General features: G+C 63.7%; 411 protein-coding genes, 4 tRNA genes and 5 pseudogenes (1 of these 420 only partly in view). 222 read left to right on the plus strand and 198 right to left on the minus strand.

Annotation, left to right across the window (positions count from 1 at the left end; translation table 11 throughout):
* A protein-coding gene (locus AZSP09_RS15535) for an AAA family ATPase (protein WP_152090550.1) crosses the window boundary here: on the minus strand, positions 1-272 show its 5' end (the start). It extends 1,180 nt beyond the left edge of the window; the window shows 272 of its 1,452 coding nt (coding positions 1-272); the start codon lies at positions 270-272; its stop codon lies off the left edge, out of view.
* Positions 262-1,725, minus strand: a complete 1,464-nt coding sequence (locus AZSP09_RS15540; protein WP_152090551.1) for a sigma-54-dependent transcriptional regulator — start codon at positions 1,723-1,725, stop codon at positions 262-264. Before AZSP09_RS15540 ends, AZSP09_RS15535 begins: the two co-directional genes overlap by 11 nt.
* A 157-nt stretch (positions 1,726-1,882) precedes the next feature.
* Here AZSP09_RS15540 and AZSP09_RS15545 point away from each other — a divergent pair, with 157 nt between their 5' ends.
* The 11 genes from AZSP09_RS15545 (at position 1,883) to AZSP09_RS15595 (ending at position 9,360) form a co-directional block, all read left to right on the plus strand.
* Positions 1,883-2,704 carry an ABC transporter ATP-binding protein gene (locus tag AZSP09_RS15545; protein WP_152090552.1) on the plus strand — a complete coding sequence of 274 codons (822 nt, stop codon included), beginning with the start codon at positions 1,883-1,885 and terminating at the stop codon, positions 2,702-2,704.
* Positions 2,697-3,479 carry a lipid asymmetry maintenance ABC transporter permease subunit MlaE gene (gene mlaE / locus AZSP09_RS15550; protein WP_014236495.1) on the plus strand — a complete coding sequence of 261 codons (783 nt, stop codon included), beginning with the start codon at positions 2,697-2,699 and terminating at the stop codon, positions 3,477-3,479. Before AZSP09_RS15545 ends, mlaE begins: the two co-directional genes overlap by 8 nt.
* Positions 3,479-3,949, plus strand: coding sequence for an outer membrane lipid asymmetry maintenance protein MlaD (mlaD, locus tag AZSP09_RS15555; protein ID WP_014236496.1), 471 nt, complete (start codon positions 3,479-3,481; stop codon positions 3,947-3,949). The genes mlaE and mlaD overlap by 1 nt, the downstream gene beginning before the upstream one ends.
* Positions 3,950-4,062: 113 nt before the next feature.
* Entirely contained in the window at positions 4,063-4,752 is a 690-nt protein-coding gene (locus AZSP09_RS15560) for an MlaA family lipoprotein (protein WP_083833936.1), read from the plus strand.
* Positions 4,753-4,849: 97 nt separating this feature from the next.
* The gene (locus AZSP09_RS15565) at positions 4,850-5,479 is read left to right on the plus strand and encodes an MlaC/ttg2D family ABC transporter substrate-binding protein (RefSeq protein ID WP_014236498.1); all 630 of its coding nucleotides are present in this window, start codon (positions 4,850-4,852) and stop codon (positions 5,477-5,479) included.
* Entirely contained in the window at positions 5,479-5,766 is a 288-nt protein-coding gene (locus AZSP09_RS15570; RefSeq protein ID WP_014236499.1) for an STAS domain-containing protein, read from the plus strand. Before AZSP09_RS15565 ends, AZSP09_RS15570 begins: the two co-directional genes overlap by 1 nt.
* Positions 5,767-5,785: 19 nt before the next feature.
* On the plus strand, positions 5,786-6,709 hold the full coding sequence (locus tag AZSP09_RS15575) for an ABC transporter ATP-binding protein (protein WP_152090553.1): 924 nt from the start codon (positions 5,786-5,788) through the stop codon (positions 6,707-6,709).
* A complete protein-coding gene (locus AZSP09_RS15580) occupies positions 6,706-7,461 on the plus strand; it encodes an ABC transporter permease (RefSeq protein WP_152090554.1) in 756 nt (251 codons plus the stop codon). The genes AZSP09_RS15575 and AZSP09_RS15580 overlap by 4 nt, the downstream gene beginning before the upstream one ends.
* A 3-nt stretch (positions 7,462-7,464) precedes the next feature.
* A complete protein-coding gene (locus tag AZSP09_RS15585) occupies positions 7,465-7,710 on the plus strand; it encodes a BolA family protein (protein WP_152090555.1) in 246 nt (81 codons plus the stop codon).
* Positions 7,703-8,956, plus strand: coding sequence for a UDP-N-acetylglucosamine 1-carboxyvinyltransferase (gene murA, locus AZSP09_RS15590; RefSeq protein WP_014236503.1), 1,254 nt, complete (start codon positions 7,703-7,705; stop codon positions 8,954-8,956). Before AZSP09_RS15585 ends, murA begins: the two co-directional genes overlap by 8 nt.
* 134 nt (positions 8,957-9,090) lie before the next feature.
* Entirely contained in the window at positions 9,091-9,360 is a 270-nt protein-coding gene (locus tag AZSP09_RS15595; protein WP_014236504.1) for a nitrogen fixation protein NifZ, read from the plus strand.
* A 24-nt stretch (positions 9,361-9,384) separates the two neighbouring features.
* Here AZSP09_RS15595 and AZSP09_RS15600 read toward each other — a convergent pair whose 3' ends face one another.
* Positions 9,385-10,272, minus strand: coding sequence for a cation diffusion facilitator family transporter (locus AZSP09_RS15600; RefSeq protein WP_130460145.1), 888 nt, complete (start codon positions 10,270-10,272; stop codon positions 9,385-9,387).
* 122 nt (positions 10,273-10,394) lie between these two features.
* On the opposite strand from AZSP09_RS15600, the gene hisG reads away from it, so the two are divergent.
* From hisG to AZSP09_RS15620, 4 genes are read left to right on the plus strand one after another with little or no spacing between them, the layout of a single operon-like run.
* Complete coding sequence (gene hisG, locus AZSP09_RS15605) at positions 10,395-11,045, plus strand: ATP phosphoribosyltransferase (RefSeq protein WP_152090556.1); 651 nt, start codon at positions 10,395-10,397, stop codon at positions 11,043-11,045.
* Complete coding sequence (hisD, locus tag AZSP09_RS15610; protein WP_152090557.1) at positions 11,042-12,349, plus strand: histidinol dehydrogenase; 1,308 nt, start codon at positions 11,042-11,044, stop codon at positions 12,347-12,349. Before hisG ends, hisD begins: the two co-directional genes overlap by 4 nt.
* On the plus strand, positions 12,342-12,941 hold the full coding sequence (locus tag AZSP09_RS15615; protein ID WP_014236508.1) for a chromate transporter: 600 nt from the start codon (positions 12,342-12,344) through the stop codon (positions 12,939-12,941). The genes hisD and AZSP09_RS15615 overlap by 8 nt, the downstream gene beginning before the upstream one ends.
* Positions 12,938-13,459, plus strand: a complete 522-nt coding sequence (locus AZSP09_RS15620; protein WP_152090558.1) for a chromate transporter — start codon at positions 12,938-12,940, stop codon at positions 13,457-13,459. The genes AZSP09_RS15615 and AZSP09_RS15620 overlap by 4 nt, the downstream gene beginning before the upstream one ends.
* A gap of 152 nt (positions 13,460-13,611) precedes the next feature.
* Here the strand turns inward: AZSP09_RS15620 and hisC are convergent, their stop codons facing one another.
* Complete coding sequence (gene hisC, locus AZSP09_RS15625; RefSeq protein ID WP_152090910.1) at positions 13,612-14,700, minus strand: histidinol-phosphate transaminase; 1,089 nt, start codon at positions 14,698-14,700, stop codon at positions 13,612-13,614.
* A 125-nt stretch (positions 14,701-14,825) separates the two neighbouring features.
* Here hisC and hisB point away from each other — a divergent pair, with 125 nt between their 5' ends.
* From hisB to tatC, 10 genes are all read left to right on the plus strand, one after another.
* The gene (hisB, locus tag AZSP09_RS15630; RefSeq protein ID WP_014236511.1) at positions 14,826-15,413 is read left to right on the plus strand and encodes an imidazoleglycerol-phosphate dehydratase HisB; all 588 of its coding nucleotides are present in this window, start codon (positions 14,826-14,828) and stop codon (positions 15,411-15,413) included.
* Positions 15,413-16,051 (plus strand): imidazole glycerol phosphate synthase subunit HisH, encoded by a 639-nt coding sequence (gene hisH / locus AZSP09_RS15635; RefSeq protein WP_014236512.1) that lies wholly within the window; start codon positions 15,413-15,415, stop codon positions 16,049-16,051. The genes hisB and hisH overlap by 1 nt, the downstream gene beginning before the upstream one ends.
* A gap of 48 nt (positions 16,052-16,099) precedes the next feature.
* Positions 16,100-16,840 carry a 1-(5-phosphoribosyl)-5-[(5-phosphoribosylamino)methylideneamino]imidazole-4-carboxamide isomerase gene (gene hisA, locus AZSP09_RS15640; protein WP_152090559.1) on the plus strand — a complete coding sequence of 247 codons (741 nt, stop codon included), beginning with the start codon at positions 16,100-16,102 and terminating at the stop codon, positions 16,838-16,840.
* Positions 16,840-17,601, plus strand: a complete 762-nt coding sequence (gene hisF, locus AZSP09_RS15645) for an imidazole glycerol phosphate synthase subunit HisF (RefSeq protein WP_130460139.1) — start codon at positions 16,840-16,842, stop codon at positions 17,599-17,601. Before hisA ends, hisF begins: the two co-directional genes overlap by 1 nt.
* A gap of 7 nt (positions 17,602-17,608) precedes the next feature.
* Positions 17,609-18,016 carry a phosphoribosyl-AMP cyclohydrolase gene (gene hisI, locus AZSP09_RS15650; protein ID WP_014236515.1) on the plus strand — a complete coding sequence of 136 codons (408 nt, stop codon included), beginning with the start codon at positions 17,609-17,611 and terminating at the stop codon, positions 18,014-18,016.
* A complete protein-coding gene (locus AZSP09_RS15655; protein ID WP_014236516.1) occupies positions 18,013-18,336 on the plus strand; it encodes a phosphoribosyl-ATP diphosphatase in 324 nt (107 codons plus the stop codon). The genes hisI and AZSP09_RS15655 overlap by 4 nt, the downstream gene beginning before the upstream one ends.
* Positions 18,337-18,375: 39 nt before the next feature.
* Positions 18,376-18,735 (plus strand): histidine triad nucleotide-binding protein, encoded by a 360-nt coding sequence (locus AZSP09_RS15660; protein WP_152090560.1) that lies wholly within the window; start codon positions 18,376-18,378, stop codon positions 18,733-18,735.
* A gap of 1 nt (position 18,736) precedes the next feature.
* Positions 18,737-18,964 carry a Sec-independent protein translocase subunit TatA gene (gene tatA, locus AZSP09_RS15665; RefSeq protein ID WP_152090561.1) on the plus strand — a complete coding sequence of 76 codons (228 nt, stop codon included), beginning with the start codon at positions 18,737-18,739 and terminating at the stop codon, positions 18,962-18,964.
* Between the two features lie 78 nt (positions 18,965-19,042).
* The gene (tatB, locus tag AZSP09_RS15670; RefSeq protein WP_152090562.1) at positions 19,043-19,426 is read left to right on the plus strand and encodes a Sec-independent protein translocase protein TatB; all 384 of its coding nucleotides are present in this window, start codon (positions 19,043-19,045) and stop codon (positions 19,424-19,426) included.
* Between the two features lie 8 nt (positions 19,427-19,434).
* On the plus strand, positions 19,435-20,310 hold the full coding sequence (tatC, locus tag AZSP09_RS15675) for a twin-arginine translocase subunit TatC (protein WP_152090563.1): 876 nt from the start codon (positions 19,435-19,437) through the stop codon (positions 20,308-20,310).
* Positions 20,311-20,379: 69 nt separating this feature from the next.
* On the opposite strand, the gene AZSP09_RS15680 is transcribed toward tatC, so the two are convergent.
* Both AZSP09_RS15680 and AZSP09_RS15685 read right to left on the minus strand, forming a co-directional pair.
* On the minus strand, positions 20,380-21,204 hold the full coding sequence (locus tag AZSP09_RS15680) for a class II glutamine amidotransferase (protein ID WP_152090564.1): 825 nt from the start codon (positions 21,202-21,204) through the stop codon (positions 20,380-20,382).
* Positions 21,205-21,227: 23 nt separating this feature from the next.
* Complete coding sequence (locus AZSP09_RS15685; RefSeq protein WP_152090565.1) at positions 21,228-22,382, minus strand: Do family serine endopeptidase; 1,155 nt, start codon at positions 22,380-22,382, stop codon at positions 21,228-21,230.
* Positions 22,383-22,402: 20 nt separating this feature from the next.
* On the opposite strand from AZSP09_RS15685, the gene AZSP09_RS15690 reads away from it, so the two are divergent.
* From AZSP09_RS15690 to AZSP09_RS15700, 3 genes are all read left to right on the plus strand, one after another.
* A complete protein-coding gene (locus AZSP09_RS15690; RefSeq protein ID WP_152090566.1) occupies positions 22,403-23,149 on the plus strand; it encodes a Nif3-like dinuclear metal center hexameric protein in 747 nt (248 codons plus the stop codon).
* 19 nt (positions 23,150-23,168) lie between these two features.
* Positions 23,169-23,885 carry a fumarylacetoacetate hydrolase family protein gene (locus AZSP09_RS15695; RefSeq protein ID WP_152090567.1) on the plus strand — a complete coding sequence of 239 codons (717 nt, stop codon included), beginning with the start codon at positions 23,169-23,171 and terminating at the stop codon, positions 23,883-23,885.
* A gap of 154 nt (positions 23,886-24,039) precedes the next feature.
* Positions 24,040-27,516, plus strand: a complete 3,477-nt coding sequence (locus AZSP09_RS15700; RefSeq protein ID WP_172974779.1) for a bifunctional diguanylate cyclase/phosphodiesterase — start codon at positions 24,040-24,042, stop codon at positions 27,514-27,516.
* 6 nt (positions 27,517-27,522) lie between these two features.
* On the opposite strand, the gene AZSP09_RS15705 is transcribed toward AZSP09_RS15700, so the two are convergent.
* The 12 genes from AZSP09_RS15705 to paaK (AZSP09_RS15760) all read right to left on the minus strand — a co-directional run bounded on the left by AZSP09_RS15705 (position 27,523) and on the right by paaK (AZSP09_RS15760) (position 39,491).
* Entirely contained in the window at positions 27,523-28,509 is a 987-nt protein-coding gene (locus AZSP09_RS15705) for a GGDEF domain-containing protein (RefSeq protein ID WP_152090569.1), read from the minus strand.
* Positions 28,509-29,126 (minus strand): chemotaxis protein CheC, encoded by a 618-nt coding sequence (locus AZSP09_RS15710; RefSeq protein WP_014236527.1) that lies wholly within the window; start codon positions 29,124-29,126, stop codon positions 28,509-28,511. The genes AZSP09_RS15705 and AZSP09_RS15710 overlap by 1 nt, the downstream gene beginning before the upstream one ends.
* Positions 29,127-29,169: 43 nt before the next feature.
* Positions 29,170-30,297 carry a protein-glutamate methylesterase/protein-glutamine glutaminase gene (locus AZSP09_RS15715; protein WP_014236528.1) on the minus strand — a complete coding sequence of 376 codons (1,128 nt, stop codon included), beginning with the start codon at positions 30,295-30,297 and terminating at the stop codon, positions 29,170-29,172.
* An 8-nt stretch (positions 30,298-30,305) separates the two neighbouring features.
* Complete coding sequence (locus tag AZSP09_RS15720) at positions 30,306-30,803, minus strand: chemotaxis protein CheD (protein WP_014236529.1); 498 nt, start codon at positions 30,801-30,803, stop codon at positions 30,306-30,308.
* Positions 30,803-31,615 carry a CheR family methyltransferase gene (locus AZSP09_RS15725; RefSeq protein WP_014236530.1) on the minus strand — a complete coding sequence of 271 codons (813 nt, stop codon included), beginning with the start codon at positions 31,613-31,615 and terminating at the stop codon, positions 30,803-30,805. The genes AZSP09_RS15720 and AZSP09_RS15725 overlap by 1 nt, the downstream gene beginning before the upstream one ends.
* The gene (locus AZSP09_RS15730; RefSeq protein WP_152090570.1) at positions 31,615-32,172 is read right to left on the minus strand and encodes a chemotaxis protein CheW; all 558 of its coding nucleotides are present in this window, start codon (positions 32,170-32,172) and stop codon (positions 31,615-31,617) included. Before AZSP09_RS15730 ends, AZSP09_RS15725 begins: the two co-directional genes overlap by 1 nt.
* A gap of 12 nt (positions 32,173-32,184) precedes the next feature.
* Positions 32,185-33,807, minus strand: a complete 1,623-nt coding sequence (locus tag AZSP09_RS15735; protein WP_014236532.1) for a methyl-accepting chemotaxis protein — start codon at positions 33,805-33,807, stop codon at positions 32,185-32,187.
* Positions 33,808-33,825: 18 nt separating this feature from the next.
* Positions 33,826-36,060, minus strand: coding sequence for a chemotaxis protein CheA (locus AZSP09_RS15740; RefSeq protein WP_130460129.1), 2,235 nt, complete (start codon positions 36,058-36,060; stop codon positions 33,826-33,828).
* 9 nt (positions 36,061-36,069) lie between these two features.
* The gene (locus tag AZSP09_RS15745) at positions 36,070-36,378 is read right to left on the minus strand and encodes an STAS domain-containing protein (RefSeq protein WP_014236534.1); all 309 of its coding nucleotides are present in this window, start codon (positions 36,376-36,378) and stop codon (positions 36,070-36,072) included.
* A 9-nt stretch (positions 36,379-36,387) separates the two neighbouring features.
* Complete coding sequence (locus AZSP09_RS15750; protein WP_014236535.1) at positions 36,388-37,659, minus strand: methyl-accepting chemotaxis protein; 1,272 nt, start codon at positions 37,657-37,659, stop codon at positions 36,388-36,390.
* Between the two features lie 4 nt (positions 37,660-37,663).
* Positions 37,664-38,029 carry a response regulator gene (locus tag AZSP09_RS15755; RefSeq protein ID WP_014236536.1) on the minus strand — a complete coding sequence of 122 codons (366 nt, stop codon included), beginning with the start codon at positions 38,027-38,029 and terminating at the stop codon, positions 37,664-37,666.
* 157 nt (positions 38,030-38,186) lie between these two features.
* Positions 38,187-39,491 carry a phenylacetate--CoA ligase PaaK gene (gene paaK / locus AZSP09_RS15760; RefSeq protein ID WP_152090571.1) on the minus strand — a complete coding sequence of 435 codons (1,305 nt, stop codon included), beginning with the start codon at positions 39,489-39,491 and terminating at the stop codon, positions 38,187-38,189.
* A gap of 153 nt (positions 39,492-39,644) precedes the next feature.
* Here paaK (AZSP09_RS15760) and AZSP09_RS15765 point away from each other — a divergent pair, with 153 nt between their 5' ends.
* Positions 39,645-41,009 carry an MATE family efflux transporter gene (locus AZSP09_RS15765; protein ID WP_152090572.1) on the plus strand — a complete coding sequence of 455 codons (1,365 nt, stop codon included), beginning with the start codon at positions 39,645-39,647 and terminating at the stop codon, positions 41,007-41,009.
* A 98-nt stretch (positions 41,010-41,107) separates the two neighbouring features.
* On the opposite strand, the gene paaK (AZSP09_RS15770) is transcribed toward AZSP09_RS15765, so the two are convergent.
* Positions 41,108-42,424, minus strand: a complete 1,317-nt coding sequence (gene paaK, locus AZSP09_RS15770; RefSeq protein ID WP_152090573.1) for a phenylacetate--CoA ligase PaaK — start codon at positions 42,422-42,424, stop codon at positions 41,108-41,110.
* A 233-nt stretch (positions 42,425-42,657) separates the two neighbouring features.
* Here paaK (AZSP09_RS15770) and AZSP09_RS15775 point away from each other — a divergent pair, with 233 nt between their 5' ends.
* The 14 genes from AZSP09_RS15775 (at position 42,658) to AZSP09_RS20655 (ending at position 60,227) form a co-directional block, all read left to right on the plus strand.
* A complete protein-coding gene (locus tag AZSP09_RS15775) occupies positions 42,658-43,209 on the plus strand; it encodes a DUF2889 domain-containing protein (RefSeq protein ID WP_014236540.1) in 552 nt (183 codons plus the stop codon).
* A gap of 51 nt (positions 43,210-43,260) precedes the next feature.
* Complete coding sequence (gene sucC, locus AZSP09_RS15780; RefSeq protein WP_014236541.1) at positions 43,261-44,421, plus strand: ADP-forming succinate--CoA ligase subunit beta; 1,161 nt, start codon at positions 43,261-43,263, stop codon at positions 44,419-44,421.
* Between the two features lie 11 nt (positions 44,422-44,432).
* Positions 44,433-45,329, plus strand: a complete 897-nt coding sequence (gene sucD, locus AZSP09_RS15785) for a succinate--CoA ligase subunit alpha (protein ID WP_014236542.1) — start codon at positions 44,433-44,435, stop codon at positions 45,327-45,329.
* Between the two features lie 210 nt (positions 45,330-45,539).
* Positions 45,540-46,241 carry a TerC family protein gene (locus AZSP09_RS15790; protein ID WP_152090574.1) on the plus strand — a complete coding sequence of 234 codons (702 nt, stop codon included), beginning with the start codon at positions 45,540-45,542 and terminating at the stop codon, positions 46,239-46,241.
* Positions 46,242-46,243: 2 nt separating this feature from the next.
* Positions 46,244-47,215: an ornithine cyclodeaminase family protein gene (locus AZSP09_RS15795; RefSeq protein WP_152090575.1), complete on the plus strand. Its 972-nt coding sequence runs from the start codon at positions 46,244-46,246 to the stop codon at positions 47,213-47,215.
* Between the two features lie 233 nt (positions 47,216-47,448).
* On the plus strand, positions 47,449-49,965 hold the full coding sequence (locus AZSP09_RS15800) for a CHASE2 domain-containing serine/threonine-protein kinase (RefSeq protein WP_152090576.1): 2,517 nt from the start codon (positions 47,449-47,451) through the stop codon (positions 49,963-49,965).
* 16 nt (positions 49,966-49,981) lie between these two features.
* Positions 49,982-50,809 carry a Stp1/IreP family PP2C-type Ser/Thr phosphatase gene (locus AZSP09_RS15805; RefSeq protein ID WP_014236546.1) on the plus strand — a complete coding sequence of 276 codons (828 nt, stop codon included), beginning with the start codon at positions 49,982-49,984 and terminating at the stop codon, positions 50,807-50,809.
* Between the two features lie 22 nt (positions 50,810-50,831).
* Positions 50,832-51,560 carry an FHA domain-containing protein gene (locus tag AZSP09_RS15810; protein ID WP_152090577.1) on the plus strand — a complete coding sequence of 243 codons (729 nt, stop codon included), beginning with the start codon at positions 50,832-50,834 and terminating at the stop codon, positions 51,558-51,560.
* A gap of 43 nt (positions 51,561-51,603) precedes the next feature.
* Positions 51,604-53,817, plus strand: a complete 2,214-nt coding sequence (locus AZSP09_RS15815) for a CHASE2 domain-containing protein (protein WP_152090578.1) — start codon at positions 51,604-51,606, stop codon at positions 53,815-53,817.
* 13 nt (positions 53,818-53,830) lie between these two features.
* Positions 53,831-54,604 (plus strand): MBL fold metallo-hydrolase, encoded by a 774-nt coding sequence (locus AZSP09_RS15820; protein ID WP_152090579.1) that lies wholly within the window; start codon positions 53,831-53,833, stop codon positions 54,602-54,604.
* Positions 54,605-54,611: 7 nt separating this feature from the next.
* Positions 54,612-55,694 carry a cyclic nucleotide-binding domain-containing protein gene (locus AZSP09_RS15825; RefSeq protein ID WP_152090580.1) on the plus strand — a complete coding sequence of 361 codons (1,083 nt, stop codon included), beginning with the start codon at positions 54,612-54,614 and terminating at the stop codon, positions 55,692-55,694.
* Positions 55,694-58,060, plus strand: coding sequence for a GspE/PulE family protein (locus AZSP09_RS15830; RefSeq protein WP_172974780.1), 2,367 nt, complete (start codon positions 55,694-55,696; stop codon positions 58,058-58,060). The genes AZSP09_RS15825 and AZSP09_RS15830 overlap by 1 nt, the downstream gene beginning before the upstream one ends.
* Before the next feature lie 10 nt (positions 58,061-58,070).
* Positions 58,071-59,660 (plus strand): HD family phosphohydrolase, encoded by a 1,590-nt coding sequence (locus AZSP09_RS15835; protein ID WP_152090581.1) that lies wholly within the window; start codon positions 58,071-58,073, stop codon positions 59,658-59,660.
* Positions 59,661-59,831: 171 nt separating this feature from the next.
* Positions 59,832-60,227 carry a pilin gene (locus AZSP09_RS20655; RefSeq protein WP_014236553.1) on the plus strand — a complete coding sequence of 132 codons (396 nt, stop codon included), beginning with the start codon at positions 59,832-59,834 and terminating at the stop codon, positions 60,225-60,227.
* A gap of 101 nt (positions 60,228-60,328) precedes the next feature.
* Here AZSP09_RS20655 and sixA read toward each other — a convergent pair whose 3' ends face one another.
* From sixA to AZSP09_RS15855, 3 genes are all read right to left on the minus strand, one after another.
* Complete coding sequence (sixA, locus tag AZSP09_RS15845) at positions 60,329-60,793, minus strand: phosphohistidine phosphatase SixA (RefSeq protein ID WP_043797885.1); 465 nt, start codon at positions 60,791-60,793, stop codon at positions 60,329-60,331.
* A gap of 28 nt (positions 60,794-60,821) precedes the next feature.
* Positions 60,822-62,345, minus strand: coding sequence for a CYTH and CHAD domain-containing protein (locus AZSP09_RS15850; RefSeq protein ID WP_152090582.1), 1,524 nt, complete (start codon positions 62,343-62,345; stop codon positions 60,822-60,824).
* 140 nt (positions 62,346-62,485) lie between these two features.
* The gene (locus AZSP09_RS15855) at positions 62,486-63,178 is read right to left on the minus strand and encodes a Crp/Fnr family transcriptional regulator (RefSeq protein ID WP_014236556.1); all 693 of its coding nucleotides are present in this window, start codon (positions 63,176-63,178) and stop codon (positions 62,486-62,488) included.
* Between the two features lie 217 nt (positions 63,179-63,395).
* Here AZSP09_RS15855 and AZSP09_RS15860 point away from each other — a divergent pair, with 217 nt between their 5' ends.
* The gene (locus AZSP09_RS15860) at positions 63,396-64,565 is read left to right on the plus strand and encodes an efflux RND transporter periplasmic adaptor subunit (RefSeq protein WP_152090583.1); all 1,170 of its coding nucleotides are present in this window, start codon (positions 63,396-63,398) and stop codon (positions 64,563-64,565) included.
* A complete protein-coding gene (locus AZSP09_RS15865) occupies positions 64,562-65,338 on the plus strand; it encodes an ABC transporter ATP-binding protein (RefSeq protein WP_232058809.1) in 777 nt (258 codons plus the stop codon). The genes AZSP09_RS15860 and AZSP09_RS15865 overlap by 4 nt, the downstream gene beginning before the upstream one ends.
* 107 nt (positions 65,339-65,445) lie before the next feature.
* Here AZSP09_RS15865 and AZSP09_RS15870 read toward each other — a convergent pair whose 3' ends face one another.
* Positions 65,446-67,386 carry a sigma-54-dependent Fis family transcriptional regulator gene (locus AZSP09_RS15870; protein ID WP_152090584.1) on the minus strand — a complete coding sequence of 647 codons (1,941 nt, stop codon included), beginning with the start codon at positions 67,384-67,386 and terminating at the stop codon, positions 65,446-65,448.
* Positions 67,387-67,686: 300 nt separating this feature from the next.
* On the opposite strand from AZSP09_RS15870, the gene adh reads away from it, so the two are divergent.
* Positions 67,687-69,207: an aldehyde dehydrogenase gene (gene adh / locus AZSP09_RS15875; RefSeq protein WP_152090585.1), complete on the plus strand. Its 1,521-nt coding sequence runs from the start codon at positions 67,687-67,689 to the stop codon at positions 69,205-69,207.
* Between the two features lie 102 nt (positions 69,208-69,309).
* Complete coding sequence (locus AZSP09_RS15880; RefSeq protein WP_152090586.1) at positions 69,310-70,821, plus strand: protein adenylyltransferase SelO; 1,512 nt, start codon at positions 69,310-69,312, stop codon at positions 70,819-70,821.
* A 139-nt stretch (positions 70,822-70,960) separates the two neighbouring features.
* On the opposite strand, the gene AZSP09_RS15885 is transcribed toward AZSP09_RS15880, so the two are convergent.
* From AZSP09_RS15885 to AZSP09_RS15895, 3 genes are all read right to left on the minus strand, one after another.
* On the minus strand, positions 70,961-71,548 hold the full coding sequence (locus AZSP09_RS15885) for a hypothetical protein (protein ID WP_152090587.1): 588 nt from the start codon (positions 71,546-71,548) through the stop codon (positions 70,961-70,963).
* A gap of 115 nt (positions 71,549-71,663) precedes the next feature.
* On the minus strand, positions 71,664-72,419 hold the full coding sequence (locus AZSP09_RS15890) for a hypothetical protein (protein WP_152090588.1): 756 nt from the start codon (positions 72,417-72,419) through the stop codon (positions 71,664-71,666).
* A 120-nt stretch (positions 72,420-72,539) separates the two neighbouring features.
* Positions 72,540-72,890 (minus strand): hypothetical protein, encoded by a 351-nt coding sequence (locus AZSP09_RS15895; RefSeq protein ID WP_152090589.1) that lies wholly within the window; start codon positions 72,888-72,890, stop codon positions 72,540-72,542.
* A gap of 293 nt (positions 72,891-73,183) precedes the next feature.
* Between AZSP09_RS15895 and AZSP09_RS15900 the strand changes: the two genes are divergently transcribed.
* The 3 genes from AZSP09_RS15900 to AZSP09_RS15910 are packed head-to-tail and all read left to right on the plus strand — an operon-like array spanning position 73,184 to position 76,953.
* A complete protein-coding gene (locus tag AZSP09_RS15900) occupies positions 73,184-74,344 on the plus strand; it encodes an ABC transporter permease (RefSeq protein ID WP_152090590.1) in 1,161 nt (386 codons plus the stop codon).
* A gap of 2 nt (positions 74,345-74,346) precedes the next feature.
* Positions 74,347-75,525, plus strand: a complete 1,179-nt coding sequence (locus AZSP09_RS15905; RefSeq protein WP_152090591.1) for an ABC transporter permease — start codon at positions 74,347-74,349, stop codon at positions 75,523-75,525.
* 48 nt (positions 75,526-75,573) lie between these two features.
* Positions 75,574-76,953 carry an NYN domain-containing protein gene (locus tag AZSP09_RS15910; RefSeq protein WP_152090592.1) on the plus strand — a complete coding sequence of 460 codons (1,380 nt, stop codon included), beginning with the start codon at positions 75,574-75,576 and terminating at the stop codon, positions 76,951-76,953.
* A 211-nt stretch (positions 76,954-77,164) separates the two neighbouring features.
* Here AZSP09_RS15910 and panD read toward each other — a convergent pair whose 3' ends face one another.
* The 6 genes and pseudogenes from panD to AZSP09_RS15940 all read right to left on the minus strand — a co-directional run.
* Complete coding sequence (gene panD / locus AZSP09_RS15915) at positions 77,165-77,533, minus strand: aspartate 1-decarboxylase (RefSeq protein WP_268907599.1); 369 nt, start codon at positions 77,531-77,533, stop codon at positions 77,165-77,167.
* Between the two features lie 90 nt (positions 77,534-77,623).
* Positions 77,624-78,448: a pantoate--beta-alanine ligase gene (panC, locus tag AZSP09_RS15920; RefSeq protein WP_152090593.1), complete on the minus strand. Its 825-nt coding sequence runs from the start codon at positions 78,446-78,448 to the stop codon at positions 77,624-77,626.
* A gap of 56 nt (positions 78,449-78,504) precedes the next feature.
* A complete protein-coding gene (gene panB, locus AZSP09_RS15925; RefSeq protein WP_130460105.1) occupies positions 78,505-79,317 on the minus strand; it encodes a 3-methyl-2-oxobutanoate hydroxymethyltransferase in 813 nt (270 codons plus the stop codon).
* 4 nt (positions 79,318-79,321) lie between these two features.
* Positions 79,322-79,996, minus strand: coding sequence for a deoxynucleoside kinase (locus AZSP09_RS15930; RefSeq protein ID WP_014236568.1), 675 nt, complete (start codon positions 79,994-79,996; stop codon positions 79,322-79,324).
* Between the two features lie 118 nt (positions 79,997-80,114).
* Positions 80,115-81,245, minus strand: coding sequence for a methyl-accepting chemotaxis protein (locus tag AZSP09_RS20660; protein WP_152090594.1), 1,131 nt, complete (start codon positions 81,243-81,245; stop codon positions 80,115-80,117).
* A gap of 99 nt (positions 81,246-81,344) precedes the next feature.
* Positions 81,345-81,542: pseudogene (locus AZSP09_RS15940) on the minus strand (DMT family protein); the annotation flags it as partial.
* Between the two features lie 162 nt (positions 81,543-81,704).
* Between AZSP09_RS15940 and AZSP09_RS15945 the strand changes: the two are divergent.
* The 10 genes and pseudogenes from AZSP09_RS15945 to AZSP09_RS15990 all read left to right on the plus strand — a co-directional run bounded on the left by AZSP09_RS15945 (position 81,705) and on the right by AZSP09_RS15990 (position 96,191).
* Positions 81,705-82,046, plus strand: a complete 342-nt coding sequence (locus AZSP09_RS15945) for a hypothetical protein (RefSeq protein WP_197739021.1) — start codon at positions 81,705-81,707, stop codon at positions 82,044-82,046.
* A complete protein-coding gene (locus AZSP09_RS15950; RefSeq protein ID WP_152090596.1) occupies positions 82,043-83,521 on the plus strand; it encodes a site-specific integrase in 1,479 nt (492 codons plus the stop codon). Before AZSP09_RS15945 ends, AZSP09_RS15950 begins: the two co-directional genes overlap by 4 nt.
* Complete coding sequence (locus AZSP09_RS15955) at positions 83,514-85,457, plus strand: hypothetical protein (protein WP_152090597.1); 1,944 nt, start codon at positions 83,514-83,516, stop codon at positions 85,455-85,457. Before AZSP09_RS15950 ends, AZSP09_RS15955 begins: the two co-directional genes overlap by 8 nt.
* A complete protein-coding gene (locus AZSP09_RS15960) occupies positions 85,454-87,487 on the plus strand; it encodes a hypothetical protein (protein WP_152090598.1) in 2,034 nt (677 codons plus the stop codon). The genes AZSP09_RS15955 and AZSP09_RS15960 overlap by 4 nt, the downstream gene beginning before the upstream one ends.
* A complete protein-coding gene (locus AZSP09_RS15965; protein WP_152090599.1) occupies positions 87,480-87,881 on the plus strand; it encodes a hypothetical protein in 402 nt (133 codons plus the stop codon). The genes AZSP09_RS15960 and AZSP09_RS15965 overlap by 8 nt, the downstream gene beginning before the upstream one ends.
* A gap of 116 nt (positions 87,882-87,997) precedes the next feature.
* Complete coding sequence (locus AZSP09_RS15970) at positions 87,998-88,825, plus strand: hypothetical protein (RefSeq protein ID WP_152090600.1); 828 nt, start codon at positions 87,998-88,000, stop codon at positions 88,823-88,825.
* Positions 88,818-89,030, plus strand: a pseudogene (locus AZSP09_RS15975) (IS30 family transposase); the annotation flags it as partial. The gene AZSP09_RS15970 and the pseudogene AZSP09_RS15975, both read left to right, overlap by 8 nt.
* A 274-nt stretch (positions 89,031-89,304) precedes the next feature.
* Entirely contained in the window at positions 89,305-92,895 is a 3,591-nt protein-coding gene (locus AZSP09_RS15980; protein WP_152090601.1) for an AAA domain-containing protein, read from the plus strand.
* Positions 92,892-94,667 (plus strand): phospholipase D-like domain-containing protein, encoded by a 1,776-nt coding sequence (locus tag AZSP09_RS15985; RefSeq protein WP_152090602.1) that lies wholly within the window; start codon positions 92,892-92,894, stop codon positions 94,665-94,667. The genes AZSP09_RS15980 and AZSP09_RS15985 overlap by 4 nt, the downstream gene beginning before the upstream one ends.
* Before the next feature lie 15 nt (positions 94,668-94,682).
* A complete protein-coding gene (locus tag AZSP09_RS15990) occupies positions 94,683-96,191 on the plus strand; it encodes an SMODS-associated NUDIX domain-containing protein (protein ID WP_152090603.1) in 1,509 nt (502 codons plus the stop codon).
* Between the two features lie 757 nt (positions 96,192-96,948).
* On the opposite strand, the gene AZSP09_RS15995 is transcribed toward AZSP09_RS15990, so the two are convergent.
* The 7 genes and pseudogenes from AZSP09_RS15995 to AZSP09_RS16025 form a co-directional block, all read right to left on the minus strand.
* Positions 96,949-97,278: a hypothetical protein gene (locus AZSP09_RS15995; RefSeq protein WP_152090604.1), complete on the minus strand. Its 330-nt coding sequence runs from the start codon at positions 97,276-97,278 to the stop codon at positions 96,949-96,951.
* Positions 97,279-97,756: 478 nt separating this feature from the next.
* Positions 97,757-97,921 (minus strand): annotated as a pseudogene (locus AZSP09_RS16000) (DMT family protein); the annotation flags it as partial.
* Positions 97,918-98,391 (minus strand): 2-amino-4-hydroxy-6-hydroxymethyldihydropteridine diphosphokinase, encoded by a 474-nt coding sequence (gene folK / locus AZSP09_RS16005; RefSeq protein ID WP_152090606.1) that lies wholly within the window; start codon positions 98,389-98,391, stop codon positions 97,918-97,920. The pseudogene AZSP09_RS16000 and the gene folK, both read right to left, overlap by 4 nt.
* 15 nt (positions 98,392-98,406) lie before the next feature.
* Positions 98,407-99,792, minus strand: coding sequence for a polynucleotide adenylyltransferase PcnB (pcnB, locus tag AZSP09_RS16010; protein WP_152090607.1), 1,386 nt, complete (start codon positions 99,790-99,792; stop codon positions 98,407-98,409).
* Between the two features lie 70 nt (positions 99,793-99,862).
* Positions 99,863-100,525: an HAD family hydrolase gene (locus AZSP09_RS16015; RefSeq protein ID WP_152090608.1), complete on the minus strand. Its 663-nt coding sequence runs from the start codon at positions 100,523-100,525 to the stop codon at positions 99,863-99,865.
* A gap of 19 nt (positions 100,526-100,544) precedes the next feature.
* On the minus strand, positions 100,545-101,216 hold the full coding sequence (gene hda, locus AZSP09_RS16020; RefSeq protein WP_043798932.1) for a DnaA regulatory inactivator Hda: 672 nt from the start codon (positions 101,214-101,216) through the stop codon (positions 100,545-100,547).
* A gap of 16 nt (positions 101,217-101,232) precedes the next feature.
* On the minus strand, positions 101,233-102,312 hold the full coding sequence (locus tag AZSP09_RS16025; RefSeq protein ID WP_152090609.1) for an AI-2E family transporter: 1,080 nt from the start codon (positions 102,310-102,312) through the stop codon (positions 101,233-101,235).
* Between the two features lie 75 nt (positions 102,313-102,387).
* On the opposite strand from AZSP09_RS16025, the gene purM reads away from it, so the two are divergent.
* Positions 102,388-103,437, plus strand: coding sequence for a phosphoribosylformylglycinamidine cyclo-ligase (gene purM / locus AZSP09_RS16030; protein ID WP_014236607.1), 1,050 nt, complete (start codon positions 102,388-102,390; stop codon positions 103,435-103,437).
* A gap of 86 nt (positions 103,438-103,523) precedes the next feature.
* Complete coding sequence (locus tag AZSP09_RS16035) at positions 103,524-103,841, plus strand: c-type cytochrome (protein WP_014236608.1); 318 nt, start codon at positions 103,524-103,526, stop codon at positions 103,839-103,841.
* 72 nt (positions 103,842-103,913) lie between these two features.
* Here AZSP09_RS16035 and AZSP09_RS16040 read toward each other — a convergent pair whose 3' ends face one another.
* From AZSP09_RS16040 to AZSP09_RS16050, 3 genes are all read right to left on the minus strand, one after another.
* On the minus strand, positions 103,914-104,387 hold the full coding sequence (locus tag AZSP09_RS16040) for a TssQ family T6SS-associated lipoprotein (protein WP_152090610.1): 474 nt from the start codon (positions 104,385-104,387) through the stop codon (positions 103,914-103,916).
* Positions 104,384-105,718 carry a serine/threonine-protein kinase gene (locus AZSP09_RS16045; RefSeq protein WP_152090611.1) on the minus strand — a complete coding sequence of 445 codons (1,335 nt, stop codon included), beginning with the start codon at positions 105,716-105,718 and terminating at the stop codon, positions 104,384-104,386. Before AZSP09_RS16045 ends, AZSP09_RS16040 begins: the two co-directional genes overlap by 4 nt.
* A gap of 137 nt (positions 105,719-105,855) precedes the next feature.
* Entirely contained in the window at positions 105,856-107,301 is a 1,446-nt protein-coding gene (locus tag AZSP09_RS16050; protein ID WP_232058810.1) for a DHA2 family efflux MFS transporter permease subunit, read from the minus strand.
* Between the two features lie 64 nt (positions 107,302-107,365).
* On the opposite strand from AZSP09_RS16050, the gene AZSP09_RS16055 reads away from it, so the two are divergent.
* Positions 107,366-107,869: a MarR family winged helix-turn-helix transcriptional regulator gene (locus tag AZSP09_RS16055; RefSeq protein WP_152090612.1), complete on the plus strand. Its 504-nt coding sequence runs from the start codon at positions 107,366-107,368 to the stop codon at positions 107,867-107,869.
* Positions 107,870-107,956: 87 nt separating this feature from the next.
* The gene (locus AZSP09_RS16060; RefSeq protein WP_130460096.1) at positions 107,957-108,964 is read left to right on the plus strand and encodes a sulfate ABC transporter substrate-binding protein; all 1,008 of its coding nucleotides are present in this window, start codon (positions 107,957-107,959) and stop codon (positions 108,962-108,964) included.
* 73 nt (positions 108,965-109,037) lie between these two features.
* Here AZSP09_RS16060 and AZSP09_RS16065 read toward each other — a convergent pair whose 3' ends face one another.
* The 6 genes from AZSP09_RS16065 to AZSP09_RS16090 all read right to left on the minus strand — a co-directional run bounded on the left by AZSP09_RS16065 (position 109,038) and on the right by AZSP09_RS16090 (position 114,914).
* On the minus strand, positions 109,038-109,235 hold the full coding sequence (locus AZSP09_RS16065) for a hypothetical protein (protein ID WP_014236614.1): 198 nt from the start codon (positions 109,233-109,235) through the stop codon (positions 109,038-109,040).
* A gap of 638 nt (positions 109,236-109,873) precedes the next feature.
* On the minus strand, positions 109,874-110,083 hold the full coding sequence (locus AZSP09_RS16070; RefSeq protein WP_014236615.1) for a hypothetical protein: 210 nt from the start codon (positions 110,081-110,083) through the stop codon (positions 109,874-109,876).
* A 165-nt stretch (positions 110,084-110,248) separates the two neighbouring features.
* Positions 110,249-111,688 carry an ATP-binding protein gene (locus AZSP09_RS16075; protein WP_014236616.1) on the minus strand — a complete coding sequence of 480 codons (1,440 nt, stop codon included), beginning with the start codon at positions 111,686-111,688 and terminating at the stop codon, positions 110,249-110,251.
* On the minus strand, positions 111,675-112,385 hold the full coding sequence (locus AZSP09_RS16080; RefSeq protein ID WP_014236617.1) for a winged helix-turn-helix domain-containing protein: 711 nt from the start codon (positions 112,383-112,385) through the stop codon (positions 111,675-111,677). The genes AZSP09_RS16075 and AZSP09_RS16080 overlap by 14 nt, the downstream gene beginning before the upstream one ends.
* 31 nt (positions 112,386-112,416) lie before the next feature.
* Positions 112,417-112,704, minus strand: a complete 288-nt coding sequence (locus tag AZSP09_RS16085; RefSeq protein WP_152090613.1) for a hypothetical protein — start codon at positions 112,702-112,704, stop codon at positions 112,417-112,419.
* Entirely contained in the window at positions 112,701-114,914 is a 2,214-nt protein-coding gene (locus AZSP09_RS16090) for a putative bifunctional diguanylate cyclase/phosphodiesterase (RefSeq protein WP_152090614.1), read from the minus strand. Before AZSP09_RS16090 ends, AZSP09_RS16085 begins: the two co-directional genes overlap by 4 nt.
* A gap of 146 nt (positions 114,915-115,060) precedes the next feature.
* Between AZSP09_RS16090 and AZSP09_RS16095 the strand changes: the two genes are divergently transcribed.
* Positions 115,061-116,275 carry a DesA family fatty acid desaturase gene (locus AZSP09_RS16095; RefSeq protein WP_152090615.1) on the plus strand — a complete coding sequence of 405 codons (1,215 nt, stop codon included), beginning with the start codon at positions 115,061-115,063 and terminating at the stop codon, positions 116,273-116,275.
* Positions 116,276-116,351: 76 nt separating this feature from the next.
* Entirely contained in the window at positions 116,352-116,843 is a 492-nt protein-coding gene (locus AZSP09_RS16100) for a disulfide bond formation protein B (protein WP_152090616.1), read from the plus strand.
* A 253-nt stretch (positions 116,844-117,096) separates the two neighbouring features.
* On the opposite strand, the gene rpmG is transcribed toward AZSP09_RS16100, so the two are convergent.
* From rpmG to radC, 4 genes are all read right to left on the minus strand, one after another.
* On the minus strand, positions 117,097-117,252 hold the full coding sequence (gene rpmG, locus AZSP09_RS16105) for a 50S ribosomal protein L33 (RefSeq protein ID WP_014236622.1): 156 nt from the start codon (positions 117,250-117,252) through the stop codon (positions 117,097-117,099).
* A gap of 30 nt (positions 117,253-117,282) precedes the next feature.
* Positions 117,283-117,516, minus strand: a complete 234-nt coding sequence (gene rpmB, locus AZSP09_RS16110) for a 50S ribosomal protein L28 (protein WP_014236623.1) — start codon at positions 117,514-117,516, stop codon at positions 117,283-117,285.
* Positions 117,517-117,632: 116 nt separating this feature from the next.
* Positions 117,633-118,007, minus strand: a complete 375-nt coding sequence (locus AZSP09_RS16115) for a PilZ domain-containing protein (protein ID WP_083833939.1) — start codon at positions 118,005-118,007, stop codon at positions 117,633-117,635.
* A gap of 72 nt (positions 118,008-118,079) precedes the next feature.
* Positions 118,080-118,757 carry a RadC family protein gene (gene radC / locus AZSP09_RS16120; protein WP_152090617.1) on the minus strand — a complete coding sequence of 226 codons (678 nt, stop codon included), beginning with the start codon at positions 118,755-118,757 and terminating at the stop codon, positions 118,080-118,082.
* Positions 118,758-118,804: 47 nt separating this feature from the next.
* On the opposite strand from radC, the gene coaBC reads away from it, so the two are divergent.
* A complete protein-coding gene (gene coaBC, locus AZSP09_RS16125; protein WP_152090618.1) occupies positions 118,805-119,989 on the plus strand; it encodes a bifunctional phosphopantothenoylcysteine decarboxylase/phosphopantothenate--cysteine ligase CoaBC in 1,185 nt (394 codons plus the stop codon).
* 18 nt (positions 119,990-120,007) lie between these two features.
* Entirely contained in the window at positions 120,008-120,457 is a 450-nt protein-coding gene (gene dut / locus AZSP09_RS16130) for a dUTP diphosphatase (protein ID WP_130460089.1), read from the plus strand.
* 177 nt (positions 120,458-120,634) lie between these two features.
* Here the strand turns inward: dut and AZSP09_RS16135 are convergent, their stop codons facing one another.
* From AZSP09_RS16135 to AZSP09_RS16185, 11 genes are all read right to left on the minus strand, one after another.
* On the minus strand, positions 120,635-121,930 hold the full coding sequence (locus AZSP09_RS16135; protein WP_152090619.1) for an FCSD flavin-binding domain-containing protein: 1,296 nt from the start codon (positions 121,928-121,930) through the stop codon (positions 120,635-120,637).
* On the minus strand, positions 121,930-122,265 hold the full coding sequence (locus tag AZSP09_RS16140; RefSeq protein ID WP_014236629.1) for a c-type cytochrome: 336 nt from the start codon (positions 122,263-122,265) through the stop codon (positions 121,930-121,932). The genes AZSP09_RS16135 and AZSP09_RS16140 overlap by 1 nt, the downstream gene beginning before the upstream one ends.
* 102 nt (positions 122,266-122,367) lie before the next feature.
* Entirely contained in the window at positions 122,368-123,663 is a 1,296-nt protein-coding gene (locus AZSP09_RS16145) for a mechanosensitive ion channel family protein (protein ID WP_152090620.1), read from the minus strand.
* A gap of 9 nt (positions 123,664-123,672) precedes the next feature.
* The gene (locus tag AZSP09_RS16150) at positions 123,673-125,001 is read right to left on the minus strand and encodes an RsmB/NOP family class I SAM-dependent RNA methyltransferase (protein ID WP_152090621.1); all 1,329 of its coding nucleotides are present in this window, start codon (positions 124,999-125,001) and stop codon (positions 123,673-123,675) included.
* 73 nt (positions 125,002-125,074) lie between these two features.
* Positions 125,075-125,986: a DUF3108 domain-containing protein gene (locus AZSP09_RS16155; protein ID WP_152090622.1), complete on the minus strand. Its 912-nt coding sequence runs from the start codon at positions 125,984-125,986 to the stop codon at positions 125,075-125,077.
* A gap of 75 nt (positions 125,987-126,061) precedes the next feature.
* Positions 126,062-126,718, minus strand: coding sequence for a phosphoribosylglycinamide formyltransferase (purN, locus tag AZSP09_RS16160; protein WP_014236633.1), 657 nt, complete (start codon positions 126,716-126,718; stop codon positions 126,062-126,064).
* Positions 126,719-126,754: 36 nt separating this feature from the next.
* The gene (locus AZSP09_RS16165; RefSeq protein ID WP_014236634.1) at positions 126,755-127,507 is read right to left on the minus strand and encodes a hypothetical protein; all 753 of its coding nucleotides are present in this window, start codon (positions 127,505-127,507) and stop codon (positions 126,755-126,757) included.
* Between the two features lie 35 nt (positions 127,508-127,542).
* Positions 127,543-128,205 carry a DedA family protein gene (locus AZSP09_RS16170; protein WP_014236635.1) on the minus strand — a complete coding sequence of 221 codons (663 nt, stop codon included), beginning with the start codon at positions 128,203-128,205 and terminating at the stop codon, positions 127,543-127,545.
* A gap of 67 nt (positions 128,206-128,272) precedes the next feature.
* Positions 128,273-128,719, minus strand: coding sequence for a response regulator (locus AZSP09_RS16175; RefSeq protein ID WP_014236636.1), 447 nt, complete (start codon positions 128,717-128,719; stop codon positions 128,273-128,275).
* A gap of 25 nt (positions 128,720-128,744) precedes the next feature.
* Positions 128,745-131,744, minus strand: coding sequence for a PAS domain S-box protein (locus AZSP09_RS16180; RefSeq protein ID WP_152090623.1), 3,000 nt, complete (start codon positions 131,742-131,744; stop codon positions 128,745-128,747).
* 7 nt (positions 131,745-131,751) lie between these two features.
* Positions 131,752-133,470, minus strand: coding sequence for a putative bifunctional diguanylate cyclase/phosphodiesterase (locus AZSP09_RS16185; RefSeq protein WP_152090624.1), 1,719 nt, complete (start codon positions 133,468-133,470; stop codon positions 131,752-131,754).
* Between the two features lie 156 nt (positions 133,471-133,626).
* On the opposite strand from AZSP09_RS16185, the gene mutL reads away from it, so the two are divergent.
* The 4 genes from mutL (at position 133,627) to AZSP09_RS16205 (ending at position 138,119) form a co-directional block, all read left to right on the plus strand.
* Positions 133,627-135,480, plus strand: a complete 1,854-nt coding sequence (gene mutL, locus AZSP09_RS16190) for a DNA mismatch repair endonuclease MutL (protein WP_152090625.1) — start codon at positions 133,627-133,629, stop codon at positions 135,478-135,480.
* A gap of 86 nt (positions 135,481-135,566) precedes the next feature.
* The gene (locus tag AZSP09_RS16195; protein WP_152090626.1) at positions 135,567-136,751 is read left to right on the plus strand and encodes an ATP-binding protein; all 1,185 of its coding nucleotides are present in this window, start codon (positions 135,567-135,569) and stop codon (positions 136,749-136,751) included.
* Positions 136,751-137,743, plus strand: coding sequence for a tRNA (adenosine(37)-N6)-dimethylallyltransferase MiaA (gene miaA / locus AZSP09_RS16200; protein WP_152090915.1), 993 nt, complete (start codon positions 136,751-136,753; stop codon positions 137,741-137,743). Before AZSP09_RS16195 ends, miaA begins: the two co-directional genes overlap by 1 nt.
* Position 137,744: 1 nt before the next feature.
* Positions 137,745-138,119 carry a TfoX/Sxy family protein gene (locus AZSP09_RS16205; RefSeq protein ID WP_152090627.1) on the plus strand — a complete coding sequence of 125 codons (375 nt, stop codon included), beginning with the start codon at positions 137,745-137,747 and terminating at the stop codon, positions 138,117-138,119.
* Between the two features lie 61 nt (positions 138,120-138,180).
* Here AZSP09_RS16205 and AZSP09_RS16210 read toward each other — a convergent pair whose 3' ends face one another.
* The 5 genes from AZSP09_RS16210 to AZSP09_RS16230 all read right to left on the minus strand — a co-directional run bounded on the left by AZSP09_RS16210 (position 138,181) and on the right by AZSP09_RS16230 (position 147,944).
* Positions 138,181-141,003, minus strand: a complete 2,823-nt coding sequence (locus AZSP09_RS16210; protein WP_172974781.1) for a PAS domain S-box protein — start codon at positions 141,001-141,003, stop codon at positions 138,181-138,183.
* Between the two features lie 180 nt (positions 141,004-141,183).
* Positions 141,184-144,255 carry an efflux RND transporter permease subunit gene (locus AZSP09_RS16215; protein WP_152090629.1) on the minus strand — a complete coding sequence of 1,024 codons (3,072 nt, stop codon included), beginning with the start codon at positions 144,253-144,255 and terminating at the stop codon, positions 141,184-141,186.
* A gap of 6 nt (positions 144,256-144,261) precedes the next feature.
* A complete protein-coding gene (locus tag AZSP09_RS16220) occupies positions 144,262-145,458 on the minus strand; it encodes an efflux RND transporter periplasmic adaptor subunit (protein ID WP_152090630.1) in 1,197 nt (398 codons plus the stop codon).
* Positions 145,459-145,657: 199 nt separating this feature from the next.
* On the minus strand, positions 145,658-146,842 hold the full coding sequence (locus AZSP09_RS16225) for a phosphoglycerate kinase (RefSeq protein WP_014236645.1): 1,185 nt from the start codon (positions 146,840-146,842) through the stop codon (positions 145,658-145,660).
* Positions 146,843-146,897: 55 nt separating this feature from the next.
* Complete coding sequence (locus AZSP09_RS16230) at positions 146,898-147,944, minus strand: type I glyceraldehyde-3-phosphate dehydrogenase (RefSeq protein WP_152090631.1); 1,047 nt, start codon at positions 147,942-147,944, stop codon at positions 146,898-146,900.
* Positions 147,945-148,186: 242 nt separating this feature from the next.
* On the opposite strand from AZSP09_RS16230, the gene AZSP09_RS16235 reads away from it, so the two are divergent.
* The gene (locus AZSP09_RS16235; RefSeq protein ID WP_152090632.1) at positions 148,187-148,741 is read left to right on the plus strand and encodes a hypothetical protein; all 555 of its coding nucleotides are present in this window, start codon (positions 148,187-148,189) and stop codon (positions 148,739-148,741) included.
* A 104-nt stretch (positions 148,742-148,845) separates the two neighbouring features.
* Here AZSP09_RS16235 and gap read toward each other — a convergent pair whose 3' ends face one another.
* From gap to AZSP09_RS16260, 5 genes are all read right to left on the minus strand, one after another.
* On the minus strand, positions 148,846-149,874 hold the full coding sequence (gene gap / locus AZSP09_RS16240; RefSeq protein WP_014236648.1) for a type I glyceraldehyde-3-phosphate dehydrogenase: 1,029 nt from the start codon (positions 149,872-149,874) through the stop codon (positions 148,846-148,848).
* 61 nt (positions 149,875-149,935) lie between these two features.
* A complete protein-coding gene (tkt, locus tag AZSP09_RS16245) occupies positions 149,936-151,921 on the minus strand; it encodes a transketolase (RefSeq protein ID WP_152090633.1) in 1,986 nt (661 codons plus the stop codon).
* Between the two features lie 185 nt (positions 151,922-152,106).
* The gene (locus AZSP09_RS16250) at positions 152,107-152,982 is read right to left on the minus strand and encodes a phosphoribulokinase (protein WP_152090634.1); all 876 of its coding nucleotides are present in this window, start codon (positions 152,980-152,982) and stop codon (positions 152,107-152,109) included.
* 20 nt (positions 152,983-153,002) lie between these two features.
* Positions 153,003-154,001, minus strand: coding sequence for a class 1 fructose-bisphosphatase (locus tag AZSP09_RS16255; RefSeq protein ID WP_152090635.1), 999 nt, complete (start codon positions 153,999-154,001; stop codon positions 153,003-153,005).
* 69 nt (positions 154,002-154,070) lie between these two features.
* Positions 154,071-157,916 (minus strand): EAL domain-containing protein, encoded by a 3,846-nt coding sequence (locus AZSP09_RS16260; RefSeq protein WP_152090636.1) that lies wholly within the window; start codon positions 157,914-157,916, stop codon positions 154,071-154,073.
* Positions 157,917-158,097: 181 nt separating this feature from the next.
* On the opposite strand from AZSP09_RS16260, the gene AZSP09_RS16265 reads away from it, so the two are divergent.
* Complete coding sequence (locus tag AZSP09_RS16265; RefSeq protein ID WP_014236653.1) at positions 158,098-160,641, plus strand: putative bifunctional diguanylate cyclase/phosphodiesterase; 2,544 nt, start codon at positions 158,098-158,100, stop codon at positions 160,639-160,641.
* A 20-nt stretch (positions 160,642-160,661) separates the two neighbouring features.
* Here the strand turns inward: AZSP09_RS16265 and AZSP09_RS16270 are convergent, their stop codons facing one another.
* The gene (locus AZSP09_RS16270) at positions 160,662-161,474 is read right to left on the minus strand and encodes an inositol monophosphatase family protein (RefSeq protein ID WP_152090637.1); all 813 of its coding nucleotides are present in this window, start codon (positions 161,472-161,474) and stop codon (positions 160,662-160,664) included.
* Between the two features lie 14 nt (positions 161,475-161,488).
* Positions 161,489-162,049: a thioredoxin family protein gene (locus tag AZSP09_RS16275; RefSeq protein ID WP_152090638.1), complete on the minus strand. Its 561-nt coding sequence runs from the start codon at positions 162,047-162,049 to the stop codon at positions 161,489-161,491.
* A gap of 121 nt (positions 162,050-162,170) precedes the next feature.
* Here AZSP09_RS16275 and AZSP09_RS16280 point away from each other — a divergent pair, with 121 nt between their 5' ends.
* From AZSP09_RS16280 to AZSP09_RS16295, 4 genes are all read left to right on the plus strand, one after another.
* Positions 162,171-162,920, plus strand: a complete 750-nt coding sequence (locus AZSP09_RS16280) for a 16S rRNA (uracil(1498)-N(3))-methyltransferase (protein ID WP_152090639.1) — start codon at positions 162,171-162,173, stop codon at positions 162,918-162,920.
* A 3-nt stretch (positions 162,921-162,923) separates the two neighbouring features.
* Positions 162,924-164,432, plus strand: coding sequence for a polyphosphate:AMP phosphotransferase (gene pap / locus AZSP09_RS16285; RefSeq protein WP_014236657.1), 1,509 nt, complete (start codon positions 162,924-162,926; stop codon positions 164,430-164,432).
* 57 nt (positions 164,433-164,489) lie between these two features.
* Entirely contained in the window at positions 164,490-165,836 is a 1,347-nt protein-coding gene (argA, locus tag AZSP09_RS16290) for an amino-acid N-acetyltransferase (RefSeq protein ID WP_014236658.1), read from the plus strand.
* 99 nt (positions 165,837-165,935) lie between these two features.
* The gene (locus AZSP09_RS16295) at positions 165,936-166,208 is read left to right on the plus strand and encodes an oxidative damage protection protein (protein ID WP_152090640.1); all 273 of its coding nucleotides are present in this window, start codon (positions 165,936-165,938) and stop codon (positions 166,206-166,208) included.
* An 87-nt stretch (positions 166,209-166,295) separates the two neighbouring features.
* Here AZSP09_RS16295 and phoU read toward each other — a convergent pair whose 3' ends face one another.
* The 7 genes from phoU to AZSP09_RS16330 form a co-directional block, all read right to left on the minus strand.
* The gene (phoU, locus tag AZSP09_RS16300) at positions 166,296-167,006 is read right to left on the minus strand and encodes a phosphate signaling complex protein PhoU (protein WP_014236661.1); all 711 of its coding nucleotides are present in this window, start codon (positions 167,004-167,006) and stop codon (positions 166,296-166,298) included.
* 82 nt (positions 167,007-167,088) lie between these two features.
* A complete protein-coding gene (rpiA, locus tag AZSP09_RS16305; RefSeq protein WP_152090641.1) occupies positions 167,089-167,760 on the minus strand; it encodes a ribose-5-phosphate isomerase RpiA in 672 nt (223 codons plus the stop codon).
* A gap of 62 nt (positions 167,761-167,822) precedes the next feature.
* Positions 167,823-169,511 carry a hypothetical protein gene (locus AZSP09_RS16310; RefSeq protein ID WP_014236663.1) on the minus strand — a complete coding sequence of 563 codons (1,689 nt, stop codon included), beginning with the start codon at positions 169,509-169,511 and terminating at the stop codon, positions 167,823-167,825.
* Between the two features lie 161 nt (positions 169,512-169,672).
* The gene (gene lpdA / locus AZSP09_RS16315) at positions 169,673-171,418 is read right to left on the minus strand and encodes a dihydrolipoyl dehydrogenase (protein WP_152090642.1); all 1,746 of its coding nucleotides are present in this window, start codon (positions 171,416-171,418) and stop codon (positions 169,673-169,675) included.
* A 12-nt stretch (positions 171,419-171,430) separates the two neighbouring features.
* Positions 171,431-173,098, minus strand: coding sequence for a dihydrolipoyllysine-residue acetyltransferase (gene aceF / locus AZSP09_RS16320; protein WP_152090643.1), 1,668 nt, complete (start codon positions 173,096-173,098; stop codon positions 171,431-171,433).
* Between the two features lie 20 nt (positions 173,099-173,118).
* On the minus strand, positions 173,119-175,791 hold the full coding sequence (gene aceE, locus AZSP09_RS16325; protein ID WP_152090644.1) for a pyruvate dehydrogenase (acetyl-transferring), homodimeric type: 2,673 nt from the start codon (positions 175,789-175,791) through the stop codon (positions 173,119-173,121).
* Between the two features lie 214 nt (positions 175,792-176,005).
* Positions 176,006-177,214, minus strand: coding sequence for an ABC transporter substrate-binding protein (locus AZSP09_RS16330; protein WP_014236667.1), 1,209 nt, complete (start codon positions 177,212-177,214; stop codon positions 176,006-176,008).
* 186 nt (positions 177,215-177,400) lie between these two features.
* Here AZSP09_RS16330 and AZSP09_RS16335 point away from each other — a divergent pair, with 186 nt between their 5' ends.
* The 5 genes from AZSP09_RS16335 to AZSP09_RS16355 all read left to right on the plus strand — a co-directional run bounded on the left by AZSP09_RS16335 (position 177,401) and on the right by AZSP09_RS16355 (position 183,822).
* A complete protein-coding gene (locus tag AZSP09_RS16335) occupies positions 177,401-180,106 on the plus strand; it encodes a PAS domain-containing sensor histidine kinase (RefSeq protein WP_152090645.1) in 2,706 nt (901 codons plus the stop codon).
* A gap of 4 nt (positions 180,107-180,110) precedes the next feature.
* On the plus strand, positions 180,111-180,761 hold the full coding sequence (locus AZSP09_RS16340) for a response regulator transcription factor (protein WP_014236669.1): 651 nt from the start codon (positions 180,111-180,113) through the stop codon (positions 180,759-180,761).
* Positions 180,762-180,947: 186 nt separating this feature from the next.
* The gene (locus tag AZSP09_RS16345; protein WP_014236670.1) at positions 180,948-181,676 is read left to right on the plus strand and encodes a (Fe-S)-binding protein; all 729 of its coding nucleotides are present in this window, start codon (positions 180,948-180,950) and stop codon (positions 181,674-181,676) included.
* A 65-nt stretch (positions 181,677-181,741) separates the two neighbouring features.
* Complete coding sequence (locus AZSP09_RS16350) at positions 181,742-183,154, plus strand: LutB/LldF family L-lactate oxidation iron-sulfur protein (RefSeq protein WP_152090646.1); 1,413 nt, start codon at positions 181,742-181,744, stop codon at positions 183,152-183,154.
* A 14-nt stretch (positions 183,155-183,168) separates the two neighbouring features.
* Positions 183,169-183,822 (plus strand): LutC/YkgG family protein, encoded by a 654-nt coding sequence (locus AZSP09_RS16355; RefSeq protein ID WP_014236672.1) that lies wholly within the window; start codon positions 183,169-183,171, stop codon positions 183,820-183,822.
* 121 nt (positions 183,823-183,943) lie between these two features.
* Here AZSP09_RS16355 and pdxA read toward each other — a convergent pair whose 3' ends face one another.
* The 3 genes from pdxA to lptD all read right to left on the minus strand — a co-directional run bounded on the left by pdxA (position 183,944) and on the right by lptD (position 189,640).
* Entirely contained in the window at positions 183,944-184,966 is a 1,023-nt protein-coding gene (pdxA, locus tag AZSP09_RS16360) for a 4-hydroxythreonine-4-phosphate dehydrogenase PdxA (RefSeq protein ID WP_152090647.1), read from the minus strand.
* Positions 184,967-185,030: 64 nt separating this feature from the next.
* Positions 185,031-186,344 (minus strand): peptidylprolyl isomerase, encoded by a 1,314-nt coding sequence (locus AZSP09_RS16365; protein ID WP_152090648.1) that lies wholly within the window; start codon positions 186,342-186,344, stop codon positions 185,031-185,033.
* Positions 186,344-189,640 (minus strand): LPS-assembly protein LptD, encoded by a 3,297-nt coding sequence (gene lptD / locus AZSP09_RS16370; protein WP_232058812.1) that lies wholly within the window; start codon positions 189,638-189,640, stop codon positions 186,344-186,346. Before lptD ends, AZSP09_RS16365 begins: the two co-directional genes overlap by 1 nt.
* 112 nt (positions 189,641-189,752) lie before the next feature.
* Between lptD and AZSP09_RS16375 the strand changes: the two genes are divergently transcribed.
* Positions 189,753-190,754 (plus strand): aminoglycoside phosphotransferase family protein, encoded by a 1,002-nt coding sequence (locus tag AZSP09_RS16375; RefSeq protein ID WP_152090649.1) that lies wholly within the window; start codon positions 189,753-189,755, stop codon positions 190,752-190,754.
* On the plus strand, positions 190,754-191,437 hold the full coding sequence (gene murU, locus AZSP09_RS16380) for an N-acetylmuramate alpha-1-phosphate uridylyltransferase MurU (RefSeq protein ID WP_152090650.1): 684 nt from the start codon (positions 190,754-190,756) through the stop codon (positions 191,435-191,437). The genes AZSP09_RS16375 and murU overlap by 1 nt, the downstream gene beginning before the upstream one ends.
* 13 nt (positions 191,438-191,450) lie before the next feature.
* Here the strand turns inward: murU and AZSP09_RS16385 are convergent, their stop codons facing one another.
* Entirely contained in the window at positions 191,451-191,723 is a 273-nt protein-coding gene (locus AZSP09_RS16385) for a hypothetical protein (protein ID WP_152090651.1), read from the minus strand.
* Between the two features lie 111 nt (positions 191,724-191,834).
* On the opposite strand from AZSP09_RS16385, the gene AZSP09_RS16390 reads away from it, so the two are divergent.
* The 7 genes from AZSP09_RS16390 to hemF all read left to right on the plus strand — a co-directional run bounded on the left by AZSP09_RS16390 (position 191,835) and on the right by hemF (position 199,956).
* The gene (locus tag AZSP09_RS16390) at positions 191,835-193,136 is read left to right on the plus strand and encodes an aminopeptidase P N-terminal domain-containing protein (RefSeq protein ID WP_152090652.1); all 1,302 of its coding nucleotides are present in this window, start codon (positions 191,835-191,837) and stop codon (positions 193,134-193,136) included.
* The gene (locus AZSP09_RS16395) at positions 193,133-194,287 is read left to right on the plus strand and encodes an FAD-dependent monooxygenase (RefSeq protein ID WP_152090653.1); all 1,155 of its coding nucleotides are present in this window, start codon (positions 193,133-193,135) and stop codon (positions 194,285-194,287) included. Before AZSP09_RS16390 ends, AZSP09_RS16395 begins: the two co-directional genes overlap by 4 nt.
* A 333-nt stretch (positions 194,288-194,620) precedes the next feature.
* On the plus strand, positions 194,621-195,652 hold the full coding sequence (dusB, locus tag AZSP09_RS16400) for a tRNA dihydrouridine synthase DusB (RefSeq protein WP_152090654.1): 1,032 nt from the start codon (positions 194,621-194,623) through the stop codon (positions 195,650-195,652).
* An 84-nt stretch (positions 195,653-195,736) separates the two neighbouring features.
* Entirely contained in the window at positions 195,737-195,976 is a 240-nt protein-coding gene (locus AZSP09_RS16405; RefSeq protein ID WP_014236682.1) for a helix-turn-helix domain-containing protein, read from the plus strand.
* Between the two features lie 59 nt (positions 195,977-196,035).
* Positions 196,036-197,601, plus strand: a complete 1,566-nt coding sequence (gene purH, locus AZSP09_RS16410) for a bifunctional phosphoribosylaminoimidazolecarboxamide formyltransferase/IMP cyclohydrolase (protein WP_014236683.1) — start codon at positions 196,036-196,038, stop codon at positions 197,599-197,601.
* Between the two features lie 85 nt (positions 197,602-197,686).
* The gene (gene purD, locus AZSP09_RS16415; RefSeq protein WP_014236684.1) at positions 197,687-198,970 is read left to right on the plus strand and encodes a phosphoribosylamine--glycine ligase; all 1,284 of its coding nucleotides are present in this window, start codon (positions 197,687-197,689) and stop codon (positions 198,968-198,970) included.
* Between the two features lie 77 nt (positions 198,971-199,047).
* Positions 199,048-199,956: an oxygen-dependent coproporphyrinogen oxidase gene (hemF, locus tag AZSP09_RS16420; protein WP_152090655.1), complete on the plus strand. Its 909-nt coding sequence runs from the start codon at positions 199,048-199,050 to the stop codon at positions 199,954-199,956.
* Positions 199,957-200,129: 173 nt separating this feature from the next.
* Here the strand turns inward: hemF and AZSP09_RS16425 are convergent, their stop codons facing one another.
* The 5 genes from AZSP09_RS16425 to hemC form a co-directional block, all read right to left on the minus strand.
* The gene (locus AZSP09_RS16425; protein WP_014236686.1) at positions 200,130-200,369 is read right to left on the minus strand and encodes a hypothetical protein; all 240 of its coding nucleotides are present in this window, start codon (positions 200,367-200,369) and stop codon (positions 200,130-200,132) included.
* Between the two features lie 110 nt (positions 200,370-200,479).
* Positions 200,480-201,682, minus strand: a complete 1,203-nt coding sequence (locus AZSP09_RS16430) for a heme biosynthesis HemY N-terminal domain-containing protein (protein ID WP_014236687.1) — start codon at positions 201,680-201,682, stop codon at positions 200,480-200,482.
* The gene (locus tag AZSP09_RS16435; RefSeq protein ID WP_152090656.1) at positions 201,679-202,764 is read right to left on the minus strand and encodes a uroporphyrinogen-III C-methyltransferase; all 1,086 of its coding nucleotides are present in this window, start codon (positions 202,762-202,764) and stop codon (positions 201,679-201,681) included. Before AZSP09_RS16435 ends, AZSP09_RS16430 begins: the two co-directional genes overlap by 4 nt.
* Before the next feature lie 27 nt (positions 202,765-202,791).
* Positions 202,792-203,559, minus strand: coding sequence for a uroporphyrinogen-III synthase (locus AZSP09_RS16440; protein WP_014236689.1), 768 nt, complete (start codon positions 203,557-203,559; stop codon positions 202,792-202,794).
* Positions 203,560-203,702: 143 nt separating this feature from the next.
* Positions 203,703-204,662, minus strand: coding sequence for a hydroxymethylbilane synthase (gene hemC, locus AZSP09_RS16445; RefSeq protein ID WP_152090657.1), 960 nt, complete (start codon positions 204,660-204,662; stop codon positions 203,703-203,705).
* Between the two features lie 198 nt (positions 204,663-204,860).
* On the opposite strand from hemC, the gene ppc reads away from it, so the two are divergent.
* From ppc to AZSP09_RS16510, 13 genes are all read left to right on the plus strand, one after another.
* A complete protein-coding gene (gene ppc / locus AZSP09_RS16450; protein ID WP_152090658.1) occupies positions 204,861-207,668 on the plus strand; it encodes a phosphoenolpyruvate carboxylase in 2,808 nt (935 codons plus the stop codon).
* Between the two features lie 275 nt (positions 207,669-207,943).
* Positions 207,944-208,576 (plus strand): acetate uptake transporter, encoded by a 633-nt coding sequence (locus AZSP09_RS16455; RefSeq protein ID WP_014236692.1) that lies wholly within the window; start codon positions 207,944-207,946, stop codon positions 208,574-208,576.
* Positions 208,577-208,763: 187 nt separating this feature from the next.
* Positions 208,764-210,353: a class I adenylate-forming enzyme family protein gene (locus AZSP09_RS16460; RefSeq protein ID WP_152090659.1), complete on the plus strand. Its 1,590-nt coding sequence runs from the start codon at positions 208,764-208,766 to the stop codon at positions 210,351-210,353.
* 255 nt (positions 210,354-210,608) lie between these two features.
* Positions 210,609-212,102, plus strand: coding sequence for a DegQ family serine endoprotease (locus tag AZSP09_RS16465; protein ID WP_172974782.1), 1,494 nt, complete (start codon positions 210,609-210,611; stop codon positions 212,100-212,102).
* A gap of 102 nt (positions 212,103-212,204) precedes the next feature.
* Positions 212,205-213,182 (plus strand): VTT domain-containing protein, encoded by a 978-nt coding sequence (locus AZSP09_RS16470; RefSeq protein ID WP_152090660.1) that lies wholly within the window; start codon positions 212,205-212,207, stop codon positions 213,180-213,182.
* A 63-nt stretch (positions 213,183-213,245) separates the two neighbouring features.
* Positions 213,246-213,554: a hypothetical protein gene (locus AZSP09_RS16475; RefSeq protein ID WP_014236696.1), complete on the plus strand. Its 309-nt coding sequence runs from the start codon at positions 213,246-213,248 to the stop codon at positions 213,552-213,554.
* A gap of 49 nt (positions 213,555-213,603) precedes the next feature.
* Entirely contained in the window at positions 213,604-214,221 is a 618-nt protein-coding gene (locus AZSP09_RS16480) for a methyltransferase domain-containing protein (RefSeq protein ID WP_152090661.1), read from the plus strand.
* A gap of 130 nt (positions 214,222-214,351) precedes the next feature.
* A complete protein-coding gene (locus AZSP09_RS16485; RefSeq protein WP_152090662.1) occupies positions 214,352-214,582 on the plus strand; it encodes a DUF3079 domain-containing protein in 231 nt (76 codons plus the stop codon).
* 975 nt (positions 214,583-215,557) lie between these two features.
* Positions 215,558-215,917, plus strand: coding sequence for a nuclear transport factor 2 family protein (locus AZSP09_RS16490; protein ID WP_152090663.1), 360 nt, complete (start codon positions 215,558-215,560; stop codon positions 215,915-215,917).
* 211 nt (positions 215,918-216,128) lie between these two features.
* Positions 216,129-216,422, plus strand: a complete 294-nt coding sequence (locus AZSP09_RS16495; RefSeq protein ID WP_152090664.1) for a hypothetical protein — start codon at positions 216,129-216,131, stop codon at positions 216,420-216,422.
* Between the two features lie 76 nt (positions 216,423-216,498).
* Positions 216,499-217,500: a hypothetical protein gene (locus AZSP09_RS16500; RefSeq protein ID WP_197739023.1), complete on the plus strand. Its 1,002-nt coding sequence runs from the start codon at positions 216,499-216,501 to the stop codon at positions 217,498-217,500.
* 81 nt (positions 217,501-217,581) lie between these two features.
* The gene (locus AZSP09_RS16505) at positions 217,582-217,917 is read left to right on the plus strand and encodes a hypothetical protein (protein WP_152090665.1); all 336 of its coding nucleotides are present in this window, start codon (positions 217,582-217,584) and stop codon (positions 217,915-217,917) included.
* A 246-nt stretch (positions 217,918-218,163) separates the two neighbouring features.
* Entirely contained in the window at positions 218,164-218,472 is a 309-nt protein-coding gene (locus AZSP09_RS16510; protein ID WP_152090666.1) for a hypothetical protein, read from the plus strand.
* Positions 218,473-218,887: 415 nt separating this feature from the next.
* Here the strand turns inward: AZSP09_RS16510 and AZSP09_RS16515 are convergent, their stop codons facing one another.
* From AZSP09_RS16515 to AZSP09_RS16525, 4 genes are all read right to left on the minus strand, one after another.
* Positions 218,888-219,574, minus strand: coding sequence for a c-type cytochrome (locus AZSP09_RS16515; RefSeq protein ID WP_014236700.1), 687 nt, complete (start codon positions 219,572-219,574; stop codon positions 218,888-218,890).
* A gap of 112 nt (positions 219,575-219,686) precedes the next feature.
* Complete coding sequence (locus AZSP09_RS20010; protein WP_014236701.1) at positions 219,687-219,851, minus strand: hypothetical protein; 165 nt, start codon at positions 219,849-219,851, stop codon at positions 219,687-219,689.
* 41 nt (positions 219,852-219,892) lie between these two features.
* Positions 219,893-220,075: a hypothetical protein gene (locus AZSP09_RS16520; protein ID WP_130460040.1), complete on the minus strand. Its 183-nt coding sequence runs from the start codon at positions 220,073-220,075 to the stop codon at positions 219,893-219,895.
* A 59-nt stretch (positions 220,076-220,134) separates the two neighbouring features.
* On the minus strand, positions 220,135-220,725 hold the full coding sequence (locus AZSP09_RS16525) for a malonic semialdehyde reductase (protein WP_014236703.1): 591 nt from the start codon (positions 220,723-220,725) through the stop codon (positions 220,135-220,137).
* Between the two features lie 201 nt (positions 220,726-220,926).
* Here AZSP09_RS16525 and AZSP09_RS16530 point away from each other — a divergent pair, with 201 nt between their 5' ends.
* The 4 genes from AZSP09_RS16530 to AZSP09_RS16545 all read left to right on the plus strand — a co-directional run bounded on the left by AZSP09_RS16530 (position 220,927) and on the right by AZSP09_RS16545 (position 225,589).
* Positions 220,927-221,595 (plus strand): response regulator transcription factor, encoded by a 669-nt coding sequence (locus AZSP09_RS16530; protein ID WP_014236704.1) that lies wholly within the window; start codon positions 220,927-220,929, stop codon positions 221,593-221,595.
* Entirely contained in the window at positions 221,582-222,907 is a 1,326-nt protein-coding gene (locus AZSP09_RS20665) for a sensor histidine kinase (RefSeq protein WP_269473818.1), read from the plus strand. The genes AZSP09_RS16530 and AZSP09_RS20665 overlap by 14 nt, the downstream gene beginning before the upstream one ends.
* Before the next feature lie 157 nt (positions 222,908-223,064).
* Complete coding sequence (locus tag AZSP09_RS16540; RefSeq protein WP_152090667.1) at positions 223,065-224,819, plus strand: phosphoethanolamine transferase; 1,755 nt, start codon at positions 223,065-223,067, stop codon at positions 224,817-224,819.
* A gap of 2 nt (positions 224,820-224,821) precedes the next feature.
* Positions 224,822-225,589: a phosphatase PAP2 family protein gene (locus AZSP09_RS16545; protein ID WP_014236707.1), complete on the plus strand. Its 768-nt coding sequence runs from the start codon at positions 224,822-224,824 to the stop codon at positions 225,587-225,589.
* Positions 225,590-225,735: 146 nt separating this feature from the next.
* On the opposite strand, the gene AZSP09_RS16550 is transcribed toward AZSP09_RS16545, so the two are convergent.
* Positions 225,736-226,053, minus strand: a complete 318-nt coding sequence (locus AZSP09_RS16550) for a diacylglycerol kinase (protein WP_050804357.1) — start codon at positions 226,051-226,053, stop codon at positions 225,736-225,738.
* A 64-nt stretch (positions 226,054-226,117) separates the two neighbouring features.
* The gene (uvrA, locus tag AZSP09_RS16555) at positions 226,118-228,937 is read right to left on the minus strand and encodes an excinuclease ABC subunit UvrA (protein ID WP_014236709.1); all 2,820 of its coding nucleotides are present in this window, start codon (positions 228,935-228,937) and stop codon (positions 226,118-226,120) included.
* Between the two features lie 220 nt (positions 228,938-229,157).
* Between uvrA and AZSP09_RS16560 the strand changes: the two genes are divergently transcribed.
* The 11 genes from AZSP09_RS16560 to AZSP09_RS16610 all read left to right on the plus strand — a co-directional run bounded on the left by AZSP09_RS16560 (position 229,158) and on the right by AZSP09_RS16610 (position 238,595).
* Positions 229,158-229,233: transfer RNA gene (locus AZSP09_RS16560), tRNA-Thr, on the plus strand.
* Between the two features lie 152 nt (positions 229,234-229,385).
* Positions 229,386-230,153 carry a 3-hydroxyacyl-CoA dehydrogenase gene (locus AZSP09_RS16565; protein WP_014236710.1) on the plus strand — a complete coding sequence of 256 codons (768 nt, stop codon included), beginning with the start codon at positions 229,386-229,388 and terminating at the stop codon, positions 230,151-230,153.
* 70 nt (positions 230,154-230,223) lie between these two features.
* A complete protein-coding gene (locus AZSP09_RS16570) occupies positions 230,224-232,665 on the plus strand; it encodes a heavy metal translocating P-type ATPase (protein WP_152090668.1) in 2,442 nt (813 codons plus the stop codon).
* A 13-nt stretch (positions 232,666-232,678) separates the two neighbouring features.
* The gene (gene ccoS, locus AZSP09_RS16575; RefSeq protein ID WP_014236712.1) at positions 232,679-232,882 is read left to right on the plus strand and encodes a cbb3-type cytochrome oxidase assembly protein CcoS; all 204 of its coding nucleotides are present in this window, start codon (positions 232,679-232,681) and stop codon (positions 232,880-232,882) included.
* 311 nt (positions 232,883-233,193) lie between these two features.
* The gene (ccoN, locus tag AZSP09_RS16580) at positions 233,194-234,621 is read left to right on the plus strand and encodes a cytochrome-c oxidase, cbb3-type subunit I (RefSeq protein WP_014236713.1); all 1,428 of its coding nucleotides are present in this window, start codon (positions 233,194-233,196) and stop codon (positions 234,619-234,621) included.
* A gap of 18 nt (positions 234,622-234,639) precedes the next feature.
* Positions 234,640-235,260: a cytochrome-c oxidase, cbb3-type subunit II gene (gene ccoO, locus AZSP09_RS16585; protein WP_014236714.1), complete on the plus strand. Its 621-nt coding sequence runs from the start codon at positions 234,640-234,642 to the stop codon at positions 235,258-235,260.
* Positions 235,261-235,263: 3 nt separating this feature from the next.
* A complete protein-coding gene (locus tag AZSP09_RS16590; RefSeq protein WP_014236715.1) occupies positions 235,264-235,452 on the plus strand; it encodes a CcoQ/FixQ family Cbb3-type cytochrome c oxidase assembly chaperone in 189 nt (62 codons plus the stop codon).
* A complete protein-coding gene (gene ccoP / locus AZSP09_RS16595) occupies positions 235,449-236,348 on the plus strand; it encodes a cytochrome-c oxidase, cbb3-type subunit III (protein ID WP_014236716.1) in 900 nt (299 codons plus the stop codon). The genes AZSP09_RS16590 and ccoP overlap by 4 nt, the downstream gene beginning before the upstream one ends.
* A 139-nt stretch (positions 236,349-236,487) precedes the next feature.
* Positions 236,488-237,900, plus strand: coding sequence for a cytochrome c oxidase accessory protein CcoG (gene ccoG / locus AZSP09_RS16600; protein ID WP_014236717.1), 1,413 nt, complete (start codon positions 236,488-236,490; stop codon positions 237,898-237,900).
* Between the two features lie 18 nt (positions 237,901-237,918).
* On the plus strand, positions 237,919-238,443 hold the full coding sequence (locus AZSP09_RS16605) for a FixH family protein (protein WP_130460034.1): 525 nt from the start codon (positions 237,919-237,921) through the stop codon (positions 238,441-238,443).
* A 17-nt stretch (positions 238,444-238,460) separates the two neighbouring features.
* Positions 238,461-238,595, plus strand: a complete 135-nt coding sequence (locus AZSP09_RS16610) for a DUF3149 domain-containing protein (RefSeq protein ID WP_014236719.1) — start codon at positions 238,461-238,463, stop codon at positions 238,593-238,595.
* Between the two features lie 69 nt (positions 238,596-238,664).
* On the opposite strand, the gene AZSP09_RS16615 is transcribed toward AZSP09_RS16610, so the two are convergent.
* Complete coding sequence (locus AZSP09_RS16615; RefSeq protein WP_152090669.1) at positions 238,665-239,108, minus strand: universal stress protein; 444 nt, start codon at positions 239,106-239,108, stop codon at positions 238,665-238,667.
* Between the two features lie 117 nt (positions 239,109-239,225).
* Between AZSP09_RS16615 and AZSP09_RS16620 the strand changes: the two genes are divergently transcribed.
* The 11 genes from AZSP09_RS16620 (at position 239,226) to AZSP09_RS16670 (ending at position 249,537) form a co-directional block, all read left to right on the plus strand.
* On the plus strand, positions 239,226-240,650 hold the full coding sequence (locus tag AZSP09_RS16620; protein ID WP_232058813.1) for an MBL fold metallo-hydrolase RNA specificity domain-containing protein: 1,425 nt from the start codon (positions 239,226-239,228) through the stop codon (positions 240,648-240,650).
* Between the two features lie 45 nt (positions 240,651-240,695).
* The gene (locus AZSP09_RS16625) at positions 240,696-242,453 is read left to right on the plus strand and encodes a PHA/PHB synthase family protein (RefSeq protein WP_014236722.1); all 1,758 of its coding nucleotides are present in this window, start codon (positions 240,696-240,698) and stop codon (positions 242,451-242,453) included.
* 120 nt (positions 242,454-242,573) lie between these two features.
* On the plus strand, positions 242,574-243,737 hold the full coding sequence (locus tag AZSP09_RS16630; RefSeq protein ID WP_014236723.1) for an NAD(P)H-dependent flavin oxidoreductase: 1,164 nt from the start codon (positions 242,574-242,576) through the stop codon (positions 243,735-243,737).
* Positions 243,734-244,399 (plus strand): chemotaxis protein, encoded by a 666-nt coding sequence (locus AZSP09_RS16635; protein WP_130460032.1) that lies wholly within the window; start codon positions 243,734-243,736, stop codon positions 244,397-244,399. Before AZSP09_RS16630 ends, AZSP09_RS16635 begins: the two co-directional genes overlap by 4 nt.
* On the plus strand, positions 244,399-245,139 hold the full coding sequence (locus tag AZSP09_RS16640; protein WP_014236725.1) for an MBL fold metallo-hydrolase: 741 nt from the start codon (positions 244,399-244,401) through the stop codon (positions 245,137-245,139). Before AZSP09_RS16635 ends, AZSP09_RS16640 begins: the two co-directional genes overlap by 1 nt.
* A gap of 124 nt (positions 245,140-245,263) precedes the next feature.
* Positions 245,264-245,716: a hemerythrin domain-containing protein gene (locus AZSP09_RS16645; RefSeq protein ID WP_152090670.1), complete on the plus strand. Its 453-nt coding sequence runs from the start codon at positions 245,264-245,266 to the stop codon at positions 245,714-245,716.
* Positions 245,713-245,952 (plus strand): DUF2249 domain-containing protein, encoded by a 240-nt coding sequence (locus AZSP09_RS16650; protein ID WP_152090671.1) that lies wholly within the window; start codon positions 245,713-245,715, stop codon positions 245,950-245,952. The genes AZSP09_RS16645 and AZSP09_RS16650 overlap by 4 nt, the downstream gene beginning before the upstream one ends.
* Positions 245,953-246,010: 58 nt before the next feature.
* Positions 246,011-247,309, plus strand: coding sequence for a hypothetical protein (locus AZSP09_RS16655; RefSeq protein ID WP_152090672.1), 1,299 nt, complete (start codon positions 246,011-246,013; stop codon positions 247,307-247,309).
* A gap of 15 nt (positions 247,310-247,324) precedes the next feature.
* Complete coding sequence (locus tag AZSP09_RS16660) at positions 247,325-248,542, plus strand: NnrS family protein (RefSeq protein WP_152090673.1); 1,218 nt, start codon at positions 247,325-247,327, stop codon at positions 248,540-248,542.
* A gap of 19 nt (positions 248,543-248,561) precedes the next feature.
* Positions 248,562-248,948 carry a SirB2 family protein gene (locus AZSP09_RS16665; protein WP_152090674.1) on the plus strand — a complete coding sequence of 129 codons (387 nt, stop codon included), beginning with the start codon at positions 248,562-248,564 and terminating at the stop codon, positions 248,946-248,948.
* A 10-nt stretch (positions 248,949-248,958) separates the two neighbouring features.
* Entirely contained in the window at positions 248,959-249,537 is a 579-nt protein-coding gene (locus AZSP09_RS16670; protein WP_152090675.1) for a hemerythrin domain-containing protein, read from the plus strand.
* Positions 249,538-249,632: 95 nt separating this feature from the next.
* Here AZSP09_RS16670 and fnr read toward each other — a convergent pair whose 3' ends face one another.
* A complete protein-coding gene (gene fnr / locus AZSP09_RS16675) occupies positions 249,633-250,379 on the minus strand; it encodes a fumarate/nitrate reduction transcriptional regulator Fnr (RefSeq protein ID WP_014236732.1) in 747 nt (248 codons plus the stop codon).
* A gap of 151 nt (positions 250,380-250,530) precedes the next feature.
* Between fnr and hemN the strand changes: the two genes are divergently transcribed.
* The 5 genes from hemN to AZSP09_RS16700 all read left to right on the plus strand — a co-directional run bounded on the left by hemN (position 250,531) and on the right by AZSP09_RS16700 (position 256,181).
* The gene (gene hemN, locus AZSP09_RS16680) at positions 250,531-251,928 is read left to right on the plus strand and encodes an oxygen-independent coproporphyrinogen III oxidase (RefSeq protein ID WP_014236733.1); all 1,398 of its coding nucleotides are present in this window, start codon (positions 250,531-250,533) and stop codon (positions 251,926-251,928) included.
* A 129-nt stretch (positions 251,929-252,057) separates the two neighbouring features.
* A complete protein-coding gene (locus AZSP09_RS16685) occupies positions 252,058-252,744 on the plus strand; it encodes a sulfite exporter TauE/SafE family protein (RefSeq protein ID WP_172974783.1) in 687 nt (228 codons plus the stop codon).
* A gap of 19 nt (positions 252,745-252,763) precedes the next feature.
* Positions 252,764-253,192 carry a universal stress protein gene (locus tag AZSP09_RS16690; RefSeq protein ID WP_014236735.1) on the plus strand — a complete coding sequence of 143 codons (429 nt, stop codon included), beginning with the start codon at positions 252,764-252,766 and terminating at the stop codon, positions 253,190-253,192.
* 183 nt (positions 253,193-253,375) lie between these two features.
* Positions 253,376-255,820 carry a heavy metal translocating P-type ATPase gene (locus AZSP09_RS16695; RefSeq protein ID WP_152090676.1) on the plus strand — a complete coding sequence of 815 codons (2,445 nt, stop codon included), beginning with the start codon at positions 253,376-253,378 and terminating at the stop codon, positions 255,818-255,820.
* A gap of 154 nt (positions 255,821-255,974) precedes the next feature.
* A complete protein-coding gene (locus AZSP09_RS16700; RefSeq protein ID WP_014236737.1) occupies positions 255,975-256,181 on the plus strand; it encodes a heavy-metal-associated domain-containing protein in 207 nt (68 codons plus the stop codon).
* Positions 256,182-256,263: 82 nt separating this feature from the next.
* Here the strand turns inward: AZSP09_RS16700 and AZSP09_RS16705 are convergent, their stop codons facing one another.
* The 10 genes from AZSP09_RS16705 to AZSP09_RS16750 form a co-directional block, all read right to left on the minus strand.
* Positions 256,264-256,752, minus strand: a complete 489-nt coding sequence (locus AZSP09_RS16705) for a TlpA family protein disulfide reductase (protein ID WP_172974784.1) — start codon at positions 256,750-256,752, stop codon at positions 256,264-256,266.
* On the minus strand, positions 256,749-258,869 hold the full coding sequence (locus AZSP09_RS16710; RefSeq protein WP_152090678.1) for a TonB-dependent receptor plug domain-containing protein: 2,121 nt from the start codon (positions 258,867-258,869) through the stop codon (positions 256,749-256,751). The genes AZSP09_RS16705 and AZSP09_RS16710 overlap by 4 nt, the downstream gene beginning before the upstream one ends.
* Positions 258,870-258,974: 105 nt before the next feature.
* A complete protein-coding gene (locus AZSP09_RS16715) occupies positions 258,975-259,340 on the minus strand; it encodes a hypothetical protein (protein ID WP_152090679.1) in 366 nt (121 codons plus the stop codon).
* Entirely contained in the window at positions 259,337-259,585 is a 249-nt protein-coding gene (locus tag AZSP09_RS16720; protein WP_152090680.1) for a ferrous iron transport protein A, read from the minus strand. The genes AZSP09_RS16715 and AZSP09_RS16720 overlap by 4 nt, the downstream gene beginning before the upstream one ends.
* Positions 259,582-261,582, minus strand: coding sequence for a ferrous iron transport protein B (gene feoB, locus AZSP09_RS16725; protein ID WP_014236739.1), 2,001 nt, complete (start codon positions 261,580-261,582; stop codon positions 259,582-259,584). The genes AZSP09_RS16720 and feoB overlap by 4 nt, the downstream gene beginning before the upstream one ends.
* 348 nt (positions 261,583-261,930) lie before the next feature.
* On the minus strand, positions 261,931-263,358 hold the full coding sequence (locus tag AZSP09_RS16730) for a 4Fe-4S binding protein (protein ID WP_152090681.1): 1,428 nt from the start codon (positions 263,356-263,358) through the stop codon (positions 261,931-261,933).
* The gene (locus AZSP09_RS16735; RefSeq protein WP_152090682.1) at positions 263,334-264,191 is read right to left on the minus strand and encodes an FTR1 family iron permease; all 858 of its coding nucleotides are present in this window, start codon (positions 264,189-264,191) and stop codon (positions 263,334-263,336) included. The genes AZSP09_RS16730 and AZSP09_RS16735 overlap by 25 nt, the downstream gene beginning before the upstream one ends.
* 10 nt (positions 264,192-264,201) lie before the next feature.
* On the minus strand, positions 264,202-264,549 hold the full coding sequence (locus AZSP09_RS16740) for a cupredoxin domain-containing protein (RefSeq protein WP_014236742.1): 348 nt from the start codon (positions 264,547-264,549) through the stop codon (positions 264,202-264,204).
* A 9-nt stretch (positions 264,550-264,558) separates the two neighbouring features.
* Positions 264,559-266,109, minus strand: a complete 1,551-nt coding sequence (locus tag AZSP09_RS16745) for a carbohydrate porin (protein WP_152090683.1) — start codon at positions 266,107-266,109, stop codon at positions 264,559-264,561.
* A 3-nt stretch (positions 266,110-266,112) separates the two neighbouring features.
* On the minus strand, positions 266,113-266,664 hold the full coding sequence (locus AZSP09_RS16750; protein ID WP_130460020.1) for an iron transporter: 552 nt from the start codon (positions 266,662-266,664) through the stop codon (positions 266,113-266,115).
* Positions 266,665-267,014: 350 nt separating this feature from the next.
* Between AZSP09_RS16750 and AZSP09_RS16755 the strand changes: the two genes are divergently transcribed.
* The 9 genes from AZSP09_RS16755 to AZSP09_RS16795 all read left to right on the plus strand — a co-directional run bounded on the left by AZSP09_RS16755 (position 267,015) and on the right by AZSP09_RS16795 (position 279,784).
* A complete protein-coding gene (locus AZSP09_RS16755) occupies positions 267,015-268,334 on the plus strand; it encodes a DUF2325 domain-containing protein (RefSeq protein WP_152090684.1) in 1,320 nt (439 codons plus the stop codon).
* Between the two features lie 160 nt (positions 268,335-268,494).
* Complete coding sequence (locus AZSP09_RS16760) at positions 268,495-270,573, plus strand: TonB-dependent receptor (RefSeq protein WP_152090685.1); 2,079 nt, start codon at positions 268,495-268,497, stop codon at positions 270,571-270,573.
* The gene (locus AZSP09_RS16765; protein WP_130460017.1) at positions 270,573-271,049 is read left to right on the plus strand and encodes a hypothetical protein; all 477 of its coding nucleotides are present in this window, start codon (positions 270,573-270,575) and stop codon (positions 271,047-271,049) included. Before AZSP09_RS16760 ends, AZSP09_RS16765 begins: the two co-directional genes overlap by 1 nt.
* A 273-nt stretch (positions 271,050-271,322) precedes the next feature.
* Positions 271,323-271,877, plus strand: coding sequence for a sigma-70 family RNA polymerase sigma factor (locus AZSP09_RS16770; RefSeq protein WP_152090686.1), 555 nt, complete (start codon positions 271,323-271,325; stop codon positions 271,875-271,877).
* A 28-nt stretch (positions 271,878-271,905) separates the two neighbouring features.
* Entirely contained in the window at positions 271,906-272,925 is a 1,020-nt protein-coding gene (locus tag AZSP09_RS16775) for a FecR domain-containing protein (protein WP_152090687.1), read from the plus strand.
* Between the two features lie 408 nt (positions 272,926-273,333).
* Positions 273,334-276,720 (plus strand): TonB-dependent receptor, encoded by a 3,387-nt coding sequence (locus AZSP09_RS16780; RefSeq protein ID WP_172974785.1) that lies wholly within the window; start codon positions 273,334-273,336, stop codon positions 276,718-276,720.
* Positions 276,721-276,785: 65 nt separating this feature from the next.
* Positions 276,786-277,676 (plus strand): Slam-dependent surface lipoprotein, encoded by an 891-nt coding sequence (locus AZSP09_RS16785; RefSeq protein WP_152090689.1) that lies wholly within the window; start codon positions 276,786-276,788, stop codon positions 277,674-277,676.
* 101 nt (positions 277,677-277,777) lie between these two features.
* Positions 277,778-279,253, plus strand: coding sequence for a surface lipoprotein assembly modifier (locus AZSP09_RS16790; RefSeq protein ID WP_152090690.1), 1,476 nt, complete (start codon positions 277,778-277,780; stop codon positions 279,251-279,253).
* A gap of 159 nt (positions 279,254-279,412) precedes the next feature.
* A complete protein-coding gene (locus tag AZSP09_RS16795) occupies positions 279,413-279,784 on the plus strand; it encodes a hypothetical protein (RefSeq protein ID WP_152090691.1) in 372 nt (123 codons plus the stop codon).
* Between the two features lie 119 nt (positions 279,785-279,903).
* On the opposite strand, the gene AZSP09_RS16800 is transcribed toward AZSP09_RS16795, so the two are convergent.
* The 23 genes from AZSP09_RS16800 to AZSP09_RS16910 form a co-directional block, all read right to left on the minus strand.
* A complete protein-coding gene (locus tag AZSP09_RS16800; protein WP_152090692.1) occupies positions 279,904-281,256 on the minus strand; it encodes a sulfite reductase subunit alpha in 1,353 nt (450 codons plus the stop codon).
* Positions 281,257-281,418: 162 nt separating this feature from the next.
* On the minus strand, positions 281,419-282,222 hold the full coding sequence (locus tag AZSP09_RS16805; protein WP_152090693.1) for a DUF4198 domain-containing protein: 804 nt from the start codon (positions 282,220-282,222) through the stop codon (positions 281,419-281,421).
* A gap of 111 nt (positions 282,223-282,333) precedes the next feature.
* Entirely contained in the window at positions 282,334-282,858 is a 525-nt protein-coding gene (locus tag AZSP09_RS16810) for a DUF2271 domain-containing protein (protein ID WP_152090694.1), read from the minus strand.
* A 33-nt stretch (positions 282,859-282,891) separates the two neighbouring features.
* Positions 282,892-283,527 carry a PepSY-associated TM helix domain-containing protein gene (locus AZSP09_RS16815; protein WP_172974786.1) on the minus strand — a complete coding sequence of 212 codons (636 nt, stop codon included), beginning with the start codon at positions 283,525-283,527 and terminating at the stop codon, positions 282,892-282,894.
* 8 nt (positions 283,528-283,535) lie between these two features.
* Positions 283,536-284,216 (minus strand): Fe2+-dependent dioxygenase, encoded by a 681-nt coding sequence (locus tag AZSP09_RS16820; RefSeq protein ID WP_014236752.1) that lies wholly within the window; start codon positions 284,214-284,216, stop codon positions 283,536-283,538.
* An 83-nt stretch (positions 284,217-284,299) separates the two neighbouring features.
* Complete coding sequence (locus AZSP09_RS16825) at positions 284,300-286,594, minus strand: TonB-dependent receptor (protein WP_152090696.1); 2,295 nt, start codon at positions 286,592-286,594, stop codon at positions 284,300-284,302.
* Positions 286,595-286,843: 249 nt separating this feature from the next.
* Positions 286,844-287,968, minus strand: coding sequence for an alpha-hydroxy acid oxidase (locus AZSP09_RS16830; protein WP_152090697.1), 1,125 nt, complete (start codon positions 287,966-287,968; stop codon positions 286,844-286,846).
* Between the two features lie 102 nt (positions 287,969-288,070).
* The gene (locus tag AZSP09_RS16835; protein WP_152090698.1) at positions 288,071-289,489 is read right to left on the minus strand and encodes a trypsin-like peptidase domain-containing protein; all 1,419 of its coding nucleotides are present in this window, start codon (positions 289,487-289,489) and stop codon (positions 288,071-288,073) included.
* A gap of 28 nt (positions 289,490-289,517) precedes the next feature.
* Positions 289,518-290,612 carry a cytochrome-c peroxidase gene (locus tag AZSP09_RS16840; RefSeq protein WP_152090699.1) on the minus strand — a complete coding sequence of 365 codons (1,095 nt, stop codon included), beginning with the start codon at positions 290,610-290,612 and terminating at the stop codon, positions 289,518-289,520.
* Between the two features lie 30 nt (positions 290,613-290,642).
* Entirely contained in the window at positions 290,643-293,489 is a 2,847-nt protein-coding gene (locus tag AZSP09_RS16845; protein WP_152090700.1) for a TonB-dependent receptor, read from the minus strand.
* Positions 293,490-293,567: 78 nt separating this feature from the next.
* Complete coding sequence (locus AZSP09_RS16850; RefSeq protein WP_172974787.1) at positions 293,568-294,500, minus strand: FecR family protein; 933 nt, start codon at positions 294,498-294,500, stop codon at positions 293,568-293,570.
* Positions 294,500-295,006, minus strand: coding sequence for an RNA polymerase sigma factor (locus AZSP09_RS16855; RefSeq protein WP_152090702.1), 507 nt, complete (start codon positions 295,004-295,006; stop codon positions 294,500-294,502). Before AZSP09_RS16855 ends, AZSP09_RS16850 begins: the two co-directional genes overlap by 1 nt.
* Position 295,007: 1 nt before the next feature.
* Positions 295,008-295,736, minus strand: a complete 729-nt coding sequence (locus tag AZSP09_RS16860) for an EAL domain-containing protein (protein WP_152090703.1) — start codon at positions 295,734-295,736, stop codon at positions 295,008-295,010.
* A gap of 4 nt (positions 295,737-295,740) precedes the next feature.
* Positions 295,741-296,067 carry a DUF2149 domain-containing protein gene (locus AZSP09_RS16865; RefSeq protein ID WP_014236761.1) on the minus strand — a complete coding sequence of 109 codons (327 nt, stop codon included), beginning with the start codon at positions 296,065-296,067 and terminating at the stop codon, positions 295,741-295,743.
* Between the two features lie 79 nt (positions 296,068-296,146).
* On the minus strand, positions 296,147-296,638 hold the full coding sequence (locus AZSP09_RS16870) for a MotA/TolQ/ExbB proton channel family protein (protein WP_014236762.1): 492 nt from the start codon (positions 296,636-296,638) through the stop codon (positions 296,147-296,149).
* 49 nt (positions 296,639-296,687) lie between these two features.
* Entirely contained in the window at positions 296,688-297,305 is a 618-nt protein-coding gene (gene rpsD, locus AZSP09_RS16875) for a 30S ribosomal protein S4 (protein ID WP_152090704.1), read from the minus strand.
* Positions 297,306-297,329: 24 nt separating this feature from the next.
* Positions 297,330-297,602, minus strand: a complete 273-nt coding sequence (locus tag AZSP09_RS16880; protein ID WP_014236764.1) for a hypothetical protein — start codon at positions 297,600-297,602, stop codon at positions 297,330-297,332.
* Between the two features lies 1 nt (position 297,603).
* Entirely contained in the window at positions 297,604-301,695 is a 4,092-nt protein-coding gene (gene cobN, locus AZSP09_RS16885) for a cobaltochelatase subunit CobN (protein ID WP_152090705.1), read from the minus strand.
* A 1-nt stretch (position 301,696) separates the two neighbouring features.
* Complete coding sequence (locus AZSP09_RS16890) at positions 301,697-303,673, minus strand: TonB-dependent receptor plug domain-containing protein (protein WP_152090706.1); 1,977 nt, start codon at positions 303,671-303,673, stop codon at positions 301,697-301,699.
* A gap of 250 nt (positions 303,674-303,923) precedes the next feature.
* On the minus strand, positions 303,924-304,112 hold the full coding sequence (hemP, locus tag AZSP09_RS16895; protein WP_014236767.1) for a hemin uptake protein HemP: 189 nt from the start codon (positions 304,110-304,112) through the stop codon (positions 303,924-303,926).
* Positions 304,096-304,527 carry an ExbD/TolR family protein gene (locus tag AZSP09_RS16900; protein WP_152090707.1) on the minus strand — a complete coding sequence of 144 codons (432 nt, stop codon included), beginning with the start codon at positions 304,525-304,527 and terminating at the stop codon, positions 304,096-304,098. Before AZSP09_RS16900 ends, hemP begins: the two co-directional genes overlap by 17 nt.
* A complete protein-coding gene (locus AZSP09_RS16905) occupies positions 304,528-305,271 on the minus strand; it encodes a MotA/TolQ/ExbB proton channel family protein (RefSeq protein ID WP_014236769.1) in 744 nt (247 codons plus the stop codon).
* Positions 305,272-305,277: 6 nt separating this feature from the next.
* Positions 305,278-305,937: an energy transducer TonB gene (locus tag AZSP09_RS16910; RefSeq protein WP_152090708.1), complete on the minus strand. Its 660-nt coding sequence runs from the start codon at positions 305,935-305,937 to the stop codon at positions 305,278-305,280.
* Positions 305,938-306,133: 196 nt separating this feature from the next.
* Between AZSP09_RS16910 and ppa the strand changes: the two genes are divergently transcribed.
* The 3 genes from ppa to glnK all read left to right on the plus strand — a co-directional run bounded on the left by ppa (position 306,134) and on the right by glnK (position 308,839).
* On the plus strand, positions 306,134-306,682 hold the full coding sequence (ppa, locus tag AZSP09_RS16915) for an inorganic diphosphatase (protein WP_014236771.1): 549 nt from the start codon (positions 306,134-306,136) through the stop codon (positions 306,680-306,682).
* Between the two features lie 118 nt (positions 306,683-306,800).
* Positions 306,801-308,426 carry an NAD+ synthase gene (locus AZSP09_RS16920; protein WP_152090709.1) on the plus strand — a complete coding sequence of 542 codons (1,626 nt, stop codon included), beginning with the start codon at positions 306,801-306,803 and terminating at the stop codon, positions 308,424-308,426.
* A 74-nt stretch (positions 308,427-308,500) separates the two neighbouring features.
* A complete protein-coding gene (glnK, locus tag AZSP09_RS16925; protein ID WP_014236773.1) occupies positions 308,501-308,839 on the plus strand; it encodes a P-II family nitrogen regulator in 339 nt (112 codons plus the stop codon).
* Positions 308,840-309,042: 203 nt separating this feature from the next.
* Here the strand turns inward: glnK and AZSP09_RS20670 are convergent, their stop codons facing one another.
* Complete coding sequence (locus AZSP09_RS20670; RefSeq protein ID WP_269473819.1) at positions 309,043-310,089, minus strand: Smr/MutS family protein; 1,047 nt, start codon at positions 310,087-310,089, stop codon at positions 309,043-309,045.
* Between the two features lie 18 nt (positions 310,090-310,107).
* Positions 310,108-311,067, minus strand: a complete 960-nt coding sequence (gene trxB / locus AZSP09_RS16935) for a thioredoxin-disulfide reductase (RefSeq protein ID WP_014236775.1) — start codon at positions 311,065-311,067, stop codon at positions 310,108-310,110.
* A 155-nt stretch (positions 311,068-311,222) separates the two neighbouring features.
* On the opposite strand from trxB, the gene AZSP09_RS16940 reads away from it, so the two are divergent.
* The 3 genes from AZSP09_RS16940 to lolA are packed head-to-tail and all read left to right on the plus strand — an operon-like array spanning position 311,223 to position 314,879.
* On the plus strand, positions 311,223-311,882 hold the full coding sequence (locus AZSP09_RS16940; RefSeq protein WP_014236776.1) for a Crp/Fnr family transcriptional regulator: 660 nt from the start codon (positions 311,223-311,225) through the stop codon (positions 311,880-311,882).
* Between the two features lie 49 nt (positions 311,883-311,931).
* Positions 311,932-314,247: a DNA translocase FtsK gene (locus AZSP09_RS16945; RefSeq protein ID WP_152090710.1), complete on the plus strand. Its 2,316-nt coding sequence runs from the start codon at positions 311,932-311,934 to the stop codon at positions 314,245-314,247.
* The gene (lolA, locus tag AZSP09_RS16950) at positions 314,247-314,879 is read left to right on the plus strand and encodes an outer membrane lipoprotein chaperone LolA (protein ID WP_152090922.1); all 633 of its coding nucleotides are present in this window, start codon (positions 314,247-314,249) and stop codon (positions 314,877-314,879) included. Before AZSP09_RS16945 ends, lolA begins: the two co-directional genes overlap by 1 nt.
* 81 nt (positions 314,880-314,960) lie before the next feature.
* On the opposite strand, the gene AZSP09_RS16955 is transcribed toward lolA, so the two are convergent.
* Both AZSP09_RS16955 and AZSP09_RS16960 read right to left on the minus strand, forming a co-directional pair.
* Positions 314,961-315,341 carry a hypothetical protein gene (locus AZSP09_RS16955; protein WP_152090711.1) on the minus strand — a complete coding sequence of 127 codons (381 nt, stop codon included), beginning with the start codon at positions 315,339-315,341 and terminating at the stop codon, positions 314,961-314,963.
* Positions 315,342-315,444: 103 nt separating this feature from the next.
* On the minus strand, positions 315,445-316,104 hold the full coding sequence (locus tag AZSP09_RS16960; protein ID WP_152090712.1) for a DUF4145 domain-containing protein: 660 nt from the start codon (positions 316,102-316,104) through the stop codon (positions 315,445-315,447).
* Positions 316,105-316,473: 369 nt separating this feature from the next.
* Between AZSP09_RS16960 and AZSP09_RS16965 the strand changes: the two genes are divergently transcribed.
* From AZSP09_RS16965 to serS, 4 genes are read left to right on the plus strand one after another with little or no spacing between them, the layout of a single operon-like run.
* Positions 316,474-317,799: a replication-associated recombination protein A gene (locus tag AZSP09_RS16965; protein ID WP_172974788.1), complete on the plus strand. Its 1,326-nt coding sequence runs from the start codon at positions 316,474-316,476 to the stop codon at positions 317,797-317,799.
* Between the two features lie 30 nt (positions 317,800-317,829).
* Entirely contained in the window at positions 317,830-317,979 is a 150-nt protein-coding gene (locus tag AZSP09_RS20675; protein WP_197739024.1) for a GxxExxY protein, read from the plus strand.
* A complete protein-coding gene (locus AZSP09_RS20680; RefSeq protein WP_197739025.1) occupies positions 317,960-318,151 on the plus strand; it encodes a GxxExxY protein in 192 nt (63 codons plus the stop codon). The genes AZSP09_RS20675 and AZSP09_RS20680 overlap by 20 nt, the downstream gene beginning before the upstream one ends.
* A 36-nt stretch (positions 318,152-318,187) precedes the next feature.
* Positions 318,188-319,471, plus strand: a complete 1,284-nt coding sequence (serS, locus tag AZSP09_RS16975; protein WP_152090713.1) for a serine--tRNA ligase — start codon at positions 318,188-318,190, stop codon at positions 319,469-319,471.
* 173 nt (positions 319,472-319,644) lie between these two features.
* On the opposite strand, the gene mltF is transcribed toward serS, so the two are convergent.
* The gene (gene mltF / locus AZSP09_RS16980) at positions 319,645-321,081 is read right to left on the minus strand and encodes a membrane-bound lytic murein transglycosylase MltF (protein WP_152090714.1); all 1,437 of its coding nucleotides are present in this window, start codon (positions 321,079-321,081) and stop codon (positions 319,645-319,647) included.
* A gap of 120 nt (positions 321,082-321,201) precedes the next feature.
* On the opposite strand from mltF, the gene AZSP09_RS16985 reads away from it, so the two are divergent.
* Positions 321,202-321,294, plus strand: a tRNA-Ser gene (locus AZSP09_RS16985).
* Positions 321,295-321,422: 128 nt separating this feature from the next.
* Positions 321,423-322,475, plus strand: coding sequence for a tyrosine-type recombinase/integrase (locus AZSP09_RS16990; RefSeq protein WP_152090715.1), 1,053 nt, complete (start codon positions 321,423-321,425; stop codon positions 322,473-322,475).
* On the opposite strand, the gene AZSP09_RS16995 is transcribed toward AZSP09_RS16990, so the two are convergent.
* Positions 322,472-322,894, minus strand: coding sequence for a hypothetical protein (locus AZSP09_RS16995; protein WP_152090716.1), 423 nt, complete (start codon positions 322,892-322,894; stop codon positions 322,472-322,474). The two genes, AZSP09_RS16990 and AZSP09_RS16995, sit on opposite strands and share 4 nt — an antisense overlap.
* A gap of 382 nt (positions 322,895-323,276) precedes the next feature.
* On the opposite strand from AZSP09_RS16995, the gene trfA reads away from it, so the two are divergent.
* The 7 genes from trfA to AZSP09_RS17035 all read left to right on the plus strand — a co-directional run bounded on the left by trfA (position 323,277) and on the right by AZSP09_RS17035 (position 331,012).
* Positions 323,277-324,242 carry a plasmid replication initiator TrfA gene (gene trfA / locus AZSP09_RS17005; RefSeq protein WP_197739026.1) on the plus strand — a complete coding sequence of 322 codons (966 nt, stop codon included), beginning with the start codon at positions 323,277-323,279 and terminating at the stop codon, positions 324,240-324,242.
* A 271-nt stretch (positions 324,243-324,513) separates the two neighbouring features.
* The gene (locus tag AZSP09_RS17010; RefSeq protein ID WP_152090718.1) at positions 324,514-325,353 is read left to right on the plus strand and encodes a HEPN domain-containing protein; all 840 of its coding nucleotides are present in this window, start codon (positions 324,514-324,516) and stop codon (positions 325,351-325,353) included.
* Between the two features lie 46 nt (positions 325,354-325,399).
* The gene (locus AZSP09_RS17015) at positions 325,400-325,711 is read left to right on the plus strand and encodes a HigA family addiction module antitoxin (RefSeq protein WP_152090719.1); all 312 of its coding nucleotides are present in this window, start codon (positions 325,400-325,402) and stop codon (positions 325,709-325,711) included.
* Positions 325,712-327,589: 1,878 nt separating this feature from the next.
* Positions 327,590-328,453 carry a type IV secretion system protein gene (locus AZSP09_RS17020; RefSeq protein ID WP_152090720.1) on the plus strand — a complete coding sequence of 288 codons (864 nt, stop codon included), beginning with the start codon at positions 327,590-327,592 and terminating at the stop codon, positions 328,451-328,453.
* Positions 328,454-328,462: 9 nt separating this feature from the next.
* Positions 328,463-328,741, plus strand: coding sequence for a hypothetical protein (locus AZSP09_RS17025; protein WP_152090721.1), 279 nt, complete (start codon positions 328,463-328,465; stop codon positions 328,739-328,741).
* Positions 328,741-329,778 carry a type IV secretion system protein gene (locus AZSP09_RS17030; protein WP_152090722.1) on the plus strand — a complete coding sequence of 346 codons (1,038 nt, stop codon included), beginning with the start codon at positions 328,741-328,743 and terminating at the stop codon, positions 329,776-329,778. The genes AZSP09_RS17025 and AZSP09_RS17030 overlap by 1 nt, the downstream gene beginning before the upstream one ends.
* A gap of 877 nt (positions 329,779-330,655) precedes the next feature.
* Positions 330,656-331,012: a DMT family transporter gene (locus AZSP09_RS17035; protein ID WP_269473820.1), complete on the plus strand. Its 357-nt coding sequence runs from the start codon at positions 330,656-330,658 to the stop codon at positions 331,010-331,012.
* 12 nt (positions 331,013-331,024) lie between these two features.
* On the opposite strand, the gene AZSP09_RS17040 is transcribed toward AZSP09_RS17035, so the two are convergent.
* Together AZSP09_RS17040 and AZSP09_RS17045 are read right to left on the minus strand one after the other, a co-directional pair.
* Complete coding sequence (locus AZSP09_RS17040; RefSeq protein ID WP_014236784.1) at positions 331,025-331,735, minus strand: DUF599 domain-containing protein; 711 nt, start codon at positions 331,733-331,735, stop codon at positions 331,025-331,027.
* A gap of 82 nt (positions 331,736-331,817) precedes the next feature.
* Entirely contained in the window at positions 331,818-332,450 is a 633-nt protein-coding gene (locus tag AZSP09_RS17045; RefSeq protein ID WP_172974789.1) for an HNH endonuclease, read from the minus strand.
* A 213-nt stretch (positions 332,451-332,663) separates the two neighbouring features.
* On the opposite strand from AZSP09_RS17045, the gene AZSP09_RS17050 reads away from it, so the two are divergent.
* On the plus strand, positions 332,664-333,389 hold the full coding sequence (locus tag AZSP09_RS17050) for an energy transducer TonB (protein WP_172974790.1): 726 nt from the start codon (positions 332,664-332,666) through the stop codon (positions 333,387-333,389).
* Positions 333,390-333,403: 14 nt separating this feature from the next.
* On the opposite strand, the gene AZSP09_RS17055 is transcribed toward AZSP09_RS17050, so the two are convergent.
* Positions 333,404-333,952 (minus strand): NUDIX hydrolase, encoded by a 549-nt coding sequence (locus AZSP09_RS17055; protein WP_152090724.1) that lies wholly within the window; start codon positions 333,950-333,952, stop codon positions 333,404-333,406.
* 275 nt (positions 333,953-334,227) lie between these two features.
* Here AZSP09_RS17055 and motA point away from each other — a divergent pair, with 275 nt between their 5' ends.
* The 25 genes from motA to motD all read left to right on the plus strand — a co-directional run bounded on the left by motA (position 334,228) and on the right by motD (position 363,411).
* Entirely contained in the window at positions 334,228-335,085 is an 858-nt protein-coding gene (gene motA, locus AZSP09_RS17060) for a flagellar motor stator protein MotA (RefSeq protein ID WP_014236788.1), read from the plus strand.
* Positions 335,086-335,115: 30 nt separating this feature from the next.
* Positions 335,116-336,063 (plus strand): flagellar motor protein MotB, encoded by a 948-nt coding sequence (gene motB, locus AZSP09_RS17065; protein ID WP_014236789.1) that lies wholly within the window; start codon positions 335,116-335,118, stop codon positions 336,061-336,063.
* 113 nt (positions 336,064-336,176) lie between these two features.
* Positions 336,177-337,337 carry a methyl-accepting chemotaxis protein gene (locus tag AZSP09_RS17070; RefSeq protein ID WP_232058815.1) on the plus strand — a complete coding sequence of 387 codons (1,161 nt, stop codon included), beginning with the start codon at positions 336,177-336,179 and terminating at the stop codon, positions 337,335-337,337.
* Positions 337,338-337,352: 15 nt separating this feature from the next.
* Positions 337,353-337,718 (plus strand): response regulator, encoded by a 366-nt coding sequence (locus AZSP09_RS17075; protein WP_014236791.1) that lies wholly within the window; start codon positions 337,353-337,355, stop codon positions 337,716-337,718.
* Between the two features lie 49 nt (positions 337,719-337,767).
* The gene (locus tag AZSP09_RS17080) at positions 337,768-340,227 is read left to right on the plus strand and encodes a chemotaxis protein CheW (RefSeq protein WP_152090726.1); all 2,460 of its coding nucleotides are present in this window, start codon (positions 337,768-337,770) and stop codon (positions 340,225-340,227) included.
* A 16-nt stretch (positions 340,228-340,243) separates the two neighbouring features.
* Positions 340,244-340,747, plus strand: coding sequence for a chemotaxis protein CheW (locus AZSP09_RS17085; RefSeq protein ID WP_130459976.1), 504 nt, complete (start codon positions 340,244-340,246; stop codon positions 340,745-340,747).
* 70 nt (positions 340,748-340,817) lie between these two features.
* Positions 340,818-343,685: a methyl-accepting chemotaxis protein gene (locus AZSP09_RS20685; RefSeq protein ID WP_014236794.1), complete on the plus strand. Its 2,868-nt coding sequence runs from the start codon at positions 340,818-340,820 to the stop codon at positions 343,683-343,685.
* A 72-nt stretch (positions 343,686-343,757) separates the two neighbouring features.
* Positions 343,758-344,636 (plus strand): CheR family methyltransferase, encoded by an 879-nt coding sequence (locus tag AZSP09_RS17095; RefSeq protein WP_014236795.1) that lies wholly within the window; start codon positions 343,758-343,760, stop codon positions 344,634-344,636.
* A complete protein-coding gene (cheD, locus tag AZSP09_RS17100) occupies positions 344,611-345,258 on the plus strand; it encodes a chemoreceptor glutamine deamidase CheD (protein WP_130459974.1) in 648 nt (215 codons plus the stop codon). Before AZSP09_RS17095 ends, cheD begins: the two co-directional genes overlap by 26 nt.
* Positions 345,259-345,264: 6 nt before the next feature.
* Positions 345,265-346,290: a protein-glutamate methylesterase/protein-glutamine glutaminase gene (locus AZSP09_RS17105; RefSeq protein WP_152090727.1), complete on the plus strand. Its 1,026-nt coding sequence runs from the start codon at positions 345,265-345,267 to the stop codon at positions 346,288-346,290.
* 68 nt (positions 346,291-346,358) lie between these two features.
* Positions 346,359-346,664: an STAS domain-containing protein gene (locus AZSP09_RS17110; RefSeq protein WP_014236798.1), complete on the plus strand. Its 306-nt coding sequence runs from the start codon at positions 346,359-346,361 to the stop codon at positions 346,662-346,664.
* A gap of 14 nt (positions 346,665-346,678) precedes the next feature.
* On the plus strand, positions 346,679-348,433 hold the full coding sequence (locus AZSP09_RS17115) for an ATP-binding SpoIIE family protein phosphatase (RefSeq protein ID WP_165397535.1): 1,755 nt from the start codon (positions 346,679-346,681) through the stop codon (positions 348,431-348,433).
* A 47-nt stretch (positions 348,434-348,480) separates the two neighbouring features.
* Positions 348,481-350,175 carry a methyl-accepting chemotaxis protein gene (locus AZSP09_RS17120; RefSeq protein WP_232058816.1) on the plus strand — a complete coding sequence of 565 codons (1,695 nt, stop codon included), beginning with the start codon at positions 348,481-348,483 and terminating at the stop codon, positions 350,173-350,175.
* Between the two features lie 179 nt (positions 350,176-350,354).
* On the plus strand, positions 350,355-351,323 hold the full coding sequence (locus AZSP09_RS17125; protein WP_014236801.1) for a chemotaxis protein: 969 nt from the start codon (positions 350,355-350,357) through the stop codon (positions 351,321-351,323).
* Positions 351,324-351,344: 21 nt separating this feature from the next.
* A complete protein-coding gene (locus AZSP09_RS17130) occupies positions 351,345-352,283 on the plus strand; it encodes a chemotaxis protein (RefSeq protein ID WP_014236802.1) in 939 nt (312 codons plus the stop codon).
* Positions 352,284-352,301: 18 nt separating this feature from the next.
* Entirely contained in the window at positions 352,302-352,694 is a 393-nt protein-coding gene (gene cheY / locus AZSP09_RS17135; protein WP_014236803.1) for a chemotaxis response regulator CheY, read from the plus strand.
* Positions 352,695-352,697: 3 nt separating this feature from the next.
* The gene (gene cheZ / locus AZSP09_RS17140; RefSeq protein WP_152090728.1) at positions 352,698-353,570 is read left to right on the plus strand and encodes a protein phosphatase CheZ; all 873 of its coding nucleotides are present in this window, start codon (positions 352,698-352,700) and stop codon (positions 353,568-353,570) included.
* 12 nt (positions 353,571-353,582) lie between these two features.
* Positions 353,583-355,472 carry a chemotaxis protein CheA gene (locus tag AZSP09_RS17145; RefSeq protein WP_014236805.1) on the plus strand — a complete coding sequence of 630 codons (1,890 nt, stop codon included), beginning with the start codon at positions 353,583-353,585 and terminating at the stop codon, positions 355,470-355,472.
* A 178-nt stretch (positions 355,473-355,650) separates the two neighbouring features.
* On the plus strand, positions 355,651-356,790 hold the full coding sequence (flhB, locus tag AZSP09_RS17150; protein ID WP_014236806.1) for a flagellar biosynthesis protein FlhB: 1,140 nt from the start codon (positions 355,651-355,653) through the stop codon (positions 356,788-356,790).
* Positions 356,783-358,864: a flagellar biosynthesis protein FlhA gene (gene flhA, locus AZSP09_RS17155; protein WP_152090729.1), complete on the plus strand. Its 2,082-nt coding sequence runs from the start codon at positions 356,783-356,785 to the stop codon at positions 358,862-358,864. Before flhB ends, flhA begins: the two co-directional genes overlap by 8 nt.
* A complete protein-coding gene (gene flhF / locus AZSP09_RS17160; protein WP_152090730.1) occupies positions 358,861-360,240 on the plus strand; it encodes a flagellar biosynthesis protein FlhF in 1,380 nt (459 codons plus the stop codon). Before flhA ends, flhF begins: the two co-directional genes overlap by 4 nt.
* Entirely contained in the window at positions 360,233-361,123 is an 891-nt protein-coding gene (locus tag AZSP09_RS17165) for a MinD/ParA family ATP-binding protein (protein ID WP_232058817.1), read from the plus strand. The genes flhF and AZSP09_RS17165 overlap by 8 nt, the downstream gene beginning before the upstream one ends.
* Positions 361,124-361,135: 12 nt before the next feature.
* The gene (locus tag AZSP09_RS17170; RefSeq protein ID WP_014236810.1) at positions 361,136-361,876 is read left to right on the plus strand and encodes an RNA polymerase sigma factor FliA; all 741 of its coding nucleotides are present in this window, start codon (positions 361,136-361,138) and stop codon (positions 361,874-361,876) included.
* Complete coding sequence (locus AZSP09_RS17175) at positions 361,869-362,609, plus strand: flagellar motor protein (RefSeq protein ID WP_014236811.1); 741 nt, start codon at positions 361,869-361,871, stop codon at positions 362,607-362,609. Before AZSP09_RS17170 ends, AZSP09_RS17175 begins: the two co-directional genes overlap by 8 nt.
* Positions 362,610-362,613: 4 nt before the next feature.
* Positions 362,614-363,411, plus strand: a complete 798-nt coding sequence (gene motD / locus AZSP09_RS17180; RefSeq protein ID WP_152090732.1) for a flagellar motor protein MotD — start codon at positions 362,614-362,616, stop codon at positions 363,409-363,411.
* Positions 363,412-363,469: 58 nt separating this feature from the next.
* On the opposite strand, the gene AZSP09_RS17185 is transcribed toward motD, so the two are convergent.
* Genes AZSP09_RS17185 through flgA form a run of 3 tightly spaced genes read right to left on the minus strand, consistent with a single transcriptional unit; the run spans position 363,470 to position 365,143 of the window.
* Positions 363,470-363,949 (minus strand): flagella synthesis protein FlgN, encoded by a 480-nt coding sequence (locus AZSP09_RS17185; RefSeq protein ID WP_152090733.1) that lies wholly within the window; start codon positions 363,947-363,949, stop codon positions 363,470-363,472.
* A 25-nt stretch (positions 363,950-363,974) separates the two neighbouring features.
* Complete coding sequence (flgM, locus tag AZSP09_RS17190) at positions 363,975-364,388, minus strand: flagellar biosynthesis anti-sigma factor FlgM (protein WP_332066711.1); 414 nt, start codon at positions 364,386-364,388, stop codon at positions 363,975-363,977.
* A gap of 35 nt (positions 364,389-364,423) precedes the next feature.
* A complete protein-coding gene (gene flgA, locus AZSP09_RS17195) occupies positions 364,424-365,143 on the minus strand; it encodes a flagellar basal body P-ring formation chaperone FlgA (protein WP_152090734.1) in 720 nt (239 codons plus the stop codon).
* Between the two features lie 178 nt (positions 365,144-365,321).
* Here flgA and flgB point away from each other — a divergent pair, with 178 nt between their 5' ends.
* Genes flgB through AZSP09_RS17255 form a run of 12 tightly spaced genes read left to right on the plus strand, consistent with a single transcriptional unit; the run spans position 365,322 to position 376,419 of the window.
* Complete coding sequence (flgB, locus tag AZSP09_RS17200; RefSeq protein WP_152090735.1) at positions 365,322-365,735, plus strand: flagellar basal body rod protein FlgB; 414 nt, start codon at positions 365,322-365,324, stop codon at positions 365,733-365,735.
* A 13-nt stretch (positions 365,736-365,748) separates the two neighbouring features.
* Entirely contained in the window at positions 365,749-366,153 is a 405-nt protein-coding gene (gene flgC / locus AZSP09_RS17205) for a flagellar basal body rod protein FlgC (RefSeq protein ID WP_152090736.1), read from the plus strand.
* A 23-nt stretch (positions 366,154-366,176) separates the two neighbouring features.
* Positions 366,177-366,857, plus strand: coding sequence for a flagellar hook assembly protein FlgD (locus AZSP09_RS17210; RefSeq protein WP_152090737.1), 681 nt, complete (start codon positions 366,177-366,179; stop codon positions 366,855-366,857).
* Between the two features lie 14 nt (positions 366,858-366,871).
* The gene (flgE, locus tag AZSP09_RS17215; protein ID WP_152090738.1) at positions 366,872-368,230 is read left to right on the plus strand and encodes a flagellar hook protein FlgE; all 1,359 of its coding nucleotides are present in this window, start codon (positions 366,872-366,874) and stop codon (positions 368,228-368,230) included.
* Between the two features lie 43 nt (positions 368,231-368,273).
* Positions 368,274-369,017 carry a flagellar basal-body rod protein FlgF gene (flgF, locus tag AZSP09_RS17220; RefSeq protein WP_152090739.1) on the plus strand — a complete coding sequence of 248 codons (744 nt, stop codon included), beginning with the start codon at positions 368,274-368,276 and terminating at the stop codon, positions 369,015-369,017.
* A 25-nt stretch (positions 369,018-369,042) separates the two neighbouring features.
* On the plus strand, positions 369,043-369,825 hold the full coding sequence (gene flgG / locus AZSP09_RS17225; RefSeq protein ID WP_152090740.1) for a flagellar basal-body rod protein FlgG: 783 nt from the start codon (positions 369,043-369,045) through the stop codon (positions 369,823-369,825).
* A gap of 20 nt (positions 369,826-369,845) precedes the next feature.
* Entirely contained in the window at positions 369,846-370,514 is a 669-nt protein-coding gene (locus AZSP09_RS17230; protein WP_152090741.1) for a flagellar basal body L-ring protein FlgH, read from the plus strand.
* A gap of 22 nt (positions 370,515-370,536) precedes the next feature.
* The gene (locus tag AZSP09_RS17235; RefSeq protein ID WP_172974791.1) at positions 370,537-371,670 is read left to right on the plus strand and encodes a flagellar basal body P-ring protein FlgI; all 1,134 of its coding nucleotides are present in this window, start codon (positions 370,537-370,539) and stop codon (positions 371,668-371,670) included.
* A gap of 37 nt (positions 371,671-371,707) precedes the next feature.
* Positions 371,708-372,721 carry a flagellar assembly peptidoglycan hydrolase FlgJ gene (flgJ, locus tag AZSP09_RS17240; RefSeq protein WP_152090742.1) on the plus strand — a complete coding sequence of 338 codons (1,014 nt, stop codon included), beginning with the start codon at positions 371,708-371,710 and terminating at the stop codon, positions 372,719-372,721.
* A gap of 57 nt (positions 372,722-372,778) precedes the next feature.
* Positions 372,779-374,950 (plus strand): flagellar hook-associated protein FlgK, encoded by a 2,172-nt coding sequence (gene flgK, locus AZSP09_RS17245; protein ID WP_152090743.1) that lies wholly within the window; start codon positions 372,779-372,781, stop codon positions 374,948-374,950.
* Between the two features lie 36 nt (positions 374,951-374,986).
* Positions 374,987-375,955, plus strand: coding sequence for a flagellar hook-associated protein FlgL (gene flgL, locus AZSP09_RS17250; protein ID WP_152090744.1), 969 nt, complete (start codon positions 374,987-374,989; stop codon positions 375,953-375,955).
* Entirely contained in the window at positions 375,955-376,419 is a 465-nt protein-coding gene (locus AZSP09_RS17255) for a hypothetical protein (RefSeq protein ID WP_152090745.1), read from the plus strand. Before flgL ends, AZSP09_RS17255 begins: the two co-directional genes overlap by 1 nt.
* A gap of 15 nt (positions 376,420-376,434) precedes the next feature.
* Here AZSP09_RS17255 and fliR read toward each other — a convergent pair whose 3' ends face one another.
* The 13 genes from fliR to fliF form a co-directional block, all read right to left on the minus strand.
* Positions 376,435-377,220 carry a flagellar biosynthetic protein FliR gene (gene fliR / locus AZSP09_RS17260; protein ID WP_152090746.1) on the minus strand — a complete coding sequence of 262 codons (786 nt, stop codon included), beginning with the start codon at positions 377,218-377,220 and terminating at the stop codon, positions 376,435-376,437.
* Positions 377,217-377,486 (minus strand): flagellar biosynthesis protein FliQ, encoded by a 270-nt coding sequence (fliQ, locus tag AZSP09_RS17265; RefSeq protein WP_152090747.1) that lies wholly within the window; start codon positions 377,484-377,486, stop codon positions 377,217-377,219. The genes fliR and fliQ overlap by 4 nt, the downstream gene beginning before the upstream one ends.
* On the minus strand, positions 377,483-378,235 hold the full coding sequence (gene fliP, locus AZSP09_RS17270; protein WP_152090748.1) for a flagellar type III secretion system pore protein FliP: 753 nt from the start codon (positions 378,233-378,235) through the stop codon (positions 377,483-377,485). Before fliP ends, fliQ begins: the two co-directional genes overlap by 4 nt.
* On the minus strand, positions 378,232-378,678 hold the full coding sequence (gene fliO / locus AZSP09_RS17275) for a flagellar biosynthetic protein FliO (RefSeq protein ID WP_232058819.1): 447 nt from the start codon (positions 378,676-378,678) through the stop codon (positions 378,232-378,234). Before fliO ends, fliP begins: the two co-directional genes overlap by 4 nt.
* Before the next feature lie 154 nt (positions 378,679-378,832).
* Positions 378,833-379,270 (minus strand): flagellar motor switch protein FliN, encoded by a 438-nt coding sequence (fliN, locus tag AZSP09_RS17280; RefSeq protein ID WP_014236832.1) that lies wholly within the window; start codon positions 379,268-379,270, stop codon positions 378,833-378,835.
* Positions 379,263-380,267 (minus strand): flagellar motor switch protein FliM, encoded by a 1,005-nt coding sequence (gene fliM, locus AZSP09_RS17285; protein ID WP_014236833.1) that lies wholly within the window; start codon positions 380,265-380,267, stop codon positions 379,263-379,265. Before fliM ends, fliN begins: the two co-directional genes overlap by 8 nt.
* Positions 380,268-380,280: 13 nt before the next feature.
* The gene (gene fliL, locus AZSP09_RS17290; protein WP_014236834.1) at positions 380,281-380,811 is read right to left on the minus strand and encodes a flagellar basal body-associated protein FliL; all 531 of its coding nucleotides are present in this window, start codon (positions 380,809-380,811) and stop codon (positions 380,281-380,283) included.
* Positions 380,812-380,875: 64 nt separating this feature from the next.
* The gene (locus AZSP09_RS17295; protein WP_152090749.1) at positions 380,876-381,997 is read right to left on the minus strand and encodes a flagellar hook-length control protein FliK; all 1,122 of its coding nucleotides are present in this window, start codon (positions 381,995-381,997) and stop codon (positions 380,876-380,878) included.
* 60 nt (positions 381,998-382,057) lie between these two features.
* Positions 382,058-382,510, minus strand: coding sequence for a flagellar export protein FliJ (gene fliJ / locus AZSP09_RS17300; protein ID WP_014236836.1), 453 nt, complete (start codon positions 382,508-382,510; stop codon positions 382,058-382,060).
* 49 nt (positions 382,511-382,559) lie between these two features.
* A complete protein-coding gene (gene fliI, locus AZSP09_RS17305) occupies positions 382,560-383,975 on the minus strand; it encodes a flagellar protein export ATPase FliI (protein ID WP_014236837.1) in 1,416 nt (471 codons plus the stop codon).
* 15 nt (positions 383,976-383,990) lie between these two features.
* On the minus strand, positions 383,991-384,674 hold the full coding sequence (locus tag AZSP09_RS17310; RefSeq protein WP_152090750.1) for a flagellar assembly protein FliH: 684 nt from the start codon (positions 384,672-384,674) through the stop codon (positions 383,991-383,993).
* A 24-nt stretch (positions 384,675-384,698) separates the two neighbouring features.
* Positions 384,699-385,700 carry a flagellar motor switch protein FliG gene (gene fliG, locus AZSP09_RS17315; RefSeq protein ID WP_014236839.1) on the minus strand — a complete coding sequence of 334 codons (1,002 nt, stop codon included), beginning with the start codon at positions 385,698-385,700 and terminating at the stop codon, positions 384,699-384,701.
* Positions 385,690-387,441, minus strand: a complete 1,752-nt coding sequence (gene fliF / locus AZSP09_RS17320) for a flagellar basal-body MS-ring/collar protein FliF (protein WP_152090751.1) — start codon at positions 387,439-387,441, stop codon at positions 385,690-385,692. The genes fliG and fliF overlap by 11 nt, the downstream gene beginning before the upstream one ends.
* Positions 387,442-387,578: 137 nt before the next feature.
* On the opposite strand from fliF, the gene AZSP09_RS17325 reads away from it, so the two are divergent.
* Genes AZSP09_RS17325 through fliE form a run of 3 tightly spaced genes read left to right on the plus strand, consistent with a single transcriptional unit; the run spans position 387,579 to position 390,593 of the window.
* The gene (locus tag AZSP09_RS17325; protein WP_014236841.1) at positions 387,579-388,784 is read left to right on the plus strand and encodes a sensor histidine kinase; all 1,206 of its coding nucleotides are present in this window, start codon (positions 387,579-387,581) and stop codon (positions 388,782-388,784) included.
* 7 nt (positions 388,785-388,791) lie between these two features.
* Positions 388,792-390,216, plus strand: a complete 1,425-nt coding sequence (locus tag AZSP09_RS17330; protein WP_152090752.1) for a sigma-54-dependent transcriptional regulator — start codon at positions 388,792-388,794, stop codon at positions 390,214-390,216.
* A gap of 53 nt (positions 390,217-390,269) precedes the next feature.
* Positions 390,270-390,593, plus strand: a complete 324-nt coding sequence (gene fliE, locus AZSP09_RS17335) for a flagellar hook-basal body complex protein FliE (RefSeq protein WP_152090753.1) — start codon at positions 390,270-390,272, stop codon at positions 390,591-390,593.
* 69 nt (positions 390,594-390,662) lie between these two features.
* Here the strand turns inward: fliE and AZSP09_RS17340 are convergent, their stop codons facing one another.
* From AZSP09_RS17340 to AZSP09_RS17475, 28 genes are all read right to left on the minus strand, one after another.
* Positions 390,663-391,475: a flagellar brake protein gene (locus AZSP09_RS17340; RefSeq protein ID WP_152090754.1), complete on the minus strand. Its 813-nt coding sequence runs from the start codon at positions 391,473-391,475 to the stop codon at positions 390,663-390,665.
* Positions 391,476-391,541: 66 nt separating this feature from the next.
* Positions 391,542-391,862: an EscU/YscU/HrcU family type III secretion system export apparatus switch protein gene (locus AZSP09_RS17345; protein WP_014236861.1), complete on the minus strand. Its 321-nt coding sequence runs from the start codon at positions 391,860-391,862 to the stop codon at positions 391,542-391,544.
* Positions 391,840-393,015: a flagellar hook-length control protein FliK gene (gene fliK / locus AZSP09_RS17350; protein WP_152090755.1), complete on the minus strand. Its 1,176-nt coding sequence runs from the start codon at positions 393,013-393,015 to the stop codon at positions 391,840-391,842. The genes AZSP09_RS17345 and fliK overlap by 23 nt, the downstream gene beginning before the upstream one ends.
* Positions 393,016-393,083: 68 nt before the next feature.
* Entirely contained in the window at positions 393,084-393,419 is a 336-nt protein-coding gene (locus AZSP09_RS17355; RefSeq protein WP_152090756.1) for a flagellar protein FliT, read from the minus strand.
* Between the two features lie 2 nt (positions 393,420-393,421).
* Entirely contained in the window at positions 393,422-393,865 is a 444-nt protein-coding gene (fliS, locus tag AZSP09_RS17360; RefSeq protein WP_152090757.1) for a flagellar export chaperone FliS, read from the minus strand.
* 32 nt (positions 393,866-393,897) lie between these two features.
* Positions 393,898-395,259 carry a flagellar filament capping protein FliD gene (fliD, locus tag AZSP09_RS17365; RefSeq protein WP_152090758.1) on the minus strand — a complete coding sequence of 454 codons (1,362 nt, stop codon included), beginning with the start codon at positions 395,257-395,259 and terminating at the stop codon, positions 393,898-393,900.
* 35 nt (positions 395,260-395,294) lie between these two features.
* A complete protein-coding gene (locus AZSP09_RS17370) occupies positions 395,295-395,687 on the minus strand; it encodes a flagellar protein FlaG (RefSeq protein ID WP_152090759.1) in 393 nt (130 codons plus the stop codon).
* A gap of 93 nt (positions 395,688-395,780) precedes the next feature.
* Complete coding sequence (locus tag AZSP09_RS17375) at positions 395,781-396,635, minus strand: flagellin N-terminal helical domain-containing protein (protein ID WP_152090760.1); 855 nt, start codon at positions 396,633-396,635, stop codon at positions 395,781-395,783.
* Between the two features lie 238 nt (positions 396,636-396,873).
* Complete coding sequence (locus AZSP09_RS17380) at positions 396,874-397,731, minus strand: flagellin N-terminal helical domain-containing protein (protein WP_152090761.1); 858 nt, start codon at positions 397,729-397,731, stop codon at positions 396,874-396,876.
* Positions 397,732-397,897: 166 nt separating this feature from the next.
* Complete coding sequence (locus AZSP09_RS17385) at positions 397,898-399,577, minus strand: tetratricopeptide repeat protein (protein WP_152090762.1); 1,680 nt, start codon at positions 399,575-399,577, stop codon at positions 397,898-397,900.
* Positions 399,577-401,277: a tetratricopeptide repeat protein gene (locus AZSP09_RS17390; RefSeq protein ID WP_152090763.1), complete on the minus strand. Its 1,701-nt coding sequence runs from the start codon at positions 401,275-401,277 to the stop codon at positions 399,577-399,579. Before AZSP09_RS17390 ends, AZSP09_RS17385 begins: the two co-directional genes overlap by 1 nt.
* Before the next feature lie 50 nt (positions 401,278-401,327).
* A complete protein-coding gene (locus AZSP09_RS17395) occupies positions 401,328-405,860 on the minus strand; it encodes a glycosyltransferase (protein ID WP_172974792.1) in 4,533 nt (1,510 codons plus the stop codon).
* A 106-nt stretch (positions 405,861-405,966) separates the two neighbouring features.
* Complete coding sequence (locus tag AZSP09_RS17400; protein WP_152090765.1) at positions 405,967-407,082, minus strand: DegT/DnrJ/EryC1/StrS family aminotransferase; 1,116 nt, start codon at positions 407,080-407,082, stop codon at positions 405,967-405,969.
* Positions 407,079-407,489: a sugar 3,4-ketoisomerase gene (locus AZSP09_RS17405; RefSeq protein WP_152090766.1), complete on the minus strand. Its 411-nt coding sequence runs from the start codon at positions 407,487-407,489 to the stop codon at positions 407,079-407,081. The genes AZSP09_RS17400 and AZSP09_RS17405 overlap by 4 nt, the downstream gene beginning before the upstream one ends.
* Positions 407,486-408,451 carry a GNAT family N-acetyltransferase gene (locus AZSP09_RS17410; RefSeq protein WP_152090767.1) on the minus strand — a complete coding sequence of 322 codons (966 nt, stop codon included), beginning with the start codon at positions 408,449-408,451 and terminating at the stop codon, positions 407,486-407,488. Before AZSP09_RS17410 ends, AZSP09_RS17405 begins: the two co-directional genes overlap by 4 nt.
* Positions 408,448-409,374 carry a hypothetical protein gene (locus AZSP09_RS17415; RefSeq protein ID WP_152090768.1) on the minus strand — a complete coding sequence of 309 codons (927 nt, stop codon included), beginning with the start codon at positions 409,372-409,374 and terminating at the stop codon, positions 408,448-408,450. The genes AZSP09_RS17410 and AZSP09_RS17415 overlap by 4 nt, the downstream gene beginning before the upstream one ends.
* Before the next feature lie 13 nt (positions 409,375-409,387).
* Positions 409,388-410,059 carry an acetyltransferase gene (locus AZSP09_RS17420; RefSeq protein WP_152090769.1) on the minus strand — a complete coding sequence of 224 codons (672 nt, stop codon included), beginning with the start codon at positions 410,057-410,059 and terminating at the stop codon, positions 409,388-409,390.
* A 12-nt stretch (positions 410,060-410,071) separates the two neighbouring features.
* Complete coding sequence (locus AZSP09_RS17425; protein ID WP_197739027.1) at positions 410,072-410,815, minus strand: class I SAM-dependent methyltransferase; 744 nt, start codon at positions 410,813-410,815, stop codon at positions 410,072-410,074.
* Positions 410,812-411,948: a glycosyltransferase family protein gene (locus AZSP09_RS17430; protein ID WP_152090770.1), complete on the minus strand. Its 1,137-nt coding sequence runs from the start codon at positions 411,946-411,948 to the stop codon at positions 410,812-410,814. Before AZSP09_RS17430 ends, AZSP09_RS17425 begins: the two co-directional genes overlap by 4 nt.
* Positions 411,949-411,967: 19 nt before the next feature.
* Positions 411,968-413,641 (minus strand): glycosyltransferase family 2 protein, encoded by a 1,674-nt coding sequence (locus AZSP09_RS17435; protein ID WP_152090771.1) that lies wholly within the window; start codon positions 413,639-413,641, stop codon positions 411,968-411,970.
* Positions 413,642-413,644: 3 nt separating this feature from the next.
* Entirely contained in the window at positions 413,645-414,424 is a 780-nt protein-coding gene (locus AZSP09_RS17440; RefSeq protein WP_172974793.1) for a hypothetical protein, read from the minus strand.
* A 4-nt stretch (positions 414,425-414,428) separates the two neighbouring features.
* Positions 414,429-415,553, minus strand: a complete 1,125-nt coding sequence (locus tag AZSP09_RS17445; protein ID WP_172974794.1) for a radical SAM protein — start codon at positions 415,551-415,553, stop codon at positions 414,429-414,431.
* Between the two features lie 9 nt (positions 415,554-415,562).
* The gene (locus AZSP09_RS17450; RefSeq protein WP_152090773.1) at positions 415,563-416,666 is read right to left on the minus strand and encodes a radical SAM protein; all 1,104 of its coding nucleotides are present in this window, start codon (positions 416,664-416,666) and stop codon (positions 415,563-415,565) included.
* A gap of 67 nt (positions 416,667-416,733) precedes the next feature.
* Positions 416,734-417,810 (minus strand): alpha-ketoacid dehydrogenase subunit beta, encoded by a 1,077-nt coding sequence (locus AZSP09_RS17455; protein WP_152090774.1) that lies wholly within the window; start codon positions 417,808-417,810, stop codon positions 416,734-416,736.
* Positions 417,803-418,768 (minus strand): thiamine pyrophosphate-dependent dehydrogenase E1 component subunit alpha, encoded by a 966-nt coding sequence (locus tag AZSP09_RS17460; protein ID WP_197739028.1) that lies wholly within the window; start codon positions 418,766-418,768, stop codon positions 417,803-417,805. Before AZSP09_RS17460 ends, AZSP09_RS17455 begins: the two co-directional genes overlap by 8 nt.
* Positions 418,765-419,751: a glycosyltransferase family 9 protein gene (locus AZSP09_RS17465; RefSeq protein WP_152090775.1), complete on the minus strand. Its 987-nt coding sequence runs from the start codon at positions 419,749-419,751 to the stop codon at positions 418,765-418,767. The genes AZSP09_RS17460 and AZSP09_RS17465 overlap by 4 nt, the downstream gene beginning before the upstream one ends.
* On the minus strand, positions 419,748-420,731 hold the full coding sequence (locus tag AZSP09_RS17470; protein ID WP_232058821.1) for a hypothetical protein: 984 nt from the start codon (positions 420,729-420,731) through the stop codon (positions 419,748-419,750). Before AZSP09_RS17470 ends, AZSP09_RS17465 begins: the two co-directional genes overlap by 4 nt.
* Positions 420,732-421,113: 382 nt before the next feature.
* Entirely contained in the window at positions 421,114-422,892 is a 1,779-nt protein-coding gene (locus tag AZSP09_RS17475; protein WP_152090777.1) for a GGDEF domain-containing protein, read from the minus strand.
* An 86-nt stretch (positions 422,893-422,978) separates the two neighbouring features.
* Here AZSP09_RS17475 and AZSP09_RS17480 point away from each other — a divergent pair.
* Positions 422,979-423,054, plus strand: a tRNA-Thr gene (locus tag AZSP09_RS17480).
* Between the two features lie 165 nt (positions 423,055-423,219).
* The gene (locus tag AZSP09_RS17485) at positions 423,220-424,428 is read left to right on the plus strand and encodes a tyrosine-type recombinase/integrase (protein WP_014236874.1); all 1,209 of its coding nucleotides are present in this window, start codon (positions 423,220-423,222) and stop codon (positions 424,426-424,428) included.
* A 56-nt stretch (positions 424,429-424,484) separates the two neighbouring features.
* Here the strand turns inward: AZSP09_RS17485 and AZSP09_RS17490 are convergent, their stop codons facing one another.
* The 3 genes from AZSP09_RS17490 to AZSP09_RS20770 all read right to left on the minus strand — a co-directional run bounded on the left by AZSP09_RS17490 (position 424,485) and on the right by AZSP09_RS20770 (position 427,309).
* Positions 424,485-425,498 (minus strand): inovirus-type Gp2 protein, encoded by a 1,014-nt coding sequence (locus tag AZSP09_RS17490; protein WP_157870605.1) that lies wholly within the window; start codon positions 425,496-425,498, stop codon positions 424,485-424,487.
* 160 nt (positions 425,499-425,658) lie between these two features.
* A complete protein-coding gene (locus AZSP09_RS17495; protein ID WP_014236876.1) occupies positions 425,659-426,747 on the minus strand; it encodes a hypothetical protein in 1,089 nt (362 codons plus the stop codon).
* Between the two features lie 262 nt (positions 426,748-427,009).
* Positions 427,010-427,309: a helix-turn-helix transcriptional regulator gene (locus AZSP09_RS20770; protein WP_420794894.1), complete on the minus strand. Its 300-nt coding sequence runs from the start codon at positions 427,307-427,309 to the stop codon at positions 427,010-427,012.
* A 1,124-nt stretch (positions 427,310-428,433) separates the two neighbouring features.
* Here AZSP09_RS20770 and AZSP09_RS17510 point away from each other — a divergent pair.
* From AZSP09_RS17510 to AZSP09_RS17520, 3 genes are all read left to right on the plus strand, one after another.
* A complete protein-coding gene (locus AZSP09_RS17510) occupies positions 428,434-429,402 on the plus strand; it encodes a DUF932 domain-containing protein (RefSeq protein WP_014236879.1) in 969 nt (322 codons plus the stop codon).
* Positions 429,403-429,479: 77 nt separating this feature from the next.
* Positions 429,480-430,484, plus strand: a complete 1,005-nt coding sequence (locus AZSP09_RS17515; RefSeq protein ID WP_152090778.1) for a YqaJ viral recombinase family nuclease — start codon at positions 429,480-429,482, stop codon at positions 430,482-430,484.
* Between the two features lie 87 nt (positions 430,485-430,571).
* The gene (locus AZSP09_RS17520; RefSeq protein WP_152090779.1) at positions 430,572-431,474 is read left to right on the plus strand and encodes a recombination directionality factor; all 903 of its coding nucleotides are present in this window, start codon (positions 430,572-430,574) and stop codon (positions 431,472-431,474) included.
* Here the strand turns inward: AZSP09_RS17520 and AZSP09_RS20725 are convergent.
* A complete protein-coding gene (locus AZSP09_RS20725) occupies positions 431,471-431,701 on the minus strand; it encodes a hypothetical protein (protein ID WP_232058822.1) in 231 nt (76 codons plus the stop codon). The two genes, AZSP09_RS17520 and AZSP09_RS20725, sit on opposite strands and share 4 nt — an antisense overlap.
* Before the next feature lie 313 nt (positions 431,702-432,014).
* Here AZSP09_RS20725 and AZSP09_RS20015 point away from each other — a divergent pair, with 313 nt between their 5' ends.
* The 3 genes from AZSP09_RS20015 to AZSP09_RS17535 all read left to right on the plus strand — a co-directional run bounded on the left by AZSP09_RS20015 (position 432,015) and on the right by AZSP09_RS17535 (position 433,223).
* Positions 432,015-432,164: a hypothetical protein gene (locus AZSP09_RS20015; protein ID WP_172974795.1), complete on the plus strand. Its 150-nt coding sequence runs from the start codon at positions 432,015-432,017 to the stop codon at positions 432,162-432,164.
* A 24-nt stretch (positions 432,165-432,188) separates the two neighbouring features.
* Positions 432,189-432,527 carry a hypothetical protein gene (locus AZSP09_RS17530; protein WP_152090781.1) on the plus strand — a complete coding sequence of 113 codons (339 nt, stop codon included), beginning with the start codon at positions 432,189-432,191 and terminating at the stop codon, positions 432,525-432,527.
* Positions 432,528-432,638: 111 nt separating this feature from the next.
* Positions 432,639-433,223, plus strand: a complete 585-nt coding sequence (locus tag AZSP09_RS17535) for a hypothetical protein (RefSeq protein WP_152090782.1) — start codon at positions 432,639-432,641, stop codon at positions 433,221-433,223.
* 160 nt (positions 433,224-433,383) lie between these two features.
* Here AZSP09_RS17535 and AZSP09_RS17540 read toward each other — a convergent pair whose 3' ends face one another.
* Positions 433,384-434,031 (minus strand): SOS response-associated peptidase, encoded by a 648-nt coding sequence (locus AZSP09_RS17540; protein WP_152090783.1) that lies wholly within the window; start codon positions 434,029-434,031, stop codon positions 433,384-433,386.
* A 446-nt stretch (positions 434,032-434,477) separates the two neighbouring features.
* Between AZSP09_RS17540 and AZSP09_RS17545 the strand changes: the two genes are divergently transcribed.
* Positions 434,478-435,167 (plus strand): hypothetical protein, encoded by a 690-nt coding sequence (locus AZSP09_RS17545; RefSeq protein ID WP_172974796.1) that lies wholly within the window; start codon positions 434,478-434,480, stop codon positions 435,165-435,167.
* Positions 435,168-435,609: 442 nt separating this feature from the next.
* Here AZSP09_RS17545 and AZSP09_RS17550 read toward each other — a convergent pair whose 3' ends face one another.
* The 5 genes from AZSP09_RS17550 to AZSP09_RS17570 form a co-directional block, all read right to left on the minus strand.
* A complete protein-coding gene (locus AZSP09_RS17550; protein ID WP_442858678.1) occupies positions 435,610-437,331 on the minus strand; it encodes an ABC1 kinase family protein in 1,722 nt (573 codons plus the stop codon).
* Between the two features lie 288 nt (positions 437,332-437,619).
* On the minus strand, positions 437,620-438,066 hold the full coding sequence (locus tag AZSP09_RS17555) for a DUF883 domain-containing protein (RefSeq protein ID WP_152090786.1): 447 nt from the start codon (positions 438,064-438,066) through the stop codon (positions 437,620-437,622).
* A 127-nt stretch (positions 438,067-438,193) separates the two neighbouring features.
* The gene (locus tag AZSP09_RS17560) at positions 438,194-438,781 is read right to left on the minus strand and encodes a hypothetical protein (protein ID WP_152090787.1); all 588 of its coding nucleotides are present in this window, start codon (positions 438,779-438,781) and stop codon (positions 438,194-438,196) included.
* A gap of 65 nt (positions 438,782-438,846) precedes the next feature.
* Positions 438,847-439,455: a TetR/AcrR family transcriptional regulator gene (locus AZSP09_RS17565; RefSeq protein ID WP_152090788.1), complete on the minus strand. Its 609-nt coding sequence runs from the start codon at positions 439,453-439,455 to the stop codon at positions 438,847-438,849.
* Positions 439,456-439,735: 280 nt separating this feature from the next.
* A complete protein-coding gene (locus AZSP09_RS17570) occupies positions 439,736-440,326 on the minus strand; it encodes a TetR/AcrR family transcriptional regulator (RefSeq protein WP_152090789.1) in 591 nt (196 codons plus the stop codon).
* 269 nt (positions 440,327-440,595) lie between these two features.
* Here AZSP09_RS17570 and AZSP09_RS17575 point away from each other — a divergent pair, with 269 nt between their 5' ends.
* Genes AZSP09_RS17575 through AZSP09_RS17590 form a run of 4 tightly spaced genes read left to right on the plus strand, consistent with a single transcriptional unit; the run spans position 440,596 to position 447,232 of the window.
* On the plus strand, positions 440,596-441,747 hold the full coding sequence (locus tag AZSP09_RS17575; RefSeq protein WP_152090790.1) for an efflux RND transporter periplasmic adaptor subunit: 1,152 nt from the start codon (positions 440,596-440,598) through the stop codon (positions 441,745-441,747).
* 10 nt (positions 441,748-441,757) lie between these two features.
* Entirely contained in the window at positions 441,758-444,892 is a 3,135-nt protein-coding gene (locus tag AZSP09_RS17580) for an efflux RND transporter permease subunit (protein WP_152090791.1), read from the plus strand.
* Positions 444,889-446,382, plus strand: coding sequence for an efflux transporter outer membrane subunit (locus tag AZSP09_RS17585; RefSeq protein ID WP_152090792.1), 1,494 nt, complete (start codon positions 444,889-444,891; stop codon positions 446,380-446,382). Before AZSP09_RS17580 ends, AZSP09_RS17585 begins: the two co-directional genes overlap by 4 nt.
* A gap of 7 nt (positions 446,383-446,389) precedes the next feature.
* Positions 446,390-447,232, plus strand: coding sequence for a universal stress protein (locus tag AZSP09_RS17590; RefSeq protein ID WP_152090793.1), 843 nt, complete (start codon positions 446,390-446,392; stop codon positions 447,230-447,232).
* A 39-nt stretch (positions 447,233-447,271) separates the two neighbouring features.
* Here the strand turns inward: AZSP09_RS17590 and AZSP09_RS17595 are convergent.
* Positions 447,272-447,406 (minus strand): annotated as a pseudogene (locus AZSP09_RS17595) (HU family DNA-binding protein); the annotation flags it as partial.
* Positions 447,407-447,438: 32 nt separating this feature from the next.
* Positions 447,439-448,543 (minus strand): annotated as a pseudogene (locus tag AZSP09_RS17600) (IS3 family transposase).
* A 203-nt stretch (positions 448,544-448,746) separates the two neighbouring features.
* Here AZSP09_RS17600 and AZSP09_RS20170 point away from each other — a divergent pair.
* Together AZSP09_RS20170 and AZSP09_RS20175 are read left to right on the plus strand one after the other, a co-directional pair.
* Complete coding sequence (locus tag AZSP09_RS20170) at positions 448,747-450,351, plus strand: DEAD/DEAH box helicase family protein (RefSeq protein ID WP_197739029.1); 1,605 nt, start codon at positions 448,747-448,749, stop codon at positions 450,349-450,351.
* A gap of 93 nt (positions 450,352-450,444) precedes the next feature.
* Positions 450,445-451,431, plus strand: coding sequence for a TnsA endonuclease N-terminal domain-containing protein (locus AZSP09_RS20175; protein ID WP_197739030.1), 987 nt, complete (start codon positions 450,445-450,447; stop codon positions 451,429-451,431).
* 423 nt (positions 451,432-451,854) lie between these two features.
* Here the strand turns inward: AZSP09_RS20175 and AZSP09_RS17610 are convergent, their stop codons facing one another.
* Complete coding sequence (locus tag AZSP09_RS17610; protein WP_152090795.1) at positions 451,855-452,658, minus strand: IclR family transcriptional regulator; 804 nt, start codon at positions 452,656-452,658, stop codon at positions 451,855-451,857.
* Between the two features lie 151 nt (positions 452,659-452,809).
* On the opposite strand from AZSP09_RS17610, the gene AZSP09_RS17615 reads away from it, so the two are divergent.
* Both AZSP09_RS17615 and AZSP09_RS17620 read left to right on the plus strand, forming a co-directional pair.
* On the plus strand, positions 452,810-453,427 hold the full coding sequence (locus AZSP09_RS17615) for a ParA family protein (protein WP_152090796.1): 618 nt from the start codon (positions 452,810-452,812) through the stop codon (positions 453,425-453,427).
* A 121-nt stretch (positions 453,428-453,548) separates the two neighbouring features.
* A tRNA-Met gene (locus AZSP09_RS17620) sits at positions 453,549-453,625 on the plus strand.
* Positions 453,626-453,697 lie beyond the last annotated feature (72 nt).

Raw genomic sequence — 453,697 nt, forward strand, 5'->3', positions numbered from 1 at the left:
GCCAGGGCATGGAGAATCTCGTCCCGGGAATAGGAAGGGTTGGCCAGGTAGACCGTTTCCACCGTGGCCGGCAGCTTTTCCAGCAGCATGCGGCACAGCATGGTCTTGCCGCTGCCCACCTCGCCCGTCACCTTGACGATGCCCTCGTCGTTGCTGATGGCGTAGATCAGGGCTTCCAGGGTGGCGCCCCGGTTGCCCCCGGCAAAGAAGAAGTCGGTGTGCGGGGTGATGCGGAACGGAGCCTCCCGCAGGCCGTAGTGTTCAAGGTACATGGCGGTCCTCGTTTCCTTGGTCCTGGCTGGGCAGGCGCTCCAGGCTGTCCCGGCGGGCGTGCAGGGTGGTGCGGTTGATGCCGAGCAGGCGGGCTGCCTGGCTCAGGTTGCCCTGGGTGATCTGCAGGGCGGCCTCCACATAGGCTTTTTCCCAGCGGGCCAGGTGCTGGTCCAGGTCGAAACTGGCCGGGGCCTGCTGCAGGTGCTCCCGGGCGGCCCGGATGTCGGGTGTCACGGGCTGGTCGTGGCGGGGACCAGTATCGGGCTGGGGCAGGTCCAGTTCGCCGGCCAGCTGTTCAGTCGTCACCGTTTGGCCCGGATATTTGGCGGTGAGGCGGATGACGATGTTGCGCAGCTCCCGCACGTTGCCGGGGAAGGCATAGCCATCCCACAGGGCCCGGGCCGGCTCGTCCAGCCGGAAGGGCGGGAGGTGGCTCTGCTGGGCATAGCGCTGGCGGAAGTGCTCCAGGAGTTCCTGCCGGTCCCGGCCCATTTCCCGCAGGGGCGGGACCAGGATGCTGAATACGGAGAGGCGGTGGTAGAGGTCGGCCCGGAAGCGTCCCTCGCGCACCTCCCTTTTCAGGTCCCGGTTGGTGGCGGCGACGATGCGGGCGTTGCTGCGGCGGCTCTGGGTTTCGCCGACCCGCTGGAACTCGCCGTTTTCCAGGACCCGCAGCAGCTTGGGCTGCAGCTCCAGGGGCAATTCGCCGATTTCGTCGAGAAATAGGGTGCCGTCCGCCGCGTCCTCGAAATAGCCGCTGCGGGCGCCGGCGGCCCCGGTGAAGGCCCCCTTGGCGTGGCCGAACAGGGTGGGCTCCAGCAGGGTGGGCGAGATGGCGGCACAGTTGAGGGCCAGGTAGGGCTTGTCGCGGCGGCCGGTGGCCAGGTGCAGCTGATGGGCGACGATTTCCTTGCCGCTGCCCGATTCGCCTTCGATCAGCACCGGAAACGGGGAGTCGGCGTAGTGGTGGATCTGGGCCCGCAGCTTCTCCATGGGTTCGCTGTGGCCCAGGAGGGGCGAATCGGCCGGGGCCGCCTCGCGGAAAGTGAGGCTGTTCAGCAGGGCCTGACGCAGGAGGGCGGGGTCGGCCGGTTTGGCGATGAAGTCCACCGCTCCCAGGGTGCGGGCGTGGCGGCCGTGGGCTTCCCCGTCCTGGCCGGAAAGCACCAGGATGCGCATGGCCGGCGACAGGGCCAGCAGTTCGCCGATGAGGGCAAAGCCTTCATCCGGCTGGTGGGGCAGGGGAGGCAGTCCCAAATCCACCAGGGCTAGATCGGGTGGCTGGCGCAGTTGGCGCAGCAGGCTGGCGCAGTGGCTGCGGGAGGGGCTGGTGAGGACTTCGAACGAGGACGCCAGGGAATAGGCCAGCGTGTCGCTGATCAGGGGGTCGTCGTCCACGATCAGCAGCAGGGGGCGTGACGATGCCGCGGGGAAGGCGCTTTTATCGGGCATTTTCGTTCGCTCGAAATTGGTGGCAGCAAGGGGGCTTGCAGCGCTTTATGTGGCCAAAATACGCCACTTCCCCGGGAGTTTCGCTGGAATTTTTCACGGAGCCCCAGGGCCTATCTGCTAAAATCGCCCCCTTTGGTTTTTTCAGCAAGGATTTTCCGTGCCGACCGAGAGTCTGGTCGAAATACGCGGCCTCAACTTCGCCTACGATACCGATTCCGGCCCCCGCAAGGTGCTGGAAGGCATCGACATGAGCTTCCACAAGGGCAAGGTGGTGGCCATCATGGGCGGCAGTGGCTGCGGCAAAACCACCCTGTTGCGCCTGATCGGCGGCCAGCTGCGTCCCAGTGCGGGCGAGGTCAAGGTGGCCGGCCATGCGGTGCACCGCATGAATACCCGGGAACTCTATGCCCTGCGCCGCCGCATGGGCATGCTGTTCCAGTTCGGCGCCCTGTTCACCGACATGTCCGTGTTCGACAACGTGGCCTTCCAGATTCGGGAACATACCGATCTGCCGGAAGAGCTGATCCGCGACATGGTGTTGCTGAAACTGCAGGCCGTCGGCCTGCGCGGCGCCGCCGGGCTGATGCCGAACGAGCTTTCCGGCGGCATGGCCCGCCGGGTGGCCCTGGCCCGGGCGGTGGCCCTGGACCCCATGCTGATCATGTACGACGAGCCCTTCACCGGCCTCGATCCCATTTCCCTGGGTGTCATCGGCCAGCTGATCCGCAAGCTCAACGATGCCCTGGGAGCGACCTCCATCATGGTCACCCACGATATCCAGGAGTCCCTGCAGATCGTCGACTACATCTACTTCATGTCTGCCGGACGGGTTGTGGCCCAGGGCACGCCGGACGAGATCCGGGCCTCCCGGGACCCCTTCGTGCATCAGTTTGTCCATGCCGAGGCCGACGGCCCGGTGCCTTTCCATTACCCGGCGGTGTCCGTGGCCGATTCCCTGCTGGGAGGTGTGCGTGGCTGATTTGTTGCGTCGGCTGGGCGCCAGCCTGGTGGATCGTATCTGGCAGCTGGGTTTTGCCAGCCGCTTCTTCTGGGCCGTCCTGCGTTATTCCGGCCAGTGCCTGACCCGGCCCAACCTGACGGTCCGGGAAGTCTATTTCAGTGGCGTGCTGTCCCTGCTCATCATCACCGTTTCCGGCCTCTTCGTCGGCATGGTGCTGGGGCTGCAGGGCTATGAAACCCTGCAGCGCTTCGGTTCCTCCGAAGCCCTGGGCATCCTGGTGGCCCTGTCCCTGGTGCGGGAACTGGGCCCCGTGGTGGCGGCCCTGCTGTTCGCCTCCCGGGCCGGTTCCTCCATCACGGCGGAAATCGGCCTGATGAAGGCCACCGAGCAGTTGAAGGCGATGGACATGATGGCCGTCAATCCCCTGGCCCGGGTGGTGGCGCCCCGTTTCTGGGGTGGCGTCATTTCCATGCCCTTCCTGGCGGCCCTGTTCTCGGCCATGGGGGTGTTCGGCGGCTGGCTGGTCGGCGTGGTGCTGATCGGCGTCGATGATGGCGCCTTCTGGTCCCAGATGCAGGCTTCCGTCGATTTCCGCGAGGACATCCTCAACGGCGTCATCAAGAGCGTGGTGTTCGGTGCCGCCGTGTCGTGGATTTCCGTATTTGAAGGCTATGACTCGGCGCCGACCGCCGAGGGGGTTTCTCGCGCGATCACGCGCACTGTGGTGACGTCGGCCCTGGTTATCCTGGCGCTGGATGTTGTTCTCACCTCGTTTATGTTCCGGGGGGCTTGATGAATCGTAAGGTGCTCGACCTGTGGGTCGGTGTTTTTGTCGCTATTGGTTTCCTGTCACTGTTGTTTTTGGCACTAAAAGTGGGGAATCTGTCCGGTTCCAACTTTGCCGAGACCTACGTCCTGCAGGCCAAGTTTGATAATATCGGGGGCCTGAAGGTCCGCGGTCCGGTGAAAAGTGCCGGTGTGGTGGTGGGTCGGGTGTCGGAAATCCATTTCGATCCCCAGACCTACGAAGCCGTGGTGACCATGACGGTGGATACCCGTTTCAAGTTTCCGAAGGATACTTTCGCTTCGATCCTGACTTCCGGCCTGCTTGGTGAGCAGTACATCGGGCTGGATGTAGGCGGGGACGAGAAAATGCTCTCCCCCGGCGACTCCATCTCCAAGACCCAGTCGGCGGTGGTACTGGAGAAACTGATCAGCCAGTTCCTGTTCAACAAGGCATCCGAAGGACAGGACAAGAAGTAAGCCGGTTTTGCCATGGCTTCATTCCTCTGGCATGCTTGGCGCGACGCACAAATAACTAACTATCGATATTTCGAGGGACAAAAGTGGATAAAAAGGTAGCCAAGCGTTTCGGTATGTTCGCGTTAGCCACGGCTTTGCTGGCCGGACTCTCCGGCTGTGCCAGCACCGCCAACAACCCCAAGGATCCCCTGGAAGGTTTCAATCGGGCCATGTTCTCCTTCAATGACGGCCTGGACAAGGCCATCATCAAGCCGGTGGCCCAGGGCTACGACTACGTCCTGCCCCAGCCGGTGCAGACCGGGGTCGGCAACTTCTTCGGCAACATCGCCGACGTCTTCATCGCCGTGAACAACCTGCTGCAGGGCAAGCCCGCCGACGCCGCCTCCGATGCCGGCCGCTTCCTGCTGAATACCACCATCGGCGTCCTGGGCGTGTTCGATGTGGCCACGCCCGCCGGTCTGGAAAAGCACGACGAGGACTTCGGCCAGACCTTCGGCCGTTGGGGTGTGGGCGAAGGCGCCTACGTGGTGTGGCCGTTCATCGGCTCCCGCACCGTGCGTGATACCGCCGGTTACGTGGTGGATGTGGCTGTTGATCCGGTGTGGAACGTGGATCACGTGCCGACCCGCAACAGCCTGGCCGTGCTGCGCCTGGTGGATACCCGCGCTTCCCTGCTGCCTGCGGAGAAGGTCATCGACGATGCCGCCCTGGACAAGTACACCTATATGCGCGATGCCTACCTGCAGCGCCGCAAGAGCCTGGTTTACGACGGCAACCCGCCCCGGGAAAAGCTTGAGGACTGAGTCTTCCCCCTCCTGATCATACCCCGCCGCCAGGCGGGGTATGTCTTTGTGCTCCCCCCTAAGTTAAAATCCGCTTCCCAATTAGAGAGATTGCGCCATGAAAGCCATTCGTGTCCTTTTCACCATTCTCAGCTTCGGTCTCCTGTCTGCTCCCGTCTTCGCCGACGACATGGCCCCCGATGTGCTGGTCAAGAAAGTGACCGATGAGGTGCTGGCCGTGGTCCGCGCCGACAAGGACCTGCAGAACGGCAACACCAAGAAGGCCATCGACCTGGTGGAAACCAAGGTGCTGCCTCACTTCAACTTTACTCGCATGACCGCCCTGGCCCTGGGCCGCGAGTGGTCCAAGACCAGCGCCGAGCAGAAGACCCGGCTGACCAACGAATTCCGCATCCTGCTGGTGCGTACCTATTCCAACGCCCTGACCGCCTACAAGGATCAGACCGTCGAGTACAAGCCCTTCAAGATGCAGGCCGGCGAAACCGACGTGACCGTGCGTACCCTGGTGCACCAGACCAACGGCAAGCATATCGGCCTGGACTACGCCCTGGACAAGCAGGCCGACGGCTGGAAGGTCTATGACGTGGTGGTGGCCGGCGTTTCCCTGGTGACCAACTACCGCGAATCCTTCACCCAGGAAATCCGCGCCAATGGCGTCGATGGCCTGATCAGCACCCTGGCTGCCAAGAACAAGGGCCTGGAAGCCGCTGCCGCCGGTAAGAAGTGATGATCTCCATTGAAGGTTCCACCCTGAGGGTGACTGCCCCCATGGTGATTGCCAATGCACGGGAACTCCTGGCCCAGGGCCAGGATGCCCTGGCCGCCACGCCCGGGCTAACCCGGGTTGATCTGTCCGCCGTGACCGAGGCCGATTCCTCGGCCCTGACCCTGCTCTTCGCCTGGCTGCGCCGTGCTCAGACCCAGGGCCGTCAGCTGGATATCGTTGCGCCTCCCGCCGGCCTGTTGAGCCTGGCGGAGCTGTACGGTATTTCCGACCTCCTGCCCCTGGCCTGAGCCTGTCGCCCGGAATCCCATGGGCACTGCTGTCCACTTCGATCGTGTCGCCAAGCGCTTCGGCTCCCTGCAGGCCCTGGCCGGAGTCTCCCTGGAAATCGCCGAGGGCGAGTTCTTCGGCCTTCTGGGGCCCAACGGCGCCGGCAAGACCACGCTGATTTCCTGCCTTGCCGGCCTGGCCCGGCCTGATGCCGGCAGCGTCCGGGTGCTCGGCCGCGACGTGGTGGCCGACTATCGGGAGGCCCGGCGCCTGCTGGGCGTGGTGCCCCAGGAGCTGGTCTTCGACCCCTTCTTTTCCGTGCGCGAAACCCTGCGCATCCAGTCCGGCTATTTCGGCATCCGCAACAACGATGCCTGGATCGACGAGATTCTGGAAAACCTGGACCTCACCGCCAAGGCCGATACCAACATGCGCCGTCTCTCCGGTGGCATGAAGCGGCGCGTGCTGGTGGCCCAGGCCCTGGTGCACAGGCCGCCGGTGATCGTCCTTGACGAACCCACGGCCGGCGTCGATGTGGAACTGCGCCAGGGGCTGTGGGAATTCATCCGCCGCCTCAACGGCGAAGGCCACACCATCATCCTCACCACCCATTACTTGGAAGAGGCGGAAACCCTGTGCGGCCGCATCGGCATGCTCAAGCAGGGGCAGCTGGTGGCTCTGGATGAGACGGCCAGCCTGTTGCGCCAGTTTTCCGGCCACACCCTGACCCTGCGCCTGGGCCAGGGTGATCTGCCCGCGGTCCTGGCGCCGCGCCTGCTGTCCCGGGAGGGGGCCGTCTGCCGTCTGCGGCTGGCGGGCTTTGCCGAATTGGAACAGGTGCTGGCCGACCTGCGCCAGGCAGGTTGCGGCGTCGCCGACCTGAAGCTGGACGAGCCGGACCTGGAGGAGGTCTTCGTTCGCCTGATGCGCGGCGAAGTCAGCCGGGAGGCAGTGCAGCCATGATGCTGGGCTTTCGTACCCTGTTCTACAAGGAAGTGCTGCGTTTCTGGAAGGTCGGCTTCCAGACCGTAGCGGCACCGGTGCTGACGGCCCTGTTGTACCTGCTCATCTTCGCCCACGTGCTGGATGAAAACACCCGTATCCACGGCGTCACCTACACCGCTTTCCTGGTGCCCGGGCTGGTGATGATGTCGGTGCTGCAGAACGCCTTCGCCAATTCCTCCTCTTCCCTGATCCAGTCCAAGGTTACCGGCAGCGTGGTGTTCGTGCTGCTGCCGCCCATCGCCTACGGCGAGTTTTTCCTTGCCTACGTCCTGGCGGCCCTGGCCCGGGGCGTGCTGGTGGGGCTGGGAGTGCTACTGATGACGCTGGCCTTCGCCCCCCTGCAACTGGCCCATCCCCTGTGGGCCCTGGCCTTTGCCGTGCTTGGCGGCGCCATGTTGGGGGCCCTGGGCATGATCGCCGGCATCTGGGCCGACAAGTTCGACCAGCTGGCGGCCTTCCAGAACTTCCTGATCATGCCGCTGACCATGCTCTCCGGCGTCTTCTACTCCATTCACAGCCTGCCGCCCTTCTGGCAGCAGGTGTCCCATTTCAACCCCGTGTTCTATATGATCGACGGTTTCCGCTACGGCTTTTTCGGTGTTTCCGACGCCGCTCCGCTACAAAGCCTGCTGGTGGTGTCCGTCTGCTTTGCCGCGCTCACCGCGCTGACCCTGGCCCTGCTCAAGCGGGGCTACAAATTGAGAGCCTGACCCATGGTAAGACCCGAAGATATCCAAACCTACATCCAGGAGGGATTGCCCTGCGACCATATCCGGATCGACGGGGATGGCCATCACTTTGAAGCGGTGATCGTCAGCGCCGAGTTCGCCGGCAAGAGCCGGGTGCAGCGCCAGCAACGGGTTTACCTGACCATCAAGGACCGTCTGGACAGCGGCGAAATCCACGCCCTCTCCTTCAAGACCTTCACCCCGGAAGAATGGGAGGCCCAGCGTGGATAAGCTCCTCATCCAGGGCGGCACGCCCCTGCGCGGCGAAGTGGCCATTTCCGGCGCCAAGAATGCGGCCCTGCCCATCCTCTGCGCCTCCCTGCTGTCGGCCGAGCCCCTGCGCCTGTCCAGCCTGCCCCACCTCAACGACGTCTCCACCATGCTCGGCCTGCTCGGCCAGATGGGCCTGGAAGTGACCCTGGACGGCGCCGACGGCGTGGTCCTGGACGCCAAGGGCCTCAACAACCCGGTGGCTCCCTACGACCTGGTCAAGACCATGCGCGCCTCCGTGCTGGTGCTGGGCCCCCTGGTGGCCCGCTGCGGCGAAGCCAAGGTGTCCCTGCCCGGCGGCTGTGCCATCGGTGCCCGGCCGGTGGACCAGCACATCAAGGGCCTGCAGGCCATGGGGGCCGAGGTCAAGGTGGAGCACGGCTACATCCATGCCAAGGCCAGCCGCCTCAAGGGCGCCCGCATCTGCACCGACATGGTCACCGTCACCGGCACCGAGAACCTGATGATGGCCGCCGTGCTGGCCGAGGGCGAAACCGTCATCGAGAACGCCGCCCGGGAACCGGAAGTGGTGGATCTGGCCAACTGCCTCATCTCCATGGGCGCCCGCATCTCCGGCGCCGGCAGCGACGTCATCCGCATCCAGGGCGTGGACAAGCTCCACGGTGCCACCCACCGCATCATGCCGGACCGCATCGAGACCGGCACCTACCTCTGTGCCGCCGCCGCCACCGGCGGCGAGGTGCGCCTGACCCGCACCTCCTCCGCCTATCTGGATGCGGTCATCGACAAGCTCATGGATGCCGGCTGCGACATCCAGACCGAGCGCGACGCCATCAGCCTCAAGGCCCCGGCCCGCCTCAAGGCCGTCAGCATCCGCACCGCCCCCTATCCCGCCTTCCCCACGGACATGCAGGCCCAGTTCATGGCCCTCAACACCGTGGCCGACGGCGCCGCTACCATCCGCGAGACCATTTTCGAGAACCGCTTCATGCATGCGGTGGAACTGGCCCGCCTGGGCGCCGCCATCGACATCAACGGCAACACCGCGGTGGTCAAGGGCGTGCCCCAGCTGGAAGGGGCCACGGTGATGGCCACCGACCTGCGGGCCTCAGCCTCCCTGGTCATCGCCGCCCTGGTGGCCAAGGGCGAGACCCTGATCGAGCGCATCTACCACCTGGACCGGGGCTACGAGCGCATCGAGGAGAAGCTTTCCAAGCTGGGAGCCAGCGTGCGCCGGGTGCGCTGAACCGCCGTTCCCCGACAAAAAAGCCCCGTTGTCGTGCATGCGACAACGGGGCTTTTTTTAACTGCATGAAAAACAAGGGATTTCGTTCAGGCATCAAGATTGCTGGATGGGGCTGTCCTCAATGGAGAAAGCCCATGCCCAACTACCTCAACATCGGCGACGTGATTTTCGCCCGGGAAACCATCCAGAACGACGGCGGCGTGCCCGAGCAGCCGGAAGATGCGGTCTTCGCCCGGCCGGGAAGCCGCGGCGTGGTGGTGCAGATCGGCGCCGCCGCGGCCGACATGCGCCAGGAAATCATCCTGGTGCGCTTCGAAGGCACGGACGGGGTGCTCGGTCCGCCCGTCGGCTGCCTGCCCGAGGAACTGACCCAGGACGAGGCCGAAGCTGCGGCCCTGGCCTGAGCCGGCGGAGGGCGGGGCGCGGCCCTAGCCCTTGTCGTCCGGTTCGAAGAAGACCCAGCGCACGTCCGGGAAGGATGCCTTGAGGGCGTCCTGCACCGCATTGATCTGGTCGATGAGGCCGCTGGCACTCTGCTGTTCGGCCATGCGGGCCTTCACCGCGACGAAGAGGTAGCTGCCCATCTGGAAGGAGATCAGGTTGTAGAGGGTTTCCACCTCCGGGCGCTGACGCAGCCACTGCTCCATGGCCGCATGGGCGGCGGGCTCGGCGCTCTGGCCGATGAGCAGGGCCTTCACCTCCAGGCCGACGCCGATGGCCACCACCACCAGCAGGGCGCCGACGGCGATGCTGCCCCAGGCGTCGAAAGCCGGATTGCCGGTGGCGAGGGAAAGCAGGATGGCGCCCAGGGCCAGGGTCAGACCGGCCAGGGCGGCGATGTCCTCGCCCATGACCACGATCAGCTCCGACTCCCGGCTGTCACGGAAGTAGCGCCAAAGCGGCATGTCGCCCGCCTTCTCGCGGATTTCGTGGATGCAGCCGCGCAGGGACCAGGCTTCCAGCAGCACGCCGACGCCCAGGACGATGATGGCGACCCAGGGATTTGCCAGGGGCTCCGGGTGGGACAGCTTGTGCACGCCCTCGTAGATGGAAAAGGCGCCGCCCAGGGAGAAGAGCATGATGGCCACCATGAAGGACCAGAAGTAGGTGGCTTTGCCGAAGCCCAAAGGGTGGTCCGGCGTCGGCTGCCGCCTGGCCTGCCTGATGCCCAGCAGCAACAGCAGCTGGTTGGCGCAGTCGGCGGCGGAGTGCACGGCTTCGGCCAGCATGGCGGAGGAGCCGGTGTAGGCGGCTGCCACGGCCTTGGAGGCGGCGATGCCGGCGTTGGCGGAAAGGGCGTAGATGATGGCGCTCATGGGCAGTCCGGAGGCGGGGGAAGGTCATGCTTTTACCATAAGCCCGGCTGCGGCCCAAGAAGCATGGTCCAAGGCGGGGCGGCGATACGGTAAAATGCCTTCTTTTGCCCCGGGAAAACGCCGTGAACGGCATTACCATCGCCCTCTCCAAGGGCCGCATCTTCGAAGAAACCCTGCCCCTGCTGGCGGCGGCCGGCATCGTGCCCGCCGAAAATCCCGAAACCTCCCGCAAGCTGATCATCGCCACCAACCGCCCTGACGTGCGGGTGGTGATTGTCCGCGCCACCGATGCGCCGACCTATGTCCAGCATGGCGCCGCCGACCTCGGCGTGGTCGGCAAGGACGTGCTGATCGAGCACGGCGGTGCCGGCCTGTACCAGCCCCTGGACCTGAAGATCGCCAAGTGCCGCATGAGCGTGGCCGTGCCCGCCGGCTTCGACTACGAGCATGCCGTGCGCCAGGGCGCCCGTTTGAAGATCGCCACCAAGTACACCAAGATCGCCCGGGAGCATTTTGCCGCCAAGGGCGTGCACGTGGACCTCATCAAGCTCTACGGCTCCATGGAACTGGCGCCCCTGGCCGGCCTGTCGGACGCCATCGTGGACCTGGTGTCCACCGGCGGCACCCTGAAGGCCAACAACCTGGTGGAGGTGGAACACATCATGGACATCTCCTCCCGTCTCATCGTCAACCAGGCTTCCCTGAAACTTAAGCGGGAAACCCTCGGTCCCATCCTGGACGCCTTTACCCAGGCCGTGGAGAAGAATGCATGAGCAGCGTGAACATCAAGCGCCTGAACAGCGCCGACGCCGATTTCCAGCAGCGCCTCGATGAACTGCTGGCCTTCGAGGGCGCCCAGGACGAGAACATCGAAAAGACCGTGGTCGGCATCCTGGCCGACGTCAAGGCCCGGGGCGACGCCGCGGTGGTGGAGTACACCAACCGCTTCGACCGTCTCTCCGTTGCCGGCATGGCCGCCCTGGAGCTGCCCAAGGCCGAGCTGCAGGCCGCCCTGGACGGCCTTCCCGCCGAGCGCCGGGCCGCCCTGGAAGCGGCTGCCCAGCGCATCCGCACCTACCACGAGCGCCAGCTGGGTGCCGGCTTCACCTACACCGAAGCCGACGGCACCATGCTCGGCCAGATGGTGACGCCCCTGGACCGGGTCGGTCTCTACGTGCCCGGCGGCAAGGCCGCCTATCCCTCCTCGGTGCTGATGAACGCCCTCCCGGCCAAGGTGGCGGGGGTCAAGGAACTGATCATGGTGGTGCCCACTCCCGGCGGCGAACACAACGCCCTGGTGCTGGCGGCCGCCTGTCTGGCCGGTGTGGATCGCGTCTTCACCATCGGCGGCGCCCAGGCCGTGGCCGCCCTGGCCTACGGCACCGAAAGCGTGCCCCAGGTGGACAAGATCGTCGGCCCGGGCAATGCCTACGTGGCCTGCGCCAAGCGCCGGGTGTTCGGCATCGTTGGCATCGACATGGTGGCCGGCCCCTCCGAGATCCTGGTGCTGGCCGACGGCTCCACGGACCCGGACTGGGTGGCCATGGACCTCTTCTCCCAGGCCGAACACGACGAGCTGGCCCAGTCCATCCTGATCTGCCCCAACGCCGCCTACATCGAGAAGGTGCAGGCCAGCATCGACAAGCTGCTGCCCACCATGCCGCGCCGCGACGTGATCCGCACCTCCCTGGAAAACCGGGGCGCCCTGATCCTGGTGCAGGATCTGGAAGAGGCCGTGGCCATGGCCAACCGGGTGGCCCCGGAGCACCTGGAGCTGTCCCTGGCCGAGCCCGATGCCTGGGTGGAGAAGATTCACCACGCCGGCGCCATCTTCATCGGCCCCTACACCTCCGAGTCCCTGGGCGACTACTGCGCCGGCCCCAACCACGTGCTGCCCACCTCCGGCAGCGCCCGCTTCTCCTCGCCCCTGGGGGTCTATGACTTCCAGAAGCGCACCAGCCTGATCCGGGTGTCGAAGGCCGGGGCCCAGACCCTGGGCCGCATCGCCGCCACCCTGGCGGACGGGGAGGGCCTGCCGGCCCACGCCCAGTCGGCCCGCTACCGTCTCGATGCCTGAGGCCGGCGCACAGGAACAGCCCGGGGGCGGGGGAGGCAACTCTCCCGCCCCTGTCACGTGCAGGCAGCTGTTTCTCGGCTTTTCCTCCGTCGGCATTTCCGGCTTCGGCGGCGTCCTGCCCTTTGCCCGGCGCATGCTGGTGGAGGAGCGGCGCTGGCTGACGGCGGAGGAATTCAATTCCCTGCTGGGCCTGTGCCAGTTCCTGCCCGGGCCCAATGTGGCCAACCTCTCCATCGCCGTGGGTTCCCGCTACCAGGGCATCCGCGGTGCCATTGCCGCGGTGAGCGGCCTCTTCGGCGGCCCCCTGCTGATCGTGCTGCTGCTGGGCCTGCTCTATGACCGCTACGGCCAGCTGCCCCAGGTCCAGGGCCTGTTGCGGGGCGTGGCGGCGGTGGGCTGCGGCCTGCTCTTCGGCACCGCCCTGCGCATGGGCCTGGCCTTGCAGGTGAAGCGCCTGTTCCTGCCCTTCACCCTGGCGGTGTTCGTCGCCGTGGCCCTGCTGCGCTGGCCCATGCCCATCGTCATGGTGGCCTTGCTGGCGCTTGCCGCCGGCGTCGCCTACGCCCACCTGAAACGCAAGGGGGCGCCGTGAGCCTGCTGGCCGACCTCTTCTTCCAGTTCGCCCTGCTCTTCTGCGTCGCCTTCGGCGGCGCCTCGGCCCTGCTGCCGGAAATGCACCGGGTGGTGGTGCTGGAAAAGCACTGGCTGGACGATGCCACCTTCACCCATCTCTACGCCATCGCCCAGGCCGCCCCCGGCCCCAATGGCCTGGTGGTGAGCCTGATCGGCTGGGAGGTGGCGGGCGTGCCCGGTGCCCTGGCCGCCTCCCTGGGCATGGTGCTGCCCACGGGCATCATGATCTACCTGCTGATGCAGCACTGGCACCGCTTCGCCGGCGCCCGCTGGCAGCAGTCGGTGCAGCTGGGGGTGGCTCCCCTGGCGGTGGGCCTGGTTTTCGCCGCCGCCTTCCTCATCGGCCAGGCGGCCGGCCTCGGCTGGGGCGGGGTGCTGCTGGCCGGTTTGACGGCCGCCGCCCTGCTCAAGACTAAGTGGCACCCCCTGTGGCTGATCGCCCTGGGCGGTGTGGTGGGCTTGCTGGGCTGGGTGTGAGGCGGTCTCGGGGCGGTGGCTGGAGAGGCAATATCTGCGCGCCTTCCGGCCGTGCCGTGGCGGAGAGTGGCGTCCCTGCTGCCTCGTAGGGCAGGGGGAAAACAAAAGGCCCGTCCAGCTGGACGGGCCTTTGTCTTGGGGGCGCCGGCGATTTAGCCGAGGATTTCCTTGAGGGCTGCCACCAGGGCGCCGCACTGCTCGTCGGTGCCGATGGTGATGCGCAGGAACTGGTCGATGCGCGGCGCCTTGAAGTGGCGCACGATGATGCTGCGCTGGCGCAGGGCCTGGGCCAGCTCGGCGCCGTCCCGGCCCGGGTGGCGGGCGAAGACGAAGTTGGCGGCGGAGGGCAGGACCTGGAAGCCGAGCAGGGTGAGGTCGCTCACCAGCTGTTCCCGGCTGGCGATCACCGCATTGCGGGTGCGGTCGAACCAGGCCCGGTCCTCCAGGGCGGCCACGGCGCCGGCGATGGCGATGCGGTCCAGGGGGTAGGAGTTGAAGCTGTTCTTGACCCGTTCCAGGGCCTCGATCAGGTCCGGGTGGCCCACCGCGTAGCCCACCCGCAGGCCCGCCAGGGAGCGGGACTTGGACAGGGTGTGCACCACCAGCAGGTTGGGGAAACGGTTCACCAGGGCAATCGCCGTCGGGATTGTGTCCTGGCCGCCGAAGTCCACGTAGGCCTCATCCACCACCACCACCGATTCCGTATTGGCCGTCAGCAGGACCTCGATCTCTTCCAGGGGCAGCAGGCGGCCGGTGGGAGCGTTGGGATTGGGGAAGATGATGCCGCCGTTGGCGCGGCGGTAGGCGGAAAGGTCGATGCCGTAATCCCCGTCCAGGGCCACGGTTTCGGCGCTAATGCCGTAGAGGCCGGCATAGACCGGGTAGAAGCTGTAGCTGATGTCCGGGTAGAGCAGGGGGGCATCATGTTGCAGCAGGGCCATGAAAACGTGGGCCAGCACCTCGTCGGAGCCGTTGCCGACGAAGACCTGCCTGGCGCCGATGCCGAATTCGCCGTAGAAGGCGGCCACCGCCTCCTTCAGCCGGTCGGCGCTGGGGTCCGGGTAGAGGCGCAGGCTGGCGCCGTCATGGCCGATCTCCGCCTGCATGGCGGCCACGGCCTGGGGGGAGGGCGGGTAGGGGTTTTCGTTGGTGTTCAGCTTCACCAGATTGGGCAGCTTGGGCTGCTCCCCGGGAACGTAGGGGGTGAGGCGATTTACCAGGGGGCTCCAGAATTTGCTCATGGCCGGACGGATCAGGGAAAAGTGGATGGGGCGGGCGGCGCGAAAGGGCACGCCGCCACGGCTGGTGCAGGGCTGAAATGGTATCATGGCCGCTGTTTCCGACTTACCCATTCAACGGTGCTCCCATGCGGCAAGCCGAAGTTTCCCGAAATACCCTCGAAACCCAGATCACGGTCCGTCTCAATCTGGACGGCACCGGCTGTGCCAAGCTCAATTCCGGCATTCCCTTCCTCGACCACATGCTGGACCAGATCGCCCGCCACGGCCTGATCGATCTGGAGGTGGAGGCCAAGGGTGACCTGCACATCGACGGTCACCACACGGTGGAAGACATCGGCATCGCCATCGGCCAGGCCCTCACCCAGGCCCTGGGCGACAAGAAGGGCCTGACCCGCTACGGCCACGCCTATGTGCCCCTGGACGAAGCCCTGTCCCGCGTCGTGGTGGACCTTTCCGGCCGCCCCGGCCTGGAGTTCCATGTGGACTTCAAGCGGGCCATGCTCGGCACCCTGGATACGGAACTGGTGCACGAATTCTTCCAGGGCCTGGTGAACCATGCCTTCATCACCCTGCACGTGGACAACCTGCGCGGTGAGAACGCCCACCACCAGTGCGAGACCGTGTTCAAGGCCTTCGCCCGTGCCCTGCGCATGGCGGTGAGCCCGGACCCGCGCACTGCCGGCGTCATTCCCTCCACCAAGGGGGCGCTGTAATGGGCAAGATCGCCGTCATCGACTACGGCATGGGCAACCTGCGCTCCGTCTGGCAGGCCCTGGAGCACGTGGCCGAAGGCAGGGAAGTGGTGGTCACCGCCGATCCGGCGGTGGTCGCCGCCGCCGAGCGGGTGGTCTTTCCCGGCCAGGGCGCCATGCCCGACTGCATGGCCGAACTGGACGCCCGGGGCCTGCGCCCCGCCGTGCTGCAGGCCGCCAAGGACAAGCCCTTCCTCGGCATCTGCATCGGCCTGCAGATGCTCTTCGAGCACAGTGAAGAGGGCGACGTGCCCGGCCTGGGCGTTTTCGCCGGCCAGGTGCGCCGTTTCCCCGCCGACAAGATGGTGGCCGCCGACGGCAGCCGCCTCAAGGTGCCCCACATGGGCTGGAACCAGGTGCGCCACACCCGGCCCCATGCCCTGTGGGAAGGCATCGAGGACGGCGCCCGCTTCTACTTCGTGCACAGCTACTACGTGACCCCGGAAGACCCGGCCGTGGTGGCGGGCACGGCCGACTACGGCATCCCCTTTACCTGTGCGGTGGCCCGGGATAATATTTTTGCGATCCAGTCCCACCCGGAAAAGAGCGCCCGCGACGGCCTCGCCCTGCTGCGCAACTTCATCCGCTGGCAGCCCTGACGGCCGCCGGCATCCCCTCCGACTTACTCTCTCTACGTATTCGCGATCATGCTGATCATTCCCGCGATTGACCTGAAGGACGGCCAGTGCGTCCGTCTCAAGCAAGGCCTGATGGAAGAGGCGACCGTCTTTTCCGAGTCCCCCGCCGAGCAGGCCCGCCACTGGCTGGACCAGGGCGCCCGCCGCCTGCACCTGGTGGACCTCAACGGCGCCTTTGCCGGCCAGCCGAAGAACCAGGGGGCCATCAAGGCCATCCTCAAGGAAGTGGGCGACGAGATCCCGGTGCAACTGGGCGGCGGCATTCGCGACCTGGACACCATCGAGCGCTGCCTCGATGCGGGCCTCACCTACGTCATCATCGGCACCGCCGCGGTGAAGAATCCTGGTTTCCTGCATGACGCCTGCGTCGCCTTCCCCGGCCACATCATCGTCGGCCTGGACGCCAAGGACAGCAAGGTGGCGGTGGACGGCTGGTCCAAGCTGACCGGCCACGACGTCATCGACCTGGCCAAGAAGTACGAGGACTACGGCGTCGAATCCATCATCTACACCGACATCGGCCGCGACGGCATGCTCTCCGGCATCAATATCGAAGCCACGGTGAAGCTGGCCCAGGCCCTGAAGATCCCCGTCATCGCCTCCGGCGGTCTTTCCAATCTGGACGACATCCGCAAGCTGTGCGAAGTGGAAGGCGAAGGCGTGGTCGGCACCATCGCCGGCCGGGCCATCTACGACGGCTCCCTGGATTTCAAGGCTGCCCAGGACGCTGCAGACAAGGCCAGCAAGTAATGGCGCTGGCCAAACGCATCATCCCCTGCCTGGACGTGACCGCGGGTCGCGTCGTCAAGGGCACCAATTTCGTCGAACTGCGGGATGCCGGTGACCCGGTGGAAATCGCCCGCCGCTACGACGAGCAGGGCGCCGACGAGGTCACCTTCCTCGACATCACCGCCAGCTCCGATCAGCGCGACATCATCCTGCACATCATCGAGGCCTGCGCCTCCCAGGTGTTCATTCCCCTGACGGTGGGCGGTGGCGTGCGCAAGGTGGAGGACGTGCGCCGCCTGCTCAACGCCGGTGCCGACAAGGTCTCCATGAACACCGCCGCCGTGCAGAATCCGGACCTGGTGTCCGACGCCTCGGCCAAGGTGGGCTCCCAGTGCATCGTCGTCGCCATCGACGCCAAGCAGACGGCGCCGGGCCAGTGGTGCGTGTTCACCCACGGCGGCCGCAACAATACCGGCATCGACGTGGTGACCTGGGCTAAGGATGTGGCGGCCCGGGGCGCCGGCGAGATACTGCTCACCTCCATGGACCGGGATGGCACCAAGAACGGCTTCGACCTGGCCCTGACCCGGGCGGTTTCCGATGCGGTGGCCATTCCCGTGATCGCCTCCGGCGGCGTCGGCAACCTGCAGCACCTGGCCGATGGCGTCACCCAGGGCGGTGCCGATGCGGTGCTGGCCGCCTCCATCTTCCACTTCGGCGAATACACGGTGCGCCAGGCCAAGGAATACATGCGCGACCGGGGCATCGAGGTGCGCCTCTAGGCAAACCATGAGCCACGATCTCGATCCCTCCCTGTCCTGGCTGGACGCCCTCAAGTTCGGCGCCGACGGCACCATTCCGGTGATCGCCCAGGACGCCGCCAGCGGCCGCGTCATCATGTTCGCCTACGCCAACCGGGAAACCCTGGCAGAAACCGCCCGCACCGGCCGCGCCACCTACTGGAGCCGTTCCCGCAACAAGGTCTGGCGCAAGGGCGAGGAATCGGGCCACTTCCAGCACGTCAAGGAAATGCGCGCCGACTGCGACGGCGATGTGGTCCTGCTCAGCGTCGAGCAGGAAGGCGGCATCGCCTGCCACACCGGCCGCGAAAGCTGTTTCTTCTACCGGCGGGAAGGCGATCGCTGGATTCCGGCCGACCCGGTTCTCAAAGACCCGAAGGAAATTTACGCAAAATGAGCACTCACGACATCCTGCATCGCCTCTCCGACACCCTGGCTTCCCGCCGCAACGCGGACCCGGAGACTTCCTACACCGCCCAGCTCTTTTCCAAGGGCCCGGACTCCATCCTGAAGAAGATCGGCGAGGAATGCGCTGAGCTGATCATGGCCGGCAAGGAAGGCAAGCGCCTCAACATCGTCTGGGAATCCACCGACGTCATCTACCACATCCTGGTGCTGCTGGCCTTCTACGGCCTGTCCATCGAGGACGTGTCCCAGGAAATGCGCCGTCGTGAGGGTATTTCCGGGATTGACGAAAAGGCTTCACGCACGAAATGATGCGGCTCCCCGCGATTTTTCAAGCCATCCGGACCTGATATGGACAACTGCATTTTCTGCAAGATCGTGCGCGGCGAGATTCCCTCGCGCAAGGTGTACGAGGACGAGCACGTGTTCGCCTTCCACGACATCAATCCCTTGCGGCCGGTCCATGTGCTGGTGATTCCCAAGCGCCACATCGAATCCCTGGCCCACGCCAGCGAGGACGATGCGCCGGTGCTGGGGCGCCTGCTGGCGGTGGCCAACAAAATTGCGGTCGATCAAGGCAGCCCCGAGGGCTTCCGCGTCATCATCAACACCGGCCGCATCGGCCAGCAGGAAGTACCGCACCTGCACGCCCACATTGTCGGGGGCGACGCTCCCGTGGGGCCGATGCTGAAACGAATTCAAGGAGACTGATATGGGTAGCTTTAGCATTTGGCACTGGCTCATCGTTCTGGTGATCGTCATGCTGGTTTTCGGCACCAAGAAACTGCGCAACATCGGCCAGGACCTGGGCGGTGCGGTGAAGGGCTTCAAGGACGGCATCAAGGAAGGTACCGCCGAAGGCGCTGCCGCCACCCCACCCCAGCAGGTCGCCGGCGGCCAGACCATCGAGGGCGAGGTCAAGGAAAAGACCAAGTCCTGAACCGTCCTACCGGCCGGGGACTGGCGGAGATCGTCTGTCTCCCCGGCCCCGGTTTCCTTTTTCCTGGTTGCCTGACCTATGTTTGATATCGGTTTTTCCGAGCTAATCGTCATCGCCGTGGTGGCGCTGATCGTCATCGGCCCCGAGCGCCTGCCCAAGGTGGCGCGCACGGCCGGCCATCTGCTTGGGCGTCTGCAGCGTTACGTGAATGACGTGAAGTCCGACATCAACCGGGAAATGCAGCTGGAAGAACTGAAGAAGCTGCAGACCCAGGTGCAGGATTCGGCCCGCAGTTTCGAGAATTCCATCCAGCAGGGGCTCTCCAGCACGGAGCAGTCCCTCAACAACGCCATCCAGCCGCCGGCCGAAACGGTGGCGGCAGCGGAAGTGCCGCCGCCCGCCGCCGTTGCGCCTGCCGCGGAAGCAGCCGCAGCCGCCCCGGCTGAGGCGCCGAAAGCCTGATTGCCCCCATGAGTCTCGACAGCCAAGAGAGCGGCGCCGCCGAAGAATCCTTCCTCTCCCACCTGGTGGAGTTGCGGGACCGCCTGATCCGGGCCCTGCTGGCCGTGCTGGTGGTCTTCGTCTGCCTCTTCCCCTGGTCCCGGGAGCTCTACACCCTGCTGGCCAACCCCCTGCTGGCCTCCCTGCCGGCCGGCGGGCAGATGATCGCCACCGACGTGGTCGGCGTCTTCCTGGTGCCGATGAAGATCACCCTGATGGTGGCCTTCCTCATCGCCCTGCCCTATGTGCTGTTCCAGGCCTGGGGCTTTGTCGCCCCCGGCCTCTATTCCCACGAGAAGCGGCTGGTGCTGCCCCTGGTGGTGGCTTCCGTGTTGCTCTTCTTCAGCGGCATGGCTTTCGCCTATTTCCTGGTGTTCCCCACGGTGTTCGGCTTCATGGCCAAGGTGGCGCCGGAAGGGGTGGCCTGGATGACGGACATCGACAAGTACCTGTCCTTCGTCCTGTCCACCTTCGTCGCCTTCGGCGTCACCTTCGAGGTGCCGGTGATCGTCATCGTCCTGGTGCGCATCGGCCTGGTGGATATCGCCAAGCTGAAGGAATGGCGGCCCTACGTCATCGTCGGCGCCTTCATCATCGGCGCCGTGTTCACCCCGCCCGACGTGCTTTCCCAGATCATGCTGGCGGTGCCCCTGTGGCTGCTCTACGAACTGGGCATCATCCTGGCCAGCTTCATCGGCCGCCGGCCCCAGCCCGAGGTGGCGGCGCCGGCGCCCAGCGATCCGGCCCCCGCGGCCGCTCCTGCCGCCGACTGGCAGCCCATGAGCGCCGGCGAAATGGACCAGGCCCTGGGCCACAGCCAGGCGCCGGAACGGAAGCAGGACTGAACCGGCAGGCGGTGCCGGCAGCAATGAAAAAGGGTCCTGCGGGGCCCTTTGCTTTTGCGCTCCGCCCGGTCAGCCGCCGCCGCAGTGGTAGCGGCATTTCTCCGCCGGGCCGGCCACGGTGGGGGCCGAGGCCCGCACTTCCCCCTCCTCGAACCACCACAGGCTGCCCGGGGGCAGGGGCGTCCATACCTCGTCGTCGGTCAGGGGCTGGGTGGCGATCACCGCCACCCGGTCGTTGGGCGTGGTCACCTCGCTGAAGTCCACGGTCACGTCCTGGTCCGTCAGGTGGGCCTTGGCGAAGGGGGCCCGGCGCACGATGTAGGTAAGCTGGGTGGAGCAGTGGGCAAACAGCCAGTCGCCGCTGGAGAGCAGGAAATTGCATTCACCGCGGCTGCCCAGGTCCACGCTCAGTTCGGTGAGGGCGGCGAAGAGTTCGGCGGTGGGTGGCGCCTGGTCGCCGATGCGCTGGCGTAGGGCGGTCAGCAGCCAGCAGAAGGCCCGTTCGCTGTCCGTGTTGCCCACGGGCATGACGCTGCCGTCCAGGGGCGGGGCGAAGTCCAGCAGGTTGCCGTTGTGGGCGAAGATCCAGTAACGGCCCCACAGTTCGCGCATGAAGGGATGGGTGTTCTCCAGGGCCACCACGCCCTGGGTGGCCTTGCGGATGTGGGCGATGACGTTGCGCGAGCGGATCGGATACTGGCGCACCAGGGCCGCCACCGGGGAGTGGGCCGAGGGTTCCGGGTCGAGGAAGACCCGGGTGCCCTTGCCCTCGAAGAAGGCGATGCCCCAGCCGTCCGCATGGACGTCGGTGAGGCCTCCCCGGGCCTGGAATCCGGTGAAGGAAAAGCAGATGTCCGTGGGGACATTGCAGTTCATGCCGAGCAACTGGCACATGGGACGTCTCCGGGAGGCGGGGCTTACTGGTCGGGGTCGCGCCGCATGGGCGGGCGCTTGCCGATCCTGACCTGGGGTTCCAGCAGGCTCTGGTTGCGGCGCAGCTTGAAGGGCACGCTGGCGCCGGGCTTGAGTTCGGCGATGAGGTCCAGCATCACCTGTGGATCCTTCACCTCCTTGCCACCCACCGCCAGCAGGATGTCGCCGGGCTTGATGCCGGCGCCGTCGGCTGGGCTGCCGCGCAGGACGCCGGCGATGAGGGCGCCGCTGGCATCGGGCAGGCCGAAGGACTCGGCCAGCTCGGCGGTGATTTCCTGGGCCTCGACGCCGATCCAGCCCCGGGTCACGGTGCCGGTCTGGATGATCTGCTCCATGATGCTCTTGGCGGTGGAGACGGGGATGGCAAAGCCGATGCCGAGGGAGCCGCCGGAGCGGGAGTAGATGGCGGTGTTGATGCCGATCAGGTTGCCCTGGGCGTCCACCAGGGCGCCGCCGGAGTTGCCCGGGTTGATGGCGGCGTCGGTCTGGATGAAATTCTCGAAGGTGTTGATGCCCAGGTGGGAGCGGCCCAGGGCGGAGACGATGCCCATGGTCACGGTCTGGCCGACGCCGAAGGGGTTGCCGATGGCCAGCACCACGTCGCCGACCCGGATGCCGTCCATCTGGCCGAAGACGATGGCCGGCAGCTTGTCCGCATTGACCTTGAGCACCGCCAGGTCGGTCTCGGGGTCGCTGCCGATGACCTTGGCCTTGAGCTTGCGCCCGTCGTTGACCGCCACCTCGATGTCGTCGGCGGCCTCCACCACGTGGTAGTTGGTGAGGATATAGCCTTCGGGGCTGACGATGACGCCGGAGCCCAGGCCGGAGGAGCGCTGGGGCTCGTTGTCGAAACGGTCGCCGAAGAAGTGGCGGAACACCGGGTCGTCGAAGAGGGGGTGGCGGCTGCTCTTCACTTCCTTGCTGGTGAAGATATAGACCACCGAGGGCAGGGAGCGGCGCACCGCCTCGCGGAAACCGCCGAGGCTGGCACCGCCGTCGCCAGCGGCCGGCGCGGCCTCCTGCAGGGCCACCACGCTGGCCCGATGGCCCAGCCATTCGGGTTTGAGGGTGCTGATGACGAACAGCACGGCGAGACTCACCGTTACCGTTTGTGCAAAAATCAACCAGGTCTTACGCATGAAGGAAAAAGGTCGCACCCATGAAACGTGAAGAATTGACGCGCTATCTCGATGAACTGCTGGAAGCGGGCCGGTTTCGGGATTATTGCCCAAACGGTTTGCAAGTGGAAGGCAAGGCCGAGATCGGCCGTCTGGTGGCCGGCGTCACCGCCAGCCAGGCCCTGCTCGATGCGGCCGTGGCCCAGGGCGCCGATGCCGTGCTGGTGCACCACGGCTGGTTCTGGAAGAACGAGGACGGGCGCCTCACCGGCTTTCGCAAGCGGCGCATGGCCACCCTCATGCAGCACGACCTCAACCTCATCGCCTACCACCTGCCCCTGGACGCCCATCCGGAACTGGGCAACAACGCCCAGCTGGCCCGGCTCTGCGGCTGGCAGCCGGAAGGCCGCTTCGGCGAGCAGGACATCGCCTGGTACGGCCGCCTGCCCGAGCCGCTCAGCGCCGGGGAACTGGCGGCCCGAACCGGCACCCTGCTGGGGCGCCCGGTGCAGCTGGTGGGCCCGCAAGACAAGCTGGTGAACCGCCTCGGCTGGTGCTCCGGGGGCGCCCAGGGCTATTTCGAGCAGGCCGTGGCCCTGGGGCTGGATGCCTACATTTCCGGCGAGATTTCCGAGCAGAACACCCATCTGGCCCGGGAATGCGGCGTCCCCTACCTGGCCTGCGGCCACCACGCCACCGAGCGGGGCGGCGCCCGGGCCCTGGCGGCCCACCTGGCCGAGCGTTTCGGCCTGCACTGCCAGTTCATCGATATCGACAACCCGGTCTGACCGGAGAAAGCCTGCCGCCATGGATTACCTGTTCACTCCGCCGCCCGTCGTTGCCCTGGCCATTGCCGGCAGCCAGGCCCGCTTTCCGGTGCGCCGGGTCTATTGCGTCGGCCGCAACTACGCCGACCATGCCCGGGAAATGGGCGCCGATACCCGGGAGCCGCCGTTCTTCTTCAGCAAGCCGGCCGACGCCCTGGTGCCGGTGGCGGACGGCACCGCCGCCACGGTGGCCTATCCGCCCGCCACCAACAACCTGCAGCACGAGGTGGAACTGGTGGTGGCCCTCGGCCCCCGCATCGCCGAGCTGGGCCAGTGGGGGCTCAACGTGCCGGTGGAGGCAGCCCTGGAGGGCGTCTTCGGCTATGCCGTGGGCTTCGACCTGACCCGCCGCGACCAGCAGCAGAAGGCCAAGGAAAAGGCCCACCCGTGGGACATGGGCAAGGGCTTCGACCAGTCCGGTCCCATCGGTGCCATTGTCCCGGCCGCCCAGGCCGGACACCCCGCCAGTGGCGCCATCTGGCTGGAGGTCAATGGCGAGCGGCGCCAATCGGGCGATCTGGCCCAGATGAGCTGGAACGTGGCGGAGGTGGTGGCCAATCTTTCCACCTTCCTGCGCCTGGCCCCCGGCGACCTGATCTTCACCGGCACCCCGGCGGGCGTCTCCACCGTGGTGCGGGGCGATACCCTGGTGGGGGGCGTGGAGGGCGTCGGCCGGCTGGCCGTGACCCTGGCCTGAGGCAGGCCTCCGGCAAGGGCTTCCCTCCAGCCTGGGCGCCGGGCTGGAAGCCGCGTCCCTAAAGGGGTTTGGCGCCCCCTACGCCGATGGTAATATGGCTTCCGTAATGGGTATCCCTACCCGTAACCCTCTACGGAAGCCGGCGACAGAAACGATGAGCCTGAAAACCAAAATGGCCCTGGCCATCACGGCACTGGTGGTGCTCCTGGTGGCGCTGGGCAGTGCGGTGCAATTGCATTTGGCCCAGGCCCAGTTGAAGCAGACCGTCGCCGACCAGCAGTTTTCCCTGGTGTCCCGGGTGGCCGAGGAAATCGACCAGCGCATCCAGCTCAACCAGGCTTCCCTGGCCCGCACCGCCGCCGCCATCACCCCGATCATGTTGGGCCAGCCGGACAAGCTGCAGGCCTTCCTCAACGACAAGTATTCCCTGCTGTTGCTCTTCGACGACCTCATCGTGGTCGGCCGGGACGGCCGCGTCATCGCCGATTCTCCGGTCATGCCCGAGCGCCGGGGCACCGACGTCTCCGCCTTCCCCCACGTCCGGGAGGCCCTGGAGGAGGGGCGGGCGGTGGTTTCCCGGCCCTTCTTGGGCCGCGTCACCCGCCTGCCCACCCTGGCCATGACGGCGCCGGTGCTGGACGGGGAAGGGCGGGTCATCGCCTCCCTCTCCGGCACCCTGCAGATCCTCAAGCCCCAGTTCCTCGGCGGCCTGGCCGGGCGCAAGGTGGGACGCAGCGGCCACTTCGTCCTGGTCACCCGGGACCGCACCACCCTGGTCAGCCGCTTTCCCGAGCGGGTGCTGCAGCCCAACGCGGCGCCGGGGCAGAACCCGGTTTTCGACCGGGCCATCGCCGGTTTCGAGGGCAGCGACGAGGGCGCCACCAGCTACGGCCAGCGGGTGCTGATGAGCTTCAAGTCCGTGCCGTCCACGGACTGGGTGCTGGGCGCCCTGCTGCCGGTGGAGGAGGCCTACGCCCCCATCGAGACGGGCCGCTGGGGCACGGTCTATTACCTGCTGCTGACGGCCCTGGCGGTGGCGGTCCTGGCCTGGCTGGCCATGCGCCGGGTGCTGGCACCCCTTTCCCGCCTGCGCCAGCACGTGGTGGAGGTGCGCCAGGACCATGCGCGCAAGCTGGCCGACCCGGTCCTGGGCCAGGACGAAATCGGCGGCCTGGCGCGGGAGTTCTACCTGCTGCTGGACGAACTGGGCCAGGCCCGGGACGACCTGGGCAGCCGCATCGCCGAGATGGAATCCATCTTCGACGCCAGTCCGGTGGTCATCGGGGTGGTGCGGGACCGCTGCCTGATCCAGGCCAACCGGGCCTTCGAGCGGCTTTTCGGCGTCTCCCTGGAGACGGCCCTGGGACAGACCGTGGTGGGCTACTACCCGACGCCGGAGGAATTTGCCGAATTCGGCCAGCAGCTCTATCCGGCCGTGGCCGACGGCCGCGTCGCCCACTTCCTGCGCCGCTTCCGGCGGGCCGACGGCACTCTCTTCTGGGCCAACTTCTACGCCCGCCAGATCGACGCCCAGCAGCCCCAGCGGGGCATCATCATCGTCATCGAGGATGTGGACCAGGCCCGGCACCAGGAAGAGGTGCTGCGGGAAAGCGAAGAGCGTTACCGCCAGATGTTCGAGAACAACACCTCGATCAAATTGCTGATCGATGCCGGCGACGGCGCCATCGTCGATGCCAACCCGGCGGCGGCCGACTTCTACGGCTATCCCCTGGACACCCTGCGCCGCATGAACATCGCCCAGCTCAACCAGCTCTCGGTGGAGGAGGTGCGGGCGGAAATGGCCCTGGCGGACCAGCAGCAGCGCCGCTATTTCAACTTCCGCCATCGCCTGGCCAGCGGCGAGGTGCGGGAGGTGGAGGTGCACAGCGGCCCGGTGCTGCTGCGGGGGCGTCGCCTGCTTTATTCCATCATCCACGACATCACCGCCCGCCGCCGGGCCGAGGAGCTGCTGCGCCTCTCCGCCAAGGTCTTCGAGGGGGCCAGCGAGGGCATCGTCATCTGCGACCGCAACAACCGCATCATGTCGGTGAACCGGGCCTTTGTCGAAATCACCGGCTACGCCGAGGCCGAGGTCCAGGGGCGGGACCCGCGGGTGCTCAATTCGGGCCGCCACGACGCCGCCTTCTTCGCCAACCTGTGGCACCACCTGAAGACGGCGGGCACCTGGCAGGGCGAGATCTGGAACCGGCGCAAGGGCGGCGAGGTGTATCCGGAGTGGCTTTCCATCACCACCGTGCGCGACGAGGCGGGGGAGGTGAGCAACTACGTGGCCGTGTTTGCCGATGTTTCGGAACGCAAGCGCAACGAGGAACACATCCGCTTCCTCGCCGAGCACGACTACCTCACCGGCCTGCCCAACCGCTCCCTGCTGCACGACCGCCTGCAGCAAGCCATTGCCCTGGCCGAGCGCAATAGTGAGTCCCTGGCCCTGATGTTCATCGACTTGGACCGCTTCAAGAACATCAACGATTCCCTCGGCCACCAGGTCGGTGACCAGCTGCTGCAGGAGGTGGGGCGGCGCATCCAGGCCTGCGTGCGCAGCGCCGACACGGTCAGCCGGCCCGGCGGCGACGAATTCATCATCCTCCTGCCGTCCATCGAGACGCCCCAGGATGCGGCCCGGGTGGCGGAAAAGCTGCTGGAGTCCCTCAACCGCCCCTACCAGCTGGGCGGGCACGAACTGGTGATCACCGCCAGCATTGGCATCGCCGTCTTCCCCGAGGACGGCCGGGATTTCCAGACCCTGGTGAAGAATGCCGACGCCGCCATGTACTACAGCAAGGAGGCGGGCCGTGACAGTTTCCACTTCTTCACCCCGGACATGAACGCCCGGGTCTTCGAGCGCTTGTCCCTGGAGAACAGCCTGCGCCGCGCCCTGGAGCGGCAGGAATTCCTGCTCTACTACCAGCCCCAGGTGGACATGCCGAGCGGCCGGGTGATCGGTTTCGAGGCCCTGATCCGCTGGCAGCATCCCCAGATGGGCCTGGTTTCCCCGGCCCGCTTCATTCCCGTGGCCGAGGATTCGGGCCTCATCGTGCCCATCGGCGAATGGGTGCTGGGGGAGGCCTGCCGGCAGAACCGGGCCTGGCAGGAGCAGGGTATGCCGGCGGTGCCGGTGGCGGTGAACATTTCCGCCCTGCAGTTCCGCCAGCCCCAGTTCGAGGCCTCGGTGGAGCGGGCCCTGGCGGAAAGCGGCCTGGAACCGGCCTGGCTGGAGCTGGAGCTGACGGAGAGCATGATGCTGCACCAGGGCCAGGGCGCCACGGACCTGCTGGACCGGCTCAAGGCCCGGGGGGTGCGCCTCTCCATCGACGATTTCGGCACCGGCTATTCCTCCCTGGCCTATCTGAAGCGCCTGCCCCTGGACAAGCTGAAGATCGACCAGGCTTTCGTGCGGGATATCGCCAGCGACGCCGGGGGGGCGGCGATCACGGCCACCATCATCCAGATGGCCCACAACCTGGGGCTGTCGGTGATCGCCGAAGGGGTGGAGACGGAAGCCCAGCTGGAGTTTCTGCAGGCCCACGATTGCGCTTCGGCCCAGGGCTTCTACTTTGCCCGGCCCATGCCGGCGGCGGACATCCGGGCCTTCTGGGACGACCGGCGCTAGCCGGCCCTACATCAGCTTTTCGGGCTGGACCGTGAGGTCCAGGGCGTCGGCGCTGACCACCCGGTTACGGCCCTGGCGCTTGGCCTGGTAGAGGGCGATGTCCGCGCCGCGCAGCAGGTCCTGGGCCCGGTCATTGCGCTGGGGCGTGTGGGTGGCGACGCCGACGCTGATGCTGAGATGGCTGGCGGCGTGGGAGTTGGCGTGGGGAATGCCCAGCCGGCTGATTTCCTGCTGCAGGCTGCTGGCCAGCTTGCAGGCGGCGCCGTGGCTGGCGCCCGGCAGCACCACCGCAAACTCCTCGCCGCCGTAGCGGGCGACGAAATCACTGCCCCGCTGCAGGCAGCGGCGCAGGGTGTTGGCGACCACGGTGAGGCAGGTGTCGCCGGCCTGGTGGCCGTAGCAGTCGTTGTATTCCTTGAAGTAATCGATATCCAGCATGAGCACCGAAATGTCGCTGCCGTGGCGCTGGGCCCGCTGGAATTCCTCCTGGAAGCGGGCATCGAAGCTGCGCCGGTTGGCAACGCCGGTGAGGCCGTCGATGTTGGAGAGGGCCTGCAGCTGCTGGGCCTGTTCCCGCAACTGCTGTTCCCGCCTTACCGCCGCGGTGACGTCCTGGATCTGGATCAGGCAGTGGATATGGCCGGATTCCCGGGCCAGGGGGGCGATGGTGATGGCCTGCTCGATGGGGTGGGCGTCGTTGTGCAGATGATCCTGCAGGGGAAAGGGCCGCCGGTTCAGGGTCTGGGACAGGATGGCCGGCAACTGCTGCTGCAGGGCGGTCTGCACGGCGTGGGCGAGGCGGCTGTTGGCCAGGTGGGGGAACACCTCTTCCAGGCGGCGCCCCTGGATTTCCTGGGCGCTGACGCCGGAACGCTCCGCCAGCCAGCGGTTCCACAATTGCACCTTGCCCTCGGCGTCGATCAGGATCAGGCCTTCATTGACCGTGTGGGCCAGCTCCAGCAGGAGCGGTGCCGCCAGATGCGGATGTCCCATCAGCGTCCCCCCATGGCCTGGGCGATGTAGCTGTCCACCTCGGCCACCAGGTTGGCGATGGAATCGACGCTGAGGAGGAAGGCCACATAGCCCTGTATCTCGTGCTGTTCCAGGGTCAGGTCGATGTGCAGCAGGAGCACCGCTTCGTCGTTGCCCTGGATCTGGCCGCCCAGAACCTCGTCCGGGCTGCCCAGGTGATAGGTGGGCAGGGTGCTGTTGAGGGGGCGGCGGAAGAGGTTGGCCAGGGTGCCGACGCAGGCGTTGAGCAGGATGTTGCCGATCTCGCTCATGGCCTCCTGTTCCAGCTCGGTCAGCTCCTTCAGGGAGAGGCTGTCGCCCACCATGCGGCGGACGATTTCCAGGCCCTTTTCCTCGGGGAAGATGAGGAAGCCCTGGGCGTCGAAGGCGCCGGAGAATCGCTGGGCCACGGCGCAGATCTTGTCGCTGTGGCGGAAGCTGAACTGCTGCATGGCCTCGTGCCGCGGGATCAGCTGCAGGGTCAGCACCGACAGCTTGACCTCCTCATTGACCATGCTGGCCAGGCTGGCTGCGGCCTGGCCGACGCCGATATTGAAGGCTTCCACCAGGGCGTCGCGCTGCAGCTCGTTCAGTTCCATGTCTCGGTTTTCGCTAGGGCAGGGAAGGAACCATTATAAATGGTCAGCCGCGGCCAGCCGCGACAATGGCTTCCGGGATGCGGTTGAGGGGCAGCACGGTGCGCGCCGCTCCCAGCTTGATGGCTTCCTTGGGCATGCCGAAGACGACACAGGTGGATTCGTCCTCCGCCACCGTGTCGGCCCCTGCATCCACCATTTCCTTGAGGCCCCGGGCGCCGTCGTCGCCCATGCCGGTCATGATGATGCCCAGGGCGTTGCGCCCGGCGAACTTGGCGCAGGAGCGGAACAGCACGTCTACCGAGGGGCGGTGGCGGTTCACCAGGGGGCCGTCCACCACTTCCACGGTGTACTGGGCGCCGCTGCGGGTCAGCATCATGTGCTTGCCGCCGGGGGCGATGAGGGCCCGGCCCGGGATCACCCGGTCACCGTGCTTGGCTTCCCGCACCTCGATCTGGCACAGGCCGTTGAGGCGCTCGGCGAACATGGCGGTGAATTTCTCCGGCATGTGCTGGACGATGACGATGCCCGGGCAGACGGCCGGCAGCTTGGTCAGTACGGCTTCCAGGGCCTGGGTGCCGCCGGTGGAAGTGCCGATGGCGATGATCTTGTCGGTGGTCTTGACCATGGAGGCTCCGCTGCCCAGGCCGCCGGCGGAGATGACCGCGTCGGCGGACAGCTTGGGGGCGATGTTGAGGCCCTTGGCCACGTTGGCGATGCGCTCGGCGTGGGAGGAGGTGCCGCTGGCCGTGGAGGTGATGATCTTGCGCACATTGGCGCGGGAGGCTGCCTTGACGGCGCCGAGCAGGTCGGACGATGCGTCTTCGAGGAACTGCTTGAGGCCCATCTTGGGCTTGGTGATGATGCCCACCGCCCCCGCCGCCAGGGCGTTCATGGAGGCTTCGGCCCCCTTCTCCGCCAGGGAGGAGCAGATCACCACCGGCGTCGGACGCTCGGCCATGATCTTCTTGAGGAAGGTGAGGCCGTCCATGCGCGGCATCTCGATGTCCAGGACGATCACGTCCGGCCATTCCCGCTTCATGTGCTCCATGGCGAAGAGGGGGTCGGAGGCGGCGCCCAGCACCTTGATGCTCGGGTCGGTTTCCAGCGTTTGCTTGACGACCTGCCGCACCACGGCGGAATCGTCCACGATCATGACTTTGATGAGGCTCATAGGCTTCCCTAGTTCTTATTGGTCCCGGCTTCGCGAAATACCAGCCAGGCGTCTCCACTCCAGATGTCGAAGACCAGCTTGCGATGGCCGGCGCCTCCGAGGTGTTCGGCAACGACGGCGATTTTTCGTTCCGCCAGAAGCCGGTGCGCAACCTCTATATTACGCTGACCTATTTGTATGCCGGCATGGTTTTCCCGGCCGGGGAACATATTGCCTCCCCCGAATATCTTGGCCCGGTAGTCCTGGGGGCGGGTGCCGGCCCGGCCGATGGCCCGGTCGAACAGGCCCATGGCCTCCGTGGCGTAGCGGCCGTCCAGCTCCTGGCCGGCCGCGGGCTGGCCCCGTTCCGGCAGGATGAAGTGGCACATGCCGCCGAGCTTCCTTTCCGGATGCCACAGGGCAATGGAAACGCAGGAACCGAGCAGGGTCCGGATGCGGGTGTGGCCGCCGGCGAAGTGGAAATCCCCCGGATTGAGGAACACCTCCTGGACGGAGTCGGCAGGCATCAGGGTTTTTCGTAGATGGTGGGCCGCAGACACTTCAGCCGGTCGGTGATGCCGTTGAGGCTTTCCGAGTGACCGACGATGAAGGTGCCGCCCGGCTTGAGGCGGGTGATGAGGTTCTCCACCACCTTGCGCTTGGTTTCCATGTCGAAATAGATCATGACGTTACGCAGGAAAATAACGTCGAAGGGCCCCAGGTCCGGCGCCGGCTTGGTCAGGTTGACCTGGAGGAAGCGCACCCGCTCCCGCAGCTCCTTGGCCACCAGCAGGGTTCCCTCCTGGGAGCGGACGCCCTTCAGACAGTACTTCTTCAGGTACTGGGGCGGGATGCCCTCGGTCCGTTCCAGCGGGTAATGGCCTGCCTGGGCCTTGGCCAGGACCACGGTGGAGATGTCCGAGCCGACCACCTGCCAGGGCCGGTTGCCCAGGTGCTCGGCCAGGACCATGGCCAGGGTGTAGGGCTCTTCACCGCTGGAGCAGGCAGCGCTCCAGATGTTGAAGGGCACGCCGGGCTTGGCCTTGTGCGGCAGGATTTCCTGGGCCAGGTAGTCGAAGTGCTTGGGTTCGCGGAAGAAGTAGGTCTCGTTGGTGGTCAGCAGATCCACCATGGTCTGCAACTCCCGGCTTTCCTGGGGCGAAGTGACCAGCTGGTAATACTGGGCAAAGGTGCTGAGGCCGTAATGCTTGAGCCGGCGGGAAAGGCGCCCCACCAGGAGCACCTTTTTCGCGTCGGAAAGCTGAATGCCGGCGATCTGGTAGATCAGGTCCCGGAAGCGGCCGAACTCCTGATCGGAGATGCCCGAAGGGCCGTCCATCAGGCTGCGCTGGGTTCGGCCGCGGGAGCGCTGCCGCCCAGGTCCGCCAGGAAGGTCATTTCCTCCAGGGACAGGACCCGGTCCACATTGAGGATGATGACGAACTTGCCGGCCACCTTGCCCATGCCGAGGATGAAGTCGGCCCGGATCTTGGCACCGAAGGCGGGCGGTGGTTCGATATCGGTGGCCGGGATTTCCAGCACCTCGTTCACGCAGTCCACCACCACGCCGATGTCCTGGCGGGTTTCGCTGCCTTCGGACATCTGCACCATCTCCACGATGACGATGCAGGTGCGGCGGCCGATGGCCGCTGGGGTGCCGCCGAAGCGGGCCACCAGGTCGATCACCGGTACCACGGCGCCGCGCAGGTTGATCACCCCGCGGATGAAGCCCGGCATCATGGGAATCTCGGTGAGGCTGCCGTACTCGATGATTTCCTTGATGTTGAGGATGCCCAGGGCGAAGATTTCCCCGCCCAGGGTGAAGGTCAGGTACTGGCGGGACTCATCGCCGGTCTTGGCCGGAGTCGATCCGGCCTGGGGAACGAGGTTGCCCATGGCTATGCCTCCTCAGAAGCGCTCGAAATCGTGTTCGTCAGGGGCGGCCGTGGCCACGGGGCGGACCGGCTGGCTCTTCACCGCGCTGCGGGCGGTCTGGGCCGGACGGGCGCTGTAGGCCACTGCGCTGCGGCCTTCCTCGACCCGGAAGAACTGCATCAGGCCCTGCAGCTGTTCGGCCTGGCCGCCCATTTCCTCGGCGGTCGCTGCCAGCTCTTCGGAGGCGGAGGCGTTCTGCTGGGTGGCCTGGTTCAGCTGGTTCATGGCCTGGTTGATCTGGGCGATGCCGCCGGATTGCTCGGCGGAGGCGGAGGCGATTTCCTGCACCAGGTCGGAGGTCTTGCGGATGGTGGGCACCATGTTGTCCAGCAGGCCGCCGGCCTTTTCCGCCAGCTTGACGGAGGAGTCGGCCAGTTCGCCGATCTCCTGGGCCGCCACCTGGGAGCGTTCGGCCAGCTTGCGCACTTCTGCGGCCACCACGGCGAAGCCCTTGCCGTGCTCGCCGGCCCGGGCGGCCTCGATGGCAGCGTTGAGGGCCAGCAGGTTGGTCTGGTAGGCGATGTCGTCGATGATGCCGATCTTGCCGGCGATCTGCTTCATGGCCACCACCGTGTCCTTCACCGCCGTGCCGCCTTCGTTGGCTTCATTGGCGGCCTTGGCGGCCATGTTGTCGGTGACCTTGGCGTTCTCGGTGTTCTGGTTGATGGAGGCGGTGGATTCTTCCAGGGTGGAGGTGATTTCTTCCACGGAAGCGGCCTGCTCGCTGGAGGACTGGGAGAGGGACTGGGCCGTGGCGGACACCTGCTCGGAAGCAGAGGAGAGGTTGTCGGCAGCGCCCCGCACTTCGCCGATGATCTGGGCCAGCTTGGCCACCATGGCCTGCATGGCGGCGAGCAGCTGGCCGGTTTCATCCTTGCTGGAGGCGTCGATGCGCACGGTCAGGTCGCCTTCGGAGAGCTTATTGGCGACGCCCACGGCCTGGTTTAGCGGGGTGGTGATGCTGCGGGTGATGAAGACGCCGAGGACGATGGCCAGCAGGCCGGCAATGATGCCCACGGTGATGATCTGGTTGCGGGTGGCCACCACCAGTTCGTCGGCGGACTTGCCGGTAGCCTCCATGGACTTGGTTTCCAGCTCGATCAGCTTTTCCAGGGTCTTGATGTAGTCGTTGAAGGACTTGCGCATGTCACCCAGCAGGAGGGCGGTGCCTTCTTCCCGGGCGCCGTCATTGGCCAGCTTGATGACCTTGACCAGGTGGTCCCGATAGGGGCCGCGGGCGGCGTTGATTTCTGCCAGGACGGCCTTTTCCTCGTCATTCATGGGCATCTTGGAGATGGCGTCGAGCTCTTCGCTCATGCGCTTGCTCATGTCGGGCAGGCGGTCGGCTTCGCGCTTGATGTCATCGGCCTTGGTCAGCAACAGCATGTTGCGCACCACGCGGGCGTTGGCATTGAGGATGTCGATGATCACGTTGGCCTTGACCACCTTGGGGAAGCGGTCCTTGACGATGACGTTGAGCTCGTCGTTGATGGCGTTGGCCTTGGTGACGGAGAGCACGGCCACCCCGGTGAGGAGCAGGACGAGGATGGCAAAGGCAATACCGAGACGGGTGCCGATACGCAAGTTGGCGATCATCTGATTCTCCTGAAATTATTAAACTTGGCTGATGCGGGGTGTATTGACGGACGACGGGGCGGCCAGGCTGCGCTCTTCCCTGCCGATGGCGATCTGGGCCAGGGCCTGGACGTCCAGGATCAGGGCCACGTCGCCGCTGCCCAGGATGGTGGAGCCGCCGATGCCGCGCAGGTGGCGGAACAGCTGGCCGAGGGGCTTGATGACGGTCTGGAATTCGCCCAGCAGGGTATCGACCACGATCCCCGCCTTCTGGCCGGCTGCCTTGACCACCACCACGTTCTCGCGCTTGGGCGGCTCGCCGGGAATTTCGAAGAGGTCCCGCAGGCGGATGAAGGGCAGCACCTCGCCCCGCAGGTTGAGATAGTTGCGCTCGCCGCTGCTGGTGGCGTGGGCCTGGAGCTCCAGGCATTCCACCACCATGTCCAGGGGGATGACGTAGGAGGCCCGGTCGGCCCCCACCAGGAAGCCGTCGATGATGGCCAGGGTCAGGGGCAGGCGGATGGAGAAGCGGGTGCCATGGCCTTCCTCGGAATGCACCTCGACCCGGCCCCGCAGGCCCTGGATGTTGCGCTTGACCACGTCCATGCCGACGCCGCGGCCGGAGAGGTTGGAGACCTTGTCCACCGTGGAGAAGCCGGGTTCGAAGATGAGGTTGGCGATTTCCTGGTCGGAAAGATGGACGCCGGCCTGGACCAGGCCCTTTTCCACCGCCTTCTTGAGAATCTTGTCCCGGTTGAGGCCGCCGCCGTCGTCGGCTACGTCGATGACGATGCTGCCCGAATCGTGGTAGGCGTTGAGGGAGAGCCGGCCCCGGGGCGACTTGCCCTTGGCCTGGCGTACCTCGGCGGACTCGATGCCGTGGTCCATGGCGTTGCGCACCAGGTGCATCAGGGGGTCGCCGATTTTCTCGACCACCGACTTGTCCAGTTCGGTCTCGCCGCCGGCAATGGTCAGCTCGATGTCCTTGCCCAGTTCCTTGGAAACGTCCCGCACCACCCGCTGGAAGCGGTTGAAGGTTTCGCCGATCTGCACCATGCGCAGCTGCAGGGCGGAATCGCGAATCTGTTCCACCAGCCGGTTGAGCAGGGAGGTGGCTTCGTTGAGGTCGGACAGGCCGGCGCGGCTGGCCAGCAGGTTGGTGCTGGCCCCTGCAATCACCAGTTCGCCCACCAGGTCGATGAGGCGATCCAGCTTGTCGGCCTGGATGCGGATCAGGCGCGCTTCGGCGGCCTTCTTCTCCGATACCTGTTTCTGCTTGATGACGGCGGCTTCCACCAGCTCGGGCTGCACCACCTTCTGTTCGATGAGGATTTCACCCAGGGGCGGGGGCGGCGAGGCTTCCTCGCCGCCTTCCTCCGGCGGTACCGCATGCTGCTGCTTGAGGCCGTCGTCCAGCTCGGCCTGGGTCAGGGCGCCGATCTTCACCAGGATCTCGCCCAGGCGCATGGTGTTTTCCGGCAGGGCCTGCAGCAGGGCGATGTAGTCCGCCAGCTTGCTGTTGGGCGGCAGGATGTGCAGGGTGCATTCGTCGCGCACGAAGTCGAAGACGGCCTCGATGGCGGCCTTGTCCGCGTCGCTCTTGAATTTGATCTCGAAGCCCAGGTAGCAGGCTTCCGGGTCCATCTCCTCGGCGCTGGGCATGGCATCGGGAATGGTCTCGATGTGCACGATCTGGCCCAGGGTGGAGAGGTAGCGCAGGAAGGAAATGGGGTCCATGCCGTTGCGCAGGACGCCGGCGCCGAAGCGCAGGGAGATGTGCCAGAAATCCGTTTCCACCAGGCCGCCGCCGGAAGCCTGGACGTCGTCCACCTTCTCCACCGGGGGGCGGTTGGGCTGCACGCTGGCCGCCGGGGCCTCTTCCTTGGCGTCGAGCCAGTCGCGCTGCAGGCGGGAGAGCAGGGAATCGCCCTCGGCCCGCAGGTCCTCGTCGGGTTCGGCGGCGCCGGCCTCCAGCACGGAGAGCAGGTTGCCGATGTGGTCGCAGCAGCCCAGGAGCACGGCCACCAGGTCGCTGCTGACCTTGATGTCGCCGTTGCGCAGCTTGTCCAGGGCGTTTTCCGCCACGTGGGTGAAGGCGACGATGAAGTTGCACTCGATGACGCCGGCGCCGCCCTTGATGGTGTGGGCCGGGCGGAACACGGCGTTGATCAGGTCGCTGTCTTCCGGATTGGCCTCCAGCTGCAGCAGGGCCTCCTCCATGGCGGCCAGCTGTTCCCGGCTCTCGGTGACGAATACGGTGGTCAGTTCGTCCATGATTCCTCCTCAGCCCTGTTCCCGGGCCGGGATGACCAGGGGGTCGCCGAAGAAGGCGGCCATGTTGAAGAAGTCCAGCAATTCCCGCACGGCGGGGCTGTGGGCGACGATGCGGGCGGTCTTGTTCTGCAGCGCGGCTTCCCGCTTGGTCAGCAGGAGCAGCTGGAAGCCTGCGGTATCGACCTCGCCGACGTGGGACAGGTCGATTTCCAGGTCGCGGCACTGGCCCAGGGCTTCCATGAAGGCGGCCTTCTGGGTCAGGGCGTTGTAGATGGTCAGGTCATCCAGGATGGTGACGCGATGGGTGCCGGTGCTCACGAGTCCCCCTTAGAAGAGCTCCACCTGGGGCAGGTCCGGCTCGCCGCCGGGGGCGGACTGGTGCAGGGCCTGCTTGTGGGTGGTGCGTTGCTGTTTCATCACATAGCGGCTGTACAGCTGGTCCAGGTGCTCGGACAAAGGCTGGTACTGGAAATTGGGGTTTTCCGCCTGGCGCAGGCGTTCGGACAGGGTGGCGGCGTGCTGCTGCAGTCGGGACAGGGCTTCGATGGTGGTTTCGATCTGCTGCCGGGTGACGTCCTGGAACTGCACGCTGGCCACCGCATCCATGAACATGGCCGCCAGTTCCTGGCTGCTGCTCTGGACGGTGGCGATCACCGTGCTCTGGTGCTGCATGACCTGCTCGTAGCTATGGCCCAGGGTGGTGAGCTGGGTGGCGAACTGCTGCAGGGCGGCCCGCTCCCGGTCCAGGTTGGAGTGGGAGAGCTTGTCCTGGAATTGCTGTTCGATGGTGCTGGCGACGCCGACGATGCCCTGGTTGATCTGGGTCACCGCCGCCTCGGTTTCGCTGGAGAGCTTGCGCACCTCGTCGGCCACCACGGCAAAGCCGCGGCCCGCCTCGCCGGCCCGGGCCGCCTCGATGGCGGCGTTGAGGGCCAGCAGGTTGGTCTGGCTGGCGATGCCCTTGATCAGCTTGGTCAGGGATTCCAGGGAGCGGGCCTCGGCCACCACCTGGGCCACCCGTTGCTGGTCGGTCTGGGCTTCCTGGATGCGGTTTTCGATGTAGAGGCCCATCTCGACGATGAGCTTCTGGTTGTCGGCGATGCGGCTTTCCGACTCGTTGACCATCTGGCTCGACTCGGTGGAACTGGTGCTGACGAACTCGTTGAGGTGGGTCACCACCCCGTCCACCGCCTGCAGTCGCTCCGTGATCTGGTAGGCTGCCTCTTCGGTGGCCTGGATGACGCTGTGCAGCTGGCCCTGCAGCACCTCGTTGAAGGCCGGCACGGCCGCCAGTTCTTCCGCCACCTCTTCGGCCACGGCCTGGTAGTTGGTGTTGGTGCTGGCGAAGACCTCCTGGTTGCGCGCCAGGCCGAACATCATGTCCCGGTAGAAGGCGATGGAAACCAGGCGTTGGGCCAGGTAGGCGACGACGACGATGATCACCGTGCCGATGGCGTCGCCCAGGGGCTGGGCAACGTCGAAGGAATTCAGGAAGTCGCTATGGAACCAGTCGTGCAGGAAGTAGACCATGAGGCCTGCTCCGATGGCGACGATGGCGAATACCAGGGAGGCCCGCCGTAGCAACAGTCCGAAGTCCATGGGCTTAGCGCAGTACCAGTTTGATGGTGTTGAGGAGCTGGTCGGCGGTGGCCGGCTTGACGATCCAGCCGGAGGCCCCTGCCGCCTTGGCTTCAGCCCGCTTTTCCTGCTGCGACTCGGTGGTCAGGAACAGGATGGGCATGAACTTGTAATTGGGCAGCTTGCGCACTTCGCGGATGAACTGGATGCCGTTCATGCCGGGCATGTTGAGGTCGGTGATGAGCAGGTCCACCTTCACCCCGGCCTGGAACTTCTTCATTCCCTCTTCCGCATTTCCAGCCTTTTCAACAGCATAGCCTGCCTTGGCGAGGATGTTGGAGATGGATAGCAGAATGGTTGCCGAATCGTCGACAAGGAAAATGGTTTTCATGGAGCAGCTTCCCTCAAGGCGTTTTTAGCTTCGAATAATGGGGGATAGGGGCGGCAGCGGTCAATTATTTCTGATTTATATCAGAGACAAGGCCCATCTGCCGCCCAGGGCTTGCGGATGCGCCCTGGCGGGCGATCCGGGGGGCGCCGGGCGGGGCTCAGCGGGGGCGTTTGTCGATGACCCGCTTGGCCTTGCCGACGGAACGTTCGATGCCGCCGACCTCGACGATGCGCACCTGGGTGGAAATGCCGATGTAGGACTTGATGTGGTGCTGCAGCTCGTGGGCCACGTATTCCTTCTCGGCGGCGGTGGCGATGCCGAACTCCGGCTTCATTTCCACGTTCACGGTGATGCTGTCCAGATGGCCGTCCCGCGCCACTTCCAGCAGGTAGTGGCCGGACAGCTTGGCCTGTTTGAGGATCAATTCCTCGATCTGGCTGGGGAACACATTAACGCCACGAATAATCAGCATGTCATCGGAGCGGCCGGTGATCTTGCCGATGCGGCGGAAACTGCGGGAGGTGGGCGCCAGCAGGCGGGTCAGGTCCCGGGTGCGGTAGCGCACCACCGGCAGGGCCTCCTTGGAGAGGGAGGTGAATACCAGCTCGCCCTGGCTGCCCTCGGGCAGGACTTCGCCGGTGTTGGGGTCGATGATTTCCGGGTAGAAGTGGTCTTCCCAGATCACCGGGCCGTCCTTGGACTCGATGCACTCGTTGGCGACGCCGGGGCCCATGACTTCGGAAAGACCGTAGATGTCCACCGCGTCGACACCCAGCAGGTTTTCGATCTCCTGGCGCATGCCGTCGGTCCACGGCTCGGCGCCGTGGATGCCGATGCGCAGGGAGGTGCCCCGGGGATCCATGCCCTGGCGCTTGAACTCGTCGGCGATGTTGAGCATGTAGGAGGGCGTGCACATGATGATGCGCGGCGCGAAGTCGGCGATCAGCTGCACCTGCTTTTCCGTCTGCCCGCCGGACATGGGGATGACCGTGCAACCCAGGGCCTCGGCCCCGTAGTGGGCGCCCAGGCCGCCGGTGAACAGGCCGTAGCCGTAGGCGACGTGGATGATGTCGCCGCGGCGGCCGCCGGCGGCGTAGATGGAGCGGGCCATGAGGTGGGCCCAGGTGTCGATGTCCTTCTGGGTGTAGCCGACCACGGTGGGCTTGCCGGTGGTGCCGCTGGAGGCGTGCACCCGCACCACCTCTTCCCGGGGCGTGGCGAACATCTTGAAGGGGTAGTTGTCCCGCAGGTCCTGCTTGGTGGTGAAGGGGAACTTGCGCAGGTCGTCCAGGCTGTGGAAGTCGTCCGGATGCACGCCCTGGGCGTCGAACTTGGCCCGGTAGTGGGGCACGTTGTCGTAGGCGTGCTTCAGGGTCCAGCGCAGACGTTCCACCTGCAGTGCGGTGATCTCGTCGCGGCTGGCATTTTCGATGGCGTCGAGGCCGATCTTTGCTGCCGTCATTTTTATATAGTCCTTGTCATGGCCCCCTCCTCCCTAACGGCTGGGGCAAGTCACGCATTTTCCGGGATTTTTCCCCCCCGCTCAATGCATTTGCCACGAAGGAGGTGGGGCGCCCCGTCGGCGGCCCGCCTTCCCTTATATACTGCGGGAGCCATGACCGCTTCCGTTCCTGCTTTCGCCGCTCCCCGCCTGGGGGAGGAAATCCGCCACATTGCCCGGCACGCCTGGCCGATCCTGGTGGCCCAGCTGGCCTCCATGGGCCTGATGCTGATCGACACGGCCCTGCTCGGCCACTACGGCGCCGCCGACCTGGCGGCGGTGGCCATCGGCGGCGGCATCTACATTGCCGTCATCATGGCCTGCGCCGGCGTGCTGCAGGCGGTGGCGCCGGTGGTGGCCCACCTGCACGGCGCCGGGCGCCACGGGGAAATCGCCGCCGCCCTGCAGCAGGCTTTCTGGGTGGCCCTGGTGCTGGCTGTGCCGGCCTGCCTGCTGATGCGCTTCCCCGATCCGCTGCTGGCCATGGCCACCATGGAGCCGGCGGTGGAGGCCAAGACCCGGGCCTACCTCGACCTGCTGGCCTGGGGCCTGCCCCTGGTGCTGCTGTACCGCACCCTGTTCGCCTTCGCCAATGCCCTCGGCCATTCCCGGCCCTTCATGCTGATCAGCCTGGCGACCACCGCCCTGCACCTACCCCTCTCCTGGTGCCTGATCCAGGGGCGCTGGGGTGGCCCGCCCCTGGGGGTGGAGGGCACCGGCTGGTCCACCCTGATCATCGTCGGGGTCGGTTTTTTCTGCGGTTTCGCTTATCTGCGGCGCTCGGCCGCCCTGGCGCCCCTGGCCCTGCTGGGGCGCTGGCACCGGCCCCAGTGGGCGCGCTTGCGGGAGCTGCTGCGCCTGGGCCTGCCCATGGGCTTTTCCAACCTGGTGGAAATCAGCGCCTTCACCCTGATCGCCCTCTTCATCGCCCGGGAAGGAGCAACCGTGGTGGCGGGGCACCGCATCGTCGCCAACCTGGCGGCCCTGCTCTACATGCTGCCCCTGGCGGTGGCCATCGCCACCCTGGCCCGGGTCGGGCGGGCGGCCGGGGCCCGGGATTCGGCCGGCATGGAGCGGGCGGTCGGTGCCGGCATGGTCCTGGCCACCGGTCTGTCGCTGCTGTTTGGGGGCTTGCTGTGGTGGGGTGCCGGGCCCCTGGTGGGAGCCGCCACGGGGGATGGCCGGGTGGCCGCGGTAGCCGTCGGCCTGGTGGGTTATCTGGCGGCCTACCAGCTGTTCGACGCGATCCAGACGGTGGCGGGTTTTTCCCTGCGGGGCTGCAAGATCACCTTCCTGCCCATGCTGATCCATACCCTCTGCTTCTGGGGTGTCGGCCTGGGGGGCGGCTGGTGGCTGGCCTACGGCAGCCCGGCCATGGGCGTGGCCGGCTACTGGGCCGCATCCGCCGCCAGCCTGGTGCTGGCGGCGGTGCTGCTGGGCGGCCTGCTGTGGCGGGTGCTGGCGGCAACCCGGGAATAGGGCGCTTCGCCGCTCCTGCCTGAAAAGGCGCGTCCCGTCTCGTTGTCAGGCAAGGCACGGCTGGCAGCGGCGTCCTGCCTGCCTTCCAGGTGATGCCGCTATTGCGGCCGCTTGTCCACCACCCGCCGGGCCTTGCCGCCGACGGCCCGTTCGATGCTGCCCACCGCCTCCACCCGCACCCGGGTGGAAATGCCGATGTAGGACTTGATGTGATGCTGCAGCTCCCGCGCCGCCTGCTCGGAGACGTGGGTGCCCGCATTGGCGAACTCGGGTTTCAGTTCCACCCGGATGTCCAGCTTGTCCAAATGGCCTTCACGCCACACCTCCAGCTGGTAATGGGGCGACAGCTCGGCCTGCTTGAGCACGAATTCCTCGATCTGGCTGGGGAAGACGTTGACGCCGCGGATGATCAGCATGTCGTCGGAACGGCCGGTGATCTTGCCGATGCGGCGGAAGCTGCGGGCCGTGGGCGGCAGCAGGGTGGTCAGGTCCCGGGTGCGGTAGCGCACCACCGGCATGCCCTCCTTGGTCAGGGAGGTGAACACCAGTTCGCCGTGGGCGCCGTCGGGCAGGACTTCGCCGGTGTTGGGGTCGATGATCTCCGGGTAGAAGTGGTCTTCCCAGATGGTGGGGCCGTCCCGGGATTCGATGCATTCGCTGGCGACGCCGGGGCCCATCACTTCCGACAGGCCGTAGAGGTCCATGGCGGCGATGCCGAAGCGGCGCTCGATCTCCGCCCGCATGCTTTCGCCCCAGGGCTCGGCGCCGAAGAGTCCGATGCGCAGGCTGGAGCCGGCCAGGTCGAAGCCCTGGTGCTCGCATTCGTCGGCCAGGTTGAGGGCGTAGGAGGGCGTCACCACCAGCACCGTGGGCTTGAAGTCGGCGATGAGCTGCACCTGGCGCTCGGTCTGGCCGCCGGAAACGGGCACCGCCGTGGCGCCCAGGCGCTCGACGCCGTAATGGACGCCGAGGCCGCCGGTGAACAGGCCGTAGCCGTGGGCTACATGGACGATGTCCTCCGGTCCGGCGCCGGCGGCGCGCAGGGCCCGGGCCATGATGTCGGCCCAGCGGTCGATGTCGCCGGCGGTGTAGCCGACCACGGTGGGCTTGCCGGTGGTGCCGCTGGAGGCGTGCACCCGCACGATGTCCCGCATGGGCACGGCGAAAAGGCCGTAGGGGTAGTTGTCCCGCAGGTCCTGTTTGCCGGTGAAGGGGAACCTGGCCAGGTCCGCCAGGGTCTTCAGGTCGTCCGGATGGACCCCATGGGTGTCGAACTTGGCCCGGGTATGGGGCACCTTCTCGTAGGCGTGGCGCAGGGTCTGTTGCAGGCGCTTGAGCTGCAGGGCGGCGATTTCGTCCCGGCTGGCGCGGGCGATGCGTTCCCCTTCCAGGGCGGCGGCGGACTCCCGGTGCATGGTTTTCTCCCCGACTTTTTGTCGTTGTAATAATGCTGTCCGGGATTCTGGGGGCGGCGGGGCGGGGGGCGCTTAATCTGGATCAAATGGAGGCGCTGCGGGCCCGGGATTTGTATCCATAATTATGAATGCAAAACAGCGGGGCGCCTTTTTTCTTGTGTTAATATTGGCGGACTAACAATAAGATAGCGCTCCGCTGCTGTAATCCGTTGCATAAAGAATCCGGCCTCCCCATGCCACTTTCCCCTGCCCCTGTTGCCCGCCAGCGCCTGCACGTCCGCAGCATCCAGTTGTATGGCTTCAAGCGCGAGGATGGTCTGTGGGACGTGGAGGCGCGTCTGACCGACGTCAAGGATCATGATTACCCCCTTTCCTCCGGGCTGCGGCCAGCAGGAGAACCGGTGCACGATATGTGGGTACGGGTCACCATCGATCGGGAATTCAACATTCTCGCGGCGGAGACCCGGACGGACGGCATGCCCTATGTGGGACAATGCGACCGTATCAACGCGGATTACAACAGGCTGGTAGGCTTGAATCTGTTTCACGGCTTCCGCAGGGCGGTCAAGGAGCGTTTTGGCGATGTCAAAGGCTGCTCCCATCTGACCGAGCTGGTCATGGTGCTGCCGACGGCGGCGATCCAGACCTTTGCCAGTGAAATGAAAGACAACGAGGACCATGGTCACAAGCCTTATCAGCTTGACCGCTGCCATGCCCTCGAATCCACTTCGGAAGCGGTCCAGCGCTATTACCCGCGCTGGTACCGTGACCAGAAAATGGGGTAGGGGAGACACTCCTGCCTTTTGCTCGCAACTTCAACCAAGCAAGGAAAGCGCATGAAAATTCATGAATATCAGGGTAAGGAGATCCTGAGAAAGTTCGGCGTGACGACGCCGCGCGGCAAGCCTGCCTTCTCCGTCGACGAAGCTGTCAAGGTCGCCGAGGAACTGGGCGGCAAGGTGTGGGTCGTGAAGGCCCAGATTCACGCTGGTGGCCGCGGCAAGGGCGGTGGCGTGAAGGTTGCCAAGTCCCTGGATGAAGTGCGCCAATACGCCACCCAGATTCTGGGCATGCAACTGGTGACCCACCAGACCGGCCCGGAAGGCCAGAAGGTCCGCCGCCTGCTGATTGAAGAAGGCGCCGACATCAAGAAGGAATACTACCTGGCTGTCCTGACCGACCGCGCTACCCAGAAGGTCGCCGTCATGGCCTCCTCCGAAGGCGGCATGGACATCGAGGAAGTGGCCCATGCCACCCCCGAGAAGATCCTCAAGGAATTCGTTGATCCCCTGGTCGGCATCACCGACCAGCAGACCCTGAACCTGGCCCAGGGCATCGGCGTTCCCGCCGACTCCGTGGCCAAGGCCCAGGCCGAGATCAAGAAGCTGTACCAGTGCTACATGGAAACCGATGCCTCCCTGGCGGAAATCAACCCGCTGATCCTGGAAGGCAACGGCAACATCAAGGCTCTGGACGCCAAGTTCAATTTCGACTCCAACGCCCTCTTCCGTCATCCCGAAATCGTTGAATACCGCGATCTGGATGAAGAAGATGCCGACGAAATCGAAGCCTCCAAGTTCGACCTGGCCTACATCTCCCTGGACGGCAACATCGGCTGTCTGGTGAACGGTGCCGGTCTGGCCATGGCCACCATGGACACCATCAAGCTGTTCGGCGCCGAGCCGGCCAACTTCCTGGACGTGGGCGGCGGTGCCACCACCGAGAAGGTCACCGAAGCCTTCAAGATCATGCTCAAGAACCCCAAGGTCAAGGGCATCCTGGTCAACATCTTCGGCGGCATCATGAAGTGCGACACCATCGCCACCGGCGTGGTGACCGCGGCCAAGGAAGTGAACCTGTCCGTGCCGCTGGTGGTCCGCATGAAGGGCACCAACGAGGACCTGGGCAAGCAGATCCTGAAGGATTCCGGTCTGCCGATCATTTCCGCCGATACCATGGCCGAAGCGGCCCAGAAGATCGTCGACGCGGTCAAGTAAGGAGTTATTGAATGTCCATCCTGATCAACAAAGACACCAAGGTCATCACCCAGGGCATCACCGGCAAGACCGGCCAGTTCCATACGGAAAAGTGCCAGGAATACGCCAACGGCAAGAACTGCTTCGTTGCCGGCGTGAACCCCAAGAAGGCTGGCGAGAAGATCTTCGACATCCCCATCTACGCCACCGTCAAGGAAGCTGCCAAGGACACCGGCGCCACCGTTTCCGTCATCTACGTGCCGCCCGCCGGCGCTGCTGCCGCCATCTGGGAAGCCGTTGAAGCCGACCTGGACCTGGCCATCTGCATCACCGAAGGCATCCCCGTGCGGGACATGCTGGAAGTGCGCAACAAGATGAAGGAAAAGGAAGCCAAGGGCGGCAAGAAGACCCTGCTGCTGGGCCCCAACTGCCCCGGCCTGATCACCCCCGATGAAATCAAGATCGGCATCATGCCCGGTCACATCCACAAGAAGGGTCGCATCGGCGTGGTTTCCCGCTCCGGCACCCTGACCTACGAAGCCGTTGCCCAGCTGACCGAAATCGGTCTGGGCCAGTCTTCCGCCGTGGGTATCGGTGGCGACCCCATCAACGGTCTGAAGCACATCGACGTCATGAAGATGTTCAATGACGATCCGGATACCGACGCCGTCATCATGATTGGCGAAATCGGCGGTCCCGATGAAGCCGAAGCCGCCATGTGGTGCAAGGCCAACATGAAGAAGCCCATCGTCGGCTTCATCGCCGGTGTGACTGCCCCCGCGGGCAAGCGCATGGGCCATGCTGGCGCCCTGATTTCCGGTGGTGCCGACACCGCTGACGCCAAGCTCGCCATCATGGAAGAGTGCGGCTTCACCGTGACCCGCAACCCCTCCGAAATGGGCCGTCTGCTCAAGGGTCTGCTGAAGTAAGCAGCGTCCCCGGCGCAATGCCAAGGCGGGCCTTCTGGCCCGCCTTTTTCTTTTGGGGCGTGCCCTGGGAGGCGGGCGGGGCGCCGCTGCTGGCGATGCCATGACGGAAATGCCCGTCCTTCCTGCCTGAGCGGCCCCATGTCCGGCTAACTGCGCTCCCCTGTCCGGGAAATGCCGGGCCAGGGCCCGGCCACGGTACAATCCGGCCCCATGGAACTCGACCTCACTTCTCCCGTTTTCTGGCTGGCGGTGGCCCAGATCATCGCCATCGACGTGGTGCTCTCCGGCGACAACGCCGTGGTCATCGCCCTGGCCTGTCGCAACCTTTCCCCCGAGCAGCGCAAGAAAGGCATCTTCTGGGGCGTCGCCGGCGCCGTCAGCCTGCGCGTGGTGCTGACCACCTTCGCCGCCCTGGTGATGAACCTGCCCTGGCTCAAGCTGGTGGGCGGCCTGCTGCTGCTGTGGATCGGCATCAAGCTGCTGCTGCCGGAGGACGACGACGGCCACGACATCAATGCCGCCGATCACCTGTGGGGCGCGGTGAAGACCATCATCGTCGCCGACTTCGTCATGAGCCTGGACAACGTCATCGGCGTTGCCGGCGCCTCCCACGGCAGCCTGTTTCTGCTGCTCTTCGGCCTGGCCGTGAGCATTCCCCTGATCGTCTGGTCCAGCCAGCTGATCCTCAAGCTGATGGAGCGCTGGCCGGTGGTGGTGACCCTGGGCGCCGCCCTGCTCGGCTTCGTCGCCGGCGAAATGATCGCCGCCGATCCCGGTCTGGCCCCCTGGCTGACCGGCACTCCGGCCTGGCTGCCCAAGGCCGTCGGCCTCCTCGCCGCCGTGCTGGTGGTGCTGGCCGGCAAGGTGCTGCAGGCCCGGCGCCCGACCCCCGTCGATATTACCGTGGAGTAAGAATGGCCCTGTATCTGAGCGAAGCCGACGTCCAGTCGGTGCTGACCATGCCCATGGCCCTGGAGGCCGTGGAAATCGCCCACCGCGAACTGTCCCGGGAGGGCGCCCTGGTCGCCCAGGATACGCCTCGGGCCCGCACCCGCCTGCCCCAGACGGCCCTGCACCTGCTGCACGGCGGCCTGCCCGGGCTGGGCATCCTGGGCTACAAGGCCTACACCAGCAACCGCAGCGGCAACCGCTTCAACGTCTTTCTCTTCGACGCCGCCAGCGGCGTGCTGCAGGCCGTGGTGGCAGCCGATTACCTGGGCATGATGCGCACCGGCGCCGCCTCGGGCATCGCCGCCAAATGGCTGGCGCGGCCCGATTCCGAAGTGGCCGGCGTCTTCGGCAGCGGCTGGCAGGCCCGGGGCCATGTTGAAGCCATCTGCACCGCCCTGCCGCTGCGCCGGGTCAAGGTTTATGGCCGCAAGCGGGACAAGCTGGAAGCCTTCTGCGCCGAGATGGGCCAGCGCCTGCCCGGGGTCGAGATCGTCCCCGCCGCCGATGCGGAAGCGACGGTGCGCGGCTCCGATGTGATCGGCACCATCACCACGGCCGCCGCCCCCCTGTTCGACGCCGACTGGCTGGTGCCGGGCGTGCACATCAATGCCGCTGGTTCCAATGCCCTGATCCGCCAGGAACTGTCCGAAGCCGCCGTGCGCCGTTGCGACCTGGTGGCGGTGGATACGGTGGATACGGCCCTGAAGGAGGCCGGCGACCTGGTGCCCCTGCTGGAGAAGGGCCGCCTTTCCGCCCGCCAGCTGGTGGAACTGGGGGACGTCATCGTCGGCCGCCGTGCCGGGCGCAGTTCGCCCGAGCAGATCACCCTGTTCGAATCCCAGGGATTGGCGGTGCAGGATCTGGTGCTGGCCTCCCTGGTGCTGGCCCAGGCCCGGGCCCGGGGGCTGGGCCTGGAACTGCCGTTCGGCGGCTGAAAACGCTCGTTTGTTTCTCGCCCGCCGGGGAGCGTGAATTATGGCGCGTCCGGCGCCGGCTTTCTCGGCGAGAATCCCATTTGACTGAGTTAAGGCGGCACTGTAAGAATGCAGAATACGCCGCTGAATAATAGGGTTGCGGCACGAGGGAGTCGGAGGGAGCCAGCATTGGGCCGTTCCGGCAGGCCATAGAAGAAGACAACTAATCAATTTGGCATTGGAGGCCCTGCGCCATGCGCAAAGCCGGATTCTGGAAGACCGACTGGTTCCTCGGCCTGGCCCTGTCCCTGGCCATGCTGGCCGCCGCCAATGGGGAGTTGATCCAGAGCCTGGAGCGCAAGGCCTACGACATGGGCGTGGCCGCCTCCAGCCGGACCTCGTCCGAGCGGGTGGCGGTGATCGCCATCGACGACCAGAGCATCGCCAACATCGGCCGCTGGCCCTGGTCCCGGGACGTCCATGCCCGCCTCACCGACCTCCTGGTGGGGGCCAAGGCCAAGGTCATCGGCAATACGGTGCTGTTCTCCGAGCCCCAGATCGATCCGGGCTACGCCTACATCACCCGGCTGCTGGAACTCTCCCGCCAGGGCGCCATGCCGGCGGAGGCCGCCGGCATCCTGCAGGAAGCCGAGGCCGCCCTCAACACGGACCGCCGCCTGGCCCAGAGCTACGGCGCCACCGACACGGTGCTGCTGCCCATGCTGTTCCAGCTGGGCGATCCCCTGGGGCGGCCGGACCAGCCCCTGCCGGAGTTCGTCAGCCGCAACCAGCTGACCCGGGTCAATGCCGGCAGCGGCTTTGCCCTGCCCACCAACGCGGTGCAGCTGCCGGTGCCGGGCATCGGCGAGAAGGCCGCCGCCATCGGCCATCTCAACGCCTCCGTGGACGTGGACGGCGGCATCCGCAGCGAACCCCTGGTGCTCAGCTACTACGACCAGTTCTATCCCTCCCTGTCCCTGCTGATCGCCGCCCGCAGCCTCAATCTCGGGCCCGCCGACATCCAGGCGACCCTGGGGGAGTCGGTGCGCCTGGGCAAGCTGCGCATCCCGACAGACCCGGCCAGCCGCATGCTGACCTTCTTCTACAAGGACCGGGAGGGCAAGCCCGCCTTTGCGGTGGATTCCTTCTACGACGTGCTGTCCGGCAAGATTCCCGCCGCCAAGTACCAGGACAAGATCGTCCTCATCGGCGCCACCGCCGCCGGGGTCGGCGCCAGCCAGGTGACGCCCGTATCCCCGGCCATGGCACCGGTGCTGACCCTGGCCCACTCCGTCTCCAGCATCCTGCAGGAACACTTCTTCGTCATCCCGGCCTGGGGCCTGGGGGCCGAGCTGGCCGCCTACCTGCTGGTGGCCCTGTACCTGATCCTGTTGCTGCCCCGGCTTTCAGCCGGCGTCGGCGCCGGCCTCACCGCCCTGCTGCTGGCGGCCCTGCTTGGCCTGCATTTCGGCCTGATGCTGGGGGCCGGCCTGTGGCTGCAGCTGATGGGCGCCGCCACCCTGCTGCTGCTGGGCCATCTCCTGCTCACTACCAAGCGCTTCCTGGTGACGGAACGGGGCAAGGAGAAATCCGACCAGGAATCGGCCGAGTCCAACCGCATGCTGGGCCTGGCCTTCCAGGGCCAGGGCCAGCTCGACATGGCTTTCGACAAGCTGCGCAAGTGCCCCCTGGACGACCAGTTGATGGAGAACCTCTACAACCTGGCCCTGGACTTCGAACGCAAGCGCCAGTTCAACAAGGCCGAGGCCGTGTTCCGCTACATGTCCGGCTACAACCCCAAGTTCCGGGACCTGGAAATGCGCCTGTCCCGGGCCAAGGCCATGTCGGAAACCATCATGCTCGGCGGCGCCGGCGCCCGCAGCAGCGGGGGCACCCAGATACTCACCGGCGGCGAGGTGGAAAAGCCCATGCTGGGCCGCTACCAGGTGGAAAAGGAGCTGGGCAAGGGCGCCATGGGCGTGGTCTACCAGGGGCGCGACCCCAAGATCAACCGGGTGGTGGCCATCAAGACCATGGCCCTGGCCCAGGAGTTCGAGGAAGACGAGCTGGCCGACGTCAAGGAGCGCTTCTTCCGCGAGGCGGAAACCGCCGGCCGCCTCAACCATCCCAACATTGTCACCATTTTCGATGCCGGCGAAGAGCACGACCTGGCCTATATCGCCATGGAGTTCCTCAAGGGCAAGGACCTGGTGCCCTTCACCAAGGCCGACCACCTGCTGCCGCCCGAGCGGGTGGCCGACATCGTCGCCCGGGTGGCTGAGGCCCTGGACTACGCCCACCGCAACAACGTGGTGCACCGGGACATCAAGCCGGCCAACATCATGTACGAGCCCGAGTCGGATCAGGTCAAGGTGACCGACTTCGGCATTGCCCGCATCACCGATTCGTCCCGCACCCGTACCGGCATGGTTCTCGGCACCCCGTCCTACATGTCGCCGGAGCAGCTGGCGGGGAAGAAGATCGACGGCCGCTCCGACCTGTTTTCCCTGGGCGTGACCCTGTACCAGTTGTGCTGCGGCCAGCTGCCGTTCCATGGCGAATCCATGGCCCAGCTGATGTTCAAGATCGCCAACGAGGCCAGCCCCGACGTGCGCCTGGCCAATCCGGCCGTGCCCGCGGCCCTGGCGGAAATCATCAACAAGGCCCTGGTCAAGGACGCGGAGCAGCGTTACCAGACCGGGGCGGAAATGGCGCGCGACCTGCGTGGGGCCTGCGCCCCCGGCGCCGGCGGCGTGGACGTGACGCTCTGAGGGGGAGGAAAACTGCGTGCATAAGAGTCTGAGCGAGGCCCTGGAAATCGCCGTCAAGACCGATCCGGGCATGGTTCGGGGCCACAACGAGGATGCGGTCTTCGCCAATCCCCACCTGGGCCTGGCCATCCTGGCCGACGGCATGGGCGGCTACAACGCCGGCGAGGTGGCCAGCGGCATGGCCACCACCCTGCTCTCGGGCGAGATCGAGGAAGGCCTGATCCTGAAAGGCGCCTGGGAGGTGGAGCCCGACGGCGAGCCCTACGCCAACGCCCTGCTGCGGGAGCGTATCGCCACCGCCAATTCGGCCATCTACCACGCCGCCCAGAGCCAGCCCCAGTACGCGGGCATGGGCACGACCCTGGTGCTGGCCCTGTTCGCCGACAACGTGGTGACCGTTGCCCACATCGGCGACTCCCGCCTCTACCGCCTGCGCGGCGAGGAATTCGTGCGGGTCACCCGGGACCATTCCCTGCTGCAGGAGCAGCTCGACAGCGGCATGCTGACGCCGGAACAGGCCCGGCTGTCCATGAACAAGAACCTGGTGACCCGAGCCCTCGGTGTGGACCCGGAGGTGGAGCCGGAGATCCGCTCCTACCCGGTGCTGCCGGGCGACATCTTCCTGCTCTGTTCCGACGGTCTCAACGACATGGTGGAGGACGAGGAAATCGGCCTCACCCTGCAGACCCTTTCCGCCAACCTGGAGCTGGCCGCCACCCAGCTGATCCAGATGGCCAACGACAACGGCGGCCGCGACAACGTGTCCGTGATCCTGGTCAAGGTCCTGCGCGACTTCGCCGCCCCCCGCGGCTGGTGGTCCCGTTTCCTGGCCTGGTTGAAATGATTTTTCGCTAAGGAATTGCACTATGGCAAAGCTGATTCTCTCCATGGACGGACTGGTCCTGAAGGAAATCCCGCTCACCAAGGAGCGGATGACCATCGGCCGCAAGCCCCACAACGATATCCAGATCGACAATCTGGCCATCAGCGGGGAACACGCGGCCCTGGTGACCATCCTCAACGATTCCTTTCTCGAGGACCTGAACAGCACCAACGGCACCCTGGTGAACGGCCAGCCCATCAAGAAGCACTTCCTGCAGAACGGCGACGTGGTGGAACTGGGCAAGTACAAGCTCAAGTTCATCAGCGACCTGCCCGCCGCCCGTGAGGGGGAGACCGACTTCGAGAAGACCATGGTGCTGCGCCCCGGCAGCATCCAGCCCCAGGAGGCGCCCGCCGCCTCTGCCGTGGGCGAGACCACCCACGCCAATTTCGGCGACGTGCGCATTCCGTCGCCGCCGCCGGCTGCCCCTGCCGCCGCCGCGGCGCCCCTGCTGGGGGTGGTGCAGATCCTCAACGGCGCCAATGCGGGCAAGGAACTGGAACTGGTGAAGACCCTCACCACCCTGGGCAAGCCCGGCGTGCAGGTGGCCGTTATCACCCGGCGGCCCCATGGTTATTTCATCACCCATGTGGAAGGCGGCCAGTTCCCGGTGGTCAACGGCAAGACCCTGGACGCCCAGGCCCATCCCCTGGCGGACCACGATGTGGTCGAGATCGCCGGGGTGAAGATGGAATTCTTCCTGAAGAACTGAGGGGCGCGGACGCAGCGGCGCCGCACGGCCAGCCGGGGGCACATTGAAAAAGAACCTTGTCAGAATCGCCCTCGGCCTGGCGCTGGTGCTGCTCACCCTGGGGCATTCCATCCGCCTCTACCAGCATCCCCTGCTGTCCCACCTGGATGCCATCACCTACGACGCCCGCCTGCGCCTGACCCAGCCCGGCGGCCAGGACAGCCGGGTGGTGGTGGTCGATATCGACGAGAAGAGCCTGGCCGAAGTGGGGCGCTGGCCCTGGAGCCGGGACAAGGTGAGCCGGCTGGTGCGGCAGCTGACGGACCACTACGGCGTGCAGCTGGTCGGCTTCGACGTGGTCTTTGCCGAACCGGATGAAAGCTCCGGCCTGCGGGTCCTGGAGCGCATGGGCGCCACCAGCCTGAAGGGCGACGCAGCTTTCCTTGCCTCCCTCTCCTCCCTGCGCGGCAGCCTGGATTACGACGGCCAGTTCGCCGCCACCCTCAAGGGGCGGCCGGTGGTGCTGGGCTTCTACATGTCCAACGGCATTCCCCAGGGGGCGCTGCCGCCGGCGGTGCTGCCGGCCGGCACCTTCCAGGGGCGCAACATCCTGTTCACCTCCTGGCGCGGCTACGGCGGCAACCTGCCGGCCTTCCAGGCGGCGGCCCCGGCCGGCGGCCACTTCAATCCCCTGGTGGATTTCGACGGCATTTCCCGCCGGGTACCCATGCTGGTGGAGCACGGCGGCCAGTACTACGAATCCCTCTCCCTGGCCATGGTGCGCCTGCTGCTGGGCAATGTGCCGGTGCGGCCGGGCTACGCCGAAGGGGGCGGCGGTTCCGGCCATGCCGGCCTGGAATGGCTGGACCTGCCGACCCCCCGGGGGGCGCTGCGCATTCCCGTGGACGAGAACGTGGCCACTCTGGTGCCCTACCGGGGCAGCCAGGGCAGCTTCGTCTACCTGTCGGCGGCGGACGTGCTGCAGGGGCGGGTGGCGCCGGCCAGCCTGCAGGGGAAGGTGGTGCTGGTGGGCACCACCGCGCCCGGCCTCATGGATTTGCGGGCGACCCCGGTGGGCGAGGCCTATCCGGGGGTGGAAATCCACGCCAACCTGATTGCCGGCATGCTCGACGGCAGCCTCAAGCACAAGCCGCCCTACGCCCTGGGTTTCGACGTGGTCCAGGTGCTGCTGGTGGGCCTGCTGCTGTCCCTGCTGCTGCCGTCCCTGTCGCCATCCCGGGCCACCCTGCTCACCGGGGCGGTGCTGGCCGGGGTGGTGGGGCTCAACCTCGCTTTGTGGCAGTCCGGCCTGGCCCTGCCGGTGGCCGGCGTACTGCTCCTGATCCTGGCCCTCTACGCCATGAACATGTCCTGGGGCTACTTCGTCGAATCCCACAGCAAGCGCCAGCTGACCCAACTCTTCGGGCAGTACGTGCCGCCGGAGCTGGTGGACGAAATGGCCCGGGACCCGGAGCGCTACAGCATGGAAGGCCGCAACGCCGAGCTGACCGTGCTGTTCTCCGACATCCGCGGCTTCACCAGCATCTCGGAAGGCCTGGACCCCAAGGACCTGGCCCATCTGATCAACGAATACCTGGGCGCCATGACCACGGTGATCCGGCACCACCGGGGCACCCTGGACAAATACATCGGCGATGCCATCATGGCCTTCTGGGGGGCGCCGGTGGCCGACCCCGACCATGCCCGTCACGCCCTGCTGGCGGCTCTGGAGATGCAGGTGGAGCTGCGCCGTCTCGACGCCCCCTTCGCCGCCCGGGGCTGGCCGACCCTGCAGATCGGCATCGGCATCAGTACCGGCCTCATGACCGTCGGCGACATGGGCTCGCCCCTGCGCCAGGCATACACGGTGATGGGCGATGCGGTGAACCTGGGCTCCCGCCTGGAGGGCCTGACCAAGCAGTACGGCGTCGGCATCATTGTCGGCGAGGCCACTCGGGCGGCGGTGCGGGACGGCGTCTTCCGCGAGCTTGACCGGGTCCGGGTGAAGGGCAAGGATGAGCCGGTGGCCATTTACGAACCCCTGGGCCTGGCGGGCAGCGTGCCCCAGGCCGTGCTGGATGAACTGAAACTGTGGCAGCAGGCCCTGCGCTGTTATCGTGCCCAGGAATGGGACCAGGCCGAGCTGCAGCTGATGAACCTGGTGCGCCTCAACGGTGACTGCCGGCTCTATCAGCTTTACGGCGAGCGCGTTGCCCATCTGCGGCAGCAAGCTCCGGGCGACGGCTGGGACGGCGTCACCACTTTCGAAACCAAGTAGCGGCCGGAAAATCATGAAAATCAGGATTCTCGGTTGTAGCGGCGGCATCGGCGGCCGGCATTTGCGGACCACCTCTATGCTGGTGGATCACGATGTGCTGGTGGATGCGGGAACCGGCGTGGCGGACCTGTCCCTGGCGGAACTGGGGGCGATCGACCACATCTTCCTCACCCATTCCCATCTCGACCACATCGCCTCCCTGCCCCTGCTGATCGACACCGTCATGGACATGCGCATCGGCCGGCCGGTGACGGTGCACGCCAGCGAGGCCACCCTTGCCATCCTGCGCCAGCATGTCTTCAACTGGCTGGTATGGCCCGACTTCAGCGAAATCCCGAGCCGGGAAGCCCCCTGTCTGCAGTTCCAGGCCATGGAGCTGGGGCAGCGGGTCGACCTGGGTTGTGGCCGCAGCATCACCGCCCTGCCGGCGGAACACACGGTGCCGGCCGTAGGCTATCTGCTGGATTCGGGCAGCAACAGCCTGGCCTTCAGCGGCGACACCACTAGCAACGACAGCTTCTGGCCCCGGGTGAACGAGGTTGCCAACCTGCGCTACCTCATCATCGAGACGGCCTTCTCCAACAAGGAGCGGGCCCTGGCCATCGCCTCCAAGCACCTCTGTCCAAGCCTGCTGGCGGAGGAACTGGCCAAGCTGGTGCGACCGGCCGAGGTTTTCATCACCCACCTGAAGCCCGGCCAGATCGAGCAGACCATGCAGGAGATCGAGGAAGGCGTGGCCGGCTTCAAGCCCCGCATGCTGCAGAACAACCAGGTCTTCGAACTGTGAGCGCGTCATGGCCAAGGTGAGCGTGGAAGCCCTGGCGCGCCTTTCGCCCCTGGGCAATCTGTCGGGAGAGCGGTTGGCCGAGCTGGCCGCCTACTGCCGCCTGGAAAGCCTGGCCCCGGGCCAGGCGCTGCCGCGCCAGCGCCTGGAGGCCGGGCTTTCCCTCTACCTGCTGCAGGGCGAACTGCGGCTGTCGTTTGCCGACGGCAGCGGCGCCGTGCTGCAGGCCGGCAGCGAGGCGGCTGCCTGGCCCCTGGGCCTGCAGGAGCCCCGGCCCCAGACGCTGGTGGCGGTGGGGAACGTTGAACTGCTGGGCGTTGATGGGCAGTTGCTGGACATCCTGCTTACCTGGGAACAACTGGCGGCCAACGCCGGCGTGCAGAAAGCCCCGGCCGTCGCCCCTGCCGCCCCGGAGGAGACCACCGACTGGCGGCAGATGTCCGGCGCCTTCAATGTCCAGGTGCTCACCGCCAGCGCCCTGGGCCAGCTGCCGCCGGCCCACATCGATGTCCTGCTGCAACGCTTCCGCCGCCTGCGGGTGCCGGCCGGCGAAGTGGTGATCCGGGAAGGGGACGTGGGCGATGCCTACTACCTGATCGAGTCCGGCAGCTGCGAGGTGACCCGCCGTCTCGGCAACAAGGAGGTCGTCCTGGCCCAATTGGGGGCCGGCCAGGCTTTCGGCGAGGAGGCCCTGGTGGCCAATGCCCGGCGCAACGCCAGCGTCACCATGAAGAGCAAGGGCGTCCTGCTGAAGCTGGGCAAGGAGGATTTCGATGCCCTGCTGCGGGCGCCCCTGCTCAAGGGCTTGTCCCGCGACGAGGCCCAGGATCGGGTGGCCCGGGGGGCCGTCTGGGTGGATGTGCGTTATCCGGCGGAGTTCCGCTTCGACGGCCTGCCCGGGGCCATCAACCTGCCGGTGAACGAGGTGCGCGGCGCCTTCGGCAGCCTCGATCCGAACCGGGAATACGTGGTCTATTGTCAAAGCGGACGCCGCAGCTCGGCCGTCGCCTTTCTCCTGACGCAGCAGGGCTATCAGGCCTGGTGGCTGGAAGGCGGGCTCTGGGGCCCCCTGGCCGAAACGAAGGAACAATAATGAACGCAGCACATCCCACCCCCGACAGCAGCGCCCAGGGCGACGTCAATAGCCGCCTGCTCTTTTTCAAGAACCTGCAGGCGGTCACCAACAAGATCCACGCCACCAGCAATATTGACGAGATCATGCTGGAGCTGTCCCAGGACATCTGCAATCTCTTCAATGCGGACCGGCTGACCATCTACACCGTCAGCGAAGACCGCAGCAGCATCGTCTCCAAGGTGAAGACCGGCCTCAATTCCTTCAAGGACCTGAAGCTGCCCATCACCGAGCAGAGCGTGGCCGGCTATGTGGCCATGACCCAGAAAATGGCCAATATCCGGGACGTCTACGACGACGTGGAGCTGAAGGCCTATTCCCCCAAGATGAACTTCCTGCAGGAGGTGGACAAGCGCACCGGCTATCGCACCAAGCAGATGCTGGTGGCGCCCATCAGCGATGGGGAGGGGGCTTTGCTGGGGGTGGTGCAGATCATCAACAACCGGGACGATGTGCCCTTTGCCGCCGTGGCGGAGGAGGGCGTCCAGGGCCTGGCCCAGACCCTGGCCATCGCCTTCACCCAGCGCCAGAAGGCGGTGCCGGGGGTGCGCTCCAAGTACGACGGCCTGGTCAGCGATGCCGTCATCTCCGCCGCCGAACTGGACCTGGCCCAGCGCTCGGCCCGGCGCAAGGGGCTCGATCTGGAGGAGGTCCTGGTCAAGGAATTCCAGGTCAAGCCGGCGGCCATCGGCCAGGCCCTGGCCAAGTACTTCGGCGACCCCTACGAGCCCTACCGCAGCGAGCGGGTCAAGCCCATTGACCTGCTGCGCAACCTCAAGCGCGACTATCTCGAGTCCCAGCAATGGGTGCCGGTGGAGGAAACCCGGGAAGGCGTGGTGGTGGTGGCGACGGACCCGGAGCGGGTGCGCAACTCCCGGGTGGTGAACAACATCTTCCCCAAGAGCAAGGTGGTCTACCGGGTCACCACCAACCGGGAATTCCTCCAGGTGCTGGACCATTTCTTCGGTGCCCTGGCGGACGTGGCCTCGGTGGGCGACCTGCTCTCCGACCTGGGGGACGGCGACGACGAGGCAGGCGACGTTGTCGGCGACGACGTTTCTGCCGCCGCCGAGAACGAGCTGGTCAAGCTGGTGAACAAGATCATCATCGAGGCTTACCAGCAGGGGGCTTCCGACATCCACATCGAACCCCGGCCGGGAAAGGAAAAGACCCTGATCCGCTTCCGCAAGGACGGCTCCCTGGTGCCCTACATCGAGATTCCCGCCTCCTACCGCAATGCCCTCATCGCCCGCCTGAAAATCATGTGCGATCTGGATATCTCGGAGAAGCGCAAGCCCCAGGACGGCAAGATCAAGTTCAAGAAATACGGCCCCCTGGACATCGAGCTGCGGGTGGCCACCATCCCCACCGCCGGCGGCATGGAAGACGTGGTGATGCGCATCCTGGCCGCCGGCGAGCCCATTCCCCTGGACAGCCTGGGCCTGACGCCCCACAACCACGAAACCCTGAAGAGCATCATCAGCAAGCCCTACGGCCTCTTCTTCGTCTGCGGCCCCACCGGCTCGGGCAAGACCACCACCCTGCATTCCATCCTGGGCCACATCAATACGCCGGACACCAAGATCTGGACTGCGGAAGACCCGGTGGAAATCACCCAGAAGGGCCTGCGCCAGGTGCAGATCAACAAGAAGGCCGGCCTGGATTTCGCCACGGTCATGCGCTCCTTCCTGCGGGCCGATCCGGATGTGATCATGGTGGGCGAAATGCGGGATGCGGAAACCACCGGCATCGGCATCGAGGCCTCCCTCACCGGCCACCTGGTGTTCGCCACCCTGCATACCAACAGCGCCCCCGAATCGGTGATCCGCCTGCTGGACATGGGCATGGACCCCTTCAATTTCGCCGACGCCCTGCTCGGCATCCTGGCCCAGCGCCTGGCCAAGCGCCTGTGCAAGGAGTGCAAGGAGGCCTACCAGCCCTCGCCGGAGGACATGAAGCGGCTGCTGACCGAGTACTGCGAGGAGCTGACCAACACCGACAGCTGGAAGAAGGACCCCAAGGGCTCCTACGAAGCCGTCTACCGGGACTGGAACAGCCGCTACGCCAAGGATGGCCAGTTCACCCTGTATCGCCCCAAGGGCTGCCTCGCCTGCAACGACACCGGTTACAAGGGCCGGGTCGGCCTGCACGAGCTGATGGCCGGGACCGACGGCGTCAAGAAACTGATCCAGGAACATGCCCGGGTGGCCGAGCTGGTGGCCTGCGCCCTCAACGACGGCATGCGCACCCTGAAGATGGACGGCATCGACAAGGTGCTGCAGGGCATTACCGACATGAAGCAGGTACACGCGGTCTGCATCAAATAGGAGGTAGGGCATGGATACCCTGGACGATCTTTTCCGGCGCCTGGAGCAACTCAACGAGATCGGGGCGGCCCTCTCCCACGAGCGCAACCTGGACCGCCTGCTGGAGCGCATCCTGCTGGCGGCCAAGCAGATCACCCACGCGGACGGCGGCACCCTCTACCGCATGACCGAGGACGGGCGCCATCTGCGCTTCGAGATTGTCCGCACCGACTCCCTGGCCATCGCCTTTGGCGGCAGCAGCGGCCAGCCCCTCTCCTCCAAGTTCCCCGACCTGCCGCTGCACACCGAAAGCGGCGAGCCCAACAATTCCATGGTGGCCGCCTACAGCGCCCTCAACCTGCAGACGGTCAACATCGCCGACGCCTACACGGCGGAGGGCTTCGACTTCTCCGGCACCCGGGCCTTCGATGCCCGCACCGGCTACCGCTCCCAGTCCTTTCTCACGGTGCCCATGAAGAACCACGAGAACGAGGTCATCGGCGTCTTGCAGCTGATCAACGCCCAGGATCCCGTCAGCGGTGAAGTGCGGGCCTTCTCCTATGCGGACCAGCGCCTGGCCGAATCCCTGGCCTCCCAGGCGGCCATCGCCCTGACCAACCGGCAGCTCATTTCCCAGCTGGAAGAACTGTTCGAATCCTTCATCCAGCTCATCAACACCGCCATCGACGAAAAGTCCCCCTACACCGGCGGCCACTGCCAGCGGGTGCCGGAGCTGACCATGATGCTGGCCGAGGCGGTGAATGCCACCACGGAAGGCCCCCTGGCCGACTTCAGCATGTCCGACAAGGACCGCTACGAGCTGAAAATGGCCGGTCTGCTGCACGATTGCGGCAAGGTGACGACGCCGGTGCACGTGGTGGACAAGGCGACCAAGCTGCAGACCATCTTCGATCGCATCCATCTGCTGGATACCCGTTTCGAGGTGATCCGCCGCGATGCCCAGATCCGCATGTGGCAGGCCATTGCCGGCGGCCGAGGGGAAAGCCAGGCGCGCCAGGAACTGGAGGCGAGTCTGGCCCAGATGGAGGAAGACCAGCGCTTCCTGCAGCGCTGCAATGTGGGCGGCGAAGCCATGCAGCCGGAAGACCAGGAGCGAGTGCGGCAGATCGCCCGCCGCTACCGCTGGCAGGATGCGCAGGGCAAGGAAAACGATTTCCTCAGCGCGGACGAAGTGGAGAACCTGACCATCCGGGCCGGCACCCTGACCGAGGCCGAGCGGGAGATCATCAACCACCACATCGTCGCCACCATCCGCATGCTGGAATCCCTGCCCTGGCCCAAGCACCTGAAGAACGTGCCGGAATACGCCGGCGGCCACCATGAGCGCATGGACGGCAAAGGCTATCCCCGGGGCCTGACCCGGGAACAGATGAGCGTCCAGGCCCGGATCATGGGCATCGCCGACATCTTCGAAGCCCTCACCGCCCGGGACCGGCCGTACAAGGAAGGCATGAAGCTGTCCCAGGCCCTCGCCATCATGCGGAAATTCCGCGACAACGGACATGTGGACGGGGATTTGCTCGACGTTTTCCTGAAGCAGCGGGTGTTTCTGCGCTATGCCGAGCGTTTTATGGACAAGAGCCAGCTTGACGTCGCCTAGTCAGAAAGTGCCGCGATAGGGATGTGTTGTGACAAAAAACGTCAGTTTTTTGCGGCGTAGCCCCGGTGAAATCAAGGAAAAGCAAGCTGGCATCCTACTTGCTCATACTTGATTGAGGAGTTCCGGATATTCAGAGACTCCCATATATCTTTCTTCCAATAGGAGATTGTCATGAACAAGGTTCAGCAAGGTTTCACCCTGATTGAACTGATGGTGGTGGTTGCTATCATCGGTATCCTGGCCGCAGTTGCTCTGCCGGCTTACTCCGACTACCAGGCCAAGGGTAAGATCGCCGCCGGTCTGGCAGAAATTTCTGCCGTCCGTACCGCCTATGAAATGATCGCCAACGATGGCGGCACCCCGACCGAAGCTACCATCGGGCTTGACACTTCCAAGAGCGGCCACTGTACCTACACCGTGGACAACACCGGCATCTCCTGCGCCCTGAAGAATGCCCCGACCAAGGTCAATGGTCTGGCTATCAAGCTGGCCCGGGCTGCCGGTGGTGCCTGGTCCTGCGACGCCAGCGCCCTGCCCACTGATATGAAGCCGAAGGGTTGCAGCTAATCCCAGGTTTTGTGATGAAAAAGCCCGCTTCGGCGGGCTTTTTTTATGGGTGGCGGCGTGTATCAGAGCACGCTGTCGCTTCTTGCCTAACTAAGCGAATTTCAACTGCCGCTAGCCAAAATGTCGGGGCCCAGGCAGCAGCGCAACAACGTCTGGGTCTCCCCGGCCCGGACCCGGTTGGAGAACCACCATACGGCGCCCTTTTTGACCGTCCACGGCGCTTCCTGGCCGGAGAGGAGCAGGGCGGCCAGTTGGCCCAGGGTGGGCTGGTGGCCGACGATGAGGATGGTCTGCCGGCTGTCGGGCCAGCCGGCGGCCGAGAGCAGGTCGTAGACGCTGGCATCGGGCGCCAGCTTGCGGCTGGTTTCGTAGGGCAGTTCCAGGGCGTCGGCGGTTTGCTGGGTGCGCACCGCCGGGCTGACCAGGATGCGGGTGTGCTTGGGCAGGCGGGGCTTGAGCCAGGCAGCCATCTGCCGGGCCTGCTTGGCGCCGCGGACGGTGAGGCGGCGGGCCAGGTCGTCGCTGCCGACCTCGGCTTCGGCGTGGCGCCAGAGGATCAGGTCCATGGCGGTCTCCGGGGACAAAGGCGCCATCCTAGCCGCTCCGCTTTGCAGTCTTGTTGCGCTTGCCGGGGGATTTTTCCCAGGGCGCCGTCTGGGCCAGGAAATCCTCGAGGAAAGCCGGCAGTTCTTCCAGCAGCAGGTCGCTGCGGCCGCCGAGCCAGCCCATGACCAGACCGGGCCGGGCCGGCAGGGTGGGAGCCAGCAGCTCCCGGGCGGTGGCCAGGTCGTTGAGGCGCCCCAGGTGTTCCTGCAGGCGGGCCAGGGATTGGGCGTAGGGGGCGCCGTTGCCGCCGGCGGGAGCGAGGAACTCGATGGCGTAACGCAGCTTCTTGAAGGCGATGCGCAGGCGGTGGCGGCCGGCGTGGTCCAGCTCCGCCAGGTTGCGGGCCAGACGGCTGGCCTGGCGGGCGCGGCGGTCGAGGCGGCGGGCGGCGAAGTCGGTCAGGGGGCGCTGGCCGGCCGGCTCTTCCCCGAGGGCGAAGAGGTCGGCACTGAATTCCAGGAGCAGGCGGGAGTAGGCCGGCGAGCCCAGCAGGCGGCGCACGGCGAGGTGGGCGGCCTGGGAGCGGCTATTGGCGTGCCGTTCCAGGCGGGTCAGCTCGGCAACGCCGGGGAATGCGGCGTTCAGGGGAGGCAGGGTTTCGCTGAGGAACACGTCCCAGTTGCGGGCTTCTCCCAGGCCCCGGCCCAGGTCGCGCCAGGGGCCGGTCCAGCGTTGCCGGAAGGCTTCCTGCAGCACCGGGGCGAACAGTTTGAGCAGGGAACGCAGGCGGCGGATGGCGACCCGCACCTGGTGCACGTATTCCGGGCTGTCGCCGCGCTGGGCGCCGGCCTCGTTGGCCTGCAGGTGCTGCAGGCAGTCCAGGGCGGCGCTGCGGCAGGCGGCCAGGGGCGTCAGGTTCGTGTCCAGGGGCGCCGGACGGGCCTTCTGGGGCGGGCTGCGGCGGCCGGTGAACAGGGCGTAGCCCCGCTCCGCCTTGCTCGCCGCCACCGGGTGCAGGGCCTGGCGTTCGCCAAGGGCGGTGGACAGTTCCCGGGCCAGGGCGAAGAGGGCGGTCTCGGGGCCAGCCAGGAGCTCCAGTTCCAGTTCCCCCAGGGGCTCCCGCTGACCCTTGCTCTGGATGGTGCCCCGGTCCAGGGCGATCTCGATGCGGGTGCCGGGGGCCGGTTCGACGATCCAGGCGAGGCGGGTGAAGTCGGTGGTGAAGGCGGCTTCCAGGCGGGGCGTGCGCTTTTCCAGCCAGCGTCGCAGGTCGGCATCGTCCACATGGGAAAAATCGAACTGGCCGGGTGCCACCTTGGCTTCCCACTCATTGCGCCGGGCCAGGCCGCCGCTGGCCGGGTTGGCGGTCTTCACCGTCAGCAGCCAGTCCCAGCCCTTGCGCCGGTGGCGCAGGGCCATGCGCTGGCCGAGCAGTTCCAGGTCGGGGGTGTCGTAATAGGTGTTGAGCAGCCGCTGGCGCTGGGGGGCGCTGCCGGCCAGGAGCGGATGCCGCAGGAGGCGGGCGGCGCCGCCGGGGGGCAGGCGCAGCTTGAGTTCGGTTTCGAGGGCCATGGCGGGGATTCTACACCCGGCGATTTATCCCAATATGACAGCGGCCCCTTCGCCGCCGGGCCTGCCGCAGAAAACAAAAAAGCCCCGGCAGAGGGGCTTTTTCGCGGACTGCAGGCGCCGCGCCGGCGGCCCCGGAATGCCTAGAGGTCGAAGGTGCGCAGCTTTTCCACGTCGGGGATATGGATCTTGCGGCCTTCCACCTTGATCAGGCCTCGCTCGGACAGTTCATGCAGGATGCGGGAGAAGTGTTCCTGGGTCAGGTTGAGGCGGGAGGCAATGATGCCCTTATTGGTGGGTAGGTTCACCGTGGTTTCCTTGGGCAGGTGTTCCTCGTCCGGCAGGTCCCGCAGCAGGTAGCCGATGATGCGCTGGCGGCCGGAGTGCAGGGAATAGGATTCCACGTCGGTGATGATCTGGTGCAGGCGCATGGAGAGGCCGGCGATCATCTTGCGGCCCAGCTTGGGGTCCCGTTCCAGTTCCTCGAACAGCACGGCCTTGGAGATGTGCAGCAGCTGGGAGTCGGTGAGGGCCTGGGCGTAGACGATGTAGGGCTTGTCCATGAACATCAGGGCTTCGCCGAAGGTCTGGCCCTGGCCGAGGATTTCCACCACCTTCTCGCCGCCCTGGGCGGAGGTGAAGGCCAGCTTGACCTGGCCGTAGACCACCAGGTGCAGGCCCTGGCAGGGATCGCCCTTGTGGAACAGGATGTCGCCGCGGGCCGCGTGGATTTCCCGGGTACCGCGGGCAATGCGGGCAATTTCGTCCGGGGCCAGGCCATTGAACATGGGCACATAGGACAGCAAGGCGTCGATGTTCAGATTGCTGGTGGTCACGAACGGCACTCCTCGAATGGAAAAATGGGCTCCATGGTCGCATTAGAGGCCCACGCTGACAAGCCCGGGAAGTCCCCGTCATTTATGGGGATTAGCCGCTGCCGGCGCCCGATACGGTGGCGGTCCCCATTCCCGGCAGGGGACGGGCCGGGGACGGCTATAATCGGCCCATCATTGCGCCCGCCGATAGCCCGGAATCCCGACTCCCCCCACTGCCATGTCCAAGCCCGATCTCTCCCGCCTCAGCCTCAAACGGGGACCTGTCGCCCCGGCCGCGCCCCGCTCCCGCCGCCGCACCTGGCTCATCGGCGCCGCTGTCCTCGTGCTGGGCGGCCTGCTGCTGGCCTCCCTCTCCCGGCGCGAGACCGAGGTGGAGACTGTCTCCGTCACCACCGCCTATCCCTACCAGGGCGTCACCCTGCTCAATGCGGCCGGCTACGTGGTGGCCAGCCGCAAGGCCTCCGTCGCCTCCAAGGCCACCGGCCGCCTGGAATGGCTGGGAGTGCTGGAAGGCAGTCGGGTCAAGGCCGGCGAGGTGCTGGCCCGGCTGGAGAACAAGGACGTGCAGGCCCAGGCCGACCAGGCTGGCGCCGGCGTGCTGTCGGCACAGGCCGAACTGAAGGACGCCCGGGCCGCCCTGGAGCGGGCGAAGGACCTGGCCCAGAAGAAGTTCGTCTCCGGCTCCTCCCTGGATACGGCCCAGGCCCGCTTCGACAAGGCCGCCGCCGCCGTGGCGGTGGCCCAGGCCAATCTGCGGGCGGCCCAGGTGGGGGTGGAGCAGACCCTCATCCGCGCCCCCTTCGACGGCGTGGTGCTGACCAAGACCGCCAACATCGGCGACGTCATCACCCCCTTCTCCTCGGCCCTGGAAAGCAAGGGCGCGGTGGTGACCATGGCCGACATGGAGAGCCTGGAGGTGGAAGCCGACGTGGCCGAATCCAACCTGGCCAGGATCAAGGTGGGCCAGCCCTGCGAAATCCAGCTCGACGCCTTTCCCGAGTTGCGCTTCCGCGGCGAGGTGAGCCGCCTGGTGCCGACGGTGGACCGCTCCAAGGCCACGGTCATGACCAAGGTGCGCTTCGTGGACCGGGACGAGCGCATCCTGCCGGAAATGAGCGCCAAGGTGGCCTTCCTGGAAAAGCCCATGGGCGACGGCGAGCGCCAGCCCCTGGTGGCGGTGCACAAGGATGCCCTGGCGGCCGACGGTAAGTCCCTGTTCCTGGTCGAGGCCGGCAAGGCGAAGCGGGTAACGGTGACGGTGGGCCGCCAGATAAACGATCTGCTGGAAGTGAGCGCTAACCCGGCGTTGCAGCCGGGAGCCAAGGTGGTGGCCCGTCCCGGCGAGCGCCTGGGGGACGGGGACCGGGTCAAGGTGGTAAGCAAGTGAGCGGCACGGTAGACGAAAGCGCCGCCGCAGGCAGCGTGGTGCACAGTGCCGGAAGCAGCTTCGGAGACGCCGCTTCCGCGGCGCCCCTGATCGTCCTCGACAACCTTTCCAAGAGCTACCGCCGGGGCCAGCAGGTGGTGCCGGTGCTGGAGCGCATCAGCTTCAACATCGCCGCCGGCGAGTTCCTGGCCCTGATGGGGCCGTCCGGTTCCGGCAAGAGCACCCTGCTCAACCTCATCGCCGGCATCGACCGGCCCGACTCCGGCACCCTCAGCGTCGCCGGCCAGGACATCGCCGCCCTGGAAGAGGCCGAGCTGGCGGCCTGGCGGGCGGAAAACGTGGGCTTCATCTTCCAGTTCTACAACCTGATGCCGGTGCTGACCGCCCTGGAAAACGTGGAACTGCCCCTGCTGCTGAAAAACCTCGGCAAAGCCGAGCGGCGGGAGCGGGCCGAACTGGCCCTTTCCATGGTGGGCCTGGCGGACCGCATGGACCACACGCCCAACGAGCTTTCCGGCGGCCAGCAGCAGCGGGTGGCCATCGCCCGGGCCCTCATCACCGACCCCACCCTGATCGTGGCCGACGAACCCACCGGCGACCTGGACCGGGAGTCGGCCGGCGACATCCTGCACCTCCTGCAGCGCCTCAACGACGAGCTGGGCAAAACCATCGTCATGGTCACCCACGACCAGCGGGCGGCGGAATCGGCCCACGCCATCATGCATCTGGAAAAGGGCGAACTCTCCGCCCGCCAGGAAATCCGTCCGCGCTGATCCCCGCACCGGGGCCTGCCCCGGGAGCCAATGAAAACGGGCCTGTCCGGCATGCCATGCCGCACAGGCCCGTCCTTATTGGGTGTCAGGCCGGCCGTCTTGGACGTCTACGAAACTTCCCCCGCGGCGCCGGCCTTCAGCTTGCGGTACAGGGTATTGCGGCTGATGCCCAGGCGCCGGGCCGCTTCCGACAGATTGCCCCGGGCCGCGGCCACGGCCCGCTGGATGGCCAGGCGGGAGACTTCCTGCAGCCGGTCCGGCGCCGGCTGCGCCATCGTCGCGGCGGCGTCGGCGGCAAGGGGGCGCTGCTGCAGTTCCTCCGCCAGGTCGTCCGGCAGGTGGGGCCAGTCGATGCATTCCTCGTCCGCCTCGAGCAGGGCGGTGGCGGTGCGCAGGGCGTTGGCCAGCTGGCGCAGGTTGCCCGGCCAGGCGTAGTCGGCAAAGGCCCGGGCCACCGCCGGAGCCAGGGCCAGGCTCCGCCCGGGGGCCATTTCCGCCAGCAGCCGCGCCACCAGGGCGGAAAAGTCGCTGCGCTCGCGCAGGGCCGGCAGGGTCAGGGTGAGGCCGTTGAGGCGGTAATACAGGTCGGCGCGGAAGCGGCCAGCTTCCACCTCCTGGCGCAGGGGCCGGTGGGTGGCGCAGACCAGGGCGAAATCCACCGCCACCGGCTTGCCGCTGCCCAGGGGCGTCACCTGGCGCTCCTGCAGCACCCGCAGCAGGCGGCTCTGCAGGTTGAGGGGCATGTCGCCGATCTCGTCCAGGAACAGGGTGCCGCCGTGGGCTTCGCGCAGGCGGCCGGGGCTGCCTTCCTTGCGGGCGCCGCTGAAGGCGCCGGGGGCGTAGCCGAAGAGTTCGGCCTCGATCAGGTTTTCCGGCAGGGCGGCGCAGTTCACGGCGACGAAGGGACCCTCCCGGTGAGGGCTGCTGCGGTGGATGGCCTGGGCCAGCAGTTCCTTGCCGACCCCGGATTCGCCGTGGAGCAGGAGGGGAATGGGTTTGCCTGCCACCTTGCGAGCCTTGTCCAGGGCCGCTTTCAGCCGGGCATCGCCTGTATCCAGCGCAGCCAGGGCATCCTGGGGCGGGGTGCTCGCCGCGGCAGTGCCGACGGGGATGGGCGCCTTGCCGGCGTGGATCTGCAGGAACAGCCTGCCGCCGCGCCGGGTGTTCACCAGCAGGGCCTGCTGGCCCTGGCGCCGGCCCCAGTCGAGCAGGTCCTCGCTGCGGCTGTCCAGCACCCGCTCCAGGGGCGTCGCTCCCAGGTCCGCCGGCTGCAGGCCGAGCATGGCCAGGGCGGCCCGGTTGGCGCCGACGATCCAGCCGTCTTCCGAGAGGGCCAGCACCCCTTCGGCCACGGTGCCGATGCCTTCGGCCCGGGGATGCAGGTGCAGGCGGATGTGGCGGCGGTGGCGGGAGAGCAGCAGCCGGTTTTCGATCATCTGGGCGGCGGTGCGCACCAGGCCCTGGGTGTGGGGGTGGTGGCTGCGGTGGTCGCCGGAGATGTCCAGGGCGCCGAGGAGCTTGCCGGACGGATCGAGGATGGGGGCGGCGGCGCAGGTGAGGAAGGTGTTGCGTTCGAGGAAGTGCTCGGCGCCGTGGATTTCCACCGCGGCGCCTTCGGCCAGGGCGGTGCCGATGGCGTTGGTGCCCCGGTGCTGTTCGTGCCAGGAGGCGCCGGGGGCCAGGGCCACCCGCTCGGCCTTGCCGAGGAAGTCCGGGTCCCCCAGGGCATGCACCAGCAGGCCCCGGTTGTCGGCCAGCACCACCATGCTGTGGGAGGCCTGGACCTGGGCGTAGAGGTATTCCATGACCGGCTCGGCGTGGGCGACGAATTCCTGGTGGCGCTCCAGGGCCTGGCGCAGGTGCTGTTCGGAGAGGCGCGGCGTTTCCGGGTTGCGGCCCACCGGCTCCAGGCCGGCGCCGCGGCTGCGGTGCCAGGAGCGCAGCAGGCGCTCGTCCACCAGGCCGGGGGGAAGTTCGCCCTGCTCGAGAAACAGGCGTCGGGCCTGGCGCAGCAAGGGAGCGCCAGCCCGCGGGTGCGGATGGTTCATCAATGTCTCCTTCGCTCCGGCCTCTGACGGGTCGGATGGTGTGGTCCGGCGAGTATAGCCCTCTGTTTCCCCGGTGCAATGCTTTCCCCGGAAGTGTCCGGCCGGGTGTGTCATTTTGGTACAGCTGTGCCGGGACGGGACGTGCCACGGGGCGGCGGCCGCCGCCGGCGGCAGGGTGTGGTGCCATAGGAATCAATGGCTTGGGCTTGGGTGGCGGTGCTGGCACGGCCCTTGATAAGGAGAAGGCGGGCTCCCTGTTTGGAGCCCTGTTCGATCCCCATAAAAACGGAAGGAGACACCATGCTTTACGCGACCCCCGGCAGCGCTGGCGCCAAACACCAGTACAAGGCCCGCTACGACAACTTCATCGGCGGCAAGTGGGTGGCCCCGGTCAAGGGCCAGTACTTCGACGTCATCACCCCCATCACCGGCAAGCCCTACACCCAGGCCGCCCAGTCCGGCGCCGAGGATATCGAGCTGGCCTTGGACGCCGCCCACGCCGCCGCCGACAAGTGGGGCAAGACCTCCGCCACCGAACGCTCCAACATCCTGCTGAAGATCGCCGACCGCATCGAGGCCAACCTGGAAATGCTGGCCTACGTGGAGACGGTGGACAACGGCAAGGCCATCCGCGAAACCCTCAACGCCGACATTCCCCTGGCCGCCGACCACTTCCGCTACTTCGCCGGCTGTCTGCGTTCCCAGGAAGGCTCCATCAGCGAGATCGACGAAAACACCATCGCCTACCACTTCCACGAACCCCTCGGCGTGGTGGGCCAGATCATCCCGTGGAACTTCCCCATCCTGATGGCTGCCTGGAAGCTGGCCCCGGCCCTGGGCGCCGGTAACTGCGTGGTCTTGAAGCCCGCCGAATCCACCCCCATCAGCATCCTGGTGCTGGCCGAGCTGATCGCCGACCTGCTGCCCCCGGGCGTGCTCAACATCGTCAACGGCTACGGCCGCGACGCCGGCATGGCCCTGGCCTCCAGCAAGCGCATCGCCAAGATCGCCTTCACCGGCTCCACCGCCACCGGCCGGGTCATCGCCCAGGCCGCCGCCAACAGCCTCATTCCCGCCACCCTGGAACTGGGCGGCAAGTCCCCCAACATCTTCTTCGCCGACGTGGCCGCCGCCGACGACGACTTCTTCGACAAGGCCATCGAAGGCCTGGTGCTGTTCGCCTTCAACCAGGGCGAAGTGTGCACCTGCCCCAGCCGGGCCCTGATCCACGAATCCATCTACGACCACTTCATGGAACGGGTGCTGGCCCGGGTCAAGGCCATCAAGCAGGGCAGCCCCCTCGACACCGACTCCATGATGGGCGCCCAGGCCTCCCAGATGCAGATGGACAAGATTCAGTCCTACCTGGCCATCGGCAAGGAAGAGGGCGCCCAATGCCTGATCGGCGGCGACCGCGCTCGTCTGCCGGGCGAACTGGCCGAGGGGTATTACATCCAGCCGACCCTGTTCAAGGGCCACAACAAGATGCGCATCTTCCAGGAGGAAATCTTCGGCCCGGTGCTGGCCGTGACCACCTTCAAGACCGAAGCCGAAGCCCTGGAAATCGCCAACGACACTCCCTACGGCCTTGGCGCCGGGGTGTGGAGCCGGGACGGCAACACCGCCTACCGCATGGGCCGCGGCATCAAGGCCGGCCGGGTGTGGACCAACTGCTACCACGCCTACCCGGCCCACGCCACCTTCGGCGGCTACAAGGAATCGGGCATCGGCCGCGAGACCCACAAGATGATGCTGGACCACTACCAGCAGACCAAGAACCTGCTGGTGAGCTACAGCCCCAAGGCGTTGGGCTTCTTCTAAAACGTCTCCTCCCTTGGCAGGGGCGCGGCCGGTGCGGGCTGCGCCCCTTTTTTTATGGTGCGGCCGGGCGAACTTTCCCGCTGGGCGCCGCTCTACTCAGGCATGTCCGCCCCTACTGCCCCCGCCTTCACCTTCCCCTTCGACAACAGCTACGCCCGGGACCTGCCGGGCTTCGCCGTGCCCTGGCAGCCGGCCACCGTTCCGGCCCCCCGGCTGCTGCACTTCAACCCAGGCCTGGCCCGGGAACTGGGCCTGCCCCTGGCGGAGGCCACGCCGGATCAGCTGGCCGCCCTGTTCTCCGGCAACGCCCTGCCGGAGGGCGCCAGCCCCATCGCCCAGGCCTACGCCGGCCACCAGTTCGGCCAGTTCTCGCCCCAGCTGGGCGACGGCCGGGCCCTGCTGCTGGGGGAGGTGATCGACGGCCAGGGCCGGCGCCGCGACATCGCCTTCAAGGGCTCGGGCCGAACCCCGTTCTCCCGCAGCGGCGACGGCAAGGCCGCCGTGGGCCCCATGCTGCGGGAGGTGCTGATCGGCGAAGCCATGCACGCCCTGGGCATTCCCAGCACCCGGGCCTTGGCCGTGGTAGCCACCGGCGAGCCGGTGCGGCGGCAGCGGCCCCTGCCCGGCGCCGTCCTCACCCGGGTGGCGGACAGCCATCTGCGGGTCGGCACCTTCCAGTTCTTTGCCGCCCACGCCGGCCCTGCCCAGGTGCGGCAACTGGCCGACTACACCATCGCCCGCCACTACCCGGAACTGGCCGGGGCGGAGAATGGGTATCTGGAATTGCTGCGGGCCGTGGCCGAGCGCCAGGCCGCCCTGGTGGCCCGGTGGATGGCGGTGGGCTTCATCCACGGCGTCATGAACACGGACAACATGAGTCTCTCCGGCGAAACCATCGACTACGGCCCCTGCGCCTTCATGGAAGCCTACGATCCGGGGGCGGTGTTCAGCTCCATCGACCGCCAGGGCCGCTACGCCTACGACCAGCAAGCGGACATTGCCGCCTGGAACCTGGCCCGCTTCGCCGAAACCCTGCTGCCCCTCATCGATGCCGACACCGAAAGGGCCGTGGCGCGGGCCACGGCCATCATCGAAGCCTTCCCCGCCCGCTACCAAGAGCATTGGCTGGCCGCCTTGAAAGCTAAGCTGGGTCTGCCCGATGGCGGGGCGGAGGCCGAGGCCCTGGGCGCCGACTGGCTGACCCTGCTGCAGGCCCAGTCCGTCGATTTCACCCTGGCCTGGCGTTATCTGGGAGAAGCGGCCGCAGGCCGGGAGGAGCGGCTAAGAACGCTGTTCGCCGATGGCGCCGCCCTCGCCGCCTGGCTGCAACGCTGGCGCCAGCAGTGCGCCGCCGCCGACGGGGAGGGTGGCGAAGCCCGCGTGGCCGGGGCCGCCCGGGCTGCGGTCATGGCTCGGCACAACCCCTGGCTCATTCCCCGCAACCACCAGGTGGAAGCAGCCCTCGATGCTGCCGAGCAGGGCGATCTCGCCCCCTTCCACCGTTTGCTCGGCGCCCTGGCCGAGCCCTACCGGGAACAGCCCCGCTACGCCGACCTGGCCGAACCGGCACCCCGGGAATTCATGCGGACGTTTCAGACGTTTTGCGGGACGTGAGCCGTGTTACTTCAAGGGGGGAGCGGGTAAACCTGCACGTTGAGAACGTTCTTCCAGCCATAATTGGCTGGTAGTTCGGCTTTGAACTCGCAGAGCCGGCTTTCCGGCGAAGCGCCTCTTTTGACCGAAGGGTTAGGCCTTACTCACAAAATTTGTACCAAGGTTTTGTCGCCGCGACAGGTTTAGATGCTGCGGAGGCATGGGGTGGCACTGTTTTGCTCCCTTCGACAAACCCAAAAACTGCAACATTAAAGCCTGTTTCAGCCCCAATTTGAGGCGCGCATTCTTTAACGATGAATGCAGTAGCTAATGCCGCAGATTGAGCAGCTTGCTCAAGTGTTAGGCCGTTTTCACGGCAAATATTTAAGGCCTCGCTCTGTAGTTGAGTAAGCGCGCTCAGAATATCCAAGTGCGGCTCTTGCCCTCTGTGGTCTTGCTGTCCACCTAGCTTAGACTGATCCATGGAAACGTTCGACGCAGAAAGAAACGCCGCCATGGTGTTGACAAGCATTGAGCCTTTTTCGTTTGCCTCATCTGAAAGAAGCACATTTCCAGGCTCTAAGCCATCAAGTTGAAAATTGAAAGAGCGCAGCAAAAGGCTTCCGGCCAAGCGTGCCGATGACGAAATTGCTGTTTCGGGATGAATGGCGCGATTGCTGCCAACCTTAGCGGCTACCAAGTCGACCAACTCACCCGTGACCTTGTTTTGTTGCGGCGTGATATTCACCAAAATTCTTCTAGAAGCCTAGCGTAGAAGTGGGGGGGGCAGCCGAGCATGGCGAGGGCGCCAACAAGCGCAGCTTGTTAGCTGTTCCTCTCGACTGGCATGTTAGGTATGTGCATCAGCAAAGAAGAAATTCCTTGCTTGGCGTTTCGATGACAAGAAGTAGAACCTCGTCCGTATTAGCTTTGAAGGAACTGTTGAAGCGGAAATTCGTTTCTAGGAGATCAACCCGCTTTGCCATTCGAGGAAAGCCTTCGTCATTGCATTTTTGGTACAGCTCATTTGCACCAGCGCCAGAGTTAAAAAAAAGCTCCCATTTTTTGTCGAAATCCGCATGTTGAATTTGCTTTACCTCGCTATCAAGCTGCAGCAATTCATTTTTGATAATTTCCTTCCATCGATCTGCCAGCTCATAGCTAAGCCCATACTGAAGTAGGCGTTTGCTATACGAACGCGCCCCTAGGGTTGTATATGCTGAGGTTAGCAGTAGAAAAGATCGCGACACGCCTTCTTGCAGGATTCTGTTGGTGGAAAGAGTTGGAAAGACATCCGAGTCCTTCGCAAGCCGCAAGTAGTAACGAGCAAGATCCGTAGCGTGGTCGAACCGTGAGGCACGACACAGAATGTCGGCCAAATAAACTCGTGGGAGATGAAGAGAGTTCGGAAAGCGGTCTACAAATATTTCAAGAAGATCAAAAGCCGACGAGATTTCGCGCTCATACATTGAGGAAGCGATCCATGCCAAAACGTGCTCTTCCGTTTTCTTATTTGTGAAGGCTTTGCGAGCAATAGATGCGGCTTTGCGAGGAAGGCCCTCGGCGAGAGCTCCTCTAATACGCTCTTCGTAGCTTTCTTTTTTTCCGAAACCGAACATTGAGTTTCCTGAGTATCTAACGTCTGAGTTCAGGGGCGCGCCGCCGATAGGCGGAGCGTCCCCTACAACGATGGGTTAGCCGTGCGTCGCAAACACATGTGAGTTAACGGCAACTCATTTCTACAGGTTGTCAATTTGGGTAATCCTGTATGTGCCTGCTTCGGGGCCAGTTCCGACCGTGAAATAGCTGCCGATGCGAATATCTCGTTCGGTGATATTTGTAACTTCGGGCGGATATCCGCTGTCTGTGCCGTAGTCGAATATCCATTCGGTACTTCCTTTGGCCGCCGGGCGAAGAATAAACGGCCATCGCTTTATTGAGCCAGCTTCAAGGTTGGTACAAACGCCGAAGCAATGTTGTTGTTTGACCCGTTCGCTTTCTATTACGGCATCGAAGACCAATTTCCATTTTTCATCAGCTGGGACATTGGGATCGCCAGCGTAGTCAGCGGTGATTCGAGCAACAGGCATGACTATCTCCAGAAAGGCTAACAGTTATTAAACGGACCTGCTGGGTCCGTATATGAATTGATATACATGCGATCATTATGCTTCCGGGATTGTCTGTGGAGCAAGGAAGTGACCTCCGACAGGCCCGTATAACAACTCCAATATACGGACGCCAAGAAGGCTGCTCGGATGTCCAATATCGGGAAAAACCCTCAATGGCCGCTCCTGCCGATAGCAGTCAAATGACATCGTGTCATCGCAACTACGGCCTTAGCCTTCCCCGCCTATAATGACTCCCTCTCCCGGAGTCCCCTGTGCTTTTCATCCTCCTCAACCTCGTCCTCCGCAACGCCTTCCGGCATAAGCTGCGCACCTTGCTGACCCTGGTGGGGTTGATGGTGGCGGTGTTGTCTTTCGGGCTGTTGTCCACGGTGGTGGATGCCTGGTACGCCGGGGCGGAAGGGGCGTCCAATGCCCGGCTGGTGACGCGCAATTCCATTTCCCTGGTCTTTCCCCTGCCTTTGACCTACAAGCAGAAGATCCGCCAGATCGACGGGGTCAAGGCCATCACCACGGCCAACTGGTTCGGCGGCATCTACAAGGAGCCGAAGAATTTCTTTCCCCAGTTCGCGGTGGACCCCAACTATCTGGAACTGTACCCGGAGTACCTGCTCAGCGACGACGAGCGCACCGCCTTCGCCCGGGACCGCAAGGGGGCCATCGTCGGGCGCAAGCTGGCGGCCCAGTACGGCTTCAAGGTGGGGGATGTGGTGCAGTTGAAGGGCACCATTTTTCCCGGCACCTGGGAGTTCGTCATCCGCGGCATCTACACCGGGCGGGACGCCAAGACGGACGTGGCCCAGATGCTGTTCCACTGGGACTACCTGAACGAGGTGGCCAAGGTGCGCTATCCGCGGCGGCAGAACCAGGTGGGGGTCTATGTGGTGACCATCGACGACCCGGGGCGGGCGGCGGAGCTGTCGCGCCTCATCGATGCCGAATTCCGCAACAGTGCGGCGGAAACCCTGACGGAGACGGAGAAGGCCTTCCAACTTTCCTTCGTCTCCATGACCGAGGCCATCGTCGTCGCCATCCGCATCGTTTCCTACGTGGTCATCGCCATCATCCTGGCGGTGATGGCCAACACCATGGCCATGACGGTGCGGGAGCGCACCAGTGAATATGCCACCCTGAAAGCCCTGGGCTTCGGCCCCGGCTTCGTGCAGGGGCTGATCTTCGGCGAGTCGGTGGCCATCGCCGCTATCGGCGGCGGCCTCGGCATCGCCCTGACCTTTCCCGCGGCGGCTGCCTTCGCCCAGGCCATGGGCACCCTGTTCCCCATTTTCTTCGTCTCCGGCACCACGGTGCTGCTGCAGGCTGCCTGCGCCTTGGGGGTGGGCCTCATCGCCGCCTGGTTCCCCAGCCGGCGGGCGGCCCGCATCCCTATCGTCGAAGGGCTGCGCAGCGTCGCTTGACCATGGCCATTCCCCTTTCCTATTCCCTGCGCAACCTGGCGGCACGCAAGCTGACCACGGCCCTCACCGCCGGCGGCATGGCCCTGGTGGTGTTCGTCTTCGCCACGGTGCTGATGCTGGATGCGGGGCTGAAGAAGACCCTGGTGGATACGGGCAGCCCGGACAACGTGGTGGTGACCCGCCGGGCCTCCGGCACCGAGGTGCAGAGCGGCATCGAGCGGGGGCCGGCGGCCATCGTCGAGAGCCTGCCCCAGGTGGCCTTGGGGGCCGGCGGCCTGCGCATGCTGTCGAAGGAGACGGTGGTGCTGATCTCCCTCAACAAGCGGGTGGCCGAGGGGGCGGCGGCCAAACCTTCCAACGTCATCATCCGCGGCCTGTCGCCGGTGGGGCTGCAGCTGCGGCCCCAGGTGCGGCTGGTGGCGGGGCGGCCGTTCCGCCCCGGCTCCAACGAGATCGTCACCGGCCAGGCCATCGCCAGCCGCTTCAACGGCGCCGGCCTGGGCGAAACCATGCGCTTCGGCGCCCGGGACTGGGTGGTGGTGGGGGTCTTCGATGCGGGCGGCAGCGGCTTCGATTCGGAGGTGTGGGGCGATGCGGAGCAGCTGATGCAGGCTTTCCGCCGGCCGGTGTTCTCTTCCCTGATCTTCCGCCTCAACGATCCGGGCGCCTTCGCCGCGGTCAAGGCGGCCATCGAGGACGACCCGCGCCTGACCCTGGAAGCCAAGCGGGAATCCCAGTTCTACGCCGACCAGTCGGAGGCCCTGTCCAAGTTCATCAGCATCCTGGGCATCACCCTGTCGGTGATTTTTTCCATCGGCGCCATCATCGGTGCCATGATCACCATGTATGCTGCGGTAGCCAACCGCACCGGCGAGATCGGCACCCTGCGGGCCCTGGGCTTCAACCGTCGGGCCATCCTGCTGGCCTTCCTCGCCGAATCCCTGGGCCTGGCGCTGCTGGGCGGGCTGGTGGGGCTGCTGCTGGCCTCCACCATGCAGCTGTTCACCATTTCCACCATGAACTGGCAGTCCTTCGCCGAACTGGCCTTCACCTTTTCCCTCGATGCGGGCATCGTCGTCAAGAGCTTGCTCTTTGCCCTGCTCATGGGCCTGCTGGGCGGCTTTCTGCCGGCCTTCCGGGCCGCCCGCATGAACATCGTCGAGGCCCTGCGCGCCGCCTGAGCGGTCCCCGGCCTTATACTTGATCCAATTCCTTACGGAGAAACACCCATGGCAGCTCCTGCCGATACCGTCAGCATGGCCCTGTTCTGCGACTTCGAGAACATCGCCCTGGGCGTGCGCGACGCCCAATACGAAAAATTCGACATCAAGCCGGTGCTGGAGCGTCTGCTGGTCAAAGGTTCCATCGTGGTCAAGAAGGCCTACTGCGACTGGGAACGCTACAAGACCTTCAAGGCCACCATGCACGAGGCCAATTTCGAGCTGATCGAAATCCCCCACGTGCGCCAGTCCGGCAAAAACTCCGCCGACATCCGCCTGGTGGTGGACGCCCTGGACCTCTGCTACACCAAGTCCCATGTGGACACCTTCGTCATCATCTCCGGCGATTCCGACTTCTCGCCCCTGGTCTCCAAGCTGCGGGAAAACGCCAAGCACGTCATTGGCGTCGGCGTGAAGCAGTCCACCTCGGACCTGCTCATCGCCAACTGCGACGAATTCATCTTTTACGACGATCTGGTGCGGGACCGGGAGGCCAAGCGGGCCGCCGCCAACCGCAAGGACCCGGCCAAGGAAGCGGCACCCCGCCGTTCGCCGGAAGACGAGAAGAAGCGCAAGGACGACCAGGACGCCCGCCGCGCCAAGGGCATCGAACTGGCCATGGCTACCTTCGAGGACCTCATGGCCGAGCGCAGCGACACCGAGAAGCTGTGGGCCTCGGTGCTGAAGGAGGCGATCAAGCGCCGCAATCCGGGCTTCAACGAGTCCTACTACGGCTTCCGCGCCTTCGGCAACCTGCTGGAGGAGGCCCAGAACCGGGGCCTGCTGGCCTTCGGCCGGGACGAGAAGTCCGGCGCCTACGTAGCCCGTCCGGGCAATGTGTCGGTGCGGGAAGTGACGCAGCCGGAAGAAAGCCCTGCCGAGGCGCAGGCGCCGGCCGCCGAGACGGCGGAAGCGCCGGCCCGGGAAGGGCGCGGCGGAAACCGTCGGCGCGGCCGCGGCCGCGACGGCGCCAAGGAAAACGGCGTGAAGGATGGTCCCCGGGTCCAGGAAGCGGCAGCCGAGGCCCCCGCCTCGACTGCGGCCCCCGCGCCGGTAGTGGTGGAAGCCGTGGCAGCGCCCGCTGTGGCCGCCCCGGCGGCAGTCGAAGCGGTTGCCGCCAGCCCGGCCGCGGCCAGGAAGCCTTCCGGCCGCGGCGAGTCTTCCGGTGCCCGCAGCGGCGCCCGTACCCGGGCCCGCAAGACGGCTGCCGCCCAGGAGATCGAAGCCGCCAAGAAGACGCCGCCCAAGGCTAAGTCCGAACCCAAGGCCGCCGCCAAGGCTGCGCCCCAGGCGGAGGCAGCGCCCGCTGCTGCCGCCGATGCCGCCGCCAAGCCCAAGACCCGGCGCACCCCGGCCAAGCGGCCGGTGAAGAAGGCCGCCGCCGAGTAGGGCCCTATCAAGGGGATGCCCGCACAGGCAGGCGCCATGGGCCTGTCGGGCAGGCCTGCCTGAAGAGGCCCGTCCCTTCTGGGTTTGCGCCGCCCGCTTCCGCCGTGTCTTGGCCGATGCAGCTCAGGGCCGGCCCCAAAAGAAAAAGCCGCGATTGCTCGCGGCTTTTTTACCTTCTTTTACCCGAAAGGCCGGGTAAAAATCCGGTGTCTCAGGCGGCCTGGGCCGGAATCTTGTTGCCGATGCGGGCAATGCGATTCTGGGAATCGACGTAGATCAGCTGGGGTTCGTGCTTGGCCAGTTCCACTTCGGTGTAGGTGGCGAAGGTGGCGATGATCAGGATGTCGCCGGGCGCAGCCTTGCGGGCGGCGGAGCCGTTGACGGAAATGACGCCGGAGCCGCGTTCAGCCAGGATGGCGTAGGTGGTGAAGCGCTCGCCATTGTTCACGTTCCAGATGTCGATCTGTTCGTATTCCTTGATATTGGCCGCGTCCAGCAGGTCCTGGTCGATGGCACAGGAGCCTTCGTAATGCAGCTCCGAGTGGGTGGTGGTCACCCGGTGGAGCTTGGACTTGAGCATGGTTCTCTGCATGGCTTCACCCGTAGGCAAAAGGTAAGGGGAACGGCATTTTAACGGCTCACCGCCGTCTGTCAACGCCCAGTTTTTGAATTAAATCTCAAGATTATCAATGAGTCGCGTAACGCCGAGGCGCGCGGCGGCCAGCACCACCAGGGGTGCATCGGGACTGCCGGGAAGTTGGAGGTCGGCTTGCTGCCGCACCGCAACATAGTCCGCCTTCCAGCCGGCAGCGTCAAGGGCGGCCATGGCGGCCCGCTCCAGGGCCGGGTAGTCCCGGTTGCCGGCGCGGATGGCGTCCCGCAGCTTGTTCAGCTCCCGCGCCAGACGCGGTGCCTCGGCCCGTTCGGCGGGGGTCAGGTAGCCGTTGCGGGAGGACAGGGCCAGGCCGTCCTCGGCCCGCACCGTCTCGCCGCCCAGGATGCGGATGGGCAGGGCCAGCTGGCGCCCCATGTTGCGCAGGACCATCAGCTGCTGGTAGTCCTTCTTGCCGAAGAGGGCGGTCTGGGGCTGGACGATGTTGAACAGCTTCAGCACCACGGTGGCAACGCCGCGGAAGTGGCCGGGGCGGAATTCGCCCTCGAGCCAGTTCTGGATTTCCGGCGGTTCCACCTGGTAGGTCTGGGGTTCCGGGTAGAGGTCGGCTTCCGTGGGGGCGAACAGCACGTCCACGCCGGCGGCTTGCAGCTTGGCGCAGTCGGCCTCGAAGGTACGCGGGTACTTGTCGAAGTCCTCGCCGGGGCCGAACTGCAGGCGATTGACGAAAATACTGGCGACCACGGTCCGGCCGTGCTGGCGGGCCTGGGTCATGAGGGAAATGTGGCCCTCGTGCAGGTTGCCCATGGTGGGCACGAACACCACCTCGGGTTTGCCGGCAAGGGCGGCGCGCAGGTCGTCGACCCGGGAAAAGATCTGCATGGCTGTTTCTCCTGATGGCCGGGCCGTACTTGGCGGCCCGTTGCCGGTGGGGTGACTCAGTAACAGTGTTCGGCGGCGGGGAAGGTACAGTCCTTCACCGCCGCCACGTAGGCGGCGATGGCGGCAGCCACGGAGGGCTGGCCGGTCATGAAGTTGCGCACGAAGCGGGCCTTGCGGCCGGGGGCGATGTCCAGCATGTCCTGCAGCACCAGCACCTGGCCGGAGCACTCCACGCTGGCGCCGATGCCGATGGTGGGGATCTGCAGGAGGGCGGTGACCTCAGCCGCCAGGGCCTGGGGAATGGCCTCCAGGACCACCATGCTGGCGCCGGCGGCCTGGATGGCCAGGGCGTCGGCCTTGAGCTGGGCCGCGCCGGCCTCGTCCTTGCCCTGGACCCGGTAGCCGCCCAGCTGGTGTACCGACTGGGGCGTCAGGCCGATGTGGCCGCACACCGGGATGCCGCGGTGGGTGAGGAAGCGCACCGTCTCGGCCATGTCCTCGCCGCCCTCGATCTTGACCATCTGGGCGCCGGCGGCCATCAGCTGCACGGCGTTGCGGAAGGCCAGTTCCGGGGTTTCCTGGTAGGTGCCGAAGGGCATGTCGGTGATGATCAGGGGGCGGTCGCAGCCCCGGGCCACCATGGCGGTGTGGTAGACCATGTCGGCCAGGGTCACCGGCAGGGTGGAATCGTGGCCCTGCACCACCATGCCGAGGGAATCGCCCACCAGCACGGTATCGACCCCGGCGTTGTCGCAGAGGCGGGCAAAGCTGGCGTCGTAGCAGGTCAGCATGGCGATTTTTTCGCCGGCGGCCTTGAGCTTGGCCATGTCGGTGATGGTCAGGCGGCGGGTCGTGGATTGGCTGGACATGGGTTCATTCTCCCCGGTTGAAGTATTCCCGGTGGCCGCGCATGGCGGCGAGCCGTTCCAGGAGGAGGTGGAAGTCGCGGTCCTGATCGACGAAATTGAGTCGGTCGGAATTGACGATCATCACCGGCGCGGCATTGTAGCCGTAAAAAAAGCGGCTGTAGCTTTCCGCCAGCTGGGTCAGGTACACGTCGCCGATGCGCCGCTCCATGTCCAGGCCCCGCTTTTTCACCCGGGCGATGAGGTTTTCCGGGCTGGCCTGCAGGTAGATCACCAGGTCCGGCGACACCACCTGGGGTGCCAGGGTGTCGTAGATCTGGCGGTAGAGCTTGTATTCGTCCTCGGCCAGGGTGAGGCGGGCGAAGATCGGGTCCTTCTCGAAGAGGAAGTCGGAGACCACGGTCTGGCGGAAGATGTCCGGCTGGGCCAGGTCCCGCAGCTGGTCCTGGCGCTGGAAGAGGAAGAACAGCTGGGTCTGCAGGGCGTAGCGGCTGCGCTCCTGGTAGAAGCGAGTGAGGAAGGGGTTGAGTTCCGGCTGCTCCAGCAGCAGCTGGCATTCCTTGCTCTGGCCTAGATGCTCGGCCAGGCGCCGGGCCAGGCTGGTCTTGCCGACGCCGATGGGGCCTTCCACCACGATGTTGCGGGCGTGCTCGAGCAGGTTGCGGGCTGGGGTACCGGGCATGGGCGGCGGGATGGGGTGTGGGTCGGGACGGGAAAAAAAGCGCCGGGTCCAGCCCGGCGGCTCTATGGTACGGCAGGCAGGTCCGGGAGGCCAGAGGGGCGGCCCGGACCGTCCGGCCTCAGTGTTCCAGGCAGAGCACGTCGGGGGATTGCTCCCCGGCCTGGGCCATGCGCTCCAGGCAGTCCAGGACCTCCTCGGAGGCCGCCTCCATGTGCTCCAGGAGGGCCACGCCGCCGTCGAAATCGCCCAGGCGCAGGCGTTCCAGGGCTTCCTTGCCGCTCTTGTGCACGTTGATGTGGGGCGCTTCCAGGGCCCGGTAGCCGTCCAGCAGGGAGAAGCACTCCCGGCCTTCGCCCTCGTAGTACCACTTGCCCAGGCGGCAGGAGGTATGCACGGCGAAATCCTCCGGGCGTTTCTGGGAGGCGCCCATGAAGACCTTGTACACCTCGAACTTGAACACCAGGTGGTCCATCTTGGCCAGTTCGGTGAAGCTGCGCAGGGCGGCCACGGCCACGGCGGTCTCGATGTGACGGGAGAGGCCGATGATGTTGTCCAGGTTCTCCGTCGCCTGCTTGCCCTCGTTGCTGGAGTGGTCCGCCTCCTTGGCCAGGGAGGAGATGCTGGCGTGGGCCGAGACGGTGTCGTGGCGGATGGCGCTGACCAGGCCGGAAATCTCGTTGGTGGCGGTGGCGGTGCGTTCGGCCAGCTTGCGCACCTCATCGGCCACCACGGCGAAGCCGCGGCCCGCCTCGCCGGCCCGGGCCGCCTCGATGGCGGCATTCAGGGCCAGCAGGTTGGTCTGGTCGGCGATTTCCTTGATCAGGTTGAGGATGCTGCCGATTTTCTCGGTGCTGGCATTGAGGCCTTCGACCTGGCCCATGGTGGTCTGGGACTGCTGGGCCAGCTGGCTCAGGTTGGCGCTGATGCCATGCATCTGGGCCTGGCTGTCGGTGGTGATGCGGCCGGCGGTGACGGCCTCTTCCTTTTCCGTCTTCAGGCTGTGGGCCATGGCGGCCATGGTGCCCTGGGACTTGGCCAGGCTGGAACCGAAGCGGTCCAGGTTGTGCAGCAGCTTTTCCCAGCCCCGGGCCACGGTTTCGGCGGCGTGGCACTTCTGCTCCAGGGTCTGCTGCTCGTTTTCCAGATCGGCCACCTGGGAGCGCAGGCTGGCGTTCTCGTTCTGCAGGGCGGCAAGGGCCGCTTCTAGTTCTCGTTGCCGCTGGTTGTTGCCGAACAATGCCACAGACATCTCCCTAAGTTATTTTGACTATTAGCAAGGGGAGATATTAATAGCCTTTATAAGAGTGTGGTTATGAATTAAGCCGCAAGCTGGCATTTCCTGACCGGATCAGCTGCGGAATATGAAGTAAACGGCCCCCAGCAGGCACAGGCCGGCCCACAGATAGTCGAGCTTGAGGGGTTGGCCCATGTAGAAGACGACGAAGGGCACGAAGACGGTGAGGGTGATGGCTTCCTGCAGGATCTTCAGCTGGGCCAGGGTGAGATCGGTATGGCCGATGCGGTTGGCCGGCACCTGCAGCAGTACACGCAAGTAAACCATTGGTAGGCTTGTTGTTTAAGTTTCAATAAGATGGACAAAACTTCCGTGGGAGAGTGCCATGGGTTGGGTTGTTGGGCTCATGTATATGAGCACAGTAGTGCCATCCAGTAGTCGCCTTTTCGAGGTAGGCGCGGGAGAGGAGTGCGAGTGACTCATACATTCTCTCCCGCCGAAATCGCCCGAGTCAGCAGCGTCCCGTTCAGGACTGTGCTTGAGCATCTTGGCGCCCACGTCAAACAGTTTAAGGATTACACCCCTCTCGATCCCTCCAGGTGCAGCGTGCGGCTCCAGGTAGGCTACCACGGTCGCGATTATAGGCTCGTAGTGACAGGTGAGAAGTTCGTCAATGAGCTGCAGCCCCTTGATACGCAAAACCGAGGTGGTAGTGGCACGATCGACCTAGTTATAAACATCACCGGCCTTGGCTTTGTCCAGTCGGTGAAAAATTGTCTTGATGCGATTAAGGCAAAACCGAAAGCCGGGCGATGAGGGAATTGCGGCGCAAGGTGCTCTTGCCTGTCTTCCAACTGTCGGAATTGACAACGGCGGACGATCCACGTGCGCTCAAACGGGTTATCAAACAGGGCATTGGGCGCTCTGCCTTGACCTATCACTACCGTTTTGTCTGGGATGGTCAGGCGGGACAGGGCTTCAACTACAACCTGTTTCCTGTTGTACTCGACAGGAATGCGGCACCGTGGCCTCTTGGCACCCTCTACATCCTGGCTCAATTGGAGGCAGAAGCGCCCCCCGCCATGGCGACGTACCAGAGTAGGGCGGACGATCTGGGCGCTTACAAGGAATGGCTGGATACTCAGAATCGCCCCGACGACCTGATGTTCCAGTTTCCCAAGATCAAGTTGCGGCGGCCGACCTATCGTTACCGTGGTTACCTTCAGCAGTTGATCCAAGCTCGCGAGCTTGCCCCCGCGACAGCCAAGCGGCGCATGGGGACCGTGGTCGCCTTCTATCGCTGGCTGATAGACAACAATTATTTCCAGCCTGAGTATCCGCCGTGGGAAGAAAAGCGGTACCAACTTTTCTTTAAGAACACCGAAGGATTCTCGGTATCGAAGTCGGTCGTCTCCACGGACGTGAGCATCCGCGCCCCCAAATCGGAAGATCCCTTTGCCGGGACCATCCAGGATGGCGGCAAGCTGCGACCGCTGATCGGCAAGGAACAGAACTGGATTCTCGAAGCCACCGAGATCAAAGGCAACACCGAGTGCTACCTGATCCAGCTCTTCATGCTGGCTACCGGGGCGCGTATCCAGACGGCCGGCACGCTCCGCCTGCGGCACTTCACACAGCCTAATCCGGGCTATGCGAAGTCGCTGACTGGGGAAGGCGAGGTATTCAAGCTGAAGGCTGGGCCAGGAACAGGAATTGACACCAAGAACGATAAGAGCGGCGTGCTGCAGGTCCCGCGTCCCATTTATGAACTGCTTCGCACCTATGCTTTGTCCGAGCGCACTAAAGTGCGCAAGGGGCGGTTTGTGGCTAAGCATGGAGAGCACCCTGATCCCTACCTGTTCCTGACACAACAGGGTAACCCCTACTACACAGCTAAGGCTGAGGCCCTGTGCTTCAACCCAGACCTCGACCGCCGCTACGAGAAGACCGGCCAGCCCGTGCGCCAATTTATCCAGGAGCACGTGATTCCCTACGTGCGCGAACATCACGACAAGAACTTCCATTACCGTATCCACGACCTCCGAGCTAGCTTTGGCATGAACATGACGGAACAGATGATGGAGCTGGTGCAACAAGGGACGATCACCCTAAGCAGGGCGCGAATGACTGTGAAGGACTTACTCTGGCATGAGAGCTTCGCTACCACCGACCTCTACCTCAACTATCGCAGCCAGATGGATGTCATCTACGAGGCAGTGAACGGCTATGGCAGGCAGTTGCAAGAATGGATCGAGCAGGCAATGAAGGGCATGGAGGTGACTCATGAATAAGCCTGCTGAGCCTACCTTCGCCACTCGTTCGACGGTCACCATCGAACTACCTCTGGCCAAGAACACCCGCATCCTGCACCCGGAGCAGGTTATCTTGAGAATCGACTCCTCGTGCTATGACGTCGGCGCCTTCTGCTACGTTCTGCGCTCACACAAGAGGCGAAAGCCTGGCCAGCCACGCGAGGTCGTGTTCATCTCATTCCTCAAGCAACGCCCTCGCCAGATACTGCAACTCATCAAGGCGCTCTCTTGTTTCATCACCGATGGCGGGAAACGGATGGCGACAGTCCAAAGCTATATGATGAGCCTCAAATTGTTCCTCGATTGGGCTGATGCCAACGGTCTGCATGATTGTCTATCTGGCGGCGACGCCACCCGCCATGCCTATCTGGCCTGGGCAGAAGACACCCGGGAGCGCTACTGTCGACAGGAGTTTGGCGAACATGTGCACAACCATCGACTTGATTCCATCCTCAATCTTCTCGAGGCCGTGACTGGTCTCGAAGACCTCCATCGCGGCACCCGCAAGGTCATCCGTTGCCGGAATCCCAATAATGGCACTGATCCCTTAGCGCCACACGACTTCACTCACGCAGTGGCTCTCAATCAGGCCTTGTTCGACGGTCTGTGTGACCTAGTGCTGGAGCAACGGCCCTTCCCTTACAAGTTGATGCTCCCAGCCACCCTCGGCTGGGCAGAAAACCATCTATGGCTCTTCCCCACACAAATGTGGCGCCTACCCCCGCACCAATGGGGCGCCGAACGGGAAAAGCTCAAACAGCCCTATTGGGCCTACGACTATACCGCTGGGCGCCTTGCTACTACAGGCGAGATCGCACATCGGTATGCAATGTGGCGCTTTCCTTCAGATCGGCAAAAGATAGCAAAGGATTTCATTGCAAAAGCGCAGGCCCGGATTAACGCCGCCAATGCCGATGATAGGGGCCGCGTGCGAATCATGCTCGGAGTGCACGCCCACAATGCCTTTCTATACCTTTTCTTCTGCAACACTGGCATCAACGAGTCGGTGGCGAGGGAAATCGAGACGGACGGTGAGATCGACATGGCTACCCTCAACCAGCAATACCGATCACTGAAGTTCCGAGCCGGTGGCAAGCTGATTGCTCTGACTGTGCCCGCGACCTTCATGCCGTCCCTACGTCGGTTCATGGACCTGCGTCGTTACCTGCTTGGTGTTAAGTCCTTCCCGTACCTATTCTTTACCTTGGGCCCCAATCACGTGATGTTTCCCAAGCGGATCAGATCAGGGGCACTCCAGGCGCTGTATCAGAACTTGCTGTGTGCCATCGATCCTCAGCTGCCCCGTATAGGATCGAGAAAGCTCCGCGCCAGCGTGGCTGACTGGTACCAACGCCATCACGACGCATCGGTCACGGCTAAGGTGCTGCAGAACTCTGAGCAGACTACTCGGAAACGCTACGACGCCGGCTCTGTAACTGATCACCGCGAGGAACTGTCGCTGTTCCTGCATTCGGTTTCAGCGTCAGCCAAACGGCAGCGTGTCATCTCGAAAGCGGTGGTGGCAGATGCCCGGCCGTTGGAGGAAGGCGGAAGCTGCGACGGCTTTGGCCACCCCGAGGCGCTGGCTGACCGCGTGCCGGTCAAGCCGAATTGCAAGGACAGCCAAGGCTGCCTGTTTTGCACTCACCGGGTGCTCGTCGCCTGCGAGGAGGACGCGCGCAAGGTGGCCTCCGCAGCATTCGTAATGGAGCAAGTGATCCTCGGCCCGAAGCACGAGGACGCCTTGCGTCCGCTGATTGCCAAGTGCGACAAGGATCTCGAGAAGATTGCCGCTTTTGGCAATTGCCGTACGATGGTTGAGTGGGTGCGCAAAGACGTGTTCGAGAACGGAAACCTTTGGCCTTTCTTCGCGGACAAGTACCAGTTATTCCTCGAGCTGGGCGTCATCGTATGAAAACTGAGGCCTGCATCGAAACATATGGAGCTATCCGCCCCGACCCTTGGGACGAGGATCAGGGCATCTGCTTGCCACTGGACCATGTCATTTGCCGCGACTTGGATGGTACCCAACACACTGTCCGTGAGTTTGTCTGGCCATGGACAGCCTACACAGCTCACCAGAAGAAGCTCTTGCTGCACTTCTTTTACTGGAAGCAAAGAGCGGGAAAGGTGACCACCAGTATGGTGGATATCACGGCTGAGCGCGAAGCCCGCATGCGCGAACTACAGTTCTTGATGACGCGACAAATCTATTACGGTAGCGAGAATGCGCCAAGAACGCTGGATCGCAAACTCACCACCTTGCGCTACGTCGCCCGCTTCGCTGAGGCGCGATCGTGTACGGTGCGTGACGTGCTGACGCAGGCGGCTCTGTTGGATGCCTGCGGCGCAAGCCTGTCCAATCAAGCCGTGGAACCATGGATGGCTTGGCTTTCCTTCCTTCGCCAACTCGATCCAGAAATGCAGTTAGGCTTCACCCTGGCGACACCAAAGCGCGGGAAGGACCTGGAACAGCGCTCCAAGGAGTATCGCGACAGCGTTCGCCAGTTCGCCCCACTGCCGACGCGAATTTACGCTGCATTGATCAACAACCTCTCGGCGGAAATCGACGATATCGAGGCCCACAAGCCCTCGCTGCTGGCGGCGTTGCGGGATGCTGTTATTGCGCACCGGCAGGCCAAGGTGACCGAAACAGCGTACGGGATTCGCATTGGTCGCGCCCTGATTGATAAGCACGGTCTAGCTGCCTACCTCAAGAAGCATGGTTACAACAGCGATACACATCACTTGCGGAGCCTTGCGGGGACTGTTGGCGAGATTTTCCGTATATGTAAGCTGCAAATCCACATCTTCAGCGGCATGCGAGACGCCGAGGCTCGCCACTTGCCATACCACTGCATGGCTTTTGAAGAGGGCCTCCACGGGCGCAAGCACTCTCTGATCGTTGGCGTCACGACCAAGTTCAACAAGGGACGGCGCCTGAGGACGAAGTGGGTCACTACCGAGCGCGACGGCTTCCGAGTGATCCGGCTGGCACAGGACTTCGCAGCCGTTATCTACGATGCCCTAGGTGTTGCGCAGAGCGAAGCTGAGGATCTCAAGGATGACTATCCGCTATTCCCTTCAAGCGACTACCTGCCATGGATGCTGAAACGTGTCTCGCTGGAGGGACGCATCGCAGCTTTTGGAACACAACTTTCGCACGATAGTAACGATTCGCTGCTTTCCCGTCTGTGCCCATTCATAGAGGAGGAAGATATCGTGGAATTGGAGGAGATCGACCCCTTCCGCTCCTGGCGCGAGGAGCCCGAATTCGCGGTCGGCCAGCGTTGGCCCCTGACCACCCACCAGTTGCGTCGGAGCTTGGCGGTCTATGCCAACGCTAGTGGCTTGGTCCGACTCTCATCCCTGCGTCGGCAGCTGCAGCACATTACGCGGGAGATGGCTCTGTATTATGGGCGTGGCAGCACCTTCTGCAAAAACTTCATCGCAGACGATCCCGCCGGATACAGGAAGCACGTCGCGGTTGACTGGCAGGACGGCGTTGAGGAAGCCGAGATGTTGGCTTTCGTGCGCGATGTGCTGAACAGCACCGAGCCCATGTTCGGCGGTGCTGGCGCCTTCTACGAGCGCCAGCGCAAGCGTGGCGAGGTCATGTCGCGCGAGGAGGTTGCTAAGCAGATGAAGGCGGGGTTGCTCGCTTATCGGGAAGGGCCGCTGGGGGGATGCACGCGACCGGGCGTGTGTGAAACTCGTAAGGGCCTGAACCTGATCGACACTGTCTGCGCTACTGATGGTTGCAAGCACCTGATAGGCAAACACTCGAAGATCGTGGAGACGATCCGGCTCAAGCGTGTGGCGATGACTCACATCACACCCAACTCGATCACCGAGTCGATGGAGCGGGAAGAACTGGAGGCACTAGAGCGTGTGGAGCGCGAATGGCGGTCCCGAGAAGCCACGATGGGAGATGTGCATGACTGACATTCTGAAGGACTACTTCGAGGCGTTGGAACGCTTGAAAATGGGCAATCCGGTTAATGTCCCGAAGGGGACCAAGATCACCAACGACTCGGTCTCCCTGGAAGCAGGACGGAAGAAGGGCTCGATCAAGAAGTCACGGCCGATCTTTAGCGACCTGATTCAGGTCATCGACGCTGCGTCGAAAGTAGAGGCCAAGCCCCGCGATGAAATACGGGAGCGATTGGGCGAGGCCAAGGCGGAAGCCACCCGCTACCGGGCGCTCTGGGAAGAGGCGCTGGCCAGAGAGGTGTCGCTAGTCAAGCAGTTGTGGGATGAGCGGGAAGCATGGGCCAAGGAACAGGCGGCGCTGACCGGCGGCAAGGTCGCTTCCATCAGAAAGACTGGGCAGGTGTGAGTCAATGAATGTACCTGAATCCACGATCACCACTCAAAGCCGGAAATATAACCATTCGATTATGGGGGCCATCGCCGGCAAGCCGCGTCCCTTATCTCCAACACTCGGTCTGAAAAATGTCACAACGCACTGAGCAAGAGGTCGACAAACTTCATATTCAGTTAATGCTTCTCGAACGATGGAGAATCATCAGCCGAGAGCTTGAGTTTATAAGCCACCACCATGATGTCGTTGAGACTGCACTGGTCGCTCAGATTGAAAAGACGAATGAGAATATGTGGAAGGAAGTGGATGTTGCCGATCATCCAGATATTGCTCAGGGCGTCATAGAAAGTTTCGTGGACGAGTTTTTTGATCGTGAGCACACTTATCCCAATATGCACAGAAGTGCCATGTTGCTTACTTTGTACAGCTTCTTCGAAGCTACGTTGGCTTTTTACTGCGAGCTACTTCGAAAATGTCTGAACATTAGGGCGCCAATGGCAAAAAGTGGAAGTGCCATAGCTTACAGAGCCTGGCTCGAAAAATCTGCAGACGTTGATTTTTCCTCCGCCAATCAGTACTGGACTGAGATTGACCATTTTCGAGAGCTTAGAAATTCCGTTGTTCACGCGTATGGGGATATCGGAGCCAAGGTAAGTTTGGAAACATACATAAAACAGAGTCCGCATATTTCATTTAGCGAAATTGGTCTCGGCTACTGCCATACGATGGGAAAAAGTTTTGAACTTGCACCGTCTTTCGTTGGGCACGCAACTGAGGTAATTGCTGTGTTCTTCGAAAAGCTAACGGATGGAATGCGCCATCTATTCCCTCTGAGTGAAAATGATATTGTCGTGGCGCTTACTCATCATTACGAGCTCGAAGACCAAAAGATGTGTGCTGAGATCAAGGCTCTTGGCTCAAATCCGAGTATTGCCGATGTTATGAGGCATATTCTGTGATCCCCAGAGCCCTTGGCAACGTGGATCGAATGAAAATACCAACGGTCTGGTCAGGCAGTATTTGCCCAAAGGGATCGATCTGTCTCCCTACTCACAGACCAAGCTCAACGCGATTGCATGACGATTGAACGAGCGCCCCAGGAAAACCCTAAACTACGAAACACCCGCACAGCGGTTTTACCAAGCTGTTGCATCCACCGGTTGAATCCGCAGCCAAGAGCCGCTACTTGCGTTAGCAAGGCGGGTGACCACTTCAGGCCAGTTACGGTCAGCCGCGCGGGCCACTCAATGTCAGCAGGGCTCAGCAATCACCCCATTCGGCCGTGCATTGATCCGCCTATCTGCTGCGGCTAGGCAAATCAGGCTTGAGCATATCGCTATAATGGCATTAGCATTGCTGGCCAGACGTCCCCCCTTCGCAAAGGGCTTCAACGATTAATGCAATTTGTCATAGTCTCGCAAAGACGGCACGGAACTCTATGAATTCAACCGCCAGACGACGCCGAAAAGATGGCTTCTTAGCTACTTACATCGTCGATGAAGACTATCTGCAGAAGCCTGATGTGGCGACTGGCCGCCCCGGTATCGTTGGAGGAAAAGACCCCGACGGCAATTCGGTACTTATCCGTGAGTGGCGCAGGAGCCCCAAGGCGTCCGACAGCGAACTCGAGCAGATTTGGCGCCACGAACTGAGGCAACTACACCGCCTAGCCGGCTATCCGGGTTCCGCATCCTGCATCTCACGTCTTCACGACGCGGGGTTCGACACCAGGGGCTTCTACCTGATCATCGCGCCTGGTCAGAGACAGCCGCTCGAGTTCTTGCTTCGGAACGGCCCCAGTAGCCATTGGCTGCGGCAGCCTCGTAGCACCGCAAGCCGGTTGCGTGTGTGGGCCAACCTGAAGCTGCTTGCGCACGGACTGGAGACGCTGCATGCGCAGGGGATGCTTCATCGCAGCATTGATGCGTGGTCTGTGCTCACGGCCGGAGGATCCGAACCGGATTTCCAGCTCACTGGATTCGAGTGGACGATGCGGATCGCCAGCGTAGAAGGCGTATCGAACCGAGGCGCCGCCGCGGGCGCAGCCCGGACGTTCGATTCATTCTCACAGGATTGGAAGGACTTCGGCCTTCTCGCCGCTGACCTGTTGGGGGCCAAGCGCCAGCGCGTTCTCGACCCAGCGATCGCGCCCTTCGAGATCGCAGAATATTTGACACTCGAAGAGGCGCGCCTCCTTCGACTCATCGTGCAGATGAATCCCAGACAGCCGCTCGATGGAGATGCGGTCGTCACGAGGATCGATGGCGTCCTTGGCGCACTGAGGGCAGAGGCGGCCAATCGTAGGGCCAAGCTCCATCTCGCGATCCGGATTGGCCCTACCAGCCGGCTGGGCGAGCGAATCCGCAACGCGTCGGGACTCGACATCGAGATGGACGATCTCCAGGCACAGCTTCAGTTCGTCAAGGACGATCTGGCCAGTGAGCCTTTGCTGCTCTGCGTGCGGCAGCCAGATGCATCGAACGAGTTTCGTCTGGTGCTGCGCGGCAAGCACCTCCTGTACCGCTTGCAGGAGTTCCGCGCGCCCAAGACCATGGCTCTAAGCTGGGATTTCGCCTACTGCGAAGCCGTGGATGCAAACGCGCCAGCTCCGGTGAACCTGCTCGACCAACGAAGGCTGCAGCCTGAGTCGCTCGAGATTTTGGGGCTGCGCGATGCATCCGACCTGTTCCCGCGTGTTCGTGGCAAGCTCATGTCCTGGGATGAAATGCGGAGCGACTTCGGGCAGATCAACGCACCGCTTTCTTCCGAACAGACAGCTCACAGGGCTCTGACGCTGCTCCAACTGCTGGAAGCAGTCTATGCAGCGGCCGACGCGTACGCTGTAGAACTGCAGCCTTTGCCCGAGCACCTGCGCGAAACTGCGGAACATGGCAACGACCGACTTTGCGTCCAACTGCGATTAGATCCTGAGCGAATGGCCCTCTCGGACTCTCTGGACCTGAAATCACCGACTGACCGATTCATAAAGCGACTGGAAGCCGACGGACTCGGGTCCGAGGGCTGGATTCTCGCGGATGCCCGCTCGCTTGGCGAAAGAGAGTCGACAGATACCGAATGGACTTTTCGGCAGGTCATCCAACGGCCGGGTCAGCCAGACGTATTCCTATTCGATGGGCCCGATGCGATACCGTTTCTGTATGAACCTATCATGGTTCCTGCATCGGTGGGGCGAGACGTTCAGTTCCGTCGACGTCTCAAGGCGCTTAAAGCGCTGAAAACCCATCATGAGCTACTGCAGATGATCGTGGATCCAAGACACCATGTACTGGACAGCCATGACACGGTTATCGAGGATGCCGCTTTCATGAAGCTCGACGAGCCGAAGCAACTGGCGCTGAAGCAGCTCACTTCCACCCTGCCGTTATTCCTCGTGCAGGGCCCTCCCGGAGTTGGAAAGACGCGGCTTGTACGCGATCTAGTAGCCCGGCGGTTCGCTGACGAGCCGACCTCTCGTTTGCTGCTGACCGCCCAAAGCAACGCGGCAATCGACCATCTGATGGACGAGCTGGCTGGCGTTCTGAAGGCGAACGACTCCAGCGGTCCACTCGTCGTGCGCTCCAGCAAGCGCGATGCGATTGAGGCCCCTAGCCAGTTCGACATCGGGGAACAGACACGCCGGTTGGTCAGGCGGCTCGCAGCCAGTCCTCTAGCCAAGGAGGTCCCGACGAGGCTGCAACGCTCCCTTTCGGATCTGGCGAAGGCAGCGGATCCCTCTCAGTCTGCCGGACGAAGGACCGCAGCAGTCGCCGGCAGAAGCGCAGAACAGGCGCTCCGAACCTTCGAAGGAGTGGTCGCACGTGCTGCTAACGTCGTATTTGCGACAACCAACTCGGGAGAGCTAGAGCGTTTGATCGACGAGCGGGGCCAGTTCGACTGGGCAATCGTCGAGGAAGCCGCTAAGGCAACGGGAAGCGAACTCGTGTCCCCTTTGCTTCTCTCGCACCGCAGACTCATGATCGGCGACCACAAGCAGCTTCCGGCGTTTGCATCCGACCAGCTCAAGCAGTTGCTCGCGCAACCTGACCGGATTCACGAAGCGATGAAGCTTGGCGAAGAGTTCATTGGCCGGTCCCTCAGGGATGCAGCGACGGAGGAATTGCTGGAGGACGTTGCGGAGGACAAGTCGCAACTACCGGTCCTTTGCTCCGAGGCACTGCGACTTCTCACGTTCTTCGAATCGGCTATCGAAGCCGAGTTCAAGCGGCAGGCGAAAGGTAGGGGCGGGCGCCCGATCGCGCAGAAGCTGACCGCGCAGCATCGTATGCACCCCGCGATTGCGGAGCTTGTCTCCAACTGCTTTTACGGGAATCTCAAGACCGATCCGACATGTGAGAAGCGCTTCGCAGTCGAGCCCAGACCGTTCACCTCCGCAGATGAAAATCGGCTTCCCCTAGCTCCCATCGTGGTGATCGACATGCCATACGTCCAGTCGACACCGAACCAGAAGCAAGGCGATCAGTACCCAGCTTGGCACAACCCAGCCGAAGTGCGGGCGGCTATTGAGGCTTTGGGTCTGCTGAGGAGCGCCCCCCAGGACGCTACGGAAGCACCGACGCTGGCAATTTTGTCTCCGTACGGGCGACAACGCCGAGCACTGAACGAAGCCATCAGCGACGAACTGAACAGGAAGCTCAGCCACCTAAAGATGTTCCGCTCACCCTCTTTCAACGGCCAGTGGTGCCACACCGTGGACTCGTTCCAGGGCAGCGAAGCAGATGTAGTCGTGGTCTCGCTCGTACGTAACAACCACCACTCCTCCGTACAAAGCGCACTCGGCTTCCTGAGCGACGCTAGGCGGATGAACGTTCTTCTGAGCCGTGCAAAATGGCAGCTCGTCCTGATCGCGAGCACGGAGTTCCTCAAGGAAGTGATGCACGCGGTTCGTGGCACGCCAGACGAAAGTCGGATGGAGTTCCTGAGGAATCTGCTCGATGGACTCGATAGCGGACAAGCCAAGGGCGATGTCAAGCGTGTTCCATTCCAGACGTTGCTCGAGAGCTGCAAATGAGCGTCGTACGTGTTGCGATCCCGTTGCTAAAAGGAAAGCGCAAGTTCTTCCTTGAGAAAGGAAGACCATGGAGCCTGGCCGAACACGTTCTCCTTGCGGCGTTGACGAACAAACCTCGGACCGTTGGAGAACTCGCCGTCGCTGGCGATGTTCCACAGCGCCTTGTGCTGGAGGCTCTCATTCGGTTGATGCGGGCAGGTTGGGTCACGTTGCATCAGGAGAGCAACGGAGTTGTCTTCAGTGCAACAGTGGCCGGGCGAAGCGTCGTGGGCGATGAGGAGCTTCCAAAGCTGGCCAAGAGTACAAGCCGCTGGATGCACTTCGTGATCGACAAGGTCACTGGAACGCTCTACCGAAGTCGCGAGATGCCCTTTTTCGAGAAGCACGTAGTCGAGAGGCGCGCCGCTAGGGAACGACTGGTCTGGTTGAATCCGCGCGACATCGACGCATTCGATGACACGGCCGGTGTTCTCGCAACCCTTTTTGAAGACGATGAGAAGTTCCTCGGAATCGAGCCCACCGCGGAGAAGTTGGTCAATCGGTTCGCAATCGCTACGGTCCGGGGGGACAACGTCGAGGGACTGCCACCGCGAGCACCGGCTGAACTTGTCGAGTTGGTGAAGCGAGCAGCGCGCACTGCAGCCCCCTCCCCGATGGCCATGAGGTCACCGCACCACGAGCCTGGGCGCCAGATTCCGTTCGCGGACAGACCTGCACCGCAGCCCATCGATGCAGTATTTAGGCCGGAGGACCTGATCCTTGGCGGAAAAATGCACGAAGCTGTACTCCACGAGGCGATACAGAAGGCCAAGTACAGGATCATCATCCATTCAACATTCATCTCCGAGCACGGGTTCGAGCAGGTGCAGGCGTCGCTCATCGCGGCCGCAAAGCGGGGAGCAATCGTCGATGTACTGTGGGGAGAAAACGAGAACAAGACGGACGCAGTGACCACGGCGAAGACCATCGCCAAAGTTCGCACAGCCATCGACACCGAAGGCCTGGGCCTGAGTGTCCGCGTGCATCCTTTTTCAACGCGGTCACACGCCAAGATTCTCGTATGCGACGATGGTAAGTCGGGGCGCCTCTCCGCGACCGTCGGCTCATGCAACTGGCTTTCGTCTGGCTTCCAAAACTACGAGGCATCCATTCGATTCAGCGATCCCGGCGTCGTTGGGGCCGTTCTAGAGCAAATCGCTGACCTGACACGTGGCAGTGATCGCCACTGGACGGAACTGACGAGCGAGATGGCCAGACTCGCTTCAGACGCTCGCCTTCAGAAGCCACCAGTAGGTGAAAAAGCGAAGGTAACGCTGGTGCTTGGCCCGCAGCACGCTCAGTTCGCACGCACTGCACGAGACGCCGCCCGTCGCCGAATGTTCGTGACAAGCCATCAGATTGGCTCAGCCGCCCGTCCCTCTGTTATTTTACCCGCCATCACCGCCGTACGCGAGAACGGCATCGAGGCGCGGGTGTTCTACGGTGTGGCGAGTGAGCGGCCGGCTGGAGTATCGACTTCCTCCAATGGTAGTCCGGCACCTTCAGTGCAGCCGATTCTCTCACCCAAGCTGCACGCCAAAATCCTGGCCTGGGATGATGACGACGTCCTGATAAGCAGCCAAAATTGGCTTTCTGCCGACCCGGGTGAGTCGAACGTTCGGCGAGAGATCGGACTGATGGTGAACTCGAAAGGAATCGCTAAAGCAGTCATCGATAACTTCGATGCTGCCAGGGGCGATGGTGGCCTATCTGCAAAGTCGGATGAAGCATAAGGACTGAACTCAGCAATGTACAAATATGGAGTTTTTCAAGGTGGTGGCGTCAAAGGCATCGCACTCGTCGGCGCCCTGCAAGTCGCTGAGAGCCGCGGCATTTCGTTCGAGGGGGTGGGCGGGACGTCTGCTGGAGCAATCGTTGCGGCGCTTTACGCGGCCGGCTACACCTCTGCGGAGATGCGTTTGATCTTAGAAGGGGTCCAGTTCGATTCGTTGCTCGATCGCGCGAGTTTGGCACGCCTCGCCTTTGCAAAACGGCTAGGCCTCTACCGGGGAAAGCTGTTCCAAGATTGGATTTACAACCATCTTGCAAAAAAAGGGGTCCGTCTTCTCAAGGATTGCCCCAAGCATCTTCGTATTGTTGCGACCAATCTCACCGAACGGACTATTGTTGTTTTGGATGCCGAGAGCCAACCAAATTTGGAGGTAGCCGAGGCGGTCCGGATGTCGATGAGCATCCCGTTCGTTTTTGAGCCGGTGCAATTAGGCCGGAACCTGATGGTTGACGGTGGCGTTCTTAGCAACTTTCCACTGTCCTTGTTCGATGGGAATGAAACACTTGGCTTCAGACTTCATTCCAGGTCAGCATCGCTTCCGTTTGCTCCTGAGGGCTACCGAGAATACCTGCTGGCCATCATGGGCGCCATGCTGGATGGGCGCGACAATTACGACGTACAGACAAAGAAGTTGGCAGGGTTGATCGAGATTGACCCTGGACGTTTCTCCAGTACGCAGTTCAAGTTGAACGACAGCGAGAAAGCAGACCTCTACGAACGCGGTGTTTCGGCTGCCAGCAGGTTCTTCGTCGACCCCGTAAATACGGACCTCTCGCAGCAACTCAACGTGTGCGGCGAAGGATCCGCCATCGGCCTAAAGATCCCCGAAGAAATCGGTGACGAAACTGAGATACGATTCTCCATCTCCTCACTTGTTCGCATTGAGGTCGATGGTCAGTTTCTGCTGACCAAGGGCAATCGCATTGACCAGTTTCAACCCGTTGGCGGTGTTCTCAAGGCATTCAGCACTGCGAACGCGAAGCTAGCCAACCTGGGGGTGAAGGCCGACAGCAAGATTCCGATCGATCAGGACAGCAGGGACGATCTTCGGGTTTTCGTTCCACGGCGGTCTATCGAGGCATTCGTTCAGTGGTACCTTGAGGGCCGCGGCCGGGAAACCTCCCCTTGGCGAGAGTTCAACGAAGAGCTCATTGAAACGGGAGTGCTGAGTTCCTCGAACTTTCGAGCCCCCGCTTTCGACTACATTGGACGCCGAGTCGAGGGCATTCGCTGGACAGACTACTTTCAGTGCTTTGAAGTGCTGATTGCCGAAGTGTTCGCCTTGGTGCCAACCCCCAAACAGATCGTGGAGTTGAAAGCGCTGCGTGGCCACAATAATAAGCCCGATGTCATGTGGGCAAGTCCAGCGCTGATTCGCGCCCTCGGATACGACGCAGCCAGACAGCGACAGTTGACCAGAATCTCCGACCATTCGTCCTGGATACTGGATGCAGGCATCGGTTGAGACGTCGGTGGTCCGGCAGCGCTTACCCGGATCTGCGTCGCCCGGGGGCGAACCATCGGCAATCGTGGTCGCCCCAGGAGGTGATCAGCAACCGCTGCATAGCCGTCATTTATGCCCTGAGCGGTGATTGGCTGCAATGGGCACGAAGCCAACGTAGTCAGATAGTTGCCCTACTCGAAACACAAATGGCCGGTCTGGAATCAGAACCGGCCATTTTTCATTGGAACAGTCACCGGCTGCTTACCCCGAGAAACGGAATCTCAACTCGTGGCAGTTTTTGTCCCGAAAAGTATTTCGGTACTGGTAAGTAATGCTTAAGCATTCCGCTGTATTGAGTCGTTTTCGGGCATCAACAACAGCACTGCCTGCTTTCAGCAGCGAAGGCATAACCGTTCCAACGCGGATCCGTTATGCCTCCAGGGATAGTTTTTCATGCTGCATATTCTGTTGAAATCAGCCACCAATAATGCTTGCAAACCGGCCGGCGATAATGCTTAAACATGGCCACTGTCAATATTGAAGAGGGGCTATATCTCGTCCGACCCTTCGTAGGAATATTTGGCCGGTTTTTTTCTTTGATGGATTCGTCTTAAACGGGTTTGCCAAGAGAACAAAGCCTGGACTCGGATCGGCGAAGCCGAACGAGCCAGGAGGCAAGCGGAGCGCGTCAGGTGCGGAGAAGCGGAGGTTGAGTTATCGACCCAAAAGCAAACCCCGCCGAAGCGGGATTTACCAAACATGCCATTACACTCGAAGCTTAAACCTTGGTGTTGACGATCTTCCCAATTACCTGCCCGCTGGTATTGACGGTGGGTGTGGTCGATGGCTTTGCGGCTGCCGCTTTCTGAAGTAGTCGTTGCGCCTGCCGATCACCTTTTGCCGCTTCCTGAGCAGTTTGGGCGGCCGTCTCGGTGGCTTCCTGCAGGGCTGCCGCCGCGTTGCTGGCGGACGTAATGGCGGCACTATTGGATTGGGCTTTTTCTGAGCCTTGACTCAGTTTTGCGGTCGGTGACTGTGACTTGCCTTGGGCCTGAATAGGCAAGGTGCTAGTTATCGAACCTGATGCAGGCACGGAATGGACTGACATGGGGACCTCCCATAGATTGCGGATGAGCGCGCACACGCCACCTCAACTTTGACTATCGGCACGCCGGCATGAAACTTTAGGCAGGGGGAGAAAAGGATCAGCCACCGAATCAGGGCGCCTGCCCATGCGAGGCGAGTCGATGCGGAAAGTGGGGGCGCGCGAATCGGGGACGTCCTGATGTTCTGGCCTACATTGACCCATTACGGGTGGCCAGTTTCAACCAGAACAGCCGGCCAGTTTCCATCATAACGGGTGGCAATATTAGGTCAGAATACGCACATGCAACTGGGCGGCAACTTTCCTATGCGGATCAATGACCAGTTTGACGAGAATACTCACTTGGTCAGAGAAATGGACAAAAGGGTCTGAATTTGTCCATCAATCAATAAAATTTAATGGACAGGCGAATAATTTCTATGTTGTTGATTTTAAATATACCTTGTGCTGTCCATTAAGGACGGACTTGGGGGTGGAAGGGGTATTCGAAGAGGGCGATACCCCAGGAGATCAGGGCGGCGATCCACCAGGGCTTGTCCGCCAGGTTCTTCAGGTGGGCATACCAGGCGAAGGTCATGAAGACGTTGGAAGCGGAGAGCAGCAACACCGTCTTCCACAGCACCGGCAGTTCGGTCCACAGGCTCATAGTTTCTCGATCCGTTGGTTGGCCACCGCCGGCAGCCAGGCGGCGACGCTGCCGCGGCCGGGCAGGGCCAGGTCCGGAGCGATCTCCGCCAGGGGCACCAGGACGAAGGCGCGCAGATGCAGGCGCGGGTGGGGCAGGGTCAGTTCGGGGCCGTCCAGCACCTGGTCGTCGTAGAGCAGCAGGTCCAGGTCCAGGGTGCGGGGGGCGTTGCGGTAGCTGCGGGTACGGCCGAAATGGGCTTCCACGGCGAACAGCCGGGACAGCAGCCCGGCCGGCGGCAGGGGGGTGTCCACCGCCGCCACGGCGTTGATGTAGTCGGGGCCGTCGGCGCCGATGGGGGCCGTGCGGTAGAGAGAGGAGGCGGCGACTAGGGCGATGTCGCCGCTGCCGGTGAGGTCCGCCAGGGCGGCGCGGACCTGGGCTGCCGGATCTTCCAGATTGGCGCCCAGGGCGATGAAGGCGCGATGCATGGAACTCGCCACGGCCTAGTCGCCGCTGCCGCCTTCGCCCACGCCGGCACCACCGCCGGCCGGCTTCTTGCGCCGACGCCGGCGCTTCTTGTCGCCCTTGGCCTCGGGCAGCAGCATGGCCTGGCGCTCTTCGTCTTCGGCGTTGAGGAAGCGGCGCCACCATTCGCCCAGCTCCTTGTCCACCTCGCCCGACTCGGCGCGCAGTAGCAGGAAATCGTAGCCGGCCTTGAAGCGGGGTTGCTCCAGCACGGCGTAGGGCTTCTTGCCGGAGCGGGCCTCGAAGCGGGGCTGCAGGGCCCAGATGTCCTTGATGTCGCCGGCGATGCGGCGGGTGATGGCCAGCTTTTCCGCCTGCACGTCCAGCACCTCGTCCATGGCGGCGAAGAGGGCGGGGATGGGGCGCTCGCCGTTGGCCTTGTTCTTTTCCCACTGGCCCAGCACTTCGTGCCACAGCAGGGTGGCGAAGAGGAAGCCGGGGGAGGTGGGTTTGCCGGCCTGGACCCGCTCGTCGGTGTTGGCCAGGGCCAGCATGACGAAGCGTTCGCCCAAGGGCTGCTCCAGGATGACGTCGAGCAGGGGCAGCAGGCCGTGGTGCAGGCCCTCTTCCCGCAGCTGCTTGACGCAGCGCACGGCGTAGCCGGAGGTTAGCAGCTTGAGCATTTCGTCGAAGAGGCGGGCCGGCGGCACGTTTTCGATCAGCTCGGACATCTCCCGGATGGGACGCCGGGCGGCCGGGTCGATGGCCAGGTTCAGCTTGGCCCCCAGGCGCACCGCCCGCAGCATGCGCACCGGGTCTTCCCGGTAGCGCACCTTGGGATCGCCGATCATGCGCAGGGTCTTCTGTTTGAGGTCGGCGACGCCGTGGTGGTAGTCGTGGATGGTCTCGTCGGCCGGGTCGTAGTACAGGGCATTGACGGTGAAGTCGCGGCGGGCCGCATCTTCCGCCATGGTGCCGAAGACGTTGTCGCGCAGCACCCGGCCGTGTTCGTCGGTGGGTGCGTTGCTGGCGTGGATGGCGCGGAAGGTGGTGACCTCCAGGGTCTCCGCCCCCATCATCACGTGCACGATCTGGAAGCGGCGGCCGATGATGCGGGAGCGGCGGAAACAGGCCCGCACCTGTTCCGGCGTGGCGTTGGTGGCCACGTCGAAATCCTTGGGCGGGATGCCGGCCAGCAGGTCGCGCACGGCGCCGCCCACCACGTAGGCCTTGTAGCCGGCCTTCTGCAGCCCTTCGACGGTGCGGCGGGCGCCGGAGCTGAGCTGCTCGCGGCGGATGCCGTGGTTCTTGACGGGGATGATGGCGGCGCTGTCGCCGTGGCCGCCGCTACGGGCGTTCCGGGTTTCGCTCTTGCCGGCGTTGTTCTTGCCGCCAAACACCCGGGAAATTAGTTTGCGGATCATGTAGGTTTTTTTATGCAATCTGGCGGTTCGTCCGCCTGAAAAAACAAGGCATTATATCCGTACGGGGCGGTTAGCGCAGGCTGATTACCGGCCAGCCGCGCCGTTCCGCCTCCGCCTTGAGGATGGGGTCCGGGTCCACCGCCACCGGGCAGCTGACCTTTTCCAGCAGGGGCAGGTCGTTGCGCGAGTCGCTGTAGAACCAGCTGTCGGCAAAGCTGCCCCAGTTGAGGCCCTGGGCTTCGAGCCAGTCCTCCACCCGGGTGATCTTGCCGTCCTGGAAGGACGGGGTGCCGCGCACGCCGCCGGTGAACTGGCCGTCCCGCTGTTCCGGGATGGTGGCGATGAGATGGTGGATGCCGAATTCCCGGGCGATGGGGCCGGTGACGAAGGCGTTGGTGGCGGTCACCAGCAGCACCAGGTCGCCCCGCTGCAGGTGCTCCTGCACCTTGGCCCGGGCCTGGTCGGTCATGATCGGGCGGATGTTGCGGGCCATGAATTCCTGGTGCCAGGCGTCCAGCTGGGCGCGGGAGTGACGGGCCAGGGGCTTCAGCTGGAAATCAAGGAACTCGTAAATGTCCAGGGTGCCGGCCTTGTACTGATCGTAGAACTTCTCGTTCTGGGCGGCGTGTATTTCGCCGTCGAGGGCGCCCTGGCCGATGAGGAACTGGGCCCACTCGAAGTCGCTGTCGCCGGCCAGGAGGGTGTTGTCGAGATCAAAGAGTGCGAGATTCATCGTGCCTGTTTCGGAAGGGTTAGACGGTGGAGTCGCCGGCATGCTGCAGCACTTCGCGCAGCAGAGGCAGGGTGATGGGCCGCTTGTGTTCCAGGGAGTAGCGGTCCAGGGCCGCCAGCAGGGCGGCCAGGGTGCGCATGTCCCGGGAACTGCGGTTCATCAGGTAGGTGAGGGCTTCCCGGGAGAGCTTGAGGCCTCGGTCGGCGGCCTGGGCCGCCAGGGCAGCCAGCTTCTCCTCGTCGGAGAGGGGGCGCAGGCGGAAGATGAGGGCTGAGCCGAGGCGGGTGCGCAGGTCTTCCCTCAGTTGCAGGGCCGCCGGCGGCTGGTCGCTGGCCACCAGCAGCTTGCCCGGCCGGCCGTTTTCCACGGCCAGGCGCAGGCGGTTGAAATGGTTGAAGAGGGCGATCTGGCCGGCCTCGGCCAGGGCCTGCACGTTGTCCACCGCCAGGCCCTCGGCCTCGGCCGGGGCGCCGGCCAGGAGCGGGTCTTGGGCACCGTCCACATAATGCAGCCCGGAGGCCTGCAGCAGGTGGCTCTTGCCGCTGCCCGCCTCGCCCCACAGCAGGAACAGGGGCTGGGGGCCGGAAAACCAGTCGGCCAGGGCCGCCAGGGCCTCCTCGTTGCCGTCGCCGACGAAGTTGGCCAGGGAGGGCGGAGACTCGGGCATCAGGTCCAGCAGCAATTGACGCATGGGGGGCAGCATGGGGTCAGGAGTTGAGGTAGAAGGGGCTGGCCTTGTAATGCCGCTGCAGTTCCCGCAGGCCCACCAGCAGGGCGGCGGAGGCGGGCAGGGCGATGAGGATGCCGAAGAAACCGAACAGCTGGCCGAAGGCCATCAGGGCGAATATCACCGCCACCGGATGCAGGCCGATGCGCTCGCCCACCAGCCAGGGGGTCAGCACCACGCTTTCGAGAATCTGGCCGCCGCCATAGACGATGGCCACCGCCAGCACCAGGCCGAGGCCCTGGAACTGCAGCAGGGCTGCCACCAGGGCCAGGAGCAGGCCGGTGGCGAAACCGACGTAGGGAATGAAAATGAGCAGCCCGGTGAGCAGGCCCACCGGCAGGGCGAATTCCAGCCCCGCCAGCCACAGGCCCAGGCTGTAGTAGAGTGCCAGCAGCAGCATCACCGCCAGCTGGCCGCGCAGGAACTCGGCCAGCACCGCATCCACTTCCCGGGCCAGACGCAGGGCCAGGTTGTGGAAGCGGCGCGGAATGAGGTCCTCGATACGGTGCAGGAGGCTGTCCCAGTCCTTCAGCAGGTAGAACATGACCACCGGCAGGAGCAGCAGGTTGGCGACGAAGGCCACCAGGGCCAGGCCGCTGCTGCCGAGGGTGGTCAGCACGTGGCCGAGGATCTGCTGGGCCGCGTCCTGGTTCTTGCGCACCAGGGCGTTGAAGCTGGCCGGGTCCAGGGGCAGGTCGATGCCCAGGCGCTTCTGCAGCCAGGGGTCCAGCTTGGTCTGCAGCAGGGTCAGGGTAGCCGGCAGGCGCTCGGCGATGAGGCTCACTTCCTTCTGCAGCAGGGGTACCAGGGTCAGGGCCAGCAGGGTGAGGGCGCCGATCAGGCCCAGGATCACCAGCAGGGCGGCCAGGGGGCGGGGTACCCGGTGGCGGGCCAGCCAGCCGCTGGCCGGATTGCCGATGTAGGCCAGGATGGCGGCCAGCAGGAAGGGGGTGAGGATGGGGGAAAGGGCGAGCAGCAGCCAGACGCAGGCCGCGGCAAAGCCGAGCCAGAGCAGGGCCTGCAGTCTTTGGGCGCGGTTGTCGGGCCGATCTTCGGTCATTTGGGCTAAAATGCGGGTTTTCAATAGCTTTCCGGCGCCCATTCTATCACTCCGGATGCCAGGCCCTTCCCGACCATGACCCAAGATACCAGCAAGACCTCCCTTTCCTATCGTGACGCCGGCGTGGATATCGACGCCGGCGATGCCCTCGTCGAGCGCATCAAGCCTTTCGCCAAGAAGACCATGCGGGAAGGCGTGCTGGCCGGCATCGGCGGCTTCGGCGCCCTTTTCGAAGTGCCGAAGAAGTACAAGGAGCCGGTGCTGGTGTCCGGTACCGACGGCGTCGGCACCAAGCTGAAGCTGGCTTTCCAGCTCAACCGCCACGACACCGTGGGCATCGACCTGGTGGCCATGAGTGTCAATGACATCCTGGTGCAGGGTGCCGAGCCCCTCTTCTTCCTCGACTACTTCGCCTGCGGCAAGCTCTCCGTGGATGCGGCGGCCGACGTCATCAAGGGCATCGCCACCGGCTGCGAACAGGCCGGCTGCGCCCTCATCGGCGGCGAGACGGCCGAGATGCCCGGCATGTACCCGGACGGTGAATACGACCTGGCCGGCTTCGCCGTCGGCGCCGCCGAAAAGAGCAAGCTCATCGACGGCAAGTCCATCGTCCCCGGCGACGTGGTGCTGGGCCTGGGCTCCCACGGCGCCCACTCCAACGGCTACTCCCTGGTGCGCAAGATCATCGAGCGTTCCGGCGCCGACTTCAACGCCAAGTTCGACGGCGAGGCCACCCTGGCCGATGCCGTGATGGCCCCCACCCGCATCTACGTCAAGCCCCTGCTGGCCCTGTTGCAGACCCTGCCGGTCAAGGGCATGGCCCACATCACCGGCGGCGGCCTGACCGAGAACGTGCCCCGGGTGCTGCCGGAAAATACCGTGGCCATCCTGGACAAGTCCTCCTGGCAGCGTCCAAAGCTGTTCGACTGGCTGCAAGCCGAAGGCAATGTCAGCGACGACGAAATGCACCGGGTTTTCAACTGCGGCATCGGCATGGTGGTGGTGGTGGCCCAGGAACACGCCCGCCAGGCCATCCAGCTGCTGCAGGCCGCCGGCGAGAAGGTGTGGCAGATCGGCGACATCCGCGCCCGTCAGGGCGACGAGGCCCAGACCCAGGTGAACTGAGCCTCACCGCATACAGGACTTGCCCGGGCTGCGGTGTCCGGGCAAGCTACGGTTTCCCCATAAAAAAAACCGCTTGGAGGTAAGAAGTGAGCAAATCCGCTGTCATCGTTACCGGCCTGATCCTGGCCGCCGGCCTGTCCGCCAATCTGGCCCAGGCTTCCGAAGAACTGGCCAAGGCCAAGCTGTGCGTCGGCTGCCACCAGGTCTCCGCCAAGGTTCTGGGCCCTGCCTACAAGGACGTGGCCCAGAAGTACGCCGGCGTGAAAACCGCCGAAGCCGATCTGGCGAAGAAGATTCGCGGCGGCAGCAAGGGCGTCTGGGGCGGCGCCGAAATGCCGCCCAATCCGGCCATTTCCGAGGCCGACGCCACCACCCTGGCCAAATGGATTCTCAGCCTGAAGTGAAGTTGGGCTGATCCCGACAATGCCAACAAAAAAGCCGGCGATTGCCGGCTTTTTTGCGTCTGCAGGAAAGGCCTACTTGGCCTTTTTCTTGGTGCTTTCCGCCTTCACCTCGAGGAAGGCCGGGCCCCAGATGGGGTGGCCGGATTCGGCCTTGGTCAGGCTGAGCTTGGGGTAGGCGGCCAGGCCCTTGCGGAAGTTGGCCTTGCAGCTGTCCACCTGGCGGGAGGCGCAGGCGATGAAGGCCAGGTGCTTGTAGGCCCGGGCCTGGTCGATGCGGTTGGGCAGGCCCAGGTCCAGGGCCTGTTGCAGGGTCTGGCCGGCGCTCTTGTAGTCGCCGTTTTCGTAGGCGCTGATACCCCGGGCCAGTTCGCTTTCGGCCTTGCGCGCGGTCGGCGTCTTCACCGGTTCAGCCGGTTTGGCGGTTTCGGGCGGGGGCGCCGGTTCGGCGGCCGGAGGCGGGGTGTTCTGGCTGGCGCAACCGGCCAGGGCCAGCAAGGAGGCAAGCAGCAGGGAGGAGAGGGATCGCATGGCGGTAGGTGTGCTCATTTGAATTTGTGCTTGATCTTGTAGGTGTCGCCGGCGCCCAGTTCCAGGGTCAGGCGATGGGGTTCGGACTGGCCGTTGCGGATTTCCACCTCGTGGTGGCCCGGCAGCAGCTCGATACTTTCCAGGGGCGGTGAGATGCCCTTGGGGTCGCCGTCTACCACCACTTCACCCCAGGGCGCGATGGCCAGGTCCACCCGGGCAGCGGGTTGGGGCTCGGGTGCGGCATTGCTGGCCGGAGCGGCAGATGGGGTGCCGTTGCCAGCGCTACGATCCGTGGGCAGCAGGGCAAATGCGCCTCCCGCGATGGCCACCGCTGCGATGCCCAGCCACAGCGCCTTGCCGCGGCGGGCCGGCGGTGAGGCAGGTGCTTCCTCGCTCTCCGGGGAGAGGCTGAGGGGATTGGTGTCCGTGAACGGATGGGCCAGCAGCATGGTCGGCTCTTCCGACGGGCTGGGCGGAATGCGCGGCTGGGGCTGGGGCTGGGCGGCTAGGCCGAGGACCGGGCCGGGGGAGCCGAGCTCGGCGTAGCGGCGCAGATCGGCGGCCAGTTCGCCGGCGGTCTGGTAGCGTTCCTCCGGCGACTTGGCCAGGGCCTTGGCCAGGATGGCCTCGAAGCCCGGCGGCAGTTCCGGCATGAGCCGGGTGGGCAGCACCGGGCCTTCGTTGATGACCCGGTACATGATGGTGGTGACCGTTTCGCCGTCGAAGGGGGCGACGCCGGTGAGCCACTGGTAGAGCACCACGCCGAGGGAGAAGATGTCGGCCCGGCCATCCACCGGATGGCCCATGATCTGTTCCGGCGCCATGTACTTGGGCGTGCCCAGCATGTGGCCGGTCATGGTCTTGCTGCCGGTCTGCAGCTGGGCGATGCCGAAATCGGTGATTTTCACGGCACCGTCGGCCAGCACCATGAGGTTGGCCGGCTTGATGTCCCGGTGCACCACGCCCTGGCGGTGGGCGTAGTCCAGGCCGTCGGCAACGGCGGCCATCATGTCGGCGATGCGGGTATAGGGCAGGGGGCCGGCTTCGCTGATGAAGCGGCGCAGTTCCCGGCCTTCGAGGAATTCCATGGCCATGTAGGCCACGTCCTCCGCCTTGCCCGCGTCGTACAGGGTGACGATGGCCGGGTGGCTGAGGCGGGCGACCGACTTGGCCTCGCGGAAGAAGCGGCGCTCGAAGCTCTCCTTCTCGGACAGGCTGGCGTCGAACTTGATGGTCTTGATGGCCACGACCCGTTCCAGCAGGGGATCGAAGGCGCGGTACACCACGCCCATGGCTCCCTCGCCGAGTACTCCGTCGATACGGTAGCGGCCCAGTTGTTGAATGGTCATGCGCTTCTTACGGAAATTGGGGTCGGTCAATCCGGGACGGCAACAGCTCCCTCCACCCCGGGGTCCGAACTCTGACGGGCAAGTTTAACAGAACCTGTCCGCCCCCTGACCATCCCCAGCGCCGGGCCGGCTTAGCGTCACGCGGCCGTGGCCGCCGTGGCCGGTTTGCCCATGGCCAGGGCCCCGCCCAGGGCCAGGAAGAAGGCCAGGGCCACCAGGGCGAAGACCTCGGCGAAGGCCTGGGCGCTGCCGGCCGGCTGGCCCAGGTGGTTGCTGCGCCATTCCACATAGACGGCACCCAGGCTGATGCCCAGGGTGCCTCCCAGCTGCCGGGTGCAGTTGAGCAGGGCCGAACCCTGGCCCACCAGGCGCTGGGCCAGGGGGCGCAGGGAGCCCAGGTTGAGGGCCGGCAGGATCAGGGCCAGGCCGATGCGGCCGATGACCACCGTGCCCATCAGGGTGGGCAGCAGGGGCAGGCCGAAGGAAATGCCGGCCAGCAGCGCCAGCAGCACGAAGGAGATGGCGAACAGCAGCAGCCCCAGGGCCGTCTGCCGATGGGGCCGGATGCGGTCCGCCAGGTAGCCGGCTCCCGGGGTCATGAGGGCCAGGGCGATGCCGCCGGGGAGCAGGGCCAGGCCTGCCGTGGCGGCGTTGTAGCCGAGGATGCTCTGCAGGAACACCGGCACCAGATAGGTGGAACCGTAGAGGCCGACGCCGAAGATGAAGGACACCAGGGTGCCCATGGCGAAGGCCCGTTCGCTGAACAGGCCCAGGGCCAGGATCGGCCCGGGCACCCGGCGGGCGTGGCGCAGGAAGAGGGCGATGCCGGCGGTCGCCACCAGGGCGCCGATGCCGCTCTGGGGCGACAGCAGGCCGTGGGCGTGGAGGCCGCCGACGGTCTGCAGCAGGCTGAGGATGGCCAGGGTGAGCAGGGACAGGCCGGTCCAGTCGAAGGGGTGCTCGGCCCGGGCTGGCGGCTTGTGGGGCAGCAGCAGGTGGCCCGCCGCCAGGGCGGCGAGGCTGCCGGGCACGGTGATGAGGAAAATGGCGCGCCAGCCGAAATGGTCCACCAGGAAGCCGCCGGCAATGGGTGCCACCGCCGGCGCCAGGATGATGCCGAAACCCAGGATGCCCATGGCCCGGCCCTGGCGCTCCAGGGGAAAGAGACGCAGCACCAGCAGGGTGCTCATGGGCTGCAGCAGGCCGGCGGCCAGGCCCTGGACGATGCGCATGGCCACCACCGAGGGGAAGTTCCAGGCCAGGGCGCCGCCCAGGCTGCCGATGCCGATCAGCAGCACGGCACCGAGGAAGACCCGGCGGAAGCTGTAACGCTCGATGAGCCAGGCGGTGGGCAGCATGGCCACGGTCATGGCGGCCATGTAACCGGTGACGGCCCACTGCACCCGGTCCTGGCCCAGGTGAAAGTCCGCCATGAGGGCGGGAATGGCCACGTTGAAAATGGTGGCGGAAAGCACGGCCGTGACCATGCCGCAGGCCATGGCCGCCAGGACCAGCCAGGGGTAACGTCCGCCATGGCGGGCCTGCAGGGCTTCCAGGCTGCGGGGAGAGCTTGAAAATGACACGGTGACTCCGGAGCGGGGGCTGAGTAAAATGATTGTATCAGCAAATAATTAGCATGCTAACTATATGTCAGACCGCCAGCCTGAAGCGACGTTCCCGCCCCAGCAGCGATTTTCCGTCCTGCTGCACCAGACGGCGGCCCTGTGGCGCACGGCCCTGGACCGGCGCCTGCGGCCCCTGGGCTTTTCCCAGGCCAGCTGGCGCGCCCTGATTGCCCTGCGGCGCCAGCCGGAAGGTTGCAATCAGGCCGTCCTGGCGGAGCGCCTGGGGATCGAGGCGCCCACCCTGGTGCGCCTCCTGGACCGCATGGAAAAGCAGGGCTGGCTGCAGCGCCAGTCCGATCCCCGGGATCGGCGCAGCAAACGGGTGGTGCTCACTGCCGCCAGTCTGGAGCTGGCGGAGAGCATGGAAGCCACGGTGGAGGAGTTGCGGGCCGAACTGCTGGCGGGGCTGGACCCGGCCCAGCTGGAGGCCATGATCGACATCCTGGAAACGGTCCGGGAGCGGGCCGAAGGCCTGCTGGCCAAAGGTCCTGTCGATCCGGAGAGTGGGTTTAATATTCCTTTATAGATATAAACAATTTACAAAACAGTATTTCTTCTTATAAAAAGAGCGCCCTAGACTTCTCCCATCGCATATCACCTCCTGGGAGAAATCATGGCTCACCCCCGCAAGCTCATCGCCACCCTGGCAGCATCCCTGTCCCTGGCCTTCGCCGGCCAGGCCCTGGCCGACGCCACCCTGCTCAACGTTTCCTACGACCCCACCCGGGAGCTGTACCAGGACTTCAACGCCGCCTTCATCAAGCACTGGAAGGAAAAGACCGGCGAGACCCTGACCATCAAGCAGTCCCACGGCGGTTCCGGCAAGCAGGCCCGCTCCGTCATCGACGGCCTGGAGGCCGATGTGGTGACCCTGGCCCTGGCCGGCGACATCGATCCCCTGGCCGAGCGCGGCCTGCTCGCCGCCGACTACCAGAAGAAGCTGCCCCACAATGCCTCCCCCTATACCTCCACCATCGTCTTCCTGGTGCGCAAGGGCAATCCCAAGGGCATCAAGGACTGGAACGACCTGGTGAAGCCGGGCATCGGCGTCATCACCCCCAATCCCAAGACCTCCGGCGGCGCCCGCTGGAACTACCTGGCGGCCTGGGGCTTCGCCCTCAAGCAGCCGGGCGGCAACGACGCCAGCGCCAAGGACTTCGTCGCCCGGCTGTACAAGAACGTGCTGGTGCTGGATACGGGCGCCCGGGGCTCCACCACCACCTTTGTCGAGCGGGGCCAGGGCGATGTGCTGATCGCCTGGGAAAACGAGGCCTATCTGGCAGTGAAGGAACTGGGGCCGGACAAGTTCGACATCGTCACGCCTTCCCTCTCCATCCTGGCCGAGCCCCCGGTGGCCGTGGTGGACAAGAATGTGGACAAGCACGGCACCCGCAAGCAGGCCCAGGCCTACCTGGAGTACCTCTATACCCCGGCTGGCCAGGAAATCGCTGCCCAGAACTACTACCGGCCCATCGATCCCAAGGTGGCGGCCAAGTACGCCAAGCAGTTCGGCAAGGTGAATCTCTTCACCATCGACCAGCTGTTCGGTGGCTGGACCAATGCCACCAAGGCCCACTTCGCCGACGGCGCCATCTACGATCAGATCCAGACCAAGCGCTGATTCTTCGGCACCACAAACAAGAAGCCCCGGCCTTCCTCAGGAAGGCCGGGGCTTCTTTTTGAATGATCGGGGCTTAGCGGCCGAGGGCCAGGTTGGTGCTGGCACGGCTGTCGTTGTCGCCGCGCTGCTGGGTGCGCTCCGTGGTGCGGCGTTCGTTGCCGCTCTTGAAGGTTTCCGCAGCCAGATAGGCCCCCGCGGACGACAGGCAAAAGGCGCTGGCGGTAAGCAGCAGGATCTTGCGGGCATTGGCGGTCATGGTCTTGTCTTGCATGTGGATTCTCCCGGAGGCGAGGGCCTGGGCCCTTGTAGTTGTCGATGGGGTCATTCTAGGCAGGACCCCGGGTTGCGTCTGTCGCCTCCCTGTAGCGACCGGTAACGGCCCATGCGCTTTGATGACCGCGTGTGACAGCGTGACAAAAAAAGACCCCGCCGAGAGCGGCGGGGTTGGAGAGGAGGCCCATCCAGGGAGGGAGGGGATGGGTCTTGGGGGAGTCATGCGCTGTCAACGCATGGATGCATTCTAGGCAGGCCCGGCGGTGCCGTCTGTGGCGATTCCTGGGCCCTTGTGTAACGGTCTGTGGCGGTCCTCCTCTCCATTTGTAACAGCCCCCGGGGTGTGGCGGGAGACAGACCCGGAGCGGAAAATCCGGGCAAAAAAAACCCCACCGGGGGAGGTGGGGTGGAGAGGGTGCCCATCCGAAGGGGGGGGGAGGTGGATGGGACTTTGGGGGAGTCATGCGCTGTCAACGCAGAGTCCATTCTAGGGAGCCCCCCGGCTGCCGTCTGTGGCGATTGCAGGAGGGTTGTGTAACCGGGGGTGAGGGACTTTGACGGTTTGTAATGCCCCATGCGCAGCCTTGGCAGGCGAGGGGGCGGGGCCGTTCGGCAGTGGCGCGGGGAGGGGGGCGCTCAGCGCCGCCGCCAGAAGCGCCAGGCCATGACGGCGATGGCGAAGAGGGCGGTGGCCAGCAGGGCTTTGGGCAGGTTGGCGCGGCCTTCGGTGACCAGGTCGAAACCCAGAATGCCGAGCAGGACGCCCAGGCTCTCCGCCGCCGGAAAGGTGGCCTTGAAACGGCGTTTGCAGCGCAGCAGGCAGTCGGGGACGGATGGGAGGGGCATTGAAGATGGGCTAGTGGAGCGGGCATACCGCGGACGGCCGTGGAGCCATCCGGCACGGTATGGGCTGCATTCTAGGCAGGACGCGGCCTGGCGTCATGGCCGCTAGCGTGAGCGTTTGTAACGCAATGTAACGCCAGCGGCCCCGGGCCGCCTGGGCACGGGCTTTCAGCCCGGCCAGGAGAGGGTGAAGCGGGCGCCGCCGAGACTGGACTCGCCGGCGCTGGCATGGCCGCCGTGGGCCTCCATGACCTGGCGCACGATGGCCAGGCCGAGTCCGTAGCCGCCGCTGGTGCGGTCCCGGGAGCGGTCGAGGCGGGTGAAGGCGTCGAAGATACGCTCCCGTTCGTCCGCCGGTACGCCGATGCCGTCATCCTCGACGTGGATCTGCACCTGGCCGTCCTGTACTTCGGCGCTGACCCGGACCCGGGTCTTGGCGTACTTGAAGGCGTTGCGCAGCAGGTTGCGCACGGCGTAGGGCATGGACTTGCGGTCCAGGCGGGCCATCAGGTTGGGCGGCAGATGGCCCAGGTCCACCTCCACCGCCAGTTGACCGGCCAGTATGCGCAGGTCGTCCACCTCCTCCTCCAGCCAGGGCACCAGGGCGATGGAGGTGAGGTTGAGGGTGGGGCGCTCCCGCTCGAAGCGGGCGTGGGTGAGGCTGGAGTCGATCAGGTTGTCCAGCTCCTCCAGGTCCTCTTCCATGGTTTTCCAGTGGCGCTGGCGTTCGTCGCGGCAGTCCGTGTCGGCCGCCATTTCCAGGGCGAAGCGGAGGCGGGCGATGGGGGTGCGCAGTTCATGGGAGATGGCGCTGGAAAGCTCCCGCTGGGCGGCGATGAGTTTTTGCACCCGCTCCGCCATGCCGTTGAGGGTGTCGGCCAGGAGCGCGAACAGGTTGCTGCGGGCCGCCGGGGCGCGGGTCTCGAAACGGCCCTCACCCAGGGCCCGGGCGGTCTGGCGCAGGGATTCCAGGTCGCGCCAGATGGGCCGGATCCAGATCCATACCAGGACGGCGAAGCCCAGGCCGATGGCGGTCCAGGTCATCAGCCGGATGCGCAGTTCCAGGGGGATGGCGCGCTGGTACTCCGGGTTCAGGTCGGGGGAAAGGGGGCCCACCACCAGCACTTTGTCGCCGCCGCGGATGCGGTGGAACATGATGTCCCGGTGGGAGTCGATGGCGATGTCGCCCAGTTCCAGCTTTTCCCTTTGCTTGGGCGGCAGGAGCACCTGGTCCAGGTCTTCCAGCACCAGGCGGTAGGCGAATTTCTCGTCCAGGGCCTTGATCTGCTTTTCCCACTGGTGCCGGGGATAGCGCTGCAGCTCGTCCTCGATGAGGACGATGGTGCCGCGCATGAAGCGCTTGGCGTAGTCGTCGGTGATGCCCTGCAGGGCCGTGGAAATGGCGAAGTCGGCGATCATGGCGATGCCGACGAAGGAGCCCATGGCCAGCAGGTAGAAATTGAAGAACAGCCGGGACAGGCTGTAGCGGGCGCGGGAGAGGCGGGCGAAGCGCTGTTCCGACTCCCTCCGTTCCTTGCCCGGGCTGTTGTCCTCCGGCGCTGCTTCTACCTCCTGCTCCGGCAGGCGGCGGGGGTCAATTCCAGTCATGCCGGGAGAACAGGTAGCCCTTGCCGCGCACGGTCTTGATGCGGGCCGGATTGTCCGGGTCGTCCCCCAGCTTCTTGCGTAGGCGGGAGATGCGGGCGTCGATGGAGCGGTCCAGGCCGTCGAAGCCGATGCCCCGCAGGCGCTGCAGCAGGTCGTCCCGGGACAGCACGGTGCCGGCGTGGCAGGCCAGCAGCCAGAGCAGGTCGAACTCGGCGGTAGTCAGGTCGATGGCCGCATCGCCCAGTTCGGCGCTGCGGGTGGCCTGGTTGATGCGGAAACGGCCGAACACCAGCTCGTCGCCGGCCCCGCCGCCTTCGCTGCCCTCGCTGGGGCCGGCCCGGCGCAACAGGGCCCGCACCCGGGCCAGCAGTACCCGGGGCTGCACCGGCTTGGATATGAAGTCGTCGGCGCCCAGCTCGAGGCCGAGGATCTGGTCCATGTCCTCGTCCCGGGCGGTGAGCATGAGGATCACGCCCTGGTAATGGGGGCGCACGGTGCGGCAGACCTCGAAACCGTCCTTGCCGGGCAGCATCACGTCCAGCACCACCACGTCCGGATTGTCGGCGGGAATGCGGGTGCAGGCCGTGTCGCCCCGGGGTTCGATGGCGACTTCGAAGTCGTTCTTGCTCAGGTATTCGGCGGTCAGCTCGGCGAGGCGCTCGTCGTCCTCGACCAGAAGAATGCGGGGGGCGGCCATGACGCTCCAGGCGGAAGGGGAAAACGCGAGTTTACCCCGACTTTGGCGGCTGGGTGTCCTTGCCGTTGGCGGCCCCCGCGGCGGCGCTCCGTTTGCGCCGCTCCGGATGGCCGGCAGCGGGCTCGGGCAGGGTGATGAGCAGGCACTGGCCGTCGGGCAGGGAGACGGCGATGCTGTCCCGGCCACCGGGGCCGCTCTCCTTGCAGTGATAGAGGCTGAGGGCGGGGGTGGCCAGGGAATCCTTGATCTGCCGTGGGTGCAGGTGTTCGGCCAGGGCTTCCCGGTCCACCAGGGCCCAGTGCAGGGTCTTGCCGCTCATGCCAGGTCCCCGTCCGGCGCCGCTTCCGCATCGGCCAGGGTCTTGCCCTGGCGCAGCAGCAGGGCGTAGTCGCCGGCGGGCACGGCCCGGCTGAAGAAGTAGCCCTGGAACTCGTCACAGCCGTGCTGGCGCAGCAGGGCCAGCTGCTCGGCCGTTTCCACGCCTTCGGCCACCACATTGAGCCCCAGGCTGTGGGCCATGGCGATGACGGCGCTGGCGATGGCCGCATCGTCGGCGTTGGAGTTGATGTCGCGCACGAAGGAGCGGTCGATCTTCAGGCAGTCGATGGGGAAGCGCTTGAGGTAGGAGAGGCTGGAGTAGCCGGTGCCGAAGTCGTCCAGGGACAGGGTCACGCCCAGGTCCTTCAGCTCCCGCAGGGTCAGGGCGGCGTGGTCGGTGTCGTGCATGACCATGGATTCGGTCAATTCGATGTCCAGCATTTCGCCGGGCACCTGGTATTCCTCCAGCAGCCGGCGCACCGTCTCCCCCAGGTTTTCCTGACGGAACTGGCGGGCAGAGATGTTGATGGCCACCTTCAGGGGTGGCAGGCCTTCCTCGCGCCAGGCACGGATCTGCCGGCACACCAGTTCGATGACCTTTTCTCCCAGGGGAATGATGAGGCCCGATTCCTCAGCCAGGGGAATGAACTCGTTGGGGTTGATCTGGCCGATGCGTGGGTGCATCCAGCGCAGCAGGGCCTCGGCGCCGACGATGGTGCCCTGCTGCAGGGACACCTTGGGCTGGTAGTAGACCTGGAATTCGTCGGTCTCCAGGGCCCGGCGCAGGTTGCCCTCCATGTCCAGCCGGTCCAGGGCCATGCTGCTCATTTCCGGCAGGTAGAAGCGGTAGTTGTTGCGGCCGTACTCCTTGACCCGGTACATGGCCACGTCGGCGTTGCGCAGCAGGATGTCCCCGGTTTCCCCGTCCCGGGGGAACAGGCTGACGCCGATGGAGGCGGTGACGAACAGCTCCTTGCCCTCGACGAACAAGGGCTGGGCCAAGGCCCGCTGAATCTTGCCGGCCACCACGGCCACGTCGTCCGCGTCCAGGATGTCGCCGACGACGATGACGAACTCGTCGCCCCCCAGGCGGGCCACCGTGTCGGTGTCGCGCACGGCCGTCTGCAGCCGCTCGGCCACGGTCTTTAGCAGCTTGTCGGCCGGGGCGTGGCCGAGGCCGTCGTTGATCACCTTGAAGCGGTCCAGGTCGAGCAGCATGACGCCCACCAGGCGCCTGTCCCGGCGCGCCAGGGCGATGGCCTGGCTGATGCGGTCGGCCAGCAGGCTGCGGTTGGCCAGGCCGGTGAGAACGTCGTGGGTGGCCTGGTACTCCAGTTGTTCCTGGTAATGGATGCGGTCGGAGACGTCGTTGATGACGGAGACGAAATGGGTGGTGCTCTGGCCCGACTCATCCAGCACCGGTGCCAGGTGCAGCTCGTTCCAGAACAGGCTGCCGTCCTTGCGGTAGTTGCGCAGGATGGCGTGGCCCTCGCGCCGGTCCCGCAGGGCAGCGCGGATTTCGTTGAGGCCTTTCTGCTGCAGGTCGTCCCGCACCAGGAAGCGGCCGTTGCGCCCCTGCACTTCGGCAGCGCTGTAGCCGGTGATGCGCTCGAAGGCCGGGTTCACGTAGGTGATGGGGTGGTCCAGCTGGGTGGCGGAAGTGATCATGATGCCGTTGCTGGAGGACTCCACGGCCCGGTCCCGCAGCCGCAGGGCCTCGCCGGCGTCCTGGCGGGCGGCGGCTTCGGCCTCGCTGGTGCAGCGGCGCACCGCCAGGGCCAGGGCCAGCAGGGTGGCGATGTCCCGCAGCAGCTGGTGTTCCTCCGGCGAAAACAGGGCGCGGGCGGCGGCATAGATGCGCAGCCGGCCCAGGGCCTTGCCTCCGGCTTCCAGGGGCAGGGACAGGGAGCCGGCAAAGGCCGAAAACTGGGGGAACCGATCCAGGTCCTGCCAGTCTGACGGGAGCATGGCGCCGGCTGCCGCATCGGCGCCGAGGCGGGCAGCCACCAGCCGGTGGCTGCCGTTTTCCAGCAGACCGACGCAGGCCAGGCTGTAGCCGCCGCAGCCGGTCAGGCTGTCGCAGATGCGGGCCGCCAGGTCTGCTTCGCTGCCGGCTGCACCGGCGGCGGCATGGCAATGGGCCAGCAGGGCAAGCAGACGCCGCAGCTGGTCTTCACCGCTGACGTCCTCATTTGGGTGTTGCGGGGACAAGAGGTCTCCTCCTCATTGTGTACTGCTTGTTTTTGTCGGGGCAGTGTAACAAATGCCCCGTCGCCTGGTTGTTGCGCTGCGCCATGGAAATGGCTGCGAATCAGGCGCTTGGCGTCATTCATCCTTTTCAAGGGGTAGTTCCAACCATGGCCTTTGCCGATATCCTGTCGTCCCTCCTAGCCTTTCTCCGTTCCGGCGCCCTCGACCTGCCCTGGTGGGGCGTGCTGCTGGCGGCCCTGGGCATGACCCATGTAACCATCGTCGCCGTCACCGTCTTCCTGCACCGCCACCAGGCTCACCGGGCCCTGGATCTGGGGCCCCTGCCTTCCCATTTCTTCCGCTTCTGGCTGTGGCTGACCACCGGCATGGTGACCAAGGAATGGACTGCCATTCACCGCAAACACCACGCCAAGTGCGAAACCGCCGAGGATCCTCATAGTCCCCAGGTGAAGGGCCTGTGGAAGGTCCTTTCCGAAGGCGCCGAACTGTACCGGGCCGAGGCCGCCAATGCCGAAACCCTGGCCCGCTATGGTCACGGCACGCCGGACGACTGGTTGGAGCGCCACGTCTATGCCCGGCATCCGGTGCTCGGCGTGGCCCTTATGCTGGTGCTGGATGTGCTGCTCTTCGGCGCCGCCGGCATCACCGTGTGGGCGGTGCAGATGGCCTGGATTCCCTTCTGGGCGGCGGGGGTGGTCAATGGCCTGGCCCACTTCTGGGGCTACCGCAACTTCGCCTGCGCCGACGCCTCCACCAATCTCTGGCCCCTGGGGCTGGTCATCGGCGGCGAGGAACTGCACAACAACCACCATGCCTTCGCCACTTCCGCCCGCTTCTCCGCCAAGTGGTACGAGGTGGACATCGGCTGGGGCTACATCCGCCTGATGAGCGCCCTGGGCCTGGCCCGGGTGAAGAAGGTGGCGCCCCGGCCCCGGCTGCATTCCCTGCGGCCCCAGGTGGACCACCATACCCTGCAGGCCCTCATCACCCACCGTTACGATCTCATGACCCGTTACGCCAAATCCCTGCGCCAGGCCTACGAGTACGAGTTGCGGGCCCTCCGTGGGCGTCTCGATGCGGTGGAGTTCAAGCGGGCCCGGGACGCGCGGCGCTGGCTGGCCGGCGACCTGGGACGGATGCCGGCGGAACTGCGCCAGCGCTTCGACGCCCTGGTTCAGGGCAGCGGTCCGTTGCAGACCCTGGTGGCCATGCGGGATGAACTGAGCGCGGTGTGGGAGCGCACCAACGCCAGCCGGGAGCAGTTGCTGACCCACCTGCAGGACTGGTGCCGCCGGGCCGAAAGCAGCGGCATCCGCCAGTTGGAGGAGATGTCCCTGCGTCTGCGCCGCTACGCCATTTGAGCCGGAGCGGCCAACGCTGGCACAATGACGGGGCGCCCTGCGGGGTGCCCTTTTCTTCAGGAAAGTTCGATCCCCTATGTCCCTGCTCAACCGTCTGGCCGGACGTCCCGGCTATCTGCTTCTCGCTGTGGGCTGCATCGCCCTGGTCTCCGCCGGCCTGGTAATCCAGGAGTTTGACCGCCTGCAGCCCTGTCCCCTGTGCATTTTCCAGCGCGTGCTCTACCTGCTGGTGGCCGCCCTGGCCCTGGGCGGGGCATTGTTTCCCCGGCTGCGCTGGCTGTGGCTCGGTCTGATCGGCGTCACCGCCGTCGGCGGCATGGCCACGGCCCTGTACCAGACCTGGCTGCAATGGGTGGCCGACCCGGCCCTGGAGTGTGCCTACGGCGATCCCAGCCTGATCGAGCGCCTGGTGGACTGGCTGGGCATGCAGTATCCGCCCCTGTTCATGGCCACCGGCTTCTGTTCGGCCCGGGACTGGACCTTCCTGCAGCTTTCCATGGCCAACTGGTCCGTGCTCTGCTTTGCCGGGGTGTTGGTCAGCCTGCTGGTCATCGGCCGCCGTCGCTGATCGCAGGCCGTTTCCTGCCGCAAACAAAAAGCCCGCTTCGGCGGGCTTTTTGTTTGCGGCTTTCGCTTGCGGCGGCTGTTTCCGGCGGGGAGGCCGACAGCGTTGGGGGGCAAGGTGTCGTTTCCGCCCCGAATCCGGCTGCAAAGCGGGGGGCAAAGAACGGGTGCTCGTATGCGGCGGTGCTCCGGGGCGAAGACCCAAAGAAAAACCCGCCACAAGGGCGGGTTTTCCGGTAGCCAAGCCTTTGGGGGGCTTACTTCAGCTTGGTTTCTTTGTAGATCACGTGCTTGCGGACCTTGGGATCGTACTTCTTGATCTCGATCTTTTCCGGCTTGGTACGCTTGTTCTTGGTGGTGGTGTAGAAATGGCCGGTCCCAGCAGTGGACTCCAGCTTGATCTTTTCACGCATGTCGCAGCTCCTTAGACCGTGAAACGCTTATTACACTTCGCCGCGGGCACGCAGATCCACCAGGACCTCGTCGATACCCTTCTTGTCGATCAACCGCAGACCGGCGTTGGAAACACGCAGCCGGATGAAGCGGTTTTCGCTCTCAACCCAGAAGCGACGATACTGCAGATTCGGCAGGAAGCGGCGCTTGGTTTTGTTGTTGGCATGGGAAACGTTGTTCCCGACCATCGGGGCCTTGCCCGTCACTTGGCAGACACGCGCCATGATTTGCTCCAGAAAACTTGGAAGGAAAGCCCGCGATTGTAACGCAACTGCCTGAATAATATCAAGCCTCTTTTGCGTTTTCCTTTTGCCCGGGGCGGCAAAAAGGCCGGAAAGCCTTATCCGGCGTACCTTTCCGTCCCGGGTAAAAAATGCTGGGCGAGTACACGTTGCAGCTGAACCTTGGCTGCGCCCGTGAAGCCGACGAATTGTACCCCATGCCGGAAGCAGCAGTGGCGGTCGGAGTGCACCGAATAGGCCATGCGGCAGCGGAATTCCAGCACCAGCGGGCGTTCGTGGGAGTGGGTGGGGGGCACGGACAGCCGCATGGTGAACTGGCTGGAGGTGTGCAGGTTGTGGTCCGTCAGTACGGCAGCGCCGGCCTGGGAAACGTCGTGGGTACGGCCGTGATAGACCCGGTCCGGCTCGCTGTCGAGGACGATCATGCACGACCACCGGGCTGGGTACCGGTCATATTGGCGCTGTTCTTTCATTGCAATTGGGAATTGTTGTTATCTGGTCAGCGCGCAGTATAACCACAGACCCCCTCTTACTATTGATATAGATCAGAGCAAGCCCCGCTCGGAAAAAGAAAGGGGCGGGGTGTTGCCGGCGACGACGAAATGGTCCAGCACCCGCACCTCCACCAGGGCCAGGCTCTGCCTGAGGGCGGCGGTGAGCTGTTCGTCGGCCCGGGAGGGCTCGGCGACGCCGGAGGGGTGGTTGTGGGCGAAGATGACGGCCGCCGCATTGCGGGCCAGGGCCGTCTTCACCACTTCCCGGGGATAGACGGCGGTCTGGGTCAGGGTGCCGCGGAACAGTTCCTCGGCGGCGATGAGGCGGTTCTGGGCGTCCAGCCACAGGGCCAGGAACACCTCCCGCGGCTCGCCGCCCAGCCGGGCCCGCAGGTAGTCTCGCACCGCGCCCGGGGAATTGAAGGCATGGGGCCGCTCCATTTCCTCCCGCAGGGCGCGCCGGGACATTTCCAGGACGGCCTGGATCTGGGCGTACTTGGCGCTGCCCATGCCGGGCACGGCGCTGATCTCCTCCGCCGTGGCGGAAAACAGCCGGGTCAGGCTGCCGAAACGCTGCAGCAGGCTGCGCGCCATGTCCACCGCGCTCTGGCCCCGCACCCCGACCCGCAGGAAGACGGCCAGCAGTTCGGCGTCGGAGAGGGCGGTGGCGCCCTGCTTCAGCAGCCGCTCCCGGGGGCGTTCGTCTTCGGGCCAGTCGGTGATTGCCATGATCTCAAGTAGAATCGGGCGGATCAGCCATTCTAGCGATTACGACAATGGAATTGTTGGGCAAGAAAATACTCCTCGGCGTCACCGGCGGCATCGCCGCCTACAAGGCGGCCGAGCTGACCCGCCTGCTGCAGAAGCAGGGGGCCACGGTGCAGGTGGCCATGACCGAGGCGGCCACCCATTTCGTCGGTGCGGTGACCTTCCAGGCCCTGTCCGGCCAGCCGGTGTTCACCGACCAGTGGGATGCGCGCATGGCCAACAACATGGCCCACATCGACCTCTCCCGGGAGGCGGACGCGGTGCTGGTGGCGCCGGCCTCCGCCGATTTCCTGGCCAAGGTGGCCCACGGCCAGGCCGACGACCTGCTCACCACCCTGGTGCTGGCCCGGGATTGCCCCCTGCTGGTGGCCCCGGCCATGAACCGGCAGATGTGGGAAAACCCGGCCACCCAACGCAACGCTGCCACCCTGGCGGCGGACGGCATCACCCTGCTGGGCCCCGCCTGCGGCGACCAGGCCTGCGGCGAGGTCGGCGCCGGGCGCATGCTGGCGCCGGCGGAAATCGTCGAGGACCTGATCGCCTTCTTCCAGGCCAAGCCCCTGGCCGGCAAGCGGGTGCTGCTCACCGCCGGCCCCACCTTCGAGGCCCTGGACCCGGTGCGGGGCATCACCAATCTTTCGAGCGGCAAGATGGGCTACGCCCTGGCCCGGGCCTGTGCCCAGGCCGGCGCCGCCGTTACCCTGGTCTCCGGCCCCACCGGGCTGGCCTGCCCCCGGGGCGTGCTGCGGGTCGATGTGAGCGCCGCCCTGGAGATGCAGCGGGAAGTGCTGGCCCGGGCCGGGGAGAGCGACGTCTTCATCGGCGTCGCCGCCGTGGCTGACTACCGGCCGGCCACCCCGTCCGCCCAGAAGATCAAGAAGAACGCCGCCGCGATGACGGTGGAGCTGGTGAAGAACCCGGACATCCTGGCCGAAGTGGCGGCCCTGCCGCTGCCGCCCTTCTGCGTCGGTTTTGCCGCCGAGAGCCACGACCTGGCCACCTACGCCGAGGGCAAGCGCGTCAATAAGAAACTGCCCCTGGTGGTGGGCAACCTGATCAGCGACGGCTTCGGCGGCGAGGACAACACCGTGGTCCTGTTCGATGCTGCCGGCGCCCATCCCCTGGCCACCGCCAGCAAGACCGAGGTGGCCCGCAGCATCGTCGCCGCCATTGCCGAGCGTCTGCCCCACTGATTTTTATCTGGAGAAACAATGCATCCCGTCGACGTCAAACTGCTGGACCCCCGCCTGCACGAAACCCCGCCCCAGTACGCCACCCCCGGTTCCGCCGGGCTGGACCTGCGGGCCTGCATCGAGGCCCCGGTGAAGCTGCATCCGGGCGAAACCCAGCTGATTCCCACCGGCATCGCCATCCACCTCAACGACCCGGGCATGGCCGCCATGATCCTGCCCCGCTCCGGCCTGGGCCACAAGCACGGCATCGTCCTCGGCAACCTGGTGGGCCTGATCGACTCCGACTACCAGGGCGAAATCATGGTCTCCACCTGGAACCGGGGCAAGGAAGCCTTCGTTATCAATCCCCTGGACCGCATCGCCCAGCTGGTGGTGGTGCCGGTGCTGCAGGTGCAGTTCAACCTGGTGGACGAGTTTGCCGCCAGCGACCGGGGTGCCGGCGGTTTCGGCAGCACCGGCAAGGGCTGATCCCGGCGCCGCTCGGCGCCCTGTGCAATGAGAAAAGGCCGCGCTTCCGCAAGGAGGCGCGGCCTTTTTATTCGGCTGCAGGGGGTAGGCCCGGGAGGCAGGCAGGACGGGCCTGTTGGCCATGCCATGGCGGAGATGGCCGTCCTGCCTGCCTCCCGGCAGTACTGCTTTTTCGTTCTAGGCCAGGGCGTCGGCCCAGATGTTCTTGGCCCAGCCCAGGGCGAACTGGGCTTCGGCGACGCTGCGCACGGCGGAGACGCCGCCGGAGCCGGGCACCGGCAGCACCGTCTTTTTCTCGGCGTCGTACTGGTGGATGGAGGCCACGTGGCAGGCTTCCGTGGAGCTGAGGAAGCTGTAGCAGGTGTTCATCACCACCGGATTGGGATTGGGCGCCTCGCCGGCCAGCAGGTTGAGGATGGCGGCGGCGGCCAGCTTGGCGTGCTGGTTGGCCATGTGGCCGGACTTGGGCATGGTCGGCGCCGGGAAAATGGCGTCGCCCAGGACGTGGATGCCCGGGGTGTTGGTGGATTCCAGGCTCAGCCAGTCCACATCGACCCAGCGGTTGTTCACCAGCTTCAGCCCGGCGGCGCTGGCGATGGCGCCGGCCCGCTGGGGCGGCACCACGTTGAGCACGTCGGCCCGCACCTTGTCGAATTCGAAGAGGGCGGTGGTGTTGGTCACGTCCACGTCGATCAGCTCGTGGTTGGGCCGGTATTCGACGATGTTCGGGTACAGCTCGCTCCAGGCCTTGGTGAACAGGCCCTTCTTGGAGATCACGTCCTCGTTGGCGTCCAGGATCAGCACCTTGGACTTGGGCTTGTGGGCCTTGAAGTAGCTGGCCACCACCGAAGCCCGCTCGTAGGGGCCGGGCGGGCAGCGGTAGGGCGCCTTGGGAATGGTGATGGCGAAGACGCCGCCGTCCTTCATGGATTCCAGCTGCTTGCGCAGGGCCACGGTCTGGGGGCCGGCCTTCCAGGCGTGGAGGATCTTCTCCTGGGATTCCTTGGCGTCCAGGGCCGGCACCAGGGACCACAGGAAATCGACGCCGGGGGAGAGCACCAGGCGGTCGTAGCTGAGGCTGCCGCCCTGGGCCAGGCGCAGGGTGCGCTTGACCGGGTCCACCGCCACGGCTTCGTCCTGGATCACCTTGACGCCCCAGCGGTTCTTCAGGCCATCGTAGGAGACGGTGATGTCGTCCAGGGTCTTGTCGCCGGAGAGGATGAGGTTGGAAATGGGGCAGGAGATGAAGCTGGGGTTACGCTCCACCAGGGTGACGCGGACGCCGCCCTCGCTCCACTTGCGCAGGTACTTGGCCACCGTGGCGCCGCCGTAGCCGCCGCCCACCACCACCACGTGGCCGGCGGCCTGCTTGCGGGGAACCGGGGCGCTGGCGCAGCCGGTCAGGGAGGCGGTGACGGAAGCGGCGGAGACGATGCCCGCGGCCTTGAGGAAATCCCGGCGTTGCATGGTCATTACTTGCCCTCCCGTTTCTGGGCTGCCAGATAGGTGGTGATCAGGTCCAGCTGCTCCGGGGTATAGCCCTTGGCGATCTGGTGCATGATGGTGGCCGGCCGGCTGCCGTCGCGGAAGCCGTTCAGCTTCTGCAGCAGCACGCCCTTGTCCTGGCCGGCCAGCACGTCCATGGCGCCGGGCTGGGCGTGGCCGTCGGTGCCGTGGCAGTTGGCGCAGGTGGCGGCCAGATTGCGGGCCAGGTTGGGGTCGGCGGCAAAGGCCGCGGTGCTGCCCAGGCCGGCGGCCAGGACGGCGAGCAGGGAAAGGCGTGACATCAGGTGGCGCGCAAAGGGCATGGCATCTCCTTGGCTAGACGAAGGCAGTCCAGATTTGGCCCGGAGTATAACAACCGCAGCGGCGGAGTTTCCCCCGCCAAAACGGAATATTTCGGTCTTTTCTTATAACCTGGCGGCACCCTCGGCCGCTGCCGTAGGGGCCTTGCCGAGCATGCGCACCTCCCGCTGGGGGAAGGGGATTTCGATGCCTTCGGCCTTGAAGCGCTTCCAGATCTCCAGGTTGATGTCCGAGCGCAGGGCGCCGGAACCTTCCTCCGGGTCTTCGATCCAGAAGCCCACCTCCAGGTTGATGCCGCTGTCGGCAAAGCCGGTCAGGTAGGCCCGGGGCGGCCGCTCCTGCAGTACCCGGGGATGGGCTGCGGCCGCCTCCACCAGTACCGCCATGGCCCGCTCCACATCGCTGTTGTAGCCGACCTGGACGGCGGTCTTGAGGAATACCTGGGTGTCCGTGTAGGACTGGTTCTGCACCACGTTGGCGACGAACTGCTCGTTGGGGATCAGGTATTCGGTGCCGGCCAGGCCCCGCAGCACCGTGTAGCGGGTGGTGATCTGGGTCACCACGCCGCTGGTGGCGGCGTCGATGGCGATGAAGTCGCCCAGGCGGATGGAGCGGTCGAGCAGGATGATGAAGCCGGAGATGTAGTTGCTGGCGATCTTCTGCAGGCCGAAACCGAGGCCGACGCCGAGGGCGCCGCCGAAGACCGAGAGGGTGGTGATGTCGATGCCCACCAGGGACAGGCTGATGAGTACCGCCACCAGGGTCAGCAGGGCTTTGATGATGCGGGCCAGCACCGCCCGCACGTTGGAATCCAGCTTCTGCGCCCCCATCAGCCGGGCCTCCGCCAGGCCGGCCAGCCACAGGGCGCCCAGCACGGTGACGAAAATGGTGACCAGGCCGTGCAGGATCATCCACAGGTCGAGGCGCTGCTTGCCAACGGCGAACTGCACCTGCTCCATGGCGTCGATCACCGGCAGGTCCAGGCCGGTGATGTGCAGGGCTGCGGCCAGCCACACCAGGGTGGCGATGACCCGCTCGGAAGCCGCCAGCCAGCCCGAGGGGGCGAAGGCCTGGCGCAGGATGTAGACCATCAGCCGGATGCCGGCCAGGGACAGCATCAGGGGCACGGCCAGGGACAGCAGATTGACGTGCATGTGGGGCTTGAGCAGGGCCCGGGCCAGCACCACCAGGCCCGCCGCCAGCAGGGGGAAGAGCAGGCGCTTGACCCCGCTGCGGCCCGCGTGCCAGCGCTCCGGCGTCGTCTGGATGCGGTTGCGCACCTGGCGCGAGGCGAAGAAGGCGATGCCGATGCAGCCGAGGAGCACGGCCATCTGCCAGAAAATGCGGGGATTCTGCAGGTCGTCCCACAGGTCGGTGAATAGCTGGGGCAGGGTTTCCATGGCGCAGGCTTACTTGGCTTGACGTTCGAAGACGGCGGCGAAGAAGGCGTCGCTGTCGTGGCGGTGGGGCAGCAGGGCCAGACGGCCGGCGGGCATGGCCTCCAGCCCCGGCAGCTCGATGCCCTGGGCGGCCAGGATGTCGGCCACCGGCACGGCGACGAAGTCCGGGTGAGCAGCGAGGAAGGCGTCGGCGACAGCGCCGTTCTCTTCCTGCAGCAGGCTGCAGGTGGCGTACACCAGGCGGCCGCCGGCCTTCACCAGGCGGGCGGCGGAATTGAGGATGGCGGTCTGCTTGGCGTTCAGCTCGGCGACGGACTTTTCGTCCTGGCGCCACTTCAGGTCCGGATTACGGCGCAGGGTGCCCAGGCCCGAGCAGGGTGCATCCACCAGGACCCGGTCCAGCTTGCCGGCCAGGCGCTTGATGCGGGCGTCGTTCTCGCTCTCGATACGTACCGGATGCACGTTGGAAAGACCGGAACGGGCCAGGCGCGGCTTCAGGTTGTTGAGGCGCTTCTCCGACACGTCGAAGGCGTAGAGGCGGCCGGTGGAGCGCATCAGGGCGCCCAGCAGCAGGGTCTTGCCGCCGGCGCCGGCGCAGAAGTCGGCCACCATCTCGCCCCGCTTGGGCGCCAGCAGCAGGCCCAGCAGCTGGCTGCCCTCGTCCTGCACTTCCACCGCACCGTCCATGAACAGGGGATGGCGGGAAAGGGCGGGCTTGCCGGCCAGGCGCAGGCCCAGGGGCGAATAGGGGGTGGGGCTGGCGGCGATGCCGTCCTTGGCCAGTTGGGCGGCGACGGCGTTGCGTTCGCCCTTCAGGCTGTTGACCCGCAGGTCCAGGGGCGCCGGCCGGTTGAGGGCGGCCACCAGGGCCTGGGTCTCCTCGGCGCCGTACTGGGCCAGCAGGCGCTGGTAGAGCCAGTCCGGCAGGTCCAGGGCGATGGCCGGGGCGCTCAGGCCGAGGGGGCCGCTGGGGTCGAAATGGTCTTCGCCGCGGCCGATGGCGGCCCAGCGCTGTTGCAGGTGTTCCACCAGCTCGGCTTCGCCGTGGCGCAGCAGGGCTTCCAGGGCCTTGGCATCCAGGCCCTGGTGGCAGGCCAGGTGGGCCAGCAGCAGGCGGCGGGCGTTCACCTGGGGCAGCACCAGGGCTTCCAGGCTGCGCTTGTGGCGCAGGATGGCGAACACGGCCTCGGCCACGAAGCCCCGGTCCCGGTGGCCCAGCTGCTTGTGCTCGCGGAAGTAGCGGGAGAGGGCCGCGTCCGCCGGGTGGTTCAGGCGCAGCACCTCGGTGAGGGCGGCGATGGCGTGCTGGAACAGGGCGGGAGCGGGTGCGTGGGTCATGGCGGTCTTCAAAAAAACGTTGGCCCCGGAGGGCGCGGAAAATCGGTGGGGCCGGAGCCCCGGCAGGCGGCGTCTATTCGCTGCCGATCTGGAGTTCGGTGGCGATCTGGTCGAAACGTTCGCCCTTCTTGTCAATGTGGCGGATCTTCACCGGCAGCAGCAGGCGGTCCGTGGCCAGCCACACTTCGGTGGTGGTGTCGCCGCTGGCCCGCAGGTGCAGGGTCGGCACGCTGCCGAAGGCCAGCTCCAGGACTTCCTCGCCGACCCGGGTGAAGCGGATCGTGTCCAGCTTGCGCCCGGTGCTCACCGGCAGATCCACCGTGGCGCCCACCTGGGGCAGGTAGCCGAAGGCGTAGTAGAAGCTGATGAAATCCTGGGCGCCGGGGGGCAGGGTCTGGTGTCGCTGCTCCCTGCCCTGGACGATGCTGCCGGCGTTCCAGTCGAAGTCGGCCCGGTCGCCGGTCTCGCTGCCGTTCTTGCGGGCGACGAAGGTTTCCGGCTGCAGTCCGGCCGGGCCTATTTTACCCCGGCTCTCGTAGGCCACCTGGACCGACTTGAAGAGAGCCGCCAGGCCGGTGGTTTCGGTGACGCCGGTGAGCCGGTAGCGGCCGTCGGCGATGCGCCATTCGTGGATGGTCTGGCCCACTTCGAAATTCTGCTCGCCCTTGATGACGACGAAGCGGATGCGCCCCCGGGGCGGCAGCCGGGGCTCCACGGCCGCCGACGGGGCAGGCTCGGGAGCGGCCACCGGCGCGGCTTCCGGCACCGGGGCGGCGGCCGCCGGCTCCGGCTGGGCCTGGGGGGCGGGCACTGCTGCCGGCCCAGGCGGGACGGCCCTGCTGGGCCTGGGGGCCTTGGGCACGGCTTTCGGCGCGGGTGCCGGGGCAGGGGGTGTTTCGGGCCGCCGCTGGGGCGTCAGGGTGGCTTCCAGGGGCGGCGAGGGTGGTTCTTCGCCCAGCCCGGGCAGCTCGACTTCCGGCAGCACCAGGGCGCCGAGATGGAGGAAGAGGGAGGTCGCCAGGGCCAGCGCCAGGGCGACGGGGATGGAACGCTTCAGGGATCAGCTCCGGGCCGGGGGGGAAATGAGGGCGCTGGCGGCGGCCATGGGGTTGTCGGCCAGCAGCACCCGGCCCTGTTCCAGGCGCAGGCGGCCTTGGCAGAACCAGGCCACGGCGGCGGGATAGACCTGGTGTTCCTGCACCAGGACCCGGGCCGCCAGACTGTGCTCGTCGTCCCCTTCCAGCACCGGCACCACGGCCTGGGCGATGGCGGGGCCGTGGTCCAGGGCCGGGGTGACGAAATGCACGGTGCAGCCGTGCACCCGGCAGCCTTCCTCCAGGGCCCGCTGGTGGGTGTGGAGGCCGGGGAAAGCGGGCAGCAGGGAGGGATGGATGTTGATCAGGCGGCCTTCGTAATGGCGCACGAAGCCTTCGGAGAGGATGCGCATGAAGCCGGCCAGGATCACCAGGTCCGGGGCGTGGGCGTCGATGGCCTCGGCCAGGGCGGCATCGAAGGCTTCCCGGCTGGGGTAGGCCTTGTGGTCCAGGGCAGCGGTGGCGATGCCGGCCGCCTTGGCGGTTTCCAGGCCCTTGGCGTCGGGCCGGTTGGCGATCACGGCCACCACCTGGCCCGGATAGGCAGGGTCGGCGGCGGCCCGGAGGATGGCCTCCATATTGCTGCCGCGGCCGGAGATGAGGATGACGAGTCTTTTTTTCATGTCTGCTGGGGCCCGGCAGGGGCTGCCGGGGCGGTCCTACTTGATCGGTGTGAGGGCGGCCACCGGCAGGAAGACTGCGGTGGCCAGGTTCTGCATGACCCGGTTGACGGTGCGGCCGTTCTTGTCGGCCACCACCACCGAGAGGAAATCCAGGAGGCCGACCAGGCGGCCGATTTCCCGCTCGAAGGAGAGGTTGCGCACGGCGGCGTCCGGCTCGTTGGAGAGGATGTACAGCTCGCCTTCCACATTGCGGTTGTTGTTCAGGCGCCAGGCGACGATTTCCAGGTTGCGGGCGCAATTGTAGAGCTTTTGCGCGTCGAGGCCGTCAAGAACGTAAAAATCGGTCTTGTGCTCGTAGGCCGCCTGGACCATGCCGTTGACCCCGGCCATGAGGGCCAGCACCCGGTCGCCGTGGTAATCCTCGCGGAAGGCGAGCAGCATGGCCTGGGCCTCCCGGCGCCCTTCCAGCTCGGGCCACTGGTTGTTGTCGAAGATGCGGGCCACGGCCGCTTCCAGGGAGGGCTGGCCGACCTTCTTCCATTCCCGGGGATTGCGCCGGTACAGCTTTTCGGTGAGGCGTTTGAGGCCGGCGCTGACTTCCCGCTGGCTGGCGTCGATGACCCGGTCGATGTCGGTCTTGGCGATGGCCCGGGGGTCGAAGCGGGATTCGCTACGCCCGTCGTGGCTGGTGCGGGTGGTGCAGCCCGGCAGGGCCAGGGCCAGCAGCAGGGCAGCCGCTGCGGCCAGGGCGGGGCCGGCCCGTGCTCCGTCTTGTTCCTGCTTCCCCATGACTCCCCCTTGGTTTTTGTCTGTGGTTGTGCCGTTCAGCCGGTGCTGGCCTTGCGCGCCTTGCAGTAGCCGATGATGGCCGGCAGCAGGGACACGGCGATGATGAGCACGATCACCAGCGACAGGTTGTTCTTGATCAGGGGCAGGTTGCCGAACCAGTAGCCGGCCAGGCTGAGGGACACCACCCAGGAGACGCCGCCGACCACGTTGAAGAAGGTGAAGCGGCCGTAGCCCATCTCGCCCATGCCGGCGACGAAGGGGGCGAAGGTGCGCAGCAGGGGCAGGAAGCGGGAGATGACCAGGGTCTTGCCGCCGTGTACCTCGAAGAAGGCGTGGGTCTTTTCCAGGGCTGCCCGGTTCAGCAGGCGGGAATTCCAGGCCAGGATGCGGTGGCCGAACCAGCGGCCGATGACGTAGTTGAGGCTGTTGCCGAGCACGGCGGCGAGGGACAAGCTGAGCATCAGGGGCATCAGGGCCATGTCGCCGATGGCGGCCAGGGCGCCGGCGACGAAGAGCAGGGAGTCGCCGGGAAGGAAGGGCACGACGACGAAGCCGGTCTCGGCGAAGACGATGAAAAAGAGGATGGCGTAGATCCAGGGGCCGTATTGCTGGACCAGGACGGCCAGGTGCTTGTCCAGGTGCAGGACCAGGTCGATGAACTGCAGGAAGAGGCCGGTGATTGCGTCGAAAAATTCCATGGGGCGGCAGGGAGTATGGGGGCGGATGGGGCGGCTCCGGGCGGGGCCGCCAGGCCCGGATTCTAGCCTACTTGTGCACGCAGCCCGGCGGCGGCTCGTTGAGCACGGCCCAGAACAGGCCCAGGGATTTCACCGCGTCGATGAAGTCGCGGAAATTCACCGGCTTCACCACGTAGGCGTTGCAGCCCAGGTCGTAGGCCTCGTCCAGGTCCCGCTCCTCCCGGGAGGAGGTCAGCATGACCACCGGCACGTGGCGCAGCTCCTCGTCCTGCTTGATCTCCCGCAGCACTTCCAGGCCGCTCACCAGGGGCATCTTCAGGTCCAGCAGGATCAGGGCCGGGTTGCCCGCCGGCCGGTCGGCGAAGGGGCCGCGGCGGTAGAGGTAGTCCAGGGCCTGCTCGCCGTCGTTCACCACCTCCACCTCGTTGGCCAGGTGGCTGGCACCCAGGCCTTCCAGGGCCAGTTCCACGTCCCGGGGATCGTCTTCCGCCAGGAGGATGCGCTTCAGTTCCATGGAATCTCCTTATTGTCTTTATGCATCATTCGTCCCGGGGCAGGCTGAAGTAGAAGGTGGCGCCCCGGTCGGGCTCGGCCTCGGCCCAGGTGCGGCCGCCGTGGCGCTCCACCACCCGGCGCACGTTGGCCAGGCCGATGCCGGTGCCCTCGAAATCGGCGGCGCCGTGCAGGCGCTGGAAGACGCCGAACAGCTTGCCCACGTATTTCATGTTGAAGCCGACGCCGTTGTCGGCGATGCGGATTACCCACTCGGGCCGCCCCTCGTGCTCCCCGCTCTCGGCGGCGATGTGGATCTGGGCCCGCTCCCGCTTCCGCGAGTACTTGAGGGCGTTGCCCACCAGATTGGCCAGCACCTGGCGGATCAGGGTGCGGTCCGCCAGCACCTGGGGCAGGCTGCCGATGGCCCAATCCACCGCCGGGGCACGGGGTTCCTGGGCCAGGTCGTCGATCACTTCCTGGAGCAGCTTGTTGAGGTCCACCGGGGTCTTGTGCACTTCGGCCCGGCCGATGCGGGAGAAGGCCAGCAGGCCGTCGATGAGGTCGCCCATGCGGTTGGCGGCCTCGGTGATGATGTTGAGATAGCGCCGGCTGGCTTCCGACAGCCGGTTGTCCGCATCGGCCTCGAGCAGGCTGACGAAGCCGGAGACGTGGCGCAGGGGCGCCCGCAGGTCGTGGGAGACGGAGTAGGAGAAGGCTTCCAGCTCCTTGTTGGCCACCGCCAGCTGGTCGGTGCGTTCGGCCACCCGCCGTTCCAGTTCCTGGTTGAGGCTGCGCATGGCCCGTTCCTGGGCCATGCGCTCCATTTCCATGCCGGCCCGCAGGGCGAACAGGCTGATGATGGGCAGGTAGCCGCTGGCCTCGGGCAGGGGCTTGTCGTCGATCACCACCAGCAGGCCCAGGATCTTGCCGCCGTTGCCGGTGATGGGGGCGCCCATGTAGCTTTCCGCCTTCATTTCCTTCAGGGCCCGGTTGTCCGGGAACAGCTCGGTGATGCCCCGGGGGAAGAGGGTCGGGCCGGAGCCGAGCATGACCTGGCAGGGCGTGCCATCCAGGGCGTAGGCGAAATTGGTGGAGGGGGCGCCGTGGGTCCAGCTGGAGAGGGTGCGGATGTGGCAGCCGTCCGGGTCCACTTCGCCGACGAAGGCGTAGGCCACGTCGAAGAGGGTGGCCACGTGCTGCACCAGGGAATCGAGGAAGGCTTCGCCGTAGACCGTGGCGGTGTTTTCCACCAGGGCCCGCAGGGCTTCCTGGGTGCGGCGCATCTCGGTCACGTCCCGGCCTTCGGGAATGAGGTAGATGACGCGGCCGTGCTCGTCCCGCACCGGGGTGATGCTGACGTCGATCCAGTGCAGGATGCCCTGGGCGGTGCGGTGGCTGGCGGCGAAGCGCACCGTCTCGCCCTGGCGCGCCCGGGCCACGGCCTGGCGCAGGGTTTCCCGGCTTTCGCTGTCCCGGTCCCACCAGGGGGTGTCCCAGAAGGGGCGGCCCACCACCTCTTCCTTGGCGGCGCCGGCGAATTCCAGGGAGGTGCGGTTGGCCTCCAGCAGGGTGCCCTGGGGATCCATCAGACCGACGAAGGAGAAGGTGCTGTCGAGCAGGCCCCGGATGCGCTGTTCGCTGTCGATGAGGGCCTGCTGGGTGCGCATGCGGGCGGTGATGTCCTGGCCGGTGCCGCGGTAGCCGCGAAACTGGCCCCGCTCGTCGAAGACCGGGCGGCCGTTGCTGACGTACCAGTGGATTTCGCCGTCGCCGGCGACGATCTGGTAGGTGAAGTCCCGGAACGGCAGGTGGGCTTCCTGCTGGGCCCGGTGGGCGGTCATCTGCTCCGGGGTGACGCCGAGCAGGGGCAGTTCCCAGCGGGTCTTGCCCAGGTACTGCTCCAGGGGCAGGCGGCCCTTCTGGAAGGCGCCGCCGGACATCATGGTGAAGCGGCAGTTCTCGTCCTGCTCCCAGTACCAGTCGTAGGACAGCTCGGCCAGGTCGCGGAAGCGGGCCTCGCTCTCCCGCAGGTCCCGGTCCACCTCCAGCAGTTCGGCCATCTGGGCGTCCAGCTGGGCGGTGCGGGTCGCCACTTCCTGGCGCAGGGTCCGGTTCCAGAAGAGGATCACCCCCAGGGCCGCGGCGACGAGGGTCAGCAGGCCGCCCGCCACCCACCAGAAATTGGGATTGTTCCAGGGGCCGGCGTTGCCCACCCGCAGCCAGCGCTGCAGCACCTGTTCCTTTTCCTGGGCCGGAATGGCGGCGGCGGTCTGGTCCATGAGGGCGGTCAGCTCGGGCCAGTCGCCGCGCACGCCGAAGGTGAAGGCGTAGTTGATGCCGGTGTTGCCGCCCACGGCCAGATTGACCAGGCCTTCCTTCTGCACGTAATAGGTGACCCGGCCCAGGTCGGTGACCGCCGCATCCACCTCGCTGAAGGCCAGCTTGGTCAGGGCCGACAGCTCGTCCCGGCTGGGGGCCAGGTGCAGCCCGGGATACTCCCGCCGCAGGCGGTCCTCCAGGGCGCTGCCGGCCAGCACCGCCACCTTGCGTCCTTCCAGCTGGTCCAGGGTGAGGGGGCCGGTGCCCAGGGTCTCCTGGCGCACGATGATCTTGGTTTCCAGCTCGGCGTAGGGCTTGGGGAAGCTCAGGTAGGTTTCCCGGCCCGGGGTGTGCACGGCGGCGAAGAGCAGGTCCACCTCCCGGTTGCGGATGCCGTCGTGCATGTCTTCCAGGCTGCCGTAATAGACCATCTGGAAGCGCACGCCGAGGCGCTGCTCGTAGAGCTTCAGCATGTCCACCGAGAGGCCCGAGTAGCTGCCGCTGCGGAAGTCCCGCATCAGCAGGTTGGGCATTTCCGTGGCGCCGACCCGGATTTCCGGGTGCTGGGCCAGCCACTGGCGCTGCTCGGGGGAATAGTTCTGGGCCCGGGCCAGGGGGCTCGACAGCAGGCCCAGGATCAGCAGCAGGAAGGCGAAGCGGAAGGGAAAAAGGGAAAGGAGGCGCCGCAGCCGGCCGGGGAGTGCAAGAAGCGAAGGCAGCGCCATGACCGCTTCAGCGCCACTGGGCCAGGGCCGGCGCCAGGTCTTCGGGCAGGGCCGGGCGGGCGAAGTGGTAGCCCTGGCCCTCGCTGCAGCCGCACTCTTGCAGGCGGCTGCGCTGGTCGGCGGTTTCCACGCCCTCGGCGATGACCTCCAGGCCCAGGCTGGTGCCCATGGCGACGATGGCCCGGGCAATGGAGAGGTCGCTGCCGGCGGCCGGGCCGCGGACGAAGGACTGGTCGATCTTCAGCCGGTTCACCGGGAACTGCTGCAGATAGGAAAGGGAGGGGTAGCCGGTGCCGAAGTCGTCGATGGCCAGGGAGACGCCGATGTCCCGCAGCTGCTGCAGGGTGTCCAGGACTTCCTCCTCCTGGTTCATGGCGATGTTTTCGGTGATTTCCAGCTCGATGTTGCGCGGATCGGCGCCGGAGCGCTGGATCACCATGGCCACCGATTCGGCCAGGCGGGGCTGCTGGAACTGCAGGGCGGAGAGGTTCACCGCCACCCGCAGGTCGTGGTGGCCGGCCTGGGCCCATTTGACGCTCTGGCGGCAGGCTTCCCCCAGCACCCATTCGCCGACGGGGACGATGAGGCCCGTTTCCTCCAGTAGGGGAATGAATTCCAGGGGCGAGACCAGGCCCCGTTCCGGGCTCTGCCAGCGCAGCAGGGCCTCGACCCCGGTGATGCGGCCCGTGGCCAGGTCCACCTGGGGCTGGTAGTGCAGCACGAATTCGTGGTTGACCAGGGCGTGGTAGAGGGCCGCTTCCAGCACCAGGCGGCCCTTTTCCGGCTGGGCCATGCGCTCGTGGAAGAGGCGGGCCTGGCCGGGGCCGGCCCGCTTGGCCGTTTCCAGGGCCGCTTCGGCGTGCTGCATGAGGTCCAGGCCTTCGTTCTCCTTGTCGGAGGAGCGGGGGTGGAGGGCGGCGCCGATGCTGCAGGTCAGGTACAGGTCCTGGCCCTGGATGGAAAAGCCGGCAGCGAAGGCTTCCCGCAGGCGCTCGAACCAGGCCTCGGCCCCGGCCGGGTCGGCGATGCCGGAGAGCACCAGGGCGAAGCGGTCGGAGGAGGCCCGGGCGACGAAGTCGTCCTCGCCGATGAGGGCCGAGAGGCGCCGGGCCACGGCCCGCAGCACCCGGTTGGCCAGGACCATGCCCATGCCGTGCATGATTTTGCGGAAGCGGTTGATGTCCACCAGCAGCAGGAGAAAGGGGGCTTGCTCCGGGGCGCTGCGGTGTTCCAGGTGTTCCAGCAGGAAATCCACGTTGGCGATGCCGGTCAGGGGGTCGAAGCGCAGCAGGTGTTCCAGGCTGGCCTGGGCCTGGCGCAGGGCGGCCCGGTTGCCGGCCTCCCGGATCTCCCGCTCCACCACCGGAGCCAGGCGGCTCAGGTTGTCCTTGCTGACGAAGTCCCGGGCGCCGCGGCGCATGGCCTCGATGGCGATGTCGTCGGGGATCATGCCGGAGACGATGACGAAGGGCAGGTCGCCGCCCCGGGACTGAAGCAGGGCCAGGGCCGAGACCGAGTCGAACTCGGGCATGTTGTGGTCGCAGATGACCACGTCCCAGCCGCCCTGGGCCAGTTGCTCCTCCATGGCGGCGCCGGTCTCCACCCGTGTCCACTCGATGCGGTGGCCGCTCTGGCGCAGGGCACGGGCGGCCAGCTCCACATCCAGTTCGGAGTCGTCGACGAAGAGGACGCGCAGGGGCAGTGCAGACTCAGGCGATACGGGCATGGGGTATGGCGCCGTTGTATGACAGGTGTGGGACGATTATAGCGACTTCCGCTACCGGCGGTAGCCCCGCATGGCGGCCGCAACGCCGCGCCCGGAGCCGACTTCGGCAGGGGCTATAATGCCCCCTCGCCGTTTGTCCCCGACCCCGTTGCCGCCATGCCCATCCGCCTCCTGCCCGACCTTCTCATCAGCCAGATCGCCGCCGGCGAGGTGGTGGAACGGCCCGCCTCGGTCCTCAAGGAGGTGCTGGAAAATTCCCTGGACGCGGGCAGCCAGGCCATCCAGATCCAGCTGGAAGAGGGCGGGGTGAAGCTGATCCGGGTCAGCGACGACGGCTGCGGCATTCCCCAGGAAGAGCTGCCCCTGGCCCTGACCCGCCACGCCACCAGCAAGATCGCCAGCCTGGAAGACCTGGAACGGGTGGCCACCCTGGGCTTCCGCGGCGAGGCCCTGGCCTCGGTGGCGGCGGTGGCCCGCCTCACCCTCACCAGCCGCGCCGCCGGCGCCGGTCATGCCTGGAAGCTGGCCGCCCACGGCAGCGGCGAGGCGGAACCGGCCGCCCTGACCGCCGGCACCGTGGTGGAAATGCGGGACCTCTATTACAACACCCCGGCCCGCCGCAAATTCCTGAAATCCGAAGGCACCGAATTCGCCCACTGCGCCGATGCGGTCAAGCGCGTCGCCCTGGCTCATCCGGGCGTGGCCTTTTCCCTGGCCCACAACGGCCGGGTCAGCCTGTCGCTGCCGAAAGCCGATCTGGCCGGCCGGGTCGGCGCCATCCTGGGCCAGGATTTCCTTGCCGAATGCCGCCGCGTCGAGGCCGGCATCCAGGGGCTGTCGATTGTCGGCTACGCCGCCCAACCCGCCTGGTCCCGGCCCGGGCGGGATGCCCAGTATGTCTTCGTCAATGGTCGCTTCGTGCGCGACAAGCTGCTGGCTCACGCCCTGCGCGAGGCCTACCAGGACATGCTGCATGGCAGCCGCCACCCGGGCTACGCCCTGTTCATCGAGATCGACCCGGCGGCGGTGGATGTGAATGTGCATCCGGCCAAGACCGAAGTGCGCTTCCGCGATAGCCGGGCGGTGCACCAGTTCGTCTATCACGCGGTGCATAAGGCCCTGTCCCAAGTCATCAGCGACCCGACCCGGGAAGTGCAAACCGCTTCCCCCGGCCTGACTGCCCTGGGCGGCAGTACGGGCGCGGCTTCCAGCCTTGGCCAGGCCAGCGGCGGCTATGGGCAACGTCCCCCGGCGGTGCCGGCCTGGAACCCGCCCCACCAGGGCAGCCTGGGGGTGGCCGAGCCATCTGCCACGTCCTACCTGGCTTTCGCGGCAGCGGCCCGGCAGGGTCCGGGCGGCGCCAGCACCTTCCCTGGCAGCGGCAGTTTCGCCCCGGCGGCCGCTGCCGATGCCCCCGGCCAGGAAGCGCCGCCCCTGGGCTACGCCCTGGCCCAGCTGCACGGCATCTACGTGCTGGCCCAGAATGCCCGGGGCCTGATCCTGGTGGACATGCACGCCGCCCACGAGCGCATCCTCTACGAAAAGCTGAAGACCGCCTACGACAGCAAGGCGGTGCCGACCCAGGCCCTGCTCATTCCGGCGGTGTTCTCCGCCAGCGCCCACGAGGTGGCGGCGGTGGAAGAACACGGCGCCACCATGGCTGAACTGGGCTTCGAACTGGCGCCCCTGGGCCCCAACGAACTGGCCCTGCGCTCCGTGCCCCAACTGCTGGCCGGCGGCGATCCGGTGAACCTGGCCCGCAGCCTGCTGGCCGAGCTGATGGAACACGGGGCTTCCCAGGTCTCCACCGCCCGGCGCAACGAACTCCTGGCCACCCTGGCCTGCCACGGCGCCGTGCGCGCCCGGCGCCTGCTCACCGTGCCGGAAATGAACGCCCTCTTGCGCCAGATGGAAGAGACCGAGCGGGCCGACCAGTGCAACCACGGCCGCCCCACCTGGACCGAGCTGTCCCTGGCGGACTTGGACAAGCTCTTCCTGCGGGGCCAGTGATAGTGTTTTAGGTGTATAGGGATTTATTTGTATTTATACGGATTTATTTGTATATATACGTATAAATTCCTATAGGGAGATTGTTGATGGATAACATTCGTAATCCCTTCTCACCTGGCGCCGGTTCACCTCCTCCCGAACTAGCCGGGCGGGAAGGAATTCTGGAACAGGCTCGGGTTTTGTTGGGGCGCGTCCGTATTCGTCGTCCCGAAAAGAGCATCCTGCTGACCGGTCTGCGAGGTGTCGGCAAAACGGTACTGCTCAATGAGATCGAACGCCTGGCTCGGGCCGATGGCTACCGGACGATCCTGGTGGAGGCCCACGAATCCAAGTCTCTAGTCAGTCTGTTGGCGCCGCCCTTGCGCTCACTCTTTTTTGACCTGAACCGTATAGCGGGTGCCGGCGACAAGGTTCGGCGAGGGCTTGCAGTGCTGAAGAGCTTTGTCGGTGCAGTTCGGGTGAAGGTCGGGGATGTGGACCTTGGATTGGACATTGCACCAGAGCCGGGAAGTGCCGACAGCGGGGACCTAGAACTGGACCTGCCCAACCTGTTTGTTGCTGTCGGAGAAGCCGCGGAGGAGCGAGGTACGGCTGTGGCTATCTTGATCGACGAAGTCCAGTATTTCTCCACCGCTGAGTTGAGTGCGCTGGTCATGGCCATGCACAAGATGCAGCAGCGTCAGTTGCCGGTGGTTCTGGTTGGGGCAGGTTTGCCGATCCTGCCCGGTCTGGTGGGTGAGTCAAAGTCCTATGCGGAACGTCTTTTCAATTTTCCGGACGTGGGGGCGTTGCCAGAGGCAGATGCCATTCGTGCCTTGCAGGAGCCGGTGGAAGCGGCAGGGGAGCGGTTTGCAGATGATGCCCTGATGGAGATCGTTCGCCTGACCCGGGGGTACCCCTATTTCCTGCAAGAGTGGGGCTACCAAGCCTGGAACTATGCGGCAGCCTCTCCCATCGATCTGCAAGTGGTCCGGGAGGCGAGTGACAATGTATCCCGCCGTCTGGACGAAAATTTCTTCCGGGTACGTTTCGATCGTCTGACGCCCCGGGAAAAAACTTATCTGCGAGCCATGGCCGAATTGGGGCCCGGTCCCTATCGCACCGGTGACGTTGCGGACACCCTCCAGGTGAAGATCAATACCTTGGGGCCGGTGCGGGCCAGCCTGATCAAGAAAGGAATGGTGTATAGCCCTTCCCACGGCGATATGGCCTTTACCGTCCCTCTCTTCGCCGATTTCATGCGGCGGGCCATGCCGGTATTTACGCCGTGATGCTCGGTTCCCAGAGAAAGCCTGATGCCGGTGCCGCGCCCGGCCATGCGCCCCTGAATCCTGCCATCCTGCTCATGGGGCCCACTGCCAGCGGCAAGACCGCGGCGGCCCTGCATCTGTTCGATCGCTTCCCGGTGGAACTCATCAGCGTCGATTCGGCCCTGGTCTTCCGCGACATGGATATCGGCACCGCCAAGCCGGACCGGGCCACCCTGGCCCGCTACCCGCACCGGCTGGTGGATGTGATCTCGCCGGAGGAGGCTTATTCCGCCGCCCGCTTCCGCGACGAAGCCCTGGCCGCCATGGCCGAGGCCACCGCCCGGGGCAAGGTGCCCTTGCTGGTGGGCGGCACCATGCTCTACTGCAAGGCCCTGCGGGAGGGGCTCTCCGACCTGCCGCAAGCCGACCCGGCCCTGCGCGCCGAACTGGAAGCGAAGGCGGCGGCCTACGGCTGGCCGGCTCTGCACGCCGAACTGGCGCAGCTGGACCCGGTCACCGCCGCCCGCCTGCATCCCACCGATTCCCAGCGGGTCTCCCGCGCCCTGGAAATCTGCCAGCTGACGGGCCGGCCCATGTCCGCCCTGCTGGCCGAGCAGCAGCGGCAACCCCTGCCCTGGAACCTGCTGCCCCTGGCCCTGGCCCCCTCCGACCGGGCGGTGCTGCACCAGCGTATCGCCGAGCGTTTCGCCCAGATGCTGGCCCAGGGCTTCATGGAGGAGATGCAGGCCCTGCGCGCCAAGTACCGCCTCAATGCCGGCCTGCCTTCCATGCGCTGCGTCGGCTACCGCCAGGCCTGGGAGGTGCTGGAGGGCGAGGCCCCCGCCGCCGAGCTGCTGGACCGGGGCATCTTCGCCACCCGCCAGCTGGCCAAGCGCCAGATCACCTGGCTGCGCTCCGACCCCACGGCGGAAGTGTTCGACTGCCTGGCGCCGGACCTGTTTGCCCGGGTGGAAAGCCGGGTGGCCCGCTTCCTGGAACAGCAGAAGGTCTGACATGGCCGCCAGCCGGGAGTACGTGGATTACCTCCTGGAAAGCCTGGCGCCCCTGGGGCCGGTGGTGGGCAAGCGCATGTTCAGCGGCGTCGGCCTCTTTCTCGACGGCCTCATGTTTGCCATCGTCATCGACGACCAGCTGTGGCTGAAGGCGGACGACCTCAACCGGGGCAAATTCACCGCCCTGGACCTGCCGCCCTTCACCTATCCGCGCCAGGGCAAGCTCACGGCCTTGAGCTACTACCGGGCCCCGGACGAGTCCCTGGATGCGCCCCATGCCCTGCTGCCCTGGGCCCGCAGCGCCTTTGCCGCAGCCCTGCGGGGGCGGGATGTCGAAGGCCGCAGGCGCCCGCCGCGTCGCAAGCCGACGGCCTAGTCCGGCGGCGCCATGAAAAAGCCGCCCGGGAGGCGGCTTTTCGTTTGCCCCGGCGCCGCGCCTAGCGGTCCTGAAGCAGCCATTGCAGCAGGGTGGCGTAGAGCACGTCCGGGTTCACCGGCTTGGCGATGAAGTCGTTCATGCCGGCTCCCAGGCAGCGGGCCTTGTCCTCGGCGAAGGCATTGGCGGTCATGGCCAGGATCGGGGTCTGGCGGTGGCGTTGCAGCTGGCGGATTTCCCGGGTGGCGTCGAGGCCGTCCATGAGGGGCATCTGCATGTCCATTAGGATCAGGGCGTAGTCGTTGCCGCGGGCCCTTTCCACCGCCACCTTGCCGTCCGGCGCCAGCTCCACCCGCAGGCCCACGTCCTCCAGCATGAACTTGGTGATTTCCTGGTTGATCGGCTCGTCCTCGGCCAGCAGCACCGTGCGGCCGGCGAACTCCTGGCGCAGCCGCTGTTCGGCGTTGCCGCCGGCCAGGGGGGCGCCGTTGCCGTAGCGCTCCTTGCCCTTTTTCAGGCGGGCGGTGAACCAGAAGGTGCTGCCCCGGCCCGGCTCGCTGCTGGCACCGGCCTCGCCGCCCATGAGCTGGGCCAGCTTGCGGGTGATGGCCAGGCCCAGACCGGTGCCGCCGTAGCGGCGGGTGGTGCTGTTGTCGGCCTGCTCGAAGGCGGAGAAGAGCTTGTGCATGGCCTCGGGCGGGATGCCGATGCCCGTGTCCTGCACCTCGAAGCGCAGCAGGGCGTCCGCCTCGCCTTCCTCCAGGGTGTGCACCCGCAGGGTGATGCTGCCCTGCTCGGTGAATTTGAGGGCATTGCCGGCATAGTTGAGCAGGGCCTGCTGCAGCCGGGTGGGGTCCCCCAGCAGGTGGGGCGGCAGGGGCTGGGCTTCGGTGCGCAGCACCAGGCCCTTGGCCTGGACCCGCTCCTGCAGGAAGGAGGCGACGTTGCCGAGCAGGCTTTCGACGCGGACGGGCGCCTCCTCCAGGGCGAACTTGCCGGCTTCGATCTTGGACAGGTCGAGGATGGCGTTGATCACCCCCAGCAGGTGCTGGGCGGCCGCCTCCAGCTTGTCCATGTGCTCGGCCTGCTGGGGCTTGAGGCCGGCCCGGCGGATCAGATGGGTGAGACCGGTCATGGCGTTGAGGGGGGTGCGGATTTCGTGGCTCATATTGGCCAGGAAGGCGCTCTTGGCCACGTTGGCCGATTCCGCCGCATCCTTCAGCTCCTCCAGCTGGCGGGTGCGCTCCTGCACCAGCTCCTCCAGGCGCTGGCGGTGCCGCTGCAGCTCGGCCTCGGCGGCCTTGCGCGCGGTGATGTCCCGGGCGATCTTGGAGATGCCCAGAACCCGGCCCTCGCCGTCCAGGAGGGGGGAGATGGTGACCGAGACGTCGACGATGCGGCCGTCCTTGCGGATGCGGCGGGTGTCGAAGTGCTTCACCGTTTCGCCGCGGCGCAGGCGTTCCAGGATGTCCCGTTCCTCCGCCAGGCACTCCGGTGGGAACAGGTGCAGGGCGGAGCGGCCCACCATTTCGGCGGCGCTGTAGCCGAACAGCTCCTCGGCCCCCCGGTTCCAGCTGGTGACGATGCCGTCCAGGGTCTTGCTGAGGATGGCGTCGTCCGAGGAACGGACGATGGCCTCGTACTGCCGGGCGATGCGTTCGGCCTGGCGGCTCTCGGTGACGTCGTAGAAGCAGGCGAGGAATTCGCCGCCCAGGGATATGCCGGAAACGAGGACGATGCGCTCCTCGCCGCTGCGCACCGTGACGTTGCACTCGATGGGCGCAATGTCGCCGTCGTGGTTGGCGGCAGCGGCCAGCGCCTGCTGCCAGTCGGCCATGACCTGGGCCCGGTAGTCCGGGTCCGGGTAGGCCCGCAGCCACCACTGTTCCAGGCTCGGCATTTCCTCGACGGAGTAGCCGAACATCTGCAGGCAGCGCCGGTTGCGGTCCACGATGGTGCCGGTCTGGTCCACATAGGCCAGGCCCACCGGCGCTTCCTGGAACAGGCGGCGGAAGCGGGCCTCGCTCTGCTGCAGGGCTTCGGTGCGGTGGCGGATTTCCTCGCCCATGCGGTTGAAGTCCTGGGCCAGGGCGCCGATCTCGTCCCCGCCGGCATCGTCGCTGCGGGTGTCGTAGTTGCCGGCGGCCATGTCGCCGACGCTGCGCTGCAGCCGTGCCAGGCGACCGACGAAGGCCCGGTTGAGGTAGCTGCCCAGGGTCAGCAGCAGGATCAGGTAGCCGCCCAGGCGGATGAGGAAGTTGTGCAGCCAGGCGCCGTATTCCCGCTGGCGCAGCTGCTCCGTCGGCAGCTTGATGCTCATGACGCCGCGCAGGTCGCCCACCTGGTAGCCGTAGGCCTGGTCGTAGTCGTTGCCGATGGAGCCGGGGGCCTGGCTGCGCTCGCCGTGGCAGGCCAGGCAGTAGGCCTCGACCCAGATGGGGGCGGTGTAGTGATAGAAGCTGCGGTTGTTCTGGCCCCGGATTTCCACCAGCCGGTCGTTGGCCTTGGGGTTGGCGCGGAACCAGGCGATGGCCGCCATCTCGTCGGCGTCGGCCTGGTTTTGCGGATTGCGCGGCCGGTCCGAAACGTTGTTGAAGAAGAGGCCGCTGTCGCTCCATTCCTTGAAGTCGGCGGAGATGCGGGAGAGGGCGTGGGCCGGCAGGAAGCCCACGGTGTCGGCATTGATGGGCAGGCCGCTGGCCATGAACTGCTGGTGATACACCCGGCGCGTGGCCATCAGCATGCCGCGGATGTTCTGGGCGTCCCGGGTCAGCTCGTCCCGGATGCCGGCCTCGATGCTGCGGTAGCCGACGGCGAAGTCGGCCGCCATGATGCCCAGGATGATGGCGGAGGTGAGCAGCCAGATTTTGTGCTTGAGGCTCATGGGCGGGTCCGGTGGCGAAGGCAGGTGGCGCCAAGTCATTGGCAAAGCGGGATTTATGCTAACTCAATGGCATGTCCGTCCCCAGGGATTTTGTCGCCATTCTTGATCCAGTCGGCATTCCGGAGGCGAAAAAAAAGCCGCTGGGCAGCGGCTTTTTCAGGGTGACGGGCCGGGGGCGGCTCAGGTGGGCAGGCCGTGGCGGGCCTGTTCCGCCGCCACCCGGTCCATGCCCTTGCGCCGGGCCATCAGGGTATAGACCGTGGGCACCACGAAGAGGGTGAAGAAGGTGCCCAGGAGCAGGCCGCCGACGATGACCCAGCCGATCTGGGAGCGGGATTCGGCGCCGGCGCCCCGGGCCAGGGCCAGGGGGATGGCGCCCAGCACCATGGCGCCGGTGGTCATGAGGATGGGGCGCAGGCGCAGTTCCGCCGCCTCGATCACCGCTTCCCTGACATTGCGCCCCTGCTCCTGCAGCTGGTTGGCGAATTCGACGATGAGGATGCCGTGCTTGGTGATCAGGCCCACCAGGGTGACCAGGCCGATCTGGCTGTATACGTTGAGGGTGCCGCCGCTGAGGAGCAGGGCCAGCAGGGCGCCGGCCATGGACAGGGGCACCGTCAGCATGATGATGAAGGGGTCGCGGAAGCTTTCGAACTGGGCCGCCAGCACCAGATAAATGAAGGCCAGGGCGAGGATGAAGGTGAGGGCCAGGGAGGCGGTGGAGGTCTTGAACTCCCGCGACTGGCCGTTGTAATCGACGGCGTAGCCGGCCGGCAGCACCTCTCCGGCGATTCCTTCCATGGCCGCCAGGCCCTCGCCCAGGGTGGAGCCGGGGGCCAGGTTGGCGGTGATGGTGACGGCGCGGCGCTGGCCGAAGTGGTTCAGCTCCCGGGGGCTGATGGTCTCGTCCACCTGCACCAGGTTGGCCAGGGGGATCATCTCGCCGCTCTTGCCGCGCACGTAGATGTCGCTGATGTCCCGGGGATTGGCGCGGTCGGCGTCGCTGACCTGGACGATCACGTCGTACTGCTCGCCGTCCCGCTTGAAGCGGGTCACCTGGCGGCCGCCGAGCATGGTCTCCAGGGTGCGGCCGACGGTTTCCACGGGCACCCCCAGGTCCGCCGCCTTGTCCCGGTTCACCGCCACGGAGAGCTGGGGCAGGTTGAGCTTGAGGTCCGTGTCCACATTGAGGAACAGGGGGCTCTTGGCCATTGCCGCCAGGAACTTGGTGGTGGTGGCCTGCAGCTCCTGGTAGGAGGCGGAACTGACGATGACGAAGTTGATCGGCCGTTCCCGGGCGCTCTGGCCGAGGGACGGTGGCGTCACCGGGAAGGCCATGACGCCGGGGATGTCCTTGAAGCGGGGCAGCAGCTGTTTGGCGATTTCCGGCGAGCTGTGCTGGCGCTCCTTCCAGTCCTTCAGGCGCAGGATGGCGGAGCCCTGGGAGACGATGGGATTGCCGGAGACGACGAAGTAGTTGGCAGCGTCGGGAATGGCGGCGTAGATATTCTCGATCTGGCGGGCGTACTTGTCCGTGTATTCCAGGGTGGCGCCTTCGGGGCCGTTGAAAATGCCGAAGATGACGCCCCGGTCCTCGATGGGGGACAGCTCGGACTTGAGCAGCTTGAGCATGCCGACGCAGCCCAGGGCCACCACGGCGAAGCCCACCAGGACCATCCAGCGCCGGTTGAGGGCGGCGCCGAGGATGCGGCGGTAGCCGGCGTTGAGCCAGTTGAGGAAATTCTCGATGGCGACGAAGGCCTTGCCGTGCTTTTCCTCGTGCCGCAGCAGCACCGAGCACATCATGGGCGACAGGGTCAGGGCGACGAAGCCGGAGACCAGCACGGCGCCGGCCAGGGTCAGGGCGAATTCGATGAAGAGCTTGCCGATGCGGCCGGTCATGAAGGCCACCGGGGCATAGACGGCGGCCAGGGTGATGGTCATGGCCACCACGGCGAAGCCGATTTCCTTGGCCCCCTGGAGGGAGGCCTGGATCGGCGGCATGCCTTCCTCGATGTGGCGGTAGATGTTCTCCAGGACCACGATGGCGTCGTCCACCACCAGGCCGATGGCCAGCACCAGGGCCAGCAGGGTCAGGGTGTTGATGGTGAAGCCGAGGACGAACATGAGGGCGAAGGCGCCGATCAGGGACACCGGGATGGTGACCAGGGGAATGAGGGTGGCGCGCAGGTTGCGCAGGAAGAAGAAAATGATCAGCAGCACCAGGATCACCGCTTCGCCGATGGTGGAAAACACCGATTCGATGGAGCGGTCGATGAAGACCGAGGAGTCGTAGGCGATTTCCACCTTCAGCCCGTCGGGCAGCTCGGCGGCGATCTTCGGCAGCTCGGCCCGCAGGGCCCGGGACAGGTCCAGGGGATTGGCGGTGGACTGCTTGATCAGGCCCAGGCTCACCGCCGGCTTGCCGCCGAAGCGGACGTTGGTGCGCTCGGCGGCGGCGCCGATCTCCACCCGGCCCAGGTCCCGGATGCGCACCGGGTAGCCGTTCACCGTCTTCACCACGATGGCGGCGAACTGTTCCGGTTCCTTCAGGTCGGTCTGGGCCAGCACGGCGAATTCCCGCTGGCGGCTCTCGATGCGGCCGGCGGGCACTTCCACGTTCTGGGTGCGCAGGGCGTCCTCCACCTCCTGGGCGGTGATCTGGTGGGCCGCCAGGCGGTCCTTGTCGAGCCAGATGCGCATGGCGAACTTGCGCTCGCCGAAGACCCGCACGTCGGCGGCCCCGGGCAGGGTCTGCAGGCGCGGCTTGACCACCCGGTTGGCGATGTCGGTGACCACCAGGGGCGAATGCTTTTCGGAGGAGAAGGCGAGCCAGATGACCGGGCTGGCGTCGGCCTCCACCTTGGCGATGACCGGCTCGTCGATGTCGTCGGGGAGCCGGTTGCGCACCCGGGAGACCCGGTCGCGCACGTCCGAGGCGGCGGAATCCGGATTGCGCTCCAGGCGGAAGCGCACGGAAATCTGGCTGCTTTCCTGGCGCGAGATGGAGGTCAGCACATCCACCCCCTCGATGCCGGCCAGGGAATCCTCCAGGGGCTTGGAGATCTGGGATTCGACGATTTCCGCCGAGGCGCCCCGGTAGGTGGTGGTGACGGTCATCACCGGTTCGTCGATCTTCGGGTATTCGCGCACCGAGAGGCGCTGGTAGGAGACCAGGCCGATGAGCATCACCGCCAGGGAGAGCACGGTGGCGAACACCGGGCGGCGGATGCAGATGTCGGACAGCAGCATGGCGGCTTATCCCTGCTTGGCCGGCCCGGGGGCGGCCTGGGGCGCGGCGGTGGCGGCAGGGGGCTTGGAGATGCCCGTCCCTTCTGCCTCCTGGGCCGGCTGGGGGGCAGCATCCACGGCCTTCACCGGGCTGCCATCCTGCACCTTGAGCTGGCCGGCGGTGATGATGCGGTCCCCCGCCGCCAGGCCAGAGAGGATTTCCACCTGGGCATTGCGGCGCAGGCCGGTCTTCACTTCCACCTTCTTCGCCTTGCCCTCCTCGATGCGGAACACGGTCTGCTTGCCGCCGCCGGAGACGATGGCCTGCTCGGGGATCATCAGCACCCCGTCCCGGTTGCCGAAGAGCAGGCGCACCCGGGCGAACATGCCGGGACGCAGTTTGAGCTCCGGGTTGTCCAGGCGGGCGCGCAGGGAAATGGCGCGGCCGTTGGCATCCACCAGGGGATCCACCGCGTCCAGCACCGCCTTGAAGGCCTGGTTGGGCAGGGCGTCCACGCTCACTTCCACGGCCTGGCCCTTTTGCAGGCGGCTCAGGTACAGCTCGGGCAGGCGGAAATCCAGCTTCAGGGTGCGGATGTCCTCCAGGTTGATGAGGTCCGCCCCTTCCTTGACGTAGTCGCCGACGCTCACCTCCCGGATGCCGACGACGCCGGCAAAGGGCGCCCGGATGCGGGTCTTGGCCAGCTTGGCCTCGGCCAGGGCGACCGCCGCCTCCTGCACTTTGAGGTTGGCGGCGCTGGTGTCCAGGGATTGCTGGCTGATGAACTTCTTCGCCAGCAGTTCCTCGGTGCGTTTGAAATTGGTCACGGCCAGGGCGTGGTTGGCCTTGGCCTGTTGCAGTTCCGCCTCCTGGGTGGCTGCATCCAGGGCCACCAGCACTGTGCCCCTGGCCACCGGCACGCCGTCCTTGAAGCCGATGCTGGCGATGCGTCCCGCCGTTTCCGGCCGCAGCACCACGGATTCGTTGGAGCGCAGGGTACCCACCGCCGCCGCCTCGTCGGTGATGCTTTGGGGCGCCGCCAGCGCCGTTTCCACCGGCAGGGGCGCTGCCGGGGCGCCGGCGCCGCCCGCCTTGGCGCCGGCCGCTGCCGGGGCCTGGGGCCCGCCGGGAGCCCGGTTGGCGTTGTAGGCGACCCAGCCCAGGCCGACGATTCCGGCGGCGGCAAGGGCGATGACGGCGTAGCGGTGTTTGCGGTGGGGCATGGCGGAGTCTCGTGGTTCCGGCCTGCCGCCGGCGTGGCGCGGCGGCGGGCGACAGGGCCGCAGGCGAAAGGGCGGCGGCGATTTGGCAGCGGGCAATTCTACTCCATCGCCACCCCGGGCCCCGGCCGGGGCAAACGTTGCAAAATGTAAAAAGGCGGCCCGGAGGCCGCCTTTCCATGGCAGGTGCCGGGTTGCAGGATCAGCCGTTGGCGCGCTGCTCCAGCACTTCCACGGCGGGCAGCTTCTTGCCTTCGAGGAATTCCAGGAAGGCGCCGCCACCGGTGGAGATGTAGTCGATCTGCTTCTCGATGCCGTACTTGGCGATGGCGGCCAGGGTGTCGCCGCCGCCGGCGATGGAGAAGGCCGGGGAGTGGGCGATGGCGGCTGCCAGCATCTTGGTGCCGCCGCCGAACTGGTCGAATTCGAAGACGCCGACCGGGCCGTTCCAGACGATGGTGCCGGCGTGGGCGATGATGCTGGCCAGCTTGGCGGAGGTCTTGGGGCCGATGTCCAGGATCATGTCGTCGGGCTGCACGTCGTTGGCGTCCACCCGGTTGGCGCGGGCATGGACGGACAGTTCGTTGGCCACCACCACGTCTTCGGGGATGGGCACGGAGGCGCCGCGCTCGTCCATCATGTCCATGATGTTGCGGGCTTCTTCCACCAGGTCCAGCTCGGCCAGGGATTCGCCGATGGGCAGGTCGTCGGCCACCATGAAGGTGTTGGCGATGCCGCCGCCGACGATGAGCTGGTCCACCTTGCCGGCGAGGGACTTGAGGATGGTCAGCTTGGTGGAGACCTTGGAGCCGGCTACGATGGCCACCAGGGGGCGCTTGGGGTTTTCCAGGGCCCGGCCCAGGGCGTCCAGCTCGGCGCCCAGCAGGGGGCCGGCACAGGCCACGGGAGCGTACTTGGCGATGCCGTGGGTGGTGGCCTCGGCCCGGTGGGCGGTGCCGAAGGCGTCGTTCACATAGACGTCGCACAGCTTGGCCAGCTTCTGGGCCAGCTCGTCGTTGTTCTTCTTCTCGCCCTTGTTCACGCGGCAGTTTTCCAGCAGCACCACGTCGCCGGGCTTCACCTCGAAGCCGCCGTCCACCCAGTTGTCGATCACCGGCACCTTGCGGCCCAGCAGCTCGGCCAGGCGGTGGGCGATGGGGGCCAGGCTGTCCTCGGGCTTCATCTCGCCTTCGGTGGGACGGCCCAGGTGGGAGGTGACCATGACCGCGGCGCCTTTTTCCAGGGCCATCTGGATGGCCGGCACGGAAGCGCGGATGCGGGTGTCGTCGGTGATGCGGCCGGTCTCGTCCTGGGGTACGTTGAGGTCGGCGCGGATGAAGACGCGCTTGCCCTTCACATCCAGGTCGGCGAGTTTGAGAACGTTCATGGAAGTCTCCTTGCGTTGAATTTGGTGATGAGGCGCGGTGCGGTGAATGGGATGTTCAGGACCGGGACCAGCCGGCATGCCAGCGCTGGGCCACGTCCACCATGCGATTGACGAAGCCCCATTCGTTGTCGAACCAGATGAAGAGGTTGAACAGGCGGGCGCCGCCGGCCCGGGTCTGGCTCAGGTCCACGATGGCGGAATGGGGGTCGTGGTTGAAGTCGATGGAGGCGTGGGGGGCTGCGGAGGTGGTCAGCACGCCCTTCCAGGGGCCGTTGGAAGCGATCTGCAGCAGGGCGTTGAGGCCCGCCACGTCTGCATCCTGGGCCAGGGTCACGGTGAGGTCGATGGCCGAGACGTTGAGGGTGGGCACCCGGATGGCCTTGGCCAGCACCTTGCCCTTGAGGCCCGGCAGCAGGCGCTCCACGCCCCGGGCCAGGCCGGTGGAGACCGGGATCATGGACTGCATGGCGGAGCGGGTGCGGCGCAGGTCGCTGTGGTGGTAGCCGTCCACCAGGGGCTGGTCGTTCATCACCGAATGCAGGGTGGTCAGCAGCACCTGTTCCAGGCCCAGCTCCCGGTCCAGCAGCTCCAGCACCGGCACCACCGCGTTGGTGGTGCAGGAGGCGTTGGAGACGATGCGCTCGTCGCCGTTGAGGCGGCCGTGGTTGAGGCCGTAGACCACCGTCGCATCCACGTCGGCGGCGCTGTTGGCCGGGTGGGACAGCAGCACCCGGGGGCAGCCGGCCTCGAGGAAGCGGCGCAGGCCGGCCCGGTTGCTGTACTGGCCGGAGCATTCCACCAGCAGATCCACCTTCAGGCTGCGCCAGTCCACTCCCTCGGGGGTGTCGGCGTGGGTCAGCTGGATGCTGCGGCCGTCGATGACCAGGGTGCCGTCCTGCAGTTCCACCGGGGCGGGGAAGCGGCCGTGAGTAGAGTCGAAGCGGGTCAGGTAGGCGATGCTCTCGCTGTTGGCCGGTTCGTTGATGGCAACTACCTGGAATCGGTCCGCCAGTCCCCGTTCATGCAGGGCCCGCAGAAAGCAGCGACCAATGCGGCCGTAACCGTTGATGGCAAGACGAAGGGGGGGGAGGGAGCCGGACACGGGGGCCAAGTAGGATATGGATGAAGGCCGTGATTTTACAGGGTTGTGGCCCTAAATCCGAGAGGCCGACAGGGTTTTGCCCGGCAAGGATGGCCGGGGCCGGCCAACCTTGCCGTCATTTTTTTGCCCCGGGCAGGCGGCAAATATTCACCAGGTCGGCGAAGTCCTTTGTTCTCAAAGGGAATTTACATTCTGGTACGCCGTTTGCATGGCGAGGTCGTTATTTTTTGGGAGAGCCTATCATGCAGATCGGCAGCATCTTCAGCCACGTGCAAAACGTGGGGCGCCTCGGCGCCAATCGTAATTCCGTGGAGGCAGGAGGCGGCAAGAGTAGCATCGACGACGTGGCTGCCAGCGGTGCTTCCTCCGGCAGTGTGGCCGGGACCCAAGAGGCTCCCAAAAGTGCGGCCCAGAAGGCTGAAGAAAAGGCGGCTGCGGCCAAAGCAGAGCGGGATTCCCTGCGCAAGGAACTGGATGATTACCTGAGCAAGTCTCCGGCAGAGCATATGCGGGATGCGATATTGAAGGAGATGGGCCTGACCGAAGATGACCTGGCCGCCATGCCGGCAGAGAAACGGGAGGCCCTGGAGTCGGAAATCGCACAGCGCATGAGGGAGCGCTTACTGGCGAAGAAGGAAGAGGAAAATCCAGCTTCCCAGGAACAGATGGGCCAGATTCGGGCTGCTCGAGCTGTGAGCCAATATCAGGCCCAAGTTCAGGAGGGTGGTGTTTCTCCGGCCGGTATGCCTGATTTCGAACTGCTGCGGGCCACCATCAACCAGCGTACGTCGACCTAAGAGCGGTCTCCTATTTCTATTGATTAGCGGGTGGGTGCCCAATGAAAAAGCCGCTGGCCCCTTGCGGGAACCGGCGGCTTTTTTTGCCTTGGGTAGGATTGCGCTTACTTGGCAGCCATCCAGGCGCGGGCGGCGTCCAGCATGCGGCAGGAGTAGCCCCACTCGTTGTCGTACCAGGCCAGCACCTTCACCAGCACGGAGCCGTCGGCACCCTTGATGACCCGGGTCTGGGTGGCATCGAAGGTGGAGGAGACGGTGGTGTGGTTGAAGTCGGAGGAAACCAGGGGCTCGTTGTTCACCGCCATGATGCCCTTCAGGGGGCCCTTGGCAGCGGCGGTCATCAGCTCGTTGATCTCTTCCTTGGTGGTGGCGCGCTCGGCGGTGAAGGTCAGGTCCACCAGGGAGACGTTGATGGTGGGCACGCGCAGGGAGAAGCCATCGAACTTGCCGGCCAGCTGGGGCAGCACCAGGCCGACAGCCTTGGCGGCGCCGGTCTTGGTGGGGATGATGTTGGCGGCGGCAGCACGGGCGCGGCGCAGGTCCTTGTGGCGCACATCCACGGTCACCTGGTCGTTGGTGTAGGCGTGCACGGTGGTCATCAGGGCCTGCTTGATGCCGACGCTCTCGGCCAGCACCTTGGCCACGGGGGCCAGGCAGTTGGTGGTGCAGGAGGCGTTGGAGACCACGGTCATGTCGGCCTTGAGCACGCCTTCGTTAACGCCCATGACGATGGTGGTGTCCACGTCGTCGCCGCCGGGGGCGGAGATCAGCACCCGCTTGGCACCCTGCTGCAGCAGGGCCTGGGCCTTTTCCTTGGTGGTGTAGGCGCCGGTGCATTCCAGCAGCACTTCCACGCCGTGCTTGGACCAGTCGATGTCCTTGGGGTTCTTGGTGGAGTAGAAGGGGATCTTCTTGCCATCGATGATGATGCAGTTCTCGCCCTCGGTCTCCACGGAGGTGCCGAAGCGGCCGTGGGTGGTGTCGTACTTCAGCAGGTGGGCGTTGGTGGCCAGGTCGCCGGAGGCGTTGATGGCAACCACGTCGAACTCATTCTGCAGACCCTGCTCGTAGATCGCCCGCAGGGTGCAGCGACCGATACGACCGAAACCGTTGATGGCAACCTTGATAGCCATGGCACTTCTCTCCTCTATCTAAAAAACCTGACGCGCCCCGTGGCCGGGGCACCCCTTCCTTTTATTCCAGCACTTCCTTGACGGTCTTCACCACATTGGCCACGGTGAAGCCGAACATCTCGAACAGCTTGCCGGCGGGGGCGGACTCGCCGAAGCGGTCGATGCTGACCACGGCGCCGTGACGGCCCACGTACTTGTGCCACAGGCCGGAGTGGGCCGCTTCGATGGCGACGCGCTTGCGGCAGGTGCCCAGCACCTGTTCCCGGTAGGCGGCGTCCTGGCGTTCGAAGGCTTCGACGCAGGGCATGGAGACGACACGGGCGGCGATGCCCTCGTCGCCCAGGGCCTTCTGGGCATCCAGGGCCAGCTTGATCTCGGAGCCGGTGGCGATCAGCACCACCTGGGCTTCGCCCTTGGCCTCGGACAGCACGTAGCCGCCGCGGCGGATGGTCTCGGCGCTGATGCCGGCGGTGACATTGGGCAGGTTCTGGCGGGACAGGGCCAGGACGGAAGGACCGTCATGGCGTTCCACGGCATTGGCCCAGGCCACGGCGGTCTCAGTGGAGTCGGCGGGACGCCACACGTCCAGGTTGGGGATCAGGCGCAGGGAAGGCACGTGTTCCACCGGCTGGTGGGTCGGGCCGTCCTCGCCCAGGCCGATGGAGTCATGGGTGTAGACCATGATCTGGCGCTGCTTCATCAGCGCCGCCATGCGGATGGCGTTGCGGGCGTAGTCGGAGAACACCAGGAAGGTGGCGGTGTAGGGGATCAGGCCACCGTGCAGGGCCAGGCCGTTGGCGATGGCGGTCATGCCGAATTCGCGCACGCCGTAATAGACGTAGTTGCCGCCGTCCTTGCGGGTGACGCCCTTGGCGGCCTTCCACAGGGTCAGGTTGGAACCGGCCAGGTCGGCGGAGCCGCCCACCACTTCCGGCAGGTTCGGCACCAGGGCGGCGATGGCGTTCTGGCTGGCCTTGCGGGTGGCGATGTTCTCGGCCTTGGCGGCGGTGTCGGCGATGTAGGCATCCACCACCTGCTGCCAGTTGGCGGGCAGCTTGCCGGCCATGCGGCGCTGGAATTCGGCGGCCTGGGCCGGGAAAGCGGCAGCGTAGGCGGCGAAGCGTTCGTTCCACTGGTCTTCGGCGGCCTGGCCCTTGGCCTTGCCGTCCCAGGCGGCGTACACGTCGGCGGGGATTTCGAAGGGGGCGTGGTTCCAGCCGATGGCAGCCCGGGTGGCGGCGATTTCCGCATCGCCCAGGGGGGCGCCGTGCACGTCGTGACTGTCGGCCTTGTTGGGGGAGCCCATGCCGATCTTGGTTTTGCAGCAGATCAGGGTGGGCTTGTTGCCTTCGGCCTTGGCCTGCAGCAGGGCGGCCTCGATGGCGGTGGCGTTGTGGCCGTCCACATTGGGGATGACCTGCCAGCCGTAGGCTTCGAAGCGCTTCGGGGTGTCGTCGGTGAACCAGCCTTCGACGTGGCCGTCGATGGAGATGCCGTTGTCGTCGTAGAAGGCGATCAGCTTGCCCAGGCCCAGGGTGCCGGCCAGGGAACAGGCTTCGTGGGAGACGCCTTCCATGAGACAGCCGTCGCCGAGGAAGACGTAGGTGTGGTGGTCCACGATGTCGTGGCCGGGCTGGTTGAATTCAGCCGCCAGGATCTTTTCCGCCAGGGCCAGGCCCACGGCGTTGGTGATGCCCTGGCCCAGGGGGCCGGTGGTGGTCTCGATGCCGGGGGTGTAGCCCACTTCCGGGTGGCCAGGGGTCTTGCTGTGCAGCTGGCGGAAGTTCTTCAGGTCGTCGATGGAGACGTCGTAGCCGGTCAGGTGCAGCAGGCTGTAGAGCAGCATGGAACCGTGGCCGTTGGAGAGCACGAAGCGATCCCGGTCGGCCCACCGGGGGTTGGCCGGATTGTGCTTCATGTGGCGCCGCCACAGGACTTCGGCGATTTCGGCCATGCCCATGGGCATGCCGGGGTGACCGGAATTGGCTTTCTGGACCGCATCCATGGCGAGGGCACGGATGGCGCTGGTGAGGGGATTGAATTGCATGGTCACCGGAAGGGGGGAGGCGGGAAAGAGGCGGAATTATCCGCCAAATGCTGGGGTTTTTCCAGATTCACCGCAGCACAAGGGCTGCCGCGGTGGGGTAATTCCGCTGGGATAGGGCAATGGCGGCAGCCGGTCCCGGCCCGTCCGGGGTTGCGGCGGCCTTTTCCACGGGAAAGCTGCCGGGCTCAGGCGCCCCGGCTGCGGTCTTCCACCAGTTGCCAGATGAGGGGCGTCAGGATCAGCTGCATGGCCAGGTCCTGCTTGCCGCCGGGGACCACGATGGTGTTGGGGCGGGACATGAAGGCGTCGCCGATCATGTTGAGCAGGTAGGGGAAATCCACGCCCCGGGGGTCGCGGAAGCGGATGATGACGAAGGATTCGTCGTTGCTCGGGATGTCCCGGGCGATGAAGGGGTTGGAGGTGTCCACCACCGGCACCCGCTGGAAGTTGATGTGGGTGCGGGAGAACTGGGGCGTGATGTGATGCACGTAATCGGGCATGCGCCGCAGGATGGTGTGGGTCACCGCCTCCAGGGAATAGCCCCGGCTGCGGGTGTCCCGGTGGATCTTCTGGATCCATTCCAGGTTGATGATGGGCACCACGCCGATGAGCAGGTCCGCATGGCGGCCCACGTCGATCTGCTTGTCCTGGTAGGCACCGTGCAGGCCTTCGTAGAAGAGCAGGTCGGTGCCCGGAGCGATGGCTTCCCAGGGGGTGAAATAGCCCTCGGGCAGGCCCCAGCGGCGGGCCTCGGCGGCACCGTGGATGTACTGGCGGATCTTGCCGGTGCCGTGTTCGCCGTATTCGCGGAAGAGGGTTTCCAGCTCGGCCAGCAGATTGGCCTCGGGGCCGAAGTGGGAGGGCGGCTTGCGTCCCTCACGCTCGGCGGCCTCGATGTTCTGGCCCATTTCCGTCCGGGTGTAGCGGTGGAAGGCGTCGCCTTCGACAATGGCGCCGTTGATCTTTTCCCGGCGGAAAATGGATTCGAAGGTTTTCCGGACCGTGGTGGTGCCGGCGCCGGAGGAGCCGGTGACGGCGATGATGGGGTGTTTGGCCGACATGCTCCTCCTCTCCTGATATCTCAGGATTCCAGGTGGTAGGCGGTGACCCGTTCCACCTCGTTCTTCGAACCCAGGACCACCGGCACCCGCTGGTGCAGCTGGGTGGGCTGCAGGTCCAGGATGCGCTGGCGGCCGGTGGTGGCGGCGCCGCCGGCCTGTTCGACGATGAGGCTCATGGGATTGGCTTCGTAGAGCAGGCGCAGCTTGCCGCCCTTCTCCGCGGTCTTGGTGTCCAGGGGATACATGAAGAGGCCGCCGCGGGTGAGGATGCGGTGCACGTCGGCCACCATGGAGGCGACCCAGCGCATGTTGAAATCCTTGCCGCGCACGCCTTCCTTGCCCTGCAGCAGTTCGCCCACGTAGCGCTGCACCGGGGCTTCCCAGAAGCGCTGGTTGGACATGTTGATGGCGAATTCCTTGGTGTCCTCGGGGATGCGGAGGTTCTCCTGGGTCAGGACGAAGGAGCCCACTTCCCGGTCCAGGGTGAAGCAATGCACGCCCTGGCCGATGGTCAGCACCAGGAGGGTGTTGGGGCCGTAGAGGGCGTAGCCGGCGGCCAGCTGCTGGGTGCCGGGCTGCAGGAAGGCCTGTTCAGTGGGCTCCATGCCTTCGGGGCAGCGCAGCACGGAGAAGATGGTGCCGACGGAGACGTTGATGTCGATGTTGGAGGAGCCGTCCAGGGGGTCGAACATCAGCAGGTATTCGCCCTTGGGGTAGCGGTGGGGAATGGGATGGGGATGGTCCATCTCCTCGGAGGCCATGGCTGCCAGGTGGCCGCCCCATTCGTTGGCTTCCAGCAGGATTTCATTGGAGATGACATCCAGCTTCTTCTGGGCCTCGCCCTGCACGTTGTCGCTGCCGGCCTCCCCCAGCACGCCGGAGAGGGCGCCCTTGCCGATGGAGATGGAAATGGCCTTGCAGGCCCGGGCGACGACTTCGATGAGGAAGCGCAGGTCGGCGTTGATGTGGTTGTCGCGCTGGGCTTCGATCAGGTAGCGGGAAAGGGTGGTACGGGACATGGAATTCCTTGCAGCGGGTTGCAGCGAAAATGGGTGAGGTCCCCGGCGGGAACGATACGGAGGGGTATTCTACCCCGCCCTACCGGCCTGCTGGGCGAGGAAGGCGGTGGCGGCCGCCAGCGGCAGGGGGCGGCTGAAGAAGTAGCCCTGCACCTCGTCGCAGCCGTCGGCCGCCAGCATGTCGAGCTGGGCCGAGGTTTCCACCCCTTCGGCCACCACTTCCAGGCCCAGGCTGTGGGCCAGGGCAATGGTGCCGCGGGCGATGGCGGCGTCATCCGGGTCCCGCTCGATGTCGCGCACGAAGGAGCGGTCGATCTTCAGCCGGTCGATGGGGAACAGCTTGAGGTAGGAAAGGGACGAGTAGCCGGTGCCGAAGTCGTCGATGGCCAGGGTGACGCCCATGTCGTTGAGGGCCTGCAGGGTGGTGATGGCCTCCTCCGGCCGTTCCATGACGCCGCTCTCGGTGATCTCCAGCTCCAGCAGCACGGCGGGCAGGCCCGTTTCCTGGAGGATGGCGGCCACCCGGCTGGGGAACTCCTTTTCCTTCAGCTGCCGGGTGGACAGGTTCACCGCCATGCGCAGGGGCGGCAGGCCCTGGTCGAGCCAGGCCTTGAGCTGGCGGCAGGCGGCCTGCAGCACCCAGTCGCCGATGCCGACGATGAGGCCGGTTTCCTCGGCGATGGGGATGAAGCGGTCCGGCGGGATCAGGCCGTCCTCCGGATGGCGCCAGCGCAGCAGGGCCTCCACCCCGGTGACCCGGTCGGCGGCGAGGGCGAACTGGGGCTGGAAGTGCAGCTCCAGCTCGTCATTGACCATGGCCTGGCGCAGCTTGCGTTCCAGTTCCAGGCGCTCGGTGGCGGCCCGGTTCATGGCCGAGGCGAAGAACTGGAAGTTGTTCCGGCCGATGGCCTTGGCGTGGTACATGGCGGTGTCGGCGTTCTGCATCACCGTCGGCACCGTTTCGCCGTCGTCCGGATAGAGGCTGATGCCGATGGAGGCGGAGGTGTGCAGCTCGTGGGCGCCGACCCGCAGGCTGCGGGCCACGTCCTCGATGATCTTGCCGGCCACGTGGGCCGCATCGTTGGCCCCTTCCACGTCGGGCAGCACCACCACGAACTCGTCGCCGCCGAGGCGGGCCACCGTGTCCGATTCCCGCACGGCGGAGCGCAGGCGGTGGGCGATTTCCATGAGCAGGGAGTCGCCCACGGCGTGGCCGAGGGAGTCGTTGATGGTCTTGAAACGGTCCAGGTCCATGAACATCACCGCCACCTTGTGGCCATGGCGCCGGGCATCGGCCAGGGACTGCTCCAGGCGGGCTTCCAGGGTGAAGCGGTTGGGCAGGCCGGTGAGGGGGTCGTGGTGGGCCAGGTGGTGGATGCGGGCCTCGGTCTCCTTGCGCTCGGTGATGTCGGAGAAGAGGGTGATGTAGTGGGTGAGGGCGCCGCTCTGGGTGTCGTGCACGGCGTTGATGGTCATCCACTTGGGGTAGATCTCGCCGTTCTTGCGCCGGTCCCAGATTTCCCCGGCCCAGGCGCCGGTGTCCCGCAGGATTTCCCACATCTGCCGGTAGAAGTCCTTGTCGTGGCGGCCCGAGGCCAGCATGCGCGGATCCTGGCCCAGCACTTCCTCCTGGGCGTAGCCGGTGATGTCGCAGAAGGCCCGGTTCACCGAGATGATGCGGTTGCCCTGGTCGCAGATCATGATGGCTTCTGGGCTGTTGGCGAAGACCTTTTCCGCCAGCTTCAGCTCGGCCTCGGCCCGGTGGCGGGCGGTGATGTCAGTGTAGATGATGATGGTGCTGCCGTCCCCCAGGTTGACCTGGCGGATCTCCAGCACCGTGCCGTCGGGCCGCTCCCGCAGGACGGCGGTGTTGTTGGGCCGCTGCAGGGCCCGCAGCACGCCCCGGGTGCGCCGTTCCTCGTCCCCCGGGCCGTATTCGCCGCGGCGGGCGTTGAAGCGGACCATGTCCTCCAGGGTCGGGTAGCCCTGGGCGAAGAGGGTGTCGGGCAGGTCCAGCAGGGTGCGGAAGCGCTCGTTGCAGGCGATCATGCGCTGCTCCGGGTCGTACAGGCTGACGCCGTCCGGCAGGTTCTCCAGGATGTTCTGCAGGATGGCGTTCTGGTTGCGCAGGGCCTGTTCGTTGCGCTTGCTTTCGCTGATGTCGGTGTAGGTGGTGATGAAGCCGGTGAGCTGGCCGTCGTCGAAGAGGGGTTCGCCCTGGACCAGGGTGGTGCGCCCGTCCAGGCGGGTGCGCTCGAAGCGGTGGGGCTTGAACTGCATGGCCAGGGCCTTGCGTTCCTGCACGTGCTGTTCCGGATCGCCGGGGCCATACTCGCCCCGCTGGGCCGGGTAGCGCACCAGGTCCTCGAAGGGCACCCCGCGGTAGAGGGCTTCGGCGGGCAGGCCCAGGACTTCCCGCATGCCTTCGTTCCACAATTGCAGGCGCAGATGCTCGTCGAAGACGCTGATGCCCTGGGGCATGTTCTGCAGCACTGCCCGCAGCTGGGTGGACTGGCGCCGGTATTCTTCTTCCGCCAGCTTGCGTTCGGTGATGTCCTGGGTGGTGCCGCTGGCCCGCAGGGGCTGGCCCCGGGCATCCCAGAAGAGTCGGCCCCGGTTGATGAAGTGGCGCAGGCGACCGTCCTGCAGCAGCACCCGGTATTCGACGGCGAAGGTTTCCTCCTTGGCCGCGTTGTGGTCGGTGGCCTGTTGCACCTTGTCCCGGTCCTCCGGGTGCACCAGCTCCAGGAAGTGGGCGTAGGTCAGGGGCTCGCGCGGGTCCAGGCCCACCAGGCGGTAGGCTTCCTCGGAACACCAGAGGCGGCCACTGCGCAGGTCCCGCTCCCAGCTGCCGATGTGGCCGATGCGCTGGGCTTCCAGCAGGCGGTCCTGGGTGCGCTGCAGTTCCTCCGCCGCCAGTTGTTCCCGTTCGTGGCGCTCGGCGAAGAACTTGCGCTGCTGGCGCAGCAGGTACAGGGTGAAGGCGCCACCCCCGGCCAGCAACAGCAGGGAGACGCCGTAGGTGAGGAAATTGCGCTGGCGCACCGGGGAGAGGATTTCCTCCGCATCCACCTTGGTCACCAGGATCCAGGGGGTGTCCGCCACCTGCTGGCTGGTGGCCAGGGTCAGCTGGCGGCGGTAGTCGACACCCTCCTGCTGGGGCGCGGCCGTGGCCGGGGCGCCGAGCATGCTTTCCTCCCGCCGCAGGTGCAGCTTGAGGGCCGTGTCCTGGCGGTGGCGCAGTTCGTTGAGCACCAGGAAGTCGCTTTCGTCCTGGCGCAGCAGAAGGGTCTCGGCGGTGGCGCTGGGCACCGGACGGGCCTGGATGAGGGGAAAGAGGACGGCGCCGGGGTCGATCCGCTGCACCAGGAAGGCCAGACGCTGGCCGCTGCGGGGGCTGCGGATGACGGCGGCCAGGTCGATGAAGGCATGGCCCTGGGGGTCCAGCTGCAGGTCGCTTAGCTGGGGCTGGTCGCTGTATTCGGCGACCTTGAGCAGGTCCCGGGTGGCTTCACTGACGCTGCTGTCCTGGGGTGGGGCGGCGGTGCTGAAGCGCACCCGTCCGTCGTCGTCGAGCAGCAGGTAGGCCCGGTTCTCCGGCAATTCGGCCAGGGGGCCCAGACTCTTCTGCAGGTTGGCCTGGAGTTCTGCCGCCTTGCCCGGGGCCTCGAGCAGGCGCTCCAGGTGCAGGCTGTCCTGCCACGATTTTGCCTGGGCCTGCCGTTCGCTGCGCCAGGCGGCCACCTGCTGGGCCTTGAGGTCGGCCACGGCCCGCAGTTCCTGGAAGGTGCGGACGCGTACCGCTGCCTCCTCGCTGTGGGATAGATAGATGTTGGCCAGCCCCAGGCTGACGGCCAGGGAAAAGAAGACGACGACAACGGTCGCCTGAAGGTGGGTTTCGCGGCGCAGGGACATGGCTGGGGCCGGGGTGCTGGCAGGGGGGACAGGCGCCATTATCCCAGATTCCATGGGCCGGATTTGCGCTTTCCGGCTTGCTCCTGGCGGGGGGGGTATAGTAATTTGCCGACAGCATAGGGAGGTACGGGGGTGCCTCCTTCGATGTCATACAAATATAAAGCTTGGCTCAGGGAACCCCATGAAAATCCGAACGTTCGTCCTGGCGACCTCCATCCTGGTTGGGTTGCTCTTTTTTGGCGGCAGCTATTGGGCCGTCAGCCGCTCCTTCGACAGCACCGTACGGGATCATGCCCGGGAAGGCGCCAACACCATGGCGCGCATGGCATTCGTCTCCATGTACGAGTTGATGAGCACCGGCTGGCGCCGCGACCAGGTGGAAAAATTCCTCCAGGGCATGCGCGACGCCACCCGGGGTTCCAACGCCACCGTGGAAATCTATCGCGGCCCCAAGGTCGAGGCCCTCTTCGGCGCCATCGAGCAGCCGCCCCTGGATGAACTGCTGCGCCAGGGTTTTTCCGCCGGCAAGCCCCAGGAGTCCATGCAGGGCTCCTTCATCCGCTTCATCTATCCCCTGCAGGCGGAAAACCGCTGCCTGCGCTGTCACGACAACGCCGCCGTGGGCGACGTGCTGGGCCTGATCGAAGTGCGGCAGAACGTGGGCGGCCTGGTGGACCAGGCCCGGGCCGAATTCTCCTGGTCCCTGGCCATCCTCATGCCTCTGGGCCTGCTGCTGGCGCTGCTGGCCGTGTGGTGGGTGAACCACCGGCTGGAAGGCGCCCTGCGCCATGTGGAGGAGGGCGTGGCCGGCGTCAATGCGGTATCGGACCTGCGCAAGCTGGAACTGCGCGGCAGCCGCCCCGGCTTCGCCGAGCTGACCCGCATCGTCTGCGCCGTCGAGGAGCTGGTGGCCAAGCTGCGGGCCGTGGCGGTGGACAAGGACATGCTCAAGTTCGAGATCGGCCTGCTGGAGAAGTTCGTCATCACCTCGGACATCATCCGCGACTGGACCGAATACGTGAATCACCTGGTGGTGGACATCAACAAGGTGATGAACGCCCACGTGCTTTTCTCCATCTTCCAGATCGACGACGAGCTCTTCGACCTGGAGATTTTCTGGTACCGGGAGCCCTCCGCCGCCACCAAGCAGCGGGTGGAGAGCCACATCCGGGAAGTGCTGAAGCAGAATCCCCGCTTCTCCGTCATCACCTCCTTCACCATCAACCACCACGTGGCCAAGCCCGGTGGCGAGAAGGTGGAGCTGGCGGAGGAGGAGGTGCAGCTGCGGGTCAAGTCCTTCTTCGTCGATACGCCGAAGATCGGCGGCATCGTCGGCATCGGCGTCCAGGCCGACGAGCTGGAGGACGATACCCGCCACCTGGTGCTCGATTCCGTGCTGTCCACCCTGCTCAACGTGGTGGGGTCGGTGAAGGCTATCTACAAGTACACCAAGGACCTGGAGTACTACGCCACCCGGGACCCCCTGACGGACCTCTTCAACCAGCGGGTGTTCTGGGAAATGATCGGCTACGAGATCGACCGTTCCTCGCGCCACGACGAGCATTTCGGCCTGCTGCTGATCGACCTGGACAACTTCAAGCTGGTCAACGACAACTACGGCCATGCGGTGGGCGACAAGTTCCTCCAGGCCTTCGCCCGGGAGGTGCGGCAGGTGCTGCGCAGCGGCGACATCTTCGCCCGCTATGGCGGCGACGAGTTCGTGGTGATCCTGCCCGAGGCCGACCTGGAGCAGACCTCCGTCATCGCCCAGCGCATTCTCGAGGCCTCCCGGCAGAGCAGCGTCACCGCCTTCAACGGCGACGTGGTGCACGGCACGGCTTCCATCGGCCTGGCCGTGTATCCGGACCACGCCACCGAGCCCAAGGACCTCTTCCTCTTCGCCGACAACATGATGTACAAGGCCAAGGCGGAGGGTAAGGAGCGGGTCGCCATTCCCACGGCGGACGACGTCATGGAAGTGTTCCGCGACATCTCCCAGAAGAGCGTCACCATCCTCAAGGCCATCGACGAACGGCGGTTGATTCCCTTCTTCCAGCCCATCCTGGATGTCCAGGCCGGCGTGGTGGTGGGCTACGAAGTGCTGTCCCGCATCGAGGTGGACGGGGAAATCATGCGGGCCGACGAGTTCGTCGAGATCGCCGAGAAAATCGGTGTCATCCACCGCCTCGACTGCCTGGTGATCGAACTGGCCCTGCAGAAGCTGGCGGCGGAGGGGCACGAGGGCTACATCTTCCTCAACCTCTCGCCCCGGGCCATGGTGCTCAACGAGTTCGCCCGCTCCCTGCGCCAGATCGTGGCCGATTCCGGTATTCCGCCGGAGCGCATTGTCTTCGAGATCACCGAGCGGGATACGGTGAAGAATCTGGCCCTGATGGAGCGCTTCCTCAACGACCTGAAGTTCGACGGCTTCAAGCTGGCCATCGACGACTTCGGTTCAGGCTTCTCCTCCTTCCACTACCTGCGCCGCTTCCCGGTGGATTTCCTCAAGGTGGAGGGGGACTTCGTGGTCAATATCCTGCACAGCACCAAGGATCGGGCCTTCGTCCAGAGCATGCAGTCCCTGGCCCACGAACTGGGCATCCAGGTCATTGCCGAATTCGTCGAGACCGGCGAGGTGCTGGACGAGTTGAAGCGCATGGGCATGGACATGGCCCAGGGCTATTACATCGGCCGTCCCGACCGGGAAATCCGCAAGCCCGCCTGAGCACGGGGCGGGCCGGCGGCCTAGAGGTCGGCCCGCAGCCAGTCCCGCCAGGCGGCGAAGACGCCGGGGTCCAGGGCAGCGACGATGCGCCGGCGCCACAGGTCGTCGGCGTGGAAGTCGTCCTGCTCCAGGGTGCACATGTGGCCGCCCGCTTCCTTCAGGATCAGACAGCCGGCGGCGTAATCCCACAGCATCTGGCCGCCGTGCACTGCCACGTCGATGCGGCCCGCGGCCACCTGGCACCACTCCAGGGCGCTGCTGCCGAAATTACGCTGGGAGAAGAAGGGCGGTGCCGTGGCGATGCGGACGGCCAGTTCCCGGGGCAGGCGTTTCAGGTCCACATTGGCTACCGCCTGGTCCAGGCTGCCGGCCACCCGGCGCAGGGGCAGGCGCTTGCCGTTCACGTAGGCGCCACCGCCCTCCCAGGCATAGAACAGTTCGTTGGTGATGGGGTTGTAGGTGATGCCCAGGCGGGGCTTGCGTTCCCGCAGCAGGGCGATGGAGACGGCGAAGACGGGCAGGCCGTTGACGAAGTTGGTGGTGCCGTCGATGGGATCGATGCACCACACGTCCCCGTTGCCCGCCTCCAGGGCGGCTTCCTGTTCGGCCCGGCTCATTTCCTCGCCGATCACCGGGCAGGGGACGATTTCCGGCAGGCGCTGCAGGAGAAAGCTCTGGCACGCCAGGTCCGCTTCCGAGAGCAGGGTGCCGTCATCCTTGCGGTGGTGGATGGCCTTCATGAAACGGGGCACGATGGCTTCCCGGGCCACCTGGTGCACGGCTGCGATGACCGTTTCAACCGTGTGCCGGTTGGCGTTGTCGGCGTAGCGCATGGAACGGCTCCGGCTCAGGTGTCACGCCATTTCAGGGAACAGCCGATGCTCGGCGTCTGCTCCGCCGGGCCGCGGCCGCCGGCGGCCACCAGGGTCATGGCCTCGAACAGCTCCCGGCGGGCATCGGGGCGGGGGGCATTGCGGCCCGTGTCGTCCAGGCGGCCCCGGTACTGCAGTTGCAGGTCGGCGTTGAAGCCGAAGAAATCCGGGGTGCACACAGCGCCGTAGGCCCGGGCCACGGCCTGGCTGTCGTCCAGCACATAGGGGAAGGGCAGGTCCCACTGGCTGGCCAGGGCCTGCATCTGGGCAAAGCCGTCTTCCGGGTAGGCCGCCGTGTCGTTGCTCATGACGGCAATGCTGCCGATGCCGTGGTGGTCGCGCAGTTCCCGGCAGTCCCGCACCAGGCGCTCGAGAATGGCTTTGACGTAGGGGCAGTGGTTGCAGATGAACATCACCAGCAGGCCCCGGGGACCCCGGGCGCTGGCCGGGCCGTGCTGGCGGCCGTCGGTGCCGGGGAGGAGGAAGTCCGGCGCTTGCCAACCGAAGTCGCAGAGCGGCGTGGTGAGGCTGACCATGGGGAAACTCGCTTTCTGTCAGGGTATGGCAGAGCGGCCCCGATTCTCTGGAACTGGCCCGCAAGCCCCGTGGATGCACGGGAATGGGCGACGTAAGGGCGCGCGCGCCTATAATAGCACGATGACCGATCCCCGCTTTTTCTGCTCCCCCGAGGCCCTCAGCCTGAGTCCCGGGCTCTCCGTGGACCTGCCCGAAGGTCCGGCCCGTCATGCCGCCCGGGTATTGCGCCTGCAGGCCGGCGACGGCCTTATCCTCTTCGATGGCCGGGGCGGCGAGTACGGCGCCTGCATCGAGGCCGTGGCCAAGGACCGGGTGCGGGTGCGCCTGGGCGAGCACCAGCCCCGGGAATGCGAGTCGCCCCTGGCCCTGACCCTGATCCAGGCCCTGCAGGGCGGGGACAAGATGGATTTCACCCTGCAGAAGGCGGTGGAACTGGGCGTCAGCCGCTTCCAGCCGGTCTCCAGCCGGCGCAGCGTGGTGCGCCTGGACGGCGAGCGGGCGGCCAAGCGCCTGGAGCACTGGCGCGGCGTCGCTGTCTCCGCCTGCGAGCAGTGCGGCCGCAACCGGCTGCCGGAAGTGGCGCCCCTATTGCCTTTGGAGCGGGCTCTTGGCCAGGCGGAGAGCGCTTCCCGGCGCTTGGTGCTGCTGCCCGGTGCTGCCGTGTCCCTGGCGGCCATGGCGCCGCCGGACGGTCCGGTGTCCCTGCTGGTGGGGGCCGAAGGCGGCCTGGCGCCGGAGGAGGCGGAAGCGGCGGTGGCCGCCGGCTTCACCCCGGTGAGCCTGGGCCCCCGGGTGTTGCGCACCGAAACGGCGGGCCTGGCGGCCCTGGCAGCGATTCAGGCCCTGTGGGGCGATTTCAGGGGAGGGTGAGTCATGTTTGAATCGGCGGAACTGGAACACCGGGTCGACAAGAAGGATTTCGATGCCCAGGTGCCCCAGCTGCGGGCAGACCTGCTGGATGCCCAGTACGACGTGCTGCAGGCCAAGCGCTTCCCGGTGATCATCCTGGTGAACGGCGTGGACGGGGCCGGCAAGGGCGAGACGGTGAATCTGCTCAACTCCTGGATGGACCCGCGCCACATCGACACACACGCCTTCCCGCCACCCTCCGACGAGGAGCGGGAGCGGCCGCCCATGTGGCGCTTCTGGCGTTCCCTGCCGCCCAAGGGCCGGGTCGGCATCATGTTCGGCAACTGGTACACCGACCCCATCCAGGGCCGGGTGAACGGCACCTTCAAGGCTTCCGAGCTGGACCAGCGCCTGGAGGAGATCGTCCGCTTCGAGAAGATGCTCACCGACGAAGGCGCCCTGCTCATCAAGTTCTGGTTCCACCTTTCCAAGAACGACCAGAAAAAGCGTCTCAAGGCCCTCTCCAAGGACCCCAAGCAGAGCTGGCGGGTGAGCGAGCAGGACTGGTGGCGCTACGAGCATTACGACGAATACCGGGAAGTCTCCGAACACGCCCTGCGCCACAGCAGCACCGGCAATGCCCCCTGGGTGGTGGTGGACGGCTTCGACGAGCGCTACCGTTCCCTGGCCGTGGGCCGCATCGTGCTGGATGCCATGCGCCGCCGCCTGGCCCGGCCGGACAGCAACCTGCGCATCGCCGCCGCCCCCTTCCAGCGACCGGTGCCCGGGGAGAACCTGCTCACCGCCCTGGACATGTCCAAGGCCCTGGCCAAGAAGAAGTACGAAAGCGAGCTGGCCGAGTGGCAGGGCCGGCTCAACGCCCTGTGCCGGGACGAGCGCTTCCAGGGCCGTTCCCTCATCGCCGTCTTCGAGGGCAACGACGCCGCCGGCAAGGGCGGCACCATCCGCCGCATCACCAGTGCCCTGGATGCCCGCCAGTACCGCATCGTGCCCATCGCCGCCCCCACCGAGGAAGAGCGGGCCCAGCCCTACCTGTGGCGCTTCTGGCGCCAGGTGCCGCGCCACGGCCGGGTCACCATCTTCGACCGTTCCTGGTACGGCCGGGTGCTGGTGGAGCGGGTCGAGGGCTTTTGCGGCGAGGCCGACTGGATGCGGGCCTACGCCGAGATCAACGACTTCGAGGACCAGCTGGTGCGGGACGGTGCCGTGGTCGCCAAGTTCTGGCTGGCCATCAGCAAGGACGAGCAGTACCGCCGCTTCAAGGAGCGGGAGGACACCCGCTTCAAGCGCTTCAAGATCACCGACGAAGACTGGCGCAACCGGGAAAAGTGGGACGACTACGAGCAGGCGGTGTGCGACATGGTGGACCGCACCAGCACCGAAATCGCCCCCTGGACCCTGGTGCCGGCCAACGACAAGAACTACGCCCGCATCCATGTCTTGCGCACGCTGTGCGAGCATCTGGAAAGGTCGTTGAAAAAAGACCCCGCCAAGAGCGGGAAAAAGAAATGAGACTGTCGTAAAGTCTCCCCTTGCCCATCGTGCGCTTGCCCTCAGAACAGCCCGCCCATGACCGATAACGCCCTGCCCAACGCCGCCCAGTTCGTCGCCTGGTTCCGTTCCGTCGCGCCCTACGTCAATGCCTTCCGCGGCAAGACCTTCGTCGTCGCCTTCGGCGGCAAGTCCATCTCCGGCCCCCTGGCCCGCACCTTCGCCTACGACGTCAGTCTGCTGGCCAACCTGGGGGTGCGCCTGGTGCTGGTGCACGGCTCCCGCCCCCAGATCGAGGAAGAGCTGCAGGAGAAAGGCCTGGAAAGCCGCTTCCACGCCGGCCAGCGCATCACCGATGCGGATACCCTGGACTGCGTCATCGATGCCGTCGGCAGCGTGTACCTGGAAGTGGAGGCCCTCCTTTCCCAGGGGCTGCCCAACACGCCCATGGCCGGCAACACCATCCGGGTGGTGGGCGGCAACTTCATCACCGCCCGCCCCATGGGGGTGCTGGACGGGGTGGACCTGCAATACACCGGCGCCGTGCGCAAGATCGACGCGGAAGGGCTGAAAGCCCAGCTGGGCCTGGGCAACATCGTCCTGCTCTCCAACCTGGGGGCCAGTCCCACCGGCGAAATCTTCAACCTTTCCATGGAAGAAGTGGCGGAGGAGGCGGCCAAGGCCCTGGGGGCGGACAAGCTGATTTTCCTCACCGACAGCCAGGGCGCCACCGATGCGGAGGGCAACCTGCTGGACGAGCTGACCGCCGACGCGGCGGAACAGCTGGCCCGGGTCGGCGAATGGCTGTCGCCGGACCTGAAGCGCTACCTGCCCTGTGCCGTGCGCGCCAGCCGGCGGGGTGTGGGCCGGGTGCATATCATCGGCTATGAACTGGACGGCGCCGTCCTGCACGAGTTGTTCACCCACGACGGCGTCGGTACCGTGGTCACCCGGGACCCCCTGGATACCCTGCGGGATGCCAAGCCCGACGACATCGGCGGCCTGGTGGGCCTGATCGCCCCCCTGGAAGAGGACGGCACCCTGGTGCACCGGCCCCGGGAACTGCTGGAGCGGGAAATCGGCCGCTTCTCGGTGGTGGAGCACGATGGCGTCATCGTTGGCTGCGCCGCCCTCTACCCCTACGCGGAAGACGGCCAGAAGGCCAAGACGGCGGAGCTGGCCTGCCTGGCAGTCTCGCCGGAACATCGCCGCTGGGGCTACGGCGAACGCCTGATGCAGCACATCGAGGGCAAGGCCAAGGCGGCCGGGGTGAAGCGGCTGTTCGTGCTTACTACCCGCACCACCCACTGGTTCATCGAACGGGGCTTTGCCCTGGCCTCGGTGGACGAGCTGCCGGAAGAAAAACGCCACATGTACAACCTGCAGCGCCGCTCCAAGGTGCTGATGAAGAGTCTGGGCAAGTAGGGCCTCGCGCCCCATGGCCCCACAGTGACTGGGGGCTTTGGCGGTACGGCGGCGGCCTCGCGATATAATCATCCCCAACCAATTTCTGGAGGAAGCACCATGGCAAGAACCGTCAACTGCATCAAGCTGGGCCGGGAGGCCGAAGGCCTGGATTTCGCCCCCTACCCGGGCGAACTGGGCAAGCGCATTTTCGAGAACGTCTCCAAGGAAGCCTGGCAGCAGTGGATTCGCCTGCAGACCATGATCATCAACGAGAACCGTCTCAACCTGGCCGACCAGCGCCATCGCCAATACCTGGCCGAGCAGCTGGAAAAGCACTTCTTCGGCGAAGGCGCCGAACAGGTGCAGGGCTACGTGCCGCCGGCCGCCTGATTCCCGGCAGCACCCCCAACAAAAAGGCCGCAGATACTTCGATCTGCGGCCTTTTTGTTGGCCGGGGCATGGCCGGGGAGTAAGGAATTAGCTGTTGGCGATTTCCCGGTCGATCTCTTCCAGGGTGGCGTGGCGCACGTTGAGGCCCTTGACCATGTAGATCACGTATTCGGCGATGTTCTTGGCGTGGTCGCCGACCCGCTCGATGGCCTTGGCGATGGACATGATGTCAAGGGAGCGGGAGATGGTGCGGGGGTCTTCCATCATGTAGGTGATGAGCTGGCGCACCACGGAGCTGTATTCCACGTTCACCGCCTCGTCCTGGTGCACTACTTCGGCGGCGGCCGTGACGTTGAGGCGGGCAAAGGCGTCCAGGGCCGTGTGCAGCATCTCCAGGGACAGGTCGGCCATGTGCCGCAGTTCCACGTCCGGGGTGAAGGAGGTGTGCTGGGCGTTGAGGGCCAGGCCCAGGCGACCGATCTTGTGGGCCTTGTCGCCGATGCGCTCCAGATCGGAAATGGCCTTGATCACAGTGGTGATCATGCGCAGGTCGATGGCGGTGGGCTGGCGCTTGGCAATGACCTGGTTGCAGGCTTCGTCCAGTTCAATTTCCAGCTGGTTCACCCGGGCATCCTCCCGGACCACCGCTTCGAGCAGGCTGGTATCTGCAGCGTAGAGGCCCTGCATGGCCTTCTTCACCTGTTGCTCGACCAGTCCGCCCATCTGCAGCACACGGGTGCGCAGGCTTTCCAGCTCGATATCGAATTGCTTGTAGGTATGTTCGCTCATGGCTTCCATGGTCGCGGTCCTGTTGGGGTCAGAACCGGCAACGTTAGCAGGCTAATGTGACAGGGAAGTTTCAGCGCCCCCGCCTTTTCGGTCAAGCGCTAAGTGTCTTGACCCCTTCCGGGGTGCCCAGCAGCAGGATGTCGGCACCGCGGCGGGCGAAGAGGCCGTTGGTCACGACGCCGACGATCTGGTTGATGCGGCTTTCCAGATCCACCGGATCGGCGATGGAGAGGCCGTGTACATCGAGAATGATGTTGCCGTTGTCGGTAAGGAAGCCCTCCCGCAGCTTCGGCGTGCCTCCCAGCTTGGCCAGCTCCCGCGCCACCTGGGCCCGGGCCATGGGGATCACTTCCACCGGCAGGGGGAACTTGCCCAGGGCCTGGACCAGCTTGGAGCCGTCGGCGATGCAGATGAAGGTCTCGGCCACGGCGGCCACGATCTTCTCCCGGGTCAGGGCGCCGCCGCCGCCCTTGATCATGTGCAGCTTGGGCGTCACCTCGTCGGCACCATCCACATACACGGGCATGGAACTGACGTCGTTGAGGTCCAGCACCGGGATGCCGTGGCCCTTGAGGCGGGCGGCCGTGGCTTCGGAGCTGGCCACGGCGCCGCGGAAGCGGCCCTTCATGGCGGCCAGGGCGTCGATGAAACAGTTGGCGGTGGAGCCGGTGCCGACGCCGATGATGGCATCTTCGGCGACGCGGCTGGCCACGTAATCGGCAGCGGCACGGGCCACTGCCTGCTTGAGTTCGTCCTGGGTCATGGGGGAATCCGGTGGGGGCTGGAAAAGCCCTATTTTACCGGAGGGATTGGCCGCCGGCGGACTCAGGCCTCATTTTCCCGGTAGAGGATGAGCTGGTAGTCGGGGCCGCTCTCCTGGATGCCGGCCAGGCGGATGGGCTGGCGCTTGCCGCCGATGATGAGGTCGGCCCGGCGGTCCGGGGTGTAGGTGTCCGGCGGTACGGCCAGCAAGCGTTCCTCCCGGGAGATGAGGATGGCATCGAGCAGGCCCAGGCCCATGGCTTCGGGAATCTGCTCGTTCCAGGGGCAATCGGCATTCTTGTCCGCCAGCTGCACCTGGGCGCAGGCCGGGATGCCGGGGAAGACGGTCAGGCCGGCATTGGGCTTGCCGTGGCTGCGGCCGAGGCGGCGAATGATGCCGACCCGCCAGTCGATCTCGTGTTCGAGGCGATACCCCACCAGGGCGCCGATGCTGTGCCAGGGGCGGCGGAAGGGCAGGCGCGCGCCCAGGCCGGCGGCGCTCAGGTCCAGGCCTTCCCAGGTGTCGGTGATCTGCTGGATGCCCGTGCTTTCCAGGGCCTGGAGCACTTCCAGGGGGGTCTTGGGCGGCGCCTGCTTTTCCTCTTCGGGACGGGCGCCACCCTCGACCCGATGCAGGTCCAGGATGCGGACGTGGCCCTTGTAGTCCAGGGTGCGGCCGGAGCGGGCGAATTCGGCGGCGGCGATGGCGCGCCGGGCCATGGAGAGGCCGGCCACCACCAGCAGATTGGCCGCCAGGGGCGTACGTTCCTGCTGGCGCGTCGGTGGGGTGAGGGACCAATGCTGGATCAGCAGATGGAGGAGATCCATGGCCGTGCGGGTGTCGCACTGGCAGTTGTCCAGCCAATCCGGCAGCTTGCCGCTGGTTTGCAGAGTGGCGCGCAGCTTGATGAGTTGTGCCTGGGCCGGGCCGGGGCCGAAATAGCGCCAGGAAGGACCCATTTCCTGGCCGGGGCTGCAACGACTGGGGCCGTCGGTGGCTTCCAGATTGATGCGGAAAGGCGTCTGGGAGGTAAAGCTGTCGATGAACAGGCAGTGGGATTCCACCTTGCGGATGGTGCGGTCCAGTGCTTCCATCTGGGGCGGTGTCAGGTTGGACAGGGGCACGGACTCGAACAGGACTCCGACCAGGTATTCACGCCAGACGCTGGTGGTTTCCGGCAGGTCCGGGTAGGCACTGACCTTGCCGTGCAACAGCCCCAGGTTACGGGCCAGGAACAGGACTTCGTGGCAGGTCCTCCACCACAGGGCATCCGGTCCCACATAGTTGAACTGGGCGATCTTCTTGCCCCACACCAGGGCCTGCATGGTGCGTACCGCCAACTTGGTGAGGCGGGTGCGATCGGGTTCCTTGCCCGACTGGATTGCCTGCTGGGCCAGAGCTTCGAGCACGTGGCGATAGGCCTGGTAGGCGCTCCGGTAGTGGTGCTCCAGGGTCTTCAGCAGGCGATCGGCCAGGTAGTCCTGGCGGTTGTCGTTGAAATAATTGATCCAGGCTTCAGCCAGGGCCGGCTGGATGTTCTCGTCCAGGCGTTCCACTGCCCGGGCGACACTTTCCGGCGGCATGTCGGCGGAAAGCTGTTCCGGGTGTTCCAGCCACTGATCCACATCCTGCAGGGTGGTTTGCGGATTGACCCGCGGAATCTGGGCCAGATAGGCGTCAATCCCCTTGTCGCTGCCCAGGGGGTGATCGCTGCCAGAATTCTTCAGGCGGGAAGTGATCCAGTTAAGCATGATGGTCTGTCACGCAGGTGCAATAAGGGGAGGAGTCTATTCCTTTTTTCTTTGAAAATTAAGGAGTCTCGGGGTTCCCCCCGGTTTTGCGCAAAAAGTAAAAGGCCGCCCCGGGGTGGGCGGCCTTGCGGGGTGGTGCTTGCCGGCAGGTGGCGGCCGGCTTATTTCTTTTTCATCGGCGGCAGGTCGGTGCAGCTGCCGTGGGCCACTTCCGCCGCCATGCCGATGGATTCGCAGAGGGTCGGATGGGGGTGGATGGTCTTGCCGATATCCACTGCATCGCAGCCCATTTCCACGGCCAGGCAGACTTCGCCGATGAGGTCGCCGGCGTTCATGCCGACGATGCCGCCGCCCAGCAGGCGATGGCTTTCGGCGTCGAACAAGAGCTTGGTGAAGCCTTCCTCGGCGCCGTTGGCGATGGCCCGGCCGCTGGCCGCCCAGGGGAACACGGCTTTTTCAAACTTTATGCCATCGTTTTTGAGCTGGTCTTCGGTCTTGCCGGCCCAGGCGATTTCCGGATGGGTGTAGGCCACGCTGGGAATCTGCAGGGCGTCGAAGGCAGCCTTCTCGCCGGCGGCGACTTCGGCGGCGACGTGGGCTTCATGCACTGCCTTGTGGGCCAGCATGGGCTGGCCGACGATGTCGCCGATGGCGAAGATGTGAGGCACGTTGGTGCGCATCTGGGCATCGACGTTGATGAAGCCCCGGTCGGTGACGGCCACGCCGGCCTTGTCGGCGGCGATCTTCTTGCCGTTGGGAGTACGGCCGACCGCCACCAGCACCAGGTCGAAGGCTTCCTTCTCGCCGGTGGAGTAGGTGACCTCGATACCTTCGGCCTTGGCCTCGGCGGCGGTGACGCCGGTGGCCAGCAGGATGCGGTCGAAGCGCTGGGCGTTCTTCTTCTCCCAGACCTTGACCAGATCCCGGTCGGCGCCGGGCATCAGGCCCGGGCCCAGTTCCACCACGGTGATACGGGCGCCCAGGGCGCTGTACACCGTGGCCATTTCCAGGCCGATGATGCCGCCGCCGATGACCAGCATCTTCTTCGGCACCGAGCGCAGTTCCAGGGCGCCGGTGGAGTCGATGACCCGGGGATCGTCCTTGGGCATGAAGGGCAGGGCCACGGGCTGGGAGCCGGCGGCGATGATGGCGTTCTTGAACTTCACCACCTGCTTCTTGCCGTCGGCCGCGGTGACTTCAATGTGGTGCGGGTCGATGAAAGCCCCAACGCCCTGCACGTGCTGCACCTTGCGGCCCTTGGCCATGCCGGCGAGACCGCCGGTGAGTTTGCCCACCACCTTTTCCTTGTGGGCGCGCAGCTTGTCCACATCCACCTGGGGGGCGGCGAAGGTGACGCCGCAGTCGGCCAGGTGCTGGGCTTCTTCCAGTACCGCGGCTACATGCAACAGGGCCTTGGAGGGAATGCAGCCGACGTTGAGGCAGACGCCGCCCAGGGTCGGGTAGCGTTCCACCAGCACGGTCTTGAGGCCCAGGTCGGCAGAGCGGAAGGCGGCGGAATAGCCGCCGGGGCCGGCGCCCAGCACCAGCATGTCGCATTCGACGTCGGCGCCGCCGCCGTGGCTTCCAGCCACGGGGGCCGGAGCCGCTGCAGGAGCGGGTGCTGCCGCCGGGGCGGCGGGCTGGGGCGCCGGGGCAGCGGCGCTGGCACCTGCTTCCACCACCACGATCACCGTGCCTTCGGCCACCTTGTCGCCCAGCTTGACCTTGATTTCCTTGACCACGCCGGCAGCCGACGAGGGCACGTCCATGGTGGCCTTGTCGGACTCCAGGGAGACCAGGGGGTCTTCCACCTTCACCGTGTCGCCGACCTTCACGAACACTTCAATGACGGGCACGTCCTTGAAGTCGCCGATATCCGGGACCTTTACTTCAACCAGTTGGCTCATGTTCTCTCTCCCTTACAGCATGACCCGGCGGAAATCCGCCAGCAGCTTGGCCAGTTCGGCGTTGAAGCGGGTCGCCAGGGCGCCGTCGATGACGCGGTGGTCGGCGGAGAGGGACAGGGGCACGATCAGGCGCGGCACGAATTCCTTGCCGTTCCACACCGGCTTCATGCTGGACTTGGAAACGCCCAGGATGGCCACTTCCGGCGCATTGACGATGGGGCTGAAAGCCGTGCCGCCGATGCCGCCGACGGAAGAAATGGTGAAGGTGGCGCCCTGCATGTCGGCGGGCTTCAGCTTGCCGTCCCGGGCCAGCTTGGCCAGTTCGCCGGTTTCCTTGGCGATCTCCAGCACGCCCTTCTTGTCGGCGTCCTTCAGTACCGGCACCACCAGGCCGTTGGGCGTGTCGGCGGCGAAACCGATGTGGTAATACTTCTTGTACACCAGGTTGTCGCCGTCCAGGGAGGTGTTCAGTTCGGGGAACTGCTGCAGCACCTTGACGCAGGCCTTGATGATGAAGGCCAGCATGGTCAGCTTCTGGCCGCTCTTTTCGTTTTCCTTGTTCAACTGCACCCGGAAGGCTTCCAGGTCGGTGATGTCCGCGTCCTCGTGGTAGGTCACGGCGGGGATCATCACCCAGTTGCGCGCCAGGTTGGCGCCGGAAATCTTCTTGATGCGGGAGAGGGGCTTGGCTTCGATGGGGCCGAACTTGGCGAAGTCCACCTTGGGCCAGGGCAGCAGGTCCAGGGAGCCGCCGCCGGTGATGCCGCCGCCGCCCACCTGGGTGGGGGCCACGGTCTGGCCGGACATGACGCCCTTGATGTAGGCCTTCACGTCTTCGGCCTGGATGCGGCTCTTGGGGCCGGTGGCGGTGACCTTGGAGAGATCCACGCCCAGTTCCCGGGCAAAGGCGCGCACCGAGGGGGAGGCGTGCACCTTGCCGCCCAGGGCCAGGCCGTAGGGCGCGGCAGCGGGGGCCGGGGTGAAGGGCTTGGTGGGCGCGGGGCCGTCCAGTTCCGGCGGGATGACCGCGGGGGCGGCCGGTGCCGGTGCGGCAGCCGCAGGGGCTGCAGCCACGGCGGCCACGGCACCGGCGGCGCCTTCCAGCACCACCACCACACTGCCTTCGGAAACCTTGTCGCCGACCTTGACGCGCACTTCCTTGACCACGCCGACGGCGGAAGAGGGTACGTCCATGGTGGCCTTGTCGGACTCCAGGGAGCACAGGGCATCTTCCTGTTTCACCGTGTCGCCGACCTTGACGAACACTTCGATGACCGGCACGTCCTTGAAGTCGCCGATGTCCGGCACCTTCACTTCCACCGGGCCGGAGGCGGCCGGGGCCGGGGCGGCAGCAACAGGCGCAGGGGTCGCGGGGGCTGCTGCCACCGGAGCCGGCGCAGCGGCCTGGGGCGCGGGGACCGCCGCAGCGGCGCCGCTTGCGGCACTTTCCAGGATCACCACCACGCTGCCTTCGGCAACCTTGTCACCGACCTTGATCTTCACTTCCTTCACCACGCCGGCGGCGGAAGAGGGCACGTCCATGGTGGCCTTGTCGGACTCCAGGGAGCACAGGGGATCTTCCACCTTCACGGTGTCGCCCGGCTTGACGAAAATTTCGATGACCGGCACATCCTTGAAATCGCCGATGTCCGGGACCTTCACTTCAATGGTTTGGCTCATTGTTCTTCTCCGTCAGGCGATTAGCAGGTCTGGGGATTCAGCTTTTCGGGGTCCAGGCCGTACTTGACCAGGGCCGCAGCCACCTTCTCGCGCTCGATCTGGCCATCGTCGGCCAGGGCCTTGAGGGAGGCCAGGACGACCCAGTGGCGATCCACCTCGAAGAAGTGGCGCAGCTTCTCCCGGGTGTCGGAGCGGCCGAAGCCGTCGGTGCCCAGGGTGACGTAGCGGCGGTTGATGAAGGGACGGATCTGCTCGGAGTAGAGGCGCACGTAGTCGGTGGAGGCGATGACCGGACCGCGGGTGTCGTCCAGGCATTCTTCCACGTGGCTCTTCTTCGGCTTTTCCAGGGGGTGCAGCAGGTTCCAGCGGGCCGTGTCCTGGCCGTTGCGGGCCAGTTCGTTGAAGCTAGGGCAGGACCACAGGTCGGCTTCCACGCCCCAGTCGTTCTTCAGCAGTTCGGCGGCGGCCATCACCTCGCGGAAGATGGTGCCGGAGCCCAGCAGCTGCACGCGGGGAGCGTCGGAAGCGGCGCCCTTCTTGAACTGGTACATGCCCTTGACGATGTTGGCTTCGGCACCGGCCGGCATTTCGGGGTGCTCGTAGTTCTCGTTCATCACCGTCAGGTAGTAATAGACGTCCTCCTGCTCCTTGAACATGCGGCGCAGGCCGTCCTGCATGATCACGGCCACTTCGTAGGCGAAGGTGGGGTCGTAGGAGACGCAGTTGGGGATCAGGCCGGAGAGGATCAGGGAATGGCCGTCCTCATGCTGCAGGCCTTCGCCGTTCAGGGTGGTGCGGCCGGCGGTACCGCCCACCAGGAAGCCCCGGGCGCGCTGGTCGCCGGCAGCCCAGCAGAGATCCATGGTGCGCTGCAGGCCGAACATGGAATAGCAGATGTAGAAGGGCACCATCTGCACGCCGTGGGTGCTGTAGGCGGTGGCGGCGGCGATCCAGTCGGCCATGGCGCCGGCCTCGTTGATGCCTTCCTGCAGGATCTGGCCGTCCTGGGATTCCTTGTAGAACATCAGTTGGTCGTGGTCCTGGGGCACGTACTTCTGGCCCTCCTGGTTCCAGATGCCGACCTGGCGGAACATGCCTTCCATGCCGAAGGTGCGGGATTCGTCCGGCACGATGGGCACGATGTGGCGGCCGATGTTCTTGTCCTTGAGCAGGGTGGACAGGACTCGCACGATGGCCATGGTGGTGGAGATTTCCCGACCTTCGCCGGTGGCCTTGAGCAGGCCCTCGAAGGCGGAGAGTTCGGGCACCGCCAGGGGGGCGGCCTTCTCGCGGCGCTGGGGCAGGTAGCCGCCCAGGGCCAGGCGGCGTTCCCGCATGTAGGTCAGTTCCGGGGAGCCTTCCTCGAACTTCAGGTAGGGCACCTCGTCGATCTTGTCGTCCGGCACCGGCAGGTTGAAGCGGTCGCGCATGCGACGCAGGGCCTCGTGGCCCATCTTCTTGGTCTGGTGGGTGGTGTTCTGGGCCTCGCCGGCCTCGCCCATGCCGAAGCCCTTGATGGTCTTGGCCAGGATCAGGGTGGGCTTGCCCTTGTGTTCGGTGGCGGCCTTGAAGGCGGTGAAGATCTTGAACATGTCGTGGCCACCCCGGTTCAGGGCCCACACTTCGTCGTCGGTCCAGTCGGCCACCAGCTCCTTCAGTTCCGGCGTGTTGAAGAAGTACTCGCGCACGTAGGCGCCGTCCTTAGCCTTGAAGGTCTGGTACTCGCCGTCCACGCATTCCATCATGCGCTTCTTCAGGATGCCCTTCTTGTCGCGGGCGAAGAGGGCGTCCCAGTGGGTGCCCCAGATCAGCTTGATGACGTTCCAGCCGGCGCCGCGGAAGTCGCCTTCCAGTTCCTGGATGATCTTGCCGTTGCCGCGCACCGGGCCGTCCAGGCGCTGCAGGTTGCAGTTGATGACGAAGATCAGGTTGTCCAGCTTTTCCCGGGCGGCCATGCCGATGGCGCCGAGGGATTCCACCTCGTCCACCTCGCCGTCGCCGAGGAAGGCCCACACCTTGCGGCCTTCGGTCTGCACCAGGTTGCGGCACTGCAGGTACTTCATGAAGCGGGCCTGGTAGATGGCCTGCAGGGGGCCCAGGCCCATGGAGACGGTGGGGAACTGCCAGAAATCCGGCATCAGCCAGGGGTGGGGGTAGGAGGAGATGCCCTTGCCGTCCACTTCCTGGCGGAAGTTGTCCATCTGGTTCTCGGTCAGGCGGCCGAGCATGAAGGCACGGGCGTAGACACCGGGCACAGAGTGGCCCTGGAAGAAGATCAGGTCGCCGCCGTGGTTGTCGGAGGCGGCGTTCCAGAACCAGTTGAAGCCCACGTCGTAGAGCACGGCGGAGGAGGCGAAGGAGGCGATGTGGCCGCCCACGTTGGTGTGCTTGTTGGCCCGCACCACCATGGCCATGGCGTTCCAGCGGATGTAGGAGCGGATGCGCTCTTCCAGGTCCGGGTTGCCCGGGTAGTTGGGCTGCTTCTCGGCGGGGATGGTGTTGATGTATTCGGTGGTGGCGCTGTAGGGAATGTCCACGCCTTCCTCACGGGCCTGTCCGATGAGCTTCTCGATCAGGTAGTGGGCCCGGTCCGGGCCTTCCTTCTCGATCACGCCTTCGAGGGCGTCGACCCATTCCTTGGTTTCCTGGGGATCGGCATCAACCGATTGGGGAACTTCGGGCAGTGCTGCCATGGTTTGTCTCCTATTTGGAAGGACGTTTTTTTGTTGCGCACCGGGTGGGGCGGCAACACCTAGCTTAGACCGAAACGATAGCTTCGCCTAGCGAATTTCCACATTGTAAAAACACAGTTCGTATTGTGCAACATTGCACTGCAACATAGAGCAGGACTGGGCCTGGGGTGCCTGGCAGTCTCCTCGGCGGGCTGGTGGCCCCGGTGAGGGCGGCTCAGGGCACGTGGCGCAGGCGTACGCCGTAGGCATGGACCACCCGGCCGCCGCGGACCTCGCCCATGACCGGGGTGTCGAGCCGGTCGATGGCTTCGTGGTCGTTGGGGCTGAAGGGGCGCTCGTAGATCTGCACTACCCCTTCCACCTTGTCCCGCAGGTTCTCCAGGGCCGCCTTCAGGCGTGGGCCGTCGGTGCTGCCGGCCTGGCGGATGGCGGCAGCCAGCAGCAGCATGGCGTCGTAGCCCTGGGCCGCGGCTGAAGGCACCGGGATGCGGGGGGCGCCGCTGGCCTTCAGGTAGGCGTCGAGGAACTGGCGTCGCTTCAGGGAGGTGCCCTCGTCGATGAAGGTGAGGGGCATGCGTGCCCCTTCCGCATTGGGGCCGGCGTTGTCGATGAAGGAGGACATGGAAAGGGTCCAGCCGCCGATAAGGGGCGCCTCCCAGTGGAGCTTGGCACGGCCGTTGGCCAGGGCCGCCAGTTCCGGACCGATGCCGTAGGCCAGGATGGCTTCGGCGCCCGCGTCCCGGGCCCGCTGCAGCTGGCGGGTCAGATCGATCTCGCCCAGGTTGAAATGCTCGATGCTGACCGGCTTCAGGCCCTTGGCGGTGAGGGCCTTCTCCAGGTCCTCCCGGCCCAACTGGCCGTAGTTTGTGGTGTCGTGGATGATGGCCAGGCGCTTGAAGCGGCGCCGCTCCACCGCCTCCTCGACGATCATGGCCGCCTGGATGGCGTCGCTGTTGGAGACGCGGAAGACATAGTTCTCGGCGTAGTGGGGCTGCAGGAACTGCTTGGTGATGATGGAGCCGGTGGCCACGGCGGTGAGTACCGGAATGCGGGCATCCTGGAAGTAATGCTGGCTGGCCAGGGCTACCCCGGTATTGACGATGCCCACGGCGGCGGTCACCTTCATCTGCACCAGCTCCTGGGCGATGCGGCTTCCCCGCTGGTTGTTGGCCTCGTCGTCCCGCTCCACCAGTTGCAGGGGGCGCCCCAGGAGGCCGCCGCCGGCGTTGATCTCCGCCGTCGCCAGGCGGATGCCGTCGCGCATGGACAGGCCCATGGGGCTGGAGCCGCCGGTGAAGGGGCCGTACACGCCGATGCGGATCGGCAGGGGCGCCTGGGGGGCGGCCTGGGCCCAGGCAGGGGCCAGCAGCGCGATGGCCGCGGCGAGGAAGAGCGACAGTCGAGAAGGGAGGGCGGGCAGCATGGGGCGAGCCTACGGGATGGGTCGGGAGGGCGCCAATTCGGGTTATCCCGCAAGCCGCCATTATCCCATCGCCGCACCCCTCGCCGGGCCGCCGAGCCACTGCCCATGCGATACTCAGGGTAAACACCAATGGCCCGGCGCTTGTACGGGCAGCGAAGATTGAGACCCGAATTGCCTCCCAGCGCCATGCCGGACCGCGCCGAACCCGCCTCCCTGCCGTATAAAGCCGCCGTTGCCCGGGGCGGGTGGTACTGGCTCGTCCCCTACCTGGCCATCGTCCTCTTCGCCCTCACCATGTTTGCCCTGGTGGGCTACATCGACAAGCGGGATGCGGACGAGCGCCGCGCCATGGTGGAGCGGGACATGCAGTGGGCCGACCAGACCCTGCGCCTGCACCTCACCGCCAACCAGGATTTCCTCGTCCAATTGGGCCGCAACCTGGCCGACGGCGTGCTCGACTACGAGGATTTCCAGATCCGTGCCGCCCAGCACCTGGCCAACAATCCGGAACTGTCGGTGGTGCTGTGGGTGGACCCCAAGGGCAAGGTGCAGTGGGTGGCGCCCTTCGAGGCCACCGAATGGGTGGCCGGGGAAAGCCTGGACCCGACCCAGCAGGACCGCCTGGCCGAAGCCCTGCGTGGCGGCCGGCCCCTCTACGGCAGCACCTACCGCAACCGCCAGGGCGCCGCCTACTTCGATCTGACCATCCCGGTGCAGCGCTGGCGCGAGGACATGGGCGCCATCGTCGGCATCTACAGCACCGACGGCCTGCTGCGCCATCCGGTGCCCACCTGGTTCACCGAAAAATACCGCCTCACCCTGGAAGACGGGGAGGGCAAGGAAGTGGCGGCCAATACGGCGGTGCGCCCCACCAGCAAGGAACTGGCCTACCGCCTGACCCTGGAGCCGCCGGCCAACGGCCTTTCCCTGCGGGCCATCGCCTACGCCACCGACGATGCCTGGTCCCGCACCCTGCCGCCCCTGGTAATCGGCGCCCTGACCCTGGCCCTGATCTGGAGCCTGGCCCTGCTGCGGCGCGACGTGCAGCGCCGCCTGCAGGCGGAGAAGGAGCGGGACCGGCTGTTCTCCCTGTCCCTCGGCCTGCAGTGCATCGCCACCCTGGAAGGCAAGCTGCGCCGGGTCAATCCGGCTTTCGAGCGGGTCCTGGGCTATCCCCTGGGGGAGCTGCGGGACAAGTCCCTGCTGGACTTCGTGCACCCGGACGACATGGCCCTGGTGGTGGACATGCTGCGCCATCTGGCGGAAGGGGCGGCCCAGGAATTCGAGTGCCGCTTCCACAGCGCCAACGGCCAGGACAAGTGGCTGCTGTGGAGCATCAACCCGGTGCCGGAGGAGAAGCTGCTCTACGCCGTGGCCCACGACATCACCGACCGCAAGACCGCCGAGCAGGCCCTCACCGACGAATACGCCTTCCGCAAGGCCATGGAGGAATCCGTGTCCACCGGCCTGCGGGCCATCGACATGGAAGGCCGCATCATCTACGTGAACCCGGCCTTCTGCCGCATGCTGGGCTGGAGCGAGGCGGAGCTGCTGGGTCTCAAGCCCCCCTTCCCCTACTGGCCGCCGGAACACGCCCGCCAGCTGGCCACCAACATCGAGCTGACCCTGGCCGGCCAGGCCCCCGCCAAGGGCTTCGAGCAGCGGGTGATGCGCAAGAACGGCGAGCGCATGGACGTGCGCTTCTACATTTCCCCCCTGATCGACGCCAATGGCAAGCAGACGGGCTGGATGGGGGCCATGACCGACATCACCGAGCCGAAGCGGGTGCGGGGCGAACTGGAACGCTCCCAGGAGCGCTTCATGGCGGTGCTGGACGGCCTGGATTCGGCGGTGTACGTGGCCGACGCCAAGAGCGACGAAATCCTCTTCGGCAACCGGGCCTTCAAGAGCATCTTCGGTTTCGACGCCGTCGGCCGCAACTGCTGGGAAGTGACTGAAGCCTGCCGGCCGCCGGTGGGCGCCTTCGACTGCGACCTGCGCCTGCTCTCGCCGGAAGTGCTGCCGCGCCAGCTGTTCGACGGCGAGGTGCAGAACAGCCTCTCCGGCCGCTGGTACCACCTGCACGACCGGGCCATCCGCTGGGTGGACGGCCGGGTGGTGCGGGTGCAGATCGGCACCGACATCACCGAGCGCAAGCAGATCGAGGAAGTGAACCTGCAGCAGCAGAAGCGCCTGGAACAGACCTCGCGCCTCATCACCATGGGCGAAATGGCCTCCTCCCTGGCCCACGAGCTGAACCAGCCCCTGGCCGCCATCGCCAACTACTGCATGGGCTGCGTCAAGCGCATGAAGGGCGGCGCCGCCAAGCCGGAGGAGCTGCTGGGGGCCATGGAAAAGGCCAGCTTCCAGGCCGAGCGGGCGGGCAAGATCATCCGCCGCATGCGGGAGTTCGTGAAAAAGAGCGAGCCCAACCGGGGCCAGGTGCTGCTCGGCGACATCGTCGAGGAAGCCCTGGGCTTCGCCGAGATCGAGGCGCGCAAGCTGGGGGTGAACATCTGCGTGGACCTGCCGCCGGACCTGCCACCCCTGTTTGCCGACCGCATCATGATCGAGCAGGTGCTGCTCAACCTGGTGAAGAACGGCATCGAGGCCATGCGCGACACCCTGCCGGCGGAACGCCGATTGACGGTGTCCGCGACCCTCCCGGACAATCACAGCCTGGAGGTGGCGGTGGCCGACCGGGGTCACGGCCTCGGCAGCACCACCGCCGAGGAACTGTTCGCCCCCTTCTACACCACCAAGCCCGAGGGCATGGGCATGGGCCTGCCCATCTGCCGGTCCATCATCGAGTACCACAAGGGCCGCCTGTGGGCCGACGCCAATCCGGGCGGCGGCACCGTTTTCCGATTCACCCTGCCTTTGGAGGAATGAGGCCATGACGCAACACAACAGCCAGGAGAGCGCTGCCGTCGCCTCAACCCAGTGTGTCTACGTGGTGGACGACGACGAGGCCATGCGCGACTCCATGGTCTGGCTGATCGAGTCCGAAGGCTATCCGGTACGCGCCTTTCCCAGTGCCGAGGATTTTCTCGCCGCCTACACCGACGGCCTGGCCGGCTGCCTGGTGCTGGACGTGCGCATGCCCGGCATGAGCGGCCTGGAGCTGTACGAGCGGCTGGCGGCCCAGCGTTCCACCCTGCCGGTGATTTTCATCACCGGCCACGGCGACGTGCCCATGGCCGTGGCGGCCCTGAAGAAGGGCGCCGCCGACTTCATCGAGAAGCCCTTCAACGATACGGACATGCTGCGCCTGATCCGCCAGTGCATGGACCTGGATACGGAACGCCGCGCCCGCCGGGCCCGGGAAAATTCCGTGGCCAGCCGCCTGGCCCAGCTCACCGCCCGGGAGCGGGAGGTGATGGACCGGGTGGTGGAAGGCAAGCTCAACAAGCAGATCGCCGACGAGCTCAGCATCAGCATGAAGACCGTGGAGGCCCACCGGGCCCGGGTCATGGAAAAGATGGGAGTGCGCTCCCTGGCCGAACTGGTGCAGTGCGCCCTGGAGTCGAGCCAGGCCGAACGCTGACGGGGCATGGCCGGGGAGGCAGGCGGGACGGACCTGTCGGCGGTGCCTGCCCCGACAGGGCCGTGTTGACTGGGCCCTGGCTTGGGAGTCCAATCGCCCCCTGCCCCGGAAACGGGGATTTCCCCAATTTCATCTTGCGGGCCGGCGCGCTATCGTGGCGCCAACACTGCCCGGGAAAGAACCGTCATGCGCGTTGCCCTCTTCGTCACCTGTCTGGCCGACCTGATGCGGCCCAATGTGGCTTTTGCCGCCCTGAAACTGCTCAAGCTCGCCGGCTGCACCGTTGAAGTCCCCGAGACCCAGACCTGCTGCGGCCAGCCCGCCTACAACTCCGGCGACCGGGCCACTGCCCTGACCCTGGCGCGCAAGGTCATCGACGAGTTTGAAGGCTACGAATACGTGGTGCTGCCCTCCGGCTCCTGCGCCGGCATGATCCGCGCCCACTACGAAGAACTGTGCAAGGACGATCCGGCCCTGCTGGCCCGGGCCAAGAAGCTGGCGGCCTGCACCTATGAACTGACCGACTTCCTGGTGAACGTGGCCAAGCTGGAAAGCGTGCCCGGCGATTTCGCCGGCAGCATCACCTACCACGACTCCTGTTCCGGCCTGCGGGAACTGGGCATCAAGCAGCAGCCCCGCCAGCTCCTGGGCAAGATGGGCCAGGTGGAAATCAAGGAAATGAGCGAGGCCGAGACCTGCTGCGGTTTCGGCGGCACCTTCTCCCTCAAGTTCGGCGACATCTCCACCAAGCTGGCCGACAACAAGTGCGAGAACGCCTGCGCCACCGGGGCCGATGCCATCGTCGGCGGCGACCTGGGCTGCCTGCTCAATATCGAAGGCCGCCTGCGCCGCAAGGGCGACCGCAAGACCCAGGTGCTGCACGTGGCCGAAGTGCTGGCCGGCAAGCTCGACTAGATTCCGTTTCACCCCGGCCCCGGCTGCCGCCGGGCGCCCTTCTTCCGCCCTCATCAGGATCCGCCATGGAAATCCATTCCAACGACTTCAAGGCCCGGGCCCGGGAGGCCCTGGCCAATCCCAACCTGCAGAAGGCCCTCAAGCTGGTGCAGGTGAAGTTCGTCCCCGGCCGGGCTGCCGCTGCCGCCGAGTTCGGCGACTTCGAGGCCCTGCGCGACGCCGGCCGCGACATCCGCAACCGGGCCCTGGAAAACCTGGACCTGTGGCTGGAACGCTTCGAGCAGGAGGCCACCCGCCGCGGCGCCCAGGTGCACTGGGCCAGGGATGCGGCCGAGGCCAATGCCATCATCGTCGGCATCGCCCAGGCCAACGGCGTGAAGAAGGTGGTCAAGTCCAAGTCCATGGTGAGCGAGGAGTGCGGCCTCAACGACGCCCTGGAGGCGGCCGGCGTGACGCCCGTCGAAACCGACCTGGGCGAGTACATCCTGCAGATCAACGACCACGAGCCGCCCTCCCACATCGTCGCCCCGGTGATCCACAAGACCCGGGACGAGGTTTCCGACCTGTTCCACGCCAAGCACGGCAAGCCCCGTACCGAGGACATCGGCGCCCTGTGCCGGGAGGCCCGGGAAATCCTGCGGCCCCACTTCCTCTCCGCCGACATGGGCATTTCCGGCGCCAACTTCCTGGTGGCCGAGACCGGCTCCACGGTGATCGTCACCAACGAGGGCAACGGCCGCCTGTGCACCACCGTGCCCCGCATCCACGTGGCCCTCACCGGCATCGAAAAAGTGGTGCCGACCCTGGAGGACCTGTCGGTGCTGCTGCGCCTGCTGCCCCGTTCCGCCACCGGCCAGCCCATCACCAACTACGTTTCCATGAATACCGGCGTTGCCGGCAATGGCGATAGCGATGGCCCGGAGCAGTTCCACATCGTCCTGCTCGACAACGGCCGCTCCCGGGTGCTGGGTTCCGAGCTGAAGGAGATGCTGCGCTGCATCCGCTGCGGCGCCTGCATGAACCACTGCCCGGTATACCAGGCCGTCGGCGGCCATGCCTACGGCTGGGTCTATCCCGGCCCCATGGGCTCGGTGCTGACCCCCTCCTACGCCGGCATGGAGCACGCCCATGAGCTGCCCCACACCGCCACCGGCTGCGGCCAGTGCAGCGCCGTCTGCCCGGTGCGCATTCCCCTGCCCGAGCTGATGCGCAAGGAGCGGGAAATGCAGGTGGAGGCCGGCCTGCGGCCCTGGCAGGAGCGCCTCTCCCTCAAGCTGTGGGGCTGGAGCGCCAGCCAGTCCTGGCTCTACGGTATCGGCACGGCCATTGCCGCCCGCTTCCTCAAGCGCCTGGGCGGCGCCGACAAGCTGATCCACCGTCTGCCCCTGGGCGGCGGCTGGACCGACGGCCGGGACTTCCCGGCGCCGGCGGGTAAGACCTTCCGCGAGCTCTACCGCGCCCGCAAAAACCTGCACTGATAGGAGCCGCACCGATGAGTTCCCGCGACCTGATCCTCTCCCGCATCCGCGCCTCCATCGGCCGCGGCGCCCCGGCCGACGGTGCCGTGCTGGCGCCCCATCTGGCGGCCCGCACCCGGGGCCCCGCCCCCGGCGGCGCCTGGCGCGACAGCCGGGAAGGCCTGCTGCAGCGCTTCACCGAACGGGCCACGGCCCTTGCCTCCACGGTGGAACGGGTGCCGTCCTGGGCCGAAGTGCCGGCGGCGGCCGCTGCCTATCTTATTGCCCGGGAACTGCCGACCCGGGCCGTGTGCTGGCCCTCCCTGGCCGACCAGGCCTGGGCCGGCGCCGGCCTGCAGGTGGAGGCCCGTCCCTCCCGGGGCGACGATCTGGTGGGCATCACTTCCACCTTCTGCGCCGTGGCCGACACCGGCACCCTGATGCTGCTCTCCGGCGCCGACACCCATGCGGCCACCAGCCTGCTGCCGGAAACCCACATCGCCGTGGTGCCGGTGGAACGGGTTGTGCCCCTCATGGAAGACGGCTTCGCCCTGCTGCGGGCGGAAAAGGGCGAGGCGCCCCGGGCCGTCAATTTCGTCTCCGGCCCCTCCCGCACCGCCGACATCGAGCAGACCGTGACCCTCGGCGCCCACGGGCCTTACCGGGTGCATCTGATCCTGGTGGGCTGAGTTCGCCGCTCCCGTCATCCTGGGGATAAAAAAAGCCCGGTCGCCTTTTCGGCGCCGGGCTTTTTTGCGTCGGCCGATGTTGGCCCATGTTGGCAGATACAGGCCTCCGATCGGTCGCCGCTCAAGCCGGCCGGGAGCGCCGGGCCATCTCGACGGCCTGCTCCACGGCGGTGAACAGGCTGCCCGGATCGGCCTGGCCGGTGCCGGCCAGATCCAGGGCGGTGCCGTGATCCACCGAGGTGCGGATGATGGGCAGGCCCAGGGTGACGTTGATGCCCTGGCCGAAGGTGGCGAACTTCAGGGGCGCCAGGCCCTGGTCGTGGTACATGGCCAGGACGCAGTCGCCCCGGGCCAGTTGGGGCGGGGTGAACAGGGTGTCGGCGGGCAGGGGGCCGAGCAGTTCCATGCCTTCGCTCCGCAATTTTTCCAGCACCGGGGTGATGACCTCGATCTCTTCCCGGCCCAGGTAGCCCCCTTCGCCGGCATGGGGGTTGAGGCCGGCCACCAGGATGCGGGGTCGGGAGATGCCGTACTTGCGCGACATGTCGGCGTGCAGGATGCGCAGCACATCCTCCAGCACCGCCGGGGTGATGGCTGCCGGCACCTCCTTCAGGGGCAGGTGGGTGGTGGCCAGGGCCACCCTCAAGGGGCCGGGCTGGCCCAGGGGGCCGTGGCCGCCAATGGGCGAGGTGCCGGCCAGCATCATCACCACCAGGGGGGTGCCGGTCTTTTCCGCCAGGTACTCGGTGTGGCCGGTGAAGCCGCGGATGCCGGCGTCGTTGATGACGCCCTTGTGCAGGGGGGCGGTGACCATGGCGGCGAACTCACCCTGGAGGCAGCCGGCCAGGGCCCGGTCCAGCAGCTGGAGGACGTAGGGACCGTTGGCGGCATCCAGGCGGCCCGGGGCGGAGGGAGCGGCCAGGGGCAGGTGCAGCACTTCCAGGCTGCCGGCCGGGGCGGGGCGGTCCGGGGCGTAGTCGTGCAGGGGAACGTCCATCCCCAGCTGGGCGGCGCGCTGGCGCAGCAGTTCCTTGTCTGCCAGCACCACCAGACGGGCTTGTGCCGGGTAGCGGGCCAGGGCCAGGCACAGTTCGGGACCGATGCCGGCCGGTTCGCCGGAAGTGACGGCTAGGGTGGGGCGCATGGGGCAGACTCCGCAGGACTGAAATGCAAAAGGGGCCCGCAGGCCCCTTGGTGTTGCCGGGAGCTTACTGCTCTTCCCAGCGATACTCGACGTAGGCTCGGTCACGCAACTGGCGCAACCAATCCTGGTAGGCCTCGTCGGACTTGCGTTCGCGCAGAGCGTTGCGGGCGATGGCCCGCTGCCGGTCCTGGGAAACGTCCTGGACGCGGCGCTCCAGCACCTGGATCAGGTGCCAGCCGAACATGGACTGCACCGGCTGGCTGACTTCGCCCACTTTCAAGGCATCCATGGCCCGTTCGAATTCGGGCACGGTGTCGCCGGGATAGAGCCAGTCCAGGTCGCCACCCTTGGGGGCGGAGCCGTCCTGGGAATAGAGGCGGGCCAGCTCGGCAAAGTCGCCGCCGTGGTCCAGGCGTTCCTTGACGGCCTGCAGCTTGCGCTTGGCTTCGGCCTCGGACACCACCTCGTTCACCTTGATCAGGATGTGGCGGGCGTGGGTCTGCTGCACGGCGGGAATGGAGGCGCCGCCCTTCTTGGCCACCAGCTTGACGATGTGGAAGCCGTTGGGGCTGCGGATGATGGGAGACAGCTGGTTGGGCTGCATCTTCTGCACGGCTTCGGCAAAGACGGCAGGCATGCGGTCCAGGGCGCGGAAGCCCAGGTTGCCGCCTTGCAGGGCGTCGGGCGCGTCGGAGTAGGCAGCAGCCACCTGGGCAAAATCCTCGCCCTGTTTGAGGCGGTCGAGAATCTGCTCGGCCTTGGCCTTGAGCTTTTGCAACTGCTCGGGGCTGGCAGACTCGGGGGAACGTACCAGGATGTGGGCTACCTGATATTCCTCGGCGCTGCCGCCGGCGCTGGCGCCGGCCAGGTAGTTGTCGATTTCACCTTCGGAGATGAGCAGCTTGGCATCCACTTCCCGCTCCCGCAGGCGGGACACGGTGATTTCCTGGCGAATTTCCTCGCGGAACTTGGCGAAGGCGATGCCGTCCTTTTCCAGAGCCTGGCGGAACTGGGGCAGGGTCATCTTGTTGTTGGCCGCAATGCGGTTAAGGGCCATGTCCAACTGGGCATCCTCGATGCGGATGCCGTTTTCCTTGGCGAACTGAACCTGCACCTTGTCCACCACCATGCGCTCCAGCATCTGCTTCTCCAGCACGTCGGCCGGGGGCAGGGGCGTGCCCTGGCGGCGCAGCTGGCTGACCACGGAGTCGAGGCGCTGGCGCAGTTCGTTGAGGGTGATGACCTCGCTGTTGACCACGGCGATGATGCGGTCCGCCTCCACCGGGTCGGTACGCTGGCCGCGGTAGGTCTGGGCGTTGGCCTGGCAGGCCGCCAGGCAGAGCAGCAGGGAGAGCCAGTATTTCATCATGGTCTGCATTATTCCTCACCTCCGAACACCGGGTCGGCCATGGGCTGGTTGATGCGGCCGTAACCGGGGATGGTCCGGCGCAGCAGGGTCAGCGGATTGGAGCCGATGCGGGAGAAGTCGTTAAGTTCGAGCTGCACGAAGAAGGCGGTGGACGACGTATTGGCCGTCAGGGCGTAGCGCTGGATCACCCCGCGCACGACCCAGCAGCCGCCGTTGTATTCGAGGCCGGCAATGTTTTCCACCACCCGCTTTTCCTTCAGGGAGTAGTTGTAGCGGCCCACGCCGTACCAGCCGCGGCCCAGGGGCCATTGGCCTGAAACGTCCAGATTGCCCAGCACATCCCGGGTGTAACGGTAACCGGCATTGAGCACCTTGCCCAGTTCCGGCTGGTAGCGGCCGGCCACCGTCAGACGGTCGGTGCGGGCATCGAAGGGGTTGTATTCGACGGCGCCGTCGAGATAGGTCTTGGGCATGATCTGGCCGGAAGCAGCGGCCAGCCAGTTGGTGTTCTTGTGCTGGCGGGGTTTCTCGCCGGGCACGGTGACCATCTGGTCGTCGAAGTAGTAACGCTGGCCCACCAGGGCGCGGAAGTATTCTCGACCGGTGTTGGGGCCGATGAAGCGGGTGGTAACGGCGGCCGTGAGCTGGTTGGCGTCGCCGATGCGGTCCTGGCCGACGTAGCGGTTTTCCGAGAAGATCTGGCCGAAATTGAAGTCGGCGATGCCCGTGTCGAAAATCGGAATGTTGCTCTGGTCCTTGTTCGGCACATAGACGTAGTACAGCCGGGGTTCCAGGGTCTGGGTGAAGGCCGTGCCCAGCAGGGTGGTGTCGCGCTCGAAGGTGAGGCCGCTGTCCACGCTGAAGATGGGCAGGCTGCGGCTGATGCGATCCGGTACCGTCGCTGCCTGGTGGGACAGGCTGTAGCTGGTGACGTGCATGCCGATTTTCGGCGTCACGTAGAACGCCGGGAAGGTTAGGGGGAGAGATACCTGGGGGTAAACTATGGTGCGATCGCCTTCAACCTTGGTTCTGTGGCTGAAGGAGGAGAATTGGCCCATGAATGCTACATCCGTGCCGAAATAGTCTGGGCGCCGAGCATTGATCGATATCTGGGGAATAAGGTCGTAGGGAGCTTCTATACGATTGTCAATATCTGGTTGCAGCGTTTGATAACGATTGATATTGGCCGAGGCCGACCACCAAGTTGAGCCATAAGTCAGGATGCCCTGGCGGGGCAGCAGGGTCTGGGCACTGACACCGATGCGGCTGGAAAGGTCGGTGTAGAAGTAGTCGTCCGAAACCTTGTTCAGGTTCAGCAGGCCGGTGAAGCCGTTGCCGAAATTGTGGTTGTGCCAGATATTGACGGCGTAGCGGTTGTCCAGGTTACGCACGTTGTCGGTCGGCACATACTCGCCCCGGGCGTAGCCGCTGTAGTCGTAATTCAGGTAGCGCAACTCGCCGCCCAGCTGCAGGCCCCGCTTGGTCATCACCCGGGGGGCGATGGTGGCGTCCATGTTGGGCGCGATGTTCCAGTAGTAGGGCGTGGTCAGCGTGGCGCCGCTGAGGCTGTTGGTGCCGAAGGTGGGAGCGAGGAAGCCTGACTTGCGCCGGTTGTTGAGGGCGAAGCTCATGCTCGGCATGTAGAAGATGGGCACATCCTTGAAGTACAGGGTGCCGTTCTTGCCTTCGCCTTCCTCGCTGTCGTAATTGAGGTCGAGGGAGTCGGCCTTGGCGTACCAGTCGTTGTTGCCCGGGGCGCAGGTGGTGTAGGTGGCATTGGCCAGGCGAATATGGTTTTCACCGAGGAATTCCATCTTTTCCGACTGGCCGCGGCCGGTGGTCAGGGTGGTGCCCATGGCCTGGCTGTTTTCCCGCACGCCCCACACCGGCACCTTGCGCTCCTGGCGGATGGAGTAGGCGGCCTGGTCGAAGACGCCGGTGCTGTCGGAAAGACGCATCAACAGGCTGGGTCCGGATACCTTGGTGCCTTCCTGTTCATAGACCACGTTGCCGGTGGCCTCCACTTCGTCTTCGTTCTGCCAGTAAACCAGCCGGTCCGAGGTGAGGACGGTGTCGGAGCGGCGCATTTCGGCATCGCCTTCCAGCACGGCTTCCCGGTCGGCGACGCCGTACAGGCGGCGGGCGGTGAGGAAGGTGGGGCGGGCGTCGTCGTTCTTCGGCAGCGGTGTCATGTTGCGCGAACGACGCAGTGCCAGTGCCGGTCCCGGATCCCGCTCGGCGTAGGGCAGGGGGGCGGCGTTCTCGGTCTCCTCGCCGCGACGGCGGCGGGGCGGCAGGGCCGGGGCCATGGCTTCGGCTTCGGCCTGGGGGTCGGAGACTGCGTTCACAATCTGGGGCGGCGCCGCCGGCGCCGGCAGGGGGGCCAGGCCCAGCAGGGTCGGATCCACCTTGAGGGGACCGAGGGCCGTGCCACCCGCCGCCTCACCCTTGTGGGCGATGGGTGCGGGCGCTGCCGCCGCTGCCACGGTGCGGGCCGGAGCGGGCGTCGCTGCCGGCTCCCGGGCCAGGACTTCCGCCGGGGCCACCAGGGGCGCCCGGACAGCGCGCCGGCCAGGAGCGACGGCACTGGTTGTCGTGGCGCCAGCCGGGCTGGTGGCGGTCGCGGCAGTCGTTGTTGCCGGGGTTGCCGCCGGAGCCGCACCGGTGCTGGTGATGGGCGTGGCTGCAGGCGCCGCGGGACGGGCCACCTGGGTGGTTGCCGGAGCCGGTGGCAGGCCGAGCAGGGCCGGGTCCACCCGCAGCGGTGCCAGACCGCCGCTGGCCTGGGCGGCCTGGGGAGCCGGACGGGCAGGGGTGGGATAGGTCACGGCCGCCGGGGCGACGGTGGCCGGGCGGGAGGATTCCGCCGCCGGAGTCGTCACGGGCACCACCGGGGCCGGCTGGGTCACGGGCGGGGCGGCGACGATCGGTGCGGCGGGTGCCGCCGCCTTGCGGGCGGGGGCGGCCGGTGCCGGCGCGGGCTGGGGAGCGGGAGCCGCCACGGCTTTGGTGGCCGGTGCCGGCTTGGCGGCTGCCGGCGCGGGGCCATCGTTGTTCAGTTCCTTGCTCGGGATCGGCTCCGGAGCGGTCACCGGGGTGGCCGTGGCCCGGGGGGCGCTTTCCGCTTCGGCGGGACGGGGGGCAGGCTTGGGTTTGGGTTGGGCCGGCGGCAGGCCGAGCAGGGTCGGATCCACACTCAGCGGCGTCATTCCCTGGGCGAGCGCTTCCTCGGGTAGGGAGCCGAGAACGGCACCGGCAAAGCCGCAGCAGAGAAGGAGCGCCAGAGGGCGACGGGCAAATGGCATGGACAGGGAATTCAGGGAAATCGGTGGGCATGCCGCGGCGAAGCCCCGTGAGGCGTGCAGCGTGGATGCTAAAATCGCCGCATTTTAGCATCTTCGAACGAGGAGAAGCGGCATGCCGCGTACCGCCCAGCTTCAGGCCTGGCTAGAGAGTCAGTTTTCCGGTGCAACCTTCAGCCTGACCCCGGCTTCCGCCGATGCCAGCTTCCGGCGCTATTTCCGCGTCAGCTTTGCCGACGGCAGCCCTTCCCGCATCGTCATGGATGCGCCGCCGAGCCACGAAGACTGCGCCCCCTGGCTGCATGTGGAGCAGCTGCTGCGGGGCGCCGGGGTGCATGTGCCGGAGGTTTTCGCTGCCGACCTGGCCCAGGGTTTCCTGCTTCTTTCCGACCTGGGGAGCACCACCTACCTGTCGGTGCTGGACGGGGAAAACGCCGGGGCCCTTTACGGCGAGGCTGTGGATGCCCTGGTCCGCATCCAGCAGGCCAGCCGGCCCGGGGAACTGCGTCCCTACGATGCGGCCCTGCTGCAGCGGGAGCTGGATCTGTTCCCCGAATGGTATGTGGGCAAGCACCTGGGCAAGACCCTCAGCGACAAGCAGCAGCATGTGCTGGACGACGTCTTCACCAAGCTGCTGGCCAACAACCTGGCTCAGCCCTCGGTGTATGTGCACCGGGATTACCACTCCCGCAACCTCATGGTGACCATTCCCAATCCGGGCATCATCGATTTCCAGGACGCGGTGTACGGCCCCATCACCTACGACCTGGTGTCCCTCTTCCGCGATGCCTACATCCAGTGGGAAGAGGATCAGGAACTGGACTGGGTCATCCGCTACTGGGAAAAGGCGCGCAAGGCCGGCCTGCCGGTCCATGCCAATTTCGACGATTTCTACAAGGACTACGAGTGGATGGGGGCCCAGCGCCAGCTCAAGGTCCTGGGCATCTTCGCCCGCCTCTGCCATCGGGACGGCAAGGACGGCTACCTGAAGGACATGCCCCGGGTCATGTCCTACCTGCGCCGCACCTGTGAGCGCTACGGCGACCTGCGGGCCCTGGCCCGGCTCCTCGACGAGCTGGAGCCCCAGGGTGAAGTCCAGGTGGGCTACACCTTCTGATGCGGGCCATGATCCTGGCGGCGGGGCGCGGCGAACGCATGCGCCCCCTCACCGACACCTGCCCCAAGCCCCTGCTGCCGGTGGGCGGCAAGCCCCTCATCGTCTGGCACCTGGAGCGCCTGGCCGCCGCGGGCTTCCGCGAGGTGGTGATCAACCATGCCCACCTGGGGGCGCAGATCGAGGCCGCCCTCGGCAATGGTTCCGCCTGGGGCCTGCATCTCGCCTATTCGCCCGAGCCGCCGGGTGCCCTGGAAACCGCCGGCGGCATCGTCCAGGCCCTGTCCCTGCTGGGAGAGGAGCCTTTCCTGGTGATCAACGGTGACGTTTATTGCGACTGGGATGTGGGCCGGGCGCCGGCATTGACCCTGGGCGAGGACCAGGCCCATCTGGTGCTGGTGCCCAATCCGCCCCAGCACCCGGAAGGGGATTTTGCGCTGGCAGATGGGCGGGTGACGGATGCCGGCACACCGCGCCATACCTTCGCCGGCATCGGCCTCTATCGCCCCGCCCTCTTTGCCGGACTCGTGGCCGGCCAGCCGGCCAAGCTGGCGCCCCTGCTGCGCCAGGCCATGGCCCGGGGCCTGGTGGGGGGCGAGTTGTACCGGGGGCGCTGGGAGGATGTGGGCACGCCGGCCCGCCTGCAGGCCCTGGATGCGGAACTGGGCGGTGCCGCCCGGGTCTAGCCCGGCGGCGGCCTCAGCGGGCCGTGGCCGGCTGCCGGTCGGCGCTGCGCCGCAGATGGGCGCCGCCGAGGCAGTCGCAGTTGATGATGTGCTGACGCAGGCGGCCCGCCGCCTGGTCCGGGTGTTCGTTGTGGTCGCTGGCAAAATTGCGCAGCAGACGGCGGCATTCCTGGCACTCGTTCTGGTAACGGCTGAAGCGGTCGTTGATGCGGCTCTGGCAATAACTGGGCAGGCGAGCGATGATCTGCTCCCGATGGCTTTCGAGCTGCTTCAAGGTGTTGATCATGTTGATATCCGACGGCGGGGCATGACAAAGACGTGCGCACTATAGCCAAACCCGTCCGCAAAAGCATTACGTCGAACGTCCTAGAAACAAGGTAATACGAGGCTCTCCGCCATGACCCAAGATCCTTTCCGCGCCCGTCGCCAACGCCTGCTGCAGGCCCTCGGCAACGGCGTCGCCGTCGTTCCCACCGCGCCCGAGCGGGTGCGCAACCGGGACACCCACCATCCCTACCGCTTCGATTCCTACTTCTGGTATCTCACCGGTTTTCCCGAGCCCGATGCGGTGCTGGTGCTGGTGGGCGGGGCCGAGCCCCAGTCCCTGCTCTTCTGCCGCGAGAAAAACGAGGAGCGGGAAATCTGGGACGGCTTCCGCTATGGTCCCGAGGTCGCCCGGGAAGCCTTCGGTGTCGATGCCGCCTATCCCATCGGCGAACTGGACGGCCGCCTGGCCGAACTGCTGGCGGACCGGGACTCCCTTTGGCATTCCCTCGGCCATGACAGCGACTGGGATGCCCGCATCGCCGGCGCCCTCAATGCGGTGCGGGCCCAGAGCCGGGCCGGCAAGCGGGCCCCGGCGGAAATCCGCGACCTGCGCGCCGCCCTGGACCGGCAGCGCCTGGTGAAGGACGCCCACGAGCTGGACTGCATGCAGCGCGCCGCCGACATCGCCGCCGCCGGCCATGCCCGGGCCATGGCCCGCTGCCGTCCCGGCCTCGCCGAGTACGAGCTGGAGGCCGAGCTGACCTATGAATTCCGCCGCCGCGGCGCCTCCTCCCACGCCTATCCGCCCATCGTCGCCGGCGGTGCCAACGCCTGCGTCCTGCACTATGTGGAAAACGACAAGCTGCTGGCCGACGGAGCCCTGGTGCTGATCGACGCCGGCTGCGAGGTGGAGGGCTACGCCTCCGACATCACCCGCACCTTCCCCGTCAATGGCCGCTTTTCCGCGGCCCAGCGGGATGTCTACGAAATCGTCCTGGCGGCCCAGGCGGCAGCCATCGACGCCACCCGTCCCGGCGTCGCCTTCATGGCCCCCCACGATGCGGCGGTGCGGGTCCTGACCCGTGGCATGGTGGATCTGGGCCTGCTCAAGGGCGACGTGGACACCCTCGTCGAAGGCAAGGCCTACACCCGTTTCTACATGCACCGCACCGGCCACTGGCTGGGGCTGGACGTGCACGATGCCGGCGAATACAAGGAAGGGGACAACTGGGTGACCCTGCAGCCGGGCATGACCCTCACCGTCGAACCCGGCCTCTACATCCGCCCCGGCGACGACGTGCCGGCCCACCTGCACGGCATCGGCATCCGCATCGAGGACGACGTGGCGGTCACCGCCGACGGCTGCCGCGTCTACACCACGGCGCCCCGCACCGTGGCGGAGATCGAGGCGGTCATGGAGCATCTGTCGTGAGCGCCGCCCCCGATACCGACATCCTGGTCCTGGGCGCCGGCCCGGTGGGCATGACCCTGGCGCTGGCCCTGGCCGCCAGCCGGCACCGGGTGACCCTGGTGGATGCCACCCCGGCCGACGCCGCAGCCGGCGATCCCCGGGCCCTGGCCCTGTCCCACGGCGCCCGCCAGCTGCTGGAAACCCTGGAGGCCTGGAACGCCCGGGCCGCCACCGCCATCGACCACATCCATATCTCCCAGCGGGACGGCTTCGGCCGCGCCGTCATGACCGCGGCCGACTACCAGCTGCCCTCCCTCGGCTACGTCATGCGCTACGGCGACCTGGCCGCGGCCCTGGCCGAACGGGCGGCCCGGACGCCGGCCATCAGCGTCCTGCGCCAGAGCAGGGCCGTGGATTGGCGTGCCGATGGGGCCGGCGTCGGCGTCACCCTGCAGCAGCAGGGCGAGGTGTTGCGCCTGGGCGCCCGCCTGCTGGTCCATGCCGAAGGCACGCCCTACGACGACCCGGCCGTGTCGGTGCGGGATTACCGCCAGCATGCGGTGCTGGCCGAAGTGCGCACCCGGGAACCCCACGGCCGCCAGGCCTGGGAGCGTTTCACCGCCGACGGTCCCCTGGCCCTGCTGCCCCTGGAGGACGGCTACGCCATCGTCTTCACCGTGCCGCCGGCCAAGGCCGACTGGCTCATGGGGCTGGACGACGAGGCCTTCGTCGCCGCCCTGCAGGCCCAGTTCGGCAACCGCCTCACCTTCACCGGCGCCGGCCCCCGGGCCCGTTTCCCCCTGGCCCTGCGCCTGCGCCAGGAGACCGTGGCCCAGCGGGAAGTGTGGGTCGGCAACACCGCCCAGACCCTGCATCCGGTCTCCGGCCAGGGCTTCAACCTGGGCCTGCGCGATGCCTGGGAACTGTCGTCCCTCCTGGCTCCCAGCCCGGACCCAGGGGCTGCGGCAACGCTTCAGGCCTACGCCCGGGGGCGGCGGACGGACCGGCAGGGCAGCGCCCTGTTCACCGACGGCATCGTGCGTCTCTTCTCCAACGACATCGCCCCCCTGCGCCTGGCCCGGGGCCTGGGCCTGCTGGCCCTGGACCTGTTCCCGCCGGCCCGCCACTTCGTTGCCAAGCGCATGATCTGGGGCGCCCGCGCCTGGCCGTAAAGGGGCATTGACACCGCCAGGGCGGCGTTGCGCCGGCCCTTGTTGGCAGTGAGCCAACGGCGGGCCGGCGCGCCTTGCCCTGACGGCGCCACTGCCCCTTTCCGTGGAATGGAGGCGTGTTTCTGTCTGGCCCGGGCGACTTCCGGCACCGAAAAAGCCAGTTGCTTACCCGGGTTGGGGTAGCCTTTGCTATCTGTGACTTATTTCACAAATTGGTTTTTCGGGTTCCGCCTGTGCCCCGCAAAGCCGCGCCCCGTCTGGTGACTATTTTTTAGGCAGCGCTTGGGGTAGAATCCGCCCCCTTCCTCACCCCTTTCTTGCCCGGCAATACCTATGGAATTTTGCGGTTTTACCTTGCGCAACAATCTGTTCGTCGCTCCCATGGCGGGGGTCACGGACCGGCCGTTCCGGCAATTGTGCAAGACCCTGGGCGCGGGCCTGGCGGTGTCCGAGATGGTCACCTCCAATTCCCTGCTCTACGGCAGCAAGAAAACCCAGCGCCGGGCCAACCACGAAGGGGAAGTGGCACCCATTTCCGTGCAGATCGCCGGCGCCGATCCGGCCATGATGGCCGAGGCGGCCAAGTACAACGTGGACAACGGCGCCCAGATCATCGACATCAACATGGGCTGCCCGGCCAAGAAGGTGTGCAACGTCATGGCCGGCTCGGCCCTGATGCAGGACGAGGTGCTGGTGGGCCGCATCCTGGAAGCCGTGGTCGGCGCCGTGCCCGATACCCCGGTGACCCTCAAGTTCCGTACCGGCTGGAACCGCCTCAACAAGAACGCCCCCACCATCGCCCGCATCGCCGAGGCATCCGGCATCCGCGCCGTGGCTATCCATGGCCGCACCCGGGCCGACCAATACACAGGTGAGGCCGAGTACGAGACCATCGCCCTGGTGAAGAGCCAGATCCACATCCCGGTGATTGCCAACGGCGACATCACCACTCCGGAAAAAGCTAAACACGTGCTGGAAGTCACCGGCGCCGACGGCGTCATGATCGGTCGCGCCGCCCAGGGCCGGCCCTGGATTTTCCGCGAGATCGAACACTTCCTGAAGACCGGCGAGCACCTGCCCCCGCCCCGGGTGGAGGAAATCCACCGCATCCTGCAGGAGCACCTGCAGGACCTCTATGCCTTCTACGGCATCGAGACCGGGGTGAAGATCGCCCGCAAGCACATCTCCTGGTACACCAAGGGCCTGGTGGGTTCCGCCGCCTTCCGCAAGACCATGAACCAGCTCATGGAACTGGATGCCCAGCAGGCCGCCGTCAACGAATTCTTTGCCAGCCTGGCCCAGGCCGGCGAACACCTGAAGTACGAAGCACCACAACAAGAGCAGGATCACGATCTGGCCGCCTGAGCGGGAGCCGCGCGCTTCCCGGGCAGGCCGGACGCCGCCTCACAGAGGGCGTCAGCAACACACTTTTGGAGAGGTACCTCGGCCATGAGCCGCAATAACAATGATATTTCCGCCTGCGTGTTCGGGGCACTGGAGCAGTATTTCCGGGACCTGGACGGGGAGCGTCCGGCAGCCATCTACGACATGGTCATGCGTAATGTGGAAAAACCCATGCTGCAGATCGTCCTGCAGCAGGCCGGCGGCAACCAGACCCTGGCCGCCGAGATGCTGGGCATCAACCGCAATACCCTGCGCAAGAAACTGGTGGACTACAAGCTCATCTGAGCCCCACCCGTTCCCGTTTCATCGCCATTCACCGTTTTCAATCTTTCACCGCATCCACCATGAAAATCCGTCAAGCCCTCATTTCCGTTTCCGATAAGCGCGGCGTTCTCGAATTCGCCCAAGGCCTGGCCGCCCAAGGCGTCAAGCTCCTGTCCACCGGCGGCACCGCCAAGATGCTGCGCGACGCCGGCCTGGCAGTCACCGAAATCGGCGACTACACCGGCTTCCCGGAAATGCTCGACGGCCGCGTCAAGACCCTGCATCCCAAGGTGCATGGCGGCATCCTGGCCCGCCGCGACCTGCCCGAGCACCTGGCCACCATCGAGCAGCACGGCATCCCCACCATCGACCTGGTGTGCGTGAACCTCTATCCCTTCCGCGAGACCGTGGCCAAGCCCAACGTCACCCTGGAAGATGCCATCGAGAACATCGACATCGGCGGCCCCGCCATGGTCCGTTCCTCCGCCAAGAACTACGCCGGTGTCGCCATCGTCACCGATCCGGCCGACTACCAGCCCCTGCTGGACGAAATGCAGGGCCACGGCGGCGAGCTGTCCCTCAACACCCGCTTCGGTCTAGCCAAGAAGGCCTTCACCCACACCGCCCGCTACGATTCCGCCATCGCCAACTGGCTCACCAGCCTGGACGAGCAGAACCAGCCCCAGCAGTTCCCCGCCGCCTACCACGCCGCCTTCGACCGCGTCGAAGTGCTGCGCTACGGCGAGAACCCCCACCAGCAGGCCGCCTTCTACAAGGACCCGGTGCACACCCCCGGCGCCATCGCCAACTACACCCAGCTGCAGGGCAAGGAACTGTCCTACAACAACATCGCCGACGCCGATGCCGCCTGGGAATGCGTCAAGGTCTTCGATACCCCGGCCTGCGTCATCATCAAGCACGCCAACCCCTGTGGCGTGGCCATCGGCGGCAAGCTGCTGGAAGCCTATGAAAAGGCCTTCAAGACCGACTCCACCTCCGCCTTCGGCGGCATCATCGCCTTCAACGGCACCGTGGACGTGGATGTGGTGAACGCCATGAACGAGCGCAAGCACTTCGTCGAAGTGCTGATCGCCCCGGCCTTCACCCCCGCCGCCAAGGAACTGCTGGCCGGCAAGACCAACCTGCGGGTGCTGGAAGTGCCCCTGCAGCGCGCCTACCACGCCTTCGAATACAAGCGCGTCGGCGGCGGCCTGCTGATCCAGAGCCCGGACATGTTCAACGTTCAGCCCTCCGACCTGAAAGTGGTGACCAAGAAGGCCCCCACCGACGCCCAGCTGGAAGACCTGCTTTTCGCCTACCGCGTCGCCAAGTTCGTCAAGTCCAACGCCATCGTCTTCTGCGGCGGCGGCATGACCCTGGGCGTGGGTGCCGGCCAGATGAGCCGCGTCGATTCCACCAAGATCGCCGCCATCAAGGCCCAGGCCGCCGGCCTCTCCCTGGACGGCTCCTGTGTGGCATCCGACGCCTTCTTCCCCTTCCGCGACGGCGTGGACGTGCTGGCCCAGGCCGGCGCCAAGGCCGTGATCCAGCCCGGCGGCTCCATGCGTGACGCCGAGGTGATCGCCGCCGCCGACGAGCACGGCCTGGCCATGGTGGTCACCGGCGCCCGCCACTTCCGCCATTGATTGCGTGACGGGGCAGCCGGGCTGCCCCGTCGAGCGCATTGGTACAGTACCCAGTGCAATATCTGAGAAGCGCAAAGGACAAACAATGAAACTCCTCGTCATCGGTTCCGGCGGCCGCGAGCACGCCCTGGCCTGGAAGCTGTCCCAGTCCCCCGGCCTGCAGAAGGTCTACGTGGCGCCCGGCAACGCCGGCACCGCCCGGGAAGCGGAACTGGAAAACCTCAACATCACCGATCCGGTGGCCCTGGCCGACTTCGCCGAGAAGGAAAAGATCCACCTCACCCTGGTGGGTCCCGAGGCGCCCCTGGCGGCCGGTGTGGTCAATATCTTCCGCGCCCGGGGCCTGAAGATTTTCGGCCCCACCAAGGAAGCGGCCCAGCTGGAATCCTCCAAGGATTTCGCCAAGCGCTTCATGGCCCGTCACAAGATTCCCACCGCCGGCTTCGAGACCTTCTCCGACGCCGCCGCGGCCCACGCCTACGTGGATCGCCAGGGCGCCCCCATCGTCATCAAGGCCGACGGCCTGGCTGCCGGCAAGGGCGTGGTGGTGGCCATGGATCTGGCGGAAGCCCACGCCGCCATCGACCACATGCTCTCCGGCAATGCCCTGGGCGACGCCGGCGCCCGGGTGGTGATCGAGGACTTCCTCGACGGCGAGGAAGCCAGCTTCATCGTCATGGTGGACGGCAAGAACGTGCTGCCCCTGGCCTCCAGCCAGGACCACAAGCGCATCGGCGACGGCGACACCGGCCCCAACACCGGCGGCATGGGGGCCTATTCCCCGGCGCCCGTGGTGACCCCGGAAGTGCACGCCAAGGTCATGCGCGAAATCATCATGCCCACGGTGCGCGGCATGGAAGCCGACGGCATCCCCTTCACCGGCTTCCTCTACGCCGGCCTGATGATCGGCAAGGACGGCTCCGTGAAGACCCTGGAATTCAACTGCCGCATGGGCGACCCGGAAACCCAGCCCATCATGATGCGGCTCAAGTCCGACCTGACCAAGGTCCTGGAGCACGCCATCGCCGGCACCCTGGACCAGGTGGAAGCCGAGTGGGACCGCCGCGTCGCCCTCGGCGTGGTGCTGGCCGCCGCCAACTATCCCGACACGCCGAAGAAGGGTGACGTCATCACCGGCCTGCCGGCCCACGGCAACGCCTTTGGCGACGACGCCCAGGTCTTCCACGCCGGTACCAGCAGCGGGCCCAACGGCGAAGTGCTGACCTCCGGCGGCCGTGTGCTGTGCGTCACCGCCTTGGGCGACAACGTCAAGCTGGCCCAGAAGCGGGCCTACGAAGTGGCTGCCCAGGTGCGCTTCGACGGCGTCCAGTACCGCAAGGACATCGGCTACCGGGCCGTCAGCCGCTGAACCTTTGCGCGCAACACCACACTAAACAGCGGGGCGGCCATGACCGCCCCGTTTCTTTTCCCCTCCGAGAATTCCCCATGAGCCAGCTTCCCAGCAGCGCCCCCGTCCGCGCCTACCTCACCGACCTGCAGAACCGCATCATCGCCGCCCTCGAGGCCCTGGACGGCGGCACCTTCCGCCGCGATGCCTGGCAGCGGCCCCAGGGCGGCAGCGGCGAATCCCGGGTGATCGAGGAGAGCCACCTGTTCGAACGGGGCGGCGTCAATTTCTCCCATGTCACCGGCGGCAACCTGCCGCCGTCGGCCACTGCCAACCGGCCCGAACTGGCCGGCCGCAGCTTCGAGGCCATGGGCGTCTCCCTGGTGCTGCATCCGCGCAATCCCTACTGCCCCACGGCCCACATAAACGTGCGCTTCTTCATCGCCACGGCAGAGGGCCAGGAGCCGGTGTGGTGGTTCGGCGGCGGCATGGACCTGACCCCCTACTACGGCTTCGCCGAGGATGCCCGCCACTTCCACCAGACCTGCAAGGACGCCCTGGCGCCCTTCGGCGAGACGGTGCACCCGCGCTACAAGAAGTGGTGCGACGAATACTTCTTCCTCAAGCACCGCAACGAGCCCCGGGGCGTCGGCGGCATCTTCTACGACGACCTCAACGAGGGCGGCTTCGAACGCTGCTTCGATCTCACCCGCAGCGTCGGCGACGCCTTCGTGCCGGCCTACCTGCCCATCCTGGAACAGCGCCGCCACCTGGCCTACGGCGAGCGGGAGCGGGACTTCCAGGCCTACCGCCGGGGCCGCTACGTGGAATTCAACCTGGTGTGGGACCGGGGCACCCTGTTCGGCCTGCAGTCCGGCGGCCGCAGCGAATCCATCCTCATGTCCATGCCGCCCGTGGTCAAGTGGCGCTACGACTGGCAGCCGGAAGCGGGCAGTGCCGAAGCCGCCCTGTACACCGACTTCCTGCCGCCGCGGGATTGGGTCTAGGGCACCCGGCCCGGGAGGCAGGCGGGAAGCCATTCTCCCGGGCATATCTGCCGAGAACGGCGTGGATACTGGCTGCTGGCGCAGGTTGTGAATCGTCCGCAACCGTCCGCCGGCGCCGGCAGCGGCCAATAAAAAAGGGAGCCATGGGCTCCCTTTTTGTTTTGCGGGCTGGCTTATTTCAGCTTGCCCTTGACCACCTTCACCCGGTCCGGGTGCTTCACCGTCAGGTTGCCGCCGCCGCCGGTCAGGTTGCCGCAGGGGCAGGCACTCTTGATGTGGGGCACCGAGTTGATGACGGTGGTGCAGTCCAGGCACTCGTAGTAGATGTCGCCGCCGGTGGGCAGGTTGGCCGCATCGGGGGCCGGCTCCACCGGGTAGAAGTTGTAGATTTTGCGCAGATCGATGTTGAGCATGACTAGTCCCCGTATACCCTCTGTGTTGTCTGTGTTTCCCTCGTTGGGATGACCATTCTAGCGCGCTTCCCGGCTGCCGCAACAGGCCCCCGTAAGGGGCCGTCGGGCCGTCAGTTGCGGTAGAGGTCCGGGCGCGAGCCCTGGCGGTAGTGGCGGTCGGCCTCGCCGGGGCGCTCCAGCTGGTCCAGCAGCCGGGCCAGTTCCAGGTGGGCATCGCGGCTTTCCTCCACCGAGAGGGAGGCCTCCAGGTAGTTCTGGGCCTTGCCCCACAGCTTCTGCTGCAGGCACAGCCGGCCCAGGGCCAGGAGCAGGCCGGCATCCCGGGGGCGCTGCTTGAGCCAGCCCTCGGCCCGGGCAATGCGGGCGGTGAGCTCGCCGCCGTCGGCGTCGGCCACGGCCACCTGGCCGTAGATTTCCACCAGGTCTGAATTCCAGTCGTCCTCGTCGCACTTTTCCAGGGTGCTTTCCACCACCTTCAGAGCCTCGGCCTTGGCGTCCAGGCTGAGCAGGGCCCGGGCCACGGTGGCGGCCAGGCGGGGCGAGCCTTCCCGGCTGGGAATGGTGCGCAGGTAGGCGAGCAGGGAAGGGGCGTCTTCCTGGCGCTGGCGGATGTTTTCCCGGTGGGCCTTGAGGATGATTTCCCGGGCCTGTTCCGGCGCCATGGCGTCCCGTTTCTGCAGCTGGCGGGCCAGGCGCAGCACCTGTTCCCAGTCCTTGCGGCCCTGCTGGGCCTTCAGCTCCAGGCGCATGGCAGCGATGTGGCGGCCGGCGGTTTCCTGCAGCTGGCGCAGGGCGTCCAGGGCGCCGCTGAAGTCCCGGGAGTCCAGGCGCATCTCGGCGGTCAGCATGAGGCGGGCTACCTTCAGGTTGTTGTCCCCTTCCGCATCCTTCAGCCACTGGCCTTCCTTGGCGTTTTCGCGCAGGGCGTGGGCGGCCCGGGCCGCCACCAGGGCGGAGAGGCCGGGCACGTAACCGGCGCTGAACGATTCCTCGGCCCGCTTCATGGACTGGCCGTAGCGGCCCTCGAAGAAGTGGCGCAGGGCGTCCTGCAGGGCGGCGGCGGCCTTGTCCTTGCTGCGCCGTTCGCGGAACTCGCTGACCCGGGCGGGCAGGCCCAGGGTCAGGGAGACCAGGCGCAGCAGGCCGTGCAGCACGGCGAAGGCGGCGATGAGGCCGATGATCAGCAGGTTGAGGGAGACTTCCAGACGCCAGGGCGGGAACACCACCAGCACGTAGCCGTCATTGACCCGGGCCGCCAGGGCCAGACCGACGGCGGCGGCGAACAGGGCGAGAATCCAGAACAGGCCTCTCATTTGCGCTCCTTGGCCAGCTTCAGGGTCTTCAGGGCGTTGAGGCTGTCGTTGAGCAGGGGCAGCTCGATGACGATTTCGGTGCCGGCCAGCTGCTTGACGCTGGCGATGGCGGTCTGCACCGACTTGTCGTTGGTGTTGAAGTAGCGCTCCAGCCAGGCCTGGGACATCTTCAGCTCGCTGCGGAAGGTCCACTGGTCCCGGGAAAGCAGGGCCAGGCGGGCATTGAGCAGGCGCAGCTTGAGGTTCTCCCGCAGGAAGAAGCTCTGGGAGGGGGAGAGCAGGGCCGGTTCGGGGCGGTCGAAGCGCTGGATGCGCACCAGGCCCTTCACCTCGCTCCACAGGTCCAGGCCCAGACGTTGCCAGAAGCCGCTGGCGGGCGTGCCGTCAGGGGCGGCTTCCTTGGCCTCCTTCTCGGGCTTGGGGCGCTCGTCGAAGGCCAGGGCCAGGGTGTCGGTGGCGACGATGATGTTTTCCAGGCGCAGGTTCATGCCGGAAACATCCACATAGGGAGCGGCACGCAGCTTTTCCAGATCCCGGTTGATGGTCTTGCGCAGGGCGGTGAACTGGGGCCGTTCGCTGCGGGAGAGGCGGGCGTCGGCGGCCTGCAGGGCCAGGATGGCGCCCTGCACGTTGCCGGCCAGCTGCAGCTGCTGGGCGGCCAGGGTGACGCTCTGCTCGATTTCGGCCAGGGCCGCTTCGTCCCGGTTGCGGGCCAGGTCCTGGTAGAGGTTTTCCAGGGCCGCCTGCTGGTTCTGGGATTCGGCCAGCTTGGCTTCCAGGGCCCCCAGCTTGGCCTGCAGACGGCCCACTTCCTCCTGGGACTGCTTGGCCACGCCTCGGGTTTCCTTGGACAGGCTGTCTGCGTCGGCCAAGCGCTTGGCCAGTTCCTGCTGCGTGTCGGAGAGCTTGATGCGGGTTTCCACCCACTGCCAGCCGGCCAGACCCAGGGCCACCACGGCGACGCCGATCCAGGGATTGCGCCAGGCTTCCTGACGCGGCTTGGCCAGGGGCGGGGTGGGGGACGCCGCAGGCGTCGTCTCGGCAGGGGCAGGGCTCTCGTTGGGGGGCAGGGAGTCGTTCATGGCTGGGGCCGTGTTGTCTGAAGCGAATTATTGAGCCCAATTATAGGCGCATAAGCCGGCCAATAGGCCCTGGTCGGCAGGGGGCGTGAGGATGACCCGTTGCAGTCCCAGGTCCTTGGCCCCCTGGGCGATGCGCTCGTGGGGGACGAACAGGGGCGTTTGGGCCAGGCGGCGGCGGCCGTCTTCGTCCAGCAACTGCCACAGGTGGCGCAGGGCTTCGCTGGAGGAGATGATGATGGCATCAAGGCGGCCGGCGGTCCAGGCCTGTTCCAGGGCTGCCGTGCCCTGGCTCGGCGGGCGGCGGTGGTAGCAGGTGAGCACGTCCACCGTGGCGCCCCGGGCTTCCAGGGTTTCCCGCAGCAGCTCCCGGCCGCCATCGCCGCGCAGGATCAGCACCTTCTTGCCGGCCACGGCCTCGGCCTGGAATTCCGGCAGTTCCAGCAATGCCTCGGAGTCGAAACGTTCCCTGGGGGCGATGACCTGGCCCAGGCCGAAGCGGGCCCAGGCCTTTTCCGTGCCGGTGCCGACGCCGGCCGGGCGGGTGCCTGCCGGCCAGGGGCCGGCCGCCAGGAGAGTGGGCAGGGCGTGTTCCACCGCATTGGGACTGACGCAGAAGACGATGGCGTAGTCCGCCAGCCGGGGGGCCACGGCCTGCAGCGGCGCCGGGTCGGCGGCCTCGATTTCCAGCAGGGGGTAGAGCAGGGGAGTGCCGCCGGCAGCGGCAATGGCCTGGGCCAGGCTGTCCGCCTGGGCCCGGGGCCGGGTGACGACGATGGTGCGGCCGGTTAGGGGCATGCTTTTTTTGCCACAGAGGACACAGAGCGCACAGAGGAGAAAAACGAAAGGATGGAACCGGACTCTGGCGAAAGCTCCTCTCCTTTGTCTGGTCTTCGCCTCTCTCTGCGTTCTCTGTGCCCTCTGTGGCTAGGGGTTTTCAATCAGTGCTTGGCACAAGCCAGGGCGGCGAGGATTTCGCCGGCGCCCTTGGCCTTCAGGTCCTCGGCCAGCTGACGGCCCAGGGCGGCGGCTTCCACCGGGGTGCCCCAGGCTTCGCCTTCCACCATCTGCTGGCCGTCCACGCTGGCGACGAAGCCCCGCAGCCAGACCTGGCCGTTTTTCATTTCGGCGTAACCGCCCAGGGGAATCTGGCAACTGCCGCCCAGGGCCCGGGAGAAGGCCCGCTCGGCGATGACGCAGGCGGCGGTGGTGGCGTCGTTGAGGGGCGCCACCCAGGCGGCGGCATCCAGGCGGTCGGCCCGCACCTCGATGCCCAGGGCGCCCTGGCCGGGGGCCGGCAGGGACTGCTCGGGGGTGAGTACGGAGCGGATGCGGTCTGAGAGGCCCAGGCGGATGAGGCCGGCGGCAGCCAGGATGATGGCGTCGTACTGGCCCTCGTCGAGCTTGCGCAGGCGGGTGTCCAGGTTGCCGCGCAGGCTGCGGATCTGCAGCTTGGGGTACTTGGCCCGCAGGATGGCTTCCCGGCGCAGGCTGGAGGTGCCGACCACGGCGCCTTCCGGCAGGTCTTCCAGGCCGCGGAATTTGTTAGAGACGAAGGCGTCCCGGGGATTTTCCCGGGCGGAGATGGCCACCAGGGCGAAGCCCTCGGGCATGTCCATGGGCACGTCCTTCAGGGAGTGCACCGCCAGGTCGGCCCGGCCTTCTTCCATGGCCACTTCCAGTTCCTTGATGAAGAGGCCCTTGCCGCCGATGGTGGACAGGGGGCGGTCGAGGATCTGGTCGCCCTGGGTGGTCATGCCCAGGATGGAGACTTCGGTGCCGGCGTGGATCTCGGCCAGGCGGTCGCGCACGTGCTCGGCCTGCCACATGGCCAGGCGGGATTCCCGGGAGGCGATGACGATGCGGGAAGGAGTGGTGACAGTAGCGGGCGTAGTGGTCAAAGCGGTCCCCGGAAAAGCGTGAAAATGCCGTGCGGCGGGTGGAAAAAAGTGGCGCCCATTCTAGCATGGGGGCGGGGCGCCACTTTGATGCGGCACAAAAGCGCCGTCCCCGGCGCGGCATCGGTGAAAACCCCCATAGGCGCCTCTGTTGCAGCGCAGTAATCTGGCCGGGTCATGACTCGCATCCAAGGAAAAACCGTGTCCCTGCACGCTCTCGCCCCTTCTGCCGACCTCTCTGCCGCCGCCGACAAGGACCAGCCCCTGCGGGAGGACATCCGCCTCCTGGGCCGCCTCCTCGGCGACACCGTGCGCGAACAGGAGGGCGGCGAGGCCTTCACTGCCGTCGAGACCATCCGCCAGATCGCCGTACGCTTCGCCCGGGACCAGGAGCCGGCGGCCCGGGACGAGCTGGCCGCCATCCTCAACGGCCTGCCCCGGGACACCATGCTCTCCGTGGTGCGGGCCTTCACCTATTTCCTGCACTTCGCCAACATCGCCGAGGACCAACACCACATCCGCCGCCGCCGCACCCATGAAATCGCCGGCTCCGAGGCGCGGGAAGGCAGTCTGGCCTACGCCCTGGAGCGCCTGGCCGAAGCCGGCGTCGGCGGCGAGGCCCTGGCCGAGGCTCTGGGTCATGCCCTGGTCTCCCCGGTGCTGACGGCCCACCCCACCGAAGTCAGCCGCAAGAGCATCCTGCATTGCCAGCGGGAGGTGGCCCGCCTGCTGGATACCCGGGACCGGGTGGCCATGACCCCGGAAGAAGCAGCCGACAACGACGCCGCCCTGCGCGCCGCCGTGCTCACCCTGTGGCGTACCCGCATGCTGCGGCCCAACCGGCTGGCGGTGGTGGACGAGGTGAAGAACGGCATCAGCTACTACGACGACACCTTCTTCGCCGAACTGCCCCGGCTCTACTGCCAGTTCGAGGACCAGCTGAAATCCCGCTTCCCGGAGCAGTCCTGGGACCTGCCCAACTTCTTCCGCATCGGCAGCTGGATCGGCGGCGATCGGGACGGCAACCCCTTCGTCACCGCGGACATCCTCAAGGAAGCCCTGCGCCTGCAGTCGTCCGCCGCCCTGGATTTCTATCTCGACGAAATCCACGCCCTCGGCGCCGACCTGCCCCTGTCCCAGATGCTGCTGCCCGTGTCGGCGGAGCTGGCGGCCCTGGCCGACCGCTCCCCGGACCGTTCCCCCCACCGGGCGGACGAAGCCTACCGGCGCGCCCTCACCGGCATCTACGCCCGCCTGGCCGCCACCTCCGAATCCCTGGACCGGCACCCGCCGCTGCGCCACGCCGTGGCCGAGAGCGCGCCCTATGACTCGTCCGCCGCCCTGGTGGCCGATCTCCAGGTGCTGGCCGCCTCCCTCGCCGCCCACGGCGCCGGCCTGCTGGCCCGGGGCCGCCTGCGCCGCCTGATCCGGGCGGTGCAGGTGTTCGGCTTCCACCTGGCCCCCATCGACCTGCGCCAGAACTCGGACGTGCACGAACGCAGCGTTGCCGAACTGCTGGCCTTGGCCGGCCGCCTGCCTTCCGTCGAAGCCTATTCCGCCCTCGACGAAGCCGCCCGCATCGCCCTGCTGGCGGAGGAAATCGCCAGCCCCCGGCCCCTTTACTCGCCCTACCTGGCGTATTCGGAAGAGACGGCCGGCGAACTGGCCATCTTCTTTGCAGCCCGGGAACTGAAGGCCCGCTACGGCGACGCCGCCCTGCCCAACTGCATCATCTCCAAGACCGACGGCGCTTCCGATCTGCTGGAAGTGGCCCTGCTGGCCAAGGAGGCCGGGCTGCTGATTCCGGGTGCCCAACCGAAGCTGGCGGTAAATATCATTCCCCTGTTCGAGACCATCGACGACCTGCGCCGCTCCGCCCCGGTCATGGCCAGCCTCTTCGCCCTGCCGGCCTACCGGGCCCTGGTGGCCGCCCGGGGCGAGGAGCAGGAGGTGATGCTGGGCTATTCGGACAGCAACAAGGACGGCGGCTTCCTCACCTCCGGCTGGGAGTTGTACAAGGCCGAGATCGACCTGACCCGGGTTTTTGCCGCAGCGGGCGTGCGCCTGCGCCTCTTCCACGGCCGCGGCGGTTCCGTCGGCCGGGGCGGCGGCCCCAGCTACCAGGCCATCCTGGCCCAGCCCGCCGGCGCCGTCTCCGGCCAGATCCGCATCACCGAGCAGGGCGAGGTCATCGCCTCCAAGTACGCCAACCCGGAAGTGGGCCGGCGCAACCTGGAGATTCTCGCCGCCGCCACCCTGGAAGCCACCCTCACCGACCACGAAAACCGGGTGGAGCCGGCCAGGCCCTACCACGCCGTGCTCGACCGCCTTTCGCAGCTGGCCTTTTCCGCCTACCGGGGCCTGGTGTACGAGACCCCGGGCTTCACCACCTATTTCCGCGAATCGACGCCGGTTTCCGAGATCGCCAACCTCAACATCGGCAGCCGCCCGGCCTCGCGCAAGAAGTCGGAGGCCATCGAGGACCTGCGGGCCATTCCCTGGGTCTTCAGTTGGGCCCAGTGCCGCCTCATGCTGCCCGGCTGGTACGGCTTCGGCAGCGCCGTCGAGGCCTGGCTGGGCGAGCACCCGGAAGGGCGGGAGGCGGGTCTGGCCACCCTGCGCAAGATGTACCGCAACTGGCCCTTCTTCCGCACCCTGCTCTCCAACATGGACATGGTGCTGGCCAAGAGCGACATCGCCATCGCTTCCCGCTACGCCGAACTGGTGACCGATGCCGAGCTGCGCGCCGCCATCTTCGGCCGCATCAAGGCCGAGTGGGAGCGCACCCGGGAACTGCTGCTGGCCATCGAGGAGCAGGCCGAACTGCTGGCGGACAACCCGCTCCTGAAGCGCTCCATCCGCAACCGCTTCCCCTACATGGACCCGCTGAATCACCTGCAGGTGGAACTGCTGCACCGCCACCGGGCCGGGGAGACGGACGAGCGCATCCGCCGCGGCATCCACCTCACCATCAACGGGGTGGCCGCCGGTCTGCGCAACAGCGGCTGATATCCCGTCAGGGTGTTTTATAAGTAATTATTTTTACTAATCGTAATCTATTGTGCACTGCGAATTGACTGCAAATAAAGGCTCTCTATAGTGTCGGGCGAGATACGGTAAATACGATTTCATAATTCGTAATTTGTTGCGCCTGGCGGTGGTGCCAGGTGACAGTCGCTGGAAAAAGGGGGGCGGGCCGCCAGGCCTTTCCCCCTTTTCTGTGCCATGGCCAGGGCAGCAAAAACCGACCTCGATCCAATCAAACACAACGCGAGGGAGTTTTTATGCAGCAGCAAGCACAGGTCATGGAGACCAAGATTGTCATGTCCGACCCCACCGCCCTGGGGGTGTTCGGCCTGGCCACCGTCACTTTCGTCGCCGCCTCCGCCAAACTGGGCTGGACCAGCGGCGTCACCTACCTGATCCCCTGGGCCCTGTTCCTGGGTTCCATCGCCCAGATCTGGGCCTCCACCATCGACTTCAAGAAGAACAACTACTTCGGCGCCATCGTCCTCGGCGCCTACGGCCTGTTCTGGATCGCCGTGGCCATGCACTGGGCCATCAGCCTGGGCTGGTTCGGCGAGATCGATGCGGCCAAGGCCGATCCGCGCCAGTTCGCCTTCGCCTGTATCGCCTACTTCATCTTCTCCATCTTCATCATGGTGGCGGCTTTCGAGGCCAACAAGGTGTTCGCCGCCATCCTGGTGCTGATCAACGTGCTGCTGCCTTCCCTGGCCCTCTCCATGCTGGGCGTGGCCCCCGCCTTCTTCAGCGGTGCCGCCGCCTGGTCCGAACTGGCCATCGCCCTGCTGGGGTTCTATGCCGCCGGTTCCATCTTCATCAACAGCTACTTCGGCCGCACCCTGCTGCCCCTGGGCAAGCCCCTGGGCCTGATCCGCAAGGGCCCGGCCAAGTAAGCGCCACCATGGCAGCTCCCGCCCAGGCGGCGGGAGCGCCTGCCAGCGGGGCCGGCGAGGGCAACCTCCCCGGCCCCGTTCTTTTGCCATAAAAATATTCCGAAACAATCGTTGGGTCCGGCCCCGGCCCTTTCCTAGACTGCCTCCTGTCCAGCGGCATCGGCCGCTCCCCGCATCAGGAGGTTCCATGCAGCAACCCACCACCCTCATCGGCCACCATGCCCGCTACCGGCCCGAGCATACGGCCGTGGTCTTTGCCGACGGCCGGCAGACCCGGCGCCTCACCTGGCGCCAGTTCCACCGCCGGGTCAATCGCCTGGCCAATGCCCTGCTGGCCCTGGGCATCAAGCAAGGGGACCGGGTGGCGACGGTGCTGCCCAACAGCCTGGAGCTGCTGGAAATCTACTGGGCGGTGCCGCGCATCGGCGCCGTGCTGGTACCCCTCTCGCCCCTGCTCAACGCCGCCGGCCTCGGCAGCCTGCTGGCAGATGCGGGAGCGGCGGCGCTCTTCATCCACCCCGCTGCGGCGGCGGAAGTGGACGGCCTGGGCCAGGCCCTGCCCGCTCTGGCCCGGGAGCGCATCGTGGTGGTGGGGGAGGGCGATCCCTCATCTGCCGCGCCCTTGGATTCCGGGACTTCCCCGGGCGACCATCCCGCCTATGCAGCCCTCACCGAGGCGGCGTCTGAAGAAGAGCCGGCGGTGCCCCACCCCGCCGGCGACGACATTTTCGCCATCATGTATTCCAGCGGCACCACGGGCCAGCCCAAGGGCATCCTGCAGTCCCACGCCTGCCGCGCCGCCTATTGCACCCTGCTGGCCTCCACCTGGCGCATGACGCCGGAGTCGGTGGTGCTGCACAGCGGCGGCATCGTCTTCAACGGCGCCCTGCTGACCATGTTCCCCGCCTTCTACCTGGGGGCCACCTATGTCCTGGCCGGGGCCTTCGATGCGGCCCTGGCCATCGACCTGATTGCGCAGGAAAAGGTGACTCACACGGTGGTGGTGCCGTCCCAGATCGTCGCCATCCTGGACCACCCGGATTTCGCCGCGGAGAAGCTGGCCAGCATCGAGACCTTCCTCTCCGTCGGCGCCCCCCTGCTGCAGGAGCGCAAGCAGGCTTTGAACCGGCTCCTGCCCAACCGCTTCTACGAGCTGTACGGCCTCACCGAAGGCTTCATCACCGTGCTCGACCGCAGCCAGTCCCTGCGCAAGCCCCTCTCGGTGGGTACCCCACCCCAGTTCTACGAGCTGCGCATCGTCGGCGAGGACGGCCGCGACCTGCCCCCCGGCGCAGTGGGGGAGGTGGTGGGCAAGGGGCCCATCCTCATGAGCGGCTACTACAACCGGCCCGAGCTGACGGCCCAGACCCTCAAGGACGGCTGGCTGCATACCGGCGACCTGGGCTACCGGGACGAGGAGGGCTACCTGCACCTGGTGGACCGCAAGAAGGACATGATCGATTCCGGCGGGGTCAAGGTGTACCCAAAGGACATCGAGGAGGTGGCCGCCCGCCACCCGGCGGTGCGGGAGGTGGCGGTGTTCGGCATTCCCCACGACAAATGGGGCGAGACGCCCCACGCCGCCATCGTCCTGCGGCAGCCGGCGGCGGCGAGCCCGACGGAACTGCGGGACTGGGTGAACGAGCGGGTGGCGGCCAAGTACCAGCGCCTGCATTCGGTGGAGATCGTCCCCGACTTTCCGCGCAACGCCGCCGGCAAGACCTTGAAGCGCACCCTGCGGGACCCCTGGTGGGTCGGGCGGGACCGGCAGATCTAGGGGCGGGCGCGGCGCCGCTCCGGGTGGGTGGCTGCAAACCTAGAAGGGACGGTCATCTCCGGCATGGCATGGTGGAGATGCCCGTCCCTTCTGCCTCGTGGCGGGGCTTGTGTTCGGCGGCTGGCGCCCCCATTTCCTCCCGCATTGCTTGATGACGTTCTGTGTCGTCGTTGTAACACCTTGTAAGGTCAGGCGCATGGCGGCGGATTTTCGGTAGTCTTCTGCCGTGCCCCAACTTTTGGAGGATATAAGACCATGACCAAAATCCCCTTCCGTCCCCTGCCGTTCCGTTTTTCCCGCAGCGTCGCCGCCTTTGCCGCCGGCGGCCTGCTGGCCTTCGTCGCCGCCCAGGCCGACCTGTCCCTGATCTCCCGCTCCAACGCCGCCCCCGCCACGGTTGCCGCAGCCTCCGCCGCGGCCGTCCCAGGGCCCGCCGCCGGCGCCCCCCTGGCCGCTTTGCCGGACTTTTCCGCCCTGGTGGAGCAGGTGGGTTCGGCGGTGGTGAACATCTCCACCGTGACCCTGGCCAAGAACAGCAACGTCAGCGGCATCAATCCCAACGACCCCTTCTACGACTTCCTGCGCCGCTTCGGCATCGCCCCCGGCATGGGCTCCCAGCAGCCCCAGGAAAGCCGCGGCATCGGCTCCGGCTTCATCGTCAGCGCCGACGGCTACGTGCTGACCAACGCCCACGTGGTGGCCGATGCCGACGAGGTGGCGGTGAAGCTCACCGACAAGCGGGAATTCAAAGCCAAGGTGGTGGGCATCGACCGCCGCAGCGACGTGGCCCTGATCAAGATCGCCGCCAGCAACCTGCCCACGGTGCGCATCGGCAGCCCGGACCGCCTCAAGGTGGGTGAGTGGGTGGCCGCCATCGGCGCCCCCTTCGGCTTCGAGAATTCCGTCACCGCGGGCATCGTCAGCGCCAAGTCCCGGGCCCTGCCTGACGAGACCTACGTGCCCTTTATCCAGACCGACGTGGCCATCAACCCGGGCAATTCCGGTGGCCCCCTGTTCAACCTCAAGGGCGAGGTGGTGGGCATCAACTCCCAGATCTACAGCCGTTCCGGCGGCTACCAGGGCATCTCCTTCGCCATCCCCATCGACGTCGCCATGAAGGTCAAGGAGCAGCTGCAGAAGACCGGCAAGGTGCAGCGCGGCCGCCTCGGCGTCACCATGCAGCCGGTGACCAAGGAGCTGGCCGAGTCCTTCGGCCTGGCCAAGCCCGTGGGCGCCCTGGTGACCGGGGTGGACCGCAGCAGCCCGGCGGACAAGGCCGGCCTGCAGCCGGGCGACGTCATCATCGCCCTGGACGGCGTGCCCATCGAGGAGGCCACCGACCTGCCGCGCAAGGTGGGCGACAGCGCTCCCGGCACCAAGCTCGGCCTCACCGTGCTGCGGGACGGCAAGCGCCTGGAGAAGCAGGCCGTGCTGGCCGCCATGCCCAGCGAGACGGCGCCCCAGGCCCGGGGCGAGAGCGCCGGCGGCGGCCGCGTCGGACTCGCCGTGCGTTCCCTCTCCCGGGAAGAGGCGGCGGCCCTGGGCAGCAGCGGCGTGGTGGTGGTGGGAGTGAACGGTCCCGCCGCCCGGGCCGGCCTGCAGGAAGGGGACGTGGTGCTGGCGGTGAACAACGCCCGGGTCTCCTCCCCGGCCCAGCTCAAGGAACTGCTGGACCAGGCCGGCAAGCGCTTCGCCCTGCTCATCCAGCGGGAGGACGCCCGCCTCTACGTGCCGGTGCGCACCGACTGAGGCCGCCGGCTTCTACTCCCCGCGGGGCCCGGGCTATAGTGACAAGCCCGGGCCCTTTTTCTTGGCCCCAACCCTTATTCCCTGCCGCCTCCGGAGCCGCCCATGGACCTTGCCCAGCTGACCGATGCCCTGCAACGGGACGCCGCCTGGGTGGTCTTCCTCAACGTGCTGCTGCAGCAACTGGGGCTGCCGGTGCCGGCGGTGCCGACCCTGCTGCTGGCCGGCAGCCTGGCCGCCTCGCCCCTGCACGGTTTGCAACTGCTGGCCGCCGCCGTGCTGGCCTCGGTCCTGGCGGACTGGGTGTGGTATCTGGCCGGACGCAGCTTCGGCTACCGGGTCCTGGCCGGCCTCTGCCGCCTCTCCATCAACCCGGGCTCCTGCGTCAGCGCCACGGAAGCCCGCTTCACCCGCTGGGGCGCCTGGTCCCTGGTGCTGGCCAAGTTCATCCCCGGCTTCTCCACCGTGGCCCCGCCCATCGCCGGCTCCCTGCGCCTGGCCCTGCCGTCCTTCCTCGCCGCCGCCGCCCTGGGCGCGGCCCTGTGGGCCGGCGGCGCCATCCTGGCCGGCTGGTGGCTGCGGGGCGAACTGCAGCAGGTGCTGGCCCGCCTGCAGGGCAACGGCGACCTGGCCGTGACGCTGCTGCTGGCCCTGATGGGCCTGTGGCTGGGCTGGAAGTTCTGGCAGAAATACCGTTTCGAGAAGCTGTCCGCCATTCCCCACCTCACCCCGGCGGAACTGGCCGAAGCCCTGCAGTCCGCCGCCCCGCCCCTGTTCCTCGACCTGCGCGGCGAGGCCATGATCCGGGAGACGGGCCTTCTCCCCGGCGCTACCGCCGCCACCCTGGACGATCTGGCGGAGCGGGCCGCCCACTGGCCCCGGGAGGCCCTGGTGGCGACCCTGTGCAACTGCCCCGCCGATGCCAGCGCCGTGCAGGCCGCCCGCCGCCTGATGGCCCTGGGCTACCGCAACGTGCGCCCGGTGCGGGGTGGCTACGAGGCCTGGCTGGCCCTGCAGGCCGGAGGTGGCGCCATGGCGGCCGTCGCCGACGAGGCTTCCAGCGGCGGCCTCTCCCGCCCATAATCGTTGCCGGCCATGACGTCGGGTTGGCGTCGCGGCCGTCCATAACGATTCATGGAGAACATCATGCTGCTCGTCTACATCTACGTTTTCTGGTTGCTCTTCATCGTCACCATGGCCGGCAAGGCCGCCTGGCCCAAACTGACCACGGTGCCCCGGGTGCTGATCGCCCCCGCCGCCCTGGTGGCCCTGTTCCTCGACGTCTTCTTCAACATCTTCATCGCCACCATCCTCTTCCTCGACCTGCCCCGGGAATGGACCTTCACCCAGCGCCTGGAACGCTACAAGCCTGACCAGAGCTGGCGCGGCCGTCTGGCCCGCTGGATCTGCAGCAACCTGCTCGATCCCTTCCAGGTGGGCGGTCACTGCCATTGAGAGGGGGTGGGGCCGGTAGAATGGCGCACACAAGAATCAGGAGACGCCCATGACCCAAGCCCCGTCCGCCAAGCCCGACCACCAGCGCCCGGAACTGCCCGACTTCTGGGACAAGCGCTTTGCCGCCGGCGCCACGCCCTGGGACCACGGCAGCGCCCCGGCGGAACTGGAGGCCCTGCTGCCGCCCCCCGGCAGCGCCACGCCGCCGCGCATCCTGGTGCCCGGCTGCGGCCACGCCCGGGAGGCCGCCTGGCTCGACCAGCGCGGCTGGGCGGTGACGGCCCTGGACTTTGCCCCCGCCGCCATCGCCGCCGCCCGGGAAGTCCTCGGTGAGTGGGGCGGCGAACTGCGCTGCGCCGACTTCTTCGATTTCCCCGTGGAAGCGCCCTACGACGTGGTGTACGAACGGGCCTTCCTCTGCGCCCTGCCGCGCAAGCTGTGGCCCGGCTACGGCCCCCGGGCGGCCGAACTGGTGCGCCCCGGCGGCTATCTGGCCGGCTTCTTCTTTTTCAGCGACGAGCCCAAGGGCCCGCCCTTCGGCATCGGTGTGGCGGAGCAGGAAGCCCTGCTGACCCCCTGGTTCGAGCGCATGGTCGACGCGCCCGCCCAGGCCCCCATCCCGGTCTTCGCCGGCGGCGAGCGCTGGCAGGTGTGGCGCCGCCGCTAGTCTTCGCTACCACTCTTTGCCGCCGGATCGCCGGCGCCCCTTTTTTGACCAGGATCAGGGCGGGCGCCGTATACCCGAGTAATCTGCTTGGTTATGAACGGGCCGGTCCCGTCGTTTCCGGTGAATCCCCATGGCCAAGAAATTCCCCCTCCATCCCAAGCACCCCGAGCGCATCTGCTGGGGCTGCGACAAGTATTGCTCCACGGACAACCTGCAATGCGGCAACGGCTCCAGCCGCACCCAGCATCCGATGGAGTTGCTGGGGGAGGATTGGTATGAGCATGGGGATTGGGGGATTGAGGTGGACAAGGGGGAGGATGATCCTTCCACTTCGGGATCGGGTTCTGGTTCGGCGGTTTGAGGTTTGGGGATTGGTTGGGCGTGGTTTGTTGATTTACGGCTGGGTTCCGCCGTTGCCCGGCGGGCGTACTTTTCTTAAGCGCTAAGAAAAGCAGCCAAAAGAAGGCGGACCCTCACCCCCGGCCCTGCGGGCTTCCCTGCGCTGCTCAGTCGAGCGGGGCGGCTGCGGAACTCGGCCCTGCGGGCCTCAGACAGTCCTCGCCGAAAGCCCCCCCCCGCCCGCCTTGCGCTGCTCGGCGGGGGTGGAAGGGGAAGGGAAGTCGGTGGCGTAGCGAAGGTGGTCGCACCGGTTTGGAGTGGGTAGATTAGTTGATTGGGATATGCGATTTGCAACTTGTTGTTGCGATGCGGACGTCCTGACGGTAAGTTTGAGGCTGTCCGGTTTCACGGATTTTTAGTCGGGCCAGTAAACGGAAGGTTTGCTGAATCCGTTGCAGGGCAATCGATTCGGCTGTCCGGTGTTCCGGGATATTGGACAGCCCCATTTTTATTGGACGTTTTTGTCGTCTACTACTAGTTGGGCGTCATGAACCAAGCCGCATCATCACTTACTCTCATCACAGCACAACGGTGGAAGCTTTGGCTTTTCTCTTGCCTGCTCGTGGTATGCGGCATTGGCTTATTCGCCCCAAACCACGTTGCATCTGTGGTTGGCTTAAGCCCTGTTGTGGTTGCTTTAAGTTCTGTTGCACTCGGCTTAATTGTTCTTGCCAGCGCCTCATGGTCAGTTCGGTGCCCTGCCTGTGGGCTCAGCCTCACTTGGTATGCCTTGTCCAAGCAGGCGCATCATTCATGGCTTTCGTGGCTACTCGATACCACGGTATGTCCACGGTGCGGCTTTTCCCATTGGTCTAGTCAAGGTGGCAGCCATGAGCACTAGTCCACGCCCAACCTATCATTCCAGCGGACGGCAAAAGCTGCGCTTTTTCCGTCCGCTGAATTTTCACGTTAGGCCTCGTACAAAGGACACCAAACTGTGACTCCACGTGAACTCGTGACCGCTTGGGTCGAAGCGTTCAACAGAGCTGATTCGCAAGCTCTCGCGAATTTCTATGCTGAAAATGCAATCAACCATCAGGTAGCCGAGCATCCTGTTGAAGGCCGTCCCGCAATCCTAGAAATGTTCAGGACTGGCTTTGAGGCTGCAACAATGGTTTGCTTGGTCGAGAACATTTTCGAAGACGGCGATTGGGCGATCCTCGAATGGCGTGATCCACTCGGACTCCGCGGGTGTGGATTCTTCCATATCGTAGACAACCTAATTGTCTTCCAGCGAGGCTACTGGGACAAGCTATCCTTCCTTCGACAGCACAACCTTCCGCTTCCTACCGCCTAAAGGCTATTGGTTTTATGCCATCTCGGCTCAAACAGTCACCCCGGCGGAAGCGGCCTAACTGGGCGGTCAAGCGGACGCCAACAAGGGCCATGGCTTCGCCATTGTCCTGGCCCTTGTTGGTACCCTTCAGTCGCTGCGCTCCTTACGGCGCCGCTTACCTTGGGCGTTAGGCGTTTCCGATGCTTTGTCGTTTTCTCAAAATTGCATTCCAATGAAAAACAATCCTGAACCACTACGTCCAAATATCCGCGTTGATTGGGTTGGCACAGTAGATCAAGGCCGCAGGCTTGAGATATCGGCTGAATTCAACAATACCGCCTACGAACTTCTTTCCGTTGTTGCTGATGAGATTGATGAATCTCTCTGGGTTGAATTTTTTGTAGAGGGAAAGTGCCTTCAAATTCCATTTCACGTTCTGGCTGATGCGGTGAAGATTTCTCCAGAAGGTGTGCATTCCGAAGCTTGGTACGCACAACATGTCTATTCAAAGCAAGACAACGCCTAACCCTGCGGTCAACACGGACCTTGCGCATAAAGCCGCGCAAGGCCGGTTACCTTCACGTTAGCGAGCTCAAACCCTCATGGCTTTGTCCAACGTAGTCTTTTCTGTGAACGACGCCCCTTTCTGCATCTGGGATGTCTCACTAGCTGAGCGCAATTTGGAGTTTCTGGAGCAGTTTGACTCCGACTACTTCGAATATCTGGCCATCACCGGGATGAATGGCCTTGAAGACGAACATCACCAGAAGCGTGCGGCGCTATTGATGCGCCAAGGGTTGTACCACGGATTAGAAACCCTGTTCTCCATGCTGGGAGCGCTGATTCAAGCGCCTGATTGCGTATATGGGTGGGTACTTAAGTGCAATCCGGGCGACGTCCGAAAGATCGTCCAACGCATTAATCAAGGAGACGATTCCCTGCCTCGAAGGCTGGTGATGAACAACGTTTCGTGGAAGGAACTGAGCTACGCGATTTTCGCGTACTCGAACTCAGATGAAGACGAAGTCAAACGGAACGCTGACAACTTTTGCATGCTCTGGCAAAAATTAGCCGCCCATTACCTCAAGGAAGAGTACATAGCGGAGTACAACGGTATTAAGCATGGGTTCCGAATCAGATCTGGAGGCTTCGGATTGCGAGTTGGACGTGAATCCGAGTATGGAGTCCCGCCTCCGCCAGAGGCAATGAAGACCATTGGGTATAGTAAGTTCGGTTCGTCATTTCTCACGCTTGAAAAAGTTCCAGTTGATGAAAAGCAGAACCGCAGCTATCGGTCAAGGAAGATGTCCCTGAACTGGAGTGCCGAACAAGTGGCTCTCTTACTCCAGTTAGTTTCGATGTCTCTGGGGAACGTGATTTCCGCCCTAAAGATTGTCAACGGCATACCGCCATCAGATGTGCAATTCTTTCGACCTATTGAGCCAGACGCGTTCGAAAAGCCTTGGCAGGTATCTGTCGGGGTCACGAGCTCCACGATGGACTATTCAATCGATGCCGCAAACTTCGAGAAGACTACAACGCAACAGCTTCAGGACATAGTGCGCTCGACAACTGAGGCGTGTAGAAATGCGGCCGCTCGCTAACCCGGCAGTCGAGCGGACCTGCGCGAAAAGCCGCGCAGGCAGCTTACTTCTACGTTAGCCATCTTCATTCCTTAGTGCCGCATGCTGCGTACCGAAATGCCGACATCACTAGAATTAAGAGATTTTCAGCAACGTGGAACACGGGAGGCAATCGAGTGTGCCAAGTGCAGTGGGCTCCACTTTGACTTGTCGCCTGCATCGATTGCGGCACTGGAAGAAACATTGGCAGTGCTTCACGAAGGAGTAAATGAGAATCCAGGCATTGAAGGTATGGAAGGCTGTGCGATGTTTTATGGTGCTTACTTAGCCTCCGTCTTTGAAAAGGCCTATGGAGTCGGTACGTGGGAAAGGGATCATCCCGAGATTGAATTACACCTTCCCGTTCTACATCCGAGGACTTACGCTATTCCCGATTGAGTGGTGCAGAAAGCGAATATTTAATGGTGCGGCCGACAGTGTTCTCTTCAAGTTTCAGGCTGTCCAAGCCGAAATTGAGCAGCAAGATGGCTAACTCTGCAGCCAACACGGATCGGCGCGAAAAGCCGTGCAGGCCGGTGAATTCAAATGTTAGACCCATCTAGCTTTCGATTTTTCCCGCACAAAAACTGAGCTATGGAATTCTTCCACCTGGCCGCACCCCGATCAGCATCTGAGCTTGTTGTCATGGAAAGCATGCTGATCGCACACCGGATTCCCTTCTATGTGCACAACCGCGGCTTTGGCGGTTTGTATCCGGGAATGCAGGTGTCGCTCTACAACGTCCAGCGGGTCATGGTGCCGGTGGCATATGCGGAGGCGTCCATAGAACTCTTCGGCGTATTCCGTGAGGGCCACCAGGAGAGTTTTGTCTGCGAAAAGCTGGGTGTGCGGGACCGCTTGCGAGGCGTGGCCGAAGTGTTGTTGGGCGGCTGGGCAGTGCCTTTCCGGTATCGAAAGTTCTTGCCCGCCAACGATGAATCGGATCGCCCCTGAACCTTTCGCAACAGTAAGGCGGCTGGCTTGTCCTGAACGTTCGAGGTGGCTGCCATCGGCCCTGTGCGGCGCCGAGCAACGGAGCTTGCGGCGGAACAAGGGCGAGCACTGTCTGAGGCCGTAGGCCGAGTTGCGCAGCCCCCGCCGGAAGCGAGTAGCGCAGGGAACCCCGAAGGGGCGCCAAACCGGGCGCGCCTTCTTTTGGTTACATTTTCTTGGCAAGACAAGAAAAGTAACCCGCGCGTCAGGCGCGGAATACAGCGGTCACTAAACCCATCACGTTTGAGGCAGCGACAAGGCTTCAAACAACTACCCCTGCCACACCCCAACAAAAACGGCCCTCCCAGCCACCCCATGGCCGAAAGAGCCGTCCTTGCTTCCTCTCCGGCATGGAGCCGGAGGCAATGGGTCGTTCCTACTGCTTGTTCACTTCTTCCTGCAGCGCCGTCACATAGGCCATGATGTTTTGGATTTCCTCGGGCTTGAGGGTGTTGAGCACGCCCTGGGTGGTTTCCTCGTCGTGGGGGCGGTCGCCCTTCAGGTAGAGGTCCACCTGGCGCTTCAGGTATTGGGAATACTGGCCCACCAGGCGGGGGAACATGCCCCGACCCTTGGCGGTCTTGCCGTGGCAGGCGGCGCACTGCTTCTGGTAGATGGCCTTGCCGGCCTCCACGTCGCCCGGTTCCCGGGGCACGATCATGACCTTTTCCATGGCCTGCAGGCGGGTCAGGGCGTCGTCCGTGTCCTTGAAGGTGGGGATGGCGGTGGGCAGTTCGATGCCGGCAACGTATTCAGAGACGATCTTCATGTCCTCGTGGGACAGTTCCCGCTCTTCGGTGTAGGGCACCATGGGGATGTTCACCCGGATGCGCTTCTGGAAGGCTTTCAGCTGGGATTCCATGTACTTGGCCTGCTGGCCGGCGATGCGGGGGTACTCGCCTTTCTTGCCGCCTTGGCCGAATTCGCCGTGGCAGGCGGCGCAGGGGCCGTAGATTTCCTTGCCCCGTTCGTCGGCATGGCCGGCCAGGGGCGAGAGCAGGGCGCCAAGGCCGGCGGCGAGGAGGAGGGAAGTGCGCAGGGAAGGGAGAAGCTTGGCGATCATGGGGCACCCGGAGAAATGAGCAGGGCCATTCTAGGCGCCGTCTCCGGGGCTGAAAATGATGCGGGTCAAAAGCCGGCCGCAGCAGGGCCAGCGCGGGCGGGGGAGGTCCGGCTCAGGAGCGGCGACAGGACTGGGGCACCTGGCCGAACTGGGTCAGGCGGCGCTCGCAGTCGCGCTTGCAGCCGGCACAGAGGTATTCCCGGGCCTGCAGCAGGAGCTGGTTGGCCTTGTCCAGGGCGGGGGCGGCGGAATGGCGGAGTTGAACTTGGTATTCCATGGTGCGGACCTCTTGGTGGAAGGTTGCCTGAAAACCGGGGATCAGACGCCCGCTTCCCGTTCCTCGCCGCCGCAAAAGTGCTGGCAGTGGGCCGGGCTATCGGCGGGGCGCAGGTCGAGACAGGCCGCACAGACGATGGTGCCGGGCCAGTCCTTGAGGGGAATGGCCTGGCCACAGGTGCCGCATGAGTGGGCGTGGCCGGACGTGTGGGGCTTGGTCTCCATGGGGAGCTACCCTACGCGCGCCGGCGGCGTCCGGGTTTGATCTAGATCGAAAAAAATGACTAAAGAATACGGGCTGCTTCGGCAAAGGGCAGGCGCGGTCCCCGGGGGTGGTTGCCGGCGGCGTCGCCGTAGCCCAGGTTGATGATGAAATTGCTCTGCCAGCGGCCGTCGGGGAAGAACTCGGCGTCCAGCTTGGCGGCGTCGAAGCCGGACATGGGGCCCGCGTCCAGGCCCAGCAGGCGGGCGGCGACGATGAGGTAGGCGCCCTGCAGGCTGGAATTGCGGAAGGCGGTGCTGGCGGCCATGGCCGGGTTGGCCTCGAACATGGGCTTGGCGTCGTAGGCCGGGAACTGGGTCGGCAGGTGCTCGTAGAAGGCCGTGTCCTGGGCGACGATGACGGTCACCGGCGCCGCCAGGGTCTTTTCCACATTGCCCGGGGAGAGGGACCGGGCCAGGCGGGCCTTGGCCTCGGGGCTGGTGACGAAGACGAAGCGGGCCGGCTGGGAATTCATGGCGGTGGGCCCCCACTTGGCCAGGTCGTAAAGCTGTTGCAGGGTTTCCGCGCTCACCGGACGGTCGGCAAAGCGGTTGAAGCTGCGGGCGTCGAGAAAGGCCTGGGCCAGGATTTCGGGGGCGGCGGGAGATTTCATCGTTGATTTCCTTTCATGTTTTATCGTGGCAGGAGGGCCGGCCAGGGCCCAGCCTGAATGCCGACCATCCTAGGGCCCCGGGCCAGGGCTGAAAAGCGATAAGAATTGGCGGAACCGTTCAATTTAATTGAACGATCGCCGCGTCAGCCGTACGGCGGTCCGGGCGCCCTATAATGGGGCCCTTCCGCCACGGACAGCGCCATGCACATCCTCATCGTCGAAGACGACCGGTCCATCGCCGAGAACCTCTACGAATTCCTGGAATCCCGGGGGCACCAGTGCGACTACGCCGATTCCCTGGCGGCGGCGGGGCGCCTCCTGGCCGGCGGCAGCTTCGACTGCGCCGTTTTCGACCGCAGCCTGCCCGACGGCGACGCCCTCAGCCTGGCCCGGCGTCTGCGCGCCGAGGGCAGCAGCCTGCCGGTGCTGATGCTGACGGCCCGGGATACCCTGGAGGACAAGCTGGCCGGCTTCGACGCCGGGGCCGACGACTATCTGGTCAAGCCCTTCGCCCTGCAGGAGGTGGAAGTGCGCCTGACGGCCCTGGTGCGCCGGGCGGCGCCGCGCAAGGATGCGGGCGTGTGGCGCCAGGGGCCCCTGGAATACGACGCCACCTCCCAGGAACTGCGCCTGGCCGGCCAAGCCCTGCGCCTGCCGCCCAAGGCCCTGCGCCTGGCGGCCCTGCTGCTGCAGCAGCCGAACCGGGTCTTTTCCCGGCGGGAGCTGGAGATTGCCATCTGGGGCCACGAGCAGGAGGCCAGCGACAACCTGCGCAGCGTCCTGCACACCCTGCGCCGGGCCCTGGGAGAGGGGGCCGGGGTGGAAGTGGTGAACATTCACGGACTGGGGTACAAACTTGTCGCTCGCTAATCATTCCGCCGAGGAGCTGGCCGCCGACCGCCAGGCGCCCAGCATGCGCCTGCGCATCGCCCTGTGGGTGGCGGCCCTGGCCCTGGTCATCATCCTGGCCCAGTCGGTGGCCCTGCTCCTGATGTTCGACGAGATGGAGGAGGAGTTCATCGACAACCTCCTCACCACCCAGGTGGAACACAGCATCGAGCTGTGGCATACCTCGCCCGAGACGACCTTCCCTAACCCCCCGTCCATGACCCTGTACCGGCTCGAGCCCCACTCGCCGCCGGGCAGTGTGCCCGACAACCTGGCCCGGCTGCCCATCGGCAACCACGAAATTTTTGAGGGCAATAAGGAATTTCACGTGGCGGTGCGTGAGGACGATGGCATCCGCTTCATTCTCCAGGACGACGTGGAAGAGCACGAAGAGAGGCTTGAAGCAGTGACGGCGATGATCGTCACCGGCGCCCTGATCATCGGCGGCGTGGTGCTGGCAATGGTCTATGCCCTCTCCGGCCGCTTCACCCGGCGCCTGGAGTGGCTGGCCCGGCGGGTCCGGGGCGAGGTGCCGGAGGCGGGCAGCTACGCCCAGGCCGGCATGGAGCGGGAAGTGCTGGCCGTGGCCCAGGCCCTGGACGCCCTGGAGGCCCGCCAGGCGGAACTGCTGCAGCGGGAGCGGGAATTCACCGCCAACCTTTCCCACGAGCTGCGCACTCCCCTCACCGCCATCCGCACCGATGCGGAAATGCTCAGCGCCGCCGGCGGCCTGCCGGAGGCGGCTTATCGTCGTTCTCTGCGCATAGTGGACAATGCGGACCGTATCACCCGTCTGGCCGAGAGCCTGCTTATGCTGGCCCGGGAGACTCGACCCCAGTTGCTGGAAAATTTGTCCCTGCCCCAGGAGATTCAGTCCCAATGGGAATCTTTGAGCACGCAGTACGCCAAGTCGGTACAGCTGACCCTTGAGGTGCCGGATCCGGCCCTGGTGCGGGCCGACCCGGCTCTGCTGCAGCTGGTGCTGCGCAATCTGCTGGAAAATGCCCTGCGCCACACCGAGTCGGGCACCATCACCTGCCGCCTGCGGGGCAGCGTGCTGGAAGTGGCGGACCAGGGGCCGGGCTTTGCCCCGGACGATCTGCCCCGGGTCTTCGACCGCTTCTACCGCTGCGGCCCCGGTGCCGGCCATGGCCTCGGCCTGGCCCTGGTGGCCCACGTCTGCCGCGCCTGCGGTTGGGTGCCGGCCGCCGCCAACGGCCCCGACGGCGGCGCCGTCCTCAGCGTGGATCTGGGGGCATCCCTGCAGGGCCCGTCACCGGCTGCCGCCGCCTGAGTCCTCCTGCCGGCCCCAGCGGGCGGCGGCGCCCCAGCCCCTCAGGCTAGGGACCGTGCCGGACCTTTCCTCACACTTTCCTCACACTTCCCTCACCAGTCCCTCACGGGGCGGCGCCTAAAGTTGCGGCCAATTTCCCTCATCAGGTTGCCGCTCCATGGCCGTATTCGCTCCTGCCCCCGCTCTGGTGGCCAATCCTTCCGGACTGATCCTGGCCGGACTGACTCTGGTCAACCTGCTCCTGGCCTTCGCCTTCTGGCTCTACCAGGGCTCGCGCCAGGGCCTGAGCCGCTGGCGGCACTGGCAGCCGGCGGTGGGCGGCACCACCCTGGCTCTGGTGGGCAGCGTCTATTTCGCCCTGGCGGGCAACCGCCTCTTCTGGCAAGCTGCCATGGCCGGCCGGGACGGCGGCCAGTGGTCCACCTGGGGCTTTGCCGCCGCCCTCTTCGTCTTCCTCAGTGCCATCCATTTCGTCCTGCTGGCGCCCCTGATGGGCCGCCGCACCGCCAAGCCGGTGCTGGCCCTGCTGGTGGTGGTGGTGGGCTGCGCCAGCTTCTACATGGAGAAGTACGGCATCTACCTCGATCCCTCCATGCTGCGCAACGTGCTCAAGACCGACGTCAAGGAAGCGGGGGAATTGTTTACCTGGTCCCTCCTGCCCCACCTGGCCCTGGTGGTGGGGCTGCCCCTGCTGCTGCTGTCCCGGATGCGTCTGCCGGAGGCCGGTCTCGGCGGCCGTATCCTAGCCATCCGCGCCGGTTCCCTGCTGCTGGCCCTGGTCCTGGGCGGCGGGGCGGTGTTCCTGGAGTACCAGGACTTCGCCTCCCTGATGCGCAACCACAAGGAAATCCGCTACCTCATCACCCCGGCCAACTTGGTCTATTCCCTGTCCCGGGTGGCCAAGGCCGAGGCGGCCCAGGGGCCGCGCCAGCCCATCGGCACCGATGCCGCCCTGGCGGCAGCCTGGAAGGGCCGCAGCAAGCCGGCCCTGTTCGTCATCGTCGTCGGCGAGACGGCCCGCGCCGCCAACTGGGGGCTCAACGGCTACAAGCGGCAGACCACGCCGGAACTGGCCCGGCTCGACGTCATCAATTTCCCCCAGGTCAGCAGCTGCGGCACCAACACCGAAGTCTCCGTGCCCTGCATCTTCGCCCCCGTGGGGCGCCGGGATTACGACGAGGAGAAGATCCGCGGCAGCGAATCCCTGCTGCACGTGCTGGACCGGGCCGGCTTCAAGGTGCTGTGGCGGGACAACCAGTCCGGCTGCAAGGGCGTCTGCGAAGGCCTGCCCAACGACAGCCTGACCAATGCCGCCATCCCCGGCCTGTGCGACGGCGAGCGCTGCCTCGATGAAGTGTTGCTGCACAACCTGGACAAGGTGCTGGCCGACGACAAGGGCAACCGGGTGCTGGTGCTGCACCAGCTGGGCAACCACGGCCCGGCCTACCACAAGCGCTATCCGGAGGCCTACCGCCGCTACGCGCCGACCTGCGATTCCAGCGACCTGCGCCAGTGCAGCCGGGAGCAGATCGTCAATTCCTACGACAACGCCCTGCTATACACCGACCACATGCTGGCCAAGACCATCGACTTCCTCAAGTCCCAGGACAAGGATTACGACACGGGCCTGATGTACTTCTCCGACCACGGCGAGTCCCTGGGCGAGAACAATCTGTTCCTGCACGGCATGCCCTACAGCATCGCGCCCCAGGAACAGACCCGGGTGCCCATGGTGATGTGGCTTTCCCGTAACTTTGCCCAGGACTTCAAGGTCAATGTCTCCTGCCTCAAGGCCCGGGCGGCCCAGCCGGCCAGCCACGACAACATCTTCCATTCCGTGCTCGGCCTGCTCGACGTCAGCACCAGCATTTACGACGCCAAGCTGGACCTGGCCGCCGGCTGCCGGAGCTGACCATGGACAACGCCACCTCCTTGCCCCTGCCCGTGGCTGGCGTGCTGGAACGCCACGCCGGTCGCCGCTGGCTGCTGACCCAGGCCCTGCTGCTGGCCCTGCTGGCGGTACTGCTGCTGGCAGTATTCGAGAACACGGACCTGGACCTGGCCCTGAGTCAGCGGCTCTACGACCCGGCCCTGGGAGATTTCCCCATGCACCACCACTGGCTGTTCGAGCGGGTGCTGCACCACGGCATGAAGTATGCTTCCTACGCTCTGGTGTGCATCGCCCTGGTGCCCTGCTGGCTCGGCTGGAAGGGCGAGCTGGACTGGCTGCCCCGGCGCAATGCGCTGCTGGCGGCCCTGGGCATGGTGTTGATCCCCATCGGCGTTTCCCTGCTGAAGAGCCTGACCAACCGCCACTGTCCCTGGGACGTGCTGGAATTTGGCGGTTACGCGCCCTACCTGGGCCTGCTGGTGCCGGGGCCGACGGACATCAAGGCTGGCGCCTGTTTCCCGGCCGGCCATGCGGCGGCCGGCTTTCTCTGGCTGGTGTGGGGCGTGGCCCTGCGTCCGGCAGGCCGCACCTGGTCTCGTCTGGCCCTGGCCCTGGGGCTGGTCTTTGGCGCCGGCCTCGGCGTGGTGCGCCTGTTCCAGGGGGCCCACTTCCTTTCCCACGTGCTGTGGTCGGCCTGGTTCGCCTGGGCCCTCAGCCTGGCCCTGGCCGCCCTGCTGGGAGCCGACCTGAGGCTGCGTCCGGGCCGGGGTGGCCAGGAGCGGGTGGCCTGAGGGGCAGCAAGGACGCCGGTTTCGGGCCTGGCATCGCCAGGCGGCAATATCCATGCGCCTTCCCGGCCATGGTCCCCCGAAAAGCACAAAGGGCCGGAAACGGCCCTTTGTCGTTGTGGCGGCAGCCGCCGGCGCTGGTCAGGGCCTCACGGCCACAGCACCAGGGCCCAGACGGCGGCGGCGGTGGCCAGGGCGATGAGAACGGCGGCGCTGCCCAGGTCCTTGGCCCGTTTGGAGAGATCGTGGCGTTCCGGCGAGACCCGGTCCACCACTGCTTCCACGGCGGAGTTGATCAGTTCCACCAGCAGCACCATGAGGATGCTGGCCACCAGGGCCGCCTTTTCGAGGCCGCTCTTGCCCAGCCACAGGCCCAGAGGAATGGCCACCAGGGCCAGCAGCACTTCCTCGCGGAAGGCCGCCTCGTGCTGCCAGGCCGCCTTGAAGCCGTCCCGGGAATAGCCCATGGCGTTCCACAGCCGCTCCAGGCCGGTCTTGCCCTTGAAAGGAGAGGTGCTCACGGCCTTCTCCTCAGCGGCTCAGGAGGGGCTTGAGGAAGCGGCCGGTGTGGCTCTCGCCCACCTTGACCACGGCTTCCGGCGCCCCGGCGGCGATGATGCGACCGCCGCCGCCGCCGCCCTCGGGACCCAGGTCCACCAGCCAGTCGGCGGTCTTGATCACATCCAGGTTGTGCTCGATGACCACCACGGTGTTGCCGTGGTCGGCCAGGCGATGCAGCACCTTGAGCAGCATCTCGATGTCGGCGAAGTGCAGGCCCGTGGTGGGTTCGTCCAGGATGTAGAGGGTGCGGCCGGTGTCCCGCTTGGACAGTTCCAGGGCCAGCTTGACGCGCTGGGCCTCGCCGCCGGAGAGGGTGGTGGCGCTCTGGCCCAGGGTGATGTAGGAGAGGCCCACATCCACCAGGGTCTGCAGCTTGCGGGCCACCACCGGCACCGGGTCGAAGAATTCCCGGGCCTGCTCCACGGTCATCTGCAGCACGTCGTAGATGGACTTGCCCTTGTAGTGCACTTCCAGGGTTTCCCGGTTGTAGCGCTTGCCGTGGCAGACGTCGCAGGGCACGTAGATGTCCGGCAGGAAGTGCATTTCCACCTTGATCACGCCGTCGCCCTGGCAGGCCTCGCAGCGGCCGCCCTTGACGTTGAAGGAGAAGCGGCCCGGGCCGTAGCCCCGGGAGCGGGCTTCCGGCACCCCGGCGAACAGCTCCCGGATGGGGGTGAGCAGGCCCGTGTAGGTGGCCGGATTGGAACGGGGGGTACGGCCGATGGGGCTCTGGTCCACATTGATCACCTTGTCGAAGTGATCCAGGCCGATGATTTCCTCGTGCTCCGCCGGTTCCGCCGTGGAGCCGTAGAGGTGCTTGGCGGCGGCGGTGTACAGGGTATCGTTGATGAGGGTGGACTTGCCCGAGCCAGAAACGCCGGTGATGCAGGTCATGAGGCCCACCGGCAGTTCCAGGGAAACGTCCTTCAGGTTGTTGCCCTTGGCGCCGATGACCTGGAGCTTCTTCTCCGGGTCGGCCTGGCGGCGCTTCTTCGGCACCTCGATTTTCTTGCGCCCGGAGAGGTAGTCGCCGGTCATGGAGGCCGGGTTGTCGGTGACCTGCTGGGGCGTGCCCTCGGCGACGATGGCGCCGCCGTGTACCCCGGCGCCGGGGCCGATGTCCACCACGTAGTCGGCGGTGCGGATGGCGTCCTCGTCGTGCTCCACCACGATCACCGTGTTGCCGATGTCCCGCAGCTGGCGCAGGGTCTGCAGCAGACGGTCGTTGTCGCGCTGGTGCAGGCCGATGGAAGGCTCGTCCAGCACATACATGACGCCGGTGAGGCCGGAGCCGATCTGGCTGGCCAGGCGGATGCGCTGGGCTTCGCCGCCGGAAAGGGTCTCGGCGGAGCGGTCCAGGGAAAGGTAGTCCAGGCCCACGTTGATGAGGAACTGCAGGCGGGAGGTGATTTCCTTGAGGATCTTCTCCGCCACCTGGGCCTTGTGGCCGGTGAGCTGGATGGTCTCGAAGTAGTCCCGGGCCTCGGCCAGGGGCAGATGGCTGATCTCGTGCAGGGTCTTGCTGCCGACCTTGACGTGGCGCGCCTCCTGGCGCAGGCGGGTGCCTTCGCAGGTGGGGCAGGTGGTGTTGCTGATGTACTTGGCCAGTTCCTCGCGCACCGCCAGGGAATCGGTCTCCTTGTAGCGCCGCTCCAGGTTGGGAATGATGCCCTCGAAGGCATGTTCCTTGAGCACCAGCTTGCCCCGCTCGTTCATGTACTGGAAGGGCACCAGGTCCTTGTCGCTGCCGTAGAGCAGCACCTGCTTCACTTCGTCGGTCAGCTCGCTGAAGGGCGTGTCCACGCTGAAGCCGTAGTACTCGGCGAGGGAGCCGATCATCTGGAAGTAGAACTGGTTGCGCTTGTCCCAGCCCCGGATGGCGCCGGCCGCCAGGGACAGGTCGGGATGGGCCACCACCCGCTTCGGGTCGAAGAACTGGATCACCCCCAGGCCGTCGCACTTGGGACAGGCCCCCATGGGGTTGTTGAAGGAGAACAGGCGCGGCTCCAGCTCCTGCAGGGCATAGGAGCAGATGGGGCAGGCGAACTTGGCGGAGAAGAGGTGCTCCTGGTTGCTCTCCATCTCCAGGGCGATGGCCCGGCCGTCGGCGTGGCGCAGGGCGGTCTCGAAGGACTCGGCCAGGCGCTGGCGCATGTCTTCCCGCACCTTGAGGCGGTCCACCACCACGTCGATGTTGTGCTTCTGGCTCTTGGCCAGCTTGGGCAGGTTGTCGATCTCGTAGATGGTGCCGTCCACCCGCAGGCGGACGAAGCCCTGGGCCCGCAGCTCGGTGAACAGGTCCAGCTGCTCGCCCTTGCGGTTGGCCACCACCGGCGCCAGGATCATCAGCTTGGTCTCTTCCGGCAGGGCCAGCACGTGGTCCACCATCTGGGACACGGTCTGGGCCTCCAGGGGCTCTCCGTGTTCCGGGCAATAGGGGGTGCCGGCGCGGGCGTAGAGCAGACGCAGGTAATCGTGGATTTCGGTGACCGTGCCCACGGTGGAACGGGGGTTGTGGCTGGTGGCCTTCTGCTCGATGGAAATGGCCGGGGACAGGCCCTCGATCAGGTCCACATCCGGCTTTTCCATCAGCTGCAGGAACTGGCGGGCGTAGGCCGAGAGGGATTCCACATAGCGGCGCTGGCCCTCGGCGTAGAGGGTGTCGAAGGCGAGGGAGGACTTGCCTGAGCCGGAAAGTCCGGTGATCACGATCAGCTTGTCGCGGGGCAGGTCCAGACTGATGTTTTTCAGGTTATGGGTCCGTGCGCCGCGGATTTTTATTTCGTCCATGGGGTGTTCTGAGCTCGGTTGGGGCCAACCGGTAACTATACCCGGTGTCAGGCGGCCAGGGGAAAGGGAGTTGCAGCGGGAATTGCTGTGGCGGCCGCCGCGGCGGCGGAGAACCGGGGCAGGGCGTCGCTTTGCCTGGCGGGCCGGCTGGCGGTGTTGTATTGCCCTGCGGTCTCGGATAAACTTCGCGGCCCCGGATGTGCAATCCGGATGGTTTTTTGCCGGTGTAGCTCAGTTGGTAGAGCAGCGCATTCGTAATGCGAAGGTCGTAGGTTCGACTCCTATCTCCGGCACCAATTCCAGGAAAAAGGGCAGCTCTCCGGAGCTGCCCTTTTTTTTGTTTCCGTCTGCCCTGGCGACTCGGGGCGGGTCGGCATTTCCATACGCTACCGTCTGGAAATGCTATAGAATCCGTCGGTCATTATTTTGAGGACGAGGAGAACACAATATGGAACTCAAAGAGAGCGTATTCGTTGTTACCGGCGGTGGTTCCGGCCTGGGTGCCGCGACGGCCCGCATGATCGTGGCCGGCGGCGGCAAGGTGGTCCTGGCCGACGTGAACAAGGCAGCCGGCGAGGCCCTGGCGGCGGAACTGGGCGCCAATGCCCGCTTCGCCGAAACCGACGTGACCAATGAAGCCAGCGCCAAGGCGGCCGTCGAACTGGCCGTCTCCACCTTCGGCAAGCTCAATGGCCTGGTGAACTGCGCCGGCGTGGCGCCGGCGGAGAAGGTGCTGGGCAAGGAAGGTCCCCATCGCCTGGAGAGCTTTGCCAAGGTCATCAACATCAACCTGGTGGGCTCCTTCAACATGATCCGCCTGGCCACCGAAGTCATGGCCAAGGGCGAACCCAATGCTCAGGGCGAGCGCGGCGTCATCGTCAGTACCGCCTCCGTGGCCGCCTTCGACGGCCAGCTGGGCCAGGCTGCCTATGCCGCCTCCAAGGGCGGCGTCGTGGCCATGACCCTGCCCATCGCCCGGGAACTGGCCCGCAGCGGCATCCGCGTCATGACCATCGCCCCGGGCATCATGGAAACCCCCATGCTCATGGGCATGCCCCAGGAAGTGCAGGACTCCCTGGGCAAGATGGTGCCGTTCCCCTCCCGCATGGGCAAACCGGCCGAATACGCTGCCCTGGTGCGCCACATCGTGGAGAACTCCTACCTCAATGGCGAAGTGATCCGTCTGGACGGCGCCATTCGCATGGCGGCGAAATAACTTATACTGCGGGCCTGTCAGTCCCACCCAAAGGCGCGGGCAATGCTCGCGCCTTTCTTATTTGCGAGCCATGAGCAAAGGCGCCTGTTACCACTGTGGTCAGCCCGTTCCGGATGACGTCGATCTGACGGTCCGGGTCTCCGAATCTCCCCGTGCCATGTGTTGTATCGGTTGCCAGGCGGTGGCCCAGGCCATCGTGGACAACGGCCTGGACGACTACTACCGCAACCGGGATGCCCTGCCCGAATCGAAGCGGGAAGCCCTGCCCGAGGTGCTGGACAACCTGCGCCTCTTTGACCACGCCGATTTCCAGAAAAGTTTCGTGCGCGCCCTGGGCGAGAACGAGCGGGAAGCCTCCCTGATCCTGGAAGGCATTACCTGCGCCGCCTGCATCTGGCTCAACGAACAGCACATCTCCCATCTGCCCGGGGTTGCCGGGGTGGATATCAACTACACCACGCGCCGCGCCCGGGTGCGCTGGGACGAGAGCAAGATCAAGCTTTCCGACATCCTGGCGGCCATCTCGGCCATCGGCTACCGGGCCTACCCCTATGATCCGGCCCGGACCGAGGAGCTGGCCCGCAAGGAACGCCGGGACGCCCTGTGGCGCGTCTGGGTGGCCGGTTTCGGCATGATGCAGGTGATGATGTACGCCATCCCCGTCTATATGGCGGAAGGGGACATGACGGCGGATATCGAATCCCTGATGCGCTGGGCCAGCCTGCTGCTGACCCTGCCGGTGGTCTTCTATTCGGCAGCCCCCTTCTTCCGCAATGCCTGGCGCGACCTCAAGTTCCGCCGGGTCGGCATGGACGTGCCGGTGGCCCTGGGCGTCGGTTCGGCCTTCGCCGCCAGCATCTGGGCCACTTTCGTTGCCGACGGCGAGGTCTATTTCGACTCGGTGACCATGTTCGTGTTTTTCCTGCTGGGCGGGCGCTTCCTGGAAATGAATGCGCGCCAGCGTGCCGTCGGCGTCACCGAAGCCCTGGCCAAGCTGCTGCCGGCTTTTGCCGAGCGCCTCGTCGCCTATCCCCAGGACCGCACGCCGGGCAAGGTGGTGGTGGCCGACCTGCAGGCGGGGGATGTCGTCCTGGTGCGTCCCGGCGGCACCATTCCCTCCGACGGGCGGGTGCTGGAAGGGACGAGTTCGGTCAATGAATCGCTCCTCACCGGCGAGAGCCTGCCGGTGTCCAAGCGGGTCGGAGATACAGTCACCGGCGGCGCCATCAATGTGGAAAGCCCCCTGGTGGTACGGGTCGAACAGGTAGGGGAGGGCACCCGGCTCTCCGCCATCGTGCGCCTCATGGAACGGGCGGCCATGGAAAAACCGCGGATCGTCGAGATGGCTGATCGCATCGCCAGCCGTTTTGTCGCCGCCCTGCTGCTGGTGGCGGCGGCCGTCGCCCTGGCCTGGTGGTTCATCGATCCGGCCCGGGCCCTGTGGATCACCGTTTCCGTGCTGGTGGTGACCTGCCCCTGCGCCCTGTCCCTGGCCACCCCGATCGCCCTAACGGTGGCCAGCGGTGTGCTGGCCCGGGAAGGGCTGCTGGTGACCCGGGGTCACGCCATCGAAACCCTGGCCCGCTCCACCCATGTCGTCTTCGACAAGACCGGTACCCTGACCTCGGGCCGCATGCGCCTGCTGGAGGTCCTGCCGCTCGGGACTGTCGGCGCCGAGGACGGTTTGCGGCTGGCGGGGGCGCTGGAAGGGGCTTCCGAGCATCCCATCGCCCAGGTATTCCGCAGCGAGGCGGCGCAGCTGGCCGCCTGGCCCCATGGTACCGAAGTCGTCACCAGTATTCCGGGGAGCGGCATTTCCGGGGTGCTGGGTGGTGTCGAATACCGTATCGGCCGTCCCGACTTCGTCGCCGAGCTGGTGGGGGCTGCCCTGCCTGACTCTGCCCGGGGCTTTGCCGCCCGGGGCGATACGGTGATTGCCCTGGGGGCGGCGAGCGGCTGGATTGCCCTGTTCGCCCTGGGGGACGAGATCCGGGCCGAGGCGCCGGCCCTGGTGGCCGATCTGCTGGCCTCGGGGCGCCAGGTGGTGCTGCTTTCCGGCGATGCCCCGGAGGCGGCGGCCCGGGTGGCCGCCCTGCTCGGCATCCAGGACGTCCATGGTGGTGTCTCGCCCCAAGGCAAGCACGATTTTGTCTCCCGCCTGCAGGAGACCGGCGCCGTGGTGGCCATGGTGGGGGATGGGGTTAACGACGCCCCGGTCCTGGCCCAGGCCCAGGTGTCCGTGGCCATGGGCGGCGGCGCCCAGCTGGCGCGGACCCAGGCCGACCTGATCCTGCTGTCGGAGAACCTGGATCATCTGCGGCGCGGCATTGCCCTTTCCGGCAAGGCGCTACGCATCATCCGGCAGAACCTGGTATGGTCCTTTGCCTATAATTTCATCGCCCTGCCCCTGGCCATGTTCGGTTTCATCACGCCCTGGATGGCCGGCATCGGCATGTCCGGCAGTTCCCTGCTGGTGGTGCTCAATTCCCTGCGGCTGCAACGCCCCCTTTAGCGGAGTTTCGTCCATGGAAAGCCTGTATCTGCTGATTCCTCTCTCGGTCGTTCTGGTCTTCGCCATTGGCGTCGCCTTCTGGTGGTCGGTGCGCAACGGCCAGTTCGACGATCTGGAGGGCCCTGCCTACCGCATCCTGATGGACGACGAACTGCCCGGGAAGCGGGACGGGGCGGCGACTGCCAAGGGGGCGGAGGAGGGCGCAGGGGAGAAATAACCCTGGTTTGATCTGGGTCAACAATCCCAAACGGGGCATCAGAGAGAATCCTTCTCGTTTTGGAAGTCCCTCATTTTGTTGGGGGCTTCGCCAAGTTTGTTTCTCTGTTGGGGTTGGGGTGCGTTTGTAACGCACCCTTTTTTTTGCCCATTTTTTTGATGTGGTCCGCCGCCTTTTTGACTTTGTGCGAGACGGCTTGATCTATGTCAAAAGGCGCGGGGCTCCGCTACAATAGCATCCCTGCGATGCTGCCCAAGGGTTCATAGGGAGGTGGCATGAAGATTATCTTTTCCTAGTCGAGAGGTGGGTCCATGTCGGAAACGCAATCCACATACAACTATAAGGTAGTACGGCAATTTGCCATCATGACCGTAGTCTGGGGCATTGTTGGCATGCTTGTCGGTGTCATCATTGCCGCCCAGCTGGTCTGGCCGGAGCTCAATTTTGGGCCCTGGTTGACCTATGGTCGTCTTCGTCCGCTGCATACCAATGCAGTGATTTTCGCTTTTGGCGGTTGTGCGCTGTTTGCAACCTCCTACTGGGTGGCGCAGCGTACCTGCCACACTCGTCTGTTCTCCGACGGACTGGCCGCCTTTACGTTCTGGGGCTGGCAGATCGTCATCCTGCTGGCTGCTGTTAGCCTGCCCCTGGGTATCACCACCGGCAAGGAATATGCCGAACTGGAATGGCCGATCGATATCCTGATCACCCTGGTGTGGGTTGCCTACGCCCTGGTGTTCTTCGGTACCCTGATCAAGCGTAAGGTTAGCCACATCTACGTTGCCAACTGGTTCTACGGCGGCATGATCCTGGCTGTGGCTCTGCTGCACCTGGTGAACAGCGCCGAAATCCCGGTCTCCATGCTGAAGTCCTACTCCGCCTACGCCGGCGTGCAGGATGCCATGGTGCAGTGGTGGTACGGCCACAATGCGGTGGGTTTCTTCCTGACCGCCGGCTTCCTGGGCATGATGTACTACTTCGTGCCGAAGCAGGCTGAGCGTCCGGTTTACTCCTATCGCCTGTCCGTGGTGCACTTCTGGGCCCTGATCTTCACCTACATGTGGGCAGGTCCTCACCATCTGCACTACACTGCCCTGCCCGACTGGACCCAGTCCATCGGCATGCTGTTCTCCCTGATTCTGCTGGCTCCCTCCTGGGGCGGTATGATCAACGGCATCATGACCCTGTCCGGCGCCTGGCATAAGCTGCGTGACGATCCCATCCTGAAGTTCCTGATCACTTCCCTGTCTTTCTACGGTATGTCGACCTTCGAAGGTCCGATGATGTCCGTGAAGTCCGTGAATGCCCTGTCCCACTACACTGACTGGACCGTTGGTCACGTGCATGCTGGTGCTCTGGGCTGGGTGGCGATGGTTTCCGTTGGCTCCCTGTACTACCTGATCCCCCGCCTGTTCGGCGCCAAGCAGATGTACAGCGTCAAGCTGGTCACCGTGCACTTCTGGATCGCTACCATCGGCGTCGTGCTGTACATCGCCTCCATGTGGATCGCCGGTGTGATGCAAGGCCTGATGTGGCGCGCCTTCAACCCTGATGGCACCCTGACCTACAGCTTCGTCGAAGCGGTGAAGGGCTCCTACCCGTTCTGGACCATCCGTCTGGTTGGTGGTGTTCTGTTCCTGGGCGGTATGCTGATCATGTTCTACAACGTGCTGAAGACCATCGGTCAGAGCCAAGGCGCCGACGAGCGCATCATGGCCCCTGCCGCTCATCACGCTTAATCAGGGAGAACGCTACAAATGCTTACGCATGAACAAATCGAAAAGAACGCTGGTTGGCTGATCGTTCTGACCGTCATCGTGATCAGTTTCGGTGGCGCTCTGGAAATCGTTCCGCTCTTCTTCCAGAAGTCCACGACCCAGGCGGTTGAAGGCGTCAAGCCTTACGATCCCGTCCGCCTGGCTGGCCGCGATGTGTATATCCGGGAAGGCTGCTACAACTGCCACTCCCAGATGGTCCGTCCGTTCCGGGCCGAGACCGAGCGCTATGGTCACTACTCTGTTGCTGGTGAGTTCGTTTATGACCACCCGTTCCAGTGGGGTTCCAAGCGTACCGGTCCCGATCTGGCCCGTGTTGGCGAGCGTTACTCCAACGAGTGGCACGTTGCTCACCTGAACAATCCTCGCGATGTCGTTCCTGAGTCCAACATGCCGGCTTACCCCTTCCTGGCCAAGAGCAAGGCCAAGGACAGCGTGGGTGCCGACATCGAGGCCAAGATGCGGGCTCTGCGCAAGGTTGGTGTTCCTTACACCGACGCGGAGATTGCCGGTGCCAAGGCCGAGATTGGCGACAAGACCGAGCTCGACGTTCTGATCGCCTACCTCCAAGGCATGGGCACTGCCCTGAAGAACACCAAGTAAGGTATGGACATCAACGATCTGCGTTCCATCGTGACGGTGCTGGCATTTATGTCGTTCGTCGGCATCGTCTGGTGGGCTTATGGCAAGGGGGCCCGCAAGGGCTTTGACGAAGCGGCCAACTTGCCCTTCGCAGATGACGATGCGGAAGTGATCACCGATCTCTCCCGCAAAGAAGAGAGGAAAACATCATGAGCGATTTCGTTAGCGAGTTTTGGAACTTGTACGTCGTCGTAATCTCGCTGGTGTCTATCATCGGCTGCGGCATTTTCTTGAAATTTCAGAGCGTCCACAAGGGCTCCACGGATACCACCGGGCACGTGTGGGACGAGACTCTGGCTGAGTACAACAACCCTCTGCCTGCCTGGTGGAAGTGGATGTTCTACATCACCATCGTCTTCGCTCTGGTGTATCTGGCCCTGTATCCCGGCCTGGGCAAGTTCCAGGGCGTGCTGGGTTGGTCTTCCGTTGGCCAGTACAAGGCTGAAGTGAAGAAGGCTGACGACACCTACGGTCCCATCTACGACAAGTACCTGAAGATGGATCTGAAGGCTGTTGCTGCCGACAAGGAAGCCAACGAAATGGGCAAGCGCCTGTTCCTGACCTACTGCTCCCAGTGTCATGGTTCTGATGCCCGCGGTTCCAAGGGCTTCCCGAACCTGGCCGATGCCGACTGGCAGTGGGGCGGTGAGGCCGATACCGTCAAGACCACCATCCTGGAAGGTCGTAACGGTGTGATGCCTCCTCACGCTCAACTGGGCGACGAGACCATCAAGAACCTGGCCAACTTCGTCCGCTCCCTGTCCGGTCTGCCGCACGATGCCGTGCTGGCCGCCAAGGGCAAGGAAGCCTTCGGTACCGTCGGTTGCACCGGCTGCCACGGTCCGGAAGCTACCGGCACCCCGGCTCTGGGCGCCCCCAATCTGACCGACAAGGTCTGGCTGTACGGCTCCTCCGAGGCCACCATCACCGAGACCATCAAGAACGGCCGCAACAACCGCATGCCGGCTTGGAAGGACTTCCTGGGTGAAGGCAAGGTGCACATCCTGGCTGCCTACGTGCTGAGCCTGTCCGGCGCCGAGAAGAAGTAATGCTGTAGTCAAAAGGAAGCGCGGTGCAGAGATTCTGTGCCGCGCTTTTTTTTCACCGTGCATGAGCTGTGACCTGTATCAAAATCGCAGTGCGGGCATGACCCGGTACTGCGATTCTGATAAACGTTAAGAGCAAGCAATGAGCCAGATCGAGAACGGCAATTCAGCTGTACCGGAAGCGAACGGGTCTCTCTACGAAAAGCACAAGAAGATCTACGTGCGGGCCGCCTCCGGCCTTTTCAACAATTGGCGTTGGGGGATGGTGTTCCTCACCCAGGCCCTGTTCTACGGGCTCTGCTGGGTCGACTGGAATGGCCGCCAGGCAGTCCTGTTCCATCTGGTCGAGCGCAAGTTCTATATTTTCGGCATGGTGTTCTGGCCCCAGGATGTCTTTTACCTGGCGCTGCTGCTGATCATTTCCGCCTATGCCCTGTTCCTGTTTACTGCGGTGGCCGGGCGGCTCTTTTGCGGCTATGCCTGCCCCCAGACCGTCTACACCGAACTATTTCTCTGGATAGAAGCCAAGGTCGAAGGTGACCGGCCCGCCCGCATGAAGCTGGACAAGGGGCCGCTGGACGGGCGCAAACTGCGCCTGAAAACCACCAAGCATGCCCTGTGGCTGATCCTTTCGCTGTGGACCGGTTTTACCCTGGTGGGCTATTTCACCCCCGTCAAGGAACTGGTGGCCTCCATTCCTTCCTTCGGCTTCGGCCCCTGGGAAATCTTCTGGATCCTGTTCTACGCCGGTTTCACCTACATGCAGGCCGGCTTCCTGCGGGAGCAGGTGTGCAAGTACATGTGCCCCTATGCCCGTTTCCAGGGGGTCATGTTCGATCCGGATACCCTGATCATCACCTATGACCCGGAACGGGGTGAGCCGCGGGGCGCGCGCAAGAAAGGGATTGACCCCCGTAGCGAGGGCAAGGGCGACTGCGTCGATTGTGGCATCTGCGTTCAGGTCTGTCCGACCGGTATCGATATCCGTAACGGACTGCAGTACGAGTGCATCGGCTGTTCCGCCTGTATTGACGCCTGCGACGAGGTGATGGACAAGATGTCCTATCCGCGGGGCCTGATCCGTTACTCCACGGAGAATGCCCTGGCCAAGCACTATACGCCCAAGGAAATGGTGGCCCATGTGATGCGGCCCCGGGTGCTGCTCTATTCCGCCATTCTCGGCATGATCATCCTGGCGACAGCCTGGGGGCTCGGTACCCGCATTCCGCTCAAGGTGGACGTCATCCGCGACCGCGCGACCCTGGCCCGCGAAGCCGATGACGGGCGCATCGAGAACATCTACACTCTGCGCATCATGAACACCGAAGAAGCGCCGCGGCGCTATGCCCTCAGCGTCAGCGGGCTGCCGGGGGCCGAGATCATCGGTGAGCGCATCGTCGAGGTGCCTGCCGCCACCACCGAGTCGGTCCTGGTGTCCGTGCGTGTGCCGCCCGAGTCCGGTACCAAGGGTGCCAACCATATTTTCTTTGAAATCCAGGCCCAGAATCACGACAAGGTGCGCGTCAGTGAAAAGGCCAGTTTCATGCTTCCCTGATTTTTCAAGCGAGCCCCTATGAGAACTGCTGCACAACCCTGGTACCGCGAGCCCTGGCCCTGGATCCTGGCTGCCGGCCCTGTTGCTGTCATCCTGGCAGGCATCGTCACCGTCTGGCTTGCCATCAAGAGCAACGATGGCCTGGTGGCGGACGATTACTACAAGCAGGGCCTGGAGGTGAACCAGGTCATTCAGCGGGATCGCAGGGCCGAGGAATTGGGGCTCCAGGCGGAAGTCTTCGCCGGTAACAACGGCAGCTTCCGCGTCCTGCTCACGAGCACCCAGGGTGCGGCCCTGCCGGAGAAAGTGCGCCTGAAACTGGCTCACCCGGCCAAGGCCGGATTCGATCAGGAAATTACCCTGGCATCCGATGGTCAGGGCGCCTATAGTGGCAAATTGAATAATCCCATCGTCGGCAATCGCTGGCTGGTGCGTCTTGAGGACGAATCCGGCAACTGGCGTCTGTCCGCCGAGTGGGCAATGGAAAAGCAAGAGTCGCTGTCTATGAAAGTGACCGCACCGGTTTCTTCTTCTAATCGTTAATAACGGGAGGTAACACCATGGCTTGGAAGGAATTGTTTTCCACTGATATCGGTCTGCTGAGTCTCTTCACCATCGGCTTTGTGGTGGTGATGGGCGCCTACTTCGGCGTCTATTTCAGCAAGAAAATGAACGAGAAGCCCGGTCAGAAGTAATCCGGTCTCCGTCAAAGCAAAAGGCCTGGAATTTCCAGGCCTTTTTCATTTGCGGCAACTGATCCGGGATCAGCGATACACCAGCACCGGCACCTTGGAGTGGGTCAGGACCTTGTTGGTCTCGCTGCCCAGTAACAGGCCGGTGATGCCCTTGCGGCCATGGGAAGCCATGAAGATGAGGTCGCAGGCGGACTTTTCGGCCGTCTCGATGATGGCCTCATAGGGAATGTCGCTGGTGACGGCGATCTTGGTGCAGGGTACGGCATTGGCCTGGCAGAGTTGCTCCACCTGACCCAGGAATTCGTTGGCCTGGTTGTCGGCCAGTTCGGCAAATTTCTCGGGCGTGGTCGGATCGATCAGAGCACCTTCACCGTAGTAGGTAACGGGGTACTCGGGTTTGGCGTAGAAGGCGGTAATGCGGGCGCCGCATTCCTTGGCGAAGGAGACCGCCTTCTTGGCCGTCTCGCGGGAGAGTTCGGAACCGTCGGTAGGGAGTAGGATGTGCTTGAACATGTGAGGGGCTCCTCTATGGGAAAAAATCTCTAGGCCCCATCCTAAGTCAGTTTTGACGGAAGTCAAAACCCTAGCCACTCTTGGGGCGAGAATGGCATAAACGCAAGGAGTGTATCGATGTCGCTGCAGGGCAAGATTCAGGTCAGCATGCATGGTGCGGCCGGTGAGGTCACCGGCTCGTGCACCCTGGTGGAAATGGAAGGGCTGCGCTTCCTGGTGGATTGCGGCATGTTCCAGGGGGGCGGCGATGCCTACGGCAAGAACCAGCGCGCGCTGGCTTTTGACGTGCGCCATCTGGACTTCGTCCTGCTGACCCACGCCCATATCGACCATTCCGGACTGCTGCCGCGCCTGGCCATGCTGGGCTATCGCGGCCCCATCTACGCCACCGCCGCCACGACCGACCTGCTGCAGGTGCTGCTGCTCGATTCGGCCCATATCCAGGAGAAGGAGTCGGAGTGGCAGTTGCGTCGCAGCCACCGCTCCGGCCGCGGCGGGCGCGGTCTGCAGCCGCCGCTCTATACGGTGACCCAGGCCCAGGAGTGCCTGAAGCTGCTGCGTGCCGTCGATTACGACACCCCCCTGCATCCGGCATCCGGTGTCAGCGTGCGTTTCCGGGATGCGGGCCACATTTTGGGTTCGGCCATTCTGGAGGTGCAGATCGACACGGCCGACGGTCCGCGCAAGCTGGTGTTCTCTGGCGACCTGGGGCAGCCGGGGCGCCCCGTGCTGCGGGACCCCGAGTTCATCGCCGAGGCCGACCTGCTCTGCATCGAATCGACCTATGGCAACCGGGTGCACCGGCCCCTGGAGGATACCGAGGCGGAGTTGATCCGGGCCTTTGAGCACACGTTCGGCGAGAAGCGCGGCAACATCATCATTCCCGCCTTCGCCGTGGGGCGGACCCAGGAAATCCTCTATGTCCTTGGCGGTCTGGTGCGGCAGGGGCGGCTGCCCCACCTGAAGATTTACGTGGATTCCCCCATGGCCGATGCGGCCACCCGCATCACCCTCAAGTACCGCCATCTGTGGGACGACGAAACCCGGGACCTGATGGCCTGGCAGGAAGCCAATCCCCAGGCGGTGCGGGTGCATTTCACCGCCGACGTGGAAGAGTCCATGGCCCTCAACGACATCCGGGAAGGCGCCGTGATCATCTCCGCCAGCGGCATGTGCGATGCGGGACGCATCAAGCACCACCTGGCCTACAACCTGCCCCGTCCCGAGAGCACGGTGCTGATCACCGGCTTCCAGGCGGCGGGCACTCTGGGGCGTCGATTGGTGGATGGGGCCCGGACCGTTCGCCTGTTCGGCCAGATCGTGCCGGTGCGGGCGGACGTGCATACCATCGGCGGCCTCTCCGCCCATGCGGACCAGCAGGCGCTGCTGGACTGGGTCGGGCACTTTTCCCGGGCGCCGGGCCAGGTGCGGGTCGTCCATGGCGAGCCGGAGGCCGCCCAGGCCCTGCGCGATGCCATCGAACAGCGCTACGGCTGGGCCAACGTGGCCGTAGCCCGTTGCAACGACCCTGTCATAGTTTGATATAAAATTCCTCTTCCAGCGTCAGTCCTAAAAAGGCAGAAAACCATGGCGGCCAACCCCAATTCAGCTTCCTCCTCCAAGCACCACAAGAGCATCAACCTCTCGGGAGCCAGTCCCCTGGAAGACATGGGGGAGAAACTGGAGAAGCAGGTCGATCCTTTTGGCATCACCACCTCCATGCTCAATGCCCAGGCCGCCTGGCTGATGCATCCCCAGGAGCTGAGCCGCGTCATGACGGGGCTTTCCGGCGACCTGCTGGCCCTCCAGGCCCACGTCATGCGCCGGGCCCTGGGCCTGCCTTCCGAGGATGTGGTGCGCCCCCACGAGGATGACAGCCGTTTTTCAGATCCGGTATGGGAGCAGTCCCCGACCTGGGACATCATGAAGGAGTGGTATCTGGCCATGACCCACCGGCTGGAGGACATGTACTTCGAGACCCCCGGACTGTCGGACAAGGAGCGCCGCCGCGCCGCCTTCTGGCTGCGCAAGTGGCTCAATGCCGTGGCGCCCACCAATTTCTTCTGGACCAACCCGGTGGCCCTGCGCAAGTTCGTCGAGAGCAAGGGAGAGTCCCTGGCCCGGGGCATGGAGAACTATCTCAAGGACAGCCAGTCCGGCACCGTGCGCATGGTGGACGAGGATGCCTTCAAGGTCGGCGTCGATCTGGCGACCACGCCCGGCCAGGTGGTGTTCCGCAACCGCCTGGTGGAACTGATCCAGTACACCCCGACCACGGCCCAGGTCTACAAACAGCCCATCGTCATCGTCACGCCCTGGATCAACAAGTTCTACATCCTGGACCTGACCGCCAAGAAGAGCCTGGTGCGCTATCTGGTGGAGAAGGGCTTCACGGTTTTCATCACCAGCTGGAAGAATCCGACCGAGGACATGTCCCAGGTCACCTACGAAGACTATGTGACTGAAGGCGTGCATGAGGTCATGGAAGCTGCCCGCACCATCTGCAAGGTGCCCCAGGTCAATGCGGTGGGCTACTGCATCGGCGGCACCACCCTGACGGCTTACATGGCCTGGGCCAACCGCAAGTTCGGCAGTGCCGACAAGGTGCCGGTGTCCTCCTGGACCCTGTTCACCACCCTGACGGATTTCTCCCGTCCCGGCGACATCGAGGTATTCGTGGATCCGGCCAGCGTCAAGTGGATCGAGGATTCCATGGCCAAGAAGGGCTACCTCGACGGCAAGGAAATGATGTCCTCCTTCCGCATGCTGCGTTCCAACAGCCTGATCTGGCACTACTACGTGCACAGCTACCTCTACGGCGAGCCCCTGGCGCCGTTCGACGTGCTGTTCTGGAACGTGGATAGCACCCGCATGCCTTACGCCATGCATTCCTACTACCTGCGGGAGATGTACCTCAACAACAATCTGGTGAAGAAGGATGCCCTTACCATCGGCGGTGAGGCCATCGACCTGGAACGCATCACCCAGCCTCTCTATGCAGTGACGGCGGAGGACGACCACATCGCCCCCTGGCGCCAGTGCTATCGCATCCGCAAGTACGTCAGTGCGCCGACCCGGTTCGTGCTGTCCACTTCCGGCCACATCCTCGGCATCGTCAATCCGCCGGTGAATCCGCCCAAGCGCAGCTACTGGGTGGGAGAGCCGGAGCGGGGCGAGAATATCGAGCGTTGGGAAGCGGCGGCCGAGAAGCGTCCTGGCAGCTGGTGGGAGGACTGGGTGCAGTGGCTGGTGCCCAAGAGTGGCGCCCTGGTGGCCCCGCCCAAGCCCCACAAGGATTTTCCGGCCCTGGCGCCGGCGCCGGGCACCTACGTGCTGGAACCCTGAGGCAGGCATGGGAAGGGGAAAGCCCGGCGGGGGAGCTACGACAAAAGGCTTAATCCAGATCAAGCCAAGCATCCCGGATTGTGATATCGTGAGCGGCTTTGTTTTTAGGCCCCAGACTCGATGAGCTCCACCGCTTTCCCCCCTCTCAAAATCAAAGGTAAGACCCTGGTGCCCATCGTCCAGGGGGGAATGGGGGTCGGTATTTCCGCCCACCGCCTGGCTGGTACCGTCGCCTCCCTCAACGGGGTGGGGACCATCGCCAGCGTCGATCTGCGCCGCCACCACCCGGACCTGATGGCCGAGACCGGCCGTTCCCGCAACCGGGAAGCCATCGAAAAGGCCAACCTGATCGCCCTCGACCGGGAAATCAAGATGGCCCAGGACATCGCCCAGGGCCGCGGCGTCATCGCCGTGAACGTCATGCGGGCGGTGACCCAGTACCAGGATTACGTGCGTCAGTCCTGTCAGTCCGGCGCCGAGGCCATCGTCATGGGTGCCGGCCTGCCCCTGGATCTGCCCGAACTGACCGAGGGCTACCCGGACGTGGCCCTGGTGCCCATCCTCTCCGACGTGCGCGGCATCGTGCTGCTGCTGAAGAAGTGGATGCGCAAGAACCGCCTCCCCGACGCCATCGTCATCGAACATCCCCGCTACGCCGGCGGCCACCTGGGTGCCGCCAAGAAGGAGGATGTGAACGATCCCCGCTTCAACTTCGAGGTGGTCATCCCCGGCGTGCTGGAAGCCTTCGAGGAAATGGGCATTGCTTCCGAGAAGATTCCCCTGATCCCGGCCGGCGGCATCAACAGCCACGAACGGGTGCGGGAGCTGATCGACATGGGCGCTGCCGCCGTGCAGTTGGGCAGTGCCTTCGCCGTGGCCGAAGAGGGCGATGCCGACATCGAATTCAAGAAGGTCCTGGCCGGCGCCAAGGACAAGGACGTGGTGGACTTCATGAGCTGTGCCGGCCTGCCGGCCCGGGCAGTGAAGACCCCCTGGCTGGAAAAGTACCTGAACCGGGAAGAAAAGCTCATGGCTGCCGCCGCCGGCAAGGAGCACAAATGCACCCTGGCCTGGGACTGCCTGCTGCAGTGCGGCCTGCGGGACAGCAACCCCAAGCACGGCCAGTTCTGCATCGACAACCAGCTGGCTGCCGCCGTCACCGGCGACGTGCAGAAGGGCCTGTTCTTCCGCGGCGCCTCCAGCCTGCCGTTTGGTTCCGCCATTCGCCCCGTGCGAGAATTGATGCATTATCTGCTGACTGGCGAAAAACCCGTCTTCACATGACCTCCACGGCGCTGCAGGTTTCCGACACCTACCCGGCATCCCCTTCCGGCATTCGTGCCGCGGAAGGAACTGCCGGGGCGTCCCTGGACCTGCTGCGCATCGTGCGCATCAACGAACAGATCAAGGCGGTGGTGGCCGTCGCCTTCAAGATCAACATCATGGCCCTGAACGCCATCTTCCTGGCCAAGCGGGCCGGCAGTGCCGCCCTCGGCTTCGGCGTTCTCTCCAACGAATTGCGCGTTTTTTCCCGGGACCTGCGGACCCAGATGGAGTCCCTGCGCCAGCTGATCCACGCCTCCGTGGTGGAAGTGTCCCGCCTGCTGCAGCATTCCCGCTATTCCCGCCTGCTGGCGGCCGGTGTCCAGCTTTCCGGCGGCAACGCCCGCCTGGAAGAGGTGCTGCGCCGGCGCGACCGGGAGGCCCAGGCGCGGCGCGAGACCCTTTCCCGCCTGCGGCGTGAGCTGAAGCTGGCCCTGGAAGATGCGTTCCAGCTGGTGGAGCTGGGCGGCGTGCTGGCCAAGTCGGCCAAGATCGAAGCCGCCTACGGGCAAAGCTTCGCCGGGGCCCTGGCCCAGGTTTCCGGCGAGTTCGACGGGATTGTCGAAGAGATCCGCGGTTCCCTGGAGACCCTGAAAAAATCCAGCTTCTTCGGGGGGAGATAATGAAAAAGACCCAGACCATCTTTCAGGACGGCACCCACAAGTGGGTGGCCATCGTGCGCGATCCGGAACGTCCCGACTCCCTCATCGACACCAATGAGTACCTGGTGGCCAACGGCGTCCAGGGGCTGATCCTGGACCCGGGCGGCGCCGAGATTTTCCCGGCGGTGTTCTCCGCCCTGGCGGCCGAATTCGATCCGTCCGCAGTGGTCGGCCTGTTCGCTTCCCACCAGGACCCGGACATCATCTCCTCCCTGGCCATGTGGCTGGAATTCAATCCCAAGATGCACTGCTACACCAGCTGGCTCTGGGAGAGCTTCATTCCCCATTTCGGCGGCACCAGCGACACCTTCGTGCCCATTCCCGACGAGGGCATGGAGATCGGCCTCAACGGCCTCACCCTGACGGCGGTGCCGGCCCACTACCTGCATTCCTCCGGCAATTTCCACCTCTACGACCGCCAGGCCCGCATGTACTTCTCCGGCGACGTCGGCGCAGCCCTGCTGCCGCCCGAGGAGGCAGGTCTGTTCGTCGAGGATTTCGACCGCCACATCAAGCACGCCGAAGGCTTCCACCGCCGCTGGATGGGCTCCAACGAAGCCAAGCGCCGCTGGTGCGAACGGGTGGCCCAGATGGAAATCGACATGCTCTGCCCCCAGCACGGCGCCATCTACCAGGGAGCCGACGTGCAACGCTTCATCAACTGGTTCGACGAGCTGCAGGTCGGCATCCTGCGCGGCTGAGCGGCCTCTCTCGCCCCCCTGTTTCGCCCGGCGCCGGACACCTGTCCGGCGCTTTTGATTCCAGTCAAGGAGTCCTCCTGCCGGGCTGGGCAGAATCCGCCTGAACCCCAGAGAGGAAGCAGGCATGACCCCCATCCGAGACTACATGAGTGGCGACCACCGCCGCTGCGACGACCTGTTCGCGGCCGTGGAGCAGTCCCTCTCCCAACCCGACCCGGCCCTGCCGGCCCGGCTCTTCGCCGATTTCTGCCAGGCCACCCTGGCCCATTTCCAGGCGGAGGAGGAAACCCTCTTTCCCGCCTTCGAGCAGGCCACCGGCATCCGCATGGGGCCCACCCAGATGATGCGGCTGGAACATGTGCAGATGCGCAGTCTCATGGACGAGGCGCGCCAGGCCCTGGCCGCCGGCGACCAGGACGACTACCTGGGGGCGGCCGAGACCCTGCTGATCCTCATGCAGCAGCACAACCTGAAGGAAGAAAACGTCTTGTATCCCATGTGCGACGAACATCTGGCCGGGCATGCCGGCGAGCTGCTGCCCCTGCTGCAGAAGACCACCGGGAGTGCCCAGTCATGAGCGCCCGCGACGAAGCCGCCCTGGTGGTGGATGCCCGCATGATGGAGCCGCCCGAACCCTTCGTGCGCACCATGGAGGGCCTGGATGAGCTGAAGGACGGGGAAAAGATGCTGCTCCTGCTCTACCGGGAGCCCCATCCCCTGTACCGCACCCTGGTGAACAACGGCTATACCTACCGTTCCCAGACCGCAGAAGACGGCACGGTGGAGATTCTCATCTGGAAGGTGGCGGCCTGAGGTCCCAGGCGCCGGCCCGTCGCCGCTGATCGTCACGCCGCCGCCCAGGACGCTTCCCATGCAAGCCATGCTGTCCTTCGACCAGGCCCCGCCCCTGGCGGCGCCCCTGCGCTTCTTCCTCAGCGCCCCCCTGTTCGCGGCCGCCGCCGGCCTGCTCCTGCTGCTCCTCGGGCCGGAGCTGCTGGCCTCCCGCTGGACCGCCGGCGCCCTGGCCTTCACCCACCTGCTGACGGCCGGCTTCATGCTGCAGACCATGGTCGGTGCCCTGCTGCAGATCCTGCCGGTGGCCACCGGCGCCGGCGTGGCCCGGCCCCTGGGCGTGGCCCGGGCGGTGCACGGCCTGCTTACCCTGGGGCTGCTGTTCCTGGTGGGGGCCTTCCTCACCTACCGCAGCGAACTGTTCCAGGGCGCCCTGTTGTGTCTCGGTGGCGGCGTCCTTATCTTCCTCGTTGCCGTCGGCCGGGCCCTGGCTCAGATTCCCATGGGCAGCACCATCCAGTGGGCCCTCAAGCTGGCCGTGGCCGGCCTCGGCGTGACGGTGCTGCTGGGCCTGTCCATGCTGGTCAACCTGGCCTGGGGGCTGTCCTGGCCCCTGCTGGAAATCACCGGCATCCACCTGGCCTGGGGCCTGGTGGGCTGGGGCGTGCTGCTGCTGTCCGGCGTCGCCTACGTGGTGGTGCCCATGTTCCTCCTGACGCCGGCCTTTCCCGGCTGGCTGACCCGGCTCCTGGCGCCCCTGCTGTTCCTGCTGCTGGCCCTGTGGAGCGGCGCCGAGGCGGCCGGCTGGGGCGGTGCCCCCCTCCTGGCGGCCCTGGTGGCGGCCGGTTGCGGCACCTTTGCCCTGGCGACCCTGTGGCTGCTGGTGCGCAGCAAGCGGGCCCGGCTCGATGCCACCCAGCGCTACTGGCGGCTGGGGCTGGCCTGCGCCGTCGGCGGGGCGGCCCTGTGGGCGGTGGGGCAGTTGTGGCCGGACCTGGGCCTGTGGCCCGGGCTGCCCCTGCTGCTGGGCATGCTCCTGCTGGTGGGCGGGTTCATGTCGGTGATCACCGGCATGCTGTACAAGATCGTGCCCTTCCTCATCTGGCTGCATCTGCAGAACGCGGGCCAGGGCCGGGTGCTGGCGCCGAACATGAAGCGCATCCTGGCCGAGAGCGCCATGGCGCGACAGATGGCGGCCCATGCCGCTTCCCTGGGCCTGCTGCTGGCCGCCGTGGTCCGCCCCGCCTGGTTCGCCTGGCCGGCCGGACTGGCCCTGCTGCTGTCCAACCTGTGGCTGCTGGTGAACCTCTGGCGCTGCCTGCAGGTCTATCGACGGCACCTGCGGCATATCGGCGAGCAACTCGCCGCGGCTGCCTGATTTTTCGGAGATTCCATGTTCAAGGCCTTTTTCAGCGCCCCCCATCGGGTCATGTTCGCCCTCGGCGCCCTGCAGAGCCTGCTGGCGGTGCTGTTCTGGGCGGCGGACCTGGGCGGCCGCTATGCCGGACTCTATGGGGCTCCGGCCTGGGCCCTGCCCGGCATCTGGCTGCATGGGGCCCTGATGCTGTTCGGCCTGTTCCCCCCCTTCATCTTTGGCTTTCTCATGACGGCCCTGCCCAAGTGGGTGAGCGCCCCGGCCCTGACGCGGGGCCAGTACCTGCCGGCCTTCGCTCTGCTGGCCGGCGGCTGGCTGCTCTTCTGGGGCGGCCTGCTGGCGGCGCCCCTAGCCGTGTCCGGCCTGGTGGTGGCGTCCCTCGGCTGGCTGTGGGGCTTGGTCGCCCTGGCCCGGGCCGTGACCTGGCCCCAACCCCGGGGCTTCGCCCCGGACCGTTCCCACGCCTACGCGCTGCTGGCCGCCCTGGGTCTGGGCCTGGTCGCCCTCTGGGCCTATGCCTGGGGCCTGGCGGCCATGGCCGGCGATGGGGTGCGGGCCGGCATCGAGCTGGGGCTGTGGGGCTGCCTGCTGCCGGTGTTCTTCATCGTCAGCCATCGCATGCTGCCCTTCTTCACTGCAGCGGTGCTGAAGAACTACACCATCTACCGGCCCATGCCCCTGCTGTGGCTGGTGCTGGCCTGCTTCCTCGGCCACGCCCTGCTGGCCCTGGCCGGCTGGCACGGTGCCCTGTGGCTGCCGGACGCCGTTGCCGCCGCCGTGGTCATCCATTTCTCCTGGAAGTGGCAGCTTCGGCGCAGCCTGGCGGTGCCCATGCTGGCCATGATCCATGGCGCCACCGTCTGGCTGGGCCTGGGGCTGGTGCTCTATGCCTGCCAGGGGCTGGCCCTGGCGCTGGGCGGCAGCTTCGGCGGCCTGGCGCCCCTGCACGCCATCAGCATCGGCTATTTCGTTTCCATGCTGCTGGGCATGGTCACCCGGGTCACCCTGGGGCATTCGGGCCGGCCCATCAACGCCGGGGATCAGACCACCTGGCCCCTGTTTTGGCTGTTCCAGAGCGTGCCCCTGCTGCGCATCGCCGGCGAGTTTCTGCCCCTGTCCGGCCCCTTCAACCTGCAGTGGCTGGCCAGCCTGGCCTGGCTCCTGGTGTTCGCCCTGTGGGTGCGGCGCCACGGCACCATGTACCTGCGGCCCCGGCCCGACGGCCAGCCCGGCTGACGGATCGCGGAGCCATCCCATGTACCTGGCCCTCAAGCATCTGCACATCACCTGCGTCGTCCTCTCCGGCCTTGGATTCCTCCTGCGCGGATTTTGGATGCTGCAGGAGTCGCCCCGCCTGCAGGGGCGCCTGCCGCGGGTGGCGCCCCATGTGGTGGACACCCTGCTGCTCGGCAGCGCCCTGGCCCTGGCCTTTCTCTCCGGCCAGTATCCCGTCGTCCAGGGCTGGCTGACGGCCAAGGTGCTGGCCCTGCTGGCCTACATCGGCTGCGGCAGCGTGGCCCTCAAGCGGGGGCGCAGCAAGGCGGTGCGGGGCATCTTTTTCGTCATGGCCCTGTCGTGTTTCGCCTATATCGTTTCCGTTGCCCTGACGCGTCATCCCGCCGGCTTCTTCGCCGGTCTGTGAAAGGAATTGCATGAGCCACAGCCTGTTGGGCGCCGCCGCCCCCAGTTTCGACGAACCCCTGGAAATGCTGGATGCCTGCCACGGTCGCATCCAGGCCCAGATCGAGACCCTGCGTCGCCTGGTGCAGCACCTGCCCCGGCACGGCGCCGACCAGGCCGCCCGGGAGGCGGCCCAGGGCGTGCTGCGCTATTTCTCAGTGGCCGCTCCCCATCACCATGCGGACGAGGAGGATGACCTCTTTCCTGCCCTGCGGGCGAGCCAGGCGGTGGCCCGGGAAGCGGCGGTGGCGGCCCAGGTGGAGGCCCTCATCGAACGCATCCTGGCCGACCACCGGCGCATGGACCGGGCCCGGGACGAGGTGCTGGCCCGCCTGCAGGCCATCGTCGCGGCCCAGCCGGGGGAATGCAGCGAGGCCCTGCCGGCGGCCATGGTGGAAGGGTTGGCCGAGCTTTATCTGGGACACATCGATCTGGAAACCCGGGAGCTGCTGTCCCTGGGGCGGCGCCTGCTGTCCCCCGAGCAGGCGGCCGCCGTCGGCCGCAGCATGGCGGCGCGGCGGGGGGCGGTGTTTCCGGAAGGGGAACAGTAGGACTGCCGGCACGCCTGGACTAAGCCCGGGCAATAATCCGGGCAATAAAAAAGCGGCTCCGCGGAGCCGCTTTTTTGTTTGATGCTTGCCCGGGATCAGGCCGACTGGTGGGTCATCAGCTTTTTCAGGCCCGGGATGTCCAGGATGCGGATGTGCTTCTGCTGCACGGCGATCAGACCTTCTTCCTGGAAGCGGGAGAAGGCGCGGGAAACGGTTTCCAGCTTGAGGCCCAGGTAGCTGCCGATTTCTTCCCGGGTCATGCGCAGGTAGAACTCGGCGTGGGAATAGCCCCGGGCGGTGAAGCGCTGGGAGAGATTGAGGAGGAAGGCGGCCAGCCGTTCTTCCGCCCGCATGGTGCCGAGCAGCATCATGACCCCGTGGTCGCGCACGATCTCCCGGCTCATCACCTTGTGGAAGTGGTGCTGCAGGGCCACGATCTCCCGGGACAGGCCTTCCAGGCGGGGGAAGGGGATGATGCAGACTTCGCTGTCTTCCAGGGCCACCGCGTTACAGGAATGGTGTTCGGTGCTGATGCCGTCCAGGCCCAGCAGCTCGCCGGCCATCTGGAAGCCGGTGACCTGGTCGCGGCCGTCTTCCAGCAGCACGTCGGTCTTGAAGAAACCGGCGCGGATGGCGTAGATGGATTCGAAGGCCTCCCCGGCCCGGTACAGGTGGTCGCCGCGCTTGATCTTGCGGCGGGTGCTGACCAGTTCGTCCAGCTTGGACATCTCGGTCTCGTTGAGACCGTAGGGAAGACACAGTTCTTGCAGGTTACAGTTCGAGCAGGCGGTCTTGATGACCGACAGGGTAATTTCTTGGGCGCTGGTCTTCTTCAACGGCATGCTGTTCCTCGCTGGGCCAAGGGCGTTCGGATGGTGGTAACCTGCGCCGGAAGGCCCTTTGGAAGCCTTTGATCCAGGACAACGTGCCCCAGTTCCTGCACCACGATAATAAGCCGCACCTAATGTGTGGTTCTGCAACGACTGTTTTTCAATGACATTTACCGCCAACAACCTGGTTTTCGATCCCCAGATCATCCGCCGCTTCGACGTCAATGGACCGCGCTACACGTCCTATCCGACGGCTGACCGTTTTGTCGAAGCCTTCGATGCCGAGGCCCTGAAGCTGTGGTTGGGCAAACGCAACATCGGCGGTATCAGCCGACCGCTGTCATTATACTTCCACATCCCCTTCTGTAACACCATCTGCTACTACTGCGCCTGTAACAAGATCATCACCAAGGATCACGGCCGCAGCGCCAAGTACATCAAGTACCTGGGCAAGGAGATGGCCCTGCAGGCCGAGTACCTGCTGGATGGGGATCGGGAAGTCTCCCAGTTGCACTGGGGCGGCGGCACGCCCACCTTCCTCTCCCATGAGGAAATGCACCAGCTGATGGACCTCACCCACCGCCATTTCAAGCTGGTGGATGGGGCCGAGATTTCCATCGAAGTGGATCCGCGCAAGGTGGACCGGCCCACCGTGGCCCTGCTCGGCGAGCTGGGCTTCAACCGCATGAGCCTGGGCGTCCAGGATTTCGACGAGCGGGTGCAGCAGGCCATCAATCGCATCCAGACCGAGGAAGAAACCTTCACGGTGATGGACCAGGCGCGCAAGAGCGGCTTCAAGTCCATCAGCGTGGACCTCATCTACGGCCTGCCCCACCAGACGGTGATGGGCTTCAACCGCACCCTGGAGCGGGTCCTGGCCATGGACCCGGAGCGTCTCTCCATCTACAACTATGCCCACCTGCCGGGCCTCTTCAAGCCCCAGCGGCGCATCAACGAGAGCGATCTGCCCAACGCCGACACGCGTCTGCAGCTGCTCTCCCTGGCCATCAAGAAACTGACCGATGCCGGCTACGTCTTCATCGGCATGGACCACTTCGCCAAGCCGGACGACGAGCTGGCCGTGGCCCAGCGCCAGGGCCGGCTGCACCGCAATTTCCAGGGCTACTCCACCCATGCGGACTGCGACATGCTGTCCTTCGGCATTTCCTCCATCGCCAAGGTGGGGCCCACCTACAGCCAGAACTACCGCACCCTGGACGAGTACTATGACCGCCTGGACGCCGGCGTGCTGCCGGTGCTGCGGGGCATCGAGCTGACCGCCGACGACCTGCTGCGTCGTTCCATCATCCAGGCCCTGATGTGCCATTTCGAAATCTCCACCGAGTCCATCGAAATCGCCCACCTGATCGACTTCAAGAAGTACTTCGCCGCCGAGCTGGAGGACCTGAAGGAACTGGAGCGGGGCGGTCTGGTGAAGGTGGACGACAAATGGATCACCGTGCTGCCCCCGGGACGTCTCCTGGTGCGGGCCATCTCCATGGTGTTCGACAAATACCTGCGCGCCGATCGGCAGCGCACCCGTTACAGCAAGGTCATCTGACCGGGCCACGGGATACCGCGTTTAACTTGAGGCAAGCCTCAGGGGGGAAAAGCCGGGCGCTGGGGGAAACCCCAGTGCCCGGTATAATTTTGGCCATGGCCTTTTTCACTTTCCGCACGGCGCTCCCACGTGGCTGACTCTTTCCTGCCCACCCTGCTTTCCGTCCTCCTCGTCGGCTTTCTCGGCGGCACCCACTGCATCGGCATGTGCGGCGGCATCGTCGGCGCCCTGTCCCTGGGGCAGGCCGGAGGCAGCCGCTGGTCCCTGCATCTGGCCTACAACCTGGGGCGTATCGCCAGCTACGGCCTGGCCGGCCTCCTGGCGGGGGCCGTCGGCGCGGCCGGCGCCCACCTGGGAGAGCAATGGTCCCTGCGCCTGGTGCTCTACGTGCTGGCCAACCTGATGCTGGTGGCCCTGGGCCTCTATCTGCTCGGTGCCACCCAGGCCCTGGCGTGGACCGAGCGGGCAGGCCAGGGCCTGTGGCGCCGTCTGCAGCCCTTTTCCAAACGTTTTCTGCCCGCCCGCAGCCCGACCCAGGCCTTTCCCCTGGGCTTGCTGTGGGGCTGGCTGCCCTGCGGTCTGGTATACAGTGTGCTGACCACCGCCCTGGTGAGCGGCAGCGCCGCCCGGGGCGGCGCGGTGATGCTGGCCTTCGGCCTGGGCACCCTGCCCAATCTGCTGCTGGCCGGCCTCCTGGCGGCGCGGCTGAAGGATTTCGTGCGGCGCCCCTGGGTGCGCGGCATCGCCGGGCTGAGCGTGCTCGGCTTCGGCCTGTGGGGCCTGCTGGGCGCCTGGCGTCTGGCCCATAACATCTAGAAATGCTGAGGAGCAGACGATGCTGAATTTCCTGCTGGCGGTCGATGGTTCCGCTTGTTCCCTGCGGGCCGTGGATCACCTGATCTCCCGCCTCTCCTGGTACCGGGAAGTGCCAACGGTGCACCTGCTCTACGTGCATCCGCCCATTCCCGACGGCCGGGTGCAGCGCCACCTGGGCCACGAAACCCTGGAGCGCTACTACCGGGAGGACAGCGTGGAACGCCTGGAGGCGGCCGAGGCCAAGCTCAAGGCCGCCGGGGTGGCCTACCAGCGGCACATCCACGTGGGCCAGCCGGGGGCCGTCATCGCCCATCAGGCCGCTGAACTGGGGGCCGACCTGGTGCTGCTCGGCAGCCACGGCTGGAGCGCCATCGCCGGGGCCGTCATGGGCTCGGTGGCCACCCGGGTGGTGCATGAAACCACGGTGCCTGTCCTGCTGGTGAAATAGGCGGCAGGCCGTCTGCCAGCGCAGCCGGCCTGATCCCCGGCATGAGCGGGCGGGGAGGAGGTCTGCGTCCATCCCCGCGCAACAAAGAAACCCCTGGCCGTGCCGGCGGTCTGTAACCATGGGGTTTGAGCCCCTCTGTTACTGGCGGCTAAGGGCGCCTGCGCCCATAATTAGCCATTGCTAATGTTTCTTGCCGAGTTGCCCGTGTCCCAGTCCCCTGCCGCTCCTTCATCCTCCCGCCTCGACCTGCCCATTGCCGGCATGACCTGCGCCGCCTGTTCGGCCCGCATCGAGAAAGTGCTCAACCGCCTGCCCGGCGTGGAAGCCAGCGTAAATCTGGCGGCGGAGCGGGCCAGCGTCGCTTTGAGCGGCGAGGAAACCACGCCCCAGAAGGTGGTGGAAGCCATCGAGAAGGCCGGTTTTTCCGTGCCGCCGGCCACGGTGGAACTGGAACTCACCGGCATGACCTGCGCCGCCTGCGCGGCCCGCATCGAGAAGGTGCTGAACCGTCTGCCCGGCGTCGAAGGGGCGGTGAACCTGGCCGCCGAGCGGGCCCGTATCCGCTACGTGCCGGGTCTGGTGGATACGGTCCGGCTGATCAGCGCCGTGGAAAAGGCCGGCTTCGGCGCCCGGGTGGCCAGCGATACCACCCGGGAAGAGGAAAAGGCCCGCAAGGCCGCCCTCTACGCCGCCGAGAAGCGGCGCTTCTTCATTTCCGCCCTGCTCACCCTGCCCCTGGTGGCCCAGATGGTCACCATGTTCGGCCCAGCGCCGGAACATGGCGTCGGCGGCCATAGCGACCTGCTGCCCCGCTGGCTGCAACTGCTGCTGGCCACCCCGGTGCAGTTCTGGATCGGCTGGCGCTTCTACGACGGCGCCTACAAGGCCCTGCGCGGCGGTGGCGCCAACATGGACGTGCTGGTGGCCCTGGGCACCACCATGGCCTACGTCTTTTCCCTGGTGGTGACCCTCTTCGGGCTGGAGCACCAGCACGTCTATTTCGAGGCTTCCGCCGCCGTCATCACCCTGGTGCTGCTGGGCAAGCTGCTGGAGGCCCGGGCCAAGGCCAAGACCACTGCCGCCCTGGAAGCACTGGTGCGCCTGCAGCCCAAGACCGCCCGGGTCGAACGCAATGGTGAACTGGTGGAGCTGGACGTGGCCCTGCTCATTCCCGGCGACGTCTTCATCGTCCGCCCCGGCGAAGCGGTGCCGGTGGATGGGGAGGTGATCGAGGGCGCTTCCAGCGTCAATGAAGCCATGCTCACCGGCGAGTCCATGCCTGTGGGCAAGCAGGCGGGCGACGGTGTCTTCGCCGCCACCAGCAACGGCCAGGGTATGCTGCGCTGCCGTGCCACCGGGGTCGGCGAACACACCCTGCTGGCCGGCATCATCCGCCTGGTGGCCGAGGCCCAGGGCTCCAAGGCCCCGGTGCAGCGGCTGGCCGACCAGATTTCCGCCATTTTCGTGCCGGTGGTCTGCGCCATCGCCCTGGTCACCTTCGGTCTGTGGTGGTGGCTGGGGGGCGATTTCACTACCGCCCTGGTCAATGCGGTGGCGGTGCTGGTCATCGCCTGCCCCTGCGCCCTGGGCCTGGCCACGCCCACCGCCATCATGGTGGGCACCGGCCGGGGCGCCGCCGCCGGCATCCTGGTGAAGAATGCGGAAGCCCTGGAGCGGGCGGAAAAATTGAAGGTGCTGGCGGTGGACAAGACCGGCACCCTGACCCGGGGCGAGCCGGCGGTGACCGACATCGTCGCCCTGGGCGCCAGCGAAGACGAGGTGCTGGCCCTGGCGGCGGCCCTGGAGCAGGGCTCGGAACATCCCCTGGCACGGGCCGTGCTGGCCGAACAGAAAGCCCGGGGGCTGGCGATGCAGGCGGTGAGCGGCTTTGCCGCCGTGGCCGGCCACGGGGTGGAAGGGACGGTGTCCTCCCGGGCCCTGCTGCTGGGCAGCCCGTCCTGGGCGGCGGAGCGGGGCGCATCGGTGGAGAATGGCGTCCTTGCGGCCTTGCAGGGGCAAGGCAAGACGGTGGTGGTGCTGGCCGAACAGCAGGCCGGTGGCAGCGTGGCCCTGGGCCTGATCGCCATCGCCGATCCCCTGCGGGAGAGTTCCAAGGCCGCGGTGGCGCGCTTGCAGGCCCTGGGCGTGGAAGTGGTGATGCTCACCGGCGACAACCGGGCCACGGCAGCGGCCATTGCCGCCCAGGCCGGCATCGCCCGTTTCGAGGCGGAAGTGCTGCCCGGCGACAAGGCGGCGGCAGTGCAGAAACTGAAACAGGGCGGCCGTCTGGTGGCCATGGCCGGCGACGGCATCAACGACGCCCCGGCCCTGGCCGCGGCGGATGTCAGCTTCGCCATGGGCGCCGGTTCCGACGCCGCCGTGGAGGCCGCCGACCTGACCCTGGTGAAAAGCGACCTCATGGGTGTGGCCCACGCCATTGCGCTTTCCCGGGCCACCCTGTCGAAGATCCGGCAGAACCTTTTCTTCGCCTTCATCTACAACGTGCTGGGCATTCCCCTGGCCGCCTTCGGCCTGCTCAACCCGGTGGTGGCGGGCGCCGCCATGGCCTTGAGTTCGGTGTCGGTGGTGAGCAATTCCCTGCTGCTGCGGCGCTGGTTGCCGAAATAAGGGCGTTAGCCCCAGAGGACACAGAGTTCACCGAGGGTTCTTTGTCGTTGCTGATGTGGGTTCTGCGTCGACCTCCGGCCTGGAAGGCGCCGATGGTTTTAAACTCTGTGTTCTCTGTGCCCTCTGTGGCCAAGTTTTTTTAAGTGAGGATTCCATGGCAACAACAACCATCCCCGTCGGCGGCATGAGCTGCCAGAAATGTGTGGCTTCCCTTACCGGCGTGCTGTCCAAGCTGCCCGGGGTGGAAAAGGCCGAAGTGCTGCTGGAGCCGGGCCAGGCCACCGTCACCTACGATCCGGCCCAGGTGGGCGAGGCCCGCCTGCGGGAAGCGGTGGAGGATGCGGGCTTCGACGCCCTGTAAGGCGCTTGCGGCGGGTGCGATTGTCCGGCAAGAAAAAAGCCCCGGGTTGAGGCCCGGGGCTTTTCTTTTGGGGAGTGCCGCGTCAACGGTCGCAACGTCTGAGGGCGGCTTCCAGCCACGCTTCATCCAGTTCGCCGGTGCGGCGGGCGCAAGGACGCCGCTCCCGGTCCAGGACCACGGTGTGGGGTAGGGCGCCGCTGGGGTTGCCGAAGCGGGACAGCAGCCCCCGGGGGGTGCTGGGGGCGTGCAGCAGGAGAACGGGCGGTGTCGGGTGCAGGGGGCCGGCGGCGGTCTCGGACCGTTGCTGCACCGCGACGGCCACCACTCGGATTTGGGGGTGGTGCCGGGCGGTCTGCTCCAGAAGGGGCATCTCCCGCACACAGGGCGGACAGTCGGAGCGCCAGAAATTGACGACGCTGACCTGGGGTGGCTGGGCGGAAAGACGGACAAAACCGTCCTCACCGCCCAGCTCGAAGTCCAGGGGAGTATCGCTGGGCGCCGCGCCGGCTATGCCTGCCAGGGTACCCAGCAGGAGTGCCGCGCAACTCCGCTGACGGACCGCTGGCGTCACAGGCTCAGCTTGATGCCGGCGTAGACGTAGCGGCCCCGGTTGGGCCCCCAGATCTGGGTGACGTCGATGCCGCCGTTACCGTCCACCCACAGCATGCTTTCGTGGTCGGACTGCTTGAAGTCGAACAGGTTGTCCACGCCGACGAAGGTGGCCACCCGCTTGTTGAAACGGTATTCGGCGCGCACATCGCTGACCCAGTAGCTGGGGGACTGGTCCATTTTCCGGGTACCGTCGAAGTTGTAGCGCGGGTTGTTCTCGTAGTCGTAAAAGCGCTTCAGGTCCATGGGGCCGGTCCAGGTAGAGCGGGCAAACAGGGTCCAGCCGCCGATATCCCAGTCGGCCCGCAGATAGACGCGTTCTTCGGGCCGGGCAAAGGCCAGGGTGCCGGGGTCGAAGGCGTAGCGGAACATTTCGGCGCCGGCCGTCAGGTCCAGGGTGGGCAGGGCCTTGTAGGTGGCGGTGAAATCCAGGCCCTTCACCGTCACCGGGTTGCGGGCCGAGGTGAACAGGGTGATGGGCTGGCCGGCCCCGTTGACCTGGTCCGGGTCCAGCATGGCCATGTTCTTGATACGGTTCCAGTTGAAGCCGCCGGTCCATGCCCAGCGGTCGTCGGAGAAGGCCAGCGTGTAGGAGAGATTGTGGGAAATCTCCGGCTCGCTGATATTTCGCACGACGGCCACGGTGTTGAGGATGCCGTGGTCCTGCTCAAAGAAGGAGGTGGGGGCGCGGAAGCCCTTGCCCACGGCGATGCGGCTGTTGAGGTGGTCCGTGTGGTGGTAGAGCAGATTGAGGCGGGGGCTGACGATGCTGCCGAATTCGTTGTGCTTGTCGAAGCGTACCGAACCGTTGGCTTCCAGCTTGCCGTCCATGAAGGGGTGGTAGGCCTGCACAAAGACACCGGGGGTCCGGTACTTGTAGTTGTCAATACCGTCGTTGGGCGTGGTGCCGCCGTTGCCCATGCCGGTGCTCTTCAGGTCTTCGTAGCGGTAGTTGGCGCCCAGGGTCAGCAGGGTGTCACCGAAGGGTTGCTGGTAGCTGGCCTCGTAATAGGTCTGGGTCTGCTCGGCCTTGTAGATGTCGGTCTCGTAGAAGGAGTCCTGCTTGTGCTTGGCGTAGCCGAAGGCCAGGCGCAGCTTGCCAGCGCCCAGGGCGCGCTCGCCGCTGGCGACGAACTGGTTGCGCTCGGTGAAGATGATTTCGCTCATGCTGCCAAGGCCGCCGGTGTAGGGAACGACCAGGCCTGTGGCCGGATTGATCCAGCCGCTGCTGCTGGGGGAGGCGTTCTTGCCCTGGCTCCAGTCGAAGGGATTGCCGCTGGCGCTGGACTTTATGCCTGCATAGTTGCTGCCCATGGCGCCGCCGCCCCGCTTTTCGTCCACCACGTCAAGGCGGGCCTTGACCCGGAAGCCGCCGACGTCGTCGGCGAACCAGCCCAGGCCGACCAGGTCACGCTTGAAGCCGGTGTACTCGGAAATCCGGTTGCCGTCCCCATCCACCGAGTCGTGTTCATTGTGGTTGTAGGAGAGCGTCAGAGCCTGGCTGCCGAGATTTTTCGCTAGGTAGGCATCGGTGCGGTGGCTGCCGTAGTCGCCGATGGTCTGGGTCAGCTCGGCCTGGTCTTCCCGGGGACGCTTGGTCACCAGGTTGACCACCCCGGCCAGAGCCTCCGGGGCAATCAGGCTGGCGCCGGCGCCGCGGGAGACGTCGATGCGCTCCAGCCCGTACAAGCCCACCGAATCGAGGCCGTAGGCCGAAGAAACGGAGGAGAAAATGGGAATGCCGTCAATCATCAGGGTTGTGAAGCGGCCGGGTAGGTTGTTCAGCACCACATTACGCACGTTGCAGATGGAGCATTCCGTCTGGACGGAAATGCCCGGCTGCTTGTCCAGGGCTTCAGTCAGCATGGAGGCGCCGGTGCGTTCGATGCTGCTGACGGACAGGCTTTCGGTGGCGATGATTTCATCGCGCAGCAGGGCCTTGGCCGGCTTTTCGGACTGGGCGCCGACGGCGACCTCGCCCAGGGTCTTGTCCGCCGCCAGCGCGGGGACGGCATTGAAACAGAGGGCTGCCAGGGCGGCAGCCAAGGGGGTGGGGGAAAAACGGACGACAGTAGACATGACAAACGCTCCCGAGTGGAACCTGATTGATGGCTGGCTTCCCGCAAGGGTGGCTGGCTGCTTGGCTGTTGGAAATGGGCTGGGCCGGCGGGGGCCGGCCGGGCGTCAAGCCAGGGGCGGGGAGCGGTTGCGGGGGCGGTTGCTGGTGGTGAGGGGCGTCGGGGGACGCCGGGTAGGTACAAGCGGGTTGGCGTGTACCGCCGTATCCAGCACCGGGACCAATCCAGGGAGAACCTGGTCCAGGTCGGCGATCTGCAGGCAGGTGCCGCAGTGATGGTCGATGGCCCCCGGCGTGGGGTGGGAACCGTGACCGAAGGGGAGGTTGGCCAGGGGGATTTCGCCCTGCCGGAAGTGCTGGTACTCGAGCTGGTGGATCAGTCCCCGTTGCAGGGCGAACAGCAGCAGGAAGGCAAGGAGGATCAGCAGCCAGGGGCTGGGGCTTGCGCTCTGGCCCGGCTGCCGGAATTTCATGGCGTCGCTTCTACCCAGATGCGATGGGCGATCTCGTGTTCCAGGGCTAGTTCTACCTGTTCGCAGAGGACCACGGTGAGGGGCTGCTGGCGCAGTACCTGGATGGCGTGGGGCGGCACCAGGCCGTAGGCGTGGAGCTGTTCGGCCAGCACTGCGGGGATGTCCGCATCGAAGTGGGCCAGGTTGGCCCGGGTGCCTTTGGGGATGCCGGTGAGGCGCAGGGCTTCGTGGGTGGCGGGGCTCATGCGAACAGTCTCAGCAGGTGGTTGAGGATGCCGCCGATGAGGAAGGCGGTGGGAATGATCAGGGCCAGCAGCACCACGGCCACCTTCAGGCCCTGTTCCTTGACGATCATCATGACGCTGGCGATGCAGGGCACGAACAGGGTGATGGTGACCATGCCGACCACGGCCTGGATGGCCGAGAGGTGCTCGGTCATGGCGAACAGGCCGGTGGCGCCGAAGTCCCGCCGCAGGAAGCCCATGACGAAGGCGGCGCTGGCCTCCTTGGGCAGGCCCAGCCAGCCGGAGACCAGGGGCTCGCCGGCCTCGATGATGGCCGGCAGGGCGCCGATCTTGTCCAGGGCGAACATGAGGAAGGTGCCGATGAGGAAGAGGGGAATCACCTCCACCAGATACCACTTCAGGCGGCCGCCGGTCTTCTTCAGCACATTGCCCAGCACCGGCCAGCGCAGGGGCGGCAGCTCGGTCATGAGGGGAATGCGCTTGCCCGGGATGAGGCGGGAGGCGAGCCAGCCGGAACTGAGCAGCACCACCAGGATGCACACGGCCCAGGTCAGCAGGGCGCCGAAGGAAACGCCGCCGAGGAGACCCAGCACCACGCCCAGCTGGGCCGAACAGGGGATGGCCAGGGCCAGCAGGAAGGTGGTGATGAGACGCTCCCGCGGCGTGGCCAGGATGCGGGTGGTGAGGGTGGCCATGGTGACGCAGCCCAGGCCCAGCACCATGGGCAGCACGGCCTTGCCGTTGAGGCCGATGGCGGCGAAGGTGCGGTTGGCGATGACCGTCAGGCGCGGCAGGTAGCCCGAATCCTCGAGGATGCCGAAGGCGAAGAAGAAGGTGGTGACGATGGGCAGGATGAGGGCCAGGGCGTAGGTCATGCCCATGGTCCACAGGCCGTACTCGCCCACCAGCAGTTCGACGATCCAGGGGATGGAGACGTGGTTCTGCACCAGCTCGGTGAAGGCCGGATTGAGGACGCCGCCGAAGAAGTCCTCCTCGAACAGGCCCACCAGGGTGCTGGCGCCGAAGACGCCGACGAACTCATAGAGCAGGAACAGCACGCCCAGCAGGATGGGCCAGCCCCACACCGGATGCACCGCCAGCTGGCCGGCGGTGAGGGGTTTGCCGCTGGCCGGCTTCTTTCCTTCCCGGGCCACGGTGCGGGTGAGGGCCTCGGCGGCCCGGCCCCGTTCGCCGGAAAGGAGGGCGGCCAGGGGCTGGCCGGTGAATTCCCCTTCCAGGTTCAGGCGCAGGGCGGCGAGGAGGGCGGCGGTCTTGGGGAAGTGCTGGTCGAGCCAGGCTTCCAGTTCCGGGTCGTGGCCCAGGTAGAGGATGGCCAGGCCCCGGGCCGAGAGGTGGGCATGGGGGACGTCGCTGGCGAACTGGGCGGCGAGGCGGCCGATGGCGCTTTCCACGGCGTCGTCGTAGCAGAGCAGAGGCTCGGGCCGGGCCGCCTTGGCGAGGGCGGCCTCCAGGGCGCCGACGCCTTCGTTGCGGGTGGCGACGCCGCTGATGACGGGAATGCCCAGGGCTTCGGCCAGCAGCTTGTCATCGACGCCGATGCCCCGCTGTTCGGCCTCGTCGGCCATGTTCAGCATCAGCACCATGGGCACCCCCAGGTCCGCCAGCAGGGCGGTGAGGGTCAGGGTGCGGCGCAGGTTCTTGGCGTCGCCCACCTGTACCAGGCAGTTCAGGTTTTCCTGCAGCAGGGCCCGCAGGGTGGCCCGCTCGTCGTCGCTGCGGGAGGGCAGGGAGAGCACCCCCGGGGTGTCCAGCACCTGCTGTTCCTTGTGGATTTTCAGGGTGGCCCGGGAGACTTCCACCGTGGTGCCCGGATAGTTGGACACATTGACGTAGGTGCCGGTGAGGCGGTGGAAGAGGACGGACTTGCCGACGTTGGGGTGGCCTACCAGGGCCACCACCAGGCCGGCGGGGGCGGCGGCCGCTGCTTCGTTGTCGGCCAGGGGGGAAGGACGGGTGCTTTCTGCGGAGGTTTCCATCGGCTGCCTGGGGTGGGTGGCTGGGAGGCGGGGCTTCAGTGCCGGGGAGCGGGGTGCGCTGCGGCGGTCTGGGCAGGGCTGCGCTCCAGGGGCCCCAGGGTCAGCCCGAGAAGGAGTACCAGGGAGGCGGCAAGGACGGAACGCAGCATGGAAGACACCCGAAAGGTGGCCGCCAGAATGTGGAGAACGGAGCGGCAACGGTGCTAATGATAACTTATCTCATTTGAGTTTGACAGTTGAGATTGCAGGCGAGGCCGCCAGCACGAAATCCCAGCCGTCCGGGAGGAGGGCTGGGAGCCAGTAAGAGCGCGCCTTTTCAGGCGGTCAGAGCGGCCGGGTCCGGGGCGCCTACCAGACGAAGAAGACCACGTACCAGACCGCGCCGATCAAGGCCGGGGCCAGGGTATAGATGGAGAAGGCCGCCACGCGCCGGCCCCAGGCCGGGGTGGTCTGCAGCACCAGGCGCAGCCCCAGCCACAGGGCGAAGCCGATGCCCAGGGCGAGGATGGCGATGCGGGCATCCGGCACCCAGGGCAGGATCACCCGTTCGCCCTTGAGCTGGCTCAGGGTGAGCATGGAAAGACCGAGGAAGACGTTGGCCCCGGCCAGGGGCACCAGGCCCAGGGCCAGGCGCCGCCAGGGCAGCTGGGGGCTGGCGACGATGCGGCTGGCCAGGGCGATGACGCCGAGCAGGGCCAGGGCAATGGCGCAGCCGCCGCCCAGGATGTAGGCCAGGATGCACAGGCCGTCGAGCCAGGTGAAGACGTCGCCCACCTCCGGGTAGTGGGTGAGCAGCCACCAGGGGGCGTTGTCCTGCAGCAGGAGGAAGGAGTCGTGGTCGATGAGCCAGTTGGCTGCGGCGGTCTTCAGGGCCACGAACCAGGGGCTGACGGTCCACTGGAAGGCGGCGGTGGCGATACCGAGGACGCCGAAGAGCAGGGTCATGGCCTCGCCGGTGTGGATCTGCTCCGCCTTGCTGGCGAGGATTTCCGCGTCGGGGCGGCGGGGCGACAGCTGCACCGCTTCCCGGTGGCCGGCGCAGCGGCCGCAGGCATGGCAGTCGGAGGCTCCGGTCATGCGCCGGATGTCCACCAGGGGGGCGCAATTGACGGGCTGGGCCGGCGCCGCGGCCGTGTCCCAGGCGGCCCGGTCCACCCGGAAGTGCACCGGGGCGACCTTGGCCAGGAGGGAAAAAACGCCGGAGGCAGGACACAGGTGGCGGCACCACACCCGCTTGCCCTTGCCGTAGAGCAGGCCCACCGCCACGGCGGCGACGGAAGAGCCGCCCAGCACCAGCAGGGCGGCCTTGGGGTATTCATAGACGCTGACCAGCTGGCCGAAGACGGTGGTGCACACGAAGGCGACGAAGGGCCAGCCGCCCCACTTGAGCCAGCGCGGGATGGGCAGGTTGAGGCCGCGCCAGCTGACCCATTCGGTGAGGGTGCCCTCGGGGCAGAAGACGCCGCACCAGAGGCGGCCCATGAACAGCATGGAAACCATGACGAAGGGCCACCAGATGCCCCAGAAGAGGAACTGGGCGAAGAGGGTGAGGTTGTCCAGGATGCTGGAGCCTTCCGGTGGCAGGGGCAGGAAGGCGGGGGTGATGACCAGGCCGAAATAGAAAACCACCACCGCCCACTGGATGGCGCGGATGGTGGCTCCATGTTTCTGCATGCCCCGGCCGCAGGCCTGCAGCAGGCCGGCGATGGGACCCTGCCGCTGCGTTGCGGCAGCGGCGGGCAGGGGACGCTTCAAGGTGCTGCTGTGGGCTGGCATGAATCGGCTCGCACGGATGATGGGTTGAGAGTGAAGGAGCGCAGCCGCAGGGCGACGTAGCCCCAGTACAGGGCATAGGCCAGCAGCAGCATGGCGGTGGGCTGGGCCCGGTAGCCGGCGAAGGTGGACAGCACCTGGCCGAGGCCGCTGCCGTCGTCGAGGACGGCGGAGGTGTCCCACACCAGGTCCATCAGGGTGGGCAGCCAGTCCATGCCGATCAGGCGATCCACGGCGGCGCCGAGGAGGGAGCCGGCCGTCACCAGCAGCACCACCTCGCTGACGCGGAAGACGGTGCGATAGGAGAAGAAGCGGGCGCCCCGGGCCACGGCCCAGGCGGTGAGGCCGGCGATGACAAAGCCCAGGGCGGCCATGCCGTAGAGGCCGAGCAGCTCGCTGCCCTGGCGCTCCGCCGCCATGCCGTAGAGGAAGACCACGGTCTCCATGCCTTCCCGGCCGATGGCCAGGGCCGCCACCAGGGCCACGCCGAGGCGGCCGCCGGTTTCCGCGGCGCGGCTGGCGCCGGCTTCCAGCTCCCGTTTCATGGAGGCGCCGTGGCGGCGCATCCACATCACCATCTGGGTCATCAGCACACAGGCCAGCAGCAGCATGCCGATCTGGAACAGTTCCAGGGACTCGCCGTCGAGCCAGGTCTGGGCGCCGTAGGCGAGAAAGGCCAGGGCCAGGGCCAGCAGGGTGCCACCACCGACGCCGCTCCACAGGGTGCGGCGCAGGCGGGAGGCGTCCTCCTGGCGGGCGATCCAGGCCAGCAGCACGCCGACCACCAGCATCGCTTCCAGGCTTTCGCGCCAGACGACAATCAGGGCATTGAGCATGGTTGTCCTCTTACTTGGCGATCAGCAGGCACTCGGCGGTATCCGGATGGAACTCGCCGAAGATGCGGTAGGTGCCCGGTTGCAGCGGCTGCACCACGACGAAGGAACTGGCGCCGGGGGCCAGCACCTTCTCCATGCGGGGCTGGGTGCTCTCGAACTCCTCCGGGCCGGGGCCCTCGTTGCGGAAGATGATCTTGAACTTGGTCCCGGCCGGCACTTCCAGGCGGTTGGGGATGAGCTTTCCATCCTTGGCCACGATCTGGAAGGAAGGCAGCTCCGCCGCCGCGGCCGGCGCCGGCCCGACGAACAGGGCGGCGCACAGTAGCAGGGCGGGTACCACGAGGGAAGACAGGCGCATGGCGGCTCCTTAGAAGGTCAGCTGGGCACGCATGCCGAGCACCTTGATGGCCTTGGCCGTGGCGTCGCCGCCGGGCCGTCCCAGGTACTGCAGGTCGGGAGACAGCTCGAACTGCTTGTTGATGCGGTAGCGGTAATAGACTTCGGCCACGCGCTCGGCGCCGCTGGCGTTGAAGTTGTAGTCCGGAATGCCGTCGCCGTCCGCGTCCACGAAGGCCGATTCGCCGGAAAATTCCTTGCTGGTGCGCAGCAGGCCAAAGGCCAGGCCGAGGGAGTCGCCGCCCCGATCCCAGTAGGAACCGCCCAGTTCGGCGCCCAGAGTGAGGGCCTTGTCGAAACGCACGTTGCCGGAGATCTGCTGGCCGTAGCGGCCGAACACCGTGACCGCATCGCCGATGCGCTGGTCGGCGGAAACGCCCAGGCCGGAATGGGATTCCTGGATGCCGGCGAAGGACACCGCCTGGCCGTTGCGCCAGTAGTAGGCCCGGTAGTTGCCGGTGAGGCCGCCGAAGAACTTGCGCTGGGTCTCCATCTGGGCGATGACCATGGGCGAGCTGAAGGAGCGGGTGTAGGTGGAGCCGTTGGCGCCGGCACCGAAGACGCCGAGGGAGAAGCGCCAGGTTTCGGGCTTCTGGGTCTCGTTGTAGTAGGAGACGCGGAAGCCGGGGGAGAAGCCGTTGGCGTCCACCCCGATGTCGCCGCCCGCATCCAGCAGCGGGTTATGCACGAAGACGGTGTTGAGGAACTGGCGGGTTTCGTCGTTGGCGGCCGCGTTCTGGTCGAAGAAGACGAAGGGGTCCATCTTGCCGAAGTTGATCTCCAGCTTTTCCCGGGAGCGGGGCTTGTAGCCGCCGAAAGGCAGGGGAATGGTGGCCTGGTACCAGGCCTGGCCCAACACGGCCACGGAGTCGTCCGGATTGCCGCTCTGCACGCGGAAGGCGCTGGCGTTGGGCTTGGCGTAGGAACTCATGCCGTTGAGGCCCTGGCCCTGACCGAGGCGGAACTGGGCGAAGATGTGGCTTTCGGTATCGCCGATATTGGCCAGGGGCAGGGTGACGAAGACGTCGCCCCGGTAGTTGAGCTGGCTGTTGCCGTTGCTGTCGCCGCTGGGCACGCCGGACGGCCGCTGGGCCACGGTGGTGAGGCTGATGCCGGCGGTGATGCCGTCCAGGGATTCCACCGTGCGGGCGGCCTTGAGCATGTCGAGGGACTGGAATTCCACGGCCTTCAGGCGGGCGGTGATTTCCGGCTCGTACTGGCTGATGTCGTCGCTGTCCAGACCCTTGGTGATGCGGGCGTTCTGCTCTTCCAGGGTCTTGATGCGCTGTTCCAGGGCCGGGGAGGCTTTCGTCGCCGGGGCAGCCTGGGCCTGCTTTTCCAGTTCCGCGTTGCGCTTTTCCAGCTTCTCCAGGCGCTCGTTCATCTTTTCCAGCAGCTTCAGCAGTTCAGCCTGGCTGCCGGCGGCCTGGGGGGCGGCGAAGGCCGGCGCGCTGCCGGCGATCAGGGCCGCCGTCAGCAGCGCCAGGGGGCGCGGCCGAAGGAGGTTGGTGGTGGCAGCCATGGCTTAGTACCCGCCTTTTTTGCCGATGCCGACGAAGGTGAATTCGTTTTCCACTTCGAAGGGCTTGAACCAGGGGCGCACACCGGTGAGACGGTCGGTATGGCGGCCGAAATGGGCGTGCTTGTTTTCGGTGGGCGGCAGGATGGTGTACTTCACCTTGTACTTGCCCGGGCCGAAGAGCTTGATGTTGTCGCCGTAGTGGGGGCCGTCGTTGGCCACCATGGCCATGAATTCGCCAGAGGTCTTCTGGTCGGAGCCGATCTTGGAAACTTCGTACTTCACCACCAGGTAGGGAATCCAGTGGCCTTCCTCGAAGCCGTTGGGGTTGTTGGCCAGGGCCCGGATGTCGGCCTCGATGTGGATGTCGGATTCCTCGGCCTTGCGCATCATGCCGTCCGGCTCCATGTTCACCGCCTGCAGATAGACGGCGGAAATCTCCATGCCGTAGCGCTGCTGGGGCGTGCCGATGGGGTATTCCACGGCGTTGGCGGAGAAGGACCAGGCAGCAGCGAGGGCTACCAGGGTACGGGCGAAGGGAAGGCGGATGGAAGGCATGACTAGGCTCCTGAGCGGTAATAGGCGGATGTTTTTGGGATACCGCTTTGGCGCGGCTTAATAACAATCTAAGTAAGAATGATTCTCGTGTCAATTATTCGCGTACGTCAGTTTTGCGACAGGTTTCTGACGAATGCTGCAATGCAAGAACTGGCGGGCTCCGGCGTCGGATCAGGCCATGCCGGGAGATGCCCCGGGGAGGCAACTAGTTCTTTGGTGCTATTGCAATGCAAATGAGAGTTGTTATTATTTGCGATATGCCGTTCAGGCCGTGAGGGCGAAAACGACTCCGGCCTGTCCCGAATCCCGTCATTCCGCTCCATTCTTCCGAGGGGCGAGGAGGTGCCACCATGATTCCCTTCAAGCAGAAACATGAACCCGTCAATTTGCCGGAACTGGGCGAGGCCGCCCTGCCGGAGCCGGCTGCGGCGGCTCCCGTCCCCAGCGCCGGCTCCCGTCGCAAGCGCCTGTGGGAACTGAAGCACCAGCACCACTGCCCGGTGATCGGCACCTGCCTGCCCCTGGACCTGCTGCGGCGCCTGGCAGCCCGGGCCAAGATACTCGGTCCCAACATGTCCGACTTCTCCCTGCATACCCAGGCCGTGGGCTTTGCCGAGCAGCGCAATCCCTTTGCCGAGCTGATGCAGCAGGAACTGGAGCGGCGCTACAACCTCGCCATCCAGCGCTTCCGCTCGGCCCGGGATGGGGATGCCATCTACCGCCTGTGGCGGGAGGCGGTGGCCTCGGGCCAGGTGGCGGACGCCCTGTGGGCTGCCTGGACCCATCCCCGTTGCGATACGGAGACGGCCCAGCGCATCTACGGCGACATCCACATGCTGTCCCACCAGGCCGGCGCCGCCCACCAGGCGGATGTGAACCGGCTGAAGCAGCTGGAGGCGGAAAACGCCGCCCTCAAAGCCGAACTGCAAGCCCAGCGGGAGAAGGGCGGCCAGCGCCTGGCGGAGAAGATCCAGGAGGCCGAACTCCTGAAGCGCCAGCTGGCGGAGATGGAAGTCTTTGCCTGCGAGCGGGAGGCCCTGGCGGTGCGGGTGGTGGAACTGGAGGCCCGCTGCCGCGAACTGGAAGGGGCCGACGGCGGCCAGAAGGCCCGGGCCGACGCCCTGGCCCTGCGCCTGGTGTCGGCGGAGGATCGCACCAATGCCGCCGAGGCCCGGGTGCGGGACCTGACCCGCCAGCTGGAGGAATCCCGCCGCGATCTGGTGGCGGCCGAGCAGGCCATGGAATCCTGGCTGCTGCTGGACGGCGCGCCGGAAGGCGATGCCTGCGCCCTCTCCACCGCCTGCGGCCGGGAATGCGCCAGCGGCAAGGACGGCGCCGAGGCCGCCGTGCCGCGCCTGGAAGGGCGCAGCGTGCTTTGCGTCGGCGGCCGGCCCGGCCTGGTGGAAACCTACCGTCGGCTGGTGGAGCGGCTGGGCGGTCGCTTCGCCCACCACGACGGCGGCCTGGAGGACAATCCCCGCTTCCTCGACGGGGTGCTGTCCGCCGCTGATGCGGTCATCTGCCAGGCCGGCTGCATCAGCCATGGCGCCTACTGGAAGCTGAAGGACCACTGCAAGCGCACCGGCAAGCCCTGCGTCTATCTCAAGGGGGCCGGTGTTTCCAGCTTCGTGCGCGGTATTTCCGAGGTGGCGGAAGGAGCAGTGGAGTAGTTCCCCTGCTGCCTGAGCGGCAGGGATTTACGTTTTTTGACCTGCATCATATTGAGATCAATTCTCAACAAAGTACAGTGCGGACTTCGATCAACCCGCCGCGATCCAGCCAGCGACAGCAATGCCAGCCAGGCGCGGGGATTCCTTCCGGAGCCCGTCCATGTCAACGCTGTCATCCCTTGTCGCTGTTTCTTCCCCGTTGCGTCAGCGCCCACCTTTCGCCCTGCATCTGCTGGCCCTGAGCCTGGCCTCGGGCTTTGCCTGGGGCGCCGATAACCCCGCTTCATCCGAATCCGCCCTGTCCACCGTCAGCGTCACCGCCAAGGGCTATGCCGCCGACGAACTGGAAACGCCCCTCAGCACCGTCTCCCTCGATCGGGAGGAAATCGTCCGCCGCGGCGCCAACAATCCGGGGGAACTGCTGCGCGGCGAACCCGGCATCGCCGTGGCCAGCGACGGCGCCCAGGGCCAGAACCCGGTACTACGGGGCCTGAAGAAGGAAAGCGTGGTGCTGCTGGTGGACGGCATCCGCCTCAACTCGGCCCAGCCCCAGGGGGCCATCGCCTCCTTCATGTCCCTCGGCCTGGCGGAGCGGGTGGAGGTGGTGAAGGGCCCCTCCTCCGTGCTCTACGGCAGCGGTGCACTGGGCGGCGTGGTCAATGTGCGCCTGCCCCAGGCCCAGTTCAAGGCCGGCACCAGCGGTTCCGCCATGGCCTCCTGGGACAGCGCCAGCAACGGCCTGCGGGCCACCGGTGTGGTCAATTTCTCCGCCGGCGACCATGCCCTGATGCTCGGCACCTCCAGCGCCCGCATCGGCGACTACCGCTCCCCCGACGGCAAGGTGGCCAAGACCGGCTACGATTCCGACAGCCTCATCGGCCAGTACCGCTTCCGCATCGACGGCGCCCAGCAGCTGCGCCTCTCCGTCCAGGAGCATACGGACGAGGACGTGTGGTATCCCGGCTCCACCAAGGCGGCCGCCAACCCCATCAAATCCACCACCATCTATTCGCCCAAGCAGAGCCGCCGCCTCATGGAAGCGGGCTATTCCCGCCAGGGCTCGGGCGAGGCGCCGCTGAACCTGGACTTCCGCGTCTACCGCCAGGAGATGGAGCGGCAGATCTACTCCTGGGCCAGCGGCATCCAGCGCAACAACGCCGAGACCAAGGTCTCCTTCGTCACCGAGGGCTGGGATGCCAAGGCCGACTGGCTGGTCCATCCCCAGCACCTGCTTTCCTTCGGCCTCAACGCCTGGGAGATGGAGGCTTCCCCCAACCGGCATCTGTACCAGGCCGGCAACATGGTGGCCAACAACCCCTTCGCCGATGGCCGTATCGAATCCCTGGGGGCCTACCTGCAGGACGACATGCGCTTCGGCAAGCTCAACGTGCTGGCCGGCCTGCGCCACGACACGGTCAAGGGCAGCGCCGCCTCCATGAACAACGGGGCGATCAAGAACGGCCTTTCCCGCAGCGACAGCGCCACCTCCGGCAGCCTCGGCGCGGTCTATGAAGCGGCGCCCCTGCTGCGGCCCTATGCCAACCTCTCCCGCGCCTTCCGCGCCGGCGAGATGCGGGAACGCTACGAGTCCTCGCCCCGGGGCGACGGCTACTACTACGTCGGCAATCCCCAGATCAAGCCGGAAGAGGCCACCCAGTTCGAGCTGGGCCTGAAGGGTGCCAGCGCCGACTTCAACTACCACCTGGCGGCCTACCGCAACAGCATCGACAACTACATCACCGGCCAGCCCACCGGCACCTTCATCAGCGGCCTGCCGGTGAAGGCCACGGTGAACCTGGGCCGGGCCGTCATCGCCGGGGTCGAGGCCTCCGCCCGCTGGCAGGTGCGGCCGGGGCAATGGCTGAACGCCGGTTATTCCCGCCTGCGGGGCGAGAACAAGGACCTGGACGAGCCCCTCTTCCAGATGCCGGCGGACGAACTCTCCCTCGGCTGGGACGGCGCCGTTGCCCAGGGCTGGCGTGCCGACGTCACCCTGCGCCTGGTGGCCCGCCAGGACCGCATAGCCACCCTCTTCAGCCGCGGCAGCGAAAACGCCACCGCCGGCTTTGCCACCGCTGACCTGGGCGCCACCTACCGCTGGTCCCGGCAGAGCTTCCGCGTCGCCCTGAAGAACCTGGCCGACAAGCGCTACCACGAACACCTGGCCGAAGGCGTCAGCGGCAACGAAATTCTGGCCCCCGGCCGTTCCCTCGTTCTCACCTGGAAAGGAGACTTCTGATGCAATTACGCCCCTCCGCCCTGGTCCTGCTGCTGGCCGCCCTGGCCGGCGGCCCGGCCGCGGCCCACGACCACGACGCTGGCAGCGGCAGCGACCAGCGCCAGGTGATCCGGCTGACGCCGGCGGAAAAACATTTCCTGCTTTCGGAAATGCGGGGCTTCGTTGCCATCACCCAGAAGATCATCAGCGCCGCCACCGCCAACGACATGGCGGCGGTGGCCGAGGCCGCCCGGGTGGGCGGTCTCAAGGCGCACCAGAAGGACTTCGCCAACCCGGACAGCCTGGTGCACGGCATCCGCAAGAAGGCGCCCCAGGCCTTCTTCCCCCTGGGCCGGGAGACCCACATCAACTTCGACCGCATCGCCGAACTGGCCACCGAACTGAAGGACCGGGACGTGGTGCTCAACACCCTGGCCGACAACCTCAACAACTGCATCGCCTGCCACAGCGCCTACCGGGTGGAAGAAGCCCACTAGACGCCTCGTCTGCCCTAAAAGATGATGGGGAGACCGCTGCCGGCTAGGCCGGCGGCGGTGCGGCGGTTAGTGTCAGTTGATGCCGAAGCGTATGGCCGGCAAGGGGCTGAGGCTCCTTGCCCCGGCTTTTCTCCCGCTGAAATCCCGACGGGGATTCCGACGGGAATTGTGGGACAACCTCCGGAAAGGCACGTTGCCAGCCGCCCCCAATGGGCGCATCATTGTTAATGATTCTCATTTGTAAAATTGCCTGACCAGTGGACAACCCTTGCCATGACCACAGTGGATTATCTTCTGCCCCCTTCCATGGAGGTGCTCTATTCCGACCATCACCGCTGGCTGGAGGGCTGGCTACGGCGCCGTCTGGGCAATGGGGCCGATGCTGCCGACCTGGCCCATGACGCCTTTCTCCGCCTGTTGAAAACCCCCCGGCCTTTCTGCAGCCAGCCGGAGGCCCGCGTCTATCTGCGCAAGATGGCGTCCGGCATGTGTGTCGACCTGTGGCGCCGGCGGGAGATCGAACAGGCCTGGCTGGAGGCCCTGGCGGCCCAGCCGGAGGCCCTGGCGCCTTCCGCCGAGCACCAGGTCATGGTGCTCCAGGCCCTGCAGGAAATCGATGCCATGCTGCGCAGCCTGCCGCCCAAGGCCGCCAATGCCTTCGTGATGGCCGTGGCCTGCGAGATGAGCGACCGGGAAGTGGCCGAGGCTTTGGGCGTTTCCACCCGCATGGTGCGCAAGTACGTGGCCCAGGCCATGTCCCACTGCCTGCGCCTGGAGGCGGGGCTGGTGGCGGCCCCGCCGGGAGTGCCCGGCCTGGCCGGCGCCTGAACGACATCCGCTCCGTTATCCCAAAACCATGAGCGCAGCGCTGCCCGGGGCCGTCCCCGCCCCGTCCTTCCAGTCCCTGGACCGGGCTGCCGAATGGTTCGCCCTGCTGCGTTCCGGGGAGGCCAGGGAGGCGGACCAGGCGCAATGGCGGCTGTGGCTGGAGCAGTCGGCGGAAAACCGGGAGGCTTGGCGCTACGTCGAGCGCATCAGCAGCCGCTTCGAACCCATCAAGGCCAGCACTGAACGGCAAACGGCCGTGGCCGCTTTCAAGGCGGCCAACCGCCAGAACCGCCAGCAGCCCCGCCGCCGGCAGATTCTCCTGGGCCTGTTTTCCTGCGCCAGCGCCGGCCTGCTCGGCTGGGGCGCCTGGCGCCGCTTGCCCGAGATGGCCCAGCCCTGGATGGCTGATCACCGCAGCGGTACCGGGGAAGTCCGGGAAATACTTCTGGCGGACGGCACCCGGGTCTGGCTGGGGAGCGCCAGCGCCTTCACTGAAGACTACGGCAACGGCTTGCGCCGCCTGCAGCTGGTGGTGGGGGAGATCCTCGTCAAGACGGAGGCCGATCCCGGCCGGACCTTCGTGGTGGACACCCCCCAGGGACGCCTGCGGGCCCTGGGCACCCGCTTCACGGTGCGGCTGGAAGAGGGCGGCACCTTCCTCGCCGTTTACGAAGGCGCCGTGGAAATGCGCATGGGTGGCGGCGGTCCTGCCGTCCTGGTCCAAGCCGGCCAGCAGACGCGCTTTTCCAGCGGTGGGGTCGCCCCCCTGGCGCAGGCAGATCCGGCCCGGGAAGCCTGGACCCGGGGCATCCTCATCGCCCAGGAGATTCCCCTGGCCGAGGTGGTGGTGGAACTGGGCCGCTACCAGCGGGGCCATCTGGCCGTGGCCCCGGAAGTGGCCAGGCTGCCGGTATTCGGCAGCTACCCCCTGAACGACCCGGGGCGCACCCTGGCCATGCTGGAATCGGTCATGCCAATCCGGGTGCGCCGCCTGCTCCCCTGGTGGACGCGTATCGAAGCCAGGCCAGGGGATGCACCCGGCACCTAGCAGGTAGCCGGGCCACCGGAAAATATTTGCAGCAGGCAGTTCCGCTTTTTGCTGACTCAATCGATTAACAGGGTAAGCAGTCACCTTGTTGCTCAGTATCAGCCCCCCAAGGTTTGCGCTGCCCGCCCCTTGCCCCGGTGCCATCCGGCAGGCCAGGAGCGGGCGGTGTGCAGGCATGGCGCCGCTTCCCGTTTCCCGGACACTCCGTCCCGCGCCCACCCATGGAACCTCCAGGCAGCCCGTTCGGATCGCGAGACCCGGTGACTCGTCCCGTCGACCCCTTTGCCGCCGAGGAAGCGCCTGTCCATGTATTGTCCCCGCCGCCGTTGTTCCCTTCATTCCCCTGCCGGTGAACTGCCTTTCGCCGGGCAGCTCCGCACGCCAGTACGCCCCGTTCTGCTCGCCCTCATGGTCCGCCTCGCCCTGGCCGGCAGCCTGTTGTCGGCCGGATTCTGGATTCCCTCCGCCCATGGGCAAACCCCCGGGCTGAGCGCCTTGCCGCCGGCCCCGGAAAACCCCCGCCGCTACGACATCCCGGCCGGCCCCCTGAGTGCGGTGCTGGCCCGCTTCAGCAGCGAATCGGGGGTGCTGCTGGCCGGTGCCGCCGGACTGGTGCAGGGCAGGAAAAGCCCCGGCCTGCAGGGCGTTTACAGCGTTCCGGCCGCCTTCGACGCCATCCTTGCCGGGAGCGGCCTGCAAGCGGTCTGGCGCAAGGAGGGCGAATACGTGCTACAGCCCGTCGTTGCGGAAAACGGCGAGCGGACCATGGCCACCGTGGCAGTTATCGCCAAGTCGGACCGGGACCAGGAGAAGCGAGACGGCGTCTATCTCGACAATGTCACCAATCTGTACCAGGGTAGGAAGGAACTGGAACGCAACCAGGTGCACAACGCCGCCGACGTCTTCAAAAGCATGACCGGCGTCTACAGCATGGACCCGCGCAACGGCAACGCCCTGGCCCCCAACATCCGCGGCATTTCCGGACAGGGGCGGGTGCCGGTGACGGTGGACGGTACCGAGCAGTCCACGGACATCTGGCTGGGCACCATGTTCGGCGTCAATAACAAGAGCTACGTGGATCCCGCCCTGTTCCGCAGCATCGCCGTGGAAAAGGGGCCGTCCCTGAGCCGCGGCGTCAGGAGCGGCGTCGGCGGCGCGGTGAGCATCCGCACCATCGATCCCGCCGACATCATCCCGGAAGGCCGGAGTTTCGGCATCGAGAGCAAGATCGAGACCTCCGGCAACACCATCGGTCAGCGCACCGATCCCAGGTCCTACTACGGCCGCGACTACCGGGATCTGCCCAACGCCGTGGTCGGCACCTCTGGCAACGTCACCATCACACCCACTACGCCGCTGCGCCAGCGGGGCAGCAAGGACCTGCTCAATCTGCAGGACCGCTCCTTCATGCTGACCCTGGCCGGTCGCAACGACATGACCGATGCCCTGCTGTCCTACAGCGAGCGTAGCAAGGGCAACTACTTCGCCGGCAAGCGCGGGGCGGACGCCTACCGGAACAATGACGCCTACGCTAAGGGCACCGAGGCCTATTTTCCCAATACCGCCAAGCTCTACGAGCCCGGTGCCGAAGTGGCTAATACCTCCAGCGAGACTAGCACCCTGCTGCTGAAGAACAACTGGTATCTGCCGGACCGGCATAAGTTGGGCCTGAGCTTCATGCGTACCCGCCTGGAATTCGGCGAAAACAACAATTCCCAGGCCCTGATGGCCTACGGCCTGAATGAAACGGGAGCCATCAAGGCCGGAAGCATTGCAGATACCCCCGAGTCCCGCATCAATATGGACACTTGGCGCTTCACCTACGACTACAAGCCCGGGGACAACCCCTGGGTGGATTTCCAGTCCAGTCTGTGGATGACCCAGGTGGACGGCAAACGGGAGCAGACCGGCGGCGCCAACTATTTCGTCCTCAACCGGGACACGGTGTTCGACGATTGGCAGTCCTGCAAGCGCAACGGCAAGCCGGTATCTGGCTCCTTCCTGCTCTGTCTCCTCAATCCGGTCTTGAAAAGCCCCACACCACCGGCCAAGCAGCCCAATACCGATGGCCGCTACAACATTGTCGCCGCCTCCACCCAGTGGACCGACCATAACCGTATCGGTGCCGATTTCAGTAACAAGGTCCGTATCAGCGATCGCTTCAGCCTTACTTTCGGTGGTGAAATCCAGCGGGAGAAGTTGCAGGAGAATGTGCTCAATCTCTATAAGGATGCGGGCTCAGGCTTGGGGCCAGATGGCGCCACGCTGGCCGCTACCACTCAGATTTTTGGGCCGCGTTCTGGGCGGAGAGAGGAATGGGCCGGGAGCGTTAATGCGGAATGGACACCCGTTCCGTGGCTCACGGTCAGCGCCGGCACTCGCTACAGCGAATTTTGGGCCTTCGACGATGGCTTAGCCGAACGCCGCCGAAAGCAGGCGGCGGGTTCGGAAATCACCCAGGAGCGAACGGGAGTCAAGCTGCAGTACGCCGCATTGATGACCAATGCCGAACTCCAGCAAGTTAATTCCTTAGCCAAAGCCATGGTCGATGCCGTCGGTACTTACGGGGCGGGTTCGCCCGAATACGCGGCGGCGCTGGCTGCATACCAGAACAACATGGCTCAGCACGGCGACGGCACCGGCTACCGGATGATTAACGGGGCGGCCTATTGGGTGCAGGTGCCGGTGGTCGTGCCCGTCGTGAATGGCAAGGTCGATTCTTCCCAAAGCCCTTTTGCCAACGGCACCCTGGACCTCTCCAAAACCGTAACCAATCCTCAAACTGCCGGGGTTTACGTTCTTGGCGCGAATACGACAGAACCTTCCGTGCCGGGAACCTATGCCACGTATGTCCCGCTGGAGACCAGCAGTCGGGGTACCCAGGTGTACAGCACACCCAGTGCCAGCAGCAAATGGGCCCAACCGGAAGAGCGCAAGGGACACGCCTGGTCGCCGGTAATGGCTGTCACTCTTCGTGCTACCGATTACATCAGCCTGTTTACTCGCTACGCCCAGATCACCCGTTTCCCCAGTATTTTTGAAATTGCCTCTACCAGCGTCGGCACCACCACCCCTTTTCAGGCCCAGGGAGTATCCAAGCCGGAGCGGAGCACCAACTGGGAAATAGGCTATGCCCACGACCTTACCCAGTTCTTTCCACGTTTGCGTCAAGCTGATGTGAGGCTGAGCTGGTTCGAGACCAACATTAAGGATTTCATCGAGCGCGATCTCTACCTGAATGTCATTCAGTATGAGCGTAAGGAAAGCGCTGGCGTGGAATTCCAGTCCCGCTTCGACAGCGGCGGTTTCTACGGCAGCTTGGGGGCCACCTGGCGCAAGCGGCAGAAGCTGTGCGACAAGGACTACGCCTACAGCATGGACGTGTACTACAACCGGGTACCCGAATGCATGACCGGGGGCTTTGCCGACACCGTTACCGCCTCCAGCCTGCAGCCCAAGTACTCCGTCAATGCGGAGTTGGGCTTTCGTGCCTTCGAGAACCGGCTGGAAAGCGGTATCCGCGCCCTCTACCACGCCAAGGCGGAAAACCGGCAACTGGACGAACTGCTGGGTGGCCCCCTGGCCTCCATCTGGAGTGGCAAGAGCGCTCCCCAGTACTACTGGCATTCGGTACTGCTGTATGACCTCTACGCCCAGTTCCGGGTGGACAAGACCCTGGCCCTGAACGCCGGCGTCACCAACCTGACCGACCGCTACTACCTGGACCCCATGGCCAAGATTCCGGTACCCGGCCCCGGCCGCACCCTGAGCGTTGGCTTGCGCCTGAGTTTCTAATCTTTTTGCTGGCTTTTACGGAAAAAACCAGCATCCCATCGTGGCAACCCTGAAAGGAGCTTCTCATGAAACAACGTTTCCTCAACGTCGCAGTCGCTTCCGCCCTGGCCCTCACCGCTGCCTCCGCCCTGGCGGACGTGGCGGGGGGCACCTCCAACGCGGCCAATGTGGCGCCGGCCGCCTCCGCCTTCCCCTTCACCGCAGGCAAGGCCGGCCTGGTCTTTAACAACGGCGGTTCCTTCGCTATCGACCTGGCCGGCGGTCCCGTGGCCTATGCCAATTCGGCCATCGCCCGCGGACCGGCCAGCAACGGCAAGTACTACCTGCGCGGCGAGGACATCAACTTCCTGGCCGGCCTGCTGGTGGGGGACATCGCCCAGGTTTGGCGCAACGACGTGGTCTACAACGGGCAGACCACCAGCATCAACAGCCTGCGCCAGCTGATTACTCCACCCGCCGTGTTGCAGGGGATGATGCCGGACTTCGGCGGTCTAGTGATCGCTGCCGTGCCCGGCTCGGCTGTCTATTTCGGCGAGTGGTCGCCTAAGTCGGGTGGGGCCATTCCCACGGCCAGCAGCGACCTGAACATGGGCAGCGCCCAGCGCACAGTGTGGTACACCGGAGAAAATCCCACCACCAGCATGCCCACCCTGGTCAACGCCCAGTACGACGTGATCGGCATCAATCAGCACAATCCGGAAAGCCCAAGCGTGTACCAGGGCGTGCTGACGGCCAACTACGGCACCGGCAGCAACTCCCTGACCGGTAGTTTGACCCGCAGCGGTTCCACCACCGTGGACTTCACCGGGACGAGCATCTCCAGCACGGGGGCATTTTCCAATCAGTCCACCATTTCCGGCCAGTTCTACGGCTCCGGCGCCCAGGCCCTAGCCGGCATCTACACCGGCACCACGGGGGCCCAGGACGATGTGGCTTTCGGCGGCAAGAAGCGCTAGGCGCGGTCCGGGCTGAGGCCTTGCGGCCCCTCGACCGCAGCTCGACCTCGTTGTGGGAGGGGCGCCGGCGCCCCTCCCTTTTCCCTTTTCTTTGGGTACCCATGATGATTTTCCGTCGCCTGGCGGCACTGCTGCCTTTACTGTTCCTGATGCTGCCCTGGGTCTGGGCGGATGAGGACGAGACACGCCGCCTGCTGGACAATGCCGGCCGCACCATGGACCGGCAGGCATCGCCGGACTGGCAGCCCGCCGCGCCTGCGGGGGATCTTTCCATCACCATCGACGGCCAGGCCTATCGCCTGGCGAAGACCCTGGCGGACCTGGAACCGGCGCTGTATGTCGCCATCAACACCCGGCAATGGGACAAGGCGCGGCAACTGGCCACCCAGTACCGCCTGCTGGCGGGCCACAAGCCCCATCTGGCGCTGCTGGTGGAGGGCCTGGCGGCCCGCCAGGAGGGGAATTACCCCGCCGCCGTGGGTAAGCTGGAACAGGCGCACCAGGCCGACTCCGACGATATGCGGGTGCAGATGGAACTGGCCCGGGTGTATGCGGAAGACAACCAGGACCAGGAGGCGCGGCGCCTCTTCGAGCGCGCCCTGAGCAACAGCCTGCCTCCCGAGACCCGCCAGTTGCTGCACCAATACGCCGACGGGGTGGACCGGCGCAGCCGCTGGCAAGGCTCCATGGCCGTGGGCCTGGGCTACAACGACAACATCAATCTGGCCAACGGTTACGACCGCTGTTCCCTGACCTTTGCCGGCTATTGCCTAATGCGCACCAAGCTGCCCGACCCCATCGCCTCGTCCTTCATGAACTACGACCTGGTGCTGAGCCGACGTATCCCTCTGATCGGTCACCACAACCTGCTGATTCGGCCGGTGAGCTACGGCACCCTGTTCCGCGAGCAGGACGAAAAAAGCACCCTACTGACGGACTACCGCGACAACACCAGCATCCTCTACCTGGGCTACCAGTTCGCCAGTGCTCGGCACAGCGCCAATTTCACCCCCTATATCGAAAATTACAACCGCGATGGTCGTACCAGCTACCAGGCCTCCGGGGTGCAAGGGGACTGGGGCTACTTTCTCACCCCGCGTTTTAAGGTGGGCCTTCAGGGGGGGAGCAAGGAGTATCGCTATAGGGGCCAGGACAGCCGCTATTTCGCCGATTTCAGCCAGCACACCCTGGGGGCTACCGCCACCTTCTTTTCCGATCAGTACACCAGCCTATACGCTGGGGTCGATTTTTTCCGCAAGAAATACGCAGTGTCCGTGGATAGCAGTCGGGAGCATGTGCTTCGGGCCGGCATCTTCCACCAGTTCGAGAGTAGTGGCATTTTTGCCAATGTACTGCTGCAGTACCGCCGCTTCGAGAACGATGCATACAATTTCTTCTATGGTGTGCAGCGAGAAGACCGGCAGCAGGTGCTCATCGCCACGTTGGGGGCTACCCGGCTCACCGTCTACGGCGCCTATCCGGAATTGCGTTTCCGTTACACGGAAAACCGTAGTAACACCATTTTTCATGGTTTCCGGCAGAACGAGTTATCTCTGCAGTTACGTAAGAATTTCTGATCTATATTGGTCCAGTCAATCCCATTGTTATGACCCTTTAAAAGGAGACTTCTGCTGCAATCACGCCCCTCCGCCCTGGTCCTGCTGCTGGCCGCCCTGGCCGGCGGCCCGGCCGCGGCCCACGACCACGACGCTGGCAGCGGCAGCGACCAGCGCCAGGTGATCCGGCTGACGCCGGCGGAAAAACATTTCCTGCTTTCGGAAATGCGGGGCTTCGTTGCCATCACCCAGAAGATCATCAGCGCCGCCACCGCCAACGACATGGCGGCGGTGGCCGAGGCCGCCCGGGTGGGCGGTCTCAAGGCGCACCAGAAGGACTTCGCCAACCCGGACAGCCTGGTGCACGGCATCCGCAAGAAGGCGCCCCAGGCCTTCTTCCCCCTGGGCCGGGAGACCCACATCAACTTCGACCGCATCGCCGAACTGGCCGCGGAACTGAAGGACCGGGACGTGGTGCTCAACACCCTGGCCGACAACCTCAACAACTGCATCGCCTGCCACAGCGCCTACCGGGTGGAAGAAGCCCACTAGACGCCTGCCCTGGAAGGCAGAAGGGACGCCACTCTCAGCCGTGCCATGGCTGAGATGAGCGTCCCTTCTTGTTACTGGCGTGGTGGTCTGGGAAAGCTGTGGCCGGGAGTGCCCGGACCTTAGTAAACGTCCCGCCGGTAGCGGCCTTCCGCCAGCAGCCGGTCCAGGGCTTCCCGACCCAGCAGCTGGGCCAGGGTTTCATCCACCGCGGCGCCCATGGTGGCGGCGCTGCCGCAGACGTAGAGGGCGGCGCCCTCGTCGAGCCAGTCCTGCAGCACGTCGCCGCGCTGGGCCAGGCGGTGCTGCACATAATCCTTGGCCGCCTGCTCCCGGGAAAAGACCAGATCCAGCCGGGGCAGCAGGCCATTGTTGCGCCAGCGGGCCAGATCTTCCCGGTAGTGCCGGTCCGGACCGGCGTGGCGTTCGCCGAAGATCAGCCAGTTGCGCTTATCCCCCCGGGCTTCCCGGGCCTTGAGCAGGGCCCGCAGGCCGGCGATGCCGGTGCCGTTGCCGATCAGGATGAGGGGCCGGCCGGCGTTGTCGCCGAGGCGGAAATTGGCGTGGGGCTTGAGGCGCAGGGCCACGCTGCGGCCCACTTCCAGGTCCTTGCAGAGGTGGCCGGAAGCCAGGCCGGGGGTGCCGTCGGGGCGGGCCTGCAGGCGCACCAGTAGGTGCAGGGCGCCGTCGGCGGGCAGGGAGGCAATGGAATAGTCCCGGGGATGTTCCCCGGCCTCTGGTGGCTGCACCTGCACCAGGTCGCCGGCCTGCCACTCGGGCAGGGGGCCGTGTTCCGGCGCCAGGGCCAGGTGGAACACGGGGGCGCCGCTGCTGCCCGGATTGAGGTGGCGCCGCTCCAGCAGGCGCCAGGGGGTGAAGGCGGGGGCGCGCCAGTCCGGCGTCTCGCCGCTGCCGGCGATGTGGGCCACCTGCTGCTGCCAGGCCGCCAGGGCGTTGGCATCCTGGTTGTCCATCTCCAGGGGGGCAAACAGCGGCACGGCGCCCCGGGCCTCCAGCCAGGCGGCCAGGCGCCGGCCGAAGGCGCAGAAGTGGGCGTATTCCCGGTCCCCCAGGGCCAGCACGCCGACGTGCAGGCGGGATAGGTCCGGACCCGCGTCGGCCATGCAGTGGCGCTCGAAGAGGGCGCCGTTGTCCGGCGCGTCCCCCTCGCCGCAGGTGCTGACGAGGAACAGGGCCTGTTCGTGGGCGGCCAGCAGGTCCGGGGTGACCCGGTTGAGGGGTACCAGGGTGGTGTTGAGGCCGGCAGCCCCCAGGCTGCGGGCGGTGTGTTGCGCCAAAGCCTCGGCGCTGCCGCTCTGGCTGGCATAGGCCACCAGCACGGGGCGCCCGCCGTCGCCGAGGGGCGCCACGGCGATGCGCTGCCGCCGCCGGTGGCGCAGATAGACGGCAGCGCAAAGGCCGCCGTAGGCCAGGGTGGCGCCCCAGGCGGTGAGGAGTCGCACGGTGTCGGGCATGAAATGGGACGGAAACGGGGAGAAGGGTTGCTGGCGGGAACGGTGAAGGGGTGCAGCTCAGGCCGCTTACCCCGGTCACCGGGAACGGGAAACCCGAGGCAGCCGGGGCACAGAAACCTCGGTGATCTCCGTGCCCTCTGTGGCTAAAAGCTTTTCACGCCCTTACTGGGGCAGCACTTCCAGAGTGGCGGCGTAGGTGACGCGGCGTTCCTTGGCGGCCTTGACGCTGGTCTTGTTGTCCTTCAGTTCGGCGTCGAGCCAGTACATGCCGGCTTCGGGGAAGGTGACGTTGAACTTGCCGTCGGCGCCGGTCTTCAGCTTCATTTCGCCCAGCTGGTTGCGGTAGCGGGTGGCGCCCTTGGTGACGGTGACTTCCAGGCCGGCGGCGGGCTTGCCGTCCAGCAGCATCTGGAAGGTGGCGGCCTCGCCGTTCACCAGGTCGTTGGGGTGGGTCACCGGCACCAGTTCCAGGCCCTTGCCGATGGGGGCCAGGGCGGAGGGCTTGCCGACGGTGACGAAGGTTTCGTTGCGGCCGGCCATTTCATTGACGTTCAGTTCTTCCGCCTCGGCCGGGATTTCCCGGGCGAAGGCTTCGGCGCTGCCGCGCCAGCGCTTGGGTTCGCCCTTCAGCTTGAAGCTGGCCATGATGCCGGCGTTGACCACGGCCACCCGGTAGGTACCGGCCTGGGTCAGGTTGAGGTCGAAGACGCTGCGCAGCTTGCCCTTGGCCAGGTTTTCCGGCGCCACCTTGCTGCCGTCGGGGGCGGTGACGGTCAGGTTGTCCAGGTTGAGGGCGTTGTGGTTGAAGAAGAAGAGGTCGTTGGCCACGGCCGCATCCACGGTGATCCACTGGGCCTTGGAGAGCACGGTGGAGGAGGGCAGCAGCCAGGCGTTGTGGGCCTGGGCGGCCGGCACCAGGGCAGCGGCCAGGAGGGCGGCGATGGTCAGGGGGCGCAGCAGTTTCATGGGGAATCCTTTGCGGTGGGAATGGGGAGGAGTTTTAAAAGCTGGCCACAGAGGGCACAGAGGGCACAGAGGTCACCGAGGGGGCGGGGCGGAATGAACCGCCCGTGCCGTTCAGGGCTTCAGGTCCAGGGTGATGTGGCCCAGTTCGCTCTGGCCCTGGGCGGTGGCCTGCTGGGCCTGCTTGGGGGGCCACTGGAAGGGGATGTAGAGCAGCTCGCGGCCGCCCACTTCCCGGGCGGCTTCGATACCCAGCTTGTAGTCGCCGGGAGGCAGGTCGCCGAGGGGGGCCTTGCCCTGGGCGAAGCGCAGCTTCTGCTTGCCCACGGTGGGGGTGGCGCCGGTGATGCCGTCCACCGGCATGGCCAGGTCCCGGCCGCCGCGGCGCCACCACTGGCGCAGGTCCTTCAGCCACTTGGTGCCTTCACCGTTTTTCATCTTGGCGTCGTAGAGCACCGCCAGGTGTGCGGCGATGCTGTTGTCGGCCCGTTCCACCCACACGGCCACATAGGGGCGGTGGTATTCGGCCACGTTGAGGCGGGGGATTTCCACTTCCACCGCCAGGTCGGCGGCCAGGGACGGCAGGGCGAGGCCGCAGCCGAGGAGCAGGGAAAGCAGGCGTTTCTTGGCGAACGTCATGGTCGGAGGCTTTCGGTAATAGTTGGGGGAGGGTCAGTGCATCAGCAGCAGGGCCAGCAGCAGGGGCACCAGGGCGCCCAGGCCCACCAGGGGCCAGGTGCCGGGCCGGTTGCCGGCGTGGTACTTGAGGATGAGCAGGCCCGACAGGGAGAACACCAGGCAGGCGGCGGAGAAGATGTCGATGAACCAGCGCCAGGCGCCGCCGGTGTGGCGGCCCTTGTGCAGGTCGTTGAGGTAGGAGATCCAGCCCCGGTCGGTCACTTCGTATTCCGCCTCTCCGCTTTCCCGGTCGATGCGCAGCCAGGCGTCGCCGCCGGGCCGGGGCAGGGCCAGGTAGATTTCCTCCGGCGACCATTCGGCCTCCTGGCCGGCCGCCTCGATGTCCAGAGTCGCGGCGGCCCAGGCCGCCAGGGCCGGCGGCAGGGGCGCCTGCCGGGCCTCGGCGGCAGCCGGTGCCAGCTGGGCTTGCAGGGCTTCGGGCAGTTGCAGCTGCTGGCGCAGCACCGTCGGTTTGCTGCCGATGTCGGCGGCGTGGTTGAGGGTGATGCCGGTGACGGCAAAGAGGACCATGCCCAGCAGGCAGATGGCGGAGCTGATCCAGTGCCACTGGTGCAGGGTCTTCAGCCAGCCGGGGCGGCGGGCGGGGGCGATGCTTGCTGCGGTGTTCATGGGACGGCTTACATCTCCGCCCATTGGCGCAACAGGTTGTGATAGTGGGCGGTGAGGGCCACCACCTCCTCGCTGTCGCCCACCTGCTGGCGCAGCTTCTGGATGGTGCAGTCCAGGTCGAACATCATGGTGCGCTTCCAGTCGTCCCGGATCATGCTCTGGGTCCACAGGAAGGAGCAGATGCGGGCGCCCTTGGTCACGGGCTCGACCCGGTGCAGGCTGGTGGAGGGGTAGACGATGGCGTCGCCGGCCGGCAGCTTGGCCTGGTGGCTGCCGTAGGTGTCGTCCACGAACAGGTCGCCGCCCTCGTATTCGTCCGGGTCGGTGAAGAAGATGGTGGTGGAGACGTCGGTGCGGATGCCAGCTTGGCTGCCGTGGGGATAGCGGATGGCGTTGTCCACGTGGTTGCCGTAGAAGCCGCCGCCTTCGTAGTGGTTGAAGAAGGGCGGCAGGATGCGCTGGGGCAGGGCGGCGGAGAAGAAAAGGGGATTATTGAGCAGGGCGCCGGTGACGATCTCCCGCAGGCGGGCGATGGCCGGCGTGCCTTCGGGTAGTTGCAGGTTCTGCTTGCGCTGGGCCGCCTGGATGCCGGCGGTGGCAAGGCCGTCCTGCCATTGGGCGTTGGCGAGAATGTGGCGGCACTCGGCCACCTGGTCCCGGGTCAGCAATTCCGGAATATGCAGCATCATGATGCAGGGCTCCTTGGCGATGGGCTAGGCCCGGAAATGGAAACCGCCCGGCTGCAAAAACGCGGCCGGGCGGGGTAAGGCGCTTAGAACTTGTAGTTGGCCGTCAGCGTTGCCTGGCGACCCGGGGCCACGCCCACCATGTGGGTGGTATACGCCTTGTCGTAGTACGTTTCATCCGTCAGGTTCTGGATGTTGAGACGCAGGGAAAGGTTCTTGTCCACCTGGTAGGTGGCCATGGCGTCGTAGCGCCAGTAGTCCGGCACCCACTTCGTATTGGCAGTGTTGCCGAATACTTTGGACACATAGTAGGCGCCACCGCCGATGGTCAGCTTGGGCAGGACCCGATAGGAGGTCCAGAGGCTGAAGCTGTCCTCGGGCGTATTGGGGAATTGCTTGCCTTTGCTGGCCTGGTTGGCAGCTAGAGGACCGACTTCCACTAGTTCGCTGTTGATATGGGTGTAGCCGCCGAAAACCGACCATTTGTCGGTGAGAGCACCGGCGAAGCCCAACTCATAGCCAGTGGTTTTCTGTTTGCCGACCGTGGCATAGGTGTTGGCATCCACCTGAACCTTGGCGTTGGTCTTCTCGATGTCGAAAAGGGCCGCGGTCAAGGCCAGCTTATTGCTGAGCAGATTCCACTTGGTACCCAGTTCCACGCTCTTGACCTTCTCCGGTTCCAGATCCTTGATGGAAAGGTTGGCTGCGTTGGTTCCGCTCAAGTTGTCGCCTACACCGTCGCCCATGGTGGCGCCGGATGGATTGGCGGCCGAGGCGAAGTTCAGGTACACACTGCCGTTTTCCCTGGGCTTGAATACGACACCTGCCTGATAGCTGTTAAAGCTGCTCTTGGTGCCCAGATCAGCGGACGGAGCGGCGCCGTTGGTGGTGTAGTAGTCAACGAAGGAGCGGAAGGAATCGTGGCGCAGACCCAGGTTAAGCAGCCACTGCTTGTTCAGGGTCAGGGTGTCAAAGGCATAGATGCCGCTGGTGTTGGTGGTGATGATGCTGCCAGAGGTAGCCCGGGAAATAGTGCCATTCCAGGGATCGTTAGGATTGGGGTTGGCAACATTGGCAAAGGGGGCTCCACCGAATTGCACGCCATTGATGTTGGCTCCGGTAACGCTGTAGCCGCGGCTATCGGTTTCGGTACGGGTGAATTCGACGCCCACGGTGACGTTATGCTTGACCGTGCCGGTGAAGAACTCGCCGCTCAGCTGGGTATCGTTGACGATGCTTTCCGTTACAGAATGTCGGTTCTTCTGGTTCCGGTTAAGGAAACCGGATGGCACGGTGGTAGTGGTGCCGCCAGTTCCAACCGTGATATTTCCAGGGGTGATGTTGAGACCGCTGCTGTCACCGGGGTTGCTGACGATGTAGTCGTTGAGTGACTTGGTATAGCGGGTGGCGTTGCGGATGGTCCATTTGTCGTTGAGGTCGTGTTCGACCTTTACACTGGCGCTATCCACATTGGTCTTGCGGAAATCCCGCCCCTTCAGACCATAGAAGTTGTTCCGGTTGACGTTTAGTGGCCCACCATCACCGTTGTATTGTGTGTTGGCACCCGAAGTGTAGGGGTTGTTGTAGGGAATGCCGTAATCGGGCATGTCGTCGGTCTCGTAGTGGTAGAGACCGGCGGTGACACGGGTGGCGGTACCCAGTCCGAAGGCAGCGGACATATTGACGCCCAGGTGGTCGTAATCAACTGCATTGCGCCCCGGTACATCGCCAGTTTCCTTCAGCAGGGAAAGACGGATGGCCGCGGTGTCGGAAATCTGCCGGTTGAGATCGGCGGTGCCGCGCACATATTTGTCGGTGCCGAGACCGGCGGACACTTCGCCGAAATTGCCCAGGCGGGCGCTCTTGGATACCAGGTTGATGCTGCCGCCGACGGCAGCCGCGCCGCTGTAGGCGGAGTCGGCGCCCTTGGTGACTTCCACCGCTTCGACGGCGAACATGTTGCGGGACTGGGAACCGGGATCGCGCAGACCGTCGATATAGGTATTGGTCTGGGCGTTGAAACCGCGGATATACACGTTGTCGCCCGCCGGATTGCCACCTTCGCCCATGCCGAAGGTGATGCCCGGGGTGGTGCGCAGGGCTTCTTGCAGCGAAGTGGCATTGGTCTGCTGCAGCACTTCCTGGGTGATGACCGTTACCGTCTTCGGCGTGTCTACCAGCGGGGCCGTGTATTTCGTGGAAGACACCGCATCGGTCTTGAAGCTGTCGGCTTCGGCGGTGACGCTGACCGTGGACAGGGTCTGTTCCTGCTGGGCCAGGGCGACGCCGGGAACGGCGAGGGCCAGGGCGGTGAAGGCGGCGCTGCGCTTGAAACGGGGCTGCTGGTCGGGGGCGTGCTTGTGGCTCTGGATGTAGGCCATCGGTCAAATCTCCGTGGGGATTTTTGTGGGAAGTCGTTGAGGCTGGCTTCCTGACCGATGACGTGCCGGCGGGCGGCGTCTGCAGGTGGCTGGCTATCCGGGATCGTTAAATCTCGTAATGAAGCCAATGATAATTGTTTTCATTTGTAATGGTCAAACCGTAGACAGGCCGGAAAGGCTTGCCAGATCAGGGGTTTCGCGCGGATAGCAGGCGGCGGCGCCTTGATTTTCAATGGATTTCAACCTGGATCAAGGTTGCGTACGGGTGTGGTGTGAAAACAACAAATCGGCGTTGATGTCGGCCAGGGTGGCGCAGCCGGCCATGGCCATGGTCACCTCCACTTCCTCCCGCAACAGCTTCAGGGTGTGGGCCACGCCCAGGGGGCCGGCCGCCGCCAGGCCATAGACCCAAGGCCGGCCCAGGAGCACGGCCGCGGCGCCCAGGGCTAGGGCCTTGACCACGTCGCTGCCGCGGCGGATGCCCCCGTCCAGGAGCACCGGTAGGCGGCCTTCGACAGCTTGCACCACCGCCGGCAAAGCCTCGATGCTGGCCGGCAGTGTGTCCAGGCTGCGGCCTCCGTGGTTGGAGACGATCAGGCCATCCACCCCCAGGTCGGCCGCCCGGCGGGCGTCTCCCGGGTGGGTGATGCCTTTGAGGATCAGCGGCAGGGGGGTCAGGGAGCGGACCCAGGCGATGTCCTCCCAGGTGGGGGCCGCAGCCATGATGCCGTCGAAGACGATGCTCTGGCCCGGATGCAGGGCGGGCTGGGCCGGCGCCGCCATGCCCCGCAGATTGGCCGGGTCGATGCCGGCGGGCAGGTGGAAGCCGATGCGCTGCTCCCGGTTGCGCAGGCCGAAGATGGGCACGTCCACCGTCACCACCAGGGCCTGGTAGCCGGCGGCCTCGGCCCGCTGCACCAGCTGGCGGGTGAAGTCCCGGTCCGGCTGGAAGTAGAGCTGGAACCACAGGGGCGCCTCGGCCTGGGCGGCAATGTCTTCCAGGGGCGTGCTGGCCAGGGTGGACACCACCATGCCCGCCTGCAGGGCGCCGGCGCCGAGCACGGTGGCCAGTTCCCCTTCGAGATGGAACAGCTTCTGGTGCGCCACCGGGGCGAGGAAGAGGGGATGCTCGTAACGCTGGCCGAACAGTTCCAGCCGGGTGTGGCCGCCCCGCACGTCGGCCAGGACCCGGCCGTTGAGGCGCAGGCGGTCGAAGGCCTCCTTGTTCCAGCGGAAGGTCAGCTCGTCGGCGGAACCGCTGTGCAGGTAGGTCCAGGCGTTGTCGTCGAGGCGGCGGCGGGCATAGGGTTCGTAATCGCTGACGGCGGCGATTTCCCGGGGGATGCGTTCCAGCAGGGGGGCGTTGAAGGCCATGGCGGAATGGGGGCGAGAGGCGATAGGACAAACTTTACCGGCAAATCGGCGCTGCCGCTGCCACCGCGCCCGGGTCGGGGCGGAGACAGCGGCAGCGCCGGCTCAGTCGTCGGCGGTGCTGCGGGGCTGGCCGGGGGCGGTCGTGCTGGTGGTGCCCACCTGGGGCCGGGGCCCCAGGGGCAGCACCAGGGCACGGCCCTGGCGGCGGATGCCGAGGAGGCCCATCTCCCGGTTGGGGATGCGGCCCAGGGCCAGGTTGAGATCGTAGATTTCCTTCACCGGCTGGCCGTCCAGGCTGTCGATCTCGTCTCCCGGGTCCAGCCCGTTCTGCTCGGCGATGCCCTGGACGGCGAGGATGCGCAGGCCGCCCTTGGCCGGCAGTTCCTGCAGCACCAGGCCCAGGCTGCGGGCCGCGTCGTAGGCGGCCAGGTTGGTGGCGGGGCGCGGCACTTCCCGCTTTTCCCCCAGGACCACCCGCACGCTGCGGGACTGCTGCTGGCGCCACAGTTCCAGCTCCAGCCGGTCGCCCGGGGCGGCGGCGGCGAGGAAGCGGTGCAGGTCGCCGCCGTCGGCCAGGGGCCGGCCGGCGATGCCGATCACCAGGTCGCCGGCCTGCAGCCCGGCTTTTTCCGCCGGGGTGTCGGCATGGACCCGGGTCACCAGCACGCCCCGCTGCCGGCCCAGGGCCCGGGCCGCCGTTTCCGTCGCCTGCAGCTCGGCGCCGAGCCAGCCCCGCTTCACCTGGCCGTCCCGGATGAGGATGGCGGCCACCCGCCGGGCCTCTTCCACCGGGATGGCGAAGCCGATGTTGGTATAGCCGCCGGAGCGGGAGAAGGACATGGAATTGATGCCCACCAGCCGGCCCTCGGCGTCGAACAGGGGGCCGCCCGAATTGCCCGGGTTGATGGCCGCATCGGTCTGCAGGAAGGCCACGTGGGGATTGCTCGGCAGGAAGCGCCCGCTGGCGCTGACGATGCCGGCGCTGACGCTGTGGGCCAGGCCGAAGGGCGAGCCGACGGCGAAGACCGGGTCGCCGGGGCGCAGTTCCTTGCTGCTGCCCAGGGGCAGCGGCGGTGCCAGGGGGGCGGCGGTCTTGAGCACGGCGATGTCGGTGGTGTCGTCGCTGCCCACCACCTTGGCCTCCACCTCCTGGCCGTTGGGGGCAATCACCAGTATCTGCCGGGCGCGGCGCACCACATGGGCGTTGGTCAGGAGATGGCCCTGGGAATCGAAGACGAAACCGGAGCCGGTGCCGTCCGGCACCGGCAGGCCCGGCGCGGTGTTGGCGGCGGCGACGGCGGCAACGCCCTCGCTGCGGCGGACGCGGATCTGCACCACGGAGGGCAGCCGCTCGGCAACCCGCATGGCCAGGCCACTCTGGCCGGCCGTGCCCGGGGATGGGCTCGGGGCGGCGCTCTGGGGCTGGCCTGGCGTAAGGACGGCGTCCCCGTTGGCGGCGGCGGATGCCATGGCGAAGAAGGCCAGCCAGAGGGCGTGGCGGAGGGGGGCGGTGTGGGTCATGACGGCGTTCCTGGCGGGGAAGGGCAGCTTAAAGGGTCTGCAGGAAGGCGGCCAGGGCCTCCACGTCGGCCTCGTTCAGTTCCAGTTTGCGGATCAGGGGCGACAGGGGCGGGGCGTAGGGGTCGCCGGCGGCCACGGCTTTGGCCGTGGGGTTGCCCATGGCGTTGCCGTACATGCGCAGCAGGCCCTTCAGATCGGGGAAGATGCCGTTGTGCATCCACGGCCCGGCCTGGGCCACGCCCCGCAGGCTGGGGGTGCGGAAGGTGCCCAGGTCGGCCTTCTCCCGGGTCACTTCGAAGCGGCCCAGGTCCTGGTTGCGGCGGCCGTAGAAGGAGAGGCCGATGTGGTGGAAGCCGTGGTCGGTGAGCAGGGGGCCGTTGTGGCAGTTCATGCAGCGGGCCTGGGTGCGGAACAGGTGCAGGCCCTGCAGTTCCTTGTCGGAAAGGGCCTCCTGGCGTCCGGCCAGGAAACGGTCGAAGGCCGTGGCCGGCGGCCGCAGGCTACGCACGAAGTCGGCCAGGGCCCAGGCCAGCTGGGCCTCATCCAGGGCGGGGGCAGCGAAGGCGGCCCGGATCAGGCTGCGGTGCTCCTCCAGGCCGTTGATCCGGGCCACGGCGGCGGTGATGGGGTGGTTCATCTCCACCGGGTTGGCGATGGGGCCGACCACCTGGGCTTCCAGGCTGTCCACCCGGCCGTCCCAGAACAGCTTGGCGGCGAAGGGGGCGGCGAAGAGGGGCGGGGTGCGGCGGCGGCCCATGAGCTGGTCCTCGCCCACGGCCAGGGGCTTGCCGTCGGTGAAGGATTTTTCCGGTTGGTGGCAGGAGGCGCAGGAAACCTGGCCCTTGGCGGAGAGGCGGGGGTCGAAGAAGAGGGCCCGGCCCAGGGCCACCCGGGCGGCCTGGCGGGGGCTTGCGGCGGGCGCCACGGCGGGCACCGGCGCCATTTCCTGCCAGGCCACGCCCGTATCCACCTGGGGCTTGGGCCAGCTGCCGGGGGCGCCCTGGTAGAGCCGGCGCAGGCAGGCGTTGTCCCAGCTGCCGTTGCTGCGGCAGGCGATGTCGGGGGCGGCGGCCAGGGCCGGGCCGGCCGCCAGCAGCAGGATCAGGAGGGGTTTGAATGTCATGATTAGGGCCTTGAGCAGATTAGGGCGGGGTTAGAAGCGGTAGCCCAGTTCCAGCCAGAACTGGCGGCCGGTTTCGTATTGGGGAATGCCGTCCACCGGCGCCAGATTCATGGAGCGGTTGAGCACGTTGTCGATGCGCAGGTTGGCGAAGATGCTCTGGGTGCCGACCACTTTCTGGCTCCAGCCAATGTTCATGTCCCAGGACAGGGAGCCGGGGTACTGCTTGGTTTTCCAGACGTCGTAGGTTTCGCCGCTGATCGTCTGAGTGGTGCCGGTATCCACCACCGCCTTGTAGCCGCTCTTGAGGCGGAAGAAGTTGGTGATGGTCAGGTTCCAGGCCGGGATGCTGGAAAGGGTGGTCAGGCGCAGGGTCTTGGGCCGGTTGAAGTTGTTGGCGGGGCGGTCGAGATAGTGGATCAGCTGGCCGTTGTAGGCGATGTACTTGTCGAAGTTGCTCTGGCTGATGGCGCTCTCGCTGATGTCGGTGTGGGAGCGCTTGTTTTCCGTGATGTCCAGGCCCAGCTCCCATTGATGGGTGGTGGCGGCTAGCTTCCAGGGCACGGTGGAGCGCAGGGTCAGGGTGGTGATGTCGGTTTCGGTACGGCCGTCGTTGGTATAGCTGTAATAGTTTTTGTTGGTGACCATATCCTTGATGGTGCGCAGGGTAACCTGGTCCTTGCCTTCCCGATGGATGAACTTCAGTTCCGCCAGCCAGCCATCGAAGCGCTGGGAGAGGCCCAGCATCTGCTCGTCGTCGAAGGGAATATTGATTTCGTTGAAGCGGTTGGCAGCGGCGCTGTTGGGCGCGCTATATACCCAGTCGGTGATCTTGCCGGCGGTAATGGTGCGGGACTCGGTGATCTTCAAGGCTTCCCGACCTTCTTTTAGGCGATAGGCGTAAAAGGAGCGGCCGTAATAGCGGTTTTGGCCCAGGATGACGTTGGTGCGGTTATTCCCCAGCACGTCCAGGTTGAGGGAGAAACGGGGCGCCAGGGTGGCTTTGTCCATGTAGTCGTCCCAGTCGCCGCGCAGGCCGAAGCGGGTGCGCAGGCGCTTCCAACTGATGTCGTCCTCCAGGAAGTAACCAAATTTTTGGGTGGAGAAAGATATCTCTCCTGCCCGATAAATATCCCGTTTGTTGAAATACTGCCCAGGGCCGCTGACGGTGGTTCCGCCACTGACGTAGGAATAGGGGGAGAGGGAACAGGTGTCGCTGTCCGTCCCACCACCGGCTAGGGCACAGGTGGTTGTGCTCTTGGCGTTGGCCGGCAGGTAGGAGTAGTGGTTGTTAAGGCGGGCATAGCGGGCCTCCTCCGTCTCGAACTCGGCACCGGCCATGAAGCGGTGGGCTGTGGGGCCCAGGGCCAAGGGGATGGATTCGAAGCGGGCCTGCAGGGAGGCGGCCTTGGAACTCTGGTCCACATTGCCCCAGGCGCCTTCCACCACAGTGGTTGCATTGGGCGCCGGATTCCAGTTCTTTGCGGCGGAGGGGCGCCAGGACTTCATGTAGTCGGTTTCACCCCGGCGGGAGCTGTCGCTACTGCTATAGCCGGCCTGGACGAACCACTTGCCGGTACTCATCCGATGCTCCAGGGCCGCCTGCAGCTGCTGGCCGCCGGAAGTCAAGGTGAAGCCGGAATCCTTCTGGTTCTTGATGAAGTAATTGTCTTCTCCCGGGGCGTCCACCACCGTCACCCGCAGCCGGGTGTCCGGCGAGATGTTGATGACGTTCTTCAGCCACAGGTTGTCGATCTGCCGGGTCTGGGTTTTCTCCGTTGCATCCGTGGTGTTGCCGTTACTGCTGTAGGCCCGCAGCGGAATATCGGAGGTGCGGCGGCTGAAGGCGGCAGTGACGCCCCAGCTCTCGTTGATGCGGCCGCTGACGTTGCCCTTGTAGAAAACCTTGCGGAAACGGGGCTGGGCCGTGTATTCACTGGAATTCTGGAAGGCCTCGTAATCCCGTTTGTCCACGATCAGCTTGGTCCAGTTGCTGCTGGTGTACTGCACGCTCATGGCCCCGCTCAGTTCGGCGGTGGGGTCGCAGGTTTCCACATTGACGACGCCGCCGTTGAAGCCGCCGTAGCGGGCCGAGACGTTGCTGTCGGCGATCTGCAGTTTGCAGATGAGGCTGGTGTCCAGGGCGATGCCCTGGGCGGCGCTGGGCGGGTCCGTGAAATGGTTGGGATTGTTGGAGCCGGGGTCGATGTCGTTGTTGATGCGAGCCCCGTCCACCTGGAACAGGTTCTGGTAGTACTTGGCACCGTTGATGGAAATGTCCTGGGGCGCGATTTCCCCCTGGCGCTTGCTCTGCATGCGGGTCTCGCTGAACTGCACCCCGGGGTGCATCTTCAGCAGGCTGGTGGCGTCGCCGTTGCCGGCGGGGAAGCTGCGGATCAGTTCCTCGTCAATGGTACGGCCGCCGAGAAAGGGGTCCCGCTGGTCCACCACCTTCACTTCAGGCAAATGACGGTCCGCAGGGGCGGCGGGGAGGATGGGCGTCGCCGGCCGCGCCAGTGCCGGCAGGGCCTCCAGCAGCACCATGTTGTTGCCGGTGCTGCGGTAGCCGATGCGGGTGCCGGCCAGCAGGCGTTCCAGGGCCTGCAGGGGTGGCAGGCTGCCGCTGACGGCGGCGGAACGGCGGCCTTCCACCAGGGCCGGCGGGAAGCTGATCTGCAGGCGGGTCTGGCGGCCCAGCTCAATCAGGGCCGGTCCCAGGGCCTGGGCCGGAATGTCGAGGCGTACGGCAATGCCGGCGGCCGGTGCCTCCGCCGCCTGCAGCGGCAGGGCCGCCAGGGGCGAGAGCAGGGCCACGGCCAGGGCCAGGGGCCGCAGGCGGGGCAGAGGCACGGGGGAGGAGAGTGGATTCTGGGGGCGCATGATGACTCCGGAAAAATGGTTCTATTCCGTAGGACGTCTGCCGGCCCGGTACACCCCACCCCCGGGCCGGAATTTTTTTCATCGCACCAGCAACAGCCCCGGCAGGCGGGTCACCTGCAGGCCGGCGCCTCTGGCCAGCAGGCCGAGGGCGGCCTCGGGCCGGGCCGGGTCCACCGTGCCCGAGACCAGCTGCTGCCTTGCTTCCTGACTCAGCAGCACTACCTTCTGCGGCAGGTAGCGCTGCAGCTGGCCGGCGGCCACGGCAAAGGGCTGGCGGTCGAAGGCCAGCATGCCGTCGCTCCAGGCATCGGCACCGGCCGGGGTCCGGGCTGTTTCCAGGCCGCCGGCGCCCACCCGGGCCATGTCCCCCGGCCCCAGCACCGCTTCCCGCGGGCCTTCCTGGCAATCGCCGCAGTGCACGGCGACCCGGCTTTCGAGCACCGTCACCACGGTTTCGCCTTCCAGCTTTTCCACCTGGTAGCGGGTGCCCAGGGCGGTGGCCCGGGTTTCGCCGACGGCGACGGAGAAGGGGGCGAAGCCTTCGCCCTGGGGCTGGCGCGCCACTTCGAAGAGGGCCCGGCCCCGCAGCAGTTCCACCTCCCGCCCTGTCTGGCCCAGGCGCACGCGCAGGGCGCTGCCCGATTCCAGGACCACCCGGGAGCCGTCGGCCAGCTCGATGTGGCGGTTGCCGCCCAGTTCCGCCATATGGTCGGCCTGGGCGGTAATCCACCACTCCGGCAGCCAGGGCAGACTGCCCAGGAGTAGGGCCAGGCTGACGGCACCGGCCGCCGCGTGGCGGCGCCCCCGGGGCGGCTGCAGGCGTTGCCGCTGCACCTGGCCCAGGGTGCCCCAGAGGCGGCGGATCTGCTCGTAGGCCCTGGCGTTCTCCGCCGCGGCGCCGTACCAGGCGGCGAAATCCGCCTCCGCCGCGGCATCGTAGTCGTCGGCCCCCTGGCGGGCGATCCAGCGGGAGGCCTGCTCCAGGGCGCGGGAGGGCGGCACGCTTGGCATCAGATTTCCTCCAGGATGGGCAGACATTGCAGCAGCACCCGGGCGATGTGCTTTTCCACGGCGGAAGCGGAAATGCCCAGGCGCTTTGCCGCTTCCGTGTAGGTGAGGCCTTCCAGCCGGTTGAGCACGAAGACCTCCACGGTGCGCGGCGGCAGGGCCCGGATGATGGCTTCCAGGCGCTCCAGGTTGCGCCGCTGCTGCACCGTCTCCAGGGTGTCGGGGCTGGCGGCCGTGGGGTCGCCGCTGGCGGCGTAGTCGGCCTGCAGGCGCAGTTCCCGGCCGTTGCTGCGGTGCCAGTCCACGGCGATGTTGGCGGCGACGCGGAAGACGTAGCTGCGACCGTTGTCCACAGGCTCCGCCGGGCGGGCCTTGCACAGCTTGAACCAGCAATCCTGGGCGCAGTCCTGGGCGGCGTGGCGGCAGCCGGTGCGCAGGGAAAGGAAATCCACGATCTCCCGGTAGTTTTCCAGGTAGATGCGGGAGAGCAGGGAATCGCTGGGGGGCATGTCAGGCCTCGGCGCGACGGCTGTAGTGGAAACGGTCGCGGAAAAGGAAGCCCTGCACTAGGTCGAAACCCAGGCGCCGGGCCAGCTTCAGGTCGTTGGCGGTCTCCACCCCCTCGAGCACGGTGCGCACGCCCAGGCTGCGGGCGGCGGGCAGGGTCCAGGAGAGGATGGCGGTGCGCCGCTCCCGTTCCGGCGAGTCGGCCAGCCAGGAGCGGTCGAACTTGAGGTAGGCGGAATCGTTGAGGGCGGCGAAGGAAATGAGACCCCGGGAGGCGGCCAGGTCATCCATGGCCAGCAGGACGCCGTCGGCCTTCAGCTTCTCCACCAGTTGATGGGAGAGGGCCACGTCGCCCATGTCCAGGTTCTCGATGACTTCCACCACCAGCCGCTGCCGGTGCGGCAGGAAGAGCTCGGTGAAGGCGTTGCGCCCGTCCGGGCCGTGGCCGGCGGCGAAGCTGTCCGGGTCCAGATTGACGAACAGCAGGCCCTCCGGCGGCGCCAGGGAAAGCTGCAGGCGCTTGGTTTCCAGTTCGGTATGGAAGAGCAGCAGGGGATCGTGGTGCAGGGCCTGGAACACCAGGTCCGGCGGCAGGGGCGTGCCGTCGGCGGCGCTGAAGCGGGCCAGGGCTTCCCAGCCCAGGCTGTCGCCGCTGACGGGACAGACCAGGGGTTGGTATTCGACGGCAAAACGGCGGGCGAGCAGGCATTCCAGCAGGGTGTGAGGGTGCATCGGACTACTGGCCTTCCCCTTCGGGGACGTACACCATGGAACCGTCCTTCATGCGGTAGGCGACGCCGGCCTTGGCCCCCTCGCCCTGGCCGATGTTGCCGCTGGCCTTGTAGCGTTCGATCTTCTCACCCTTCTTGATCACCATCTCCATGGTGGGCTTGCCCGGGTCGGTGATGACCGTCACGTCCTGCTTGGAGAAGGGGTTGAGCACCGGGTTCTGGGCCACGGTGACGAGCAGGGCGGCGATGATGACGAGGAAAATGTCGATCAGGTTCACCACCGAGAGGATGGGGTCCTCGGTCTCCGGTTCGTGCAGCAGCTTGAGGCTCATTGGTGGGCCCTCCTGTCGCGGAGCGACATCCTCCCCGGGGGAGGGAGCGCGCTCCCTGCGGTCGGTCGTGCGTTCGCGCTCATGCAGCACTCCCCGCCCGCTGCCGCAGGGCTTCCACTTCCAGCAGTTCCTCCGCCAGCCAGCGGCGCCGCACATTGACGATCCAGTAGGTGATGGAGGCGGCGATGAGGGCCAGGATCACGGCGGAGAAGGCCACCATGAGGTTTTCCGAGACCTGGGCCAGGTTGCCGTCGGAAAGGGATTTCAAGGCCGGGCCCATGGGGATCATGGTGGCCACCAGGCCCAGCATGGGCGTTACCCGGCTGGCGATGCGCGGCGCCTCGAGCAGGGTGTGGGCGTACACGTCCAGCTCGTCGCCGTTGAGGTTGGGCGCTTCGCGGAAGCGGGCCAGCAGGGGCCGGCCGCCGCCGTTGCGGCGCTGCCAGGCCTGCAGGGCGAAATGGCCGAGCAGCCAGAAGGCGTAGAGGAAAAGCAGGGAGACCAGGGCCAGGGTGGGGAAGAGAAAGATCTGCCCCAACTGGTACATGGACATTTCGACAAGCTGTTGCATGGAGAACTCCTGGGCCGCCCCGGTTGCCGGGGCGGCGCTTGGCATGGGGTTACAGGCGGGTGGCGTAGTACTCGACCACCCGTTGCAGGTCCAGGGGGAAGGGGGCGGAATCGCCGTCCGGCAGGTGGCTGAGGCGGGCCGTCAGGCTGGCTTCCTCGAAGGCGATCCACTCGGGCCGTTCCAGGGCCGGCTCGGCCAGGGAGGCCTTGATGGCCAGCAGGTTGCGGCTCTTTTCCACCGGTCCGAAGGCGTCGCCGGCCTTGACCCGGATCGAGGGAATGGTGGCGCGGCGGCCGTTGAGGGCGATGTGGCCGTGGCTCACCAGCTGGCGGGCGGCGGGAATGGTGGGGGCCAGGCCGGCGCGGAAGACCAGGTTGTCCAGGCGCCGCTCCAGCAGTTCGACGATCTTGTGGCCGGTGGCGCCCTGGTCCCGGCGGGCGTCCTTGACGATGCGCCGCAGCTGGGTTTCGGAGACGCCGTAGTTGAAGCGCAGCTTCTGCTTTTCCATGAGCTGCAGGCCGAATTCGGACTTGCGGCCGGCGACCTTGCGGGCGCCGTGCTGGCCCGGCGGCTGCTCGCGCTCGCCGCGGGTCTTGCGGGAGAGGCCGGGCAGCTCGGTGCCCAGGGCGCGCATGATCTTGAGACGGGGGCCGGTGTGACGGGACATGGGAGAACTCCTGTTGCTTTGGGGTTAGTGGGTGACGGCGCCGGGGGCGACCAGGGGGTAGAAATCGACGGGGGTGGAGGCCGGGTGGCAATCCACCGCCTCCCAGCCCTGCAGCACTTCCTGCAGGGCGCTCTTGAGGTAGGGGTTGAGGTCGGCCTGGGCCGCCAGGCCCCGCAGATGGGCCCGCAGGGCCTCGGTCTTGTTGGGGGTGGCGCCGCGCAGGGCGGAGGAGGAGAGCAGGTGCACCACGGCGGCGAGCCGCAGGTCGACGGGCATTTCCGGAATATCCATGGACATGTCAGAGGCTCCTGGAAGGGGTGGAGGTGGAAAGGGGACGGCGGCCCTGCTCGCGGCGGGCCTGCCAGGCGCCGCCGCCGAGGGCGGCCAGCAGAAGCAGGAGGGATGCGGCCAGCAGGGGCGGGATGGCTGGCAGGGGCTTGTTCTCTATCTTTTCCAGCTGCATGCCCTGGATCACAGGCGGGGCGGGCGTCTCCGGCGGGGGAGGCGTCTCGGCCAACTGCGATGCGCTTTGCGGCCGGGTCGGTGCGGGGGCGGCGGCCGGGGTCTGCAGGCCGTAGCCGGCAAACTTGGCGAAGGCGGCGTTGTCCGTGCGCACGTCGTGCTTGGCGGCCAGTTCCCGGTAGCGCTGCTTGAGTTCGTCCACGGTGGCGGCATCGGCCTGCCAGTAGCCCTGGCGGGCTGCTTCCAGCATGCGTTCGATGGTCTGGGCCAGGGCGTGGGGGTTTTCCTTCTCGAACCAGTCCTTCACTCCCAGGCGGTGCTTGTCGCGCACGTAGACGTCCACGAACTCCTGCCACTGGTCGTCCCGCACCACTTCCCGGGCGGTGGCGTTCCAGCCCCAGAAGTTGTTCACGCTGTCCAGCACCTGCAGGGTGCCGGCGTAGCCTTCCTGCATCAGGCCCTGGATGTAGCCCGGGTGGAAATTGCGGGTGGCCAGTTCCTTGGCCAGGAACTGGGCGGCGCCCTCCACCTTGCCGCCGCCGTTGCCGGTTTGGCGCAGGTTGGAGATGTAGAGCTGGGGCGCCTTGCCGTCCAGGTGGCGCACCGCCAGGGCGATGCCCCCCAGGTACTGGAAGGGATCGTCCGTGGTGAGCATGCCGTAGAGGTTGGAGGAGCGGGAAAGCACGGCGCCCTCGGTGCCTTTCAGCTGCTCGGCGTAGAGGTTGAGGCCGGCCAGGGCCTTGCCCTTGCCGTCCCTGGCGCCGGCCTGGCCCCATTCCGCCTCGTCCGGGCCGTAGCCGAACTGCATGCGGGAAAGATAGAGCTGGGCCAGCTTGCGGTCGCCCTCGGCCTTGCCTTTCCAGGTGTCCGTGGCCAGCACGGCGTCGTCCAGGCCGGTGCCGTACTTGCCCGACTCGGAGGAGAAGAGGCGGGTCTGGCCGGCCCGCTTGGCGGCTTCCGCCGGCACGCCGCGCTTGATGAGGTCGGCGGCGATGCGGCGGGCGTTGGCGGCCACCGGGTTGTCCGCCTCCTCGGCCTCGGCCGCCAGGCGCACCGCTTCCACCAGCTGCTTCATGGCGTTGGGGAAATGATCCCGATAGAGGCCGGTGGCGGACAGCACCACATCCACCCGGGGCCGGCCCAGGGCTTCCCGGGAGACCAGCCTGACGCCGCTGACCCGGCCGCCAGAATCCCACACCGGCTCCACCCCCAGGGCCCACAGGGCCTGGGCTTCCAGGATGCCCTGGTGGCGCATGGTTTCCACGGACCAGAGGGAGAAGGTGAGCTTGGCGGGCTGCTTGCCGGTCTGCTTGCGATGCTCGGCCAGCAGGGCCTCCAGGGCTTCCTTGCCGGCGGCCCAGGCCTGGGGCGTGGGGATGCGGGACGGGTCGAAGCCGTAGAGGTTGCGCCCGGTGGGCAGGGCCTCCGGATTCTTCATCGGGTCGCCGCCGTAGGAGGTGGGGATGTAGCGTCCGGCCAGGCCCTGCAGCAGGGCTGCCTGCTCGTTGCCGGCGGAGAGGTCGGCGTACCAGCGGCGGGCCTGGGCCACGGTTTCGGCCAGGGCGGCGGGGGGCGTTGCCTGGGGCTGCTCCACCAGGTAACGCTTGAGCAGGCGGTAGGGCGCAGCTTCGGTGAGCTTGCGGTAATCGCCCACCAGGGTCTCGTCCGCCTCCTCGCCGGGGGCGGCGTGGGCCTCCCAGAAGGGCTTGCCCAGCATCAGCAGCACCGTGCCCAGGCGATGCACTTCCGCCGGCGCCCGGCCGAAGGTGTGCAGGCCCAGGGGCTGGGCGGTGCGGGCCAGTTCGTGCAGGTGGTCGTGCAGCTGTTCGACGAAGGTGGGGAAGTCCTTTTGCAGGCGACCATCGTCCCAGGCCAGGTCCTTGTCGATGCGCTCCTTTTTCGCCTGGGCCAGCAGGTCGGCCTTGAGCTTTTCCTTCACCGCCCCCTCGTCCTGGGCCAGCCAGGCGTGCAGGGTGTCGTGCAGGCGGGTGAGGGCCTCGTGCAGGCCGGCGGGGACGAAGGGCGGGGTCTGGTGGCTGACGATGGTGGCCCGGCCCCGGCGCTTGGCCTGGAGGGACTCGCCGATGTTGTCCACGATGTAGGGGTAGAGCACGGGGGTGTCGCCCACCGCCAGCATGGGGGCGTCGCTCACCGCCAGGCCCCGCTCCTTGCCCGGCAGCCATTCCTGGGTGCCGTGGGTGCCGTAGTGGATGAGGGCGTCGGCGCCGAAGCCGCTGCCGGTGGCGCCGCTCTTGGCGCCGCTTTTTTCACCCTCTCCCTGGCGTTCCCGCAGCCACAGGTAGGCGGCCAGGTAGAAGTGGGAGGGCAGGGCCTTGGTGGAGTGGTAGAGGGCCTTTTCCTTCTCTTCCCACTTTTCGCCCCGGGGCGGCTGGGGCATGAACACCACATTGCCCAGCTTGAGGCGAGGCACGATGAACCAGGCCTGGCCGTCCTGGCGCAGCACCATGGCGGATTTTTCCGGCTCGCCCCAGCGTTCCTGCAGGCTGCGCCGCACCGCATCCGGCTGGGTCGCCAGCCAGCGCTTGTAGACGGCCACCGGCATGCGTTCGGCCAGGTCATCCCGCAGCAGGCCCGGCAGTTCGCCGTCCCGGTAATAGGGGGCCAGCAGGCGCTGCAGCAGGGTGGTGAGGGGCTTCTCCGCCACTTCCTCGGTGCGGTAGCCGGCGGCCTTGAGGGCCTGCAGGGTGGCTTCCAGGCTGCGGGGCAGGTTCAGGTAGGAGGCGGAGAGGTTCTTTTCCCCCGGCGGGTAGTTCCAGAACAGCACGCCGACCTTCTTCTCGGCGTTGGCCTTGCGCTGCAGGGCCACCAGCTTCAGCGCCTTGTTCACCACTGCCGATGCCTGGGCGGGAATGCTCACCACCTGGTCGTCGTGCTTGCGGGTGGCGGCGGCGATCTGGATGTCGGTGACGCCGGCGTATTCGGCCTGGGCCAGGTAGAAGGGCACGTCCATGAGGGCGATGCCTTGGGGATCGGCGGCCCAGTCGGCGGCGTCACCCTTGCGGTAGGGCATGGCCTGGACCACCGGGATGCCCAGGTCGGCAAACTCGCTGCGCCGCCCTTCCGGATTGAGCATGATCTGGGTGTTGATGAGAGCGTCGGCCACGTTGCGCTCCCCCACTCGCACCAGGCGGCGCACCGCCATGGGGTCCATGACCGGGCTGTAGAAGGGCAGGGCCACGGCGCCGGCGGCCTCGATACGTTCGATGAGGTCGTTGATGAAGGCGGTCTGCTCGGCGGCGATGTACTGCTGGTGCAGGGCGATCGCCACCACCGGCGGGCGCTTGCCGGGGGCTATGTCTATGCCTTTCCAGGCCAGGTAGGCGGCGGCGTCGGGGAACACCAGGCCGGGGGCCTTGGGGTGGTAGACGGCGCTCTTGGGGAAGACGATGGGTTCCGGGATGCCCTGGAGGGAACGGCCCGCCAGGTGGGCGGCCAGGGCGCGGAAGAAATTCTCGAAATTGGGCCGGCTGCCGTTCACGTAGTAGGCGTGCAGGCGGCGGGCCAGGGGCTCGGGCAGGCCGGCCCAGGCGGGCTTGCCTTCGTGCAGCCACAGATGGGGTGCCTTTAGGCCGGGCAGGGCGGTGGCCAGGCGGGCCTGGACGAAGTCCCGCAGGTGGTCCCGCGGGGCATCGAAAAAGACGGCGCGGTAGCCCTGGAACAGGCGGGCATCCACGTCCGTGGGTAGCTTCTCGGCAAAGCGGGATTCCAGCCGCAGGCCCTGCCTGGCGGCCAGGTCGGCCAGCAGGCGGAACTTGCCGGGCTGGATGGGGGCAGTGCTGACGAAGAGGACGGCAGGGACCTGCGCCGCGCCCTGGGCGGTGTTTCCGGCAGCCGGGGCCGCCGCTACTGCGGCAGCGTGGAGCAGGGCCGGCAGGAGCAGCAGCAGGGCGCGGAGCAGGGGCGTCATCTTAGAAGTCCGAGCGCAGCGTGGCGAAGATGGTGCGTCCCGTTTCGGCATAACCGAAGTTCGGAGATTTTTCCGCCAGACGTACATCCGTCAGATTGTTGATGCCTACACGCAAGCTAAAGCCCTTGCCCAGCTGTTTGCCGACGCTGCCATTCCAGAGGGTGTAGGCCGGTAGGGGCAAGCCTGCGGTCGTCTGTTTGCCGGTGTATTCCAGCCCGGCACGGACACTCCAGCCATCGCCGCCCTTCCAGTCCACTCGGGAAGTCAAGGTCTGGTCGGGACGGTCTTCCAGTTTTTTTCCTGTGCTCTTGTCTTTGGTGTCCAACAGAGTTAGCGAGTTGTTCCAGCTCCAGGATTTTGCGAAATCCCAGCTAAAACCGCCTTCGATGCCGCGGATGCGGGCCTTGTCCACGTTGTCGTAAAGGTAGGAGCGACGACCTCCCGAGACGCTGAGTAACTTATAGGTGATCAGGTCTTCAACTTCGGTATTGAACAGGGTGGCCCAGGCACCCATGGAGCCTTTGCGCCAATCAGCAGAAATCTCGAAGGAGTCGGATTTTTCAGGTTTGATATTGGCGTTGCCCTGGAATGTATGAGGGCCTTCGGCACCAACGTAGCTTGGCGAAATCTGCTTCAAGGTTGGCGCCTTGAAGGCGTGGCCGTAGCCGCCCTTGATAACCCATTCTGGGCTGGCTTCCCAGACGAGATAGAGACGCGGGCTGGTTTCGCTGCCGAAATACTCGTGATGGTCTACCCGCACGCCGCCCGTCAGGGTCAGTTGATGCCCCAGGGGCAGTTCATCCTGTACGAACAGGGCCTTGTGGGTGGCGTCGTCCTTGCCGTTGGTCAATCCGTTATTGCGCAGGGTCTCTTCCCTGAGTTCTCCGCCCAGGGTCAGCATGTGACTACCAAGCTTGATTGTGCCGAAGCCGTCAATGACGCGATCTTGCATGTTCTGCGGTCGGGTGGCGCTGACGCCGTTGGTGCGTGAATTCTGGATGTCTATTTCGCTCTGGTAGGCCCGGACCTGGGTCTTCCAGTCGGCAAACTTGCCTTTCCAGGTCAGGTTGCCTTGGTTGCGTTGGATGCTGTAGGAGTTTCTATAGGGCGTTTCTTTGTATACCGGGGTTCTCGTTATAGAAACATCGTCATAGAAGCGTTGTTCCCGTACCTCGTTCCAGTTGGCTTCCAGACTATGCTGTGGCGTCAGTTGAAAGGTTGCACCGATCCCGACTGAGTCGGATTCCCGTCCTTCTATTTCCGAAGAACGGCGGTCCTCTTTCTTGGCGATTGCACCATTGCGTGCTTTTTCGCCGGTGACCCGCAAGGTCAGACGTTCGCCTATGGGGCCGCTGGCGAAAACTGAAGCGTTGTGACCGCCGCCGCCTTCATCTCCCTGTACTTCGGAGCCTGAAATGCTGACAGATCCGATCCAACGGTCCTTGGGCTGGCGGGTGATCAGGTTGATGACACCGCCCAGGGCCTCCGAGCCGTACAGGGTTGACATGGGGCCGCGGATAATTTCAATGCGTTCCACCGCCGACATGGGCAGCCAGCCGTACTGGTAGTCCGAATGACCGACCACATCATCACTGGGGGAAATGCGTCGTCCGTCGATCAGCGTTAGTGTGTGCTTGCCCTCGAGCCCTCGCAGAGCCACAGTCTTGCGACCACTTACCTGGCGAGGGGAGAAGGTTATGCCGGGGGCTCCCCGTACCGCTTCCAGCAGGTCGGTAGCGTTGCGCGTTTCCAGTTCCTCCCTGGAAATAATGGTGACCGAGGCGGGAGCGGTACGGCTGTCCTGTTCCGTCAGGGTGGCGCTGACGACCACTTCCTTCAGTTCGGTGCCATCGGCAGCACTGACCAGGGCGGGATAAAGCAGGGGCAGCAGGGTGACAGCAATACCTGCCAGGGGACGCAGGGGTACTGAATGGGCGGACGCGGGACGTCCCCCGGCGGGGCGGGAAGCAAGGCGCATGATCTCTCCTGATCTTGATGCGTGGCTTGCTGCCCGGCATGAAAGCCTACCGGTAGCTGGCTACGTGTTGTCGTGGGTGGTACGGAAAAACGGGTCGGGCATCCGCCGCTGCCGCCGGGGGCTCTTCGCTTCGAGGAAAAGGGTGGCGCCAGCGCGGGGCCGGTACCGGGACCTCAAAAAAAGAAGGCTGGCTCGCCCGGGGGCTGGCTGGCGGCAAGAGGGTGATGCGTCGAGGGTGAAGCGTTGCTCTTTACTTGGTCAGAATCAGCTTGTTCTCACGGGTCAGGCGGAGCAGGTAGCACTGGCCGCCGTGTTCGATGCGGACCGTGTTGTTGCCGCGGAACAGCTGCCGGCTGGCCACTACCGGGGCTTGCCCGGCGGGCGGGTTGTCCACCGTGACGACGGCCAGGGTGGGCTTGAGCTCATCGGCGTGGTTCATGGGTGCCTCCAGGTTGGGTGACGAAACCGAGTTTGACGATGCCGGCCTCCTTCGCCGCCGCCATCACTTCGGCCACGCGCTGGTAGCGCGTTTCCTTGTCGGCGGAGAGATGGACTTCCGGCTGGGGGTTCTGGGCGGCGGCGCCGGAGAAGCGGGTCACCATCTCCTCAGCGTTGATTTCCGTCTTGTTCCAGTACAGCTTGCCCGCCGCATCCAGGGCCACCTGCACGGTGTCCGGCTTGGGGTCCGCCGGGGCGGCGCTGGCCTGGGGCAGGTCCACCTTGATGGCCTGGGTCATCAGGGGGGCGCAGACGATGAAGATGATTAGCAGCACCAGCATCACGTCCACCAGGGGCGTGGTGTTGATGTCGGCCATGGGCTGGGAGGGGCCCGATTCGAATCCGCCGAAAGCCATTTAAGCCACCTCGGCCAGCTTGCGGGCGCCGGCGTTGCCGCGGCCGTGGGGAACCACGGGGGATTCGGCCATGTGGTGGCCGGTGGTGAGGAAGGTGTGCAGGTCGTGGGCGAAGGCGTCCAGGTCGCCGCCGATGACGCGCAGGTTGCGGTTGAAGGTGTTGTAGGCCAGCACCGCGGGAATGGCGACGAAGAGGCCGGCGGCGGTCATGATCAGGGCCTCGCCGACGGGGCCTGCCACCTTGTCCAGGCTGGACTGGCCGGTCATGCCGATGGTGGCCAGGGCGTGGTAGATGCCCCAGACGGTACCGAACAGGCCGATGAAGGGAGCGGTGGAGCCGATGGAGGCGAGCAGGGTCTGGCCGCCTTCCAGGTGGCTGGTGGTGCGGGCGATGCCCTGGCGCAGGGCCCGGGTCACCAGTTCGCTGGCGGAGAGGTGGGAATCCAGGTGGGGGGCGCTGCCGGAATGGCTTTCAAAGTGGCTGACGGCCTGGCTGCCGCGGCGGGCCAGGTCGGCGAAGGGGGCGGCAGGTTCCAGGCGGTCCAGGCCTTCCTGCAGGGTGGAGGCGTGCCAGAAGCTGTCGATGGCCACCGGGGCGGCGTGGCGCAGGCGCCACAGTTTCCAGCCCTTGCCCAGGATCACGGCCCAGCTGGCGACGGAGAGGACCAGCAGGACGATGGCGATGAAATGGGAGACGGCGTCGCCCTGGGCCCAGAAATGGGAGAAATCGAAATTGGCTTGCATGATGGCTTAGCTTTCCAAACTGAAAGAAACGGGAATGACGACCCAGGAGGCCACGGCTTCGCTGCCCTGGCGGGCGGGCACGAAGCGCCAGCGCTTCACCGCCTCGAGGGCGGCGGCGTCCAGGCGGGGGCTGCCGGAGGTCTGCTTGAGTTCGACGTTGTCCGTGGTGCCGTTGGGCAGCACGTGGGCCCGCAGCCAGACCTTGCCCTGTTCGCCCAGGCGCTTGGAGGCCGGCGGATAGGTGGGCTTGGGGTTCTGCAGGTAGTCGGCGTCGAACTTGGCTTCCACCACGGGCGCCGGGGCGGCCGGTCCGGGGGGCGCGGCGGCGGGCGCCGGGGGCGGCGGTGCCGAAGAGGTGATGGAGGCGGGCGTCGGCGCCGGGGCCGGTTCGCTCTTCACCGCCTTGGGGGCCGGCGCCTGTTGCTTGATCACCGGCTGGGGCTTGGGCGGCGGGGGCGTCGGCGTGGGTTTGGCGGCGGGCTCCGGAGCCGGGGTGACGAGCGCGATGCTCATCACCTGGGGGGCTTCAATGGGGCTTGGCTGTGCCGTGCCCAACGCCCAGGCCAGGGCGGCACCGTGCAGCAGCACGGCGGCGCCGACCCAGGGACTCCGGGAAAGCCAGCCGGAGTCGGTCGGGCAGGAATACGGCATGGCTGGTACCAGCATGGCGAGCGGTTTCCTGGGAATGGTTATTAAATGACAACAATTCTCATTCTGCAGATTGTGAGAATTTGTGTCAACTGCTTTTGTTGCTGCGCAATAGGGGGGCGGAGCCTTGTTTTTCCGGGATTTCCCGGCATTTGGTGCCGCGTCGAGGGAGCGCCTGACGTATAATTAGGGACTTTTATAAGGAGACTGATTCATGAACATCGACGCACTGTCCATCGGCAAGGACGTCCCCAACGACTTCAACGTGGTCATCGAGATTCCCGCCCGGGCGCCCGGCATCAAGTACGAACTGGACAAGGATTCCGGCGCCGTGCTGGTGGACCGTTTCATGTCCACCCCCATGCACTACCCCTGCAACTACGGCTTTGTGCCCCATACCCTGTCCGACGACGGCGACCCCGTGGACGTGCTGGTGGTGACTCCCTATCCCCTGCACCCCGGCGTGGTGGTGCGCTGCCGCCCCATCGGCATCCTGCACATGGAAGACGAAGCCGGTCTGGACGCCAAGGTCCTGGCAGTGCCCGTGTCCAAGCTGACCTCCATCTACGACAACGTCAAGGCCGTTTCCGACCTGCCCGACCTGCTGCCGAAGATGATCGAGCACTTCTTCGAGCACTATAAGGATCTGGAACCCAACAAGTGGGTCAAGGTCACCGGCTGGGGCGACCTGGAAGCCGCCAAGAAGGAAATCGTGGACGGCGTGGCCCGTTACGACGCTTCCGGCGAAAAGCCCCACTTCTAAGCTGTCCGAGGCGCCGGGGGAGCTTGTCCTCCGGCCGCTTTCCCGCCGTACCCGGTTTTACCGTAGTCCGCCTCCCGTTCTTCCTCGCCCGACGCCTTTCTCCCCGGATCGTCCGCCCATGGCTGCTCCCACTTCCGCCCTTGTCGTCGCCGTCGCCCAGTTCAATGCCGTCCTCGGCGACCTGGCCGGCAACCGTTCCCGCCTGGCCGGTCTGGCCCGCCAGGCCCAGGCCCGCGGGGCCGACCTGATGCTGAGCCCGGAACTGGGCCTGTGCGGCTATCCGCCGGAAGACCTGCTGCTGCGCCCGGATTTCTACCGGGCCTGCGCCCGGGAGCTGGAACTGCTGGCGGCGGAGGTGCCGGAGATCGGCATCGTCGTCGGCCATCCCCTGGAGGTGGCCGGCCAGCGCTACAACGCCGCCTCCTACCTGAAGGACGGCCGCATCCAGGCCTCCTACCGCAAGCACCGCCTGCCCAACTACGAGGTCTTCGACGAGGAGCGCTACTTCGAAGCCGGCAGCGAGCCCTGCCTGATCGAGGTCAAGGGCTGGACCCTGGGCCTCAACATCTGCGCCGACGTGTGGGAAGCCGGGGCGGCGGAGCAGGCAGCCCAGGCCGGGGCCCAGGCCCTGCTGGTGCTCAATGCCTCGCCCTATCACATGAACAAGGAAGGGGACCGCCTCGCCGTGCTGCGGGAGCGGGTGGCGGCGACCCGGATTCCCCTCATCTACAACAATCTGGTGGGCGGCCAGGACGAGCTGGTGTTCGACGGCGCCTCCCTGGCCCTGTGCGCCGACGGCAGCGTCGGCGCCAGCCTGCCCCGTTTCGAGGAAGCCCTGGAGCTGCTGCAGCTGACTCCCGACGGCCGCGTCAGCGGCCTGCTCCTGCCGGAGCCGGCCCTGGAGGAACAGGTGTACCGCGCCCTGGTGCTGGGGGTGCGCGACTACATCGGCAAAAACGGCTTCAAGGGCGCCGTCATCGGCCTTTCCGGCGGCATCGACTCGGCCCTGACCCTGGTGGTGGCGGCCGAGGCCCTGGGGGCCGACAAGGTGCGGGCCATCATGATGCCTTCGCCCTACACCGCCCAGATGAGCCTGGACGATTCCCGCCAGCTGGTGGAAACCCTGGGCGTGCGCTACGACGAGATCGCCATTGCCCCGGCCATGGGCGTCTATGGCGAGATGCTGGCCCAGGAATTCGCCGGCACCGCTGCCGACACCACGGAGGAAAACCTCCAGGCCCGCATCCGCGGCAACATCCTGATGGCCATCTCCAACAAGAGCGGCAGCCTGGTGCTGACCACCGGCAACAAGTCCGAGATGGCGGTGGGCTACTGCACCCTCTACGGCGACATGGCCGGCGGCTTCGCCGTTATCAAGGACCTGGCCAAGACCTTCGTTTATCGTCTGTGCCGCTGGATCAACCGGGAACGGGAGATCATTCCCGACAACATTATCGTCCGCCCCCCTTCCGCCGAGCTCAAGCCGGACCAAAAGGATCAGGACAGCCTGCCGCCCTACGAGGTGCTGGATGCCATCATGGAAGCCTATATGGAACAGGACCTGTCGCCCCGGGAGATCGTCGCCCAGGGCTACGCCGAGGCCGACGTGCGGCGGGTGGTGCGCCTGCTCAAGATCAGCGAATACAAGCGGCGCCAGGCCCCGGTGGGCATCCGCGTCACCCAGCGGGGCTTCGGCAAGGACTGGCGCTATCCGATCACAAACCGTTATGCTGACGAATGGTGAGCCGACGCGAAGATGACGGCATTCGGTTGGGAATGCCCCGCTGCCCCGCCCAAGAATTTAAATAAGGAGAGTTCATGAAAAAGATCGAAGCCATCATCAAGCCCTTCAAGCTCGACGAAGTGCGCGAAGCCCTGTCCGAAATCGGCGTCACCGGCCTCACCGTCACCGAGGTCAAGGGTTTCGGCCGCCAGAAGGGCCACACCGAGCTGTACCGCGGCGCCGAGTACGTGGTCGACTTCCTGCCCAAGATCAAGGTGGAACTGATCATCTCCGACGACAAGGTGGAGCCCGCCATCGACGCCATCGTCAAGGCCGCCCACACCGGCAAGATCGGCGACGGCAAGATTTTCGTCATGCCCGTGGAGCAGGTGGTGCGCATCCGCACCGGCGAGACCGACGAAGCCGCCATCTGAGGCAAGACACGCCGGCGCCGGCCCCCAGGGAGCGGTGCGGCAAAAGGGCCGTCCCACGGGGCGGCCCTTTGCTTTTTGGGGATGGGGAAATAGGTGTTACGGCGGTATTCCGGCGGCATAGCCGCAGAGGCAGGCGGGAAGCCATTCTCCGGCATGGGCAGGCGCCCATGCCCGTCCCTTCTGCCTCCTGGGGTAGGCGGTTTTCAGCCCCGGGAATCGTCCGCCGTGGCGCCCTCCCGGCGGGGATTGCGCAGCAGCACCAGCAGGGCGCCGCTGCCGCCGTCCGCCGGCTTGGCTTCGCAGAAGGCCAGCACTTCCGGGTGCTGGGCCAGCCAGTTGCGGGTCAGGTTTTTCAAGAGGGATTCGCCGCCGGGGGAACTCAGGCCCTTGCCGTGGATCACCCGCAGGCAGCGTTGGCCGCGGCGGCCGCAGCGGGCCAGGGCGGCGCTGAGGAAGTCCCGGGCTTCGTCCCGGGTGTAGCCGTGCAGGTCGATTTCCGTTTCCACCTGGATGCGGCCCCGGCGCAGGTCCGCTAGCAGGCGGCCGGGGGCGCCGGGACGCAGGTGTTCGCCTTCGGCGGCGGTGTCGGCCCGGTCGGACAGAGGCGGATGGGCCGGCGCCGGCGTGGCTGCCGGCGGCTCGGCTTCCTCCCGGGGCCGGGGGCGGGCCGCCGGCAGGGGCTTGTTGAGGGCCGCCTGATTCTTGTCCGCCAGGGGCGTCACCGGGCCGGCGGCGCGGCGGAAGAGGGCGGCCGGGTCGTCGTCCGGCAGGTCCGGGATGTACAGCGCCGGCGTCGCCTCGGCGGTTGGCGCGGCGGCCTGGGCCTGGCGCTTCTGCCGCGACAGGCGCGGCCCCACCTCGGCCCGGCCGGTGTCCTTGACCGGGGTGACCTCGCCGACGCTGGCGCGGAACAGGGCCAGGGGGTCGTTGGGGTCGATCCGCTGGGGCCGGGGCGTCGGGGCGCTATCCGTCTCATCCTGCAGCCGGGGACGGGGCTTGGGGGCCGGCTTGGGCTTGTCCAGACGGGCGTGGTTGTCCCGGGCCAGGGGCTTGGCGCCGGCGAAGGCCTGGGCCAGCAGGGCGGCATCCTCGTCCCCGGCCGTGGATACAGGCGGCGGCGCGGGCATGGCAGATGGTGCCGGTGCGGCGGGGGGGGCGGCTTTGGCCTGTTTGGCGGGCTCCAGATGGCCTTTCAGGTCCCGCAGGACCTGAAAGGGGGAGCCGGCGGCGGCCGGCTTGGCTGGCTTCATGGAGCGCTGTTCCGGGGCTTACGCCTGCTCCAGGCCGTCCAGGTAGCGTTCGGCGTCCAGGGCGGCCATGCAGCCGGTGCCGGCAGAGGTGCAGGCCTGGCGGTAGATGTGGTCCTGCACGTCGCCGGCAGCGAAGACGCCGGTGATGCTGGTCTGGGTAGCGTTACCGGCGCGGCCGGACTGGGTCACGATGTAGCCGTTTTCCAGTTCCAGCTGGCCCTCGAACAGTTCGGTGTTGGGCTTGTGGCCGATGGCGATGAAGACGCCCATGACCGGCACTTCCTGGGTGGCGCCGGTATTGACGTTTTTCACCTTGAGGCCGGTGACGCCGGAATCGTCGCCCAGCACTTCTTCCAGGGTGGAATCCCACAGCACGGTGACCTTGCCTTCTTCCACCTTCTTCATCAGCTTGTCCTGGAGGATCTTTTCGGACTTGAACTTGTTGCGGCGGTGGATCACGGTGACGTGGCTGGCGATGTTGGCCAGGTACAGGGCCTCTTCCACGGCGGTGTTGCCGCCGCCGACCACGGCCACGGCCTGGTTGCGGTAGAAGAAGCCGTCACAGGTGGCGCAGGCGGAGACGCCGCGGCCGGCGAACTTCTCTTCGGAGGGCAGGCCCAGGTACTGGGCGGAGGCGCCGGTGGCGATGATGAGGGCGTCGCAGGTGTATTCGCCGGCATCGCCGATGAGGCGGAAGGGCTTTTCCTGCAGCTTGGCGGTGTGGATGTGGTCGAAGATGATCTCGGTCTCGAAGCGGCGGGCATGCTCCTCGAAACGCTGCATCAGCTCGGGACCCTGGACGCCGGCCGCATCGGCGGGCCAGTTGTCCACTTCGGTGGTGGTCATCAGCTGGCCGCCCTGGGCCAGGCCGGTGATCAGCACGGGTTTCAGGTTGGCGCGGGCGGCATAGACGGCGGCGGTGTAGCCGGCGGGGCCGGAACCGAGGATGAGCAGGCGGCTGTGGCGTTGGGTGGTCATGGCGTTTCTCTCGCGGTCGGATTTTCGGGTCGGGGGGAAATTATAGCGAAAGCGGGGGGGCTGTAACCGAACTCGCCGGCGGCGGTGGCGCGTGACGGATTTGGCATATAATCGGCGCTGATTTATCCACACCACAAGCAAAAATAAGGCTGAGTATGCAGGTTGGGAGAGGACTAAGCCTCGCCACGCTCCGGGGCTTGCCCATGTTTGAGCGTGTGCCGGACAGCGAACTGGAACATCTGGCCCGGGTATCCACCTATCGCAAGGTGACCCGGGGTACGACCATTGTGCGGGCCGGCGACGTCACGGACTCCCTCTACATCCTCATCTCGGGCAGCATCAAGGTGCTCAACAGCGATGAGGAAGGGCGGGAAGTGATCCTGGCCATCCTCGGCACCGGCGAGTTCTTCGGCGAAATGGGCCTGCTCGATGGCGAGCCCCGTTCCGCCAACGTGGTGGCCCTGGAAGTGTGCGAAGTGCTGATCATTGCCAAGGCCGAGTTCCGCCGCCTCCTCACCGAGCACGTGGATCTGACCTTCTACCTGCTGCGCAGCCTGGTGCAGCGCCTGCGGGAAGCCGACCGCAAGATCGAAAGCCTGGCCCTGATGGACGTTTTCGGCCGGGTCGCCAAGCTGCTGCTGGAGTTTTCCGAGATGCAGGAAGGCCGGCGCATCGTCACCCGCAAGCTGACCAAGCAGGATATCGCCAAGATGATCGGCGCCTCCCGGGAAATGGTCAGCCGGGTGATGAAGGACCTGGAAACCAGTGGTTACATCGAAGTTCAGGACGGCCGCATTGTCCTGCACGAAATCTAAGGGGCGCTTGCCGTTATAATCGGGCGAACCTACCAACTGTTCGCCGCCAATGGCCGTCCCCCAATCCGCCCGTCGCAACTCCGATAAGTCCCCCAGCCCCCTGCCGGAAAAGATTGCCGTCATCCTGCAGGAATCCCGCTGGCTGGCGCTGGTGGTGTTCGCCGGCTTCCTCTCCCTGGCCCTGTGGGGCTACGACCGGGCCGACCCGGGCTGGTCCCATGCGGCCCAGGTGGACGCCCTGCACAACCCCGCCGGCCGTTTCGGCGCCTGGCTCTCCGACCTTCTGCTCTATCTCTTCGGCGCTTCTGCCTGGTGGTGGGTCACCCTCATGCTGGCCCTGGTGTGGTGGGGCTACCGCCGCCTCGACGGCCTGCGCGGCAACGGCGACCGCCGCCCCCTGATTGTCGCCGCCATCGGCTTCCTCATCCTGCTGGTGGCCAGCTGCGGCCTCGAAGCCATCCGTTTCTACACCCTGCGTACGCCCCTGCCCCTGGTGCCCGGCGGCATGCTGGGTCTGGAGCTGGGCAATGCCGCTGTCGCCGCCCTCGGCTACACCGGCGCCACCCTGGTCCTGCTCACCGGCGTGGTGCTGGGCTGGAGCCTCTTTTCCGGCATGAGCTGGCTGTCCACCTTCGAGCGTCTGGGCACCCTGGTGGAAAGCACCTATTTCGGCATCCGCGGCCTCATCGAGCGCTGGCAGGACCAGCGCATCGGCCGCGAAGTGGCCCGGGAGCGGGAAGCGGTGGTGGAAGTGGAGCGGGCCCGGGTGGAAGACCACGAGCCGATCCGCATCGAAATCGTTGAGCCCGAAATCGAAGTTTCCACCAAGGTGGAAAAGCGCATCGAGCGGGAGCGCCAGACGCCCCTTTTCCCCGAAGCGGTGGAAGGCGGCCAGCTGCCGCCCCTGCACCTGCTGGACCCGGCGCCGCCCCAGACCGATCTGCCGGCGGCGGATACCCTGGAATTCACCTCCCGCCTCATCGAACGCAAGCTGGCCGACTTCGGCGTCCAGGTGAAGGTGCTGGCAGCCTACCCCGGCCCGGTCATCACCCGCTACGAAATCGAGCCGGCGGTGGGCGTCAAGGGCGCCCAGATCGTCAATCTGGCGCGGGACCTGGCCCGGGCCCTGGCCCTCATCTCGGTGCGGGTGGTGGAGACGGTACCGGGCAAGTCCTGCATGGCCCTGGAATTGCCCAACCCCAAGCGCCAGGCTGTGCGCCTCTCGGAAATCCTCTCCAGCAAGGCCTATTACGACATGGCCTCGCCCCTCACCGTGGCCCTGGGCAAGGACATCGGCGGCCAGGCCACGGTGGCCGACCTGGCCAAGATGCCCCATCTGCTGGTGGCCGGCACCACCGGTTCCGGCAAGTCGGTGGGCATCAACGCCATGATTCTGTCCCTGCTCTACAAGTCCACCGCCAAGGATGTGCGCCTCATCCTGGTGGACCCGAAGATGCTGGAACTCTCCATCTACGAAGGCATTCCCCACCTGCTGGCGCCGGTGGTGACCGACATGCGCCAGGCCGCCAACGCGCTCAACTGGTGCGTCGGCGAGATGGAAAAGCGCTACAAGCTGATGAGCGCCATGGGCGTGCGCAACCTGGCCGGCTTCAACGCCAAGATCCGCGAGGCGGAGAAGAACGAGCAGAAGATTCCCAACCCGCTCTCCATCACCCCCGAATTCCCCGAGCCCCTGACCGAGCTGCCCTACATCGTGGTGGTCATCGACGAGCTGGCGGACCTGATGATGGTGGTGGGCAAGAAGGTGGAAGAACTGATCGCCCGTCTGGCCCAGAAGGCCCGGGCTGCCGGCATCCACCTCATCCTGGCGACCCAGCGGCCCAGCGTGGATGTGATCACCGGCCTGATCAAGGCCAACATCCCCACCCGCATCTCCTTCCAGGTCTCCAGCAAGATCGACTCCCGCACCATCCTCGACCAGATGGGCGCCGAAGCCCTGCTGGGCCAGGGTGACATGCTCTACCTGACGCCGGGCAGCGGCTACCCCACCCGGGTGCACGGCGCCTTCGTCGCTGACGACGAAGTGCACCACGTGGTCGAATACCTGAAAAAGACCGGCGCCCCCGATTACATCGAGGATGTACTCACCGGTGCCGGTGGTGACGAAGATGGCGGTGGCGACGGCGAGGGCGGCGACGATCCCGAAAACGACCCCATGTACGACCAGGCCGTGGAGATCGTCCTCAAGACCCGCCGGGCCTCCATTTCCCTGGTCCAGCGCAACCTGCGCATCGGCTACAACCGGGCCTCCCGCCTCATCGAAGCCATGGAGCGGGCCGGCCTGGTCTCCGCCATGGACGGCCGCGGCGGGCGCGAAGTGCTGGGCCGCAAGACGGAAGAATGATGAAAACTCCCCCCAAGTTCCTGCTGGCGGCCCTCCTGGCCGCCGCCCTGCTGCCCGGCGCCGCCCAGGCCTCCGGCGTCGCCAAGCTCAAGTCCTTCCTCGACAACACCCGCAGCCTGCGGGCCGAGTTCGTCCAGACCGTGGTGGCCAAGAGCGGCCGCAAGCCCCAGAACTCCGCCGGCCTGATGATGTTTCAGCGCCCCGGCAAGTTCCGCTGGCAGGTGGAAAAGCCCTATCCCCAGCTGATGGTGGGCGACGGCGAAAAATTCTGGATCTACGACCCGGAACTGAAGCAGGTGACGGTAAAGAAAATGGGCAAGACCCTGGGCGCCACCCCGGCCGCCCTGCTGGCCGGCGAAGGCTCCGCCTCCCTGGAAAAGAACTTCACCCTGGCCGAAGGTGGCGAGAAGGACGGCCTGGAATGGGCCGAAGCCACCCCCAGGAGCGCCGACTCCGGCTTCGAAAAAGTCCGCCTCGGCTTTGCCGGCGACAACCTGCGGGCCATGGAACTGCACGACAGCTTCGGCCAGACTACCGCCCTCATCTTCAACCGGGTCGAACGCAACCCGTCCCTGGCCCCCGGCCTCTTCCGCTTCACCCCGCCGCCCGGAGCGGATGTGGCGGGGGAGTGAGGGGCTCTAGCGTTTGAATTCACTAGCCTGTAAGGCTTTTCGTGCAGATCCGGTGGAGTGATGGGGTAGGGACACGGTGCGCTACCGCTCTGTTTGAGGTGAATCTAGCGCAATATGCGCTGCCTCAACGATGATGTCGTACAGTTCAGTCGCGACTTCTCTTGCTTTGTCGATATCGAGATTTCCGAACGAAATTACTCCCGGTCCAGCACCAAACCAAGTGTCTTTTGAAGCGTATCGCTTATAGATGGCCGAAGTTTTAGTCTTGATGCGCTCGTGCTGAGCAAACAATGCCTTATCCATGCTTGGCGGATAGGGCATGTAATCCCACTGAACATCTGCAAGTTTCGAGCGCACCTTAATGGTGATGAATGGGATTCGCTGCTTTTCGCAAAACCCATACCAAGAATTCTCTTTGTCGAAGCCCTTGTCTTTCCTGCTGATCTCTACGAATTTTTCCATTTCGACCTCGGGACTAATGTGCCCAACGCCCGGTACCAGCAGCGGACTTTTCGCAGCGAAGCCAAATACGTCGGTTGAATGCGATAGTTGGGCATTTCTCAATTCAAGAAAGAATATCGGCCACGAAACGCTCAACCTCACCAATCATTGAGGACACATCCTCTTTAGTGAACTCACTTGCGTTTCCATGTGCTGCGCTGTTTCGTATCCCCGCCAACGCTGTGATGCGCTTCTGAATGAGTAAGTTGTACTTGCCAGCCTTAGCAAGATCTGCGTTCATTTTGTCCATCTTCCCAGTCAAAAGTCCTGATTGGGCGCAGAGGTCTCTAAGCGTTGTCTCCAAGACGACGCCCGCTATGACCGCGGCAGCTACGTGAAAGCCAGAGGACTGAAGCTCCTTTGCCTGCTCAAGTTCGCTGTCAAAGAGTTCGGCTTGTACTAGTTGACGAACCGATGCTAGATAGCCGCCTTCAAAATCCTCTTTTGCAGCCAGAAATACGGCCTTAACTCGCTTTACTGTGTAGTCGTTGTGTAGATACGCTTGCGGCTTCTCAGCCTCAACGAAGGAAAGAAAGTGCTCAGATTCTTTGCCACAGGAACTGGAGAGAAGATTGCGCGCTTTGACGCACCAATTCAGCAACAACTCGTCGTCAACGGCTTCGTAGTGTCCGGAATAATCGCTGTACTGCGCTCTTTTTGTCGCTTCAACCTGTGCGAGTTGCTGCTCAAGCTCTGCGAAGCGCTTTCGAAATACTTGGGTCACGCGAGTCTCCCGTTAAATGCCAAGCTAGCAGTGGACGACAAAAACGTCCAATTATCCATACGATGTTTTGTTGTTATGTAACCGGGCATTCCTGACAAAGTGGTCGCACCGGGTCCTGTTCGGTTGATTAGGTGTGGGCTGCGGAACGCATATGTCATTGCAGCATACGGACCGAAGAGGCCTATGTCCATTGGGTGGTCCGCTATGTTCGCCGCAGTGGCCTGCGCCATCCGTCGGTGAGTTGTCAGGTTGAGGTGGGGCGGCTTTGGGGGAGGGTGCTTCTCTTCCGGACAGGGCATGAAGGGCAATCGGGCCCTTGAGGTAAACTGCGGCTTTTGCACGGGCAGACCTGCTGCCAATGGATTCTGAGTGAGCGATCTTTTTTCCCAAGGCACGGTGGATGCCGGGGCGCCCCTGGCGGAGCAGTTGCGGCCCCGCTCGCCCGATGAGGTGATCGGCCAGCAGCACTTGCTGGGGCCGGGCAAGCCCCTGCGTCTGGCCTTCGAGTCGGGCCAGCCCCATTCCATGATCCTGTGGGGGCCGCCCGGGGTGGGCAAGACCACCCTGGCGCGCATGATGGCGACCCAGTTTCACTGCGAGTTCATCGCCCTTTCCGCCGTCTTCTCCGGCATCAAGGAGGTGCGGGAGGCGGTGGCCCAGGCCGAGATGTGGAAGGCCCAGGGCAAGCGCACCATCCTCTTCGTCGATGAAATCCACCGTTTCAACAAGGCCCAACAGGACGGCTTCCTGCCCTTCGTCGAAAGCGGCCTGTTCACCTTCATCGGCGCCACCACCGAGAACCCTTCCTTCGAGGTCAATTCGGCCCTGCTTTCCCGGGCTTCGGTCTATGTACTGAAGTCCCTGGACGAGGCCGAGATGGGCCAGCTGTTCGATCGGGCCCGAGAAAAAGCCCTGGCGGACCTGGATTTCGATGACGAGGCCCGCACCCGCCTGATCGGCCTGGCCGACGGCGATGCCCGGCGCTTCCTCAACCTGCTGGAGCAGGTGCGCACGGCGGCCCGCACCGCCAAGCTGGCCAAGGTGGACGGGGCTTTCATCGAAGCCACCATGGCCCAGAGCCTGCGCCGCTTCGACAAGGGCGGCGATGCCTTCTACGACCAGATTTCGGCCCTGCACAAGTCGGTGCGGGGCTCCAATCCGGACGGCGCCCTCTACTGGTTCTGCCGCATGCTGGATGGCGGCGCCGACCCCCGTTACCTGGCCCGGCGCATCGTGCGCATGGCCTGGGAAGACATCGGCCTGGCCGACCCCCGGGGCAGCGAGATCGCCATGAACGCGGCCCAGACCTACGAGCGCCTGGGCTCGCCGGAAGGGGAGCTGGCCCTGGCCCAGGCGGTGATCTACCTGGCCTGCGCCGCCAAATCGAATGCTGCCTACAACGCGTATAATGCGGCACGCGCCTTCGTCGCCAAGGACGGCTCCCGCCCGGTGCCCGAGCACCTGCGCAACGCCCCCACCAAGCTGATGAAGGATCTGGGCTACGGCAAGGATTACCGCTACGCCCACGACGAGGCCGAAGGCTACGCCGCCGGTGAGAACTACTTCCCCGACGGCATGGCGCCCGCCACCTGGTATCAGCCGGTGGAGCGGGGCCTGGAAATCAAGATCGGCGAAAAGCTCGCCCACCTGCGGGACCTGGATGCCCAGGCCGCCCGCAAAGGCAAAAAAGGCTAGCCACAGAGGGCGCAGAGGACACCGAGTGTCATGGCAGACCAACTGACCCAGCAGATTATCGGCGCCGCCATCGAGGTGCATCGTCTGCTGGGGCCGGGGCTGCTGGAGAGTGTCTATGAGGAGGCCCTCTGCCATGAAATGTCCCTGCGGGATATTCCCTTTGCCCGGCCAGCGCCTTGATCTGGTGGTGGCCGATGCCGTGGTGGTGGAGCTGAAGTCCCAACGGGCGCTGCCCGAAGCTGTATCGGCCCAGGTCTTGTCCTACCTGAAGGCAACTGGCTTGAAACGTGGTTTACTTATCAACTTTGGCGAGCCCAGGCTTGCCGACGGCGTGAAACGATTTTCTCTGTGATCTCTGTGCCCTCTGTGGCAAAAAGGTTTTGATTCCATGCTCGACATTCAACTGCTCCGCAACGACCTCGACGCCGTGGCTGCCCGCCTGGCGACCCGCGGCAAGGCCATCGATTTCGCCCAGTTCTCCGCCCTGGAGGCCGAGCGCAAGACCCTGCAGACCCGCACCCAGGAGCTGCAGGCCAGCCGCAATTCCCTCTCCAAGCAGATCGGTATGTTGAAGGGCAAGGGCGAGGACGCTTCCGAGGTGATGGCCCAGGTGGCCGCCATGAAGACCGAGCTGGAGCAGGCCGAAGCCCGTCTGGCCGAGCTGCTGGGCGAGTTCAACGCCATCGTCGCCGCCATTCCCAATCTGCCCAATGAAACCGTGCCGGTGGGCAAGGACGAAACCGACAACGTGGAAGTGAAGCGCTGGGGCACGCCCCGGACCTTCGACTTCGAAGTCAAGGACCACACCGACGTGGGTGAATCCCTCGGTCAGCTGGATTTCGCCGTGGCCGCCAAGATTTCCGGCGCCCGCTTCTCCGTCATGAAGGGCCAACTGGCCCGCCTGCACCGGGCCCTCGCCCAGTTCATGCTCGACACCCACACCGGCGAGCACGGCTACACCGAGGTCTACACCCCCTACCTGGTGAATGCCGCCAGCCTCTTCGGCACCGGCCAGCTGCCCAAGTTCGAGGAAGACCTGTTCAAGATCGCCCGGGCCGATGCCGAGCCCCTGTACCTGATCCCCACCGCCGAAGTGCCGGTGACCAACATCGTGCGCGACGAAATCCTCGCCGCCGAGGCCCTGCCCCTGAAGCTGGTCTGCCACACTCCCTGCTTCCGTTCCGAAGCCGGCTCCTACGGCCGCGACACCCGGGGCATGATCCGCCAGCACCAGTTCGACAAGGTGGAACTGGTGCAGATCGTGGCCCCCGAGAAGTCTGCCGAGGCCCACGAGGAACTGACCCGCCACGCCGAAACGATCCTGGAAAAGCTGGAACTGCCCTACCGTCGCGTCACCCTGTGCACTGGCGACATGGGCTTCTCCGCCGCCAAGACCTACGATCTGGAAGTGTGGCTGCCGGCCCAGAACACCTACCGGGAAATCTCCTCCTGCTCCAACTTCGAGTCCTTCCAGGCCCGCCGCCTGCAGGCCCGTTTCCGCAACGAGAAGAACAAGCCGGAGCTGGTGCACACCCTCAACGGTTCCGGCCTGGCCGTGGGCCGCACCCTGGTGGCCATCCTGGAAAACTTCCAGAACGCCGACGGCTCCGTCACCGTGCCGGCCGTGCTGCGTCCCTACATGGGCGGCCTGGAGAAGATCGTCGCCGCTTGACGCCGCGTCGCTTTTCGCCAAAGCAAGGGCCGGGAATATCCCGGCCTTTTTCTTTGCCCCGGCTGCAAGGCAGGAGGGACGGACATTCCGGCATGGCCTGCCTGGAGAATGGCTTGCTGCCTGCCTCTGCGCCATGCCCCTCGACCCTGGCGCCTTGCCTGCCCGGCGGTGCCTCAGTGTCGCTTCTTGCCCTTCTTGTCGCCCTTTTTCTCCTTCCTTTCTGCCACCGGCTTGGGCGGAATGTAGGGCGGCTCGTGGCGGGTGAGGATGTCGTAGAAGATGCGGATGTTCTCCACCATGATCACCGCCTCGCCACCCCGGGCGCGGCCGCTCTTTAAGCGCCGGTAATACTCGGGGCGGGAGAGCAGGGGCAGCACCCGCTTCATTTCGAACCAGGAATCCGGGTCCGCCTCGGTGCTGGGGGCGATGGCCAGGCCGCCCTTCATGTGGCCCAGGCCCAGGTTGTAGGCGGCCAGGGCCATCCAGGTGCGGTCCGGCTCCTTCACCGTTTCCGGCAGCTGGTCCCGGATGTCCGCCAGGTAGCGGGCGCCGGCGCTGATGCTCTGCTTCGGGTCGAGCCGGTTGGAAACGCCGAGACGGTCCGCCGTTTCCTCGGTCAGCATCATCATGCCCCGCACCCCGGTGGGGCTGGTGGCCATGGGGTCCCACTGGGATTCCTGGTAGGCCAGGGCGGCGATGAGGCGCCAGTCGATGCCGGTGCGGGCCTGGGCCGATTCGAACTGGGTGCGGTAATCCGGCAGCATGCTGCGGGTGCGCTCGAGGAACTGCACCACGTCGAACTGCTTCAAGCGGCGTACGTGGCCGAAATAGCGGTCTTTCAGGCGCACCAGGGTGCCGTCCTTGTGCACCCGGCCGAGGAAGGCTTCGGCCTTGGCCACCAGCTCTGGGTCCGCGTCCCCGGGGAAGAGCCAGGCGATGGGCTGAGGCTCGCCGATCTGCAGGGTGGCGCTGAGCTGGGGGTAGTAGTTCTGGGCGATGTCGAGGATGGGGCCGTCGGTGAGGGCCAGCTCGATGCGCTGCTCGGCCACCGCCTGCAGCAGGTCCAGGTCGCTCCATTCCGGATGTTCCTGCACCGTCACCGGCGGATTGAGGGCCGGCAGCCCGGCCAGCAGGTCGGCGTGGCGGCTGCGGGCCACCACGTGCACGGTGCGTCCGGCCAGCTGTTCGGTGCTGGTGATGGGCAGGGAGGCCTCGTGCTGCACCAGCAGGTGGCTGCTCTGGAAGAAGGGAGTGGTGGCCTGAAATTCGCTGTTGGCCACGCCCGGGTGCCAGACCAGCCAGGCGGCGGCCATGTGGCCGGCGCCCCGCTTCAGGGCCTGGGCCACTTCCCGGTAATTGCCGACGGAAACCAGCTTCAGCTTGAGCCCGGCCTCCTCGGCGAAGAGGCTGACCAGGTCGTACTCGAAGCCGGCCCCGGCTTCGCCGCCGTTGTCCTGGGCGCCGGGGGTGTAGGTCAGGGGGCCGGGGCTGGTGAGAACCACCAGCTCGTTGCTTTCCCGCCAGGAGGCCACCTTCCTGTCGGCACAGGCGTAGACCAGGACCAGGGTAAGCAGGGCAACCAGCAGCCAGCGGAATACCTGTGGACGCATCCTCGCCTTTCCGGGGTTGTCCGGGAAAAAAGTTCCCGGATTGTGCCATGGACGCCCAGCCCGACAAAGGGGCCCAGGTCAGCGCCCGGGGCAGCGAATCGTGCTAAAATCCGCCTCCCCGGTGAGGTACCGAAGTGGCCATAACGGCGCTGACTCGAAATCAGATGGTCAGGGAAACCTGGCACGTGGGTTCGAATCCCACCCTCACCGCCAAATTCATTGTCCTGCAAGAGATTCAAGGGCCAGCATGTATGCTGGCCCTTTTTGTTTCTTGACACTGGCTATGCGTTGCGGTGCAATTCCGGTGCAGTTTGCCACAGGAAATGGTGCATTCACAATATATGGCCAGCATAACCAAGACCCCTACTGGGACCTGGAAAGCTTACGTTCGTAAGACGGGTTTCCCCACTCAAATAAAAACGTTTCGGTTAAAGCGTGATGCAGAGGACTGGGCACGGCGAGTAGAGGATGAAATTGTCAGGGGCGTATATGTCGTTCGCTCCGGCGCAGAAAAAACTACGCTCAATGCAGCGCTTAAGAGATATCTGAGTGATATCTCGCCTGGAAAGAGGACGGGCGTTCGGCGAGAGACCGTATTTGCTAATGCGCTGGCGGGAGAGTTGGGAGCTTACAGCCTGGCTGGTATTACTGCTGATATGGTGGCGGACTATCGGGACAAGCGCTTAAGAACAGTTAGCCCTCGGACCAAAAAACCTTTGTCCCCATCGACGGTTAGACTTGAGTTGGCGTTGTTGTCACATCTCTATTCGATCGCCATTCGAGAGTGGGGGCTTGGCTTGACGTACAACCCGGTGGCAAATATTCGTAAGCCCAAAGCCGCTCAAGGACGAGATAGAAGATTGTCCTTTGCTGATGAGCAGCGCCTCCTAGATGAGTGTGCTAAGTGCTCCAACCCATTCTTGAGGCAGATTGTTGTACTTGGACTTGAAACTGCGATGCGGAAAGGGGAAATACAGGGTATTCAACTGCCAGATGTGGATCTTGACAGCCGGGTCGTATTGCTAAGGGATACCAAGAATGGAGCTGCTAGAACGATTCCTCTCTCTCTCCGGGCCACAGAGGCTTTGAGGCTTGCCTTAGCCCATCCTGTACGGCGGCCAGCTGGATGTGTATTTGTATTCTTTGGGGAAGCCGGAGGAAAGTACAACTTCGAAGAGGCTTGGGAGACGGCACGAAATAATGCTGGATTACAGGGATTGCGGTTCCACGACCTGCGCCATGAGGCTGTTAGCCGTTTGGTAGAGAAAGGTTTAGGGGACCAAGAGGTGGCTGCGATATCGGGGCACAAAACAATGCAGATGCTGCGCCGCTATACGCACTTGAGGGCGGTGGATTTGGTATCCAGGCTTGATCGCCTGGACGAAGGGACTTAGGTCCCAGATTTCTGTGCACGGGCCCACTCACGGCGCTCTAGGTACTTTTCAAATGCACCGTCAGGCGGGAGGACAGACTTCCCGTTTGCATCCTTTATTGGCCATCCTGTCATAAGCCACTGTGCCTCGGCGGGCATTTGCATGCTGATAGCCATCAGCATTTCGACGGTGGCTTTCTGTTTGCCAAGAAAGAAGTTCTGCCAGCTCGAGGCAGGAATGCCCGTTCTCGATTGCAGATAGTTGTACTTGTAGGTTGCTGGAGCCCAGTCATCCAGCAGAAACATCAGCCGATCCTGCATCTGGGAAACCTGTTCCTTTAGCTTCTGGCGCTTCTCTTCGTCAGCTGCGAAGTTTTCTTCGGGAGATCCTCCTCCTGAGCGCCCCTTTTGCTTCCGCAGTGGTTTCTCGGTGCTAGGCATAGCAAATCCTTGACATTCCGCCAATGTACGTATAATTTACGCATTAAACGTAATATTTACGTTTAATGCGCCCTGAGTGCTCTTTTCCTTGAGCCTCAAGGTCTCGTGATTATACGTGGATGCAACTATGAGTTCCTCAAGCACAGAGATATACCTGCTGGAAAAGTGTGGCCCGCTAATGACCCTCCCGCAGCTTGCAAAGCTGCTAGATCGCAATGTGGATGGATTACGAATCTGCCTTGGACGGGAATCTGAATGGGCGCATCAAATCAATATGGCCCGTCTGAAAATTGGTCGTAGGGTTTATTACAAAACCCAAACGATTGCAAAGCTCATAGATCAATCAGCAGGGCAATAGACTGGCCTCGGTTGGCAAATAGCCGTGAGTATTGATCTCCCCAATGGAGTCGCGCACGTTCCAGCTGATGTTGGTGCAGGAAGTGCGGCAACTTTCATTGAGCAAATTACTAGGCTACAGGCGAAGGCGCGCCGGAGGGGGCGGCAGAATGAGGTTGCTTCTTCAACGGGTATGCAATTGCCAAGAGTCCCTGAGCAAATGCCCATATGGCCGGAGCCGGTGCGGGCCGTGCCGAATGGTGCCCTGCGCTCTGCCTTGTTTGGAGCCATCCGCCCAGGTTTCAGGCGGTTTCTCAAGGGAGAACAATTGGCGTCAGTCGAGGGGGTGAAAGTCATTTTTACTGGCGAGCGACTAGACCAAGGCGATCTCGACGTGTGGTTAAGCGTCCTGCACGCCATTCGTCTGCAAGAGATAGGTAATCAGTGTCGCGTTACGTCATACGCCCTGCTGAAACTCATGGGAAAAAGCGACAGCGGCAAAAATCGGGACACCCTGCACGAAAGAATCACAAGGCTGCGCGCCCATGCTGTCGAGTTCAAGCAGGGCCGATATGAGTACATCGGCGGCCTGCTCGATGAAGCATTCAAAGACAAGGAAACGGGGGAGTGGGTGATCGTGCTCAGTCCCAAGCTGCTGGCCTTGTTCGGGCCTGATCAGTTCACGCAGGTGCAATGGGTCGTTCGCCGCGAACTCGATCGCCAGCCGCTTGCGCAATGGTTGCACGGATTTTATGCCAGTCATGCCGCACCCTACCCGATGAAGGCAAAAACCTTGCTCCAACTTGCGGGCAGTGAAAACGATAGCCCCACAAGTGCGCGGCAGAAGCTACGTAAGGCGTTAGATGCTGTGGTCAAGGCTAGCAGTATTCACGGCGAGGGATTCAGTTACACCATGGTCGGAGATCTCGTCCAGGTGAAAAAAACGGCCAGCAAGGCTCAAAGGCGGCACTTGGTGAATGTCGCAAAGAAGCTTATGAAGCCGCGTGGCTGAGTACCGTTCCAGCAGATACGCAATACCGTTCCAGCAGATACGCAATACCGTTCCAGCAGATACGCAATACCGTTCCAGCAGATACGCAATACCGTTCCAACAGATACGCTATCCATTAGCCAATCGACCGAAAACCTTTTATACATGGGGGTCTCAGGATTTTGGCAATTCAAGCTAATACGTCTTTTAATCTATATTTAATTCCACCACAGCCGACAGCTGTGTACCCGGTGTATGCTTTCTGTTCCCTAACAACGTATGCCATCAACAAATGTCTGGCTATTTTAAGTTGTTGGCGGTCTATCGTACCCATACCCTTTCTGGGCCAAATTTTCGCTTTATTGTGGACCCGGTCACTGTCGAAAGCTTCAACGGCCCCCGTACGTATCATATTCCGCAGCAACTCACCAGGGTTCATGTGATAGGAAAAGCGCATGAAATATCAACCGTGGGAGAGCTTCAGCTTTTACCTGACGAACGCTACCTCGCCTTAACTGCCCGATCAAAAGATATCTCGCCGGCGGCTATTCCCCATATCGAAGACGCTATTGACCGCGTTGTAGCGCACCTTAGCATTGCATACCAGCCGCATCTTTTTTTTGAGCAGGTATACCGTGGCCCCCTCTGGGAAAGTCCCCAGAAGGGATGGGTTTCGATGGCAATGCGGCCTGGTGTCGCAATCAGCATGGATAGCGCTCAGTTCCTTGGAAAACTCTCTCACATGAACAAAGCCCTGGCAGCAAATTCTGACCTGGCGCGGCGCTATAACTTAATGGCCCGGTTCTACTCTCGCTCACTGCAATATGACCCAAGCGAAGAGAAGTTCTTGCTCCTGTGGACGGCATTGGAGATTTTTCCAATGTGCAATACCAGTCATATCAGCCGACTGATCGAGTACCTAAGCAAAATCACTGAACGCACATTCGACTCGGTCAAAGAAAAGTTAGAGATCGGACGCCTGAACGGGGTTCGTTCAAATTTGGTACACGATGGGATACTTCCTCTGGAAGATCGCCATCTCTTATTCAAACGGCTGGAGCTAATCGTTCATGCGGTCATGCGATCGATGTGCGGGCTAGCCTATGATCAGTCCTTAGATGAGTATTTCTAGAATCTCTGCCGTCGAAGTTGCGGACTATCACTAGGAGGGCCGAGCTATGGTGCCGAACACTGAACTACTGGACGAAATCCTCCCGGGGGAAATCCTCCTGGAGGACTTCATTAAGCCTCTGGGCCTGACTGCTACGCGCCTGGCCGGGGACATTGACGTAGCCCCCAGCCGCATTACCAACATCATCAAGCACGGCCAGGAAATCACCGTGGACACCGCTTGCCGGCTGGCCCTTTACTTCGGGACTACGCCCGAGTTCTGGATCAACCTACAGACGGCCTACGATTTGCGTATGGCCCGCCGGGAACTGATGCCCCGCCTGGCCGGCCGCGTCCGGGTGCTGGAAAGGGCGGCTTGATCCTCAACAGGAGCAGCGCAAGCAGACAGCGCCGGGAAACCCCCGGCGCTTTTATTTCGTGACACCGCGGCGACCTGGCCAGCTGGCCCTGCACCTGCCGGGCCTGGCCTCGGCTCACCAGACCGGCGCGGAGTATGCGACTAGGGCTAGGCATACAAGCACCTGTAGCGCCGCCAACAGCAGGCTTTTACGTTGTTTCTTCATTTCGCTTTCCTTTTTACTTCTGCCAGGGGCAAGCCTGGCCTCACCCCGCAACAATTCGCTTGGGTGAAACGTATAGAGACTTCCTCGTAAAACCCGCGTTTTTTTTCGCGGACCTGGGAGGGATGGTAGTTGTCAGGCCGATTGGTGCGCCTGCCTGCGGATTTCGCGGGCGGCTTCGGCGGGATGGCCTGGCGCGCCTGCATCAACCTTCCAATCAAGTCTAGCGGCCTGAATAGGCCGATTTCACGCTAACTTTCCGATCCTTCCCGCTGGGGGTTAGTGACAAGTTCGTGCGGCCGGCGCCGTGGATCTGTCACGAAAATTTCGCAGCGAAATTTTTAGTGACGGATCTCCGCACCTGGTGGATCTGTTTTGTCACTACGGCGGGGAATGCCTTGAGGGCTGCGGATTTGCTGGGCGGGGAGGGGGGTGCGGGTGTTTATCTTGGGCCATCCCTGGGCGGTGCCCAGGGACCGCTCTGGCAGGCTGCGCCCAGGGCCCCGCATAAGGCGCGAGTCTCAGCCTTGCGGGTGCCGGCCGCATTGTCCGGTCTGTGTGGTAGGGATGCAGCAGCAGGGGCCGCTCTACCCCCCCCAGGCCGAAGCGGCCCCAGCCGTGGGAGCGTGTCAGCTGCGGGGGGAACAATCCACAGACAGCCCGCGAGGGCGAGGGCCAAAGGCCCGAGTAAGGCCCCGGGCGTCCCCCGTGTGAGGGGCCGTTCTGTCTGTGGAGTGTTCCCCCATGATCGTCCCGGCCTCAATGGCCAGGACGATCAACACAGCGGCCGATTCAGCAGAAGCCAGCGACCCCACCCCGATTCGGCATCCCCCCGTGATGGGGGAAGCCGCCAGGGCCAGCCCTGGACCTGCTGGGGTATTGGCATACCCCAGACCCCGCACTTTAACTGCGCCGGCCGCTGGCCGGGCCGTGTCGGATTTTTTCGGCGTCGGAGTCCTCACCGGGGCGACTTCCCCACTTACCCACAACCCGGCCACTTGGCGGGCCGGGATGGGGATAAGTGGCGCCCCTGCCGTTTTACTGATCCACCGGGGAAAGCTCTGGCCGCCGCCGCCGATCCTGACCCTGCCCGGCTCCGTGGTCCCGTTCTTCGGCGCCTGGGCTTCGCCCTTTCGATTGCACAACCGAAAACGTCAATTCGGTTGTGCAATCGACTATCAGGGCCGAATCCGACGATTCGGCCGCCTCGATACAGGCCGTTTCCGCCGGGCTACACCGGCCCGGCCCGTGGGCTACAGCTACGCCGGCCCCGGGCTACACCCCCCGCGCTGCCGGGCTACACGGCTACCCAGGCCGGGCTACAAATCAGCCCGACCAGGCTACCCGCTCCGGCCCGGCTTCGCGGAAACGTGCATAAATGCCCGTTTTAATTAGTCTTTTTGTTAGGTGCCCCTCTTCGGCTTCGCCTACGAGGGCCAGAGGGTGGAGGGGTGGCGCCTAGAACCTGGCGCCTACCCCCACGCTTTCCCCGCTTCTACTCCGTGCTTCCAGCACTCCGAAGGCGGTGAAAGCTAATGGCAGGATACGCAAATTATCATATATCTGGTGCTTTTGATTCCATAGTGACGAGTTAAGAGACACTTCGAAACCCGCGCCATTATTGACGTCCGCGTAGATTGCAACTAGTCTTGTAATTACAATTTTAGGAGGCTGGTTATGGGTGATTCGCGGCTGTCTGTTTGGATGCTATGTCTTGCACTGCTGGCTAAGTCAGCTACGGCGGGCATGGTGGTTACTGACCCTACTAGCTATAGCTACTACGTCGAGCAAATTAAGCAGCAGGTGGAAATGCTTGAGAAGGCGTCGAAGCAAGTTGAGACCATGGGGGGGGTTCTGTCCGAGGCCCAAAGAATTCAAAGCAACCTCACCGGTCATTACAACCGTGCGGTGTCTCTGGTGAATCGCATTAATCGACTATCTAACACCATCAGTAGGGAATCCTCTGGCGGGATAGTTGGTGAAGCCAAAAAATGGGGGAATGTAGGCCGCCAAGTCGGCGGTGTCCTTAAGGGAGGCGCGGATGAGGGCGACCGGGTCATCAAGGACGTGAGCCAAATTAACGGGAATGACATCTATCAAGACACCAAAGAGATCTTGGATGAAGTCTTTGTAGATCCTCGGGACATTGCTAACCGAGAAGATCGATATAGATCTATCTCTCGGCGCTATCAGGTGCAACAAGGGGCGCTTAAGGAAGTGGTGGCCAAGTCGGAGCGTACCCTGGCTGGTATTAAGGACCGGATAACGATTGTTCAGGAACTGGCCGGGATGGTTGACCAGACCGCCAATCAGAAAGATGCACAGGACTTGGGAAATCGAATCTTGGTAGAGGTCTTGGCCACCCTAGTGGATATGTTGGCTATAGCAGCCCAGGCCAATCAGGCAGAGGCTCTGGCTAACTATCGGGGGGCATCCGATGTGGCAATGGAGCAAAGGAAAAAGCGGCTGGAGCAAATCAACAGCTCGGCCCTCGAGTTGGACAAAATCTTTGGACAAAAGTCTGGCCGTCGGCCGTTCTAAGGAGGTTTTATGCGTATGCGAGGAAAGTTGCTGGTCCTGATCTTGGTTGGTGCTGCTGCTCGTCCAATCCTGGCGGAGAATATTGCCATCACCAAAGACCGGCAGGAAGGGGGGCTCCAGGCCCTGCCAGTGCAGCCAGCCCCACAGTCGGGAGAAATCGGTCAACAAAGTCAGCCAGTCGAGTCGAAGAAAGGCAAGAAAGATAAGCCACCAATGCCGGATATCAACAAGCTGATTTGGGACTCTGCCCAGCCCGGCAGCAATGGCAAACCTCGGAGGCCGTTCTAATGGATGCTTGCTCCTCTCTGGGATGTTCCATCCTCAATGCGTTGTTGGAGAAATCGGACGTGCTTGTTTCCGGTGTATACAACAGCCTGATGGGTTCTTGGCCGGGTCTTGTTATCACCACGCTCTATATTCTGGTCGCGGGGTACGTGATTCTCATGGGGCGTGCTGGTGAGAGAACCAAGGATTGGGCTATTTCTGTGGTCCTGATTATGGTCCTTACCGGCTTTGCTGGCTCGTACTCAACCTTTAACGAGTGGGTTGGGGGGCCATTGATGTCGATAGCCCAGAAGGCCGGTGCTCTAGCGGCAAGTGGCGGGGAAAGCTCCGGGGATGGCGGTATTAGTGGCCTGTTGGACGCCAATGAGCAGAGCTTGGGAAAGGTGATTGCAACCATTGATGAGTTGGAGGTGCCAGGGAATCCAATCACAAATGCCTGGCTTTATCTCAAGGTTGGGGTGGTGGTTTTCATCATGACCCTATTAGCCTGCGTCATGTACATAGGCATGCTGGCTCTGCTCTGCATAGCCCTTTTTTCTTTAATGATGATGTTCATGGTCGCCGGCCCCTGTTTGTGGCTAGCCAGCTTTAAAGAGACCAGGCACATTACCTGGGCCTGGTTGAGGGCCAGCGCGAACTACACCCTATGGGTTGTGTTCATCGCGGCTGTTGCTGGGGTCGGGAATCGGTACATCGCAGGGGTCTCTGATGTCCTCACTACCTGGGATTTAGAGCGGGACGGAGTATTTACCAAGGCGATTGGGGCTCATATGGCAATCACCGCTATATCCATCTATATGCTGCTTAAAACTTCTGAGTGGGCAGCTTATCTGACCGGGGGCACTGCAACCCAAGCTGGCGTTCTTGGCGCCTTAGGTAGCATGGGTGGCAGCGCTGTAAGTAGTCTGGCTAATAGCGGCGGTAACGCTGCCGGAGCTGGTGCTCGATGGGGGGCTGGGGTGGCTATCAACAGAACGCAGATCGGCGCTGCTGGCTACCGGGCCTATAGCGCACTCAAAGGGCTCGGGCGTACCAGGTAATTTCATCGCTCCTGACCATGGAGGCAACCATGGTCAGGAGCTAACCATACGAACACCATATAGGGGTGAAGAATGGCTAAAACTACCGTATCTCAAAGGTTCTCAAGTAGCAACAATTCCGCGGACACGATTAATCAGATGCAGCAAACCATCCAACTGCTTCAGGACTTATGCAGCAGGTTGTATTCGGTGGAAATGAAACTGCAGGGTATGAATCAGGGGCGAGTGCGTAGGAAGATGCTTGCCGATATGCAACATGCTGAGCTAGTTCTCCAGGATGGATGCTTGGAGTTGGAAAACCACCTCATCACCTTCATGCCTCGTTACTTCCTTCCCATTAAAGCTGTGTCATGATTTCAAAACTACACGAGCTTTTCATGACAGCATGGGCAACGACGAAACCTATAATTTGCGCTTACCTCCTGGCCTAAAGGCCAAATTTCTAGCCGCGGCGAAGCGAACGCGGCGATCTGGAGCTGATGTAATAAGGGAGTTTATGGAACGGTACGTGATAGACCATCCACCACAACCCCGGAAGAAAAAGACGCAAATTAATGAATGAGAAGGGGCTAACTGTGGTGCAGTTGTGGGGCAACGGCTAGTTTCGTTAGGTTGGTCTGATTTACGCTAACCCATTGATTATTAGTTATGTTGTGTTGCGCTTGTTTACTTTGCTAACATGTTGATTAGCAAAAAGAAGCGCTTTTTGGTGGAGACTCGAAATCAGATGGTCAGGGAAACCTGGCACGTGGGTTCGAATCCCACCCTCACCGCCACTCCTTTTCTGCTTCTTCCGGCGGCGCCTGCCGCCCGCTGCGGGGACGACCCCGCCAGCGTCCGTGCCTTGGGGACGGCCCCGTTGCCACGGAGGTCGCCCATGTTTTCCCCCACTACTGTCTTTTTCCTCTCGCCCCTGCTGGCCTGGGCTGTGCTGCTGCTCGCCGGTCTGCTGGAGATCGGCTGGGCCCTGGGCCTCAAGTCGGCGGCCGCCTCCTCCCGTCCGGCGCTGATGTGGTCTGCCACCCTGGCGGCCATGGCGGCGAGCGTGGGCCTGCTGGCCCTGGCCCTGAAACAGCTGCCCCTGGGCTTGGCCTATGCGGTGTGGACGGCCATCGGCATCGCCGGCACCGCCCTGGTGGGGATTTTCCTGCTGGGGGAATCGGCCAGTCCCCTGCGTCTGTGCAGCATCGGCCTGATCCTGGCCGGGGTGGCCGGGCTCAAGCTGAGCGCCTGAGCCCTTTGTTTCTCAGGCGCCGCCGCCGGGCGGGCGCATGGCCAGCAGGGTCTCGGAATGGTAGTCGCGGCGGTAGAGCACCACCACGATGATGCTGGTGACCACCAGGAACAGGCCCGGACCCACCAGCCAGGTGAGGGCGGCGAGGCCGAAGTAGTAGGCCCGGATGCCCCGGTTGAAGTCGTCCCCGGCGTAGCTGTTCACCGCCGCCATGCGCCGGGCGCTGGCTTCCAGTTCCGGATCGGTGTCGCAGCTGCCGGTGGGGGCGGCGCCCACCAGGATGGAGAGCAGGTTGAACTGGCGCAGGGACCAGGTGAACTTGAAATAGGCGACGACGAAGACGCCGAAGAGCAGCAGCAGTTTCAGTTCCAGCAGGTCCCGGGTGACTTCCCGGGCGAAGGGGAAGTCGGCGGTGACGGAGACCACCTTGTCCAGGGTGCCGAGCACGGCGAAGAGGCCGGCGATGATGTAGATGGTGGTGTTGGCGTAGAAGGAGACGCTGTTCATCAGGTTGCCGATGAGGGAGGCGTCGGTGATGCGCACTTCCCGCTCCAGCAGGCGCCGCGCCCATTGCAGGCGGTAGGCGTGGCCCTGGCCCACCAGGTTCTCCCGGGCGTGAGGGCCCCGTTCGGCGAAGAAGACGTAGCCGATCCAGCAGAAGAGGAACCAGCTCAGGGCGCTCCAGTCGAGCAGGGTCAGATGGGCCAGGGGGCCTTGGGGCATGGGGAATTCCGCGTCAATGAAAGCCGATGGGCCGATTTTGCCACAGCCGGGGCCGGGCCGTTCCCGGCGCCGCGGGGCGGCTTCAGATGACCCGGCTCTTGGCCGGCACGTGGCGGGCCAGGAAATCCATCTGGTCGGCCAGGATCTGGCGGTTGGAGAGAATCAGGAATTCGGCCCGGTTGGGCACGTAGGGCAGGTAGAGCAGTTCCATGCCGGCCTTTTCCAGCAGGCGGGCACCCTTCTTCTGGTTGCAGGGCATGCAGGCGGCCACCACGTTGGTCCAGGTGTCGCTGCCGCCCTTGGAAATGGGGATGACGTGGTCCCGGGTCAGGCGCTGGCTGGAGAATTCCCGGCCGCAGTAGGCGCACAGGTGGCGGTCCCGGTGGAACAGTTCCCGGTTGGAGAGGGGCGGTACGTGGCGGTTGTAGCCTTGACCGTGGCTGTGGCCGCGCAGGGCGATGATGCTGTTGGCGGTGATGGCGGAGCGCTGGCCGGTGAGGCGGGAAATGCCGCCGCGCAGGGTGAAGGCGTTGTCGCCCGCATCCCAGGCCACCATTTCCCGGGCGTAGTAGAAGCAGGCCTCCTGCCAGGAAATCCAGCGCTGGGGCACTCCGTTCTGGTCCAGGGCCAGGATCAGGGGCGCACAGGCGAACTCGGCCAGCAGGTGGGGGGCCGGGAGGCAGTGCGGGGGCGGCAGGCATACCGGATCGTTCATGGGAGTCCATAAAAATCATCGGTTTGCGCCAGAGTAACAAAGGCCGCCGGCTTTTCCTAGGGCATGGACTGGCTGCCAGGTGGCGGCTGGGGAAGGGGAGGCTTTCGGGTATCCTTGCGCCTGTATGGCAGCGGCGGCTCCGATTTTCCCCCGTTGCCGCCACTGCCGCGGCTGCGGCCCTGTCTTCCATCCATTTGTCTGCCCAATCGTTCCATGGCTGCCCCATCTTCCACCCTCAAAGCCGCCCTGGTGGTTTCCCTGCTGGCCCATGCCGTGCTCCTGGCCTGGGGGCGCTGGAGTCTAACGCCCACGCCCAGCGCGGCGGCTGGCGGCATGCGGGTGGATCTGCGTGGCGGTCGGCCAGCTGCCGAGGTCGTGCCCCGGGAGGCCCAGTTGGCGCCGCTTTCCCGGCAGGTATCGCCGAAAGTGCCGTCCCGCCTGCCTGAGCGGCCGGCTGCCATCTTGGCCGTACCCGGTGCCACCGCCCAGGTGGCGGCTGCTGCCGCCCGTCCGCCGGCGTCGGCCGAGGCTGCGCCGGAGCGGCGGGGGGAAGGGGAGGGCCATGCCGGCGCGGCGGCCAGTCCGGCGGCCGGTGGCGGCGAGCGGGGCGCGGCAGCGCCGGCCCGGGAAGGCGCCAGCGGCGATGCCCTGCGCCAGTACCGCCTGGCCCTGGCCCTGGAGGCGCGGCGCTTCAAGCGTTATCCGCGGCTGGCCCGGGAGCGGGGCTGGGAGGGGACGGTGGAGGTGGTGGTGCTGGTGGGCGGTCCCGCCGGCCTGGCCGGCACGGTGCAGTTGCAGCGTTCCAGCGGCTACGGCCTGCTCGACGACCAGGGGCTGGAAATGCTCAACCGGGCCCTGGCCACGACGCCGCTGCCGGAAGCCCTGCGCGGCCGGGAGCTGCGGCTGGTGCTGCCGATCGAATTCAAGCTGGAGGAGTAGGGGGCGGGCCGGCCCTAGAGGTAGTCCGCCGGCGGCGGGGGCAGGTCCAGGCTGTGCAGGCGGAAGTGGCCTTCCCGTTTGTCGGCGTAATAGCGTTCCAGGGCGAAGCGCACGCTGCGGAAGGCTAGGTCGTGCCAGGGGATGTCGCTTTCCTGCAGCAGGGCCGTTTCCAGGCTTTCCTCCCCCGGACTGTGGCGGCCGTCCACCAGCTTGCCCAGGTAGAAGAGGTGGACCTGGTTGATGTGGGGCACGTTCACCACGGCGAAAAGGCTGCCGATTTCCACCCGGGCGCAGGCTTCCTCCAGGGTTTCCCGGGCCGCGGCCTGGCCGGTGGTCTCCTCGTTTTCCATGAAGCCGGCCGGCAGGGTCCAGTAGCCGTGGCGCGGTTCGATGGCGCGGCGGCAGAGGAGGATGCGGTCCTCCCATTCGGCAATACAGCCGATCACCAGCTTGGGATTGAGGTAATGGATGGTGCCGCAGGCGTCACAGACGTGGCGGGGCAGGCTGTCTCCCGGAGGGATGCGCAGGTGCACCGGAGCGCCGCAGTGGCTACAGTAGTTCATCGCGGGAGGAGGAGTGTGCGTGGCGCATGTTTGCCAGTTTAAAACAGTTTCCGGGCCCAAATAAGAGACATTTGTCCTCGCCCCCGGGCCCTTGGGACACCATAATGAATGGCAAAATGGATCGCCTCCGGGGGCCAGAATCCGCCGGCTGGCGGAGTTTTTCTGGGGCTTTTGTTCGGCCCGATGCTATTTTGCTCAGCCGTAAGGGTTGTTGCTAGAATGGCATACACCGAATTAATACAGCAGGCGCTGCCGGAAGGGCAGTGGGGGGAAGCATGTTTCTCATCATTGGTTATGTAGTCATCCTGCTGGCCTCGGTTGGCACCTACGCCATCCACGGCAGCCTGGCTGCCCTGTGGGTGCCCGCCGAATATGCCGCCATCGTCGGTCTGGTGGTGGGCGCCTTCGTCGCCAGCAACAGCATGAAGGTCATCAAGAAGACGGTCGGCGCCCTGCCTTCCATCTTCAAGGGCTCCAAGTACACCAAGGCCCTCTACATCGACCTGCTGGCCATGCTCTTCGAAATCCTCGCCAAGGTGCGCAAGGAAGGCCTGATGGCCATCGAAGCCGACGTGGAAAACCCCGAATCCAGCCCCATCTTCAGCAAGTACCCGGACATTGCCGGCGACCACCACGTCCTCGATTTCATCACCGACTACCTGCGCATGATGGTGGGCGGCAACCTCAATACCCTGGAAATCGAAGCCCTGATGGACATGGAAATCGAGACCCACCATCACGAGGAAGAGGTGCCGGGCCATGCCATGGCCAAGGTGGCCGACGGCGCTCCCGCCTTCGGTATCGTGGTGGCGGTGATGGGGGTGGTGAACGTGATGGGCTCCGTGGGCCAGCCGCCCGCCGTGCTCGGCAAGATGATCGGCGGCGCCCTGGTGGGCACCTTCCTCGGTATCCTGCTTTCCTACGGCTTCGTCTCGCCCATCTCCAGCCTGCTGGAGCAGAAGGCCCACGAAGGCTCGAAGATTTACCAGTGCATCAAGGTGGTGCTGCTGGCCGCCATGTCCGGCTACGCTCCCCAGGTGGCCATCGAGTTCGGGCGCAAGGTTCTCTTCTCCGACGTCCGCCCGTCCTTCCGCGAACTTGAAGAAGAACTCAAGGCTCGCAAGGGCAAGTAAGTCCTGAACCCTTTTGCCCGGTAAGCGCCGATGAGCGACGATTCCTCTCGCCCCATAGTCATCAAACGCATCAAGAAGGGTGGCGGCGGCCACCATGGCGGGGCCTGGAAACTGGCCTACGCCGACTTCGTCACGGCCATGATGGCCTTCTTCCTGCTGATGTGGTTGCTTGGCTCCACCGCCAAAGGCGATCTGGAAGGCATCGCCGAGTATTTCCAGAATCCCCTCAAGGTTTCCATGCAGGGCGGCTCCGGTTCCGGCGACGCCACGGCGGTGATCCAGGGCGGTGGCCTCGACCTGACCCGGCAGAACGGCCAGGTGCGCAAAGGCGAGGACGCGGCCAAGCACAGCGTTTCCAAGTCCTCCGAAGAAGCCAAGCAGCGCGAACGGGCCATGCTCAAGGAGCTGAAGAAGCGCATCGAGGATGCCATCCAGAGCAATCCGGCCATCCAGCAGTTCAAGAACCAGCTGCTGCTGGACATCACCAGCGAGGGCCTGCGCATCCAGATCGTGGATGAGCAGAACCGGCCCATGTTCGACCTGGCCGGCGACCAGCTGAAGCCCTATACCCGGGAAATCCTCAAGGAAATCGGCAAGGTGCTGAATGCGGTGCCCAACCGCATCACCCTCTCCGGCCATACCGACGCGGCCCAGTTCGCCGCCGGCGCCCGGGGCTTCTCCAACTGGGAGCTGTCCGCCAACCGGGCCAATTCCTCCCGGCGCGAACTGGTCAGCGGCGGCATGGACGACCACAAGGTCCTGCGGGTGGTGGGCATGTCCTCCACCGTGCTGTTCGACCGCAACGACCCCCTCAATCCGGTCAATCGCCGCATCAGCATCGTCGTCCTCAACAAGGAGACGGAAGAGGCGTTCCTGCGGGACGCCGCGCCTGATGTGGAAGTGAGCAATGACGCCATCCCTGCGTCCGAAACGCTGACCCCCGGCACCAAGGTGCCATCCGGGCGCCCGCCCCTGTAGAATGTCCGGTCAGCCAGCACAAGCAAACTAATAAGGGGAGACTGGGTACGATGAACGGATGGGCCAAATTGTCTGGCTTCGGACTGGTATGGGCGTTGCTCGTGGCGGCGACCATGGCGGCGATCGACCCTGACCTGCGCGGCGCCCCCTTTTCCGTCGGCATCGGCGCCATCGTCGTCGGCTGGCTGCTGTTTTCCCTGTTGCTGCGCGATTCCTCCGCCGACGGCAAGGAGTCGTCCGGCGGTGACGTGGCTGGTGGCGAAAGTGTGCGCCTGCTGGCCGAGACCGGCGAGGTGATGCAGCGGGCCAGCGACGAATTCCACAGCCAGTTCGAGGAAGCCCGGGCCGACGTGACGCGGACCCAGCAGATTTTCTCGGAAGCCATCGGCACCCTGATCCAGAGTTTCACCGCAATGAGCCAGCAGGCCCGGCGTCAGCAGGAGCTGGGCACGGGCATCATCAGCAGCCAGCGCGGCGAGGACGGCGCCGCCGATTTTGCCGGCTTCGCCCAGCACACCTCGGAAACCCTGCACGCCTTCGTGGACAGCGTGGTGGCCAACTCCAAGCTGGCCATGGAACTGGTGGAAATGACCGACAAGATGTCGGAACAGATGAAGCGCATCACCGGCATGCTGGGCGAGATCGAAGGCATCTCCAAACAGACCAACCTGCTGGCGTTGAATGCCGCCATCGAGGCGGCCCGGGCCGGCGAGGCGGGCCGCGGTTTCGCCGTGGTGGCGGACGAGGTGCGCGACCTCTCCGGCCGCACCAGCCACTTCAGCCAGCAGATCCGCGGCCAGCTGGTGACCATGCAGCAGTCCATCGAAATGACCGAGCAGGCCATCAACAAGATGGCGGCCCAGGACATGACCTTCGCCCTCAAGTCCAAGCAGGGGGTGGAGGTGGCCATGCAGAACATCGAGGCCCTCAACCACCGTACCGGCGAGACCATCGATGAGCTCAACCACATCTCCGAGAGCATGGAGCAGAGCGTCAATCAGGCGGTGGTCTCCCTGCAGTTCCAGGACATGGTGACCCAGCTGCTGTCCCACGTGAATGGCCGCCTCGAATCGGTCCAGGCGGTGCTGGGCGAGGTCCGGGCCCTGGCGGCTGCGGCCCAGTGCGGCCAGGGCGAGATGTCCGCGGCCCAGGCCGACAGCCTGCGGCAGTCGCTGCTCCAGGCCCGCACCCAGGTGGACGGCCTGCGCCAGCGCACCTCCAATAATCCGGTGAGCCAGGAAGGCTTCAACACCGGCGAAATCGAACTCTTCTGAAAATCGGAGTCTCCCATGCCCAAAACCATTCTTGCCGTCGATGATTCCGCCTCCATCCGCCAGATGGTGAGCTTTACCCTGAAGAGTGCCGGTTACGACGTGGTCGAGGCCGTGGACGGCATGGACGGCCTGGAAAAGGCCAAGGCCCGCGCCATCAACCTGGTGCTGACCGACCAGAACATGCCGCGCATGGACGGCCTGACCCTGATCCGCACCCTGCGCGGCCTGCCCCAGTACAAGGCCACGCCCATCCTGATGCTGACCACCGAGTCCTCCGACGCCATGAAGACCCAGGGTCGCGCTGCCGGCGCCACCGGCTGGCTGGTCAAGCCCTTCGATCCCCAGAAGCTGGTGGAAGTGGTGAAGAAGGTGATCGGCTGAGCCGCGGCCCCGGTCCCCTTCAGTCCCTGCGTCGGTCAGAGAGGCGAACATGGCCATCGACATGAGCCAGTTCTACCAGGTGTTCTTCGAGGAGTCGGCGGAGCACCTGGCGGAAATGGAATCCCTGCTGCTCGGGCTGGACGTGGGCGCTCCGGAGGACGAGGACCTCAACGCCATTTTCCGGGCGGCCCACTCCATCAAGGGTTCCTCCGGCACCTTTGGCTTCACTGACCTGACCGCCGTCACCCACGTCCTGGAAACCCTGCTCGACCGACTGCGCAAGCACGAGATCGGCCTGCGCCCGGAAATGGTGGATGCCTTCCTCGAGGCCGGCGATCTGCTCAAGCTGCTGCTGGCCGCCCACCAGGGCGGCGAGGCGGTCAGCGCCGAGGCCCAGGAGGCCATCTGCGAAAAGCTGCGCCAGCTGTCCCGGGACGAAGGGGCCGAGGCGGTTGCTGCCGTTGTGCCGGAAACCGTTGTGGTCCCGGCGGAAAGCGGCGTTGATGGCGGCTGGGAAATCGAGTTCGTGCCGACGCCCGCTTCCCTGGCGGTGCCGGAAACCCTGGAAAATTTCCTCGAGGACCTGGGGCGCCAGGGGCGCCTGGAAGTGCTCAGCCGTTCCAGCGGCCCAGTTCCCTCCCTGTGGCAGCTGCGCCTTTACGGCCAGGTGGCGCGGGAATCCCTGGCCGATTCCCTCGATTTCGTCGCCGAGACCGATGCCTGGCGCCTGTCGCCCCTGGCAGCCCCGGCGGCAGCTGCCGACGAGGCTTTCGGCCTCTTCGACGATGCCCCCGGAGCGCCCCAGGACGAGACCGCCTACGGCTTCTTCGACGACGCCCCCGGCCTGGCCCCCGCCGCGCCTGCCGCGATGGCGGAAGAGGGGGATGGCTACGGTTTCTTCGATCCCTTGCCCGAGCCGGTGGCGGCAGAGGATGCCCTGGCCCCCATCCCAGCCGTGGCTGAGGAAGGTGAGGGCTACGGCTTTTTTGCCCCCCTGCCCGATCCTGCTGCCGCTCCGGCAGCGGTGGCTGAAGAAGGGGATGGTTACGGCTTCTTCGAGCCTCTGCCGGCCAATGCCGGTGCGGCTGCCGGGGTGGCCGAGCCTCCTGTGCTGGAGGAAGGGGAGGGCTACGGTTTCTTTGTGCCGCTCCCCCAGGCCGGCACCATGCCGGCGGTGAGCGAGCCTGCGCCCGCTCCGCTGGCGTCGCCTCCGGCCGCTCCTGCGGTGGCTCCGACAAGCGTTGCCGCCGCGGCGCCGGCGCCACTGGCGCCGGCAGCCGAAGCCCGCGTCGAAAGCCGTCCGAAGGCGCCGCCGGTGGCCGCGGGCGACAGTTCCATCCGGGTCGGGGTGGAAAAGGTGGACCAGCTCATCAACCTGGTGGGGGAACTGGTCATCACCCAGGCCATGCTCCTGGCCACGGCCCAGGAAATGCAGGAGGCGGCGCCCGAGCGTCTGCTCAACGGCCTGACCCAGCTGGAACGCAACAGCCGGGATCTGCAGGAAGCGGTGATGTCCATCCGCATGCTGCCCATTTCCTTCGTCTTTTCCCGTTTCCCCCGGGTGGTACGGGATCTTTCCGGCAAGCTGGGCAAGCAGGTCGAACTGAAGATGAGCGGCGAGACCACGGAGCTGGACAAGGGCCTCATCGAAAAGATCACCGACCCCCTGACCCACCTGATCCGCAACAGCCTGGACCACGGCATCGAATCGCCGGAGAAGCGCGTCGCCGCCGGCAAGCCGCCGGGCGGCACCATCACCCTCAAGGCGGCCCACCAGGGCGGCAACATCGTCATCGAGGTGGGGGACGACGGCGCCGGCCTGAACCGCCAGAAAATTCTCGCCAAGGCCCGGGAGAAGGGCCTGGCGGCCTCCGACCAGATGAGCGACCAGGACGTGTGGGCCCTCATCTTCGAGCCCGGCTTTTCCACCGCCGACCAGGTGACCGACGTTTCCGGCCGGGGCGTGGGCATGGACGTGGTGCGGCGGAATATCCAGGCCCTGGGCGGTCGCATCGAGATCGAATCCATGACCGGCATCGGCACCCGCATGACGGTGCGCCTGCCCCTGACCCTGGCCATCCTGGACGGCATGAGCGTGGCCGTCGGGGAAGAGATCTATATTATTCCCCTGTCCTATGTGGTCGAGTCCCTGCAGCCGAAGCCCAGCGATATCAAGACGGTTTCCAACCAGGGCCGGGTGATCCAGGTGCGGGGCGAATACCTGCCCGTGGTGGTGCTGCACGAGGTCTTCGCCGCCGAGCCCAAGGTGCGGGAGTTCCACCAAGGGATCATGGTGGTGCTCAATGCGGACGGGGCCAAGGCCGCCCTGTTCGTGGACGGACTGGTGGGCCAGCACCAGGTGGTGATCAAGAGTCTGGAACAGAACTACCGCAAGGTGCAGGGCGTGTCCGGCGCCACCATCATGGGGGACGGCCGGGTGGCCCTGATCCTGGATACCTCGGCCCTGGTGGCCATGGCCAAGGGCCAGGCGACGGACGGGGCAGCCTGAGCGAAGGAGCGAGACAGTGGAAAACTACAATGCCGGCAATGGCGCCACCGACGAAGACCAGGTGGCCAGCGAATTCCTGACCTTCACCCTGGGCCAGGAGGAATACGCCATCGATATCCTCAAGGTCCAGGAAATCCGCGGCTACGACATGGTGACGCGGATCGCCAATGCGCCCGAATTCATCAAGGGCGTCATCAACCTGCGGGGCCTGATCGTGCCCATCGTCGATCTGCGCATCAAGTTCAAGCAGCCCAAGATCGAATACACCCCCTTCACCGTGGTCATCATCCTCAACGTGATGAGCCGGGTGGTGGGCATCGTGGTGGACAGCGTTTCCGACGTCATCGCCCTGACCCCGCCCCAGATTCGCCCCGCCCCGGATTTTTCCGCCAGTTTCGATACCCGCTTCATCCTGGGCCTGGCCTCGGTGGAAGGACGCATGCTGATCGTCACCGACATCGAGCAGCTGATGAGCACCCGGGACATGGAACTGATGGACGACGTGGCCGCCCTGGCCTGAGACAGGCACCCAGACAGAGAAAATTGCTTGGCCGCCGGAAGCGGTGGCCGGAACAGACGGAGAGACCAACATGCGCACCAATCTGCCGGTCACCAATGTGGAAGTGCCCCTGCGGGATGACACCCTGATCGTCTCCAAGACCGATCTCAAGGGTCAGATCACCTACATCAACCGGGATTTCATCGAGATCAGCGGCTTCACCGAGGCCGAGCTGATCGGCGAGCCCCACAACATCGTGCGCCACCCGGATATGCCGTCCGAAGCCTATGCGGACATGTGGACCCACCTCAAGGCGGGACGGCCGTGGACCGGCCTGGTGAAGAACCGCTGCAAGAACGGGGACCACTACTGGGTCGAGGCCAATGCCACGCCGATCCGGGAAAACGACCAGGTGGTCGGCTACATGTCGGTGCGCCGCAAGCCCTCCCGGGACCAGGTGGAAGCGGCGGAAAATGCCTACCGCCTGTTCCGCGAGAACCGGGCCGGCTCCCTGCGCATCCTCTGCGGCAAGGTGGTGCGCGGCGGCCCCAGCCTGGGCGACCGTTTTGCCAGCCTGTCCCTGGCCACCCGTCTGGGCCTGGGTTTCGGCCTGGCAGTCCTGTTTGCCGTGGTGGTCGGCGTGCTGGGCCTGTATGCCCTGAACAACACCAACGAGAGCCTGGAGCGGGCCTTCACCGACCGCCTGCAGCCGGTCCAGGGCCTGGCCCGCATCGGCAAGCTGGTGGCGGACAACCGGGCCCAGGTGCTGCTCGGCCTGCAGCATGAGCCGGGCACCAGCAATGCTGCCAGCCATGAGCATCCGGTGACGGCCCACACCGACATCATCGCCAAGAACCGGGAAGAGCTGACGGCCATCTGGCAGCGCTACCAGCAGAGCATCCGCAGCGACGAGCACAAGGCCCTGGCCGAAGCCTATTTCATCGCCCGCAAGCGTTATGTGGACGAGGGCATCAACCCGGCCCGGGACGCCCTCAATGAAGGCCATTTCGCCGAAGCCCAGCGCATCCTCTCGGAGAAGATCAATCCGCTCTACGACGAGGTTTCCGCCAAGACCGACGCCCTCTACCAGTACCACGCCGACCAGGCGCGCAAGGACGCCCAGGCTGCCGATGACCTGAAGGCCACCACCACCGGCACCATCGTCGGCGCCATCGTGCTGGTCATCGTGCTGCTGACCTTCATCGCCTGGCGCCTTTCCGGCGGCATCCTGCGCTCCCTGGCCGATGCCCAGGCCGCCTTCGGCGCCGTCAGCCAGGGCCGCTACAACCACCAGGTGGACATCACCCGCAACGACGAGATGGGTCGCTTGCTGCAGGGCATCCAGGCCATGCAGATCAAGCTGGGCTTCGATGTGGCCGAGGCCCAGCGCATCGCCAACGAGAACCTGCGCATCAAGATCGGTCTGGACAACGTGGCCACCAACGTCATGGTGGCGGACGACCAGCACAACATCATCTACATGAACAAGGCGGTGGAAGACATGTTCCGCCGGGTGGAGGACGACATCCGCCGCGACCTGCCCGACTTCCGCGCTGCCACTCTGCTCGGTTCCAACATCGACGTCTTCCACAAGAACCCGGCCCACCAGCGCGGGCTGCTGTCCCGCCTCAGCGGCTCCCACCGCGCCACCGTGCACCTGGGCGGCCGCACCTTCTCCCTGACCGTGACCCCGGTGGTGAACGAGCGCGGCATCCGCCTCGGCTCCGCCGTGGAATGGCTGGACCGGACCGCCGAAGTGGCGGTGGAGGCCGAGGTGGCCGACATCGTGAACGGTGCCGCCAACGGCGACTTCACCCGCCGCCTGGTGCTGGAGGGCAAGGACGGCTTCTTCCGCCAGCTTTCCGAGGGTATCAACCGTCTTCTGGAAACCAGCCAGAAGGGCCTGGACGACGTGGCCCGCATGCTCAACGCCATGTCCCAGGGCGACCTTACCAGCCGCATCGAGGCCGACTATGCCGGCACCTTCGGCCAGCTGAAGAACGACGCCAACAGTACCGTCGAGCAGCTCAAGGAAATCGTCGAGCGCATCAAGGGCGCCACCGAGGCCATCAACACGGCGGCCCAGGAAATCGCCTCCGGCAACACTGACCTCTCCTCCCGCACCGAGGAGCAGGCCTCCAGCCTGGAAGAGACCGCCTCCTCCATGGAGCAGCTGACCAGCACGGTGAAGCAGAATGCGGACAATGCCCGTACCGCCAACGAGCTGGCCAGCGGCGCCCAGCAGGTGGCAGTGAAGGGCGGCGAGGTGGTGGAGCAGGTGGTGCAGACCATGGGCGCCATCCATCACTCCTCCAGCAAGATCGCCGACATCATCGGCGTCATCGACGGCATCGCCTTCCAGACCAACATCCTGGCCCTCAACGCGGCCGTCGAAGCGGCCCGGGCCGGCGAGCAGGGCCGCGGCTTTGCCGTGGTGGCCACCGAGGTGCGCAACCTGGCCCAGCGCAGCGCCGCCGCCGCCAAGGAAATCAAGGCCCTCATCTCCGATTCCGTGGAGAAGGTGGAGAACGGCTCGCGCCTGGTGGATTCCGCCGGCCGCACCATGGAAGAGGTGGTGACCTCCATCAAGCGCGTCGCCAAGATCATGGCCGATATCGCCGAGGCCAGCCGGGAGCAGAGCGCCGGCATCGAGCAGGTGGGCCTGGCGGTGAGCCAGATGGACGAAGTCACCCAGCAGAACGCCGCCCTGGTGGAGGAGGCCGCTGCTGCCGCCGAAAGCCTGGAGGAGCAGGCCCACGGCCTGATGGAGGCAGTTTCCGTGTTCCGCCTCGGCCACGAGGCGCCGGCAGGCCGCCACGCCGGCCCGAGCCCGGCCATGGGGCAGGCGCAGGCCGCCATTCCCCATCTGCAGCAGGAAGTGCGTGTGCCGTCACCCAAGTTCGGCGGCAAGCCCGTCAACCTGCCGGCCTCCCTCGATGACGAGTGGGAAGAGTTCTAAGCCCTTTCCATCCGCCCAGCCCGCTCCCGGCCCTTGTTGCCGGGAGCTTCTCCGAGCAAGGAAGTGTCAGCCATGACCGATGCCAAGCGCCCCCTGTTCAACCTGCCGCCGGCGGCAGCCCCGGCTACCCGGGAATTCGTCTTCACCAGCGCCGATTTCGAGCGGGTCCGCAAGCTCATCTACAAGCATGCGGGCATTTCCCTGTCGCCGGTCAAGCAGGACATGGTTTATTCCCGCCTGGCCCGGCGCCTGCGCGCCACCGGCATCAAGTCCTTCAGCGACTATCTGGACCGGCTGGAAAAGAACAGCGATTCCCAGGAGTGGGAGAAGTTCGTCAATTCCCTGACGACCAATCTCACCTCCTTCTTCCGGGAACCCCACCATTTCCCCATCCTGGCCGACTACCTGAAGAAGCACGCCGGCAAGCGGCCCCTGAAGATCTGGTGCTGCGCCGCCTCCACCGGCGAGGAACCCTATTCCATCGCCATGACCGTGCAGGAGGCCCTGGGCAACGCGGCGAGCAATGTTTCCATCATCGCCTCCGACCTGGATACCAACGTCCTGGCTACGGCCGACAAGGGCGTCTATGCTGCCGACCGGGTGGAGAAAATGTCCCCGGAGCAGGTCAAGCGCTTCTTCCTCAAGGGCACCGGCAACCAGGAGGGCTACGTCTGCGTGCGGCCGGAACTGCGCCGCATGATCACCTTCCAGCGTCTCAACCTGCTGGACCCCAGCTGGTCCGTGCGCGGCCCCCTGGATGTGATCTTCTGTCGCAACGTCATGATCTATTTCGACAAGCCGACCCAGTACAAGATTCTTTCCCGTTTTGCGCCCATGCTGAACCCGGAGGGCCTGATGTTCGCCGGCCATTCCGAAAGCTTCCTGCATGCTGCGGACTTGTTCCGTTCCCTCGGAAAGACGGTCTATGAGCTGGCGCGAAAGCCGGGATGACCTGGCTGCGGCCGCCGGCGGTGCCGAGTATGTGGAGCACCTGGCGACCAATCGCTATTTCGACCGGAGCTTCGAGCGGCCGGCGGCCAAGATCCTGCCCGGCGAATATTTCGTGGCCCGGGACGACATGCTGCTGGTCACCGTGCTCGGCTCCTGCGTCGCCGCCTGCATCCGCGACGGCGATTCCGGGATCGGCGGCATGAACCATTTCATGCTGCCCGAAGCGGGCGGCGAGGGCATGGTCAGCACCTCGGCCCGCTACGGCACCTACGCCATGGAAGTGCTGATCAACCATCTGCTCAAGCTGGGCGCCCGTCGCGGCCGCCTCGAGGCCAAGGTCTTCGGTGGCGGGGCGGTCCTCTCCAGCCTGGCGTCCACCCAGGTCGGCGCCCGCAATGCGGAGTTCGTGCTGAATTTCCTGAAGACCGAAAAAATACCCGTGGTTGCCAAGGACCTGCTCGATTCCTATCCCCGGAAGGTCTATTACTTTCCCCAGACCGGCAAGGTCCTGGTGAAGAAACTGCACCGGGTCCACAACGACACCCTGTTCACCCGCGAAAAGGAATACCAGTCCCGTCTGGGCCAAGCGAAGGTGGAAGGGGACATCGAACTCTTTACCTGACCCGCCATGCCTATCCGTGTACTCGTAATCGACGATTCGGCGGTGATGCGCAAGCTGCTCACCGAATTCATCAATTCCCAGCCTGACCTGGAGGTCGTGGGAGCCGCTCCCGACGCGCCGACGGCCCGGGAGATGATCAAGACCGTCAATCCGGACGTGCTGACGCTGGACGTGGCCATGCCGAAAATGGACGGCCTGGAGTTCCTCGAGCGCCTGATGCGCCTGCGGCCCATGCCGGTGGTGATGGTCTCCTCCTATACCGAGGCCGGTTCCGATACCACCCTCAAGGCCCTGGAACTGGGCGCCGTCGAATTCATCGGCAAGCCCCGGGTGGAGCCCGGCCATTCCCTGGACGACTACGCCCAGGAACTGGCGGAGAAGATCCGGGCGGCCAAGGGGGCGCGCCTGCGCAAGCCGCCGGCCGCAGCCCAGCCCGTACCCTCCGTGCCCCGGGGCGTGGCCACCAACAAGATCATTTTCGTCGGCGCCTCCACCGGCGGCACCGAGGCCCTCAAGCATTTCCTGCTGGGCATGCCGGCCGATTGCCCGCCCATCCTGGTGGTGCAGCACATGCCCGAGACCTTCACCGCCTCCTTCGCCAAGCGCCTCGACAGCCTGTGTGCCCCCCGGGTCATTGAATCCAAGGGCAATGAAAAGGTGGAGGCCGGAACCGTCTATATCGCCCCCGGCCATTCCCACCTGCAGGTGCGCAAGACCGCCTCTGGTCTGGTGACCGAACTGCTGCAGACCCCGCCCGTGAACCGGCACCGGCCGGCGGTCGATGTGCTGTTCCACTCTGCCGCCCAGCTGGTGGGGCGCAACGCCCTCGGGGTGATCCTCACCGGCATGGGCAAGGACGGCGCCCAGGGCCTGCTGGCCATGCATCAGGCCGGAGCCCGCACCTACGGCCAGGACGAGGCCAGCTGCGTGGTCTACGGCATGCCCCGGGAAGCCGCCCAGATCGGTGCGGTGGACGAGGTGGTCAGCCTCGACGAAATGTCGCGCCGGGTGCTGGCCGGCCTGGGGCGCTAGCCGCCGCTTGCGGCTCCATAGATAATAGGCCGCAGTGCTAAGACACGAATAATTGATAAGGGAGTGGTATGCATACCAGTGTTGAGCAGGACAATGGCCGGGCCGTGGTAAAGCTCTCCGGCCGCTTCGATTTCAATTCCCACCGGGAATTCCGCGCTGCCTACGAGAACCTTCTCGGCCGTGGCGACCTGAAGGAGTTCGTGGTTGATCTGGGCGGCGTCGATTATCTGGATAGTTCGGCCCTGGGCATGCTGCTCCTGCTGCGCGACAAGGTGGCCCTGGAAAACAAGGCCGTCTCCCTGGCCAACTGCCAGGGCAACGTGCGGCAGGTGCTGGATATCGCCAACTTCGGCAAGTTGTTCAAAATCTCCTGATGCCGTTCGGGGCCATGAAAGCGGTAGCCGGCCCCATTGCTGTTCCTGCGCTCGCCATCCTCCTGGTGGAGGATGATCCCCTCGATGCCGAACTGACCCAGCTCGAGCTGGAACGTTTCGGCCACCGGGTCAGCGTCGCCCGCAGCGGCGAGGAGGCCCTGGCCCTGTACGCCAGCTTCCGTCCCGATCTGGTGGTGACGGACATTTCCCTGCCGGGCATGTGCGGTTGCGAACTGACACGCCAGCTCAAGTCCCGGGAGCACCCCCACTGGCTGCCGGTGCTCTTCATGAGCGGCACCCAGAGCGAAAGCTCTCTGGTGGAGGCCTACCAGGCCGGTGCCGACGACTTCATCCACAAGCCCATCAGCCGCCCGGTGCTGCAGGCCAAGCTGGGCGTCTTCCAGCAGCGCCTGCACCTGCAGCGTGAGGCCCAGGCCCGGGAGCGGCTGCTGCAGCGCTATCGGGACCAGGTGGAGGAGGAGAAGAGCGTCGCCCTGCACCTGATGCATCGCCTGGTCAATGCCGAACTGCTGGGGGATCTGGCCGTCAGCCACTGGATGCGGCCGGCGGAAACCTACAGCGGCGACCTCATCGCCGCCGCCCGTACCCCGGGCGGCATCCTGCATGTTCTTCTGGCCGATGCCACCGGCCACGGTCTGGCCGCCTCCCTGGCGGTGATGCCGGTGACCCAGCCCTTCTACCGCATGACCGAAAAGGGTTTCGGCATCGATGCCATCGCCCGGGAGATGAACCGCAAGGTGGCCGAGCTGCTGCCCGTGGGGCGTTTCGTCGCCGCCACCCTGGCCGCCGTGGATTCGGCCAGCGGTTCCATCCAGGTGTGGAATGGGGGCAATCCTCCGCCGTTCCTGGTGAACAGCCAGGGGCTGCTGTCCAGCATCACTTTTGCCAAGGCCCATCTGCCCCTGGGCATCCTCGCCGACGAGGACTTCGATGCCTCCACCGAGGTGCATTTCATCGAGGAGCCGAAGCAGCTGGTGATCTACTCGGACGGTGTGGTGGAGGCGGAAAACGGCAGCGGCACGCCCTTCGGCCGGGAGCGCCTGCTCAATGCCCTGCTCAGCCAGGAACGGGAAGAGCGCCTGGCCGGCGTGGTGGGGGCCCTGGATGCCCATCTGGCCGGTCGCGGCGCCCAGGACGACCTGTCCCTGATGCTGGTGCATTGCTACCACCAGACTGCCCGCAGCCCCCGCATCGGTGGCGGAACCCCCCGGGTGCTGCGCCACTCCGGTTCCTGGCAGGTCACCATGTCCCTCTCTGCCGACGACATTCGCAACCTGGACCCGGTGCCGACCCTGATGGGGGTGTTGAGCCAGTTCAACCGGGACAAGGACCATGGCAGTCACATCTTCCTCATCCTCTCCGAGCTGTACAACAACGCCCTGGACCATGGGGTGCTCGGCCTGGATTCGGGCCTCAAGGCCCAGAGCCAGGGGTTCGAGCGCTACCTGGAGGAGCGGGGGCGGCGTCTGGCCGCCTTGCGCGACGGCACGGTGGACCTCGAAGTGACCCAGCAGCATCGCGGTGGCCGCACGGAACTGGTGATGCGGGTGCGGGACTCCGGCCCCGGCTTCGATCACGCCGCCTTCATGGCCAGTCTGGAAAGCGAATGTAGCGGCAAGGTTCCCCATGGCCGGGGCATCCGCCTGGTCCATTCCCTGTGCAGCGCCCTGCACTATTGCGCACCGGGTAACGAGGTCATCGCGTATTATGATATGACCGACTTTGGCTACGCCGGGGACCGACAGTAAGCCGAAGATACTTATAGACACTGGGAAAACCAGGGGATGGAGACAAGATGAGTGCCGTTTGGACATGGCGGGCGATCGCCCTGGTGGTGATGCTGGCAGCTCTCGGATCGGGGGCGTGGAGTTGGGGGGCTCTCGGCGGTGGTTGGGCGGCGGCGGGGACCATGCTGCTGCTGGCCCTGGGAACGTCCCTGGCGCTGGGGGCGGTGATGGATGCCCTGTTCCTGCGCCCCATGCGGGTGCTGCGTCAGGGGATCGAAACCATGTATGCCGACGGCGACCTGACCAAACGGGTGCCGGTGGCCGGCAAGGGCGACGTGGCCGAGACTTCCGCCTCCTTCAATCGCCTGGTGGCCAGCATCCATACCATCATCGGCAAGGTGATCTTCAATGCCGTCGAGGTGGCCAAGGCCTCCCGCCAGGTTCTGGAGGAGGCCAACCGGGTCGCTGCCGGTTCCACCCAGCAGCATGACGCCGCCCAGGCCACCGCAGCAGCCGTGGATGTGCTGTCGAGCAACATGCACGAGGTCAGCCAGCGGGCCCACGAGACCTCGTCCATTGCCCAGTTTGCCAGCGAGTTGTCCGGCGAGGGGGTGGGCATCGTCAATGATGCCTCCCGGGAAATGGAGAAGATCGCCGAGTCGGTGACCCACTCCGCCGAGGTGGTGCGAGCCCTGGGCGACCGCTCCAAGGCGATTTCCGGGATCGTCCAGACCATCAGGGAAATCGCCGACCAGACCAACCTCCTGGCCCTCAATGCGGCCATCGAGGCGGCCCGGGCCGGCGAGGCGGGGCGCGGTTTTGCCGTGGTGGCCGACGAAGTGCGCAAGCTGGCCGAGCGGACTTCCCTGGCGACGGGCGAGATCAGCAGCGTCATCGGTTCCATCCAGGAGGAAACCGCCACCGCCATCACCAGCATCGAGGCCGGTACCGGTCAGGCCCAGAGCGGCGCCGATCTTGCCCGCCAGGCGGCAGACTCCCTCACCCGCATCAATGGCGGCGCCCAGGAGACCATGGAAAAGGTGGATGCCATCGCCGGGGCCATCGAACAACAGAGCCAGGCCGGTCAGGACATCGCCTCCCATGTGGCCCAGATCATGGAAATGGCCCAGTCGAACAGTGCTGCCGCCGAGCTCACCTTGCAGGAAGCCCGTCAGCTGGAATACCTGGCGACGAATCTGAAGGAAATCGGCAACGTCTTCCGCCTGGGCAGCGCCGGCGAGGAGTCCGTGGCGGTCCACGCCAGCATGCCGTCCATGGTGCAGGAACTGGCCGGCAGCGTCGGCCAGCTGCTGGAGCAGGCCATCGATTCCGGCAAGATTTCCCTGGCGGACCTGTTCGACGAAAACTACTCCCCCATCGCCGGAACCCGGCCCCAGAAGTTTTCCACCCGCTTCGATGCCCTGTGCGACCAGTTGCTGCCAAAGTTGCAGGAGCCGCTGCTGGAACGGCATCCCCATGTGGTTTATGCCATTTCCACCAATCGCAAGGGTTACGTGCCGACCCATAACAAACGCTTTTCCAAGCCCCTGACCGGTGACGAAAAGGTGGATTTCATCAACAACCGCACCAAGCGGGTGTTTGACGACCCGGTCGGGCGGCGCTGCGGTTCCCATGAACAGCCTTTCCTGCTGCAGACCTACCGGCGCGACACGGGGGAAATCATGCACGACATTTCCGCCCCCGTTTACATCAAGGGCAAGCATTGGGGAGGTGTCCGGATTGGCTACCGGACGGAGTCCTGATGGGCTTCCTGTGGCTTTCTACCTTTCCGCTCCCATGGTTTTGCATGTATTCTTAAGGTTATAGGTATATTGTCGTTAAAAGTGATGGGTTTCCCTGGGAAACGACCTAGGTAGATTGTTGGCCCATTGCAATTAGAATCTCTAAGAACAATCGTTCCCGCATTCGAGGGGTAGTGGTCATGTCTGAACTGCTCAAAAGTATCGACGCCCGCACTAAACTTGCCGGCACCAATAAGCTGGAAATCCTGCTGTTTACCTTGGGCACCGATTCGCGCAATGGCCGGCGGGAAACCTTCGGTATCAACGTTTTCAAGGTCCGCGAGGTGATGCGCACGCCGCCCATCACGGCGGCGCCGGACATGCCGGCCGCAGTCGAAGGCATGGTCAGCCTGCGCGGCGCCCTGGTGCCGGTGGTGGATCTGGCCAAGTACGCCGGGGTCCAGACCGACACGCCGCGGGACATCATGATCGTCACCGAGTACAACGGCCACACCCAGGGATTCCTGGTGGAGGCGGTGGATACCATCCTGCGCCTTGACTGGGGCATGATGCGGGTGCCGCCGGAGATGCTGGTGGCCCAGATGGGCGGCCTGGTGACCGCCGTGACGGAACTGGCCGATGGCCGTCTGGTGATGATGATGGACGTGGAAAAGGTCCTGTCCGAAACCACCAAGTACGACGACGAGTTCATGTACCGCAGCATCGTCCCCATCGACAAGCCCGAATGTACGGTGTTTTTTGCCGACGACTCGGTGGTGGCGCGCAAGCAGATCGAACGTACCCTGCAGGCCATGAACGTCAAGTACGTGGCTGCCATCAACGGCCGCCAGGCCTGGGAAGAACTGGAGAAAATGGCCGCCTATGCCGTTTCCCTGGGGCGTCCGGTCAATGAAATGGTGAGCCTGGTGCTGACCGACATCGAAATGCCGGAAATGGACGGTTACATCCTGACCAAGAAGGTGAAGAGTGATCCGCGCTTTGCCGGTGTGCCCGTGATCATGCATTCCTCCCTGTCCGGCATGTCCAACCAGAAGCTGGGCCAATCGGTCGGGGTGGATGAATATGTGCCCAAGTTCGAGCCCCAGAAGCTTTCCGAGACCCTGGCGCGGCGCCTGGGGGCTACCCTTCCCGCCACCGTTGAAGCCTGATACTGCCCGGAGCTGACCATCATGGATATGTCGGAAAAGAAGAACCTCCTGGAAAGCGTGGACGCGCGCACCCGTCTGGCGGGTTCCAACAAGATGGAAATCCTGCTGTTCTCCCTGGGAACCCGGGAGACTTTCGGCATCAACGTGTTCAAGGTGCGGGAAGTCGGCCGCACGCCCCATATCACCAAGACCCCGAACATGCCCCGGGGGGTGGAAGGCCTGATTTCCCTGCGCGGCAACGTGATCCCGGTGCTGTCCCTGGCCTCTTTTCTGGAGCTGGACAACCCGCCCGCCGGTCTGGGCAAGACCATGATGGTCGCCGAGTATTCCAAGCGCACCCTGGGTTTCCTGGTGCATGAGGTGGATCGCATCATCCGTGTGGACTGGGAGCGGGTGAAGGCACCGGAAACCGTGCTGGCCGCCAACCAGGGGCTGATTACCGCCGTCATCGAGCTGGAGGGCGGGCATCTGGTGTCCATCCTCGACGTGGAGCAGATTCTGGCCAATGCCTTCGGCGAGGCCATCATCATCGACATCGCTCCGGCCCGCGTCGAAGAAGAGGTGAGCATCTTCTTCGTGGATGACTCCATCGTGGCCCGCAAGAAGATTTCCGAAGTGCTCGACAAACTTGGCGTCAAGCACAAGCATGCCACCAATGGCATGGAGGCCTGGACCCGCCTGCAGGCCATCGCCGCCCATGCCCAGCAGATGGGCAAGAGCCTGCGCGATGAAATCCGCCTGATCCTGGTGGATGCGGAAATGCCGGAAATGGACGGCTACGTCCTGACCAAAAACATCAAGGGGGATGCACGTTTCGAAGGCGTGCCTGTGGTCATGCATTCCTCTTTGTCTTCAGAAGCCAACCGGGCGATGGGCAAGGCCGTAGGGGTGGACTCCTATGTGGCCAAGTTCGACGCCGAAGTGCTGGCCGATACCTTGCGTCCCCTGCTCGAACGATAAGAATTAACGGAGTGAAGCATGTCTGCTGATCCAAAGATGAAATTCCTGGTGGTGGATGATTTTTCCACCATGCGGCGCATCGTCCGCAACCTGCTCAAGGAACTGGGATTCACCAACGTCGATGAGGCCGAGGATGGGGCCATCGCACTGCAGAAGCTGCAAGGGGGGGGCTTCGACTTCGTGGTTTCCGACTGGAACATGCCGAACATGGATGGCCTGACCCTGTTGCAGACCATTCGCGCGACGCCCAATCTCAAGCATCTGCCGGTGCTGATGATCACGGCGGAAGCCAAGAAGGAAAACATCATCGCCGCGGCCCAGGCCGGCGCCAGCGGCTATATCGTCAAGCCCTTCACTGCTGCGGTGCTGGCTGAAAAGCTGCAAAAGATTTTCGAAAAAATGGGGGCTTGAGTCATGAGCGATGCCAATCTCAGCGGCGACAGCGCCGATCTGGAAGCCCTCTTCGACAGCATTGCCTCGGCTCGTCCCGAGCCGGCTGCCGCTCCTGCCCCGGCTGCCCCTGCCGCTGCCGCTGCGGCGGCCCCCGCTGCTACCAATGACAGCGACGACTTGCAGGCGCTGTTTGACAGCGTTGCCGCCACCGTGGCACCGGTCGCCGAGCCTGCCGTTGAAGTCATTCCTGCCGCCGAGGACGGTGAGGGCGAGGCGACGGGCGACGAACGGGACCGGGTCTTCAAACGGATCGGCCACATGGCCCGGCAGCTGCACGACACTTTGCATGAGCTGGGTTACGACAAGCTCCTGGAAAAGACGGTCCATGCCATTCCCGATGCCACTGATCGCCTGGCCTACGTTGCCAACCTGACCGAACAGGCGGCGTGCCGGGTGCTCAATGCAACCGATATTGCCAAGCCGCTGCAGGATGAGCTGGAAACTTCCTCCCGCGCCCTGGGGGCTCGCTGGGACAAGCTGTACGCCAACCAGCTGTCGGTGGAAGAATTCAAGCAGCTGGCGGCGGAAACCCGTGCCTTCCTCCGGGACACGGCACCCCAGAAGGCGGCCGCCACTAACGACCAGTTGCTGGAAATCATGATGGCCCAGGACTTCCAGGATCTGACCGGCCAGGTTATCAAGAAGGTGGTGGTGCTGGCCCAGGACCTGGAAAACCAACTGGTGCAGGTGCTGGTGGATGTGATTCCCGACGCACGTCGCAACGAAAACGTAAACAGCCTCCTCAACGGTCCTGTCATCAGCAGTGAAGGCCGTACCGATGTGGTGGTGAACCAGCAGCAGGTCGACGACCTGCTGGATAGCCTCGGCTTCTAAGGGAGTAGCGCCATGAGCGACTTCGCCGGAATGGAAGACCTGCTGCAGGATTTCCTGCAGGAGGCCAACGACCTTCTGTCCGATGTGGACAATAAACTGGTGGATCTGGAGAAGGCGCCAGACGACCGGGGCTTGTTGAACGACATTTTCCGCGGCTTCCACACCATCAAGGGTGGTGCCGGCTTCCTCAATGCAACCGAACTGGTGACTCTGTGCCACCTGACGGAGAACCTGTTCGACCGCCTGCGCAATGGGGAAATGCAGCTCTCGCCTGAGCTCATGGATATCATCATGGCCGCCACCAAGGGGGTGCGCGACATGTTCGGCGAGCTTTCCGGCGGCGTGCAGCCCCGTCCTGCTCCAGACGATATGCTGGATGCCCTGCGGCATGTGCTGGAAGGTGGGGAAGCCCACGCTCCGGCAGCCGTCGCTGCCGAGCCGGTGGCGGCGCCTGCTGCTGCCCCGGCAGCCCAGTCCGGCGAGCCCGACTGGCAGGCCTTGCATGCGGCAGTGACCGGTGTGGCGCCTGCCGCACCTGCGGCCGTGGTCCCTGCTGCTGCCGAAGTGGTGGTGGCGGAAGCCCCGGTGCAACCCCATTTCCCGCCTTCCGGCCGTCGTGTAAACGACAAGCCGGGGGCCGGCGGCGCGCCGGTGGGGCGCCGCGTCGAAGAGCGTGCCGCGGTACGGGAAAATACCATCCGTGTCGATACGGCCCGTCTCGACCAGGTGCTCAACCTGTCCGGCGAGATCGGCCTGACCAAGAACCGGCTGACCAGCCTGCGGGCCGATATCCTGGCCGGCAAGACCGACGCCGAAACCCTGCATGCCCTGGATCAGGCCGTCAGCCAGCTGGATCTGCTGGTGTCCGACCTGCAGAACTCGGTCATGAAGACCCGCATGCAGCCGATCGGCCGCCTGTTCCAGAAATATCCCCGGATTGCCCGCGATCTGGCGCGGCAGCTGGGCAAGGATGTGGAACTGGTGCTGGCCGGTGAAGAAACCGAAGTGGACAAGACCATGATCGAGGATCTGGCAGATCCCCTGATCCACTTGATCCGCAATGCGGTGGACCACGGCGTGGAGCCGTCCAACGAACGTTCGGCGGCCGGCAAGCCGGTGAAATCCGTGGTGCGCCTGGAGGCGCGTCAGGAAGGTGACCACATCGTCCTGATCGTGGCCGACGACGGCCGCGGCATGAGCGCCGAGCGCATCCGGGCCAAGGCCATCGAAAAGGGGCTGATTTCCGAAGAGGAAGCCAATACCCTGGACGAACGCCAGAGCCTGAACCTGATCTTCCTGCCCGGCTTCTCCACCAAATCCCAGATTTCCGACGTGTCCGGCCGCGGTGTGGGCATGGACGTGGTCAAGACCAACATCCAGAAGCTCAACGGCGCCATCGAGATCCGTTCCGAGCCGGGCAAGGGCTCCGTTTTCATCATCTCCCTGCCCCTGACCCTGGCCATTCTGCCGGTGCTGCTGGTGCTGCTCGGCGATCAGCCTTTTGCACTGCCCCTGTCCATGGTCCGGGAAATCCTGCCCATCGAGAAGGACAAGCTGCAGGAAGTGGGCGGCAAGGAGACCCTGGTGGTGCGCGGCGAAATCCTGCCGGTCATTTCCCTGGCCCGCCTGCTGGGCTGGCCCCAGGATCGGGATCCCGAGTATGGGGTGCTGATGCAGACGGCGGAGCGCAGCTTCATCCTGTCGGTGGACAGCTTCGCCGGCCGGGACGATGCCGTGATCAAGTCCCTCGACGACTTCCGTCCCCGTGGCGTGGCCGGTGTTACCACCCTGTCCAATGGCCAGATCGTTTTGATCCTGGATATGAAGGAGCTGCTCTCGGATCTGGGGCAGCATCTGGATCTGGGGCCGGGCGGCGGCGCGCGGGCGCTGGAATTCGCCTGAAAACCCTTAGCAGTCAACGTACTACCGGGGAGGCTTGGCCTCCCCGGTGTCGTTTACAGGGCGGCAAAAGTTGCCGAGGAGCGGCAAAATTTTGAGACTGTTCACAAAATAAATCGCTTACCTCTTTAATTTTTTTGATTTTTTCCTATAATGGCCGTAATCCATATGGATGCCGGTCATGGCGGAAGATAGCGATCTCGAGAAAACAGAAGCGCCAACAGGCAGGCGCATAGAGCAGGCCCGGGAGCAGGGTCAGGTTCCCCATTCCCGGGAGCTGGGCTCTTTTCTCGTCCTGATCGTTTCCGCCGGCACGGTATGGTTCCTCGGCGGCTGGTTCGTGCAGCGTCTTTCCCTGGTGTTCCGCAAAGGGCTGGTGTGGGACAGGCGAGCCGTGGATGATCCCGAATATGCCCTGACCCGTTTTTCAGCCTTGTCCTGGGACGCAGTGGTTGCTTTTTGGCCCCTGATCCTGGCATTGGTGCTGGCAGCGCTGGCATCCCCCTTTCTCCTGAATGCCTGGAATTTCGCCCCCAAAGCTTTTACCCCCGATCTGACCCGTCTCAATCCGCTGAACGGCATCAAGCGCGTTTTCTCGTGGAACGGGCTGGTCGAGATGGTCAAGGCCGTGGCCAAGGCCGGTCTCATCGGCGGCGTGGCGGTATGGGTTATCTGGCGTGAGCAGGACCAGCTCTTCCAGTTGCTCTCCCTGCCCCTGGATGCCGGTCTGGCTATGGCTGGCGACATGATTTCCTGGAGTTTTCTCCTGATTGTGGCGGCCATGTTCCTCATCGTTGCCGCCGACGTGCCCTTCCAGCTGTGGCAGTACTACGACAAGCTGAAGATGACCAAGGAAGAGGTCAAGCAGGAACACAAGGAAATGGAAGGTAGTCCCGAGGTCAAGGGACGCATCCGCCGCCTGCAGCGCGAGGCTGCCCAGCGTCGCATGATGAGCGCGGTGCCCAAGGCCGACGTCATCGTCACCAACCCGACCCACTTTGCTGTTGCTTTGGCTTACACCGCAGGCATGCGGGCGCCCAAAGTGGTGGCCAAGGGCGTGGATGCCGTGGCCTTGCGCATCCGGGAGATCGGTGCAGAGCATGGCGTGCCCCTCCTGGAAGCGCCGCCCCTGGCTCGTACGCTGTACCGCTTCGCCGAGCTTGAGGATGAGATTCCCGGCGCCCTGTACAACGCGGTCGCCGAAGTGCTGGCCTACGTCTATCAATTGAACCGTTATCGGGAAGTCGGCGGCAGCTATCCGGTGCCGCCCCGGGATCTTCCCATTCCCCAGGACATGATGGTGGAGGCTGCCAATGGCTAGTAACGCCATGTCCCTGCAAGGCCTGTTCGGGCGCCTCAATCCGCGCCAGCTGGCGGCACCCGTCCTGATCCTGATGATCCTGGCGATGATGGTCCTGCCCCTGCCGGCCTTTGCCCTGGACCTCTTCTTCACCTTCAACATCGCCCTTTCCATCATCGTCCTGCTGGTGGCGATCTATACGCTCAAGCCCCTGGACTTCTCCGTCTTCCCCACCATCCTGCTGGTGACCACCCTGTTGCGCCTGTCCCTGAACGTGGCCTCGACCCGGGTGGTGCTGCTGCAGGGGCATACGGGGCCGGACGCCGCCGGCAAGGTGATCGAAGCCTTCGGCCACTTCCTGGTGGGCGGCAATACGGCGGTGGGTATCGTCGTTTTCCTGATCCTGGTGATCATCAACTTCATGGTCATCACCAAGGGTGCCGGCCGGGTGGCCGAAGTGGCAGCCCGTTTCACCCTGGATGCCATGCCCGGCAAGCAGATGGCCATCGACGCCGACCTCAACGCCGGTCTCATTGCCGAGGACGAGGCGCGCCGCCGCCGGGCTGAGGTGGCCAGCGAAGCCGATTTCTACGGTTCCATGGACGGTGCCTCCAAGTTCGTGCGCGGTGATGCCATGGCCGGCATCATCATCATGCTGATCAACGTCATCGGCGGCCTCATCGTCGGCGTCCTGCAGCACAACATGGACGTGGGGGTGGCGGCCAAGAACTACACCCTGCTGACCATCGGCGACGGCCTGGTGGCCCAGATTCCGGCGCTGATCATTTCCATCGCTGCCGGTATGGTGGTGACCCGGGTGGGGGATGACCAGGACATCAGCAGCCAGTTCCTTGGCCAGATGTTCGCCAATCCCCGGGTGATGTGGATTACCGCTGCCATTCTCGGGATCATGGGCCTGATTCCGGGTATGCCCAACTTTGTTTTCATCCTCCTTGCCGCCATGTTGGGTGGCTTGGGTTACCTGCTTTCCAAGCGGGCCGAGCTGGTCAAGACTGCGCCGGTGCCGGTGCAGGCGCCGCCGGCGCCCGAGAACATGGAAGCCAGCTGGAACGACGTGGCGCCGCTGGACGTGCTGGGTCTGGAAGTGGGCTACCGTCTGATCCCGGTGGTGGACAAGTCCCAGGATGGGGAACTGCTGCGGCGCATCCGCGGCATCCGCAAGAAATTTGCCCAGGAAGTGGGCTTCCTGGTGCCGCCGGTGCACATCCGGGACAACCTGGAACTGCGCCCCAACGCCTATCGCATCCAGCTGAAGGGGGTCGAGGTCGGCGGCGGCGAAGCCTTCCCCGGTCAGTTCCTGGCCATCAATCCCGGCCGCGTGGCCGGTACTGTGTCCGGAACCCCGACCAAGGATCCGGCCTTCGGCCTGCCGGCTGTCTGGATTGACTCCAGCCTGCGGGAACAGGCCCAGTCCTACGGCTACACCGTGGTGGATGCCTCCACCGTGGTTGCCACCCACCTCAACCACCTGATCCTGTCCCATGCCGCCGAACTCCTGGGGCGCCAGGAAACCCAGCAGCTGCTGGACCATCTGGCCAAGGAAATGCCCAAGCTGGCCGAGGATCTGGTGCCCAAGGTCATTCCCCTGGGAACGCTGCAGAAGGTGCTGCAGAATTTGCTGGAAGAGGGCGTGCATATCCGCGACATGCGCACCATCATCGAAACCCTGGCCGATCACGCGCCTCGCAACGGCGATCCGGAGGCCCTGACCTCCACCGTGCGCGTCGCCCTGGGGCGCAGCATCATCCAGCAGCTCTATCCCGGCACCGCCGACATGCAGGTCATGTCCCTGGACCCCCAACTGGAACGCATCCTGGTCCAGGCCGTTGCCGGTTCCGGCGAAGGCAGCCTGGAGCCCGGCCTGGCCGATACCCTGATGCGCGAGACCGCCGCCGCCGCCCAGCGTCAGGAAGAGCTGGGCCTGCCCGCGGTGCTGCTGGTGCCGGCCAGCATCCGTACCCTTCTTTCCCGCTTCCTGCGGCGCACCGTGAGCCAGCTCAAGGTGATCGCCCACAGTGAAGTTCCCGAATCCAAAATCATCAAAGTCACCTCGCTCATCGGGGGTAGATCATGAACGTCAAAAAATTCATCGCCGTAAATGCCCGGGAAGCCCTGCGTAAGGTCAAAGAGACCTTGGGTCCCGACGCCATCATCCTCTCCAACCGGGGCGTTCCCGGCGGCGTGGAAATCATGGCGGTCGCTTCCCGCGACATGGCCATGATCGTGCCCGGTCCCTCCCGGGACGAGGTGGCGGTGGAGGACTACAAGGTCAGCCTCTCCAGCGCCTCCCGCCCTGCACCAGCTGCGGCACCGGCCCGGCCTGCCCCTGCTCCCCGAGCCGCAGAAATGCAGCCTTCCCAGCGTGGTGCCGCTGCAAACCCCGCCAGTGGCCCCATCCCGGCCGTCGCCCGCCCGGCTCAGCGTCCGGCGCCCCGTCCCGAGATGGCCGCCCGCTCCGGCGCTACCCGCGCGGTGCGCGAGGAAGAGGAAATCCCGGCTGCGGTCATGATGGAAGAGATCCGCGCCCTGCGCAAAATCGTCGAGCAGCACATGGCCGGTTTCGCCTGGGGCGAGACCGCCCGCATGGAGCCGGTGAAGACGGACATGCTGCGCCAGATGCTGGATGCCGGTTTCTCCCCCCAGTTTTCCCGCGAACTGCTGGCCGAACTGCCTGCCGAACTGGATGCCTCCCAGGCCCAGGCCTGGATCAAGGGCGCTGCCGACCGTTCCCTGCTGACCATCGGCAACGACAACGACATCATCGACCGGGGCGGCGTGTACGCCCTGGTGGGCCCAACCGGGGTCGGCAAGACCACTACCACCGCCAAGCTGGCCGCCCGCTGCGTGGTACGCCATGGCGCCGACAAGCTGGCCCTGGTCACCACCGACGGCTACCGGATCGGCGCCCATGAGCAGTTGCGCATCTACGGCCGCATCCTCGGCGTTTCCGTGCATCTGGTGCGGGACGTGGGCGACCTGCGCAATACCCTGGAAGAGCTGTCCCACAAGCACATGGTGCTGATCGACACCATGGGCATGAGCCAGAAGGACCGCCTGGTGGCCGAGCAGATCTCCATGCTGATGGGCGCCAACGGCGACGTGCGCCGCCTGCTCTGCCTGTCGGCCACCAGCCGCGGCGATACTTTGGATGATGTGATTTCCGCCTACCAGGGCGAAGACCTGGCCGGCTGCATCCTGACCAAGGTGGACGAAGCTGCCAGCCTGGCGACGCCCCTGGATGCCATCATGCGCCACGGCCTCAAGCTGCACTACGTCTCCAACGGCCAGCGCGTGCCGGAAGATCTGCACCTGCCTAACCGGGCCTATCTGCTGCACCGGGCCTTCAAGGACCTGCCGGAAACCTCTCCCCATCGCTATGCCGGCGTCGAGCCGGCCCTGATGATGGCCAATGCGGGCCTGACCGGCACCTATGGAGGCCGTCGTGGCTGAATTCCGGGGTGACCAGGCGGCCGGGTTGCGCCGCCTGTTCGGACGCGAGCAACTGCGGGTGGTGAGTTTCGCCGCCGGCTGCGAAGGCGTCGGCAAAAGCGTTGCCGTGGCCAATCTGGCAGCGGCCCTGGCGCGCCAGGGCAAGGAAGTCCTGATCCTGGACGAGAACACCGGCGCCGATAACCAGGCGGCCCTGTTCGGCGTGCCGGCCCGTTATGACCTGGTGCACGTGGTGAATCGGGAAAAGCCCCTGGAAGAGGTGCTGCTCGCCGCTGGTGCCGGCGTGCGCCTGCTGCCGGCGGCCCGGGCCGTGAAGAAACTTTCCCGTTTTTCCCTGGCCCAGAAGCAGGCTCTGGTGGAAGGCCTGGCGGAGATGGAGCATCCGGCCGACGTCATCCTGGTGGATACGGCGGTGGATCATCCCTTGGGTTTCTCGCCCCTTGGCCTGGCAGCCCAGGAAACGGTGATCGTGCTCTCTGCCACCGGCTCCGCCATCACCGAGGCCTATGCCCTGATCAAGAAAATGAGCACCGGCTACGCCCGGCGCGACTTCCGCATCCTGGTGAACAAGGTCAAGGCCGCCGCCGATGCGGAAGCGATTTTCGACAACATTGCCCAGGTTGCCAGCCAGCGCCTGCATGTCAGCCTGGACTACAGCGGCTGCATCCCCCTGGACGATGCCCTGCGCCAGTCGGCCCGACTCGCCCAGCCCGTGGTCACGGCGTTCCCGGATAGCCCGGCGGCCCGCAGCCTGCGCGGCCTGGCGGCCGACATGCTGCACTGGCCCCAGTCGGGTAGGGAAGGGGGCGGACTCGAACAATTCGTGCAACAGCTGCTACACTTGAGCCAACGCATTACGCCGAGCCCTATCCACGCCGGATAGCCCAACCGACATATGTATAACGCCGCTGGTCAGCTCGACAAGGAACAGCTCGTCCAGCGCTTCGCTCCTCTCGTCAAGCGCATCGCTTACCACCTGATGGCACGCCTGCCGTCCAGTGTGCAGGTGGAGGATTTGGTGCAGAACGGGATGATCGGTCTGCTGGATGCCATGAACCGGTTCGAGACCGGGCACGGCGCCCAGTTCGAGACCTACGCGGCGCAGCGCATCCGGGGGGCCATGCTGGATGGCCTGCGGGAAAACGACTGGCTGCCCCGGGGATTGCGCCGGGACCTGCGCCGCATCGAACAAGCCATCACCCAACTCGAACAGGAGCACGGCCGCGTGCCGACTGAAAAAGAGTTGGCCGAAGCCATGGACATGTCCCTGGCCGATTACCAGAAAATGCTGGGCGAAGCCCGGGGCCACCAACTGCTCTATTTCGAGGATTTCACCGAAGAGGGCGAGGAAGGCTTCCTGGAGCGCCACCTGACGGATCACGATGCCGATCCCCTGCGCCTGCTCGAGGAGCAGAGCCTGCGGCAGACCCTGGTGGCTTCCATCGGCGAGCTGCCGGAACGGGAAAAATTGATGATGGCCCTCTACTATGAGCAGGACCTCAATCTGCGGGAAATCGGCGAAGTCATGGGGGTGACCGAGTCCCGCGTCTGTCAGCTGCATAGTCAGGCCATCGCCCGCTTGCGGGCCAAGGTTCTGGGTGAGACTTCAGGAAAGAAGAAAAAACGCCATGGATAGCATAAGCATTATCGGTTTGCTCCTGGGGCTTGGTGCCATCATCGGGGGTCAGATTCTCGAAGGTGGGCACCTCGGCTCCCTGCTGCAGCCCACCGCCGCCATGATCGTGCTGGGGGGGACCTTCGGTGCCGTCCTGCTGCAGAGTCCCGTATCCACCGTGGTCCGGGCTTTCAAGATGCTCAAGTGGGTGTGGGTGCCGCCGGCGGTCAATCACGCCTGGATGATCAACAGCATTTCCGACTGGAGTCATGTCTCCCGGCGCGAGGGCCTGCTGGCCCTGGAGGGATTCATCGCCCAGTTGCGCGACCCGTTTATCCAGAAGGGGCTGCAACTGCTGGTGGACGGTGCTGAGCCGGAACGTCTGCGGGAGGTGCTGGAGGTGGAAATCGGCACCTATGAAGAGGAACTGAAGGCCGGTGCCAAGTTCTGGGAATCCGCCGGCGGTTTCTCTCCCACCATCGGCATTATCGGCGCGGTGATGGGTCTGATCCACGTGATGGAGAACCTGTCCGATCCCTCCAAGTTGGGGGCCGGTATCGCCGTCGCCTTCGTGGCCACCATTTACGGCGTCGGCATGGCCAACCTGGTGCTGATTCCCATGTCCACCAAACTGAAGGCTCATATCGCCCGCCTGGTGACCCTGCGGGAAATGCTGGTGGATGGCCTGGTCGGCATCGCCAACGGCGACAACCCGCGCATCATCGAGAGCCGCCTCCAGGGTTATGTGAGCTGATCCCATGGGACGCCGCAATAAAAAGCACGCGGACGAGCATGAGAATCTGGAGCGCTGGCTCGTTTCCTACGCCGACTTCATTACTCTGCTGTTTGCCTTCTTCGTGGTGATGTACGCCATCTCGTCGGTGAACGAGGGCAAGTACCGGGTGCTATCGGATTCCCTGATCACTGCCTTCAAGAACCCCTCCATCGTCGATGGGGGCGCCATCACGGTCGTGCCCAAGCGGACGCCGGACAGTGTGGTCAAGCAGATCGTGGTGAAGGAGGATCCCAAGGTCGTCGAGGCCAAACAGCAGCAACGGGACAAGATGCGCAATGTGGCCAAGGACATTTTTGCCGTCCTGGCGCCCCTGGTGCAGCAGGGCAAGGTCAGGGTGCTGGAAACGGCCCGTGGCGTCACTATCGAAATCAACGACAGCATTCTCTTCGCCCCAGGTCAGGCCCAGCTGGAACAGACCTCCATCCGGGCCATGCGGGCGGTCGGTGAGGTACTGGCGCCGACCGATTTCCCCATCACCATCGAAGGACATACCGACAACATCCCCATCCGGACCACCCAATTCCCGTCTAACTGGGAGTTGTCAGCGGTGCGGGCCACCACGGTGCTGCGGTTGTTTGTCGATGCCGGAGTCGCTCCTACCCATCTGACAGCCATCGGTTACGGCGAAACCCGGCCGGTCGAGATGAATGAGACGGTGGAAGGGCGGGCCCGGAACCGGCGGGTCAGCATCCTGATTGATTCCATGCTGCCGGAAAAGCCAACGCCTACCGCGCCAGGAACTGCTGCGGTTACCAATTAAAAGCAGGGATACTCTCTACAGGAGAGTGGAAGAAATTCTGGGGGCGCATAGGGCAAACTCAGGCGGCGTCAATGATGCGCCGGCCGGAGAGCTGAGTAGGCTGCCCATCAGGGCCGTAGAGGCTGTTATGAGACCTGGAGGTGGTCACCAAGGCGTTGAGCAACTGTTGATTGTGCTGCATGCGCATGGAGATGAGTTTGCCGTTCAAAAGGTTCAGTTCCTTGGCCTCCGCCACGAGCTTTTTCAGCTGGCCCCACAGGTCGGCGATATGTGCCGCTTTTGGATTTTCCGCTAGCCACGCTTCTATCCCAGTTCGGTCATGCTGTAGGCCGCAGGTAGAGAGGAACTGGTTGCGATTATCGCTCTGACGGTTGAGGGCGGCTACCAAGGTCATCTTTTCCGCAGTGATGTGTTCCATCGCTTGGGTATCACCGCCCTTTATGGCTTCCTGTTCCTTCTGCAGCAGGGCGACGAATGACTCCATTAGCTCGGACTCAGCGGCCAAATGATCAGGTAGGGAGTGAATAACATCGGGCATAGGCGTTAAGCCCCTACGGGGCAAGTCAGGTCTTGGCCTGCTTTGCGAGCAACTCCTGTGCCGAACTTATGAGTCGGTCAGCGATTGCTCCGGCATTGATGGAGAACCGTCCTTCCGCGATGGCCTGTTTGATGGCGGCTACCCGGCTGGAATCCACTTGGCCTGCTCCGTCTGCTTCCAAGCTGGAGTGTAGGCGTCCCGATAGGCTCAACTGAACCTCCCCGCCACCTTCAGTGACGGGGGATTGGGGCCGGCTGGCGCGCTTTGCTGTCTCTAATCCGGGGCTGCCGGCCGGGGCGAGAGAGGCGTCAATTTTCACGGCGAACCCTTTCAATAAGTATTTCTCAAACACTACTACGACATGAGGCGGCAAAACTTGAGGCCGCAATGCGGCTTTTGCAGTACCTACACCCTTCTCCATTCTAGCGGAAGCGAGCATGAAAGTCTTAGTTACCTCCGGGGTTGGGTGCGGGCTCAGTAACCGATTTCGATGATGCCGCCTGGCCTGGCAATACCGCTAACGCTCTGGCCGTTGGCTGTGCGGGCCTGGGCAATCTGGCCGTCTGCAGCATTGTTCATGGCTCGACCTTCGCTGCTTGCTGAGAATCCAGGGCCTCGGGAGAGAATTTTTACTGTCTGCCCTTGCTGAATTACTAGGGGCGCCATAAGCATTTCCGCCCGTAGCGGCTGTCCTGCTCCGATGGCGTTGCGGACGGTTTTGCCAATGGCTTGCCGGGCGTCAGTGACAACTCCGGCCGGCAGACTGGCTAAATCCCCGCTTTGAGTGGATACATCGTTGAGCGAAAGGGGGTGTCCCGGACTTAGGGGGCGGGCGCTGATGATGTAGTTGGCCTGAACGCTGACTTGGGCGGGGACATAGATAATCCAGCCGGCATCGCCTAGGCAACGAACCCCCACGGTGACTTTCCCCCACAGTCTAGACCCGGGCGGGAGAAAAGCTTCGACAGCGGGGCAGGGGGTGAGTTGGGTCCGACTATCCAGGGGGCTGATACTGAACTGGACCCGGCCGGGTAGGCCTTTGGTCTGGGTGCGGAGGAACTGGTCTACAGCATTGATGACAACGTCTCCGCTGCTCTGGGCCCATACCCAAGATGAAAGGAAGACAAGCAACAGAAAGGCGGACTTGCGACCTAGCAAGCGCAGGCGGATCAGGAGTCGGGCAAGGGTAGTCATGGGCCTATTTTGCCCCAGGCGGTAGGAAACCGGTATCTGTTCCTGCCGGACGCGGCAAGATTTGCCGTTGGGGCCAGCTCCTTTTTTGCTCACACCGAGACTTCCCACTCGGTCACTGAGTGAATTTCTGGCACGAAGTATGCATTGCTTGTTGCAAGACAAATGTAAAGGTGTAGCCATGGTGAGCAAGCTTGATCAAACCATCAATTTTCATCGCCAAGCACTGGGCTTGCGGGCCTATCGGCAGCAGGTGCTAGCCGCGAATATCGCCAACTCGGACACGCCCAACTACAAGGCTCGGGACCTCGATTTCTCCGCCGCCCTGGACAATGCCTTGGCGGGCAAGCAGACCGGTGACCTGGGCTTGGCTCGCACCTCCACCCGGCACATCGCTGGTGCCGGCAATTCTGGCCCTGCGCCCCTGCTTTACCGCAGTTCCTTCCAACCTAGCGCTGACGGCAATACGGTGGACATGGACATTGAGCGGGCCAAATTCGCGGAAAACGCCATGCAGTACGAGGCCAGCGTTCAGTTCATCGGCGGCCAGTTTAAGACCATGCTGTCGGCTATCCAGGGCCAGGGCGGCCAATAAGGAAATCTAAGCCATGAGTATTTTCAATATGTTCCACGTGGCGGGCAGCGCTCTCACCGCCCAATCCGTCCGTCTCAATGCCGTGGCCTCGAATATGGCCAACGCCGATAGCATCACCAGCGCCGACGGCCGTCCCTATCGGGCCAAGCAGGTGGTCTTCGAAACCACTCCAGTCGGCAGTGAGGCAGCCCAGGGGGTGCGGGTCAAAGAGGTAGTAGAGAGCGCTGCGCCGCCTCGTATGGTGTTTGATCCCAAAAATCCGGCAGCAAATGCCGACGGCTACGTCTCGATGCCTAACGTGGATGTGGTGGAGGAGATGGTCAATATGATTTCTGCCTCCCGTTCCTATCAGAGCAATGCTGACGTGATGAACACGGCCAGGACATTGCTGATGCGCACGCTGGCCATGGGCCAGTAACCCGACTGCAGGAGTAAATGAACATGGCTACCACCGTCGAAAACAATCCCTATTCCGGTCTTAATGGTGTGTCCACAGGCAAGACCACCGACAAATCTTCCAGTAAGAGCTCTGCTGACGAGATTCAGAACCAATTCATGACCATGCTGGTGACCCAGTTACGTAACCAGGATCCACTGAATCCCATGCAGAGCGCCGAAATGACCAGCCAGCTGGCTCAGATCAATACCGTTAGCGGCATCGAAAAACTCAATTCCACCCTATCCAGCATGATGAGCACCTACAACGCTTCCCAGTCCATGCAGGCGGCGGCAATGCTCGGCAAAAACGTCCTCATCCCGGGCGGCAATCTTGGCCTAGTGAAGAGCCAGGCGGTAGGCGGTTTTGAGCTGGACGGCGATGCGGATAAGGTAACCCTGACCATCAAGGATGCCGACGGCAAGGTGGTAAATACCGTGGATCTCGGTGCCGCTAAGGCTGGCAGCCATCTCTATGCCTGGGATGGCAAGGATGATACTGACACGGTGTTGAAGGACGGAACCTATACCGTGACGGTAGAGGCTACTAAGGGCGGTACGGCGGTGACCAGTCGCCCCCTGCAGCTTGGCATGGTTTCTGCTGTAGTACGAGGGAAGTCGGGTTACCAGCTTGATGTGGGCACCGGCACCCTGATCAACTATGACGATGTACGGCAAATTCTGTAAGGCAGGAGAAAGATATGGCATTCCAGCAAGGCTTGAGCGGCCTCAATTCCTCGGCAAAGGCTTTGGACGTCATCGGCAACAACGTTGCCAACTCCAGCACGGTAGGCTTTAAGGCTGCCGAGGGCCATTTCGCCGATGTCTATGCTGCTTCCCTGGGTAACGGGGGGGCAAGCCAGATCGGTATCGGTACCAATTTGGCCGCCATCATGCAGCAATTCACCCAGGGGAACGTGTCTACCACCAACAATACCCTGGACATTGCCATCAACGGCAACGGCTTTTTCCGCCTCAGCCAGAACGGCGCGGTGAGCTACAGCCGCAACGGCCAGTTCCATCTGGACAAGAACGGTTACATTGTCAATGACCAAAATCTGCGCCTGACGGGCTATCCCGCCGGTGCCGACGGCACCATCCGTCCCCAGACGCCGACGGAATTACAGATTACCCCCGACCTCCTCAGCCTGAATCCGGTGGCTACCGGTCAGAGTGTTGGTGGGGAATACGCCGGGGTACGCCTGTCCCTAGCTCTGGACTCCCGGGAAAAATCCAAGACCTGGACTGCTCCGCCCGCCGCCCAGGCCATTCCCAGCGTTGACCCGGCCATGTACAACTACTCCACGGCCCAGACTATTTACGATACCTTGGGTAATGCCCATACCCTGACCTATTACTTCGTCAAGGAAGCAGCTACAAACAGCTGGCGCATGTATGGTTCCGTGGATGGCACATCCACACGTTCGGTGGACGGCAACACTCCCTTGAACATGGACGTGGGGGTCCCGGTGACCTTCAACACCAGCGGTCAATTGGTGAGCTTCAATGGGGATACCACCACCCCTTTCGAGGCTGCCCTATCCTTCAATATCAATAAGGTTGTGTCTGACCTGCAGACTGCCAACCCTGCCGTGCCCAACAACGGCGCGGCAGCCACCCTGGCCTTCAATATCAACTTCACCGGTAGCACCCAGACCGGCCAAGCCACCTCAGTCAAGCGCATGCTGCAAGATGGTTACAGTGCTGGCAACCTGAATGGTATGAGCATCAGCAGTGAAGGTGTTATCCAGGGGCGTTACAGCAACGGTCAGACTCGCAATATCGGGCAGATGGTGCTGGCTAACTTTGACAACCCCAATGGCCTGCAGTCCATCGGTGGCAATCAGTGGATCGAGACTTCGGAGTCTGGCCAGCCTACTGTAGGGTCCCCGGGTAGCGGCCGCCTCGGTGCGGTGCAATCCAATGCGGTGGAAGAGTCCAATGTGGACCTGACTTCGGAGCTGGTGAAAATGATCACCCAGCAGCGAAACTACCAGGCCAACTCCCAGACCATCAAGACCCAGGACCAGATCATGCAGACCATCGTCAATCTGCGCTGATCAATAAGCTGAATCACCTACCTCAACTGTACGGACTACACCAATGGATCGCCTGATATATACCTCCATGACCGGTGCCAAGCATGCTTTCATGCGGCAGGCCGGCGTGGCGCACAATCTGGCGAACGCTTCCACCATCGGCTACCGCTCCCAGGAACATCATTTCCGGGCGGTGCCCCTGCAGGGGGAGGGCTTCCCTTCCCGCACCTTTACGGTGGATGCTTCTGTGAAGGATGTCATGGACCAGGGGCCGATGATGTTCACCGGCCGTTCTCTGGATGTGGCTGTTCAGGGCAAGGGATGGATCGCGGTACAGGGTGCTGATGGCCGTGAAGGTTACACGCGAGCCGGCAGTTTCAATGTCAATGCCAACGGCCAGCTGCAGACCAAGGATGGCAACAATGTCATGGGAGAGGGTGGTCCCATCAGCATTCCGCCGGATTCCACCATCGCCATTGCTCCGGACGGTACCATTTCCGTGGTTCCCACCTTCGGTACTCCGAATACCACCAATGTGGTCGGCCGCCTGAAGCTGGTTAATCCCCCTGAGGAGCAGTTGGAGCGTGGCGCCGATGGGCTGTTTCGTCAGAAGAACGGTCAGCCTGCCGAGTTGGACGCCAATGTCCGCGTTGCCCCGGAAACCCTGGAAGGCAGCAATGTGAATGTGGTGGATGCCATGGTCAATATGATTTCCATCGCTCGCCAATTCGATATGCAGATGAAAATGCTGCAAAACGCTGATGCTAACGCCCGTGCCTCCGGCCAGCTCCTGGCCTACGCCCGCTGACCCTGGATTCGACTAGGAAATAACCATGATCCGCTCCCTCTGGATTGCCCGTACCGGCCTAGATGCCCAGCAAATGCAGCTGGACGTTATCGCCAACAACCTGGCGAATACCTCCACCAACGGCTTCAAAAAATCCCGCGCGGTCTTCGAAGACCTGTTGTATCAGACTCTGCGCCAGCCTGGCGCCCAGTCTTCCCAGCAGACCCAGATTCCCGCCGGTCTGCAGCTGGGTACCGGGGTCAAACCTGTGTCTACCGAACGTATCCACACCCAGGGCAATTTGCAGCAGACTGGTAACGATCTGGATGTAGCCATCAACGGTGCTGGCTTTTTCCAAATTCTCATGCCGGATGGTTCCACAGCCTATACGCGGGACGGTTCGTTCCACAAGGATAACCAGGGCCAGATGGTGACGGCTAGTGGCTATCCCCTACAGCCTTCCATCACCATTCCCCAGAATGCCACCTCCCTGACCATCGGTAAGGACGGCACGGTTAGCATTACCCAGCCCGGGAATACTGCCGCCATCCAGATTGGTGCGATCCAATTAGTGAGTTTCATCAATCCTTCGGGCTTGCAGAGTGTGGGTGAGAACCTCTATCTGGAAACCTCCGCTAGCGGCACTCCGACCCCCAATACTCCGGGAACCAACGGCCTGGGTGTTCTCAACCACAAGTACGTGGAAACTTCCAACGTCAATGTGGCGGAAGAGTTGGTGTCGATGATCCAGACCCAGCGGGCTTATGAACTGAACTCCAAAGTAGTGTCCACGTCCGACCAGATGCTGGGCCGCCTGACCCAAATGTAAGACTGATGCGGGGTAATACAATGAAAACCACAATTGCCGGCCTATTCCTGGCCACCCTGGCAATACTTGCCGGTTGTGCCTCCGTGCCGCCCACCAATGTGCACCAGCCTATGACGGCTCGTCCCCAGCCTCGGGGTGACTTAGCGGCAAATAACGGCGGCATCTATCAGCAGAGCGCTAGTCGGCCCCTGTTCGAGGACCGCCGTGCACGCTTCGTTGGCGATACTCTTGTGGTGAATATCGTCGAGAATACCCAGGCCACTATCAAGGGCGCGTCCAGCGCCCAAAAAACGGGTTCCGTCAATGCTTCCGTTACGGCCCTCGACGGTGTTCCCGGCAAAACATTTCAGGGGCTGAATGCCAGTGCTTCCAGTTCCGATACCTTTGCCGGTAAGGGTGAGTCCGGCGGTAGCAACGTATTTACCGGCACCATGACTGCAACCGTCATTGAGGTACTGCCAAATGGCAATCTGCTGCTGTCCGGAGAAAAGCAGGTGGCCATCGGCCAAGGCCAGGAGTTCATCCGCGTCTCCGGTATTGTCAATCCTTACCAGATCACTGCCGCCAATACAGTGAATTCTTCCCAGATGGCTGACGCTCGGATCGAATACAAGTCCTCTGGTTACATTAATGAGGCTCAGGTAATGGGCTGGTTGGCACGATTCTTCCTTACTTTCCTACCGTTCTAGGAGAAAACGCAGGAGAAGGATCATGGGCCTGAATTTGGGGAATACCTGGCGGGGGGGGGCAATTGTTGCCGCTTCCCTTTTGCTATTTTTGCCGCTACCTGCCCAGGCTGAGCGCATCAAGGATCTGGCCAATGTTCAGGGTGTGCGTAATAACCAATTGGTGGGCTACGGTCTGGTGGTGGGCTTGGATGGTAGTGGCGACCAGACCACCCAGACCCCCTTCACCGTACAGAGCATCATCAACATGCTTTCTCAGTTGGGGGTGACCCTGCCTCCCGGGCAGTCTTTACAACTACGTAATGTGGCTGCGGTGATGGTTACCTCAAACTTGCCGGCTTTCGCGAAGCCAGGCCAGCAGATCGACGTTACAGTCTCTTCCATGGGTAATGCCAAGAGTCTGCGCGGTGGCACCCTGGTGATGACTCCTCTGAAGGGCGCTGATGGCAATGTGTATGCCATGGCACAGGGCAATGTGGTGGTTGGCGGTGCGGGGGCTTCCGCCGGAGGCTCTTCGGCCCAGATCAATCATTTGTCCGCTGGGCGGATCGCCGGGGGGGCTACGGTGGAACGAGAGGTTCCGACGGCCGTCGGACAGGGCCCCTATGTGCACTATGAGTTAAATACTACTGACTTCGGCACGGCCCAACGCATGGTGGAAGTGATCAATCGGGAAATGGGGCGGGAATATGGTCCTGTGGCCCAGGCTCTGGATGGCCGGGTTGTGCAGATCCGAGCTCCCGAGAATCCTAGCGCCCGGGTTGCCTTCCTTGGCCGTCTAGAGAACTTGGATGTTCAACCACAGAAATTGCCAGCTAAGGTTATTGTCAATTCCCGCACCGGTTCTGTCGTGATGAACCAGTCGGTGATGGTAGATGCCTGTGCCGTTGCCCATGGCAATCTCAATGTCACAGTGGGCAATCAGGCTAATGTGAGTCAGCCCAATGCCTTGTCTGGCGGCCAGACGACGGTGACCAATCAGGCGGATATCCAGATCAAACAAGATGCAGGGGCTCTGCAGAACGTTAAGGCCAGTGCCAATTTGGCTGATGTGGTGAAAGCGCTCAATGCCCTTGGAGCGAATCCCCAGGACCTGCTGGCCATTCTCCAGGCCATGAAGGCGGCGGGCGCATTGCGGGCCGAGCTGGAAGTGATTTAGGCTTGCTTCTCTCGTCATCCTTTGCAGACAAGCATTCATGAAGCCTGATGACCTTTCCGCCAACCGCCTGGCAGTCGACGTACGGCAGACTGAAGATCTACGCCTTAAGCTGAAGCAGAACCCGCGGGAGGGTTTGAAGCAGGTGGCTCAGCAGTTTGAGTCCCTGTTCATCGGCATGATGTTGAAGAGCATGCGGGATACCCTGCCCCAGGACGGACTGTTCAGCAGCGACCAGACCCGGCTGTATACCTCCATGCTGGACCAGCAGTTGGCCCAGAAGCTGTCCACCTCCGGCCAGTTGGGCTTTGCCCGACTCATCGAACAGCAGATGGGCCGCTTCTTGCCCCCAGAGGAGGGGGCGGGGGGAGGGGCGGGCGGTTTGGGCGCCAGCCTAGGGGGTGGCCTGCAGGAAGCGGTGTCTCCCATGTCCGCACTGGCTTCGCCGGAAGTGATGCGCCAGGCTCTGCTTCTGGCCCGGGAGAAGGCCTCTGCCAAAGATGGGGCCCGAGCAGCGGCTGCGGCGGCGGCAAATGTTGCCGCCGGTGCTGTCGATTCTGCCGCTACTGCGCCCCAGATGCCGGCAAATAATGGCCGGGAATTTGTTAATCGCCTCTGGCCCCATGCCGTAGAGGCATCCCAGGCCACCGGAGTACCTCCCCATTTCCTTATTGCCCATGCGGCACTTGAAACAGGTTGGGGTAAGTCGGAAATTCGCCGAGCTGATGGCGGAACCAGCTACAACCTCTTTGGTATCAAAGCCGGCAAGAGCTGGCGGGGCCCGACGGTGAACGCCACCACCACCGAATACGAGAATGGCCGGGCTGAGACCGTGGAGGAGAAATTCCGGGTTTACGGCTCCTATGCCGAGGCGTTTCGGGATTACGCCAACCTGCTACAGCGTCCCCGCTTTTCTGGTGCTCTTGGTCACCAAGATGGCACAGAGTTTGCTCGATCCCTGCAACAGGCAGGTTATGCGACGGATCCGATGTACGCGGATAAACTGGGCCGCATCATCAACGGCCCTACCTTACGCCAGGCCCTACAGGGCTGACCTGCCTCAACTTCTCCCGCAGTTTGCCGTTAAACCCGGCAGGAATCGAGGTGCGTCATGTCTAACGGTCTTTTCGGAATCGGTATTACCGGCATCAACGCTGCCCAACTGGGCTTGATGACCACGGGCAACAACATCGCCAATGTGGACACCCCGGGATACAACCGTCAGCGGATCATCCAGGCGAACAACATTTCTGTCGCTACCGGTTCCGGTTTCATCGGCATGGGAACTCGGGTTGATACCATTTCCCGTGTTTATAATCAGGTGGTCACCGAGCAGATCAACAGCGCCCAGACCAAGGTCAGCGAGTACTCCACCTACTACGACCAGATCAAGCAGATTGACAACATGCTGGCAGACGAAAAGGCCGGCTTGTCTCCCTCCTTGCAAGCATTCTTCAAGGGAATACAGGAAGTGGCCTCTAATCCGGCCTTGATTACTTCCCGGGATGCCATGGTGTCCAGTGCCCAAACACTGACTAGTCGCCTGCAGAGTATGGAGTCCCGTCTTTCCGGGATGTATAAGGGGGTTAATGACCAGTTGCAGAGTACGGTAGCCTCCATTAACTCCTATGCCACTCAGATTGCCGAGCTGAATGAGAAAATCATGTTGGCCCAGGCAGCCACCAACCAGCCCGCCAATTCGCTGCTGGATCAGCGGGACTACCTTGTTGCCGAGTTGAACAAGCAGGTGGCAGTAACCACGGTGGAGGATGCCAACGGTGGTCTCAATGTTTTCATCGGTACAGGTCAGCAGTTGGTGGTGGGGCTTCGCGCCAATGAACTGCAGGTGAAAACTTCGAGTGCAGATCCGGAACGGATGGCAGTCGCCTTGACTAATGCGGGCGGCGCTCAGGAACTACCGGAAAACCTGCTCACTGGCGGTGTACTCGGCGGCTTACTGCGTTTTCGTAGCGAGTCCCTGGATAAGGCGGCTAACTCTCTTGGACAGGTGGCGGCCTCTATTGCATTGACTTTCAATGCCCAACAGTCCCTGGGACAGGATATGTTGGGTCAGACGGCAGCAAACGGTGCCTTTGCTTCCACTTTTTTCCAACTTTCGAATCCCCGAACCTGGCCCAATTCGCTAAACAGCGGAACCGGTGTGGTCGCCACTACCTTCGTTAGTCCCCCTCCTATGTCTCTTAATGGGAATACCTATTCCCTGACTTTCGACTCTGCCTCCGCTACCTATACGGCAACCCGGAAGTCTGATGGGACAACCTGGACGGCGACCGGTGCAAATGCTCTGAACAGCGTGGTGCAGCAGGTGGCGACGGCGACGGGAGTGGCCCTGGATTTGGCCTCGGCCAACTACACGACCAACCTGACCGGCAGCGATTACCGGTTGAGTTACGATGGCGCCAATTACACGGTGCAGCGTCTCAGCGATGGTAAAAAGTGGACGGATCCAAGCTTGGCCACCTTGTCCGCCACCCTCACGACCAGCGACGGGATTAGTTTTACTGCGACCGGTGCTATGGCTAGTGGTGACTCTTTTCTGATCCAGCCGACTCGCGAGGCCGCTCGGAATATTTCCCTGAATCCGGCTATCGCCGCTGATTCTCGACTCATAGCAGCAGGACAGTCGGTTCGTTCTTCGGCGGCAACTGCGAATACGGGAACAGGGGTGATTTCAGGGGGGAACGTTTCTCCCGGCTATACCACTCCTGCCACCCCCACAAACTTCACCTTTAATTCCGGGACCAATACCTTTGATTTTTCGGCGTTTGCCGGCTCTGTTACTGTTACCACCAGTAGTGGGACAACGACCTATGCGGCGCCGGCAAATGCGGTACCTTACAGTGGGCCGTCCTCCCGTTATACCGTGAATGGTTTCACCTTTGAAATCAGTGGCAATCCTGCCAACGGTGACGTTTATACGCTGGGGCGGAATACCACCGGGGTGTCTGATACCCGCAACATTTCCCGTATGGGGCTGCTGCAAACCAAAGGCACCATGTTTGGTGGCGATGCTACTTTCCAGGCCAGCTATGCCCAAGTGGTTAGCAGTGTCGGCAACAAGACTAAGGAATCCCAAGTTACCCGGGATGCCCAGCAGGCTTTGTTGGAACAGTCCACCGCCTCCCGGGAAGCTCAGTCCGGGGTTAATCTGGACGAAGAGGCCGCAAATTTGTTGAAGTACCAAAATGCCTATCAGGCCTCGGCAAAGATGATGTCGATTGCATCCGAAATATTCAACACCATTCTGTCTATCCGTAGCTAAACGGCCGTGTGGGGTTTGTTGTAAGGAGTAAATGCTATGCGTATCAGTACCAATATGGTGTTCAATGCCGGTACTTCCGGCATCCTAAACAACCAAGCCGCCCAATTGAAGACATATAATCAGGTTGCCACCGGCCGGCGGATTCTGTCTCCTGAGGACGATCCTGTGGCGGCCTCCCAGGTACTGATTCAGACCCAAGCCAAGGGGGTGAATACGCAGTACATGGACAACCAGTCCCAGGCCAAGGAAAGCCTGAAATTAATCGAGACCCAGCTTACTGCTGCCGGTAATACGCTGCAGAACGTCTTGGATCGTACTATCCAGGCTGGTAACACCACTCTGAACGATGCTAACCGGGCAGCCATCGCCCAAGAACTCCAGGTACGCCTGGATGAATTGGTGGCCCTGGCCAACAGTCAGGACGGTAATGGTCACTACATGTTCTCCGGCTACCAGTCTACTGTGCGTCCGTTTGCTACCTCCTTGGCCACCGGACCCTACAATAACGCTAATCCCTATGTTGTATTTTCCGGGGACCAAGGGCAGCGCACCTTGCAGGTAGATGCTTCACGGGATATGGGTATCTCCGAGTCCGGGGCAAACATCTTCGTCAAAGTCCGGGATCGGAACGGTAACGTCTCAAATCAAAGTATCTTTGATACCGTAAAAAACCTGGTGGATACCTTGAATACCCCAGTGGCTAATGATCCGGTAGCGGCCGCGGCTTTACCTGGGAAGATCACGGATGCTTTGAATGGTCTTTACGCGGCTAAAGACAATATTTCCACCATACGCTCGTCTGTCGGAGCCCGACTGGCTGAACTGGATTCACTGTCTAGCTCATCCAGCGACCTAGATTTGCAGTACGAGGAGTCTATTTCCAACTTGCGGGATTTGGATTACGCCTCAGCTTTGTCAGACCTGAGCAAGCAACAAGTCCAGTTGCAAGCAGCTCAGAAAGCTTTCATGACAGTATCGGGCCTTAGCCTGTTTAGCATGCTGTAATGGGGCAACGTCTTCTTTTCAGCATTGCCGTTGTTTTGGCTTTGGGTGCATGTACGTCCCTTAGAAGCCTGGACGGAAATTATCCGAATAACGGTCCCCTGCTGCCTCAGGGCAATCTCCAACTGACCAGCACGATCAGCTATTCCTTGGAAAAGCTGGTTGTGGCAGGGGCGGGGGCTTGGCTGTTGTATCAGATATATGACCCTTTAGCGCCGAATTGGCAAATCGTAGAGGCCAAGGTCAGTGAGAACGTTTACGTTTTTGATTTGAAAATGAAGCGCTTCCATACCGGGGGTTCCGGGGAGGCTATGATGGTGATTAAGCGGAGGGCAGAGCAGTTGCGGCGGGAAAATGGCTTTGCCTCTTACCGCGTGGTGGATTATGTAGAAGGTATTGAGTCGTCCACCCCGGTCGCACAGCGCTATGCACAGGGGCTGGTTCAAATGGCTCGCAGCAGTCCCTGATGGGGTTGAGCTTCGTTATCGGTTGCTCGGGAGGAAGACCTCCAACATGAGGCGAAATCCTTCATCAAATATCCGGGTTAGTGGCGGCACCATGTAAGGCAGCGTCAACGCCAAAGTTGCCAGTCCAATTGCCAGTGTAATGGGAAAGCCGATGGCCATCAGGTTGAGTTGTGGGGCGGCCTTGGAGAGGATGGATAGGGCCAGATTGGTAATCAGAAGGGAGATAACGACCGGTAGCGAAAGCAACAAACCGATGCTGAACACGTTGGCACCTGCTTCGGCCAAGTTCAGCCATAGCCCCGCGCTAACTGATGGGGTTGCGATGGGGATGATGTGGAAGCTTTCGGAAAGCCCTGCAATCATGAGCAGATGCCCGTTCAGTGCCAAGAAAACCATAGTGGCGCATAAGGTTACGACTTCCGCGACTACCCCGGTTTGGGCCGTATTCTGTGGATCGTACATCGTGGCAAAGCCCAGCCCCATCTGAAAACTCATCAGTTCGCCGGCCAAACCAATTCCCGCAAAAACCAAGCGCATGACCATTGCTAGGGATATGCCGATCAACAGTTGTTGGGCAAGTATCGCCAAGCCTATTCCCGATGCTGGTTCGATTGGCGGTAATGCGGGTACGGTCGGAACGATTGCCGCACTTAGCGCCAAACCGAGAATCAGACGGATACGTCGCGGTACCGCCGCGTTACTAAATACAGGAGCAGCCGCAACAAAAGCTAGGATGCGGACCAGAGGAAAGATGAAGGCCGCAATCCAAGCGTTTAATTCTGCAGAGGTAAAGCTGATCATCCAATCAGGCTCGGGATGCTGGAATAAAGACGTTGGATATAGTCAGTCATCATCTCTAGCATCCAGGGACCAGCAAAGATCAATGTCAGAAACATCGCAATGATCTTCGGTACGAACGACAGGGTTGCTTCGTTGAGGGAAGTTGCCGCCTGAAAAATGCTGATCAGGAGGCCAACTACGAGTGCTACCAGCAGTACCGGAGATGCAACCAGAATGGTCACTTCTACCGCCTGGCGGCCGATGTTCATGACGGTTTCGGGGGTCATGTGGCGAAGCTCTGGACGAGGGAGCCGAGCACCAGATGCCAGCCGTCCACCAGGACGAACAGCATCATCTTGAAGGGCATGGCCACCATGACCGGGGACATCATCATCATGCCCATGGACATCAGGACGCTGCCCACCACCATGTCGATGATGAGGAAGGGGATGAAGATGATGAAGCCGATCTGGAAGGCCGTCTTCAGTTCCGAAGTGACAAAGGCCGGGACCAGAATGCGCAGGGGCACCTTGTCCGGGCTCTCGATGTTCTTGATGCCGGCAAATCCGGCGAAGAGGGCGATGTCGGCTTCCCGGGTCTGCTTCAGCATGAAGCCCCGCACCGGTTGCTCGGCCTTTTCCAGGGCCTGCAGGAAAGTGATCTTGTTTTCCGCCAGGGGCACGTAGGCTTCGGTATAGACCCGGTCGGCCACCGGGGACATGACGAAAAAGGTGAGGAAGAGGGCCAGTCCCAGCAGCACCTGGTTGGGCGGCGTGGTCTGCAGGCCCATGGCATGGCGCAGCATGGAGAGGACGATGATGATGCGGGTGAAGGCGGTCATCATCAGCAGTACGGCGGGAATGAAGGTGAGGGCCGTAAGGGTCAGAAGTGTCTGGATGGACAGGGTGTAATTCTGTCCGCCGCCGGGGGCGGGGGTGCTGCTGAAGGCCGGTAGGCCGCCGGCCTGGGCCAGGGCGGCCGCGGGGGCCAGCAGGATGCCGAGCAGCAGCAGGGGCCGGAGTTTTGCGAGATTCATTGAGTACTATCGGTTTTACGTGCCATCACCTGGTTCAGCCAGTGGGCAAAGGGTTGAGTACCGGGCAGACCGGTTGCCCCCTGGGGCAGTTCGCCCTTGGGCAGGGTGTGCAGGGTGCGGATCTGGCCGGGGGCGAGACCGATGATGAGCCAGGTGTCCTGGACTTCCACCAGCAGGATGCGCTCCCGGTTGCCGACGGCGATGCCGCCCAGCAACTTCATGGGGCCCTGACCAAAGGGGCGGCCGCCATAGATCCGGCGCATGAAAAAGGCGGCGAGCAGCAGCAGACCAACGATGATGAGCAGACCGACAAAGGCCTGCACGACGCTGCTGCCGGAGACGCCGGGAGTCGCTGCCGGGGCGCTCTGGGCCAGGGCCAGCGTCGGCGCCAGCAATGTCAGGAGGCCTGCCGTGGTCGAAAGAATGCGGGGGTGTTGGGGCACGGGCGTCGATATGGGTTGAAGCCGCAGGGCGGCGGCATGAAGGGCCGGATTCCCGGTAAGGATGGCCGCTATGTTAATCCATGCACCGGAAATAAAAAACCGCCGCTCACCTGTGGATGAGGGCGGTTCGGCGCCGAAACGGTGGCTGGCGGGGTCAGCGGCCCAGTTTGCGCATGCGTTCGGAGGGCGTGATGATGTCCGTCAGGCGGATACCGAACTTGTCGTTCACCACCACCACTTCCCCCTGGGCGATGAGGGTGCCGTTGACCAGCACATCCATGGGTTCGCCGGCCAGGGCATCCAGTTCCACCACGGAGCCGTGGGCCAGTTGCAGCAGGTTCTTGATGGTGATCTTGGTCCGGCCCAGCTCCACGGTGAGTTGCACCGGGATGTCCAGGATCATGTCCAGCTCGCGCATCATGCCGCTCTGGGCATCGGCGCCGCCGAAGGACTGGAAGATGTCGGCCGGCTGGGCTGCCGGGGTTTCCGGGGTACTTTCCGCGATGGCCTGCTCGGCCATGGCGGCGGCCCAATCGTCTTCGCCGATGGCGTCGGCCGCGTCCTGGGGGTTCTCGGTGTTTTCGTCAGCCATTGGCTTCTCCCTGCGGGGCGTCGGGGTTGTCCGCCGCGATGAATCGTTCTACCTTGAGAGCGTACTGGTTGCTCTGCTGGCCGTATTTGCATTCCATGATGGCGACACCATCGACCTCCACGTTCAGGACTTCGGGAATGACTACCGGAATGACGTCGCCCGGTTTCATCTTCAGTACCTGCCGCAGCGAAACCGTGGCATGGGCCAGATTTGCCACCAGCTCCACTTCCGCCGTCTGCAACTGCCGGCGCAGGGTGCCCACCCAGCGCTTGTCGGTGGACAGCTGGTCGCTCTGCATGGTGCTGTAGAGCAGGTCCCGGATCGGTTCCACCATGGAATAGGGCATGCAGATGTGCATGTCGGCAGTGGCGCCGCCGAATTCCAGGGTGAAGGAGGTGGAAACGACGATTTCGGAAGGGGTGGCGATGTTGGCGAACTGGGAATTCATTTCCGAGCGGATGTACTCGAACTTCAGTTCGTGCACCGGCTTCCAGGAACGCTCGTATTCGCCGAAAACCACGTTGAGCATGCCCTGGATGATGCGCTGCTCGGTGGCGGTGAAGTCCCGCCCTTCGACCCGGGTATGGAAGCGACCGTCGCCGCCGAACATGTTGTCCACCACCAGGAACACCAGGTTGGGATCGAAGATCACCAGGGCCGTGCCGCGCAGGGGTTTGACCGACACCAGGTTGAGGTTGGTCGGCACCACCAGATTGCGGATGAACTCGCTGTACTTCTGCACCTTGATGGGGCCCACCGAAATTTCGGCGTTGCGGTGCATGTAGTTGAACAGGCCAATGCGCAGATAACGGGCGAAGCGCTCGTTGATCAACTCCATGGTGGGCATGCGCCCACGCACGATGCGTTCCTGCGTGCCCAGGTTGTAGGCGCGAACGCCGGCCTCGGCGTCGCCGGATTGCTCCGGTTCGTCGCTTTCGCCGGTCACACCCTTGAGCAGGGCGTCGACCTCTTCCTGGGACAGGAAATCCTGGGACATTGGGTTCCGGTTTCTACTGAATGATGAAGGAGGTGAAAAGCACTTCCTTGATGGGGCCGTCCTTGCCCTTGCCTGCAGGGTCGAGAACGCCGTTCATTTCCTGTTTCATTTCCTCGGCCAGGGTTTCCTTGCCTTCCTTGGAAACCAGGTCGGAGCCTTTCTTGCTCGACAGCAGCAGCATCACCTTGTTGCGTAACTTGGGCATGTGCAGCTTGATCTGCTCACCGGCCGCAGCATCGCCCAGTTCGATGGATACCGCCACCTGGAGATACTGCTCTCCCTGGTCGGGCACCAGATTGACCGTAAAGTTCTCCAGGGCCACATAGACGGGCGGGGATTCCTTGCCGCTCTTCTTCTTGGCCTTGGGTGCATCGGCGGCAACCTCTTCGTCCTCATCATGGTTGGAGGAACCGAGCATGAAGAAGGCCCCCGCGCCCAGGGCGCCGAGCAGGACGACAGCAGCGATGATGATGATGAGCAGCTTGCCCTTTTTCTTTGGCGCCTGTTCACCTTCAGCGGCCGGTTTGGCCTCGGCTTTCGCCATAGTGGACTCCTCTATTTGTCATGCCGCTTTGGCGGTCGTGTTTTTATCGGCAGGGCCGTCTGTCTCAGGCAAAGGTGTCCACCAGGCCGTTGCTCTGGCGAATCACGGTGCCTGTAGTTGCAGCCGGTTCATTGCCACCTTCCGCAAGTATACCGCCTGTGCTGCCGCCCCGGGAGGCGCCGGCCTGGTTCTGGGCGGCCTGTTCCTGTTGCTGCTGCTGGAAAGACTGGCTGCTGACGTTGGCCTGTCCCAACTCCAGACCGGCCGAGCCCATCATTTCGCGCAGACGGGGCAGGGCGGCTTCAATGGCTTCACGCACCTCGGCGTGGGGTGAGGAGAAGACGGCGGTGGCCTGGTCGCCACTGATCTTCAGGCTGACTTCCACCGGTCCCAACTGGGGCGGATTCAGGGTCAGCTGGGCGGACTGCTTGTCCTGGCCGGCAAGCCAGACGATTTTTTGGCTGAATTCCTGGCCAAAGGCCGGGTCCCGCACCGGCGTGTCGACCCGGGCCTGGGTCACGGAGGAAGTCGTATTGGCGCTGCCGTGGGCCTGATGGGCGGCATGCACGGCCGGCGGCGCATCCGGCAGCACGGGGGCGGAAATGTCCGTTTTGGCCTCGATTTGCTTCAGCGTGGTGTCGAAGGCGGCAATGTTTGCCGCTTTGCCGCCAGGCTTGTTGCCAAAATCGTTGCCGCTGTTCTCCGCAGCGCTACCGCCGATGACCGGGGATGGCACTCCACCCTCTGCTTGTGCTGCCAGGGGATCGGCTCCCTTGGCGCTACCGGTGCCTTCGCCGATCTTGAGTTCCGGCGCTGTCAGCGGGCCGTTGCCGGCTTCCTTGGCCAGAATCGGGGCTGCCGGTGTTGTCGGCTGGGTCTGCGTAAAGGCGAGGGCGGCAAACAATGCCGACATGTCGCTGGCGTTGGCGGTGGGGTCGGTTGTTTCTTCCGTCAATTCAGCGGACTCGGTATTGGCGGCGATGTCGCCACCCGCCACCATTTCTAACGCAGTACCCATCTGGGCCAGGAGCAGGGCGGCGAAATCGGCGCCAATCGGGCCATTGATTGCCGCCGAAGCCGAGGCATCGCCGCTGTTGCTGGCACTAGAAGCGGCAGCGGCAGCATTGGCGGCCCCTGCCATGGCGGGAGGCATATTGACGGGGGCGGCAACGGCGGGGCTGGGCATGGTTATCTCTCATCCGCAAATCGGAACTGTCGATGGATGAGCAATCCCTGTGCCAGGGAGTCAGGCTGCGTCGGATTGATCGGAACGGGCCTTGCGGGCCGAAAATTCATCCTGCTGCTTTTGGTCCTGCTTCATTTCCCGTTGCAGTTCGGCAGCCAGATGGCGTTCGGCCAGGGTGTCGATGGCTTTCAGCTTGTGGTGGTGGGCCAGCCATTCTGCCTGGCCTGCGGCCGTGTGCTGTTCCGAGGTCAGTACCACGACCCGCTGCTGGGCGATGGCCTCATCGATGCGGCCGATGAATTCCTGGAAGTTGCGCCAGCCTGCCGGGCTCAGGCCCTGGGCCGAGGCCTGGCGGAAGCGTTCGGCGTACTCGTCCCGGTACTGGATCAGCATGTTCAGCTTGGCCTTGGTGTCCTGCTCGGCCGCAATACGCCGGCCGAGTTCCTTGCTGGCTTCGTCGGCCCGGTTCTGCATCAGTTCCAGCAGGGGTTGCAGGGTGAAAGGCTTGGTCATTGGCGGTTCCAGTCCATGTTCCCCATTCTAGAGTATGGGGAAAGGGAAACTAGCCGATGCTTGGAAATATCTGTTGCAGCATGGCCAGGGTGGCTTCAATGCTGGAGCGGTCGGAGAGGTCCTGTTGCAGGAATTTTTCCAGCAGGGGCATCAGCTGGATGGCCTGGTCCACCATGGGGTCCGAGCCGGCGACATAGGCGCCGACGGCGATCAGGTCCCGGGAGCGTTGGTAGCGGGAATAGAGCTGTTTGAAACGCCGTACTAGGTCGAATTGGGCCGGGGTGATCAGGTTTACCATGGCCCGGCTGATGGATTGCTCGATGTCGATGGCCGGATAGTGGCCGGCGTCGGCCAGCTGGCGATTGAGCACGATGTGGCCATCGAGGATGGCTCGGGCCGAGTCGGCGATGGGGTCTTGCTGATCGTCCCCTTCCGCCAGGACGGTGTAGAAGGCTGTGATGGAACCGCCGCCGTCCGGGCCGTTACCGGCCCGCTCCACCAGCTGGGGCAGGCGGGCGAAGACGGAGGGCGGATAGCCCCGGGTCACCGGGGGCTCGCCAATGGCCAGGGCGATTTCCCGCTGGGCCATGGCATAGCGGGTGAGTGAATCCATGATCAGCAGCACCTGCTTGCCCTGGTCGCGGAAATATTCGGCCACGGAGGTGGCGTAGGCGGCTCCCTGGAGGCGCATCAGGGGGCTGGTGTCGGCGGGGGCAGCGATGACGGCGGAACGGCGCCGGCCTTCTTCCCCGAGGATCTGCTCGATGAACTCCTTCACTTCCCGGCCCCGTTCGCCGATCAGGCCGACGACGATGATCTCCGCCTCGGTATAGCGGGCCATCATGCCCAGCAGCACCGACTTGCCGACGCCGGAACCAGCGAAGAGGCCCATCCGCTGGCCCTGGCCGACGGTGAGCAGGCCGTTGATGGCGCGCACGCCCACATCCAGGGTACGGCTGATGGGGGCCCGGGACATGGGGTTCACCGGCCGGCTGTGCAGGGGGCGTAGGGCTTCCGCATGGAGGGGGCCGAGGCCGTCCAGGGGACGGCCGGCGCCATCGACCACCCGTCCCAGAAGACCCATGCCGACCGGAACCAGCTTGGCCTTGTCCACGGAACGGCGGCGGAAGGGGGGCGGCTTGCCGACCAGAGGGGGCGGCGAGGGGGTTTCCAGGGCCACCACGGCAGCACCCGGAGACAGCCCATAGACGTCGTCCGACGGCATGAGGAAGAGCTTCTCGCCGTTGAAACCGACCACCTCCGCCTCCACCGGCGAACCGCCCGGCGGCAGGACGCGGCAGGAACTGCCCAGGGGCAGCTTGAGGCCGGCCGCCTCCATCACCAGTCCGTTGATGCGGGTCAGATGACCCGCGGGCATCAGGGGGTGGGTATTGCCGGCCGCTTCGGTGCAGTTCGCCAGGAACTGTTGCCACACGGCCAGGGAGGAGGGGGGCGGGGTGCTCAAGGAGGTGCTCCGGGCTTAACCCTGGAACCAGTCCTGCTCGGTGCCGATGGCTTCCAGGACCCGTTTCCAGCGGGTGGCCAGGGTGGCGTCGATGTCGCTGGCGCCGGCCTGGACCCGGCAGCCGCCGGCTTCCATGTCCGGGTCTTCCAGCAGTCGCCAGCCGCCGTGGCTGATCTGTTCCCCCAGGTGCTCGCGCAACAGGGCGGCATCCGTCGGATGCAGGGTCAGGGTCGGATGGGCATGGCTGACGGGCAGGGCGGCCAGGGCTTCCCTGACCACCGGCAGCAGCAGTTCCGGTTTGACCTTGAGGGCGCTGCGGGTGACCTGGCGTGCGATTTCCAGGCCCAGTCCCAGCAACTGGTCGGCGATGTCCTGGTCCAGCACCTGCAGCGACTGGGCCAGGCTGTGAATGAGGTTGTCCAGGCGCTCGGCCTCAGCCTTGGCGCGGGCGGCGCCTTCCTCGTAGCCGGCGTTGTAGCCGGCCTCGTGGGCCTCGGTGTGGATGCGCTCGATCTCTTCCGCCGTGGGGAAGGGAATGGTCTCTTCCGGCTCCTCGGCCGGGGGCGGCGGCTCCTCGGCCGGGGGCGGCGGTTCCGGCTCCGGTTCGGGGGCTGGGGGCGTCTCCGGCTCGTCGAAGGCGGCCAGCTCCCAGCGCTCGTAGGCGGTCAGCTTTTCTTTCGGGATGTAGCCGGCGGTCATGGCAGTTCGGGGGTCACTCTACGGCTAGATCATCTCTTCGCCGCCCTTGCCGCCGAGGACAATCTGGCCCTCGTCGGCCAGGCGACGAACGATCTTGAGGATTTCCTTCTGCTCGGTTTCGACTTCGGAAATGCGCACGGGGCCCTTGGCCTCCAGGTCTTCCCGCAGCATTTCGGCAGCCCGCTGGGACATGTTCTTGAAAATCTTCTCGCGCAGGTTCTCGGAAGCACCCTTCATGGCCAGGATGAGGGAGTCGGACTGGATTTCACGCAGCAGCAGCTGGATGCTGCGGTCGTCCAGGTCCAGCAGGTTCTCGAAGACGAACATTTCGTCGAGGATCTTCTGGGCCAGGTCCGGGTCGTATTCCCGCACCGAGTCGATCACCGAAGTTTCGTTGGCCGAGCCCATGAAATTGAGGATCTCGGCCACGGTGCGGACACCGCCCATGGCGGACTTCTTGATGTTGGCGGAGCCGGAGAGCAGGCGCAGCATGACGTCGTTGAGCTCTTTCAGGGCCGCCGGCTGTACCCCTTCCAGGGTGGCGACGCGCAGGATGACGTCGTTGCGCAGCCGTTCCGGGAACAGGCTGAGGATTTCGCTGGAGTGGTCGTGCTCCAGGTGCACCAGGATGGTGGCGATGATCTGGGGGTGCTCGTTGCGGATCAGGTCGGCCACCGTGCTGGCATCCATCCACTTCAGGCCTTCGATGCCCGAGGTCTCGCCGCCCTGGAGGATGCGGGAGATGAGGTTGGAGGCCTTGTCGTCGCCCAGGGCCTTGGTCAGCACATTGCGGATGTAGGCATCCGTATCCACGTGCACCGCGGCATGTTCGTGGTGGATGGTGTGGAATTCTTCCAGCACCGATTCCACCCGGGCCCGGGGCACGGTACGCAGGGTGGCCATGGCGTGGCCGAGCTTCTGCACTTCCCGGGGGCCGAGCTGCTGCAGCACCGCGGCGGCGTTTTCCTCGCCCAGGGCGATCAGGAGTATGGCGGCCTTTTCCAGGCCATCTTCGCTAGCCGGCATTTACGCCCATCCAATCCTTGATGATGTTGGCCACAGCCTTGGGATCGGCGTGGGCGATTTCCCGCGCCTTCTGCATCTTGCCTTCGTAGGTGGCCAGGATGAGATCGCCGCCCATGGCGGTGAGATCCACCTCGACGTCCTCCTCGCCTTCTTCCCCTTCCTCCTCCTCGACCTCCGGCGACGGGGGCGGGAACATGGTGCGCAGAATGGGGCGCACCACAGCCAGCAGGATATAGGCAACGATGGCGCCGATGAGCAGATATTTCAAGAGGTCCTTGCCCATTTCCGGCGTCGCCAGCTGCTTCCACAGGGGCGGCTCGTTGTCTTCCTTCTCCACGGCGGTGAAGGCGGCATTGGCCACGGAGAGGGTGTCGCCGCGCTCCTTGGCGTAGCCCATGGCTTCCCGGGCCAGATCGTTGATCTGCTTCAGTTCTGCTTCGGTCAGGGGGCGGGTGGTGGGTTTGCCGTCCTTGGCGGTGTCCTTCTTGTTGTTCACCACCACCGCCACCGACAGCCGCTTGATCACCCCCACCGACTGCTTGACGTACTTGATGGTCTTGTCCACCTCGTAGTTGATGGTGGAGTCCTTGCGGGTGTTGATGGGCTGGCCTGCCGAATAGATGGGGGCCTGCACGCCGGCGGCGTTGATCTGTCCCGGTGGGGGCGGCTGGCCGTTGGTGGCGCCGGTCTGGGCCGTCGCCTGGCCGGCCACGGGCGGCGAGGTGATGGGGGCGGTAGCCGGCACCGGCGGCTGGTTGGTCAGGGCGCCCGGCACGCCCTGGGCCGGCGGATTGACGTTGGCCGTTTCGGAGGTCTGCTGGCTGCGGATGCTGATGTCCGGCGGGGTGGTGTTGGGGCGGTAGCTCTCGGCCGTCTGTTCGGTCTGGGAAAAGTCGATGTCCGCTGCCACTTGGACCCGGGCGTTGCCCGGTCCGACCACCGGTGCCAGGATGTCGTCGATACGCTTGATGACGCTGGCTTCGACTTCCTGGACGTACTTGATCTGGGTGGGGTCCAGGCCGGCCTCGATCAGCTTGCTCTTCAGCTGGGAAATCAGGTTGCCGTTCTGGTCGATCACCGTCACGTTGGACATGGGCAGCTGGGGCACGCTGGAGGACACCAGATGCACGATGCCCGCCACCTGGGCGGGCTCCAGGGTGCGGCCGGGGTGGAGGTGCACCATGACCGAGGCGGTGGGTTTCTGTTCTTCCCGGACGAATACGGAAGGCTTGGGGATGGCGAGGTGCACCCGGGCGGACTCGACCGCAGCCACGGACTGGATGGTGCGGCCCAGTTCCCCTTCCAGGGCGCGCTGGAAATTGACCTGTTCGGCGAACTGGCTGATGCCGAACTTCTGGTTTTCCATCAGCTCGAAGCCGACGGCACCGCCTTTGGGCAGCCCCTGGGAGGCCAGGCGCAGACGGACTTCATGGACTTTTTCACCGGGCACCAGGATGGCGCCGCCGCCCTCGGTGAACTTGTAGGGAACGTTGAGCTGTTCGAGGGCGGTGATGATGGTGCCGCCATCCTTTTCCGACAGGTTGCTGAACAGCACCTTGTAGTCGGGCTGGCGGCTCCACAGGATGGTGCCCATGATGAGGGCGGCGATGGCGGCGACCGCCACCATGAGGGCGATCTTTTGCTGGTTGGTCAGCCGGCCCAGGGCTTCGCGAAGCTTTTCGCTGATCTTGTTGCCTGGCTGGGAGGCCGTGGTATCTACAGTGTCCTGGGTTGCCGCCATCGATAGTATGTGTTTGCAGAGACTGAGGAGGGGCGCTGGGCCGGGAAGTCAGATACTAATCAAGCAAAAAGCGAAAATTTCTAAGAAATATTCTATATTGTATCCGCTTATTGCAATCAACTCTCGCCTTCTTTCCCATGTCCCCATCGTTGCCGGAACCCGTGCAGGAGCGCCCGGACGCCAAGGCCCAAGAACTCCAAAAAGCCTTCGACGTTTTCAATCAGGTTTCCCAGGAACTGACCCAGGCCTACGATGCCCTGCAGGGCCGGGTGGCCTCCCTGACGGCCGAACTGGCGGTGGCCAACGGCGAGTTGCGGCGTCAGTACAAGGAAAAGGAGGCTTTGTCCGAGCGTCTGTCCTTGCTGCTCAATGCTCTGCCGGCAGGGGTGGTGGTGCTGGATAGCGCTTTTCTGGTGACCGAGGCCAATCCGGCAGCCAAGGCCATGTTCGGCCAGGATCTGGTGGGCGAGGGCTGGTCCCGGGTCTCCGGCCAGGCCCTGGTGCCCACCGGGGCGCCGGATGAATGGCAGGTCGGCAGCCGGCGGGTGAGCATTGCCAAAAGCCCCCTGGATTCCGCCGGCGGCCAGATTCTCCTGGTGCACGACATCACTCATGCCCATGAAATGAAGGCCAACCTGGAGCGCAATCAGCGCCTGGCGGCCATGGGTGAGATGGCCGCCTCCCTGGCCCATCAGCTGCGCACGCCTCTGGCCACGGCCCTGTTGTACAGCAGCAATCTGGGCAAGCCGGAACTGGCGCCCGAGGCCCGGACCCGCTTTGCCGACAAGGCGACGGAGCAGTTGAAGCGCCTGGAGCGCCTGATCCAGGACGTGCTGCTCTTTGCCCGGGGTGAAAGCATCGGCCGGGAAGCCATTCCGGTGGCGGCGCTGGTGACCGAGGCAGTGCAGGCCGTGGAGCCGTTGATGAAGCGCCATGGCGTGGATTTCCGGGTGGAGGCCGAGGTCGGCGACTTTATAATGATGGGAGCGCGCAAGGCCATTGCCGGCGCCCTGACCAACCTGCTGGAAAATGCCCTGCAGGTGGTGGAAGGGCGGACCGAGCGCCCGCCCCGGGTGCTGCTGCAGGCCCGGGTAAGCGAAGGGCGCTGTTACATCGCCGTTAGCGATACCGGGCCTGGCATTGCCCCCGAAGCCCAGGCGCGGATTTTCGAGCCATTTTTCACAACCCGGGGCCAGGGAACCGGACTTGGCCTGGCAATTGCTCTCGGTGTTGCCCGGGCCCATGGCGGAACCATCAGTGTCCGCTCCCAGCCCGGAGAAGGTTCGGAATTTACCCTGGAGTTGCCGGCGGGGCCGGCAAGCCAATTTGTCGTGGAAAGCTAGAAAGCAGATGGCGAACAACCTGCCCATCCTGGTCGTCGAGGACGATCCCAACCTGCGGGAAGCAGTGGTGGATACCCTGGAACTGGCCGGTGAGGCTGTCCTCTCGGCAGCCTCCGGCCCGGAAGCGCTGAAGGTCCTGGCCGAACGGCCGGTGGCCATTGTCGTCAGCGACGTGCGCATGGAGCCCATGGACGGCATCACCCTGTTGAAGGAAATCCGTGGCCAGTATCCGCACCTGCCGGTGGTGCTGATGACGGCCTTTGCCGATGTGGACCGTGCAGTTGAGGCCATGCGGGCGGGGGCCTGCGACTTCCTCCTCAAGCCTTTCGAGCCCAAGGCCCTGCTCGAGCATGTGGCCCGTTACCGCCTGCCGGCCATGGGTGAGGATTCCGACGTGGTGGCGGTGGATGCCGCTTCCCGTAACCTGTTTTCCCTGGCCGCCCGGGTGGCCCAGACCGACGCCACCGTCCTGCTCACCGGGGAGTCCGGGGTGGGCAAGGAAGTGGTGGCCCGCTACATCCACAACCATTCCGCCCGGCGCAAAGGACCCTTTGTCGCCATCAATTGTGCTGCCATCCCCGAAAGCCTGCTGGAAGCGACCCTCTTCGGTTATGAAAAAGGCGCCTTCACCGGTGCCAATCAGGCCCAGGCCGGCAAGTTCGAGCAGGCTCAGAACGGCACCCTGCTGCTGGATGAAGTGACGGAAATGCCCCTGGCGCTGCAGGCCAAGTTGCTGCGGGTGCTGCAGGAGCGGGAAGTGGAGCGGGTCGGCGGCAAGCAGCCGGTGCGCCTGGACATCCGGGTGGTGGCCACCTCCAACCGGGACATGGCCGAGGCAGTGGCCAAGGGCATCTTCCGCGAGGATTTGTATTACCGGCTCAATGTCTTCCCCTTGCTGATTCCCGCCTTGCGGCAACGGCCGGACGATGTGGTGCCCCTAGCCCGGCATTTTCTTGCCGATCAGGGCGGCAAATCTGGCCGCCCCGGCCTCCTGCTGACGCCGGCGGCCGAACGGGCCCTGCGCGTCCATTCCTGGCCGGGTAATGTGCGGGAACTGGTCAATGTGATGCAGCGGGCCCTGATCCTGGCGCCCGGGGACCAGGTGGATGCGGCACATCTGCATCTGGTGGCCCGTCCCGGTGCTCCGGCCGCGGCGGCGTCGGCCTATGTGCCGCCGCCTCCTGTCATGATGGAGGCGCCCCAGCTGGCGCCGCAGGTACCGCAGGCCATATCGGTCGAGGAGGACGGAGCCCTTCAGTCCGGCGGGAAAAAAGCCGATAGTATTAAGGACTGGGAACGGGAGCTTATCCTCGAGACGCTGGCCTCGGTGGGGGGCTCCCGCAAACTGGCGGTTGAAAAACTGGGAATTTCCGAGCGGACTTTGCGTCATAAGCTCAGGCAGTACCGTTTGGCCGGTTATTTGAACGAATAGCTTTCAGGTTGGCCTGTCTTTTGCTATAACGCTGGTGACTGTTGGAGAAGCACATGGACACCAAAGGTATTGATAATTTGTTGAGTCAGCTGCGGAGCACCGCAGGGACCGCTGCCGCCAAGTCGGTGGATAACGCTGCCGCGTCGGCCGGGGGGGGCGATTTCGCCCAGGTGCTGAAGAATTCCATCGATCAGGTCAATTCGGCCCAGCAACAGGCCCAGTCCATGGCTCAGGATTTCTCCGCCGGGGATTCCAATACCAACCTGCATGAAGTGATGATCGCCCTGCAGAAGGCCAACGTTTCCTTCCAGGAGATGGTCCAGGTGCGCAACAAGCTGGTTTCCGCCTACCAGGATGTGATGAATATTCAGGTATAACTAATCTTGAATGCGCAAAAGCAAAACGCCCCAGCAGGGGCGTTTTGCTTTTGCGTGATCTGATGCTGATTATTCGAGGCCGCTGATTCTTGCTTTGCGCTCCCGTTCGATCCGGGTGATGTAGCGCTGAATCATGGTCAGCCGGGTTCCCGGAAGATCAACGTACTCGCAACCGATGCGCAGGTACTGACTGCCGGTCTTGGTGGTTACCGGGAACGAGTTGCGCACGGAAAGGGCCGTGACCAGCTGTCCTTCCTCGGGCAGAGTGAACTTGCAGTCGCGGAAAACATTGCCGATGGCAAAGGTTTCACCCAGGGACAATGGCAGCATGAGACCGATACCACCACCGCTGATGTCCAGCATGTTGGCTTCGATAGTGGTCTTGGTGCCGTCTGCCAGAATGACGTCCACCGATACCTTGATGGGATTGGCTATGGGGGTGGTAAGGCGGTAATACTCGCGGCGCTGCAGGCGCAGCAGGGTCTCGGGCAGCTTGCCGCCAAAGGCGGTTCGCCCCTCGAAGGTCGTCTGCGTAAGGCCTTTCAGGCTGAACTGAATCTTGACCTTGTCCAGGGTCGTGGTGAATACCAGCTTGTCGGCCTGCAGGGCGCGGCGATTCATTTCGTCGTCGCTGCCGTAGTCGAATATCAGGGAATTCCCGTCGGCACCGATGTGGTTCAACGAGGTGAGCAGGAAGGAGTTACCACCGTCAAAATAAACGGTGATCATCACCCCTTTTTGCACCAGCGCCTTGAGTACGAAAAGAATTTCTGCCTTGGAGTAAAGCAGGTAGCGACTGTAATTGTCGTCGTCTTCGACGTCTAGGTGGTGTGGCACAGGATGGGCTTCCGGCTCTAAGGGCTCGCTTGCCTTGTCAGTCATGGTTTATTCGGTTTTCTCGGCAAGGCTGAAGTGTAAACAAAAGCAGCAAACTAGAGAATTGCATTATTACTCAGTTTGCTCCCTTGGGGCTTGGAATAACGGTGGTGGTGAGTTGTCGCCGTGCTCCAGTCGATAGAGCCAGGCCAGCAGTTCGGCGATGGCTCGGTAGAGCTGAGGGGGGATGCGCTCGTCCAGATCCACCTGCATGAGCAAGGCCACCAGCTCGGGCGATTCATGCACATAGACCCCATGTTCCTTGGCGCGGTTGATGATGGCCTGGGCCACCGCTCCCCGGCCTTTGGCGACCACCCTGGGGGCAGCATCGGTCTCCAGATAGGCCAGAGCGACTGCGCTACGGCGGTCCTCAGGGGGTGGCGTCTGGTTCATTCTTATCCACCATGAAGCCGCCTAAGGTGAGTCCGGCTGCCTCAAACTGGCTGGCAAGTCCCTGACCGTGACCGCGCAGTTGTTCCCGGGTTTCGGGATTGGTCGCGGTCAAATGCAGCGAAATCTGGTGACCTGTCAGTCCGATACGAGCCTGAATTTCCCCCAGATGGGGGAGATTCAGGCGCAGACGGGTGTTCCATGTACTAGCCGGTTCGCCGCCTTCATCCTGTGCCCCATTTCGACCATCTTCTTCCACCATTTCCCATAACATTTCCTGTCCAGGCCAGATTTGGCCGTGCCAGATATAAGTGTTGCTGGCTAGGGATTCAAGTTGTTGTCGGATTAGGGGAGCTAGGTCGGCGGCGAGACCAGAAGGGGCTAGGCTGGTGGCTGGTGGGGGGGGGCTGGAAGGCGTCTGGGCTGGGGTGAGGTTGGCAGCTTCAGCCGACATTCCCGCTGGCTTCGGCGTAACTGCCAGGGGGGCTGGTGTGTTGGTGGCTGGGGGCAGCTGGGCCTGTGGGGCGAGGGAGGGCTTTCCATCCGGTTTGGGGAGGGGGGCTTGAGCCAAATAGGCGGCTCCTGCCTGTGCCTGTGGCTCCTTGAGCAGTTCTGCTAGATTTAACTGCCCATTCGTCCAGCGGGCCAGGTGTGCCTCGTAAAACAGGCCACTACTGCTGATGGCCTGCTTGAGCAGTGGCGCAAGTTGCTCTGCGGGGAGTTTGGGGTTGGCGAGAAGCGGCTGATTTCCGCTAAGAGGAGTCGCGCGCCCTTTGGACTTGTCCGGAACATCCGCCAGCAGTGTGGCAATAAGTTGGCCGGTGCGGCTGAGGGAGGTGGCAGCGGAGCTTTCTGCAGTAGCCGCCTGTTTGGGATTTGCAATGACGGCGAGAGCTGTTCGGCCATTGTTCTCCACCACTTCCATTTCCAGCGAATCACCACTTTTCGCTGAGAAAGGAAGTGCCAGCGTTACCTCTCGCTGGGAAATCATTGCGCGATATGTCCCGTTCGGTAGAGCCGCTTGAATGTCGGCCAGAATCCTTTGCCCGGGAACGAGTTCGGAGAGTAGGTCGGATACCGCCTGGCTTGGTGCGACCTGTTGGATTGCCGCATCTAGCCGAACGCGCGGGAGATTGACGAGGTCAGACGGAATCATGGCAGGGGCATGAGTCTCAAATTAGACTCTGGTGAGAGTCATTGCCGTGAAGCCCCTGGGAATTTGGCTTACGGCGCCAGATAGGTATTTTGGAGGCGTCTGGAAGTCTTGATGCTGCCGAGCTTCTCCCCCAATTCTCCCATCCAGCGCTCGGCCAATTTCCTGGTTTCTTCATCCAGAGAAAGAATGGCTTTGATCGTCGTCTCTGACTGCGTTTGCTCTGCCGGGTTCAGAGGAGACGGGGCTATTTCTAATTCGGTACGCAAGGCGGCCACCAGCTGTCGCCTTTCCAGTTCTTTATCTACCAGAGCATCCCATTCGTCAGCTTGGGCGTGCTCTCGCATTTGTTGGGATATTGCGAGAATCGCATCGTACAGAGCGAGGAGTTTTGCGCCGCTTGCCATTTTTAGGCCCTGGTCAGAACATTGCCGTCACTAGGGGTAGTACTGTCGCCATCAAGGCCATTTGTCGCACCCCTGGCCAGCACTTCCCACGCACCCAGTAATTCCCGCAGAAGTGCTGTCACTTCATCTAAGATAACCGGGTCGTTCTTGAGGTTGGCGGTGCTCAAGCGTTGCACCATGTAGAGATACAAGTCGTTGAGAGATACAGCAATGTCTCCTCCTTGACTGAACTCCAGTGCATTTCTCAGGCCTTCGATAATGTCGATTGCCTTATTGAGAAATTGTGCTTTCTGGGCGATGTTTCGTCTTTCCATTTCCCCTTTTGCAGAGGCTATGGCTGAGATGGCTCCTTCATAGAGCAAGACGACCAACTGGACGGGGTTGGCCGTACTCACAGCCGTTTCGACCTTCACTTGGGCGTATGCCCGAACCCCTTGGTTAAACATGCGATACCTTTCTGAAGCGCTGGATCATCATCTTAACGTAGGAGCGAAGAGAGATAGCTGCTGGTGTTCTTCATAACTCCCAGTGTGGAATCCAGATTTGCATACTGGCGGCGTAGACGCGTTTCCATATTGTCGAGCCTGACATTTTCCCGTTCCATATTGGTATCAAACATTTTGATCCGGGAGTTGAGACCTTTAATTCGAGCATCCACTAAACCGTCATTGGACAGCATGTTAGATGCAGTATCGTAGAGACGGTGCGCAAAGCCGTGTTCGGTATCTGTGAAAAGAGAAACGACGTTACTGGAATTGGTTTCCAGTGCTTTGGCAAACGTTGTGCTGTCCAAGGACAGCGTACCGTCTTTTTTAAAGCTAATGCCGACTTGAGCTAAGTAGTTCAGATCATTTCCGGCAATTTTTGCCGGTTGATTAAAGATGTTCTGCAATTGATAAATAACCGATGTTGCAGAATTGTCGGCTTCAAGCGTTCCGCCTTTTTGATGCTGGGTGGTTACCGTGCTGGCTAGCTTGTTGTAGGCAGAAATGAAGTCGTTGATCTTTTTGGTGATGGCCTCTGTGTCTCGGGCTACCGTCAGACTAAATGGTTTGCTGCTGTCTGCACTGACCAGGTTCAAAGTGACGCCATCAATTACGTCGGTGATGCTGTTGGTCGAGCGCTCAATATCTAGACCATTCACTGAAAACAGAGCATTTTTCGCAGCCTGCTTCGTTTCATCAAAGCCACCTAAAGCAGTCTTTAGGTTGTTGTCGATGACGACGTCGTTGTCTGTGCCCTGTCCGGTGGACGCGATGACTAATTTGTAGGATGGGGCAGCAGATGTTCCAGTGTTAATGATGCTGGCTGAAGCCAAGGTCTGGGTTGCTGTTTTGCCATCAGTTGTAACTGTGGCGGCATTGATTTTATCCCGAATTCCTTCGAGGGATTCGCTGCCGTCAAGAGTGACATTGAAGGTCTTTTGTGATGCGCCACTGCCAACACTAAAGTTGAACGTGCCGGCAACCGCGGGCGTAAATGCTGATTTGGGATTGGTGACCCCAGCCAACATAGATTTGACGCCAGCTTGGGCCAACTGGCTGACTTTGATGTCGTAGGTCCCTGGCTTGGCTGTATTTGCTGCCGTTGCGGTGGCTATGCCGGTATTGGTTGATGTGGCTTTTGCGGCGGCGAAATCCAAGTCCAGCTTTAGAGTGCCGATAGCGGTTTTGAACGCGTCTAGGTCGCTTTTGACTTTCCCAAAAGCGCTCAACTGATCATTAACTTCTTGCTTCTTTTTGGAAAGCGAATTGAGCGGTTGGCGCTCAAGTTGAAGTAGCTGGCTTACCAGGCTGTTGACGTCGAGTCCCGAACCAACGCCCGCACTTGAAATGCCCATGATCGTTCTCCGTTATGCCGCATGACGAAATATTTTTAAGCGCGCTCTTTGATTAACAAACCTTTCAGTTCATCAAGCCGCTTTGCGATAACAAGCATTTCCTGTGCCGGAATCTGACGAATTACTTCTTTAGTCTTTACATCAATGAGCTTTACGACACTGGCGCCGGTATCGTTGTCAATGGAGAACTGAAGGTCGCTTCTAAGACCTGCGACGGTCTGATTGGCTCTGTGCGTAGCTTCCTGTAAGGCCTCTTTTTCTTCTATTGGTTTTTGTTGCTCAGCGACAGTGGCATTTTTCGTTGTATCGGGAGTGGAAGTGTCCGAGGGAACTTCGCGTTTGGCAGCGGCAGCATTGCCAGTCGAACGGTTAGCCGTTTGAGTGGGGTAGGTAGGGGGGCTGCTGTTGTTCAAAGGTTGGATAGTCATTTCCAGCTCCTTTATACGGCACAACCGGAGGGGCTTCGAGCGATGCTCGCTACCCCTCCGGCCAGTACTGCTAGTGCTTTAATCTAATGCGGTTTAGCGCAGGAGGGTCAGCGCGCCCTGGGGCACCGTATTGGCCTGGGCCAGAATTGCCGTGCCGGCCTGTTGCAGAATCTGGTTACGGGTCAGCTGAGCAGTTTCGGCTGCGAAGTCAGCGTCGATAATCCGGCTCTTGGATGCACTCAGGTTTTCCACGTAGTTCTGCAGGTTCGACACTACCGCCTCAAAGCGGTTTTGCACGGAACCGAAGGTGGCGCGGATGTTGGCAATCTGGGAAATATCCTGATCCAGCTTAGCGATAGCTGCGGAAGCACCACCGGAGGTGGTCACAGTCACGGTCCCGGTTGCGGTCAAGCTGCCGCTGAAGGAGTTCAGACCGGCGGAGTTGGCCTGAGCCAAGTCAGTGGTGGTGACGCTAACCTGGTTGTCGGAGGAGCCGCTGAAACCCACCTGGAAGGTGATGGTGGATGCACCGGAGAGCAGCTTGGTGCCGTTAAATTCGGTGGTCTGAACGATACGGCTAATTTCCTGGGTCAGCTGGTCAACTTCCTTTTGCAGCTGGCTGCGGTTGGTGTCGCTGATGGAGCCGTTGGAGGCTTGCACAGCGATTTCGCGGATACGTTGCAGGTTGTTGGCGATCTGGCCCAGGGCACCTTCAGCCGTCTGGCCGACGGAAATGCCGTCGTTGGCGTTACGGATGGACTGGTTGCCACCGCGGATGGCGCTGGTGAAGCCTTCGGCAACGGCGGAACCGGCGGCATCATCCTTGGCGCTGTTCACGCGCAGGCCGGAGGACAGGCGCTGCAGGGAATTAGCCAGAGAGGCGTTGGATGTGGCCAGATTCCGTTGTGCGTTCAGCGACGAAATATTGGTGTTGACGATCAAAGGCATGATTATCTCCTTGGTTCCATTGATTATTTACCCATTTGGGTAAAACCTTGGGGGCGGGATTGCGCCTCCTTTGTCTCAGTTATCGGAGGCGCTTGGAGGAACTTTAGTCTTTTTAGCGAATATTTTTGTCGGGGTGAAACAAAGAAAAAGGCGCCGACTTTTCTCCACCCGGATGTGGGGTTGGGAAAAGGCGGCGCCGAAGCGTCTCTGGTAGTAGGGGCGGCGAATCCGCCGCTTATCAGCCTCGCAGTAGCGTTAGGGCCTGTTGCGGAACGGTGTTGGCCTGGGCAAGGATTGCCGTACCGGCCTGTTGCAAAATCTGATTGCGGGTCAGTTGGGCAGATTCGGATGCGAAGTCAGCATCCATGATCCGGCTACGGGATGCCGTCAGGTTCTCCACATAATTTTGCAGATTGGAGATGACGGCCTCGAAACGGTTCTGCACCGCGCCGTAAGTGGAGCGCAGGTTGGCTACCTGGGCGATATCGGCGTCCAGTTGGCTGAGGGCTGCGGAGGCGCCACCGGAGGTAGTGACGTTGATGGTGCCCGTGGCGGTGAGGCTGCCACTGAAGGCATTGAGGCCTGCGGAGCCTGCCTGGGCTAGGTCAGTGGTAGAAATGGAGACTTGGTTGTCGGCGGAACCGCTGTAACCGATCTGGAAGGTAATGGTGGCTGCCCCAGAGAGTAGCTTGGTGCCATTGAACTCTGTGGTCTGAACGATGCGGCTGATTTCCTGGGTCAGCTGATCCACTTCCTTCTGCAGCTGGCTACGGTTGCTGTCGCTGATGGAACCGTTGGCCGCTTGTACGGAAATTTCACGAATTCGTTGCAGGTTGTTGGCGATTTGGCCCAGGGCGCCTTCAGCTGTCTGGCCGACCGAGATGCCGTCATTGGCGTTGCGGATAGCCTGGGTGTTGCCGCGAACCCCGCTAGTGATGCTTTCGGCTACAGCCATGCCGGCGGCATCATCCTTGGCGCTATTGACGCGCAGGCCGGAAGACAGGCGTTGCAGGGAGAGCGACAGTGCCGCGTTGGACGTGCTCAAGTTGCGCTGAGCATTGAGCGACGCAATATTGGTGTTGACGATTAGTGCCATTTTCAGCTCCTTACCAGAGAGGCTTAACAGTTTGGGCGCCCATCTCCCCGGAGGGGGTGGGGCGCTCTGGTTTTACTTAAGCAACTGGTGTGCCATCATCGTGGCAATAGGAGGTTTATGGCATTAATAGGTGTGGGAAGTGGCTTGTCTATTGTCTTCCAGGCATTTAGGGGAAGGCCTGGGGGCTAGAGGTTTTCAGCCAGTTCGGCAGCAACCTAGCAATGGACTCCAGAAGCGGCAACCATTGCCCCGGCATTTTTTGCCGGTACAGAGTCAGACTGGGATACCAGGAGGTTGCCGTTCCCTGCCGGGGCCAGCGCCAGTCAGCATCCGCTGCCAGCATTACCCAGGCCGGGCAGCCTAGGGCTCCGGCGAGATGGGCGATGGCAGTGTCCACCGTAATAACTAGGTCGAGCCTGGCCAGAGCCGCTGCCGTATCGGCAAAATCCTCCAGTTCCGGACCTAGGTTCAGCAGGGCAGCCGGCAAGTTGGCGGGGGACGGCTTTTGCAGGCTGACCCATTCAACCTCGGGGATATTCAGCAAGGGAGCCAGGGCCGACAGGGGGCAAGAGCGTTCTTGGTCATTGGGATGTCGGCTATTGCCGGCCCATACCAGACCGATGCGTTTAGCATTGCTCTTGATCGGTAGATGTTGCGCCCATTTTTCCTGGTAACGCTGGGGTACCTCGATGTAGGGGCCGGCGCCGATTGCGGCAAAGTGTGTTTCGTCCAATTGCAGCACATGGGGTAGGCTTAGCAAGGGCAGATAACAGTCGCAACCCCAGGCATCCTTTGGAAGGTCGGGCCCTTGGGGAACCCAGCGTAGGGGGGAGTCCGAGTCGGCCAGAAGAGGCAGCAGGGCTGGCTGGACTTCAATGACGATATCGCCTCCGAAAGCCAGCAGCAGGGGAACAAAGCGAATGAATTGCAGGGTGTCTCCCAGGCCCTGTTCTGCCCGTAACAACAGGGAACGGCCATGTAGGCGTTCTCCCCGCCAACGGGGAAGCCGGTTTGAGAAACGGCTGCGGGTGCCTGCCATTTCTCCCCATTCATACTCCGCCCAACCCTCTTTCCAGTAGCCCTGGCCCAACAGGGCTAGGGCGTTATTCCATCGGCACGATGGGTCCGCTGGGGCTAGGGCTACGGCTTGCTGATGGCTTGCTAGGGACTCGGCATAGCGCCCGCAGCGGCGCAGGCTATTACCTACATTGCTCCAGTAACGGGGCTGCTTGGGTGAGATGGCGAGGGCCTGCTGCAATAGCTCCAAGCCTGCTTGGTAGTGTCCCTGCTTTTCCAGCAGCAGTCCCAAATTGGTCAGTATTTCCCCATCCCCAGGGGCGGCCTTGCGAGCCGTCTGGAAAGTGGCCGTAGCTTCGTCCAGCAGGCCGTGGGCCTGCTGAGCCATCCCCAGGTGATTGAGGATTGCGGCATCATGAGGCGCCAGGATCAGGGCACGATGGAAGGCTTGGATGGCCTTTCCCCACTCCCGCAGTCCATGAAATACCTGCCCCAGATTGTCGTGGGCCAGGGGATTGTCGGGCTCCAACTCGACTTGACGTTGGGCCCAGGGCAGGGCCAGGTCCAGCCGGCCTAACTGAAAAGCGGTGGCGGCCAAATTGGCTAAAGTCGGAGTGTGGTCTGGGTTGAGGGCCTGGGCCTGGGCATAGGCTTGGTAGGATTGAGGCCCGTCTCCCAGTTGTGCGAGACAGATGCCTTGGTTGAAATGGATGCTCCAGTCTCCTGGGGCAAGAGTTGCCGCCATCTGGAATGCCTTTGCCGCCTGTTCGAAGTTGCCGGCAGAAAAGGCCGCCTGGGCTTGTTGTAGCAGTTGTGGCAGAGGCGTCATCACTGTTCCTGGCGCCACTGCCGCAAGGCTTGGGTAACAGCGGCGACCACCTTGTCCCAGCCTTCTTCCTGGGTTTGCCGGAACTGCCGTAGGCTGGGGTACCAGGGAGAGTCCTCCCGCTGTAGTAGCCAACGCCAATCAGTATCCCAGCGGTTAAGCAGCCAGACCGGCTTGTTCAAGGCGCCGGCTAGGTGAGCGACGGCGGTATCCACGCTGATCACCAAGTCCAGGGATTCCACCAGTGCTGCCGTTTCTGCAAAATTCAGCAGTTTGTCGCTGTAATCGGTAATGGACCACCGTCCCTTAAGGTCGGTGACTTGAGCTGCGGCCTCATCCTTTTGCAGGCTGACGAAACTGATGTTGGGGACAGAGGCCAGAGGCAGCAACTGCTCCAGTTTCAAGCTACGGCGGCTGTCCAGTAGTACAGCGTCGGCCATGTGCTGGCGCCGGCCGCCTGCCCAGACCAGACCTACCCGGGGTCTGGAGAGGGGGGCGAGGAGCTCCCGCCATGCCTCCCGGCGGGCCTGGGGGGCCCGCAGATAGGGCATCTCTGCGGGAATGTCCGCGATGCTGGTATGGAAGGCCAGTGGTAGGGAAAGCAGGTGGCAATGCCAGTCTGTCTCGGGGACCGGCTCATTTTCATCAATCAGCAAGTCGATACACGGCATTTCCTGAAATAGGGGTTTCAGGGGGGCTTGTATACGCACCGCTACCCAAGCGCCGAGAGCTTTGACCCGGGTGGCGTAGCGGATGAACTGCAGGGAATCCCCTAGACCCTGTTCGCACAGTAGCAGGATCCGCTGGCCGGAGATAGGCTCGCCCCGCCATTGGGGAGTGCCGGGACGAAATATCACCCCCTGGATGTTGGCCTGGCGCCGGTACTCATAATCCGGCCATGCGGCCTGCAGTTGCCCCCGGGTGAGTCGTACCAGAGCCCGGTTCCAGCGCGCCAGGGGATGTTCCGGGTCTAGTTCGAGGGCCCGATCCAGATTGGTCTGGGCCGCTTCCAAGTCCATGGCTTCCATCTGGGTGATGGCTAGGTTGCAGTAGCCCACCGGGTCTTTGGGAGCGATGCGAATGGCTTGTCCGAAACTGGCGGCGGCTGCTTCGGGATAGCCCTCTTTCATTTGTGCATTGCCCAACTCGATCCATGCCCATAGCAGGTCAGGGGCGAGTCGAGTGGCGCTTTCCGCCAATTCCCTGGCGACCGCATATTCCCCCAGGTGAGAGCATAAGGAGGCGAAGGCGGTGTAGTTGCGTGGCTCCTCCGGGTTGCAATTAAGGGCCGCTGTATAGGCATCCACTGCGTCAGGAAAATGGCGTAACAGAACAAAGCCACTGGCGATGCGACGCCAGGTGTCATCATCCTGGGGTTGCAGGGCCACGGCCTGCTGCAGGTCGGTGCCCGCTCCGGCGCCATCGCCCATGCGAATGCGGGTCAGGGCTGCCTCAATACAGGCGTCGATGCTGCCGGGCTCGGCCGCCTGTACGTTTTGCCACAGGGCCAGAGCCTCTCCATGGCGCTGCTGGTCTCCCAGCAGGATGGCCAAATTGTGGGCTGTGTCCAGGTGCCCGGGCACGGCAGCCAGGATGGTTCGGTAACGTGTCTCAGCGGTGGCTCGGTCGCCCCGTTGCTGGGCCTGTACCGCCTCGGCGAAGTAGGCGGTCAACTCTGTCGGGGTCTTAGGTGATGATGTCATGATCTTAGTCTCGGCATAGGGACATCCGCAGATATCCCTATGCCGAAGGATTACGGGCGGGGGTCCGTTAGGGCCTTGAACCAGGCGTCCAGATGGTGGCTAAGAAGGTAACGTTGGCGCACCCACTGTTGCAGGGCGTCTCCTTCTTTTGCAGTGGCATCCAAGTCGTGGACTCGTTCCCGGATGGCCTGGACCCAGGCGCCAGTCTCGTTGGCAACTCGGGTTACTGGGGCATTGTCAGTACGGTAGGGATAGATGTCCGTACACACCACGGGCAAGCCCAGAACACCGTATTCCAGCAGACGCAGATTGCTTTTTGCCTCATTGAAGGGATGCTGTTGAAGGGGGGCCACCGCTAGATCCAGGTTGAGGGAGGCCAGTTTGGCTGGATAAGCTTCGACCCCAACTTCGAACTGGTGATATTCCGTCACGTACGGACGAATTTCGTCGGGACACATGCCGAAGAACACCCATTCCACTTCGTTGGCCGTCTGCTTCACTGCTTCGCTGATAATGGCCAAATCGCCTTTGTGTTGCTGGGCACCGGCCCAGCCCACCCGGGGCTTTTTCCCGACTCGGCGCTGGGAACTGAGGTGGGCCCACAGATCGTCCCGTAGGGAATTCGGCACCAGGCGAACTTCGTCGGTCAGTTCCTTGACGAAGTCGAAGAGAGGCTGGGTGCTGACCACCACCCGGTCAGTTTGCTCGAACAATTTGCGCAGGCGTTGCCGTCCGTTGCGGGGGATACGTCGGTAGTTGGGATTGTCCTCCGGCATCTGGGTGATGAGGTCGTCAATCATGATGACCGACAGCATGTCAGGTCGTTGCTTGCGGTAGAGCTCCTGCCACTCGAAGAAAGCCGGGGAATAGTCCACCTGCTGCATGAGTACGTCTGGTTCCAGGCGGTTCAGTTCTGGCAGGGTGGGGTAGCGTAGCTCGTGGTATTTGCGAGTCTGCACGATGGTGGATTGAATGCGTGCAGCGTGGGTCAATCCCTTCAAGGGAGCGGTAAACCGGTACTCGCCTACCCCGCCGGCTGGGGGAAAGGCGAGGATCCGTTGCCGGTCATGGAAGTTGGTATCCCAGTCTGCCACCAACTCACTTTCGACGTGGAAGGAGCGGTTGGTGCTGAGGGCTAGGTGACGATTGTAGGCCGGGTCTTCCCGGAGCCACTTCTTCCAACGGACATGCAGGGCCAGCGCTGTGGCCGAGTCCCGTTCGACGATGGCGGCACGGCGCTTGATCTCCTGGAGTTCGCTCTGCAGCGACTTGCTTTCGTGGTGAACCAGGGTGGCGTAGGGTGTCCACACGATGAGTTTGCCCAGTTCCCGAACCTTGAGGCAGAAATCTACATCGTTGAAGAGAACTGGCGTGTCCTGTTCATCCATGCCTGAAACCTGGATGAACAACTCCTTGGCGACCAACATGCAGGCGGCGGTGACGGCACTATAGTTTTGTTCCACCTGGAGGCGGTTGAGATAGCCAGGATCCTTCATGTCCAGGTTCATAAAGCCATGGGAGGCCAGGCGGTCAAGGCCAAGAATGACGCCGGCGTGCTGGACTTTTCCAGTTTCCGGATATACCAGGCGGGCGCCAACGATGCCCACTTCTGGACGCAGGGCATGGGCTACCATTCGGGATAGCCAGTTGGCCTGAATGATCTCAGTATCGTTGTTGAGCAGTAGGATCAACTCACCCTGCGCCGCCTCCACCCCCAAGTTGCATTGGGCGGAGAAATTGAAAGGACGATCGTAGTGAACGATGCGAACCCGTTCCGAATGGGTGGCCGCTAGTTCGTCGTAATAGGCCAGGGTATCGGGATCTTCGGTCTGGTTATCGACGATGATGACTTCGTAATGGGTGTAGTCCGTCTTCTGGAACAGTGTTTCCAGGCAAGGGCGTAGGTACCACACGCTATCCCGATTGGGGATGATGATGGATACGAGGGGGGTGCGCTCCAGAGGATAGGCCACCCGCAGAGTATCCGGCAGCAGCCCCTGTTCTACTTGGCCTGGTACTTTCCGACGCGCCAGGTGTGCTTCCACCGCTACCTGACGGGACGCTTGGGCCAGAGGATGTTCCGTCAGGCTAAAGGGGAGATGCACCAAGGGCTCGGCGATATGGCCGATAGACGAGAATCCACCCTCTTGATCAAAGATGCGCAAAAGGGCGTCGTACTGCAGTGCTCCGGGGAAGGGCGCGAAACTGCCTGCACTGCGCAGAGCCTGGGTCTGGAACCACACTGCACTGCCCACGTAGTCCATGGAGCGAAGATAGTCCAGACTGAAGTCCGGCTTAAACCATGGGTCCTGTCGCTGTCCTGTAGCACTCAGGAAATCATGGTCGCTATAGATGGCTTGCCATTCCGGGTGCAGTTGAGCGTAATCGCCGATGCTGAGGAGAGCATTGGGCTCCAGGGTGGTTCCGGGAGGCAGCAGGGCTACCCAGTCGCTAGGGATGTTCTCGATAACAGCATTGCAGCCCGCCACCAGGGTCTGTTCATCCTCCAGACTGTCCAACTGAAGCCAACCGAGTACTTCGGACTGGTTGAAAATGTCGTTGGGGGTGGGCTGGTCCGACAGCACAATCAGCTGCCAACCCTGATAGAGCTGCTGCTGTAGTCCGTCGATGGTCTTCGCCAGCTGTTCCATTTCTTGCTGACGTACCGGCATGAGGAGGAGGAAATGGGGGCGACGCTGCCAGGCCATCATTCGTTCCGCATGGACCTGGCCGTGGATGGGCTCCAGGGAGTGCTTGTTCACCCACAGGGGGTAGCCATCCTCGAAGGCGGTAGGGACTCGGTATTGGGAGGGGCCTTGGGGGGTTTCCAGTTCCTGCAGGAGTATCTGGCGCAGGCGCTCCACGCTGGCGTTGGGGGCTGGGTAGCGAGCGTACAACTGCTTGAACCCGGGCAGCTGCCGTGCTGCCGATGGGAGCGTGTGGTCCTGACGGAATGCTGCCTGACGGACCTCCACCGAGAGCCGTTCGATTTTCTGGATACGGGCGACAGCGGATGCTCGTAGCAGGAAGTCCCAGTCCTCCAGGATGGTCATGGATTCGTCAAACCCGCCGATCTGCTTAAGCAAGGAAGCACGGTGAGCCCAGGTTGGCGTGGGGATGTAGTTGGCCACCAGCAAATCATCCCGGGAATAGGGGCGGATCTGGTAAGGGCGGGTGCGGGTGGTCTCCATGGGGCGACCATCCACCATCTTGTGCACCACGTACTCGGCGTCGCTGTAGACGAAGTCGAAGGCGGTGTTTTCCAGGGCTGTGGCGATGGTTTCCAAGTGGTGGGTGAAGTAGTAGTCGTCATCGTCCAGGTAGGCGATGATGTTCCCCCGGGCCGCGGAAAGGGCCATGTTGCGGGCAGCCGCCGCACCACCGGAAGTGGAGCGGCGGATGTAGGTGATAGGGAAGTGACTACCGAAATAGTCCACCACATCTCCCACGTCGCAGCCGCCGTCGTTGGCTATTACGACCTCAAAACAGCGGTAGGTTTGGTACTGCAGACTCTGAAGTGCCTGGGCCAGAAGGTGGGGGCGGTCCTTGGTAGGGATGATGACAGAAACATGGGGGAGGGGTGCAGAGCGGGCAGAAGCAAAGGTGGGCGCCAAGGGCGCTTCCGGTTGGGGGGCGCTCACTCGTGGGGGGAAAGTTTCAAGCAACCCGAGAAAGTAATTTGCAAGAGCAGCAGGACCGTAGTGTTCCTGGATATAGGGCTGGGCTCGGTCCAGATAGGCCTGTCGCCGCTTCCGGTCAGCATAGGTACTAACCGCTTCTGCCAGGGTTTCTGGCGAGGTATAGATACTATCTTCTGCATTTAAGGCCTGGGCCAGAGCCCGATAGGCTGGGCAGGAACTGACTAGGGGAACCAGGCCGTTCGCGATAGCGGTGAGCATTTCCCCGTTACTTTTGCTGTCTTCATGCTTGTCCCCGGTCTGGGTAAGTAGGGCCAGATCACCTTGTTGCAATAGGGTGGAAAAATTTTCTTGAGACCAAGGGTGGAGTTTGAAGTCAGGCAGCATTTTCCCTAGTTCTGGCAGAGCAGCCCTGTCTGTCACCACATGGAGTTGAGCGCCTAAGGTCCGCAGGGTGGGTACTAGGGGGGCGATCTGGTAAAGGTTACCCACCGAACCGAACCAGATGATGCGCAAGTCATCATGGATGGGAGCGGGGGCCGCTTTGTCGGGGGAAGTATCAATGCCGCCGGGCAGTACTGCCAAGTTTGCCTGGGGGAAACGCAGGGCTAGAAGTCGGGCCCGCTCCGGGGTGTCCGTGGTGACTAGGTCTGCTAGTCCGACCATGGTCTGCCAGTCTTCTGGGCGGATGTCCAACTCCGCCAGTTTCTCTTCATGACTTTCGTCTAGATCGTAGATGACCCGGCCCCCCCGGGCTTTTACGAGCCGGGCGTAAGCGAGTAAATCTGGGGTAATTTTTTTCTGAATGAATAGTAGGTCCACATCCGGCATGGGTTGGGTGTGGGTCTCCTGACCGGCAGCCTGCAAAGCTTGGGCCAGGAGGAAGACCCGGATACGGCTGCTGACGTTATCTGCGTTTTGGGCGGGAATCAGGGAAATTTTCATGGTGCGTTCCATTGTTCCGGTCAGGAAAGGCGTTGGGGCCCTATTCTGCCTGCAAACGGCAGGTGGGGGCAGAAAAACTCCTCAATCCTCAAGCTGGGTGCGGCTTTCAGAGGACTTCTCCGGTTTCGGTCAGAGCCTGGATGACCCATTGGGCCTGGGTATCGGTTAACTGGGGCCCCATGGGCAAGCTGAGTACCTCTCCTGCCAGTTGTTCTGCCAGGGGGCAGTTAATTCCAGCCCATGCCCGGGCATAGGCCTGTTGCCGGTGGGGCGGGGTGGGGTAGTGGATCAGGGTGCTGATGCCTCGCTCCGCCAGATAGCGCTGCAAAGCATTCCGCTGAGGATGACGGATGACGAACAGGTGCCACGCCGGGTCAGCCCAAGGGGCGACGGTGGGCAGAGTGAGAGAGGTGACCGCCAGGGCTTCCCTATAGCGTTGGGCGAGTTGGCGGCGATGTCCATTCCAGTCTTCCAGATAGGCTAGCTTGACCCCCAGGACAGCCGCTTGCACCGGGTCCAGCCGGCTGTTGAAGCCAATCCGCTCGTGGACGTATTTTTGTTGGGAGCCGTAATTGCCCAATTCCCGAATTCGTTCTTGGAGTGCAGGGTCATCCGTGGTGACCGCTCCCCCGTCCCCCAGGGCGCCCAGATTTTTTCCCGGATAGAAACTCCAGGCCACCGGATTGCCATGGCTCCCGATGGGGCGTCCCTTGTAGCGGGTGCCGTGAGCTTGGGCTCCATCTTCCACCACAGCCAGCCTATAGCGGCGGGCGATAGCCATGATGGGGTCCAGATCCACCGGGTGACCGTAGAGATGGACCGGAAGAATGGCCCGGGTGCGGGGAGTGATGGCCGCTTCCAGGTTGCTTGGATCCATCGTGTAAGTAACGGGATCGGGCTCCACCGCTACCGGGGTGGCGCCGCAATGGCTAACTGCCAGCCAGGTGGCGATGAAGGTGTTGCTGGGGACCAGCACTTCGTCCCCGGGGCCAATGCCTAGGGCTGCCAAAGTCAGATGCAGGGCGTCCAGGCCGTTGCCCACACCGATACAGTAGGCGGCGCCGGTAGCAGCGGCAAATTTTTCCTCAAATTCCGCCACAACCCGGCCCCCGACATAGTGGCCGGAACGCAGCACCTCTAAAACCGCCCCTTCAATTTCCGGTTGGAGTTCCCGGTAGGCAGCGCTCAGGTCGAGAAAAGGGACATTTAGGGGCGGAGTCATGGGGCCAACACTTCCCGGAGAAACTGGTCATGGTCCCGAATGTAGTCCTCTTCCTCATAGGGAGCGGAGGCCAGCACCATGCAGACGGCGCCGGAAGAAAAATTGTCCAGTGTTCGCCACATCATGGGGCAGACATAGAGCCCATAGTAAGAGCGGTTAAGGTGAAAACGGTGATCTGAAATTCCATCGCTGAGTACAACGTCAAAACTCCCTGACATGGCGATAATGAATTGATGGAGATTCCTATGAGCATGGGAGCCGCGAACAGAGCCGCCAGGGACGTCGTAGAGGTAATAGGTACGCTTAATGTCGAAGGGAATATGGTGATTCCCTTCGACAAAAGTTAAATTTCCTCTCGGGTCCGATATTTTTGGAAGTTCGATAAGTCTGCAGTCATCGAGGGTCATGTTGAACACCGCAAATCAAGTTCATAAAAGTCGTGGACTGTACCGCCACCACCGAATTCGCTCTTAAACTGATAGAGACCGTTGTTTAGAACTCTTCCATTGTCTTCAGTACTGATACCAAAATCAAACCACCGTGCTCCTTGGCTTTTTGCGTTGGAAATTGCGAAGCTGAAAATTTTATCTAATACAGAAACTGCATTACCTTCTGGCGAAGAAGTGATGTATTGGGCATGGTGACAAGTAGGGGATATATATAAAACAATGCCGCCAACAATAACTCCTTCAGTGGCACCACAAATGCATTTGATGTGGTTGGGAAAACGATTAGCAAGGAGCTCAATTTCTGTAATGGAATGGGTGGGGTAGGCGCTATGCCGGCTTTCTAGATTTTTTGTTAATATCGCCCATAGATCGGGTAAATAGCGATTCCCTTCTAAGATAGAAATTCCATGCCGTTCAGCATTTTTTAAACCCCTGACACGCCTATGGCTGGGGTTGCCTCGATTGGAAAGGTCAATAGTGCAACTAAGATCGCGTCTTATCAGTCTAGAGCCAAACGTGTCTAAGGAATACAAGTCATCCTGGGAAGGACGCCGGTGATAGATGGGCGGGATTGCTTTATATATTAAATTAATATAATTGGTGCTCTTGTAATGCTGCATGACTAATTGTAGGGCTTCCCTGCTATTTTCACCATGTAACTCCCCTTTGTGTAGCAATCCACCATAAGTAATGCCTGGGTGAGAAATTATAGTCTGGCAGTTGTGGGGCGATTCGGCTGCTGGAAAGAGGCCGACAAGACGCTCATTACTCTCCAGGATTAACGACCTATCAGAGAATCTGTCGCCGTGATAGGATAAGTAGCGTCGAGTATGGAGTATTGTGGCTTGAATTGCTTCGCTACAAAATTTATCCCAGACTTCAATGTCATTTGAAGTGAATGGCCGAATTTTTAGAATCATTCGTCTTCCAATATCGCGGCAGCAAATCCAGATTCCCCAAAGTTATTGCCATTGTAGAATAAATATAATTTCCCATTTATTTCGAGGGGGGCAGCGTATGTGATTGTGTCGGAATCGAAGCTCCCTGGTGTGATGTCTAGATTTAATTTCTCATCCAGCCGTTCCCATTGGATGCCATCCCTAGATTCTGCATAACCCAGCCGATAGGCGCCTAAAGAACGGCGACGTATGGAGTAAAACATACGATAACCACCACCGGGTTTCTTTATGATGCAAGGGCGGCCAAATCCATACTCATCCGGCTTGGATACTGGGATGACCGTTTTCCCTTCTGACGGCCAGTGGATTCCATCGTTTGATTCAGCATAACGAATATCGTAAATAGGGGAAGATTTTTTGTTGATCTCTTCCCAACGACTGCCGGCCACATACCACAATTTAAAATGGCCTGCGTCATGCAGGCAGTAAGGGCCACCTCGAATAAATAATTCGTAAGGTGTGCGCTCTAAAATAGGGGTGGTGTGGGTTTTTTTAAATGTGCTTCCCCCATCCTGGCTTATCGCTAATCCGGTTAATAATCTATAACGAATTTTTGTGCCTAATTCAAAGCCGGCGTAGTACATGTAAATCTGATTCTGTGGGGTGGGCGCGACAGAGCAAGGGAGAATCCCATTTTCGTCAAAGGTACCGGGCACACCGATATCAAATAGCGGACGGTCATGAATATACAGAATGTTGGTGGGATTATCTCCTGCTACATCAATGTAACTCGGACGGGCTACACCATGTTTGTCGCAGCTGCTGAAAAATATTCGGATAATTTCTCGGCTGATTCTGTAGGGGGTAGGAACCATTGCATGAGTTAGAGCCCAGGGAAGGGTGCCATCAGGGCCATAGATTAATCCCAGTTTTCTCCATTTCACGATGAATATCTCGCTATAGCTTGAAGAATTCTAATGAACTCAGCTTATGAGAAATGGCTGTCTCTGTTTTGAAAAACGCATTATCCGGTGTGTTTTTCATAATGGTCGTGCTGGGTCCAACCCAGTTATTTTGTCCTACTGTTATGTTGTTTGCTAAAGTCGAATTTACTCCAAGAAAAGAATTTTCTCCTATATCGCAAAATCCGGAAATAACTACATGGGAGGAAATAAAGCAGTTATTTCTAATGGTGGAGTGATGGCCAATATGATTTCCGCTCCACAAAATAACATTGTCCTCAATATTACAGAATGGTTGGATCGTGTTGTTTTCAAAAATGAAACAATGTTCGCCAATTTTTACGTTAGACCACACAAATGATTTCGAACTGATATATGAAGCCAAGTGGTATCCCTGTTGCTTTGCCGATGCGGCGAGTCTAGTTCTTAAGCGGTTGAGTTGAGTGTATGGTATGGCAACATACACATCGTAGGCTTTTGGCGGGTGGCTATGGGGGAGCGTCTCAAATGGTACAACCGGTATCCCAAATAAACTTGCTTTTTTGATGAACTTTTCTTCTACAGAAAATGCACTTATTGAATAATTTGAGTCGTGCAGGAAGTATTCATAAGCGATTTCTGCGAAGGCAGAATCTCCAACGATAATAAGGTTTTTTGTTTTATCCATGATTGTGCCCTTTTATGGTTTTAAGATGAGTATGTCTTCTCTTCTGTTCGCCATGGGTAATTGCGGCGACTGCGGCACCCAGTAAGCATCACATCCCTGCGCTCGAACTCGCATTATGATTGATAGGATCACGGAGTCGTCAATTTTTCCTGGCTCGATGGTGGTAAAGCTGACAGAGGGGATTTCTTCCGTTGCTGTGAAATTCTGATGGAAGCGTATTCCAGGTTGACTGGAAAAGAACCGTTTTCGCTTCGATATGTTTGGAATGTCTCCAATTAACATTTGTCCGCCAGGGGATAGTAATTCCATGGAGGTGTCAATAAACTTGAATAATGACGATTCATTGAAAATGTAATGTAAAACGCTGTAGCAAAGAATTGCGTCAACACCGTTTACATAAGTCTGCAGATTTTCTTTGCATTCGGGGAAGTGTCCGGCTACTTTTTTGTTGTTATTGTTATCCGGTAATTGAGAAAGCATTTCCTCTGAATCTACCAAGATAAGATGATGCTCCCTATTTTTGCCTTTTTCCAGGAGCAGATGTGCCAGTGGCCCGCATCCGGGGCCGATGTCAAGGATGGTTTTTTTTCTGAGGTCTAAATTGGTGAGTTTTTTGTTGATGTCCTCGAATATTCGTTCTTCAAATCCCTGCCGGTAGGAATCAGGGAAACCAATTTTTTCATTTTGGCTGAGGGTGTTATCTAAGGCCATCCGACGAAAATCATCAAATCCGAGATTTGAGAAATCGATGGTCACGATACTTTCTCCAAGTCATTGAGAATTTGTGCTACCCGATGGTTCCAAGTATGTTTTTCTTGTATGAGGTCATACGCATTTTTTTTTATTTTCTCTGTCTCTGGGTTAAAGAGGTAATAATTAGTAACCTCTTTAAGATTCGATAACGAATATTCTATGTAGTGAGTTCCTGGAATAAAATCTTTCATCTCTTCACCAGTGACAATATTTCGATTTGCGAAGATGGGGCCGCCGTATGCCCCCATACAATCAAAAACCCGCGGGTGTATGATCATTCCGCCATTATGTAAATTAAAGGCGCTGGTTCTGAATGTGCGCACGAGATCGCGGAAGCCGGGTAATTCCCGTTGGTAGTGGTTTGTTAAATGTGGCCAGCCTTTCCAGGTGTCGGGGCCGTATAAGTGTAAGGAATGACCGTTCTGTAGGATTGTTTCCGCTAAACGAAAACGGTTGAAGGCCCTGATATATTCTTCTTTAAATATGCTCAAGGCTTCAGGGGGTAATTCCTTTGTTGTGCTTCCCAGAGTATTAAAAAAAACTTCAACGATGTCATCGAGTAGCTCTAACGGATAGTCGATTTCGTCTCCGAGGGCGGCGCTCAAAAAATTAAAATAATCTTGCCCCGAGAATTGGCGGCCGTTGCCGATAGAGTACTGATTGCTTAATAAACTTGCCGAAGGAATATAGCCAACCAGAGAGAAGTCGGTCTTTATTTCTGCTTTTTCGTCTCCGTGCTCTAGTGGTTGAGTTGCAAAATGTAGGATTCCAACATCGGGGTTGTCAGGAAAAACAAGATTTTTTAATCGCTGGCTCACTACATAGACCAAATCATCTTCTTTCGATTCGAATCTCGTATGGCGCAGGTCCCGACCATTGAAAATATTGTCCTGAAGCCAGAGTACATGGCGGAAGGCTGGTGCGGTCTGGTTCGGGTGGGGACAGTTGATGGAAAACACCAAATCCGGGGCATAGCCCTGCAACAGAGCGTTTTCTGCCCCCTCATTCAAGTCGGCTACCTGGGTCAGGCAGTCCGCTCCGGTACGCATGAAGGCACGGCGCAGGGCGAGGGCCAGATTGATGTAGAAGAAGGTCCGGGCCGGGGCCCGGATCAGGACGCGTTGATATTGAGTCAATTGGGGGCCGGGTAAAGCGTTAGCGTTGAGTGAGAGGTAGGGCGAATTTGTGCACCACCATTTGCAGAGCCTGTTCGATGCCCTGGTCGGTGAGGCCCAGGGCGTTTTCCTGGAACATCATGGCGATCATGGACCCCACCTGAACATCCCCCTTGGCTTCCAGCTGATGAACGGTGAAATTCCGTTCCAGGGTGAGGATGAAATCCAGGTCTGCCAATAGGGGCAGGGATTGATCCAGGCCGCCTTGGCGCAGGAATAGGGTGCGGCGTAGGGCGAAGGCGGCGAGGGGGGGCATCTGGTCCTGCCAGGGGTGACCGGCGGAGAGAACCATACCGAGCAGGCTGTTCCAGGCCCGATGCAGCCCAGCACATTCCTCCGGCTCCCGGGTGCTCACCGGGTATTGGACTGTGGTGCAGCCCGGCTGGCTGAGGGCCTGAACCAGGTAGGCGAGAAAATCCGGGGCCAGATATCCCTGGGGGTCCATGAAGTAGAGCAGTTGCCCGCCCGCTACCTGGGCCGCCTGATTGTAGGCTGTGGCCAGGCCTACGCCGGGCAAGTGGAGACAGCGGACGGCCTGGCTACGGGTCGGGTCATCTCCCAAGTTGGCGCAATCCATGCGCCCCCGATTTACCGCCAGCAGTTCCCAGTTTTTAAACTGCTGCAAATCCAGCTGGGTCAATACCTGATCCACCACCTCCGGGTTATCCATGAGGGGCAGCACGATGGTCAGGGTGGGGTTATCCAGGGGGCCGTCCAGGGGATCGTTCTGCAACTCACGCAAAAAGGCTTCCCCCCGCTCGTAGGCAGCCAGGACCCGGGCCGAATCTCCGTTGCGGCCCGGAAGGGAAGCCTGGCGGTAGGCTTCCCGCTTCCGGTTCAGGGTATCCAGAATGCCGGCTTCGTAACCTGCCAGCCGGTCCCGATTTTCCGCTACCAGATAGCGGTCCAGGAGGACGGCGAATTCCCTGGCGCCGATGCCCTGTTCGTCAAAATCCCGACCTACGGACGCCTGATTGTTGTGGATGCGGAAGGCGCCCAAGGGGGCATAGATAAAGGTAGAAAGTACGCCTCGCAAGGACAGGCGTAGGGCCAGATCCCAGTCCGTTGCTCGGAAAAAGCGACCCGGTTGGTCATCGATGGTGAGTTCCGGATCAAAGGCCCCCTGTTCCCGGATTACCCGGGTGCGAAACAGGGTGGCGCCCATGTAAATGTACTCATCGAAGCGCAGCAGATCGGGAAAATCATCCCGACCCGGGGGCAGATGGCAGGGCAGGTGGCCCGGGTGGCGTACGGTGCTGACGAGCCGATCCTGATCGTCCGCCATAACGTAGTTGGCGTAGGCGAAACCGGCCTGGGGATACTGGCGCAGGGCGTTGAGTAAGCGCCCCAGGCAGCCGGGCAGGAGAAAATCATCGGCGCCCAGGAGCAGGACGAATTCCCCCCGGGCCTCCCCGAAAGCCTTATTCACATTGGCGACCGCTCCCAAGTTTTCCGGATTGCGTATCACCCGGATGCGGTCGTCTGCCTGGAAGGCTTGGAGGCGTTCCGGAGTGTCGTCCGTGGAACAGTCATCCACCACCACCAGTTCCCAATCCTGGAAATCCTGGTTTTGTACGGAGGACAGGGCTTTGGGGAGATAGCGGCCGTAGTTGTAGGCGGGGATGACGACAGAGATAAGGGGGGCGGCAGACATGGGTCAGGCTTTCCGTTGATCGACGAGGATGGTGCGGCGCAGAGCGTTCCGATCTACCCGCTCTTCCCCATACACCTCTAGCCAGGGGGCCGCTTGGCGGCGCAGCGCCTTTTCCAGGCTGCGCATCAGGGCAGGCAGTTCGGCGGAGTCGGCGCTTTTTTCGTAATTGAGGATGACCCGCACCGGGCGCCCCCGGATGTCGTCCTCCAGCCGGTCCACTTCCAAAAGGCCCTGGGCCAGATTCTCCTCCTGAAGCGTGTGGGCCACGACCTGGCGCAAGTGGGCCAGACGGGCTCCCGGGGTGGCTTGGGTCCAGGTTTCCGGTAGGGCCAGGAAGGCGGCGCCGGACAGTGCCGGGGGGGGGGCGGCGGGGCGGCATTGCTGCCGGTAGGCCCGTAGGGCGGTCTGAGCCTGTTCCAGGGCGGGGGCTTCCTGAATCGGATTGAGAATGCCCCGGTCCGCCGGAGGCGGAACTTCCCGGCTAACCAGGTGGAACGCATAGGCAGCCCCCTGGGCGGCGGCTTCCTCCAGGCTTAAGCCCGGGAGCAGGCAGGCCAGGATGTCCAGCCAATCCCGGTCCGCTTCGGGGGCGTTGGTGAAGTGGGCCGCCTGGATGCCGTCCGTATCTGCAGCCAGCCATAGGCGCAGCCCCAGGGCGTCCGTGTCCGGATCAAGGGGGGGCTGCAAACGGGCGCCAGCAGGAGGGGGGGGCGTTTTCTCCAAGAGGGCGGCCAGACGGGCGGCGCTATCCCGGAGGGACTGGTGGTAAGAGGTGGTGGCCATGGTGTCAGATGAAATTGAGATGGTCCGGCGGGGTGCCCTGGGGGGCGCGCAGTTGAATTTCACCGCGCCGATAGGCGTCCAGGGTTTCATTGACCTTGTGTTGCAGGCAAAGGGTGCCACACATGGTCTGGGCATTGAAATCTGGGGAGGCCAGATAATTCATGACTTCCCAATAGGCATCGCTTTGCCAGATGTCCTTGAAGCGCGTGTCGCAGATATTACCCAGGTGGAATTTCTTGTAGCGCTCGTTGAAGAGCATGCCACAGGGAGCCACCAGACCGGAACCCGACAGCTGGATGATGAAGGGGGGGCCGTAGCAGCGCTGATAGCTGCGTTTTTCCCCGGCCAAAATCTTGGACCACTTGACCGAGACTTGGTAATCCGGGGTGGACAGGGCTTCCGCCTGGTGCAGGGTATCGAAGAGGTCTCCGTAGCCGCTGTAATCCACCTGGAGATCCCCGTCTTCATTGTCGCTGCAATGCTTGAAGATGCAGTAATCCACCCCCAGCTCCCGGCCCAGCCGGGCCAGGGGCAATACCTGGTCGCCGAACTGGGGCATGAGCACCATTTGCAGACCCAGGGTGACGGAAAGATTCCGTTCCCGTTTGATGCGCACCATGGCCCGGATGTTGTCCAGAACCCGGTCATAGAAGGCCGGCTTGACTCCCATGATTTCCGCATACCGGTCCCGTTCTCCGGCGGAGATGTTGATGCGCAGATAGGTCAGGTGGGGCAGGATGCGCTCCGCCATGTCCGGAGTGACGAGAAAGCCGTTGGTGCCGGTGGCCATGGACAGACCCAGCTCCCCGCCCCGCACAATGGCGTCGGCAAACACCGGGGAGACGGAGCTTTCCCCATCCGACACCAGACTGATGCCTTTTACTCCGATGTCTGCGGCATCTTCGAGGAAATCGTAAATCACCTGCTGGGTAATCGTCTTCCGGTCATTTTCCTGCAGAGTGGCATAGCAGTAGGTGCAGGCGTAGTTGCAGGCCCGGGTGAGGGCCATGTCGATGGTGATGGGGGCAATGCGCTCCCCCCGTTCCCAGGCCTGCACCCGGCCCAGGTGCCAGGGAATCTTGGTGCCGTCGAGAATGAGTTGGGTGTGTTCGGGCAAGGCAGAGGACACGGCGGTTTCCTAAATGAAATTGACGTGGGGAACGGTGCCCCGGACCAATTTGTCCAGATAGCGGTTCACTTCGTCCATGCGGCAATTGACCCGGCACTGGTGAATATCCAGTTCCTGGCGCACAAAGGCGAAATTCGCCTGCCGCTTGGGGCCTTCCCAGATGCTTTGGAAATCCTGTTGATTGATGTTGCCATATTCAAAGCGGGAGTCCAGCAGGTAAGCACTACAACCGTATACGGCACCGGTCGCCATGACATAAGCCCAGAATGCGGGGGTGGAAAGGCAGCGGGAGTAACGGTCCTGTTCCCCTTCTGTATGTTTTTTCATGGTGTGGCTGCGGAATATCACCTGGAAATTGTTCCGGTTTTCCTCCGCCAGGGTTTCCTGGAGGGAGAGCAAGCGGGAATAGTCCAGATCCCGGTAGGTTTGGGTGACACTGGCGTAGTGCTGGGAATAGGGCTTCACCACCAGATAGTCAAGACCGATTTCGTCCCGGCAGAGGCGGGCCAGCTGGGTGATTTCCCTGGCGTTTTCCGGCAGCAGGAGAATCTGGGCTCCCAGGGTGCACTTACCTCCATCCCGCTGGCGGGCGGCCACCAGACGCTTCAGATTGCCCACTACCTTGTTGAAGTCTTCCGCCTTGGTGCGGTGAATCTTGGCGTAGGTTTCCGGGCTGCCCGCGTTGAGGGATACCTTGATCCAGGACACATGGGGTAGGGCTTCGGCGACAAAGGCTTCGCTCACCACCGTGGCATTGGTGGTGAAGGCCGAGTCCATGCCCGCTTCCGCTGCCGCCAGCACCATGCGGTGGATGTCCGTGTGCAGCATGGGTTCCCCTTCCCCGGCGAACATCACGCTTTTGACCCCCAGGCGTCCCATGTCCGCCAGGGTACGTTGCACCACGGCCAGATCCAGACGCACTGGCTGGTAGCCGATGTAATCCACAGCGCAGAAGGTGCACCGGTGGTTGCAGGCGCCTACGGGGGCGATTTCCACGTAAATGGGGTAGAGGTGTTTGAATTTTTCCCAGTCTTCCCCGGCCTCCAGGAACTGGCTGACCCGGCGGGGGTGATACACCAGCTTGTGACTATCGATGGCGAATTGGTCGGACATGCTTACCTCAGGAGGGAAACACCCACTGGGGGGCTCCGGAAAAGGTGATAAAAAAGGCGGAGGGGCATCAGAAGGGACCGGTGAATTCTTTCTGGGGAGCATCTGCTGGGGTGGTGCGGCGCAAACGCGCTTGCAGTTGTTCCCGATCCAGGGTCTTGTCTGGCCGTTGGGCTACTACGGCCAGGGCGATGCTGGTGGCGTCCGGGTAGTAGTCCGCCGCCAGGAAATGGGAAGTGGGGGCGGGCAGGTCGGGCAGGGTCACTCGGGCGGGGGCCGCTGCCAGTTGCCCCCAGCATTGCTCGGTGATAGCCGCCACCAGCTCCCCGGCGATGCCACCGGTTTTCCAGCCGATGTCTGCGGCCACCAGATGGCCGGTGCGGGCCACCGAGGCCGCTACCCCGGCTACGTCCAGAGGACGGGCCATGCGCATGTCCAGCACTTCCACCTCCCAGCCCTGCTCCGCCAGGGCTTCCGCCGCCAGCAGGCTTTCCACCACCATGTAGGAAAAGGCGGCGATGGTGACATCCCGGCCGGGACGGCGAATGGCAGCCTGTTCCAGCGGCGCGATGTAGGGGGCCTCCGGTACCTGATCCACCAGACCGTGGAGCCAGCGGTGTTCGACGAACAGCACCGGGTCGTCGCAGGCGATGGCTGCCAGGAGCATGCCCTTGGCATCATGAGCGGTAACCGGTAGGGCGACCCGCAGACCGGGAATATGGGCGAAGAGGCTGTGCAAGGCTTGGGCGTGCTGGGGCCCTTGGCCCCAGCCCCGGCCCACCACGGTACGGATCACCAGGGGCACATGGGCCCGTCCGGCAAAGACGTAGCGCCACTTGGCGGCGTTGTTGATGATCTGGTCGGCGCACAGCAGCATGAAATCAATGCGCTGGTGTACCATTACCGGACGCATACCCGCTAGGGCAGCGCCGATGGCAATGCCGGTCATGCCGTTTTCCGCTAAGGGGGTGTCGAACACCCGTTGGGGGCCGAACTGTTCCTGGAGACCAGCGGTGGTGCCGAAAATGTGTTTGGGGTCGGGCACCCCTTCCCCCAGAAGAATGACCCGGGGATCGGCGGCCATCGCCTGGGCCAGGGCTTCCCGGATGGCTTCGGCTTGGGAGAGGCAACGCTGGGTATCAGCCATGGAGCAATCCTGGTAAATCGTTGTAACGGGGCGGGGCCGCATCAAGGGCGGTCTGAAAGGCGGCGGCCACTTCGGCGTCGACGGTGTCCTTGGCTTCCTGGAAAAAAGTGCGGTCGGTCCCAGAGGCCTTGAGCTGGTTCGCCAGCCGTTGTATCGGACAATGTTGCTGCCAATCCTGTAATTCTCCCTGGGGTCGGTAGCCCAGATCATCGTCGTAATCGGGGCCGCAGTGTTCCCGCCAGCGGTAGGTGGAAAATTCCAGGAATACGGGGCCTTTCCCCTGGCGGGCCTGGGCAATGGCCTGGGTGGCCGTATCCACCACGGCGGCCACATCATTGCCATCCGCCGTGGCTACCTGGCAGCCGTGGGCCGCCGCAACCCCGTGAATGGGGCGCTCGGGCTGGCGCTGATCCAGGCGGGTATAGACGGAATACAGGTTGTTTTCGCAGACGAAAACCATGGGCAGGTGGTGCAGCAGGGCGAAATTGAGGGATTCATGGACCACTCCCTCTTCAAAAGCGCCATCTCCGAAAAAGGCTACGGATACCTGGTCACTGTTTTTCAATTGGGCGGCCCAGGCCGCACCTACCGCCAAGGGAATGGTGGAGGCTACGATGGGAACTGCCCCCATGAAACCGGCTTCCGGGTCGATGAGGTGCATAGAGCCCCCCATGCCGCCGCAGCAGCCGTTGCCCTTGCCATAGAGTTCTCCGATTAGGGCCGGAAGATTCCCTCCTTTGGCCAGATAGTGACCGTGGGCCCGGTGGTTGCTGAAGACGTAATCGTCCCGGTTCAGGGCATGGGCCACGCCGACGCAGATGGCCTCCTGGCCGATGCACAAATGGGTGGGGCAGCGCATTTCCTGTTCGCCGTAACGGGCCGCGATGGCTTCCTCGGTTAGCCGGATGCGCAACATGTCCCGGTACAGGTGTTGCAGTTCTGTCAGGGAAAAATTCACGATGGGGATGCCTCCAGAGCCTGGAACTGGCGCCGCAGGGCTGCTTCCACAGTGGCGACGGAAATGTGCTCCATGCAGGGAACGGGTTGTAGGCAACGGGATTCCAGGCAGGGAATGCAGGACCAGCCCAGTTCCGGGGTCAGGGTGAGCAGATTGGGGGCCGTCACCTCCGTGGCCACCGTGGGTCCGAACAGGGCTACCACTGGCTTGCCTAGGGCCAGAGCGATATGGAGGCCAAGGGAATCGTTGGTAACCAGTACCCGGCAGCTGTGAATCCAGTCGATATAGTCTTCGATGTCGTTGGCCCCTTTCTGCCAGGAAACCCGGAAGTGTCCCGCCAGGCGGTCGTGGAGCTGGTGCCAGCGTTCCTCCGGCCAGCGTTTTAGAGGGAATTTCTGGCCGATCAGGTGGTTCAGCCCCACATCGTGGCACACCTGACTGAGGGGCTGGTAGCCCAGGATGTAGGGCTGATTCCGGTAATTTTCCCCGAGCATTTCATAGAGAATGCTGGACCAGGATTTGGCCTTGTGCCGTTTGGCGTGGAGGTCCGTGGTGTAGGACAGGGCCTCATCGGAAAGATCGTAGGCCAGAGGGCGGTGGGTGGTGGGGTCGAGACGGAAGCCGTAGCGCCGCCAGGCCGGAATCCGGTCTGCTACCGCGCAGATACCCGGCTCCTTTTCGAAGTTGATGACGATGTCAAACCGCTCGGAAAGCAGGAGGTGGGGCGTGAAGGGATTAATGACCAGGAGCCGGCTGATGTAGGGATTGCTTCGCAGCAGGGGTACCCCCTTCTGATCCACCACCCAGGTGACTTCGTAATCCTCGGGGGGAAAGAGGTGGAGGATAACCGTGCTGCGCAGGATGTCTCCCAGGCTGACCACGCCCCCTTCATCCGGGTCCAGGGTTTCACTATAACCAGGCTTGAGGATAAGTACTCGCTTGCGACTGTGGGTGACGGGGGCGATAGGCAGGGGAGAATTCATGGGGTGACTCCATCCAGAGGCGCAAGATAGGGGGCGACCCGATCCAGCTCCTCCTCTGTTAGGGAGCGGCGCAGGGCAGACGGTAGCTGGATGTTGCGCATCTGGACTGAGGTGTGGGGAATGCCCTGATCGTAATAGCTTTGAAAACGGTTGTTCTTGATTTTTGTGTCGCAGCCGATGCAACGCCCGTACTCCCGGCAGGGCCGAAATTCGGTGAGGGCGGCTATGGTGAAGTCTGGGTCCAGCAGATGACCGATGGGGCGCATCTGCTCCGGATCGAACAGATCGTCCTGCATTCGCCTGTAGCGGAAATCTCTGGCGGCCAGTTTGGCGAACTGAGCTTCCGGCCCGCCTTTTTCCCAGTTGGCGTAAAGATAGTAATGGCAGCCCCAGATAAACCCTAGAGGATCAATGAGCAACTCGGTGGTGCGACATTCGCAGGCCAGGGTGGTGGTGGCGAAGTGCCGGGCGATAAGGTCGGTGGAATAGGGGTAGAGGTAATGACCGTAGAGCTGGCCCTGATGCACACCGAGGAATTCCTTGGTCTCAAAGGGCACTCGTCCCTGATAGAGGGCTTCCATTTCCGGGGTTACCTGGTTGTCCGGATGGGCCACCATGTAGATGCCGACGTCGCTGTCCGCTTTTTGCGGGGAGACACGGAAACCGAGGGAAGCCAACGTTTCACAGCGATCTACAAGTTCAGCGAAGCCATGTCCGTGCCAAGTTCGATTCATTTCTACTGCGTGATAGCTGACCCGGATTGAGGGATAGGGTGCGTCTCGTTGCAGCTTGCCTAAATTACCGTTTAGGGCGGAGACGAAATCCAAGGGTTTCAGGGCGAAATTGGTGAGCAAATCAAAATAATGCGGAACGCTACCCAGAATTACACCTAACCCCTTGGTTTTCCAGTAGAGAGTTGGTTCTCCTCCCTGTAGAGTAATTGGTAAGTCTTGCCGGTATGGCAAGCGATTGAGTGCCATATTCCATTGCTCGGGCGATAGATGGCGGATTCGTTGGGGGCGGATTTTGAATAAATTTGCCCGCTGTCCCCCTTGGATTGGGTCATTGATGCAGTAACTGCAGTTAAGGTTGCAGTCCAGTGTCAAGAAAAGACCTATGTAGTTAAGTGAATCCGGTAATTCTAGGCCTGGTAGCTTCATGGTTTTTTCCTAAAAATGTAGGCTATACCAAGCAATTCGTGTTCCAGATTTTTCTGAATTGTGTCTGAGTAAAGGTAGGCATGCCGTTGTTTTGCTATATATTGAGTTTCTCTGGGTCTAGCAGACTAATTCAAGCTGAAGACTTGTGGGACTAAAGATATCGATGGGATGTAAGTTACGTAAGATATTTATGATATTTGGTTCAGGTACTGATAACTTGGTTTTTACCATTGTTCTTAGCCTGGTACATGGCGATGTCGGCTCGCTTGATGACTGTTGCTTCAGGTTCTCCTGCTTGATACCTGGTTACTCCAGCGCTGAATGTGATTAGGATTCTTTGGTTTTCGTGCATGAAGTAATGCTTGGTTAGCTGCCTCTGTAGTCGTTGCAGGGCTGTTGTGGCCTCTTCAAGATCGGTGTCCGGCAAGATAATAATGAATTCCTCACCGCCGAAGCGGGCCACCAGGTCGGTGGGTCGCATGGTGTTCTTGATGACCGTGATGAGGTGGATCAGGGCCGCATCGCCGGCGTCGTGACCCAGGCTGTCGTTGAGCTTCTTGAAGTTGTCGATGTCCAGAATGGCCAGGCAGAGGGGGGTGCGGCGCCGCTGGGTGCGGGCCGTTTCCTTGGCGAAGGCTTCTTCCAGACCGTGGCGGTTGAGGGCGCCGGTGAGCTGGTCGTGGCGCACCAGGGTGCTGGCCTTGTCCAGCTCGCCCTGCAGTTCGGCCACCCGCTGTTCCGATTCACGCACCCGCTGCTGGGTGGCCCGCAGCTCGTCGCGGGAGCGCTGGGCGTTGAGCTGGATGATGCGGGTTTCGTGCATCACTTCGTCGATGACGGTCCGCAGGTCGGCAATGTTGTTGGCTGTGGCGATGCGCTGGGCGCAGGCTTCCACCTTGTCGTGGTAGTCGGAAGTGGAGTCGGCGAAGTCGGCCAGATGATCCACGAAGCCCGCCAGCATGTGCTTCAGGGCCTCCTGGGCTTCACTCAGGCTGTGCTTGAGCTGGCTCTGCTTGAAGATGACTTCCTTGATGCGCTGCTCGGCATCGTCAATGGTGCGCAGGGACAGGGGGCTGGTGACGATGTCCCGCACCATTTCGATCTGGCCATGCAGCCACTGGTCGTCTTCCACCAGTTCGCTGACGTTCTCGATCAGCAATTGCAGCAGGTGCAGCAGGCCGGTGCGCAGTTCCCGCTGGTCGTCCGCCAGCAGTTCGAGGCGGAAGGCGAACTGCTTGAGCTTGTCCAGCAGCTTTTTCAGGGCCTTTGTGTCCTGGGCCCGGCGCACGGCGCTGGCCAGGGTCCGGGCTTCTTCCACCAACTGGGGCGACTCCACCAGCTGGGTGGCGACGGCCGTTTCCAGGGTGAAGGCAAACAGTTCCCGCAGTTCGCCGACCAGGGCGTTGTCGGTGCTGGCCGATGCTGTGGTCGCGGCGACAGCACCGGCACCGTTGTCCTCCTCTGCCATCTCGGGGGCGTCGGCCAGGGGTGTGCCGCCGGCGTCCGCATTCTGGTTCCAGGAAGTGAGGAGCCCTTTCAGGCGGGTGAAGAGCAGGTCCGGATCCTTGCCGGCACTGGATAGCACGTGTTCCAGGGAGTCCCGTTTCTTGCCGGGCGTCAGGCCGGCATGATGGGTTTCCCATTGCCGGATCAGTTCGGCAATGAGGTCGCTCCAGGGCGGCGGTTCGCTGCTGGCTTCGGTACAGAAGGCCTTCCAGGTGTTCTGGAAGCGTTCCCAGCTCTTGTCCCGGATCGCCTCGTCGAAAGACCTGGCAAGGCGCTGCTGGGCCGGTCGGCTGCGGTCAAGGGCGGCCGCCAGGCTTTTGCACTGCTTTTCCGGGAACGGCTCATCCCCCGGCGGGTGTTCGGCAATTTCGTTGTAGAGGGTGAAGTAATTGTCCGGAGTCGGCGGTATGCGCCGGACGGCCAGTTGCCGGAGGACTTCACGAGCAATTTCGGAGGGATTGGAGAGGGCAGCCATGGAATTTGAGTCTTGCTCGAAGATTGCAGCCTATTCTATATGCGACAGCACGTCAGGGGGCATGCCTCGGTTATAATGGCGGCCCCGCCGGGTTAGCTCAGTAGGTAGAGCAGCGCACTTGTAATGCGAAGGTCACCAGTTCGATTCCGGTACCCGGCACCAGTAACCATTCCAAAGCTGTCCAACTAAGGCTGAATTTCCCAGTATTTATGCGGGTTTCGGCCTTTTTTGTTGTCCGATGTGTTCAATGGCGTCCATTGAAATCCAGAGGGGTTTGGGGGTATAAGGTGGGGTATCTTGTTGCCTCTCTGAGTGATGTACCCCCAAATGGCGCTGACCGAACTTGCAATCAAGGCCTCCAAGCCCGCTGATAAACCTTATAAAGTCTCGGACGAGCGGGGTTTGTTCCTTCTCGTAAACCCCAATGGATCCAAGTACTGGCGCGTGAAGTATCGCTTTTTGGGAAAAGAAAAGCTACTTGCGTTGGGGGTATATCCAGAGGTGAGCTTGAAGCAGGCACGAGAGCGTCGGGATGATGCTCGTCGTCTTTTGGCAAACGGAGTCGACCCCGGATTTCACAAGCAGGCAACGAAGATGGCCATGGTTGCCAATGCGGCTAATTCCTTCGAGGCCGTGGCCCGTGAATGGTGGGCAAAGAAGTCGGTAGGTTGGTCGGCCAGCTATTCCAATAAGGTTATCCGACTCTTTGAAAGGGATGTTTTTCCATGGGTCGGTGCGCGGCCAATAGCGGATATCACTGCTCCAGAGATGTTGGCTGTGGTCCGCCGGATCGAAGCAAGAGGTGTGATAGAGACGGCCCATCTTGCTTTACGCGTGTCAGGGCAGGCATTTCGCTATGCGGTAGTTACGGGAAGGGCTGAACGCTCTCCAGTTGGTGATCTCCGTGGCGCACTCCCTCCGGTTAAGGTTTCTCATTTCGCTGCAATTACTGAACCAGAAAAAGTCGGCGAGTTGTTGAGGGCTATTGATGCCTTCTCAGGAACCTTTGTTGTCCTCTGTGCTTTGAAGTTGGCGCCACTATTTTTTGTTCGCCCAGGGGAGTTGCGCCATGCGCGGTGGAGAGACTTTGATCTAGAGCGAGGTGAGTGGCGTTATCTTGTTACCAAGACCCAAACCCAGCATCTTGTACCACTGGCAACCCAAGCCATAGGGATTCTTCGTGAACTTTATGCGCTGACGGGTCGTGGCGATTTTGTTTTTCCTGGGCGGGACCGGGCCAATCCGATGAGTGGCGCAACCATTAATGCCGCATTGCGTCGGATGGGCTATAACACTCAAACGGATATCACTGGTCACGGTTTTCGCGCCATGGCACGTACTATTTTGGCTGAAGAATTACATGTTAAACCCGAGGTAATTGAGCACCAACTGGCTCATCGCGTACCGGATAACTTGGGAACGGCATACAACCGAACCAAATTTTTAAAAGAGCGCAGGGTAATGATGCAGGAATGGGCTAATTACCTTGATAATCTAAAAGAAAATGTTATTTCTCCCAATCTTGGAGTGGCGTAACTGCCAGTTTTTCGGATATGTAGATGGTGGAAGGTGACTTGCTCCCCCCTCTATGACTATAGGGGGGAGAAGTGACTGTCGTCAGTGTTTCGAGCTTTTCTGGGAGCACCCAATTTTTTAGGCTCTGCGCGCGGCCATTTGCCTCGACGCATGAGGCGATTTCGGGGGGCAAATTCTGGGCGTACAAACTGGTCTGTTTTGCATAGATAAGGGATCACGATTTCAGATAAATTGTGACGTCGTTTCTTGTCGCTGACATGAATTGGCCCGATCCCTAGTTTTCCTAACTGCTCATATTGGCTGGCCTTTGCATTGCAGTTCCAATACTCGCCACTTTTTTTAGTGATGGTTTTGACCCAATATTCACCGATTTTTTGGGTGTGGAAGATGTGACAACGACCTTGTTTTGCCTCGGTGTCGAATAGAAAAATCATGTGGATATGGGGGCCTTTCCCTAAGCCGTATTCAATCTTGGCGATGTACCCTCTCAGACCTCGAAATATGGTGTTGCATCTAAAATTTGCACAAAGGTGATCAAGGTCAGTGCTGAGCTTCTCGAAGGTTATGTCATTCCAGAGCTCTTTCCTGTAGTACAGGTCGATGCGACAGAAATTGATCGTTGCCTGTTTTTCGAACCAGGCGTTGATGTAGTTCTTGTATTGTTGAGTACGCCTGTTCGACTCATAGACCCGTCGTCGGAAACGCTCCCTGTAACCGTTTTGAGTCCACGTATGGCGGAGCTTCTCAACGATTGCATTGAATATTTCCCCAAATGATCTTCCACTGGGGTGCCTGGCCATGGAGGTGGACCAAATATCTCGCCAGATCATTCCTAGGTCATGAAGGTGTAAGCTAATCCAAGCGTCATTGAATGCTTCGATATGCTCGCTGTAACGATATTTACTCGAAAGCATTCCAATTGTTGTGATAAAGAGAGGAAGCCTATGGAAATAGCGCTCAGCAAGTGGAGTAAAGTCGTATCCAGACCTGCCGGATCCCGCAATATGTGGCAAAAATGGAATCTCCTTACTTTTTGTGGCATCTTCCACAAAGGAGACTAAGTCAGCCATCACGGATGCGTAAAACTTTCGGGTGAGACGACATGAACTCTCTTCGTCAGTAACGAAGAGAGCGTCTGAGAAATCACCATAGACTTTGCGACAAAGGTCTCGGTTAATGACATCGGAGTTATTGTAACGGTGCCCTAAGTTCATTCCGACCCCTTTCTTGTTAGGCCGCAACTAGCTTGGAATTGGCGCACCAATACTCATCAAGTGTTAATGCAGCGGGAAGGTCGCCCATGCCGTAGTGATCGTATTTATGGTAGGGCGTTAAGCGCAGATAGCGCTCACTCATCAACATCATCCGCAGGCTATCCATTACAGGTTCCAAGGGGTGGGCATGAGAAAGTCGGGAAAAGCTCAATGATCCCCAGCTTCGGTGGTTCTCCGGTGAGTGTGACCAGTAAACACTTAGGCCATGTCCTTCGGTGGCTTGGTTCCACTTCTGAGAAATGGCGGTAAAGAGCCTTTCCCAATCGACTTTACGGGGGTTAAAGCACAGGATGAAGTGGTAGCCATAGCCACATTCAGGCATATACCGTCTCTTCCACCAGTACCCGAAAAGCTCTTCTGGGCCGTAGTGGGGCTGTAGTGTTGTGATAAAGGCATTTAGTTGGCGTGTGCTTGCCTCCAGACGCAGTTCTGGGGAATGGTGGAGTTCCAGTCGTAAGCAGCCTACTGCTTCCCCATGGTTATGGGATAAGCGATCAAAGTACCGTTCGGTCTTTTTCAAGGCAGTGGAAATGCTTCGCTTCCGGACGCTTTCACTGTTCTTGGTGCCTGCTTTGGTCATTTGTTCATATACCCGTCGTCCAAAGGAATTGATTAGTTCCCCTTGCCGCAGACCGTCGTTGTTCAAGATGATTAGTGGATCGGCCTTTGAAAATAGACACATTCCGAAACCAAGACGACGTGCAGTAGCGCTCAGTAAAGTTGACTGTTCAGGAAGTTCATAATTAGGTGGTAGCAAGGGGATTTCCTGACTTACCCATGCATAGAACAGTTCCCCTGCTCGGTACGTTTTCTGGAGGACTGTACTCTCCAAGGTTTTGTCTAGCACAAAGACGTTCCCTTCTGACCGCTTCAGTGCGTCGCACAACATTCCGTCAATGTGAAGTTGTTTAAAGAGGAGCTCGCTCAGTGCCCAGCTACGATCCCAGTAAAGGCCCCCCTGTGGGGCAGTTCGTGGGTAGTGAAAGTCAGTGATGATCGATTGCAGCAGTGCATCGTGAGCAAGTTGTTTCTCATATGGTTTCATGGTCGTGCATCCTGTACTTTTCCACGTTCAGAAGCATCAATGACCAGACCATTGGGACTTCTGCATATGTGCCCTATTTAAAGTGTTGTGTTCTTTGTATCGTATTGATATTTAAGATTTAATCTATATTCAATCCTATATACATGCGGAATTGAAGAAGCTGAATTCCTCGTCGGCAAAAGGGGCCTTAGATGGGAATCTGCCCGTAGTACGGGCATTGCTCTCATGTCGGGGATATACAGACTTAACGTCGCTACCTCCCCTAGTCGCTGTGAATTCTTGACGACTGGTCTTGGGTGTCGCTATTGCGGCTCTTGCTGATCTGTTGCCTAATCCAGGTGTCGATTTCATCCTCGACCCAGGCTACCGTTCCGCGTCCAACGGGGGATAGGGAAACCGGGCGTGGAAACGTAGGGTCGTAGTACTTTGAATCGCAATCCAGCCTGGCGTAGACGCTAGACCGACCAAGTCCAACTCGTTTGATGACTTCAGAGAGGCGTAATAAATACAGTGCGCTGCGTGCCATAGCTAACCTCGTAGTCTCTCTGTCTGCGGCATGCATGCCGGTGGAGAGAGATCGCAATTGTTAAATTCGCGGCGCCACCAGAGGCCAGGCACTCCAGGAATAGACCAAGAGAGACCCTGCCGTAAGGGGCAAGCGCAAAACCAAATGGGGAATACGGGGTGCCGACATGGGCCAAGAAGGCCGGGAACGGCGTTGGTTAACACAGCGCGACTGGGGTCGCCTGAGACAGTGAAGCGCCCTGAGCGGGGGCACCTCCTAGAGATCAACCGTTGCGGTTGAGATGCTCTCCCCACTGTATCGCTCGGGAGAGCTGTGCAACTGACATGCAATGCCAGTTGGCCGTATTTTTATCGAAAATTCGCAAACTATGCAAGTGCTCTTTTGGGCATCTGTTGTTTTTCATGTCACTGTTAGCGCAGTCGCAAGATGTCAGTGGGTAAGCAGGTAGAGCAACTCTGTTGCTATCTGGAAAGCCTTCTGGTCAGCGGATCTGAGGGTAAGTCTGTATATGAATATTGATGTTGTACGGCCAGCGGGATTCAAAAAAACTTCAGTCACATATCACCCCTATGAACAGGGGGCTGTATTGCCCTAACCGTCACTGATTAACCCTGATCTGGGGTTAGTTGGTATGCCGTTTCTTCCCCTGTTCCTTATCCATTCATCAAGGGGAATTTATGTCCAATCACTGTCCAAACTGCATGTCCTCACGTATCGTCAGCCTTAACCGAGGCCGCAAAGCAGGTGGCCTGATCGGCACCTGTGGTGGCGCTCTAAGCGGAGCTGTCGGTTGCTGGTCTGGTGCCGAGGTCGGCGCGACCGTTGGAGCCATTGCCGGTCCTCCCGGTATGGTCGTAGGGGGAATTCTTGGTGCCCTCACCGGGGCCCTTATCGGAGGGACTACTGGAGGTATCGCTGGCGCCAAGCTGGGAGAAATGGTTGATGAGCGAGTGCTCGATAATCACCATTGCCTTGCTTGTGGTTACATCTTCAGCATTCCCACTACCGATCTGTAGTTGCCCATCTCCCATTAGGTTTCCTACCTATCCCTAGCCAGTAGTTGGCTGGCTTCCCGTCCGTTTTTGTTCCTGACACATATCGGTCCATCCGTCCTTTGCGGAGGACCGATCACGTCTTTTCTCTATAGAAAGGAGCCTTCCATGGCCCATCTCGTTCAACAAATGGCGTATGTCGGCGCTGAGCCCTGGCATGGCCTTGGCAATCATCTTCCCGCCAAACAGCCCATCGAAGTCTGGCAGCGTGAAGCCGGTATGGACTGGCAGATCATGGAGACCCCAGTTCGCTTTATGGCTGATACGGCAGGCAATCTGGGCTCGATCCATTCCTTCCCCGAACAGAAGGTGCTCTATCGCTCGGATACCAAGGACGCACTTTCTGTTGTCTCTCAGCGCTACCAGGTGGTTCAACCTCGTGAAGTCCTGGAGTTCTACCGGGATCTCACTGAGGTATCCGGTTATGAGCTGGAGACAGCCGGGGTACTCAAGGGGGGCAAGAAGTTCTGGGCCCTGGCCAAAACTGGCCAGTCCAGCGTTTTGAAGGGGAGCGACCAGGTCAATGGTTATCTTCTCTTGGCTACGAGCTGCGACGGTACCCTCGCCACTACAGCAACGCCCACCACGATACGGGTCGTCTGCAACAACACCCTAACCATTGCCGTGAATGGGGCTACCCAGGCAATCAAGGTGCCCCACAATACTCGATTCGATCCCCAAGCCATCAAGAAGCAACTCGGGATCGCAGTTTCCCATTGGGATGGCTTCATGTACCGCATGCGGACCTTGGCTGAACGCAAGGTCAATAGCCATGAGGCTATGAACTACTTCCTCAAGGTGATCTGTGAAGCCCCTGCTAGCGCTACTGAACCCTTAAAACTCGCCAACGAGCGAGCTTTGAAACGGGTTCAGGCTCTCTATGAAGGCCAAGGGCGGGGATCGGAGTTGGAGGCGGCCAAGCAAACCGCCTGGGGCTTGCTCAACGCCGTGACGGAATACGTGGACCACGAGCGCCGGGCGCGCAGCGACGAGTACCGGATGGATTCCGCCTGGTTTGGCCAGGGGGCGGCCATCAAGCAACGTGCACTGGATGCCGCTCTGCAGCTCGTCGCCTAAGTCAGTTTCTTCCCTACCTATGATGCCCAGTACCGCTTTTGGCGGGCTGGGCATCGTTGTTTCCATGAGGTGATTTCATGCAAGTACAAGCAGTTAACGCTGTTTCAACCCAAGGACGGCCGGCCTTGCGCCTGATCAAAACCAAGGAACTACCCCGGGAAGACTGGTTGGCTGTCCGGACGCGAGGTATTGGGGGGTCGGATGCAGCAGCAGCCTGCGGGCTGAATCCCTACCAATCCCAGTTGGAGCTTTGGCTGGAGAAGACCGGTCGTGATGGCAATCTCCCCAAGATCGACCCGAACGACGAGGAGAGCCCGACTTACTGGGGAACCCTCCTTGAACCCATCGTCGCGGCCCATTACACCAAGCGTACCGGTCATCGGGTCCGGCGCATCAACGCCGTCCTTCAACATCCGGATCCTGATAAGGCCTGGATGCTCGCCAACATCGACCGGGAGGTCACCGGCACGGAAGAGGTACAGATCCTCGAATGCAAGACCGCCGGTATCAACGGAGCTCGTCTCTGGAAAGACGGTGTCCCCGAGTATGTCCAGCTGCAGGTCCATCACCAACTGGCCGTCACCGGTAAGCGGGCGGCGGATGTGGCGGTTCTGCTTGGTGGTCAGCATCTCGAAATCCATCACATCGAACGCGATGACGCGTTGATCGAGCGCCTGATTCAGCTGGAACGGCGCTTCTGGCGTTATGTGGAGGAAGATATCCCACCGCCGGCCGACGGTTCCGAATCGGCGGAACTGGCCTTGCGCTGTCTCTATCCGGAAGACAGCGGTCAGGAGTTGAATTTCAGGCAAGAACGCAATCTGTCAGCCACCTTCGCCGACCTGGTGAGTGTCCGGCAAAGCATCGCTGAGCAGGAAAAGGTGGAAGCCCTGCTCAAGCAAACGCTACAGCAGGCCATGGGCGATGCCAGTCGGGCCACCTTCGAGACCGGTTCCGTGAGCTGGAAGAAGGCTAAGGACAGCGTGATCCTCGATGTCAGCCGGTTGCTTCAGGATCACCCCGAGGTCAAACAGCTGTACGCCACCACCAAACCGGGTAGCCGACGTTTCCTGATCGGCTAGTCCTGTACCTCCCAACCCTTCATCCATTCCCTACCGCGGCGCCCTAAACGGGCCCTGCGGTATTTTTTTACAGTGAGGAGAAATCCAATGCTTAAAGGACTGGCGATCACGCCTCCCATCATCGGCCGTATCTCGATTGGCAAGGTCATCGAGAAGAATGGCAAACGCCTCCCCGAGAAGGACGACCAATTTACCCTGACCAGCCAGGTCCAAGGCAAAGAAGGCTGGCTCCCCCATCCCTACGACGAAGGACTCCGCAAGGCCCAGGGCGGCAAGATTCGTAGCATGCCGATCCGTTTCCTGTTCAACGATCCCGATCTAAATTTCCGTGCTGAATACACCCTGTTCGACCGGAAGAGCGGACGGCCAGTCTGCGTTGGCAATGGCGAGACCAGCAAGCGACTGGCGAAGACGGGCATCGAGAATCATCCCTGTCCGGCCCCAGACGGTTGCCCATTCGGTGCTGGCGGAGCCTGCAAGCCCTATGGCCGGCTCAATGTCGTGATTGGTGATGACGATCCCTTGGGGAGCTTTGTCTTCCGGACCACGGGTTTTAACAGTATCCGGACTCTGATCGCCCGGCTGCAGTATTTCCAGGCAATTTCAGGTAACCGGCTGTCCTGCCTGCCCCTGGAGCTGAGATTGCGGGGTAAATCTACCCGACAGAGCTTGGGGACTCCGATCTACTACGTGGATATCACGCTACGCAGTGGCATGAGTGTCGCGGAGACCTTGCTGGAGGCTAAGCGGATGGATGCAGAGCGCCAAGCCTCTGGATTTGACCAGGTGGCCCTGGAGGTGGCGGTACGCAATGGCCTGGCCAACGGGGCCTTTGAAGACAGCGAGGAAGAGGCTGAGGCCGTGGTCGAGGAATTCTATCCGGTGGTGTCCGAAGACAAGGGCGGGCTCAGCGACAAGCTGCAGGCCTGTCTTGATCAGGCAGGGAGTGCTACCGGCGCTTCCTCCGGTGAGGCAGGGGAGGGCGGCTAGGCGTCAGTGTTGGGGGTGGTGACGTTGAGGGCCAGTTGCTCGACAACACCACTCACCAGTTCCCGCTGGTAGGGCGACAGTTGCCGGTAACGGCCGATGAGACGCAGTTCGTCGTCGCTGGGGTCGGTCACCGGGTCTAGGACCGCAATACGGGGCTGACCCGTTGGTCCCTGCTCAATGCCATGGCGCAGCCAGAGGGACGAAACGTTGAGCATGCTCGCCAACATCTCAATCTTGTCTGGGGTCGGGCGGTTGTCACCCGATAACCATTTCTGCACCGCTTGGTTGGTTACAGGCTTCCCGGGAAAGCGCAGGTTGAACTGCAGGGCGAGTTCAGTCGGTGTGGAAATCCGCTGGGCGCTTCTACCAAGGGCCTGGCGGAGGCGTTCTGCAAAGGCGATTTTTTCTGGGGTGCGTGCCATGACGCCAGTGTGGGATATCACTGGGTAGCAATGGGCAACCAGGTGGTTGTTAAAACAAACTGTCTGATATAAATTCCAGGGGTCAGTAAATACGCTGTTGGAATGAAAGGAGTACGCGATGTACCACCAATCCCCCCTTGAGACCTTGGCGTCCTACGCCATCACGTTCGTCGTGGGCGCCATTTCGGTGCTGGGTGTGGCCGCCTATGGGAAATGGATGAAGCGGCAAGGTATTGAAGCAAGCCAGCGCATGCAGGCTTCCTCTTAAACGAATCTATCCCGGAGTAGTGCCATGTCGTTGGACATCCAGAAATTCACTGCCGATGAGATCACCATTGAGAAGCTCATCACGCTTATCGACGCGAGAAAGTCGTTCCAGGTCGTTGCAGTTTCAAACATCAGCGCGGTCGTAGAGAAGATCGAAGGCCGAGTCGAAAAGGCCGGGTTACGTTGTCGTGTGTTCACCGAGTACCGTGCGGCCTCCATGGCGGCAACGTTCAGTCCGGCTGCAATGGTGGGGCTGGGGGCGGTAGTCGGGATCGGGCTCCATAACCTCGCCACCTTCAATCCGGACTATGAGATCGGTAAGAACAAGCTGGCGGGGACAGTGACCGTCAAATACATGAAGTAACGTGCCGCCAGACCACAGGTGGCGCTGAAACACAGGGCTGCTCGGACATGACGCGCCGGCAGCCCTTTTTATTACCTACTGAATCAGCGGATATCCGCCAAGGAGAATCAGATGAAAAAAGTTTCTGTGCTGTTACTGGGCCTGTTTGCAATCCCCGTGGCTCAGGCTTGTAACTGGAATGCCGAGAATTGCACGTACTACATGCAGGAAGAGGTACAGCGCCAGATCGGCGCACTGAAGCAAAATCCTAAGTTCATGCAGGAGAAGTTCGGAGAGCTGCAACAGATGGCGCAACGCATCGATCGCAAGACGGCTTCCTGCTCGAGCTGGCGCTGCACCAATGATGCGTGGTCTGAATTCAACAACTATGTATCGCAACTGACGCTGAACTACGTTATCAACAAGCCGAAGGTTGCCCCAGTAGCTCCGGCCGCACCGACTGACAAATGGGCAAGTCAGTGTGTGGTCGGTAAGACGGTGAAGGCACCCATCTATCGGGATGCAGAAGGTACCCAAGCCATCGGTAACCTGGATTACAGCGCTTATGCCGTCAGTCAAACTAATGGGGGGAAATTGGTGGGACTGAAGACCGTGCCTGATTATGGCCAACCGAATCCTGAAGCAAACGCTGGCAAGTTCATTGGCTGGGTAAAGAAGGCTGACCTCCAGATGCAGGATCTACGGAACTGCAACTGATTCGACAAGGCGGCAATGGCCAAGATTAACGCCATAGATAGCCGATTGTGTTTCAGCAATTAAAGCTGATGAGAAATGGGAGCGGGTATTTGCCCGCTCCTTTATCGCTGCTCTTTTTTTTTTTGAAATTACGCCAGTCCTAACAGTGGAGGCAGATTCCTCAAGCTGGCCCCGCGTCGATTAGATCTGCCACCGGCGCTACCAGCAACGCTTTCACTTCCTCCAGGTTTCCCATAAGCCATTGTTCGACATTGCCTTGCTCAATGGCCACCACGCTACGCTTGTCCTGCTGCTCGGCTGGGGACTTGGGATCGGGCTTGTGCATCCGGCTCATAATTGGGTGGCTGTCGGCATTAATGGTCAGTATGGTGTAACTGTCCACCACCTCGCCAGACTTCCGGTCAATCCAGGTATTCCAGAGACCGGCAAGTCCCCAGGGAAGACCGTCGGCACGCCGAAAGTGCCACCAGATGTTCTTGCCTGTTTCCCAACATGGCTCATCAAACGATAGGGCTGGGACGATGCACCGCTGCCCCTTAAGCCAGGCGTCCTTGTAGGTTGGCTTATCCGCAGCCTCCTCAGACCGGCAGTTTTGCGTCGAGTATTTTAGAGTCGGGGTGTTGGACCAGGCGGGGATGAGTCCCCACTGTCCAATCACTAGGGCCAGACCATCCGCCCCGCCTTGGCGCAGGAACGGGCCTTGGGCCCGCGGAAAGAGCTCACGAGTCCAGTTAGGCTGGTTGTGCCGGCCGATGTGCCAAGTGCGCTCCATGGCCGCTTGGTCGGGAGTAATGTGGCGAGTGCACATCTGTTCAGGCTATCACGGCTGTGCGGCGGAAATCGACCCAGTGCCGCCCTGCAGGCCCTATCGGATGAAGGGGGGTGACAAAGTCCCGCTCATATTTCAGACGACTGCTTGCTGGCAAGTTCTCAGCCAAAGCTGATTTGGGGCCTCTGGCCTGAATCGGGCTGCTGTACGCCAGTTAGCTGCCACTCAACCACTGATGGCAGTTATTAGAGTGGGGCAGTCGTACGGCACGACTACTCAAAGATAGTGGCTAAGCCGAAACTGCCATTTGAAGAGCATTCATCCGTAACGTCTCAACTGAATGTCGTGACGATATAGTGATCCAAGATTAATTATCACCCAATATCATGAACACAACTCCTCTGCCGGCTAGGCCAAAGCAAATCACAATTCTTCAACACATCTATCCGCGCTCGGGATTGCGGCGCTTTGCGGGCCAGGACGGCATGCTCCAAGTCTTGAGCTTGGAGACAGAGGCTATTCGCCGTCTTGGGCCAAATGCCGATATCTTTGTCACGCATCGAGCATGGGACCAGCGTTTGGAGCACGGACAGATTGTCGCCTCGATTGAGCGCCAGTTTGGGATTCTCGTAAGTCACATCCTCAACGGGCGAGAACACCGAATGGACCCGGGCGCCTTCGAGACGATCTCGCGCATGTACAGCCTGTGGCGGATTCGCCATCACCGTGCCAAAAATTCGTTACCAGACGCTTATATTGGCACGCCGGAGCGTGTCGTTTTAAACCGGGTTATGGACGAAGGTGAGCATTACGGGATGATTTCAATCACCGCAGATGGATTCATTCCAGGGCGAATGATGGCCGGGCCACTAATGCTCTTAGCTCTTGATCGCCAAGCAGAGGCTTTGGCCGGAAAGCGATGGGGAATAATCCATGCCAAAGAAGGGGAATTCGTCTTGCCTGACAGTTTCGGCGATTTCATGATCATGCCAATTTCGCCTACTTGCTGCTTGGTTGCCGACGAAGACGATGGCAGCGTTGGGATTGAAGGTGTTTCGCAGATTAATGGTTTCGCAATAGCCCATGCTTCAAGCTATTTGGCTGCACGCGACCTAGCAGAATGCCCAGGCCTTGAAAAAGAATGCTTAAATTCGTCGTATTGCTGCTCTTCGTAGGCTGACTGGAGTTCTTCGAACTCCGCTTTAGCTTCCCGAACTGAGTTTATGGGGCCGCAGAAGTCGGAGTTCGTGAACGCTGCAATTGTTGCGAAATCCTCCTCCAGTACATCAAATTCAGACTCGGACTTGCATTCCCACAGTTCGTTACGGAAATAGTGCATACAATATTTATTGGCTGCGGTGTTGAGGAAATCCTTTAGCTCATCATCGAGGTCCTAGAGGTTTGCAGTGTTAACCAGCTCATGGAATTGGTTGGAGCGGAAACTCGCCGTCATAGCCATCTGGGCAGCATCAGTCCTGACGGGTTTGAGCGCGCCTCAGCGTGAGGCAGGAAGATGTCTAGCGCTCCGGGAGCAGCCCAAAGAAGCGTTTCGCTCTGAATAGCACCAATCTCCCCCATCATGCTTGCCTGTCGTTCATTCTGATTTCATTTCCCTGCTCAGATTTTCCTGTTGCTGAAAAAAATAGAGAGGAGGAGCCAGGTACTGCCTGCTACCGCACCAAGGAATCCCAATAGGCCAAAGAAGGGTAGCCCGAGCAGGGTTGGGCCACCGGGAACGGTCATGACGATGGATGAACCGATGATGAGAGCAGCTACGACAATGCCGATGACTAGGCGATTAGCCGCACTGTCGAGTTGATCGCCGACGCGTTTCAGGTTAGAGACATCGATATGAATCTCCAGCCGGCCACGCCGAGCGGCACGTAACAGTCGGGATATGTCCCGCGGGAGATCAGCAAGCAAGGTCAAAAATTCCCCAGCCGTCCGCCAACTCCGTTTGAGGAGGGCAGCCGGTGAGTACTGTTCTCGCATAGTTTTTTCCAACAAGGGCAGGGACTGGCCCGCCATGTCGAATTCAGGATCGAGTTCTCGACCTAGCCCCTCCAATGTGATGAATGCTTTGATCAGCAACGAGAGATCCCTTGGCAGGACGAGTTGATGCTGGCGCGGAATCGCAGCCAAGTCAGAGAGCATCGAACTAAGTCGTAGCTGCTTCAAAGGAACACCATGGTAGCGATCGACAAAGGACTGGATTTCCAGTAGCAATACCTGTTCGTCCACCACTCCATCGCTGGTCCATTCAAGCATTACATCTGTTACGCCCCGGGCATCGTTCCTCACTAACCCCAACAGCAGCCGTATTAATTGCTCGCGACGCTCATCGGTGAGTCGTCCAACCATGCCGAAATCTATGAAGGCAATGCGGTTGCCCGGTAAATAGAACACGTTGCCTGGATGTGGGTCAGCATGAAAGAGGCCATCCTCTACAATCATCTTCAATACTGCCAAGGCTCCACGCCGTGCAAGGAGCTTGCGGTCTAGGCCAGCATCGTCGACTGCCTGCAGTCGACGACCAGAAATTCCCTCGATAAATTCCTGCACGCACACCCGCTCACAGGTCCATTGCCAATAAACGTGAGGAATGAGGATGATGTCGGACGCCGAGGCGAACACGGCTTCGCCTTCTTGCAGGGTGGGGATGCTTTCAGGATCAGTGTAGCCGAGAAAATTCTCGGCGATACGTTCGGCATTGCGGCATTCGCCCCTAAAATCGAGCTCGTCACGCAGGGATTGGGCGAACTGACGCACAATTTCACGTGGGTGAAAGATGCGCAGTTCAGGACTGGCAGTTTCCGCGAGTTCCGCCAGGCGTGCTAGCCAGCGCAAGTCGGCCTCAATGATTGGTTGAATTCCGGGGCGTCGGACCTTGACCACGACGTCGTCGCCATTCTCGAGACGCGCCCGATGAACCTGTGCAATGGAGGCAGCAGCCAGTGGTTCCGGGTCAAAGGCCGCGAATATACTTTCTGGTGGCCCCCCGAGATCTTCCGTCAGCTGCTGCTGGATGGCAATCCAGGAGGCAGGAGGGGCACTGTCCTGCAACTTACCGAATTCAGCGGTCCATTCCGGTTCGAACAGATCTACACGGGTGGCAAGTACTTGGCCAAGCTTGACGAAGGTAGGCCCCATCTCTGCCAATACCCGCCGTACCCGCTCTGGCGGTGTCATGTGGGCGAAATTTTCTGCCTCATTCCATCGCAGTGCCCGACCCGCACGCTCTAGAACATTGGCCAGCCCAATCCGGCGAACTGTGTCACCAAAGCCGTAGCGAATTAGGATCGAGGCAATCTCGTGCAGTCGTCCGAGATCACGCATCATTGATAGTGTCTGCCATAGCATAGATCTTCCTCGTTCGGAGAGAAGGGGCGCCGGTCGGCCAAGTCAATTAGTGGGCTGACAATGAACTTCTCAAAGTGAGCCGAAATCTTCTCCACTACCGGGATGAATTTCTGGTCCGCACACAGCCAATGGTAACTACGCGCCATATTTCCATGTCCACAGAACGTGGAGTCTATGTTGGGGCTAGGGTTAGGCCATTTACTGAATGGTAGTAACGGAGGTCATGACGGACGCATCGTTCCGTCATGACCAAACCGCCCTCCTGATCTACTGTCCCCAGTGTTTCAGGACATCAAGGGTCTTGGTGGCAGCTTCTTTGGCGGCGGCGGCGGCGGTACGGGAGGCCTCTCGGGTTGCCTCTGCCGCATTTAAGGCGGCATCCCTTCCTGCTTCCGCTGTTTTCCTGGCGGCATCCTCGGCAGACTGCATTGCATCTTCGACAGCGGCAGCTGCTACTTCAGTGGCTTCTGAGGCCTTTTTAACAGCTTCCCGGAAGGCTTCCGTAGTTTTGTCGACGGCAATGGTTTCCACTTCGATCAATTGATCCCGGGTTGCTTTAAGGCTGCCCCGAAGGCGAGTGTGCAGACTGCTAACTTTCTTGTTTGTTTGTTCGGCAGTGGCATTTATGAGTTCCTCGACATCCGCCGCGAGTTGCTTGACGTCGGCGATCAATTTGTCTTTTCCCTTGGGATTACTTCCATTTGCATCAGACATGGCACACCTTTCGATAACTTGATGAATCGTTGCGATAGAGAATTAATTGGGAATAACATTCGTAGTCAGGGTGGCATGGGTACATGTGCCGACAACGACTTAGCTGGAATCCCCCTGATGCATCAGATTACTTGGTCACGGCTTCCTTCACGCTTCGTGCAGTCTCCTTGGTCGTAGTTACTGCCTTCTCGGCGGCGTCTTTGGCGGCTTCCCAAGCTTTTGCAGCAGCGTCACGTGCTGCTGTAGTTGCCTCACGTGCGGACTCGTTACCCGACTTGGCTGCGGTTCTGGCTGCCTCTTCAGTCTTTTGTAGTGCTTCCTTAGTAGCAAGTGCCGCAGCATTTGCTGCATCTTCGGCCTTCAGGGCGGCTTCTCTTGTAGAACCAGTCGCTGCCCGGGTGGCTTCAGCAGTTTTTTTCACTGCTAGCTTTGCCGCTTCATTGGCATCCTTTGCCGCACGCTTCGTTGCTTCAAGAGCCTTTGCCGAGGCGTCGCTAACGGCCTGCTCAGCCTTGTCGACCGCTAGCTTGGCCGCCTCCGCCGCCTTACGAGTTGCCTCTTTTGCGTCCTCTGTTGCCTTCTGGGCACTTGCCTCTGCTTTTTGCGCAGACGTTTTGGACGCTTCAATTGCTTGAAGTGCAGCGTCATCGGCTGCTTGAACAGTGGTGATTCCGAACGTCAACATAGACAGGACTAGCCATTTCTTCAGTTTCATTGGTGTAGCTCCTTTTGGACGGGAAACAGGAAACTCTGTTTTTAACGTTGCCCCATTGCTAGGGATCATGTTGAAGAGCCTGAAGCACCGAGACCGTTTCGTAGTAGTTCGACAACATGTCTTGCGATTACTTCAGGAGCTTCGCGTTGTTGGTCATAACCTTGCAGGAAGCGTCGCACTGCCTGGGTCTCAAAGTGGTAGATGACCAAGCCGACGATGGATACGGCTAGGAGGTGGGTACTGCCGGCCGGGTCGAGTTCTCCGGCGACATTGCGCAGGGCATTGAACAGATTCCCGAAGATACAGTGCCCCAGGCGTTGAAGACGTTGTTCATCACTGTCCAGCATGACCCATTGCATCAAGCGCCGAAAGTCGTTTTCTTTGTCGAGCACTCGTGCAAATTGGGTAATAAACGCTTCCAGTCGGTCCCAGCAGCTTCCCGTACCATCCAGGATGGATTTAAAGGGGCCAACCTTGCCCTCGAATGCATGCTCAACGGCTGCCAGATAGAGCTCATCCTTGTCGGAGAAGTGGTGATACAAGGCCGCAGGGGTTACACCAACGGTTGCTGCAATATCGCGCATCGAAACGCCTTCGAATCCGACCTTTGCGAAAAGCGGAACCGCCTGCCCCAATATTTCTTCTCGCATTTTTGCGACAACTTGCCTTCCCATGGCGCGTCACCTTTAGGAGTAACCTACTGAACGTTCGTTAAGATTAAGGCGGCTTCCTGCCGCTTGCAAGATTTTTTTGATGACCAGCGCAAAGAGGGGAGTCTAAGGCGATAGCGAATTCGTGCCACCGCCCTGCTTCGGTTGGGAAGCGACTATTGCCACGAGTTAGTGGGGTGGATCCCCACAAGCATCGCAACGAAGGCATGACTTCATCCCGATCTATCAAGCTCCGGGCTGACTAGCTAGCGATTATAAGGTTGCCACCTGACTGCAGAAATTGTCAGTTTGTGATCACGTACCGAACGACGCGCCGCAACATCTCCCTATCCAAGGTGACGTCTAGGTTAGGATTCCGCAAGGCGCGGATGGATAGCCCCTCCAGAAGAGCTGCCAATATTTCGCAGCGTGACTTGACCGCTGGTGATCCGCCGCCGAACAGATTGTAAAAGGCCTGGAATACTTCCTCGTCACTTTTCTGAATGAGGTTTGCTACTTCAGGGTTACGTGCTGATTCGGCCAGGATTTCCATAGCCAGAGAAGCATTGCCATGGTCAATGTAGCGAGAGGCGCTTCTAACCGCCTGGTCCTCGATAGCCGAAATGGCGTCAGTTTCCTTGGTGGCGTCCTTGACCTCATCGATCAATTGCCCCAATTCGTTGTACTCCCGCGCAACGATCCCTGCGATGATGCCTTCCTTGTTGCCGAAGTAATGATAGATGTGACCAGAACTCATCCCCGCTGCCGCCGATATTTGCGACATGCTTGTCCGATGAAACCCCTCGCGACGCACGCAATCAGCCGCAGCTGCCAGCACCTGTTCTTTCCGCCGCTTGGCAGTCAAGGTTTCGTCCAAATTTTTTGGGGTCGCCATTTTCTCTTCCTTCGTAGATAGGTCTGCTGCCACGTCAGTGTGTTGACTATGTAGCAAGCCAGATAACCATTTTTGCCGGTATTTATTGTAACGCATCTTGCGTTAGGTCGGGCGACCGACCTATACTATTAACAGTTTGTTGGTCGTTCAACCTAACTATTGGTAGTTCTCAGGCATCTTCTTTACTCACTGTCTCTTCTGGCTGCCCAGCCTAGTGGCTTGCCCAAAACATCGGTCGGTCGTTCAACCTAACTATTCGAGCGTATTTTATGAATCATAAAAACAGGCCCCTGGCAGCCAGTACTGCAACACTGATTGCTGTCTGTATGACTTTAGCTGCCTGCGACAAGCCCCAAGGCCCCGCCGGTGCGGCACCTCTGCCCGAAGTCAGTGTATTTACGGTTGAGCCCCGAACGGTGAGGCTCTCATCAGAACTTCCTGGTCGTACCACCGCCTATCTGGTGGCTGAAGTCAGGCCCCAGGTCGGTGGGGTCATACTTCAGCGCGAATTTCGCGAAGGAAGTCAGGTCAAGGCAGGGCAAGTTTTGTATCAGATCGACTCAGCTCCCTATCGTGCCGTCATGGCCCGGGCAGAAGCCAACCTCGAAGCGGCCCGCTTACTCTCTGAACGCTATGAAAAGCTGATCCAGTCGCACGCTATCAGCCAGCAGCAATATGACGATGCGCGTTCTCAGTTCCTTCAGGCCAAGGCAGCCGCAGAGAGCGCTCGTATCGACCTAGGGTATACCCGTATTTCCGCCCCGATCTCTGGTCGTATCGGACGTTCGTCGGTAACCCAGGGGGCATTGGTTACGGCAAACCAGGCCAATGTGCTGGCGAAGGTGCAGCAGCTTGATCCGATCTATGTCGATATCGTCCAGCCCTCTACAGCACTGTTACAGCTCAAGGCTGACCTTGCCAGCGGTCGAGTTAAGAGCGCTGGCGAGGGGCAGGCTGAAATCCGACTAACCCTAGAGAATGGCCAGATCTACCCGCGTGCGGGCAAGCTGCAGTTCTCGGAAGTCAGCGTGGATGAAAGCACCGGTGCCGTGACGTTGCGCGCAGTTTTCCCGAATCCGGATGGAATCCTGTTGCCGGGCATGTTCGTACGTGCACAACTGCAGGAGGGCGAACGCGACCAGGCGCTGCTGGTTCCTCAGCGTGGCGTTACCCGGGACAGCCAGGGCAGGGCCGTGGCGCTGGTGCTTGATGCCAAGGACACTGTTCAACTGCGTTCGCTGAGCACTGAACGCAGCGTCGACGGTCAGTGGCTGGTTCGGGACGGCATTAAGGCCGGCGACCGTGTAGTCATCGACGGTTTGCAGCGCGTCCAGCCCGGCATGCAGGTCAAGCCGGTCCCGGCCACTTCGGATGAATCCTCGCGTGCAGCTGACGGCCAACAGGCCCAGGCAAGCAAGTAGGGAGGGGGTTATGCCTAGATTCTTCATCGACCGCCCGATTTTTGCCTGGGTCATTGCCATTGTCATCATGCTGGCTGGCGCCTTGTCAATCCGCTCTCTACCGGTCAACCAATATCCCAACGTCGCGCCGCCGGCCATCGGCATCATGGCTAGCTATCCTGGTGCTTCGGCGCAGACCGTGCAGGACACCGTCACTCAGGTAATTGAACAGCAACTCAGCGGACTCGACGGCCTCCGCTACATCCGCTCAGAAAGCAACGCTGACGGTAGTGTGGTTATCGTCGTCACCTTTGAGCAACACATCGACCCAAACATCGCCCAAGTGCAAGTGCAGAACAAGCTGCAACTGGCTACGCCCATGCTGCCGCAAGCGGTGCAGCAACTCGGCCTGCGCGTAGTCAAGTATCAGATCAACTTCATGTTGGTCGCCGCGCTGGTATCCGAGGATGGTCGGTTGGACAACTTTGCGCTGGGCGACCTGATTGTCTCGCAGCTACAGGATCCTCTGACCCGCACCAAAGGTGTTGGCGATTTCCTGGGATTGGGGGCCCAGAACGCAATGCGCGTCTGGCTCGATCCGCTCAAGCTTAACAACTACAAGCTGATGCCCAGCGACGTGATTGCGGCGATCGAGGCGCAAAACGTACAGGTCTCATCTGGCCAACTCGGCGGACGCCCGACCGCAGGGAAGGTCGGACTCAACGCAACCGTAATTGGCAAGACCCTGCTCCAAACTCCGGAACAATTCCAGAACATCTTGCTCAAGGTAAACCCGGACGGTTCGCAGGTTCGTCTTCGCGACGTCGGGGAGGTGGGGCTCGGGTCAGAGACGTATACCTTCAACACTACTTCCGATGGCAGGCCCAGTGCAGGTATTGCTCTACGTCTGGCCAGTGGCGGCAATACTTTGGAGGCGGTCAATGCAGTACGGGAAACCTTGACTCGGTTGGAGCCGACCCTGCCACCCGGCGTCAAGATCATCTATCCCTATGACACCGCGCCGGTGGTGAGCGCGTCAATCAACGGGGTGGTGCACACCCTGGTCGAAGCCATCGTGCTGGTTTTCCTGATCATGTACCTGTTCCTGCAGAACTGGCGTGCTACGCTGATTCCGACTCTCGCCGTGCCCGTGGTACTGCTGGGCACCTTCGGCGTCATGGCTGCATTTGGTTTCACCATCAACATCCTGACAATGTTTGGGTTGGTATTGGCGATCGGCCTGCTGGTGGACGATGCCATCGTGGTCGTGGAGAACGTCGAGCGCCTGATGGTAGAGGAGGGTCTGCCACCGTTGGAGGCGACACGCAAGTCAATGGACCAAATCTCCGGTGCCTTGGTTGGCATTGGCTTGGTGTTGTCTGCGGTGTTCGTACCGATGGCCTTCTTCGGTGGTTCTACCGGTGTGATCTATCGTCAGTTTTCGCTGACCATCGTCACTGCCATGGCCTTATCCGTTCTGGTGGCATTGATCTTCACCCCGGCCCTGTGCGCCACCATCCTCAAGCCGGTACACCATGATCCCCAATCGAAGAAGGGATTCTTTGGCTGGTTTAACCGTAGCTTCGAGCGTAATGCGCAACGCTACGAGCGTGGTGTCGGACGCGTTCTCGCCGGTCGCGGGCGCTATCTGCTGGCCTTCGCCATGATTGTAGTGGCACTGGCTACCCTGTTCCCGCAACTCCCAACCTCCTTCCTGCCTGGTGAGGATCAGGGCACGATGTTCGTGCAGGTGGAACTACCCGCCAATGCCACCTTGGAGCAGACCGATGAAGTCCTAACCGAAGTGGTTCGTCACTTCAAGGACAATGAGGGTGACAGCGTCAAGGCTGTGTTTACCGTGAGCGGGTTCAACTTTGCTGGCCGTGGGCAGAACTCGGGTTTGGCCTTTGTCCAGCTTAAACCTTGGGAAGAGCGTAAGAGCAACGTATTTGAACTCCAGGCACGGGCCATGCAGCACTTTGCGCAAATCCGGAAAGGTGTGGTGTTGGCCTTCCCGCCGCCAGCGATCATGGAACTCGGGAACGCGACCGGCTTTAACCTTTTCCTGCAGGACCATAGCGGGCTGGGGCATGAGCACCTGATGCAAGCACGCACACAATTTATGGTCGAGGCCACTAAGCATCCGGCGCTGGCTATGGTACGCCCTAACGGCAAGGATGATGAGCCGCAGTACCAAGTCCTGATTGATGACGAAAAGGCCCGTACCCATGGTGTCAGCCTGGCCGACGTAAATACCACGATGTCGACGGTATGGGGGTCTGCCTACGTGAATAACTTCATCGACCGGGGACGAATCAAACGTGTGTTCGTCCAGGGGGTGCCCCAGGCGCGCATTACCGAGGAAGACTTTGGCAAATGGTACGTGCGCAATGCCGAGGGCAAGATGGTGTCCTTTGCATCTTTTGCTACCGGCAAGTGGGTGAAGGGCTCTCCCAAACTGGAACGCTACAACGGGGTGCCGGCTATTGAAATCCTAGGTCAGCCAGCACCGGGCTATAGCTCAGGTGATGCCATGCATGCAGTTGCAGAGATTGCCGAGAAACTGCCACCCGGGATCAGTCTGGCCTGGACCGGTCTTTCCTACGAGGAGCGTCTGTCTGGCTCACAGGCACCAGCACTATATGCGCTGTCGCTTATTGCCGTGTTCCTGTGCTTGGCAGCTCTTTACGAGAGTTGGTCGATTCCATTCTCGGTGCTTCTGGTCGTTCCACTTGGTGTCATCGGTACGGTCATCGCTGTGCTAATGCGAGGTCTGGAAAATGACGTGTTCTTCCAGATCGGCCTACTCACCACTGTCGGCCTGTCGGCCAAGAACGCAATCCTCATTGTCGAGTTTGCGAAGGATCTCTACGAACGGCAGGGACGCACGCTGGCGCAGGCTGCCGTGGAAGCTGCTCGACTACGCCTGCGACCGATCATCATGACGTCCTTGGCCTTCAGCATGGGTGTGCTTCCACTAGCGATATCAGGCGGTGCCAGTTCCGGCAGTAAGCATGCCATTGGTACCGGGGTTGTTGGCGGCATGGTCACTGCGACATTCCTGGCAATTTTCTTCATTCCGCTGTTTTACGTCGTGGTGTCCTCGTTGTTCCAGAAAAAACGGGACGTTAAGGCTGATCTGTCTCAGAAGGAGGCTTCCACATGAGTGCCGCACCTATCCGCGTGCTGTTGCCCGTCTTTGTTGCCGCGCTACTGACAGGATGTATGGGCACCTTGGCACCTCGCTATGAACAGCCAGCCGCACCGATCCCGACACAGTGGCCAAAATCGACCGGCGTATTAGCCGAAAAACCGATAGACATCCCCTGGCAGACCCTTGTCGCTGATCCTCGCCTACGCCAGGTTGTTCAACTAGCCTTGGACAACAACCGGGACCTGCGGGTGGCTGTACTCAATATTGAAAAGGCGCGGGCACAGTACGGCATTCAGCGTGCCACCCTTTTCCCCGAGGTAAGCGCAGGGCTGGGCGGTAATTCTGGGAGGACACCAGCGTCCGTTTCTCCTACCGGAACTACCGTCGTCAACCATGTTTACAGTGCCAACTTAGGGGTTACTGCCTACGAGCTCGATTTGTTTGGCCGGGTACGCAGTTTGAACGAGCAAGCCTTGCAACAGTACCTTGCTAGCGAAGAGGCTCAGCGCGCCTCCCGGATAGGTCTGATCTCTGAAGTAGCTGTCACTTACTTTAACCTGGCGGCAGACATCGAACGGCTTACCCTGGCGCGTGACACCTTAGGCAGCCGCCAGCAAGCCTACGATCTTCAACGTCAACTACGTGAGTTCGGCAGCACTTCCGATCTGACGCTACGCCAAGCGGAAGCAGAGCAGGAGGCTGCGCAAGACTTGGCCTTAGCACTGGAAAGTACGGTAGCCACGGATCGCAACGCACTGGAACTGCTAGTGGGGACGCCGCTGCCGACTGAGTTACACCCGGATGCCCCCCTTGAGGCCATGCTTGCCATGCAAGACCTGCCTACCGGCCTGCCATCGGACCTGTTGCAGCGGCGGCCGGATATCCTTGCCGCAGAACATGTCTTGATCGGGGCGCAGGCCAACATTGGTGCTGCTCGTGCCGCCTTTTTTCCTCGCATCACCCTGACCGGTGGCTTTGGCCGTGCCAGCGACTCTCTTTCTGACCTCTTCGATGGCGCTAGCCGTGCCTGGAACTTCCTGCCGCAGATTAGCATCCCGATCTTCACTGGTGGTCGGTTGAACGCCAACCTAAAGGTAGCTGAGGTAGATAGGGATATTGCGCTAGCCAGCTACGAACGCTCGATTCAGGCAGCTTTCCGCGAAGTAGCAGATTCCTTGGCTGTACGTGCAACGTTGGATGGTCGGCTATCCGCACAACAGCGACAGGTCGATGCTTCCAACGCTGCCTACAAGTTAGTCAGACAGAGATACGACAATGGCGTATCTGGTTACCTAGAGGTCTTGGATGCACAGCGTACTTTACATGCTGCCCAGCAGAACTGGATCGCTGTACGCCAAGCCAAGCTAGCCAATCTAGTGACTCTGTACAAAGCACTCGGTGGAGATTTGTCGTTGGGTACCGTTGAAGCCAATAAAGCTACGAACTCCACAGACCCTTTTGGCCGCAACAATGACGAACGGCTTGCCGTACGCTCTCAGTGAGGAATATATGTCGCACATGATCCAGGATATTGCAGTTCTTTTCGATGACAGCCCCCATGGGCTTACTACTCTAGAAACAGCGGCTCGCCTGGCAAGCAAACAGAAAGCCAAGCTTATCGGAATCACCACAACGGACAAGGGTGAAGCTACTCTCGAAGATGGATTTGCTCGAGGAAAGGGTATTGCTGACGTCATCCACAAGCTCAAAGTATCTACAGAGGAACACCTGCGTCGTAGGGCTGAGAAATTGACCAGTACAGCTAGCCGCCATGGTATCAGTAGCGAGTTCCGAACTATCCCGTATTTTGACGACGGCAAGGTTGATCTTAACTCGTTGTACAGTGACCTTGTAGTTGTCGGCGCTTCGGAAACGCCAGGAGCTCCCTTCGGCTGGTCGTACATCAAAGCGCTTCAGCGGACCGGAATTCCTCTGGTCATCGTCCCTCAATCCTGGGGTGACCGTCCGATTGGACGGAAGATTACCGTAGCTTGGAATGCCAGCCGCCAGGCCCGCCGCGCTGTCGCTGACGCCTTTCCACTACTCCTCTCCGCGGATACAGTAGATTTGCTAATCGTCGATCCAGAACATAACGCCGAAATGCACGGCAAGTACCCCGGTGCCGACATGGCTACCTATCTGGCCCACCACGGTGTAGAGGTGAAGTTGCGACGTACCTTCTCTCAAGGAAAATCTATCGCAGAAGTGATTGTTGCCAACGCAGTTGTGTTGGACTCCGACCTCATCGTTTTTGGGGCCTACAGCCGTTCCCAGATCAGCGAAGCGGTGCTTGGTGGCGTCAGCCGAACCTTGCTAGCAGAAGTTCCTCTACCCCTTTTCGTGTCCTGCTGATTTTTTGACAGTACCTGTTAACCTACCTGTTAATCACTTCTACACTTCTACAAGTGCAGGTACTACCGATGTTTCAACTTGTTCTCGCATTTCCTTACCTGCCTTGAAGTGAGGCACATACTTGGCTGGAACTGCAACTTTTTCCCCTGTTTTTGGATTTCGTCCTACTCGGGGCGACGTCCCCCCATCATCAGTAGCGGGTTGAATTAGAGTCCGGGGTTACTGTAACGGATTTCAATGCAAGTGTTTTGGCGTAGGCGGCAGGCGTCAAACCGCCCAGGGATTTCTTCGGTCGCTCCTCGTTGTACTCCCTGCGCCAGGCCTCGATCAGCACCTTGGCCTGCTGCAGACTGGTGAACCAGTGCTCATTCAGGCATTCATCCCGAAATCGGCCATTGAATGACTCGATGTAGGCGTTCTGATTCGGCTTGCCGGGTTCGATCAGATACAGCCTGACACCTCGCGCATGCGCCCAGTCCAGCATCGCACGGCCGCAGAACTCCTTGCTGTTGTCCGTGCGGATTGCCTGCGGCAAGCCACGTGTGAACGCCAAACGATCCAGGATACGAGTCAGCACTATCCCGCTGATGGCTCGCTCTGGAACGATGGCAATGGCTTCGTGAGTCGCATCATCCACAATGGTCAAACTCTTGATGCAGCGCCCGTCACCTGTCCGATCAAACACGAAGTCCATTGACCAGACTTGGTCGGGCTGTAGTGGGCGAAGCAAGGGTTGCCTGTCCGCTACCGGGACTTTCTTCCGCTTGCGCGTCTTCACTTGCAGACCTGCTTCTGCGTACAACCGCTCAACACGCTTGTGATTGACGGCCATGCCGGCCTGTCTCAGCTTCAGATAGATCATGCCCGCTCCATAACGCCTGTGCCGTTGTGCCAGCGCGATGATCTGCGCCTTCAATGCTTCGTTTTTGTCCGGGGTGGGTTGGTAGCGATAGGCGCTGGCGCTCATGCCAATGATGCGCAGTGCCTTGCGTTCGCTCATGCCTTCAGTGGTCATGTGGCGCACCAGATCACGTCGTGACGGTGCGCTCACCACTTTTTTCTGAGGGCTTCCTTCGTGATATCGTTCTCAAGCATCGACTCAGCCAGGAGCTTCTTCAGCCGGCTGTTCTCGGCCTCCAGCTCCCTCAGCCGTTTGGCATCCGACACACTCATCCCGCCAAACTTGTTCCGCCACAGGTAGTAACTGGCTTCCGAGAAACCGTGCCGACGGCAGAGTTCCGCTACCGGCAGCCCGGCTTCGCCTTCCTTCAAAAAACCAATGATCTGTTCTTCGGTAAATCGCTTCTTCATGTCCAATCTCCTATCAGGTGGGATTGGACTCTAAAATCAGCTGCTACTCAATTCCGGGGGGACGTCGCTGCAACCGGCGGTGGTGGATATCCCTGGCAAGAATGACATGGTCAAAGGTGCATACAAGGTTCCAGGTGATGCCGGCACCATCCGCGTGAAAATAACCGACCTGCTCTCGGAGTCGTGGGAAGGAAGCGTAAGCAATGGCGACTAAGCGTTCACCCAAGGCGGTGAGCGCGTCGCTCGACTTTGCCTTCTTCCAGTTTCTTTGGCAGTTCTATCAGGGCAACCGAGGCACGATCCGCTCCCACTACAAAGAGCTGACGCGCAAGTTCCTCGACTTCAACAACCCGGAAAAGAACCCGAAAGCCTTCTTACGCCAACCTCAGTTCGAGGCACTGGAAACCTACGTTTTTCTCAAGGAGTTCCTTGGCAACGCCAAGGTTGAGGAGATCTTTCAGCACTGGTTCGAAAAACAAGGCCGTTTTGCAGATCGGGCTGAAGGTGGTGTGGTTTCGGGAAATACCGCTCAGATCGGCTTGTTCGACAAGATCACGCAGGATCAGTACAAGGCTGTGTTCGCGGCAATGCGGAAAAACTCGCGTGCCTACCCAAACTACATCTTTGCGCTGACGATGGGTACCGGTAAAACCATCCTGATGGCTACCTGTATCTTCTATGAATTCCTGCTGGGCAACAAATTTGAGAAGGATGCGCGCTACTGCCATAACGCATTAGTGTTTGCGCCGGACAAGACCGTGCTGCAGTCCCTCAAGGAAATCGAGTCCTTTGACTTGACCCGCGTTGTGCCACCAGAGTACGTCAATTTCCTGACTGCTCATTTGCGCTTCCATTACCTCGAAGAGGCTGGTACATCGCTGGATACCCTGGACCGCTCGCGCTTCAACATTATTGTCTCGAACACGCAGAAGATCATTCTCAAGCGCCAGCACAAGGAGAAAACTTCCGTCGATAAACTGTTCGGCGCGACCGGGGAAACCGTCGCTGCCAGCGGCGTTTATGCAGATGCGGCTGACCTCTACAACTTCGATCAACCCGAAGAAGAGGGCGAGCTGACGACCAACCAGCGCTTTGAGAAGCTGCGCCGCTTGGAGCAGTTGGGCATCTATGTGGACGAGGCTCACCATGCTTTCGGCAAGACTCTAGCCAAGGACATGGGTGTAGGCGCCAAGGAAACCGACACTAGCTTGCGGACGACCATTGATGTCCTGGCGGCCAGCTTGAACGCTGCAGGCACCCGCGTAGTGGCTTGCTACAACTACACAGGCACGCCGTATGTGGGTCGTGAAGTGTTGCCTGAGGTTGTTTACGCCTATGGCTTGAAAGAGGCAATCGACAAGGCTTTCCTAAAAAAAGTGACGCTGCATGGCTACTCCAATACGCGCACCGACGAATTCGTCGACATCGCCATCGAGAGTTTTCTGAAGGAGACCGACGGGTTGCGACCCGAAGGGCTTTCTCCGAAATTGGCGTTCTTTGCCGCCACCATCGACGAACTGACCGAGGAACTGAAACCAGCCGTTGAGCGTGCTCTGCTCAAGCACGGCATTCCAACCTCCCGTATCTTGGTCAACGTGGGTGACGATAAGCTCACCACCAACGACGACATCCGAGAGTTCAACCGGCTAGATACAGAAGGTTCTGAAAAGCAGTTCATTCTCTTGGTCAACAAGGGACGAGAAGGCTGGAACTGTCGCTCGTTGTTCGGTGTTGGCCTATTCCGCGAACCGAAGTCCAAGGTGTTCGTGCTCCAGGCAACGATGCGCTGCCTACGCGCCATTGGCTAGGCACAGCATACCGGTCATGTATTCCTCTCGGACGACAACCTGAACACGCTCAATGACGAGCTTCAACAAAACTTCCGCATCAGTGCTGATGAGTTGCAAAAAACAGCCAAGGACAAGGAAACAGTACAAATTCGCGTGGTCGAGCCTCCCGTTAAGATAAAGCTGGTTCGCGTTCGAAAGCAGTATCAGATGCGAGAAAAGGCGGTCGTTCCTGGTCAGAGGCTTGGTCTCGACCGAAACGATAAAGAATATTGGAACAGCCTCGTTGAGAAGTACCGTTTGATCGAAACGCAGCAGGATGGTCTGACGGCTGCAGATGCAGCACGCGCCTCCGGTAGCCGCACCTTCGATCTGACCTCAAGGCGGGAGAAACGTGTCTTCTCGCGGCTGTCGCTGGTCGCTGAGGTGTCCCGATACCTCAATAGGAGTCCGCTTGAGATCGAGGATTTGCTCGACTCAACAAAGGAAGGCACCAACGAACTGGTTGCTATCACCAACGAGTTCAACGAACTGCTTTACGATGAGATTATTCCGCGCCTGTTCAGGCAACTCTACGACCTCGATGAGTCTCAGAAAACCGAAGAGCACGAAGTCGATTTGATCAAAATTCCTTCGAACGGCTACTACGAAGTATCGGCCGCAAAGGACAAGATCGTCCGTATGAACGACGCGCAGATCAAGGATGAGGAGCGCGCAAAGAGCTTTCACCTCGATACCTACTGTTTCGATTCTGGCTCAGAGAACTGGCTTTTCTGGGATCTGCTTCGCGAGCAACGGGTGAAGAAAATCTACTTCACTGGAATGCTCACCCACGGCCAGTCCGATTTTTTCATCCAGTACATCGACCCAGACTCGCGCACGGTGCGCAGCTACTACCCGGACTTTATCTTCCAACGCGAAGAACCGGATGGCAGCTTGAAGTACGTCATTGTCGAGGTAAAGGCTGACAACCAGATCGAAGATGCCGTAGTGCAGGCCAAGAAGGAGTTTGCCCAGCAGATTGCTGTAGCCAGCGGGATGGAATATCGCCTGCTCAAGTCTTCTGATGCGGACAAGCGGCATTTCCGGATGCTGCTGTGAGGTTAAGGTGAAAGGCGCGCTCTTCGTTTATTTCGCATTCAGTGATGCAATACTCGCGGACGCGACCATCCGGCCATGCTGTCGTTCCGCCAGTCATCCTCAATTGCAGCCACGTCTAGTAGATCGTGTACGGGCCGATCTCTAGATGCGGAGGCAATTAGCCTTCATCCCGAGGACGCACGCGCTCGATGGTGTAAACCTCGATAAGCCTAGTCGTTCGGCGATCCAGCCAGTATGGAGAGGGCTGTAAGTGCAACGGATGTGAGCCGTTGCTCAATCCTAGAGCTGCAGTCGGTTGGGGGTATGTTTGGGGGTACCAGTGACTTTCATTAACTGTTTTAAATGTTTTTAAACAACGCATTACGTATTGTTGTTTTGTCTTGGTACCCGCACCATCCCTCTCTCTTTTCCCTGTTTGCCTGCTCAGGCCGGGCCCGGTTCGTGATAACCCAGCCGGTGCGATAAATCCTGGGCGGCTTGCCGGATGGCGGCGGCAATGTTGCTGTCCCAGTCGCTGGCAAAGTTGCCGATCGGCCCCAGGGAAGTGATTGCCGCCACCATGGTGCCCGTCTGGTTGAATACCGGCGCACTGAAACCGTTGATACCCGGAGAGTAGCTGCCGCTGGCCCGGGCAATGCCCTGGTTGCGGATTTCCGACAGCAGGCCGTCCATATCCCGGCGCGCAGCCGCCAGGGTGGTGCCGTTCGCTTCCGCGTTCGCCTTGATTTCGACTTCCAGCAGCTGGCGCAGGTAGGGGGAGCGGAAAAAGGCGGCAAACGCTCGACCCGTGGCCGAACTGGCCAGCGGCAGGACGGTGCCGGCGCGCAACGCAACGGTGATCGGTCCGCCGGCCTCCAGCAGGCGGACCACCGTGGCACCATGATTCCCCCATACGGCCAGGGCAACGGTTTCACCCAGGCGCTCGCAGAGGTCCTCCAATATCGGGGTGGCGAGGCGAACCGGATCCAGCCGGCCCATGGCGGCCAAGCCCAGTTCCAGGGAGAAACTGCCCAGGTCATAGCGGCCGCTGGTCTGGTCCTGCTCGACCAGGCCCATGCGAATGAGGCTGACCAGGTAGCGGTGGGCCTTGGCGGCGGGCATGCCGGCAGCCTTGGCCAGGTCCCGCAGCATCATGGCGCGGCCATTGGCTGCCAGCGCCTGCAATAACTTGCCCCCCACTTCGATGGATTGAATTCCCTGGCGGTCCTTGGTTTTTGGCTTTTCCATATATGACTTAAGTAGCAAACCCGGTCGCCATATTACATCCGTGTGCGCCCAATCGGGGAGCCGCCGCTGTCAGTACCTTCGCATATAATCATCCGAGACCGTCGTGGCCCAAATGTCAGTACGGCTTTTATCGAGTGAGAAAGGGGTGGGTATGCAAGCAATTCTGGTGGCCAATCCGAAGGGGGGGTGTGGCAAGACAACCTTGGCGACAAATCTGGCCGGCTATTTCGCCAACCAGGGCAACAAGGTCACCTTGTGTGATTTGGATCGCCAGCAATCCTCCCTGCGCTGGATGGCCTTCCGCGATCCGGAGATGGCACCGGTGACCGGATACTTCGCGGGTAATCAGGTGATGTTCAATCCGCCCCAGGATGTGGATCAGGTGGTGCTGGACGCCCCGGCCGGCCTGCAGGGCTATAAGCTTTCCGACTACCTGCGTCGTGTCGATAAGGTTATCGTTCCGGTGGTGCCTTCCATATTTGATATGGCGGCAACGGAGGATTTCCTCAATTCATTGCGCCAGGAAACCCGCGGTCGGCGGCAGATGCTGGGCATTGTTGCCATGCGGGTGGATCCCCGAACCCGTGCTGCGGCGATGCTGGAGGAGTTTTTGCGTCATTTCGATATTCCCATTGTTAGTTATCTGCGCAACACCCAGAACTACGTAAACGTAGCTGCCGCAGGGCTTTCCGTCTTTGACCCTCCCCGCGCTAAGTTCAAGCGAGATCACGAACAGTGGGATTCCCTCTTGCAGTGGCTCTCCGACTAGGCTATAGTTCGCCTCCCTCAACGCACCAGCCGGTGCAGCCAAGCGAAAGCAAAGCAAGAAACAAACCGGCAGGGGTTGACGAGGTGTAGAGAAAGTGATAATATCTCGCTTCTCTGACGGACGCGGGGTGGAGCAGTCTGGCAGCTCGTCGGGCTCATAACCCGAAGGTCGTAGGTTCAAATCCTGCCCCCGCAACCAGCTCTTTAAAAAATAGGACAACCGATAGGTGTAGGTGCTTGGTTGGGTGTTCCGGCTTAGGTCGGACAAATG

This window comes from Azospira sp. I09, from assembly GCF_009177135.1.
Taxonomy (GTDB): domain Bacteria; phylum Pseudomonadota; class Gammaproteobacteria; order Burkholderiales; family Rhodocyclaceae; genus Azospira; species Azospira oryzae.

Excerpts from the sequence above, each read along its gene's own strand:
- panD (WP_268907599.1), bottom strand. The coding sequence starts at position 77,533 with ATGCTCAAGTCCAAGCTCCACCGGGTGACCACCACCCACTCGGAGCTG.
- AZSP09_RS17050 (WP_172974790.1), top strand. The coding sequence starts at position 332,664 with ATGGCTGCCCCATCTTCCACCCTCAAAGCCGCCCTGGTGGTTTCCCTG.
- AZSP09_RS15560 (WP_083833936.1), top strand. The coding sequence starts at position 4,063 with ATGTTCGCGTTAGCCACGGCTTTGCTGGCCGGACTCTCCGGCTGTGCC.
- flgF (WP_152090739.1), top strand. The coding sequence starts at position 368,274 with ATGGATCGCCTGATATATACCTCCATGACCGGTGCCAAGCATGCTTTC.
- purD (WP_014236684.1), top strand. The coding sequence starts at position 197,687 with ATGAAACTCCTCGTCATCGGTTCCGGCGGCCGCGAGCACGCCCTGGCC.
- AZSP09_RS17530 (WP_152090781.1), top strand. The coding sequence starts at position 432,189 with ATGTCGTTGGACATCCAGAAATTCACTGCCGATGAGATCACCATTGAG.
- AZSP09_RS16170 (WP_014236635.1), bottom strand. The coding sequence starts at position 128,205 with ATGGAATTTTTCGACGCAATCACCGGCCTCTTCCTGCAGTTCATCGAC.
- AZSP09_RS17580 (WP_152090791.1), top strand. The coding sequence starts at position 441,758 with ATGCCTAGATTCTTCATCGACCGCCCGATTTTTGCCTGGGTCATTGCC.
- AZSP09_RS16660 (WP_152090673.1), top strand. The coding sequence starts at position 247,325 with ATGTTCAAGGCCTTTTTCAGCGCCCCCCATCGGGTCATGTTCGCCCTC.
- AZSP09_RS16640 (WP_014236725.1), top strand. The coding sequence starts at position 244,399 with ATGAAAAAGACCCAGACCATCTTTCAGGACGGCACCCACAAGTGGGTG.
- AZSP09_RS16635 (WP_130460032.1), top strand. The coding sequence starts at position 243,734 with ATGACCTCCACGGCGCTGCAGGTTTCCGACACCTACCCGGCATCCCCT.
- AZSP09_RS16800 (WP_152090692.1), bottom strand. The coding sequence starts at position 281,256 with ATGCCCGACACCGTGCGACTCCTCACCGCCTGGGGCGCCACCCTGGCC.
- mutL (WP_152090625.1), top strand. The coding sequence starts at position 133,627 with ATGCCCATCCGCCTCCTGCCCGACCTTCTCATCAGCCAGATCGCCGCC.
- AZSP09_RS16515 (WP_014236700.1), bottom strand. The coding sequence starts at position 219,574 with ATGATCGCCAAGCTTCTCCCTTCCCTGCGCACTTCCCTCCTCCTCGCC.
- mlaD (WP_014236496.1), top strand. The coding sequence starts at position 3,479 with ATGAATCGTAAGGTGCTCGACCTGTGGGTCGGTGTTTTTGTCGCTATT.
- AZSP09_RS16280 (WP_152090639.1), top strand. The coding sequence starts at position 162,171 with ATGACCGATCCCCGCTTTTTCTGCTCCCCCGAGGCCCTCAGCCTGAGT.
- murU (WP_152090650.1), top strand. The coding sequence starts at position 190,754 with ATGCGGGCCATGATCCTGGCGGCGGGGCGCGGCGAACGCATGCGCCCC.
- AZSP09_RS17355 (WP_152090756.1), bottom strand. The coding sequence starts at position 393,419 with ATGGCAAGCGGCGCAAAACTCCTCGCTCTGTACGATGCGATTCTCGCA.
- AZSP09_RS17330 (WP_152090752.1), top strand. The coding sequence starts at position 388,792 with ATGGCGAACAACCTGCCCATCCTGGTCGTCGAGGACGATCCCAACCTG.
- AZSP09_RS16710 (WP_152090678.1), bottom strand. The coding sequence starts at position 258,869 with ATGTCTACTGTCGTCCGTTTTTCCCCCACCCCCTTGGCTGCCGCCCTG.
- AZSP09_RS17390 (WP_152090763.1), bottom strand. The coding sequence starts at position 401,277 with ATGACATCATCACCTAAGACCCCGACAGAGTTGACCGCCTACTTCGCC.
- flgE (WP_152090738.1), top strand. The coding sequence starts at position 366,872 with ATGGCATTCCAGCAAGGCTTGAGCGGCCTCAATTCCTCGGCAAAGGCT.
- argA (WP_014236658.1), top strand. The coding sequence starts at position 164,490 with ATGACCGATAACGCCCTGCCCAACGCCGCCCAGTTCGTCGCCTGGTTC.
- AZSP09_RS15660 (WP_152090560.1), top strand. The coding sequence starts at position 18,376 with ATGGACAACTGCATTTTCTGCAAGATCGTGCGCGGCGAGATTCCCTCG.
- AZSP09_RS16740 (WP_014236742.1), bottom strand. The coding sequence starts at position 264,549 with ATGCGCCTGTCTTCCCTCGTGGTACCCGCCCTGCTACTGTGCGCCGCC.
- AZSP09_RS15795 (WP_152090575.1), top strand. The coding sequence starts at position 46,244 with ATGGCCCTGTATCTGAGCGAAGCCGACGTCCAGTCGGTGCTGACCATG.
- AZSP09_RS17565 (WP_152090788.1), bottom strand. The coding sequence starts at position 439,455 with ATGGGAAGGCAAGTTGTCGCAAAAATGCGAGAAGAAATATTGGGGCAG.
- AZSP09_RS17590 (WP_152090793.1), top strand. The coding sequence starts at position 446,390 with ATGTCGCACATGATCCAGGATATTGCAGTTCTTTTCGATGACAGCCCC.
- AZSP09_RS17035 (WP_269473820.1), top strand. The coding sequence starts at position 330,656 with ATGTTTTCCCCCACTACTGTCTTTTTCCTCTCGCCCCTGCTGGCCTGG.
- AZSP09_RS16080 (WP_014236617.1), bottom strand. The coding sequence starts at position 112,385 with ATGGCCGCCCCCCGCATTCTTCTGGTCGAGGACGACGAGCGCCTCGCC.
- AZSP09_RS16295 (WP_152090640.1), top strand. The coding sequence starts at position 165,936 with ATGGCAAGAACCGTCAACTGCATCAAGCTGGGCCGGGAGGCCGAAGGC.
- AZSP09_RS17490 (WP_157870605.1), bottom strand. The coding sequence starts at position 425,498 with ATGGCTGACTTAGTCTCCTTTGTGGAAGATGCCACAAAAAGTAAGGAG.
- AZSP09_RS16215 (WP_152090629.1), bottom strand. The coding sequence starts at position 144,255 with ATGCTGCTGTCCGACATCTGCATCCGCCGCCCGGTGTTCGCCACCGTG.
- AZSP09_RS16785 (WP_152090689.1), top strand. The coding sequence starts at position 276,786 with ATGAAACAACGTTTCCTCAACGTCGCAGTCGCTTCCGCCCTGGCCCTC.
- AZSP09_RS15730 (WP_152090570.1), bottom strand. The coding sequence starts at position 32,172 with ATGGGCAACCTCGTTCCCCAGGCCGGATCGACTCCGGCCAAGACCGGC.
- aceE (WP_152090644.1), bottom strand. The coding sequence starts at position 175,791 with ATGGCAGCACTGCCCGAAGTTCCCCAATCGGTTGATGCCGATCCCCAG.
- hisC (WP_152090910.1), bottom strand. The coding sequence starts at position 14,700 with ATGAGCAAATTCTGGAGCCCCCTGGTAAATCGCCTCACCCCCTACGTT.
- radC (WP_152090617.1), bottom strand. The coding sequence starts at position 118,757 with ATGGCAATCACCGACTGGCCCGAAGACGAACGCCCCCGGGAGCGGCTG.
- AZSP09_RS15755 (WP_014236536.1), bottom strand. The coding sequence starts at position 38,029 with ATGAAAACCATTTTCCTTGTCGACGATTCGGCAACCATTCTGCTATCC.
- AZSP09_RS16390 (WP_152090652.1), top strand. The coding sequence starts at position 191,835 with ATGACCCAAGATCCTTTCCGCGCCCGTCGCCAACGCCTGCTGCAGGCC.
- AZSP09_RS16830 (WP_152090697.1), bottom strand. The coding sequence starts at position 287,968 with ATGGCCTTCAACGCCCCCCTGCTGGAACGCATCCCCCGGGAAATCGCC.
- motD (WP_152090732.1), top strand. The coding sequence starts at position 362,614 with ATGGGACGCCGCAATAAAAAGCACGCGGACGAGCATGAGAATCTGGAG.
- AZSP09_RS17025 (WP_152090721.1), top strand. The coding sequence starts at position 328,463 with ATGCGTATGCGAGGAAAGTTGCTGGTCCTGATCTTGGTTGGTGCTGCT.
- AZSP09_RS15955 (WP_152090597.1), top strand. The coding sequence starts at position 83,514 with ATGAATAAGCCTGCTGAGCCTACCTTCGCCACTCGTTCGACGGTCACC.
- ppa (WP_014236771.1), top strand. The coding sequence starts at position 306,134 with ATGAACATCGACGCACTGTCCATCGGCAAGGACGTCCCCAACGACTTC.
- AZSP09_RS16225 (WP_014236645.1), bottom strand. The coding sequence starts at position 146,842 with ATGAACGTTCTCAAACTCGCCGACCTGGATGTGAAGGGCAAGCGCGTC.
- AZSP09_RS16430 (WP_014236687.1), bottom strand. The coding sequence starts at position 201,682 with ATGAGAGGCCTGTTCTGGATTCTCGCCCTGTTCGCCGCCGCCGTCGGT.
- cobN (WP_152090705.1), bottom strand. The coding sequence starts at position 301,695 with ATGACGCCCCTGCTCCGCGCCCTGCTGCTGCTCCTGCCGGCCCTGCTC.
- paaK (WP_152090573.1), bottom strand. The coding sequence starts at position 42,424 with ATGCACCGGGAGTCCGCCGCCGCCCTGGAAGGGGAACGCATCGCCCGC.
- AZSP09_RS15735 (WP_014236532.1), bottom strand. The coding sequence starts at position 33,807 with ATGATCGCCAACTTGCGTATCGGCACCCGTCTCGGTATTGCCTTTGCC.
- AZSP09_RS15720 (WP_014236529.1), bottom strand. The coding sequence starts at position 30,803 with ATGCCTGCCGACTCCGTCCAGGAGGTGTTCCTCAATCCGGGGGATTTC.
- AZSP09_RS16540 (WP_152090667.1), top strand. The coding sequence starts at position 223,065 with ATGGCCGTATTCGCTCCTGCCCCCGCTCTGGTGGCCAATCCTTCCGGA.
- AZSP09_RS16405 (WP_014236682.1), top strand. The coding sequence starts at position 195,737 with ATGAGCCGCAATAACAATGATATTTCCGCCTGCGTGTTCGGGGCACTG.
- AZSP09_RS16440 (WP_014236689.1), bottom strand. The coding sequence starts at position 203,559 with ATGCCCCTAACCGGCCGCACCATCGTCGTCACCCGGCCCCGGGCCCAG.
- sucD (WP_014236542.1), top strand. The coding sequence starts at position 44,433 with ATGTCCATCCTGATCAACAAAGACACCAAGGTCATCACCCAGGGCATC.
- AZSP09_RS17125 (WP_014236801.1), top strand. The coding sequence starts at position 350,355 with ATGTCTGAACTGCTCAAAAGTATCGACGCCCGCACTAAACTTGCCGGC.
- AZSP09_RS16530 (WP_014236704.1), top strand. The coding sequence starts at position 220,927 with ATGCACATCCTCATCGTCGAAGACGACCGGTCCATCGCCGAGAACCTC.
- AZSP09_RS16525 (WP_014236703.1), bottom strand. The coding sequence starts at position 220,725 with ATGAAATCTCCCGCCGCCCCCGAAATCCTGGCCCAGGCCTTTCTCGAC.
- tatC (WP_152090563.1), top strand. The coding sequence starts at position 19,435 with ATGAGTCTCGACAGCCAAGAGAGCGGCGCCGCCGAAGAATCCTTCCTC.
- AZSP09_RS16550 (WP_050804357.1), bottom strand. The coding sequence starts at position 226,053 with ATGGGCTATTCCCGGGACGGCTTCAAGGCGGCCTGGCAGCACGAGGCG.
- tkt (WP_152090633.1), bottom strand. The coding sequence starts at position 151,921 with ATGCAATTCAATCCCCTCACCAGCGCCATCCGTGCCCTCGCCATGGAT.
- flgJ (WP_152090742.1), top strand. The coding sequence starts at position 371,708 with ATGAAGCCTGATGACCTTTCCGCCAACCGCCTGGCAGTCGACGTACGG.
- AZSP09_RS16135 (WP_152090619.1), bottom strand. The coding sequence starts at position 121,930 with ATGACCATGCAACGCCGGGATTTCCTCAAGGCCGCGGGCATCGTCTCC.
- AZSP09_RS15835 (WP_152090581.1), top strand. The coding sequence starts at position 58,071 with ATGGATACCCTGGACGATCTTTTCCGGCGCCTGGAGCAACTCAACGAG.
- AZSP09_RS16835 (WP_152090698.1), bottom strand. The coding sequence starts at position 289,489 with ATGACCCACACCGCCCCCCTCCGCCACGCCCTCTGGCTGGCCTTCTTC.
- AZSP09_RS16140 (WP_014236629.1), bottom strand. The coding sequence starts at position 122,265 with ATGCCCTTTGCGCGCCACCTGATGTCACGCCTTTCCCTGCTCGCCGTC.
- AZSP09_RS15970 (WP_152090600.1), top strand. The coding sequence starts at position 87,998 with ATGTCACAACGCACTGAGCAAGAGGTCGACAAACTTCATATTCAGTTA.
- rpmB (WP_014236623.1), bottom strand. The coding sequence starts at position 117,516 with ATGGCGCGTGTCTGCCAAGTGACGGGCAAGGCCCCGATGGTCGGGAAC.
- AZSP09_RS16775 (WP_152090687.1), top strand. The coding sequence starts at position 271,906 with ATGAGCGCAGCGCTGCCCGGGGCCGTCCCCGCCCCGTCCTTCCAGTCC.
- AZSP09_RS16495 (WP_152090664.1), top strand. The coding sequence starts at position 216,129 with ATGAAAAACAATCCTGAACCACTACGTCCAAATATCCGCGTTGATTGG.
- AZSP09_RS16855 (WP_152090702.1), bottom strand. The coding sequence starts at position 295,006 with ATGCCCCCCAGCGATTCCCTGCTCTCCCGCATCTACCTGGAAAACTAC.
- AZSP09_RS17175 (WP_014236811.1), top strand. The coding sequence starts at position 361,869 with ATGGATAGCATAAGCATTATCGGTTTGCTCCTGGGGCTTGGTGCCATC.
- AZSP09_RS15965 (WP_152090599.1), top strand. The coding sequence starts at position 87,480 with ATGACTGACATTCTGAAGGACTACTTCGAGGCGTTGGAACGCTTGAAA.
- AZSP09_RS16270 (WP_152090637.1), bottom strand. The coding sequence starts at position 161,474 with ATGCGCTACGCCGACAACGCCAACCGGCACACGGTTGAAACGGTCATC.
- AZSP09_RS15895 (WP_152090589.1), bottom strand. The coding sequence starts at position 72,890 with ATGCCTGTTGCTCGAATCACCGCTGACTACGCTGGCGATCCCAATGTC.
- flgG (WP_152090740.1), top strand. The coding sequence starts at position 369,043 with ATGATCCGCTCCCTCTGGATTGCCCGTACCGGCCTAGATGCCCAGCAA.
- cheZ (WP_152090728.1), top strand. The coding sequence starts at position 352,698 with ATGAGCGATGCCAATCTCAGCGGCGACAGCGCCGATCTGGAAGCCCTC.
- cheY (WP_014236803.1), top strand. The coding sequence starts at position 352,302 with ATGTCTGCTGATCCAAAGATGAAATTCCTGGTGGTGGATGATTTTTCC.
- AZSP09_RS15800 (WP_152090576.1), top strand. The coding sequence starts at position 47,449 with ATGCGCAAAGCCGGATTCTGGAAGACCGACTGGTTCCTCGGCCTGGCC.
- AZSP09_RS15850 (WP_152090582.1), bottom strand. The coding sequence starts at position 62,345 with ATGGCCCTCGAAACCGAACTCAAGCTGCGCCTGCCCCCCGGCGGCGCC.
- AZSP09_RS16220 (WP_152090630.1), bottom strand. The coding sequence starts at position 145,458 with ATGCCCCACCGCAAACACCGCTACGCCGTCATCGCCCTTGCCGCCGCC.
- AZSP09_RS17610 (WP_152090795.1), bottom strand. The coding sequence starts at position 452,658 with ATGGAAAAGCCAAAAACCAAGGACCGCCAGGGAATTCAATCCATCGAA.
- AZSP09_RS17110 (WP_014236798.1), top strand. The coding sequence starts at position 346,359 with ATGCATACCAGTGTTGAGCAGGACAATGGCCGGGCCGTGGTAAAGCTC.
- AZSP09_RS16730 (WP_152090681.1), bottom strand. The coding sequence starts at position 263,358 with ATGCCAGCCCACAGCAGCACCTTGAAGCGTCCCCTGCCCGCCGCTGCC.
- AZSP09_RS15860 (WP_152090583.1), top strand. The coding sequence starts at position 63,396 with ATGTCCAAGCCCGATCTCTCCCGCCTCAGCCTCAAACGGGGACCTGTC.
- AZSP09_RS20685 (WP_014236794.1), top strand. The coding sequence starts at position 340,818 with ATGCGCACCAATCTGCCGGTCACCAATGTGGAAGTGCCCCTGCGGGAT.
- AZSP09_RS15910 (WP_152090592.1), top strand. The coding sequence starts at position 75,574 with ATGGCAGCTCCTGCCGATACCGTCAGCATGGCCCTGTTCTGCGACTTC.
- AZSP09_RS15655 (WP_014236516.1), top strand. The coding sequence starts at position 18,013 with ATGAGCACTCACGACATCCTGCATCGCCTCTCCGACACCCTGGCTTCC.
- AZSP09_RS15680 (WP_152090564.1), bottom strand. The coding sequence starts at position 21,204 with ATGTGCCAGTTGCTCGGCATGAACTGCAATGTCCCCACGGACATCTGC.
- dut (WP_130460089.1), top strand. The coding sequence starts at position 120,008 with ATGCATCCCGTCGACGTCAAACTGCTGGACCCCCGCCTGCACGAAACC.
- motB (WP_014236789.1), top strand. The coding sequence starts at position 335,116 with ATGAGCGACGATTCCTCTCGCCCCATAGTCATCAAACGCATCAAGAAG.
- AZSP09_RS16485 (WP_152090662.1), top strand. The coding sequence starts at position 214,352 with ATGGCCAAGAAATTCCCCCTCCATCCCAAGCACCCCGAGCGCATCTGC.
- AZSP09_RS17080 (WP_152090726.1), top strand. The coding sequence starts at position 337,768 with ATGGCCATCGACATGAGCCAGTTCTACCAGGTGTTCTTCGAGGAGTCG.
- AZSP09_RS16045 (WP_152090611.1), bottom strand. The coding sequence starts at position 105,718 with ATGACCATTCAACAACTGGGCCGCTACCGTATCGACGGAGTACTCGGC.
- coaBC (WP_152090618.1), top strand. The coding sequence starts at position 118,805 with ATGGAATTGTTGGGCAAGAAAATACTCCTCGGCGTCACCGGCGGCATC.
- AZSP09_RS17395 (WP_172974792.1), bottom strand. The coding sequence starts at position 405,860 with ATGAAAATTTCCCTGATTCCCGCCCAAAACGCAGATAACGTCAGCAGC.
- AZSP09_RS15580 (WP_152090554.1), top strand. The coding sequence starts at position 6,706 with ATGATGCTGGGCTTTCGTACCCTGTTCTACAAGGAAGTGCTGCGTTTC.
- lptD (WP_232058812.1), bottom strand. The coding sequence starts at position 189,640 with ATGCCATTTGCCCGTCGCCCTCTGGCGCTCCTTCTCTGCTGCGGCTTT.
- glnK (WP_014236773.1), top strand. The coding sequence starts at position 308,501 with ATGAAAAAGATCGAAGCCATCATCAAGCCCTTCAAGCTCGACGAAGTG.
- rpsD (WP_152090704.1), bottom strand. The coding sequence starts at position 297,305 with ATGTCCCGTCACACCGGCCCCCGTCTCAAGATCATGCGCGCCCTGGGC.
- AZSP09_RS16570 (WP_152090668.1), top strand. The coding sequence starts at position 230,224 with ATGAGCAAAGGCGCCTGTTACCACTGTGGTCAGCCCGTTCCGGATGAC.
- AZSP09_RS16650 (WP_152090671.1), top strand. The coding sequence starts at position 245,713 with ATGAGCGCCCGCGACGAAGCCGCCCTGGTGGTGGATGCCCGCATGATG.
- fliE (WP_152090753.1), top strand. The coding sequence starts at position 390,270 with ATGGACACCAAAGGTATTGATAATTTGTTGAGTCAGCTGCGGAGCACC.
- AZSP09_RS16100 (WP_152090616.1), top strand. The coding sequence starts at position 116,352 with ATGTCCCTGCTCAACCGTCTGGCCGGACGTCCCGGCTATCTGCTTCTC.
- lolA (WP_152090922.1), top strand. The coding sequence starts at position 314,247 with ATGAAAACTCCCCCCAAGTTCCTGCTGGCGGCCCTCCTGGCCGCCGCC.
- panB (WP_130460105.1), bottom strand. The coding sequence starts at position 79,317 with ATGTCCAGCCAATCCACGACCCGCCGCCTGACCATCACCGACATGGCC.
- fliK (WP_152090755.1), bottom strand. The coding sequence starts at position 393,015 with ATGATTCCGTCTGACCTCGTCAATCTCCCGCGCGTTCGGCTAGATGCG.
- AZSP09_RS15600 (WP_130460145.1), bottom strand. The coding sequence starts at position 10,272 with ATGAGCGCCATCATCTACGCCCTTTCCGCCAACGCCGGCATCGCCGCC.
- hisF (WP_130460139.1), top strand. The coding sequence starts at position 16,840 with ATGGCGCTGGCCAAACGCATCATCCCCTGCCTGGACGTGACCGCGGGT.
- AZSP09_RS15575 (WP_152090553.1), top strand. The coding sequence starts at position 5,786 with ATGGGCACTGCTGTCCACTTCGATCGTGTCGCCAAGCGCTTCGGCTCC.
- AZSP09_RS16605 (WP_130460034.1), top strand. The coding sequence starts at position 237,919 with ATGAGAACTGCTGCACAACCCTGGTACCGCGAGCCCTGGCCCTGGATC.
- AZSP09_RS17030 (WP_152090722.1), top strand. The coding sequence starts at position 328,741 with ATGGATGCTTGCTCCTCTCTGGGATGTTCCATCCTCAATGCGTTGTTG.
- flhF (WP_152090730.1), top strand. The coding sequence starts at position 358,861 with ATGAACGTCAAAAAATTCATCGCCGTAAATGCCCGGGAAGCCCTGCGT.
- AZSP09_RS15715 (WP_014236528.1), bottom strand. The coding sequence starts at position 30,297 with ATGAGCCTCATCAAAGTCATGATCGTGGACGATTCCGCCGTGGTGCGG.
- AZSP09_RS16670 (WP_152090675.1), top strand. The coding sequence starts at position 248,959 with ATGAGCCACAGCCTGTTGGGCGCCGCCGCCCCCAGTTTCGACGAACCC.
- AZSP09_RS16945 (WP_152090710.1), top strand. The coding sequence starts at position 311,932 with ATGGCCGTCCCCCAATCCGCCCGTCGCAACTCCGATAAGTCCCCCAGC.
- AZSP09_RS16590 (WP_014236715.1), top strand. The coding sequence starts at position 235,264 with ATGGACATCAACGATCTGCGTTCCATCGTGACGGTGCTGGCATTTATG.
- tatA (WP_152090561.1), top strand. The coding sequence starts at position 18,737 with ATGGGTAGCTTTAGCATTTGGCACTGGCTCATCGTTCTGGTGATCGTC.
- AZSP09_RS16205 (WP_152090627.1), top strand. The coding sequence starts at position 137,745 with ATGGCCGCCAGCCGGGAGTACGTGGATTACCTCCTGGAAAGCCTGGCG.
- AZSP09_RS17560 (WP_152090787.1), bottom strand. The coding sequence starts at position 438,781 with ATGAAACTGAAGAAATGGCTAGTCCTGTCTATGTTGACGTTCGGAATC.
- AZSP09_RS15705 (WP_152090569.1), bottom strand. The coding sequence starts at position 28,509 with ATGGGACATCCGCATCTGGCGGCACCGCTCCTGCTGGAGCTGGCCCAC.
- AZSP09_RS15995 (WP_152090604.1), bottom strand. The coding sequence starts at position 97,278 with ATGTCAGTCCATTCCGTGCCTGCATCAGGTTCGATAACTAGCACCTTG.
- AZSP09_RS16865 (WP_014236761.1), bottom strand. The coding sequence starts at position 296,067 with ATGAGCCTCAAGCTGCTGCACGAACCGGAGACCGAGGACCCCATCCTC.
- AZSP09_RS16625 (WP_014236722.1), top strand. The coding sequence starts at position 240,696 with ATGGCGGCCAACCCCAATTCAGCTTCCTCCTCCAAGCACCACAAGAGC.
- AZSP09_RS20015 (WP_172974795.1), top strand. The coding sequence starts at position 432,015 with ATGTACCACCAATCCCCCCTTGAGACCTTGGCGTCCTACGCCATCACG.
- AZSP09_RS16645 (WP_152090670.1), top strand. The coding sequence starts at position 245,264 with ATGACCCCCATCCGAGACTACATGAGTGGCGACCACCGCCGCTGCGAC.
- fliM (WP_014236833.1), bottom strand. The coding sequence starts at position 380,267 with ATGTCCCAGGATTTCCTGTCCCAGGAAGAGGTCGACGCCCTGCTCAAG.
- AZSP09_RS20770 (WP_420794894.1), bottom strand. The coding sequence starts at position 427,309 with ATGCATGCCGCAGACAGAGAGACTACGAGGTTAGCTATGGCACGCAGC.
- AZSP09_RS15710 (WP_014236527.1), bottom strand. The coding sequence starts at position 29,126 with ATGGAACTGAACGAGCTGCAGCGCGACGCCCTGGTGGAAGCCTTCAAT.
- AZSP09_RS15950 (WP_152090596.1), top strand. The coding sequence starts at position 82,043 with ATGAGGGAATTGCGGCGCAAGGTGCTCTTGCCTGTCTTCCAACTGTCG.
- AZSP09_RS17075 (WP_014236791.1), top strand. The coding sequence starts at position 337,353 with ATGCCCAAAACCATTCTTGCCGTCGATGATTCCGCCTCCATCCGCCAG.
- pdxA (WP_152090647.1), bottom strand. The coding sequence starts at position 184,966 with ATGCGCCCCACCCTAGCCGTCACTTCCGGCGAACCGGCCGGCATCGGT.
- AZSP09_RS16455 (WP_014236692.1), top strand. The coding sequence starts at position 207,944 with ATGCAGCAGCAAGCACAGGTCATGGAGACCAAGATTGTCATGTCCGAC.
- AZSP09_RS16655 (WP_152090672.1), top strand. The coding sequence starts at position 246,011 with ATGCAAGCCATGCTGTCCTTCGACCAGGCCCCGCCCCTGGCGGCGCCC.
- AZSP09_RS15990 (WP_152090603.1), top strand. The coding sequence starts at position 94,683 with ATGTACAAATATGGAGTTTTTCAAGGTGGTGGCGTCAAAGGCATCGCA.
- hemN (WP_014236733.1), top strand. The coding sequence starts at position 250,531 with ATGACATTTACCGCCAACAACCTGGTTTTCGATCCCCAGATCATCCGC.
- AZSP09_RS16900 (WP_152090707.1), bottom strand. The coding sequence starts at position 304,527 with ATGGCTTTCGGCGGATTCGAATCGGGCCCCTCCCAGCCCATGGCCGAC.
- AZSP09_RS15540 (WP_152090551.1), bottom strand. The coding sequence starts at position 1,725 with ATGCCCGATAAAAGCGCCTTCCCCGCGGCATCGTCACGCCCCCTGCTG.
- AZSP09_RS17450 (WP_152090773.1), bottom strand. The coding sequence starts at position 416,666 with ATGTCCGACCAATTCGCCATCGATAGTCACAAGCTGGTGTATCACCCC.
- AZSP09_RS15690 (WP_152090566.1), top strand. The coding sequence starts at position 22,403 with ATGAAACGTGAAGAATTGACGCGCTATCTCGATGAACTGCTGGAAGCG.
- AZSP09_RS16955 (WP_152090711.1), bottom strand. The coding sequence starts at position 315,341 with ATGGAAAAATTCGTAGAGATCAGCAGGAAAGACAAGGGCTTCGACAAA.
- AZSP09_RS16825 (WP_152090696.1), bottom strand. The coding sequence starts at position 286,594 with ATGGCCTACATCCAGAGCCACAAGCACGCCCCCGACCAGCAGCCCCGT.
- hisD (WP_152090557.1), top strand. The coding sequence starts at position 11,042 with ATGAGCAGCGTGAACATCAAGCGCCTGAACAGCGCCGACGCCGATTTC.
- AZSP09_RS16065 (WP_014236614.1), bottom strand. The coding sequence starts at position 109,235 with ATGCAAGACAAGACCATGACCGCCAATGCCCGCAAGATCCTGCTGCTT.
- AZSP09_RS15685 (WP_152090565.1), bottom strand. The coding sequence starts at position 22,382 with ATGCGTAAGACCTGGTTGATTTTTGCACAAACGGTAACGGTGAGTCTC.
- fliS (WP_152090757.1), bottom strand. The coding sequence starts at position 393,865 with ATGTTTAACCAAGGGGTTCGGGCATACGCCCAAGTGAAGGTCGAAACG.
- AZSP09_RS17010 (WP_152090718.1), top strand. The coding sequence starts at position 324,514 with ATGTCTGGCTATTTTAAGTTGTTGGCGGTCTATCGTACCCATACCCTT.
- AZSP09_RS15615 (WP_014236508.1), top strand. The coding sequence starts at position 12,342 with ATGCCTGAGGCCGGCGCACAGGAACAGCCCGGGGGCGGGGGAGGCAAC.
- AZSP09_RS17420 (WP_152090769.1), bottom strand. The coding sequence starts at position 410,059 with ATGGATAAAACAAAAAACCTTATTATCGTTGGAGATTCTGCCTTCGCA.
- hda (WP_043798932.1), bottom strand. The coding sequence starts at position 101,216 with ATGCGTCAATTGCTGCTGGACCTGATGCCCGAGTCTCCGCCCTCCCTG.
- AZSP09_RS17020 (WP_152090720.1), top strand. The coding sequence starts at position 327,590 with ATGGGTGATTCGCGGCTGTCTGTTTGGATGCTATGTCTTGCACTGCTG.
- AZSP09_RS16780 (WP_172974785.1), top strand. The coding sequence starts at position 273,334 with ATGGTCCGCCTCGCCCTGGCCGGCAGCCTGTTGTCGGCCGGATTCTGG.
- AZSP09_RS16025 (WP_152090609.1), bottom strand. The coding sequence starts at position 102,312 with ATGACCGAAGATCGGCCCGACAACCGCGCCCAAAGACTGCAGGCCCTG.
- AZSP09_RS16015 (WP_152090608.1), bottom strand. The coding sequence starts at position 100,525 with ATGAATCTCGCACTCTTTGATCTCGACAACACCCTCCTGGCCGGCGAC.
- flgB (WP_152090735.1), top strand. The coding sequence starts at position 365,322 with ATGGTGAGCAAGCTTGATCAAACCATCAATTTTCATCGCCAAGCACTG.
- AZSP09_RS16460 (WP_152090659.1), top strand. The coding sequence starts at position 208,764 with ATGCAGCAACCCACCACCCTCATCGGCCACCATGCCCGCTACCGGCCC.
- AZSP09_RS17485 (WP_014236874.1), top strand. The coding sequence starts at position 423,220 with ATGGCGCTGACCGAACTTGCAATCAAGGCCTCCAAGCCCGCTGATAAA.
- AZSP09_RS17380 (WP_152090761.1), bottom strand. The coding sequence starts at position 397,731 with ATGGCACTAATCGTCAACACCAATATTGCGTCGCTCAATGCTCAGCGC.
- AZSP09_RS15905 (WP_152090591.1), top strand. The coding sequence starts at position 74,347 with ATGGCCATTCCCCTTTCCTATTCCCTGCGCAACCTGGCGGCACGCAAG.
- AZSP09_RS16870 (WP_014236762.1), bottom strand. The coding sequence starts at position 296,638 with ATGCAACAGCTTGTCGAAATGTCCATGTACCAGTTGGGGCAGATCTTT.
- AZSP09_RS16840 (WP_152090699.1), bottom strand. The coding sequence starts at position 290,612 with ATGACATTCAAACCCCTCCTGATCCTGCTGCTGGCGGCCGGCCCGGCC.
- AZSP09_RS16520 (WP_130460040.1), bottom strand. The coding sequence starts at position 220,075 with ATGGAGACCAAGCCCCACACGTCCGGCCACGCCCACTCATGCGGCACC.
- AZSP09_RS16720 (WP_152090680.1), bottom strand. The coding sequence starts at position 259,585 with ATGAGCCCCGCCACCCACGAAGCCCTGCGCCTCACCGGCATCCCCAAA.
- fliG (WP_014236839.1), bottom strand. The coding sequence starts at position 385,700 with ATGCCGGCTAGCGAAGATGGCCTGGAAAAGGCCGCCATACTCCTGATC.
- AZSP09_RS16940 (WP_014236776.1), top strand. The coding sequence starts at position 311,223 with ATGCAGGTTGGGAGAGGACTAAGCCTCGCCACGCTCCGGGGCTTGCCC.
- sixA (WP_043797885.1), bottom strand. The coding sequence starts at position 60,793 with ATGGACCTGATCCTCTGGCGCCACGCCGAAGCCGAGGTCGGCAGCGAC.
- AZSP09_RS15765 (WP_152090572.1), top strand. The coding sequence starts at position 39,645 with ATGACCGCTTCCGTTCCTGCTTTCGCCGCTCCCCGCCTGGGGGAGGAA.
- sucC (WP_014236541.1), top strand. The coding sequence starts at position 43,261 with ATGAAAATTCATGAATATCAGGGTAAGGAGATCCTGAGAAAGTTCGGC.
- AZSP09_RS15700 (WP_172974779.1), top strand. The coding sequence starts at position 24,040 with ATGAGCCTGAAAACCAAAATGGCCCTGGCCATCACGGCACTGGTGGTG.
- AZSP09_RS17575 (WP_152090790.1), top strand. The coding sequence starts at position 440,596 with ATGAATCATAAAAACAGGCCCCTGGCAGCCAGTACTGCAACACTGATT.
- AZSP09_RS16765 (WP_130460017.1), top strand. The coding sequence starts at position 270,573 with ATGCAATTACGCCCCTCCGCCCTGGTCCTGCTGCTGGCCGCCCTGGCC.
- uvrA (WP_014236709.1), bottom strand. The coding sequence starts at position 228,937 with ATGGACGAAATAAAAATCCGCGGCGCACGGACCCATAACCTGAAAAAC.
- AZSP09_RS20675 (WP_197739024.1), top strand. The coding sequence starts at position 317,830 with ATGGCAGACCAACTGACCCAGCAGATTATCGGCGCCGCCATCGAGGTG.
- AZSP09_RS17230 (WP_152090741.1), top strand. The coding sequence starts at position 369,846 with ATGAAAACCACAATTGCCGGCCTATTCCTGGCCACCCTGGCAATACTT.
- AZSP09_RS15830 (WP_172974780.1), top strand. The coding sequence starts at position 55,694 with ATGAACGCAGCACATCCCACCCCCGACAGCAGCGCCCAGGGCGACGTC.
- AZSP09_RS17495 (WP_014236876.1), bottom strand. The coding sequence starts at position 426,747 with ATGAAACCATATGAGAAACAACTTGCTCACGATGCACTGCTGCAATCG.
- ccoO (WP_014236714.1), top strand. The coding sequence starts at position 234,640 with ATGCTTACGCATGAACAAATCGAAAAGAACGCTGGTTGGCTGATCGTT.
- AZSP09_RS17435 (WP_152090771.1), bottom strand. The coding sequence starts at position 413,641 with ATGTCTGCCGCCCCCCTTATCTCTGTCGTCATCCCCGCCTACAACTAC.
- AZSP09_RS17400 (WP_152090765.1), bottom strand. The coding sequence starts at position 407,082 with ATGACTCCGCCCCTAAATGTCCCTTTTCTCGACCTGAGCGCTGCCTAC.
- AZSP09_RS17370 (WP_152090759.1), bottom strand. The coding sequence starts at position 395,687 with ATGACTATCCAACCTTTGAACAACAGCAGCCCCCCTACCTACCCCACT.
- AZSP09_RS16265 (WP_014236653.1), top strand. The coding sequence starts at position 158,098 with ATGAAAATCCGAACGTTCGTCCTGGCGACCTCCATCCTGGTTGGGTTG.
- flgK (WP_152090743.1), top strand. The coding sequence starts at position 372,779 with ATGTCTAACGGTCTTTTCGGAATCGGTATTACCGGCATCAACGCTGCC.
- AZSP09_RS16435 (WP_152090656.1), bottom strand. The coding sequence starts at position 202,764 with ATGAACGACTCCCTGCCCCCCAACGAGAGCCCTGCCCCTGCCGAGACG.
- AZSP09_RS16610 (WP_014236719.1), top strand. The coding sequence starts at position 238,461 with ATGGCTTGGAAGGAATTGTTTTCCACTGATATCGGTCTGCTGAGTCTC.
- AZSP09_RS16995 (WP_152090716.1), bottom strand. The coding sequence starts at position 322,894 with ATGCCTAGCACCGAGAAACCACTGCGGAAGCAAAAGGGGCGCTCAGGA.
- AZSP09_RS15930 (WP_014236568.1), bottom strand. The coding sequence starts at position 79,996 with ATGCCCGGTACCCCAGCCCGCAACCTGCTCGAGCACGCCCGCAACATC.
- AZSP09_RS16500 (WP_197739023.1), top strand. The coding sequence starts at position 216,499 with ATGGCTTTGTCCAACGTAGTCTTTTCTGTGAACGACGCCCCTTTCTGC.
- flhB (WP_014236806.1), top strand. The coding sequence starts at position 355,651 with ATGGCGGAAGATAGCGATCTCGAGAAAACAGAAGCGCCAACAGGCAGG.
- flgA (WP_152090734.1), bottom strand. The coding sequence starts at position 365,143 with ATGACTACCCTTGCCCGACTCCTGATCCGCCTGCGCTTGCTAGGTCGC.
- AZSP09_RS17440 (WP_172974793.1), bottom strand. The coding sequence starts at position 414,424 with ATGGCCACCACCTCTTACCACCAGTCCCTCCGGGATAGCGCCGCCCGT.
- ccoN (WP_014236713.1), top strand. The coding sequence starts at position 233,194 with ATGTCGGAAACGCAATCCACATACAACTATAAGGTAGTACGGCAATTT.
- AZSP09_RS16665 (WP_152090674.1), top strand. The coding sequence starts at position 248,562 with ATGTACCTGGCCCTCAAGCATCTGCACATCACCTGCGTCGTCCTCTCC.
- AZSP09_RS16470 (WP_152090660.1), top strand. The coding sequence starts at position 212,205 with ATGGACCTTGCCCAGCTGACCGATGCCCTGCAACGGGACGCCGCCTGG.
- AZSP09_RS16365 (WP_152090648.1), bottom strand. The coding sequence starts at position 186,344 with ATGCAGACCATGATGAAATACTGGCTCTCCCTGCTGCTCTGCCTGGCG.
- AZSP09_RS16505 (WP_152090665.1), top strand. The coding sequence starts at position 217,582 with ATGCTGCGTACCGAAATGCCGACATCACTAGAATTAAGAGATTTTCAG.
- AZSP09_RS15740 (WP_130460129.1), bottom strand. The coding sequence starts at position 36,060 with ATGGACGAACTGACCACCGTATTCGTCACCGAGAGCCGGGAACAGCTG.
- AZSP09_RS17040 (WP_014236784.1), bottom strand. The coding sequence starts at position 331,735 with ATGCCCCAAGGCCCCCTGGCCCATCTGACCCTGCTCGACTGGAGCGCC.
- AZSP09_RS16620 (WP_232058813.1), top strand. The coding sequence starts at position 239,226 with ATGTCGCTGCAGGGCAAGATTCAGGTCAGCATGCATGGTGCGGCCGGT.
- AZSP09_RS17470 (WP_232058821.1), bottom strand. The coding sequence starts at position 420,731 with ATGGCACTCAATCGCTTGCCATACCGGCAAGACTTACCAATTACTCTA.
- adh (WP_152090585.1), top strand. The coding sequence starts at position 67,687 with ATGCTTTACGCGACCCCCGGCAGCGCTGGCGCCAAACACCAGTACAAG.
- hemP (WP_014236767.1), bottom strand. The coding sequence starts at position 304,112 with ATGAACCACGCCGATGAGCTCAAGCCCACCCTGGCCGTCGTCACGGTG.
- ccoP (WP_014236716.1), top strand. The coding sequence starts at position 235,449 with ATGAGCGATTTCGTTAGCGAGTTTTGGAACTTGTACGTCGTCGTAATC.
- AZSP09_RS16115 (WP_083833939.1), bottom strand. The coding sequence starts at position 118,007 with ATGAAAGAACAGCGCCAATATGACCGGTACCCAGCCCGGTGGTCGTGC.
- AZSP09_RS16330 (WP_014236667.1), bottom strand. The coding sequence starts at position 177,214 with ATGCTGCCCGCCCTCCCTTCTCGACTGTCGCTCTTCCTCGCCGCGGCC.
- AZSP09_RS17410 (WP_152090767.1), bottom strand. The coding sequence starts at position 408,451 with ATGATTCTAAAAATTCGGCCATTCACTTCAAATGACATTGAAGTCTGG.
- rpmG (WP_014236622.1), bottom strand. The coding sequence starts at position 117,252 with ATGCGTGAAAAGATCAAGCTGGAGTCCACTGCTGGGACCGGCCATTTC.
- AZSP09_RS15565 (WP_014236498.1), top strand. The coding sequence starts at position 4,850 with ATGAAAGCCATTCGTGTCCTTTTCACCATTCTCAGCTTCGGTCTCCTG.
- AZSP09_RS16180 (WP_152090623.1), bottom strand. The coding sequence starts at position 131,744 with ATGGCGCTGCCTTCGCTTCTTGCACTCCCCGGCCGGCTGCGGCGCCTC.
- AZSP09_RS17615 (WP_152090796.1), top strand. The coding sequence starts at position 452,810 with ATGCAAGCAATTCTGGTGGCCAATCCGAAGGGGGGGTGTGGCAAGACA.
- AZSP09_RS17545 (WP_172974796.1), top strand. The coding sequence starts at position 434,478 with ATGCTCCAAGTCTTGAGCTTGGAGACAGAGGCTATTCGCCGTCTTGGG.
- AZSP09_RS15820 (WP_152090579.1), top strand. The coding sequence starts at position 53,831 with ATGAAAATCAGGATTCTCGGTTGTAGCGGCGGCATCGGCGGCCGGCAT.
- phoU (WP_014236661.1), bottom strand. The coding sequence starts at position 167,006 with ATGGAAGCCATGAGCGAACATACCTACAAGCAATTCGATATCGAGCTG.
- AZSP09_RS16880 (WP_014236764.1), bottom strand. The coding sequence starts at position 297,602 with ATGTCCATGGATATTCCGGAAATGCCCGTCGACCTGCGGCTCGCCGCC.
- AZSP09_RS16255 (WP_152090635.1), bottom strand. The coding sequence starts at position 154,001 with ATGTCCCGTACCACCCTTTCCCGCTACCTGATCGAAGCCCAGCGCGAC.
- gap (WP_014236648.1), bottom strand. The coding sequence starts at position 149,874 with ATGGCTATCAAGGTTGCCATCAACGGTTTCGGTCGTATCGGTCGCTGC.
- pap (WP_014236657.1), top strand. The coding sequence starts at position 162,924 with ATGTTTGAATCGGCGGAACTGGAACACCGGGTCGACAAGAAGGATTTC.
- AZSP09_RS17325 (WP_014236841.1), top strand. The coding sequence starts at position 387,579 with ATGTCCCCATCGTTGCCGGAACCCGTGCAGGAGCGCCCGGACGCCAAG.
- AZSP09_RS17515 (WP_152090778.1), top strand. The coding sequence starts at position 429,480 with ATGCAAGTACAAGCAGTTAACGCTGTTTCAACCCAAGGACGGCCGGCC.
- AZSP09_RS17170 (WP_014236810.1), top strand. The coding sequence starts at position 361,136 with ATGTATAACGCCGCTGGTCAGCTCGACAAGGAACAGCTCGTCCAGCGC.
- purH (WP_014236683.1), top strand. The coding sequence starts at position 196,036 with ATGAAAATCCGTCAAGCCCTCATTTCCGTTTCCGATAAGCGCGGCGTT.
- AZSP09_RS17055 (WP_152090724.1), bottom strand. The coding sequence starts at position 333,952 with ATGAACTACTGTAGCCACTGCGGCGCTCCGGTGCACCTGCGCATCCCT.
- fliR (WP_152090746.1), bottom strand. The coding sequence starts at position 377,220 with ATGATCAGCTTTACCTCTGCAGAATTAAACGCTTGGATTGCGGCCTTC.
- AZSP09_RS15595 (WP_014236504.1), top strand. The coding sequence starts at position 9,091 with ATGCCCAACTACCTCAACATCGGCGACGTGATTTTCGCCCGGGAAACC.
- AZSP09_RS16355 (WP_014236672.1), top strand. The coding sequence starts at position 183,169 with ATGAGTTCCCGCGACCTGATCCTCTCCCGCATCCGCGCCTCCATCGGC.
- AZSP09_RS16815 (WP_172974786.1), bottom strand. The coding sequence starts at position 283,527 with ATGAACACCGCAGCAAGCATCGCCCCCGCCCGCCGCCCCGGCTGGCTG.
- AZSP09_RS16150 (WP_152090621.1), bottom strand. The coding sequence starts at position 125,001 with ATGACCCACGCACCCGCTCCCGCCCTGTTCCAGCACGCCATCGCCGCC.
- AZSP09_RS20660 (WP_152090594.1), bottom strand. The coding sequence starts at position 81,245 with ATGTCTGTGGCATTGTTCGGCAACAACCAGCGGCAACGAGAACTAGAA.
- purM (WP_014236607.1), top strand. The coding sequence starts at position 102,388 with ATGACCCAAGATACCAGCAAGACCTCCCTTTCCTATCGTGACGCCGGC.
- AZSP09_RS16475 (WP_014236696.1), top strand. The coding sequence starts at position 213,246 with ATGCTGCTCGTCTACATCTACGTTTTCTGGTTGCTCTTCATCGTCACC.
- AZSP09_RS16735 (WP_152090682.1), bottom strand. The coding sequence starts at position 264,191 with ATGCTCAATGCCCTGATTGTCGTCTGGCGCGAAAGCCTGGAAGCGATG.
- AZSP09_RS16210 (WP_172974781.1), bottom strand. The coding sequence starts at position 141,003 with ATGAGCCTCAAGCACAAAATCTGGCTGCTCACCTCCGCCATCATCCTG.
- fliP (WP_152090748.1), bottom strand. The coding sequence starts at position 378,235 with ATGAATCTCGCAAAACTCCGGCCCCTGCTGCTGCTCGGCATCCTGCTG.
- AZSP09_RS16565 (WP_014236710.1), top strand. The coding sequence starts at position 229,386 with ATGGAACTCAAAGAGAGCGTATTCGTTGTTACCGGCGGTGGTTCCGGC.
- AZSP09_RS20670 (WP_269473819.1), bottom strand. The coding sequence starts at position 310,089 with ATGAAGCCAGCCAAGCCGGCCGCCGCCGGCTCCCCCTTTCAGGTCCTG.
- AZSP09_RS17210 (WP_152090737.1), top strand. The coding sequence starts at position 366,177 with ATGGCTACCACCGTCGAAAACAATCCCTATTCCGGTCTTAATGGTGTG.
- AZSP09_RS16860 (WP_152090703.1), bottom strand. The coding sequence starts at position 295,736 with ATGCACCCTCACACCCTGCTGGAATGCCTGCTCGCCCGCCGTTTTGCC.
- AZSP09_RS17570 (WP_152090789.1), bottom strand. The coding sequence starts at position 440,326 with ATGGCGACCCCAAAAAATTTGGACGAAACCTTGACTGCCAAGCGGCGG.
- AZSP09_RS16910 (WP_152090708.1), bottom strand. The coding sequence starts at position 305,937 with ATGCTGGTACCAGCCATGCCGTATTCCTGCCCGACCGACTCCGGCTGG.
- cheD (WP_130459974.1), top strand. The coding sequence starts at position 344,611 with ATGAGCTGGCGCGAAAGCCGGGATGACCTGGCTGCGGCCGCCGGCGGT.
- fliJ (WP_014236836.1), bottom strand. The coding sequence starts at position 382,510 with ATGACCAAGCCTTTCACCCTGCAACCCCTGCTGGAACTGATGCAGAAC.
- AZSP09_RS17510 (WP_014236879.1), top strand. The coding sequence starts at position 428,434 with ATGGCCCATCTCGTTCAACAAATGGCGTATGTCGGCGCTGAGCCCTGG.
- AZSP09_RS17385 (WP_152090762.1), bottom strand. The coding sequence starts at position 399,577 with ATGACGCCTCTGCCACAACTGCTACAACAAGCCCAGGCGGCCTTTTCT.
- AZSP09_RS16055 (WP_152090612.1), top strand. The coding sequence starts at position 107,366 with ATGTCAGACCGCCAGCCTGAAGCGACGTTCCCGCCCCAGCAGCGATTT.
- AZSP09_RS17540 (WP_152090783.1), bottom strand. The coding sequence starts at position 434,031 with ATGTGCACTCGCCACATTACTCCCGACCAAGCGGCCATGGAGCGCACT.
- AZSP09_RS20655 (WP_014236553.1), top strand. The coding sequence starts at position 59,832 with ATGAACAAGGTTCAGCAAGGTTTCACCCTGATTGAACTGATGGTGGTG.
- AZSP09_RS17535 (WP_152090782.1), top strand. The coding sequence starts at position 432,639 with ATGAAAAAAGTTTCTGTGCTGTTACTGGGCCTGTTTGCAATCCCCGTG.
- fliN (WP_014236832.1), bottom strand. The coding sequence starts at position 379,270 with ATGGCTGACGAAAACACCGAGAACCCCCAGGACGCGGCCGACGCCATC.
- AZSP09_RS17585 (WP_152090792.1), top strand. The coding sequence starts at position 444,889 with ATGAGTGCCGCACCTATCCGCGTGCTGTTGCCCGTCTTTGTTGCCGCG.
- AZSP09_RS17130 (WP_014236802.1), top strand. The coding sequence starts at position 351,345 with ATGGATATGTCGGAAAAGAAGAACCTCCTGGAAAGCGTGGACGCGCGC.
- AZSP09_RS17550 (WP_442858678.1), bottom strand. The coding sequence starts at position 437,331 with ATGATGCGTGATCTCGGACGACTGCACGAGATTGCCTCGATCCTAATT.
- AZSP09_RS16095 (WP_152090615.1), top strand. The coding sequence starts at position 115,061 with ATGGCCTTTGCCGATATCCTGTCGTCCCTCCTAGCCTTTCTCCGTTCC.
- AZSP09_RS16820 (WP_014236752.1), bottom strand. The coding sequence starts at position 284,216 with ATGATGCTGCATATTCCGGAATTGCTGACCCGGGACCAGGTGGCCGAG.
- flgM (WP_332066711.1), bottom strand. The coding sequence starts at position 364,388 with ATGCTCGCTTCCGCTAGAATGGAGAAGGGTGTAGGTACTGCAAAAGCC.
- AZSP09_RS16510 (WP_152090666.1), top strand. The coding sequence starts at position 218,164 with ATGGAAAGCATGCTGATCGCACACCGGATTCCCTTCTATGTGCACAAC.
- AZSP09_RS16755 (WP_152090684.1), top strand. The coding sequence starts at position 267,015 with ATGATTCCCTTCAAGCAGAAACATGAACCCGTCAATTTGCCGGAACTG.
- AZSP09_RS16350 (WP_152090646.1), top strand. The coding sequence starts at position 181,742 with ATGGAAATCCATTCCAACGACTTCAAGGCCCGGGCCCGGGAGGCCCTG.
- flhA (WP_152090729.1), top strand. The coding sequence starts at position 356,783 with ATGGCTAGTAACGCCATGTCCCTGCAAGGCCTGTTCGGGCGCCTCAAT.
- feoB (WP_014236739.1), bottom strand. The coding sequence starts at position 261,582 with ATGGAAACCTCCGCAGAAAGCACCCGTCCTTCCCCCCTGGCCGACAAC.
- AZSP09_RS17555 (WP_152090786.1), bottom strand. The coding sequence starts at position 438,066 with ATGTCTGATGCAAATGGAAGTAATCCCAAGGGAAAAGACAAATTGATC.
- AZSP09_RS17375 (WP_152090760.1), bottom strand. The coding sequence starts at position 396,635 with ATGCCTTTGATCGTCAACACCAATATTTCGTCGCTGAACGCACAACGG.
- AZSP09_RS17475 (WP_152090777.1), bottom strand. The coding sequence starts at position 422,892 with ATGGCTGCCCTCTCCAATCCCTCCGAAATTGCTCGTGAAGTCCTCCGG.
- AZSP09_RS15570 (WP_014236499.1), top strand. The coding sequence starts at position 5,479 with ATGATCTCCATTGAAGGTTCCACCCTGAGGGTGACTGCCCCCATGGTG.
- AZSP09_RS16890 (WP_152090706.1), bottom strand. The coding sequence starts at position 303,673 with ATGCGCCTTGCTTCCCGCCCCGCCGGGGGACGTCCCGCGTCCGCCCAT.
- AZSP09_RS16310 (WP_014236663.1), bottom strand. The coding sequence starts at position 169,511 with ATGCTTAACTGGATCACTTCCCGCCTGAAGAATTCTGGCAGCGATCAC.
- AZSP09_RS16145 (WP_152090620.1), bottom strand. The coding sequence starts at position 123,663 with ATGGAAACCCTGCCCCAGCTATTCACCGACCTGTGGGACGACCTGCAG.
- fnr (WP_014236732.1), bottom strand. The coding sequence starts at position 250,379 with ATGCCGTTGAAGAAGACCAGCGCCCAAGAAATTACCCTGTCGGTCATC.
- AZSP09_RS17015 (WP_152090719.1), top strand. The coding sequence starts at position 325,400 with ATGGTGCCGAACACTGAACTACTGGACGAAATCCTCCCGGGGGAAATC.
- hisB (WP_014236511.1), top strand. The coding sequence starts at position 14,826 with ATGCGGCAAGCCGAAGTTTCCCGAAATACCCTCGAAACCCAGATCACG.
- AZSP09_RS16195 (WP_152090626.1), top strand. The coding sequence starts at position 135,567 with ATGGATAACATTCGTAATCCCTTCTCACCTGGCGCCGGTTCACCTCCT.
- hisA (WP_152090559.1), top strand. The coding sequence starts at position 16,100 with ATGCTGATCATTCCCGCGATTGACCTGAAGGACGGCCAGTGCGTCCGT.
- AZSP09_RS17310 (WP_152090750.1), bottom strand. The coding sequence starts at position 384,674 with ATGACCGCCGGCTACATCCCGAAAGAAAAGCTGACCGCCTACGAGCGC.
- dusB (WP_152090654.1), top strand. The coding sequence starts at position 194,621 with ATGGAATTTTGCGGTTTTACCTTGCGCAACAATCTGTTCGTCGCTCCC.
- AZSP09_RS17255 (WP_152090745.1), top strand. The coding sequence starts at position 375,955 with ATGGGGCAACGTCTTCTTTTCAGCATTGCCGTTGTTTTGGCTTTGGGT.
- AZSP09_RS16040 (WP_152090610.1), bottom strand. The coding sequence starts at position 104,387 with ATGAGCACACCTACCGCCATGCGATCCCTCTCCTCCCTGCTGCTTGCC.
- AZSP09_RS17145 (WP_014236805.1), top strand. The coding sequence starts at position 353,583 with ATGAGCGACTTCGCCGGAATGGAAGACCTGCTGCAGGATTTCCTGCAG.
- AZSP09_RS17465 (WP_152090775.1), bottom strand. The coding sequence starts at position 419,751 with ATGAATTCTCCCCTGCCTATCGCCCCCGTCACCCACAGTCGCAAGCGA.
- AZSP09_RS16630 (WP_014236723.1), top strand. The coding sequence starts at position 242,574 with ATGAGCTCCACCGCTTTCCCCCCTCTCAAAATCAAAGGTAAGACCCTG.
- AZSP09_RS16165 (WP_014236634.1), bottom strand. The coding sequence starts at position 127,507 with ATGGGGAAGCAGGAACAAGACGGAGCACGGGCCGGCCCCGCCCTGGCC.
- AZSP09_RS15750 (WP_014236535.1), bottom strand. The coding sequence starts at position 37,659 with ATGGACTTCGGACTGTTGCTACGGCGGGCCTCCCTGGTATTCGCCATC.
- AZSP09_RS16905 (WP_014236769.1), bottom strand. The coding sequence starts at position 305,271 with ATGCAAGCCAATTTCGATTTCTCCCATTTCTGGGCCCAGGGCGACGCC.
- AZSP09_RS16425 (WP_014236686.1), bottom strand. The coding sequence starts at position 200,369 with ATGCTCAACATCGATCTGCGCAAAATCTACAACTTCTACCCGGTGGAG.
- paaK (WP_152090571.1), bottom strand. The coding sequence starts at position 39,491 with ATGACGGCAGCAAAGATCGGCCTCGACGCCATCGAAAATGCCAGCCGC.
- AZSP09_RS17095 (WP_014236795.1), top strand. The coding sequence starts at position 343,758 with ATGACCGATGCCAAGCGCCCCCTGTTCAACCTGCCGCCGGCGGCAGCC.
- ccoG (WP_014236717.1), top strand. The coding sequence starts at position 236,488 with ATGAGCCAGATCGAGAACGGCAATTCAGCTGTACCGGAAGCGAACGGG.
- serS (WP_152090713.1), top strand. The coding sequence starts at position 318,188 with ATGCTCGACATTCAACTGCTCCGCAACGACCTCGACGCCGTGGCTGCC.
- AZSP09_RS16615 (WP_152090669.1), bottom strand. The coding sequence starts at position 239,108 with ATGTTCAAGCACATCCTACTCCCTACCGACGGTTCCGAACTCTCCCGC.
- AZSP09_RS16920 (WP_152090709.1), top strand. The coding sequence starts at position 306,801 with ATGGCTGCTCCCACTTCCGCCCTTGTCGTCGCCGTCGCCCAGTTCAAT.
- pcnB (WP_152090607.1), bottom strand. The coding sequence starts at position 99,792 with ATGATCCGCAAACTAATTTCCCGGGTGTTTGGCGGCAAGAACAACGCC.
- AZSP09_RS15960 (WP_152090598.1), top strand. The coding sequence starts at position 85,454 with ATGAAAACTGAGGCCTGCATCGAAACATATGGAGCTATCCGCCCCGAC.
- AZSP09_RS16760 (WP_152090685.1), top strand. The coding sequence starts at position 268,495 with ATGTCAACGCTGTCATCCCTTGTCGCTGTTTCTTCCCCGTTGCGTCAG.
- panC (WP_152090593.1), bottom strand. The coding sequence starts at position 78,448 with ATGCAGATCTTTTCCCGGGTCGACGACCTGCGCGCCGCCCTTGCCGGC.
- miaA (WP_152090915.1), top strand. The coding sequence starts at position 136,751 with ATGCTCGGTTCCCAGAGAAAGCCTGATGCCGGTGCCGCGCCCGGCCAT.
- AZSP09_RS17070 (WP_232058815.1), top strand. The coding sequence starts at position 336,177 with ATGGCGGCGATCGACCCTGACCTGCGCGGCGCCCCCTTTTCCGTCGGC.
- AZSP09_RS16060 (WP_130460096.1), top strand. The coding sequence starts at position 107,957 with ATGGCTCACCCCCGCAAGCTCATCGCCACCCTGGCAGCATCCCTGTCC.
- AZSP09_RS15825 (WP_152090580.1), top strand. The coding sequence starts at position 54,612 with ATGGCCAAGGTGAGCGTGGAAGCCCTGGCGCGCCTTTCGCCCCTGGGC.
- AZSP09_RS17295 (WP_152090749.1), bottom strand. The coding sequence starts at position 381,997 with ATGCCCAGCCCCGCCGTTGCCGCCCCCGTCAATATGCCTCCCGCCATG.
- AZSP09_RS17340 (WP_152090754.1), bottom strand. The coding sequence starts at position 391,475 with ATGACTGACAAGGCAAGCGAGCCCTTAGAGCCGGAAGCCCATCCTGTG.
- AZSP09_RS17235 (WP_172974791.1), top strand. The coding sequence starts at position 370,537 with ATGGGCCTGAATTTGGGGAATACCTGGCGGGGGGGGGCAATTGTTGCC.
- AZSP09_RS15880 (WP_152090586.1), top strand. The coding sequence starts at position 69,310 with ATGTCCGCCCCTACTGCCCCCGCCTTCACCTTCCCCTTCGACAACAGC.
- AZSP09_RS16250 (WP_152090634.1), bottom strand. The coding sequence starts at position 152,982 with ATGTCGGCCAAACACCCCATCATCGCCGTCACCGGCTCCTCCGGCGCC.
- AZSP09_RS16805 (WP_152090693.1), bottom strand. The coding sequence starts at position 282,222 with ATGAAACTGCTGCGCCCCCTGACCATCGCCGCCCTCCTGGCCGCTGCC.
- AZSP09_RS15695 (WP_152090567.1), top strand. The coding sequence starts at position 23,169 with ATGGATTACCTGTTCACTCCGCCGCCCGTCGTTGCCCTGGCCATTGCC.
- fliD (WP_152090758.1), bottom strand. The coding sequence starts at position 395,259 with ATGGGCATTTCAAGTGCGGGCGTTGGTTCGGGACTCGACGTCAACAGC.
- AZSP09_RS16385 (WP_152090651.1), bottom strand. The coding sequence starts at position 191,723 with ATGATCAACACCTTGAAGCAGCTCGAAAGCCATCGGGAGCAGATCATC.
- motA (WP_014236788.1), top strand. The coding sequence starts at position 334,228 with ATGTTTCTCATCATTGGTTATGTAGTCATCCTGCTGGCCTCGGTTGGC.
- AZSP09_RS16345 (WP_014236670.1), top strand. The coding sequence starts at position 180,948 with ATGCGCGTTGCCCTCTTCGTCACCTGTCTGGCCGACCTGATGCGGCCC.
- AZSP09_RS16790 (WP_152090690.1), top strand. The coding sequence starts at position 277,778 with ATGATGATTTTCCGTCGCCTGGCGGCACTGCTGCCTTTACTGTTCCTG.
- AZSP09_RS16175 (WP_014236636.1), bottom strand. The coding sequence starts at position 128,719 with ATGGAACTGAAGCGCATCCTCCTGGCGGAAGACGATCCCCGGGACGTG.
- AZSP09_RS16810 (WP_152090694.1), bottom strand. The coding sequence starts at position 282,858 with ATGACGTTCGCCAAGAAACGCCTGCTTTCCCTGCTCCTCGGCTGCGGC.
- hisI (WP_014236515.1), top strand. The coding sequence starts at position 17,609 with ATGAGCCACGATCTCGATCCCTCCCTGTCCTGGCTGGACGCCCTCAAG.
- AZSP09_RS15725 (WP_014236530.1), bottom strand. The coding sequence starts at position 31,615 with ATGGACGGCCCTTCGGGCATCTCCGATCAGGAGTTCGGCCGCTTCCGG.
- AZSP09_RS15775 (WP_014236540.1), top strand. The coding sequence starts at position 42,658 with ATGCCACTTTCCCCTGCCCCTGTTGCCCGCCAGCGCCTGCACGTCCGC.
- AZSP09_RS16700 (WP_014236737.1), top strand. The coding sequence starts at position 255,975 with ATGGCAACAACAACCATCCCCGTCGGCGGCATGAGCTGCCAGAAATGT.
- AZSP09_RS16340 (WP_014236669.1), top strand. The coding sequence starts at position 180,111 with ATGACGCAACACAACAGCCAGGAGAGCGCTGCCGTCGCCTCAACCCAG.
- AZSP09_RS16085 (WP_152090613.1), bottom strand. The coding sequence starts at position 112,704 with ATGAGCGGCAAGACCCTGCACTGGGCCCTGGTGGACCGGGAAGCCCTG.
- AZSP09_RS15870 (WP_152090584.1), bottom strand. The coding sequence starts at position 67,386 with ATGAACCATCCGCACCCGCGGGCTGGCGCTCCCTTGCTGCGCCAGGCC.
- AZSP09_RS16070 (WP_014236615.1), bottom strand. The coding sequence starts at position 110,083 with ATGCCCCTCCCATCCGTCCCCGACTGCCTGCTGCGCTGCAAACGCCGT.
- AZSP09_RS16260 (WP_152090636.1), bottom strand. The coding sequence starts at position 157,916 with ATGTCCCTGCGCCGCGAAACCCACCTTCAGGCGACCGTTGTCGTCGTC.
- AZSP09_RS16750 (WP_130460020.1), bottom strand. The coding sequence starts at position 266,664 with ATGCCTTCCATCCGCCTTCCCTTCGCCCGTACCCTGGTAGCCCTCGCT.
- flgC (WP_152090736.1), top strand. The coding sequence starts at position 365,749 with ATGAGTATTTTCAATATGTTCCACGTGGCGGGCAGCGCTCTCACCGCC.
- AZSP09_RS15810 (WP_152090577.1), top strand. The coding sequence starts at position 50,832 with ATGGCAAAGCTGATTCTCTCCATGGACGGACTGGTCCTGAAGGAAATC.
- trxB (WP_014236775.1), bottom strand. The coding sequence starts at position 311,067 with ATGACCACCCAACGCCACAGCCGCCTGCTCATCCTCGGTTCCGGCCCC.
- AZSP09_RS15790 (WP_152090574.1), top strand. The coding sequence starts at position 45,540 with ATGGAACTCGACCTCACTTCTCCCGTTTTCTGGCTGGCGGTGGCCCAG.
- AZSP09_RS15890 (WP_152090588.1), bottom strand. The coding sequence starts at position 72,419 with ATGTTCGGTTTCGGAAAAAAAGAAAGCTACGAAGAGCGTATTAGAGGA.
- AZSP09_RS16375 (WP_152090649.1), top strand. The coding sequence starts at position 189,753 with ATGCCGCGTACCGCCCAGCTTCAGGCCTGGCTAGAGAGTCAGTTTTCC.
- AZSP09_RS17345 (WP_014236861.1), bottom strand. The coding sequence starts at position 391,862 with ATGAACCAGACGCCACCCCCTGAGGACCGCCGTAGCGCAGTCGCTCTG.
- AZSP09_RS15985 (WP_152090602.1), top strand. The coding sequence starts at position 92,892 with ATGAGCGTCGTACGTGTTGCGATCCCGTTGCTAAAAGGAAAGCGCAAG.
- AZSP09_RS17045 (WP_172974789.1), bottom strand. The coding sequence starts at position 332,450 with ATGAACGATCCGGTATGCCTGCCGCCCCCGCACTGCCTCCCGGCCCCC.
- AZSP09_RS16690 (WP_014236735.1), top strand. The coding sequence starts at position 252,764 with ATGCTGAATTTCCTGCTGGCGGTCGATGGTTCCGCTTGTTCCCTGCGG.
- AZSP09_RS17185 (WP_152090733.1), bottom strand. The coding sequence starts at position 363,949 with ATGCCCGATGTTATTCACTCCCTACCTGATCATTTGGCCGCTGAGTCC.
- AZSP09_RS16185 (WP_152090624.1), bottom strand. The coding sequence starts at position 133,470 with ATGCCCGTATCGCCTGAGTCTGCACTGCCCCTGCGCGTCCTCTTCGTC.
- AZSP09_RS16545 (WP_014236707.1), top strand. The coding sequence starts at position 224,822 with ATGGACAACGCCACCTCCTTGCCCCTGCCCGTGGCTGGCGTGCTGGAA.
- AZSP09_RS16335 (WP_152090645.1), top strand. The coding sequence starts at position 177,401 with ATGCCGGACCGCGCCGAACCCGCCTCCCTGCCGTATAAAGCCGCCGTT.
- AZSP09_RS16480 (WP_152090661.1), top strand. The coding sequence starts at position 213,604 with ATGACCCAAGCCCCGTCCGCCAAGCCCGACCACCAGCGCCCGGAACTG.
- flgL (WP_152090744.1), top strand. The coding sequence starts at position 374,987 with ATGCGTATCAGTACCAATATGGTGTTCAATGCCGGTACTTCCGGCATC.
- AZSP09_RS17120 (WP_232058816.1), top strand. The coding sequence starts at position 348,481 with ATGAGTGCCGTTTGGACATGGCGGGCGATCGCCCTGGTGGTGATGCTG.
- AZSP09_RS16770 (WP_152090686.1), top strand. The coding sequence starts at position 271,323 with ATGACCACAGTGGATTATCTTCTGCCCCCTTCCATGGAGGTGCTCTAT.
- AZSP09_RS17520 (WP_152090779.1), top strand. The coding sequence starts at position 430,572 with ATGCTTAAAGGACTGGCGATCACGCCTCCCATCATCGGCCGTATCTCG.
- purN (WP_014236633.1), bottom strand. The coding sequence starts at position 126,718 with ATGAAAAAAAGACTCGTCATCCTCATCTCCGGCCGCGGCAGCAATATG.
- AZSP09_RS16465 (WP_172974782.1), top strand. The coding sequence starts at position 210,609 with ATGACCAAAATCCCCTTCCGTCCCCTGCCGTTCCGTTTTTCCCGCAGC.
- AZSP09_RS16275 (WP_152090638.1), bottom strand. The coding sequence starts at position 162,049 with ATGGTCAGCCTCACCACGCCGCTCTGCGACTTCGGTTGGCAAGCGCCG.
- AZSP09_RS16990 (WP_152090715.1), top strand. The coding sequence starts at position 321,423 with ATGGCCAGCATAACCAAGACCCCTACTGGGACCTGGAAAGCTTACGTT.
- AZSP09_RS17115 (WP_165397535.1), top strand. The coding sequence starts at position 346,679 with ATGAAAGCGGTAGCCGGCCCCATTGCTGTTCCTGCGCTCGCCATCCTC.
- aceF (WP_152090643.1), bottom strand. The coding sequence starts at position 173,098 with ATGAGCCAAACCATTGAAGTGAAGGTCCCGGACATCGGCGATTTCAAG.
- AZSP09_RS15980 (WP_152090601.1), top strand. The coding sequence starts at position 89,305 with ATGAATTCAACCGCCAGACGACGCCGAAAAGATGGCTTCTTAGCTACT.
- AZSP09_RS16235 (WP_152090632.1), top strand. The coding sequence starts at position 148,187 with ATGCAGATCGGCAGCATCTTCAGCCACGTGCAAAACGTGGGGCGCCTC.
- fliF (WP_152090751.1), bottom strand. The coding sequence starts at position 387,441 with ATGGCGGCAACCCAGGACACTGTAGATACCACGGCCTCCCAGCCAGGC.
- AZSP09_RS16850 (WP_172974787.1), bottom strand. The coding sequence starts at position 294,500 with ATGCCAAGCGTGCCGCCCTCCCGCGCCCTGGAGCAGGCCTCCCGCTGG.
- ccoS (WP_014236712.1), top strand. The coding sequence starts at position 232,679 with ATGGAAAGCCTGTATCTGCTGATTCCTCTCTCGGTCGTTCTGGTCTTC.
- AZSP09_RS16745 (WP_152090683.1), bottom strand. The coding sequence starts at position 266,109 with ATGGCTGCCACCACCAACCTCCTTCGGCCGCGCCCCCTGGCGCTGCTG.
- lpdA (WP_152090642.1), bottom strand. The coding sequence starts at position 171,418 with ATGAGCCAACTGGTTGAAGTAAAGGTCCCGGATATCGGCGACTTCAAG.
- fliL (WP_014236834.1), bottom strand. The coding sequence starts at position 380,811 with ATGGCGAAAGCCGAGGCCAAACCGGCCGCTGAAGGTGAACAGGCGCCA.
- AZSP09_RS17105 (WP_152090727.1), top strand. The coding sequence starts at position 345,265 with ATGCCTATCCGTGTACTCGTAATCGACGATTCGGCGGTGATGCGCAAG.
- hisH (WP_014236512.1), top strand. The coding sequence starts at position 15,413 with ATGGGCAAGATCGCCGTCATCGACTACGGCATGGGCAACCTGCGCTCC.
- rpiA (WP_152090641.1), bottom strand. The coding sequence starts at position 167,760 with ATGACCCAGGACGAACTCAAGCAGGCAGTGGCCCGTGCCGCTGCCGAT.
- mltF (WP_152090714.1), bottom strand. The coding sequence starts at position 321,081 with ATGCGTCCACAGGTATTCCGCTGGCTGCTGGTTGCCCTGCTTACCCTG.
- tatB (WP_152090562.1), top strand. The coding sequence starts at position 19,043 with ATGTTTGATATCGGTTTTTCCGAGCTAATCGTCATCGCCGTGGTGGCG.
- folK (WP_152090606.1), bottom strand. The coding sequence starts at position 98,391 with ATGCATCGCGCCTTCATCGCCCTGGGCGCCAATCTGGAAGATCCGGCA.
- AZSP09_RS16715 (WP_152090679.1), bottom strand. The coding sequence starts at position 259,340 with ATGAAATTCCGGCAGCCGGGCCAGAGCGCAAGCCCCAGCCCCTGGCTG.
- fliQ (WP_152090747.1), bottom strand. The coding sequence starts at position 377,486 with ATGACCCCCGAAACCGTCATGAACATCGGCCGCCAGGCGGTAGAAGTG.
- AZSP09_RS15585 (WP_152090555.1), top strand. The coding sequence starts at position 7,465 with ATGGTAAGACCCGAAGATATCCAAACCTACATCCAGGAGGGATTGCCC.
- AZSP09_RS16075 (WP_014236616.1), bottom strand. The coding sequence starts at position 111,688 with ATGACTGGAATTGACCCCCGCCGCCTGCCGGAGCAGGAGGTAGAAGCA.
- AZSP09_RS16695 (WP_152090676.1), top strand. The coding sequence starts at position 253,376 with ATGTTTCTTGCCGAGTTGCCCGTGTCCCAGTCCCCTGCCGCTCCTTCA.
- AZSP09_RS20170 (WP_197739029.1), top strand. The coding sequence starts at position 448,747 with ATGGCGACTAAGCGTTCACCCAAGGCGGTGAGCGCGTCGCTCGACTTT.
- AZSP09_RS20725 (WP_232058822.1), bottom strand. The coding sequence starts at position 431,701 with ATGTTGGCGAGCATGCTCAACGTTTCGTCCCTCTGGCTGCGCCATGGC.
- hemF (WP_152090655.1), top strand. The coding sequence starts at position 199,048 with ATGAGCCAGCTTCCCAGCAGCGCCCCCGTCCGCGCCTACCTCACCGAC.
- AZSP09_RS17405 (WP_152090766.1), bottom strand. The coding sequence starts at position 407,489 with ATGACCCTCGATGACTGCAGACTTATCGAACTTCCAAAAATATCGGAC.
- AZSP09_RS16845 (WP_152090700.1), bottom strand. The coding sequence starts at position 293,489 with ATGCGCCCCCAGAATCCACTCTCCTCCCCCGTGCCTCTGCCCCGCCTG.
- AZSP09_RS20010 (WP_014236701.1), bottom strand. The coding sequence starts at position 219,851 with ATGGAATACCAAGTTCAACTCCGCCATTCCGCCGCCCCCGCCCTGGAC.
- AZSP09_RS17455 (WP_152090774.1), bottom strand. The coding sequence starts at position 417,810 with ATGGCTGATACCCAGCGTTGCCTCTCCCAAGCCGAAGCCATCCGGGAA.